We start from the raw sequence: 461,373 nt of genomic DNA, 5'->3' as shown, positions 1-461,373 counted from the left end.
CATTTTCCGTCGCGAGAGTGACAACGTCTTCAGCAACCAGGTCAGGCGCGCGATAGCCGAGGTTTTCCAGGACCTCGTCGAAACTTGCCGCAAACTTGTCGAAGTGGCCCGCCACATAATCTTCGGGCGCTCCTTCCAAGTCGTCTCCGCGTACGGCAGCAAGATGGTACTGCGCCGCCTTGTTGTCCGGGTCGGCTTCCACGATCCGTTCAAGGTGTTTCAATGCGAGATCCTCGCGGCCTTCGGCGGCCAGAATGCGTGCACGCCAGACGGCATGCGGGGATGTCGGACTATCGAATTCAAGCGACTTGTTGAGGGAGTCGGCCGCTTCTTCCTTGTTCCCCAGGAACAGGTTTGCGATGCCGTGTGTGTGCCATGCGTCCGGGTTTTCAGGATCCAGCCGCACAATCTCGGACACGATGGCCAAAAGCCCTTCGTAGTCACCTGTGTTACGCAGCAGGACGTTGATGTTCTTCCAGGCCTCCGGATGCCGGGACTCGTATTCAACGGCTTGCACATAAGCAGCCAGAGCAGCTTTCGGTTCGCCGGTCAGCTTCAGGATGTTGCCCAGATTGTTAAGGGCCGATGTGTTGCGTGCATTGACTTCAAGGGATCTCCGGATCAGTTCTATCGCGCTGTCGGAGTGTCCGGCATCAAAGTGAAGCAGGCCGAGAAAGTGCAACCCGTCCGGATTCTCCGGATTGTCGCCCAGGATTTCGAGATAGATGTCCTGCGCGGTCTCAAGGTCGCCGCTGCGATGCGCGGCAATGGCTTTCTGCAGCCTTTCGTCACTTTGCATGATTCCCCCAATAAAAAAGGGCGGTCGAACCGCCCTTGCTGTCGGAAAGATCCGTAAGGTGAGCTTACAGGACTTTCAGATCTTCAGCTACCATCTGACCGCGGCGCCACTCGAGATCGAAAGCCACGAGCTGGCCTTCCTTCAAGGTGTCGATGCCCGACCGGTGCAGGGCTGAGATGTCGACGAGGATGTCCTCGCCGTCTTCGGGTTGGATCGTACCGACACCGCGGCACTGATCGAACCATCTTACGTTTCCATGTTGCATGGAGCTTGCTTTCCAAAATTTGCATCTAGACATACAAGCGGTGTTGTTATCCCGGCTTTTCGACGTCTTGATGACAGTGTTTCAAAGGTGACTGAAGTACTCCTCAGTTTTCCGTCAAAAATAAATGCTCATCCGCGCAGCTACTCTTTGCTGCCGCAGTCTTGTGCGCAGTTCATTTTATGAAGGGTCTTTCTTTCCCGGCTAAGTGGCACGGGAAAGATCAGTGTTACTTATTATGGTAAGAAATTTGTTAATTTCAAGATGGGGCCAAATGGCCCGGATGTTGGCTGCGGGCAATTCCCCGCCCGCTTGCCGGATCATTCGGTAAACTAGCACGGCAGCAATTCGCCGGCTCACCCGGTTTTGTGGCTCAACGGTCCAGCTGCCCCAGAATGACGTATTTCAGGATCTCGGTGACCTGTTCGGAGGTTTCGGCCACCGCCAGTGCCGCACCGTCGACTTCCTTGAGCGGATGGGTCAGCGACGGGTCGTGAACGACGATCAGCGACTTGCCGAGAGCCGAGGCATACCCGGCGTCGAAGGCAGCGTTCCATTGTTTGTACTTGTCACCGAAGCGCACCACCACGATGTCGGATTTTTCGATCAGGGTGCGGGTGCGTATGGCATTCACCTTGGCGCCCTTGTGATCATACCAGAATTTCTTGTCCTCATCGCCAAGGATGTGGGTGCCGCAATCGTCGCTGGCGCCGTGATCGGTAACCGGTGCCGAAAACTCGACGGGCAGGTTGATCGCCTTGACGCCTTCGATGATCCGCTCGCGCCAGTCCGTGTGAATTTCGCCTGACAGGTAAACGCGCCAATTGCTCATGTTGTCTTTCCCTTGTTTTGCTGCAAGCCGGCCGGCGGCTTTGAACCGAAGCTGGGTCGTTGGCGCTTTGGCGTCAAGTGTCGCCGCAATGCTGTCGAGCCCGTGAGCCTCGTCAGAGATTTGCTATTTCGTATTCAGGTGCCACACGCCGTCCCAGTCCACCGGTGCTCCTTGCGCCGATATCAGTTCGAGCCGGTTCAGGAAAACGGCGGCTATTCCGTCGTGAGGATAGGCCGCAAGTATTTTTTCGAAGCCTGTGCGCGCCTCGGACCAGTTTGCATCGGCAAAGGCTTGAAGCGCGGTCTCGGATGCGCCCTGCAAGTCCCGGAGCGCGTCTGTCATTTCGCTGGTGTGGGCAAGGGGGGCATAGACGCGTGTCGGTTGCGTCTTGCCTTTCACCTGGATCGTGTCGATTGCCCTGAACTCGAGGCCGGACGCACTGTCCCGTGTCCTCTGGCAGACGAGGATCTGCGTTCCGTAAATCTTGTTGGCGGCTTCGAGGCGCGCGCCAAGGTTCACCGTGTCCCCCATGATGGTGTAGTTCTTGGTCTTGGCCGAGCCGATCGAACCGATCACGGCCTCACCGGTCGCGATGCCGATCCGCTGCCGCAGGACGGGAAGGTTTTTCTGCAGGCCGGTCAGTTCCGGCAGCTCCTTCTGAAACTGTTCCATGAGGTGGACATTGGTAAGCGCGCTCTCCACTGCGAGCGCAGCCTGGTTTCCGTCATCGGAGAAGGGCTGTGCCCAGTAGGCCATGATCGCGTCGCCGATATATTTGTCGATGACACCTTCCCGCGCCGTGATTTCCGAAGACATCAGATCGAGATAGCGGTTGAGCAGGCGGACAAGCCCGTTGGGCGTGAACTGCTCGGAGATCGTCGTGAAGTCGGCAAGGTCGGAGAAATAGACGGAGACAACCTTCTTCTGACCTGCCGTTGCATCCGACTGGTCGGCGATCAGGCCGGAGACGACCCTGGGGTCAAGATACTGGCCGAATGTGTCCTTGATCCTCTGGGTATTGCGCAGCCCGTGGACCATCGTGTTGAAGCTTTGCGTCAGGGAACCGATTTCGTCCCTCGAAAGCTGTTTCAGTTCGATCTCGAAATCGCCTTCTTCCACGCGCTTTGCACCGGAGGAAAGGGCGCGCATGGGCCTGAGAATTCCGGAGATCACCAGAGAGGACAGGAGCAGCGCCAGTAGTCCCGCTGTGGCGGTTGCGGCAATACTGGCATAGAGCGCCTGCTGTTCGTGCAGCGCCGCCGTGGCAATCGACTGGTCTGTGAACGCACTGACATGTTCGCGCAGGGAATCCAGTCTTTCGGTAAGCTTTGTTTCTTCGCTTTCCAGCTGTTCTTCAAGGCTTTCCCGCGTTGCGGGCGGCAGATCGGCGGACTTGACGAGATTGAGCGCGTGACTGTGAAAACTGCTGTGCTGGGTCTCGATCGCGATCAGTGTCGGGTAAAGCGCCGCGAGCTCCAGTTTGTCTTCCAGCGACGTCGCCTCGTCCTGCGCATCCCGGACGCGTTTTTCGGCGGACCGGAGCAGCTCTTCCACCTTGTTCGCGCTGGCTTCAAACAGCCCAAGCCCGGTTTCGAGCCTTTGCTCAAGGTGGTTGATACGGGCAACAAGATCCGGGTTCTGCGTGACCGCCGCATCGATCTCCGCGTCGGTCTTTCCGTAGCTGAGCGCTTCCAGCCGGTCGGCGCGCAGCTCCGCTTCCAGCTTTTCCACCCGCTGCAGTTCGAGTTCTTCCTGAAGCGCGATGACTTCAATCTGTGCGACTTCGTGCCGGAGCGGTGAAAACACGCTGGAGATCAGCTGAAGCTCTTTGTTGATCTCGTATATTTTGTAAATCGAATAGGTGGCGGCGGTAGCCATGATCAGGAAAACGATCAGCGATATTCCAAAAATCTTCCATGCTATTCGCATCAGGGGGAACCACCAGGGGGTCTGTGCGCGGGTCTGCGCATCTTAGAGGGTTGTCAGCAGGTCTTTCAAGGCGATCCGGTAGTTTGGATACCGGAAAGTGTACCCCAGTTCTGTCTTGAGCCGTGCGTTTGAAACACGTTTGTTTTCACCGTAAAACGACCTTGCCATGGGCGTCAGATCCGCGGTTTCGAACGGAATTTCCGGCGGCGGTGCCACGCCGAGCAGTTCCGCGGCATAGGTGACGACGTCCTGCGGCGGGGCGGGTTCGTCATCGGTGATGTTGTAGACACGTGTCCCGGGCCTGTTGATTGCGAGTTTCAAGCTACCTGCGATATCGGCCACGTGTATGCGGTTGAACACCTGGCCGGGCTTCACGAGGCGCCGGGCCTTGCCCTTCCTGAAATTCTCGAACGTATTTCTGCCGGGACCGTAGATGCCGGATAGGCGGAAAATCTGGACCGGAATGCCATGTTGTGCCGAAAACTCCAGCCAGGCGTTCTCGGCGGCAACGCGCTGCACCGAGCGTTTGGAAACCGGACGGCAGGGTGTGTCCTCGTCCACCCAGGCACCGTCGTGATTGCCGTAAACGCCCACGGTGGACAGATAACCGAGCCAGCCGGGTTTGCCGGCTGCGATGTCATCGCCGTGCTGACTGAGAACGGGATCTCCCGCCTCGTTCGGCGCTATGGATACCAGAACATGGGTCGCCGTTTTGAGCGCCTCGGCGATGCCCGCACCCTTGTCTTCACCGCTGAAGAGAAAGGGGGCGACGCCCATGTCTTCAAGTGCCTCTGCTTTTTCTTGCGAGCGCGTCGTGCCGCCGATCCACTCAAACCGGTCGCGGCATTCCTCGATGAAAGCCTTGGAAGAAAACCCGACGCCAAAGACGAAGAGACGCATGGTTCAGAGCTCCAGATGTTTGCGGCGGATTTCATAGAGCGCGACGCCGGTCGCAACCGCGAGATTGAGGCTGTCGGCCTGTCCGGCCTGCGGTATCCTGATCAGGGTCGGGCAGGCAGCGGCCATGTCATCTTCCAGCCCCTTCTGCTCATTGCCCATCACGAGGAGCACGGGGTCCGCGTAGTCGGGTGTGCGGTAGTCCACGGAACCCTTCAGGTGCGTTGCCGCAACTGTCCCGGGCCATTTGCCGGCAAGGGACTTGAACTCCTCCTTGCTCATTCTGGCGAGGGGAACATGGAACAGCGAACCCATCGTCGCGCGAACGGTTTCGACCGCAAACGGGTCTGTACAGTCGCCGACCAGCATAACGCCGCTGCCGCCGATGGCATCAACTGTCCGGATGATCGTTCCAAGGTTGCCGGGATCGCGCACCCTGTCGAGCGCAACCCAAAGGATGCTTGCGGATGCGTCGATGTCCTTCGCGGTGAGGATCCTCTGCCCGTAGACACCAACAACCATCTGGGGATTGTCCTTGCGTGTCATGGCGGACATCACCGCCGTCGACACTTCCAGAATGAGCGCTCCACGGGCCTTTGCGGTCGCTGCTGTCTTTTGCGCAACCGGGTTTTCCCTTGCCTCCGGACCGAGTGCGAGATAGCGCACGTCCCAGCCTGCTTCGATCGCATCGGTTGCAAGCTTCAGGCCTTCGGCAACGAACAGCCCTGATTGACTGCGGTGCTTGCGCTGCGCCACCAGCCCCTTGATTTCCTTGACGATCGGATTGGAGTGGCTGGTGATCTGTTTCACCGCGCCCTGACGTTTGTCTCTGCCTGTCTGGGACATGCCCCGCTCCGGCGGCCCGTACATGAGCCGCTTCTTGAAATGATGAACCTTCGCGCTGGATTAGGCGCAAGGCGGGACCTGGTCAAGCCTTGGCATTGGCTGCGGGCGGCAGCAGCCGCTCCGTGGCGATCAGAATGGACTCGTCGATGTCGACCGGAAAGGACGTGACTTCCAGCTTGCCGTCGATCGCCAGAAACGAAAGACCGTGCACCTGTGTCCACAGGGGAAAGGAGGCGCGGGTAACGGTTTCGGTAATGTCCGGTTCGGCCAGGAAGCGCGCAACCTCGCGCAGAAGCACGCCGTAGGAAGCGCGGCCGACCTCCCTCAGTTCCTCGATGCGTCCCGAATGCGAGCGCGTGCTGAACATCAGCCGGAAGGTGTGCGGCTCGCGGATTGCGAAGTCGACATAGGCACGTCCGATGGCCGAAATCGACCGCACCGTGCCTCTTTCGTGTTTTGATGCATTGTCTTCCATCTCGGTGCCGAGCCGTTGAAGACCGTCCTTGGCGACTTCAAGCAACAGGTCCTGCTTGTTTGCGAAATGCCGGTAGGGCGCTGCTGTGCTGACCCCCGCAAGACGGCAGGCATCCGACATGGAAAACCCGTCGGGGCCATGTTCTTCGAGCAGATTTCCGGCTGCTGAAAGAAGCTGTCCGCGCAGGTCGCCGTGGTGATAGGCGCGCTTTTTCTTGATTTTGGTTTCGGCCATTTTCTGCTGCTTTTGAATTTTTTTTCCTCGAATCTCTTGTCGAAGTTAATTCTTCTAACATATGTTAGCAACAATAACATAGTTAGAACCGTTCACATTCAGCAGCAGTGCAGGCCTGGAGCGGATGCCGTCAAACGGAAGACGAGGACACAGCAATGTCGAACGAGAATTCTGTTCCTGATACGGGCAAACCCGGCAATGGATCTCTGAAAAAGCTTGGGCGCAGGCTCGTCAGCCTGACAACATTCTCGATCAATGTCGGGATTGCTGCCGCTGCCGTGATGATCGGCGTGACCACGATCCAGATGCGCGCAGCGGAAAAACCGGCGGTTCAGGCAGCTCCGCTCGTTGAGGTCCGCCCAGTCAAACCCGAGCATCAGGCCGGATACGAGGTGACCCGAAGTTTTGTCGGCCGCCTGGAACCGGCCCGGCGGACCGATCTCGGGTTTGAACTGTCAGGAACGATCCGGACGATCAAGTTCGATGAGGGTGACCTGATCAGCAAAGGCGAGGTGATCGCGGTTCTGGATACGCGCACGCTTGAGGCTGAAAAAAGACGCCAGGCCGCCAATCGCAAGGCTGCGGAAAGCGACAGGGAGCTTGCAGCCCTCACGCTGGAACGCCGCCAGAAACTTCGCGATGGCGGGCATGTCAGCGATCAGATCCTTGACGAGGCCCGCCTTGCCCTGTCCCGGCTCGACGCAACCCTGGACCAGATCGATGCGGCGATCGAGGCCATCGACATCAGTCTCGACAAATCCGTCCTGACGGCTCCTTTCGACGGCTCGGTTGGTGAAAGACTGCTGGACGAGGGTGCGACGGTCGCGCCAGGCGCGCCCGTGCTTCGCCTGCTTGAGGTTGCCATGCCGACCGTTCGTATCGGCCTGGCGCCGGAAGTTGTCGACCGTCTGGACCGGAACGGCACGTTTGAGATCCGCATTTCCGATAGGTTGTTTCAGGCAAGGCTGTCCGGTCTGCGTCCCGATCTTCAGACCAGCACGCGCACGATCGAAACGCTCTTTGAACTCGAGGTTGCGGATGCCGCGCCGCAGTTCGGGCGGCTTGCCGAACTTTCGCTGACCGAGACGATCGCGGCGGACGGCTACTGGGTGCCGACAGCCGCCCTGAAAGAAGGGCCGCGCGGTCTCTGGACGCTGCTGGCCGTGGTCGAAGCCGGATCGGATACGGGAAAGGATGTCTTTGAAATCAGGCGCGAGGCCGTTGAGGTGCTCCACGCCGACGCGACAAGATCCTTCGTGCGCGGCACGATTTCCGGCGACACGAACATTGTCGCCGACGGCGTGCACCGCGTGGTGGTCGGCCAACAGGTCGGCCTGAGCGGCGAGGGGGCGTGAGCATGTATACGACGTTCTTCAGGCAACCGCGTCTTGTTGCCCTCACGATCCTCGTCATAGTTGCGGCCGGGCTTTCGGCGCTGATCGGCATCGGGCGTCAGGAAGACCCGACGATCACCAACCTCTTTGCAACGGTGACCACGGTCTATCCCGGTGCGGATCCGGCAAGGGTCGAAGCACTGGTCACCGAAAAGGTGGAAGAGGAACTGCGCGAGATCGAAGAGATCGACGTGATCGAATCGACGTCTTCCTCTTCGATCTCGATCATTCAGATCGAGCTGCTCGACACCTTGCAGGACGACGTGATCGAACAGGTCTGGTCGGAGATCCGCGACAAGATCGGCGACGCGACCCGCGAGTTTCCGCAAGGCGTTTTCGAACCGGAATTCAGCACTGAAGGTGCCGGGGCATTCGCCTCCATCAGCGCCCTCGTCCCGAAGCATGACAGCGTGTCGGATGCCGTCCTGCTGCGCTATGCCGAAGGCCTTTCCGATGTCTTGCGGAATGTACCTGGAACAAAGTCGGTTGAAATTTTCGGCGAGGCCGAAGAAGAAATTCTGGTCAGGATCGATCCGGCGCTCCTGGCATCGCTGTCGCTGACGGTCGACCAGGTATCGGCCGCAATCAGGGCCGCGGACGCAAAGGTACGCGCGGGCCGCCTGCGTGCGTCAGAGCGCGAGTTCCTCATCGAGGTGGAGGGTGAGATCACCGCGCTCGACAGGATCCGGCAGATCCCCGTTGCAACGAGCCGGACAGGGCTTGTCACCCGCGTCGGCGATGTCGCGGCCGTTGGCAAGGGCAAACGGGAGCCGGTCGAGGAACTTGCCTTTTCGGGCGGAAGGCCGGCAATCCTCGTTTCCGCAAAGATTGCCGACGGGCTTCAGGTCGATGCATGGATGCAACGGGTGCGCGGCAAGATCGCGGAATTCGAAGCCGAGATGCCCTATTCCATCGAACATCAGCTGGTGTTCGACCAGAGTCTTTACACCATTGATCGTCTTTCCAATGTCGGCCTCAACATTGCGATCGGGATGGGTCTTGTCGTCGCGGTTCTGCTCGTGACCATGGGGTTCCGGTCTGCGCTGATCGTTGCAATGGTGCTGCCCGTGGTCACGCTCGCGTCCTTCGCCACCATGAGCATGATCGGCTTGCCGCTTCACCAGATGTCGCTCACGGGCCTGATCGTTGCCCTCGGACTTCTGGTCGATGCCGGGATCGTCATGACCGACGAGATCGGCCAGGCGCTGCAACGCGGACTGAGCCGGCGCGAGGCGGTCGGCAACGCGGTGCGCCGCCTGTTCGCCCCGTTGCTGGCGTCGACCGTCACGACCGCGCTGTCCTTCATGCCGATGGTGCTGCTGCCGGGGCCTGCCGGGGACTTTGTCGGGGCAATCGCAATCGCCGTGATCATCATGCTGCTGTGGTCATTTGTCGTCGCGGTCACACTGACGGCCGCCATTGCCGGCTGGGTGCTGCCCGCGCAGTCAAACAAGGCGCGCCGCGTCAGGTTTTCTCCGGCAAAGCTGCTGTCGGTGCCGTTCCGGTTCTCGCTGAAGATGGCAATGCGCAACCCGGCAAGCTCCGTCGCATTCGCTTTGGTGCTCCCCGTGATCGGTTTCATGAGCATGCCCACGCTGACGGCGCAGTTTTTCCCCGGTGTCGACCGGAACCAGTTTCATGTCGAGGTCGAGCTCGCGGATGGAACGGCGATCTCGCAGACGTCGTCCACGGCGCGGGAAATCGACAGGGTGCTTGCCGGAACCGAAGGCGTCGAGCAGGTCACCTGGGTTGTCGGAAAGAGCGCGCCGGCCTTCTACTACAACATCGTCGGCAACCGGGATCAGGCTCCGGCCTTTGCGCAGGCGCTGGTCACGACAGCGTCCGAGGAGGCGACCACCCGTCTCGTTCCGGCCCTTCAGGCGGAGCTTTCGGCACAGTTCCCGGGCGCACGGATACTGGTGCGCGATCTCGTTCAGGGACCGCCCGTGGATGCTCCCGTCGAATTGCGGCTGGTCGGTCCGTCGCTGGAAGTCCTGCGGGAGCAGGGAGATCTTCTGCGCGGTCTAGCGGCCCGCGTTGAAGAGGTGACCGTCGTCCGTACGACGCTGGGTGGCGGCGCGCCGAAACTCAAACTGTCCGTGGACGAGGACAAGGCGCGCCTGCTGGGTCTTGGCCTCGGAGATGTCGCGCAGCAGCTTGAAGCAACACTGGAAGGGGCAACCGGTGGCAGCCTCATCGAAGGCACGGAAGAGCTGCCGGTTCGCGTGCGCGTTGGTGATGCGAAGAGAGGCGATCTCTCGCGGATCGCCAGCCTGCCGCTCCTGCCCGGCAGCGGGGTTCCAGGGAGTGCCGACTATGAGGGGGTCCCTCTGTCGGCGATTGCCGATTTGCGGGTGGAACCTTCCGAGGGGCAGATCAACCGGCGCAACGGTGAGCGCACAAACACGGTTCAGGCCTTTGTCCAGTATGGTGTCCTCCCGGAAGAAGCTCTCAAAAAACTTCAATCGGAACTGGAACTTGCCGGCTATGCCTTGCCCGATGGCTATCGCATGGAAACGGGTGGAGATTCTGACGCCAGGGATGACACCCTGAAGAACCTGATCGGGTCGCTGGGTCTGATCGTGCCGCTTTCAATCGCTGCGATCGTGCTGACGTTCAATTCGTTCCGTCTTGCAGCCGTGACGCTTGCCGTTGCCGGTCTGTCCGCCGGGCTGAGTATCTTTGCGCTCGCCGTCTTTCAGTATCCGTTCGGGATCAACGCGATCATCGGCGTGATCGGTTCTATTGGCGTTTCGATCAATGCAGCCATCATCATCCTGACGGGCATGCAGCAAAACGAAGACGCGGCAAACGGCGACCAGGCCGCGATGGTCGACGTGGTCATGGGTTCGAGCCGGCATATTGTCTCGACCACGCTGACGACATTCGGAGGCTTTTTGCCGCTGATCCTCGGCGGCGGCGGCTTCTGGCCGCCCTTCGCAATGTCGATCGCGGGCGGGGTTCTTCTGTCGACGGTGATTTCGTTCTACTTCGCCCCGCCCATGTTCGCGATGGTCTATGCCCGCAGGCGAAAATCTGTCGAACAGGTCCAGGCGCATCCTGACCGGGACGCGGAGCGCGCCGAACAGGACGGAACATGGTCGAACGACAACTATCAGTCGGCCATCGCAGCGGAGTGAGGCGCACTTCAGATTCACCGCGCTAGCGGCTGCTCCATCTGGAAAAGAGCGAGGTTGATAGGGCGCGGTCGCCGTTCTCTTCTGCGATCACGAGTTCACCCGATTCCAGAAGCCCGCCCTGGTCGGCAAGTGTTTCGGCCATGAGTTCATGAATGGACAGGAAACTGGAACGGATCGCATAGGCTGTCAGGATCATGAAGAGCGAGTCCCTGGTCAGCAACTGGCGCAGATCCTGAAGCATGCCCGGCAGGCTGGTATAGAGGTCCCAGACCTCGCCCTTGGGGCCGCGCCCGTATTTGGGCGGATCGAGGATGATGCCGTCATAGGTGTTGCCACGGCGCACTTCCCGGGCGACGAACTTCGAGGCGTCCTCGCAGATCCAGCGGATCGGAAGATCTTCAAGGCCCGACAGCGCCTGGTTCTCGCGGGCGTAGCCGATGGCTTTCTTCGACGCATCGACATGGGTTACCTGCGCCCCCTCTGTCGCCGGGAGCAGCGAAGCCAGCCCGGTGTAGCCGAAGAGATTGAGGATCTTGAGCGGTTTGTCCGGGGCGCGGCTGCACGCCTCACGCACCTTGCCGTTGACCCAGTCCCAGTGCGCTGCCTGTTCCGGAAAAACGCCCACGTGCCGGAAGGACATGAACCGGCCGTTGTAGCGGACCGGGCCATAGGACATCGGCCAGGTTTCGGGCACGTTCCCGGAATACTTCCAGCGGCCCGGGCCTTCCTCCTCCGTATCGCCGGAGAAGATCGCGTCCGCACGGTTCCAGACGCTTTCCTTCAGTTTGCGGGTTCCCATGGCCTGTGGTTCGGGCCTGACGATTGTGAAACGTCCATACCGTTCGAGCTTCTCGCCCGCGCCCATGTCGAGCAGGCGATAGTCTTTCCAGCCCTTTGTTTCCAGGATCACCGGCCAGGACTGTTCGGGAGGGGAGCCATAGGGGGCAAAGGCTGAGGCGCCAATCTGCTTCGCCAAGACGGTTTCTCGCTGGATTTCGGGTTTGGTTGCCTCCGCCATAGTCCTCCGGACCGGCGAGGTCAATCACGGAACGGATCGGAAAACGAAAAAGGGCGGAGTGCATGGCACTCCGCCCTGATGCTGGTTGCCCTGGTTGATCAGGCTGCGGCGACTTCCGACAGGAACTGTTCGACTTCCTGTTTCAGCTGATCGGTCTTTTCCGTCAGTTCTCCGGATGCCGACAGAACCATGTCGGCCGAGGAGGACGTCTGGTCGACGGCCTGTGACAACTGGGTCATGGAAGATGACACTGCGCCGGTGCCCTGCGCGGCACGCTGCACGTTCTGCGAAATCTCCGCCGTCGCCGCGCCTTGCTCTTCCACCGCCGACGCGATGGCCGTGGTGTAATTGTTGACCTCGTTCATTGTTTCGGCGATTTCGCCGATGGCAACGACCGATTCCTTCGTGGCGTTCTGGATCTCGCTGATCTGGGAACTGATTTCCTCGGTCGCGCGGGAGGTCTGCGTAGCCAGTTCCTTCACCTCTGAGGCAACAACCGCAAACCCCTTGCCCGCTTCGCCCGCACGGGCCGCTTCGATGGTCGCGTTGAGCGCCAAGAGATTGGTCTGTTCGGCGATCGCCTGGATGAGCGTCACGACTTCACCGATCTTCGTTGCGGCTTCTGCGAGACCTTCGACCTTCTCGTTGGTCTCCCGGGTCCCGGTTGTTGCGCGTCCGACGATTTCGGTGGTCTGTGCAACCTGGCGGGAAATTTCGCCGATGGAGGCAGCGAGTTCTTCCGCGGCACTGGCAACGGTCTGAACATTCGTCGTCGTTTCATTGGAGGACGACTGGGTCTCGTTCGCGTAGCCGGCGCTGTCGCGCGCGATTTCCGTCAGGGCCTGAGCGGTGTTGTCGAGGCCGCCGGCTGTCGAGGCGACGGATCCGAGCGCGTCTTCCGCGGTGGCGCGGAAGCTGTTGATCAGGTCGTCGACCCTTTGCTGACGGGCGTGACGGGCTTCTTCTTCCTGTGCGCTCTGCTCCTGGAGATGCGCGCGTTCGACGGCATTGTCGCGGAATACCTGAACCGTGCGGCTCATATTGCCGATTTCATCGCCGCGCTCGATGCCCGGAATGTCGACTTCGTTATCGCCGTTGGCGAGCCTGTCCATGACATTCGTGATCGTCTGGATTGGCTTGGTGATTGCCATGTTCAGGATGAAGGCAAGACCGACGCCGCCGAGGATCGCGAGCAGGATCGTCATGATGATCTGCAGCTCGGCGGATCCTGCTGCGCTGTTGGCAGCCTGGGACTGTTCGCTGGAAATTGCGGCAATGTCGCCGCTGACCTCACGCGTCAGGCTGTCGAGCTGCTGGCGTTTTGCAAGAAGCTCGGTTTTCGCCGTCAGCATTTCCTTGAAGGACTTGTCGAGCGTTGCGACGGATGTCGCAATCGCCTCGATGGCTTCTGCCGCGGAGGGAAGAACGTTCGCGTATTTGACGAGTTCTTCTTCAAGCGCCACCAGGTTCCCGATCTGGGTCTCCACGGCTGTCTGGTCTTCAACGCCGAAGGAGCCAAACAGATAAAGCAGTTCTGCGCGCGCCGACTCCGATGCCCTGCTCAGCGACTTGGCCTTGTCTGAAATCGAGCGGATCGTCGCAAGGCGCGTGGACGCCGTCAGAGCATCGCTCTTTGCCTGATCAACGACGGGAGCGACCTGGGTCAGAACCTCGTCGGTCTGCGCATCCATTTCCTCGATACCGGTGCCGACCGCAAGCCGGGCCTCGTAGCCTTCCGAGAAACCCAGCTCCCTGTTGAGGTTTTCAACCACGGCCAGAAGGTTCTTGGTCTTGGCGGCAAGTTGCGCCAGCGTCTTGGGCTGCATGCCCTCGATCTGCTTCATCCGGATCTGCTTTGCGGATGCAACCAGTTCGCTCGCGATCTGGATCGCGCTTTGCAGAGCGTCACCCTGCAGGTTGCCGTTTCCTTCCAGATAGAGAAGCTGGATCTTGGTGACACCGTCCTTCAGCTCGAAGATGCCGCGCTGGATGGCAGCAGCATCGTCGAGACGGCTGTCTGCGGAAAACGCCTCGGCACTGACCTGCTTTTCTTCGGTCAGCACAGCATCGTTGATGGTGAAGGCCAGCTGTCCGAGATCCGACGTGCTTTGGCGCAAGGTGGACAGGCGCTCCGCCTGCTGGTTGGTCTGTGCGACCACTTCACCGAACGTCGTCTCGAATTTGGTTACGGCGTCCTGGGCGCCGGCCACCTGGCTGGCTGCATCCGGATTGCCCTTGACCTCGTGCCCCAGCTCCTGAAGGGAAGCGCTGAGCTTTCCGATTTCCTGGTTGACCGCCTCGCTCAACTCCTGTGTCGGAGCGTTGAGATAGTCTTCCCGCTTGATCGAGGTTGCCTGCACCTGGCCGGCGACTTTGGCCGCATGATCTGCAACCACGAAACTCGACGAAAGGTTCTGGACGGCGAAGTAGCCGACTGCGCCGACAACGGCGGTCAGAAGCAAAACGGCGAAGAAGCCGCCCCCGACCTTGAAGCCGAACTTCAGGTCAACCAAAGACTTTACAATCTGTTTCATACGATCCCCGCATGGCTGTATTACAGCATTTCCCTTTAGCGAGTGTCGCGGGAAGCAATGAATTTTGCGTAAATTGGATGCGTATTTCTCTCGTGCGGGTATACACAGTGATTGTAAAAAACACAGATGTAGTTGCTCATACTTTGTTCTGAAATGGAATAAGACCTTTTCGGAGCAAGCTTTATACGTGTTGTCCGCCGTTTATGTGGATCTCGGATCCCGTTACGTAAGAACTTTGCTCGGAACAGAGATAGTAGATCGTGTCCGCAACCTCATCGGGCAGGCCCAGGCGTCTGAGCGGGATGTCCTCGACCAGTTTTTCCGTTCCCGGCGAAAGAATGGACGTGTCGATCTCGCCCGGAGCTATGGCATTGACGCGGATGCCGTGCGGCCCGAAGTCTGCGGCCATCTCGCGGGTCAGCGCGGCAAGGGCTGCCTTGGACGTGGCATAGGCGGTCCCCGCGAAGGGATGCACGTGCATGCCGGCGATCGAGGTCACGTTCACGACCGACCCGCCGGCCGATTTCAGTTCCTCAAACAGGCCGCGCCCAAGCATGATGGGCGCAAAGAAATTGACCTGGAAGACGGTGCGCCATTCATGCATGGCCGTGTTGATCGAGTTCAGCCGTTCTCCCTCAGGCCCCTTCGGACTGATGCCGGCATTGTTGACCAGTGCACTCAGCCGGGAGTCGTTCGCTTCAAGACGCTTGCGGATTTCCTGCACGGCGAAACCGAGGTTTTCGGGATCGGAGAGATCGACCTGAATGTGATCTTCCGGTCCCATGGGCCAGGGGCACTTGTCCGAAAAGGCCTGCCGCGAACAGGTAATGACACGCCAGCCCGCCGCGGAAAACCTTTTGACGGTCGCATGGCCGATGCCGCGGCTTGCGCCCGTCAGAACGAGTGTCGGGCGCGTGTCGGATGTATCCTTGCCGCTCATTTGGGGTTCCCGTCATTTGCTGGATGAGTCAGAAAAAGTTGACTCTTATAGTAGGGTTTCGTTATTGCGCATTAAACCCCAAATGCCAATATGCTCCGGTAAACGGACACTGTGCGAACCCTACTATGATCGTATGCTCCTGTAATGTCCTTTCTGAAAAGCAGCTTCGCGAAGCGGCTGAGGAAATGCGTGCGGACCCGAACGGAAAGGTGCCGACACCTGGAGCAGTCTTCCGGCATCTGGGTTGCCGTCCGCGATGCGGCAGCTGTTTTCCGTCCGTCATTGACATCATTCATCAAAAAGGCTCTGAAGAGGAGCAGCAGTCCGAGGCGCAACCGGCAACGCTGAAACGCGCCGCAAGCCGATAGCAAGGAGAGGGTCTTATGAAGGGTGAAGCACAAGTTATCGAATACCTGAACAAGGCCCTGCGTCACGAACTGACTGCGGTGAACCAGTACTGGGTGCATGCACGCCTTCTGGCCGACTGGGGCTTCGGCAAACTCGCCGACAAGGAACTCGAAGAGGCCGACGAGGAGCGCCAGCACGCGCAGGACCTCATGGACAGGATCATTTTCCTGGAAGGTCTGCCCAACCTGCAGACGCTGGACCCGCTGCGGATCGGGCAGAATGTGAAGGAATGCCTGGAAGGGGATCTGGCAGCTGAATATGTCGCCCGTGCGCTTTACCACGAGGCGCGGGAGATCTGTCGCGATCTTGGCGACTACGTTTCCATGGCGATCTTCGAGAAGCTGCTTGCCGACGAGGAAGGCCACATTGATTTTCTGGAAACCCAGCTCGACCTGATCGAGCGGATTGGCATCGACAATTATTCGCTGCTTCAGTCGAAGTCGGCCGACCAGGCAGAATGACGCGTCAGCGTTGCACCGATACCGGTTTCCCGTGGGCGAAGCCGGCGCAACCGGTTTCCGGGTCCCTGCCGTCGAGATAGTGGATCATGCCGCCGGCTGCCGCGGCGTCTTCCCGATCATGGGTCACCAGCAGCACCGGCAGGTTCTTTTCCCGCGCCAGGCGGAAGACAAGGTCGCGGACATCGGCTCTGCGGGTCTGGTCGAGGCTTGAAAAGGGTTCGTCGAGGAGCAGCGCCTTCGGGTCCGCCAGAAGGGTGCGCATCAGCGCAACGCGGGTCTGTTGTCCGCCCGAAAGCGTCGCCGGATCGCGTCCGGCAAAACCGGCCAGCCCGACATCCTCAAGAGCCTTCTGGGCGGCTTCCTTCCGCTTCGATCGCGTATTGACCGAGGGGGGCAGCGCAAACAGAAGGTTCTGCAGCACGGACATGTGCGGGAACAGCAACGGCGATTGAAACATCAGCCCGATGTGCCGTTCCTGTGCGGGCAGCCCTGTGAGGTCTTCACCGTTCAAAAGGAGTTTGCCTTCCGCCTGAAAGGCCGGTTTCAGAAAACCGGCGATGAAGTCGAGCAGGCTGGATTTCCCGCTGCCGCTTTCGCCCATGATGGTCAGGATTCTTCCGGGACGGATCTGGCAGTCGATGCTGATCAACGGAGCGCCTTCCAGCCGCAGGCAGACCGAGTCCAGAACGAGACCGGATGTATCTTCCTTCGCGTGCATCCGTCGCTACCTTTCCAGCCGCATCGCGGCCCGGTTTCTGAATACCAGAGATGGCACCAGCGCTGCGAGGACAAAAGTCATCAGCGGAATGATCAGCTGCAGAACCGCATAGAGCGCGGCGACCTGCCGATTGCCGCCACTGGCAAGCGCCACGCTTTCCGTCGTTACGGTCACGATGCGTCCCGCGCCGATCATGAGCGTGGGCAGATACTGCCCGACCGACACGGCCGCAGCCACGGCGAATGTCACGAGAACCGGCCTCAGCAGAAGTGGAAGCCGGACCTGCCAGAAAACCCGTGCTCTGGACGCGCCCATCGACGTGGCCACCTTGGCGTAGCGCGGATCGAGCCGGTTCCAGGGATCGCTCAGGGCGAGAAAGGCGTAAGGGAACACAAACACGAGGTGTGCGAGCAGAACTGCTACGAAAGTCCCGCTCAAGCCGCCGACAAGAAACAGCATCTGCAGCCCGAACAGAAAACTGATCTGTGGAAGCAGCAGGGGGAGAAAGATCAGGACGTTGAGTTTTCCCTGGGTTGATACGTTGCGGACGCTGCGGTCATCAAGCAGCCACAGGGTGAGTGCGGTGGCAATGCCTGCGGAAGCAAAAGCAAGGGCAAGCGTTGCAGCCAGCGCCGGTGCGCCCATGCCGAAAGCATCCGCCATGCGCCCAAAGCCCCACTTCTGTGGCGCAATGGCTGGAAACCACCAGGATCTTGCAGCGGTCCAAAGAGCCAGCAGCGCAATGGACAGCATCATGACGGCGACGATCAGGATCATCGGGTAGAGGCCGGCCTGGCGCGCCAGGAAATCCTGCCTGCGGCGGCGGCCGCTGCCATGGCGCGCGCGCTGCCAAATCCCGGCGAGGCGTTCAAGGCCAAGATAGGTCAGCAAGGCGCAGGCACTGACGAAAAGTTGCAGCAAGGCACCTGCGGAAGCCATCAGACGCTTGCTCAGGTCGGGATCGTTCATCCAGGCGACCAGGCGGGGAGCGAGTGGCGCCGGCGTCGTGGGGCCGAGGATCTGTGCCACGTCGACAACCGAGGTCGAATAGGCGATCACCGCCAGCATCGGCAGCCGGATCAGGGGATAGATCTGTGGCAGGACCACCTTGAAGAAAACGCTCATCCGGCCATAGCCGAGACTTGCGCCCGCCTTGTAAAACTCCTTGATGTGCGGCCTGTTGAGGGCTGCGAGCGTCATCAGGAAAAGAAACGGCACTTCCTTTGCCACAAGTCCGAAGGTCATGGCGAGGCCGGCCGGGTCGTTCAGGATCAGAAGGTCCGGCGGACGGGTCCAACCCGTCGCCCAGGGCGAGAACAGGCGCACCAGGAAGCCGGACGGCGCAATCAGGAACGCAAGTCCGATCGCCGCTGCGGCATGGGGAACGGAAAGCAGCGGCGACAGGAAACGCGTCAGACGCTGGAAGGTGCGTGTCTCGGACCAGCCCGCCGTGAAGACGAGCACGATCGCCAGCGACAGGATCGATGCTGCCAACCCGGTGCCGAAACTGAGCAGGACCGACTTCGTCAGACCGGGCATCTCGAACAGGTCGCGCAGCGGATCGAGGGAAAGCGACGTGTAGCCCAGCACCGGCAGGTAGCCGAAGGCAGGCAGAAACGTGCCGGCCAGGCCGGCAAGAACCGGGCCTGCCAGCAGGATCACCACGAGCAGCGTCGGAAAGTCGGGTCTGCGGCCTTGTGCCGGCAATGGCTTATTCGCTGCCCGCGCCGTAGCGCGCGGTCCACGCCTCCTCAAGTGCGGCAACCCAGCTTGGGTGCGGTTCCGGCAACACCGGTCCAAGGTCCTCGGGCGACAAGGTCGCAGGGCCGAGGTCGATGGCATCGAACAGCGCTTTTTCGTTCGCGGGCAGCGCGGCCACATTCAGCACAGTCGGATCGCCCCAGATCTCCGGTTCCTGCTTTCGTGTCTGGGCCATCGGGCTCAACAGGAAATTCGCATAGACCTTTGCACCGGCCTGATTGGAACTGTTGAAGGGAATGGCGACGAAATGCGTGTTGCCGATCGTGCCGCCATCGAAAACGAACGTGCGCACCGTTTCGGGCAGTTCGCCGTTTGCAATCGCGCCTGACGCGTCCCCCGGATTGAAGGAGAAGGCGATGTCGAGTTCACTGTCGGCAAGCAGCTGGCGCATGTCAGCCGCGTTTTTCGGAAAGGCCTTCCCCTGTCGCCACAGATGCGGGTGCAGGTCGTCCAGGAAGGCGAACAGTGGCGCAGCCGTTTCCTCAAAATTGCTTTCGTCCACCGGAGACGACAGAACGGACCTGTCCGCGACCGTGTCGGCCAGCGCCTGTTTCAGGAAGGTCGTTCCGTAGAAATTCGGCGGCTGCGGATAGGAAAACCGTCCCGGATTCCGCTTTGCATACTCCAGGAGCCCGTTGAGATCGGAAGGCGGTGTCTCCAGTCTGGCGCTGTCATACATGAAGACCAGCTTGGCCATGCCCCAGGGACTTTCCTGTCCGTCGGTCGGAACGGTGAAGTCGATGGCAACCGTCGGCTTGTTTTCGACATCGACATATTGCCAGTTGGGCAGGGTTCCCACCCAGCCCGGTGCTGCCAGAAGCCCGTTTTCCTTCATCGACGCAAAATTTTCACCGTTGATCCAGACTAGGTCGACGGCACCGCCGTTCTCCTTGCCGACGGACTTTTCCGCAAGCACCTGCGAGACGACGTTCGCCGTGTCGCTCACCTTCACATGGACCACACGGACACCGTGGTCGCGCTCGACTTCGCGCGCCGCCCATTGAATATACGCGTTGATGCGCGGTTCTCCGCCCCAGGCATGAAAATAGACGGTCTGACCCTTGGCGTCGTCGAGGACAGCTTGCCAGTCCAGGTCCTGGGCTGGTGCCGAAAGGGCGGTCAGAAGGAGTCCGGCAATGCCGGCGGCAGTGGAAAGCAGTCGCTTCATCCAAATCCCCAGTTTGTTTCCTTTTGCTGACAGTTCCCTCGCGCATCCGGCCTGACACGGTCAACACAAGGCTTTGTGAATGAGGCAAGTCAAACCCGCGCTTTCTGGTGCGCTTGGAGGATCGTTCACACGGGCAGTATATGCGTGTCCTTGATTTCTTCCATGACGGCATAGGTATGTGTTTCGCGGACGCCGGGAAGGGCGAGAACCACGTCGGACAGGAACGCCCTGTAGGCTTCCATGTCCCTGACGCGGCTTTTCATGAGGTAATCGAAGCCGCCGGCCACCATGTGACACTCAAGGATGTCCGGGGCGCGTTCAACTGCACGTTTGAACGCGTCGAAGATTTCCGGCGACGTTCTCTCAAGCCGGATCTCGACGAACACCAGAAGGCCGCGCTCGACCTTCCTCGGATCGAGTGTCGCCGAGAATCCTTCTATGTAGCCTTCGCGCACAAGACGCTTCATGCGCTCCGCCGTTGCGGTCGGCGACAGGCTGACCCGCTCGGCGAGGTCCGTGTTGGTAACGCGCCCGTCTTCCTGCAGCACTTTCAGGATTCTCCGGTCAGTCGCATTCAGCATTATGAAATTCTCTAAAATTTTTCAACGGGCGACACAATAAACGGAACTAAGGCTGAAAAACAGTGAAAACATCCGATTAATTTGCATTATTCTAGAGAAATAATCTGATCCCGCTTGATGAGGCGTATTGGGAGGTGCTCATGCCCGCAGCCGCTGCCGCAATGACAACGATGAACGATGCGGACCTGGTGCCGTTCCGCTCTGCCTATGCTCCGGATGAACGCAAAACCGTCGAAGCGCTTCTGAAGGAAGCGGCGGGTGATCCGGTTGTCGAGAAGCTGATCGATCAGCGCGCGCGCGGCTATATCCAGGACATGCGCGCTGTGCAGGTCGGTCTGGGTGGGGTCGAGGACTTCATGCGCGAGTTCGGCCTGACCACCCGCGAAGGCCTTGCCATGATGGTGCTGGCAGAGGCATTGCTGCGCGTTCCAGATGCCGGCACCGCAGACAAACTGATTGAGGACAAGCTTGCCGCTGCCCGGTTCGATGACCCGTCTGGCCACAAGTCCGACACCTGGCTCGTGTCCGCATCATCCTGGGCGCTGGGCGTGACCTCCCGCCTGCTTCATCCGGGCGATACGCCGCAGAGCATCCTCTCCAGCCTCGTCAAGCGGATGGGCATGCCGACCGTGCGTGTCGCAACGCGCAAGGCCATGACCCTGCTGGGGCATCAGTTCGTGCTGGGTGAGACGATCGAAAAAGCGCTGGAGCGTGCAAAGGTCCAGGAAGCCAGGGGCTACCGCTATTCCTACGATATGCTGGGCGAGGGCGCACGCACGGCCAGGGACGCGGAGCGCTACTTCCAGTCCTATGGCAATGCCATTGAGGCCATTGGAAAATCGGCGGGCGACGAGGCGCTGCCGAACAGGCCCGGGATTTCGGTCAAACTGTCCGCACTGCACCCGCGCTATGAAGCCGTCAACGGCGAGCGCGTCCGTGACGAATTGCTGCCGAAACTGCGCGAACTCGTGCAGATGGCGAAAGACAGGAACCTCAATTTCACGGTCGATGCCGAAGAGGCCGACCGGCTGGAGATTTCGCTCGACGTGATCGCGGCTCTGCTCGCCGATCCCGTGACCGAAGGCTGGGACGGCTTTGGCCTTGCGGTGCAGGCGTATCAGAAGCGCGGTGCCGACGTGATCGACTGGCTCGTCGGCGCAGCCCGCAAGAGCGGCCGCAAGCTCATGGTGCGTCTCGTCAAGGGCGCTTACTGGGACACGGAAGTCAAGCGGGCCCAGGAAGAGGGTGTCGACGGCTATCCGGTTTTCACCCGCAAGGCGGCGACCGATCTCTCCTATCTGTGCTGCGCCAAGCGCATGCTTGCAGCAAGGGATGTCCTCTACCCGCAATTTGCCACCCACAATGCCCTGACGGTCGCGCAGATCATCGAGCTTGCCGGAGGTTCGTCCGATGGCTACGAGTTCCAGCGCCTGCACGGAATGGGGGAGAGCCTTTACAAGTCCGTCTGCGAGCGCGACGGCTTTCCAACCCGGATCTACGCCCCTGTCGGCGGATACAAGGACCTTCTGGCCTATCTCGTGCGCCGTCTTCTGGAAAACGGCGCCAATTCGTCCTTCGTGACCATTGTCGGCGATAGCTCCGTTTCCGTTGATGCCATGCTGAAACGCCCGGCAGAAATCCTCGACAACGGCCATCATGCGGTCAATCGCTCGATCCCGCTGCCGGTCGATCTTTATGGCGACAGCCGCCGCAACGCGGAGGGCGTCGAATTCGGCTGTGCCGCCGAACGCAATGCGCTAGTCGGCGGCATGGCCCGGACGCACGCACCGTTCACGGACGCCGGTCCTCTTGGCAAGGGGCTCACCGCAAACGGCGAGGCGCACCCGGTCTTTGCGCCGATGGACGGCACCACAAAAGTTGGGACAGTCCGTTTCGCCGACACGCAGACAGCGCGCAGGGCCATCGACGAAGCACAGAAGGGTTTCGAGGCCTGGTCGCGCAAACCTGTCAATGAACGGGCAGCATGCCTCGAACGCCTCGGTGATCTGCTGGAGGAAAAGCGCGACCGGCTGATGATGATCCTCTCCATGGAAGCGGGAAAATGTCTGCCGGACGGCATTGCCGAAATCCGCGAGGCCGTCGACTTCTGCCGCTACTATGCCAACGAGGCCAGAACGCTGTTCGGCGAGGGCCGGCTGATGCCGGGCCCGACCGGCGAGGAGAACCGTTACCGCTATCGCGGCAGGGGCGTCTTTGTTTGCATATCGCCCTGGAACTTCCCGCTCGCCATTTTCCTCGGACAGATCAGCGCCGCACTTCTCGGCGGCAATGCGGTTGTTGCAAAGCCGGCGGAGCAGACGCCGCTGATTGCCTTTGAGACCGCCAAGCTGATGTACCAGGCCGGGATCCCCGAAGACGCCTTCTTTCTCGTGCCGGGCGAAGGCGATATCGGCGCTGCGCTGACCTCGCATCCGGCCGTCGCCGGTGTTGCCTTCACCGGGTCGACCGAAACCGCCTGGGCGATCAACGGAACGCTCGCGGCCAAACGCGGCCCGATCGTACCTCTGATTGCCGAGACCGGCGGCATCAACGCCATGCTGGTGGATGCAACCGCGCTGCCGGAACAGGTCTGTGACGATGTCATGATGTCCGCGTTCCGCTCCGCCGGTCAGCGCTGCTCGGCGCTTCGCCTGCTCTATGTTCAGGACGACGTCGCCGACACGCTGCTTGCGATGCTCGAGGGCGCGGCGAAGGAACTCAGTCTTGGGGATCCGCGCCAGCCGTCAACGGATATCGGCCCGGTGATTGACGACGAGGCCCGAGACAATATCATGGCGCATATTCACGACATGAGTGATAGCCAGACACTTCGCTTTGCCGGCAAAACACCAGATGGAGATCTTGCCAACGGCTCCTGGGTCGCGCCGCACATCATTGAGCTCGACAAGGCCGAAGCGCTGACCCGGGAGGTCTTCGGTCCGGTTCTGCACGTGGTGCGTTACAAGGCCGGCGACATTGACCGGGTTCTCGACCAGATCGCGTCTACCGGGTACGGGCTCACGCTCGGCGTTCACAGCCGCATTGACGCAACGGTCAAGAAAGTCGTCGACCGGCTCTCCGTCGGCAATGTCTATGTCAACCGCAACACCATCGGCGCTGTCGTTGGCACCCAGCCCTTTGGTGGGTCGGGCCTTTCCGGAACCGGGCCTAAGGCGGGTGGCCCAATCTACCTGACCCGTTTCGCATTGGAGCAGGTGGTTTCCATCAACACCGCCGCCGCCGGCGGCAACGCCAGCCTCGTCGCCGCCTCGGACGATTGAGCGGGCCCGAACGGGTCATATGATCGCTGGGCTTAAAATACCTCGCCCGGCGGGAGAGGTCGGCGCGCATGCGCCGGGTGAGGGGACAAACCACGGCGGGAAAACCAACTTCCGACCCCTCACCCTGACCCTCTCCCGGCGCGAGAGGGGACTTTCGCTTCCACCTCTTCGCAACGGCCCGCCCAATAAAACAACCTCATCCTGAGAAGGACCGTCAGGTCCGTCTCGAAGGATGGGCCACATGGCTCTGAACAAGCCTTGCATCCTTCGAGACAGCGCTCCCGCGCTTCCTCAGGATGAGGCCTTTGCGCCTCGTCTTTCTCCGTCATTGCAGGGCTTGATCCACTGCTGTCCGGTTTAGAAGTTGCGATCGAACTTATGCCGTTGAGAAGCTTCACAATTCCGATCGACACCAAGTCGGGTAACAGACTTGCTTCCCGGATTTGTCGTCCCGGTTTGACGCATGTGCGGCAAGACCGGGATCCAGTACGCCGTGTCGCCGCAGGTTAGATGACGATGGAGAAACAAGAGGGTACTGGTTCCCTGCCTTCCGCTCCGCTTCAGCAGGGATGACAAGTTCATCGACCAGGGATCGCCGCAATAGATCATTGCCGGGTTAAACCGGACAGCAGTGGGCTTGACCCTGCAATCCATGTCGTAAGGGTTCCGCGCGAAATTCCAGCGGGTGTGGAATGAAGCGGCATGAATACCAGGACCGTGCTATCGCATGACCACGATTGCTGTTGGGCTGGCCCATTGCAGCGTCGCGTCTGAATAGCTCAACAGACGGGGAACACAACCACGAGAACTCACTTCCCCCTCGGTTTCGCCCGCCGTGTCGCTTCTGCTTGCATCGGGTCATCCGGCCAGGGGTGTTTCGGATAGCGGCCCTTCATGTCGGCTTTTACATCCGCCCAGGATCCCGCCCAGAAGCCGGGCAGGTCTTTTGTGACCTGGATCGGTCGTTGCGCGGGGGACAGCAGTTCCAGGATCAGCGGCAGTTTCCCGTCACAGACGCTCGGATGCTGCGTGAGGCCAAACAGTTCCTGGACACGGATCGACAGCGTCGGCCCTGCGGCTGCACCATAGTCGATCGGCACCTTGCTGCCGGTGGGGGCCGTGAAGTGGGACGGGGCAAGCGCCTCCAGTCTTGCCGAAGCATCATAGGGCAGAAGGCCGGAAAGCGCGATTCCGAGGACCACGGCATCGACGGCGCCGATCGTGGTCAGCCCGGACAGATAAGGCTTCAGCCAGTCATCAAGGGTTGCCAGAAGATGCTGGTCGCTCAGGTCCGGAAGATCGGCGGCACCGTTGTCACGAACGTAGGCGACCCGCTTGCGCAGGCGAAGCTGATCTTTGCTCCACGGCAGCCGGGCTATGCCACGGCGGCAGATCTCCTTGAGGAGGGCTGTCTCGACGGCGTCCGGCGAAGCGGACTTGATCGCCGCCGTCTGTAGCTCCACCGCCTTGTAGCGTGTCACGCGCCGGGCCTTGAGCGCACCCTCGGGCGTGAGCTGAACATCTTCCTCCTCGACGATGTCCCCGGCAAAAAGGTCCTCGATCTCTTCTTTCGAGATCGGTGCGCAAAGCTGGATACGGCCATTGGCGGCCTTGCCCTGGACGTCCGCGACGACAAGGAACCGTTCCCCGGCAAGGGCGTGTGCCTGCTCCAGCTCTGCCCCGCGTCCGTTGGCAAGCCGGAAGCGGCCGGTCTGCCCGCGGGCCTGCGCGACCCGGTCCGGATAGGCGAGCGCGAGCAGGAGCCCCGCGCTCTCAATGTCGATGTCGGTGCCGCCGCCACCGGCCTGCTTGAGCCACCTTGCCGCCAGGGCCCGGCCATCCTTCGCGCGCTGCCCCTTGTCATGCCGCAAGGAGCGCAGCCGCGCGCGCAGGTCCGGGTCGCGCCCGCCGAGACCGGGTTCGGACAGACACAATGCAATGAGTGCCGCTGTATGTCCGGCTCCCCGGGAAATGCCTTGGATCAGCATGTGTGCCAGGCGCGGATGAAGCGGCAGATTTGAAAGAGCCTTGCCTTCATGCGTCAGGTGACCGGACGCATCAATTGCGTGAAGATCCGACAAGAGGAATTTCGCCTCGTTCCAGGCGGCCGCCGGTGGCGGATCAGCGAAAGACAGGCTGGCCGGGTCGAGGGTTCCCCAGGCCGCGAGATCGAGGACGAGGCCGGTCAGATCGGCTTCCAGGATCTCCGGAGCTTCGGTTGCGGGCAGAGCCATCGTCTGGGCTTTGTCCCAGAGCCGGTAACAGACGCCAGATTCTGTTCTTCCGGCCCGTCCGCGGCGCTGGTCCGCGGACGCGCGCGACACGCGCACGGTTTCAAGACGGGTGAGGCCGGTCTGGGGTTCGTATTTCGGCACGCGGGCAAGACCACTATCGATCACGACGCGGACGCCCTCGATCGTCAGCGATGTCTGGGCGATTGCGCTGGCGAGAACGATCTTCCGTGTCCCGTCTTCCGCAGGCTTTATCGCTGCATCCTGTTCCCTTGCATCGAGACCGCCGTAAAGCGGCGCGACCTTGCAATGTGCGGGGATCTTGCCCGACAGAAGATCCGCGACCCGCCGGATTTCACCCTGTCCGGGGAGAAACACCAGGAGCGACCCTGTTTCCTCATGCAAGGCCTGGTGGATCGCTCGGGCAATCTGCGGTTCGATCCGGGCCTTCGGATCGCGGCCGAGATAGTGCGTTTCGACCGGGAAACTGCGTCCCTTGCTTTCCAGAACCGGGGCGTTGCCGAGCAGATCCGATATGGAGGCGGCATCCAGCGTCGCCGACATGGGCACGAGCCGCAGGTCTTCGCGCAAGGCCGATTGCACGTCAAGCGCCAGCGCCAGCCCGAGATCTCCGTCAAGCGAGCGCTCGTGAAATTCGTCAAACAGGATGGCCGCGATGCCGGTCAGCTCCGGATCGTCGAGGATGAGCCGCGTGAACACGCCTTCGGTGATGACTTCGATGCGGGTTCTGGAACTGACCCTGGTTTCCATGCGGACCCTGTAGCCGACCGTTTCTCCGGGTCTTTCACCAAGCTCGCCCGCCAACCGCCGCGCGGCTGCGCGCGCGGCAAGCCTGCGCGGTTCCAGAACCAGGATCTTGCCGTCGCGCCGCCATGGCGCATCGAGCAGGGCCAGGGGTACGCGCGTTGTCTTGCCCGCACCCGGCTCCGCTACCAGCACCGCGTTTGTATTGTCCTGAAGGATCTGCTGCAGATCCGGCAGCACCGCATCTATCGGAAGTCTGGACGAGAATGTGCGGGACCCGGCCATGGCCTTGTGTCCTAGCCCCGAAGCGACGCGCTGCCGGCTGCTTTCCACTGACGCCCCTGCATGTCGACCGCAAAGGCGTTCGGCTCGCGGGCAAAGGAGGCAAGTCCTTCCAGAGCCGGGTCGGGATGGCGCACGATGAAGGTCGGGATCTTGCCCATCAGCGCTTCATGCGGCGACTTTGCCTCAAACGCGGACCGGAAGCCTCCGTCGGTCAGAAACCGCGATATTCGGGGAGTGATACCACCCGTGAGATAAACACCGCCGCGTGCCAGAACGGTAAGGGCGCAATCGCCTGCAACACGTCCGAGGCTTCGCGCAAAGATGTTGAGCGTCTTGACCGCAACCGGATCGTTGTCTTCCGCCGCCTGTGTGATCGTGGCGGGTGTGTCGAAGGACCTTTCGGCGTTCATCCAGACACCAACTGCCCGGGCAAGACGCGGCAGGCCCGTCCCGCTGAGAAGCTGCTCCGCGCCGATGCGGCCGCCAACACGTTCGATATGGGGCCAGATCTGGACATCTTCTTCACTGACCGGCCCGAGTTCGACATGTCCGCCTTCGCCGGGAACGGGGACCCAGGAGCCTGCAGCGAAAATCATCGCGGCGGCACCGAGCCCGGTTCCGGGTCCGAGCACGAATTTGGCGCTGTTCGCCCGGATGGAGCCGGTCCCCACCTGTTCGATATCCGCGCCGCTATAGCCCGGCAGGGCGAGAGCCTGCGCCTCGAAGTCGTTGAGGACGATAACCTCCTCCAGACCGAGATCGGCAATCATCTTGAGAGGCTCGATTACCCACGCGGCATTGGTCAGAGGGATGACGTCGCCCGTCACCGGACCGGCAACGGCGATTATCGCGGTTTTCGGCTTTTCCTCTGCCTCGGGAAAAACGGCGCTCCGGATCGCGGAGGAAATGTCCGGATGATCGGCTGTCGCGGTCTTGCCGCACATGCGTGTGGGCGTTTCGCTGCTGTCTACAAGCGCAAAACGGGCATTGGTGCCGCCGATATCGGCGACCAGAACGGGATAGGCGAAGGACTTGGAACCTGGCGAGCAATTCATGATTTGGACGTACCGACCTCAGGCGTATCGGATGTTGTCTGAAGCCCCTGCAGGCGTGCCGACCGAAGCAGGATGTCAGCCGTGGATTCGTTGAGGGCCATTGGAATGTCATAAACGAGCGCCAGCCGCATCAGCGCCTTGACATCCACATCATGCGGCATCGGGGAAAGCGGGTCCACGAAGAAGAACAGACCCTGCAGCTTACCCTCGGCGATCATCGCACCCAGTTGCTGATCGCCGCCGAGCGGGCCGCTCTTGAGCCGTTCAAGCGTCAGCTCCGGACAGGCTTCCAGGACGCGGCCGCCGGTTGTACCCGTGCCGACCAGACTGAACGCAGACAGTTTTTCGCGGTGGCGCACGGCGAAATCCACCATTGCATCCTTTTTCGCATCATGCGCAACAAGGGCAAGTGTCGGCGTGGCTGGCATTCGGGATCCTCTTTGCGGCAAGACGGATGGGCGGATTGGTTATTAGCCGCAAAGTCGGCACTACGCAAAGGGTGAAGCGCCGGAAGAAAGCGGAAAGGGTCGATTTCGGTGAAAAAATTCGGACGACAAAAAAAGCCGCGCCCTTTCCGGAGCGCGGCAGTCGATAGGGAGAAGACGTGGCTGACTTAGTCGAAAAGGTTGCACCGGACCGGTTCGCGGCCAGAAACTCTCTGAAAATAGGGATCGGGTTCCTTGAGGTGCAGGCCGGCAATCTCAAGGACAAGCTTCATTCTGATGGCATCCGCGAAGCCTTCCTTCGACCGGACGGGTATGGCAAAGGAGCCCGGTCCGCCGATCACGCAGTCTTCATAGTAGTGATCGAGGTTCAGCATCGCCTGCCAGGAGTTCTTGTTGGTCTTCATCATCAGCGGCAAGCCGTTGATTGTCACGCCCGCGGCGACCATGCGGTCCCGCATTTCGGTGACGGAGCCGCCCTGGTTGTTGGGACCGTCTCCTGAAATGTCGATCACCCTGCGCAGACCCATATACTGGTTGGTCTGGACCAGTTCGACGGACTTTTCCAGCGCCGACACGATGGACGTCCGCTGGACTTGCCTCAAGGGGGCTTCCGCGATCTTGGAGGCGAAGTGTGAGGCTGTGGCCGCGTCCTTGACGACAGTCCAGTCGGCGACGATGAAGTGCTCGTCGACGCCGCCCCATTCCATATAGGTCACGGCGACCCGGCCGATCGGACCGACCTGGATGGCGTCGATGAATTCCCGCGAGGTGAGAGCGGCAACATAGCCGGCTCGCTGGATTTCCTGCTCTTCTGTGTCCATGGATTGTGAGATATCAACCGCGAGTACGAGTTCCACGTCGACCTCGTTGGCCGGATCGTACGAGAGATTTGCGGTCGCAGGCATCGCCGGCCGGAGATCACGGGCTTCGGCGGGTAGGATAAGCAGCATGGCCGCTGCTGGAAGGGACAGCACTTTCGCAACTGTCAGTGCACAGTTTCTTATTATGTCGAGACGCATTGGTTTCTCCTTATTCCGGTCTTGCGACCGTGTTGCCACGTCTCCCCAGTGTTATTTTGTTGTTCTGTTACTCGATTTTACAGTCCTTGTAATTCTTGCTGAGGCGCTTGAAACGCCTTGGGTTAGCATCGGGTTTTACTTAGCAAGCTACGTGCCAAAACTAGCTGAAATCAATTTATCTGGCAAAATCAAATGTGCACGGAGTGCGTATATTCCACAGATAGGAACTTTCTGCCGGATTGCTAGGCAGAATTTGCCGGGTAGCGTCACAATCGCGGCATCAAGCGGCAAAATCTGCCGGGCCGAGATTTTCGGGTTAAGTTGCCTGAATGCCCTGAAATGAAGCAGTTTGCTCAAAATTCGGGAGCTTTTTTGGTTGACGAACGCGTGCGCGCTGGTCATGATCTGAATAAATTCTCACTGAGTGAAGAATTTTTCGGCCTCAAGTCAGATTGTGGGGCCGGGAGACAAGAAACAAGAAAGGCTCGCTGAACGGGCCGGTTTCGTTGGCGGGTTCGGACACTGGTTGATCCGGCCGTGGGAAGGTGTCGACGTATATGCAGGCGCACGAAGACGACTGGACATCATACATGGCCATCCGCGCGGCGTGGCTATCTTTCGTGGGCGGCCGCACCCAGGGTGAAATCGCGTCCCAGCTGGGCGTGTCTCCGGCCAAGGTGCATCGGCTGATCGCCCATGCGCAAAAAGCAGGTTACGTAAAGTTTCAGGTCGACGGCCGGCCGATGGAATGCCTGCAGCTGGAAAAGGAACTCTCGCGCTTTTTCGACCTTACCAACTGCATCATTGCCCCCGATCTCGGCGGTGGCGATGATGAGGGTGTCCTGCGCGCGGTTGCCGTGTCGGCATCACAGTTCCTGACCGGACTTCTGTCCGGCCCGAGCGTCAAACGTCTTGGTGTCGGCATGGGCCGCACGATGAAGGCCTCGGTCGAAGCCCTGCCCAAAACCGCGCGGCAGGACCTGGAAATCATGTCCATTTGCGGCTCACTTACGCGTACGCTGGCCGCAAACCCCTACGACATCGTGCAGAGGATGCAGGAACGCACGGGCGGTATCGGCTATTATCTGCCCGTGCCTTACTTTGCCGAAAGCCCCGACGAGAAGGCCATGTTCCTGACGCAGCGCAGTGTGCAGGATCTGATGTCCCGCGCGCGCCAGAGCGATGCCTTCCTGATCGGCATCGGGTCGGTCGAGAACGAGGGGCACCTGGTTCAGCGCGGCATGATTTCAAAGCAGGAACAGGAACAACTGATGTCTTGCGGCGCCGTCTGTGATTTGATGGGGCGCTTTTTGACGATTGAAGGAAAACTGGCTCCCAATTCCCTCGGCGATTGCGCCGTGGGTCTGCACTTCGATGAAGTGCGCGGGCGCCGCGTGATTGCGCTGGTGGGTGGGCAGAGCAAGGTGGATGCAACCCTTGCCGCACTTCGCACCGGTGTCATTACCGACCTGGTCACGGACGAGACCCTCGCGAGGGCTCTGAGTGCGCGGGTCGGATTGCAACTGGCACAGTCCGCATGATGCGGCTGGGTCACGAGGGGAAACGGGTCTGAAAAGAAAGCAGGCCCCCGCATGTCGGAGGACATAAACGTGAAGAAGCTTCTAACCATCGGCACGGCGCTTGCCGGACTGGCCTTTACCGTCGCGACCGCCGCGGCTGACACCAAGCCGGCCGTGCTCTATGATCTCGGCGGCCGTTTCGACAAGTCGTTCAACGAAGCCGCCTATACCGGTGCTGAGAAATTCAAGCAGGACTACGGCATCGAGTATCGCGATTTCGAAATCCAGAACGACAGCCAGCGCGAGCAGGCTCTGCGCAACTTCGCGAAGCGCGGCATGAACCCGATCGTTGCCATCGGCTTCTCCCAGGCAAACGCCGTTGAGAAGGTCGCAGCGGAATTCCCGGACACGCAATTCGCAATTGTCGACATGGTCGTCGATCTGCCGAACGTGCGCTCCATCCTCTTCAAGGAGCATGAAGGTTCCTACATTGTCGGCCTGCTGGCTGCCATGGCGTCCGAGACCGGCAAGGTCGGTTTTGTTGGCGGTATGGACATTCCGCTCATCAGCAAGTTCGCTTGCGGCTACAAGCAGGGTGTGGCGGCTGCCAACCCGGATGCCGAGGTCTTTGAAAACATGACCGGCACGACCGGCGCGGCCTGGAACGACCCGGTCAAGGGCGGCGAACTGGCCAAGTCGCAGTTCGACCGTGGCGCGGACGTGGTCTACCACGCGGCCGGCGGCACCGGCATCGGTGTTCTTCAGGCCGCAGCCGATGCCGGCAAGCTTGGCATCGGTGTGGACAGCAACCAGAACGGCCTGCATCCGGGCTCCGTTCTGACCTCCATGCTCAAACGCGTCGACATCGCCGTCTACCAGGCGTTTGAAGATGCGGAAAACGACAGCTGGTCCTCAGGCTTCGAAGTCCTCGGCCTCAAGGAAGGCGGTGTTGACTGGGCGCTGGACGACAACAATGCGGAACTCGTCAATGACGAGATGAAAGCGGCTGTCGAAACAGCAAGCCAGCAAATCATCTCCGGCGAAATCGTCGTCCACGATTACATGTCCGACGAATCCTGCCCGAACTGACGGTTCGTTAAGATCAGCCTCCGCGCCATGGGCGCGGAGGCCTCCACCTGATATCGCCTGCCGCCCAAACGTTCTGCCGGGGGATTGGATGATCAGCTTTAAAACTGGACTGTTTACCGCGGCCCTGGCCGCAGCATTCACCGCATCCGCGGCGTTTGCCGATCCCGCGATTGTCTATTCGGTCGGCGGCAAGTTCGACGGCTCCTTCAACGAAAGCGCTTACACGGGGGTCAAGCGGTTTCAGGAGGAAACGGGTGAACCTGTGCGCGAATTTGCCCTGGAGCGCGATGCCCAGAGCCTCCAGGCTCTGCGGAACTTCGCAAGCCGTGACAGCGAACCGGTGGTCGCGATCGGCTTCAATCAGGCCAACGCGCTTGCGCAGGTCGCGCCGGATTTTCCGGAGACCGACTTCGCGATCGTCGACATGGTCGTCGATCAGCCGAACGTGCGCTCTTACGTTTTCAAGGAACAGGAGGGGGCCTATATCGCCGGTCTTCTTGCGGCCATGGCGACAAGGTCCGGAACCGTCGGTTTCGTCGGCGGCATGGACATTCCGATCATCCAGCGTTTCCTGTGCGGCTACAAGCAGGGCGCGCAGGCCGCAAATCCCGAGGTTGAAGTCATCTTCAACATGACCGGCGACACGCCGGCGGCCTTCACCGATCCTGTCCGTGGCGGAGAGCTTGCGATCGGTCAGATCCAGCGCGGCGCAGACGTCATCATTCAGGCAGCCGGCGGAACCGGGCTGGGCGTGCTCCAGGCCGCAGCGGATGCGGATATCCTTGGCATCGGCACGGACAGCAACCAGAACGGCCTGCACCCCGGAAAGGTTCTGACGTCGATCCGCAAGCGCGTCGACAATGCGGTCTTCGACAGTTTCAAGTCCGCGCAGGACGGCTCTTTCAAACCCGGTATCCAGGTTCTCGGTCTGGCTGAGGGTGGCATGGACTGGGTGCTGGATGAAAACAATGCGGATCTCGTCACCGACGACATGAAGGCCGCGGCCGACAAGGCCGTCGCAGACATATCCGCAGGCCGTATCAAGGTGCATGATGTGGTTACCGAAGGTGCGTGTCCGCTCTGATCCGGAGTTGCGCTGCCAAGGGGCAGGAAGACAGGGGGCAGGAAGAATGACAAGAAACAAACGTCGGGCCTGGGGGAAGGCATGAGCGAAACGCCGGCAATCGAACTCAGAAAGATAAACAAGCGCTTTGGCCCGGTTCACGCGAACAAGGATATCGACCTTGTCGTGAAGAAAGGGTCCATTCACGGCATCATCGGGGAAAATGGCGCGGGCAAGTCCACGCTGATGTCCATCCTCTACGGCTTCTACCACGCCGATGACGGCGATATTCTCATCGACGGGAAAAAAGAGACCATCCCCGACTCCAAGGCGGCGATTGCCATGGGGATCGGCATGGTTCACCAGCACTTCATGCTGGTCGACAATTTCTCCGTTCTTGAAAATGTCGTGCTGGGTGCGGAAGACAGCCAACTGCTCGCCGGCGGTCTCTTTCGTGCGCGCTCCGAGTTGAAGCGTCTGGAGGAAGAGTACGAGTTGCGGGTGGACCCGGACACGCTGATCGAAGATCTTCCCGTCGGGCTGCAGCAGCGGGTCGAGATCCTGAAAGCCCTTTACCGCAGCGCAGAGATTCTCATTCTCGACGAACCGACAGGTGTATTGACGCCGGCCGAGGCAGACCACCTTTTCAAGATCCTCGAAGTCTTGAGAAACGAGGGTAAAACGGTTCTCCTGATCACGCACAAGCTCCGCGAAATCATGGCGATCACGGATACGGTTTCTGTCATGCGGCGCGGCGAGATGGTCGCGACCGTGGAAACCAAAGACACGTCCATGGAACAGCTTGCCGAACTGATGGTCGGCCGGTCGGTGCTGCTGCGTGTGGACAAGAAGCCTGCAGAACCGAAAGCGCCGGTGATGGAGGTTTCCAACCTCACCGTGACCGACAGCCGCGGCGTTCAGGTGGTCAAGGACGTGTCGTTTTCGGTCCGGGCGGGCGAGATCGTCGGTATTGCAGGGGTGTCCGGCAATGGTCAGTCCGAGCTTTTGGAAACGCTTTCCGGCATTCGCCGCGCGACCACAGGAACCCTGAAGATCCACGGTGAAACGATCGACCTGAGCACGAGCACGCTTGATGCTGCGGACATGCGCGGGAAGAGCATGGGCCACGTTCCTGAAGACCGGCACCGGATGGGACTGATCAACAGCTTCACCGAATACGAAAACTCCATCCTCGGATATCACCGCGATCCGGCCTATTCCAAAGGCCTCCTGATGGACCTCGCAACCATCAAGAAAAACGCGGTTGCCGAAATCGAGAAATATGACATCCGCCCGCCGAACCCGATGCTCAAGACCGCGAATTTTTCGGGCGGCAACCAGCAGAAGATCGTGCTGGCGCGCGAGATCGAACGTGATCCTGAAGTGCTTCTGGTCGGCCAGCCGACGCGCGGCGTCGATATCGGCGCGATCGAGTTTATCCATCGCAGGCTGGTGGAACTGCGCGATGCCGAAAAGGGCATTCTGCTGGTGTCGGTCGAGCTGGACGAGATCCGGGCGTTGTCCGACCGGGTCCTGGTGATGTTCGACGGCAGGATTGTCGGAGAACGCGGGGCCAACGCGGAAGAAGGCGATCTTGGCCTGCTGATGGCCGGCGTCGATAATTCCCCGTCCGTTCAGGGAGGTATGCAATGACAGCCGGTCAGCTTCCACGCTGGGTCGATCTCGGCCTTATTCCATTCCTCAACCTTGCCGCGGCGTTTCTCGTGTCGGGCCTCGTTGTTGTCCTGATCGGCGAAAACCCGCTCGAAGCGGTCCAGATCCTTGTCTGGGGATCGCTCGGCTACGGTGAAGGCATTGGCTTCACGCTGTTTTACGCGACCAACTTCATCTTCACGGGGCTCGCGGTCGCTGTTGCCTTCCATGCCGGTCTCTTCAACATCGGCGGAGAGGGACAGGCCTATCTCGGTGGTCTTGGTGTCGCATTTGCCTGTCTTGCACTCGACAGCGTTGTGCCCTGGTACGTCACCTTGCCGTTCGCTATCATCGGTTCGGCCCTGACGGGCGCTGCCTGGGCCTTCATTCCGGCCTGGCTGCAGGCAACCCGCGGCAGCCATGTCGTGATCACCACGATCATGTTCAACTTCATCGCATCGTCGCTGATGGTCTATCTGCTCAACGGCATGCTGAAGGAACAGGGCTCGATGCAGCCGGAGACCAGAACCTTCGAAGATGGCGGACGCCTGCCCTTCCTGAACGATATTTTTCCGTCCTTCGGATTTGGCTATGCTCCGGTCAACCTGTCGCTTTTCCTGGCACTGGCCGCGTGCCTTCTCGTCTGGCTCCTGATCTGGCGCACCAAGCTCGGTTTTGAAATCAGGTCCTTCGGTGCCAATGCAACGGCGGCCATCTATGCCGGCATTTCACCCGTCCGCACGATCGTCATCACGATGCTGATCTCCGGCGGCCTTGCCGGCATGATGGCAATCAACGAGATCATGGGGTCGCAGCACCGTCTTCTGATCGACTTCGTAACCGGCTACGGTTTCGTCGGAATTGCCGTCGCCCTGATGGGCCGCGCGCATCCTGTCGGGATCATACTGGCGGCTATTCTTTTCGGAATGCTCTACCAGGGCGGGGCCGAACTCTCCTTCGAAATGCCGAATATCACCCGCGACATGATCATCGTCATTCAGGGCCTCGTGATCCTGTTTGCCGGGGCGCTTGAATACATGTTCCGGCCCGCGATCATCAGACTGTTCACGCCTTCCCAGGCACTCAAGGCCAAGGAGGCGTAGGCATGTTTGAAGATTTCATCCTGATCCTCGATTCGACCGTCCGCCTGTCCACGCCGCTTCTGCTTGCCTGTCTTGCCGGGCTCTATTCCGAACGCTCCGGCGTTGTCGATATCGGTCTGGAAGGAAAGATGCTCGGGGCCGCTTTCGGGGCAGGTGCGGTCGCCTATATCACCGCCAATGCCTGGCTGGGCCTGCTCGCCGGTATCGGCGTTTCCGTGGCCCTCGGACTTCTGCACGGTTTCGCGTCGATCTCCAACCGCGGCAACCAGATCGTATCGGGCGTTGCGATCAACTTTCTCGCCGCCGGTCTGACGGCGTTGCTCGGCCAGACCTGGTTCCGGCAGGGTGGACGGACGCCCGCGCTCCCCGAGGGTGGCCGTTTCACCGATGTGACCTGGCCAATGGCGGAGCAACTGCGCGACGTCCCGGTGATCGGTCCGATCTATGCCGAGCTTCTGTCCGGCCACAATATCCTCGTCTATGCCGCATTCCTCGCGGTACCGCTGACGTGGTGGGTCCTGTTCCGGACGCGTTTCGGCCTGCGCCTGCGCGCGGTTGGCGAGAACCCGGCAGCTGTTGATACCGCCGGTATCTCGGTGACCTGGCTCCGCTATCGCGCCGTGATTGCCTGCGGCATCCTGTGCGGATTTGCCGGGGCCTATCTTTCCATCGCGCAAGGCGCCGGTTTCGGGGTCAACATGACCGCGGGCAAGGGCTTCATCGCGCTGGCGGCCCTGATCTTCGCCAAGTGGCGTCCTGCAAGTGCGATGCTGACATGCCTCCTGTTCGGTTTCCTGGATGCCGTCGCGATCCGGATGCAGGGTCAGGAACTGCCGGGTGTCGGCGAGATCCCGGTCCAGTTCTTCCAGGCCCTGCCCTATATCCTGACGGTTATTCTGCTGGCCGGCTTCATCGGCAAGGCGATCCCGCCGAAGGCGGCTGGTATCCCCTATCTCAAGGAGCGGTCATGAGCGATCTGGACGCGCTTTTCGAGGCTGCGAAGGCAGTTCGCGAAAAGGCTTACGCACCTTATTCGAACTTTCTCGTGGGGGCCGCTTTCAGAACACCTGACGGGACGATCTTCACGGGATGCAATGTCGAGAATGCGTCCTATCCCGTCAGCGTCTGCGCGGAGGGCGGTGCCGTCAGCGCGATGATAGCGGGTGGCTACAGGGAGATCGAGGAGGCGGTTGTCATCGGCGACGCCGCACTTTGTACGCCTTGCGGTGTCTGCCGCCAGCGTTTCGCCGAATTCGGCACGGACAATCTCGTTGTCCATGTCGCTGACCTGAATGGCATCAGACGCAGTTTCACCCTGGAGGAACTGCTGCCTGCCGCGTTTGAACTAGAGCAAAAACAGAAGGACTGACCCACCATGAGTGGTTACGGCCGTGAATGCGCAGACATCGTCCGTGCGGCCCGCAAGGGTTCCTACAAGATTGGCATGATCCTCGGCTCGGGCCTTGGAGCCCTCGCGGAAGAGGTCGAGGATGCGGTGCGGATACCATATGGGCACTTGACGGAGTTCCCGGTGTCCACCGTGACCTCGCATTCCAGCGAGCTTGTCGCCGGAACGCTCGCGGGCGTGCCGGTCGTGATCCTGTCTGGCCGGGCGCATTACTACGAAAGCGGCGATCCGACGGTCATGCGCACACCGGTGGAGACCCTCAAGGAGCTTGGCTGCGACATTTTGCTGGCAACCAATGCCGCGGGCTCGCTGAGAGAAGAGGTCGCGCCCGGTTCGCCCATGCTGATTTCCGACCACATCAACTGGTCCGGCAAGAACCCGCTGATCGGTGAAGAGGACGAGAAGCGGTTTCTTGACCTGAGCGCCGCCTACGACAGGGACCTGCAGGCCGCCATGAAGAAAGTCGCCGCCGAGACCGGCGAGCCGATTGCAGACGGCGTTTACATGTGGTTCTCCGGGCCATCGTTCGAAACACCGGCGGAGATCCGTGCCGCCCGGACGCTGGGCGCTGATGCTGTCGGCATGTCAACGGTACCAGAGGTGATTGTTGCAAGGTTCCTGGGTCTGCGCGTGGTCGCCATGTCGATCATCACCAACTACGGCGCGGGCATGCAGACCCACGAATTGTCCCATGACGAAACCAAGAGTGTCGCACTGACAGGCATGGAACGCATGAAACAGCTGGTGCGCGCATTCGTGAAGGAGGTCGGCTGATGAGCGACAGGATTGAAAACGCCAAGCGGGCCCTGGGTCTGGTCGACCTGACCAACCTGAACGACGATTGCACACCGGAGGACATCTCCAAACTGGCGGAACGCACGGTGACCGATCACGGCTCGGTTGCCGCCGTTTGCGTCTGGCCGCGTTTCGTCGCGCAGGCGGTGAAGGAACTGACCGGGACGGGCGTGAAGGTCGCAACGGTGGTGAACTTTCCGCAGGGCGGCGTGGAAACGGGTGCCGTTGTCAGCGAAACCATCAAGGCCATCGATGACGGTGCCGACGAGATCGATCACGTGATGGCCTACGAGGCCTTTGTTGCGGGCCGGAAGGGGTTCGTCGAAGAGCAGATCATCAGGGTCCGGGAAGCCGTTCCCGAGCCGGCCATCCTGAAGGTCATTCTGGAAACGGGCGAAATCAGGGACCCGCTCCTGATCCACGCGGCATCGAATATTGCCATTGGCGCCGGGGCGGACTTCATCAAGACATCCACGGGCAAGGTCACGGTCAACGCGACACTGGAGGCGGCCGAAGTCATGCTCACCGCGATCGAGGAAGCCCGCCGCGACAATGCGGAACGCGTGATCGGTTTCAAGCCCGCCGGTGGCATCAGGACGAGCGAGGACGCTGAGGCCTATCTCGCGCTTGCCGACCGGATCCTGGGGCACAACTGGGCCTCCGCGTCCACCTTCCGTTTCGGAGCGAGCGGCCTTCTGGACGCCCTGATCGCAACGATCGAAGGCACCGAACCGGCGATCGGCCAGGGCTACTAACGGCACCAAAAAGGATAGAACAACATGTTGCCGCAGGAACTCATTCGCAAGAAACGCGACGGGGGTGCGCTCGACGCGGAGGAAATCGCGTTTTTCGTCAGGGGTCTCGCAGATGGATCGGTGACGGAAGGACAGGTGTCCGCACTCGCCATGGCTGTCTTCTTCAAGGGGCTCAGTATTGATGAGCGCGTCGCGCTCACGCTCGCCATGCGCGACAGCGGCGACGTGATGAACTGGCAGGAGATCGACGCACCGGTCCTGGACAAGCATTCGACCGGTGGTGTCGGCGACAACGTTTCACTGATGCTTGCGCCTGCTCTTGCTGCCTGTGGCGCTGCCGTGCCGATGATTTCGGGACGCGGTCTCGGGCACACCGGCGGAACGCTCGACAAGTTCGACACCATCCCTGGCTACCAGACCCAACCGGACAATCTGATGTTCAAGAAAGTGGTCCGCGATATCGGCTGCGCGGTGATCGGCCAGACGGGCAATCTGGCGCCTGCTGACAAGCGGTTCTATGCCATTCGCGATGTGACGGCGACGGTGGAAAGCATCGATCTGATCACCGCGTCCATCCTGTCCAAGAAACTGGCTGCGGGGCTGCAGGGCCTTGTGCTTGATGTGAAATGGGGAACCGGCGCTTTCATGGCGTCGCTTGACGAGGCGCGTGCGCTTGCCGAGAGCCTTGTTCTCGTTGCCAACGGGGCGGGTCTCAAGACGACCGCGCTGCTGACGGATATGAACGAACCGCTCGCATCGGCAGCAGGCAATGCGGTCGAGATGCAGAATGCCGTCGACTTTCTTAAAGGAACGTCTGTCGACAACCGCCTGTGGGATGTCACGGTTGCCCAGGGCGGCGAATTGTTGGCCACGGGCGGCATCGCCCCGACGGCGGAGGCCGGCGCGGATATGATGCGCGAAGCGTTCGACAGCGGCAAGGCTGCCGAGAAATTCGCGCAGATGGTGCACGCCCTTGGCGGTCCCGTGGACTTCATGGAAAAGAGCGAACTCTATCTCGCAAAAGCGCCGGTCCAGGCACCTGTTTATGGTGATGTTGAAGGAGTTGTCACGGCGGTCGACGCGCGCGCCGTCGGCGTTGCGGTTGTCGCCCTCGGCGGCGGACGCCGTGCCGCCGCTGATGTGATCGATCCGTCCGTCGGCTTGACCGACCTTGCGGGGATCGGAAACACGGTGGATGCGGATGCGCCGTTGGCGATCGTGCACGCGCGAACGGAAGAAGAGGCCGAAGCGGCTGCAATCGAAGTGCGCAACGCCTATTCCGTCGGATCGGCAAGGGACGTTGAAGATCATCCGAGTGTGGTTGATCGGATTGCGCCCTGATCAGCTGCCCGCCGGACTTTTTGCCGGCGACCCCCCGGTTCCGGTGACCGGCAAGAGTTAACTGAGGAGAAACCCATGCCTCGAGCAATCCTGTGTGTGCTGGATAGTTTCGGCATCGGCGGTGCGGCGGATGCTGCGGCGTTCGGTGATGCCGGATCCGACACGCTGGGCCACATTGCCGAATCTTGCGCGCGCGGCGAGGGCGACAGGGAAGGCCTGCGCAGCGGACCCTTGTGCGTGCCGAACATGGACCGCCTGGGCCTTGGGGCCGCCGGACGCCTGTCGACCGGCAAGGACGTGCCGGGCCTTGATTTTGCCGGTGCGCCCGAAGCGCTCTGGGGATTTGCCGCCGAAATTTCGAACGGCAAGGACACGCCGTCCGGTCATTGGGAGATCGCCGGTGTTCCCGTGCGCTTCGACTGGGGGTACTTTCCGGATACCGTGCCGACCTTCCCGCCCGAACTGATCGACCCGATCTGCGAGGCGGCGGAACTCGACGGCGTTTTGGGCAACAAGCACGCCTCCGGGACACAGATCATCGCCGAGCTGGGCGATGAACATGTCAGGACAGGCAAGCCGATCTTCTATACGTCGGCGGATTCGGTCATTCAGATTGCCGCGCATGAGGAGCATTTCGGTCTGGACCGGCTTCTGAAGCTGTGTGAAACGACCCGGGAGTTCGCCGACCCCTACAACATTGGCCGTGTCATTGCGCGTCCTTTCCTGGGCGACAGCGCGCAGACCTACGAACGCACCCCCAACAGGCGCGATTATTCCGTGCTGCCACCCGAACCGACACTGCTCGACCGCCTGACCGAAGCGGGACGCACCGTCATAGGCGTGGGCAAGATCTCCGACATTTTTGCGCATCAGGGTGTCGCGAAAGTGCTGAAAGGGGCCGGCAACGATCAGCTTTTCGACCGGACGCTTGAGGCGATGGAGATGGCGGAAGACGGCGATCTCATTTTCTCCAATTTCATCGATTTCGACTCTCTCTACGGCCATCGCCGGGACGTGCCCGGTTATGCTGCCGCGCTTGAACATTTCGACCGGCGGCTCCCGGAAATGATATCCACGCTGAAAGACGGCGATCTGCTGGTGTTGACCGCCGACCACGGCTGCGATCCGACCTGGGCTGGCACCGATCACACACGGGAACATGTTCCGGTGATCGCAACCGGCCCCGGCGTCATGGGCCGGAGCATTGGCGGCAGAAAGACCTACGCGGATATCGGCGAGAGTATTGCCGATCATCTCGGAATTGCGATAGGTCCTCATGGGTCAAGTTTTCTTTGAGCCTGACAAGGCCATTCCCGATCTTCCGGAGATGAGTGAATCGTGAACGTTCCCAAGGCTGAATTGCATTGTCACATCGAAGGTGCAGCCCCGCCGAGCCTGGTGCGCAGGCTGGCCAGACAGCATGATGTCGACGTGAGCGACGTCATCGATGGCAAGGGAAGGTACATCTGGTCGGACTTCACCAGCTTTCTGAAGGCTTATGACGTCTCCAGTTCCGTATTCAAGACCCCGTCGGACTACGCGCTCCTTGCCGAAACCTATTTTCGCATGCTTGCGGCAGAAGGTGCGATCTATGGCGAAATCACGATCTCGCCGGATCACGCACAGGCTGCCGGGCTGTCCTACAGGTCCTATGTCGAAGGACTTGCGAGCGGGATCGAGAGGGCAAAGACGGAAACCGCGATCGAAGGCCGCATGATCGCGACCGGCGTGCGCCATTTCGGCACGGCCTCGGTGGAACGTGTCGCCAAGGAAGTGATCGCGAACCCCCACCCGCTGGTGACCGGTTTCGGCCTGGCGGGTGATGAACGTTCCGGTCATCCCGCCAATTTTTCCAGGGCATTCCGCATGGCCGCCGAGGCGGGTCTTGGAACAACCGCGCATGCCGGTGAATTCGGCGGACCAGACAGTGTTATCGCGGCGCTCGAGTTTCTGCGGGTCAAGCGCATCGGCCACGGTGTCAGGGCGATCGAGGACAAGGAACTGGTCAGGAGGCTTGCCGACGAGGACGTCGTTCTGGAGGTCTGCCCCGGGTCAAATGTCGCGCTCGACGTCTATTCCCACCTGCGCTTTCATCCGGTCAACATCCTGCGTCGGGAAGGGGTGAAGATTACCCTCAATTCCGATGATCCGCCGTTCTTCGGGACGACGCTCGGCAAGGAATATGCCTCCGTCGCCAAAACCTTCGGCTGGTCGTTCGAGGATCAGATCGCAGTTACGCGGACAGCGATCGACGCGGCCTTTTGCGATGCCGCCACGCGGAACCGGCTGCTGGTGAGACTGGACAGCGCCGCCCGGGATGACGGCGAAAACTGACGGAGGCGAACGGACATGGCGAACGAGAGTTCGGTACTGGCATTATTTGATCCGCGCGAAATTCGCCGCCGCTCGCATGATCTGCTTGACCTGGCCGCTGACGGGAAGCTCAAGCACGTTCAGGTGGATCTGTCACGGCTTGGCGATGCCCTGCTGACGCTGCTCGAAACCACCAAGGCAACCTATCCAGACTTCCACATCCCGCCCTACGGTGTCTGGCGCGATTTTGAAGCCGGCGGCGTTGACCGCTGGGCGGCCCTGGCAGGTGCACGGTCGTTCGAGGGCGCGGAGCATATGCTGACGGCGGCCGCAGACCTGGCGATCCTGGCCGCTTACATGAAAACCATGCATCCGCGCGGATGGTCGTTCGAAGACCCCATGACGGCAACACGCGTGTCCGGCAAACACGCGTCGGCGCTCGCGGCGTTTCACATGTTTGCCGCTGGGTCGTTTTCCAGCGAGATGACGGACCCGTACCGCGTCGATGCGGAAACGCTCATTCGCATGGACAAGGACGAGCTTGCGTCGGGCCTGCAATGGGATTTTCAGGACGACACGGATCTGCTTGAGGCCATGCAGAAACATCTCAAACGCCTGGGCGAGGCGCTGGCATTGCGATCCGATCTCTTTTCGGAAGGGTACTTCACGCGTCCGGGCCTTCTCATGGTTCAGGCCGCGCGGGAGGCGGAGGGTGCCGTCAGTGCGCAAGACCTTTTGGACCGGCTTCTTGAGGCACTGGCACCGGTCTGGCCGGGCGGAGCGGAAAGCGGCGACATCGCACTTGGTGACAGTTTTGCTCACTCGGCACTCGGCGGAGCGGAAAACAGCGCGGTTTATCCCTTCCACATGGCCGCGCAGGAAATGGTCTATTCGCTCATAGAACCCTATGCGTGGGCTGGTCTGGAAGTCGCCGATCTTGAGCTTCTGACTGCCCCGGCGGACGACACGCATGCCGCGCTCTTTGTCCGGTCGGGTGTGTTGACGATCAAGGAGGGGCCGCAAACCCCGACCGAGGAGAGTGTTCGCGACCGGATGGTCGAAATCCGGTGTGCGACCGCAGCGCTGACCGACAGGCTTGCCGATCTCCTGAGAGCGGAGCTTGAGGTGCCGGCAGGACAGCTGCCCCTGACCTGCATTCTGGAGGGCGGAACGAGCCGCGCCGGCGAGCGTATCCTGCAGCAGCCGGACGGCGAATTGGAAAAACTCGGGCGCTTTCTCAATCCCGGCGGTGTCTTCTGGTTGCCGTTCGGGGCGTAGCTTCCGGATACCACTTTCCTGTCGAGCCGGGAGAGTGCGCCCGCTGTTCAAGTCAATACTGAGCCGCGTTTCGCTCGAGACACTCTGTTAAGCCTGGTTGCGGCCGGCCCTGAGCCGCCTGCGCTGCTTTTGTTCTGCTGAAATGGGCTCTCACTACGTTTCCGGTTTCCGGCTGGTACCTTCATTGACCGGCGCTCCATTCGAGTGCCGCGAACTGTGGAGTGCCTTGCGTCACAGGGAAACGGGCCCCTTACCGCACAGATTGTCCTTGGGGACGGCAAATTGTTTGCCGCGCCGAACACCGACGAGGATAATCTCATGCGACCAGCGATTATGGGTTTCGGCAAAGACTGTGCGGTCACGCTGCAAATCGTGGAGCGTCGGCAAAACGTCTTGCGGATCACGGCGGTCCTTTTTCTGCTCTTTTGCCTGGTTTTCGCAACCTTCATGGCCTGGAAAATGATCTTCTACGTTGCATGGCAGTCGGGTGCGGAAATTCGGGAAAACTTTCCGTTGGTCTACGGAACGTCCATGTTCCTCAAGATGGCCGCCAGCCATCCGAAACTGCCGTTTTTTGCACACGGTCTTGCAGGGACGGTCGCCATGGTCTGTGGCGCTGTCCAGTTCCTCTTGATACTGCGCGGAGGCGGATCACGCTGGCACGCAATGCTGGGAAGGCCTTACGCCGTTTCGTCCATTGTCGCATCCGTAACGGCGGTTCCGCTTGCATGGACGCTTCACCATGACATGTTGCTCACCAGCATTTTCTATACGGCCGGCGCTGCCGGCTGGTGTCTGGCAACGGTTATCGCCGTACACGCGATCGTATCAGGTGATCTGGAGAGGCATATTGCCTGGATCATTCGCAGCTATTCCTGTCTCGCGATGGTCGTGACAGCCCGCCTTTTGCTGGCATCCGGTGCGCTTGCCGGATCGGCCGAATGGAGTTTTGAGGCCATAAAGATGCAGTACGCCGTTACGATCGTCGCGACATTTTTCATCAACTGGGGCGTTGGCGAGTGGATCGTAGCCGTGGTGAGGGAACGCAGAACAAAAACGTCCGCGCAAATGGCCGGGTCGCTGCCGCCGGCAACCCGCGCGCGCGATGCGGCACGCACGATCCGGGCAGGAGGCCGATCGCGGCCAACCTATACAGCAGCCGGGCGGACGAGCGTTTTGGGCGTTGGAGGGTAGAGCTTTTTCACAGCTTAAGCGCTGGGTTCCTTTTGCTGCTTTTGGTATTTTCTTTCCCCGTGTTACCAAGGTAAGAACACTCTTACAGGGGTAGCTGTTCGGCCTGCGATCCGATACCTGCCAGGGTCGGCTCCTACTGGCCTTTGCGAGTGGCTGCTCAAAGCAACAACAAAAACCGGAAAGCCATTTGACTTCAATTTCTTGAGTTCACGAATGGCTGAATTGCGTTACGAAAGGTCTGCTCTATGTCCGGAGCCAATGTCATCAGTCATCCGCTGGTTCAGCACAAACTGTCCATCATGCGCAACAAGGGAACGTCGACCCAGGGGTTCCGCCGTCTGCTGCGCGAAATCTCCACACTGCTGTGCTACGAAGTGACCCGCGACTTGCCGCTGGTCCGCCAGACCATCGAAACGCCGCTTGCGGAAATGCAGGCGCCGACTTTGGCCGGCAAGAAGCTCGTCTTCGCTTCTGTCCTGCGTGCAGGCAATGGCTTGCTGGAAGGGATGCTGGAACTGGTGCCTTCCGCGCGCGTCGCGCATATCGGTCTCTATCGGGACCCGGACACGCTGCAGCCGGTCGAATACTATTTCAAGGCACCGGAAGACCTGAACGAGCGTCTGGTGATTGTTGTCGATCCGATGCTGGCGACCGCCAACTCGGCTATCGCCGCGGTTCAGAAGCTCAAGGAACGCGGTGCCAACAACATTCGCTTCCTGTGCCTTCTCGGAGCCCCGGAAGGTGTCGCCAAGTTCAACGAGATGCACCCGGATGTGCCGATCTACACCGCGGCGATCGATGAAAAGCTGAATGAAAAAGGCTATATCGTTCCGGGTCTTGGCGATGCCGGCGACCGGATGTACGGCACCAAGTAATCGGGCGGACCGGTCATGATCACCGTCTTCGGGTCCATCAATCTGGATCTTGTTGTCGCCGTTCCCCATTTGCCCGGGGCCGGACAGACGGTGAGTGGACCGGATCATCAGACTTTTCCGGGAGGCAAGGGCGCGAACCAGGCCCTGGCGGCGTGTCGCGCCGGGGCGCCGGTCCGCATGGTCGGTGCCGTCGGTCAGGATGCCTTCGGTCCGCTGGCTTTGGCCAATATGCGCGCGGCAGGCGTGGATCTCGCGGCAGTGCATGCATTGCCCGGCGCCTCGGGTCTCGCGTTTATCGGGATCGATGCGGACGGCGAAAACCAGATCATTGTCGCCAGCGGCGCAAATGCACGCGTCGATGCGAACTGGCTCGAAGGACACCTTTCCAATGAGGACACGTTGATCTTGCAGGGCGAGGTGCCTTTCAGCCAGACCAAGCGCGCCATTGCGTGCGCGAACCGGGCCGGCGCCGCGGTGTTCTGGAACCCGGCCCCAGTTCCCCGGGACGATTTCCTGCCTGGTCTTGAGGCGGTTGAGACACTGGTCGTCAACGAGGGCGAAGCGGAAGAACTCGCCGCGCGCGCGCACCTCGACGGAGAGCCCGATGCCTTCATCAATCACTTCGCAACCGATACCCGCCGTGTTGTCGTCACGCTGGGTGCAAAAGGTGTAAGAGCCGGTTTCGCCGGGGACAGGTATCAAGTGGCCTCACCGGCGATCAGGGCCGTCGACACGACGGGTGCGGGTGATGCCTTTTGCGGAGCGCTGGCCGCCGCGCTGGACGCGGGAACGCCCTTCGGCCGTGCCTTGAAGGAAGCTGTCGCCGCTGGCGCCCTTGCGTGTACGGCGACAGGGGCGCAATCGAGCGCACCGCGCCGCGAGGACATTCAGCGTCTTGCAGATCAAATCGTCTGAATTGGCTTTACAAGCCGCTAAGGAAACTGTGGTAACCCGGTAATCCGTTGGAACGATCCGGGCTGCCTTATGCTTCGATACCTCATCATTCTGCTGCTGCTTGTCGGCCTTGCACCAGTCGTGCCGAGCCTCGTTGAAGCGCGGTTGGGGGCTTCCGATCGAACAGAGCGCGCCGAACGGGAGCGCGAAATCGAAGAAGACAGCACCGGTCCCAGACGGCACCGGATATCCGTGGACCGCCGGGGGCACTATGTCGCCGACGCCTATCTGAACGGTCGCGGGATCGACATGCTTGTCGATACCGGTGCGACCCTGACCGCCTTGCCTGCTTCTGTCGCCAGCGACATCGGGATATTCCTGTCGGCGTCCGACTACAAGCATCCGATCGGCACGGCGAACGGAACCGTCTACGGCGCAAGGGCCGTGATTGACAAGATCAAGATAGGTGCAATCCGCTTCAGGAATGTTGATGCAATCGTGCTGAAAGACGATAGTCTGGGTACGCCGCTGCTGGGCATGTCCGCACTCGGCCAGTTGAAGCGGTTCGACATCTCAAGTGGTACACTCGTGCTTGTCCAGTAAGTCCGACCGGAAAACCCGCCTGCAGGTCCTGAATATTCCCCTCAAAGCTATGCGAGGAAAAGATGTTTCCCAAGCCGCTCCCGAGCCTGACGCCGAACACGCTTGAGTATGAAAGCCTTCCGATGGTGAAGCCGACGGGCTTTCGCGAGTACGACGCGCGCTGGCTGTTTGAAGAAGAAATCAACCTCATGGGCATGCAGGCCCTCGGCATGGGCATCGGCACGCTCATCCACGAACGGGGCGTGCGCCCGGATATTGTTGTCGGTCACGATTTCCGGGGCTATTCCGCATCGATCAAGATGGCGGTCATCAACGGTCTGCTGGCGGCCGGCGTCAATGTGCATGATATCGGTCTGGCACTGTCGCCGATGGCCTATTTCGGCCAGTTCGCGCTGGATCTGCCTGCGGTCGCCATGATCACCGCTTCCCATAACGACAATGGCTGGACAGGCGTCAAGATGGGCATCGACCGGCCGATGACATTCGGTCCTGAAGAAATGGGACGCCTGAAGGAAATCGTTCTGGAGGCGGCTTTCGACCTGAAGGGGGGCGGCAGCTACCGCTTTGTCGACGGATTTGCCGACACCTATGCCAGGGACCTGACGGACCGGCCGAAACTCAAGCGCCCGATCAAGGTTGTTGCGGCCTGCGGAAATGGTACGGCTGGCGCCTTTGCTCCGAAGATCCTGGAGACGCTCGGCGCGGAGGTGATCCCTCTTGACGCCGAGCTCGACCACACCTTCCCGCGCTACAACCCCAATCCCGAGGACATGCAGATGCTGCATGCCTTGCGCGACAAGGTGCTGGAAGTCGGTGCGGAAGTGGGCCTCGGATTTGATGGCGACGGCGACCGGTGCGGGGTTGTCGACAACGAGGGCGAAGAGATTTTCGCCGACAAGGTGGGTGTCATGCTGGCGCGGGACATCTCTGCTCTTCATCCCGGTTGCCAGTTCGTGGTAGACGTGAAGTCAACAGGTCTCTTCAACACCGATCCCGTCTTGCAGGCGAACGGTGCAAAGACGGATTACTTCAAGACGGGACATTCCTATATCAAGCGCCGCGTCAATGAACTGGACGCGATCGTCGGGTTTGAAAAATCGGGTCACTACTTCTTCAATGCACCGATCGGCCGCGGTTATGACGATGGCCTGGTATCGGCAATTGCGATCCTGGACATGCTCGACAGGAACCCGGGAAAGACCATGGCGGACCTGCGCCGGGATCTTCCCAAGACCTGGGGTTCGCCCACAATGTCGCCGAAATGCGCGGACGAGGTCAAATATGATGTCGTCGACCGCGTCATTTCACGCTTCAAGCAGATGAAGGAAAACGGCGAGACCGTTGCCGGCCGGGCGATCACGGACCTGATCACCGTGAACGGCGTCAGGGTTGTGAGCGATGACGGAACCTGGGGCCTGGTGCGGGCATCTTCCAACAAGCCGGAACTGGTTGTCGTGGTGGAGAGCCCGGTCTCTGAAGAACGCCTTCATGAAATGTTCAAGGCAGTGGACGGCATCCTGCGCGAGAACGATGAGGTCGGTGCATATAACCAGACCATTTAGCACTTGCTTTGTGCGGTGGCGGAGGTCACTTTGCGGCTGCGCAGGCGGGTTTTCCGGGAGAATGCATGATCAGTGAATTCGGCACGTTGCCGGACGGTTCACCCGTTCGGGAAGTCACCTTGAAAAAGGGACAACTCGAGGCCTCCGTCCTGACCTTCGGCGCGATCATCCGCGATTTGAAGGTTGATGGCCAGTCCGTCGTGCTCGGGTTTGAAGATCTTCAAAGCTATCTTGACCACTCGCCCTATTTCGGGGCGATCGCCGGGCGGTGCGCCAATCGGATCGCTGAAGGCAGGATGTCGATTGATGGGGTGGCATATCAGCTTGACCGCAACGACGATGAGCGACATCACCTTCACGGCGGGGCCGGGGGCTTTTCCAATCGAAACTGGCAGCTTGAACAAAGCGACAAGGCAAGCGTGCTCCTGAAGCTGGTTTCCGAAGACGGGGAGATGGGCTATCCCGGGCGTGTTGAAGCCCTGGTACGCTATACGCTGACCGGTGCGGGAGCCTTGCGCGTGAAGATCACGGCAACGACCGACAAGACCACGCCCGTCAACTTGACCCAGCACAGCTATTTCAATCTGGGCGGCGGGCCTGACATTCTGGATCACACGCTCGAAATAGCTGCGGAGAGCTACCTTCCGGCCGACGACACGCTGATCCCCACGGGTGAAATCCGAAGGGTGGAGTGGACCCCTTATGATTTTCGCGATGGCCGCAGGTTGAAACGCAGATCCGGTGAGGACGGTGTTGTTTTCGACAACACTTTCTGCCTCTCCGCAGAGCCGCGGCAAAATGTGGAATTCGCTGCTGCGCTGGAAGATCCGCACGGTGACCGCCGCATGGAAGTGTGGACCACCGAACCGGGTGTGCACCTCTTTGATGCACCGTGGCTCGATATTCCCGTTCCCGGGCTCGGGGGCAAATCCTACGGGCCATATGCCGGACTGTGCCTTGAGACGCAAAGGTGGCCGGACAGCATCAACCGGGAAAACTTTACGCCTGTGCTGCTGCATCCGTCCGAGACATACACACACGTAACGGAATTCCGTTTTTCCTGAGATCGGTTACATTGAAACTGCCTGAGGCAGTGACAGACCGGAACAATGGCAGCAGAAGGGACAGAACATGAAGACGGTTTTTTCTGACCTTCAGCTTGCCCATGCGCCGCGTCAGGAAATTTCCGACGGCGAATTGAAACCCGCGGTCGAGATACCGTCGCGCGCCGAGTTCGTTATCAAGGCCGTGAAAGCGCGCAATCCCGGTGAAATCATCGCACCTGACAGTTTTGCGATGCGTTGTCTCCACCGGGTGCACGCCCCGCACTATGTTTCGTTCCTTGAGAATTTCTGGGGCAAGTGGACGGAGGCGGGACGCACAAAGGAAGCCTTTCCTTTCGTCTGGCCCATTCGAAGCCTGCGCCAGGATGTCGAGATAGACCATATCGACGGACTGCTTGGCCGCTATTCGATGGATGCAGGAACGCCACTGGGCGAGCATACCTTTGCGGCAGCGCGCGCTTCGGCAGATACGGCATTGACTGCGGCGAAGCTTGTTCTTGATGGCGAACCGTCGGCGTTTGCCCTGTGCCGTCCGCCCGGGCACCACGCCGGGTTCGATTTCTTCGGCGGCTACTGTTTTTTCAACAACGCGGCCGTTGCCGCGCAATATCTTCGCGACGGCGGCATGAACCGCATTGCCATCCTGGATGTCGACTACCATCACGGAAACGGCACGCAGGCTCTTTTCTACGATCGTCCCGACGTTTTGTTCCTGTCCATTCACGCGGATCCCAAGGTCGAGTATCCCTATTTTCTCGGGTTCGCCGACGAAACCGGGGAACACGCCGGAACGGGTTTCACCCGAAACTGGCCCCTTCCGCACGGAACGGACTGGGAAAGCTATGTTCCCGCACTGGAAGAGGCCTGCCGGTGGCTTCTGGTCTACAAACCCGACGCCATGATCGTTTCGCTGGGTCTGGATTGTTTCGAGAAGGACCCGATCGCCGGCTTCAGGTTCAAGAGCAACGACTTTTACCTTCTCGGCCAGCGTCTTGCCAAGGTGGGTTTGCCAACGCTGTTCGTCCTGGAAGGCGGTTACGCTGTCGAAGAACTCGGAACGAATTGCGTCAATGTCCTGGAAGGTTTTTCGGGCTGAGCCGGAATTCAGCCCGTGTTGCCGGGCAAGAGCAGGCCATGCCGTTTGAGATCGTCTTCGAGCGCATCAACTGACTGAAAATGGTGCGCTGCCATGCCGACACTGCGGGCCGCGTCAACATTTGCAGCCGAATCGTCGATAAAGAAACAGGCCTCCGGGGCCAGGTCATTGCGTTCAAACAGCACGCGGTAGATCTGCGGATCGGGCTTCAGCAGCCGTTCCTCCGCAGACACGACAATGTCGAGAAAACTCGATTTGAGAAACGGAAATCGCGCCTGGGCTTCCACGAACTTCTCGGACGAGAAATTGGTGACGGCATAAAGCGGCGTGCCGCGCGACTTCAGGTCAAGCAGCAGGCTTTTGACACCGGGAACTTCGCCCGGCACCATCTCGTGCCATCGTTCCGAGTAGGCGGCAATCAGCTCCTGCTTGTCCGGGTACTCGGCTGACAGCGACCGAACAGCATCTTCCCATGTTCGGCCAAGGTCCTGCTGCAGGTTCCACTCGGCGGTACAGACGGTCTCCAGAAACAGCCGTCGTTCGTGCGCGTCCGGGATGAGTTTTTCATAAAGGTGTTCAGGATTCCATTCGATCAGCACATTGCCTATATCGAAGACAACCGTCGTGATAGAATTGTTCATAATTAGATCCAATTTGATGCTGTCTGAGTGTACCAACGTATCGAAAATTTTTCGCAACTTACTCAAAGGTTTATGACAGGACTGTGGCCTTGCTGACCAGGTTTGTGAAAATTGTAGCGGTGATTCTTTGCATGACCGGCTGGACTGTCGCGGCACAGGCAGCGTCCTCCGAGCAGATGCCCGACCGTCTTCGCCTCGGCGTTGTCGTGGCTGCGGACGAGACCGCACGCGAACGTGTGGAACCCTTCCGTCTTGCCATGGAGGATATTGTCGATCTGCCGGTCGACCTGTTTTTGCTGGATACGCTTGGAGACGCGATCGAGAGCTTGGTTGAGGGCAAAATCGACTATGTGCGCCTGTCCCCGTCCGCCTACGCGGCAGCACACAGGATCTGCGGCTGCGTTGAGCCGTTGGTGACCGCCGGTCCTGATGATTTTCCAGCGCGCTTCTATGCGATTCTGGTCAGCAAACGGGGGCCGCAGAACACATCGCTTGAGGATCTCAAGGGCACGCGGCTTGCCGTCGGCAACAAGCATGCCGTGGCTGCGTATCGCGTTCCACTGGCCAATCTGGCCGCCGACGGAGTGAATGCGCGATCCCATTTTCAGACATTGGTTGAGGTCCAGAACCCAGTTGAGGGCCTGAAGGCGATTCTGGACGGGCGCGTTCAGGCGGCGCTCGCGTGGTCGAGCCTGGCAGGCGAAGCCAAAAACGGGTTCACCGCCGGAACTTTGAACGACTATTACGTGTCAGGCGCAAAGGGGTTCAACGATCTTGAGATCGTCTGGCGGTCACCGCCCATCCCTTATTCGGCGCATGCGGTTGCCAAGAGCCTGCCGGACGCGCTCAAACGCCGACTTCGGGCCGGCCTGATGGATCTGCGCCGCGAGGCACCCGGCGCCTATCTCGCCATCGAACCGGATCTGCCCGGTGGCTTCGAGCCGGTCGTGCACGCCGATTACCGGCCCGTATTGAGAACCTACGAAGACGAATTTGCCAAGGTTCTGGCGCGCGACTGAGGGCGCGCCTTTTGCCTTTACATCAGGGCCTCGGTATGCCTGCGGATCATCTCTTCCTCATTTGTCGGGATGACGAGCACCTTGATGCGCGAGCCTTCAGCGCTGATATCGATCTGGTTTTCACTGTTTTTTTCTTCATCGATCGACATTCCGAGCCAGTCCTGATCCATGCAGACGCGTGAGCGGATGTTCGCCGCGTTTTCGCCGATGCCGCCAGTAAAGACGAGCGTATCGAGGCCGCTCAGGACCGCCGCCATCGCGCCGAGTTCCCGCCTGATGCGGAACACGAAATAGTCGATTGCCTCTTTGGCGCGTGGCTCGCTGCTCTGCGAGAGCGTGCGCATATCCTGACTGATGCCGGACAGCCCCTTCAGGCCTGAATTCGTGTAAAGCAGATCCGAAACCTCGTCCGGCGACATTCCCTTGGTCGTCAGGAGATAAAGCACGACGCCCGGATCCAGCTGGCCGCAGCGCGTTCCCATGGGCAGCCCGTCAAGCGCGGTGAAGCCCATGGTGGAGCCGACGCTCTGGCCGTTCCGGATGGCGCACATGGAAGCGCCGTTGCCAAGATGGGCAACAATGACCTTGCCGCGATCAACATCTGTGTCCGATTTGTGCAGGTAGTCGCAGATATATTCGTAGGAGAGCCCGTGGAAACCATAACGCCGCACACCCTCGTCATAGTAGGAACGCGGCAGCGCGAATGTGTCGTTGACAAAAGGATGTTTCCGGTGGAACGCGGTGTCGAAACAGGCCGTCTGAACAGCCTCCGGAAACGCGTCCTGCGCGGCAAGAATGCCGGCGATATTGTGCGGCTGATGCAAGGGAGCCAGAGGCTCAAGCATTTTGAGCTGGTCCAGTATCTGTGCATCGATGCGCACCGGCTTGGTATAGTTCGTCCCCCCGTGAACGACCCTGTGACCGACGGCATCGACGGGGCGGTCATTCATTGCCGCCTCCAGGAGCGGCAGCAGGGCATTGAGCGCGTCGCGATGGCTGCGGCCGGCGTCCGCGCCAAGATCACGGTCGATCGTCAGTGCCGCGACATGTGACTTGAGGCTGAGATGCGGGGAAGCGCCAAGTCCGGATACCTGGCCGGACAGTTCTGTTCGCGTTCCGCAGTAGAGGTTGAACTTGATCGATGATGACCCGGAATTCAGGACGAGAATGACCGGAGCCATGTTCAGTTGGCCTCACGGTCGAGGATTCCGGCAGGGCTGCCGGTCGTCTGCCAGTGCATGTAGAGCATTGCCAGCGCGCAGGATGCCAGACGCGCACGTCCGTCATCGGCGCGGCTGGTCAGCATGACCGGAACCTTGGCGCCGATCACCAATCCGGCAGCTTCCGCATGCGCGATGAATGTCAACTCCTTCGCCAGCATGTTTCCGGCTTCAAGGTTCGGCACGATCAGAACCTCGGCGTGGCCGGCGACGAGCGATGTGATGCCCTTCGTCCTGGCTGCCTGCACATCGATGGCATTGTCCATGGCCAGCGGACCATCCACGATCGCGCCCGTAATCTGGCCCCGCTCGGCCATTTTCGAAAGCACGGCCGCATCCAGGCTGGAAGGGATGGCGGGATTGACCGTCTCAATGGCTGACAAGATACCGACGCGCGGGGTTTCAAGACCGATCGAGAGCGCCGCGTCGATCGCGTTTTGTGTTATGTCCACCTTGGTGTTGAGGTCCGGCGTGATGTTGATTGCGGCGTCGGAGATCAGAACCGGCGTTTTTCGGCCCGGTATGTCCATCGCGAACACGTGGCTGATCCGCCGTTTCGTGCGAAGGCCGCCATCGCGCTTCACGACGTGATGGAGCAGGTGGTCCGTGTGAAGGTGGCCCTTCATCACTGCCTTGACCTTGCCTTCATGCACCAGGGCAACCGCGCGGCCCGCAGCCTCCATTTCGTCTTCGATGTCGATCAGCTCGTAGGCGCTGATGTCCTCGCCAAGTTCCCTGGCCGCGGCTTCGATCCTGTCTTTCGCTCCGATCAGGATCGGGTGGATCAGTCCTTCGCGCGCCGCCATCAACGCTCCGTCGAGCGAATTTGGGTCATCCGGTGCCGCGACGGCGGTCGGCAGAGCCGGAAGTGACTTCGCAAGTTCGATCATTTTGTTGAAGTGCCGATGCCGCTGGACGAGCAGGGCGGGGATATTGCTTGCGTCGAACTCGATCGTTTCGCTCGGAGCCCTGACCTCGGCAACGCCTTCCACCAGCCGGACACCGTCACCGCGGGTGACTGTCAGGTCGAAGACTATTGTCTTGTCCGGATGCTTTTCCTTTGCCGTTACCTTTACGTGCAGTTGATCGCCGACAGCGGCACCTTCCAGGAAGCGGAATGATTGCGACCTGTAAACCGTACCGGGCCCTGGCAGAATGTTGCCGAGAACCGCCGATGCGAGACAGCCGACCCACATTGCAGGTGCCACGGGTTTGTCGACAATCCCGTCCCCGGTCCAGTCGGTGTCAGGCAGGTGGATCGGGTTGTGGTTTCCCGAGGCATGGGCGAACACCAGCAGATCATTGCTGGAGCATTCACGCACGATTTCCGCGGAATCGCCTACATTGATCTGGTCGAAGGTCTTGTTTGTCGGCATCGGTCGTCTCACTCGGGTTCACAAGGAATATTGCAGCGCAACATTCGCCCGCGAGATTAACCGGATTGTGCGACGATACAAACACGCAATAGCGTATTCAGCGGAGAATGTTCAACTCAGCAATTGCTGCAGGTCACCGTTCCGGTGATCCGCGGCGACAGATAATAGGTGTCGCTGAGGTCGAGCGCCGACGGGCTCCAGTTGAAGATTCCAGCGAACAGGCCCGTGAAACTCGGAGTGTATGTCAGGTTCGTCTGACCGACGACGATGGAGGAGTTCGGCACGGCAACGTTGCCCGGAAGCGTGATCGGTGGGGCGGCTCCCGAAGACCAGGGTTCACTGCCGGACGTGTCCCGGCTCCAGTCGACCGTGGCATCGCCATCCTCGTCGAACGTGACGCTGGCAACGATGACCTGAAGATTTTCGGACGGGTAGGGGTCGAGGATCTTCTCGCCAATCACCAGAAGGGAATCGAGATCACCGGTCGAGACGCCCTCTTCCTGGGCGATCAAGTCGGCGATGGAGTTTGCGATACGGCTGACTTTCCGGTCCTGGTTCAGCGCTTCTGCCAATTCGGTCATGCCGATCAGAAGCAGGAACATGAAGGGCAGGATCATGGCGAACTCTACCGCGGAAACGGCGCTTTCGTCCTTGCACAGCCGCTTGGTTGCGCCCGATACCGTGTGCTTCGTGTCAAGGAAGCTCTTTCTGACATCATTCCCAGGGTTCATTGCGGAATACCAAGGTTGAGGTGAGATAACGTTCTGTCCCATTGTCATCCAGCGCAAGATTCAGCGCCGATGTCATCATCGGCCACTTGTAGATCACCTTGACGATGACGATGTTGCCGGCTCCGCCGATATTGTATGCAAGATCGTCGTCATCCTTGAGGTTACCGTCAGCGTCATAAAGACTGTCGGTCGATCCCGCATCGGCGAATGTTCCCACGCTGTCGACTTCAACGACGATCCGGTCGGCGTCGCACATGAATGAAGGCATGAAATCGCAAATCTGCGTCTTGAACTGATCAGCCGAAAGACCGGCGGTCTGTGCCTGGCCGGTTCTGATCAATCGGGCGGCGCTGATGACGGAGTTGTCCACCATGCGGTTCACGAACATCGAAACGCCGACTTCTATGATGCCGAAGACAATGATGAAGAATGGCAGGGCCACCATCGAAAACTCGACAGCGGTCACACCGTCCCGGTCTTTGGCGAAAGACTTGATCTTTCTTTTGCCTGGGAAGCGCGTGTGTTTCAGTCTGCCAATCATCGTTCTCTCACGTTTCTGGGCGGTTACTCGACGCCCGCAGCTTCGGCCGCCAACGAATTCCTGTTGGTGGCCTGTTCAGCAACGTTCTTGAAGTTTTCAAGACCGTCGCCAAGGCGAAGCGTCGGCTCGCAACTCGGGCTGCAGGAAAGCGAACTGCGCATGGATTTGCGATAAACGGCGACCACATCGTCTTCCGCTGCACGCACTGTTATGACTTCGTCGACGATCGGTTTGCTGTCGGCGTCCAGAATGACGAGATTGGTCGTGCCATAGCTTTTGCCGGTAACAACGACCGTGTTGTCGTCAAACAGCGATACGTCCGCAATAAACGGGTTGCCAACGATCACGGCAGACGCGCCATCATCGATCCGGAAGATCTTTGCGCGGTCCACTGTCACCATTACCGGTCCATCCTGAGCCATTGCGGCACTTGCTTGAACTGCCAACACAAGCACGCCAGTCCATCTGATTAGGTTCATAAACATGCTTATGAATACTCCATTCGTGTCGATCCTTACGAGATGATGCCGCAAACGTGGTGAACGATCTGCTAACGCGAAGAAAATTCAAAAAAGACGAAACTATTGTCGGGATGCGTTGCGTGTTCGAATTGTTTTGCGATGATTTTCGAAGCAGTTCTGAAAAAGCGGCAGGGGAATGAAAGACACATGTCATTTATACGATGGGAGGGAAAATATTCGTAGGTGAAATGAAAACAAATACGATGAATGAGTGAATTGAATTCTCGAAAAATATATCAGAAAACGAATAAAATAAAGAAAAGCAAAAATACTTTATAAAATTACTTAAGTAATATTCATAGATTAACTATTTTTTATCTATACCAAATTTTAACTATAGCTAACAATATCACGATTAACGCTGGTTTCTGAGGTTGTTTTAACTGGTTGGAAAGCTCTGAGCCCTAAGGTGAGTTCATGTTCGAACGGACCAAAAAAAGATCCGGCGAACTTGAAGCTGTCAACTCAGTGGTACTTGGAGCAAATACAATGAAATCTCTTATGAAACGTTTCGCAAAAGACGAATCTGGCGCAACTGCAATCGAATACGGCCTGATCGCTGGTCTTCTGTCCATCGTCATCATCGCCGCCGTTGCCCTGGCCGGTACGTCCCTGACCAACGTGTTCAGCAACATCGCTGTACAGCTCGACGATTCCATCAAGTAATCGTCGGAAGACATTGCGTCACCTCGTCAGGTGCGCCGAAACGGAAACGGGCGGTTCAACCGCCCGTTTTTTATTGAGCGGTCCGTGTTTCGTTAACCTGCCACGACTAGGATCGTTCCGCTGAAACAAGAAACGGGTGCTTCATGCTTGAAGCTGCACTTCTGGTCGTTTTTCCGATGCTTGTCGCGTATGGCGGGGCCTCGGACCTGCTGACCATGACCATACGAAACCGGGTTTCGATCCTGCTTATTGCCGGATTCGTCATTGTTTCCCTCGCGACCGGCCTGCCCCTGGCAGCCTGGGGGACCCATGGATTGGGAGCACTTGTTGTTTTTCCGGTGTGTTTCATCTTCTGGACATGCGGCTGGATGGGCGGCGGCGATGCAAAGTTTCTGACCGCCATGGCCTTGTGGATCGGCTTTACGCCGGAACTTGCCGCCTTTGTGGTGCTCGTTTCGCTTTACGGGATGTTTCTCACGCTTGGCCTGCTTTACGTGCGCTCCAGCGTGGTGCTGCCGAACGCGCTTTCACGGCAGGAATGGATCGTTCGGCTCCATGACCGCAAGAGCGGTATACCCTACGGGATCACGATTGCGATCGCAGGCCTTCAGGTCTATCCCGCAACCGCCTGGTTCCAGATGATCGGGTCTGGTCTTTAAATCTCTCAAAACGCACCCGCAAAACCCGGGAAGAGAGTGTCTGTATATATAGGCACGTTTTACGCGCGAATCGGTACATCCGATCGCGGACCCTGTGACCTTTCATGCAATGCTCCGGATTTGAGCTTGAGGCATGTACTATGGATCAGGGTAACTGACGCAACTGTCACAGCGTCGGCTTTCGACTGAAGACCATCAAATCAAAGTTCTCGTGGAAAACTGCGCCAAATAGTAGGTGAGCCGCTCTTCGTATTCGATTTCATGCGTCCAGTTTTTCGCAAATTGAAAGCGATTTAGACGTTTTTTAGTAAAGTTAACGGAAATTAACCAAAAACTTCTACTCCTGATTAACCATGTTTTGACCAATTACCCGTCATCCTGTCCTCACGAAACGCAATTGCGCACAGGATCATTGGGTTTTTGCCATGAAATTCGCTCGAATCTTAGTACTGGTCGTCGCGGTGGTCGCAGGTCTGCTGGCCTTTCGCATGGTCATGTTGTCCGGTGGCGGCGAACCCGCACCACAAATTGTCCAGGCCCCTGTCGAGACAAGCAAGGTCAAGGTTCTGGTAGCGGAAGTTGACATACCGCTGGGCGGGAAACTGACCAGCGAAAACTTCGCATGGGCCGATTGGCCCGAAGAAGCCCTGCCGAGGGGATCTGTCACAAAGAAAACCGACCCGTCCGCAGAGAAGGAGTTTCTGGGCCGCATCGCCAAGGCTCCGATTTTTGCAGGCGAACCGATCCGGCCCGAACGTCTGATCAACACGGACAAGGGTTTCATGTCGGCGATCCTGCCGAAGGGCAAGCGGGCGATCGCGGTCAGCGTTGAAGAGGAAACGACCGCCGGCGGCTTCATTCTTCCCGGCGACAAGGTGGACCTCATCCTGACGCGAAACCTCGATGATGTCGTCTTCAGCGAGACCATTCTGGAAAACAAGCGCGTGCTCGCGATCGACGCAACGACGGCCGGAGAGCAGGACCAGAAGAACCTGTCTCCCAAGAAGACGGCGACCCTGGAGCTTACGCTGGCGGAATCGGAAATTGTTGCGCAGGCGCAGCAGACAGGAACGATCTCCCTCGCGCTGCGCAGCGCACAGGACTCGGCGGATGATGCCGAAGAAGACAAAAGCCGCCGTAACGATGTGAGTTACGTGAAATACGGCATCACCAGCAAGAAGGTCTCAAGATGAAAGCGGATCTGACGAAGACCTCAGTCATGTGGGGCGCGATGAAAAACCAGGTTCTGAGATTTGCGGCAGCGGCCGCGATCGTGGCGGCTTCCCTTTCGGCGGTTGCGCCGGCAGCGCACGCACAGAGCAATTTTCCGAGCCAGGTTCATGTGGCTGCCGGAGAACGCGCAAGCGGGCGGATCCTGAACGTGGGCATTGGCCGTTCGGTTGTTATCAATCTGGCGGAAGACGCGGCGGATGTCCTGATTTCCAATCCCGAAATCGCCGACGCGGTGCTCAGAACGCCCCGGCGCATCTTCGTTCTTGGAAACACGGCCGGGCAGGCCAGGCTGGTCCTGTTCAGCCGGAGCGGCCGCGAGCTTGCAAGTTTTGATATCCGCGTCGAAAGCGACACGTCGGACTTGGCCAGGATCATCCGGAAACTTATTCCGGGCTCGAACATCTCCGCTGAGTCGGTCAACGGCAACGTGATCCTGAGCGGCACGGCGAGAAGCACGCTGGAGGCGCAGCAGGCCGCTGATATCGCAGCGCGTTTTCAGGGCGATGATGACGGCACGGATGTGGTCAATCTGATCGCTGTCGAAGGCAAGGATCAGGTTCATCTCAAAGTGACGGTCGCCGAAGTGGAGCGCTCGATCATCAAGCAGCTTGGCGTCCAGTTCAACGGTAACGTCGGGACCGGGAATTTCACACCGAACTTCAGCAACCAGCCGGGCTTCAACGTCAACCCGTCGATCGTCAACCAGGCGACCGTTGGCTTCAACTTCCTGAGCGGTGCCGCCAACATCAATGCGGAAATCGAGGCTCTACAGCGCGACGGCGTGATCCGGACCCTCGCAGAACCGACGCTGACGGCGATTTCCGGCGAGAACGCAAGTTTCCTGGCAGGTGGTGAGTTCCCGATCCCGATTGCCCAGGAAGACAACACGGTCACTGTCGAATTCAAGAAATTCGGTGTCGGCCTGGACTTTACTCCGGTGGTCCTTTCGGAAGGCCGCATCAGCCTGCGGGTCCTCACTGAGGTGAGCGAGCTCAGCAACGAAGGTGCGGTGAACGCGGGCGGAATTACCATCTCCGCACTCAAGGTCCGGCGCGCCGAATCGACGGTTGAACTGCCGTCCGGCGGGACGCTGGTGATGGCCGGTTTGCTGCAGGAATCCTATCAGCAGTCGATTGAAGGCATTCCCGGGCTGATGCAGATCCCGATCCTGGGTGCGCTCTTCAAAAGCCGCGATTTCCTGCGTGACCAGACGGAACTGACGGTTTTCGTAACGCCTTACGTGGTCCGGCCGATCGCACGCAACAAGGTTGTACGGCCCGACAAGAATTTGCTGCCTCCGTCGGACGCGGAGACCATCTTCTTGAACCGGCTCAACAAAATCTTCAATCCGACGGGTGACGTGGTTCAGAGCGAATACCACGGCCAGGTCGGCTTTATCTACAAGTGAGGACGGACGGATGAAGACGAAAAAGACAGTCCGGTTATCTGCCGCATCCAAATCCTTCCTCCTGTTCGCAGGGTGTCTGGTTTTGGCGGGTTGCCAGAACGGGAAGCAGACCAACGCGGAACTGCTTGCCTCTCACGACTATCGCTACAGACATCCGATCGTCATCACGGAGGAGCCTGAGACGCTGGATCTTCCGATTGGGCAGAACACGCGTAATCTGCACGGCCCGATAGAAAGCACGATCGCGGCATTTGGCGCTGAATCCCGCAGAAAGGGAAATGGGTCTGTTGAAATTCTCGTCCCGTCGGGCGGTGCCAATGAAGCCGCCGTTCACGCGGTGACCGGCGATATCAGGCACGCGCTCCAGCGCGGCGGTGTAAGCAGGTCCCGGATATCGACACGCACCTACGCGGTGCAGGATCCCAAGGCCGAGGCACCGATCCGCTTGTCCTATGCGGCGATGCAGGCAACGGCCGGACCGTGCGGCGCCTGGCCGAAAAACATTGGCGGCGGCATCGGTGAAAACACCGAATACGAAAATTTCGGCTGTGCGACCCAGTCCAACCTCGCGTCGATGGTCGACAATCCTTCGGACCTGCTGACGCCGAGGGCGTCTACGCCGTCTGACCAGGCACGGCGCGCTGTCGTCTTCGAAAACTACCGCGGTGGTTCAGACACGACCGGCACATTCACTCAGGGTGTCGGGGCAGAAGTCTCAGAATAGGTGGAAGAATGAGCACGAACGCAGAACTACAGGACACGCCGGGCTATCTCGATCCTATGTCGGAACCTGCTGAAAACCAGTACGCAGGGACTGAGGAATCGGCGAATATCGGATCTGTACCGCGGATCACCGTACACGGTTTCTGCCTGACCGATGCGACCATGCACACTGCCGAAACGGCAATGGAAGACCGCCGGATGGCGAAGGCGCATCTCAAGCTGGAAATGGGCGGCATTCCCGCTGCAATCGATGTCTTCGCCCAGGCGCCGACGCCCAACCTGATCATCGTGGAAACCAACGGACAGCGCGAAGAGCTGCTGACCAGCCTCGATCAACTGGCCGAGTATTGCGACGCAGGCACAAAGGTGATCGTCGTCGGCAGCATGAACGATGTCATTCTCTACCGCGAGCTGATCGCGCGTGGCGTGAGCGAGTACCTGATCACACCCGTGAATGTCTATCAGCTCATCGGCGCAATTGCCGACCTCTATGCGGATCCCGAATCCGAGCCTTTGGGACGGGCGACCGCATTCTTCGGTATCAAGGGCGGTTGTGGATCCTCAACCATCGCGCATAACTGCGCATGGGCGTTGGGACGCAACTTCCAGAGTGAAGTCGTGGTCACGGATCTCGACCTGCCGTTCGGAACTGCCGGCCTGGACTATAACCAGGACCCGCTGCAGGGAGTGTTTGAGGCGATATCCTCACCTGACAGGCTCGACGAAACCTATCTTGACCGCATCCTTTCCAAGTGCAGCGAGCATCTGAGCTTGCTGGCAGCTCCGGCGACCCTGGAAAGAACGTATGATCACAGCGAAAAATCGTTCGAACTGTTGTTCGAAACGATGCGGGCAAGCGTGCCGAATGTTGTGCTCGACATCCCGCATACCTGGAACGCCTGGGTCAAGAACACGCTTTTGAATGTGGACGAGATTGTTCTGGTGGCCGAACCCGATCTGGCCAACCTGCGCAATGCCAAAAACGCCGTCGACATGTTGAAGCAACTGCGTCCGAACGATCGTCCGCCGCATCTGGTGATGAACAAGGTCAACGTTCCCAAGCGGCCGGAGATCAAGCCGGACGAATTTGCGAGCGCGCTCGGCCTGACGGTTCAGGCGGCCATTCCGTTTGAGCCGCACCTGTTCGGCACAGCGGCGAACAACGGCCAGATGATCAGTGAAATGGACGGCAAGCACGCAGTGGCGCGTCATTTCGACGATCTGGCAAATGCAATTTCGGGAAAGGTTCAGCCGCCAAAGGTAAAGCGGTCTGGCTTGGGTGGCTTGTTTTCTAAATTGAAACGAAAGTCCGGCTAACTGGTTTTTAAGCGGAGCTGAAAGATCGCTATGTTTGGAAGACGCGGCAATTCATCGTCTGGAGCGCAGACAGCACGTCCGGGAGGGGTTCCCGGAGGCGTGCCGGAACCGACTGCGGAAACGCCAACGCCGCCGGCTCCGTCTGTCGAGCCGGAAGCCCAGGCCAAGCCCGCGGAGAGCGAAAAGGCACCCGCGCCCGCAGCGGCTCCTGCGCCGGCACCCGCCCCAGAACCGGAAGCCAAGGCACCCGCGCCTGCTCCAAAGAAGAAGAACAACGAGTATTACGAAACCAAGGCGCAGATCTTCAATGCGCTTGTCGAAGCGATCGACCTGTCGCAGCTTGCGCGCCTTGATGCCGAAGATGCCCGTGATGAGATCCGCGACGTCGTCAACGATATCATCGCCCTGAAGAACGTCATCATGTCCATCGCCGAGCAGGAAGATCTGCTTGAGGACATCTGTAACGATGTTCTGGGGTATGGGCCGCTGGAACCTCTGCTGGCGCGCGACGACATCGCCGACATCATGGTGAATGGCGCACACACGGTCTATATCGAGACCGCGGGCAAGGTCGAGCAGACGGGCGTGAACTTCCGTGACAATGCCCAGCTGATGAATATCTGTCAGCGGATCGTGAGCCAGGTCGGCCGCCGCGTGGACGATGCCAGCCCGATCTGTGACGCGCGTTTGCCCGACGGGTCGCGTGTGAACGTGATCGCACCACCGCTCTCGATTGACGGTCCCGCACTCACCATTCGTAAGTTCAAGAAGGACAAGCTTACCCTCGACCAGCTCACCAAGTTCGGCTCGATAACACCGGAAGGTGCAACGATCCTCCAGATCATCGGCCGCTCAAGGTGTAACGTCCTGATTTCAGGTGGTACAGGTTCAGGTAAGACAACGCTTTTGAACTGTCTCACCGCCTATATCGAAAGCACGGAGCGCATCATCACCTGCGAGGACTCCGCGGAGCTGCAGCTCCAGCAGCCTCACGTCGTGCGCCTCGAAACGCGTCCGCCCAACCTGGAAGGCGAGGGCGAGATCACGATGCGCGATCTTGTAAAGAACTGTTTGCGTATGCGTCCTGAACGCATCATCGTGGGCGAGGTGCGTGGCCCGGAAGCCTTCGATTTGCTTCAGGCCATGAACACGGGTCACGACGGTTCCATGGGAACGCTGCACGCCAACTCACCGCGCGAAGCACTTTCCAGGCTTGAATCCATGATCACCATGGGTGGCTTCTCGCTGCCCTCCAGAACCTTGCGGGAAATGATCGTGTCGTCCATCGATGTCGTTGTCCAGGCGGCGCGCCTGCGCGACGGCTCTCGCCGCATCACCCATGTGACCGAGGTGGTCGGCATGGAAGGCGACATCATCACGACGCAGGATGTCTTCCTCTACGACATTGTCGGTGAAGACCCCAATGGACGCATCATCGGCCGTCACCGCTCCACCGGGATCGGCCGGCCGAAATTCTGGGAACGTGCGCGTTATTTTGGCGAGGAATCGCGTTTGGCGCAGGCACTCGATGCCGCCGAACTGCCTGACTATGTAGCGGAATGAGAAGCGAATGTCCGGATTTGAAGACTTTTTGACCCCGCAGGTAACAGGGATCGCCGTAGCGCTCCTCGTCATGTTTGCCGTTGGTGGTTTGATTTTCAGCCTGTTCGCGCCCTCGCTCTCCGGTACCAAACGCCGCGATCAGCGCATGATGGCGGTGGCGGCGCGCCCGCAATCGGAAAAACAGCGGAGCCAGATCCGGGACAACGACCGGCGCAAGAAGTCGATTCAGGATCAGCTCAAGGACTTCGAGGAACGGCAGCAGGCGAAACATCACAAGCAGCAGAAGGTGTCGCTGAAGGTCAAGATGGAGCAGGCGGGTCTTGCCTGGGAAATGAAGCACTTCGTTATATTCAGTTTTGTCTCCTGCTTCATTTTTCTGCTGGTCGGTTTCGTTGCCACCGGCAATATCTGGATCACCCTTGCGGCGGGTTTCGCAGGTGCTTTCGGCTTTCCGCGCTGGTATGTCGGCAACAAGCGCAAGCGCCGCTTCAATCAGTTCCTGGAAGAATTGCCCAACGGTGTCGACATCATCGTCCGCGGCGTGAAGGCTGGTCTGCCGCTAGCGGATTGTATCAAGGTGGTCGCCCGCGAATCCCGCGAACCGGTGGCAACTGAATTCCGCAAGATCACCGAAACACAGGTCATGGGTCTCTCGCTTGCAGACTCCGTTGCCAAGTTGCCGGAACGCGTGCCTGTTGCGGAGGCGAATTTCTTCGCAATCGTCGTTGCCATTCAGCAAAAGGCCGGTGGTGGTCTGGCCGAAGCGCTCGGCAACCTGTCCAAGGTTCTGCGCGGCCGCAAGTCGCTCAAGGGCAAGATCCAGGCACTGAGTTCGGAAGCCAAGTCCTCGGCCATGATCATTGGCGCGATGCCATTTGGCGTCGGCGGCATCATCTACCTGATTGCACCGGACTACATCAGCCTGCTGTTCACGACAACGGGTGGCAACATCATCATTGGTGGATGTCTCTTCTGGATGTTCATCGGCGTCATGGTCATGCGCCATATGATCAACTTCGACTTTTAAGGGGGCGGCATGGATCTGGAATCAATTGCATCGAGCCAGTTTCTTGCAGGTTTGCTCGCAATGGTCGCGGTCACCGGTACGATCTTTTCGCTCGTTGCCCCCATTCTGTCCCGTGACACGCTGAAAACCCGCATGAAGTCGGTCGCCCTGGAACGCGACAAGCTGCGCGCCAAGGAACGCGCGCGGTTGCAGGCCAACCAGCAACAGGACGCGCGCGCATCCCTTCGCAATCAGCCGAAGGCCCAGATGAAGAGCCTGGTTGACCGGCTCAACCTCAGGGAAATGCTGTCCGATGAAAACACGACCAACAAGCTGAGGATGGCCGGCTATCGCGGCACGGCACCGCTCTACTACTACCTGACCGCGCGTGTTGCCATTCCGGTCGTTCTGCTGGTCATCGCTCTGTTCTATTCGCTGGTGGTGATCCCGGACTGGTTGCCGATGGTGACCAAGGTCTGTCTTTCCATTGCGATTGCCGGCGTCGGCGCGTTCCTGCCGAACCTGTTCCTCAAGAACAAGATCGACAAACGCAAGCTCAACATTCAGCGTGCCTGGCCGGATGCCCTCGATCTCATGCTGATCTGCGTCGAATCGGGCATGTCCATCGAAGGTTCGTTTCAGAAGGTCGCCGAGGAAGTCGGTATCCAGTCGGTCGATCTGGCCGAGGAACTGTCGTTGACCACAGCAGAGCTGTCTTACCTCAGCGAACGCCGCTCGGCTTATGAAAATCTTGCCAAACGGACCGGCGTCGACGGCGTCAAGAACGTGATGATGGCGCTTGTCCAGGCAGAACGCTACGGAACGCCGGTCGGTACCGCCATTCGCACAATGGCTGATGACACACGTGAACAGCGCATGCTGTTTGCTGAACAGAAAGCCGCGTCACTGCCTCCGAAGCTGACCGTTCCGATGATCATTTTCTTCCTGCCGGTCCTGTTCTTCATCATCATGAGCCCGGCGGTCATGCAGGTCATGGACCTCGACGGTTTCTAAGACGAAAAAAGCTGCACGCCCGAGAGCCGAAAAAGCACATCTAAGAACTCCGCCGATCGTGATGACCGGCGGAGTTTTTGCATTTCCAAAAAGGTTTTTTTTACAACAGCGGGTCTTTTGTTCCGGCGAAGTGGCTTGTCATTTCGCCACCGGGTTCCGACAACGGTCGACGGTTCCAACGGCGCGATAGGAGATGGATATGATCGAAGCCCCACCAATCCTGACGATCAAGGCTTCGATGAGGCGGCCGACCGGCCGGCAGATTGCCGCATTTCAGGACATTCCGACAGGAATTGTGGTTGACGCTCTTTATGGGGGAGGCGCCTTGTCGCGCGACATCGCGCCCATCGGTTTTGGCCGCGACCTGAATTGCGTTGCCGCCGGCCCGGCGCTCACCGCCGATTGCGGGGCTGCCGATGTCCTGGCAGCCTTTGCCGCGCTGAAATACATCCGGCCGGGCGATGTCGTGGTGTCGTCCTTTGCGGGACACACCGGGTGTGCCGCAGGCGGAGACGGGCTCACAGGCATGATGCGGAACTGCGGTGCGTCAGGGTTTGTGACCGACGGTCCGATGCGTGATTACGCCGGCATCGTGAAGGTCGGACTGCCGGTCTGGTGCGCCGGACTGACACCGGCGTCGCCGCACATGTCAGGACCCGGTGCTGTCGGCACCCCGATCCAGATCGGCGGGCAGCAAATCGAGACGGGCGACATGATCGTTGCCGACCGGGACGGGGTGGTGGTCGTCCCGTTCGAACGACTGGACGAGGTCATTGCCGGTCTTGAGAAGGTGCGCGCCGCCGAGAAACTGCAGGATGAAAGGGTTGCAGCCGGCCTGCGTTTCCCCGATTGGGTCGGGGAACTGCTGGAAAGCGACCGGGTGTCGATCAGGGACTGAAGGTCACCGGAAAGCGACCGGGTGTCGATCAGGGACTGAAGGTCACCGGAAAGCGGCAACCGGACACGGCCGCCGCTCCGCACGGGTCATTGTCAGCTGCGCTGGCGGCTTTGCATCATCGCCTGCAGATAGGCGACGTTCGCCTTGGCCTGGCGCGGATCAAGTTCCGAAGTCGCAACCTCTACGGCTTCGTCATATTTCCCCTGAACGCCAAGGACCAGTGCCAGGTTCTGACGGACACGGCTGTCCGCACCCGGCAGGCTGGCTGCACGCCTCAAGGTGTATTCGGCATCAGGCAGCTTGTTCGACAACAGATAGGAAAGCCCGAGATTGTTGAGAAGGCTCGGATCGTCCGGTGCGATCTTGAGCGCCTGCTTGTAAAGGCGGCGTGCTTCCTCGTGCTTGCCGATCTGGTCGTAGATCGCAGCTTCGGCCGACATGATCTTCCAGTCCGGCATGTCGGGCCGCTGTGCGCGGCGAAGCACATTGAGGGCTTCCTCGAACCGGCCGTTCATGGCGAGGATCTTGCCATAGGCGGAGGATATCTCGCGGTCCTTCTGATGGGCGATGACGCCGGCTCTCAGGACCGCCAGCGATTGCTCTATCTGGCCATTCTGGCTGAGCGCGTTGGCGTAACCGAGAATCGCGCTCCGGTTGCTGCGGTCCTTATCGTAGGATTTGGCCCATTTGGAGACTTCGGCGCGCGCCAGATTCGACCCCGGGCTGACCGAATGGGTCCCGTTGGCCGGCGAATAGGTGCCGGTGTTGGACTTGTTTGATGCGCATCCGGTCACCAGCGCAAGCGCGGTCAGGGCTACGAACGCGGACACCGCTCTTTTGCGGCGTGAGACGGATCCTGTTCTGGGCGCTTGCATTTTCAACATCCTTGTTGTCCGCAGCTGTGAAGGTCCCTTAGAGAAATAAATAATTAACCCTAATGGATGGTTAAGCACCGTTGCGATTTGCAAGAAAGAACGCCCGATTTGCACCTGTATTGCGTCTTGCGCAAAGGCGGCTTACCTCTGGAGGCAACCTGTCCCATTCACGGAGTTTCAAACGTGCGCGAATCCCTGGTCCGCAAAACCGACTTGCCTGCTGCAACCCCAATCATAGCGGTGACGGAAGAGTCGCTGGAAAGCGTAGTTTCCGGGCTCGGAGACAGTGCGCATCAATGGTGCAGTTTCAACGCATTCACCGGCAAACCGGCAAGCTCTCTGCTGATTCCCGGCGGGAACGGTGAGGCGGCGGCGGTCTTGTTCGGTGTTGAGGCGAGCGGCCTGCCGCAGCCTTTCGCGCTTGGCGCGCTCGTAAAGAGCCTGCCGAAAGGAGACTATGCCCTTGCAGACGGGTTCCCGGACCCGGAGCAGGCAGCGCTCGGATTTGGCCTGTCATCCTACCGTTTCGACCGCTACCTGACACCGCCGGCCAAGGTTTCCAGGCTCGGCGTCGGGGCCGATGTCGATCTGGACCGAATCAGCATCATTCTGGATGGTGTGCAGCTTGCGCGCGATCTGATCAACACGCCTGCGAACGACCTCGGTCCGGAAGAACTTGCCGTTGCCGTCGAAGAGCTTTTCAAGTCGCATGGGGGTTCGGGACGCGTTGTTACCGGTGAGGATCTGCTCACGGAAAACTTCCCGATGGTGCACGCGGTCGGGCGCGCAAGTTCCCGGGCTCCGCGTCTTGCCGATTTCTCCTGGGGCAAGGACACCGATCCCAAGGTAACGCTTGTCGGCAAGGGGGTCATTTTCGATACAGGCGGTTTGAACCTGAAGCCCGGCAATTCCATGTCGCTGATGAAAAAGGACATGGGCGGGGCGGCGAACGTTCTCGGTCTTGCCTCCATGATCATGGCCGCCGGGCTGCCCGTTCGGCTGCGCGTGATTGTGCCCTGCGTTGAAAATGCGGTGGCAGGCAGCGCGTTCCGTCCGGGCGATGTTCTGGAAAGCCGCAAGGGCTTGAGTGTCGAGATCGGCAACACCGACGCGGAAGGCCGGCTCATCCTCGGCGATGCGCTTGCGTTGGCCGACGAGGAAACGCCGGATCTGATGATCGACATGGCCACCCTGACCGGCGCGGCTCGCGTTGCGCTCGGACCGGATCTGCCCCCTTTCTATACACATGATGAGGGCCTTGCCGACGACATAGCGGTTGTCGCCGAGGCCTCGGCAGACCCCCTTTGGCGTCTGCCATTGTGGCAGCCCTACATGAAATATCTCGACAGCAAGGTTGCGGATATAAACCACATCAATACCTCGGGCACCGGCTTCGCCGGATCGATCACGGCTGCGCTGTTCCTGTCCCGCTTTGTCGAGAACACGGAAAGCTGGGTGCACTTCGATATCTACGGCTGGACCCCGGCGGACAAGCCGGGCAAGACCGCGGGCGGCGAAGCGCAGGGGATCAGATGTCTTTTCGACGTCATCTCGGAGCGATATGCCGCCGCACAATAACGGGTCCGAAACGTTTTTGTGTTTCGATAGCCATGGCCAAGGAGTAAAATCGGTTCGGTCATGGTTGTCGACATACGCGCCTCTCAGGCACTGAAATTGTTGCACGAAGTCAACCTGGCGCTGGTGAGGGACAGCGAGCAGGATCTGTCTGCGCGCCAGTTGACGATCCTCCTGACTGTCTATCTCGAGCCGCCACCTCACACGGTTCGCGGCCTCGCTGCCAAATTGAACGTGACCAAGCCGGCGATCACCAGAGCGCTCGATACGCTTGGAGGCCTTCGTCTGTTGTCGCGCAAGCGAGACGAGGCCGACAAGCGCAACGTGATCATCACGCGCACGGTGGAAGGTGCGCTTTACCTCGAACAACTCGGCGATCTCGTGGTAGACAAGGCCAAGGAACTGCCCCGATAGATCTCACTCCGGTCTGGAACCTGATTTGGATATGAAGAACCTTTTCGACCGCCGTTTGCATCCCGTTCGTCTGGATCTGGCCGCATTGGATTACCAGGGCCGGGTCGAAGCCGCACGCTTCGTTGAAGGTGAGGTTCTGCAGGTGACGGCAGACAGCCTTGCAGTCCGGCCGGAACCGCGTCCGGACCGCTCCATCGAAACCGAAGCCCTGTGCGGCGAATGGGTCACCGTATACGAAAAGACCGCCGAAGGCTGGGCGTGGGGGCAGCTCGACACGGATGGATATGTCGGCTGGTTTTCGTCGGACGGGCTGGGCCCGGTCACGGCGGCAACGCATCGCGTGCGCGCCCTGCGAACCTATCGCTATCCCGGTCCCGACCTGAAGTTCCCGCCGATGGGATTCCTGTCGATCGGCTCGAAGGTCACGGTCGCTGGCGAGGCTGAAACCCGCGGTCTGAAATATGCCATCCTGAGCGACGGCTCGGCGGTCGTGGCAAAGCATCTGGTCGGGCTGGACGCGGCCGAGCCCGACTGGGTCGGTGTTGCCGAGGAGATGCGCGGCACCCCTTATCTTTGGGGCGGGCGCACGAGTGTCGGGCTTGACTGTTCCGCGCTGGTCCAGCTGGCGGCGCAAGCCGGGGGCATCGATGTTCCCCGCGACAGCGACATGCAGGAAAACAATGCCGGGCACGAGATCCCGCACGACGACCCATCGGCGTTTCAGCGCGGAGACCTCGTCTTCTGGAAAGGCCATGTGGGGATCGTTACCGGCCCGAACGTGCTGCTGCATGCAAACGGGTTTACGATGACTGTTGACTATGAGCCGCTCGACACTGCGATAGAACGTATCGCCGCGACCGAGTGGGGCGCGATCACCAGGGCACGCCGCCTTCAGAACCCCGCCTAGGCTTTTGGTGCCAGGGACAACTGGGGTTCCGGACTGCTCACCTCTTCTCGGGCTGCCTCCGCTTCGCCGAGTTCCAGATCCTCGATCTTGCGGCTGCGCTTGGTGATCTTGTCGGTTGAAATCAGGATCTGGTCGATGTCCTTGTTGGCCTGTGCAAAGTGGGATTGCAGCTTTCCGACGCGGTCGTTGAGACGTCCGACATCCGTGATCAGATGTCCGACTTCCGCCTGGATAAGATGCGCCTGCTCGCGCATCTTGGCATCCCGCAACACCGACTGGATTACCTGGATCGACAGCATCAGCAGCGACGGTGACACGATCACGACCCTGGCTCGGTGCGCCTTCTGGATCAGGTCTTCAAACCCCTCGTTGAGCTCCGCGAACACGCTTTCGGACGGGACAAACAGGAACGCCGTATCCTGGGTTTCGCCGGGAAGAAGGTATTTCTCGCTGATGTCCTGGATGTGCTTGGCGAAGTCGCGGCGGAACTGGGATTGTGCGTATTTCAGCTGATCTTCCGTTTCTGCATCGCGCAGGAGATTGAAGGCCTCGAGCGGAAACTTGGCATCGATTGCCAGCGACGGTGCCCCGTTGGGCATGTGGATCAGGCAGTCCGGCCGGCTGTTGTTCGAAAGCGTTGCCTGAAAGGAATAGGTGCTCGGGGCCATCTGGTCCTGAATGATCGCTTCCATCCGCCCCTGGCCGAAAGCACCGCGTGTCTGCTTGTTCGACAGGATCGCCTGCAACTGTCCGACCTGTCCGGAAAGATCGGTAATTGTCCGCTGCGCCCTGTCGATCACAGCGAGGCGCTCGTGCAACTGTCTGAGGCCGTCCTGGGTCTTCTTGGTCGTGTCGGACATGGACAGGCCCAGCTTGTGCCCCATGCCGTCGAGGCGTTCGTTGACAGCGCGCATCATGTCCGACTGCCGTGTTCCGAACACTTCCGCCATTGTCTGCATGCGGCCCGTCATCTCGCCCTGCGATTTCAGAAGCTGGGACAAGTGGCTTTCCAGCTCGTGGATACGCTCCGTGGCGGCACTGTCCGCGTCCGCGCGTTCGCGGATCTGGCGCAAGGTTTTCAGAACCAGCCAGACAATCAGCGCCAGCAGGAACAGGCCGCCCGCGATGGCAGCCTCCAGCACCGTCACCGGACGGCCACTCAACTCAAACAAGATCTCGTTCATGAAACAAACATAGAACGATTCGGCCGCAAGGCACATCCGCAACCGGGTACGCGAACGTTGAAAACACGCGTGAAGCCCTTGATTTCCGCGTTGACCGCCGCCGCGCGATTGCCTATGTCAGGCGCATGACAAAACGCCCGATCATTACTATCCCGGACCCGGTCCTGCGCGAGGTCTGTGCACGCGTTGCGACTGTGGACGACGACATCCGCGCGCTCTCCGACGATATGCTGGAGACCATGTACGACGCGCCCGGCATTGGTCTGGCAGCAAGCCAGATCGGCATTCTGAAGCGCATGTTCGTGCTGGATGTCGCCAAGGAAGACGCGCCGAAGGAACCGATGGTGTTCATCAACCCGGAAATCGTCTGGTCGAGCGAAGACATGTCGGTCTATCAGGAAGGTTGCCTGTCGATCCCCGAGTATTTCGAGGATGTCGAACGTCCTGCCGAGGTGACCGTGCAGTTTCTGGACCGCGAGGGTGCGCAGAAGGAAATCAAGGCCGACGGATTGCTGGCAACCTGCATCCAGCACGAGCTTGACCATCTCAACGGGAAATTGTTCATTGACTACCTGTCGAAGCTGAAGCGCGACAGGGTCGTCAAGAAATTCACCAAGCAGGCAAAACTCGCCGGCAAAGTCTGACAGTAGAAAGGGAGCGGACCTATGGATCAGGAGTTGTTCCTGAAAACCTTTGCCGCGCTCTTTGCGATCATGAGTCCGATCGCCAACCTGCCGGTTTTTCTTGCGCTGACCTCCGATCGCGGTCCCGCATTCGAGCGCAAGGTCGCCTTCACGCTGCTGATCAGCCTGTCGGCGGGTGCCCTTGTGATCGGCCTGACGGGCGACATCATCCTAAAGGTGTTCGGCATCAGCCTCGACGCGTTCCGCCTCGCCGGCGGCTTCCTGATCCTCCTGATTGCGCTTGACCTGATCCGCGGCCAGAGCACGCCCGTGCATCACGGGACGGACAAGGAAAAGGAGAACATGAAGGCGCAGGACAATCCGGCGATCTATCCGCTGACGGTGCCCATTCTCCTCGGACCAGGGTCGATCTCGACCATGATCATCTTTCGCGGGCAGGTGCACGATTTCAGCCAGGAAATCGCCTACATCGCTGCCGTGGCCGCATCGATCGCCGTGCTGATCGCAACCTTCTTCTCCGCGCCCTTCCTGCAACGGTTTCTCGGCGAAACCGCAAACAGCGTCATGAGCCGCCTCATGGGAATGATCCTTGCAGCCATCGCCATGGAAATGATGACCGACAGCCTCAAGGCCCTTTGGCCGGGTCTGGCTTAAGCCGCTAGAAATAGCCCGCTCTAGAACTTTATCCTGAGGAAACGTCTCAGCGTTGCTTGAGCGCTGTCTGGAGGCAAGGGAGGCTCGCATCTTGTTTGTTCGTCATCCCCGGCTTGATCGGGGACCCACTCGTTTCCAGAAAGTCTGTTGTTTGATGGAAGGGAGATCCCGTCGGTGTCTGCATCTCATGACACATATTGCGGAAACTTGGATTGGATCCCCGATCAAGTCGGGGATGACCCGTTAGAGAAAGCAGCACCTCCTTCTGAGGAGGACTAAAGGTCTGGTCTCGAAGGATAGGTGGCAAGCTAGGCGCCGCCCCGGTCTTGAACCGGGGCCTGTTCGGGTGGAACACAGGAGGTCCCGGATCAGGTCCGGGACGGCGGTGAAGTCAAAGATCATTGTGAACCAGTATGCAGCGTGGCTGCGCTTGTCCGCAATGATGAAGAGGCTTAGGTGATGGACTCATAAATGAGACTGAAATGGCATGCGAAATGGCGAAATCCCGTCAGGAAGGGTGTGCGGAGCGGGCTTTCTGCCCGGTCGAGCACCCTGACGCCACGGGGTGTAGCCATTTTCATGTCCTTCGGATTTGACCGGCTTGCTCCTCCTCCGCGTTGCGAAAGGCTTGAAAATGCGCCGCATTTCCTGCGCTTTCGCGCCTTGATAAGAAGCAAGCCGTCTCAAACCATTTCGGCCTCATTCATGAGACCATCACCTGGTTCACTCCCTGGATAAGTCCGTGAACCGCCTGTGGCCACCTGCGCACTTGCCCGCAATCGCTTAAGGCGCAATAAGGGGCCAAATCCTGGTATCACCGGTGAAGCTCAAAGGAGCCACATGTCTCTTCGCGTTGTCTTTATGGGCACCCCCGAATTTTCGGTGCCGACCCTTATGGAAATCGTCGGACAGGGTCACGACGTCATTGCCTGCTATTCGCAGCCGCCGCGCCCGGCCGGCAGGGGCATGGATCTGAAAAAGTCACCGGTTCACGAAGCTGCCGAGTCCTTTTCGATTCCGGTCTTTACGCCCAAAAGCCTGAAGGACGCCGAGGAACAGGAGAAGTTTGCCTCGCTTGATGCCGATGTTGCGGTTGTCGTCGCCTATGGTCTTCTATTGCCCAAAGCCGTCCTCGACGCGCCGCAATTCGGCTGCCTCAACCTTCATGCCTCGATGCTCCCCCGCTGGCGCGGCGCTGCTCCCATCAACCGGGCCGTCATGGCGGGCGACACGGAAACCGCCGTTCAGGTCATGCGCATGGAACAAGGCCTCGATACCGGCCCTGTCTGCATGTCTGAAACCGTTGCCATCGGCCCCAACATGACGGCTGGCGAATTGCATGATCAATTGTCCGGTCTTGGCGGTGACCTCATGGTGCGGGCCCTTGCCGCCCTGTCGCGCGGCGGGCTCGGCGAGCAGGCACAGGCTGAAGATGGGGTCAGTTACGCTGCAAAGCTTTCAAAGCAGGAGACAAGGATTGACTGGTCGAGGACGGCCGAAGAGGTGCACAATCACATTCGTGGCCTGTCGCCGTTTCCCGGTGCCTGGTGTGAGATGCCGCTTGGGAGCAAGCCGGAACGGGTGAAAGTTCTCCGAAGTTCGGTTGCCACCGGCGACGGAGCTCCGGGAGCCCTCATCGATATGACAGACGTTCCTGTCATCGCCTGCGGTTCCGGCGCCGTCCGTCTTGAGCAGGTGCAAAGAGCGGGCAAGAAGCCCATGAGCGGGTCCGATTTCTTGCGCGGCGCATCTCTTCGCGAAGGGGCGCGCCTGGACAAGGGTGACAGGAGAGATGAATGAGCGATGACATGATTGCAGGCAATCTCACGGTCCGCGATGTCGGGGCAAGGGACGAAGCCGACGTCCGCAAGCTCGTGGCGGCTGCTTTCCCATCCGACATGGAAGCGCGTCTGGTTGAAAAACTGCGTCACTGCGGAGCGCTTGTGCTGGAACAGGTCGCACTGAACGCGGATGGAAAGATACTCGGCCATATCGCCTATAGCCGTGTCACACCGGCGGCAATCGGTCCGGGGCAGGGGCTCCAGGTTGCCTGTCTTGCACCGGTTTCGGTCTGGCCGGAGGCGCAGCGGCAGGGCGTCGGTACCGCCCTGATCACCGCTTCGCTTAAGAGACTGAACGAGCTTGGGGAAGACCTTGTCCTCGTTCTTGGGCCGCCATCCTACTATCCGCGCTTCGGCTTCGATCCGGTGCTGGCGCGCAAGGTTCAAGGACCTTACGCGGGCGATGCCTTCATGGCGCTCGCATTGACCGAGGCCGGTTCGCGCGATCTGCCGATTGAAGTCGCCTTTGCCACTCCGTTCGAAGAATTTGAATAACAGAGCTTTACTAGGATGCCGCGATACAAGCTTACGGTGGAGTATGACGGCCGCCCATTTTGCGGATGGCAACGGCAGGCCAACGGACCCTCCGTGCAGGCCGTGGTCGAGCGCGCCATCAAGGCGTTCTCGGGCGAAGAGGTCACGATCGGCGGAGCCGGGCGAACGGATACCGGTGTCCATGCCACCGGGCAGGTCTGTCACGCCGACCTGTCGAAATCCTGGCCGGTCAGAACGGTCATGGGAGCGATGAATTTTCATTGCCAGCCGGATCCGGTGGTGATCCTCGATTGTGAGGAAATGCACGAAGGGTTCGACGCCCGCTTCTCCGCTATCCGCCGCTCATACCGGTACCGTATCCACAACCGCGTTCCGCCGCTGACCCATCAACTCGGTCTGGCCTGGCACGTCAAACCGGATCTTGATGCGGATGCGATGAACGCGGCCGCTCAGGAATTCGTCGGCCACCACGATTTCACGACGTTCCGCCATGCACGCTGCCAGGCGAAAAGCCCCGAAAAGACGCTTGAGAATTTCAAGGTCTACCGGGAAGGTGAATTCGTCATCGCCGAGTGCTCATCCCGGTCGTTCCTGCACAACCAGGTCCGGTCCATGGTCGGTTCGCTGAGACTTGTCGGCGAGGGCAAATGGGGTCTGGGGGCGATCACGGAAGCACTTCAGGCCCGCGACCGCAAGGCCTGCGGCCCGGTCGCGCCAGCCGACGGTCTCTATCTCACCCGCGTTGATTACCGCCCGGCCGAAACGGACGTCGAGCTGTTGCGGGAATGGCAGGTGCGAAAGGCCGAAATTGACGCCGCGGTCGAAAAAGGGGAGTAGGTGCGGGACAGCGTGTTGCCGCTTCCCTAACCGAAACCGCCGAAAATATCGCCGAGATGGGTCAGGATATACCCGATGATGATCACGCCCGCGATGATCATCACCGTCCAGACGAACAGCTGAAACCCGATCGCGATGCCGCCGAAGCCGACCGCGGCAATGGCAACGCGCCTGTTCTCCCTGAGGACCAGACTGACGACACCCAGGATCACCGCAAGTCCGGCAAGAACATAGGCGGCTGTGGCCAGCGAGCGGTCGAGGCTCCAGGGCTGAGCCTCGGGCGGCGGCAACTCTTCCCCCTTCAGTTTCTTCAGGGCGGACGAACTTATGTCTGCAGCGATTTCGCCGATCGATTGTCCCACGGTCGGCTGCGGGTCGAGCGGACCTGCGCTGTGCAGGAAAAGCGCCAGAACAAGCGCGATCGCACCCAATGCCATGCCGGTCAATCCCGACCAGGGTGTTCTTGCCTTAACTGTTTCGCTCATTCCCATCCTCGCGCCGGTGATGAACTTGCGTCGCGCGCGCACTCTGCCACGGCGAGGCTAAGGTTGTCTTTACCGAAGCCGCGCCAATTCGCAGATAGCCGCAAACCTTCGTTAAGGTGTCGCGTCTGACGGGCTCTTCTCGGGGATGACGACACATTTCTTGTAAAGATGCCAGGTCGTGTGTCCGAGAACGGGCAGAACCACGATCAGGCCGAGAAATGCAGGCACCATCGAGACAATCAGCAGCGCCGTGACGACGATCGCCCAGCCGATCATCGGGATCGGTGACGTGACCACCGCACGGACGCTGGTGATCATCGCGGTAATGAAATCCCTGTCTTCCTCCAGCAGAAGCGGAAAGGAGACCACCGTCAGGGAGAACAGGATCAGCGACAGGATGGCTCCGACAACATGTCCGACTGCGAGGAACATCAGGCCTTCCGGTGTGGTGATGACCTCCGTCAGGAACTCGTCGAATGTGGCAAAGGACTTGAACCCCAGGAACAGGGCGAGCAGAAGCCTGACCTGGTACATCCACATGATCTGGATGAAGAGCACGACAAAGGCCATCCAGGACAGTTCGCGCCCCTTTTGCGCCCACATCGTGCCAAGGATGGCGGACCAGGAAAGCTCCTCGCCTGAGGAAAGCCGCCTGCTGACTTCGTAGAGACCGACCGCGGCAAACGGACCGATCAGCACGAAACCGGCTGCGGCCGGATAGGACAGGTAGCTCATTTTCAGGGCGGCGGCACTCAGGATCACGAAGAGGCCGCCGACGGCGAAGAGGGCGCCGATCGCGAGACCATAAACCGGTGCTGCACGGAAGTCGGCAAGCCCGCTGGCCAGTGCATCGATGACATCGTTGGCGGTAATCCTGTTGACGAGCGGCATCGGCCGGAGCGTGTCTTTCGCTGCGGTCCGCGATGTCCCGGTTGCCGGTTCGTTGCCCGTTCCGTGCTCACCCGGGGTCGTCGTATTCTCATTCATGTGCCAGCTTCCTCCCAAAAGCCGATTAAAAGAAGCCTGCCCTCCTACAGACGTTCAATTCTAGGCATGGAAGGCGGCATCGCTCAATGAGGAGAAAGGCTTACGTTTCCCGGCTTGTTGAGCAGGCCGGGAAGTTTCACATTTCGATGTATCCGGGCCGGGACCCGAATGGTCGTGACCTGCTGCACGGGGAACCCGGCAAACAGGTCTTTGCAGTCAAGCGGGCGGTTTGCCTGTTTCGGCAGCCGAGGCGGCCGCCGCCGCCGACGCAAGTGCCTCTTTCTGCTTGTCGTCCAGGTTGGTGTTTTCCGGAAGCTGCACCCGGACTTCCTTGCGTGCGAACTGGATGTCGTTTTCTTCAAACGCCCTTTGCACGCGCTTGTAGATTTCCTTCCGCACGCCGAACTGCTTGCCCGGCTTGGTGGTGAACTTTCCGCGCACGACGATGCCGACATCGTCCACGTCGGCGACACCCTGTCCCTTGAAGGGCGCGAGCAGATCGTCCTTGAACTCTTCCATCTCCATGATTTCCTGACCGATCTTCTTGAAGAGCTTTCGCACCTTTTCGACATCGGTATCGAACGGAACGGTGAATTTCAGCTTCATGATCACCCAGTCGCGCGACAGGTTGGTGAGCTTCGGGATCTGGCCATAAGGAACGATGTGAACCGCGCCTTTCGTTCCGCGCAGCTGCAGCGAGCGGATCGAGATCTTTTCGATCGTTCCCTGTGTGCCGCCCGTATCGATGAATTCGCCAAGCCGGAACGCATCGTCCATCAGGAAGAAAACGCCGGAAACGACGTCCTGCACCAGTGTCTGTGCTCCGAAGCCGATGGCAAGGCCGATTACGCCTGCACCGGCCAGCAGCGGTGTGATGTTGATGCCGAGCTGGCTGAGCGCAAGCAGCGCGGTGAGGGTGATGATTGTGATCTGCAGAACCACGCGCATCAGCGGCAGGATCGTTGCAAGGCGAGACTTGCCGGCCCCGCCCATTTCCGCGTCATCGTCCTGGGACTCCGCCGGGGGAGAATCCTTAGCCAGCTGATGGGCGACCCAGAGGTTCGTGATCTCCCACGCAAGGTAGCCGGCTGCCAGGATCAGGAGGAAGATGACGCTGTTGCGGGCAACCGCAGAGCCGTCATCGCCGCCGAGTGCCAGCAGGTTCAGACCGTAGATGCGGCCAACGACCAGGACGAGAAACGCCAGCAGGGCCACGCGCGCAATGCGGACATAGCTGTGCCGTGTCTGCAGGTGGGCGGCTTCGGCAACCGGACCCTCACCCTGCATGGGCGGCACGATATGGGAAACGATGCCGCGCACCATCGTGTCGAGGAATGGCGCGAAAACAACAAGTGCGATCACGGCCAGAGACCGGCCCGCGGTCAGGGCGTCAACGCCCATGCTCGCGGTGAACTGAACCAGCAGCCAGTTGAAGGCAATGAACGCCATGGAGAAATAGGGCCAGAACCGCGCCATGCGCTCCAGGCCCGATGTCGGATCGTCCTCATCTCCCAGGATGATGCTGGTCAGCCCGTGCCGGGCTTTCCAGATCACCGCAATGATCCAGGCATTGACGCCGAAGCCGACGAAAAACCGGAACGTGCCGCCCGCATCCGTACCGGCGCCCTCCATCAGGTTTCGCAGGAAAAAGGCGACGCCGACCACGGCGAAGAGGGTGGTGAAATTGTGATAAAGCGATCTTGCCGTTGGATCGTCGGCGGTGACGAGGCGCAATTCGCTCCGGTTTGGCGCGAGGGCAAAGCGCAAAAGTGCGGCGACGAGCCTCGGCATGAACACGATCCAGAAGACCGCCTGAAGCGCGTAGGACCGCGTCACCGGATCAAAAACCGCGACGCGCGCGACAATGAGCGCAATCACGGCGAAGATGATCAGACCGCCAAGGTCGAGGCCGGCACGCGTCGACACGAGTTTGACGGTTTCAAAGAGGCTTTCCGGCGACTTGTTCTGGATGGTGTCCCGCCGGGTGGCCATCAGGCGGTTGACCAGGAACTCGCCAGCGAAACCCGCTGCGAGAATGAGTGCGATGGCACCGATCAAGATGTGGATCGGGCCCGCGATCGCGCCGGAAAACAGCGCTCCGATGGCGGCAAAGAGACTGGTGAACAGGTCGGGCAGGTTCTGGAAGTGACCGGCCACCATGCCGCCGAAATTGCCCGCCGCCATTTGCAGCTGCGCAACGAACCCGGGGCCTTCGGGAGCCGCGGCCGCTGCTTCGCCCGCTGCGGCGCTTTGCTGCAGCAGGGTCATCAGATCCGTGAGGGCCTCGACCTGCTCGGGGTCGAGGTCCGACACCAGCTTTTGCATGGCTTCAGGCTGAAGCGGTGGCGGCAACTCGGACGATGTGTCCTGTGCCGATCCTGTTGACGGTGCCAAAGCGAAAAAGGAAACGAAGAGTGCTAACGTGCAGGTGAATATGAGTTTTTGTATAGCACCGGTCATGATGGGGCCCCCCGACGGTGTGGTATTGAAGCATCTCAAATAAGACATGCTTGCGGTTCAAAATCCATAAAAATTCCGCGGCGTAAATTCCAGTATGTGGACACTTTGCGCGTCCTTACGGATACCCCTGGCAACTTTTGCGTTGGTCTGAAGGAACGACGGCGCTTGATCCCGGACGCGTATCCGTCTACCTCCGTGTCCGGAACTAATTTACGCGAGCCGGTTTGAATGAACACACCCCCTCAGAGCGCGAATATCGCACCAGGTCCTGTTTGGGCCCTCATGAGTCCTTTCGGCCGCATTGGCAGGGAGCCTTACTGGCTCTGTTTCGCGCTTGTCTGGGTCATCATAGGAATGGCCATCCGCATCTGGTTCTTGTCCATTCCGGGCATTCCCAACCCTGAGGATGTGACGCCAAGCGCCTTCGCCGGTTCAAATCCGCTGTTTCCGCTCTTGTTTTTTGCACTGCAATGGTTCGAACTCGCCATCGTGATCAAGCGGTTCCAGGACATTGGTCAAAGCGGTTTCTGGGCCCTGCTCATCTTCCTGCCGGGGATCAATCTGATTGTCGTGCTGGTGCTCGGGTTCATACCCAGCCAGATGCAGGCGAACAAGAATGGCCCATTGCCAAACAGCTATTGGCGCAAGAGCTGACCTTATCCAATTTCCATCATATTTGTGTCGTGAGATCCTGATTGCCATGCCGTCAAACGTCGTCTCCATCGCCCAGGACCTGATCCGCTGCCCTTCCGTGACGCCAGCGGAGGGGGGGGCTTTGGCCAGGCTTGAAGAACTCCTGGCAGAGGCGGGCTTTTCCGTCTCCAGGGTCGTTTTCACGGACGAGGATACGCCAGACGTTGAAAACCTGTTCGCAACGATCGGATCGGGGCAGCCGCATTTCGTCTTTGCAGGACATACGGATGTTGTGCCGGCAGGCGCCGAGGATGACTGGAGCCACGGACCTTTCAGCGGTGACATTTCCGGCGGTGTCCTGTACGGCCGCGGCGCGGTCGACATGAAAGGAGCCGTAGCCGCCTTTGCCGCCGCCGCCCGCGAGTTCCTCGACGCTTACGGCCCGGATTTCGGTGGTGCGATTTCCTTTCTGATCACGGGCGACGAGGAAGGTCCAGCCGTGAACGGGACGGTCAAGCTGCTTGAGTGGGCCCGGAACCAGGGGCACAGCTTCGATGCCTGCATCGTCGGTGAACCGACCAATCCGGAGGCCCTGGGCGATGCGATCAAGGTTGGCCGCAGAGGCTCGCTTTCCGGCACGATCACTGTCTCCGGCACGCAGGGACACGCTGCCTATCCGCATCTTGCCGACAACCCGATTCCCGGCCTCGTTCGTCTTCTGGCGGCGCTCGATGCCTTGGAACTCGATACGGGCAACGAGCGGTTCCAGCCCTCGAACCTGGAAATCGTGACGGTGGATGTGGGCAATCCGGCTTTCAACGTCATCCCGGCTCATGCTCGGGCCCGGTTCAACATCCGCTACAATGACGAATGGTCGCTCGAGAGCCTCAAGGCGAAAATTCAAGGGATACTTGGGGCTGTCCAGCTTGGTGATCTGAAACTCGACCTGGAGTTCAAGCGCGATGCCAGTGAATCGTTCCTGACGAAGGACGAAGCACTGATTGAAACGCTGGGAACAGCGGTTGAGATGGAAACCGGGCGCAGACCCGAATTGTCGACCGGGGGCGGCACGTCCGACGCACGGTTTATCAAGAATTACTGCCCGGTCGTCGAATTCGGGCTTGTCGGTCAGACGATGCACAAGGTTGATGAATGTGTCAGCGTTGACGATCTTGAGCGCCTGACCGCCATCTACAAACGATTTCTCGTAAGCTATTTTTCAGAGGAACCGGGAGCGTCTCGAACTTGATTAGCATGAACGAAATCCGGGCAGCCCTCGACGGGTCCTGGCTGCTGCTGCGCAACCGGCCCGAAGGACAGGCCTATTTCGACCAGTCGCTTCAGGGATTCTGGCGTTCGTTCCAGGTCATCTTCCTGCTGATCCCGCTCTACCTTCTCAATGGTCTGTTTGAAAGGCAGTTCTTCATCGCGGAAAACATGTACCACCCGGAGGGCTTTCCGGACGGTGCCTACTGGACGGCGCTGTTTTTCGGCCATGGCGTCAACTGGATCGCCATGCCGGTTGTCCTTGCGCTGATTGCCGCGCCCATCGGCATTTCCCAGCGCTATGTGCCGTTCATCGTTGTCCGCAACTGGTCCAGCCTTTTGACGGCTGTTCCCTACATGATCACCTATATCCTGTTTTTGCTCGGCATCATTTCGCCAGGCATCACCATTTTGCTGGCGCTGACCAGTCTGCTCGCGATCCTCTGGTATCATTTCCTGATTGCCCGGATTGTGCTTCAGGCATCGATCAGTCTTGCGATCGGCGTCGTCGTCCTTGAATTTCTTCTGTCACTCGTGATCGAGCAAGTGGTCGGTATCTTGTGGCGGGTATGAAAAACCCCGCCACTTGGGGCGGGGTTCGGTTGCGTCGAAAGGCTGTCGATCAGTCGCGCAGCAGTTCGTTGATGGCCGTTTTCGATCGCGTCTGTTCATCGACCGTTTTCACGATGACGGCGCAATAAAGGTTGGGGGCGGCTTCCCCGTTGCCCATCAGGCTGGACGTTGGCATCGAACCGGCAACGACAACCGAGTAGGGCGGGACTTCGCCGTAACTGATCTCGCCGGTCATGCGGTTCACGATCCTGGTCGACTTGCCGATATAGACACCCATGCCAAGGACGGAGCCTTCGCGCACAATACAGCCTTCGACAACCTCCGAGCGGGCACCGATGAAGCAATTGTCTTCAATGATGACCGGGCCGGCCTGCAGCGGTTCCAGGACGCCGCCGATGCCGACGCCGCCGGACAGGTGAACATTCTTGCCGATCTGCGCACAGGAGCCGACCGTTGCCCAGGTGTCGACCATGGTTCCTTCATCGACATAGGCACCGAGATTGACGAAGGACGGCATCAGGACGACGCCCTTGCCGATGAAGGCCGACCGGCGCACCGTACAGTTCGGCACGGCCCTGAATCCTGCCTGTTCAAACTCAAGTCCGCTCCAGCTGTCGAATTTCGAGGGGACCTTGTCCCACCAGACAGCTTCTCCCGGTCCGCCCTTGATGACTTCCATCGCGTTGAGCCGGAACGACAGCAGCACGGCTTTCTTGGCCCACTGGTTGACACTCCAGTCGCCGTCCTTCTTCTCCGCAACGCGCAGCTGGCCGTGGTCGAGCAGGTTGAGTGTGGTCTCGACGGCATCGCGGATCTCACCTGTTGTGGCGGTATCTATGGAAGCGCGGTCTTCAAATGCCGCGTCGATAATCTGGGACAGGGCGGCAAGGTCGTGAGTCATCTGGCTGAGGTCTCCGGGCATGAATGGTTTCGTGCGCGGACCTAAGCCGCCGGACCAAGCCCTGTCAAGCATTGCCGGGATGGCAAGTGTTCCGGAGGCGACATTGCGCCGCCAGCAGCCGGTTTCCGCTCGGGCGACGCATCCGATACGCGGCCTCATCCTGAGGAGCGCGCTTGCGTGCATCTCGAAGGATCGTCGGCTAACTCAGAGCATGCGGCCCATCCTTCGAAACAGCGCTGCCGCGTTTCCTCGGGATGAAGTCATTGAGTGTAAGTTAGTCATCCCGGCCAAGCGCAGCGCGAGCCGGGATCGGGGGAGGTGCGAGGCCGACTGGTTTTCGGTGTCCCCCCGGCATGTTCTGCCTAATTTGGCTGTTGGCTATATTGAGCAAAAATAACGTGACCCTTGCCGTTTTCGCTAGTTTTCAGGAAAAACGAACGGCGTAAGATGATCTGACATCAACTGAAGCGAGTCGGCTGGCGTGGAACTCTGGATCCCGATCACGATATTTGCTGCATTTTGCCAGAACCTGCGCACGGCAATGCAAAAGCATCTGAAGGGCAGGCTCGGCAACACCGGTGCGACCTTTGTCCGTTTCGGCTACGGTGTTCCCTTTGCGCTGATTTATGCAGCGGTTCTGCATTTCGTGCTCGGCAGCCCGTTGCCCGCGCCGACCATGACACTCGTTGTTGCAGGCGCGCTTGGAGGGCTGGCGCAGATCGTGGCGACCTTCCTGCTGATCTACCTGTTCTCTTTCCGCAATTTCGCGGTCGGGACGGCCTATTCGAAAACCGAGCCGATCCAGGCGGCGCTGTTCGGACTGGTCGTGCTCGGCGAACACGTCACCTGGGTCGCCGCTTTTTGCATCTTGGTCGGCATCGCCGGGGTCATTGTCATTTCGCTTGCGCGCGTGCCGCTCACCGCATCGGCGGTGCGCTCTTCGCTTTTCGGCCGGCCCGCCCTGATCGGGTTTGCATCGGCAGCCTTCTTCGGTGCGTCGGCAGTGGCCTATCGCACCGCGTCCCTGTCGCTGGAGGGAACGACGGTCGCCATGCAGGCGGCGACCGCTCTTGTCTATGCAACCGTGTTCCAGACCCTCGCGATGACGATCTGGATGAGCATTCGCGAACCGGAGGAACTGCGCGCCAGCCTGAAGGCCTGGAGGGCTGCGATCTGGGTGGGCGCGTCGGGCGTTGCAGGGTCCATCGGCTGGTTCACGGCCATGACATTGCAGAATGTCGCCTATGTGCGCGCCTTGGCCCAGATCGAATTGGTGTTCACGTTCCTGGCCTCCTGGCTGGTGTTCAAGGAGGTGATCACGCGGTCGGAAATCGTCGGTTGCCTTTTGATTGTTGCGGCCGTCATCGGCATCATTCTGGCGGCTTGAGGCAACGCAGAGCCGTGCGCAAAGCGACACGGTCGCCTCGGCATTTACTCTCAGGAAACCGTGAGGACGATCTTGCCGATGTGCCCCTTTTTGCCGAAAGCGTCCTGCGCGGCGGTGATCTCGCGTAAGGGGTAGGTTTCGGCAACAAGCGGTTTGATTTCCCTGCGCTCGATCCGGGTGACCAGATTGCCGAAGACCTGCGGTTCCAGAACCGTGCAGCCGAAGAAGCTGAGATCTTTCAGATAAAGCGTGCGCACGTCCAGCTCCACCATGGGTCCTCCGATTGCACCGGAAACCGCATACCGTCCACCCGGTTTCAGGATATCGAGCAGGGAAGGCCACTTTTCGCCGGCCACAAGGTCGATCACGACGTCGACCGAATTCATTCCGAGTTCACCGGCATAATCCGCATCCCTGTCCAGGGTCCGGGCTGCTCCCAGCTCTAGCAGAGCGCCGGACTTCGACGGGCTCGTAACCGCGATGACGGTCGCGCCCCGGGCCTTTGCCAGTTGGATCGCAGCAGATCCGACACCACCTGACGCCCCGGTAACGAAGACCGTGTCCCCAGCCTTGACGCCGGTCCGTTCAAGCATGTTTTCAGCCGTTGAGTAGGAACAGGGAAAGGAGGCCAGCTCGGCGTCGGTCAGATCGCAGCTGATTGCATGGGCATGGCGTGAGGCGACTTTCGTGAACTGGGCAAAGCCACCGTTGCATTCCGACCCGAAATACCAGGGCGAGACGAGGTCTTTGCCGTCCGCTTCCCTGAGGCAGGGTTCGATGATGACCCGCTCACCGATCCGTGCCGGGTCTACGCCTGCGCCGACGGCTGTGATCGTACCGCAGACATCCGCACCCTGGATCAGCGGAAGTTTCAACGCAGTGCCGGCCCAGGACGCGTCTTCGGCGTCATTGTCACCCTTCGAATACCAGCCGATGCGTGTGTTGACGTCCGTGTTGTTGACGCCGGCCGCAAGCACGCGAATGAGAACGTCTCCGGGCCCCGGGCGCGGTATGTCGAGATCCTCACGCCACTGCAACATTTCCGGTCCACCATGACCGGTCAGGACGATGCCGTGCATTTTTTCGGGTACGGACATGGGAATTCTCCGGTAGAATGATTGTTCTACTTGCTCAAGTAGAGGATTTATTCTACCTCGTCAACCATGACCGACACGAAAACCAGAATAGCCGCCGGGCTGGAAAGAGCGTTTGCGGAAAACGGGTTTGCGGAACCGAATATCGACAGTCTGCGCGAGGCGGCGGGGGTCAGTCTGAGAACCCTCTACAAATACGTGCCGTCGCGGGAGGAAATGGTGCTGTGTGCTCTGGAGCATCGTCACCGGCGCTACATGGAGTTCGTGTTTGATCAGGCGGAGGCAGCGGATGAACCGGTGCTGCATTTCCTCTTCGACAAAGTGTCCGGCTGGATGGCGTCGGAAGCGGCGCACGGATGCCTGTTTCACGCCGCTGTCGCCGCCGCGCCGCGGGACGAGCGGCTCCGTGCACTGCTTGCAAGACACAAGAAGGAAGTTGCCCGGGCGGTGGCAGAGCTGTCGGGCCTGCCGGACCGGCAAGGCGAGATCACCCTGATTGTGGAAGGGTTGATGCAGGACTGGCCGCTCCATGGCGACAGGGCGACGGAGAGCGCAAAAAACCTGGGCGACCTTCTGGTCAAGGCGGGCTGAGCAAGACCGGAATCTGTCTTGTATTTTCCTGGTTAGGCCCCTGCAGACCCCTGCAGCCAGTCCCGGAACGCTGCGACCGGTCTGGTGAGCGTCCGGACAGGCGATCTCACGAACCAGTACCCGGTCTCCAGCTCCCGCACTGTCCAGTCCGGTGACACCAGGTGCCCGGCCTCCAGTTCCTGGGAGACGAATCGGCGGTCGATCACGATGACGCCCATGCCGGCAATGGCTGCCTGGATTGCCAGGTCTCGGCTTTGCAGAACCGTGCCGGAGTTGATGTCGTCATGGCTGATACCCGCTGTTTCCAGCCACTCGGTCCAGTCGCTTCGCCGGGCGGAGCTGTGCAGAAGCGGCAGGTTCTTAAGGATTTCTGGATCCGAACTGTCCTTGCCGCTCAGAAGGCCTGGCGCCATTGCGACGGCGAGATGCTCCTTCCACAAGAGATGGCTCTCGACGCTGGGCCAGCTTCCGGTGCCGAGCCGGATCGCGCAGTCGTAGTTTTCTCGATCGAGATCCACCATCCGCGTGGATGTCGACAAGAGCAGCTCGACATCGGGTTGCTCGGCCTGAAATTCCGGCAGGCGCGGTATCAGCCAGCGCGTGGCGAAGGTGGAAACAGTGCTGATCCTGAGTTCCGTTCGCCCGCGCCGCTTGAAACTGTCGACTGCTTCTTCGATCCTGTCGAAGGCGTCGCCAAGGCTCAGCGCGAGCCGCTGCCCCTCATCCGTCAGAGTCAGACCCCGCCCGTCGCGATTGACCAGTGTCGCCCCCAACTCGCTCTCGAGCTTGCGCATGAGGTGCGAGAGAGCCGACGGAGAAACTCCGAGTTTTTCCGCCGCAATGGAGGCGCGGCCATGGCGGGCCAGAAGGGAAAACGCATGAAGGGCTCGGAGCGACGCCATGAACGGACAAGTTCCACCTGATGAGTTTTCCTCAATCTAGAGCAGAATCTCCGGACTTGATAGCGCCGCGTTGATGCAACGCCGGACCGGGCATCAACCAGGGAACCCCGGGACAACATCTCAACGCACACACCTCATCCTGAGGAGGACCGGAAGGTCCGTCTCGAAGGATCGGCGGTATGCGCTGAGTGCGCGGCCCATCCTTCGAGGCGTCGCTGCGCTCCGCACCTCAGGATGAGGTGTTCTTTGAAAAATAGCGTGAAGCTTCAGACTGCACGCTCCCTCATCCTGAGGAGGACCGGAAGGTCCGTCTCGAAGGATCGGCGGTATGCGCTGAGTGCGCGGCCCATCCTTCGAGGCGTCGTTGCACTCCGCACCTCAGGATGAGGTGTTCTTTGAAAAATAGCGTGAAGCTTCAGACTGCACGCTCCCTCATCCTGAGGAGGACCGGAAGGTCCGTCTCGAAGGATCGGCGGTATGCGCTGAGTGCGCGGCCCATCCTTCGAGGCGTCGCTGCGCTCTGCACCTCAGGATGAGGTGGTGTTTTTGAAAATAGTGTGAAGCATCAGATCGCGCACGCACTTCGCGTCTATCGCAAGGCCCCCAGAACGGCTTTCAGAAATCCGGTCAGATCCTCGGTGACGAAATCCACATGTGGGTAAGGATCCCCCTCAAGGTCCCAGCTTTCCTCGAAGACGGACCGCGAACCCGTCGGGATGATCAACGCGGTCCGCATTCCGAGCGTATGAGGAACCTTCAGGTTCTTCGGCAGGTCTTCAAACATTGCGGCCCGGGCTGGCGAAATGCCGGTCAGTCCGATGAATTTGTCATAGGTCTCACGATTCGGCTTGGGCACGAGATCCGCTGACACGATATCGAAAATGTCCTCAAAGTGGTCGGAAATGCCGAGGGCAGCCGCCGTGCGTTCCGCATGCGGTCGGTCGCCATTGGTGAAGATGAATTTCTTGCCCGGAAGCGCTTCGATCGCAGCCGCAAGGTCCGGATTGGGCGCAAGCCCCGAATAGTCGATGTCATGCACGAAGGCGAGATAGTCGTCCGGATCGATGTTCTGCGTTGTCATCAGGCCGCGCAAGGTGGTGCCGTACTCATGGTACAGCGCCTTCTGATGCACCATTGCCTCGGAACGGTTGAGATCCATGATCTTCTGGACGTAGAGCGAGATCTGCTCGTCGATCTGCGAGAACAGGTCCGCTTCATGCGGATAGAGCGTGTTGTCCAGGTCGAACACCCAGGCTTCAACGCCCTTGAACACCCGCAGATCCTGGCGGTGTGCGTGCTGGCCTTCCAGTGGCAGGATGCGTTTTCCGGTCACGGGCGTATCAACGTCCCTGCGCCGCCGTCGGTGAAGAGTTCCAGAAGCACCGCGTGAGGCACCTTTCCGTTCAGGATCACCACGCCTTCGACACCGCGCTCGAGCGCTTCGATGCAGGTCTCTACCTTCGGGATCATACCGCCCGATATCGTCCCGTCGGCCATCAGTGCACGGGCCTTTGAGACGGTCAGCTGCTTGATCAGGTTGCCTTCCTTGTCGAGAACGCCTGGCACATCTGTCAGGAACAGCAGTCTTTTTGCATTTAGGGAGCCGGCAATTGCCCCTGCGGCCGTGTCTGCATTGATATTGTAGGTTTCGCCGTCTTCGCCATGTGCGACCGGCGCGACGACGGGAATGATGGCTTCCTTCAGGACAAGCTTCAGGACCGTCGGGTCGACGCTTGCCGGCTCGCCGACAAAGCCGAGATCGATCACGCTTTCAATGTTGCTGTCCGGATCCACCATGGTGCGCTTGAGCTTGCGCGCAGTGACGAGATTGCCGTCCTTGCCGCACAAACCGACAGCGCGCCCGCCCTCGGCGTTGATCATCTGGACGATCTCCTTGTTGATCGCCCCGGCCAGCACCATTTCCACCACCTCGACGGTGGCCTTGTCGGTGACGCGCAACCCGCCCTTGAACTCGCTCACGATGTTCAGCCGCTGCAGCATCTTTCCGATTTGCGGTCCGCCCCCGTGGACAACGACCGGGTTGACGCCGGACTGGCGCAGCAGCGTGATGTCGCGCGCGAAGGCCTGTCCGAGCTCCGGATCGCCCATGGCGTTGCCGCCATATTTGACGACGACGGTCTTGTCGTCGTAGCGCTGCATGTAGGGCAGGGCATGCGCGATGATATGCGCGCGGCTGGACATGTCGGGATTTGTCATCGAGGCTTTCTATTCAACTGGGCCTAGGTGATGGACCGATAAATGAGGCCGAAATGGTTTGAGGCGGCTTGCTTCTCGTCAAGGCGCGGAAGCGCAGGAAATGGGATTCATTTTCAAGCCTTTCGCAACGTGGAGGAGGAGCAAGCCGGTCAAATCCGAAGGACATGGAAATGGCTTCACCCCGTGGCGTCAGCGTGCTTGACCGGGCAGTAAGCCCGCTCCGCACACCCTTCCTAACGGGATTTCGCCATTTCGCATGCCATTTCAGTCTCATTTATCGGTCCATCACCTAAGGAACACTTTCAGGGGTTTCTGCTATAACCGGTTTGCCAGAGCGGCACAAATCGGGGGTTCAACGCAGATCTCGAACGCTACTGATTGGCCAGAACACAAAGCTCTGCTCGCAGTTCGTCGATCCCCTTGTTCTTTTCCGAAGACGTCGCGACGATCAGCGGATGCGCCGCGACGCGCTTGGCTAGCGCTGCTTCGGTCTCGGAAATGAGACGGGCCAGCTGCGGTGGTTTGATCTTGTCAGATTTCGTGAGCACCACCTGGTAGACAACGGCGGCCCTGTCCAGAAGAGCCATCGTGTCCAGGTCGTTTTTCTTGATCCCGTGCCGGCTGTCGACAAGCAGGATCACCCGGCGCAGGTTCGGCCGGCCGCGCAGATAGGAAAAGACCAGGTTGGTCCAGGCATCGACAAGCTCCTTTGGTGCCTGCGCGTAGCCGTAACCGGGCATGTCCACGATCGTCAGCGGTGTGTCCGGTGCAACGAAGAAATTCAGCATCTGCGTCCGGCCGGGCGTTGACGAGGTTCGGGCGAGGCCCTTGCGCCCCGTCAGCGCGTTGATCAGGCTGGATTTGCCGACATTGGACCGGCCGGCAAAGGCGATTTCCGTGCCCGCCGCGTCCGGAAGGTTGGACATGTCGGTCACGCTGGTGAGAAAGTCCCAGGGGCGGGCAAACATCAGCCGGCCCGCTTCCAGGTCTTCCTGCGAAAAGGTTTGTTCGTCGCTCATGGGCTGCTTTTAGCTTGCCTTTGATGTTCCGTCGAGGCCGGGTTCTGCCTCAAGGGTGGCCTGTTCAAGCCTGTCGATATCCGCACCCCAGATGGCTTTCAGGTTTCGGGAGATCTTTTCGATCGGCCAGTCCCACCACGAAACGCCGAGAAGCCGTTCGATCGTTGTCTCGTCGTATCTGAGGCGCACGACCCGGCCCGGATTGCCGACGACGACGGCATAGGGCGGAACGTCGGTGGCCACAACAGCATGCGCGCCGATGATGGCGCCCGAGCAGATCGTCACCCCGGGCATGACGGTGGAGTTGGTCCCGAACCAGACGTCATTGCCGACGATCGTGTCGCCGCGCAAATGGCCAAAGATCGTCTCGGGATCGAATTTCTCCATCCATTCTTCCGCGAAGATATGGAACGGATAAGTGGAAAATCCGGTCATGGCGTGGTTGGCGCCGTTCATGATGAAGCTGGTTCCGCACGCCAATGCGCAGAATTTCCCGATCCTCAGCCGATCGCCGATATTGTCGAAATGATAGCGCACGTTCCGGTTTTCGAAATCGAGCGCGTTTTCGAAGTCGTGATAGTAGGTGTAGTCGCCCACTTCGATGGTGGGACGGGTGACGACGTTTTTCAGGAAAACGGTGTGGTTTTCGCCGTGGAACGGATGAAGTGTGTCTGGGGACGGGCCGTGCATAGGACCTCCGGTAAGCAAGTGTCAAGGGAAGAGAATGTGCGTATGTGAACGCATTCGACCTGCCGGTCGGCGGCTTCGCCTTGCGGATTAGGTCTTGCTTTATCGGATCATCGGCTTGCAGGCTCCTGCGTGTTTCCAGTCAAATCGAAAGGCCCCGCTGGGGTGCGGGGCCTTGGGTTGTATCAGCTCTTTTCAGCCTTGTCAGCCTCGTCGTCCGAGGCCGGCTTTTTTCGTTTGAACATGGACCCGAGATTGTCCCAGAGTTCGACCTTGGCTCCCTGGCGGCGCATGATCACATATTGCTGCGTGATCGACAGGAAGTTGTTCCATGCCCAGTAGATCACCAATCCGGCCGGGAACGAAGCCAGCATGAAGGTGAAGACCACCGGCATCCAGGTGAAGATCATCTGCTGGGTCGGGTCCGGCGGTGCCGGGTTCATTTTCATCTGGATGAACATCGTGATGCCCATCAGCAGCGGCCAAACGCCGAGCATCAGGAGCTGGGGCGGATCCCACGGAATCAGCCCGAACAGGTTGAACAGCGAAGTCGGGTCCGGTGCGGACAGGTCCTGGATCCAGCCGAAGAATGGCGCATGGCGCATTTCGATGGTGACGAACAGAACCTTGTAAAGTGCAAAGAACACGGGGATCTGGATCAGGATCGGTAGGCAGCCCGCAAGCGGATTGATCTTTTCCTTCTTGTAAAGCTCCATCAGCGCCTGCTGCTGCTTCTGCCGGTCGTCCTTGTAGGTTTCCCGGATTTCGGTCATCTGCGGCTGCACGAGCTTCATCTTGCTCATGGAGACGTAGGACTTGTTTGCCAGCGGGAAGAAGATCAGCTTGATGATCACCGTCACGACGAGGATGGCGACGCCAAAGTTTCCGAGAAGGTGGAAGAAATAGTCGATCGCGAAGAACATCGGCTTGGTCAGGAAGTAGAACCAGCCCCAGTCGATCAGCAATTCGAACCGGTTGATGCCGATGGATTCCTCGTAGGCGTCGATCAGCTTGGTTTCCTTGGCACCGGCAAAAAGATAGGAGCTGGTTTCAGCAGCGCCGCCTGCAGGTACGGCGACACCGTTGCCAAGGTAGTCGGCCTGGAAATTGCCGGTCACGCGGGAAAAGCTGAAGCTTGGCTGGAATTCCTGGCCCGGAACCGGGATGAGCGTTGCAGCCCAGTATTTGTCGGTGATGCCGAGCCAGCCGTTGTCGACCTTGGCGGGCCGGTTCATGCCCTCTTCCTCAAGGTCCGAGTAATCAACCTCAAGCAGGCCTTCTTCGCCGAACACGCCGAGCAGGCCTTCGTGCAGGATCCAGATGCCGGTCGTTTCCGGAATGCCCTGGCGCGCAATCAGGCCGTAGGGGTAAAGCGTGACAGCGTCGGCCGAACTGTTGTCGACGGATTGTGCAACGGTGAACATGTAGTTCTCGTCGACGGAATAGGTGCGCTTGAAAACAAGACCTGCACCATTGTCCCAGCTCAACGTCAGTGGCGTCGACGGTGTCAGGGTACCATTGCCTTCGGCGGTCCAGACAGTGTCGGGTCCGGGCAGAGCTACATTGGTACCGGGATCGGCGACCCAGCCATAGTCGGTGTAGTAGGGTTGGGGGCTGCCCTTGGGTGAGAATAGGGCGATCGTCGGGCTGCTCTTGTCGACGGTCTCGTGGTAGTCCTTCAGACGCAGGTCGTCGAGGCGGGCGCCGGTAAGGTTGATCGAACCTTCAAGGCGCGGCGTGTCGATGACGACGCGATCACTGGCGGCAACCGCCAGCTCCCGGCTTCCGAAGACCGCATTCTGACCCACTGACTGTGCCGGAAGGGCTGCATTTTCGCCCGTCGTCGCCGACGGCTGAGGCGCGTCGGGATTTGCACCTCCGGCAGTGGCGGCCTGGCGCGCGGCGTCTGCCTGCTGCTGCTGCTCGATGGCGGCCTGCTGGCGTTCCAGTTCCGGCGTGGCAACAAAATACTGCCAGGCGAGCAAAACAATCAGGGACAGTACGATTGCCAGAATCGTGTTTCGGTTTTCGGAGATCAACTGGTATTACCCCTGTTTCCTGCGCGGTGTCGGTTGAGACGACCGGTTTCCCCTGCGCGGTTTACCCCGACCGCGCGGTGTCTCCGGATCCAGCACTTGGCTTAGGCCTGACTTAAGGTCTGCAACGAGTTTTTGAAAGGGAAGAGTGAGCGCGGTGTCGCGCGCAACGAGCACAAAATCCGCATTCTGCGGAATGTCGTCGTGGCAAAGCTCGGCAATCGCCGCACGCAGGCGCCTCTTGATGCGGCTGCGCACGACGGAGTTACCGGTTTTCTTGGTAACGGTGTAGCCGACCCGGGATGCCTCGTCCGAGCTGCGCTTCAAACCCTGAACGACAAAAGCGCGCCGACCCAATCGGCCGCCTTTGGCAACCGCGAGGAATTCGGAGCGCTTTTTCAAAGTGTCCATGGCAGCGGTGTGGTGTTGGCAGCAGCCGCCAACCCGGCGCACTGCGCACAGGTTGCCGATCAGGCGCTGAGGCTCTTGCGACCCTTTGCACGCCGGCGTGCGAGCACCTGACGGCCGTTCTTGGTGGCCATACGTGCGCGGAATCCGTGGCGGCGCTTGCGGACAAGACGGCTCGGTTGATACGTACGCTTCATTGTTCTTACCCGCGCGGATCGAGCGCGGCCCTTTTCATTTTAAATTCTTTGGTGGAAGCACTCGAAGCGCTGGAAGAGCGCGGCTCAAAACAGCCTTGGGTCCGAATGCATGTCCCAGTCGTGCGCGCTTATAAGCGCCGCGCAGCTTCAAGTCAACGTTGCGCGCCAAGAATCTCGGGGTGCAAATCCGTTCACGCACAGGTGAACGGCCGACACCATGGCGTCACTTATCGGTGAAGCACGCTTCTTTTTAAGTAGTTTAAGGTACATCTGCCAGAAAGACCAATACGGCGTCATCAAGAATCGCCGCGAACGCACTGCTGATAGGACGTGACATGCTGGGGGATAAGGCAGACCGAATGACCGGGCCGAAAGATACGGAACAGGATATCGAGGAGACGGTGAAACCTTCTGTTTCCGGCAAGTTCAGGAGATGGCTGCCGCTCGTGATTCTGCTGGCTCTGATGACCATTGCGTTTTCCCAGGGCCTCCACAAGCAACTGACCCTGTCCAACCTGATCATGCAGCGCCAGGACCTTATCGGATTTGTCGATCAGAACCTGCTTGCTGCCCTTGCCGTGTTCTGCCTTGCCTACATCGTTTGCGTTGCCCTGTCCTTTCCCGGCGCCTCTCTCCTGACGATTGCCGGCGGATTCCTGTTCGGCTGGATCGCCGGCGGAACCGTGACGGTTGTCGGCGCAACCATCGGCGCCTGCGCTGTATTCCTCGTCGCCCGGTCGTCCTTCGGAGAGGTCCTGACCAAGCGTGCCGGGCCGTTCCTGTCGCGCCTTGCCGAGGGGTTCCGGAACGAAGGCTTCAGTTACCTGCTGTTCCTGCGTCTTACGCCCGTTTTTCCGTTCTGGCTTGTCAACATCGCGCCGGCGATATTCCAGATGCGTCTTCCCACATATGCACTGGCAACCTTCATCGGCATCATCCCGGGCACCTTTGCATTTGCGTTTATCGGCTCCGGCCTGGACAGCGTCATTGAAGCCCAGGAAGCCGCAAACCCGGGCTGTGCGTCGGCCGGCAACTGCGAAATCGAGATTTCCGCTCTGGTCACGCCGCAGCTTTTGGCCGCATTTTTCGCGCTCGGGATTGCAAGCCTCATCCCGGTGGTTCTGAAAAAAATCCGTTCGGCCTGATCGTCACAGGTCCTTACCCGCCCAAGCCTCGTTCACCGCACCCGGAGCCCGCCATGGCAAAATTGCTGACCCCCGACATTTGTGTGATTGGTGCAGGATCGGGCGGCTTGTCGGTTGCCGCCGCCGCTGCCGCGTTCGGCGTGGACGTTGTGCTGATCGAAAAGGGCTTGATGGGCGGCGACTGTCTCAATTATGGCTGCGTTCCCTCCAAGGCGCTGCTTGCCGCCGCGAAGGCCGCTGCCGGCAACAGGAGCCAGGGCCGGTTCGGCATTCATTCGCAAGGCCTCGACATCGATTTTGCCAAGGCAAACGATCATGTGCGCAGCGTGATCGCTGCGATTGAGCCGCATGATTCGCAGGAGCGGTTCGAAGGCCTGGGTGTCACAGTTTTGAGGGATCCGGCCCGCTTCACCGATGCCGAAACAGTCTCGGTTGGCGATGTTGAAATCAAGGCGCGCCGTTTCGTGGTCGCCACTGGGTCGACCGCGCTTGTTCCGCCCATCCCCGGGCTGGATGAGGTGCCCTATCTCATCAATGAAACGCTCTTTGAACTGCGGGAAACGCCGAAACATCTGGCGATCATCGGCGGCGGTCCGATCGGGCTGGAAATGGCGCAGGCACATCGCCGTCTTGGAGCGGAGGTGACTGTCTTCGAGGCGGCAAAGGCACTTGGCAAGGACGATCCGGAACTCGCCGGTCTCGTGATCGAGTCGCTCAGGGACGAAGGTATCGAGATCCTGGAAGGCACGGCGGTCGAACGCGTTGAGCGGGCCGGTGAGGGGGTCAAGGTTGTTGCCAGGAGCGCGGACGGTACATCCGTCGAGACCGAAGCCAGCCATCTGCTTGTCGCTGCCGGACGGGCACCGAATGTCGACAACCTTGGACTGGACGAAGCGGGCATCAATTTCGACCGCAAGGGCATTGAGGTCGATAGCGGTCTGCGCACCACGAACCGCAAGGTTTATGCAATCGGTGATGTCGCCGGCGGATTGCAGTTCACCCATGTCGCCGGTTACCAGGCGGGTCTCGCCATACGCTCTATTCTCTTCCGCATGCCGGTGAAGATGAACAACGCCATCGTGCCGTGGGTGACCTACACATCACCGGAACTCGGGCATATCGGATTGACCGAAGCCGAAGCCCGGCAGGCCTATGGCAAAAAGGTCAGGGTGTTGAGTGCCGACTATGCCGGCAACGACAGGGCTCAGGCGGAAGGTGCGACCAAGGGTCGCCTGAAACTGATCGCCGGGCCGGGCGGGCGTCTGCTCGGGGCAGATATTGTCGGCACGCAGGCCGGTGAGATTCTCAATCTGCTTTCGCTGGCATTGTCCAAAAAGATGAAAATGAAGGATCTTGCCGGTTTCATCGCGCCCTATCCGACGCTTGGAGAATTGGTGCGGCGTGCGGCAATTTCATACTATGCGGACGTGCCAAAGAAAGTTTGGCTGCGCGGCTTGCTTGCGATATTGCGCAAGTTCGGATGAGTTTTATCGGTGTTGTTGGTGGTTTAGGTCATATTTTCATACTATTTGGGTCCATTCTATACGGATGTGACCTGTTGATTTTCGGGACGGAAAGAGATGAAGCATGAGGGCGCGCCGGAAGGCGCAGCGGTCCCTGCAGACGATACGGGAAAGGCTCCCCGGGCGATCGAGCGCCCGGAACGCCCCCGGCTCGGCGGCCTGTCAGGCAAGCTCCTGCTTCTGACAGTCGTTTTCGTGATGCTGTCGGAAGTCTTCATCTATGTTCCCTCGATCGCCAATTACCGCAACACCTGGCTGATGGACCGGCTGACGACGGCAGGCGTCGCCGCCTCCGTTCTGGCGGAAACCAGCACGATTGCACCGCGGCTTCAGGAAGAACTTCTGCAGACGACGGGTGCGGTTGCGATTTCGCTGGACCAGGGAACCCGGCGCAGCCTGATCGCCATGAATGACGTGCCCGGCGAGGTCGACTTCGTGGTCGACATGGCGAATGTCTCGGCACTCTCCTCGATCATCGGCAGTTTCCAGATCCTGACCTATCGCGGCGACGGCGTCATGCGCGTGATCGGCGTCGGCCAGATGGGGCACACGGAACGCGTCGATGTCGTTCTGCCCGTGGCCTTGCTGCAGCAGGACATGCTGGCGTTTTCCGGCCGCATCCTCGCGCTGTCGCTGTTCATTTCCGTCATCACCGCGAGCCTTGTCTATATCACCCTGCGGGCGCTTTTCATCCGCCCGCTGCGCCGGCTGACGCGCTCCATGGAACGCTTCGCGGAGAGCCCGGAGGACACCAGCCGGATCATCACGGTTTCGGGCCGCCAGGACGAACTGGGCGATGCCGAAATCCGGCTTGCCGCGATGGAAGAGGCCCTGTCGCGGGCCCTGCACCAGAAGCAGCGCCTCGCCGATCTCGGCCTGGCGGTTTCAAAGATCAACCACGACCTGCGCAACCTTCTGGCCTCAGCACAACTGTTCCTCGAACGCCTGGAACACGTGCCCGACCCGACCGTCAGCCGGCTGGCGCCGAAGATCCTCGCCACCCTCGACAGGGCGGTCGGCTATACCCAGGCGGTGATGTCCTACGGCAAGGCCCAGGAACGCCCGCCGCAGCGCCGCCTGCTTGCCCTGCAGCGGGTCGGCGACGACGTGGCCGACGTGCTCGGGCTTCAGGATCACGATACGGTCGCTTTCGAGAACAACGTGCCGGAGCACATCGAGATCGACGCCGATCCGGAACAGATCTTCCGCGTTCTGCTCAATCTCGTGCGCAACGCGTTGCAGGCCCTTGAAACGGAGAAGGACGAGACGCTTGTCCGCCGGATCACCATGGAAGCAATGCGCGAAGGCGACTGTGTGCACGTGGTCATTTCCGACACCGGGCCGGGCATCCCGGAGAATACCAGGAAAGCGCTCTTCAAGGCGTTTCACAGCGGTTCCAAGAAGGGCGGTATCGGGCTCGGCCTTGCCATCGTTGCCGAGCTTCTGAAGGCCCATGGCGGCAGCATCGATCTGGACGAGACCAGACCGGGCGCCTGCTTCCGTCTGAAGGTGCCCGACCGCCGGTCGTGAACCGGATGTCACGTGAGGGTGGGGCCTGTGCCTTTATCCAATTGCTTGGCTTTTCTGGCGGTTTTGGAACCGTGTGACAATTCCTTGAAAAAAAGTTCAAAAAGTCCCTTGCATTCCCTCCCGGGGCGCAGTAGGTAAGCGCCCTGTCCGGGGCACACGCGGCCCCGCTGCGCAGGACCGTTATTCGCTTCAACACAGTCCGAATAACCCGGTCCCTGCACCCGAAGCACCGGTAGCTCAGCTGGATAGAGCACCAGACTACGAATCTGGGGGTCGGGGGTTCGAATCCTCCCCGGTGCGCCACTCTTCAAAAATACCACTACGTTGTTCCGCGCACGACCAGCTTGTAGCCGAGGTCGATGACCTTTCGGGCTCTCGCGGCATCCGGGTCGAGCAGGGCTTGGGCTGACGCTGTTCCGATCGCCGTGCCGGGAACCTCGATCGTGGTCAGGTCGAAGCCGGATGGTCTTGCCACGTCGAACCCGCCAAATCCCGAAACCGCAAGCTCTCCGGGGACCTTCAGATTGCGCCGCCTTGCTTCGCAAAGGACACCCACCGCGACCGTGTCACTGACGCACATGACCGCGTCGATATGCGGATTTGCTTTCAGACACTCATCGAAAAATGCGGCCCCCAGTTCGATGCCGGGCGGCACGGCCTGTCCTTGGTCAGTCCAGGTGACCGGCGTCATGCCGGCCGTGTGAAGCGCGGCCTCATATCCTTCGCGCCGGCGGCGCCCGCGTGCATCCAGCAGGCCGCCGCCCCCCAGAAATGCGATGGTCTTGCGGCCGCTGTCGATCAGGTGACGCGCCATGTCATGTCCGGCCTGAAAATTCGAAAAGCCGACGGCGATGTCCAAAGGCGCGGGCGGCAACTGCCAGATCTCGACAACGGGGATGCTCAGGGATTTGAGGAGTTTCGACGTGCCGGCAGAGTGAGATGTGCTTGTCAGAACGATCCCGTCGGGCCGGCGCGCGAGCAGCGCGCGCAGGGCATCTTCCTCCACGTCCGGATCGTAACCCGTGCTGGTCAGAAGCAGTTCATATCCGGCTGCGCGCAGCGTGCCCGACAAGCCGTCCAGCGTTGAGGCGAAAACCGAGTCGCCGATTGTGGATACAATTGCGCCGAAGACACGGCTCCTGCTGGACGACAGGGCGCCGGCGGTGTTGTCGGGAACATAGCCGAGGTCGTCAATCGCCTTTTGAACGCGAAGCCGTTTTGACTCGGAGACTTTCTCAGGTGTCCGCAAGACACGGGAGACCGTGATCGTTCCGACCTTGGCCAGATCGGCGACATCCTTCATGGTGACCCACTTGTCTTTACCCAAGGTGTGGCTCCTTGTTGTTCATTGACGGGGCCAATAGACGATGGTATCGATACCAAATCAAGTATGGTATCGATACCAAAATAAACTTCACTCGGAGAACACCGCGATGCTCACCAAAGACCAGACCGAGTTCTACGTCGAGAACGGCTACCTTCTTGTCGAAGATGCCGTGACGCCGGAACAACTCGGGCGGATGCAGGAGATCACCCATGATTTCATAGAGCGTTCGCGCAACGTGAGCCAAAGCAACGACGTCTATGACCTGGACGAAGGCCATGGTCCCGAAAACCCGAGGCTGACGCGCATCAAGCTGCCGCACAAACAACACCCTTTTTTCTGGGACGTTCTGAAAAACTCCCGGATCACGGAAGTCCTGCGCCAACTGGTCGGGCCGGATGCGGTGCTGCAAACATCGAAGCTCAATGCAAAGGCACCGGGCGGCGGGGCCGCCGTTGAATGGCATCAGGACTGGGCCTTCTACCCCCATACCAATGACGACATGCTGGCCTTCGGCGTCTTTCTGGAAGATGTCACGGAGGAAAATGGCCCGCTTCAGGTTATTCCCGGTTCCCACAAGGGACCGATCTTGAGCCACAACAGCGCTGAGGGCGTTTTTTGCGGGGCTGTGGATCCGGGCGATCCGGATTTCCGGATTGAGAAGGCCGTCAAGATAACCGGCAAGGCGGGAAGCATGTCCATCCACCACGCACGCACCTTGCACGGCTCCGCACCGAACATCTCTGATCGCGCGCGGCTGATGCTTTTTTATGAATGCTGCGCGGCGGACGCATGGCCGCTCATGGGCGGTTCGGCCTACATTCAGCGCCTGTCGCAGCAGCAGCAATGGGACGACCTTCTGGACAGGATGATCATCGGAGATCCCGTGCTGCAACCGCGCATGAAGCAGCTCCCGGTTCGCTTGCCATATCCGCCGGCAGCGGATGTCAGTTCGATCTTCAAGGTCCAGAAATCCGGCGGCGCGAAAAGCGCGTTTGGCTGACAAAAAAGCGACTTGGCGCAGCGGAAAAAGATTGCAGCTGGCCACATCTCTGTCTTGGACGCGAATGGCAAGACCGCTATGAAGGGCTGTTTGCGATCCGCAGGGGTGTCGAGAGCCGTCCATGTCAGAAACGTGCGTCATATTTGATCTGGACGGAACACTCGTCGACAGCGAGATCCTGTGCAATCAGGCTTTCGTCGATCTTCTGCCGGAACTCGGCGAGACGGCGGAGCAACTGGTGCACCGCTATCGCGGCATAAAACTCGACCTCACCCTGGCCGATCTCGAAAAACGGCTGGGCAGGCGGCTGCCTGCAACGTTCGAGACGACCTACCGCGAACGTGTCGCGGAGCTTTTCTCCGAGCGGCTCCAGCCGGTGCCCGGTGCCGCGGCCATGCTAAAGAGCTTGGGCCGTCCAAAATGCATCGCCTCGAGCGGGCCGCCGCAGAAAATCGCCCACTCGTTGAAGGTGAGCGGTCTGGCATCGCATTTTGGACTGAACATCTACAGCTCCTACGTTGTCGGCATCTGGAAACCCGACCCCGGTCTTTTCCTGCATGCTGCGCGCGACATGGGACATGCACCTGAAAACTGCATCGTCGTCGAAGACAGCGATGTCGGCGTTCAGGCTGCGCATGCGGCCGGAATGGCGGTCCTGCGATACGACCCGCATGTCACCGCAATGCCTGACGACAGGGCCACTGTCTTTAGCGACATGTCTCAATTGAAAGAATTGATCGAGAGGCTTGAGGCGGAGCGGGCGGACTAGGGCATCCGGCACATCGCGAAATCAGGGACCAAGGCTCACGAAAAAACCACCTGCATGATCCCTCACACAGGTGGTTGTTCTCAAAGCCTTGAGTTGGCTCAGTTTCAGCCGCGAAGCCTCAGTCCAACTTGCGCAGGCGCTTGACAAGGGACGAGGTGTCCCAGCGGCCGCCGCCCATTTTCTGGACGTCCTTGTAGAACTGGTCGACAAGGGCGGTCACCGGAAGGCTGGCGCCGTTTTCATTGGCGGTGGCGAGGCAGATGCCGAGGTCCTTGCGCATCCAGTCGACGGCGAAACCGTGATCGAAGTGATCGTCGAGCATGGTCTCGTAGCGGTTGACCATCTGCCAGCTGCCGGCGGCGCCGCCACCGATCAGGTCAATGACCGCGCGTCCGTCGAGACCGGCCTTCTCGGCAAAGTGAAGCCCTTCCGACAGTCCCTGGACAAGACCGGCAATGCAGATCTGGTTGACCATCTTGGTCAGCTGCCCGGCGCCGCTTTCCCCGAGTCTGACGCATTTCTTGGCATAGGCGTCGATAAAGGGTTCGGCCGCGTCGTAAGCCGCCTGATCGCCGCCGCACATGACCACCAGCTGGCCGTTTTCAGCGCCGGCCTGTCCGCCTGACACGGGTGCATCGACGAAGGAAATGCCGCCGTCCCGGGCGACGTCATAAAGCTCGCGCGTCACCTTCGCGGACACCGTGGTGTGGTCAACGAAGATCGAGCCGGACGCCATGTCCTTGAACGCGCCGTCGTCGCCAAGACAGATCGAGCGCAGATCGTCATCATTGCCGACACAGGCCATGACGAAGGCAGCACCGGCAGCCGCCTCGCGCGGGGTCGGCGCGAAGGCACCGCCATATTCGGCCGCCCATTTTTCCGCCTTGGCCGTCGTGCGGTTATAGACCGTCACATCGTGACCGGCCTTCTGCAGGTAACCGGCCATCGGGTAGCCCATGACGCCAAGCCCAAGAAATGCAACCTTTGCCATTGAAAGTCCTCTTTTTTCAAACCTGTGTCTCGTGGTGCCCGGCCTTGCAATTGGGTCCCGCCGCCCTTTGCGGGACGCCGTGTGACATTGCGCCTTCGGCAATGCCGGTCTTGTTCAAATTGACTTAAAGGTGTTGGCGCGCCCGTGCAACCGGGGCAACAGCGGACCTGACGCGGATTTTACGCCGGCTTTTCAAATGCCGCGTTCTATCGGCGCCGAAACAGGCGTAGACTGGACACAAGGCTTGTTGACAGATGAACGTTAGGAGAGGCCGGCGGCTTGAGCAGCGAGGGCGAGAAAAGGACAGGCGGGCTGGTGCGGCTGTTGCGGATTTCCGCATTGACGCTGGTGACGCTTCTCGTGGCAGGCCTTGCCGTTGCCTACGCGGTCGCGACCCTGGACCTCTATTCCTCCGTCCGCCAGGAACAGGCCGCACAGGTCCTGACCCGAATATTCAACCGCCCCGTGGAAGTGCGCGGGCCCGTCGTTCTGACCCCTGGCCGGCGTCTTGGCGTGAAAATCGAAGACACCTACATCCAGCGGTCGTCCGGAGCTGCCAGCGGAGAAGGCCGTGTCTTTGACACGGTGGAGTTTGACGCGCCCTACGGTCTGCTGCGCGGCGACGTGTCCGGAATCCGGAATTTCAGCATGAGCGGGGCCGACATCGAATACCGCGCCGACCCGTCCGGCGAGCGCCGGCAGGCCTGGTCGTTCGAACTCTTGTCGATCCTTCTGAACAATCCGGTCTTCGACAATCTCGAACTGACCGATGTCGAGTTTCACTTCATCGACGAAGCGGACGGCTGGAACGAGGTCTTCAGGATCGAATCCTTCAAGCTGGCGACAACCGACACATCGCCGTCGACGGAAGTGAGCATCAAGGCGGCTGTCAACGGCACGCCGTTGAGCGCCTCGGGCGTGGTGCCGTCCTCCGTCTGGGTAAGCGACCATGACGGCCGCGGACCGTTCGATATGACGTTTGCCCTGCCCGGCCTCGAAACCAGTCTGAGCGGGACGGTCGACACCTCCGAGAAGGTCGCAAGCATAGATGGCGACCTCTCCGCGAAGTCGGACTCGGTCACCAAGCTCCTGGCCTCGCTTGGCCTTGAAAGCGCGGTCGAGGGCAAGGCGACGCTGACCTGGCAGTCGAGCGGCCCGGTCGACAGGTTCGACATCGCCGGTCTGAAGTTTGATTTCAACGGCGACGACGGCGATGTCATACATGTTCAGGGAACGGTCTCGGATGTGTTCCAGGGGTCCGTGTTCGATCTCGATTTCACCTCGAAATTTGCACAGCCCGAAGCGGCCTCGAGCTCATCGCTCGCCATTAACCTGAAGGAGGTTTCCGGCCGCGTGAGCGGGCCGATTGAATCGCTCTCGATCGACCGCACGATCGTGACGACGAACGCGGTGTTGCTGGAATTCGACGAGATCGGACCGATTTCGGTCGGGCGCATTGTCAAGGGTGACGGCAACCGGATCGGCCTCAAGGACATCACCATCCTCGACGGTCCGGAAGGTGCGCCGTATCTCGTCATGAAGGGCGACGTGGAAGATATTCTGGCGCTCAAGGGCGTGTCGCTCTCCGGTACGTTCGAGCTTCCCACCGCTGTGCTCATGAACAGGCCTGCCGGCGACGCCCCGGGCCTTGGCACGGTCAAGGGGACTGTTGTTGTCGGGGAAACCTCGGGAGCGCTCGGGCTTGAGGAACTGCGCGGCAAAACGGCAGGCACCGATCTGATGGAGCTGGGTTTTGCGCTTGCAATACCGGAATTCCGGGTGCTTGACGAACTGGAGTTTTCGACCGAACTGACATTGCCGAAGCCGGAGGCAGCGCTCTCCGAACTCGGCATCAGGACCGACAGGAACTTCCCGGAAATCCGCTTTTCCGGCTCCAGCGGGCTTTCGTCTGATGGGGCAAATTTCAAGGGAGATCTTGTTTCCGGCGCAACGCAGGTAAACGCGGATTTACACCTCAACCCGGCGGAAGTTGACGGCAAGTGGATGCTGACCGGTGCGATTTCATCGCAGGAGATGGACTTCACCGATCTTGCCGCGCTGACGGACTTTGCCCAGCTGAGCGTGACCGGCGAGGAAAACGGACCCGACATAGAACTGACGAAGGAATTCGAGGCCGCCCTGAGCGCGAAGGTCGGACTGGACGTGAAAAAGATCGTCTCGGGCAAGAAGCACGCCGGCAACCTGACCGGCACACTGGAGTATGACGCCGATCACCTGAAGCTGGCCGGGCTGAAGCTCGACTATATCGGTGGCACGGTCAGCGGCGACTTCGGTGTCAACCTCGGCAAGGAAAATCATCCCGCCCACGCCCACGGGCGCATGGAGAAATTTCCGCTCAGGAGCCTGATGAACGAAATTGGCTTGACGGCGCCGATATCCAGCACGGTTTATGCGAGTTTTGACGTCACCGGCAACGCCCGGTCCGAAACGGGTTTCCTGAAGACGCTGTCCGGCAACGTGTCGGCATCCCTTTGGGGCGGCACCTTGCCGAACCGCATTCTGGACCTGACCGGGCTGAACGTCTTCACCTGGCTGGTGACCAGCAACAAGGAGCACACCAGCAAGCTTGTCTGCGCAGTGCTGCCGCTGCATTTTAGGAACGGTGTCGCCACATCGAAGCGCATGATCGTTGAAACGGAAAATGTCCAGCTTGTCGGAGCGGGCACCGTGAACCTGAGATCCGGTGCGCTGGATCTATCCTTTGCACCCCGCGCCAAGCGCAAGCAGCTTGTCGAAATCGTCTCGCCGTTCGAAATCCACGGAACGCTCGGCAAGCCTGATGTCACTGTCAGGGATGCCGGTCCGGGCAGGGCCATCGGCGAGGTCGTGTCGCTGCCGCTCAATCTTGTCAGCCACATTTTCAGGGGCTCGGGTCCGATCGACGAAAAGGCACGCCCCTGCACCCTGCCGAAGAATTCCGGTCCGAAATGAGTCGTGCGGCAGCCGGGAGCCGGCTGTTCCGTCAAGCGCAGCTCTCTCTTCTCTGATGCGTTGATCCACCGCCTTCAGGCACGTACCGGGATAAGATCCACGGCGGCCTTGTCAGGATTGACACCCTGACAACCAGCCCGGGATGTGTGACCTTGAATCCAGTTAAAGCATTGAGAACGAAGCGTAACTTTATAACGTTTCAGATTGTGATGCCGCTATGCTGGGGAGTGAATTAATGCGTTTTGAAAGTGTTTTGGCCCTGTCGACCGCACTCCTTGTGAGTGCTTCAACCATAACTTTCGCGCAGAACCCCCGGGCAAACCCGTCGACCGATTTCGCCCTGATCAATGGCCAGATCCATACGATGGATGAAAACAGCACGGTGGCCGAAGCCATTGCGATAGAAGGCGACGAGATCGTCTATGTCGGCGACGCCGCCGGCCTCGGCGATGTCATCGGCCTCGGCACCGAAGTCATCGACTTGGAAGGCAAAATGGTGCTGCCCGGATTTGTCGACGGGCATATTCATGCAGCTGTTGGCGGCCTGATCATGCTTGGTGTCGACCTTCAGACGGACGACAAGGACGAACTTTTCGCGCGCATCCGCGAAGAAGTGGAAAACAAAGATGACGAGGTGATCCTTGGGTACGGCGTCCGCTTCAATCCTTGGACGGACGGCAATCCGACAGCGGCGATGCTGGATGAGATCGAAAGCGAGCGTCCGATCTATTTCTGGGCGATAGACGGCCATGCCGCCTGGGTGAATTCCAAGGCGCTGGAGATGGCCGGCATCGACAAGGACACACCGGACACCGCCCCCGGATTTTCTTTCTTTGAACGTGATGCCGATGGCAATCCGACCGGCTGGATCATCGAGGTTCCGGCACAGCTCCAGGTCCTGTCCGCTCTGATCGACATAACGCCTGAATTCATGGCCGGCGGTGTGCGAGAATGGCTGGACCGGTTTGCAGCTGCCGGGATTACCGCGGTTCATGACCACGGCATTCAGGGCATGAGCCAGGAAGAAGGCTTCCAGATGATGGCTGACTTCGAAGAGGAAGGAGAACTTCCGCTTCGTTTCATCGGCTCCTGGTACTGGAACGACGGCAGCATCGATCCGCTGCCGGGAACGCGTGAGCTGCGCGAGCGTTTCAATTCGGATCTGGTCAGGGCGCGTCACCTGAAAATCAACATGGATGGCGGCGACGACAAGTGGAATGCGCTTTACGTCGACCCTTATACCGACAAGCCGGATATCGTGCCCGAGCCGATCATTCCCTACGATGTCGTACAGGACGCGGTCGTTCGCGCCGACGCTGAGGGGATTGATGTTACGTGTCACTGTTTCGGCGATCTTGCAGTGAGAAAACTGCTGGATGCGGTCGATGAAGCGATCAGGGTCAATCCGCCCCGGGACCGGCGGCACAAGATAACCCACGGAACGCTGATCCATCCGGATGACGCCGCGCGTTTCGGAGACCTCGGCGTGATCTACGATTCTTCGGGTGCCTGGATGAGCCTCGATCCGCTGCTGCAGAGCGTGTCAACCGAGAGGCTTGGCGAAGACCGGGTCCAGGGCATGTTTCCCGTGACAACTGTGCTGGCGGGCGACGGTGTGTTCTCGTTCGGGTCGGACTGGCCTGTATCGGGATACGTTTCGGAGTATCGCCCCTTGGCAGCAATAGAAACCGGGATCACGCGCACGCTCGATGGCCGCAAGGATGTGCCGCCGCTTGGCGGTCCTGACGCGGGAATGTCTCTGGAACAGGCGTTGCGGTCTCACACAATAGATGCCGCCTACGGTATCGGGATCGACGATGAGGTTGGCAGCCTCGAAGTCGGCAAGAAAGCCGATCTGGTCGTGCTCTCGGAAAACCTTTTCGAAATTGACCCGAACGATATCTCTGAAGTGGACGTTCTTTACACCATGATGGGCGGCCGGCTCACCTACGACAGTACGGCTGAATAGGGGAGGCGGGTCATGCGTATTCTGCTCGCCGCTTGCCTGATTTTAACCGGCACTTCAGCCGGTCTGGCCTGCGGCAATCCGCTGCTCTGGGCAATGCTGTTCGCCAAGGTGCCGGAGGCGAAGGTCGTCTATGAAGCCGAACTTGCCGCACGCGCGGACGGGCTGATCACCGCGCGCGTTTACGACGCCCGGCCCGGGGAGGCCTATCACCTCTGGTCAAAAGCCTGGATCATGGATCTGGCAAAAGAAATGCAGCCGACTGTCGAGAACAGATTGGAACCGGGTCAGTCCCTGACCATCCTGCTGGCAGACGAGGTTGCCGCGGTGCGCTTCTCCCGCGAAGCAGGTGTGGAGTTCGTGCCTGCCGCCGGTCTCGGCCGGATCGCGCGCTATGACCTGATCACAAGCACAAATGCGCTGAAAAGCGTCTGGCGGGATGGTCTGAGCTACGAGGAGATGCTCACCTTTGACCTTGCCAGAACGCAGGAAAACAAAAGCGATCAATTTCTGAAGGCCTTCTTCTGACGGTCTCCGATCTTTGCAGGCGGACGCCTTCAAAAAACAACAAGCGTGGGGGGAAACATGCTCAAAGACACGAATATCAGAACCGTGCTGCCACTCCTGGCCGCAACCTGTGCCCTGCTGCTGTCCACGGCAGTATCCGCACAGTATTTCGGCCACGAATACGAGGGCAGGCAGGCACCTATCCGCGAGGGCGAACAACCGGTTGTTCCGCTCGACACCGGGGACCCGACCTATAATGCGTGGCGCACGCCGCTTCCCAGCTACGAAGGCGAGAAAGAGGGGCGCAAACCCGGGCTGGTGGATCCGGCACGGTTCTACGGCCAGGGCTATGCCCAACTGCCGACCTTCCTGCATCAGCCGCTGGCGTTCACGCCCGCGGATCTCGCCGCCGCCGAAGTCGATGTCGCGATCATGGGCGCCTTCACCGACATGGGCAGCGGTGCCCGCGGCGCCTCGCGCGGCCCGAACGCCGTGCGCAATTCATCGATCTACCTCGGCTACGGGGCACGGCAGCCGCATATGCACGTGATGGTCGACCCGCTTCAGGACATGACGGTCGTGGACTACGGCAACGCTCCAAACGACATGATGAGCACGGAGCGCACCATCCACGCGGTGCGGTCCTTCGTGCGCCAGGTTGCGGAAGTTCAGCACGCCGACGGAAGCCGCGTCATCCCCTTCATTATCGGCGGCGATCATTCGCTGATGTATCCCGATGTCGCGGCGCTGACCGATGTCTACGGCAAGGGCAATGTCGGCGTGGTACATTTCGATGCCCATTACGATGCCGGAAAATACGGTTTCGGCCACCTCATCAACCACGGCATGCCCGTCTACCGGCTGATCGAGGAAGGTCTGGTTGACGGGCGGAACTTCATCCAGGTCGCGCTACGCGGTTACTACCCGGACGAAAAAGCCTTCGAGTGGATGCGCGAAAACGGGTTCCGTTATCACACCATGGCCGAGATCGAGCGCCGCGGGTTCGACGCGGTCATGGAAGACGTGATCGCGGAGGCCAATGACGGGCCGGAGTATATTTTCGTCTCCTTCGACATCGACACGCTCGACCCGGCCTTCGTGCCGGGAACAGGGACGCCGGAGCCCGGCGGTCTGATGCCGCGTGAGGTCTTCCCGATCATCCGGCGGCTCTGCGCTGAATCGAACGTGATCGGTTTCGAACTGGTGGAACTCGCACCCCTGATGGACCCGACCTATGTCTCCGCCCTCAATGCCAACCGGGTGGTTCGGGAGTGTCTGACCGGCATTGCCATGCGCAAGCAGGGACTGACAGATCCGCATTACCTGAGCCCGCTCACGGTGACCCATGGCCAGGGCAAGGAGTGACCGGTTTGCCCTCGGCGCTTTGGTGCTGATGGTCCTCTGCCCCGGGTCTGCAGCAGCGGACCCGGTGACGCTGTCCTGGGCGGACTTGCGCGCAAACCGTCCGGCATCCTGCGCCGCGTTTCTCGACAACTACCTGAACCAGCCGAAATGCGCGCAGCAGGCGGGCTCGGCGCGATTGCTGTCGCGCCGCTACGAAGCCTGCGCGCCGGGTACCGAAGGCCTGGACGGTGTCGCGGTGCGGATCGCCGGTTACGCGCACCCGCTTGAATTTGAATTCAGGGATGTGAAGACGTTCCTGCTGATCCCGCCGCTGCGCCAGGATTGCAACCACCCGCCGCCGCCCTTGCCGGACCAGGTGATTGCGGTTGATTTTCCGGACGGGCTGGACGTTTCCGCCGACCCTGTCTGGGTCACCGGTGTGCTGCGGCTTCAGCAAAGCAAGACCCATCTGGCAACGACCGCCTACACACTTCAGGCAATGACCGTCACACCGGCGAACATCCCGGATGTGTCCGGCGGGGACTGATGCCGGCTCCCCGCGTCGCAAGGATACATGAAGGCTCTGAGCGCGTCTCAGTGACCTGATCGTTCCGGAATAGTGTTATCCCGCTTTCAGGCCGCGAACTTCCGAGGCGCGGGCGCCGGGGGTGACACCGAACCAGCGTTTATAGGCACGGATGAAGGCGGGCGAGTCCGAGTAGCCCAGCAGGTAGGCGATCTCGGGCAGGGACAGGTCGCTTTTGTGCAGATACTCCTCGGACAGGTTCCGCCTGACGTCCTCAAGGACTTCCGAAAATGTCGTGCCTTCGTCCGCAAGCCGCCGTGCGAAGGTGCGCTCGGTCATGCCCAGCTTGGCCGACACCGTGCTTGCCGAACTCTGTCCGCGCGGCAAACCGTCGATGATGTGGAACTCGACATTGGAAAGAAAGCTTTTCGGGGTGGAGCGCCGTTCCGCCAGCATCCTGTCGGCAACATTCGACATGAGCGCCTGGAGATCCTTGTCGGAATGCACCAGCGGCGTTGCAAGATCCTCGGCATGAAACACGATCCCGTGCATGTCGCTGCCGAAAAAGATCGGGCAGCCGAAAAAGAGCTTCATTTCCGCGGGCGCCTCGGCGCGCTGATGATGAAAGTGGATTTCGGCAGGCCGGAGTATTCTTCCTGTGCCGAACCGGTAATTGGACAGGATTGCGGCCATGCCCGCTTCATTGGCCTGCCGCTTGAAATAGGAACTCCGGTCGACTTCCTGATAGGAGAGCTTTGCGGTCGTCTCGGTCTTGGCGAGCGAGAGCCGGTAGCTGTCGACGAAGATATTGACGTATTTGACGTGGTTCTGGATCGCCTGCTCCAATGTCGCCGCCGAGATGCCGAGATAGGCGATCACGCCGAACGTGCCGGTGGGCGTTGCCTTGCCGACATCGAAGCCGAACAGGTCGTCATCGAGAAATCTGGCGGCCTGTTCCAGAAAGGCATCGGATTTCTTGAGCGGAACCCGGCGGTCGAAGCCTTCGAGGTCTTCAGGGGTCAGTCCCGCTGCCTCGAGCGCATCCGAAAAATCCTTGCCTCGGCTCGCCATCACCTTCACGGCGGCCCGGATCAATGCAGCATCGACTTCGGCTTCGCTCAAAACGGCCTCCCCCAGGCTATTTGGCACGAAATGACAGCATATTGGCTGGCGCTGACAATCGAAAGCACGATTGTATGCCCAAATAAGAATTGTACAGACGGTACTGATAAAACAAAGAAATTCCGCACGAAAAAAACCGTCGGTAAATTACAAAGTCGTCGCGGAAAGATTGCCTACTCCGGCTATACGGTTGTTCGTCGTGCCTGTTCTGCCCCCCCATCGGCCGCGACGAACGGGCTGTGGTTCCCGACCATGGCTGGCCGTCAGCCACATTGACCGCGCCTCGGCGCGGTCTTTTTGTTTTTGCAGCTTGAAAACACCTCTTCCGCGCCACGTTGCCGGTCACAGGAAAAAGATTCCCGTTGTACTGCGCTCTGGACGGCACTAGCTTGGCGATTGCCGGGACGCAGCACGTGTGGCAGCAGGCCGGTTCATCTTCCACTCAGCCAGTTCACATGAGGCGTTTCATGGCGCAGTTGCCGAATTCTCTCGAAGCCCGCGATATCGCTGTTCAACTTCATTCCTATGCCGATGCCCGCCGCCAGGAAGACACTGGCTCGCTTGTCATCGACAAGGGCGAGGGGATCTATGTGGAAGACATCAACGGCAAGCGCTATATCGAGGGCATGGCAGGCCTCTGGAGCGTCGCCGTCGGCTTCGGTGAAAAGCGCCTGGTGGAGGCCGCGACCCGCCAGATGGAAAAGCTGCCCTATTATCACACCTTCACATACAAGACCCATGGCCCCTCCATCGAGCTTGCCGAAAAGCTGATCGAGATGGCGCCGGTGCCCATGTCCAAGGCCTATTTCACCAATTCCGGTTCGGAAGCCAACGACACAGCGATCAAGCTGATCTGGTACCGGTCCAACGCCCTTGGCCAGCCGGAGCGCAAGAAGATCATCTCGCGCATGCGCGGTTATCATGGCGTGACAGTCGCTTCCGCCAGCCTGACGGGCCTGCCGAACAATCACCGGTCCTTCGACCTGCCGCTGCCGCAGATCCTGCACACGACCAGTCCGCATTACCGCACGATGAAACAGGACGGCGAGAGCGAAGCGGAGTTTGCAAAACGGTGTGCGCAGGATCTTGAAGACCTGATTCTGGCCGAAGGGCCCGAGACCATCGCCGCCTTCTTTGCCGAGCCCGTCATGGGCGCGGGCGGCGTCGTGGTGCCGCCCGAAGGATATTGGGAAGCGGTCCAGCCGATCCTGAAGAAATACGGCATCCTCTTCGTCGCCGACGAGGTGATCTGCGGGTTCGGCCGCACGGGCAATATGTTCGGCACGGAGACCTTCAACCTGCAGCCCGACATGATGACGCTCTCGAAAGCCCTGTCGTCGTCCTACCAGCCGATCTCCGCGCTCCTGATCAACGACACCGTCTACGAGCCGATTGCCGACGAGTCGCACCGGATCGGCGTTCTGGGACATGGCTACACCGGCAGCGGGCATCCGGTTGCCGCCGCCGTTGCCCTGGAGAATCTCAAGATCATCGAGGAGCGCGATCTGGTCGGTCACGTCAAGGAGATCGCACCAACGTTTCAGGCGCGGCTGAAAGGGCTCGCCGACAATCCGCTGGTTGTTGAAACGCGCGGCATCGGTCTGATCGGCGCGGCTGAACTGCATCACCCGGCCCATTCCGACACGCCGGGTTCCCTTGGTGCAGCAAGCAACGCAGTCTTCCACGAAAACGGCCTGATTTCGCGCGCGATGCTGGACGCCATGGCATTTTGCCCGCCGCTGATCATCACCGAACAGCAGGTGCACGAGATGTTCGATATCGCCGAGCAAAGCCTGAAGAAAGTGGCCGATACCTTATGACCGGCTGGTCGATCGTCGGCACCATCAGCGGGACGTCCGCCGATGGCATAGATCTGGCGGAGATCACCACGGATGGCCATACGATTGGCCGCTTTGGCCCGGCTGAGACGACCGGCTACCGGCCGGCAACGCGCGAACGTGTTCTGGCTGCGGCCGGGCGGAAAGGCGCGGGACGCGAAGACTGGCCGCAGATCACGCAGGATGTGACGGCGGATCACGCCGGTGCCATTCGCGCGTTTGTCGATACCAATGCGCTCCAGCCGGACGCGGTCGTGTTTCACGGCCAGACGGTCTGGCATGACCCGAAAGCCGGTGAGACGGTGCAACTCGGTGATCCGCAAGCGTTGGCGGATGATCTTCGCTTGCCGGTGATCGCCGACGTTCGTCTTGCGGACATGGAAGCGGGTGGTGAGGGGGCGCCCCTCGTGCCGGTCTATCACCAGGCACTTGCAAAGACGCTTGTCGGGGTGGACCGGGAACCGCTTTGCTTTCTCAATATCGGCGGGGTTTCCAATCTGACCTTCATCGACGGCGACGGCTTGCTCGCCTTCGATATCGGTCCGGGGAACGCCCTTCTCGACGACTGGGTTCGCCAGCATGACGCAGGTGATTTCGACGCGGGTGGTGTGATCGCCGCGAAGGGCAAGGCGGATGAAGCACGCCTGTCAGACGCCTTGAAACATCCGTTCCTGTCCGAGCCCGGACCAAAGTCGCTGGACCGCTACAGCTTTTCAGGCAACTTCGTCGACGGCATGAGCCTTGAGGACGGCGCGGCGACACTGTTGACCTTCACAGCGGAAGTGATTGCAAAGGCTGAAAGTCTGTTGCCCAGGCCGCCGCGCCTTTGGCTCGTCTGCGGCGGCGGCAGGCTGAACCCGGTCCTGATGCAGGCCCTGCGTAACCGTCTTTCCGGAGATGTTGTCTCGGCCGATGATTTCGGGATCGACGGGGATGCCCTGGAAGCGCAGGCGATGGCATTTCTGGGCGCGCGGCTCAAAGCCGGATTGCCGACGACCTTCCCGGAAACGACGGGAGCTGCCGAGCCGATCACTGGTGGAAAAGTCTATCTTCCAGCTGCCTGACGGTTAGGGCCGGTTGTCCTTTCGGGCCGTCCCCTAGATGCGGAGCCCTATCGCCTGGTTGATGTTTCTGCCCTGGTTCACGGCAAGATAGGTCGGGTAAGGCGCACGCTGGCTGACGTCGATGTCCCGTTTCAGCCATTCGCGATCCTCCAAGAGGCACAATGACTGTGACAGCGCGCGATCGGTGACCGGCCCGAGATCCGACTTGATCGCCGAAAACCGTTTCGGCGTTTCGGTAAGGGCAAGGATCGGGACGGCCCAGCTTCGTTTCAGAACCGAGAACGCGTCGTTGTCCGGCACGCTTTTCAAGATGCGGCTCGCCATGGCCGCGACGACGGCACCTTCCGCCGTCAGGCGGAACTCCGGCCGCAACGGGTGCCCGTGACCCGGGTTCTTCTCGATCATGCCGAGCCGGATCAGATGCTCCAGGCTGTTCGCAAAGGACGTGCGGCTGGCTCCGGTTGCCGCGACCAGCGGCGCCTGGCGTCCGGGAGCCCCGTCATGCAGCAGCGCCAGGATTTTCAGCGACCAGGCCTTGGATGTGAGCTTGACAAGCAGGGTCAATTCCATAAAGTATATTTAATATATTTTTGATACAAAGGAAAGTCACATGTCCGTCGTTTCTCTGGAAAACACAATCACTTTGGCCCTCTCGGTGCGCGACAGGCATGCCAGCGCAAAATGGTATTTGGACAATCTCGGCTTCGAACTTCTGTATCATGCCGATGAAGTCGGCTGGAGCGAACTTCAGACGAAAACGGAAGGGGTGACGCTGGGTCTGGGAGAGCAGGTTGAGCCGGCACCCGGGAACATGGTTCCGGTTTTTGGCATCGCCGATATTTCGACCGCGCGCACCGCCCTGGAAAAGGCAGGCGTGAAATTCGACGGTGACACCGAGACCGTTGAAGGCATGGTCAGCACCGCGACCTTTTATGATCCGGACGGCAATGCGCTCATGCTCGCGCAGGATCTTTCGAAGTAAAGGCCTGAATCGAAATAATTGATCAAAATATACATCGGCTTTTTGTGCTCACTAAATAAAGGTATGTAATATTTGTTTTCATTGATGAATTAATTCGCAAAAAGTATGGGTATTACTGAAATTTAATTAGGAAATACGGAAATCGAAATCAAATAGATCTCCAGGATGTTTCTTTGATCTGAAAAGACAAGGGGGTGTCTGTCCAAAGACTGAAACAGACTGGAGGTTGAACATGTCTTTCACCAAAGTTGTCACCAGTGCCGCGACCGCGATGTGTCTGCTCGCCGGTACGGCCCTTTCCGCAAGCGCGGCGACACTGATGGTCGGCAACAAATATGCCGGAACCGTCAGCTTCATCGACCTGGATACGGGGCGGGAGATGCAACGGCCAATCGCCGGTGGCTCACCTCATGAGCTGGCCGTTTCGCCGGACGGCGACAAGGTCGTTGTCGTCTCCTATCTCGAAGACGGCTACATCGGCCGCGAGCTCAACGTGTTTGACGTCGCAACGGCCGAGCACCTGAAGACAATCGATATTTCGCCCCATATGGCGCCGCACGGCATTGCCTGGTTGGGCGACAGCAACAGCGTGATCGTGACCACCGAGGAAACGCGGGACGTGATCACAGTCGACGTCGCCAAGGGAGAGGTGACGGGACACGTGGAGACGGGACTGATCGGCTCGCATCTTCTGGCCATGTCTCCCGATGATCAAACCGCTTTCGTCACCAGCCGCGGTTCCGACAAGGTCTCGGTGATCGACGTGAAGACGATGGAGACCATAAACACGGTGAAGGCGGACACCGGCCCGGAAGCCGTTGATGTCAGCCCGGACGGAAAAGCGCTCTGGGTCGGCAACAATCAGTCCGAAACCATCATCGTGTTCGACGTCGATACGATGGAGCGCAAGCACGTGGTCGAGACCGGGTTTCTGCCGATCCGCGTCCGTTTTGATCCCGCTGGTGAAACGGTTGCCGTGGCGGATCTGAACGGAGACCGGGTGGTCGTCTATGACCGGTCTTCGCATGAGGTCAAAGCGGAAATCGATCTTGCAACTCACGGTGCGCACGGGCCTGCATCGCTGTTGTTCTCGCCGGACGGCAAGTCGCTGTTCACGGGCGCTCAGGATGGCGCGCGGGTCGCGGAAATCGATACTGCCACGTGGACGGTGTCGCGCGTGTTCGAAACCGACGAGGGTGCGGACGGACTTGCCTTCAGTGATCTGAAAGTCGGTGTCTGACGCTTGATGAAGGAGGTTTGCGAGCCTCCTTCTCTTGCTTAAATCCTGTCTTGCCGCTAACCAGAACGCATGAATGGATCTGAAATCTACAAGCGTCTGATCGGTCTTGTCGAAGACCGGGTTTTAAAGCCGGGCGACCGACTGCGCGAAGCTGATCTCGCTGAAGAGTTTGGCGTTTCCCGAACTCCGATCCGTGAGGGCCTGAAGCGGCTCGAGGCGCAGGGGCTCGCCGTACACGAGCCCAACCGGGGCATGGTCGTGCCGACGCTCGACCACGGGCAGATCAACGAAGTCTATTTCATGCGCGAAGTGCTGGAAGGAACGGCGGCCGGACTTGCCGCCAAGCATGCTTCCGCGCCCGAGGTCGAAATCCTGCAGGATCTCGTCAAGGCCGACAGGCAGCGCATCGCCGACAAGGACAGTCTTGTGCGCTCCAACAGGGATTTTCACCGGCGCCTGTGCCTTGCCTCGCACAACCGATACCTTGTTGACCTGATCGAGCACCTGCGGCTGTCGCTGATCCTGATGGCCGGAACCACACTGGATACGCCCGAGCGCCGGGAAACGGCGGTGGAGGAACATGCTGCCATCGTCGAAGCGATTGCGACGGGTGACAGTGAGGCTGCCGAGGCAGCTGCGCGCCTTCATATCGCACACGCCCACAAGACCCGCCTGCAACAGATTTGAGTACTGTGGGGATCGTGCCGCCAATCCTTGGCCCTCAGGGGGCGACCCAGCTTGCGCCGTTCAGTTCGCCGCTGGCGCCATAGGAAAACCGGGCCCGCAGATTGTTGTTCCGCTCCAGCCGGCACCAGTCCAGTGACAGCGCCTTGAAGGAGAGTACCCCGAACCGATCCCTGCCGGTTTCTTCACGCGCGGACATCGGTGCGTGGGCGGCTGGGTCACCATCTGGCGGAAGTTCGTCTCCGGGAGGACCACCCTGGTAGGTGGCCCTGGTATGCGGCGGCAACCGGCTCCAGACCCGGTCGGCCTCGGGTGAACCTGGAGGCGCCAGATCAATTTCACCGCGCAGACGCAGCTGCAGTTTCAGAACGTCCGAATACCCGAGGATCGTCGTGTTGCCATTGTCCTGCAGCTCCTGCCATTTCGGACTTCGCGTGTCGGTGTGAAACTCCAGAACGCGCGTTGCACTCTTGGCGGAGCGAAGCACGACGGTGCGCGCTTCGGGAAACTGGCACCGGCCAAGAGATGCCAGTGTCAGGTAGCGGAATGGCTGTGCCGGATCGGCAGCGGCGGCGGCAAGCGCGTCCCAGGCCTCGCGGTCGATCGTGATCAGGTCGTGCTGCACGGCGTGTCCTCGCTTGGGTGTCGGTTACGTCCGGAACTCCGGGTAGGTCTTGTCGAGATGTTGTTCCATCGCCTTCAGGCCGTCCCTGAAGACCGCGGCGCGCCCGATCCCGATGCGGAAATGGTCTTGCGGTGTCGTGCCGAGTTCACTGGAATAAATGGACGAGGGCAGAAGCAGGACACCGCTTTCCTCGACCAGCTTTCGCGTGAAGGTCTCGACACCGTCCGGACCGAGATATCTTGGAAAGGCGACGCAGCCACCCATCGGGCGTTGCCACTCGAAGAGATCCGGATAAGCGGCGAAGAGCCGTTCGAGCGCGGCGGCATTTTCCATCATGATCGCGCGGTTGCGCGCGAGGATCTTTTGCCTTGCTTTCAAGGCGATCAGGGCCAGGATTTCCGACGGGCCGGAATTGCAGATCGACAGATAGTGTTTGAACCGTTCTGCTTTTTGCAGAAGATCGCGGTCTTGCGAGGCGATCCAGCCAATGCGTATTCCCGGCAATCCGTAAGCCTTGGACATCACGTTGAGGGAAATGCCGCGCTCGTAGTGATCGGCGATTTGCGGCATCCGCTTGGTTTCGTCCAGTTCGACACCGCGATAGACCTCGTCGCTCAGAATGTAGATACCGTGTGCGCGTGCCAGGCTTACGAGGGCCTCGAGCTCTTCGCGCGGCAGCAGGAAACCGGTCGGGTTGTGCGGAAAATTCAGAGAGATCAGTTTGGTGTTCGGCCTGATGGCGTCCTTAAGACGATCGAGATCGAGGTGCCACCCGCCTTGTGACCCGTTTGAACCCGACGAAGGGGTATAGTCCATCGGCACCCCGGTCACGTCGCAGATGGACAGGGGAATTGTCTCCGAACCCTGGTAGTTGGGCGTCGGCACGATGGCATGGTCATCCCGTGTCAGCAGAACATGCGGAACCGCATACAGACCTTCGCCGGCACCCGCCAGACACAGGATGTTGCTCTCTGAAAGCTTGTCATAGGTGCCCGCGATCTCCTGGCGCAGTGCCGGAGCACCCCAGGTTTCCGTATATCCCAGCCACAGGTTTTCAAAGGCTGACCGGTCTTCATCGGATGCGAGCGCCAGAAGTTCGGACAGCGACATGCTTTCAAGATCTGACGCGGTCATGTGGTGCCGTGCGGTGAATTCCCACCTGGAGAAGAACACCTCCAGTCCGAAGTCGCGCATCGGGCGTGGTGTCGTGGCGGTCACGGTCATGCGGACGCTTCCTTGTTGTCGTGCTTTGCTTCCCGAAGCATGTCGTAAAAGTTTGCCCGCGATACCCCGAGCGCTTTCGCCACGTAGTCGCCGGACCCTCTGGCAGAAAGAACGTCGGCCTGCATGAGCCGCCGCATGATCTCGATGCGGGCAGGCCGGCGCAGCTGGCTGTGCACGATTTTCAGATCCTTGAGGGTATCCTCGATGATCGCATTTGTGAGTTCGCGCCAGTCGTTCTTCACGATGGAAGGCTGGGACTTCTCGTCGAGGCGCGCGATCGTGCTCAACAGCGCGGAGACCGTTTCCAGGTCGCCGGTCTTGAAATTGATGCAAAGCAGTCCGATTGGCTGGCCTTCGGCGTCCCGAAAAACCGCTGAAACGGATTTCAGACGCGTCCCGTCCGGGCTGGATTTCCGATAGGGCCCGATAATCCCGTGTTCGTCCAGTTCAGCCGCGTAGTTTTCTGTTTCCAGAAGGGAGTCGTCACCGGCATCGCGCGCGGAAAATCCGTTTTCGATATGAGCGATCGTATTTGTTGCAAGATCGTGCAGGACGACTTCGACCATCTCCGGCATCAGCAGTGAGATCGCCTTGCAAACGGGTTCGAGCGCCTTGAGGTCCGGGTTTTGTATCATCTGGACTTTATATCCAGAAAAAGACTTTTTGTATAGGTATCGTGCTCTGGCTCACTTTGCGAGGCCCTGGCCGGCACCCATGCAGGCTCAGCCGAGACGTTCGACCGCCATGAGCTTGTCGATTGCAAGGACAAGGTTGGCCAGTGCGGCAATGCCGATCACCGTGAATGTCAGCAGCATGCCCGTTACCCGGAAGGCCATGGGTTCCGGCTCGCTGCTGACGCCGTAGGCATGCACGCTCCGGCCAACGAGCAGGAAGAGACCCAGTCCGTAGAGCAGCCAGTGTGCGCCACCCAGAAGCTCGAGCATGAGAAGAAGCAAGAGCGCGAAGGGTGTATATTCGGCGAAATTGCTGTGAACCCGCATGCGTCTCAGCATGAGGTCGTTGCCCCGGTCGCCGAGGCTGATCCGTTCCGTACGGCGTGCGCCGATCACCCGGATGCTCAGGAAGACGTAAAGCAGAGCCAACAGGCTTGCGACAACGGGGGTGATGACGATGGTCACGATATTCTCCAGCACCCGGCAGCGATTTTGTACTTCAGCACCGGTTTCGGCCGGCAGACTGCAAAAGATACGCTGAGCCGGCAAGACCGGTTCAGCTTGTGTCCTTCGTCAGCTGGTGCCTCAGACGTCTTTGGCCAGAAGCACTACTGCTTTGTGTACTCATCGTGATACTCCGAGATCACCTTGCGCGCAAAGGCACCGATCTTTGCGTATTCGGCCTCGGTCAGGTTGGCGAGGGACACGCGCGCGGAGGCGTCGACCACCTCGAAACCTTTTCCGGGCAGGAGAACGACACTTGTCTCCTCGGCAAGCCGGAACAGGAAGTCGTAACCTTTCTTGTTGGCGACGAACCAGTCCGCAAATGCGTCGCCGTACAGGCGTCCGCTCAAATGCTGCAGATTGATCAGTGTATAGTAGTTGACGTCATTGGGCTCACGGTGGGGTGTCACGCCCATGTTGAGTTCAAGCGTGTTGAACCGTTTCCGGATCAGGCTCTTGGCCGCATCCTTGTAGCGGTCGTCGCGGTCGAGCAGACCGGCAAGGGCGAACAGCATCATCTGGATCTGCTGTGGTGTTGAAGCGCCAGCCGTGTGGTTGAGCGCAACGGCCCGGCTGTCCGCAACCAGCCGGTCGATGAACCGGATGTCACGGGGCGCAGTCGTGAGTGAGGAATAGCGCCGGTCGAGTTCCCTTTTCTTGTCTTCGGAAAGGGCGGCGAGAGCCTCGTCGAAGACATTGTCTTCGTGAAGCGCGATGACGCCGAGCCGCCAGCCCGTCGCGCCGAAATATTTCGAGAAAGAATAGACGCACAAGGTGTTGCGCGGACACTTCGCAAACAGCGAGACGAAATCGTCGGCAAAGGTGCCGTAGACATCGTCCGTCACCACGAAGAGATCGGGCCGTCTCTCGTTGATCACCGCCGCAACTCTGTCGAGGTCGTCGGGAGACAGCTTTACCGACGGCGGGTTGCTTGGATTGACGATGCAGAACACCTTGATATCCGGATCGTCCAGCTTGGCGAGTTCCGCATCGCTGAACTGCCAGTCGGCGCCTTCCTCCATCCGGATGTCGACAATGGGCATGTCGTATTCCGGCAGCGGCGGGATCTCCAGATAGGGAGAGAAGATCGGCGTGCCGAGCGCAACCTTGTCCCCGGGCTTGACCAGCCCGTTGGCCTTGAGTGTCTGGAAAATATAGGTCATGGCCGCCGTGCCGCCCTCCGTCGCGAAAACGGAAAACGGGCCGTGCTGCGGCTCGTTGCCGAACATCTCCTTGGCGAGGTAGGCGCCGACAATCCGTTCCGCATGGGAGAGCATGCGCGGGGGCACAGGGTAGTTGCAGCCGAGAAAACCCTCGACCATTTCATGGAGCAGTTCGTGCCGGTGAATACCGAGCTGATCCTTGGCGTAGGACAGCGCGGCACGCAGAAACGTGGTGCCGTCGCGGTCCTCGTGCCGATGGATGAAATTCTCGAACCGCAGCAACATTCCTTCCTTGTCCGGAAGTCCGCCGAAGCCGCTGTCGAGATAGGAATAGGAGCGCTCGGCTTCCTCAACGGAAAAGTCCCCGAGACGCAGAAAGCCCCTGCGCGGATGAGTCGCGAGAAAATTCGGATTGCCCCGGCCGGCATTCAGCATCATGCGCTGGGCAGCCGAAGAGGCAATCTCGATCAGCTTGTCCTTGAGTTCAAACGGGCTGAGTTCCTGATACTGGGAATAGTCTTGTGCACTCATAGGAATTCTCCCGGGTGTTTACTGGGCCGGATTGGTGGATACGAGGCCGACGATCAGCGGACCCCACAGGGTCAGCAGCACGTTGGCAACGGCATAGGTGACGGTGAATGTAACGACCGGGGTGGCGTTTTGCGCCTTGCCCAGGAGAGCCGCGAAGGCGGGATTGGCGCTGCGCCCCCCGGCAACACAGGCAAGCGCCTCGATCGGGTTCTGGATCCGCAGCACGTAATAGGAGAAGAAGAACCCTATTAACTGCGGGATCAGCGTGACACCGATACCGAACAGGAAGATGCTCATGCCCTGTTCTTGCAGCGTCGTCAGAACCTGGGGACCCGCGCTGATCCCGACAACGCCGACGAAGACGGCGAGACCGAAATCCCTGAGAAAATTCACCGCGCCGGTCGGCAGGGCGGCATAGCGCGGATGCGTGCTCCTGAGCCAGCCGAACAAAAGACCCGACAGCAGGCACCCGCCGCCGCTGCCGACTGAAACCGGCACACCGCCGATCTTGAACTCGATGAGCCCGAGCAACAGACCGAGCGTCATGCCGATGCCGAAGAAGATGAAATCGGTGACCGCAGCAGACGTGATCGGGTAACCGAGGGATTTCTGAACGGTATTGAGGTCCCGCGGGCTGCCGGTCAGCTGCAGTTCATCGCCTTTGTGGATCTCAAGATCCGGCAACAGCGGCAGGTCCCGTCCCATCCGGTTCACCCCGGTGACGAAGACATCACGCAGCGCGTTGGACCGGGTGTGGTCGTGTATGCCCTGCAGCTTGTTGCCCGCAAAATCGGGATTGGTGAGAACGATGTTGCGGTTCTCCAGCACAAGCCTGTAGCCGTCAGGTGCCTGGGTTTCGGTGCCAAAAGCGACTGCCGGATTGTCGAGGGTGGAAACGAGACCGGTTACGGCGATAACGTCGCCTGGTTGGAGAGACCGAGCGTCGTCAAGATGGATTTCCTGACCGGCGCGCAACACGGCTTCGACGGCGGCATTGTCAAAGGATGCATCGAGATCCTGCGCCGATTTGCCGATAAAGGGTGTGTCGCTGCCGAGTTGGTAGAACCGCGTGTCGATACGCCGGGCCGCATTGAACTGGCCCGGCTCCAATTCGGCCGATCCGCCTGACATTTTTTCCGCCAGCTTGAGCGCTTCCTTGCGGATGTCCCAGCGCATGACGGTCGGAAAAAACCAGGTGACCATGATGATCGGCCCGATGGAGCCGAAGATGTAGCAGACCGCATACCCGACCGCGATATTGGTTTCCATGACCTGTTTCAGGTCGGCGGAAACGCTGAGTTTCTGGATGGTTTCGCCGGCTGTTCCAATGATTGCCGACTGGGTCAGTCCACCTGCGGCAAGTCCGGCTGCCGTTCCCCGGTCAAGGCCGAAACTCCATGCAAACACGAGCACCGTGAGAAGCCCGAGGATACACATGACCGCAGCTGAAAGGAGCTGGTTGAGTGACTTCAGGGACAGCGCCCGGAAGAACTGGGGCCCGCCCTGATAGCCGACCGCATAGATGAACAGGGCGAAGAAAATATCCTTGACCGCACTGTCGATCGTGACCCCGACCTGTCCGAGCACGACGCCCATGATCAACGTTCCGGCGATGCCGCCGAGAACGAAATTGCCGATCTTCAGCTTGCCGGCAAAATACCCCAGCGCGACCGCAATGAACAGGAACACTAGCGACGACTGCGCCGCCAGCCATGTCAAGACATCCATCTAAAGCCTCCCTTGATTGGTGCAAAGGAGTAGAACACCAACCCAGGGAGAGACTATTGCCGGTTTCGTCGCTTACAGCAAACTTTTCTTCGAAATTGTCATTTTTGTCAGTACTTTAACATTCGACGATGTTAACGGCGAGGCCACCTTGCGAGGTTTCCTTGTACTGCTCCATCATGTCCATGCCGGTCTGGCGCATGGTTTCGATGCACCCGTCCAGCGGCACGAAATGCGTTCCATCACCACGCAGGGCAAGCGAGGCGGCCGTGACGGCCTTGACCGAACCGAGCGCGTTGCGCTCGATGCACGGAACCTGAACGAGACCACCAATCGGGTCGCACGTCATGCCAAGGTGATGTTCGAGCGCGATCTCGGCAGCGTTTTCGATCTGCTCGTTCGTGCCGCCTAGCGCTGCGCACAGTCCTGCCGCGGCCATCGCCGACGCGGACCCGACTTCCCCCTGGCAGCCGACCTCCGCGCCGGAGATCGATGCGTTCGCCTTGATGATGCCACCGACGGCGGCGGCCGTCAGAAGGAAAATACGCACGCCTGCCTGATCGGCCGTGGGGCAATGGTCGAGGTAATAGCGCGCGACGGCGGGGATAACGCCGGCTGCGCCGTTGGTCGGTGCGGTGACGACACGCCCGCCGGCGGCGTTTTCCTCGTTCACCGCCATCGCATAGACGCCGAGCCAGTCGACCACGCTGTGTTCGAACAACGGGTTGCTGCGGCCTTCGCGAACGAGCTGCTGGTAGATGTCGGCCGCACGCCGTTTCACCTTCAGGCCACCGGGAAGGATACCGGCCTGGGTGATCCCCCGGTTGATGCACGCATCCATTGCCGACCAGAGCCGGTCGATCCCCGCTTCTACGTCCTCGACTTTCGTGTCGGCGCATTCGTTGCGCAGCTTCATCTCCGCAATCGACAGACCCGCTTCCCGGCCCATCTCGAGCATCTGCTTCGCCGTGGCGAAAGGGAACGGGACGGTCGGCGCCGTCAGTTCATTCAGCGGTGCATTCGTCGTGTTGCGGAGTTCCGGTTCGCTGACGACAAAGCCGCCGCCGATCGAATAGTAGACGAAGCTGTCTATCTCGGAACCGGTCTTGTCCAGAAGCCGGAAAGTCAGTCCGTTGGCATGCAGCGGCAGCGGCGGGCCATAGTCGAAGATCACATCCCGCGCGGGATCGAAATCAAGCTCGGGCAGACCTGGAATGCGGAGCTTCCGTGCGCTGTTAAGATCCGCCAGCAACGGCTCGACGCAATCCGGGTCGAGCGTATCCGGACGCTCGCCCAGAAGGCCAAGGCAGATGGCCTTGTCGGTCGCATGCCCTTTGCCCGTGAAGGCAAGCGATCCGTGCAGTGTCACGGTGAGACCGGCTGCCAATGCTTCGGCACCGGCGAGACCGCGTACCCTTTCCAGATAGCGGGCAACGGCCACCATCGGGCCGACTGTGTGAGAACTCGAAGGACCGATACCGATCTTGAAGATGTCGAAGACGCTGATGAACATGGAGCCAAACCGCGTTTCAGAGGTTGCAGGTGTCGATTACTTGAACGCACAAGCTACCAAAACGGCTGGTGGCGTCCGATGCTCATACGGGCAAATCTGTGCTGATTGCGACATCCGGTGCGGCGACCGCAGGTTTCGTGGTTTTGCGCGAACGCTCACGGTGATGTGGTTGTTTGCCGGACCGGGCTTTGATAGCGTGCGGCCTCTTTCTCCATCCTTGTTCCAAAGAGCCGTTGATGACCTCACCGCACCCGCTAGATGAGACCGATCCCTTAGCCAGCAAGAAAAATGCCTTCACGATACCGGAAGGCGTGATCTATCTCGACGGCAACTCGCTCGGTGTGCTGCCGAAACACGTTCCGGACAGAATTGCGGATGTCATCGGAACCGAATGGGGCACGAGCCTGATCCGTGCCTGGAACACACACAGCTGGATCGACCTGCCTCAGCGCACAGGCGACCGGATCGGCCGTCTCATCGGCGCACCATCTGGCACGGTGGTGGCCTGCGACAGCACCTCGGTCAACGTGTTCAAGGTGTTGTCGGCGGCCTTGTCGCTCAATCCGGACCGCAGGATCATTCTTTCCGACAACGGCAATTTCCCGACCGATCTTTATGTGGCTTCCGGGCTGAAGGAACTGCTGGTGCGGGGGCACGAGCTCAAGATCGTCGCACCGGAAGAGGTCGAAGCCTCCCTCGACGATCAGGTGGCGGTCATGATGCTCACTCAGGTCGACTACCGGACGGGCCGTGTGCATGACATGAAGACGTTGACACGCAAAGCGCACGATGCCGGAGCGATTGCGATCTGGGATCTGGCGCATTCGGCCGGTGCGATCGAGGTTGATCTGGCAGGCGCAGATGCCGATTTCGCGATTGGCTGCGGCTACAAGTATCTCAATGGCGGCCCGGGAGCGCCGGCGTTCCTCTATGTCGCGGCAAGGCACCTCGACCAGGTGACATCGCCCCTGACCGGCTGGATGGGGCATGAAGCCCCGTTCGCCTTCGATCTCGATTACAGGCCGGTGTCTGGCATCAATCGTATGACCGTTGGGACGCCGGCGATCCTCGCACTTTCCAGTCTCCATGCGGCGCTGGACGTGTTTGAGGATGTCGACATGGCATCGATCAGGGCAAAGTCGGTTTCGCTCAGCGAGTTGTTCATTTCTGAAGTCGAGGCCAGGTGCCCGCAACTGACATTGGCAAGCCCCCGCAACGCTGACGAGCGCGGCAGCCAGGTGTCCTTCCGCTTCGAGGAAGGCTATGCGGTGATGCAGGCCCTTATCGCGGGCGGTGTCATCGGAGATTTCCGGGCGCCCGATGTGATGCGCTTCGGTTTCACGCCTCTTTACCTGTCACATCAGGATGTTGTCGATGCGGTCGCAGTGCTGGAGGAAATCCTGAACACGGGCAGCTGGGACCGGCCCGAATTCAAGACGCGCGCCAAGGTCACATAGCGGCAAGCCTGTGCTGCGTTTCGAGCATGGACAGGAAACGATCCAGGGGAACCGGCCTGGAATAGAGGTAGCCCTGGTACCGGTCGCAGCCGTTCCTGGACAGCCAGGAACGCTGCTCGATCGTTTCGACACCCTCGGCGACGACATCCGCGCCAAGCGCGGTGGCAAGTGACAGGATGAGCTTGACGATCTCGCCGCCGGCATTGATGTCTTCCATGAACACCCGGTCGATCTTGATGCCGTCGATCGGGTAGTTGTGCAGGTACGCAAGGTTGGAATAGCCGGTGCCGAAATCGTCAATGACGACCTGATAGCCGCACGCCTTGAGCGTTGTCAGTGTTTCGCGCGCGTTGGGGATATCGCCAAGGATCACGGATTCGGTGATTTCGAGGGAAATCCTGTCCGGTGCGCAGCCGGTTTGTTCCGGCAAGGATTTCATGAAACCCAGAAACCCGGTGTCTGACAGCTGCCGCGGGGAGACGTTGAGCGCAAGGGTCAGCGGCACGGCGTAGTCGAGCCCGTCGATATGTGTCTGCAGCTTGGCGACTTCCCGTGCGACCCAGGCACCGATGTCCGAAATCAGACCGGCTTCTTCGGCGATGTGTACAAAGTCGTCAGGTCCGATGAGACCCCGCTCCGGATGCTGCCAGCGAAGCAGCGCTTCACCCGAGACGACCCGGTCCGAGCGTGTGCACGCGATGGGCTGGTAGTGAAGGATGAATTCATCCTCTTTCAGCGCGCGTTCGAGGTCTTTCCTGATCGCCCTGTGCTCGTCGCGCAGCTGGCGCATGTGGGCGTCAAATTGAACGCATTTGTTGCTCGCGCCGGATTTCGCCTGGTAAAGCGCCAGATCCGCGTGCCGCATCAACTCGTCGACGGTGTCGCCATCTTGCGGGAAGCAGGCATAGCCGATGCTGAGGCCGACTTTCCTTTGTTTGCCTTCGATGACCTTTGGTCTGGCAAACGACCGCAAAAGCGCATGTCCGAAACTGCCGGGCTCCTTGCCCTCTTTTCCCTCCAGGGTGCAGATCAGAAATTCGTCGCCGCCATGCCGGGCGATCACGTCCTCTGGCCCGGCAAGGGACTTGAGTTCGTCCGCGACCATCTGCAGGAGCGTGTCACCCGCCGCATGTCCCAGGGAATCGTTGACCAGTTTGAAGTCGTCGAGATCCAGAAGATAGAAGGAAGCGGACTGGTTGTTCCGCTTCGCCGCGTGCAGGATCAGCGTCAGGCGCTCCTGAAGGTAGGTCCGGTTGGAAAGACCCGTCAGCGTGTCGTGGCTTGCAAGATACTGCGCGCGTTCCTTCGTCTCGTGAAGTTCCGTGACATCGGTCTCGCTGACGAGATAAGCGGGTTGTCCGGTGACAGCATCGTGGCATGCGCGCACCGTCAGTTCGTGCCACCGCGGACCCGAACGCGTTTTGACGCGGGCGACGAATTTGTGCGTTCGCTCCCTTTCGACGATTTCGAACAGGTCCTTTGCTTCTTCGGCGTGGACAAACTGGTCCAGGAAGGGCGTCTCCAGCGTGACCGAGGCTGCACGGGATGCCGTGTTCCTGTAAAGAGAAGCGCCTTCCTTTGAGAAAAGCGAAATCATCACGGAGGTATGCAGCAGGGCTTCGGCGCTGCGAAGTGTTTCCGGCTGCTGCTTGTGATGCTCGCGGCCCTCGCACAGGAGCGCCATCCGGCCATCGCGCAGGCGGATACCGCTCATTGCGATCTGAAGCACCTTGGGCTGACCCTTGGGATAGAGTGTCCAGATCTCCGAAAAGCTGACATCGCTTGTGCAGAAGTCCTGCTGGTACTGGCGCAGGCGTTGTTCCACGGCGGGTGACATGTCGGCACCGAGGTCGCGGGATTGCAACTCCTCAAGAGAGATCGCGTCCGTGATCTCGAGGGTCTTGCGATTGGCCCACAGATACCGTTTGTGGTCGAAATCGAAAATCCAGACAGCAGCGTCGAGGCGGTCGTAAAGCTCCAGAAGTATGGACTGATCGACCTTGCCTTCGGCTATGTCGATTGCGGCAGTGTTTTCAACTTCACTCTCATTTACGAACAATTCCGCGCGGTTAGACAGTTTTCCCTCCAACGAACAACCACGACTTCGACCGCATACCGGTTTAGCCTGATGTCACTTAGGTCTTCTTGTTCTTTTGTCCGGCTCACTCACGATTGCCAAAACCTGCATGCAACTTTAGTCGAGAATTTCTGAAGTCGGCTTAAGAATAATGTTTCAAATTGAATTCGTTGAGGAAAAGCTCAGAAGTTATTGTCATATTTACGTAGATTGGCGGTGCTTTCTTCTTTGAGGAGTGCATTTTTTTCTCCGCTACTCGCACATTTAAATTCGCGCATTACGTGAACAAGGGTGATGCTACACGTTATTTTCGGGTTTGTTGACTCCGAATAACTGTGCGCCTTTGAACGAAATCCGAGGAAATTCTGCAAACCCGCGAACTGGACATTCCGCTGGCCCGGGTTTTTTGAAAAATCTTGCCCTTTCTGGCCAAAAACCCGGTGATTACCGGTTGATTGCGCCGCCAATAAAGTTAGAAGGTCTGAACGCTGCGACCGGGCGCCCTGCGCGTGCCATAGAACCAACGCCAAAAGGCGTGGCGCAGCGCAACGAAAAAAGAAAGACCGCTTCAGGGGGGCGGCGAGGAGCTTGAATGCTTGAGCTTGACCAGCTCGTTATGGATTTCAGCGGGTTCAAGGCGGTCAATGGCTGCTCTTTCCGTGTCGAGGAAAACAGCATCACCGGACTGATCGGTCCCAACGGTGCAGGAAAGACGACGCTCTTCAACCTCATAGCCGGAGCCTTGCAGCCGACGAGCGGCAGCATACGGTTCCTTGGCGAAGACGTCACCAACCTTGCGAGCCATCAGCTGTTTCACAAGGGGCTTGTGCGCACATTTCAGATCCCGCATGAGTTTCACAAACTGACTGCGCTTGAAAACCTGATGATGGTGCCGCCGTCCCAGCCCGGCGAGAGCCTGTTCGCGAATTGGCTCGCATGGGGGCGCGTCAAATCCTCGGAACACGACGTCGAACGCAAGGCATATGAAACGCTGGAGTTCCTGGAACTGAGCCATGTCGCCCATGAACGCGCCGGCAACCTGTCGGGCGGCCAGAAGAAGCTTCTCGAGCTGGGCCGCACCATGATGACCGATGCGAAGCTGGTCCTGCTGGACGAACCGGCAGCCGGCGTCAACCGGACGCTGTTGCGCAAGCTGGAAGCCAAGATCGAGATCCTCAACAAGGAACGTGGCTACACATTCATCCTGATCGAACACGACATGGAGATGATCGAGAAGCTTTGCGATCCGGTTGTCTGCATGGCCGAGGGCCGGGTGCTGATCCAGGGTGACTTCCAGACCGTTCGCTCCGATCCGCAGGTTCTGGAAGCGTATCTGGGTGAAACCACGGGAGATGCCGCATGAGCGCGCTTCTGTCGATGGAGCACCTCACCGGTGGCTACGGTGAGGCCGATATCCTGCAGGATGTGTCCATGTCCGTGTTGCAGGACGAGATCGTCGTTATTGTGGGGCCGAACGGCGCGGGCAAGTCAACCGCCATGAAGTCCGTCTTCGGTTTGCTGACCATTCGCGGCGGAAAGATGCTGTTCGACGGTGACGATATCACCGGCTGGGCCCCGAACCGCATCGTCCAGCGCGGGATATGCTACGTGCCGCAGGTGGACAACATCTTCCGGGAAATGTCGATCCAGGAAAACCTGGAAATGGGTGGCTTTCTCAAGACCGGCGATCTCTCGGCGGCCTATGACAGGGTCTACGAGCTGTTCCCGGACCTGAAGGAACGTCGCAAGACGCTTGCCGGAAGTCTCTCCGGAGGACAGCGGCAGATGGTTGCCATGGGCCGCGCCCTGATGCTCGACCCGAAACTGCTGCTGCTGGACGAGCCGACGGCAGGCCTGTCGCCGAAATACATGGAACAGATTTTTCAGATCTGCCGTGACGTGCGCGACACCGGCGTTGCCATCCTTCTTGTCGAGCAGCACGCCAAGCAGGCGCTTGCCTTCGCGGACCGGGGCTATGTTCTGGCTGCCGGCAAGAACCGCCATGAAGGCACGGGTGCGGATCTCCTGGCTGACCGTGAAGTCGCCGAAATGTTTCTGGGTGGGTGATCGGCATGGATCTTTTCGAACTTCTGAATTTCTACATCGTGCCGGGTGTCGTGCTCGGGTCCATCTATGCGCTGGGTGCGGTCGGGATCACCCTGATCTTCGGCATCCTGCGGTATGCCCATCTGGCCCATGGTGATCTGGCGACCCTCGGAGCGTTTCTGGCGCTGGCGGTGGTCACCGGATTTGGCGTCTCGCCCTATGCCGCGCTCCCCGTTGCCATCCTGGGAACAGCTGCTGTTGCGGTCGGGATCGACAAGGTCTTTTACGAACATCTGCGAGAGCGTCCCAAGATCGTGACGGTGATGGCCTCGCTCGGCATCGCTCTGATGATCCGTGCTGTCGTCCAGGTCGTCTGGGGCGTCGACACGCAGACCTACACCCGCGGCATTGTCCGGCCCGAGGACTATTTCGGCATTCGTGTCCGTGACCGGGAGCTTTACACGATCCTGGCAATGGTCGTTCTGGTTGGTGTTCTGCAGCTCTTTCTCACGCGGTCCAAGTGGGGCAAGGCCATGCGCGCCATGTCCGACAACCCGAACCTTGCCTTGCTGTCCGGCATCGACAACAAGAAGGTGGTCATGCTGACCTGGGTGATCGCCGGCGGCCTTTGCGCCGCATCCGGCTTTTTTCTCGGGATCAACACCGAGCTGAAGGCCATGATGGGCTGGCACATGCTGCTGCCCATGTTCGCCGCTGCCATTCTCGGCGGTGTCGGGCGGGTGGAAGGCGCCGTGCTTGGCGGTCTGATCGTCGGCGTCGCCGAGGAGGTCTCGGTGCTGTTCATTCCAAGCGAGTACAAGGCCGCCATGGCCTTTGCGATCTTGCTGTTCATGTTGCTTGTGCGCCCGACAGGGCTGCTCAAGGGCAAAGTGCTTTAAGGGGAGGGAGCAGGATGGAACTTCTGGGTCTCGTCAACTACGCCCTCTTCATGGCGATCTTTATCTGCATTTATGCCCTTCTGGCCCTTGGCCTGAACATCCAGTGGGGGTTTGCAGGTCTGTTCAATGCCGGTATCGCCGGCTTCTTCGCGGTCGGTGCCTATACGTCCGCCATCATATCGACCCCGCCCGCGGACGGCCGTATCGGCGGCTTCGACCTGCACTTTGTCGTCGGATGGATCGCAGCCATGCTGGCGGCTGCGCTAGTCGCCTGGCCGATCGGCAAGATCTGTCTGCGCTTCCGCTCCGATTATCTGGCCATTGCCACTATCGGTATTGCAGAGATCATTCGGCTGGTCATCAAGTCCGAACCGGCCCTGACCAACGGTGCGCGCGGCATTTCCAGCATTCCCCGTCCGGCGGGCGACCTTGCCTACATGGAATCCCAGATCGCCTATCTGGTGATCGTGCTCGCGGTTCTGATCGCGGTCTATTTCCTGGTCGAGCGCCAGTTCAATGCCCCGTGGGGCCGCATGATGCGCGCCATCCGCGACAATGAAGACGCGGCCAAGGCGATGGGCAAGAATGTCGAATTCCGCCGTCTTGAAGCCTTCATCTTCGGGGCTGCGCTGATGGGACTTGGCGGGGCGCTGTTTGCCCATTTCAACCGCTCGATCACACCCGAAGCCATCGATCCGATGGTGGCAACCTTCCTGATCTGGATCATGTTGATCCTGGGCGGATCGGGCAATAATCGCGGCGCCATTCTCGGCGCGGCCGTCGTTTGGATCATTTGGTCCGTTTCAGAGATTGCAACCGACCGACTTCCGACTGAATATGCGGTCCAGGCAAAATACATCCGCTTGTTCCTGATCGGCCTCATGCTGCAGCTCGTGCTGCGCTTCCGGCCGGAAGGCCTGCTTCCCGAGCCATTGAGGGGAGACCAGCGGGTAACGAAATCCGGGACGGACCAGAGTTAGGCCCGTTCCGTGGGTCCTGCCGCTCTGCCTTGAAGGGCGCGGGAGCCGCCAAACTTAAAGACCCGGCAAAGACCGGACTATTGAGGAGGTACTCTTGATGAAAACCAAGTTTCTTGCACTTGCCGCCGGAATGATGGCTGCAACCGCTCTGGCATCCGTGCCCGCACAGGCTGACGTCAAAATCGGTCTGATCGGCGGCGTGTCCGGCCCGATCGCGGCCATGGCGCCGGCCATGATCGACGCGGCCCAGCTTGCCGTTCAGCAGGTGAACGAGCAGGGCGGCATCGGTGACGGCGAAACCCTGGTCGGCGTCGTCGGCGACAGCGCCTGCAACCCGCAAGGCGGCACGGATGCAGCCACCAAGGCCGTCAACATTGAAGGCGTTGTTGGCATCGTTGGCCCGCATTGCTCGGGCGCTGTTCTGGCTGCCGCCGGATCGGTCACGATCCCGGCCGGCATCGCACTGATCACGCCGTCCGGAACCTCGCCGGAAATCTCCGGCCTGGAAGACAAGGGCACCGTGTTCCGCACCGTCCCTTCCGATGACTACCAGGGCCGCGCGCTTGCCCGCACCATGAAAGACATGGGCTACGGCAAGGTTGCGGTTGCCTACCTCAACAATGACTACGGCACTGGCCTCGCCAACGCGTTCAAGGCCGAATATGTCGATGAACTCGGCGGTGACATCACCCAGTTCGCCGCACACGAGGAAGGCAAGGCCTCCTATCGTTCCAACCTGGCGGAACTCGCCAAGGGCGGCGCGGACACGCTCGTGATCTTCGACTATGGCGACGGCACCGGTCTCACCATCCTGCGCCAGGCTCTGGAAAACGGTTTCTTCGACAAGTTCGTCGGCGGTGACGGCATGAAGTCCGACGCCGTGATCAACGAACTGGGCGCGGAAAACCTGTCGACCTTCGTCGCGTCCTCGCCGGTCGGTGAAGCCTCCAAGTCGCTGGACATGTTCAACGAAGCCTTCAAGGGCATCGGCGGCGACCCGGATGCGATCTTCGCCAACACGTCCTATGACGCTGCATTCCTGCTGGCGCTGGCCGTTGAAAAGGCGGGCGGCAAAAAGGAAGACGTAGCGGCAGCCGTCGTTGAAGTTTCCAACGGCGAAGGCGAAGCCATCCTTCCGGGTGAATGGAAGAAGGCCAAGGAACTGATCGCGGCCGGTACCGCCATTGACTACAAGGGCGCAGCCGGTGATCACAACTTCGACGCCAAGGGCGACGTTCCGGGCACCTACGCCCTCTTCGAGGTCGGCTCCAACGGCTTCGAGACCATCACCGAGATGAAGTAAGCTTTTTTTAAAAGAGCTTCGAGGAAGCCGGCGGGTCGAAAGATCCGCCGGTTTTGTTTTGGTGGCGCCGCAACTTCTTTGTCATCCCGGGCAAGCGAAGCGAGACCCGGGACCCACTCGCTTCCAGAGATTAACGAGTTTTCGCAGTTGCTCTTCCTGCGAAGCACTCAGACCCGATTGACAAGTTGATCTGAGAGTAGGCCCCGGATCTGCGCTGGCGCTTGTCCGGGGTGACAATCCTAGTGAGACTGCGGAATCGATTGATTACATAAGTTCCAGCTAGACCAGGGCTCGATAACAGCCCTTACTCACACGATCCAAACCCGCTATAAGCGCGCCCATGCGTGATCTGGATGTTCTTGTGCTCGGCGGCGGTGCCGCCGGATTGATGTGTGGAATTGAGGCCGCCAGGCGCGGGCGCAACGTGTTGGTTGTCGACCATGCCAAACGGCCGGCGGACAAGATCCGGATCTCAGGCGGCGGCCGCTGCAATTTCACCAATCTGCACTGCACGCCTGCAAACTTCCTGTCGCAGAACCCGCGGTTCTGTGTCTCGGCGCTCAAGCGCTACACGCAGCAGGACTTTCTTGCGCTTGTTGAAAAGCACCGCATTTCCTGGCACGAAAAGACGCTCGGCCAGCTCTTCTGCGACAACAGCGCGAAAGACATTATTCGCATGCTTTTGAACGAGCTCGAGGCGGCGGGCGGAGCGCTGCAGCTTGAAACCGGCATCAAGGCGGTCGAGAAGCCGGACGAGTGGTTTTCGGTGGCAACGTCGAAAGGGCCGCTCAAGGCAAGGTCGCTGGTCGTCGCCACGGGTGGGCCGTCGATCCCGAAAATGGGTGCGACCGGCTTCGGCTATGACCTTGCAAGGCAATTCGGGCTGGACGTGGTTCAGCCGCGCGCGGCGCTGGTTCCGCTGACCTTTTCCGATGCCAACAAGGATCTGTGCGCACGGCTGTCCGGCATATCCGTTGATGCGTGCGTGTCCTTTGGCAAAACGGTGTTTCGCGAAGGTCTGCTGTTTACCCACCGCGGCCTGTCTGGGCCCTCGATCCTTCAGATCTCGTCCTACTGGAAGGAAGGCAGCCCGATTTCCGTTGATTTGCTGCCGCAGACCGACGTGTTTGACGTGCTTCGCAGCGCGCGCCGGGACAGTCCGAAACAGGATCTGAGGACGGCACTCACGCAATTGCTGCCCAATCGGCTGGCAGAAGAGCTTGCCGGGACATTTTCGCTCGGCGGCCGTCTGGCCGATCAGTCGGACAAGGTGTTGCGGCGGGCATCGGACCAGCTCAACCGCTGGCAACTGACCCCGGTCGGAACGGAAGGATACCGGACGGCGGAAGTCACGCTCGGCGGCGTGAACACGAAGGAACTGTCATCCAAGACGATGGAAAGCACCAAGGTGCCCGGCCTCTACTTCATCGGCGAGGTGGTGGACGTCACCGGACATCTTGGCGGGTTCAATTTCCAATGGGCCTGGTCCTCTGGTCACGCGGCCGGGCAATTCGTTTGATGAACCGGTAAATCCCGCGCTATCATGCGCTGCAGCATTTTTTGATGACCGTTCCTCATTGCGCTGTATACTCATGCCAAAAAGAGGTTCGGATGAAACGCGTCACCATTCATGATGTGGCTGAGGCAGCGGGGGTCAGCCTGGCAACGGTCGACAGGGTGCTGAACGGTCGCCCGGGTGTGCGCAAGGCGACCATTGAAAAAGTCAGGTCAGCCGCCGACGGCCTGAATTACAAGCCGGATGTCTTTGCCGCCGGTCTTGCAAAGAAACGCGTCTACAGGCTCCATTTCCTTATTCCCGACGGTCCGAATGCCTTCATGGAAGATCTGACGCGTGAAGCCAGGGCGCACGCCGAAACGCTGAGCAGCGACCGCGTCACCGTGCATGTGGAGCCGATCGATGCCTTTGACGGTCACAGGGTTGCGGGCACGCTTGCGATCCTGGACAGGTCTGTCTGTGATGGTGTCGCGGTGGTCGCGCCGGCGTTCCCCGAGGTCAGGGCGGCCATCGACCGGCTTCAGGATCGGGGCGTACCCGTCGTCACCCTGGTTTCCGATCATCCGGTCTCCGCGCGTCAGCACTTTGTCGGCATCGACAATACGGCCGCAGGACGCACGGCGGGCCGCTTGCTCGGACGGTTCCTGCCGGAGAGAAATGCGAAAGTCGCACTAATCGCAGGTTCGCTGGGACTGAGGGATCACGCCGAACGGTTCGCCGGCTGCAGGCAAATTGTCGAAACGGACTTTCCGCATCTTGAGCTTCTGAAGGTTCGCGAAGGGCGCGACGACAACGAAAAAAACGCAGACCTTGTGAAACGCCTGCTCAAGGAACACCCTGATCTTGCGGGGCTATACAATATCGGTGCCGGCAACAGGGGCGTCATCGCGGCGCTTTCGGCAGGAAAACCGCGCAAGGACGTTGTTTTCGTCGGTCATGAACTGACCCCTTACACACGCGACGCCTTGGACGCCGATGTCATGGATGCCGTCATTGCGCAGGATCCGGGCCACGAGATCAGAAGCGCCGTCCGGGTCTTAAAGGCGCTGTGCGACAAGGAGCCTATCATTGAAGGTCAGGAGCGCATCGGTATTGATATTTTTCTGAAGGACAATCTGCCGGGAGTGCTTTGACAAAGAACTTTCTTTTCAAAGTGTCATTTTACACTCAAATTTTCCCATTGACCTTTGAGACATCGCGCCGCATATCTAGAACATGCGACTGACACAACAGACAAACTATGCGGTGCGTGCTCTCATGTACTGCGCCGTGAACCCCGACAAGCCAAGCAAGGTAGCCGATATCGCCGCCAGCTTCGACATGTCGGAAACCCACCTTTTCAAGATCATGAAGGTCCTGGTCGACGCCAAGCTGATCAAGACGATACGTGGCCGCAATGGCGGGGTGATGCTTGGACGGCCGGCGGAGCAGATATCGGTTGGTGAGGTCGTGCGTGCGGCGGAAGAAAGCTTCCTTCTTGCAGAGTGCTTCGATTCCGGCCGCAAGGACTGCCCGCTGATCATGTCCTGTGGCTTCAACGGCCTGTTGCACGAAGCGCTCGAAGCCTTCATGGCGGTCCTCGACACCAAGTCGATTGCGGATCTCTCCGAAGACCGGTTCGGCATGCGCGATCTTTTGAAGATCGATGTGACCGAGACACCGATTGCCGCCAACGCCTGAAGATTGCCTGTCAGTTGTTGAACAAAGCGCCACCATCCGGTCGGCGCTTTTTTTGTTGCTCAGCAGCTTTTTTTGAAGGTCCTGACAAGATCCGTGGCAGGTCGGATGCGCCTTTGAGAAAAGGCCGGGCTGGCTTGCCGCTGAGGGAGAGGAGAGGGCGGTTGGCTGGCCTGGCATTTTTGTCTGAGGTTTCCCGCAGACCCCTGTTTCGCTCAAAACCGGAGGACGCGATTTCCAGTTCCGTATCGATCAGGCATTGCCTTGATAGGAAAAGTTGAGTATGAGTGTCAAGTATAAAGTTGAGTAAGAAACTCACCTTTTAATTGTTCTTAATTGGACGCCGGGATGAGCCTCCTTTCATCCGGCAAAACAGCATAGGCCAGGGACCGATAGTGCCATGACACTCACCGCCAACAGCCAGAAACGACGCCTCTCAATTTCGACTGCGGGCGGCCCAAGGACCGCCTTGGCGGGTAAACCGGTGCGCGAACAGAAATCGGAATTCGATTCGCGTGATCTCTTCAGCGGTTTGAGGCAGATCCAGATCCAGCACAATGAAGAAACCTACCGGCTCTCCATTACAAAACAGGGGAAACTGATCCTCACGAAGTAAGGTCGCATCAAGTACCAATGTCCTGTCCGCTGGCCATTTCCCGCGTGCGCGGTCAGGCAAAAGAAGGGACGATCGTTGAAGCCGACAGGCAGAGAGCGGTTTCCCTGCCCCTTCCCCCAACCCACTTGGGGGAAGGGGACTTAAAAGCCCGTAGTCTGTCCCGGGAAACGTTTTCCGGCGTTGGCAAGCAGGAAATCAGGCAGAATAGATCGCGACAGGTTTGCCGACACCGCGCAGGGCATGCTCGCCCATTTCGTTGAGGCTCGTCTTGAGATCACCGGCGAGCGCGTTGCGCACCGGCTCCGTCAGGAGCAGTTCCCGCCCCAGAGGCTTGCAGAGAGACTCCACGCGGCTGGTTTCGTTGACGGCGCGCCCTATCACCGTGAAATCAAGGCGCTCCTCGCCTCCGACATTGCCAAAGAAGACCTCGCCCCTGTGAAGCCCGATCCCGATTTTCAGAGGATGCCACAGATCGGCTTCAGGCAGGTCATCGGGCGGTGTGTCGTTCAGGGCCTCAATTGCCTCCAGCGCTTTCCGCGCGGCTTTGACGGCAGCGGTGGCCGCCGCACCCTCACCCAGGACTTTCTGATCGAAAACGGCAAGAACGCCATCGCCCATGAATTTCAGAATATCACCGCCTTGGCTCAGCACCGCATCGGAGATCCGGTCGAAATACGCGTTCAGGATGGCCGTTACCTCCGGCCCGCTGAGACGGTCGGCAAGCTGGGTAAAGCCGCGCATGTCGGCCATGAAGACAACCGCTTCGATGGCCTCTCCGTCGCCGCGCCGGATTTCACCGTCAAGCACGCGCCGTCCCGCGATCGGACCGAGATAGGTGTCGGCGACATTGCGCGCGATGCGCTGCACGATGTGACGCTCGACATGAAGCGCCAGCAGGTCGATCAGACGTCGGATTTCTTCCTTGTCCGAGGTTTCAAATCCGCCCGGCCGCGTCGTCCCGAATGTCATCGCGTTGAAGGTCTTGCCTGACGCACTCAGGGGGAGCGCCACGTAAGACGTGAAGCCCTGGTCTGCGAGTTCCTCCATGAGCGGAGAGGACGTCCGGCCGTCTTCGGTCTCAAGGTCGACCCTGATCATCTGGCCTTCCATGATCACCTTGTAGAGCGGATTGCGCGTAAACGCGGCTTCATTGACGGCACCCGCGTCGGCGGCAATTTCGTCGCACAATTCGTCGACGCTGCTCCAGAACCAGGAAAACCCGATCACCCTGGGATGCAGGGTGCCCATGTGAAGGGTGCAGCGATCAATGCCAAGGTCGGCCGCCTTGCAGCGCCACATGAATTCCTCGAACATCAGCATGACGTTGTCGATCCGCGTCGCCTCGTGCAGCAGCCAGTTATGCAGATCCTCGATGGTCTGGTGATCGGGTGCGCAGGCCGCTCCGCGTTCCGACCGGTTGAGAACGTAAACATGCGGTGCGTAGCTGCGTGGTGCGGGATCAAGCACGGTGCGGGTCATACGGTTTCCTGACGAATCTGTGTTGACGTTAATCTGGTTTGCCGCAGAGAAACTTCAATCTGTCACCGTGCCAAACAACAAAAATTCCCCGGGGTGAACCCGGGGAATTTGGCTTTAGATGCAAAGCTCGCTGTCAGAAAGCGGCTTCAACGCCGTCCATTTCGACATAAACGCTCTTCAGCTGGCTGTAATACTCGATCGCCGCGTGCCCGTTCTCCCGCCCGATCCCGGACTTCTTGTAACCGCCAAACGGCATTTCGATCGGGGTGAGGTTGTAGGTGTTGATCCAGCAGGTACCCGCCTGCAGCCTGCCGATTATCCTGTGCGCGCGCTGAATGTCCTTGGTGAAGACCCCTGCCGCCAGACCGAACTCGGTGTCGTTTGCACGGGCGACGACATCGTCTTCGTCATCGAAATCAAGCACACTGAGCACCGGTCCGAAAATCTCTTCCCGGGCAATTGTCATGGTGTCCGTAACATCGGCAAAGACGGTCGGCTGCACGAAGTAACCGTCCGGGAAGCTTGCAACCTCGGCCGCGCCGCCGCCGCAAACGAGACGGGCACCTTCGTCCTGTCCGACCTTCAGGTAGTGCAGCACCTTGTCGAGCTGCGCTTTGGAGACAAGCGGACCGATACTGGTTGTCTCATCCAGCGGGTCGCCGAGCACGGCATTTGCCGTGCGCTCCGCCAGCCGTGCGAGAAAGCGTTCCTTGATCGCGGTGTGGACGAAGACCCGCGTTCCGTTGGAGCAGATCTGTCCGGTGGAATAGAAGTTGGCGTTGATCGCGGCGGAAACCGCGTTTTCGACATCTGCATCGTCAAAGATGATCAGCGGGGACTTACCGCCGAGTTCAAGTGTGGTTTTTTTCAGGTGTTCACCTGCAAGTGCGGCCACCTTGGCACCGGTCGGCACGGAGCCTGTCAGCGAGACCTTCGCGATGTCCGGATGCGCCACCATCTTCGCGCCGACATCGCCGAACCCCTGAATCACGTTGAAGACACCGTCCGGGAGCCCGGCTTCGCTCAGGGCTTCGGCCAGCTTGAGCGCGCTCAGGGGGGTGACCTCGGACGGCTTGAAAATCATGGCGTTGCCGCAGACGAGCGCGGGGGCGGCTTTCCAGCAGGCGATCTGGATCGGGTAGTTCCAGGCACCAATGCCGAAACAGATCCCCAGTGGTTCGCGCTTTGTGTAGGCGAACGAGCCGCCAAGATCGATATGTTCTCCCGTAAGCGTTGCAGCGAGGCCGCCGTAATATTCAAGGCAGTCCGCGCCGGAGGCCGCATCTGCCACAAGCGTTTCCTGCAATGGTTTTCCGGTATCGAGCGTCTCCAGGATGGAGAGCTCGCGGTTTTTCTCCCGCAGGATGTCGGCAGCGCGGCGCAAGACCCGGCCCCGCTCTGCCGGAGGCGTCTCCGCCCAGACCTGCTGGCCTTTTCTGGCGGCTGTGATCGCGGCTTCGATCACAGCATCGTCGGCCGGGGTGATGCGGGCAATTGTCTCGCCGGTCGCGGGATAGACGCTGTCGAAAGGCGTTCCCGACCGGCTTTCCATATAGGACCCGCCGACGAAGTGTGAGGCATTCGGTTGGGCGCGCATTGAAAGGCTCCTGCAAAGGGCTGTGACCGGCGACGCGGTCAGAATTCAGCGTTGACTGTTTTCCCAGTCCGGGTGGATCCAGGGCTGTTGATTGGAAGCCGGAAGCGGGTCCTTGCCGAGTATATGGTCAGAGGCTTTCTCGCCCACCATGATGGACGGCCCGTTCAGGTTTCCGTTTGTGATCAGCGGAAAGATGGAACTGTCGGCAACGCGCAATCCGTCGACGCCAATGACACGGCACTCCGGATCGACAACGGCCAGCGGATCGTCCTTTGCCCCCATCCGGCATGTGCCGCAAGGATGGTAGGCGCTTTCCACATGTTCGCGAATGAAGTCGTTGAGCTGTTCGTCGCTCTGCACTTCGTCGCCCGGCTGGATTTCCTTGCCGCGATAATCTGCGAAGGCGTCCTGGCCGAAAATTTCCCGCGTCAGCCTGATGCAGGTCCGGAAGTCCTCCCAGTCCTCGTCATGCGACATGTAGTTGAACAGGATGGAGGGTTTGGCCTTCGGATCCGATGATGTCAGCGAGACGCGCCCGCGTGACTTCGATCGCATCGGCCCGACATGCGCCTGGAAACCATGGCCTTCCGCAGCTGCCTGTCCGTCATAGCGGACCGCGAAGGGCAGGAAGTGGTACTGTATATCGGGATATTTGACGCCGGCCTTGCTGCGGATGAAGGCGCAGCTCTCGAACTGGTTGGACGCGCCGAGACCGTTCTTGAAGAACAGCCACTGCGCGCCGATCATGGCCTTGGAAAAGAGGTTCCAGTGCTTGTAAAGCGTGATCGGCTGCGAGCAGGCCTGCTGGATATAGAGTTCAAGGTGATCCTGCAGGTTGGCGCCGACGCCGGGCCGGTCGGCCACGACGTCGATGCCGAGTTCAGACAACTGTTCTGCCGGACCGATGCCCGACAGCATCAGGATTTTCGGCGAATTGATCGACGAAGCGGCCAGGATAACCTCGCGCGTCGCCCTGACTTCCCGGATCTCGCCGCCTGTTTCAAACTCGACGCCGACGGCGCGGTTGTTCTCGATCAGGACCTTGCGGACAAGGGCGCCCTTGATGAGATCCAGGTTGCCGCGTTTGAGGGCGGGCTTGAGGTAAGCGTTCGCGGCTGACCAGCGACGGCCGTTGTGGACCGTCATTTCCATGTCGCCGAAGCCTTCCTGTTTTTCGCCGTTGTAGTCCTCGGTGAGTTCATATCCGGCCTGGCGGCCGGCATCGCGGAAAGCATGGAACAAGGGGTTCCACTTGGTTCCGCGCTTGACATGCAGCGGCCCGTCGGTGCCGCGCCATCCGGCCTGTCCTTGCGGGTTCTGTTCCTGGCGCTTGTAATAGGGCAGCACGTGCCGGTAGCCCCAGCCGCTTGCCCCCATTTCTTCCCAGGTGTCGAAGTCCATCGCGTGGCCGCGCACGTAAACCATGCCGTTGATCGAAGACGAGCCGCCGATCACCTTGCCGCGCGGTGTCGCGAGGCGGCGGCCGCCGAGATGCGGCTCCGGCTCGCTCTCATAGCCCCAGTCGTAAATCGGCATGTTCATGGGATAGGAAAGCGCAGCGGGCATCTGGATTAGCGGTCCGATGTCCGTTCCGCCGAATTCGAGTACGAGCACCCGGTTTTTCGGGTCCTCGGAGAGCCGGCTTGCCATCGCGCAGCCTGCGGAACCTGCCCCTACGATGATGAAGTCAAACGTGTCGGTCATTGAGAAGCTCCGGCTCAGTGGTCCTTGCTGCGGCCCGCATGAGCGGCAATCTGGTTTTCAACATAGTCCTCGACCATTGCGATGGCCGCCTGGCGGTCGGTTTGCGCATCGCTCAGGGCCTGGCGGATCCAGACGCCGTCGATCATCGACGCCGTACCTTCTGCGATCCGGCGCGCTTCGTCTCTTGGAAGGAAGAATCGCAGATTGTAAGTCAGGTTGGAGGCGAGCCTCGCGGCATAGATCCGCAGGAGGCGGCTGTTGCTTTCGGTGGTTCTGGATTGAACGTAAAAGGCCAGCCAGGCCGCGATCACCGCCGGCTGAAACTGGTCCACCGCGAAGTTTCCGGCGATAATCGCGGAGATGCGTTCGCGTGGCGTTTCGGCTTTTGCAAGGCTCTCCCGGATGGCGCGCCCGAGCTCGGTCAGCAAGTGCCGCATGGTTGCGGCAAGCAATTGATCTTTCGAGCCGAAATAGTGATGCACGAGACCGCCGGAAACGCCCGCACGCTTGGCGATCTGCGCCATCGTCACGTCGCTGTAACCGCGTTCATGTATCGCGTCCACGGTGGCATCGATGAGGCTCCGCCGCCGCTCTGCTTCCATTCCGACTTTGGGCATCCTGGTCTCCGGACTTTTCCGATTCTTATTTTTAATTGATCAATCAATCAATGAAAACTTGCAAAATGTCGCTTTGGATGCTTGGATTGCTGCGGAACAGGGGTTGGCAGGCGGAGGGGGCACGTTTCACACTGCGCCCTTGAGGTCTGGAGGTCGAGATACGCGCATCAAGCGTGACGTCACTCCCTGCACAAACGATAATTTGCTTTCCAAAGGAGGTATACTCATGAACATTGCAGCGAAACTCGCTGGAGGCCTTGCATTGGCCGTCATGCTGTCCGGCACGGCAATGGCAAGCGAACCGGAAGCCTGCAAGACGGTGCGTTTCTCGGATGTCGGCTGGACGGACATCACGGCAACGACTGCAGCAACATCCGTGGTGCTAGAAGCTCTTGGCTATGAGCCCGAGGTCAAGATCCTTTCAGTTCCGGTGACCTACGCGTCCTTGAAGAACAAGGATATCGATGTCTTCCTCGGCAACTGGATGCCGACCATGGAAGGAGACATCAAGGCCTATCGTGAAGACGGCTCCGTCGAGACGGTCCGTGCGAATCTCGAAGGCGCGAAATACACGCTTGCCGTGCCGAAATACACCTACGACAAGGGCCTCAAGAGCTTTGCGGACATTGCCAAGTTCCGTGACGACCTCGACGGCAAGATCTACGGCATCGAGCCGGGCAATGACGGCAACCGCCTGATCATCGGCATGATCGACCAGAACCTTTTCGATCTGGAAGGCTTCGAAGTTGTTGAATCGTCCGAGCAGGGCATGCTCGCCCAGGTTTCCCGGGCCGGAAAGCGCGACAACGACATCGTCTTCCTCGGCTGGGAACCGCATCCGATGAATGCCAATTTCGAGATGGCCTATCTCGAAGGCGGCGATGACATCTTCGGCCCGAACTTCGGTGGTGCCACGGTCTACACCAATGTGCGCGCCGGTTATGTCAAGGAATGCCCGAATGTCGGCAAGCTTCTGGAAAACCTTGAATTCTCGCTGGCCATGGAAAACGAGATCATGGGCGCGATCCTGAATGACGGCGAAGACCCGAACAAGGCAGCCGCTGCCTGGCTGAAGGTGCATCCGGCCACGTTCGAAAGCTGGCTGGTCGGGGTCAAGACTTTCGACGGCGGTGACAGCTTCGCCGCGGTCAAGGGTGCCCTTGGCGTCGAATAAGACCTGACACAGCGCCGGTGCGGACCTTCCGCCCGGCGCATTTTTTTGAACTGAGACGAACCGGAGCAGCGGCTTGGACTGGCTTACAGAACATAAACTGCCGATTGGAAAATGGGCGAAAGCCTTTTTTGACTGGCTGACCGTGAATGCCGCCTGGATCTTTGACGGCATTTCCATTTTTCTGGAGTCCCTGATCGACGGGATCCTGTGGTTGCTGCAGACCCCGCATCCGCTGATCATCGTTGCCATTGCCGCCGGTATTGGCTTCGCTGTCCACCGTACAATCGCCTTTACCGCCTTTGTTGTTCTGGCGCTGCTCCTGACGATCAACCAGGGGTATTGGGAAGAGACCACCGAAACGCTTGCGCTGGTTCTGGCGGCTGCGGTTGTCTGTATGGTTGCCGGCGTGCCCATCGGCGTTTTGGGCGCGCACAATCCACGCTTCTATGCCGCGATCCGGCCGGTTCTCGACCTGATGCAGACAATTCCCACCTTCGTCTACCTGATCCCGGCGCTGATCCTGTTTGGGCTTGGCATGGTGCCCGGCTTGATTGCCACCGTCATTTTCGCTATTCCCGCCCCGATCCGTCTGACACAGCTCGGCGTTTCCTCCACGCCGAAGGCATTGCTGGAGGCGGGTGAGGCGTTTGGTGCGACGAAATCCCAACTTCTGTGGAAGGTGGAGCTTCCCTATGCGCTGCCTCAGATCATGGCCGGTCTCACCCAGACCATCATGTTGTCGCTTTCCATGGTCGTGATCGCGGCACTGGTTGGCGCGGATGGTCTCGGGGTGCCGACGCTCAGGGCGCTGAACACCGTGAACATAGCCCAGGGCTTCGAGGTCGGCGTCTGCATCGTTCTCATCGCAATCGTGCTCGACAGGTTCTTCAGAAAAGAGGAAGGAGGCAAGCGATGAGTGAGGCAACAACATCCCCGATCGTCTCCTTCCGCGATGTCGATATCGTTTTCGGAGATGCCCCCAAATCGGCCCTGCCGATGATCGACGCCGGCAAGACCCGGCAGGAAATCCAGGCCGAGACAGGCCAGATCCTGGGTGTCGCCGGCGCCAGCCTCGACATTCATGAGGGCGAGGTCCTGGTTCTGATGGGGCTCTCGGGATCCGGCAAGTCGACCTTGCTGCGCGCCGTCAATGGTCTCAATCCGGTGATCCGCGGCGAGGTTCAGGTGCATGACGGCAACGGGTATGTGAACCCGGAAACCTGCTCCGCGAATGATCTGCGCGAATTGCGTCGAAGCCGCATCGCCATGGTTTTCCAGCAATTCGGGCTCCTGCCCTGGCGCACCGTTTCGGAAAATGTCGGCTTCGGCCTCGAGCTCGCGGGCATGACACCCAAGGACCGCGCCTCCAAGGTGGAAGAGCAGTTGAAGCTTGTCGGCCTGTCCGGCTGGGGAGAGAAATACGTTCACGAGTTGTCTGGTGGCATGCAGCAGCGTGTCGGCCTTGCCCGCGCCTTTGCAACGGATGCTCCGATCCTTTTGATGGACGAGCCTTTCTCCGCGCTTGATCCGCTCATTCGCGACAAATTGCAGGATGAGCTTCTGGATCTTCAGAAGGAACTCAACCGCACGATCATTTTCGTCAGCCACGATCTGGACGAGGCGGCCAAGATCGGCTCGCGCATCGCCATCATGGAAGGCGGCCGGATCATCCAGCTCGGAACGCCTCAGGAAATCGTCAAGAACCCGGAAGACGGCTACGTCGCCGATTTCGTCAGCCACATGAACCCGCTCAATGTGCTCAGGGCACGGGACATCATGGTGCCGCCCGGCAGTCTGCCGGGCTCCCTGGCGAGCGGCCTGACCTGCGAGGCGGCAACACCGGTGCGCGAGGTCGCAAGGCTCAAGCGCTCCAGCACCGAGCCCGTCGTCGTTCAGAAAGACGGCGCCATTGTCGGCGTGATTGGTGAAGGCGAACTGCTTGACTGCATGCTGAAGTGAGGCGAGGGCGACAATGCCCTCAATTTTCCGCTGCGCAATGCGTCTGTGTTGTCACATCTGCGCGGTGCAGTCGTTCGTTTGAACGACGACATATGTCGTTGGTTCGTAACCCATCCTTCGAGACGGACCGTTCGGTCCTCCTCGGGATGAGGCTGTTTGAAACATGCTCCGCTGAAACAGCGCTTTAGTGGCACAGTGCTGTCCCGGACGCAGCAACGCGGAGATCCGGGACCCATGAGCCATAGAGTTGATGTTGATCCTCGATAGGCGCGTCGGAATGAGCTCCCCGGTCCCGGCTCGCGCTGCGCTTGGCCGGGATGACGGCGGTAAGGTTTTTAGGGATCACCAAAACCCACGGCCTCATCACGGGGAAGCACCAAGACCTGTCCCAAAGCATCCGGGTACACCCAACTTCATCCTGAGGAGCGCGAAAGCGCGTCTCGAAGGAGGGCCGTCAAAGCCGGAAGCAACGCGGTGGCATTTGCTTTGTTTTGCCGCCGTCATCCCGGACGAACAGCGTGAGATCCGGGACCGGTGAGCCATGGCATTCATTGCTGATCCGAGAGAGACCGGTCCCCGGTCCCGGCGCGTGCTGCGCCTGGCCGGGATGACAAGTGTTCAAGCATCGCCCTATCCGGTCGAAACGGGCCCGAAGGAGGTGCTGAGAAGAAGCAAGGCAAGCAGACAAAGCGCTACAGCCGTAAAGGAACAGAACAAGCCACGGCGTTCGCGGTTCATTTTGGGTGACAGGATAAAGTCATTCATGACTTTATCGGACCTTGCGCTTTCGGTGGAAGCGCCACGATAGTCTTCCGAAAAATGGAATTTGAGGATGAGACTGCCGACAACGCAGAAACCAATCAGGAAACCGGCAACAATGACCATCGCAAGCAGCGCAGCCGCGATCTGAAGTATGAGCGGTGATTGCGGTATCTCCGGCGGCTTCAGGGTCTCCGGTGATTGGCGGTGGAAAAAAATGAAGTCAAACCGACGGCAACCAACGCCTGGAAGAATAGACCGTAAACACAGAAACAAAAACGGGGCCGTGTGGCCCCGTTCTCAGTCTCATATCTCGCCAGGGTTCAGTTGGAACCCCTGAGCCTCAGAGAAGCTCGAGCTGTGCAGCCTGCTTGCCGCGGCCGCGGCGGTCGTCTTCGGCAACGAAGGAGATCTTCGCGCCTTCGACCGGTGCGCCGAGGCCTGCCTGTTCGAATGCCGTCACATGGACGAACACGTCCTTGCCGCCGCTGTCCGGCGTGATGAAACCAAAACCACGGTCGTGGTTGAAAAACTTGATGGTGCCGTTCTCGCGCATGGAGAAACCTTTCCGTTGTTTGTGCGCTTGCGGGAGGACCTGCAGAGCGCGGATATACGAGAAGTCAATAAGAAACGGAAAGCTTGGCTATTCAGAGCAACGCTTCTAGGAGCGCCACCGAAATCAGTCTCACCGGGTTCTTCGTCATGTCCCGTACGGCGCAACGCGCGCCGATGCACGACAATGTAGGTCTGAGCCATGTGCGTGGCAAGTGAAACTAGTGTGAGTTTTCTCCGAACTTCCGCAATCCGCTTGTTCTGTGTTCCGGTCGGGCCCCACAACGCGCGTCCTTTGAAGGATGCGGAGGTTAAATTCACCGAAACTGTCCCATGCGCACCCGGATACAAAAGGAACAGGTGGACCAACTGCGATCCTGGTCAAAGCGCGCGTGCCTGCTGGAGATGTTGGCATCCGGTGCGTGCCGGCGGAACTCGGGTTTTCAGCTCAAAAATCGGAAAAAATGCAAATGTGACACCTTGTGACCCCGGTCACAGAGCGAGTTGAGGGTCGGCGCTATGGTCTTTTCATGAGCTGAGGCAGGGAAACATTCAGGGCCTCGCAACCAAGAAGGGACTTTAGAATGTTTAAGAAAATCGCAACCACCACCACTGCCCTGGCTCTTGTTGCCGGTGTCGTTCTCACTTCTCAGACCACCACGGCTGAAGCCGGCAACGGCTGGCGCGTTGGCGCAGGCATCGCGGGTGGCCTTGCCGCCGGTGCCATCATCGGTTCCGCCCTGGCGCGTCCCCGTTACGTCGCACCGCGTTACGTCGCTCCGCCGCCGGCTTACTACCCGGCTCCGGTCGTCACCTACCGTCCGGCTCCGTGGACCCCGGCCTGGTACAACTACTGCCACGCGAAATATCGTTCGTTCAATCCGAACACCGGCTACTTCCTGGCCTACTCCGGTCAGTACAAGTTCTGCCGCTAAGTATCTGAAGGTTTCGGAGCCGGACCACCGGCTCCAGCCGAACCAAGACAATGCGACTCAGCCGGTTCAGATGCGGCACAAAGTGCCCCCCGGCGTCTCCCTGCAAGGTCTCCTCCCAACCTTGCAGGGAGTTTTTATTTTGCCTGGGCGATACGCTTGGCCGCCCGCATGGTGGTTTCAAGCTGATTCAAAAAGCGGGACCGGTCGGCCTTGGTAAAAGATGGGCCGCCTTCGCGGATCTCGCCCGTTTCCCTGAGATGCGTGTTGAGATCGCGCATGGCAAGGCGCATGCCGATGCCGTCTTCGCGGAACGGTTTTCCGGTCGGACCGATCACAAGAGCCCCCGCCTTGACGCACCGCGCCGCAAGCGGGACGTCCGCCGTCACCACGACATCGCCCTCCTTTGCCCGTTCGGCAATCCAGTTGTCGGCCTCATCCGGTCCCTCCGGGACGACCACCCGCTCGATCAGGTCGCCTTCCGGCAACCGCATCCAGCTGTTCGATACGAATTTGATTTCGACCTTGTGCCGTTCGCCGACCCGAACGGCCTCGTCCTTTACCGGGCAGGCATCCGCGTCCACAAAGAGTGTCGTCATGGTTTTTGGTCCAGGGTTGCCGTCTTCAGATAGGTTTCGATGCCCGCCGCCGCACAATGCGCCGTTGCAAAACAGGCCTGCAGCAGGTAACCGCCGGTCGGTGCTTCCCAATCGAGCATTTCTCCGGCTGCGAACACACCCGGCATTTTCCGGAGCATCAGCGCCTCGTCGATCTCATCGAGCGCAATACCGCCGGCGGACGAAATCGCCCTGTCGATCGGATACGGTGCCGCGCTTGTGAGCGTCACCCGTTTGACGCGGTCAGCAAGGGATGACGGATCGGCCGGCAGGGGACCGTTTTCGTGCAGCAAGGCTATTTCGGAAGGTTTCAGCTTGAGTGTTTTTTTCAGGAAAGTGGACCAGGTCTGTTTTCCGCGGGGACGGGCGAGTTTATCCGCAAGCTGACCGGCTGTCATCGCAGGACGCAGGTCGATTTCGAATTCCGCCGAACCAAGTCGGCTGACCGTATCGCGGATTTCGGCAGAAAGTGCATAGACTGCTCCGCCTTCCAGACCTTTTTCGGAAAGGATTGCCTCGCCCAGAACCCGGTGTTCGGCAAGGGTCAGGCCGATCCGTTTCAGGGGAGAACCGGAAAACCTGTCTTTCAGGAACGGGCTCCAGGCGATCTCGAAGCCGCAATTGGCCGGCTGGAACGAGTTTACCTGAACGCCGTGTTTTTCAAGCAGAGGCACCCAGGCGGCCGTTGAGCCGAGTTTCGGCCAACTGGCGCCGCCCAGGGCAAGCAAGATGGCGCGCGCTGTAATTTCGCTTGTCTCGCCATTTTCAGTTTGGACGATTGCCGTGTTCGCGCCGGCCAGACCGGCGAGAGAAATCCGGCTCTGGAGCGTAACGCCGCGCCCCTCAAGCCGCCGGAGGAGGGCGCGCAGCAAAGGAGAGGCTTTCATCGCGACAGGAAAGACACGGCCGCTTGAACCGACAAAGGTCTCCTGTCCGAGCCCGTGGCACCAGTCGATCAGGGCCTTGGGTGGAAATGCCTCGATCATCGGAGCCAGAAACGGCGCTGCCTCGCGGTAGCGACCAACGAAAGCATCCGGGGCTTCGCTATGCGTGATATTGAGGCCACCGCGCCCGGCCATCAGAAACTTTCTGGCAGGTGAGGGCATCCGGTCGATGATTTGAACCCGCAGCCCTGCTGCCGCCAATTGGTCGGCCGCGAACAGGCCGGCCGGACCGGCGCCGATAACAAGAACATCAAGCATGCGGCCTTATAGGGCGACTTGCGTTCAAAACGCCACACCTGAATGGCTTTGTGAACCGGCCATCGCGCCATGCAAATGCACCCGCGCCGTTTCGGCACGGTGCGGCAAGCTTTTGTTATCCCTCCCGTGAGACGATGAAACAGCCGATAACCGAAGACCGGCCAAAAGAGCCGGACGTTACCGAAAGTGTGTTTCATGGATGAGCCGAACGACTTGATTGTCGTTGCAGATCATGACGAAGCCGTCCGGAGCGGTTTCGAACGCCTTTTCGGCGACCACTACAAGGTGGCCTGCTTTGCCGAATCCGAGGAAGCCCTGCGTTTTCTCAAGCAGAACCCGGCAACTTGCGTGATCTTTTCCTGTTACCACCTGCCGGGTCGGGGCGGGACCGCCTTCCTGCGTGCTTCGGAAATGATCGTTCCGCAGGCGTCCCGCGTCATGCTCACGCGCGAAACGTCTGCCGAGGCCATCAAGAAAGCGCTCAATGAAGCGCGTGCCTTCATCTATCTCGAAAAGCCCTGTCCGCAGGAAGAGCTTGCCAGCGCGCTGGAAACGGCACTCGCACACCACAAGCAGCAGGCCAAGGACAGGCTGCTGCTGGAACGCACGCTTGCCGGATCGGTCAAGCTCTTGATCGATATGCTGGCGCTGTTCCATCCCGAAGCGTTCCGGCGCACCGGCATCGTGCGCAAGCAGGCGCTCAAGATCGCGAACGAGATTGGCATCCGCAAGACCTGGGAGCTGGAAATGGCGGTCATGCTGTCTCCGCTGGGGGAAGCGCTTCTGCCGAAACAGATCCTGGCGCGCTACCGCGCTGCCCGTGGCCTGACCGAGCAGGAACGCGATGTGCTTGACCGGTCGCCTGCCCAGACACGCGATCTCCTGCAGAACATCCCGCACCTGGAAAAGGTGTCCGAATTTCTCTACCTGTCCGCGCGTGGTTTCGACGGCTCCGGTTTTCCCAAGGACGGCCCGACCGGCGAGGACATTCCGATGATCTCGCGCATCCTGAAGCTGCTGACGGACCTGTGGTATGCCAGTCCCGAAGGCGGCCCGGACGCCGCTGCCTTTGAAGCGCTGGCAATCAAGCGGAAGAAATACGACCAGAAGCTACTGGATATCGCCAGAAAAGTGCTCCTGGATGAGGGACTGGAAGAACGCAGCGGGCAGATTTCCGAGTGCAGCATCCATTCGCTCAGGCCCGGTGATATTCTCGTCGATGACGTGCTCACGGAGTCCAGTCACGAACTTGTCCTGTCCCGCGATCACACCCTGACGCCAACCACCATCCGCCGACTGGAACATTTCCACCACACCACCGGCGTGCGCCAGCCGATTCGGGTTGAACGGCATGCGGTGCCGAAGGAGGCGCTGGATGCGACGGGGTAGCGGGCAGGCGCGTAAGGCTGTTTGACTGGGGCGCGTTTGGCTCTCGCGCACAAGACTACTCGCCTTGTTTGCCGAGCAGGTCCGCCTCATAGGCTTTTGCAACGCGCAGGAAGCGCGCGTGGGCGTAGTTCACGGACAGGATGAAGCCCCACCAGCCGTATTTGCGGTATTTTCGCACGAAATACGCCTTGAAGAAGCTGACCGGGAATTCGGTCAGGAGGCGGGACCTCCGCAACGTGCGCCCCCGCGTGCGCATGTCTTCCACCTGCATGCCCGAGTAACGATTGTACTTGCCGACCTGGAAGTCGAGCGAGCGGATCGAGCGATGCGCCATGATCCCGGCAAGATCGTTGATCTCCGCGCCCTCTTCAGGCCGAACCGTGTCGTGTACGGTCGATGCGGAAAAACGCCCTTTCCGGCGATCGTAGAGACGGATCTGATGGTATCCGTAGGCCCAGGGCGCAGGGGCGATTTCGTGGGCATACATGTCGCGGATCATGATGCGCCAGCCGTCCGCGTTGGTGTAGCTGTTATCGGCGAATTTCGATTTTATTTCGTCCGCAAGCTCGGGTGTGACTTCCTCGTCCGCGTCGAGGTTAAGCAGCCAGTCGTTTCGGCATTGCTCTTCGCCGTAGCGTTTCTGCGGGCCGTAGCCCTTCCAGTCATGGTGCACCACGCGTGCACCAAGCCCTTCGGCGACGGCCACCGTGTCATCCGTTGAACCGCTGTCGACGACGATGACCTCGTCCACCCAGCCGATCACGCTCTCGATCGGCCGGCTGATCCGGTCGGCTTCGTTCTTTGAAATGATGAACGCGGACAGGGGCAGGCGGTCGGTCATTCAGGGTCCGGCAAAGTGTCGATAGGGGCCGGAGGGTATCCGGTGCGCCTTTCTTAGCCGCACCGGGACGTGATTTGAAGCGGGGAATTCACGATTTCACCTTGGCGAAACAGGCATCCAGCCCCTGGAGGGAAATCGTGCCGCCGTCGGCGGTTCCGGTGAAACCGGGCGCGCCGAGGTCCTCAAGCGCAAGTCCTTCCAGCGTGATTGTGGCCGGTTCGGCTGAAAGATTGAAGGCGCACAGGATGGTCGCGTCGTCGACACTCCGCGTGAAAACCAGCGTTTCTTCCGGACTTTCGAGAAAGACCATGTCGCCTTTCCTGAGGGGTGTCTTGTCTTGCCGCCAGGCGAAAAAGGCACGGTTCCGGTTCAGGATCGAGCCTTCATCCTTGTCCTGTTCAAAGGCGGCCAGCTGCAGATGTTCGCTGGCAACCGGCAACCAGGGTTCAGCGTCGGAAAAACCGCCATTGGCGTTGTTCTTCACCCAGGGCATCGGTGTGCGGCAGCCGTCGCGGCCCTTGTATTCCGGCCAGAAGCGGATGCCGTAAGGGTCCTGCAGCTTTTCAAACGGCACCTCCACCTGCGGCAGACCGAGTTCCTCGCCCTGATAGAGGCATGGTGTGCCGCGCAGGCTCGCGCAGAGCGCCGCACCCAGCGGTGCGAACTTCGCCGGGTTCTTGCCGGCGCCCCAGCGGCTGGCGACCCGTTGGACATCATGATTGGATAGCGCCCAACTGGCCCAGCCGGAGCCGATCCCGGCATTCATGTCCTCTACGATCCGCCGGATATAGGCCGCCGAGTGCTGCGGCGTCAGCAGATCGAAGCTGTAGGCCATGTGAATGCGCTTGTTCTCTTCCGTATAGGAGGCGGTCAGCTCCACGGCCTGCCCGTCCGCGCCGATCTCGCCGACGGAGGTTGCGCCCGGATACCTGTCGAGCAGGGCCCGGAACCGTTCAAGAAAAACCAGGTTTTCAGGCCGGGTCTTGTCATAGATATGGTTCTGAAACCCGTACGGGTTGGTCGGATCGACGGTGGATGGTGCCTCGTCTGAGCTGAGCGGGGGGTTGTCCCGCAGTTCTGCGTCGTGGAAATAGAAATTGACCGTGTCCAGGCGGAAGCCGTCCACGCCGCGATCGAGCCAGAACCGGGCCACATCCAGAACCGCGTCCTGAACCTCCCTGTTGTGAAAGTTGAGGTCCGGCTGGCTTGTCAGAAAATTGTGCATGTAGAACTGGCAGCGGCGGCTGTCCCATTCCCACGCCGGGCCGCCGAACAGGGAAAGCCAGTTGTTGGGCGGTGTGCCGTCGGGTTTGCCGTCGGCCCAGACATACCAGTCCGCCTTTGGATTGTCCTTGCTTGCCCGGCTTTCCTTGAACCAGGCATGCTGATCGGACGTGTGCGAAATGACAAGGTCGATCATGACCTTCAACCCGCGTTCATGCGCCGCCCGGGTCATGCGGTCGAAGTCGGCAAGCGAGCCGAACATCGGATCGACATCTTCATAATCCGAGACGTCGTAGCCGAAATCGTCCATCGGGGAGGTGAAGAACGGCGACAGCCAGATGGCATCGACCCCGAGCGAGGCGATGTAGTCCAGTCGTTCCGTGATACCGTTGAGATCGCCGATGCCGTCATTGTTGGAATCGTTGAAGGACCGCGGATAGATCTGATAGATCACCGCGCCGCGCCACCAGTCCCGGTCGGCGGTCGTTTCTTCGGGCATGACGGCCTCCTGGCCGGTTTCGGCTTCTTCAAACATTGCCGGTCTCCGTTCCGCGTCTTGCGGGGAAAAATTCAAAGCGCTTTGAATGGCTATATGCCGCGGATCGCAAGGTCAAGTTACAACGCACGAAAAGTCAGGATTCAAGAACAGGAATTCGCTTGCCGAGCGTTATGGAGCAGCCCGGCAAACAAAAATGCCGACCCTGAGATCAGGGCCGGCGAATTGCAGGAAAATTGCCTCAAAAGAAGAACTTGTTTTGAACAGCGCCACTGCTAAGCGCTGAACATGACGTCTAGATGAACAAAATATTAAAATACCGCCGATTTGCCGGGCGGCGGCGGCTCAAGCAACGACGGACGATCACAAAAGATATATATAAATATTTGATTTAAATAATGAAAAATAAAAACAATGACGTTTAGGTCAATTTCTTGTTGCATTCGACGTTTGAAGCTGGGAGTGTCCGCTGCAGCGAAGTTCCCATATGGTAAGGGAAAGACGTGCGCGCCGGAAACAGCTGCGCGGCGTTTTTTTGAACCACTGGATGCATTTGGAGGAAATCACATGACGGCGGCAATGGTTGGCTGGGCGCACATGCCCTTCGGCAAGCACGCGGAAGAAACCGTTGAAAGCATGATCGTCAAGGTGGCCGTCGATGCCATTCACGACGCGGGCATTGGTCCGGAAGATGTCGATGAAATACTGCTTGGCCATTTCAATGCAGGCTTCTCGGCGCAGGACTTTACCGCCTCGCTGGTGCTCCAGGCCGATCCGGCCCTGCGTTTCAAGCCGGCAACGCGCGTTGAAAACGCCTGCGCGACGGGGTCTGCTGCGGTCCATCAGGGTGTGCGCGCGATCGCGTCCGGGGATGCGCGTATCGTCCTTGTTGTCGGCGTTGAGCAGATGACGACGACGCCGGGCCCCGAAATCGGCAAGAACCTCCTGAAAGCCTCCTACCTGAAGGAAGAAGGCGACATACCGGCGGGTTTTGCCGGTGTCTTCGGCAAGATCGCCGATGCCTATTTCCAGAAATTCGGCGACCAATCCGACGCTCTTGCAAAGATCGCCGCAAAGAACCACAAGAACGGCACCGGCAACCCCTATGCCCAGATGCGCAAGGATCTCGGCTTCGAGTTCTGCCGCGCGGAAAGCGAAAAGAACCCGTTTGTGGCCGGTCCGCTGAAGCGGACGGACTGCTCGCTCGTCTCCGACGGCGCTGCGGCACTCGTCCTGACGGATACGGCAACAGCGCTCGGCATGAAAAAGGCGGTGGCGTTCCGCGGCATGGCGCATGTGCAGGACTTTCTGCCCATGTCACGCCGGGACATCCTGAAATTCGAAGGCTGCTCGAAGGCCTGGGGCGAAGCGCTGGGTGATGCCAATCTGGCCCTCGACGATCTGTCCTTTGTCGAGACCCATGACTGTTTCACGATTGCCGAACTTCTGGAATACGAAGCGATGGGCCTGACCTCGGAAGGCGAGGGCGCAAGAGCCATTCTGGAAGGCTGGACCGAGATGGACGGCAAGCTGCCGGTCAACCCGTCCGGCGGTTTGAAATCAAAGGGCCATCCGATTGGCGCAACCGGCGTTTCCATGCATGTCCTGACCGCCATGCAGCTCACCGGCTCGGCCGGCGACATTCAGGTCAGGGACGCGGAAATCGGCGGCATCTTCAACATGGGCGGCGCCGCGGTCGCCAACTTCGTTTCGGTGATGCAGGCCATGCGGTAGTCACTGCCGGATCTGCAGCTTCAAGCCGGCGGTTCCCGCCGGCTTTTTTGTCATTGGACAAGTCCGTCGGGCATGCCACGACCTGAACCACTGCTACGCGGATGCGAAAGTTCATTCAGTATCGTTCAATTGAGGGAACGGCGTCATTCCGTCCGTCGCAAGGCCGGGTTCCGGCCCTCTGTTTCGCCTCAGCCGGAACGAAAAACACCGGGTATGGGATCGCCTCACAAGTATGATCTGCATTGCTGGTTGGAAAGCGTGCCGGAACATGTCAGCGTGGCGGAGATGACCAACCGAAGCACAGACAAAAGCCGCCGCAGACGATGACGGACCAGACGGGCAACAACGAGGCGCGTCCGGCAACCGGTGAAACACACATCAACCGGGACTGGGCCCGGTCCCTCAGCCTGCTTGTGATTTGCGTCGGCATCGTTGCCGCTTCGGTCTACGGCGTGCAGTCAGAACCCAGCAGCTACTATGAGCACCGCTTTCACAGCGGTTTATTCATCATGCTGCCCATCTTTTCGGTTCTTTCCGTTTTTGTTCTCTACAGGTGTTTTGTCCCCTGGGGCGCACCTGTTCGGATAAGTGCGGAAGGGTTTGCCGATCTTCGTGCCGGCAAGGAAGAGGTCCCGTGGAACGAGATCAGCAATGTCGTGCGCAAGGGGGAGTATGTGTCGCTGACCCTGCGCAGGAAATACGCAAGGTCTTACCCGTTTTCCATCACGCAGAAGGCGCTCAAGGCATCGAGAAAGTCGGCCGGGCCGACCCACCTTCTGGTCGCCGCCTGGTGCCTGAAGACCAACACCCATCACCTCCTGGACACGATCGCGGCCTACAGAATCAGGAATTGAACATCCGAGTTGCACCGTTCCGGACAAGATCCGGAACGGCACGGTTTTCAAGCGCTCAACGCTTTTCCTGCGATTGGATCGCAGCCATTGCGCGGCTGAAGCCGGTCAGGGGGATCTCGATCGCCTGCCGCTTGCCGGGCACCGGAGCAAAATCCACCTTGAGCGTCGCGCCGGCTTTCATGGCATCGATCATGCCGGGTGACGCTGGCGCTGAAAGAAAACACCCCTGCGTGTTGCAACTGCCAATCACAAAATCACCCATGGCGCTGCCATCAACCGTCAGCTTGACCTGCCCGGGAATGTGAATTCCGAGCGGCAGCACCATCTGCAGGACCGGGTCCGCCTTGTTTGCCGGGTAGATGATGTCGATCTTGAGGAGCAGCCGGCCGTTTTCCTGGGCCCGGACGCTCTGCGAGGATTCGCAGATCAGGGCATCGGACGTTCTGGACGTTCCAACGCAGCGCGTTTGCCAGAGAACATCCTTGTCTGGCTTTTGTGCCGGATCTTGCGCGGCGGCGGAGTTGGAAAAGCCAAGCAGGCAGAAAAGGAATGCAGCCGGAAGGGATTGCTTCAGGGAAGTCATGGGGCCTTCATTTGTCTGTGCGTCTGGCGCTCAGGCAATCAATTCTGCCGGTGACAGGTCCCCCACGACGAGTCGATGCGTCATGATGCGTCTTCGAGGCAGTTTTTTCAATGGATACCGTAAATTGTAATCCGGCCGGAACCGGAATCGGTCAAACGGCGCGAAGGCAAAAAACTATTCCTCATCCGCGCTGAGCTTTGAAAACAGGTGCCCGGCACATCACAGACAGGCAAATTACATTAGAGCCATCAAACTGGGATTGGAGACCCTGCACGATGGCGAACCGCCGCGGAGATAGAGTGAAGACGCTGAAAGGGCCGGAAGAGCGGCTCGATGTGTTTCCCGCGTTCGTGAAAGTTGCGGACCGGCGCGTACTAGTCGTCGGGCACGGCGGCGAAGCCGCTGCGAAGGTCCGGCTGCTGGGCGAAACCAACGCTCAAATCGTCGTCATTGCTAAAGAGATCGAAGCCGACCTCAGCGAAGCGATCGAACTGTTTCAGGCCGAACATGTCGCGGAAGACTTCCGCCCGGCGCATCTGACGGATGCCGCTCTTGTGTTTTCCGCGCGCGAGGACTGGGACCTCGACAAGGCGGTCGTCGACGCCGCCAGGATCATGGGTGTGCCCGTCAATGCGGTTGACAAACCCGAGTTGTGCGATTTCTACACCGGTGCGCTTGTCAACCGGGCGCCGATTGCCGTTGCCATCACCTCGACCGGCGTCGGCCCGGTCCTGTCCAGGCACATCCGGGCTCGCATCGAGGCAATGCTGCCGCGTGCGACCGGTGAACTGGCGCGGCTTGCGGAAAGCTTCCGCGATGCGGCGACAAAGGTGATCACCGACGGTGCCCTGCGCCGGAATTTCTGGGCTCGCTTCTTCTCAGGTTCCGTCGCGACAAATCTTTATGCAGGTAAGCCGGAGACCGCGCGTGCGGAAGCGCAGCGCCTGCTGAACGGCATGGCGGACGAACCGGGTTTCGTCTGGCTGGTCGGAGCCGGTCCCGGAGCTGAAGATCTCCTGACCCTGCGGGCGCAGCGTCTCCTCCAGGAAGCCGATGTCATTGTCCATGACGCCCTGGTACCGGCAAGCGTTGTCGCAATGGGCCGGCGCGACGCGGAACGTATTTCGGTGGGCAAGCGCAAGGGGGCACATTCCGTCCCGCAGTCCGAGATTTGCGAACTGCTTGTCGAACTGGGCGAAAAGGGTCTGAAAGTTGTGCGCCTCAAGGCTGGGGATCCGATGATCTTCGGCCGGGCCGCAGAGGAAATGGAGGCGCTCCGCGCAGGCGGGATCGGATTTGAGATTGTGCCCGGCGTGACTGCAGCCTTTGCCGCGGCGGCCTCGGCCCAGATCCCTCTGACCTTGCGCGGTGTTGCCTCCAACCTTGTCTTCGCGACCGGGCACAATGCCAAGTCGGAAACCCTGCCGGACTGGGCCGGACTTGCTCTGAAAGGTGCAACGGTTGCCGTTTACATGGGCCGCACCGTCGCCGCTGCCGTTGCCGACAAGATGATCGGTGCGGGGCTGCACCGCGAGACCCCGGTTGCGGTTGTCGAGAATGCCGCGCACGCGGACGAGCGCCTGTTCGCCGGAACCCTGTCGGAACTCGCTGTCCTGTCCAATCGGGCGGAAATCGACGGACCGGTCCTCATAGTCATAGGCGAGGCTGTCGGTCACGCCGCCCTGAACAAGGCTGAACCGCTTGCGCCGCTGGAAGTTGCGCATGCTGCGGTCGCCTGACGAAAGAGAGTAGACGAAATGAAGGTCATAACCGCCAACCGCCTGTTGAATGGCGACGTTGTCTGGCTCGGAGAGAGCGGCAACTGGGTTGAACGTGTCACGCTGGCCCGAACCTTCGAGGGCAAGGACCAAGTTGCCGAAGGGTTGTCGATCGGGCAGCAGGCTGAGAAGAACCAGGAGGTCGTCGGGGTCTATGAAATGGACGTGACGCTGGAAGACGGCGTGCTTGTTCCCGTCCGCCTTCGGGAACGCATCCGTGCCGCCGGACCGACCACACATCCGCAATTTGGCAAGCAGGCCCAGGCGGTTTCCGCCTGATCAGGAAAGCTATCAGGGCAGCGCCGGCAGGAAGATTTCCGGCAGCGCCCGACAGGAGAGATGACCGATGTATCGCTACGACGAATTTGACGCGAGTTTTGTCAATCAGCGCACCGAACAGTTCAAGGACCAGGTGCGCCGCCGTCTGGCAGGTGAGCTGTCCGAGGATGAGTTCAAACCGCTGCGTCTGATGAACGGCCTTTACCTTCAGCTGCATGCCTACATGCTTCGTGTTGCGATACCCTATGGAACGCTGAACGGCCGCCAGATGCGCAAGCTGGCTCATATCGCGCGGACATATGACAAGGGCTATGGCCACTTCACGACGCGGCAAAACATCCAGTTCAACTGGCCAAAGCTTGAAGACACGCCGAAGATCCTGGAAGAGCTTGCCGAAGTCGAAATGCACGCCATCCAGACGTCCGGCAACTGCATCCGCAACGTGACGGCGGACCACTTCGCCGGCGCTGCGGCAGACGAGATCGCCGATCCGCGCCCTTACGCGGAGATCCTGCGGCAGTGGTCGTCTTTGCATCCGGAATTCTCGTTCCTGCCGCGCAAGTTCAAGATCGCGATCACCGGCGCGCCGAACGACCGGGCTGCCGTCCAGGTGCACGACATCGGTCTGCAGCTGGCAAGGAATGATGACGGTGAGATCGGTTTTGTTGTTTATGTCGGTGGTGGCCTCGGCCGCACGCCCATGATCGGCCGCAAGGTGCGTGACTTCCTACCCGAAGAAGACCTCCTGGCATATTCGGAGGCGATCCTGCGCGTCTACAACCGCTATGGCCGGCGCGACAACAAGTACAAGGCACGGATCAAGATCCTGGTGCACGAAACCGGTCTTGAAGAGCTGAAAGCCGATATCGAGGAAGAGTTTGAAAAGATCCGCTTCGGTGTTCTGCGTCTTCCGGACGAGGAAGTGCGCCGCATCGAAACCTACTTTGCACCGCCGCCGCTGGAAGTCGGCCCGGCTGTCTCGGCAGTGGTCGAGGCGCGCCGCGGGAAGGATGCTGCCTTTGCCCAGTTCCTCAAGCACAACCTGAACCCGCACCGGGTGCCGGGCTATACCTCCGTGACGCTTTCGATGAAGCCGATCGGCGGCATTCCGGGCGATGCGTCTGACGCGCAGATGGAGGTGATCGCGGAACTGGCCGAACAGTACGGACATGACGAAATCCGTATCAGCCATGAGCAGAATGTCATTCTGCCGCATGTGAAGCTGGAGGATGTGCCCGCGATCTACGACAGGCTCGCGGCGGCTGAAATCGCGGAAGGCAATGCCGGTCTCATCACCGATATCATCGCATGTCCGGGCATGGACTATTGCGCTCTGGCAACGGCACGGTCCATTCCGGTCGCTCAGCGTATTTCCGAGCGCTTCGGTACGGCAGACCGTCAGGCGGAAATCGGGGAGCTGAAGATCAAGATCTCCGGCTGCATCAACGCCTGCGGCCATCACCATGTCGGCCATATCGGCATTCTCGGCCTGGAAAAGAAGGGCGAGGAATTCTACCAGGTGACCCTCGGCGGTTCGGCCAACGAAAACGCGTCCATCGGTGAAATTGTCGGGCGTGGCTTTTCGTCCGAAGAGGTTGTCGATGCGATCGAGAACCTGGTCGATACCTATCTCGGACTTCGCTCCGGCAAGGACGAAACCTTCCTGGAGGCGTATCGCCGGGTTGGGGAGGTGCCGTTCAAGGAGGCCCTTTATGGCGCTGCATGAGACCTTCTCTCTGGGGGTGGATCCTGAACTGGGATTGCAGGCGGAAGTTGCCGCACTGAACGCCCAGTACGAGGATGCGTCGGCGCAGGAGATCCTGATGGGCGCGATCCGGCACCAGTTTGCCGGGGACATTGCCATGGTCTCCAGCTTTGGGGCCGATTCGGCCGTGCTTCTGCACATGGTCGCGCAGATTGATCCGTCGACGCCGGTGCTCTTTGTCGACACGGTGAAGCTGTTCCCGGCGACGCTTCTCTACCGCGACGACCTGATCGACAAGCTGGGGCTGACCGACGTGCGCACCTTCAAGCCGACGAAGGATGATCTCGCGGACAAGGACCCGGCGGGAATGCTGTGGATGTCGGACACGGATGCCTGCTGTCATATTCGCAAGGTCGTGCCGCTTGAGCGTGCGCTTGGCGGATTTGAAGCCTGGATTTCCGGCCGTAAGCGGCATCAGAGCTCGACCCGGGCAAGTCTTGAAAACTTCGAGATAGACGCCGGCCGGGTGAAGGTGAACCCGCTGGCGGACTGGTCTGCTGCTGAAGTGCTGGACTACGCACGCGCGCACGACTTGCCGCCGCATCCGCTTGTTGCCCAGGGCTACCCCTCGATCGGCTGCCTGCCCTGCACGAGCAAGGTTGCCCCGGGTGAGGACCCGCGTGCAGGCCGCTGGCGCGGACAGGACAAGACCGAATGCGGCATTCACTGGCCGACCCATGGCAAGGAAATTGACGGCAGCGGCATCTGACCGCTGCATTTACTGGAACCGAGGACGCAGAACATGACCACGATTTACAAAGACGGCGAATTCGTCGAAGAGAACTGGACCAGGGTGGATGCCGAGACGGGTGTCTCGGTGGAGGGCGACGCGCTTGTGCCCCAGAGCCTCTTTCTGGAGGCGGCCGAGGACTACCTGGGCCGCAACGCGGAAACCGCTGTTCTCGTTGAAGCCGGTGACGATGTCGAACAGATCGCGCCGTTCCTCGGCCGGCTCGCTTATGTCGCCGTTGATTTCCCGAGCTTCGCAGACGGGCGCGGATTTTCCGCAGCACGTGTCCTGCGCGAGCAGATCGGCTACCAGGGCGACATTCGCGCTGCCGGAAAATACATCCTCGACCAGGTGCCGCTGGCGCGCCGCTGTGGCGTGTCCTCGTTCGAGATTTCCAAACCGGAAGTCTTGAAAGCGCTCAAGGCCGGTGAATGGCCGGAAGTGACCAAGTACCTCCAGCCCGTTGGTACCGTCGAAGAAATTCCGGTCGGCACACGCCCCTGGGCGCGCCGCTCTTTCAGGGACGTTGCCGTCGCGGCGGAGTAGATATCGACTTGGAGCCCGGCGTCCCGGAAACAATGCGTCCCGTTTCCCTCGCCGGTGTTTGAATTGGTGGAAGGCCCGGTTGCAGTATGCTGCAGCCGGGCCTTTCGCGCCTCAGTCCTTGCCGGACTCGTGCCGGATGATCGCACCGACGATATTTGAATAGTCGTCTGTCCAGGGGGCCGTACCGTTTGCGGAAACGGGTTGCCATCTGACGTCATCAAGCAGTGGCCCGAGATCGGCTTCGTCGCGGGCAAAAACCATCACATTCGCCTTGAAGACCTGCTCGGGCCGGTCCGGATTTTGATCGGCCCCGTATGACGCGAAACGTATGGCATATCCGTCGATCTCCGCGATGGCTGCCAGAACGCTGGCCAGTTCGAGATATCTGTTCGAGATATGCATGGCCAGGAGACCGTTTTCGCCGATTTTCGAGAAAAACAGATTGATGGCTTCGCGTGTCATCAGGTGCACGGGAATGGAGTCCGAAGAAAAGGCATCGATCAGAAGATAGTCGAACTTGCGGTCCGGTTCCGCATCCAGCGTGAGCCGGGCATCTCCCAGAACCATCTTCGTGTCCGGACCGCAGTCGGAGATGAAGCGGAAATAGGATGGGTTGGAGGCAACATCTATCACCGACTTGTCGATTTCGTAGACCGTCCAGGTTTCGCCGGCATTGCGGTGGCACAGGAAGCTTCCCGTTCCCAAACCGACGACGCCGATATGTCCGAGCGCCCCGCTTGTGGAGGCTCGCGCCGCATGAAGCGTTGCCGCCATCTCGCCTGTCTCGTGATAGTAGGCGAGGGGTTCGGGCGAACCTTCGCCGTTCTCGGCCTCGAAGGCGCTCATCGCGATGCTGCCGTGAACGGTTGTGCCGTGGACCATCCGGCGATAGGCGCCGTCATCCGTGTCCTTGACCTTCACGACACCGAAGAACGAACGCTCGGTGTGAACGATGCTCGGGTGAAGCTGAAGCAGCAGGACCAGCGGCACGGTCAGAACAAGAAGGATGTGCGCGATTGCCTGCCGTTTGAGTTGGGCAAGTGCGGCGAAAACCACCAGTGTGATGATCAGGACGACGATCACCTCATGCCTTTGGACATCGGGTATCCAACCGCGCGTGAGGCCGATCCAGAAGAGAAAAGTCAACGCGGCGCCAAAGGCAATCGTCTTCGACACGGAGGCGGACGTGGCACCGTTCTTGAGCGGCAGCAGGAACAGCGCCGCCAGCATCAGCATCGGATACTCCGCGACCCAATCGAAGATGTTGGGTGCGATGAGACCTGCGAAGATGCCGCCGAGGACGCCCCCGACCGACATCCACAGATAGAAGGCGGTCAGCTGGCTTGCGTGCGGACGCAACTGGTAGAGGCGCGCATGGCAAAAGAGCACCGCGATGAAGTAGACCACCAGATTGGCGCCGAGACTGAAGGTGAGCGGCAGGATCTTGGGCAGAAAGATCACCGTTGCCGCGAGGATCGCTGCGAACGGCAGGAGGCCGGAGAGGAATTCAACGGAGATGAGCGGTCTGGTTTTGAAAGCGATCACGAAGGTCAGCAGGAACAGCGACAGTGGCACCACCCACATGAAGGGCGCGGAGGCGATGTCGACAGCGATATGCGCGGTAAGTGCAATCGTCAGGGCCGAGGGCACTGCGGCAAGGCCGAGATAGACAAGGATCCGCCTTGCCGGAATGGGTTTTGCGGGGGACGGGCCGTCACTGGCGTTGTTGCCGGATTGGCCGGCCGGCGCGGATTGCGGCCGGCGAAGGACTGCGGCGGCGCAAAGCAGGATCGAAACGATCAGGCCAAGATATCCGGCGGTCCAGAGCAGCGACTGCGTTCCGAGTTTCAGAGCCGGTTCCAGCACGAGAATGTAAAGATAGAGCGACGCGAAACTACCGATATTGCTCGCACCGTAAAGGAAATAGGGATCGGCGGCATGTTTGTGGCCGGTTTGCGTGAACCAGGCCTGCAGCAAAGGTGCATTCGCGGAGACGGCAAAAAACGGCAATCCGACGGAAACGGCGAACAATCCAAGCAGCCAGATCTCCTGATATTCGGCTGGCGGTGTGTCCCACCCGCTTGCGATCCCGAGCGGCAGGAACAGACATGCGGACAACAGGACAAGCGCGTGAACGAGCATCGCATGTTTTGTCTTGAGGTAGCGCGTCAGCAAATGCGCGTAGGTGTATCCCAGAAGCAGAACGCTCTGGAAGAAGACCATGGCGACGGACCAGACACCCGGAGAGCCACCGAGCTTCGGCAAGACCAGTTTGGAGAAGAAAGGCTGGACGGAGAAAAGCAGGAACGCGCTCAGGAACAGGGTGCCTGCAAAGACCTGCAGCACCGGAATGGCAATGCCGAATTGCCCGCCTTCGCCCGCCGGGAGCGAAGTCTGCTGCGACTGTTGCATCGTGTCTTCCCCACAAAGATACTCGGGTAGAGACTACGAAGCTGAAGTTAAGCAAGGCATAAGGGACGTGCTTAAGATTAAGCAAACGCCGGAGCTTTCAGTCACTTCCCCGTGTCTGGAAAGTGGAGTTCAAAGCAGGCGCCTTTCTCGCTCGGAATCAGTGCGATTGATGCACTGTGCGCCTTCAGCAGAGCCTGGATGATCCCGAGGCCCATTCCGGTGCCGCCGCTTGCGCGGCGCGTCGTGAAAAAGAGATCGAATATCTGATCCTGGTTTCCTGCCGAGATGCCGTTTCCGTTGTCGCTGATCAGAAGCTGTTGACCCTTTGCCACCTGCTTCAGCGAAAACACGATCTTGCTTGCGCCGTGCCGGGCGGAGTTGTCGATCATGTTTTCAAGCACAATGCGTGCATTCTCGGCAGACAGCGGCAGGCTGTGATCTCCCTCTGCCACAATTTCAATGTCCTCGAACTTGCCTTGAATGTCCTCCAGAACAGCCGGCAGCTCGCAAGAACCGCCGATTGTCACGCTGTCGGCCCGGGCGAGTTCGCGCAGCCTGTTCAAAAGGCGCGAGGCCCGTTCCGTGTCGTTCAGGATGTTCTTCAAAAACTTTTCCCGCTCGGCGGTGCTCAACTCGGCCCCGCCATCTCTGAGCAGTTCCGCGGCACCCTGTATCGCGGTCAGCGGCGTCTTCAATTCGTGGGTCACGTGGTTGGCGAAGGTGTTGATGTACTCATTCCTGTCAAACAGTTTTCGCGACGTCTCCAGCATGCTGGTCGACAGGGCGTGGATCTCCCGGTTGCCGTGGATGCGCAGCGGTTCCAGGGCGCTGCGGTCTCCACGGCCGATCTTCAGGGAACGGTCCGTGAGCGCCTTGATCGGGCCGGCAATCCCGCGCGCAAATATGAAGCCGACCACGAATGTCGCGCTCAGCACGAATGCGAGAACCAGGGCGACTGTTTCCCATTTGAGAAACATTTCCCTCAGGATGTTGCTTGGTGTGCGCGAGGCATAGACGATGCCTGCAACCCGGTTGTCGATCAGGATCGGCAGGGCGGTAAACACCCGCACGCTGGTGCCGCGGCTGATGGAATAGATCGGCTGTGGGTTCTGGACGACGCGTTCGCGCAGTACGCTGGCGTAGCGTCCGGCCATCGCGTTTTCGACTTCCGCCACATGCGCAAGTGAAAGCCCGGTGTCGTCCCGTCCCGCGATGATGGTCCCGTTCGGATCGAGCACCCTGAAACCGGCGAGCGTCAGCTTCTGTGTGCCTTTCAGCACCGGCTCGATCGCCTTGCCAGCCGCCGCATAGGCCGGATGGATTTCAAGGTTGGATGCGATCGGATCGGGGCGCGAGGGAAGCACCGCATTCCGGTTGAGATCCAGGACGGGCAGCTGCGGCGTCCAGCCTCCCGCTGGCCGGTTTTCATAGCTGCGCACGGAGGAGGACAGCAGCCCTGTGGAATAGGGCGAGGGCGGCCGGGCAACGGGTCCAAGAGGCAGCGTGTCACCACCTTGCTGTGTCAGATATTGTGCGGTGACGGCCGCAATTGCGGCCGACTGCGCGATGAGCTCGCCTTCCGTGGTCTGGATCAACTGGTTTTCATAGACGCGGAAAAACACGATCCCGCCAAGGGGGACGAGCAGCATGATCCCCAGGACCAGCGCGATCACCAGACTGAGGGGTGGTCGCCAACGGTTTCGAAATGAGCTGGAGACTTTCATCCGGCCTCGGGGTCAGCTTGTGTTTTCGCAGGCACCGAGCCGGAAGCCGACACCGTGGACTGTCTCGATGGCATCGCCGCATCCGGCAGACGCAAGCTTGGCCCGGATGTTGCGGATATGGCTGTCGATTGTACGATCTGAAACGTGAATATTGTCCTTGTAGGCCTTCTCCAGAATGCGCTCGCGCGTATAGACGATCTTGGGCCGGTCCATCAGTGCGGACAGGATTTCGAACTCGATGGCCGTCAGACCGATCTCGGCATCCCCGACCCTGACCTGCCGTGCTTCCTTCTCAAGGGCAAGCACACCATGTTGCAGGATCGGGTTTTCGGGAGCTTGCGCGGTCTGCGGCGCGCCGTAGCGTTTCAGGATGACACCGACCCGTGCGATCAGTTCTCGCGGGCTGAAGGGTTTGGTGACGTAGTCATCCGCTCCAAGCTCAAGCCCGATGATCCGGTCGATTTCATCGTCGCGCGCCGACAGAAACAGGATCGGCACCTCAGATCTTTTTCTGATTTCGCGGCATACATCCAGGCCGTCCATCTCCGGCAGACCGATATCGAGAATGATCAGTGCCGGCGAATGAAGTGCGGTCTTGTCGAGCGCCTCCTTGCCGTCGGTCGCGACCTCGTGGCGATAGGAAGCCTTTTGTAGCGCGAAGCAGATCACCTCGCGGATGTTCGGGTCATCGTCAACGACGAGTATGGTTTTTGACTGCAATGGACCGGTCCGGGCTTGAGGGCTTCCGTATTTGGATGCGGGACTTCTGCGTGTGTCACTATCAACGCAGGGTGTTAAGAAACAACCGAGGCCGTTTCATGTTTCCAGCCACCAGCTGTCCCGCCGGAGCGTCCGGGGAAGCGTGGTGTCGGTAGTCCGCTCAGACCGCATCGCCAACCTGTGCGGATTACGGAACGGAATGTGCCTGCCGCGCTTGAACATGGCAGCAATGGTCTTTCGAAAGCGTGCTGCCAGAGCCAGCAGAACAAGCATCAGGCCTGCAATCCCTTCCGGCTCCGGCGCGGAGCTGCCGCTCAGGTTCAACGACGGATACGCCGATTTGGAAACGCCCGAAACCTGAGGCAGCGGTACGCTCTTGTTTTGCGCACTTGCCGGGTCGGCGTTGACCGTTCTTTCCGAGATCGCGACGAAGGATGTGAAGCGGGACTGCAGGGAGTATGTCAGGCCGAGCCTGGTAATCTCCTGTTTGAGACCCTCATCCACGCTCCCGCCGATCGTGTAGGCGCGGTTCTTGTCGAAGATCTGCTCGCGGGCCCAGATCAGCGGCAATGTCTTTTCAGAGCCTGTGGCCGCGGCGTCTCCACCTGCATCAAGATCGACGTCGAGAGGTAAAGACGCCGCACGGCCATTGACGGTACCGTTGACAAAAATCCGATGCTTGCCTCCCCTTCCGTATTTGCCAAGAACGCGCACGGAGCCGCCTTCAAACAGATCCGGGATTTTCGCCGGCGTCTGTTCAGAGACAGCCAGTCCGTTCCAGTCGACGGAGATATCTGTCAGGAGCGGCGTCTTCAGCTGTGAGGCAAAATCCTCGGCTATTTCGCGATAGTTCCCGTTCACAGGAACATAGCGGACGTAGCCTCGGCCCTCCTTGGCCATCGCCTCAAGGAGGAAGCGATTGACCGCGTTTCCGACACCAAAGGAATAGATGCGGGCATTGCCGATGCGGTCGGCGATCGATCTGATGACGTTCCTTTCATCGCCGATATAGCCATCCGTCAGAAAGACGACGATGCGGATCGTGTTGTCAGGCTGCTGCGTGTCGAAGGCCGCGTTCAGGGCATGGTTGAGTTCCGTGCCGCCGCCCGCACTCAGCCCGTTTACGTGACTGATTGCATTCCGCTTGTTCTGCGCGCTCGCCAATTGGGAATTGCCGGCGAAATGGGACGTACTGTTCGAAAAACTGATGATGCGGAAATAGTCGTCCGGCCTGAGGGACTGGAGCGCGGCGGTCATGAATGCCTTGCTTGCCGCCATCGGCTGGTTTCTCATGGAGCCTGACGTGTCGAGGACAAAGACAAGCTCGCGCTGTCCGATCATTGCCTCCGGTGACACTTTCGGAGGTTCGATGAGGAGAGAAAGATAGCCGCCGTGTTCGATGTCGAAGTGCGACATGAGACCGGCGGAAATGTCCTTTTCCGAATTCAACTCGTACCTGAGTACAAAGTCGCGATTGTCGATTTCCCTTCCCGATGTGAACCGGACGGACTTTTGTGCCTGGTCACCGTCTACGGTCAGCGCGTGTGTTGGACTGTCGACATGCGAGATCGGCATGGGTGCCGTCAGTGTGAGGTTGAGAGCGACGCGATCCGGATCGATTGTCTTCGGCGCATCCTGGCCGATCACGGCCGGATAGGCCGGCAGCTTGTCGATGTTCCAGCCGGAGACGGTTTCGGTGGGAACCTGATCGTCGGAGGGAACGGCGTCCGCCGCTTCTTTGCCGTCGTAGCTGGACAGCCTGACCGGATTGTCGAGGCCCTGCCGCTCATATCGCGGCCCGACAACCATCGGGACCACCAGTTCGTAGGTGCCGTCGATCTTTGCGACATTCTGAACGTATTCGAGTGTGATCTTGACCGGACGTCCGGGCATCAGATGTGCGATGTCCTGCGTGAACATGTTCGGCCTGTGCTGGGTCAGGAGCGCAGCTCCTTTGCCCGCCGACTTCGCCTTCTCGAATGCAGCTTCCGCCTCGGCCTTTTCCCGGATTCGGGCAACCAGTGTTTCGCCGTCCATATCGACGCGCATCGCATGGATCGCAGCTTTCTGGTTCATGGGAAACAGATATGTTGCATGAACAGCCCGAGCGCCCGGGTTCAGAAACGTTTGGGTCAGTTCGACATGGGCGATGTCGCCGTCAATCTCGATCCTGTAGTCGGACGTCAGCAGGGGCAGGTGAACCTCCTTGCCATCGACTTGCGCCACGACGGCACCGGACATTTCATCAGGTGTCGGCAGGGTTGCCTGGGCAGGCCAGGCGGCACAGATCACAAGAACTGTCGCGCATCGGGCGGCACATGTGGCTAGAAGAGTCATTGGATCATCCTTCCCGGGTTCTGGTTTGACTGGAAATGGCTGAGGGGAGGTCGAGGGCGGCAATGGCCGCCGCTTCGAAGGCCGTCTGGCGTTTTTCCGGCAAGCTCCATGGGGTAATGCGCTGGACACTCGTCCAACGGGTGCCCGGATTTCTGAGCCAGAGCCAGATTGCCTCCGCGATGTTGTGCGTTGTTTCGCCTCGGCTGGACGTGAATGTCACCGCGACGCGCCACTCTTCGCCGGTCCTGGATCGCGCCCGGTAGAGCGCGGTGGGGACCGGCGCGAACCGTGTTCCGAGAAACTCCACCTCATAGCCGAGGCCGCGCAGGCAATCGTCCGGAGCGTGCAGATGCCGCAAGGGTGAGGTCGTGTGCACCAGCGTCATGGAAAGGGCGCCATACCGGCGTTTTTGCGCATGACCGCCATATTGTTCGAAATAGCTCCGTTCGACCGGCAGCAGGGGTTCGTCGACGCCGTACTCGCCGTCAATCGATAGGGGGAGCGGTTGCGGTTCCGCGGCTGCTGAAACATCCAGCGCCTGTCGTGGCAAGGAGACGATCACGAGTGCCAGGGAGAGGAACACGAGTGAACCCAGATGCCGGACCGGTCTGCTGGGTGACCAGTGCAATCGGCTGATTGGACGACTGGCCCGCACTGCGGGGCCCGGTTTGTAAAACACAAGAACGGGAACCAGTGAAAGCGCGAGGGCAACGTAACCGATGAGATCATGGAGCGGATTTGCCATCACATCGAGGCCGAAGATCTGATCCGGATGAGACAAGCCGACGGCAAGTACGCCGATCCGGATGACGTTCGCCATGACGCTCAGGAAAAGCGTGACAGCAATCCAGCATATGGCGACTGGCAGCTTTGGCCGGTAAAGCGCGTTGAGACCGACGACGAAGGTCAGCGCGAGCATCAGCCCCGATGTGCCTGAACACGGCAGGTCGACCAGAACATCCTGGCCCGAGAGTTCAATCCTGATGCCGGAACAATGAATTTCGGAAAAGAACAGGCCCAGTGCCCTGCAGGTCAGATCGGCGGAAATCTCCTGTAAGGGATAGCCTGCAATCCGCTGGAGGATGCGCTCCACGGGCAGCGTGAACAGGAACAGGACCGACAGCCAGAAGGGAGAGACCGCTCTCCTGCGGCTGCCGGTGCGCAACAACACGGCAAGAGCGTAAACGTCGAGCGCAAGAGCGAACCCGCCGATCACATTGATTGCAAGCACCTGGCTCAGGAAACGGATAAATCCGGAAGCGATCAGAAGGAGGAGCGCCGTTTGCCGGTGCCGGGCATCTCCGCCGGTCGCAGGACTGCTGAGGCTCCATAAGAGGAGCCCCAGCATAAACACGAGGTAGAGAGCTCCCGTCGATGGATAGGACGGATCCAACCAGGTGTTGACCAGCCAGCGAACGGGTTCAACGGCAAGGATCAGGGACGCAAGAACGAAGCTGGCCGCGGTCAGGGGATATGGAGCAAGGCGTGTCATGACGCATGTTGTGCCGCTTCCCCTTGCAACCGGTTTTCAGGCTTTGTGCAGTTTTTGCGTAAAGTGGTCGAACGCGGCAAGGACCGGCAGGCTAGGGTACGGACCCATAAATGAAGTCAATTTGGTTTGGATCGTTTTGACCAACTGCAAGGAGCGAAAGCGCAGGAAATGTGCTTCATTTTCAAGCCTTTCGCGACGCTGCAGATGGCCAAAACGGCCAAATTCGAAGGACGGCAAAATGGCTTCATTTATGGGTCCGTACCCTAGGGCTGCCTCATCGCAGGTGGCCTGCCTGCCAACGCCTTTGCCGGCCCACTAAAGCTAGCCGCTGATGCCCGCAAGCTTGAGCAGCACGAAGCCCGGAAACAGGACGAGCGAGGACAGGGTCAACAGCATGCCGATCGCGCGCCCGATGCCGAAGCCCGTGGTGACAATGGTTGCATAGTGAACGAGACGTCCGAGCAGGAGCGCAGCACCCCCGGACCAGAGCAGCACATGCGGAGCACCGGCCAGTTCTGCGGCTGCCATCGCAAGCAATGCGATTGGAACCGTTTCGGTGAAGTTGCCATGCGCACGCATGCGCTGGAGCAGCACATTGTCTCCGCCATCCATGAACTGGACGTCGGTCTGCAGTCTTCGCAGGCCGACGGCAACCGTCATCGGGATCTGTATCAGGGCGAAGACGGCAACGAAAACAATGGTGACAGGGAGAGCGGAAATGATTTCCATGTTCTGGATCTTTCTGTTCGGGGTGTCGACAGGTCGGGCCGGGAGCATCTGCGACGAGACAGCTCCCGGCGGTTGAAAGACGCTATCGTCCGGCGTCAGCTCTCGGCCGGCGCTTCATAGGTGATGAGCGCGATGACACCGCCGACCGGATCGATCAGCGTTGCCATGCGTCCGACACCGGGAACGGTCATGGGTTCGCCGGCAATGGTTGCGCCCAGTGCCTTGGCCTTTTCAACGCGTGCGTCGACGTCATCGACCGTGACATAGGGCAACCAGCGCGGCGCTTCGGCTGCCATGGGAGGAAATCCGCCGATCTTGTCTTCGCCGTTTGCGATACCGGTGTAGGTCATGCCCGGCATTTCCATGTCTTCCAGACCCCAACCGAGGAGGCTCGTGTAAAACTCTTTTGCTTTTGTGCCGTCGCCGCTGTGAAGTTCCATCCAGCTGAATGCGCCGTGGGTTTGCATTGGATTGCTCATGTCTCTCATCCTCAGGTTCAATGATCTTCCTGGACGACCCAGGTGATCTGAGGACGCCGGAGACGTGTCATATCCGACAGGGGGCAGAAGTTTTTTCAAAAGGAGTTGGCGGAGCGTAGCGGCGTTACGAGGAGATCTCGTTCAGGAGCCAGTCGATCAACGCCGCAGAAGCGTTTTGATTGGCCGGTTTGGCGGAAGGCTGTAGCAACCAGAAACCCAGGTCCCGCTCGGTCTCGTCGTGCCAGACTTCTCGCAAGCGTCCGGTTCTCACGTCGGCACACCCGATCAGCCTGGGCGCGATTGCGACACCCTGACCGTTTGCGGCGGCGTCCAGGGCGAGCGATGTCTGATTGAACTGGAGGATCGGCTGAGGGCAGGGAACGCCATGCTCCGGCAAAAACTGCTCCCAGTATCTGTGTCCGTCCTGGATCAGCGGCAGGCGGATCAAGTCCGTCAGGGCCAGTGGCGCGCCGGGAGTCAGGTCGAGGACCGGGCTGCAATAGGCTGCCAGATCCATTGGTGCCAGGAGTTGAACGGCCAGATCCCGGTCACCTGGCCGTCTCCCCTGCCGGACCGCAATGTCGACATCCTGCGTTTGAAAATCCGTCAGGTGCTCGCTGGCAATGATCCTGACATCGACATCCGGGTTGGTCTCCATGAATTTCGGCAGACGCGGAACCAGCCACTTCGAGGCAAAAGAAGGAGGAAGGCTGATGGAAACCCTGTTAACGACAGGCAGCAGGTTTCTTGTGGCCTCGTTGATGATCGCAAGGCCTTTCGAGGTTTCGGAATGGTAGCGTTTGCCGGCCTCGGTAAAAGCCAGCCCGCGGGCTCTTCTTTCAAACAGAAGGAGACCGAGATCAGCTTCGAGGGCGCGAACAGCCTGAGCCACCGCGCCTTGCGTGAGATTGAGCTCTTCGGCGGCCAGCCGAAAATTCAAATGACGGGCGGCGGCGTCGAACATCCTGATATGTTGAAGTTTTGGCGAACGCATGGAATTCAAGCCAGTAATTTTTCTACAGTCTATCGGCATCGAATATGATTGGTCAAGGCGGCGCGGCGGGCTTAGCTTTCCGCCGAGTTTTGGTGAGTTGAGGAGTCGGTAATGACGGAAACAAAAGTGGCGATTGTGACGGCAGGCGGCAGCGGAATGGGGGCGGACAGCGCGCGCAAGCTGGCACAGGATGGGTTTCAGGTCGCAATTCTCTCGTCGTCTGGCAAGGGTGAGGCGCTTGCCGCCGAATTGGGCGGCATCGGCGTGTCCGGGTCCAATCAGTCCAACGACGATCTGAAACGGCTTGTGGATCTGACGCTGGAGCGATGGGGCAGGGTGGATGTGCTGGTCAACAGCGCAGGCCATGGTCCCAGAGCCCCCGTTCTCGATCTGAGCGATGAGGACTGGCACACGGGGCTGGACGTCTATTTCATGAATGTCGTTCGTCCGACGCGCCTTGTTGCCCCCGTCATGCAGACGCAGAAGACAGGGGCGATCATCAACATTTCCACCTTTGCCGCGTTCGAACCGGACCCGGTTTTCCCGACGTCGGGCGTCTTCCGCGCAGGTCTGGCGGCCTACACAAAGCTGTTTTCCGACAGATATGCCGCAGACAACATTCGCATGAACAACGTCCTGCCGGGCTTCATCGACAGTCTCCCGGAAAAAGAAGAGTTTCGCGCACGTATCCCCATGGGGCGCTACGGCCGGTCCTTTGACGAGATTGCATCGGTTGTCGCGTTTCTCGCATCGGATGGCGCCGGCTACATAACGGGTCAGAACATCCGTGTCGATGGCGGCATAACCCGCTCGGTCTAGGTGATGGACTCATAAATGAGGCCGAAATGGTTTGAGGTGGCTTGCTTCTCATCAAGGCGCGGAAGCGCAGGCAATGTGGTTCATTTTCAAGCCTTTCGCAACGCCGAGGAGGAGCAAGCCGGTCAAATCCGAAGGACATGGAAATGGCTTCACCCCGTGGCGCCAGCGTGCTTGACCGGGCAGGAAGCCCGCTCAGCGCACCCTTCCTAACGTGAATTCGCCATTTCGCATGCCATTTCAGTCTCATTTATGGGTCCATTACCTAGGGCAAGGCCTTTGTTACAGGTCCTGATCCTGGCCGCAATTGAGCTTTGCACCGAGGGTTTCAAGCTTTGAGCGGATATGCTTGCGTTCCACCTCGGTGCCCGCGTGGTCGAGCGCCAGTTCATAAGATTTCAACGCCGCTGAAGTCTGTCCCAGGTCCGACTGGAAGGCGGCTCTGGCGGCGTGGAAGCTTGCATATCGTTCAAGCGGAACCGCGAGCCCGCTCAGAAGGGCAAGTGCCGCTTCCGGACCTTTCAGTCTGGCGATGACGACCGCCCGGTTCAGCGACACGACAGGCGACGGACGGATGATTTCCAGGGCCCGGTAGAGCCGGTCCAGTTCCACCCAGTCGGTCTCCTCGTAGCTGGGCGCGTGCGCATGGGTTGCCGCGATGGCGGCCTCGACCTGCAGGGGGCCGGGCGTTCCCTTGCGCAGAGCCGCCTCGAGCAGAACGGTGCCTTCGGCAATGTTCCTGCGATCCCAGCCGGACCGGTCCTGCTGCTCAAGCGTGATGGCATCACCGTCCACGCAGACGCGAGTCTTGCGGCGCGAATGCTGAAGAAGACACAGGGCCAGAAGACCGCGCAGTTCCGGTTCCTCCGGGAACAGGCGAACAAGCAGGCGCGCCAGCCGGATTGCTTCCTCGCACAGGGTCAGCCGAATGAGCGAAGACCCCTGCGAGGCGGAGTAGCCCTCGTTGAACAGAAGATAGATTGCGTTGGCTACGGTTGAAAACCGCTCGGCGCGTCCTTTTGCATCCGGTTCCTCGTAGCGGAGTTTTGCAGCTTGCAGACGTTTTTTCGCACGTGTGATCCGCTGCTCCATCGTTTTGGGCTGTATGAGAAAAGCCCGCGCGATCTCGTCAACCGACAGTCCGGCAACGATCTTGAGGGCAAGGGCAATCTGCTGGTCCCGCCGCAAAACAGGGTGGCAGCAGGTGAACAGAAGCCGCAGCACGTCGTCCCGGTAGGCGGCGCGATCGAGCTTGACCGTCAATGCCTCTTCCGGGTGCGGTCCCTCATGCAGGGGTTCCAGGTCTTCCGGCGCTGTGAGGGTTTCGTGGCGCTTCTTCCGGAAGGCATCGATCGCGGCATTTCGGCCGGCAATGATCAGCCACGCGGTCGGATCCTTGGGAAGAGCGTCCCGCTGCCACGTTCTGTGTGCCTTGAGCGAGGCTTCCTGAAAGGCGTCTTCTGCAAGGTTGATATCGCCAAACGCCCGGTTCAGGGCGGCCAGCACACGCGGGCGGGCTGCCCTAAGATGCGTCGATAACCAGGCGTTCGGCATTGTTGAAATCGGCACCTTCGAAATATTCGACCGGACGCACCTCAACCCGCCCATATTCAAGAGGCAGCAGCTTCACCGTGTCGATGGCATCCTCGAGCGATGGGCAGTCAATCAGGTAAAACCCCATGAACTGCTCCTTGGTTTCCGCAAACGGGCCGTCGGTGACCAGGTAGTCGCCGCTTTCCTTGTTGACGGTCACGGCGGTTCCGGTCGACATCAGCTTGGTCGCGGCGGCAAAGGACTTGCTTGTCTTGGTGTGCTCGTGAAAGGCGCGGTGGTGGCGCATGATTTCGGCATGCTCCTCCGGTGAAACAGCATCCATGATATCTTCGCTGGCATAAATCAGCACGGAAAACAGCATCGTTTTGGTCTCCGGTTTACAGGATCGATGACCGAGGAACGTCCAGGCTTGAGCATATCCGACACTACAGAATAACAAAATTGTCCGGGAAGAGCTGACGGAGGCCAGGCGAGCCAAACTTAAAAAAAGCAATGTTACTCAATAACATCGCCAAAATTGGCAAGCTTCTCCTGCCACCTTGAATGTGCATTACTTTACGCAGCGTTCGTTGTGGGAGGACTTCAATGCGTACCGTGAGCCTTGCGATTCTGGCCTGTTTTTCCGTGGCATCAATGCCCGTAGCACAGGAATTCGACGTCAACGAGGACCAGCTGCAGGATGTTTACCCTGGCGAAGCCTATTCCCCTTATGCGGGGCGGAATTTTCCGGAGCATCCGCTGTGGGGCGACACCCATCTGCACACCGGCCAGTCCATGGATGCGGGCGGGTTTGGCGCGCGATTAACGCAGGAACAGGCCTGGCGCTTCGCGCGCGGCGAGGAAATCACGGCCTCATCGGGTCAGCCGGTGCGCCTTTACCGTCCGCTGGACTGGCTCGTCATAACGGAACACTCCGACGGAATGGGCCTGATCACCGATATTCTGGATGCGGCGCCCGGGGTAACCAAGTACGAGCAAGGGCGAAAATGGTCGGAAGGCTACCGGGCCGGAGGTCAGGAGGCGGTGGCCGCAACCATCGACCTGATCACGCAATTCAGCCAGGGACAGGTCAATCCGGACCTCTTCGCCCAGTATCAGCCGGGCGCGCGGCGCTTCGCGTCGATCTGGTCGGACAATGTCAGAACCGCCGATGCGTTCAATGAGCCGGGACGCTTCACGGCGCTGATCGGTTTCGAGTGGACCTCGCTCGACAAGGGCAACAACCTGCACCGCAACGTGATTTTCCGGGACGGCTCCGAAAGGGCCGGGCAGGTCGTTCCCTTCACCATGACGCCGCCGTTCGGAAGCCCCGATCCGCTCGATCTCTACGAGTGGATGCAGACCTACGAGGAAAAGACCAACGGTGCGGTGCTTGCGCTGGCACATAACGGCAACCTCTCCAATGGCGTCATGTTCCCGATGGACAAGCAGTTTACGGGCAAGGCCTTGGATCAGAACTACGTCGAGCAACGCGCCAAGTGGGAGCCGCTCTACGAAATCACCCAGATAAAGGGCGATGGTGAGGCCCACCCGTTCCTGTCTCCCAACGACGAGTTCGCGGACTACTACAACTGGGATGCCGGCAATCTGGATCTGACCACTGCCAAGACCAATGACATGCTTGCAGGCGAATACGCGCGCGAAGCGCTCAAGAACGGGTTTCTGCTGGAAGAAAAATTCGGCACAAACCCATATAAATTCGGCTTTTCCGGTGCAACCGACAGTCACACGGGACTGGCGACCTTCGAGGAGGAAAACTTCTTCGGCAAGCACACCGGATACGAACCCTCTGCAGAACGTCTGACACATCCGTTTGTGAAGACAGAAAACGGCGAGCTGTTCGCCTGGCAGATGGTATCTTCCGGTATCACCGGTGTCTGGGCGGAGGAAAACACGCGCGAATCCATTTTCGACGCGATGCAGCGCAAGGAGGTCTATGCAACCACCGGCCCGCGCATCATGGTGCGGCTGTTCGGCGGCTGGGAATTCACCGATCAGGACATGCAGACGCGCAATCCGGCCTTGCTCGGCTACCGCAAGGGCGTGCCGATGGGTGGTGACCTGATGCCGAAACCGGACGCGACCGAGGCACCGTCTTTCATGGTCTACGCGTTGCGGGATGCGGTCGGGGCGAACCTTGACCGTATCCAGATCGTCAAGGGCTGGCTGGACGCTGACGGCAACACCCAGGAGAAGGTCTACGACGTCGCCTGGTCCGATGACCGCCAGCCCGGAGGCGATGGCAAGCTGCCGCCCGTCGGCAATACCGTTGACGTGGCGAGCGCAAGCTGGACCAACACGATCGGAGCATCGGAACTGGCGACCATCTGGACCGACCCGGATTTCGATCCGGCAGAGCGCGCCTTCTATTATGCGCGTGTCCTGGAGATCCCGACACCGCCCTGGTACGTCTACGATGCCTTCCGCTACGGGGTGGACATTCCCGAAGGCGCACCGACGGCGCAGCAGGAACGGGCCTACACCTCACCGATCTGGTTCTCGCCGGACAGCTGATCATGAGGGTCTCCAATCAGGACTGCCTTGAAGCATGTCGTTGCGGCAGGTTGTACCCGGTTTATGATGGAGCCGGCGGGGCAGTCATTGCCTTGCCGTTCCCGGCCACGGACAAAAGGGGCTCCGCATGAAACTCAAAGACACGATTTTCCCGATGATCATGCTGCTTGCGCTATTCGGCATGATCGTGATGGCGTTCAATCTGCCGGTCGGAATGGGGACGAAGCAGCTCGGCGTCCTCGTGTTCGGCGCGATCCTCGTTTTCGGGGTTTTCAATCTGGCGCTGGTGGTTCTGGACAGCGTGAAGAAAAAGGGCCAGTGAGACTGCCTGCCCGGGAAGGTGACCTGCATGCGCGACGCGACCTCGCGACCTAGTCCGCTCAGGCGGCTGCAAAAGTGTTTGCACAGAACCGTTTTGAGCGGCAGCGTGGCGCTCGGGTCAGCTTCCGTCGCGCTCTTCTCCAGCGCCGAGGCCTGCTCCTTTCACAACTACGTGCCAGCCCGGACAGCAGTGGACTGGGTGTTGACCGGACGGGCCGCCGTTCTCGCACGGCCCGACCCTGAAAACGGGTTCTCCTACGCCGTTGCGAAGGTCTTGCGGGGCAACGGGGAGATAGATCCGCCACCATTCCTGATCGACAGCGCCACACGCAGAAAACTCGTTCAAAACCGGAAAGACGCTGTTCTGTTCGGCGTGCGCGAAAACGGATCGTGGATCCGGGTTGCCTACGTGAATGGCGACTACCGGCGGGCGCTCGAGGATGTTGTTGCGAATGCGCCTGAATGGAGCAAGGAAGACTACCATCCGGACCGGTTTGGGCAGTTTGTCAGATATCTCGGACATCCCGACCCCGAGTTGAGCAAGCTGGCATTGCTGGAGATTGATCGCGCGCCCTATGCGCTCCTGAGCCAGCTGAAGACAGACGTTTCGGTGAGCTACCTGACAGAAAGACTTCGCTCCCGCGACGCATACGCCTATCGCCCAATCCTTGCGCTCCTCCTGGGGTTGAACCGGTCTGCAGAAGCGCAAGCCCTGGTCAACAACTACATCGACCGCGCCATGGACTGGGAGTGGGCGGAGCATCTGGGTCCGTTCGCGACGGCGCTGATAGAACAGCAAGGGGAAAACGGGATCGCCAGGCTCGAGGCTTTTCTGAGCGACCCGGGACAGCCGCTGGAAAAACTGGAGTCGATCGTCGAAGCGCTGGCGATACATCATGGTGTCGGTTCTCCTTCCATCCGGGACAAGATTTTCAATGTCCTGACGGCCTTCGCAGGCAATCGGCCAGGCGGATCGGTTCTGATCGCGCGGCAGTTTTCTCAGCGGCAAAACTGGGCGTTCGGTGCCAGCCTTGAGCCGCTGCTTAAGGCTGGCAGCACCCTTAACTCGGGCAACAAGCTGGTTGTGGCGGCCTATGTTGCGCAGTCCCGCGTGAACCACGGGCAAACGGAACCGGCGAAGCCGCCGGGGCAACGAGACAGATCGAAGTATTGAAAGTTCAGCGATGTCCGGTACTCGTCGGTTTTTCAGTCAGCCCCTGCTTCACTTTCTGCTGCTCGGCGCTCTCATCTTCGCCGTTTACGGTCTTGTTGCACCGGGCTCGGAGACCGAGCAAGAACAGTCGGGCGAAGACATCGTCGTGACGCAGCAGCAGCTCGATCGGCTGATCGAGGAATACCGCGCCACATGGCAGCGCGCGCCGGACCCGGACGAGATCGAGGCGCTCATCGACGGTTATGTACGTGAGGAAATTCTCGTTCGCGAAGCGCTGCGACTTGGACTGAACCAGGGAGACACGGTCATCCGCCGCCGCCTTGCCCAGAAGATGGATTTTCTGGCGACATCCGCGGCCCGGTCTCAGCAACCGACGGAACAGGACCTTGCCGCCTTCTACGCGGACAACGAGCCCTATTACCGCCGGCCCGGGCGGATCGCCTTTGAGCAGGTTTTTCTTGGCCCGACCGCTGATGAGGAACTGGTTGAAGAACTCCTGGCGAACCTTCAAAAGGGAGGAAACGCGGAACAGTTGGGCAAACGGACGCTGTTGCCGTTCCGGATGCGCCTGTCTGAAAAAGCGCGGATCGACGCCCTCTTCGGCGAGGGCGCCTTTGAAAAGATCGAAGCGTTGCCGCTAAACGAGTGGCAGGGACCTGTCAAATCCGGATACGGCGCGCATCTGGTTCGCGTGACGGAGTACCAGCCTTCGGAAGTGCTTGGGTTCGAACTTGTCAGGGAAGATGTTGTGACCGACTGGACCCAGAAGAGAGCCCAGGAGATCAGGGCGGACGCGCTTGAAGCCATGCGGCAGCGATACCGCATTGTTCTGCCGGAGGCGACGCAATGATCCGGCAGGTCTGTCTGGCCTTTGTCCTCTTGTGCGCAGCCTTCAGCGGTCACAACGCAGCTCACGGCCATGCCCTCCAGCCCGGTTACGCGTCGCTGGAACAGGTGGGAGAGAACACTTGGCAGGTCTATTGGCGCAAGCCGGATGTCTCCGGACGGCCCATGCCGATTGATCTGTCGCTTCCCGCCGGATGTGCCCCGCAAACCGGGCCTCTGCCGACCGCGCGGGAAGGTGCCTGGGAAGCATCATGGACCGCGGTTTGCAACGGCCTTCTCCCGGGCGGCACCGTATCCATTCCGGGGCTGGAGAAAACCCGGACGGATGTGCTTGTTCGGATTTCGCCCCTGGAAAGCACGACGGTCTCGCTTCGCCTGACCGCCGCCGAGCCAAGCGCGATTGTGCCCCTGAATCCCGGACCGCTGGATGTCTTTACCGCCTATGTCGGCCTCGGCTTCGAACACATTCTTGAGGGATGGGATCATTTGATGTTCGTGTTCGCGCTGCTGGTGCTTATCCGCGACTTCTGGCGGCTGGTGGGCGCGGTGACCGCGTTCACCGTCGCGCACAGCCTCACGCTTGCGGCGGCGACGTTCGGCTGGGTTACATTGCCGCCTGCGCCGGTGGAGGCCGTGATCGCCCTGTCGATCGTCTTCCTGGCAAGCGAAATCGCGCTCAGCGGGGACGGTCGGGTCCGGCTTTCCCAGTCGGCACCCTGGCTGGTGACCTTCGCCTTCGGGCTCCTGCACGGCCTCGGGTTTGCGGGTGCCCTGAAGGAAATCGGATTGCCGCAGTCGGACATTCCGCTTGCGCTACTCGCTTTCAATGTCGGCGTGGAAGCAGGACAGCTCGCCTTTGTTGTCGCAGCACTTGCAGTGCTGGCCGTGGTGTCAAAGCTGCTGACGAAAGCACCCCTGCTCGCCTACCGGCCCGTCAGCCTCTGCATGGCCTACGCGATCGGCAGTCTTTCCAGCTTCTGGCTGATCGAGCGGATCATCTCCTTCGGTACGGCGTGATCCTGCAGCTGCACAGCCGGCTCAGGAGAGCCAGCCATCCTTTTTCAGCGTCTGATACGTATCGTCCAGCGTCTTTTCCGCCGTCTTGACGAGGAAGTCGGCTTCTTCGTGGCTGAGCACCAGCGGCGGCGAGATGATCATGCTGTCCCGGACGGCACGCATGACCATGCCGTTCTGGAACGAGATATCGCGGCAGATCGTGCCGACCGTGCCGACGTCTGGGAACGCTTTTTTCAGATCATCCTTGTTGGGCACGAGTTCCAGCGCCCCCATCAGGCCGGTCATGCGGGCTTCGCCGACAAGCGGGTGATCGCCGAGCGTGCGCCAGCGCTCCTGCAGATAGGGTCCGATATCGGACTTGACCCGGTCCACCAGGCTTTCCCGTTCGATGATCTCCAGATTGGCAAGTGCGGCCGCCGCACAGACGGGATGACCGGAATAGGTGTAGCCGTGATTGAAATCGTCGCCCGCATTCATCAGACCGTCCGCCACGCGGTCGGAAACAAGCACGCCGCCCATCGGCAGGTAACCCGACGTCAGCCCCTTCGCAATGGGCATCAGGTCAGGCTTCATGCCGAAATAGCTGGAGCCGAACCATTCACCGAGACGTCCGAAGCCGCAAATGACTTCGTCGGAGACAAACAGGATCTCGCGCTCGTCAAGGATACGGCGCACTTCCGGCCAGTAGGTCTCTGGCGGAATGATGACCCCGCCCGCACCCTGGATCGGTTCGGCAATGAAGGCGGCGATATTGTCTTCGCCGATTTCGTCGATCGCTTGTTCCAGCTTGCGTGCCGCATGAAGCCCGAATTCCTCCGGGCTCATATCCTGGCCTTCGCCGAACCAGTAGGGCTGGTCGATGTGGTGGACGCCCGCCACCGGCAGATCGCCCTGGGAATGCATGGCCTTCATGCCGCCCAGGCTCGTACCGGCAAGGGTTGATCCGTGATAGCCGTTCCAACGGCCGATGATGACCTTCTTGTCCGGCTTGCCCATCTTGTCCCAGTAGGTGCGAACCATCCGGAAAACCGTATCGTTGGCTTCCGAACCTGATGAACAGTAAAAGACGGTGTTGATGTGATCGGGGGCAAGCTTCGCCAGCTTCTCCGAGAGCGCGATTGCCGGCGGGTGGGTCGTCTTGAAGAAGGTGTTGTAATAGGCAAGCTCGTTCATCTGCCGATAGACGGCGTCGGCGATTTCGGTCCGGCCATGACCGACCTGGACGCACCAGAGGCCCGCCATTCCGTCGAGGATTTTCTTGCCGTCCGAATCCGTGATCCAGACGCCATCGGCCGACGTGACGATGCGGCTTCCCTCGGCATTAAGGGACTTCATGTCCGAAAACGGATGCCAGTGATGGGCGGCATCGATCTCCTGCAGGGCCTTTGTCGGGTAGATGTTGGAATGGGCCGTCATGGCATGAACTCCGGGAAAAGGGGGAACGGATCAGACGTTGAGCAGGAGATATTCCCGCTCCCAGGCACTGATCACGGACATGAAGGTTTCGAATTCTTCGTATTTGATGGCGCGGTAGGTGGCGACGAATTGCTCGCCGAACACCTCGATCATCTCGTCGGAATTTTCGAACTGGGCAACCGCCTCCGGCAAGCCGCGTGGCAGCGACTTGGCAAGCTCGGTGCAGTCGTCGCTGCGGGGCGCATCCGGCTTCAGTTCGTTGACGATGCCGAGATAGCCGCAGGCAAGGCTCGCCGCGATCGAAAGATAGGGATTGGCATCGGACCCCGGAATGCGGTTCTCAAGCCGCCGTGCCTCCGGGCTGGAATAGGGCACACGCAGGCCCACCGTCCTGTTGTCATAGCCCCAGTAGACATTCACCGGCGATGTCGATGTCTTGGAAAAGCGCCGGTACGAGTTCACGAACGGCGCCATGATGCAGGTCACCTTGGGCAGGTAGACCTGATGCCCGGCGATGAAGGAGAGAAATGCCGGCGTTTCTTCACCGTTCTCGCCCGCAAAGATGTTCTGCCCGGTTTCCCGGGCGATGACGGACTGGTGGATATGCATTGCAGAGCCGGGCTGATGCGACATCGGCTTGGACATGAAGGTTGCATACATGTCGTGCCTGAGCGCGGCTTCGCGGATCGTTCGCTTGAACAGGAAGACCTGATCCGCAAGGGCGAGCGGATTGCCGTGGCGCAGGTTGATTTCCATCTGCGCTGCGCCTTCCTCGTGGATGAGGGTATCGATCTCCAGACCCTGTTGTTCGGAGAGGTCGTAAATATCGTCGATGAGTTCGTCGAATTCGTTCAGGGCGGAAATGGAATAGGACTGGCGGCCGACCTCCGGACGGCCCGAGCGGCCTGTCGGCGGTTCGAGCGGGTAGTCCGGATCGGTGTTGGGCCGCACCAGGTAGAATTCGATTTCAGGTGCGATGACCGGTTTCCATCCCTTGTCATCATAGAGTTTCAAAATGCGTTTCAGAACGTTACGGGGGGCGGTCTCGACCGGTGCACCCTGGCGCGTGTAGGCGTCATGGATGAGCTGGGCGGTCGGATCGCTCTCCCACGGCACCGATGTCAGAGTGCTGTAATCCGCCCGGAAATAGAGATCGCCATCGGTCGGATTGTGCTGGAAGCGCTCGTCATCGTCCGGATAGTCGCCGGAGATCGTCTGCGCGAAGATGGAGGCGGGCATTGTCATCACGGGCCCGGAGAAGAATTTCTCCACCGGCATCATCTTGCCACGTGCGACCCCGGCAAGGTCGGGGACGATGCATTCGATGTCCTCGATGTTGCGGGCATGCAGCCACTCGCGCGCGGCATCGCCGTCGGGAACACCGCGCAAGCTGTCGGCTGCGTTGGGACGGGTGCTGGTCGGCGTCTGATCACTCACGGGAGGCTCCGGGGTCTTGTCAAAGTCAGGCAGGTCGGTCTGGGTCGGGTCTTTCGCATCGGCAAAGCGGACGTTGGCTGTGGTCTGAGTCGCACCGCTGCCGCAATTTTGTGATCACAAAATGACACGGTCTGCAGGCCGGATCAACCACCTGGCGTGTTCTTGAGGATTTCCTTGCCGAGAAGCCCCATGCCATCGGTGATGTCACCGGAGATGGCGGCCCGCAGCGCCGGCGCGTCAGTCTGCTCGATCGCGCGAATGGCCTCCTTGTGCTGATCCACGAGATTGACCGTTCCAACGCGCCCGTAGACCGTACGCATGAACGGTGCGAACTGAAGCCAGAGACTGTCGATGAGCGGCAGCAGGACCTGTGAGCCGGACGCTGCATAAATATGGAAGTGGAAGGCGTGGTTGAGCTGCATGTAAGCTTCCGCGTCGCCGCTGACAATGCAGCTGTCAATCTCGTCGTCGATCACGGTCAGTGTCTTGATGTCCTGCCTGGTAAGGCTGCGCAACGCGCGTTCCGCCAGTTCCGGCTCCAGCAAAAGCCTGGCTTTCAGGACTTCGTCAAACCGTTCCGGCGTCATGTCCGGCACCTGGACCCGGCCATTGCTTTTCACTTCCAGTGCGTTTTCGGCAGCAAGCCTTTGAAGCACTTCGCGCACCGGCATCGGGCTGACGCCGAGTTCCGAGGCAAGGCCGCGTATCGTCACGGCCTTTCCTGGAATGAACCGGCCGGTCAGGAGCCCCGAACGGATCGCGGCATCGACCTGTCCACGCGTTGCCCCGCGCGTCGTCGGCGTTGCGGCGCCGTTGCCTGCCGGCCTGTTTGTCCGTTCGGAATTCCGGGCAGCCAACGGGGTCTCCCAACCATTACAAATTCTCAACACATGCGATCTGCCTTGACAGGTCTTTCAGAAAGTGATCACATTTTTTAAAAGGACGCAAACGAAAGCTGAGAGCCGGGCAACAGGGATGTGCCGGGCGGCTTTGCCTGAACGCAGGGGCGATTGGCACTCTAGATGAACGAACTACCCCACCAGATTCTGGAACATCCGGCCGAGCCCGGGTGGAAGGTGGATTTTGACGCCTTTCTGGCCGAACATTCCGATCTCGACACGCTTGAAGTGGTTCTGCCCGACACCAATGGTGTCCTTCGCGGCAAGTGGCTGCCGGGCAAGGCGCTGAAAAAGGTCTTCGAGCAGGGCGTTGCCTTTCCCTATTCCCTCTTCGGCCTCGATGTCTGGGGACGGGAAGTGGAGGCGACCGGTATGCACCTGGAAACGGGCGACAAGGACGGTGTCTGCTGGCCCATTCCCGAGACCCTAAAACTGGTGCCCTGGACGGAGCGCAAGACCGCGCAGGTGCTGTTGTCGATGTATGACAGGGACGGAGAACCGTTTCTGGCGGACCCGCGCCACGTTCTTGAAAACATGGTCGAGCGGTTGAAATCCGAATTCGGGGTGACGGCAACCTGCGCCTTCGAGCTGGAATTCTATCTGTTCGAGGAAAGCGACGGAGACTGGACCGAGCAGCCCAAGCCTCTGTTCTCGACCCATCTCGGTCCGGCGCGCCAGAACATGTATGCGCTGTCCGACCTGGAAGCGCTGCTGCCGGTGGTCGATGATCTGCGCAAGGCCTGCGAAGCGCAGGGCATTCCGGCCGATGCCGCGGTTTCGGAAGCCGCGCCCGGCCAGTTTGAGCTGAACCTGCATCACCGCCGCAACCCGCTATTGGCCGCCGATGACGTCGTGCTGCTCCGCCGGCTCGTCGCCGGCGTTGCCCGCAAGCATGAACTCAAGGCGTCCTTCATGGCCAAGCCCTTCGTCGAATGGCCGGGCAACGGCATGCATGTGCATGTCTCCATGGAAGACGGGAACGGCAATCTGTTCGCGGACCCGGACAAGGGGCCGGAACGGCTCGGCCACGCCATCAACGGCTTGCTGAAGACCATGCCCGAGGCGCTTCTGCTGTTCATATCGACCTTCAACGGCTTCCGCCGGATGCAGCCGGGATCCTATGCACCGGCCTCGATCTGCTGGGGCTATGACAACAGGTCCGTCGCGCTGCGAGTGCCTGCTTCCAGTCCGGAAGCCGCACGGGTGGAACACCGCATCGCCGGTGCGGATGCCAATCCTTATCTCGTGCTCACGGGCATTCTGGCGGGAATGCTGGAAGGCCTGGAGCAGCAAAAGGACCCGCCGGCGCCGGTGACGGGAAATGCCTATGAAAAACGCAAAAAACGCCTGACACCGTGGATGGATGAGGCCATCGACGCCTTCGAGGCTTCGAAACTGATGAAAAGGGCCGTGGGGGCCGAAATGCACAAGGTGCTGACGGAAATCAAACGGGAGGAACTGAACGAATTCGGGCGGGAGATATCCTCGCTTGAACGTCAAACCTATCTTTGATGCAACCTGTGCCCAAAATCGACGCTGGACAAACAACCGGCGCGTCGCCAATGTTCGAACGAGAACAATAAACGAAACGGAAATGTCCGTTTACAATCAGGAACAAGGCCGAAAACGGCCAACGCTGAAACTCTGAAGGGGAGTTCTAAATGACTGTGAAGACTTTGTTGACCGGGGTCGCAGCCCTCAGCCTCTTGAGCGGCATCGCCAACGCCCAGGACCGGACCGTGAATGTCTATAACTGGTCCGATTATATTGATGAATCGATCCTGGAAGACTTTACCAAGGAGACCGGCATCAAGGTCGTCTATGACGTCTTTGACAGCAACGAGGTCCTGGAAACCAAGCTTCTGGCTGGTGGCACCGGCTATGACGTCGTCGTTCCGACCGGCACGTTCCTTTCTCGCCAGATCCAGGCCGGCGCTTTCACGGAACTCGACAAGTCCAAGCTGTCCAACCTGTCGAACATGTGGAAGGACATCGAAGAGCGTGTTGAAAAATACGACCCCGGCAATGCCTATTCCATCAACTACATGTGGGGTACCACAGGTATCGGCTACAATGTCGAAAAGGTGAAGGAAGCCCTCGGCGAAGACGCGCCTGTCGACAGCTGGGACCTTCTGTTCAAGCCGGAGAACATTGAAAAGCTGAAAGAGTGCGGCGTCTTCATGCTGGACGCGCCGACCGAAATGATCCCGGCCGCGCTGAACTATCTCGGTCTCGATCCGGACAGCAAGGACCGCGGCGAGATCGAGCAGGCGGGTGAGCTTCTCAAGTCAATTCGCCCGAGCATCCAGAAGTATCATTCTTCCGAATATATCAACGCCCTTGCCAACGGTGACATCTGCGTTGCTGTCGGCTGGTCCGGTGATGTTCTGCAGGCACGCGACCGCGCAGCGGAAGCCGACAATGGTGTGACCGTGGAATACGTCATTCCGAAGGAAGGCGCACAGATGTGGTTCGACCAGATGGCGATCCCCGCCGATGCGCCGAACATGGAAGAGGCACACGAGTTCCTCAACTACATCATGCGGCCCGACGTCATGGCAAAGGCCTCCAACTACGTCTACTACGCCAACGGCAACGAGGCGTCCAAGGAGCTCCTGAACGAGGACGTGATCGGCGATACGGCGATCTACCCGGACGAGGAAACGGTGAGCAACCTTTACACCACCACCCCTTATCCGCCGAAGGTGCAACGGATCGTGACCCGCACCTGGACATCGGTGAAAAGCGGTCAGTAACGTGACGAATGGAAACCAGGCCCCACCAACCGGGCCTGGTTTTTTGTTTTGTTGACGTCTCTTAGGGGTGAGGGATTGCCGTGGCGAAAAAATCGATGGGACCGGTGCGCAGGGAGTTCAGTCCGTGGGAGAGCCCGGATCATCCGCCCTTCATCGAGTTTCGGAACGTCTCCAAGATGTTCGGTGACTTCACGGCCGTAAACAACCTGTCCCTCAAGATCTACGAAAAGGAATTTTTTGCGCTTCTCGGTGGCTCCGGCTGCGGCAAGACCACGCTTATGCGCATGCTGGCCGGTTTCGAGACACCGACGTCCGGGCAGATCTTTCTGGACGGCCAGGACTTGGCCGGCATTCCGCCCTACCGGCGTCCCTCCAACATGATGTTCCAGTCCTACGCACTGTTTCCGCACATGAATGTGGAGAAGAACATCGCCTTCGGACTGAAGCAGGACAACATGCCGGCACAGGAAATCGAGGCCCGCGTTGCCGAGATGCTGCGCCTGACCAAGCTGGAACAGTTCGCCAAGCGCAAGCCGCATCAGCTCTCAGGCGGCCAGAGGCAGCGCGTCGCACTCGCAAGATCGCTGGCAAAGCGCCCGAAAGTCCTGTTGCTCGATGAGCCCCTCGGCGCGCTCGACAGGAAACTGCGTGAAGAGACCCAGTTCGAGCTGATGGCGCTGCAGGAAGACCTGAAGATGACCTTCCTGATCGTGACGCACGATCAGGAAGAGGCCATGACGGTTGCGGACCGCATCGCGGTCATGGACAAGGGCGAACTGGTCCAGGTCGCAACGCCGGCGGAGATCTACGAAGCGCCGAATTCGAAATATGTCGCGGACTTCATCGGCGATATCAATCTGATCGAGGCCAGGGTCGCGGAAAAGGCCGGGTCGCTCACGAAGCTGGTGTCCGTCGTGGACGGATTTGCCATCGAGTGCGACCAGGAAACGGAGGCCAATGTCGGCGACACGGTCTGGTTTGCGATCCGTCCGGAGAAGGTCCGCATCGCGCATGGAGAAGCGGAACCGGGTGCCGTCAATCGGATTGGCGGCATTGTCTGGGACATTGCCTATCTCGGAGACGTGTCGATCATCCATGCCAAGGTCGGTGAGGATGATCACGATACGATCCGGGCAACCTTCGCGAATATTTCCCGGATGGTGGAGAACCCGATCAATTGGGACGACAAGGTCGTCCTGACCTTCGACCGGGACGCCGGTGTGATCCTGACACGATAGGAGGGCAGAATGGCAGAGAACAACGTCGCTGCTCCGGTCAAACGAAGCCTGGGAGGACGGCTGTTGATCGCCGTTCCTTACTTCTGGCTGTTTCTGTTTTTCCTGGCACCCTTCCTGATCGTTGTGAAGATTTCGCTGTCCCAGACGGCGATCGCGATACCGCCCTACGTGCCGACCTTCGATCTGTCGGAAGGATGGCAGGCCTTTTCGGAGAGCTTTGCCGAGTTTTCGTTTGAGAACTATGTCTGGCTGACCGAGGACGCGCTCTACTGGAAGTCCTATCTCTCGTCGGTCTCCATCGCCGCCGTCTCAACCTTCCTGACGCTTCTGATCGGGTATCCGATCGCATACGGAATGGCGCGCAGTCCCCAGTCCTGGCGGCCGACGCTCCTGATGCTGGTGATCCTGCCTTTCTGGACCAGCTTCCTGATCCGCGTCTACGCCTGGATCGGTATCCTGAAGAACGAAGGCCTGCTGAACCAGTTGCTCCTGTCTCTTGGCCTGATCAGCGAGCCACTGGTGATCCTCAACACCAATGCGGCAGTCTATGTCGGGATCGTCTATTCCTACCTGCCGTTCCTCGTGCTGCCGCTTTATGCGAGCCTGGAAAGGCTCGACGGAACCCTGCTTGAAGCCGCCGAGGATCTTGGCTGCCCGGCCTGGAAAGCCTTCTGGAAAATCACCGTGCCGCTCTCGCTCCCGGGCATCATCGCCGGCTGCTTCCTCGTGTTCATTCCCGCAGTCGGAGAGTTCGTTATTCCGGATCTTCTCGGCGGCTCGAACACGCTCATGATCGGCAAGACGCTCTGGGTCGAATTCTTCAACAACCGGGACTGGCCGGTCTCCTCGGCGGTTGCGGTGATCCTGCTGCTGATCCTCGTCATCCCGATCGTGCTGTTCCAGAACCAGCAACAGAAAATGTCGGAGAAAGACGGATGACGCGCGGTCCGACCTGGTTCAACATCACCTCGCTGGTCGTCGGCTTTTCGTTCCTGTACCTGCCGATCGTTCTCCTGGTGATTTATTCGTTCAACGAGAGCCGGCTGGTCACGGTCTGGGGCGGGTTTTCCACCAAATGGTACGCCTCGCTGCTCCAGAACGATCAGCTGCTCGATGCTGCCTGGGTGACGCTGCGCGTCGCCTTCACATCGGCGACGATCGCGACCGTGCTTGGCACGCTGGCAGCCCTGGTCCTGGTCCGCTCCGGCCGGTTCATCGGACGCTCGCTGTTTTCCGGCATGATCTTCGCGCCGCTTGTCATGCCCGAAGTCATTCTGGGTCTGTCGCTGCTGCTCCTGTTCGTGGCCATGGACACCGCACGTGGTTTCTGGACCGTGATGCTGGCGCACACGACCTTTGCCATGTGCTACGTCGCCGTCGTTGTCCAGTCCCGCCTTGTCGGCTTCGACAAGTCTGTCGAAGAGGCGGCCGAAGATCTCGGATGCCCGCCGGTCAAGACCTTCTTCCTGATCACGCTGCCGATCATCCTGCCGGGCGTTATCGCGGGCTGGATGCTGGCCTTCACACTGTCGCTGGATGATCTGGTGATCGCAAGTTTCACCACCGGACCGGGAGCAACGACGCTGCCGATGAAGATCTATTCCCAGGTGCGTCTCGGGGTTACCCCGGAAATCAATGCCGTCTGCACCATTCTCGTGGGTTTGGTGACCATCGGCGTGATCGCGGCGTCACTGGTCACGAAACGCCAGCAGATCCAGCGTGAACGCGATGAAAGGGCGGCCTTTGGTGCGGATAACTGATGCGGGCGGTCAACCGGCGCGCGGCGGGCGGATCAGGTAAAGCACCAGCCAGACGGGAACCACGATGAAAGCGCCGAGGATCATGTTCGGGACCGCCCAGTCCTTGAACTCGATCATGTAGATCCACAGTTCCAGCGGGCTGAGGCCGACGGAACCCAGAATATCCTCCGCCGAGACATTGACAAAGGACAACCCTGCGCCCACGAGCAGGGAAAACACTGCGATCCTGAAAAGTGTTGACCAGAATGGATACACGGCGCCTGGGGTCTCTCGGTGCTCATTCGATAGCGAAATGGCGAAACGCACCGGTTCACTGCGTCCCGCGTCGGTGCCGTGATTTTTCATCTTAAGACTTTAAAAACCATGAACGCGGCTCAAAACGGTCAAATGGGCTGACCCGTCGCAGCTTCTCCTTGTGCGCTGCAACGCGGTTGAAACGCAGGAGAATGCGATCCGCCGGCATCGTTCTTGTCTGCAGAATGAACCCCGGCAGCTCAGAAAAGAGAAGGAAAAGTGTGCTGTTTGCGCGTGCCTCTCCTTTTTCGCTGCAATGCGGCAAAGATCTCTTGACCGGGAAGTACCGAGCGGCGAATGTGCGCGTCACGCACCATGCGGTCTCAACTGGGAGTGAAACATGAACAAAATATATCCGGACGCAAAGGCCGCCCTGGACGGGCTGACCTTTGACGGCATGACTGTGATGGCCGGCGGATTTGGCCTGTGCGGCATTCCGGAGAACTTGATCATTGCGCTCAGGGAGTCGGGCGCGAAGGACATCACCGCTATTTCCAATAATGCGGGCGTCGATGACTTCGGCCTCGGCCTTCTTCTGCAGACGCGGCAGATCAAGAAGATGGTCTCGTCCTATGTGGGCGAAAACGCGACCTTCGAAAAGCAGTACCTGAACGGCGAACTAGAGCTGGAATTCAACCCGCAGGGCACGCTTGCGGAGAGAATTCGCGCAGGCGGTGCCGGTATTCCGGGTTTCTACACCAAGACCGGTGTCGGCACGCTGATCGCCGAAGGCAAGGAACACAAGGATTTCGATGGCGAAACCTACATCATGGAAACCGGCCTTTTGGCCGACGTGTCGCTGGTGAAGGCCTGGAAGGCCGACAAGGAAGGCAACCTGATCTACCGGAAGACCGCGCGGAACTTCAATCCGATGATGGCGACCGCCGGCAAGGTCTGTGTGGTCGAGGTCGAGGAGATTGTCGAGATCGGTGAACTCGATGCCGACAACATCCACACCGCCGGCATTTTCGTCGACCGCATCATTGTCGGCGATCACGAAAAACGCATTGAAAAGCGCACGACGCGCGCAGCCTGAGGAGGAAACATCATGGCCTGGACTCGTGATGACATGGCAAAGCGCGCTGCGCAGGAACTTGAAGACGGGTTTTACGTGAACCTTGGCATCGGCATTCCGACGCTGGTGTCGAACTACATTCCGGAAGGCGTGCACGTGACGCTCCAGTCGGAAAACGGCATGCTCGGCATGGGCCCGTTCCCGACGGATGACGAAGTCGACGCCGACCTGATCAACGCCGGCAAACAGACGATCACCGAACTGCCGCAGACGAGCTATTTCTCCTCTGCCGACAGTTTCGGCATGATCCGGGGCGGTCACATTGATCTGTCCATTCTGGGCGCCATGGAAGTGGCCGAAACCGGCGATCTCGCCAACTGGATGATCCCGGGCAAGATGGTCAAGGGCATGGGCGGTGCCATGGATCTCGTCGCCGGCGTGAAGCGGGTGGTCGTGATCATGGACCACACATCGAAAGCGGGCGATCCGAAGCTTCTGAAAGAATGCTCGCTTCCGCTGACAGGCGTGAAATGCGTTGATCGCATCATCACCAACTACGGTGTTTTTGATGTCGTCGAAGGTGGCCTGAAGGTTGTCGAACTGGCACCGGAAGTGAGCCTGGACGAGGTCAGGGAAAAGACCCAGGCAACGATCGTCTGACGGCCACCAGACTGGTCCGTTAAATCGCCATTGGAAAAAGACAAAACGCCCTCAACTGAGTTGAGGGCGTTTTTCGTGCTCGTTCTTAAGAATGCTTCGCAGACCGCGCTATTCCGCAGCCTCGCTCTCACGGCGCTCGGCGATCGGGCGGATTGCCGGAAAGTCCGTGTCGGTCAGCGTTTCCTTCGACAGCAGGAGGCCGGCCCCTTCATCAAGTTCCTGCCGGTGTTCATTCAGGAGTTCCTTGGCCCGTGCAAAAGCGGTTTCGACGCGCGCCTTGATCGCCAGGTCGATTTCGCGCTGGGTGTCGGGGGAGACTTCCGCGACATCGCCTGCCGGCTGGCTCAGGAAATTCTGGCGCTGAGTGGCATAGGCGCGATTGCCGAGATTGGTTTCCATGCCGTAGCGCATGACCATGTCCCGGGCGACTTCCGTCACCTTCTGCAGGTCGTCGGAGGCCCCGGTCGAGATCTCGCCAAAGACGATCTCTTCTGCCGCCCGTCCGCCCATGAGGACAGCCATTCTGTTTTCCAGATCCTGCGTCGACAGAAGGAAGCGATCTTCCGTCGGCCGCTGCATCGTATAACCGAGTGCGCCGATGCCGCGCGGGATGATCGAGATCTTGTGGACCGGGTCGCATCCTTCCAGGTTGGCTGCGACAAGCGCATGGCCCATCTCATGGAAAGCAACCGTATTGCGCTCCTTGTCCGATAGAATGCGGCTGCGCTTTTCAAGGCCGGCAACCACACGTTCCACTGCTTCGTTGAAGTCCTGGAGCGTGACCGCGTCGGCCTGCCGGCGTGTTGCCAGAAGCGCCGCCTCGTTGACGAGCGTCGCCAGATCCGCTCCGGAAAACCCGGCCGTGAGCTGGGCAATCTGGTCAAGGTCGGTCGCGGGGTCGAGCTTGATCTTCTTGATGTGAACCTCGAGGATCGCCAGACGCCCCGACTTGTCCGGCCGGTCCACAAGCACCTGCCGGTCGAACCGGCCCGCGCGCAACAGGGCAGGGTCGAGGATCTCCGGTCGGTTGGTTGCCGCCAGCAGGATGATGCCGCTGGACGGATCGAACCCGTCGAGTTCGGTCAGCAACTGGTTGAGCGTCTGTTCCTTTTCGTCATTCGTCCCCATCGGACCGCTTGAGCGCGCGCGGCCGAGCGCGTCCAGTTCATCGATGAAGATGATCGCCGGAGCGGACTTGCGTGCCTGCTCGAAAAGATCGCGGACGCGGGCAGCGCCGACGCCGACGAACATTTCCACGAATTCCGAACCCGATATGGAAAAGAACGGCACCGCAGCTTCGCCGGCGACGGCCCGGGCCAGGAGCGTCTTGCCGGTTCCCGGAGGTCCGACCAGAAGGATGCCTTTAGGCACATGTGCGCCGAGCCGGCCATAGGATTTCGGATCCTTGAGGAAGTCGACGACTTCCTTCAATTCACGCTTGGCTTCATCGACACCGGCGACATTGTCGAAGCGAACATCGACGTCGGTCTCCACATAGACCTTTGCCTTGGACTTGCCGACGGTCATCATGCCGCCGATGCCCTGTTTCTCCGCAATGCGCCGGATGAAGAACATCCAGAGGCCGAAGAAAAGCAGGACCGGCAGCACCCAGGACAGGAGGTCACGGACGAAGGTGCTCTGGACAACACCCGTGAATTTCACGTCGTATTTGGTCAGTTCCTCGGCGAGCGGGATTTCGACACGCGTCGTCACGAAATACTGTTTGCCGTCTTTCAGAGGCTCCTTGAATTTGCCCTCAATGGTGTTTTCGCGGATCGAAATCTCTTCGATCTTCTTGTCTTTCAGGTAGGTCTCGAACTGGCTGTAGGGGATCGCCTCTACGGTCTTGTAGGTCGTCCACCAGCTCTGGAACATGAGTACGAGCATCATGGCGATGAAGGCGTACCAGAGATTGATCTGATGTTTCTTTTCCATTCGAGACCCTGTTCCCAAAAGCATTGCGGCCGATGCCGCCATTGGGACGATTTGGCCTCAACCTGTCAAGGTGCAGAGGAGCACCGGCGTCAGGAGGCGGCTTGTGTCCGCTGCGACATCTTCGTGCGGAACGACGCCGCGCTCGACCGGGCCAGGTAGATTACGGGAATCAGGCCGACCAGGACAATGGCGAGGGATGGCAAGGCGGCTTCCTCGAAGGCCTCGCGCGAGGCCGCCTCGAAAACGGTCGTTGCCAGCGTTTCGAAATTGAACGGGCGCAGCAGGATCGTCGCGGGCAATTCCTTCATGCAATCGACGAAGCTCAACAGTGCCGCCGAAAGCAGGATTGGCTTCAATAGCGGAATATGAACCTGCGTGAGGGTTTGCCCAGTATTGCGCCCGAGGGTCCTCGCCGCCATGTCCAGGTGCGGTGTGATCCGCCCGAAGCCGCTCTCGACCTGTCCGTAGGAAACAGCCAGAAAGCGCACAACGTAGGCGTAGACGAGACCTGTGCCACTGCCGAGCAGGAGCAGACCGGTCTTGATGCCGAAGGTCTCGCGCATCCAGGCGTCCAGTGCGTTGTCGAATGTTGCAAGGGGGATCAGGATGCCGATCGCAAGCACGGTTCCGGGAATGGCGTAGCCGACCGAAGCCAGCCTGACGGCCGCTTTCAGCGGGCCCTTGTTGTTGATCCGCAAGGCATAGGCGAGGGCAACAGAAATGACGACGGTGAGAAACGAGGCGATAGCGGCAAGGCTGAAACTGTTCCAGACCGTTTCCAGGAAACCGGGGGTCAGAAGGGTGTCGAGGCGCCTGCTGGCACGGTCCGCTAGCAGCAGTCCGGGGATGACGAACCCGAAGAGGATCGGGAGAAAGCAGACGAGCAGTACCAGGCCTGCCTTGAAACCTTTCAGGGAAAAGCGTGTCGGCGCCCGCTGCTTTGAACTGCTGCCGGCGTCGAAACGTTGCCTGTTCCGCCCAAGTCGCTCCAGCCAGATCAGCAACAGCACCATCAGGAGCATGGCAAGGGCGAGCTGTGCCGCGCCACTCAGGCTGGACCTGTTCAGCCACACATCATAAACGGAAAAGGTCAGCGTTCTCACGCCGAAAAAGGTGACTGCACCGATGTCGTTGAGGCATTCCATGAGCGCAAGCGACACGCCGATGGCGATTGCCGGACGAGCAAGGGGAAGCGCAATCCTGAAGAAAAGGCCGTAGGGCGACGCCCCGAGCGTTCGCGACACATCCAGCATCGACGCCGACTGGATCAGGAAGCTCGCCCGCGCCGTCAGATAGACGTAAGGGTAGAGCACCGCGCTCATCACGAAGACAGCGCCTCCCAGCGACCTGATTTCCGGGAACCAGTACTCGCGTGAGGTTTTGAACCCGAAAACGGATCGGATCAGGCTCTGGACCGGTCCGGTGTAATCGAGGATCTCGATATAGGCAAAGGCGACGATGTAGGTTGGCACCGCCAGCGGAACCAGAAGCGCCCAATCGAGGATTCTGCGGCCCGGAAACTCGCACATGGTCACGATCCAGGCTGTTCCGACCCCGACGGCTGCGGTAATGACGCCCACGCCGACCATCAGCGACAGCGTTGTTTGAAGCGAACTGGGGAGGACGGTGCGCAGCAACTGGCCCCAAAGATCACCCGTCGGACTGAGCGCGATCCAGACGATGGCGGCAATCGGCAGCAACACAAGACCCGTGATCGCGATCGCAGCGATCTGCCATAAACGGTCGGTCAGGGTAAGCGAAGGAGTGCGCAGCAAGAATAATCTGTTTCTTCGTTGTGGCTCGCGGAAAGCTCTAGCGGGAATTTGCCGGGAATGCAAAAAGCGCCGCAAGTTGCGGCGCTTCTGGCATTATCTTGTCGACGAGGTCAGGAGGCAGGTCCGTTGTCGAAACCGACCTTGTCAACGATCTCGCTTGCGGTCTTGCGGTTCTTGGCGATGTCGGCAAGGGAGAGGTCATCCGGGTTCAGTTCACCCCAGCCCTGGACCCGCTCGGAAACCTCGACGCCGGGCGTAACCGGATATTCGAAGTTGGTTTCTGCATAGATCTTCTGGGCATTGGCGGACGACAGGAACTCGATCAGCTTGACCGCATTGTCCTTGTTCGGCGCATTTTTAGCCAGAACGATACCGGCCAGGTTGACATGCGTTCCGCGCTCGTCGGCGTTCGGAAAGAGAATACGCACGGATTCGGCCCATTCCTTCTGTTCCGGCTCTTTGTCGTTGGTTTCCATCTTACCCATGTAGTAGGTGTTGCCGATGGAAATGTCGCACTCGCCGGCGTAGATCGCCTTCACCTGCGCCCGGTCGTTTCCAGCCGGCTTGCGCGCCAGGTTGTCACGTACGCCTGCAAGCCATTCCTCGGTCTTCTCCGCACCGTGATGGGCAACCATGGAAGCGATCAGGCCGATCGTGTAGACGTGCTGCCCGGAACGGGTGCAGATGCGGCCCTTCCATTTCGGGTCGGCAAGTTCTTCATAGGTGATACTCTCCTGGTCGACCCGGTCCTTGGATGCATAGATGATGCGGGCGCGGTTGGTCAGGCCGATCCAGTGGCCTTCCGGGTCCCGGAACTGTGCGGGGATGTTCTCGTTGACCACACCCGAGTCGACGGGCTGCGTGATGCCGAGCTGCTTGGCGCCGTCCAGGCGTCCGATGTCGACGGTCAAGAGAACGTCGGCGGGAGAGTTGTCGCCCTCGGCCGCGATCCGTTCGCCGAGACCCTTGGACGCAAAGATCACGTTCGGCTTGATACCGGTTTCAGCCGTGAAGGCATCCAGCAGCGGCTGGATCAGAAAAGGCTGACGGTAGGAGTAGATATTGACCTCGTCCGCGGCACTTGCCGGCGCAGCGGCAAAGGTGACGGTGGTCATGGCCAGGACGCCGGTCAGGGCGCGAAGGGTGGAACGCATAGAACTCTCCCAGAGATCCGGTTGGTATGCCGCCCCGGCTGAAGCGCCGTGGCGATTGGCGGGGAATATGTCGCCAGGTCGCAAAGAAGTCAATAAATATAATAAAATCAATATTTTAGAATGATTCAAAACTAACTGGAGTTTTTGTCTCCACTATAACGTTCAAAATGAAAGGGAAAACAGGAGTTTAAGGCTCTACTTTTAATTAGCGGCATCTGCCCGCACATGTGCGCCGGCCTGTTCACGAAAACGTGAACGAAGCGGTTTTTCCGTTCCATCGAAGGGGGACCATGCGGAGAAAACGTTTCCTGCGCCGCAATTTGCACCAGGTGCGCATCAGCTCCGGTCGGTTTTACTCCGACAGGACCCGTTGCGTCGGGAAGATGATCTCCACAAGCGTTCCCTGATCGGGTGTTGAATCGATGTGGAAACTCGCGCGGTTCGCTTCGACCAGTGCCTTGGTCAGCGGCAGTCCGAGACCCGTGCCGCCGCCACGGCTGGACGTGTGCAGCTGCCGGAACGGTTCAAGCGCCGCACCGAGCTGTTTTGCGGTCATGCCGGTCCCCGTATCGCGAACACGCAGGGCAACCTCGCCGTTGCTTTCAAGCGCGGTCGACAGGATCACCTGGCCGCCGGACTTGTTGTACTTGATGCCGTTCGACAAAAGATTCAGCACGATCTGCCGGAGCGACCTCTGGTCGGCAACCACTTCCGGCACGGAGTCCGGAAGACTGGCCCGGATGATGACCCGCTCCCGGTTGGCCTGCGGCTGCATCAGGGCGACACACTCGTTGATCACGTCGTTGGTCGAGACGGCCGTGAACTTCAGATCGAGCTTTCCCGCCTCGATTTTGGAAAGATCCAGAAGGTCGTTGACCAGGCTCATGATATGCGAGCCGGATGTGCGGATATCCTTCAGGTAGTCCTTGTACCTGTCGTTGCCGATCGACCCGAAACGCTCTTCCATCATGACTTCCGAAAAGCCGATGATCGCATTCAGCGGGGTGCGGATCTCGTGGCTGATCTTGGCCAGGAAATCCGATTTCTGGGAACTTGCGTTCTCTGCCTGCCGCTTGGCCTGTGTCAGTTCCTCTTCGGCCGTCTTCCATTGCGTGATGTCGCGCAGGACGGCGCAGTACTTGGGATCGTCGTCGCGGCTGGTAATCCGGCCCATCGTCATGAACAGCGGAATGAGCCCGCCGGCCGGAACCTGACCGAGAACTTCCCGGCCGTCGTTGAGGATGCTGGCAACTCCGTTGCGCGACAGGCCGTCGAGATAGTCCATGGCAGCGCGGTTGCTTTCCGGAGCCAGGTACTGCGTGAACGGAGCGCCGATCATGTCGGCGCGGTTGGCACTGAACAGCGCCTCGGCGGAACCGTTCACCTTCACGATCGTGCCGTGCTGATCGAGCACGAGCACACCGTCCGTGGCGGTTTCCAGGATCGTGTCCATTTCGGCGATCTGGTCTTGCGCATTGTCGAGCTCGGAGCGCACCTCGGCGAAGAAATTGGGCGAGGTCGGCGCCGCGGTCCCCGGTGTCTGTTTTGTCTCCCGCTTGCTGATGGAGATCATCAGGCCACGGGTGCCGTTCCACGGAACGGAATGCATGTGGGCATCCACGGTGAGCACACCGCCATCGGCGAGACGCATCTTCATGGCTTCATCGACTTCGCCGTCAACGCCGACGGCGTCGGCAAACTCGTCGGTATCGTCAATAAAGAGGGCTTCAAGTCCGCCCGCCTCCGATAGCGCCGCGATCGATGTATACCCAAGCATCGAGAGGAGCGCCTTGTTGGCATACAGGACTTCGCGGTCATGAACGATCGCAATTCCGATCGGCAACCGGTCGAGCAGGCTGGGATCGATGGGGCCGGCTTCCGGGACCTCCGGCGGGAGATCGTCAGCTATTTCTTCTTCTTCCGGGTCCGGTGCCTCGAAATCTTCAAGGTCGCCTTCGAGGCGCGCACCAAGCGCTTCCGCGATTTTGCGGAAAGCCTGGCGCTCCGGGCGCGACAGGCCGGACGTGTCGACCGGGACAACGCGTGGCCGCGCAGTTGCGAGGGGAATCACTTCGCCCGTCTTGCGGCCAGGCTCCGCGTCTTCGGGAACTGAGCCTTCTGCTTCAGCAGCGCGTTCTTCATGTTCGAAAGCAGCTGTTTCCTCGAAAAACTCGCGCTCCTCGTCGAGGGCAGGGTCTTCATCGGTTTCCGGGAGCAGATCGGCGCTGGGCTGATCGGTGCCGTCGTCTTCGTCGTCTGTGGGCTTCGACACTGCGTCTTCGACATCATCACCCGTATCCGCGCCCGACGGGATGTCCTGCACGTCGTCCTGATGGGCTGCCGTGATGTCTTTGCTGGATGAAGCAGCGTCATCGTCTTCGAGACCTGCTTCTTCCCGATGATCCATTTCCGGTGCGTCTGCCATCGATGCGGCTTCCGCCTCGCTCGAGGCTTCAGCGCCAGCATCTTCTTCAAACAGGTCCGGCGCTCTTGGCTCCGGCGCCTTGTAGGATTTGGCGAGCGTCTTCACCGCGCTTTCGATCTCCGCCGGTCTCAGTGGCGCCGATCCGGCAATGCCGACCGGTTCCGGGACCTGGGCCTCATCGGCATCAGCGTTGGTATCTGCAACGGACACGTCCTCATCGGGCAGGCTTTCACTGTCAGCCGAAGCCGCAACTTCCGCCGGGCTGTGCCCGGTCTCGGTCTCGGTCTCGTTCTCGTTCTCGAAGACCGCATCCTCTTCGGCCGGTTCACGCTCCGTCTCGCCTGTGTCCGGTACCTCATCCTCTGCCGCAGGGTCGGCAACGCCCCCGGGACCGTCGTCGGTCTCTTCTGTCACCTGGGCCTGATCTGCCATCTCGGTGTCGGAAGGCTCGCTGAGATCTTCGGACGGCACGTCTTCCTCAAGACCGGCATCGAGAGCAGCCGCGGCGCTCTTCAGGTCTTCCGAAAGACTGACGTCTTCTGCGGGGATATCGTCCTGGTCATTGGAAGCGGCGGCGGGAGTCGGCGCCTTCTTGCCCTTGAACCTGGCAAGCGACCCGACAAGCGCCGCGGCGCTTGCACCAAGAAATGTTTTGCCGGAGAGCGAATCCGGTTTTGCGGGCTTCAGGTCTTCCGCGTTTTGTGCCGCTTCTTCCGCATCGGCGGCAATGTCCTCTGAACGTTCTTCCGATGCAGGGTTTGGCAAAGACGCGGCAATATCGGCGGTGTCTGTGCCTGTGTCTGTGTCTGCCGGCTCGCCGGGTTCTTCCGCCTCGACATCGTCCGCTGTGCCCGGGTCTTCCGTGTCGCCGATGTCGTCCGGGCTGGGCGATGCGTCCTCGTTTCTCGCATCTGCGGTTTCGGTGACACCGGGGTCTTCATCCGCAGTTGCATCGTCCACAGCCGCATCGGGCGATGCGACCGGATCTTCCTGGCTGCTGTCTGCCACCGGCTGACCTTCGTGAGCGTCGGCCTCCGCCTCCGCCTCTAGGTTGGTGGCCTCAGCCTCCATGGCGTCGTGCTGATTGTCTTCGAGGTCTTCGTCGGGGCCGACATCTTCTCCGGTCCCGGCCCCGACATGGCTGTCTTCAGCCTCGACGGATTGTTCAGGCGTGTCCGCTTCCGGATCGACATCTTCCTGTGGCGCAGCATCTTCTTCAGGTGCCGTGGTTTCAGGCGCTTGCACGGGCGAGGGGATGAACCCGCTCGGGTCCTGGACGGCATCGGATGTCCGGCAGACACCAAACCCCCGGTAGCCTTCGAATTTCCGGTTACGGTCGAAAGCGGGCAATGCGGCCAGGTCGACGGGAACGCGGAGTGCGGCTCCTGTTACCGGCCATGCAACCGTCTTGCCGCTCCAGGTATCGCGCCTGTCCAGCGCCCTTGAGATGTTGTCGCGCGGATCGAGACCGAACTCGTCGGACACCTCTTCCCACGTGCAGCCGACAATGTCGGTGGCGTCGGGGCCGAGTACTTCAGCAAATTCGTCGGAGAGAAAGGTGAAGCGCTGGTCGACATCCATCTTCCACGCAAACCGGACCGGCCGGCGCCTGGGCTGGAAAACGAACGTGTCCTCGGAACCGTCGCCGGTCTGCTCTGCTTCGGCAGGCGTCGCATCGTCGGCCATCGCGCTTTCCAGCGCGTCGTCGCCATCCGTATCCGGCTGACCTTCGTCCGCCGCATGGAACGTATCTGCTTCTGTTTCGGCAGGTATGTCAGCTTCCGTTTCTTCGGTTGCCTCTGATGCGGCCCCCTCGTGTTCCGCCTCAGCCTCAGCCTCTGCGTCAGTCTCGTCAAGCGTATCTTCGAGATCCGGGTCCTGTTGCTGTTCTTCCTCCGCAGTCGCTTCGTTGCCTTCGGTGACGGGCCGGACTTCCTCCTCACCGAACGGCTCGCCCGCATCGGCACCAGTTGCCGCCTGTGGCATGTTTCCAGCTTCTGCGATGTCAGGCGTTTCTTCGATATGTTGGGACGCATCGTCCATCGGTGCTGCATCCCGATCGGCAGATTCGGTTTCGCCGTCGTCCGCCGGTTCCCCCTGTTCGTCAGCGGCAAATGTGCTGGCGGCTGCGGCGGCAACCGTAAGGGCGGCAACATCTCCCGCCGTAATGCCCTCATCGACGGGAAGCTCGGCGTCGTCTTCAACCGGCTCTTCGTGCGGGTCGTCACTCAGCACATAGATGCGCGGTCCGGCCGGGATCTGGAGCATCCCGCCGTCATGACTTTGGTCGTTCAGTTCAAAATCGCCGATCAGAACCTTCTGGCCCTCGGGAAGAGGGACGGTCTCCGGCGTGCCGTTCAACCCGCCATAGGTCTCTTCTGTTGCGCCGTCTGAAACGAGGAAAACGGTCGCCCCGTTTGAGCGCAAGAGATGGGCAAAGGCGGGGATTGGCTCCTTGGTGAGCGCCAGCCCCTTGTCGCTGCACACGATCAGGGCCGCGGTCTCTCCATTGCCGAGATCGACCCGCTTGCACTGGCAGGTCAGCAGCATGACCCTCAGGCCGCGATAGAACCGGAGCCTGTCGATGCTGAACCGGTCGGTCAGGCCCGATGCGGCGATACGCGCGATATGCGGGCGTGCGGGCGAACGCTCCAGAGCCGTCAGCGCATAAATATCGGCGACGGTCTGCGCGGAGAAAAAGGCGGCACCGGCGGCATTCGACCACAGGATCCTCGCACCATCGGACGACCACAGCCACGCCGCCCGCTTGTCGGCGGCGAGCTGGACCAGATCATTCATGGCACACAGTTCCAGGAACGATTGGGTCTGACTGTCCATGGTGTTGCTCCGATGGTCGGCGATACCGAATTTTGGCGAGGCTATGTCGAATTTGCCTGCGTGATTAAACACTCTGTTAATACAAGCAAAGCTTAGCGTCGTCCACGTAAAGCAAGTTTGCTAAAGGACTTACATGAAGGCGTGGTTAATCTGTCTCCATTTGTTTGCCGGATTGCCATCTGCATGTTACGAATTTTTGGCAAGGATATTACTGAGAAGATGCGGGCCGGCCCGTCCGTCATCCGAGGAGCGCTGACATGAGCACTGACAAGACCGGTTTTGAAGTCCCCGAGCAAATGCGCGAATTCGCGGAAAAAAGCGTCGACCAGGCGCGCAAGGCCTTTGACGATTTCATGGGTGCCACGCACAAGGCTGTCACCAATGTCGAAGACAGTGCCAACGCCGTGCAGGCGAATGCTGCCGACGTCAACAAGAAGGCGCTGACTTACGCGGAAGAGCATGTCAACGCGGCGTTCAAGTTCGCGCAGGAACTGGTCAAGGCCGACAATGTCGAGGACATGATGAAGCTGCAGCAGACCTATCTGCGCGGCCAGATGGAAGCCCTTGGCGAGCAGGCGCGTGAATTTTCCAACTCGGCCACCAAGGCCGTTCAGGATGCAGCGAAGGCCGCCCAGAAGAAATAGGCGCCTGCCCGAGGCCGTGGCTGGTTCAATGAAGGCTCCGCACCGATCCGGATGCGGAGCAGGGTGCCATATGGTTCCGGGAGCACTGGCCGGCGTGAGCGATTTGAGTTCCGGTCGGGAGCTCATTGCCACGATCGCCTCCCAAACATCAGTCGGACCCAACGGAAGTTTTATTGTGCAGTGCAAAAAAATATTGCAATGCAGCAAAAGATGCACTATGTAGGGTCTGCGGATGACGACAGGGTCCGCCGGCGACACGACCCGGTGGATGGAATTTGCACCAGTGATCGCATCCGGACATAAGGAGATGAGATCATGACAGAATCAACGACTGCAAAAGCTGCCCCGAAATCACGCGCTACCAAGGCCAAGGCCGCTCCGGCTGCTGCACCGGCTTTCCCGGACTTCGAAGCTTTTGCGATGCCGAAAATGGAAGTTCCCGCTGCATTCCGCGAAGCCACTGAAAAAGGCATCGAGAGCGCACGCGAAGCATACGCCAAGGTCAAGAACGCTGCTGAAGACGCGACCGACCTGATGGAAGACACGTTCGAAACCTCCCGCCAGGGCGTTGTCGAATTCAACCACAAGGCTGTCGACGCAGCGAAAACCAACGCTGATGCGACCTTCAACTTCATCAAGGACATCATGTCCGTAAAGACCCTTGCTGAAGCCATCGAACTTCAGTCCACTTTCGCACGCCAGCAGTTCGACGCTCTGAGCGCGCAGACCAAGGAAATGCAGGAACTGGCTACCAAGCTCGGCACCGACGTTTCCGCTCCGGTCAAGGAAGCCATGGAAAAATCCTTCAAGGACCTGAAGGTCAACGGATCAGGTTGAGCTGCACTTCAGTTGCGGCAGGGTAATCGGCCCGGGGTTCTGCCCCGGGCTTTTGCTTTTCAACAGCACCGTTTTTTCCGAAAATTCACGCTTGCCTGCAATGGGAAACGGAGTTAGAAGACGCCCTTGCAAATGGCGCCCCGGGCGGGTATCGTCCGCGCCAATTCAAGACCTTTGCAGACGTAGCTCAGTTGGTTAGAGCGTCGGATTGTGGCTCCGAAGGTCGGTGGTTCGAATCCACTCGTCTGTACCATTCCCAAAAATGTCCACCATTGTTAGATGAGATCCTGTGCGTTCGCCGTGCGGGCTGATTTGCCGTGGGCGATCTGCGCCTTCCGTGTCCGCCACGCTTGCTCTCACCCGTTTCGCAGTTGCGCAAGGCAGTCTGTGAAGGCGATCGTTCGGCTCTCTCAGTCCCCGCTGTCACGCCCTCCGGAACGCGCGGAAGAAAATCACGATGCCGAGGATGATGAGGAAGAACCCGGTTGCAAGGATGAAGAGTGGTGCCGCCGGGCCGTAGTCGGCCACGATGAGTTCGAATTTCTCATTGCCCATTTGCATCAGGGCAGAAGCGGCGAAAACGCAGACGATTGAAAGGACGATGTTTGACAGTCTCATGGTCAGCGAACCCGTTTGTGGAGTCATGGGGCGTTCTAGCAGCCAAGCGTTTGTTTCAGCTTAGTGTTCTCGTTAAAATTGCAGATATTGACAGAAGCACCGCCTGTTGCCCTCATGGGTCAAAGAGGGCAGCGTCGTTAAAGGCTGTTCAGCGCAAGGCCCTCGTTGTCGATCGAGGAAAAGCCGAATGACCACCGCACCGACCCTTGCCACCCGCCTGAAACGCCTGCCGGGGCAGTTGCTGCTGGCGCTGATCAACGCGACAGCCCTTCTCGTCATTGTCGCCTGTGTGCTGGTCATCGTCGTGCTCAACCGCGTTGATCAGGCGAGCGAACGGATTTCTGCAACGGTCACGGAAGCCGCGCTCTCAAAGCTGGAGATGACGCCGGCGGCGCTGAAGGAGCGATTGCAATCGGTCGACGGAAAGGTTGCCGCGCTTGTAGACCAGCTGGAAACGGCTGGTTCTCGGGATGACCGCGCCCTGACCCTGCAGGTCGCGGAACTGAACCGGACCCTGAACGACTTGAAGGCCGCGGCGCAGAACCTTGGTTCTGCAGGGCCCGACATAACGGAAGCCGCCTTCAGGCAGGCCGGAGAAACGCTCACCGAAACGATCCTGTCGGTCCGGGGCTGCACCGCGATGCAAACGGATGAAACACCCCGGAACTGACACGGAAAAGGGGCGAAGGCCGGATGCGGTGAGAACGCCCGGTGCCGGTCCAGTACCTATCCCTGGAAAACGTCCGACCATTCGGGATGTTTCTGACGCTGCGCATTCACATAAGGGCACAGGGGCACAATCCTGATCTTTTTTTCTCTCGCATCCGTGACGAGATGTTCCACCAGCGCCTTGCCGACACCCATGCCACGCATGGCATCGGGCACACCCGTGTGGTCCGCAATGATCAGGTGATCGTTGACGATGGAAAAGGTGAGTTCCGCGGGCTCTTCGATGCCGTCGACCAGCGCGACATAGCGCCCCTTGGCACCCTGGCGCTCAAGGGTGATGGATGGAGAAGTCGTTCCGGACATGGCTGCCTCCTGATGCGAGCCCCCGCTCGCATCTGTTACGGATGTCTTCCCCGATGCGGATCAGTTTGAAGCGCACATGGAAGGACGGTTATCCGTGAAATCGAACAGGACGTGTCAGGGAGGAGGAGGACCCCTCCCTGGCACCAGGTGATGGACCCATAAATGAGACAGAAATGGCATGCGAAATGGCGAAATCCCGTTAGGAAGGGTGTGTGGAGCGGGCTTTCTGCCCGGACGAGCACCCTGACGCCACGGGGTGAAGCCATTTTCATGTCCTTCGGATTTGACCGGCTTGCTCCTCCTCCGCGTTGCGAAAGGCTTGAAAATGCGCCACATTTCCTGCGCTTTCGCGCCTTGATTAGAAGCAAGCCGCCTCAAACCATTTCGGCCTCATTCATGAGACCATCACCTAGTCAGCCAGATCGAAAAGCAGAAATTCCGCGTTTTCCTGCGCGGCCAGATTGATCGTGCCGGCATCGAGAAGACCGAGCCCGTCACCGGCGGCAAGCGCCTGGCCGTCGACACTGATCTTGCCCTTGACGATCTGCAGCCAGACCTTTCGACCGGGTTGGACGTCGAAGGCAACGCTTTTGTCCGCGGACAGAAGAGATGCATAGAGATCCACATCCTGATGGATGACCACGGACCCCTCGCGCCCGTCGCGCGATCCGATCAGCCGGAGCGTGTCCTGGCGCTCGCTTTCCGGGAACGCTTTCTGCTCGTAACTTGGCGCGAGACCGTCGGCTTCCGGCACGATCCAGATCTGCAGAAAGTGAACGGGGTCCGCGGCCGAGTGGTTGTATTCGCTGTGGCGCACGCCGGTGCCGGCGCTCATGCGCTGAAGATCGCCCGGACGGATGACCGAGCCGGTCCCGAGCGAATCCTTGTGCTCCAGACCGCCGGAAACGACATAGGAGATGATCTCCATGTTCTGGTGCGGATGGGTCGGAAACCCGCCGGACGGCGCGACCCGGTCCTCGTTGATCACACGCAGGGCTCCGAAGCCGATATGGTTCGGATCGAAATAGGAGCCGAACGAAAAGGTGTGCTTGCTTTTCAGCCAGCCGAAATCGGCATCGCCGCGTGCATCCGAAGGACGTAAGATCTGGTTCATGTGTCAATCCTTTCCCAACTTTGGCACGGCCAAGCCGTGCGCTGTTGGGTCTAAGATTGTTATGAATCACCCATCAGACAATCGCCTGGAAATTTGACGATTAGTCATCGATTTTTGAACAATCGCTACTGAACGGATTTCGGCAGGTCCGCGCGCAGGCGATTGTGTTCCGCGATGGCGCGGGACCGGTCGGTGTCAACGGTAACCGGTTTGCCACCCGGGGAAAATGCAGCCTTGAACGTGAATGCCTCTGCGGTCGGTCCGTCATCGCCGAGAAGTTCCAGGCGCTCCACGGCCTCGTCCCAGTCCGGTTGATGCTCCTTGGGCACCCACCACAGGACATAGGGCGGATAATCGGCGGTATCGCTCTGAAAAAGGTGCCCGAGGCGCATGATGTCGGCATGGGCGCCGCGGTAGACGGCGGCCAGCGCGGATTCCAGGTCCTGCCAGAGCGAAATCGTCGACGGCGCCCATCCGTCGCCATTGTCGGTCCAGTATTTCGGGAAAACCTGTTCGCCCCAGATCTCCGTGCCGGGCTCGTCCTCGTATCCTGCCCGCGCGATGAAGCCGTCTGCGCGCTCCATCGCAGCCCAGATCACCGGTTCGCTGCTGAAGAATTCGTCGTTGACCGGATCGTCCGCGCGCGTCCGGAATTGCGCGAAGGTGTAAAGCGCGAGCCAGTGTTCGAACATGTCCCCTCCCGATCCCTCAGCGTTGCACACTGTCCGCAAACAGGGGGCACATCAAGCGCTTCTTTGCCCTTCGGAACCATTTGTTGCGCGATCCGGCTGGCAAAACCGGTCCCGCTTGCCTTAAAAGCAACGGGTTGCATGCCGGTGATCCGGTTCATCGGCTCTTGAAAGGACGTAAAGTTGGAAGATCTCAGCCTCGTTTCGCTTAGCCTGTTGGCGGTCTCTCTTCTGGCCACCGGTGTGGTGGCGGGCATCATCGCCGGACTGCTCGGCGTCGGCGGCGGCATCGTGATCGTTCCGGTGCTCTACTACATGTTCACCGCGCTGAAGATCGACCCGTCCGTCCTGATGCATGTTGCGGTTGGAACTTCGCTGGCGACAATCCTGGCAACCGGCGCGTCCTCCGCGCGGGCGCATTACAAGCGCGGCAGCGTCGACATGGAGCTTCTCAAGCGCTGGTGGTGGGCAATCGCGCTCGGCGTTCTGGCCGGTGCCACGCTTGCCGGCAATATCTCAGGCGGAGCCCTGACCCTGGTCTTCGGCATTGTCGCCCTTGCCGTTTCGGCGAACATGATCTTTCGAAAAGAAGGATCGCATCTTGCAGAAAAGCTGCCCGGATCGCCGTTCCGCGAGGTTCTCGGTTTCCTGATCGGCGGCATCTCGGTGATGATGGGCATCGGCGGCGGAACACTCGGCGTGCCGACGCTCACGCTGTTCAACTATCCGATCCGCAAGGCCGTCGGCACCGCGGCTGCAATCGGTCTGATCATCGCCGTTCCCGGAACCCTGCTGTCGATCTATTTCGGTTTCGATCTCGACGGCAGGCCGCCCTTGTCCCTCGGTTACGTCAACCTGATCGGCTTCCTTTTGATCATACCGGCCTCGACCCTGACGGCCCCGCTCGGTGCGCGGATCGCCCACGCGATCGATCCGTCGAAGCTGAAACTCGTTTTTGCGCTGTTCCTCGGCTTCACCGGACTGCGCATGATCTACGACGTTTTTTTCTGAAACCCTCTAGAGCGTAGCGGAACTGACCCGTTATCCCGCTGCGCTCTGCGCCTTGAAGAACCAGGCCGCTTTCGTCTAGTGAGTGCGTATCAGTCCAAAGAGATCTGGCCCTGGCAGAAACGTCCGTGATACTTGGATCAAAAGCTTTCATTGGTTCAAAATCGAAATTGCCGCGATAGTGCTCTGCCTCATTTGGGCTTGTTCCAAACGCGTCTTGGTCGGAAATGCTTGAAAAAAATGTCACCCTCAGCCTGAAGGGCTGCGTTCGGGGCGCTCTCATGTGTGTGCCGGTCTTCCCCGGCATCATCGTGTTTGGGGCCGTCTTCGGCACCGTCGCGGCGCAAAAGGGTCTGACCTTTCTTGAAACGATATTGATGAATTCGCTTGTCTATGCAGGGGCAAGCCAGTTCGTCGCCATGGAGATTTTCACCGAACCGCTGGATCACGGCACCCTGATTGCCATGATCGGGGTCACGGCTGCGGTGAACATGCGCATGCTTCTGATCGGGGCAAGTCTCCGGCCATGGCTCGGGCAACTGCCCGGCCATCAGACCTATCCGGCCCTGTTTTTCCTGACCGATCTCAACTGGCTGCTTACGCTGGCGCAATATGACAAGGGGGAGCGGGACTGGGGCATTTATCTCGGCAGCGGGCTGACCGTCTGGGCGGTGTGGTCCTTGTCTGTGATCCCGGGATATTTCGCCGGCAGCCTCATTTCCGATCCGAAAACCTTTGGACTGGACCTGGTTCTGCCCGCCTTTTTTGCAGCCCTGCTCGTGCCCCTGTGGAAGGGCAAACGGCAAACATACAGCTGGGCGATCGCCGGCGGGGTCGCGTGGGTGACCTGGGCGCTTTTCGGCGGCTACTGGGGCATCTTTACGGGTGCCTTCGCAGGTGCAATCGCGGGGGCTTATCTCGATGACTGAGGGCGCCTTTACCGCCGACACCATGGTGCTGTTCGCCATTCTCGGAATGGCGGCGGTCACCTATGCGCTTCGCGCTGGCGGCTATTGGGTGATGGGGCGCGTCAACGTCACGCCCAGGATACGGCGCGGGCTGGAAGCGCTGCCCGGCGCAATCATCGTGTCGACGATCCTGCCGATCATTTTGCAGGGCGGCCTTGTCGTGGGGCTGTGCATCATCGTTGCGGTCGCTGCCCAGCTCAGGATGAAGAAGGAATACATCGCCGTCTTCTGTGCCGCTGCCGCAGCCGCTGCGCTGCGCGCCGGCGGAATCTGATCGCGGTGGTGCTAGTCGCTGAAACAATGAGGCGAATTTCAATTTCACCGCATTAGGGAAGCTCCTCGCGCGCAAATTCGGCGGTCTGTTCAGGACTTTGGGACGCGTCGATTTTCACCCAGGTCATATCGCCGATGTCGTAACCCAGTTGCGTATCGACCACGGCGGTGGTCGCGTCGGATGCATCGCCGGAGCGATGGGAAACGCGGTCCTTCAGCGTGTCGCCAGGTGCGGTCAGCCAAAGTCCGGTGAAGCCCGCCTCCACGCTGCCTGCAATCTTCCGGATCTTGTCGCGCTCGTTTTCCGATGCGAAGACTGCATCGAAGATCGCGGAATGTCCCGCTGCAAGAACGGTCTGGATGGCGTGGTCGATTTCAGCGTAGACGCGGTTTGACGCTTCCTTCGTATAGGCGTCTTTGGGCGCTGGCTCGTGCTCGGGTATGTTGAGCAACCGCTTGCGCATGACATCCGTCCTGAGAACGCGTGCGCCAGGCGCGCGTCCGATGTCGGGCGCCAGTTCGTAGGCAAGGGTCGTCTTGCCGGTTCCAGACAACCCGCCGATGGCAACGAGGTCCGGGCGGGATGGCTCCAGAAACGACTGGGCGAAACCGAAATAGGTCCGGGCGAGGCTTTTTTGCGTGTCGCGCTGTGCGGGATCGCTCTGGGCCAGGGCGGCGCTCGCCGCAATTTTCGAGCGGATCGCAGCCCGCATCATCAGGTAGAACGGCAGTGCGGCAAGGCCTTCGGCATGCGTGTCAAGCCGGCTCAGGTCCAGGTAGCGGTTGAAGACGCGGTTCGCCGATCTGGATTGTCCGCGCTCCCATAGATCCATGAGCAGGAAGGCAAGATCATAAAGAACATCGCCTGTTGCGATCGCGTCTGAAAACTCGACCGCATCAAAGAGAACCGGTTCGTTGTCGATCAGGACGATATTGCGCAAATGCGCATCGCCGTGGCAACGGCGCACGAGGCCCATCTCTCCGCGCTTCTCGATGAGTTCTCGAAGCGAATCGAGCACGTGTCTGGACCGTTCGGTGAGGTGGCGCACCTCTTCAATGGGAAAAAGATCGGGATGCTCGTGAAAGGCGGCATCGTTCTGTTCGACATAGCTTGTCAGTTCGTCAAAAAAAACCAACCCCGATCGCTCGGACGCAGCTTCGTGCGCCGCGACCATCATCCTTGCAAGCTGGTCGGAAAGCGCATCGGAAAACCGCGCCTTGCCGGCAAGAATGTCCAGTTCACCCTGGCGCTTGAAGCGGTTCATCACGACAACCCACTCCAGCGTTTCACCGGTACCGTCAAGCGCAAGGCGTCCGTCCGCTGCGCGCGTGACGGGAACGGCTTCCCGGTAAATCCGGGGCGCGTTCGGCTTGTTGAAGGTGATTTCCGCCTTGCAGGCCTCTTCGCGCAACGCCAGCGTCGAGTAGTCGAGGAACGGATACCTGACCGCGCGTTTGATCTTGTAGGCCATGTCGCCGATCAGAAAGATCACGTTGGCATGGGTGTCTATCCGTTCGAAGCCCGGGGTGTTCGGGGCGTCCGATGCCATGCCCTCGAAGAAATGAAACACACTGTTTTGCGATTGATCCATGGTCGGTCCTGTCACGAGGCTTGGCGACTTTGCCCCAAGCAATGCTCTGGCGGTTTGATTCTTCTCAATGTGCACAAAGGGGAATTGGCAAGAATGGGCCCGAAGTTCTTTACAGGAGGAATCGATGACTGACTATCCGGCGCTGAAAAAGATCAGGCTGAATCTGGCAAGAACCCGCGACTTTCCTCAAGGGTCCGCAAGGCACGGATACGAGTTTACGGCACCGCTTGACGAAACGGGTCACATCGATGCGGCGCTTTGGAAAAAGGAGCGCGATCACTGCCGCGTGCGCCGCTTCTGGGGTGCCGAGGAAGAGGAGATCGGACATCTGATCCATCGCCCCGGCGGGTCCTGGGCATTCCACTACGACATTGACGGTGACGACGACGACGAAGCCGGCTACCGCTTCGGCGCACATGCCTTCAACCCCGGCGAATATGTCTCCATCAAGGACGAGGACGGCGACATGCACACCTTCCAGGTCGTCACGGTTTTGCCAGTCTGATAGCCGAGCGACCGACGGCCATTCCTTCCGTCCGGCCGTCTCTCCCTCCGTGCGTCATTGCAGGGCTTGACCCTGCAATCCATGCCGATCGATCTCCACTCGGGAAACCTGTCGAGCGGCAGCGTCACGGCATGGATGCCATGGTCGAGCCATGGCATGACCAACGATGTGTGGTTTGTCTGAGGACCTCTCCCACTGTGGGTCATTGCAGGGCCTGACCCTGCAATCCATGCCGATCGATCTCCACGCGGGAGGCCTGTTGAGCGGCAGCGTCACGGCATGTCGACGGGGGGAGGTCGGACCCCGTCCGTCACACGCTCTCCACCGGCAATTTCGTGTCATATTTTGTCCAGCGGCCTCCTTTCAATCCGTTTTGGAATGACCCTATTTCAAATAAATCTGATTTTAGGCTCTGACAGCATTCTCTTTCTTACGCTATAGAATGAACGTCTGAACCTAAGAGCATCAGGATGGGTGACATGGACCGGAAGACCGGCGGAGAATTGTTGGTTGGCGCGCTGGAGCGGCACGGGGCCGAACGGGTGTTTTGTGTACCGGGCGAAAGCTACCTGGCTGTCCTCGACGCGCTCTATGACGCTTCCATTCCGGTGACCGTCTGCCGCCAGGAAGGCGGTGCCGCGATGATGGCGGATGCCTACGGAAAACTGACCGGCAAACCCGGCATCTGCATGGTCACCCGCGGCCCGGGCGCAACCAACGCGTCGGCAGGCGTTCACATCGCCGCGCAGGACTCCACCCCGATGATCCTGTTTATCGGCCAGATCGAGCGCGGCATGCGCGAGCGCGAGGCGTTTCAGGAAATCGACTACCGTCAGATGTTTGGTGGCATCGCCAAATGGGTTGCTGAAATAGACCAGGCCGACAGGGTGCCGGAAATGCTGTCGCGCGCGTTTCATGTCGCGACATCCGGCCGGCCCGGACCCGTTGTGCTCGCGCTTCCCGAAGACATGCTTGTCGAGACGGCAACGGTTGCACAGCCCCCGGCCTGGGAACAGGTGGAGACCTATCCGGGACTGACGCAGATGGCCGATCTGCAAAAGCGGCTCTGGGCAGCGGAACGGCCGATTGCCATTCTGGGCGGCAGCCGTTGGTCGGAAGGTGCTGTTGAGGCCTTCACACGATTGTCGGAAAGGTTCGACCTGCCGGTGGCCTGCTCCTTCAGACGCCAGATGCTGTTCGATAACCTGCATCCGAACTACGCCGGCGATGTCGGCATCGGCATCAATCCGAAGCTGCTCGCCAGGATCAAGGCCTCCGATCTGGTCTTGCTGGTGGGAGGGCGGCTTTCCGAAATGCCCAGCCAGTCCTACAGCCTTATGGAGATTCCGTCCCCGGACCAGACCCTTGTGCATGTGCACCCCGACCCGGAGGAACTGGGTCGCGTTTACCGTGCCGATCTCTCCATCAATGCCAGCCCGACCGCTTTCTGCAAGGCTGCCGAAGGTTTGCAGCCGCCGAACGAGATCCGTTGGGCAGGTGCGGCAGAGAACGCGCACCAGGACTACCTGGACTGGTCCGGCGCGCGGCCCGAGATCCCCGGAAGGTTGCAGATGTCGGGCGTAATGGACTGGCTGGAGAAAAACCTGCCCGAAGATGCCATCTGCACCAATGGGGCCGGAAACTACGCGACCTGGCTGCATCGCTTCCACCGGTTCCGCCGCTACGGAACACAGGCAGCGCCGACATCGGGCTCCATGGGCTATGGATTGCCGGCGGCGGTCGCGGCCAAATTGATGTTTCCGCAAAATGAAGTCGTGTGTTTTGCCGGCGACGGTTGCCTGCAGATGACGATGCAGGAATTCGGTACCGCCTGCCAGGACGGGGCCAACATCATCGTGCTGGCCATAGACAATGGCATGTACGGCACGATCCGCATGCACCAGGAAAAGACCTATCCCGGACGCCCGTCCGCTACGCGTCTTGTCAATCCGGACTTTGCCGCCTTGGCTGAGAGCTACGGCGCGTTCGGCGCGCGCGTGGAAACGACGGCAGAGTTCGGTCCGGCCTTCGCTGCCGCAAGGGCATCGGGCAAACCTGCAATCCTGCATCTGATGCTCGATCCCGAGGCGATCACGCCGGCAGCGACGCTGAGCCAGTTGCGACGTGCGGCCGAGGCAGATCGCTGACGGAACTTGCAGTCATATTTCAGCCGCTTCCTCTTCCGGAGCGTCGGTTTTGAGCTTGCTTTCATCGATGCTGATCGCGACGACAAGACCGACAATCGCAACGGCAAGGCCAAACCAGAAGGCTGCGTGAAGGCCCGTGGCGAAAGACTCGCGGACGGCATTCGTGACCGCTTCGGCCTCGTTGCCTGAAAAACGCCCCGTGATCGCCTTGACGGCCGGGTCTTCCAGTGTTCCGGCAGCCAGAACGCGCAGGTCTCCGGCGGGCAGGCTGACACTGGCGGCTGACGTCACCGCTTCGACCTTCCGGATCGCCGCGATGAACATCATCGCCGTTGCACAGGCAATGCCGATCGCGCCGAGCCCCAGATGAAACATGAACGAGAGGCCGCCCGCGAGCCCCGCGCCCTTGGCACCGACGGCGTTGACGGCCGCCGTGCCTGCCGGTCCGAACACAAGCCCGCCGCCGAGCCCGACGACAAGCATTGCCGGAATGAGCGCCGCATAGCCCCAGGAGGTTTGCAGGAACAGCATCAGGACGCAGCCGAGAATGAGACAGAAATTGCCCGCCGCCATCAGTTTTCGAGGTCCGATGGCGTTGTAGTAGTTGCCGACCAGAAGGTTCATCGTCGCCAGAACGACAGCGAGAGGCAACATGCCCATCGAACTCCAGAAGATCGACCAGCCGAGCACCTTCTGCATGTATTGGGGCAGGTAAAGCAGGCAGAGGAACAGGACGACAGCCGGAAGGCCGTTGAGCGCGAGCGTTCGCACGAATTGATGGTTGCGCATCATCGACAGCGGGATCATGGGGTCCTTGACGCGCTGTTCGACAAAGGGGAAGGCGATGAAAAAGACGATGGAACCGCCCAGAAGCAGCAGGGTGGGAACCGACAGCCAGCCATTGTCGGCCCCGGTGTCCAGGGCAAAAAGCAGACAGAAGACCGCAACCGCAAGCACGGCCATCCCGGTCACATCGACGGCTTCGTTGGTCGCGTGATCCTTTTCGCGGTCGATGAAACGGAAGATCAGGCCGGCGGCGATCACCGCGAAGATGGCATTGAAGACGAAGAAGCCGCGCCAGTCTCCGAGGGCGGAGAGTGTTCCGGCAATGAAGGGTGCGAGCACGTTTCCCGCTGCGACCGTCCCCATCAGGATGCCCATGGCCTTGCCGCGTTCGTCTTCCTCGACCGAGGTGGCCGCGAGCGCCAGGATACACGGCCAGATGAGCGCCGAGCCGACCCCTTGGGCGGCCCGGGCAAAGATCAGCGTGTTGACATCCGGCGCAAGAACGCAGCCGAGCGAAGCGAGAAAGAAGATGCCGAGGCCGATGAGCACATAGCGCCGGTGACCGAGCAGGTCTCCAAGCCGTCCGCCCGCAACAAGACCCATGGAGAGCGTGAGCGCGTAGGCATTCAGAACCCATTGCGTGGTCGTGATGTCGACCGAATATTCCTGTTCGATCGGGGTTACCAGCAGCATGGCTCCGGTAAAGTCCGTCCCGATCATGAAGGAGGGTATCGAAACCGCTCCCAGGATCCGCTTTGCCTTGCTGTCCATATTCGGTCCCCTCCGGCAGCTCCGTGCAGCTTCACAGTAAGCCGAAATCGGATCGGAAATCGAGAGACAGTTCTCAGACGTCGGCCGGCAGGTCGCCGACAGTCAGTGTCACCAGGGCAATGCCCGGGTCGTCGGGCGAAGTTCCGACCGTAAACCCGAGCGCCTGACACATGGAGATCATCGAGGTGTTTTCCTTCAGGACTTCGCCTTTGATGGTCTGGATCCCGTCCACTTTGGCGTACCCGATGATGAGTTTCATGAGCGCCCAGCCGAGGCCGGCGCCCTTGAGGTCGGAGCGCACCATGACGGCATATTCGCCGGTCTGGTGATCGGGGTCCGCGTGAAGGCGAACGACGCCGAGCAGATCTCCGCTGTCCGGGTCGATGGCGGTAAACGCAATCGCGCGCGCATAGTCAAGCTGGGTAAGCCGTGACAGGAACCGGTGACTGAAATCCCTGACGGGCGCAAAGAAACGCAGCCGCAGGTCTTCCGGTGTGATCGCCTCGAAGAACGTCCTGAACAGGTCCTCGTCTTCGGGCCGGACCGGCCTGACGAAAACCTTGCGATTGTGTTTGAGCGTGAGCGTCTGTTCCCACTCCTGGGGATAGGGGGCAATGGCAAGCCTCGAGGCACCGGTTCGTCCCGGACGCTTTTCCGGGTGACAAAGCGTCATGCGTGCATCCAGGCCGATCAGCCCGGACGGCAGCGAAACAATCGGGTTGATATCGAGCTCCTGAATCTCGGGAATGTCTATGGTGATTTGCGACAGTTTGACCAGGGCCTGTGCCAGCGCATCCTTGTCGAGGGCAGGCCGCGAAGGGCCGCCGGAGAGGAGTGTTGAAATCCGGGTCCGGTCGATTTGCGCTTCCGCCAGTTTCAGATCGAGCGGCGGCAGCTCCAGCGCGATGTCCCGGCTTTCCTCGATGGATGTCCCGCCATGGCCGAACACGAGCACAGGACCGAATTCCCGCGTTTCGGCAAGCCCGAGATAGAGTTCCATCCCGTGCCGGTCTTCAAGCATCGGCTGAACGGAGATGCCCGCGACCGCTGCGCCCGGATAGTCTCGTTTGGTGTTTTCGATCAGCTCCTGCGCAGCGGCACGCACCGCTTCAGGATGGTCCAGGCCGAGCCGGACACCGTCGATCCGCGACTTGAAGGGCAGATCCGGGGAGACGAGCTTTGCCACGCAATGCCGGAAGGTCTCGAAAAATCCTGCCGACAGCTCCGCCGCCTGGTCGGCCGTCACGGCCATCCGGGTTTCCATAATCGGCAGTTGATAGGCCTTCAAGACTTCACAGACGTCCTCCGGATCAAGCCAGCTCCTGTGTTGGGCAAGGGCTGTTTCAACGATGGCCCGTGCGCGCGCCACATCCGGCGAAAAGCTTGTCGGCAGGCTCGGCGGAACGGCCATCAGGAAGGCGCGCGCCTGTGCATCATGCGCCAGGTGCATGAGGCTCCGTGCCGCTTCGGCCGGGCTGGCATAATTGGGTATCTTGGCCGCCGTCAGTTCCGCCCGGATGGTGCCGTCGCTTCCGATCAGGGCGGCGACAAGCGCCTTTTTCCTGCCTGTCCGCTTTCTGTCGGCTGCAGAGGCGTCGATCACCGCCCTGGCAATAGACTTCAGCGGTGTGAATGCACCGGCCGCCTGAAGAACGACCGCGCCGTCGACGGACGGATCTTTCAGGACTGTCGTTATGGCCGATGAGATCTGGTCCGGCGTGGCGCTTTCGCTCAGGATCACCGACCCGGCTGCAGCCCTTGTGTCGTTTTCGGTAGCGGTACGGCTCACCGGTTCGAGCTGTTTTCTGGTTTCTTCGCCGAGTTTGGCAAACTGCGCGCCAAGATCCTGCAACCGGTCGACGGCAAGACTGGCAAGGCTGCGGCCGTTTGAGATCACGGCGATCTCGTCGCATCTTTGGACGCGTATATGCGACAGCGTTTCAAGCGCCTCAAACATCTCGTCAAGATCGAACACGCGCAGGAGACCGGTGCGGCGGAACACGGTTTCATAGACGAGATCGGTGGTGGCCAGCCGTCCGGCATGGGTGCGGCCCGATCCCCCGGTATCCAGGCTCTTGCCCGACCGGATAACGATTACCGGTTTGCTGCGCGCAGCTGCCCGGGCTGCGGAGATGAACTTCTGCGGAAAAGCAATCCCTTCCAGATGCAGGACAATGGAGCGTGTACGGTAGTCCTGCGCGAAATAGTCGATCAGATCGCCTAGATCGACATCGATGCGCGCGCCAAGTGAGACCACGGACGAAAACCCGGTATTGTGGGTCTTTGCCCAGGAAAGCGTCGCATTCAGCACGGCGCTGGACCTGGAAAAGAACGCGATATCGCCGCGCGACGGTGTTTCCGCGCTGAGCAGCGCATTGAGACCGGACGAGGGAACGGCGATGCCGAGCGTTCCCGGTCCGATCAGGCGCAGATTGAACTTGCGTGCGGCTTCCCGGCACGCCTGCATGAGGTCTTCCGGCCAGGTTTCGTAACCGGGTGAGGGGATCAGAATGGCGCGCGTTCCGCCTGATCCGAGCTTTTCAATCGTCTTTGGAAGCGCCTCCGCGCGGCCGAGATAAATGGCCAGATCCGGCAATTGCGGCAGATCGTCCAGCGACGTGCATCTGGGGCCGGCGAGTGGAACATCCGCCTCTATTCCGACTAGGGAAACGGCGTGACCAGGTTCGAAGGATTGCAGGCATTCCAGAAGTCTGTCCGTAACCGGGCCGGCGTGCCTGCTGGGGCCGAGAACGGCAATGGATGTCGGCGAGAAGAAACCTTCTAGATTGCGAATGGTCACGGGAAAAAGGCCTTTTCACAGATCAACAGAATCGCAATCGCAGCCTAGGTGATGGCTAGCCGAGTTTTAAGACAAAATAGTGTCCCGCGGACCGATTTGCAGCCGATCCGCGGGACCATGTCTAAACAGGATAGATCAGTGTGCCATGAACACGGGTACGGTCATCGCTTCCAGGATTTCACGCGTCGCACCGCCGAACAGGAATTCGCGCATGCGGCTGTGACCGTAGCCCCCCATGACAACCAGATCGTGGCCGTTGTCTGACACCTGGTTGAGCACCGCGTCGGCGACACCCGTTTGTGGATTGGTGACCACCTCGACCGTAACGTTCATGTTGTGGCGCGCCAGATAGTTGGCAACGTCCGCGCCGGGCTGGCCCTGATCCGGTCGCGCCCGCTTTTCGATCACCAGGATGGTGATGTTGTCGGCCTTTTCCAGAACGGGAAGCGCCGAGTGAATGGCCCGTGTGGCAGTCGAACTGCCATCCCAGCCGACCAGCACATTCTTGGGCTGGAAGGCGCTGCTGCCGATATAGGGAACCAGCAGGACAGGCACACCGCTTTCGAACAGGACCGTTTCGATGAGTAGCTCCCGCATCGGCTCGGGCCGGTCCGGATTGGTTTGCCCGATCACGACCAGATCGGTCGGTCTGCAATGGACAAGCACGTTTTCCAGCGGGCCGCCGGTCAGGATTTCCGCTATGCGGCTCTCATTGTTGACGGCGGCGAGGCGCGCAAGTTCGTCGAACTCTTTCTTGGCTTCATTCGCCGCCGCGATCGCCTGCTCATGGGCCGCCTGCATGTAGTCGACCGGCATCGGGGCTGCCGCGAAAGCCGGCACGACAGGCTCGAACGCGAGGGCGAGCCCGGTCACGTGCGCATCATGCGTCCGGCCGAATTCCAATGCGTATTTCGATGCAGGCTGATCCCCTGCAAGGTCGAGAATGGTGAGTATGTCTTTGATGGGCATTTTTCCCTCCTTCGGCCGCTCGTTCAGCGCGAGGACACTGATCGAAAACTATTGCACCCACTTGAACCGCGTCCTTGACGCGTATCAATCTTTTTCTTTCACAAAGAAGGGCGATGTACGATCGCTGGCAAGAAACCGAAAAATACGCGATAACGTGACAATGACGAAACGCTGGCTCCTTCTGGCATTGCCGCCACTTGTGTTTCTGGCTGCAGCCTTTGTGCTGGTCCAGCTCTTCATGGATCTGGACGAGGATGGTGTCGACCGCAAGGCCGCCGAACGGCTGACTCTGTATCGCCAGACGATTCTCGGCGAATATCAGAAGTACCGCTATCTGCCCTACATGATCGCACGCGATCCGCGCGCGACCTCCGCGCTGGCAACCGGCAGCCCGGACGAGACGGCGAACCGGTTTCTGCAGGAAATGGCCGACAATTCCGGGGCTGACCTTCTTTACGTGATGAACCGGGACGGAACGACCCTGGCCGCGAGCAACTGGCGCGACGAGCTTTCGCTTGTCGGTCGCAACTATGCCTTCCGTCCCTATTTCAAGTCTGCGATCGAGGGAGAGGAGGGCCAGTTCTTCGCAATCGGGGCGACCCTTGGAGAACCCGGTCTGTTCCTGTCGCGACCGACACCGGTGTCCGGAACGCCGACGGGAGTTGCCGTCGTCAAGGTCGACATGCGACCGCTCGAGGCGGCCTGGGCCGAAGGTGGCGAGACGGTTTTCGCTTCCGATGAAAACGGTGTGATTTTCCTCTCCAGCCGCGCGGAGTGGCGCTACCGAACGCTTGCCGAACTGCCGTCGGAGGTCCGGGAGACGATTGACACGACCCGTCAGTACGCCACGCAGGAGCTGGACCCCGTCAGTGACCAGCCGGTCAGCAGGAGTAAGCTCTTGACCATCGACGGCAATGTGTTCCGGCACAACGCTGCGGATGTCGGGCTGCTCGGATGGACGCTTCATTTTCTGGTTCCGTTGGAAGAGACCCGCAAGAGCGTCCTGCCGATATGGACTGTCGCGATCGCTCTGTGTCTGGTTTACGCGATTATCCTGCTGGTCCTGCGCGGCAGGCGGCTGCGCAAGACATCCGTCCAGTTGAGACAGGAATCCGCGGACCTGAAGGAACTGAATTCACGCCTCGTCGGCGAGATACAGGAGCGCCGGCGCGTCGAGCGTGAGCTTCTGGAGGCACAGCGCGGGCTCGCCCGGTCCAACCGTCTTGCGGCGGTCGGGGAAATGTCGGCGGCGGTCGTTCACGAGCTGAGTCAGCCGCTTGCAGCGCTCAGGATGTTCGTTGCAGGCACGCGCAAGTTTCTGGACAAGGGCGACACCACGACCGCCGTTGAAAATCTCGAAGAAATTGATTCCATTCAGCTTCGCATGGCCAGCCTGACCCAGGAGCTGAAGCGGTTCGCGCGCCCGGGTGAAAGCCGCATCGAGAAGATCGATCTCAGGGAAAGCGTCAAGGCCGCGGAGAAGATCACCCGTCCACGTTTTGAGGAGACCGGGGTCGTCCTGAGACTGGATCTGCCCGGGACGGATCTCGATGTGGAAACCGCGCCGCTCAGGGTCGAACAGATCCTGGTCAACCTGTTGCGCAACGGTGCCGATGCGGCGGCGGGCGAGGACGATGGCTTTGTGCGGCTGGAAGCCTCACTTGCCGGCAACGAGATCGTCCTGAGGATATCCGACAACGGCCCGGGCATTCCCGACGATCTCATGGAACGGATTTTCGATCCGTTTTTCTCCACCAAGACCAGTTCCGGCGGCATGGGGTTGGGGCTTGCGATTTCCATGCGCCTTGCCGATGACCTTGGCGGCAGCTTGTCCGTCAGCGCGAATGCGCCTAAGGGAGCTGTGTTCGAGCTGAAACTGCCCGCCGTGGACAGTGACACGCTTCGGACGGATCTGTCACTTGACCTGGAAAACGAAGCCGCAGAATGACGGGACAGCCGGATAACCGCAAGGTTCTCATCGTTGACGACGATCCCTCCATGAGGGCCGCACTCAGGCAATGGATCCGCCTTGCCGGATTCGCCACGGTGGAAGTCGCAACGGCCGACGATGCCATGTCCAGGCTCGCCCCGGATTTTGACGGCTGCGTTGTCTCCGATGTCAAGCTGGAAGGAGAGGACGGACTGTCCCTCTTGCGGCGGATCGGTGAGCTTGACGGCGATCTGCCGGTTGTGCTCATCACCGGTCACGGCGATGTGCCGATGGCCGTTGAGGCGATGCGGGCCGGAGCCTACGACTTCATCGAAAAGCCCTTCGACCCGGATCACATCGCCGAGGTCGTGCGCCGCGCCGCGGACAAGCGGGCGCTTGTCATCGAAAACCGGGCGCTCAGGAAACAGCTTTCCGACGGGGCGGGTCTTGAAAGCCGCCTCATTGGAAACAGCCCGGCAATGCACACACTGCGCCAGCAGATCCTGCATTTCGCCAAGACCGACGCCGCTGTCCTGGTCACCGGTGAAACGGGAACCGGCAAGGAAGTGATCGCCCAGGCGCTCCACGATTTCAGCAATCGCAAGGATGGACCGTTTGTCGCGATCAACGCGGCGGCTTTACCGGAAGCCATGGTTGAGGCAGAACTCTTCGGACATGAAGCCGGGGCCTTCACAGGTGCCGACCGTCAGCATATCGGCCGCATTGAAACAGCACACAAGGGCGTTCTGTTTCTGGATGAAATCGTATCGATGCCGCTCGCGCTGCAGCCCAAGTTGCTGCGTGTGCTTCAGGAGCGCAAGGTTGACAGGATCGGCGGTGCCAGAGCTGTCGAGGTTGATATTCGTCTTGTCAGTGCCTCGAACCTCGATCCGCGCGAGGCTGTGAGCACTGGCCGGTTGCGCGAAGATCTGCTGTTCCGTCTGAATGCCATCGAACTCCACGTGCCGCCATTGCGCGAGCGGGGACGCGACTGCCTGCTTCTGTTCGATACGTTCGTGAACCGGCTGGCCGCCCAGTACGGGCTGAACACACCGGACATCTCCGCGCGTGACGAAGCTTTTCTGCAGACGTACCCCTGGCCTGGCAATGTCCGCGAACTGCGCAATGCGGCCGAGCGTTTTGTCCTGAATGCGGGTGTCAGCCCGCAGCCGCTGGAAATTCTGGTCACAGGCCAGAAGGGGCTTGCCGCGCCGAAAGGGGCGGATGGTCTCAAGGCTCTTGTGGACGACTATGAGCGCAGTCTGATCGAAAGCGCGCTCCGTCGGCACAAGGGACGCGTTGCGGATGTCCTTAGGGAACTAAACCTCCCTCGACGGACACTCAACGAGAAAATGGCCCGTCATGGCTTGTCGCGGGATCAGTCCGGCGCAGCCGATTTTCCGGAGAGCTGAGCGAAAACTTGCCGACGAAGCGTGGCGATCGGCAAGATTTTGCCGATATTTCGCCGGACGGCCATGAGCGCTGTTGGAAAAAGCCGCGCAATTCTCCCAATTTGCTTATTTGCGCGTGACTGGCACGGAGCATGCTTTAAGCTGATCGACTTGGAACCGGTCCGCGCGTCGAAATGCCCGCGGGTTGAGCGTCCAAGGATAATGAGCACAATCTCTGGGAGGATTTCATGCTCTTCTCTTTGAAGTCCGCAACCGCAGTTTCCGCGGTCGCGCTTACAGCTATTTTCGCCACTGAAACATTCGCCGCCGACGTGACCTGGAACGTGTCACTCTGGGGCAAACGCCGCGCCTTTACGGAACACGTCGAAAAACTTGCTCAAGAGGTTGCAGCCAAAACGGACGGCAAGTTCGAAATCAAGCTGCACTACGGCGGCGCGCTGTCCAAGTCGCGCGAGAACCTTGACGGGATCTCCTTCGGTGCTTTTGAAATGGCACAGTTCTGCGCGTCCTATCACGCCGACAAGAACCCGACCTTGACGGTGCTGGAACTGCCGTTCCTGGGCGTCAACGATCTGGAAACAGAGGTCAAGGTCTCCAAGGCGCTTTACGACCATCCGGCCGTTCAGGCCGATCTCGGCCGCTGGAACGCAAAACTGCTGATGCCGTCGCCGATGCCGCAGTACAATTTCGCCGGCAAGGGCGATGTGCCTGCGTCTGTCGCCGACTTTGACGGCATGCGTGTGCGCGCGCTCGGCGGGCTCGGCAAGCTGATGGAAGCTGCCGGTGCCGTGCCGACATCGGTTACCGCTTCGGAAACGTACCAGGCGATCGATTCCGGCACGGTTCAGGCCGCCGGCTTTGCACCGCATGCGCATCTGTCTTTCAAGGTGGTCGAGGTCGCGGACTGGTGGACCAAGAACCTGAACCCCGGCACCGTTCATTGCCCGGTCGTCGTCAACGTGGAGGCCTATGAGGCTCTGCCGGACGACTTCAAGGCGGCACTCGATGCGTCCGTGGATCCGGCTCTCGATCATTACCTGGCGACTTACGCCAAGGTTTACGACAAATGGTGGCCGGAGCTGAAAGAACGCGGCATCGTTGAAGTGGAATTCAGCGACGACGAACTGAGCGCCTTTGCCGCCAAGGCAGGCCCGATCCACGACGCATGGATCGAAGAGCAGACGGCTGCCGGCCTTCCGGCGCAGGAACTGCTCGACATGGTCAAGAAAACCATCGCCGAATAAACCGGCAGACCTGGTTTGAGCCAATTTCTCCCCGGCGTCTTCAACACGCCGGGGAGCCTTGCCCGGGGCTTTTAACTCATGATGACAATTGATCCTGCGGGACGTTCCGGTGAGGAGCGACCGACGACTTACATCCGCTTCAGCGGGCTGCTTGCCCATGTGGAGAACGGGTTCAACCTGATCGCCGCGTTCTCGATCATTGCGCTGATCTTTCTTGCCGTGGCGCAGGTTTTTGGACGTCTCTTGTTCAATGCGCCGATACCCGGCTTCATCGACATAACAGAACAGGCAATGGCGATTTTCGCGTTCGCCGGTGTTGCCTACTGTCAACGCGTCGGTGGTCATATCCGGATGGAGATCTTGCTCGGTCAACTGCGCGGGCGCGCGCTTTACATCTGCGAAATGATCGGCGTTATCCTGATTGCATTCACCGTCGCTCTGCTGATCTGGGGGGCCTGGTACCACTTCGACAGGTCGTGGAACATCGGCGACAGCACCATGGACATCCGCCTTCCGACCTGGCCGTCGAAACTGGTTGTCCCGGTCGCGCTCAGTGTTCTGCTCATGAGGCTGCTCCTGCAGATCTATGGATATGCGCGTCTTGTTGCCGATCCCTCGCGGGAGCCCATTGCGGTTCCGGTCATCGAGAAGGTGGAGGAAGTCGCCCAGCATGAAATCGAAGAAGCCTTCGGTGAGGAAACCCCCGAGGAGGGCTCCAAATGACCCCGTTTGAAGTTGGCCTCCTCATGACGGGCGTCTTGCTGGTCATGGTCATTTTCGGCGTTCGCGTCGCCTTTGCCGCCGCCTTTACCGGCCTTGTCGGCCTGATCATTCACTTCTCCATGAAAATGGGGTTCGAACGCGGCTTCTTCGTTGCGCTCAAGATGGCGGGAACGATCCCCCACTCCAAGTCCGTCACCTATGCGCTGTCCGTTCTGCCGACCTTCATCCTGATCGGCTTCCTCGCGTTTTACGCAGGTTTCACCAAGCAGCTCTTTGAAGCGGCCAAGCGGTGGCTCGGTTGGCTGCCGGGCGGCATGGCGGTCGGAACGGTGTTTTCAACGGCGGGCTTTGCCGCGGTGTCCGGCGCATCCGTTGCAACTGCTGCCGTCTTCGCACGCGTCGCCATTCCCGAAATGCTCGCCGCCGGATACTCCAAGCGCCTGTCGGCGGCGGTCGTCGCCGCGGGTGGAACGCTTGCCTCGCTGATCCCGCCTTCGGCCATTCTCGTGATCTACGCGATCCTGGTCGAACAATCGGTCGGCAAGCTGCTGATTGCCGGTTTCCTGCCCGGCGTCTTCTCCGCCCTGATCTATGTCGCGATCATCGTTGCGGTCTCCGCATGGAGGGGAGATGCGCCCGCAGTCAAGGGCTTCACCTGGGCCGAACGGCTCGAAAGCGTTCCCGGAACGCTGCCGATCATTGCCGTGATCGCGATTATCTTCTGTTCGTTCTTCTTCGGACTGGCAACACCGACGGAAGCCGGATCGCTGGGCGCGTTCGTGGTTCTCGTCGTTGCCTTTGCCAAGGGCATGAAGGCAAAGCAGCTGGGACAGGCACTCCACGAGACCGCGAAACTCACCGTGATGATCTTCACGCTTATCTGGGGCGTGCTCGTCTATGTGCGGTTCCTGGGTTTCGCGGGCCTTCCCGATGCCTTCCGGGACTTTATCGTCGGCCTGGAATATTCGCCCTGGATCGTCATGATCTGCATTCTGCTCGCCTATGCCGTCCTCGGCATGTTCATGGATGCGATCGGCATGCTGATCCTGACGCTTCCGGTTGTTTATCCAGCGGTGATCGCGCTCAATGGCGGCGAAGGCGTCTCGGCGGCGGACAGCGCGTTCGGCATGTCGGGAGAGGCGTGTGCGATCTGGTTCGGGATCCTGGTGGTAAAGATGGCGGAGCTCTGTCTGATCACGCCGCCCATAGGACTGAACTGTTTCGTGGTGTCCGGTGTGCGGCCTGATATCCCCGTTCAGGAAGTCTTCCGCGGCTGCATCCCGTTCTTTGTTGCCGACGTGCTGACCATCGCCGGTCTTCTGGCGTTCCCGTCGATCATCACGATCCTGCCATCGCTGATGGGATGATCCCGGAGACGAGGCCTTTAGGCATTCGAAAGGCGTCTTTGCGCAAATGAAAACCGCCGCCGGAGGTGTCGCTCCGGCGGCGGTTTTCGTTAAGCGGAATTCCGCGCAGGGTCAGTCGAAGATCTGAGCCTTGCTTTGAGCAGTGTCAAACCTGTTCGGACCCGGCGTGCCGGGAAAGAACCCGTTCACGATGAAGATGTAGAGGCCGTAGAAGCCGCCGATGATCGGAACGAACATGATGAGCAGGTAGAGGGCCGACGAATCCCGGTCATGGCATCGCCGGGCTTCCAGCGACCAGTGGCACAATGCCAAAACCAGAAACAGGAAGGTCAGGAAGCCGCCCTGGACGGTGCCGAACGCATATTTGACAAGAACAATATTCGCCTGCTCTTCCGACAGACCCTCCACTTGGGGTCCGACGGCGAAGACAAACGCGACGATCACCGCAATAAACATGAAAAAGCGGATGAAACCGATGGTCCAGTATTCCATCCGGCCGATACGCCCCTTGAAGCTGAACAGGATGGAAAGGAAGCCGCCGAGTGCCCTGCCGACAGAAAACCCGTCGTCGTCCCCGTCATAGACCCCGCCGCCACCACCACCGGCATAAGCGGGCATCGCTGCCGATGCGTAACCGGTTTGCCGGTCACCGAACTGCGGAACGGATTGATTGACTCCGCGTTTTCCAAATTGTTTGCGCTGCATTTGACTGCCCCGTACAAAAGCCTATGGCAAGATTGCGGATAACATACCCGGGACAACTTAAGATAGCGGTAAGGGAATTGGTTAAACGAACACTAAGTCAATAGGAAGAAAGTATCGAATTCGATTTTATCTTTCTTAATTTTGCACGATTTCTTGTTTGATATCAGGGTTTTCAGAAAAGATCGCCCTGGTCTTGCGGTTTAATCTTTGCAGGAGTGGATTTATTGGTCTTCGCCTTGGTTTTTCGGGGCGCTGCTTTTGCGCCTTCACCTTCTGCGATGACAGCAAGGTTTCCGTCGGCAAGCTCAATGGCAAGCAATGCACCCGGTGAGACAGAAGCCGCAGACCGGACCGGCTGCCCGGTCTCGTCGCGCACGACAGCGTAACCCCGTGCGAGAACATCTTTGTACGATAACGATTTGAGCAGTTTCTGGAGCCCGTCGAGCTTCGATTTCTCCTGGGTGACGCGCGCAAGATAGGCGCGGTCGAGCCTTTCCGAAAGGCCGGCCATGCGTTCCTTGCCCAGGGTCGTCTGCTGTGAAAGCCGGGCGGGCGTCAGGCGCGCGGCCTGGGCCTCGAAGGACTGTCTCTTCTGGGAAACGGCCACCGAGAGCGCACGCTGCTGCCGGCCGCTGGCCTGTTCAAGGTCCTGCCGGGCCTTGGTGCTGAGCCGGGTCAATAGCAGCGGCGACAAACGGCTTGCAAGGCCTTGGAAGCCGGACCGGTGATTCCGTGTGCTGACAATGAGCGCGCGTTCCAGACCGTTGGCCAGGGAATCGAATTTCTGCCGCGGAAGTGCGAGCAGATCCTGCGGTGCCGGCAAGGCCGCGCTTGCAGCCCTCAATTCCGTCCGCCTACCTGTCACGAAACGGACAAGCCCGGAATTGAGACGCCTTGACCGGTCGTCCACCATGGCCATCAGCTCGGCCTTGACCGGGACCGCGATTTCGGCCGCTCCCGTCGGCGTCGGCGCACGCACATCGGCGGCCAGATCGATCAGCGTCCAGTCGGTTTCGTGGCCAACGGCGGAAATCAGCGGGATTGCACTGTCTGCAGCCGCCCTGACAACGGCTTCCTCGTTGAAGCCCCAAAGATCCTCGATGCTGCCGCCTCCGCGCGCGACGATCGCAACGTCGGGGCGGGGAATGGGACCGCCGTCTTCAAGCGCGTTGAAACCGCGAATGCCGTTGGCGACTTCCGCGCCGGACGTTTCCCCCTGAACCCGCACCGGCCAGACGAGCACATGCAGCGGAAACCGGTCCGATATCCGGTGCAGGATGTCCCGTATGACAGCGCCGGTCGGCGACGTGACGACACCGATCACGCGTGGCATCGGCGGCAACAGCTGCTTGCGTTCCTCTGCGAACAGGCCCTCTGCCGCAAGTTTCTTCTTCCGCTCTTCCAGAAGAGCCATCAGGGCACCGGCGCCCGCAGGCTCGAGCGCGTCGATGACCATCTGGTATTTCGACTGGCCAGGGAAGGTGGTGATCTTTCCGGTGGCGATCACCTCAAGACCCTGTTCGGGCTGGATCTTCAATTTCGAGGCAACGCCGCGCCAGATGACCCCGGAAAGCACGGCCCGGTCGTCCTTCAGGTCCAGGTAGATGTGTCCGGAGCCAGGTCTTGAGATCCGTCCGAGTTCACCGCGCACGCGCACATAGCCGAACGTGTCTTCCATCGTTCGCTTGATCGAAAACGAGATTTCGGAAACGGAAAACTCGGCAACGTTGGACGGGGTTTCGCTCACGCGGGTGATTCCTTTGTTTCAGTCTGAAAGTGGCTGCTCGCGCGTTGCCGGTCAAGCTGCGCGCACCCCGACGGGCGATGCATCTGGGGATGGTGCAATACGGATGCAGTGCAGAGCGGTCCGTTCATTCGAAATGTGTGCAGTTCGATCCGGGCCTGATCTTCCGCCTTGAAACATTCACATTCGAGGGCCTACTAAAAACGATGGGAAAATACGAATACAAGATGCAACGGCTTTTCTTGCGGCATGTCCTAGCTGAAGGAGCCCGGATCGAAGCGGACCGGGGTCAGGCGAACTACCTGCTCAATGTGTTGCGGATGAAGGATGGCGACTACATCCTCGTCTTCAACGGCAACCACGGGGAGTGGCTTGCGAAGATCTCGAGCAGCGGCCGCCGCGAGTGTGCGTTTCAGGTCATGGAGCGCACGCGCGAGCAGACAGCACACAATGACCTGATCTACCTCTTTGCCCCGCTCAAGCATGCGCGGCTGGACTACATGGTTCAGAAGGCGGTCGAGATGGGTGTCGGCAGCCTTCAGCCGGTCATGACGCAGCACACGCAGTCGAGCCGCATCAACCTGGAGCGCATGGAAGCCAATGTCATCGAAGCCGCCGAGCAGTGCGGCGTTCTTTCAATCCCTGAAGTTGTCGGTCCCCAGACACTGAAAGAGGTGCTGGCCGAGTGGCCGCACATGCATCCGGACCGGCGTCTTCTGTTCTGCGACGAGGCGGAAGGCAGCCACAATCCCCTGTTGACGCTGGCGCAGATGAAAGAAGCGGGACCGCAGCCGCTTGCTGTTATAGTGGGGCCCGAAGGGGGGTTCTCCGAAGACGAGCGGGCGCAGCTCAGGGCCCTCGACTTCGTGACCGCAATCCCGCTCGGTCCGCGTATCCTGCGGGCGGATACGGCAGCCGTGGCCGCCCTGACGATCATTCAGGCGACGGTGGGTGACTGGAGATAAAAAATGGGGGCGGAGATCCGCCCGCCGGAAAAAAGAGCTGAAAACGGCGCTGGCGGGCTGACGGAACATCCGGGTGGGAACATTGCAGGGACGGCGGAGCCATCCGGGGCGGTAAGACCGTTTCGCCTTCCGGTCGGCATCGCCCTCGGCCTCGTCTTCTCCATCTCTCTTGTGGTCCTGTGCGGGACCATCATCGCCTTTCTGGCATCCTCCGACCGCAGCATTGCCATACGCCTGCTGAACGAACAGGGACGCGCCGTGCTCAAGGGGCACGAGGAAGTCCTGCACAATTTCTTCAGCCGGCAGGAACACCTGTTCCAGTCGATTGCAAGCCATGCCGCGCAATCGGGCACTGCGATGACATCGTCTGACCTGGAACCCTATCTGGAACTTCTGCCCGAAGGCGTGAAGCTTGATCTTGGGCGCGCGGTGCTGGATCAGGCCCCGACCGATCAACTGCCGGAGCCAAGCTGGTCGGAATTCAAGTATCGGCAAGGTTTTTCGACGGCTGTCAGGGAACTGGAGATAGACCTTGGCAACGGTCAGATCCTGCTCGGGTATTTCCCGCAAACAGTGTTTGCCCGCCTTGCGCGCGACATGTCCTGGGATGACCGGCAGCGGAACTTTCTCCTGGCCGGTCCGGACAAGGCAATTGCCGTGGACGGTGTGCCGGAAGAGCGCTTCGCAGCAACGCCCGCCGCCGTGCTTCCCGATCTGACGAGCCTGAGCGGAACACCGCTTCACCTGCTCTGGCAGGACCAGCCGGGCAGTCGTACCCTCGGAGAAGGTATCAAGGGCAGATTGTTTCCCGCCGACCAGGGCATGTATACCGCGATCTATAGCGAGGTGACGAGCGGCCCGGCAAGCGGATGGATTGTCGGTACGCTTTATCGCGCCAGTGAATTCGGCGCGGTTCTCGATCAGAGCTGGCTCGTGCTCTATGTCGCTCTCGGTGCGCTGATTGTCGGCGCGATCCTGTCCTTCCTTGTCGGGCGCATGCTCGGGCGCCCTCTCACGCGCCTGGCCGCAGCGGCTGCCGAGCTTCGCCAGCTCAACTTCGACCAGGCACAACGCCTGCCGCGCTCCCGCCTTGCTGAACTTGACGACGTCAACCAGGCCTTCAACGGATCCATCGGCGCGCTCAACGCGTTTGCGAAATATGTGCCCCGGCAGCTTGTGTCGCGTCTGATCGAGGAAGGCATGACCAGCTTGCGCAACGTCGAGCTGCGCGAGATGACCATCGTCTTCGCTGATCTTGCCGGCTTCACCGGGAAGGCATCCCATCTCACGCCCGAAGAAACAGCCACTTACCTGAACACCTATTTCGAGACGGTATCCCGCGCGATTTCAGAGAGCGATGGCACCATCGACAAGTTTCTCGGCGACGGCGTCATGGCGTTCTGGGGCGCGCCCTCCGACCAGCCGGATCATGCCGCCATGGCCATTCGCGCGGTTGAAGTCCTGGCCGCGCGGATCAACGCGGGTGATGGTGCCGACATGCAGGTCAGAATTGGCGTTCACACCGGCAAGGTGGTCGTCGGGGATATCGGGACCACGGCCCGCATGAACTACACGGTCATCGGAGATGCGGTCAACGTCGCCGCGCGGTTGCAGGAACACGGCAAGGAGGTTGATCCGCATGCCCGCGTGATTGCCCTGGCGAGCGGCGAGACGGTCTCGCAGATACCCGAAGGCTACGGCGGTGTGAGCCTTGGAAAGGTCAAGTTGCGCGGCCGGGACGAACCGCTGACCGTGTTCAGAATCGCGTGATGGCACCGGGAACGGGTTTCATTGCTTGCATTCTGCCTGCAAGCCTCCTAAATCACCCAAGCTCGAGGCCGTTTAGCGAAAAACGCGCCGGATCAATGCGGTATTCAGGTCGCCTTCGAAATCTTCCCGGAAAACCGCACAGACATTTAGGACGGTCTCATGGCCCGCGATACGGTCGATACCACGCCGATTGAAACTGTTGCTGATCTGGCAGCAACGCTCGCGGCGGGATGTAAGCCGGAAGCCAGCTTCCGAATTGGCACCGAGCACGAAAAATTCGGGTTCTGCCTGAAGCAGCTTTCACCCATTCCCTACGAGGGAGCAAATGGGGTCGAGGCGGTTCTGGAAGGCATGGAGCAGTTGCTCGGATGGGAACGCATCGAGGATGCGGGCAAGATCATCGGTCTGGCAGACAACGAGGGCGGAGGCGCGATCTCCATAGAACCGGGTGGTCAGTTCGAGCTGTCCGGTGCGCCTCTTGAGAACCTTCACCAGACCTGCCGCGAGGCCAACCAGCATCTTGCCCATGTCCGGCAGATCGCGGAGCCCATGGGGGTTGGGTTTCTCGGCATTGGCATGACGCCGACCTGGACACGTGAAGACGTGCCGCGCATGCCGAAGTCGCGCTACGACATCATGACCAATTACATGCCGAAGGTGGGTTCGCTCGGCCTCGACATGATGTACCGGACCTCCACCATCCAGGTGAATCTCGATTTCTCGTCCGAAGCCGACATGGTGCGCAAGATGCGCATTGGCCTCGCCTTGCAACCGATCGCAACAGCGATGTTTGCCAATTCCCCGTTCACGGATGGCAGGCCGAATGGCTTCAAGTCCTTCCGCGCACAGATCTGGACCGACACCGACCGGGACCGGACCGGCGACATGCCTTTTGCGTTTGAAGACGGGTTCGGTTTCGAGCGCTACGTTGAATGGGCACTCGATATTCCGATGTATTTCGTCAAGCGCGGCACGACCTACTACGACGTCACCGACACGACCTTCCGCCAGTTCATGAACGGTGCTCTTCAGGGACGTGTTCCGGATGCGACGCCGAGCCTCGGCGACTGGAACAACCATCTGTCGACGCTGTTCCCGGATGTCCGGCTGAAGAAGTATATTGAAATGCGCGGTGCGGATGGCGGTCCCTGGCGCCGGATCTGTGCGCTTCCGGCGCTCTGGGTCGGACTGCTCTATGACGATGGTGTGCTTGATCAGGCCTGGGAACTGGTCCGCGACTGGACGCAGGAAGAACGTGCCGCCTTGCGCGCCGGTGTGCCGAAGACGGCGCTTCAGACACCGTTCCGCAATGGAACGGTCCTCGATGTTGCCAAGGACGTTCTGGCGCTGTCGCAGGAAGGACTGAAGCGGCGCAACCGCCTGAGCGACGGCGATCTCGACGAGCGGGTCCACCTGGCCCCGCTGGAAGAAGGGCTCGCTGCGGGCATGTGCCCCGCCGACATCCTGTTGCAGCGCTATGAGGGCTCCTGGAACGGCGACATCACCCAGGTCTTCCGCGAATACGCCTATTGAGCGGACGACACCGGCGGTTTGAACCTGTTCGTTCAAAGACCCCGCGAAAGCATCAATTGACCTGACGCTCCCGAAAGGCCACTCTTCAACCGGACGGCCATAAATCTCAAGGCCTTGTCCGGATCCGAGGGGAGCAATGCCATGATTGGCAGCGATATGGGGATGCCTCCATTTGACGTCTTTTCCTTGTCAGAGGATGTCAGGGAGCGTTTCGGCTGGTCGAATGACGATCTGAGCAGGGTGATGGAGCAACTCTTGCCGGCTGCTCTGAACGGCTTCCGGTATTTCGGCAGCAACGTGCCCGGGTTCGCCGAGTTTCCCGGCGTGCCCACGTCATTTGGAACCGGCGATGAGTCGCCTTTTTCCAGTTTCCTGCAAAATGCGTCCGGAACAGCGCTCACCCCGTTTTTCGGTCCGGAGGCCGTCCAGAACGCCCTTGCCGCGCAGATTTCGGGCCTGACCGGTCTTCAAAGCGATGCGATCCAGGAGATGATGCCGGTTGCCGCCACACTGGCGATGGGGCAGGTCGCACGCCCGTTCCTGCAAGGGGAGGCGAGGAATCTGCTGGACGCCTATCTGCGCGGATTTGCACGCGGACGCCCGAAACCCCAGCCGACGCCGGTTGACTACATGCAGGGCTATGCCGATGCGATGACCGCTTTTTGGGGATCTTTCCTGCAGCCTGCGAGCGTTGTCAGTGAACCGTCCGGACCTGTCGAGGAAGCGGAGCCGGAAGACAATTGGCCCGAGGAAGAAGATGCGGCTGAAGATCAGGCGTCGGAATTCGACGAAATGGTTTCGAGCTGGATGGCTGCCGGGCGCGATTTCCAGTCGAACCAGTTCAGGGCCTTTGATACTTTCTTTGAGAAGGCCGCACGCGACCTCGACGAGGACAAATAAAAAAAGACCCGCCGGGGGGCGGGTCAGTTTTCGTCAGCAAGGCTTGCCGACAGGGGCTGCAAATCCGGGGACGCAGAAAGAACTCAGGCGGCGATCTGTCCTGATTTTCCCTTGTGTCCGTCGATCACGATCAGGGGCTGTTTCTCCAGAACGCCATTGGCTGCGCTGAGATTGAAAGCGCCGCCGAATGTCGTTGTCGTGCTCAAAACAGATGTCGGGTCTCGATAGAACGGTTGGGCCAACGCGCGTCGAACGTCGCTCCGCGTCAGGCCAATGTCCTTGAGTTGTTCGTCGGACCAATGTGTGAGTTCGGTCACATGGCGCCGGTTGTTAAACACACGCCATGCACGGGCAGCCATCTGCCCGAGAAGAGCGACGAAGGGGATGCTTGCGAAATGCGTCATGGCAAAAGTCTCCTGTGAGCGGCCGACGGAAGTGTCGGCAGCTTGTTCCGCGCCAGTTGTGGCGATCCTTGTTTGAGGAACATGCTCAAGATGCCTATTCCGCAAACATAAATCCAACGAATGTTTGTGATGGGATAGATCAGAAAGTGTGATGTGACCAATTTGCGCAGGAGTTTGGCCGTGTTGTGGGGCCTGGGAGAATAATCATTTCACCTTCGAATGGGTCTCATGCTAGACATGACGATCTCTTATCATTGGGGCGCACATGCTCGATCTTGATCAGCTGAGAACATTCGTTGCGATTGCGGAAAGCGGCAGCTTCACCAGAGCTGCGGAAAACGTGCACAAAACCCAGTCTGCGGTCTCGATGCAGATGCGGCGGCTGGAGGAACGGATCGGCAAGCCCCTGTTCGTCAGAGTGGGGCGGCAGTCCCGGCTGACGGAGCATGGAGAGCGCCTCTTGCACTATGCGCGGCGACTGGTTCAGCTGAATGACGAAACGCTGGCAGCGTTTGATGACACCGAGCTTGCGGGTCTGGTGCGCCTTGGCACGCCAGACGACTATGCAGACCGTTTTCTGCCTGAAATTCTGGCACGTTTTTCACGCTCCAATCCCAAGGCGGAAGTCAGCGTTGTCTGTGCGCCGACACCCAATCTGGCCGACATGATCGCCGAGGGAGAACTGGATGTGGCGATCATCACCCATGTCCAGAAGAAGGGACGCAAGCACGTCGATCTCGTCCGGCGTGAACCGCTCCTCTGGGTCGCTTCCGCGCGTCACGCGATTGAAAACGAATCGCCGCTGCCGCTTGCACTCGGCCGAGCGACATGCGACTGGCGAAAAGCCGCGATCAACGCGCTTGGCGACCAGATGCGGGAACATCGCCTTTTGTATTCGAGCTGGAACTCGACGGCGGTCGGCGCTGCCGTGCTTGCGGGGCTCGCCATTTCGGTGTTGCCGGAAAGTGCTTTGCGTTCCGGAATGCGCGTGCTGACGGAAGCCGATGGATTTCCGAAACTGCCGGACTGCGAAATCGGCATCATGCGGTCATGGCACAACAGCTCGCGTGTGACCGACGCCCTTGTAGAGCATATTGTTTCTTCGCTCGACAATCTCTCGGTGCCCCAGGCGGCCGAATAGTAAGCGTTTTAAAAAAATTAATTAATTCAGCGGCTTGAGGTATATTTACCTATTCGGAAAGCTTGAAATTTCGTTTGTAATGTAAGAAACTTTGATGTATCTTCCCCAAATCAATTCGAATCTCAAATCATCCGCTTGATATGTGGTTGAACCGCGGAGTATTCCGATGAATCACGCGTTGGACATTGATCAGCTCCGCACGTTTTTAGCGATTGCCGAGCTTGGCAGCTTCACCAAGGCAGGCGAAGCGGTGCACAAGACCCAATCCGCCGTGTCGATGCAGATGAGACGGCTGGAAGAGCGTGTCGGGCAAGCGATATTCATCAAGGATGGTCGTCAGTCGCGTCTGACGGAAGACGGCCAGAGACTGGTTGAATTCGCACGCCGCATGATTCTCCTGAATGACGAGACCCTGTCCGCGTTCAATGGCCAGAAGGAAGTGGGCCATGTGAAGCTTGGCGTGCCGGATGACTATGCGGACCGCCTCCTGCCCCAGGTGCTGGCGGCGTTCAACCGGCTGAACCCGTCCATCGAGGTGCAGGTCGAGTGCTCCGGCAGCAGCAAACTGACAGAGGCGATCCGTGAAGGCACGCTGGACGTCGCGATTACCACGTCGAGCGATACCATGGATCTCAGGGGGGAGATCATTCGCCGGGAACCGCTTTACTGGGTAACCTCCACGCAGCACTGCGCGCACACGCAGGACATTATCCGGCTTGCGCTCGGGCCTGCCTCCTGCGGCTGGCGGCGCATGTCGATGGATGCACTGGACCGGGCAGGCAGGCGCTATCGCGTTTCCTATACCAGTTCGAGCGCGGCCGCGCTCGTCGGGGCCGTTCAGGCCGGGCTGGCCGTGACGGTCTTCCCGGAAAGCGCGATCCGCGACGGCATGCGTATCCTGGATGAGCGGGACGGCTTCCCCACGCTTCCGTCCTGCGACATAGCGCTGTTGCGTTCAGACGCAGCGCGCGAAGCGATGCATGACACGCTCTGCAATCACCTGATCGCTGCAATCGGAAATGTCGGCACATCCACCGGCCAGCTCGCCGCAGAATAAAGGGCTTAGCGCGCTCTCAGCATCATGATGTTGCCACCGAGGACACAGACAAGTCCGAACGCAGCAATGGGCGTCCACTGATAGCCTTCAAAGATCGTCGAAAGCGTGAGCGCGACAACGGGAAACATCACCGTTGCATAACCGGCGCGCGCCGAACCGATCCGGCCGAGCAGCGTCAGGTAGGACGCAAACGCGATCACGGACGCGACGATCGCAAGGTAAACCAACCCGCCGAAATAGGAATACGACCACTCAACCGCAAAGCTTTGTCCGCGCAGAGCCGAGAACACGCCGAGCAGGACAGCGCCGTAAACCATTCCCCAGGCAGCGGCAGGAACAACCCCGATGCCGCGTTGCTGGGTGTCCGCGGACAACATGTTGCCGAAGCAAAAGGACAGGGTTCCGGCGATGCACATGCCCAGCCCGACCGCGGCGTGCGTGTTGAATTCGGCGCCGGCAAACTTCGGCAGAAACATGAGTGCAATTCCCGCAAATCCCAGGATGCCGGCCCCGAGAGCAAGCAGGTTGGGGCGTTGACCGAACAGCAGCAGACCCAGAAACAGGTTGAATATCGATGCCGTGGAGAAGATCACCGCGAGCAAACCGGACGGGATCTGCATGGCGCCGTAATAGAACAGCGTGAAGTTCGTCGAGAACAGAAGAGCGCCGAGACCGGCAAACCGGATGTGCTCGCGAATGCCGAACGAAAGCGCATGGCCGCGGAATTTCGCCCACGCCATCATCAGTGCGGCAGCAAGGACGAAGCGCCAGAATACAGACACTTCGGGAGCGACGGTTGCGACCTGGCTTTTCATGGCAATCCAGCTGACACCCCACGCAACCACGGTGACCGCGTAAAGGCCATAGTCGGTGGCGGTAAAGCCGCTGGAATCGCGGCGGAGCGCTGGGGAGGCGATACTCATGAAAACACCATGTCGTGAAAATTCGTAGGCGGAATCTGGCGTTGTACGCAGGCCAGCGCAAATGATTGTTTTTGATGTTTTCATCACGGGCTCAGATGATTACCGTCTCGGTGAATGGATCCAGGATGCCCGAAACGGAGCTGTTTTCGTAAAAATGCCGCTGCTCGTGATTGAAAACTACCCGAAGGCCGACCTTGCGGCGTTCGGCAGGAAAGCCGACGCCATGGGCGTCTCCTGTCATATCGTCAGGGCCTATGCGGGCGAGGCTGTGCCGGACAGTGTTGAGGACTACAGCGGGCTGGTCGTTCTCGGCGGCGGGCAAAATGCTCTGGCAGACGCGGACTATCCGTTTTTGCCGGACGTTTGCGAGCTGATCCTGCGGTTTCACGATGCGGATCGTCCGGTACTTGGCATCTGTCTCGGTTGCCAGCTGATTGCCCGTGCGTTTGGCGGCGTCAACATTCTCGCGCGGCCGATCGAATTTGGCTGGCACCGGGTAACGCCCACCTCAGCGGGAAGAACCGATCCCGTGCTCAAGATGCTGGGTGAGGGTGGCCCGCTTTTTCACTGGCACACCGACACCGTGTCGCTGCCTGAGGGCGCTGTCCATCTTGCATACAGCAAGATGACCCCCATCCAGGCATTCCGGATGGGGCGCGCCACTTATGCAATCCAGTTTCACTTCGAGGCTGCGCTTGAGGATGTTACCGGCTGGTCGCATCACCTTGCACACGAGATCCTGCCCCACACGCCCGACTGGCCCGAGCGCATGGGAGAGGAGGCGAGACTGAACGCGGGCGAGGCTGACAGGATCGGTGCGGCGCTCACCGAGGCCTGGCTGGGGCTCCTTTAAGCGCGCAGGCTAAAGAACCAGATTGTGCCTGCCGACCTTTGCGATGTCGGTTTCGCCGCAAAGACCCATTGTCACGTCGAGTTCCTTGTGGATCATCTCCAGAACCTTGGTGACGCCGGGTTTACCCATTGCTCCGAGACCGTAGATGAAGGCGCGGCCGATATAGGTGCCGTGCGCACCCATCGCGACTGCCCGGAAAACGTCCTGTCCCGAACGTATGCCGCCGTCGAACTGGACTTCGATCTTGTCGCCGACCGCATCGACGATATCGCCGAGCACATCGTAGGAGGCAAGCGCGCCATCAAGCTGGCGGCCGCCATGGTTGGACACGACGATCGCGTCGGCACCGATTTCAGCTGCAGTCCTGGCATCCTCCACATCATTGATGCCTTTCAGGATCAGTTTGCGGTCCCAGTGTTTCTTGACCCACTCCACGGAGGACCAGTCGAGGGTCGGATCGAACTGGCTTGCGGTCCATTCCGCAAGGGAGGACATGTCGTCGACGCCGGAGACATGGCCGGTGATGTTGCCGAACTCGCGCCGCTTCGTCTGAAGCATGTTCAGGCACCAGCGCGGCTTGAAGGCCAGGTCGAGAAGGACATGTGGTTTAGGTTTCGGCGGGGTGCTCAGGCCGTTCTTGATATCCTGGTGGCGCTGACCGAGAACCTGAAGGTCAAGCGTGAGAACGAGAGCGGAGCAGTCGGCATCCTTGGCGCGCTGCATCAGGCTCTCCGAAAATCCCCTGTCGCGCATGACATAAAGCTGGAACCAGAACGGGTTTTTCGTGTGTTCGGCCACATCCTCGATCGAGCACACGCTCATCGTCGAGAGCGTGAACGGAACGCCGAACTCTTCGGCTGCCTGGGCGGCCAGGATCTCGCCATCGGCATGCTGCATCCCGGTCAGACCGACGGGTGCAAGCGCGACCGGCATGGCGACATCCTGCCCGGTCATGGTGCTCTTGACCGACCTGTTGTCGATGTTGCGTGCAACGCGCTGGCGCAGTTTCTGGCGCTGCAGCGCGGCCTCGTTCGCATGGTAGGTGCTTTGTGTCCAGGAGCCGGTGTCCGCGTAGTCGTAGAACATCTTCGGGACGCGGCGTTTCGCCAGAGCCTGCATATCGGCCACGTCGGTTACGATTGTCATGGTTCATCCTCCCGGATTTTCAGGATCTTGCAGATGTCTTGATGGGTTTGACGCGCCGCAGTTCAGCCAGCCGTTCCCGCTGATCGAGTTGCTCGGCTTCACTGAGCATGCCGCGCACATAGTCGATATGCTCTTCCGAGGCGCGGCGTGCACCGGCCGGATCCGCCTCGCAAATGGCGCTGGCGATCGCGCTGTGCTGCTGCAGCAATTCGCTGCGCGCCGTCGGATGATGATAGAGCCGCCCGCGATTGTAGAAGACGCCGTTTTCAAGAAGCCGGTAACACGAGCGGAGCGTATGCAGCATGACGACATTGTGGGCAGCTTCACCGACCGCGTGATGCAGATCGACATCAAGCAGCGCTTCTTCGGTTACGTCTTCCGCCTCGTGCGCGCTGTGCATCTGCCGAACGATGCCCTCAAGACGCTCGATATCGGAAGGGGCGGCGCGCATCGCCGCCTGGGCGGCGGCCTGGCCCTCAATGCCTCTGCGAAATTCGAAATAGTCATTGATCGCAGATGGATGCCGCGCGATCAGCTCAATAATGGCTTCGGAGAATATCGGCCCGATGAGATCGCAGACGAATGTTCCACCGCCGCGGCGCGCCTCGATCAGGCTGCGGTCTTCGAGGGTCTTCAGCGCATCCCGCAACACGGGCCGCGACACCTTCATCTGCTCGGCAAGGTCCCGTTCTGAAGGCAGCCGGTCGCCCGAACGCAGCACACCTTTCAGGATCAGGTTTTCAATCTGTTCAACTGCGGCATCGGCCGTCTTCTGGTGATCGACAGGCTGAAACATGTTCTCAGGTCCCCGGAGTTTCGGCGCACCATAGGCATTGTTTCGCAATTGGTCAATTTTTTTATCCAATCGTGCTCAAGCATGGCCCTGAGTGACGCGACTACCCTAGGTGATGTACTCATAAATGAGGCGGAAATGGTTTGAGGCAGCTTGCTTCTCGTCAAGGAGCGGAAGCGCAGGAAATGTGCTTCATTTTCAAGCCTTTCGCGACGCCGAGGAGGAGCAGGCCGGGCAAATCCGAAGGACATGGAAATGGCTTCACCCCGTGTCGTCAGCGTGCTTGACCGGGCAGTAAGCCCGCTCCGCACACCCTTCCTAACGGGATTTCGCCATTTCGCATGCCATTTCAGTCTCATTTACGAGTCCATCACCTAGCCTGTGACAATATTAGACCTTGGTATGAGGCGGCCTGTGTGAGCAAATTGGGGAAGTTCTTCATCGGGGCAGGGGCGTAAATCTTGGGACAAGGGTCAGAAAACGGGTCGGCACTACCGGCCTTTCGCACATCGCCGATGCGCGAACGGGTGCTGGGTGAGGTTCATGCGCGCCCTTTCCGTCCGCTTTTCGGTCCGCGGACCATTCTGCACTACGCGTTTCTTGCCAATGCGGAAGAAGCGGTTGCGGATCAGGCTTGGCTGTCGGAGTTTTGTGTTTCAAGGGGGGCGCCGGGTCCGGCTCCCGGAACCAGACACCACACCCTGTCCTTTGGCGGTGGCACTCTGAGCTGGGAGCAGCACGCCGAATTCATCACCTATACCTGGGACGGGGCGGCACGATCGGACCGCATTTTTGGCGATTTGCCAGCAGCCCATCCCTTTGGAGCAGCATTTCGTGCACCGGGCGATCTTCTGGTTGCCGTCCGGCTCGAACTGCGTGACCCGGCGGAGGAAAGCGACTGGCGGGGCCATTTCGACGAAAGCAGTCTGACGGTGTCGACCCTGGAAGACGATGCGGCGCTTGCTGCGACGGATTTCCGGCAGGACGGCGACGGACTGACCCGGATACTGGTGTTCAACCGGTCGCTGAGCGGTGTGCAGGCCGGTGCCGTGGTGCAGCGGCTTCTGGAAATCGAAACCTACCGGACCCTGGCAATGCTTGGCCTCTTCGAAGCTGGCGGTCTGCAACCGGAAATCAGACGTGCGGAGATCGAGCTTGCTGCCCTGACCGGGCAGATGAAGGACGCCGCAGCGCTCGGAGCCAACCAGGAGCTTCTGGACAAACTGACTGCCCTGGCCGCGGGGCTGGAGGCAGGTGCGACGGCAAGCACGTTCCGTTTCGGTGCAAGCCGCGCCTACGACCAGATCGTCAAGGCTCGCTTTGCAACCTTGCGCGAAGGCGCGGCGCCCGGGGAACTCTCCATGGCCTCGTTCCTGTCCAGGCGTCTCGCCCCGGCCATGCGCACCTGCCAGGCGATCGAGGACAGGCAGGCAATGCTCTCAAGAAAACTGGCCAGGGCGACAACGCTGTTGCGCACGCGGGTTGACGTCGAGCTCGAGCGCCAGAACCGAAGCCTCTTGCAGTCGATGAACCGCAGGGCCCGCCTGCAACTGAGGCTGCAGCAGACTGTCGAGGGCCTGTCGGTGGCGGCCGTCAGTTACTACGTTGTCGGCCTGATCGCTTATCTTGCCAAAGCCGCGAAGGATGCGGGGCTCCCGGTTCCAAGCGCGAACATCACGACGGGCCTGGCGGTCCCGCTGGTCGTCCTGCTGATCTGGTGGCTGGTTCGCCGCATCCGCAAGCACCACGGCGAGCACTGAACACTTGACCTGCAAAAAACGAAAGGCTGGGAAAACCCAGCCTTTGATTTGGTCCGCTGCGGCGTGGTGGCCGCTATTCGGTCGTGCCGTCTTCCTTGTACTGCGCAAGATACGCAATCACGTTGGCGCGGTCTTCTTCCTTGCGCAGTCCGGCAAAGGCCATCTTTCCTTTTGGAACAAGGTCCCGCGGCTTGGTCAGGTAAACGGCGAGGGTTTCCTCGTCCCAGACCTTGCCGTCACCGATCTCGATGAGGGCTTTTGAATACTTGAACCCTTCGATACGGCCCCACGGCGCGTCAACCACGCCGTTAAGCTGCGGCCCTACCTTGTTCTTGGCATTTTCACCAACCGCATGGCAGGCGGCGCATTTCTTGAAGACTTTCTCACCCTTGACAGGGTCACCCTCGGCACTTGCCTGAGCGGTAAGGGCCAGAAGCGCGGTTCCGGCGATCATCAACAGACGATGCATACATCTCTCCCTCAATTTGCGTGCACGAGCACCCGCACACACAACAGGATGGAACTGGAATGTGCAAGTGACGCACGGTCGCATCCGGGGTGATACTAATACCTATTCAGTCAGGGCTGGCCTCAAAACCGAGTGATCAGCTGGCCTTGGCATTGCTCGGCAGGCGGAGCCAGTCATCAAGGCCAGCGTCCCAGTAGGGGGACGAGCCGTAGAGCTTTGCCAGGAAGTCGATGAACACCCTGACCTTGGCCGGAAGGAACTGCCGGCTCGGGTACACGGCATAAAGACCGACATCTTTCGACGCCCGGTATTGCGGCAGCAGGATCTTCAGTTTGCCTTCGCGCAGCTCCGGACCGATGTCCCAGGTCGAGCGGAGGGCGATGCCGACACCCTCGAGCAGGCACTCCCGGACAACCTCATTCGAGTTGGTCTTGAGCGGTGCTTGCGTCCGCACGGTCTCAATTCCCTGTGGCCCCGCGAGCCTCCACGGGTCCTGGTTCGTCGCAGCGAGGGTCACATGGTTGCTTGCCAGGTCTTCAACGCTTTGCGGTGTGCCGTGTTTTTCGAGGTAAGCCGGGCTTGCGCACAAGATGCGATGCACCGGGGCAAGACGGCGGGCAACCAGGCTGGAGTCCGACAGTTCGGCGATCCGGACCGCCAGGTCGTAGCCGTCACCGACGATATCCACGAAATCGTCGGACAGGTCGAGATTGACCGCAAGATCGGTGTTTTCGGACAGGAAGCGGCCCAGGTGGGGAGCGATGTGCAGGCGTCCGAACGAGGTCGGGACGGCAACCCGCAGGTTTCCGCGCGCTTTCGCCGACCCGCGTGACACGAAGGATTCGGCTTCTTCCACGGATGCGAGGATCGCAACAACGCGTTCATAGAAACCCTGACCGGCTTCGGTCATCGCAATCTGGCGTGTTGTTCGTTGAAGCAGGCGCGTCCCCAGCTTTTCTTCAAGCCGTCGGATCCGTTTTGAAACCACGGCCGGTGACAGGCTCATCTCGCGCCCGGCCGCCGACATGCTGCCCGAGCTGACCACGCGTGCGAAGATTTCCATGTCCGTAAGATTGCTCATTTTCAATCTCTCAGAAAGACAATTATGGTTCTGCGAACACTTCCCAAAGTGACCAGATCTGTCACATTCTGGGAAAGCGATTGAACTACCAGCTTGTGTTACGCCAGCGCGAGCCAGATGGATCAATTAAAAAACTGGAGGGAGACAACCGTGACCGCGATCGCGATGCCTGCACCGGACGATGCCGTTCTTGCACGCCGGCAAGACATACTGAAGGCTCTTCAGGCGATCGTGCCGGGAGAAGGTGTAATCCACGAGGAACGCGAAATGCGCGCCTACGAGACCGACGCCCTGACCGCGTATCGGCAGCTGCCGCTGATCGTCGTGTTGCCGGAAACGGTCGAGCAGGTCTCGAAGGTTTTGAAATACTGCCACGACAATGACGTCAAAGTCGTGCCCCGGGGCGCCGGGACATCCCTGTCCGGCGGCGCGCTGCCGCTGGCCGACGGCGTCCTGTTGTCGATGATGAAGTTCAACAGGGTGCTTGATATCGATTTCGACAATCGGGCGGTGGTCGTGCAGCCGGGGGTCACCAATCTCGGGATCACACGTGCGGTCGAACACGAAGGCTTCTATTATGCGCCTGATCCGTCCTCTCAGATCGCCTGTTCCATCGGCGGCAACATTGCGGAAAACTCCGGCGGCGTGCACTGCCTTAAATACGGCCTGACGACGAACAACGTGCTCGGGCTGGAAATGGTCCTGATCAACGGCGAGGTGATCAGGCTCGGTGGCAAACACCTTGACAGCGAAGGCTACGACCTTCTGGCACTGATGACCGGTTCGGAAGGATTGCTTGGCGTCGTGACGGAAGTGACCGTGCGCATCCTGCAGAAACCCGAGACGGCGCGGGCGCTGCTGATCGGGTTTCCGACGAGTGAAGACGGCGGGCGCTGCGTGGCCGACATCATTGCAGCTGGAATCATTCCCGGCGGCATGGAAATGATGGACAAACCCGCAATTCACGCGGCCGAGGATTTTGTCAATGCCGGTTACCCGCGTGATGTGGAGGCGCTTCTGATCGTCGAGCTTGATGGTCCGGAGGATGAAGTCAATTTCCTGATCGGACGCGTTGAGGAAATCGCGAAGTCAAACCAGGCAAGCCACGTGCGCATTTCGGAGAGCGAAGAAGAGCGCATGACGTTCTGGGCCGGCCGCAAGGCCGCCTTTCCCGCCGTCGGGCGGATCTCGCCGGACTATCTGTGCATGGACGGCACCATTCCGCGCCGGGAACTGCCGAAGGTCCTGGCACGGATGCGCGAATTGTCGGAAAAGCACGGGCTCGGTGTCGCCAACGTCTTTCACGCGGGAGACGGCAATCTCCATCCACTCATTCTCTATGACGCAAACAAGCCTGGCGAACTGGATGCGGCGGAGGAATTCGGCGCCGACATCCTGCGCCTGTGCGTGGAGGTCGGCGGTGTCCTGACCGGTGAGCACGGTGTCGGGATCGAGAAGCGCGACCTGATGACCGACATGTTCTCGGACGCGGACCTGAAGCAGCAGCAGCGCGTCAAATGCGCTTTCGATGAAAAGCACCTGCTCAACCCGGGCAAGGTTTTTCCCGTCCTGCACCGCTGTGCTGAACTGGGCAAGATGCATGTCCACAAGGGCCAGTTGCCATTCCCCGACATTCCCCGGTTTTGAGGATCACGACAGATGGATGCGACATTGAAACCGCGGACAACGCAGGAGATCGAGGACGCGGTCAAATGGGCGGCGGCGGAAGAGCAGCCGCTCGAGATCATGGGGCAGGGTTCAAAACGCGGACTGGGCCGGCCGGTTCAGGCCGCACACGTTCTCGACCTGTCCGGTGTAGCCGGCATCGAGAGTTACGAACCGGCGGAGCTGGTGCTTACCGTGAAGGCCGGGACTCCGATCTCGGATGTCGAAAAACTCGTCGATGAAAACGCCCAGGAACTTTCCTTCGAGCCCATGGACTACGGCCCCCTGCAGGGTCTCGACCCGGGCAAGGGAACCGTCGGAGGGGTTCTGGCTGCCAATCTTTCGGGGCCGCGTCGCATCAAGGCCGGTGCGGCACGGGACCATGTTCTCGGCATGGAAGCTGTTTCCGGGCGCGGCGAAATCTTCAATTCTGGCGGCAAGGTCGTCAAGAACGTGACGGGATACGATCTGCCGCGGGCCCTGTGCGGTTCCTTCGGCACCCTGGCGGTTGCCTCGACGGTGACGCTGAAGGTCAATCCGAAGCCGGAAACGTCCGCTTCGTTCGTCCTGTCGGGTCTTGGAGACGAAAGCGCCGTTCAGGTCCTGTGCAAGGCGATGGGATCGTCGGCGGAAGTCTCCGGCGCTGCGCATCTCCCGGCCGGGGTCGGCGCGGAAAAGAGCCGTACGATCCTCCGGCTGGAAGGATTCGAGACGTCGGTCGACTACCGGTTCAAGGGGCTTGAACAACTGCTGCGTTCATTCGGGTCGCCGGAGCGGCTCGCGGAACCGGACTCCCGGACGCTCTGGCGGACGATCAGGGATGTCGAGCCGTTTGCCGGTTCGAATGCGCCCGTCTGGCGTATCTCGGTTGCACCGACAATGGGCCCGAAACTGGTGGAACTGCTGCGCGGCAAGCTTGATATCCAGGCCTTTTACGACTGGAGCGGCGGTCTCGTCTGGGTCACGGTTCTGGACGGCCTCGTGCACGAAACCGAGATTCGCGGGGCAGTGCAGGAGATTGGCGGTGGCCATGCGACCCTGGTCCGCGCGGTTCCGTCCGTCCGCTCCAACATGGACGTCTTTCAGCCGCAGCCGGGACCGCTTGCATCGCTTTCTGCGCGCCTGAAGGCGCAGTTCGATCCGAGCGGCATCCTCAATCCGGGACGCATGGCGGCTGGTGTCTGAGGGCGCCGTGGTCGCCTCGCACGCGCCGGCACCTGACCAGCCGCATCGCGGGGGCAGGCGCTTTTCACCAAGAATGTTGCATTTCCAGGGTCTTCGCCTAGGGTGAGACCCCTGACGCTTTCCTTGCGGCAGCTGCGCAGGAATGAAGACTGTATTGATGCAATTTTTTGAGCGGAGTTGGGGGATATGAACGACCAAAGTGATGTTGCCGGCTACATGGAGCCGGGCGGTAAGAATGCCACGCTGATCTACATTCTTTATCTCGTGAGCATCATCGTCGGGATCACGTCGATCGTTGGCGTGATCCTTGCGTACCTGAACAAGGGCAAGGCAGCCGAGTGGGTCGATACCCATTACACTTATCAGATCAGGACATTCTGGATCGGGTTTCTGTTCAGCATAATCGGTGTCGTCCTGATGTTCGTGTTCATTGGTATCTTCGTGCTCCTGGCAACACTGGTCTGGGCGATCATACGCTGCATCAAGGGCCTTCAGCTGGCGGGCCGCGGGGAGCCGATCCCGAACCCCCAGACCTGGATGTTCTGAGCGGCGGCAGCGCATTGCAAAACCACTCATCTGCGTGACATGTCCTGCGCGCCACCGCAGGATATGAGCGGACCATGCGTGGGACAGAATGTCCCTTTTGGCAAAACCCTTATGCCGCAAACGTATCTTGTGCCCCCCTGGGCCAGCCCTTACCATCGCGCGATCTGTGGCAAGGGAGAGGGCGCGCAGCGCAATGCAAACGAATTTCACCGCTGAACAACTGAAAGACAGTCATGTCGCGGAGTCGGAGAAAATTCTGCGCAAATGCGTTCATTGCGGATTTTGCACGGCCACTTGTCCGACCTTCACGCTGCTCGGCGACGAACTCGACAGTCCGCGTGGCCGGATTTACCTGATCAAGGATATGCTTGAGAATGATCGTCCGGCGGATGACAAGATCGTCAAGCACATCGATCGGTGCCTGTCCTGCCTGGCCTGCATGACGACATGTCCTTCCGGGGTGCACTACATGCACCTGGTCGACCATGCGCGTGCGCATATCGAAAAGACCTACAAGAGACCTCTGCCGGACCGGCTGATGCGCGGCATCCTTTCCTTTGTCCTGCCATATCCGAAGCGTTTCAGGTTCGCACTGATCGGTGCCTTCTTCGGCCGGCCGTTTGCCGGGATCCTGAAGTCGATGGGCGGGACGCTTGCAAGAATGGGCGCCATGCTGGAACTGGCACCGGCTGCTGCTCCCGTTCGCGGCGAACTGGAGGGACCGGGCGTTTTCGAACCCGAGACACCTTCCAAAAAAGGCCGCGTTGCCCTTTTGAGCGGCTGCGCCCAGCCAGTGCTCAATCCGGCCATCAATGACGCGACGATCCGGCTGCTGCGGCGGGCAGGTTATGAAATCGTGCTGCCAAGGGGCGAGGTTTGCTGCGGGGCGCTCGTCCATCACATGGGCAAGGAAGACACCGCGCTGGAAAACGCCAGGCGGAATGTGGATGTCTGGATCAATGAGGCAGAAAACGGCGGGCTTGATGCGGTACTGATCACCGCTTCCGGCTGCGGCACCACGATCAAGGATTATGGCTACATGCTGCGCGAGGATCCGGCCTACGCCGAAAAGGCGGCGAAGGTATCCGCGCTTGCAAAGGACATAACCGAGTTTCTGACGGACATCGATCTGGGAACGCCTGCTCTCAAGCCCGGCCTGACTGTGGCCTATCACTCGGCCTGTTCGATGCAGCATGGCCAGAAGATCACGCGGCAGCCGAAAGATCTCCTGAAGGCCGCCGGGTTCGAGGTGAAGGACGTTCCGGAAGGCCACCTGTGCTGCGGATCGGCGGGGACCTACAACATCATGCAGCCCGAAATCGCGCGAAAACTCCGCGACCGGAAAGTGGCCAATATCGAGAAAACGGCACCCGACCTGATCGCGACGGGGAACATCGGCTGCATGACCCAGATCGGTCTGGGAACCGAGATCCCGATCCTTCACACCGCGGAACTTCTCGACTGGGTCTATGGCGGCAAGCAGCCGGAAGTCCTCGCGTCGCGTCAGCCGGAAGCGGCGGAATAGCTTTCTGTCCGGCAGGGAGCGGCAAGTGTCAGCTTTCGCGCGTTCCCAGCTGCACCGGCGTCTTGTCCGGTTCTCTGTCCTGTGCTTGCCCTGACAGCCGAAGTGTCCGTTCCAGAAGCTGCTCGTAGATCGGGCTGCCGCCCAGATGATGCGCGGTCAGCGATGCCGTCGTGCATGTGACCAGGACGGGCATGATGAGGGCATAGGCGCCCGTCAGTTCCATGACCAGAACGACACCGACGAGGGGAGCGCGCACGGACGCGGCGAAAAAGCCGCCCATTGCCGCAACCGCGCAGGCTGAGCGGAAATCATCTTCGATCGGCAGCATTTCGACCGAAAGGACACCGAAGGCAAGACCGGCACAGGTTGCGATGGAAAGCATCGGTGCAAAAATACCGCCCGGCACACCGGATGCGTAGGAAAACAGAACGCCGCCGAATCTCAGAAAGGTAAGCAGGAGCAGGGTGAGCACACCGTAGTGGCTGGAAATGAGGTCGTGAACCAGGTCTTCCCCGCCACCGGTCGCATCCGGAAAGGCGTTCAGCAGAATGCCGGTGACGGCACCGATCGCCAGCGCAGGCACCCAGCGGAGTGGTTTCGGGATCTTCAGGAAAAGATCCATCACCGTGATCAGCGCCCAGTTGAAGAAGACGCCGAGGGCACCTAGAAAAATGCCCAGGATCGCCAGAAGAACATAGCTCCAGACGGGAAGGTAATTGACGTCAACGACGAGCAGAGGACCGGTCTGGGTCAACTGCTCGGTGACCGCTGCGCTCAGGATCGATGCGATGATGACGGCCATGTAGGTCCGGTAGCCGAACGGGAACTGGCGGCGGGTTTCCTCGACGATGAACAAAATGGCCGCGAGCGGCGCGTTGAATGCAGCTGCCAGTCCTGCAGCAGCCCCCGCGGCGAGCAAACCCTTGTGATCGGCAGAAGACATGTTGTGAGAACGCGAAAGAGCTTCCGCGGTCATCGCGCCCATGTGGATGGTCGGTCCTTCCCGCCCAAGGACGAGCCCGGACCCCAGCGCCAGCAACCCTCCGAAAAACTTGGCAATGAGCACCTGCGGCCAGTGCACGGGCCGCTTGTCTTCCATTGCGCCTTCGATTTCCTGGATCCCGCTGCCCGCCGCTTCCGGCGCCACCCGCTGAACCAGCAGAAAGGCAGCGGTCACGCAGGACGCGGACAGAACGATGGAAACGGCATAGGGAAGGACGCCGCCGCCGAGCGAACTTCTCAAGGCTCCGTATTGTGCAAACAGGAATTCCAGACCCGCGTGAAAGCCGGTCGCAAGCCCGCCGACAAGAAGGCCGACCAGTGCGGCCTTGAGGAAATAGGCCGTATCTGAACTTGCGGAGAAGATGCCGGAGCGCCGGGTCATACCCTTTGGTCCTGAAAAATCGGAGCGGGGATTCGCTCGGTCACACAGTTAAACTGCAAAGAAACAGACATTTCTGCAAGGAGGGCTTCTGCCCGGAAGCAAAACGCACGGACAAGCCGTGCGCTTTCAGTTCTGATTTGGGTCAGTGACCTAGAGAACGTAGACCCTGGTGCCGACACCGACACGCTCGTAAAGGTCCATCACGTCTTCGTTGCGCATGCGGATGCAACCGGACGAAACTGCGTGGCCGATGGTCCATGGCTGGTTGGAGCCGTGGATACGGTAGAGGGTCGATCCGAGATAAAGCGCGCGTGCGCCAAGCGGATTTTCCGGTCCGCCGGCCATGAACTTGGGCAGCTCCGGACGGCGCTTGCGCATTGCGGCGGGCGGACGCCAGTCCGGCCATTCTGCCTTGCGGGTGATGCGGTGCGATCCGGCCCACTCGAAGCCCGGCTTTCCGACGCCCACTCCGTAACGGCGTGCGGTTCCGTCCGACTGGACGAGATAGAGAAAGCGGGCATTGGTGTCGATCACGATGGTGCCCGGCTTGTGCTTGCCGTTGTAGTCGACGATCGTCGGCAGGAACTGGGGCGCGATCTGGCGGGTCTGCCGTTTCGGCTGTTGACGGGCCGGTTCCATGCGGCGGGACCACCAGTTGGCGCGGCGCACCTGGGGCTGCTGGACCTGCCGGCGCTGGGCAGGGGCCGCACGGCGGACAGCACCCGGCTGCAACTGCATCATCCATGGCTCGGTGAGATTGGGGCTGAGAACCAGCGGCGGAGGGGCAACCTGTCCGGCAGATGCCGGGCCTGAGAAAAACGCGGAGCCGGCAAGGACGGCTCCGGCAAGTATGAACACGTTCCAGGAACGTTTTTTCTGAAAGAACATGGCGGCACTCTTTACTCAACTACACCCACGTCCACCGGCAATTTGAACGGACCGGTTAACGAACTGGCAAGGATGATACGGATGCAAGTTCTTTCAAAAGTGAATCCCGAAGTGAGAAATTCGGTAAATGTTTCTTATGGTTATTCAAGTCTTGCGAAACAGGATTAACGAGATCTTGGCGTCTCGCCGGCTCGTGCCGGAATGCGCGGGAGGCTTACTGATTTCGTTGCCGTTTTCGCAGATCGTTGGTTAACGCACGCGCCGGCGCGCATCGCGAGCAACCAGCGGCAAGATCGGCTTGGTTTGTTTCATGGACATGCCGGGCCGGATCCGGGGGTCGTACAGCATGTTCAAGATGATCTGGTCGAAGATCGTAAACCGGCTGTGACGCGACGCATCGTTAAAGACGGAATGTGTCAGGTCGCGGTTGTCGTTCATCGGGCCGAGACCCTGCAGGATTTCTTCCACGAGGCACCGGTTGAACAGAAATTCGCCCTCATCGGACACGATCACCGCAGCAGATCTCTTGATCCCGTTGCGCCCGGAAACGACACGAACCAGGCACCGTCCCGGCACCTTGGCCCGGTTGTTCTTGTAGATATCGCGCTGAACGACGGGCACATACTGGGCGCGGTCGACCACGAAGACTTCAAAATTCGCGGCGGCCGGATCGTTGGTGATGCGGGTTTTCAGGCCACCGATGCGGCGATCGATCTCGCGCACGAAGCGGTGAACCACGCGCGTGCGGTCGCGGCGGGAGAGATTGTGAACGTAGAATGTGACCGGCTGCGTGAATTTCTTCACCAGGTAGGGCCGCCAGCTCCAGCTGCGGTACTCCAGGCCGAAGACGGTTTTCTCAAACCCCTTCAGAATTTCCTCGGTCGAAAATGAATCATTTGCGGCACGAACCGGTCCGGCGGCGACGAGCGCGGGAATGAGCAGACTCAGCAACAAAGCGGGCAGGTTTCGTAAACGCATACTCTTCATATATTTCAGAACGCCTTTCACAGCCACACAACTTCGCCGCTTTCACGGCATTCGTGATCGATCCGCATCAGATCACGCCCTCCGGCTTCAAGTCTTCGCAGAAAAAGATAACCAAACCGTTTGGGAATAAAACATGAGACGGAGAACTAAATCCGCCGCGACCTTTGTAATTTTCAGCAGGTACGGCAAAAACATTTCCTTAAACTTCCCCTGCTATCAATCGCCTAACGGGTACTTAAATGCGCCAGTGGGGCAAGGGACGGGAGTTGGCATGGCCGCGGTGAAGAGATCCTTTCGGGCGGAAAGCTTGATACGTATGAATTCCGGGGTCGACAATGATCCCGTCTTCGCCGAAGAACGTCGGCACCAGGAAGTCCTGGCGGAGATCAGCAGTCTCAGATCACTGATCAAAAAAGGTGGCACTCCGCAGGAAGGCGCGCTCAGCCCGGAAGAGATGAGCGAAAAGTTCATGTCCGAGTTCCGCAAGGAGCTGTCGGAGGCCGCAAAGCTCAAGGTCGAGCTGGATGCCATTTACGAGGCGATCGCTCAGACCAAAAAGGAAATCGCGACCCTGCATCACACGACCGGTTCCAAGGGCGAGGAAATGACCCGCGTGACCAACGAACTGGACGCGGTTGTCGACGGGACGGAAGGTGCGACCGAAACGATCCTTGCAGCGGCCGAATTCATCGACGAGACCGCAAACACGCTGTCCGCGCGGGTCGGACGGGAAGATTCGGAACTGGCGAACGATATTCAGGACAAGGTTGTTCAGATCTTCGAGGCCTGTAACTTCCAGGATCTGACCGGTCAGCGCATCACCAAGGTCGTTGGGACATTGCGTTTCGTCGAAGACCGGATCATGCAGATGATGGACATCTGGGGCGGCATCGAGACCTTCAAGGATATCTCTGTCGAAGAGCGCGAGATCAAGGAAGGCGACGCAGCTCTCCTCAATGGTCCGGCGCTTGAAAGCGACACGGATGTTGCCACCCAGGACGATATCGACGCGCTGTTCGCGTGATCCTGGAAAACAGGTTGATCGAGAGCCCGGCCCGCGCCGGGCTTATTTCTTGTCCGGCGTGACTTGAATGTTCCGCGATGGATCGCTAGGTAAAGAACAAACAGTGAATATTGGGTGGGGCATGAGCGAGCAGACCATTGGCAAAGGCACAAAACCCGAGCGCGATCCGGTGACGGGACTCATCAAGGGTGAGGACGGCAAGGACCGCTGCTGGTGGCATGGCGGTCTGGACGACTATCTCCGCTACCACGACACCGAATGGGGCTGGCCGGTCGATGACGACCGCCGTCTGTTTGAAAAGATCTGTCTTGAGGGCTTCCAGTCCGGGCTGTCCTGGCTGACCATTTTGAGAAAACGCGACGGGTTCCGGGCCGCCTTCGCCAATTTCGAGTTTGACAGGGTCGCGGCCTTCACCGAAGACGATGTCGAACGCTGCCTGGCAGACGCGGGCATCGTGCGCCACCGCAAGAAAATCGAATCGACCATCAACAATGCCAACCGGGCGCTGGAACTGCGCAAGGAATTCGGATCGCTCGCCGCATTCTTCTGGTCATTCGAGCCGAAGCCCGAAAACCGGCCGCCGAAAATCGACTTCGAGACTGCAAAAACGCTCGGCAAGACAGCGGAAAGCACCGCCCTGTCCAAGGAGCTGAAAAAACGCGGCTGGAGTTTTGTCGGTCCGACAACCGTTTACGCTTTCATGCAGTCGATGGGCATGGTCAACGACCACCTCGAAGGGTGCTGCTGCCGCGAGCCGGTCGAAGACGCCAGAAATGCCTTTGTCCGGCCTGTGCCCAGATAGGCGGCCGGTCGCAAAACACTCGTAAGTCCGAAGTACCGGTCCGAAGCGGGGCCGCATGCGGCTTGACCGCACGGGATCTTTGGCGCACGGATGGAACCGAACATCCCCGGCCTTTCCATCCGGCGACCGCGCTCCAGTAGACCTGCCTTGGAGGCTCCTTGACCACGACTATTGCAACGGACCGGAAGGCGAACCTCGCGGGCAGCCTCTGGATGATCCTGTCGATGGGCGCGTTCGCCATCGAGGACGTCTTCGTCAAGGCGGCGGCGAGCGCGCTTCCGATCGGCCAGATCCTGTTTCTCTTCGGCGTCGGTGGAATGATCGTCTTTGCCGCGGTGGCGCTTTGGAACAGGCAGCCCCTGTTTGTCCCCGATGTCGTCTCCCGCCCGATGCTTGTCAGGGCCGGGTTCGAGATCACCGGGCGACTGTTCTACGTGCTTGCCGTTGCGTTGATCCCTTTGTCTGCCGCGACCGTCATTCTCCAGGCAACACCGCTGGTCGTCGTTGCAGGAGCCGTTCTGGTCTTCAGGGAAAAGGTCGGCTGGCGCCGCTGGCTGGCAATCCTGATCGGACTTGCCGGTGTGGTCGTCATCGTTCAACCCGGAACGGAGGGCTTTTCGCCTTTGTCGCTGCTGGCAGTCATTGGAATGATCGGTTTTGCCGGACGTGATCTTGCCAGCCGGATCGCACCGGCGACGATCGGAACCGTTCTGCTTGGCTTTTACGGTTTCCTGTCCGTCGTGGTTGCGGGCGTCATCTATACGCTGGTGCAGGGTGAAGCCTTTGTTGTCCCGGGGCCATGGCTGTCCGCGCTCCTTCTCGGAGCCGTCTTCGCCGGTGTTGCGGCCTATGCCTTCCTGATGAAGGCGATGCGGACGGGCGAAGTTTCCGCCGTCACCCCCTTCAGGTATTCGCGCCTTTTGTTCGGGATTGCTCTGGGGGTCTTCGTGTTCGGCGAACAGCTCAGTTTCGAGATGCTCGTGGGGTCCGGGCTGATCGTCGTCTCGGGCCTGTTCATCCTGTGGCGCAGCCAGCGGCGGCACACGTGAGGGCCGACCTTTTTGCGGGTTCTACCTATTGCTCAAAAAGCGTGAAAACCTTCACGGCAGTGCGTTGCCTGGTTCGTTTCAGGAAATGGCAACGGGGTCTCAGAACAGCCCCTTGTCCACATGCGGATCCAGCTTTCCGTCCTGACCGGCGCGGATCTGTCCGCCGGCTTCAACCTCGACATAGACGCCCATGTCCATATGCCCGAGTTCCTTGCGCAGCAGGTAGGGCACCTTAAGATCCCTTTCCGCCGTCACCGGGTTCACCTCCGTTGCAGCACAGCGTCTGGTGCGCGACAGGATGCGCAGCCGCACATCACCGAACTTCAGAACCTGGCCGACTGCGTCGAGTTCGGAAAAGGGTGGCAAACCGTCAATCTCGATATTGGCCCGGAAGCGGCCCGGGTGAACCTCGGTTCCCAGCCGGTCGCCCAGAGCCTTGACCGACGCAAGGTTGAGAACCGAAATCGCGTTCATCATCTGGGGGGAGACAACCGAGACATCGGTGAAACGGTGCGGTGCCGAAGATACGAAGACGGGCGGTTCGGGGTCGCCCAGCTTCAAGACCTCGTGCAGGAAGCGGGCTGCTTCGCTGCGACCATCCGCAACGGACATGTCGAATGTATGCGCTTTTCCATTCACATCGATTTCGAGCGTCTGACCGACCGGGCTGAAGCGCGTTTTCAGGCCTGCGAGGGCGGCTTCCTTGACCAGGACGACAAACCGTTCCTTGGGCAACGGTTCGGGATTTTTCGGATCGAAGCCGGAATCGTACCGCGCGAAACCGTAAAGACGGTCCCCCGGAATGCCTTCGCCTTTTGAGAGCGTCACCGCGCCGAGCAGCTCGGCGCTCATGCCCTTGACCGGAAAACGGTTCAAACGGGATATCGTTACGGGAATCTCGGTCATGGGCTGTCTCTGTTTTGTCGGCAAAAACGGGAGCGGGGCCGGGGGCTCGCTGTCGGCTGGTGATGAAACACCGGATGCGCCTTGCGATCAATCGGTGGCCTGCTTCCTAGGCAGTTTGTCCCACGGCGAATCGGCAGTGTTCCAGCCCTGCAGATCGCTCACGATCATCCAACGAGGTCCCAGAGGTCGTCGCCGCAGGCATCTGTCGCCCAGGCCGCCTGCTTCAGGGCCTGCAATTCATCCGACAAGCGTCTGATCTCCTTGTCCCGCGCCTCAAGCATCTTCTCCAGCAGCCTGATCCGGTCCGTCAGCGACGCGGCATCTGCGTGTGTCACCTGTGTGCCGGATCCATTCATCGAAACTCACCCGGTCGGTCCGAACGTCTCGAAGTGAATATGGTCCGCTGGTACCCCGGCAGCTTCGAGACCGTTTTGAATATCCGACAGGAAGGCTGCCGGGCCGCAAAGCATGTACCTTGCGTCCGGGCCGGCACCCAGCGCGAGCAACCTGTCTGCGGTCACGCGTCCCTTTCCGTCATAGTCCTTGCCGGGCAGGTCGGTATCGTCCGGCTGGCTGTAATAGACTTTCTTCCGCAAGTGGTCATTGGTCGCGACCAGCCGTTCGACCTCCTCGCGCAGGGCATGATCGCGGCCGTTACGGGTGCCGTGCACGTACCAGACCGGGCGGTTTCGTTGCTGTGCGCTTGCATGCAGCATCGACAGCATCGGTGTCAGTCCGACACCCGCACTGACCAGCACCAGAGGGCAGTCATTGCAGGGGATGACGAAATCGCCTGACGGCTGGCGCGCCGCGATCAGGCCGCCGGCATGGAGGTGCTCATGCAGGAAGCGCGACACCAGACCCTTGTCTTCGCGTTTGATGCTCAGCCGGTAGCGCGTCCTGTCGGCAGGAGACCCCGACAGTGAGTAGCTGCGCTTGGAAGGGTCGGGCTGCCCGGGTATCCGGATCTCGACCGGAAGATGCTGTCCGGCAGCGAACGGCTCAAGCGGGCGACCGTCGGCGGATTCCAGGTAAAACGACGTAATGGCCGGCGTCTCTTCGACGCGCTCCGTCAGCCGCAAGGGCCGTGCCAGGTGATCCTGTTTCGTCCAGCGGAGCCCGACCGCGCCCGGACGGTCAAGCACGGCATCGATCCTCACGTCGATGTAGCGCCAGGCATTCTGGTCCTCTGCGCCCTTCGGATCCCAGTCAATCGCGGCACACCCGGTGAGGTGCAGCAGGCCGCCTGTTTCGAAGTCCACGAACAGAAGGCCGACCCGGGGGTTCGACAGAATATTGCCGATCGTGTTGAAAAAGTTGTTGCCCGCGTAGTCGGGTATCCTGAGATGCGTGCCATCGACCACCTGCACAAAACCCGGTGCGCCGCCACGATGGGAGGCATCGAAGCCATTCGACGCGGCACCGTCTTCACCCCGATGGCCCGATCCTATGAACAGCGTGTCGGCAGACGAGATCCTCGCGATTTGATCCTCGCTGAGGGACTGGCTGCGGACGGCCTCGACGGCTCCTGTTCCCGGAACCCGCTTCCATGCCCGTTCGTGGATATATTGCGGGCAGTTGCCGAAGGTCTGGCGAATATCGATGGTGTAACCGTCCGCGCCCGAACTTACCCGCCCGCAGAAGCGGTTGCGGCGGCGCGTGGCTAGTTCGATCCCCAGTACGCCGATATCGGTTCCTTGCCTGAACGCGCCGGCCAGCGGATCACTTGCCTCCAGTTCGGTGGCCAGCGTGATCCGGCGCGGATCGGGGGACTTCGCGAACCCTTCCGGGCCGTCGACGATGGTGATCCAGGTTTGGTCGTCGCCATCACCGCCGGCAACAACCAGAAAAGGCTGAGATGTGTGGAACAGGCGATGCTGCTCGGGCAGGTAATCGCGGATGAAGCCGCCTGCCCATTTTGCGACGTCGCCAACGCCGGCGCGTGCCTGGGCTTCCAGTTCTCCGGAGTGAAACGGGTTGTTCGCCAGCGACGTCAACATCTTGCTGTTCCTTGTCAAATAAGAGAGGCGGCGCCGGTCAGGATGCCCGGCCCGGCGCGCCATGTCGGTTCCTATGCGAGTTCCGGTATCGGCGACGTGGCCATTCCCACGAAGCCGGTCTGGTTCTCGACCCGCTCAAGCCAGGCACGGATGTTCGGATAAGGCGCCAGATCGACGCCGCCTTCCGGTGCATGTGCGATGTAGCTGTAGCCCGCGACATCGGCGACGGTGATGTTGCCGGTTGCAAGCCAGGCGCGATCCGTCAGATGCGCATCCATGATCTTGAAGAGGTCATGTGCTTTTTTCACCGCCGCCTGATGATCGAGCGGCACGTTGAAGACCTTCACCAGGCGTGCCGCGCAGGGGCCGGCATAGATATTGTCGGCGGCAACCGTCAGCCAGCGCTGCACTTCGGCTGCTTCCTTCGGGTCGTCAGGCAGCCAGTCCGAGCCCTTGGCATAGGTCTGCACGAGGTAGATGAGAATGGCGTTGCTGTCGGCAAGCGTGTAGCCGCCATCGTCAATAGCGGGCACCAGGCCGAAGGGGCTGATCTTCAGATAGTCGGGTGCCTTGTGTGCGCCGTTGGCCATGTCGAGATCGATCGCCTCGTAGGCAAGGCCCAGGAGGGAAAGCATCAGTTCAACGCGGTGGCAATGGCCGGACTTGGCATTTCTGTAAAGCTTGATTGGTGTGGTCATGGAATCGTCTTTCCTTGCTGGATTGGAGGGATCAGAAACCGAAATCGCTCAGGCCCGGGTGATCGTCGGGACGCCGGCCGAGCGGCCAGCGGAATTTCCGTTCGTCTTCCCGGATCGGTTTCTCGTTGATGCTGGCGTGGCGGTGGGCCATGAAGCCGTTCTCGTCGAACTCCCAGTTCTCGTTGCCATAGGCACGGAACCAGTTGCCGCTGTCGTCGTGATACTCGTAGGCGTAGCGCACGGCGATGCGGTTGCCGTTGAAGGCCCACAGTTCCTTGATCAGCCGGTAATCGAGTTCCTTGTCCCATTTGCGGGTCAGGAAGTCTTCGATCTCCTGCCGGCCCACGGGAAACTCCGCTCGGTTGCGCCATTTGCTGTCCGGCGTATAGGCCAGTGCCACCTTGGCCGGATTGCGGGAATTCCAGCCGTCTTCTGCAAGCCGGACCTTCTGGCGCGCGGTTTCTTCCGTAAAAGGCGGCAAGGGGTGACGGGGTGCTTCATGTGTCATGTGGTCGTCCAGGTTGGATTGGGCCGAAACCCGGTGCCATGTGATGGAGACACAAGTAGCGCTCTTGCATTCGCGAAAGAATAATGGAAAATTGAAAGTGATTATTTCAAATTCTGAAATTAACGGGAGGCCACCCTGGACAGACTGCAATCGCTCGAAGTGTTTGTGGCCGTTGCCGAAGCGGAGAGTTTCGCGGCAGGTGCCCGGCAAATGAACATAAGTGCTCCCTCGGCGACACGCGCGGTCAATGAACTGGAGGAACGTCTCGGCGCGCGCCTGTTCACGCGGACAACCCGGGTGGTGCGGCTCACGGATGTCGGACGGACCTACCTTGAAGAGGTGCGCGGTATTCTGGCGGATCTGAGTTCGGCGAACGAGGCCGTGTCGGGTGCGGTCGGACGGCCAAAGGGGTACCTGCGGGTTACGTCACCGGTCGAATTCGGGCGCATCTATGTGGCACCGATCGTCGCGGAGTATCTCGACCGGTTCCCGGGTGTCTCTGCGAGCATGCTGATGGTCGACCGGATCGTGAACCTGGCCGAGGAAGGTCTGGATGTCGGCGTGCGCATCGGTCCGCTTTCCGCATCGGGTCTGATGGCAGTCAAGGTCGGCAGCGTGCGCCGTGTGGTTTGCGGATCGCCCGACTATTTCAAGGAGCACGGTGTGCCGCAATCACCGGAAGACGTGACAGGTCACAAGATCGTCGCCGCCGCAACGGTGACGCCGAGCAATGAATGGCGTTTCGGAAAAGCGCAGGATCGGGTCGTCAAGGTTTATCCGAGACTGTCGGTGACCAGTGTCGCGACCGCGACGTCCCTGGCGCGCGCCGGGTGGGGACTGACCCGCGCCCTGTCATACCAGGTCGGGCCGGACCTGCAGTCCGGTACATTGCAGGCGGTGCTTGAGGATTTTGAGCCCGAACCCCTGCCGGTTCATCTTGTGCACTACGAGGGGCGGCGCGTTTCTGTGAAGGTGCGTAGCTTTCTGGATCTGGCGCGCGACCGGCTCAGGCAGTCGACAGTGCTGAACTGAACACAGCCGGGTGGCCCCGCGTCAGGCCATGTTTCAGTCTTCACCAGCGACCTTTTGCCTGAGTGGCGCGAATAGTGGATTTTCCCTTGAGAAAACATAGTCCAGCGTTTCGACCGTGACCGTTTCCGCACCTTCCTCGATCAGAAGCTTGGCGCAGTCGGCAACTGCATCTGCGGGGCAGAGCACATTGACCCGGTTGAGATTGTCGCTTTCCGAAAAGCGCTGGATCGCACCGACCTTGCTGACCGAACGCAATGCCTGGGTCCGGTCATCGACAACCGCCTTGACCAGTTTGACATTGCGGGCTGCTTCCTCCGCCGCCACCCGGTCAAGAATGGCCCGCGCGCCATCGAGCGCGGTTGCCGACCAGTCAGCGTTGAGCGATGCCACGAGATTGGCCTGGCTTTTCAGCATCACGCCATCGGTCAGGATCTTGAGATTGTTGGCGTGAAGCGTCGATCCCGTTGTCGTGATATCGACGATGAGCTCGGCGGCACCGGCAGCAGGTGCCCCTTCCGTTGCCCCGGCGCTTTCAACGATCCGGTAGTCGGCGATCCCGTGGCCAGCGAAAAAGCTCCGCGTGAGATTGACGTATTTGGTGGCGACACGCAGACGGCGGCCGTGGCGGCCGCGGAAATCGGAGGCGACATCGCCGAGATCGGACATTGTTTCCACGTCGATCCAGGCTTTCGGAACGGCGACAACGACATCTGCCGGGCCGAAGCCAAGCGGGGTGACCACATGAACCGTTCCGGCCGGGTCCGCGATGTTTTCCTCAACCAGATCGAGACCTGTAACGCCGAAATGTACCGAACCGTCGGCAAGTTCCCGTGCAATTTCCGAGGCGGACAGGAAGGCGATTTCGACGCTTGGCAATCCCCTGATCGCACCGCGATAGTTCCGGGCACCACCTGGCTGGAGAACCTGCAATCCGGCCCGACCGAAGAACGCGTGCGTGTTTTCCTGGAGGCGGCCCTTGGACGGTATGGCGATGATCAGCTTGCTCATGAGACAGTCCCGATATTGGCCGCGATGCGGTCGAGCCACATGGAAAACCCTGTTCCCGGCACATTCGCACCGGCACCCAGAAGCGTGAGCAACCTGTCATACCGCCCACCGCCGACGAGCGGCCCCGCTGTCTCTCCGGCAGCAGAATGAATCTCGAAGACGAAGCCCGAGTAATAGTCGAGACGGCGGCCGAACTCTGCCGCGAACGACAGGGTCGCAGGCGCGATCCCCTTGGCATCCAGCGCGGCAAGACGTTGCTCGAAAGCTGTGATCGGGGCGGCAAGATCGAGGCCGTGAGTGGAACTGAAGGTGCGCAGGCAGGCAACAGAGTTGGCTCCGTCCGCTTTCAGGGCCAGATAGGCGCGAAGCGATGCCGCCGCCTTCTCGTGGCCTTTGCCGGCACTTGTCAGCGCCGCCTGTTCAAGGAACCGGTCGGCAATTTCGCTCGGTGTCCGTCCGCCGACGGCCGAAATCCCGGCGATCGAGAGAAGGTCCTCGACGACTGCATGGGCCGCTTCCGGGTCGGCGCCTTCGAGCGCGGAAAGGAAACCGAGCCGGACGGCGCGGCTGTCGTCGTCAGCGCTGTTGGCCCCGGCCATACGGTCGATGGCTGCCATCAGCTTGTCGGTTTCTCCGAAGAGATCGCGCAGACGCCGCTGCCAGACGCTCGGCAGGCCGAGTTCGGTCAAAACGGCCGCGAACAGTGTTTCATCTCCGATGCGGATGTTTGCCTGTTCGACGCCGAACGTTTCCAGTGCGCGCACGGAAAGCGCAAGGAGATCCGCGTCCGCTTCCGCAATATCTGTACGTCCCAGGCTTTCCGCACCCAGCTGCGGAATCTCGCCGAGACCGTCCGGGCGCTGGCGGAACACCGGCCCGTTGTAGCAATAGGCGGCCGGGAGACTTGATCCGCCGGAAGAGACATGATGACGGCACACGGGAATGGTGAAATCCGGGCGCAGGCAGAGATCGGTGCCGTCGCTGCCGTGGGTCAGGTAAAGACGCCGCCGGATATCTTCGCCCGTCAGGTCGAGAAAGACATCTGCGGGCTGGAGGATCGGCGGGCTGACGAATGCATGTCCCGCGTCCCTGAAAAGCTCCAGAACCGCTTCAATCCTGCTCGGGTCCAGCCCGGGTATCTGAGCCGCCGTCATGTTTCAGCCCTCGCTTTGACGCCTGCGGTCGTCGGCCTGACCGTCCAGAATGTCGCGCACGGTCTCAATAAGATCCGCTTCCCTGATCGTGATCTGGGCCGGACGGCTTTCGCGCCAGGTGATGTTGTCGGTGATCTCTTCGGAAAGCCGCTTGCCCTCGATCAGGTCCTTGACCTGCAGTTCACCGGTTTCGCGCTCGTCCGATCCCTGAATGATCGCGACCGGGCAGTTGCGCCGGTCGGCATATTTCAGCTGGTTGCCGAATTTCTTCCAATTGCCCTGGTACATTTCCGCTCGGATACCGGCGCTGCGCAAGTCCTGAACCATTTTCTGGTAGCGCCCGAGCGCGTCGACATCTCCGTCCATCACCGTGACCAGCACAGGCGCAACAACGTCGGATGAACCGAGTTTGCCGAGGTTCTTCAGGGCGGTCATCAGGCGCGAGACACCGATCGAGAAACCCGTCGCAGGAACATCGCGTCCGGTGAAACGCTTGACCAGACCGTCATAGCGCCCGCCGCCACCGACAGAACCAAACTGGACGACGTCGCCCTTTTCGTTGGTGACGTCGAACAGCAGTTCGGCCTCGTAGACAGGCCCGGTGTAATATTCGAGGCCGCGCACGACGGACGGATCGATCTTGATCCGATCGTCACCATAGCCGCAGGCCTTGAACATCCCGGCCATCGTGTTCAGTTCCGCTATGCCCTCGTTTTCCAGGGATCCGGTGCCGGCAACAAAGTCGGCGATCGTGTCGATGGCGGAGGCTTCCAGACCCGCGCCCTTCGTGAAGTCGCCGCTGTCATCCTTGCGGCCCTCGCCGAGCAGGAGACGGACACCTTCAATGCCGAACTTGTCGAGCTTGTCGATCGCGCGCAGGACGGTGAGGCGGCGTTCGTCATTTTCCTCGCCGCCCAGACCGATGCTTTCCAGCACGCCGTCGAGAACCTTCCGGTTGTTGACCCGGATGACGTATTGGCCACGCGGAATGCCGAGGGCTTCCATCGTGTCGGCCATCATCATGCACATTTCCGCATCCGCCTGGACGCCCGGAGCACCAACGGTATCGGCATCGAACTGCATGAACTGGCGGAACCGGCCCGGACCGGGTTTTTCGTTCCGGAACACCCAGCCGGCGCGATAGGTGCGGTAGGGAAGCTGGATTTCGTTGATGTTTTCCGAGACATGGCGGGCAAGCGGCGCGGTCAGATCGTAGCGCAGGCTCATCCATTGCTCGTCATCGTCCTGCACCGAGAACACCCCGGCATTCGGCCGGTCGGTATCCGGCAGGAATTTGCCGAGACAGTCAGTATATTCGAAGGCAGGTGTTTCGACGGGGTCGAAGCCGTATTGCTCGTAGACCGCGCGGATTTTGCCGATCATTTCATCCGTTGCCCGGATGTCGTCGGCAGAGCGGTCGACAAAGCCCCGCGGCAGGCGGGCCTTCAGTTTGTTCGGTTTTTTGGCCATGAAGTCGTCAGATCCCGGCGAGTTCCCGGCCGGCACCAGACGCAAGAGCGGATGCCAGCCTCATATAAGTTGCGGTTGTCCTAGACGAAACGGCAGGTGAGGGCAAGGCGGAGCACACATGCGGCCGGACGCAGCGATGCCGATCGGCGGATCAGGACCTTCGAAGTTTCCTGTCAGCCATCTTTGCATCACACTTGCCCGTCAAAAGGCGGTCGAACGTGCCGGGCGTCCTCAAACAGGTGCGGAAAGTCGGGACGTTACCGGGATGCGTCATCTCTTTGCTTGTATTTAACGCTTGCCGGGCTATGGTCCGCGCAAATTCGGAAATAGGCGATGCCCTCACGGTTCCCAAGGTGAAGCCTGATCGGGCAACAAGGTTGAAACATGGACAGCGCAGCCAGTATTGCACACGGCACGGATGAAGCGGGTTGGGACGAAGCCCGGCAGGCTTCGGCTGCGCGGGTTGCCGAGCTGAGCGTTGTTCTGCCCAGCTTCAATGAAGCCGAGAACATTCCGCCGCTCATAGAGCTGCTCGACAAGGCCCTTGCCGGAATTGCCTGGGAGGCGATTGTCGTTGACGACAATTCGCCCGATGGAACCACGGAAGTCGCGCGGTCGCTGGCAGCTGCCGACCCCCGGGTCAGGGTCATCCGGCGCATCGGCCGCAGGGGGCTATCCGGTGCCTGCATCGAAGGTATCCTATCATCTTCCGCGCCTTTCGTCGCCGTCATGGACGCCGATCTGCAACATGATGAAACCCTGTTGCCCAAGATGCTCGAAGCCATCAAGTCTGACGGGACAGATCTCGTCGTGGCGAGCCGGAAGGTCGAGGGTGGAACGGTCGGCGAGGGGCTTTCCAAAATTCGCGCATGGGGCTCGAACATCGCCAACGGCCTGGCGCAGAAACTCCTGAATGTCACCTTGAGCGATCCCATGAGCGGCTTTTTCATGGTGCGCCGGGAGAAGGCGGAGGCCCTGGCGCCGCGCCTGTCGCCGCAAGGCTTCAAGATCCTGCTCGATCTGGTCTCCAGCGCCAACGGGTCGCTGAAAATCAAAGAACTCCCGTTCACGTTCCGCGAACGCCAGCACGGCGAAAGCAAGCTCGACACGCTTGTGACGCTGGACTATTTCGGCCTCCTGCTGGCCAAGTATTTCGGCGATATCGTGTCGGTACGCTTCCTGATGTTCGGACTTGTCGGCGCCAGCGGGCTGTTCGTTCACCTGGTCGCCTTGCGGTTCTTCCTGCTGGGCGGGATGGAGTTCAATCTTGCACAGACCGCCGCGTCTTTCGTTGCCATGACGTCCAACTTCTTCCTGAACAATCAGCTGACCTACCGGGACCGGCGCTTGCGTGGTTTCCGCGCGCTGATCGGTCTTGTGACGTTCTACGCGGTCTGTTCCGTCGGCGTGCTGGCGAATGTCGGCGTCGCGAACCTGATCTATGCGGACCCGGCCTATTGGTGGGTCGCCGGAACGGCCGGTGCGGTCATGGGAGCGGTTTGGAACTACGCCGCCAGCTCGGCACTCACCTGGCGTCGTTCCTGAGAAGCAGGCTCAAACCGTCGTGTCAAAGACTTCAGATCTGCCGTTCTGGCTTCGGCCACCCGGGCTTGTCGTTGTTGTCGGTCTTCTGACCGCGCTGAAGCTCTTCGCGGCGGCCAATGCCTATATTGTCGAGGATGAAGCCTATTACCGGATCTGGGGTCTCTATCCGGCCCTGAGCTACTACGATCACCCGCCGATGATCGGTTGGTGGATTACGCTGGGTCAGGCCGTCTTCGGCGATACTGTTTTCGGTTTGCGCGCACTTGTTGTCTTTTCCGGTGTGATCGGCTCCCTTGCGCTCTGGCGCACCGCAACGATCCTTTTCGATGCGCGGACCGCCGGTTGGGCCGTTCTGTTTCTCAATACCAGCCTGATGATCGGGATCGGCGGAATACTGGCGACACCGGATGCACCGTCCGTTGTCTTCTGGGGACTGACCTTCTGGGCCCTGGCCGAATTGACCGTATCGAAGAACCCGAACTGGTGGCTCGTGGTCGGTCTGATGGCCGGTCTTGGCCTTCTCTCCAAATACTCGCTGCTGTTTCTTGGTGCGGGGATCTTGCTCTGGCTTGTGTGGGTTCCGGACGCCCGGCGCTGGTGGATGACCTGGCAGCTCTGGGCAGGTGGCGCGCTGGCGCTCCTGTGTTTCTCGCCGGTGCTTTACTGGAACCACTTGCATGAATGGGTGAGCTTCTACAAACAGTTCGGCCGCGCCGGCAGCAGTGGCTTCACGGCAAAATACATCTTCGAGTTTCTGGGTGCTTTTGTCGGCCTGTTGAACCCTCTGATCGCGCTTCTGGCCGCCGGCGGCGCAGTAATCCTCTACAAGGCTTTCCGGGCGCGGGACGGCGCGGCATCCCTGGTTTTGCTGACCACGCTGCCGTTCCTGGCATACCTTTGCTATCACGCGCTTCACTCGCGCGTTCAGGCCAACTGGCCGGCCCCGCTCTTTCCCGCATTCGCCATCATGGCAGCGGTCTTCGTCGTTTCGCTGAAGGGTCAAAAGGAAATCTGGCGCAAGGTGGCGGTTGCGGGCGTTGCCGTCGGTGTGCTGGTCGCCGTTGTGGTCCAGTTCCATGCGGTCTATCCGGTCACGGGGCAGCTTGCCCGCAAGGACCCGACCTTCCAGCTGCGCGGCTGGCAGGAGATCGGCGATGCGTTAGCGGAACTCGCCGACAGGGAACAGGCCGCCTTCCTGCTGACCAGCAGCTACGGGCTCAACGGACAGGCCGATTATCTGATGAAGGACCGGTTGCCTGTCTTCCAGACAACGGAACGGATCCGCTACATCATGATGCCGGCCACGGATGAAACGCTGTTTCGGAAACCAGGCCTCTACATCACCGAAAAACGCCGCAACAAGGCAGGGGATCTTGAACGCGCCTTCGACACGGTCGAGGAGCTTGCCGTCCTTGAACGCAAGGTCAAAGGCGTTCCACTGGAAAAGCTTGTTGTCTACAGGGTCGAAGGACTGAAAGGCCCGGTCTTCGAGCCTCTTTCGGTCCAGTGATCGGAAGAAATCGGGCCTTTCAGCCGGTGTTGAGGCTTGCATTGCCTGCACGAATGCCGCAGGGAAAGAGACAGAACTCCGATTCACCTGCCTGTCTGACTAGATGAAGCGAATTACACTCGGTGCACTGGATTATGGTCTCGCTTTCGGCGTTGATCGCGCGTTGCGCGATCTTGCCGAAAACGGGCGGTTGAGCGCGCTCGGCGCTCTGGTTGCCACCGAACTCTGGCCACGGGAATTCCGGCCGCTTCAGGAAATCGCCGAAAAAGTCGGGCAGCAGACGCTGTTCGGGATCACGCTTGCCTTCAGTGGCGACCGGGTGATCCCGGTCAGTTCGCGCATGCAGGAGATCTACGGCGGGCGGATGTTCACACGCGAAAAGTTGAACAGGCGCGCGTTCTTCCGGCTTCTGCCGGACGAACTCCTGATGGATGAAGCGGTCGCCCAACTGGCGCGCTATAGCGTGCTGATGCAAAGACCGCCCGATTTCGTGGCTGTGCGCGAAGGTCTTCTGACGCGGACATCCCTTGCACGGATCGTCTTCAAAGCCGTGGAACGAGCCGATTTCGAAAAGCCGCCACTGGTCATTTCGCCCCTGCAGCCGGGCCTGAAAACACTGCGCCTGGCGCGGCTGGCCAAGACTTACGGGCTGCAGGTCCTGCCCAGTTCCGAACCGCTTCCACCGACCGCCGATTCTGAAGAACTACAGCAACTTCTGCTCAATCATTTCGATGGCATGAGCGACCGGAGTTTCGTCGCTTCCATTCCCGGTAAGTCGGACGACCGGTTGATGCGCGAGGAACCAAGGAAAAAAATTGCGGTGCGTGAATGTCAGTACGACGTCCTGAAGAGCGATCGTTTTTTTCAGACCCTCGATCGCAAGAACATCTTTCTGCGCTGAGAAACGCCTGACTTCCTGCGGTTTTTTAACCGTTTGAACGAAAAAACGGCTCTGCGGGGAACAGAGCCGTTTTTCGTGGAGGTCAGGAAGGGGGGAGGGGCGACCCCTCTTCCATGACTCTGATATAGGTATTTTTTTCTTGAACGCACGTGATGGAAATCACAGGATTGCGCGTGGCCTTAAAATTTTTGTGTCGTGAAGATCCTTGGCAGGGGGCAGGTGTGGCAGAAATAAAAGACTTTTTGAAGAACAGCTTCTCCCTGGAAGGGCTGGAGCCGGAACTTGCCGTCGGGCTGTCCCGTCTCGCCAGGCCGATGAAACTGGCAGCCGGCACGATTCTTTTCGAAAACGGAGACCCCGGAAATGGATGCTACGCCGTTCTGGAAGGGTCTTTGAAAGTGTCGCTCCTGTCCGTGGAAGGCGATGAGCAGCTACTGGCGGTTCTGGGGCCGGGCGATCTTGTCGGCGAACTGGCACTTCTCGACGGCCGTCCGCGGTCCGCAACCGTCAGCGCCCTCAAGGAAGCGAACCTGGCCTTTATCGACAAGGCGGCCTTCCAGCGCTTTTCCGACGAACACCCTGCCGTTTACCGGCATATGCTGTCGATCGTCGGCAAGCGCCTGCGCCATGCCAATGACGTTCTCGCAGCGAGATCCTTCCTGCCGCTGCCCGGCAGGGTTGCTCAGACCCTTCTGCAGCTGTCTGAAACCTTTGGCAAGAAGCTGGACGACGGGCGGACGCTCATTCACTACAAGCTCAGCCAGGCGGACATTGCCAACATGGCCGGTGCGGCGCGCGAAAATGTCAGCCGCGTGCTCAATGACTGGAAGCGCTCCGGGACGATCAGCCGGATCTCAGGCTACTATTGCCTGGAAGACATGGACTTCCTGGAACAGGCCTCGACGCTGTAACGGCGCGAAGCACGGCACGGCCGCTGATCGCCTCGCAGGATCCTTTTCCGGTTAAGCCGGACGGCATTGGAACTTACTCGGGTGGAGCCACCTGCTGTGTTCCTGCCAGTATCGTTCCAAGTGTCTGCGTGTTGAGGCTGTCGAGAAAGGCTTCGGCCGCGTTTGCCATGGCACCTTTCAAGGCGCAGCGCGGCAGGAACGCGCACACGGCGGGCTCGGGCTTGAGGCAGGCAACCACGCCCAGGTCCGGCTCGATCAGCCTGACCACATCCCCGAGACGTATGTTCTCCGGCGATCGGCCAAGGCGGATACCGCCGCCGCGCCCGCGGGTGGTTTCCAGGTAGCCGGCCCGCGCGAGCTGGGCGACGATTTTCATGACATGCGACTTGGCCAGGCCGAGCTTCGTGCTCAGGCCGTCGACGGTCTGCGGGCTGTCCGTCTGGCCGGTGGCCATTAGTATTCTCAAGGCAAAATCGCTGGCCTGACTGAGGCGCATGGCTGGGTCCCATAAAACATTCATCTGAGATGTTGATTTTAGAGTCCGTTTGTGTCATTTAAAAGATGCATTTAAAATGAATGTTATGGAGAGTGTGATGGACGCGCAGAGGTCCCATGCCGAAAAATACAGGTTGAAGCTGCGCCTGGACGCCAGAACAGGTGATCGTCTTCGTCGTTACGAAGCTGTTGACGACGAAGCCATCCAGGTGATGGTGCACACGTTTTACGGCTGTATTCGCGAACACCCGCGCCTCGGTCTCATCTTCAATGCGCGGCTTGACGGCAAGTGGGAAGAACATCTGCCGAAAATGGAAGCCTTTTGGCAATCCGTTCTCCTGAAGAACGGGGCGTACAAGGGCAAACCCGTCCCGGCGCATCTGAAGCTCAAGGAAGTTGTCAGTTCCGACTATGGCGAATGGCTGTCCGTTTTCCGCCCGGTCGTACGCGAACTGTTCGTGCCTGAACTGGCCGATGAAATCATAGCGGTTGCGGAGCGGATCGCGCAAAGTCTCTGGCTTGCCACGTTTGGCCATGCCGGGTCCTCTCCGCCGCCGGAACTCACCTCGCAACAATCGGATTGGAGTGGATCATGCTGGTAGCGATCGTTCTTGTGGCCGAAGTTCTCGTGGTCGCCTGGTTTGCAATTTTCTCGCTCATGCTTTTGTCCATGTACCTCGATTCACGGCAAATGCCGGTTCCGAAACTCGATGTTGCCGGGCGCACTCTTATCGGCAGCGCCAAACTCGCCTTTGTCACCGGCATCATCGCGCTCGGCGCATTGACCGTTTTGGAAATACCGGTCTTCGGCTAGTTACCTGAATCCGAAATTCACCGCACCGGAAGGAAAACAGAATGACCTGGACCAAACTGATGCCGCGTGGTCTGCCGATCCTGCTGATCTGGGTCGCGGCCCCGCTTCCCCTGTGGATCATGGCAATCCTGATGCTTGTGATCTGACAGGACCCCCTTGTGATCTGACCTGCTGCCGTTAGTCTTTTGCCCACATTGAACGGAGGGGCGCGGCGTGAGCGACGAAAACGAAAAACCGAGCGGTGAGCTGACGCTGCGAACCATGGCCATGCCGGCAGACACCAATGCGGCCGGAGACATTTTCGGCGGCTGGGTCCTGTCGCAAATGGACCTTGCAGGCGGAATTGCCGCCGGTCAGCGCGCGTCGGCCCGGGTGGTCACCATCGCCGTCGACGGCATGAAATTCATCAGACCGGTCCATGTCGGAGATGTCCTGTGCGTCTATACGGACATCGTGCGTGTCGGTAACACCTCGATGGAGATCAAGCTTGAAGCCTGGGCCCTGCGCCACCGCTTCGGTGTCCGCGAGAAAGTGACCGAAGCTCAGTTCACCTTCGTCTGTGTGGACGATGACGGGCGCCCGGTACCGGTGCCGAAGCAGGACGCCGACTGAGCTTCACCGCTGACGGTTCAGGATATCGGCAAAAAGATCCTCGTCGACCGCGCAGGTGCATCCGTTCGCCCATAGTCTGAGCAGGTCTTTCAGACGCTGTACGCGCTGTTCCTGTGACAGCGGCGCCTTGTGCCGCGGCAACCCGCCCAGGACACGCAGGCTCCTGATACGCATCATCACGCAGTTCTCGGCTGCCTGTTGCCACACAGCCAGGTCGGCGTGCGACGAATGCGCCGCCTGATGGTCTTCAATGAGAACTGCCGCGCGTCCCGCGATAGGCTCCTGGTACAAAAAATCCTCCATCGGTTTCCCGAGGAGGACTGGCGCATGAAATCAAACCGCTTCGTTGCCGAATGGCCTCTTTGAGGTTCCAGACGACCGCATCCCTGTTGCGGAAACCACCTTGCCCGGTCTGGCAGGTTGGCGAGGGCGCCAGCCCTTCTCTTGATGATGGCGCGGTTATGACATGAGACAGGAGCCTTGGCAAGCGGCGCAGGAAAAGTTGATGCCCGCGTCAGGACTGGACCCGGTCATAGTCGATCCGGCCATCCACCAGATGCACCCGGCGTTGCATGCGCCCGGCGAGATCCATGTCGTGGGTAACGGCAACCACGGTCGTCTTCTGCGTTTCCACGATCGCCTGCAGGCTCTCGAAGACCTGTTCGGTCGCAGCGGAATCGAGACTGCCGGTCGGTTCGTCCGCCAGGATAAGGTCGGGGGAGTTTGCGAGTGCGCGCGCGACGGCCACCCGCTGCCGCTGACCGCCCGAAAGCTGCGCCGGCCGTCGATGAAGGAAGTCTTCCAGGCCAAGGTCCACAAGCAGGCCGGTCGCGTGCTCAAGCTGGGCGTGAGCGGAAAGTCTGCCGAGTTTCTGCATGGGGATCATGATGTTTTCAAGCGCCGTGAATTCCGGCAGAAGAAAGTGGAACTGAAACACGAAACCGATTTTCGCAAGGCGCATCGACGCCATCTCGGCCGAGGAAAGGTCCGCCGTGCCGCAGCCTTCGATCAGGACTTCGCCGGATGTCGGCCTGTCGAGCAGGCCAAGCAGGTAGAGCAGTGACGACTTCCCGGATCCCGAAGGTCCGGTGATGGCGACGAACTCGGACGTCCCGACGCTGAAATCGACATCCTGAACCAGCGTGACCGGAACCACGGCCGGCAGGATGCGCGTGAGTTTGCGCGTCTGGAGGAGGGGGCTCGTATCGGTCCCGGTTTGTGGTTGGGCCGCGATCATGTCGCCCCCCGGATGATGTCCACCGGGTTCAGTTTCGCAGCCTTTCTGGCCGGTATGAGCCCGGCGATGCCGGACGAGAACAGCGCGAGAAGACAAGCCAGGACATAGTGCACGTAGGAAAAATGGATCGGCAGCCGTGTCATCTCAATGTCGGTCGTAACCTCGAACTTGACCGTGGCGAGATAACTTGAAAGCCCGAACCCGAGCCCGCATCCGGCAATCGCTCCGAGAACACCGATCACCAGTCCTTCAAGAACGAAGATCTGCTGGATATCGGTTTCGGGAAAGCCGAGCGATTTCAGGATTGCTATGTCCCGGGCTTTTTCATGCACGATCGTGGACACGATATTGAAGATACCGAAACCTGCGACCACGAGGATTGCGCCGACGACCGTGTACATGATCGCGTTGCGTACAACGAAGGCTTCCATGAGGCCTTCGTTGGCTTCTTCCCATGAGACCGCCTTGTAACCCAGCTGACGCTCGGCGCGCGCGGCGATCCTGGTCGCGTCGTTGATATCGGCAAGTCTCACCGAAATGCTGTTGATGATGTCCGGTTTCTCGAGAAGTATCTGAACCGCCTTGAGTGGCGCATAGGCCAGCCCCTCGTCGCTGGTCGTGATGCCCGTGTGGAACAGGCCGACGATCTTGAAGCGTTTCGCGATCCCGTTCGCCGAGGTCAGCGTGACGGTATCGCCGAGCTCCGCGCCAAGACGTTCGGCGGCCTTTCGGCCGATCACCAGGCCATTTGCAGTCGCATCGAGCGCTTCGAAACTGCCGGCGCGCATGTCTTCCCTGATCTTGGAAACCTTCAGTTCGCGCCCGGGGACGACACCAACCAGCGTCATGCCGATATCCTGTCCGCTGTAGCGCAGCACGGACTGTCCGCTCAAACGTTGGGCGAAGTCTCCGTCGATCCATTCGCGCAGCGATGCAATTGCCTCGGTCGGATTGCGGATCCCGCGCAAATCCTCCAGGGGCCGGAGCCCGTGAAAGGCCACTGCGTCATAGAGTGCGGTTGCAGGTTGCTCCGCCGGATTGCGTTTTTCGTCGAGAATCTCGACATGCGGAATGGCCTCGATCAGGGTCGTCATGAAGTCTCGCTGTGACCCCTCCATGAGACTGGCCATGGCGACCGAAAAGCCGACGCCGAGCGCAACGCCCAGGGTGGAAACGATGGTCTGCCGCAGGCGGTTGCGCACGTGCGTTGAAGCGATCCTGAGAAGCAGCACTACATGGCTCCTGCGTCGACCGGACTGACCTTTTCACCCTGGGAGAGATCCTCCCGGAACGGGAAAACGACCCGGTCTTGTTCGTCGACACCGTCCAGCACCTCGACTGTTCGTGTCCCGCGAATACCCATTCTGACGTCCACCGCCGAGATCCTATCTCCCTCTGCAAGGATCTGAAGTGTGGTGCCGTCAAAGGCCGCAAGCGGAACCAGCAGTGCGTCATCCTTTTCCGTGGTCACGATATTGATTTCCGTGGTCATCCCGATCCGCAACGGCGTGTCGCGGGGAAGTTCGAGATAGACACGGTAATTCTTGAGAACGGGATCGCCTTTCGGGGTGATGCTTGCGACGGTTGCCGTGAGCATCTCGTTCGGAAACGCATCGGATCGAATGAGCGCCTTGTGGCCCTTGCGGACTTTCGGAATGTCCTCTTCGTTCACTTCCGCAACCAGCTGCAACGGCAGCGGCTGGCCGATCCAGAAAAGAATTTCGCCGGGCTCCGCAACCTCGCCGACGGACCCGTCCTGACGGAGCACGACGCCATCCATCGGAGCGGTGATCAGGTAATCCCGGAGCCGTTCCTTCTGCGCCGCGATCATGGCGTTGATGCGGATCACTTCGTTCTGAGCCTTGTCGTAAACCTGCTGGCTGACGACGCGCCGGTCCAGCAGTTGCAGCGCGCGCTCGCGGTCAGATTGCGCCAGCTCACGGCGTGCTTCCAGTTCCGCGAGCGTCGCCCGCGCATCGCCGCTGTCCAGCTCGGCAAGCTGGTCGCCCTGGAGAACCTTTGAGCCTTCGCAGCCGCAGAGCGAAATGATCCGTTCGCGAATGATGCTCGTGACCTTGGCCCACCGGACCGGTTCCACAACCGCGGTCGCGTAAACCACCTCCGCCGCGCTGCCCCGGTGCGGACGGACAACGTCGACCTCTGGCGGGCGGCTGAACCACCAATAGGCAGCCGCGACCCCGGCAACGAACAGAAAGAGCAGACTTGATAGGCGAATTGAACGCATGAGGCATCCGTGTGTGTTTTCACGACATCAGTCGTCCCTGTCCGAAACACGATCCGGCAATTGCTGCCAAAGGTGACGTGTTTCAAGGGCATCACACTAGAGGTGGCAGTCTTTGCGTCCATGTCATGGATCAATTCCGGCCGACTTCTACCCGGTTTGCCCGAAAGCGTGGCTTGAAGGGTGATCCTGGGAATAGATTTGTCATTCCGGACAAGTGCAGCGTCAGCTGCGCGCCGATCCGGAAACCAGATGTATTTCGCGCCGAAGGCGCGGCTGTTCATCGATTCATTGGGATTCGAGTTCGCTTCGCTCACGCAGATTTCTGGATTCCGGATCAGCGTTCAGCATCGCCTCACTTGTCTGGAATGACGGTGAGGAGACGCTACACCCTCCGTTGTCGCCCAGTGCAAACAGAGTAAGGTCCAGGCCGGACAGCTGTGGATCTCGCCTGGCAAAGACGGTCTCATCGGGCTCATTCTTGCGGCGGGACCAATCGTCTGCACATGAGTTGATGACAAATCCGGTACGCGATTCTGTGTTCAGATTTTGCATCGGACGAAATTGTTCCGCTTGCCCAACGACATCACGTCAACTGAACGTCCTGGCCGGCATACAGGAACAGTGCCATCAGGTGGGGTCTTTGTTGGAGTTGGTATAAGCTGCGCAGGGGTTCGCCTCAATAATGCGGCGGCTTCTCGACATGGTGCGCGGGGAGCACCTGCTCTGCCAGCTCCTCGACCTGGTCGGTCATCTTGTCCAAAAGGCGTGTCAGACGATCGATCTGTTTTCCCTGTTCCACGACAACGTTGTTGAGATCCTCGATCGTGCGGCCGGCATGCGCCAGGTCGATCTCGAGTTGCTCGATCCGTGCTTCGTGGTCCTCGGACATGGAAGATCTCCCCATCTGCTGTCGGGAGCCGGTGATACAGGTCGAATTCGTTTCCGGAAACAAATTTATTCATCGCAACATGCCGATGGGTTTAATCGTGCCTCGCGAGTGCTATATGAGCAGAGGGACCCCGCCTGACTGCCGGGGCACAACGAAAGAGATCTTCATGACCGCCTTGTCCGATTTCCCGATCACCGAAAAATGGCCCGCCAGGCACCCGGAACGGCTGCAGCTCTATTCGCTGCCGACCCCGAACGGGATCAAGGTTTCGGCCATGCTCGAAGAAACCGGTGTGCCCTATGAGCCGCACAAGGTCGACTTCGGCACCAACGATCAGCTTACGCCGGAATTCCTGTCGCTCAATCCCAACAACAAGATCCCGGCAATCATCGATCCGGACGGTCCCGGCGGCAAGCCGCTCGCGCTTTGGGAGTCCGGCGCGATCCTGATTTACCTCGCCGAAAAGACCGGGAAACTGATCCCGTCCGATCCGGGTGAAAAATACGAGGCCATCCAGTGGGTGATGTGGCAGATGGGTGGTTTCGGTCCGATGACCGGCCAGCTCGGGTTCTTTCACAAGTTCGCGGGCCGCGAATATGAAGACCGCCGCCCGTTCGAGAGATATCGCGACGAGGTCAAGCGCCTGCTGAACGTGCTCGACCGGCAGCTTGAAGGCCGCGACTTCATCATGGGCGATCAGTTCACCATCGCCGATATCACGTCCTGGCCCTGGGCGCGCAATATCAATGGATTTTATGAGGCGGCGGACGTTGTCGGCTACCACGACTTCAAGAACGTTGTCCGGTGGGTCGACACCTGCATGGCGCGCCCGGCGAGCCAGAAGGCGATCAACATTCCGGCCCGGGATTAGTTTCGGTACATGGCAAGGTCTCTCCGTTTTAACGGGGAGACCGGCAATCGCTCTCAACCGAAACAGTCGTGTGACCAAACCTGCCGCGTCTCGACGGTTTTTTCTTCGCCAGGAGGCGGAGTTCGTTCAACCTGGAAAAACAGGACGAAGTTGGAAAGCGCGGTCTTGCTGGGCGCGTCATCCTGCCAGCTGCGGCAAAGAAAACGGCCGTAGTTCAGCGCGAGCACCTGCGGTTCGTCCTCATAGGACTGGTCCTCGAGGTTAGACAGAAACTTGCGCCATCGATAGTTCGCATAGGTTTTCGAGACAACTGTTGGTTTCTCGAAATCGGCAAGGCCTGTCTTGCCGTTGTAAACATCCACCATCGTTCCGTCGGCAAGCTCGCCTTCGACAACCGGCCAGGGGCTCGTCATCTCGGGATAGGGCGCGAACATCGTCCAGTTCTGGTAAAGCCCGAGTGCCTGGCGCACGCCGATGAACTGCGCGGGCAAGGTGGTTCCGCTTGCCGGGAGTGTCGATACGTTCTGGACGGTGACGAACACGAAGGCGGCGGCTGCGAGCCCCTGCGTGACACTACCGAAACGCGGTCGCCGCTCGCGCCAAGGCAGCAAGAGTGACGTCACGCGTGAGAACAAGGACCGGTTGCGCCCGACCCAGTCATAAAACCGGTCGCCGGGATTGCGGAAGAAGGAAAGCCCCAGAAGCTTCCCGAGTGGCCAGAAGACCGGCGAGATTGCGATTAGCCTGCCCAACGCTTGGAACTTGAAAAAGCGATCGTCTCCAACGGTCAGGACCCATGAGTTGCGCGCTTCGAGTTCGGCCCCGATCTCCGCGTCGTCCTGCGCGGGCCGGACGGGTGTCGCCGGGAGGTACAGAAACACCTTCAGGATCTGGCAGGTCTTTTCGCAAAAATCGCAGCCGCGATCGAACCACATGACGACGGGCCGCTCCGTGCGGGCAGGCAGAAGGCGCGCGAGCCTGTCCCACATCCAGCCCGGCATGAAGGTCAGATTCATGATGATCGAGATGAACGGGAAGAAGCCGATTTCGAGGAAGAGCGCGAACCCCAGATGCATGGTGATGAAGGCCAGCATCAGGAGCGTGCGGAATGTCCGGTGAAACAGGGGCGAGAATATCAAGATCGGGCCGACCAGTTCCAGAACGTAGACGTAGAATGTCAGTCCCGTCAGGAGACCCTCAAACTGCCGGAACCAGAGCGCAAACGGAGTGACAAGGTAGTCGAGTTGGAGCGCGTAATAGACCGCTGAGCCGTCATGCGTCCAGATGGGGTGTGTCTTCAAAAGCGCGCTGAAGAAATACATCGACATGCCCTGCAGCAGCAGGACTGCCGTTGCGACGGTGCAGTAGGTATGGTTGGGCTCATAGGGTCTGCGTACCAGGGCGGCATCAATCGAATAGCGCGCCCCAAGGGGCAGAAACATGGCCCAGAACAGGAGTATCAGCGCCAGATTGTCCTCACCGGACAGAATAAAGGTGTTCCTGTTTTGCAGCGACAACAGCAGCGCCCACGACAACACGGTCATCAACCGGGTGCGCCAGCCCACCATGAGTGCAAGAGCGACAAGTCCGGCCGCGAGGAACAGCATAGCCTGGAACCAGGCTGATCCGTTGCCCAGATGAAACGACCATGTGGTGGCGTAAAGATATTCGATCTGCACATTTCGCGGCATCACACCGGCATCGGTGTAGTGGGCGACGAGGTCGCGTGCACGCATGGAAAGGTCGACCAGGATCCACAGGCTCAAAAGGACGCGGAACAGCGCCAGCGTGCGCAGATCTATCCCGAAAATCGTTCTGATAGATGCCAGTCTAATCGCCAAGAGACACACCGCTTCTGGGCAGGTTTGAACATGCCAGGGTCTTGATCCGCCGCAAAAAATACCGAAGTTTCGTAAAAATTTGGATTAAGAGTTTTGCGTGAAGCGACGGCGTACTTGCACAGAAGCACGCTAAAGCAGCACAAATGAATTGGACCAGAACGCGCGGTGGCTTTGCCAGGTTGGTCCCGGTTGCAATTATTGCGGTGATCTTTGCCACCACTGCCGTCCCCGGGAACAGCGGCACAGGTCCATATTAAGGCTTCGAGAGGCGAATGGCTTGAAGCCGTAGACACGGGCGTTCTTGCCACGGCCGTCAGCATGGTGGTCTTTCATCTCGGAGGCGTACGTTTCGACTGGGCATGAAGGACGATCCACGGCGTCTTTTAGATCAACGGAAGAAGCGCCTTGAATGCGGGCTCATTGAGAAGGTCGGCAGCTTCGTTGCGCGTCACCCAGCGCCGGTTCCGGTGATTTTCCTCCCACGCGTCTTCCGGCAGAATTCGGCTGACTTCCATGGCATAGACGGCAACGTTACAGGGCGCGCCCCACTTCTCGTAGGTGAAAGATCCAAGTGGTGTGTCGCCGGTTGAGCCTTCCACGCCAGCCTCTTCCCGGGCTTCGATCATCGCCGATCTTGCCGGGCTGAGACCGGGTTCCACGATCCCTTTTGGCACGACCCAGTGGCGCCCGCTGCTGGACCCCACGATCAGGATTTCAGGGCCTGCCTCTGTTCTGCGAAACGGAATGATCGCCGATTGCGTGTAGTAGTAGGCCGGTCTTGCTCGCCGCCCGGGTCCGTCCGGGGACGGGTACGGAAACAGGTCCGGCAGATCCCGCGGGTCCACGCGTTCGCGCAGAAGCGCGCCGCCGTCCCGATCCTCCACCATCAAAAGCATGCCGGAACGGGTTTCAATCTCAAGCGCCAGACTGGTTGCCAAGGCCTTGATACGGTTCGGGGCAGCGACGAGGAGCACCCTGTCTTTATCCGAAAACGAGGGCAGGCGCCCGTCGGACAGGTCTTTCGGCGCTTCTATTCCACGCGCCGTCCAGCCGGCCGCCTTCAGTGCCTTTTCCGCTGTGACCCGCGCGCGGGTTGTCGGTTCGCTCAGAACAGCATCCGGACGCAGGCCTTTCTGTCCGAGCCAGCAGCCGATTTTCTGTGCCTGCCGTTTGCCTTTTGTGCGCAGGGGGCAAGCGGTCTCTGCCCCGGTCCATGTCTTGTCGCGCGCACCGGCACAAAGCAGCAATATTTGCATGCGCGCCTCCTCAAGCGGCCTTTCGTTCCGGGCAACGGCGGTCATGCATGGATGTTACCGGGCCACCTGAGCCGTGTCATGACCGCCGAAATCAGCAGTGCTCAAAAAAAATTTGGCAAATGTCCATCGGGCGTCCCTCCGTTCGTCATGTCAATGAAGGCAATGTCGCCTTTGACACTTGGACAGGAGATGGAAATGACGATCTGGACGATACTTGCAGGAGGTGTTGGTGTGATTGCGTTGCTCGGCGCCGGGACACTGTTGCTGCCCAGGAATGTACATGTGGAGCGCCATGCCAGGATTGCCGCATCACCGGAAACCATTCTGGAACTCGCTGCCTCGAACCTGGGATTTCAAAAGTTCAACCCCTATCTGACCTCCGATCCGGAGTTGAAAATCAAACCATTCGGACCGGACACGGGCGTCGGGTCCGGATTCCATTTCGATGGCAAGGAAGGCAAGGGTACGCAGACTGTCGCGGTGGTGACGGAAACCAGCGTGCGCTACGACATCGACCTCGGAGCGATGGGCAAACCGGTACAGGAAATCTCGGCTGAAAGCCTGCCCGGCGGTGCCCAGGTCACCTGGACCATGGACATGGATCTCGGGTTCAATCCGATAGCCCGTGTGTTCGGGCTCTTCCTCGACGGTATGGTGGGCAAGACCTTTGAACAGGGCCTTGACAACCTGGCGTCTGCTACCTGATCAGATTGAGACAAAGAGGATTTTGAAAATGCGTTACACATTCCTGCTTTACACCGACCCTGCCGATCTTGCCGGCATGACACCTGAGGACTGGGCCGCCGAGAAGGAAGTCTACGGCGCCTATATCGGAGCGCTGCAGAAGGCGGGTGTCTTCGTGGATACGGACTGGCTGCAGCCGGTTGAGACGGCGACAACACTCTCGCTCAAGGGCGGCAGCCGTCAAGTTCAGGATGGACCGTTTGCCGATACGAAGGAAACGCTCGGCGGATTTTTCATCATCGATGTCCCGGATCTGGACGCGGCCTTGGCCTGGGCTGAAAAATGCCCTGCGGCCAAGACCGGAAAGGTCGAGATCAGGGCATCGGCAATGGGCTCGGTGTGACAGATCCCGCTCGCGCAGCCGAACTGGCTGCGCGGGACAGCTATGGGCGTCTGCTGGCGCTCCTGTCCGCGCGAACCCATGACATCGCACTGGCTGAAGATGCCCTGGCCGACGCCTTTGCCAAGGCTCTGGACCATTGGCCCCTGCGCGGCATACCCGGCAATCCGGACGCATGGCTGCTCACCACCGCCCGTAACAGGCTGACCGACTGGCAGCGGAAACAGCTGCGCTTTCCGGGCGAAAGCGAGATACCAGACATGGCGGAAGATGATAGCGCCAATGATGCGCTGCCTGATCAGCGGCTGTCGCTGCTGCTGGTATGTGCTCACCCGGCCATCGCGTCGGATCTGCATGTTCCGCTGATGCTTCAGACTGTCCTCGGCATCGATGCCCGCACAATAGCACGGCTTTTCCTGATCTCGCCGGCCGCACTTGCCAAACGCCTTGTGCGCGCCAAGGCGAAAATCAGGGATGCGGGCATTCCGTTTGAAATCCCGGAAGGGACAGCTCTGACAGAGCGCAGCGCTTCGCTGTTGGAAGCCCTTTATGCTCTTCACGCCCATGACTGGCTGGACCCGGTGGACAACCTGGGCGAGGAGGCGCTCTACCTCGCCGATCTCTCGAGCCGGCTGATGACAGAAAACCCGGAGGCCCTCGGTCTGGCTGCCTTGATCGCCTTCAGTCACGCAAGGGCCGGGGCGCGGACAATCGGCGGCACGCTCGTTCCGACCGGGGAACAGGACGTCTCGCTTTGGCGCGACGATCTCATCGCCTACGGCAAACGGCAGCTGACCCGGGCCTACGGCAAATCGGCGGTTGGCAGGTTCCAGATCGAAGCGGCCATTGAATCCATACATGTCGCGCGCAAGGAGACCGGTCAGACCGACTGGCAGGCCCTGAACAAGCTCTATTTTGCGCTTCAGCAGCTGGCACCGTCCGCCGGCGGGCTGGTTGCCCAGGCCGTCGTCACCGGCAGATTGCATGGACCGGCGGCGGGATTGGGGGCGCTTGATATCGCCGAGGCGCAGACCGGAACCGGGTTTCAACCGCTTTGGGCAGCACGGGCGGACCTCAATGCTGGGCTGGGCAATCGCGAGACAGCGTCCCGCTGTTATGAAAAGGCAATGTCCCTTGCGACTGATCTGCCGACGATCAATCTCCTGCGCGCCCGGTTGGCTGAACTGCAATAGGGTCGGTGCGCCTCACTCAACGTTTGGATTGGACCAGTTATTCGGCTTGAACGGTGTCTCAAGTGCGCGTTCCACCAAATGCAAATGATCCTGCCCGTAAAAAGGGTCGCCGTCGACGATATAGGTTGGTGATCCGAACAGCGCCTTCGAGACGGCCCATGTCGTGTTCGCCTGAAGCTTGTCCTGGACTTCCCGCGAGGCCGCCCTTTCCAGATGGGTCTCTGGGTCGAGCCCCAGTTCCTGCGCTATGGTTTTCAGCGCTGTCTCGTCCGACAGGTCGACGTCTTCGCGCCAGTGCGCCTCCATCAGCCGGTGCGCCATCCTGTCGGTTTGGAGTCCTGTTTCGCCCAGGGCAATGATCATGCCCGATGCAACGCTGTAGTCGGCATCATGCTGGCTTGGCCGGTGATTGATGATTGGAACGGAGCGGTATTCCGCCCACCGCTCGATCTCGCGGCCGAAGAAATAGTCGACATGCTCCTGTGTACGTTTGCGGAAGGCAGGACTGCGCTGAGCCTCGACCACTGGCGACAAGAGGACAGGTTTGTGGACCAGAACAGCATCGTGATCCCGGCAGATACGCTGGATTTCGGCGGAGCCGAGATAGGCGAATGCGGAATGAGCGGAATAAACATATTCGATGACGGACATGACGCGCTTTCTCGATCTGCTTTGAAAAGGTCTGTGCGGGAGCGTTTTGTTTGAAAGTGTGTGTCAGCGTTCGGCGCGCGCCAGCGCGAGTCCGACGCCTGCGCCGATGAAGAGCGCACCGGTCAGCCTGTGGCGGAGGCGCCCGAGTTGCAGCACCAGGGGCCGCGAGATGTTCGCCGCCGCCACCCACAGAAGATCGCCGAAAAAGACGATGGTCAAATAAACGGAGGCGGCGGCTGTCAGGTGCGCTGCAGTCGGAACTTCTCCGGTGAACTGGGGCAGGAAGGCCGCGATGAACACCAGCGTCTTCGGATTGGCAATCGCAAGGAACAGTCCCTGAAAGAACAATCCGGTCAGGGTGCCGCCTGTCGCCTGCACCTGTCCCGCATCATCCATTCCCTGGCGCCAGGCGCGGATACCGAGGTAGATCAGGTAGACGACGCCTGCCCATTTCAGCCAGACGAGTGTGCTGGCTGCAAATTGCAGCAGGGCGGAATAGCCGAGCACGACGATCACCAGTTGAACGCCCACGCCTATCGTGGTGCCGACAACGGTCGCACAGCCGTAACGCGGGCCGTGTGCCAGCGTGTTCGCGATAAAAAGCGCCACATTGGGGCCTGGTATCATGACGAGCACTGCCGTCGCGGATGCCAGTAGAAGAAGGGAAGCAGGATCCATGACACTGTTCTAACAGAACGTGTACTGTGCGCAATGAAGGACCGGCTGGATCTGAGCAGCCTGCAGGTTCAGGAATGGATCCAGCACCGTGTCTGGCGTGTCATGCGGATGTGCGCACGCGTTCCTCAAACGGGTTGTCCACTCGGGGCCAATAGGCGTCCTGCCTTTTGGTCAGCGGAAGGTTTCTGAATTCAGGGGAGGTTCCCCCGGCTGTTGCCATCTGGATGATCCGCGACGCGATTTTTTCGAAGGGCGCGTAGAAATGAAACAGCGATTTGACCACGACGATCGACTTGTCCGCCAAATCGATACCGAGCTGTTCGAACGCTTCCGGGTGATACACCTGCGTTCTGAGATTGTTGATCAGGATGTCGACCTCATCGCCGGTACGCAGCCAGACCACGGTTCCGAGCGGTTCGAGCCCGAGGCCCAGATGCTGGCCGAGATCGCTTTGAATGTTCATGACCTGACCGCTGAGGTCGATCGGCTGACCTGAATCCGTGCCTGTCTTGCCGCCCAGTCTTAGCTTGATGGAAGCGCCGATCCCGGCGTCCCGGCAAATCCGGACGGCAACCGGGTCCCAGTAAATTCCGCTTGCAACATTTGAAAGGTTCCTCTTCATCAGGGCGTGCAGCACAAAGGTTGAATCCCCGGGGGCACCACCGCCCGAATTGTCTCCCATATCGGCGAGAACAACCGGTCCGCTCGTTGCAGCCGCTGCTTCGCACAAGGCGTCCTCGAGCGCTGAAAACGTGCTCGTGACCTCATACCGCAAATCGAAAAAAGTCCGGCCGAGTGTCTCTGCCGTTTTCTGTGCGAGCAGGGGGTTGTTGTCAGCAACAACCAGCGTCCTCGTGCCGACGTCTTCGACATCGGCCCAGGGGAACCCGTGCGCGAGGGAGACGGAAAGAATGCCGGCCCGGTTCTCCAGATCGCGCATGTGCTGTACGAAGTCACGCATCTTGCCGGTCTTTGTCAGATAAAGATTGATCATCCGGCAATCGAACGCACGCATCACGGGCCGGATGTCTCCGGACCGGGTCCGCCGCGCCAGTTCGAAGAGTTCTTCGGCACGTGCAGACGCGTCGTCATGCGGATATTCCTTGAAACAGACGATCAGGTCACAGTTTGCCAGCATCCGTTCCGTCAGGTGGCAATGCTGGTCCAGCGCGGTGCCGATGACCGCATCGGGGCAGATCGAGCGGACACGTTCCAGAATGTCACCTTCGCAATCGTCGCAACCCTCTGCCACCATGGCGCCATGCAACTGCAGCAGAACAACGTCGATATCGCCCGCCTTGCGCAAGTCCGCTAGGATTTCGTCGCGTAAACTCCGATAGCAGTCGGATGTTGTCGGTCCGGCGGGTTCGGCGATCGCCGCGAGACTTTCCACCACCTCCCAGCCGAATTGCTCTGCCCGGGCGCGCCAGACATGCAGGGCCTCCGTCATCAGGTTCGGCGGTTCCTGCGTCGCCGTGCCGTGCCGCAGATAATATTCCTTGAAACCGGACAATCCTGTTGGCATCGGCGAAAAGGTATTCGTCTCGGTCGACAGGGTGGCCATGAAGAGTTTCATCGTTGCAGGACCTTGGTTTGTGTGTCCGTCCTTGGCACCGGCTCAGGAGCTTTCAACCGCGCCGGCCTGACCGGACCGGTGCGGTTCATCTCACCACTTAGCCTTCTTTCCACCAGCGCTGCATGAAGCTGCTGCCATCGAGATCGAGGTTTGATCCCATGACATCCGGTGTGCCGACCGACGGCCGTGTCGCAAAGACGTAAGAAGCAAACATCGGAATGGCGACTCCGCCCTGATTGGAAACAATATCCTGCATTTCCCAATACATGTCGCGGCGTTTTTCCGTATCGAGTGTTGCCCGCGCCTCGGTCAGAAGCGCATCGAACTTCTCGTGTGACCAGAGCGACTCGTTCCAGGAGACGCCGGACTTGAAAGCCAGAGAAAACATCAGGTCCTCCACCGGCCGGCCGGCCCAGTAGCTCGCGCACCACGGCTTCTTGAGCCAGACATCCGACCAGTACCCGTCATTGGGTTCCCTCACGACCTTCACGTTGATACCGCAATTCGCAGCCGAATTCTGGATCAGCAGCGCGGCGTCGATGGCCCCGGGGAAGGCGGCGTCCGAGGCCGACAGCTCTACATCGAGACTGCTCAGACCCGCCTGCTTCAGGAAGTACTTTGCCTTGTCAGGATCAAGGGATTTCTGTTCCAGCTCGGAATTGAAGTATTTCTGACCCGATCCGATGGGATGATCGTTGCCGACCGAGCCGTATCCGAAGAGGATTTTTTCAAGAAGTTCCTCGCGGTCGATGCCCCATTTGATCGCCTGGCGAACGTTGTTGTCGTCAAACGGAGCCCTGTTGGTCAGCATCGGGAAGCTGTAATGCTGTGTCCCTGCGACCGAGTGCACATTGAGATTGGGATTTCCGGCAAGACGTCCTGCCGTTTTGACATCGATCTTGTCGGCGACGTCGACATCGCCGGTGAGCGCTGCCGTCATGCGCGCGTTCGTGTCGAGAAGCACCAGCAGACGCCATTCATCGACATGCCCGGCCGCATCGGTCCAGTGGTTGGCGTGTCTGGAGAGCTGCGCCGCGACACCGGGGTCGAATTCGTCGAGCCGGTACGCGCCGCTGCCGATACCGGACTGCCAGTCCATCTTGCCGTCCACCGCCGGCATGATCGCGATATGATAATCGCTGAGGGCTGCCGGGAAGTCGGCGTTGCCGGCCTCGAGTTCGAACACGACAACGTCACTGCCATCGACCCGGATGTTCTTGACGCCGGCCATCAGCGGCGCGGCGGCCGACGTTGTCTTTTCACCGCGGTGGTGGTTGATCGACGCGACCACGTCTCCCGGTGTCACGGTTTTGCCGTTGTGGAATTCCGCGCCGTTGCGCAGTTTGAACCGCCAGACCGAGGCGTCGCCCGAAACCTCCCAGCCCTCCGCCAGCGATGGCTGAACCTCATTGTTGGGGTCGATCTCCGTCAGGTAGCCGTTCATGGCAATTCCAAGCGGAATGAGAAAACCTGCCGCGAGCAGGCCCGGATCAAGCGTGTCGCTCGTGGCACCGTGCCCGAGACCCGCCGTCAAAGAGCCGCCTTTCTTCGGTGTCGCTGCTTCGACCCGGTCCGCCCAGGCGCTTGCCGCAGCCACGGTCAGGCCGGTCGCAAGAACGCCCCGCATGAATTGACGCCGATCGATGCTGCGCGACATCAGGCGATGCTCCATGGTGCGCAGAAAGTCCTGCTTGTTCATCGTCATCCTCCAACTGGTGAGCCGTTCTGAATTGGCTCGACAATCGGTTTGGTGCTCGGTGGACGCAATTTCGCACTTTTATGCAAGTATGAGCTACTTTAAGCTCTTAAGGGATGCCGATACACCGGAGCGGACGATCGCGATGACCGATGATTTCAGGGAAAACCTACGCTTTCTATGCGCGGAAAAGGCCTCCACAGCACAGGTGTGCCGCGACATCGGCATCAACCAGCAGCAATTCAGCAAATACCTGTCCGGCCGTTCCAGACCATCGGCCAACAACCTGCGCCGGATGGCGCGGTATTTCGGGCTCGAAGACAGGGAACTGCTAGGAAGTCACACGCAACTTCTGTCGTCCTATCGGGCAAGAACGGCCACGCTTCGGGAACGCCGCCAGGACCCGCTCGCGACTGTTTTCCCGGGAGATCTTGCCCGCCTGCGGCCTTTTCTGGGGGCCTACCAGGTCTATTTTCAGGCCCCGGTCGATCCGACCGGCTATGTCGTGAATTGCGTTTTCCTCGATGAGCGCAACGGTGTCGTCTACAGCCGCCTGATCGAAGCGCTTGCCGACCCGGCGCTGAAACGCCGACGCTGGACGAGATGCGACGGCAAGGTCTCCTACCAGAACGGCAGGCTGTTTGTCGTCGACAGTGAGCGGAAAAACGAAAACGCGCTCAGCATGCACATCCTGACGCCGCCTCCAAGGCAGAAACGGCAGTATCTTTTCGGCTCCATGTGCTTTCTGGCATCAATGCCGAGGCGCATGCCATATGCGTCGAAAGTGGTCTGGCGCAAATTCGAGACCTACAGGCCGGTCAGGGACCTGTTCAAGAGCTGTGGCATCTACAGCGCCGAGAGCCTTCGGCTCGATCCTGTTGTTCGCAAGTACCTCTCCGGCCAGATGGGTGAGGAGACAGGCCTCCTGTAACGCGAACGAAGCGTTTGTTAAGGCCGCCCGTGCGCGTTATGCAAAAAGGGCGGCCCGAGGACCGCCCTTTTCATAAAGCTTCTGAGCTGAGGCTTCTTAGAAGCCCATGCCGCTCCCCCGTGCCGCAAAGCGGCACAATCAGAAAAAGGTGGGCGGCGCGTCACGCAAAAAGGGCGGCCCGAGGACCGCCCTTTCCGCTAAGCTTCTGAGCTGGGACTTCTTAGAAGCCCATGCCGCCCATTCCGCCCATGTCGCCACCCGGCATTGCCGGTGCTGCGTCTTTCTTCGGCAGCTCTGCAACCATGGCTTCGGTGGTGATCAGCAGGCCGGCAACGGAAGCTGCGTCCTGCAGAGCCGTGCGGACAACCTTGGTCGGGTCGATGATGCCGGCTTCGATCATGTTGACGAACTCTTCGGTCTGCGCGTTGAAACCGAAGCTGTCGCTGTCGTTTTCCTGGATCTTGCCGACCACGATGGAGCCTTCGACACCAGCGTTTTCAGCGATCTGACGGATCGGAGCTTCCAGGGCACGCAGAACGATCTTGATGCCGGCTTCGATGTCGGCATTGTCGGAAGACAGTGCGGCGACGGCCTTCTTCGCACGAAGCAGGGCAGCGCCGCCGCCTGGTACGATGCCTTCTTCGACAGCGGCACGCGTTGCGTTCAGAGCATCGTCGACGCGGTCTTTCTTTTCCTTCACTTCGATTTCGGTCGCACCGCCAACGCGGATCACGGCAACGCCGCCTGCGAGCTTGGCAAGACGCTCCTGGAGCTTCTCACGGTCGTAATCGGAAGTGGTTTCTTCGATCTGCGCCTTGATCTGACCGACGCGGCCGTCGATGTCTTCCTTGGAACCGGCACCGTCAACGATGGTGGTGGTTTCCTTGGTGATCGCAACTTTCTCGGCGGTGCCGAGCATGTCGAGAGACACGTTTTCCAGCTTGATGCCGAGATCTTCGGAGATCACGGTGCCACCGGTCAGGATCGCGATGTCTTCGAGCATGGCCTTGCGGCGGTCGCCGAAGCCCGGTGCCTTGACAGCTGCGATTTTCAGGCCGCCGCGCAGCTTGTTGACAACGAGGGTTGCCAGCGCTTCGCCTTCAACATCTTCAGCGATGATCAGCAGCGGACGGGAAGACTGAACGACAGCTTCCAGGATCGGCAGCATGGCCTGCAGGTTGGAGAGCTTCTTCTCATGCAGCAGGATGAAAGGCTTCTCAAGGTCAGCCAGCATCTTGTCGGCATTGGTGACGAAGTAAGGAGACAGGTAGCCACGGTCGAACTGCATGCCTTCAACGACTTCGAGTTCGGTTTCCAGGGACTTGGCTTCCTCGACGGTGATGACGCCTTCGTTGCCGACTTTCTGCATGGCTTCAGAAATGTCCTGGCCGACCTGAACGTCGCCGTTTGCGGAGATCGTGCCGACCTGGGCAACTTCTTCAGACGTCGTGATGGTCTTGGAAGCGGCTTCCAGAGCCTTGACGGCTTCGGCAGCAGCAAGGTCGACGCCGCGCTTCAGGTCCATCGGGTTCATGCCGGCAGCAACGGACTTGGCACCTTCCTTGACGATGGACTGGGCCAGAACGGTTGCCGTGGTCGTGCCGTCACCAGCGATGTCGTTGGTTTTGGAAGCGACTTCACGCACCATCTGTGCGCCCATGTTTTCGAACTTGTCTTCCAGCTCGATTTCTTTCGCGACGGAAACACCATCCTTGGTGATGCGCGGTGCGCCGAAGGCCTTGTCGAGAACGACGTTACGGCCTTTCGGGCCGAGGGTTACCTTGACGGCATTTGCGAGTGTGTCGACACCACGGAGCATGCGCTCACGTGCGTCGGAGGAGAATTTTACTTCTTTAGCAGACATAGAGTCGTCTCACCTAAATTGGGAAGTTGAAGAGATCAGGAGCGGTTCGCTGTCGGATTAAGCGATCACGCCCATGATGTCGGATTCCTTCATGATCAGGAGGTCTTCACCATCGATCTTGACTTCGGTGCCGGACCACTTGCCGAACAGGACGCGGTCGCCTGCCTTGACATCGAGCGCAACGATCTCGCCGTTGTCTTTGCGGGCGCCGGTGCCGACGGAGATGATCTCGCCTTCCTGCGGCTTCTCTTTAGCGGTATCCGGAATGATGATGCCGCCGGCTGTCTTCTCTTCAGAGTCGACGCGGCGAACTACGACACGGTCGTGCAGTGGACGAAATGCCATAAGACTGTTTCCTCTCATGAGCGCGCCCCACGCAATTGGCAGCGCGCGAGACATGATTATTGGGTTGACGTAAGCAGGAAATCTTTGCCCCTGCCGCTCGCTAGCACTCCCTCAAGGCGAGTGCTAACAGCGCCTTGGATTTATGCAGCGGCGCTCGTTTTGTCAATGCTTTGTGACGATAATTTAATCCGAAGATCGGGCCGGTTTGCCTGTCACGGCAACCACGCGCCGCCAAGGTATCTGCAAGAGCAGGATCCGGTTGCCGGCAGCAGGTCGGGCATGGCTATGCCCTAATTGGGTTCGGCGATCGTAAATGGCAAGGTGAAACCGGCTTCTTTTCCGTCGGCCTGATCCTTGAAACGTGTTTCAAGCTGATATGCGCCGGCAGGCAGTCCGCTGAACTGGAATGAAAGCGCTGCCGCGAGTTCGCGCTGCTTTGACCGTCCCTGGCCCGAAAACTCCGCGAAATTCTCCTGTTCCGCCAGCACCTGTCCGGACGCGTTCAGGAGCCGGTAGCTTGCTGTCAGGTCAAAGGCAAAAACGCCGTTTGTCTCGGTAAAGGCGTAACCCACGGGCTCCGCGTAGATCGACAGCACCTCGTCGCCCTGAAATTCCGTTCCGCTGCGCGGCGTGTACTGGCCGTAGGCAGTTCCGCCGTCTTGCGTGAAGGTTGCGATCACAAAAGCAAGCCCGTTCGCCTTCCAGGCGGCATCGTAGCCATCCTTTGCAGCTGTGAAATCCGCGGCCGGGCCGGAAACCTTTGGGGTCTGCGCAAATGCGGAACATGTCCCGGCAATAACACCCGCCGCCATCAGGAGAGCAGAGAAGGCATTTCGGATTTTTTGATTGTTGCGCAACATGTTCACTTTCCGGAACGCCTTTAGTCTTGTCGATTCTTGGCGATTTTTTGCCGATATAGACTGACTTAAGGCGTTAGACAAGAAAATGTGCGCGATGCGGCAAACAATAGCCGGTTAAATGCTGCGCGCCGTCCAGGATTGACGTTTGCGGTAGATTGTCGACGGGCTGATTTCCAGCGCCGCGGCCGCCATGGCGATGTTTCCGTCAAAGGCATCGAGAGCGTCTTCGATGATCTTCCGTTCCTGGGCCCACAAGGGTTCGATCGCACCGAACGGCCGGCTTGGCGCGCTGACACGCGACCGTTCCCTGGAAAGGTCGATAACGGCATTCGGACGGCCGCTCTGATCGCGGATGATCATGGGCAGCATGTCGAAAGTCACCGCTGCACCTTCGTTCATGACGACGATCTGCCGGACGGTGTTTTCCAGCTGCCGCACGTTGCCCGGCCAGGAGTAGGACAGGATCCGCGCCTCGGCATCCGCATCAAAGCCTTTGAAACTCCTGCGTTCTTCAGCGGAGTACCGCGTCAGGAAGGCTTCTGCGAGGGGCAGGATGTCATCCCTGCGTTCCCTGAGCGGCGGCAAGTGAACCGGAAGAACGTGAAGCCTGTAATAAAGGTCTTCCCGGAAACGCCCGGCCGTGATTTCCGCCACCGGGTTTCTGTTGGTGGCGCAAATGATGCGGGCATCGACCTGGCGGGATTGGGTATCGCCCAATCGCTGGAACGTACCGGTTTGCAGGAACCTCAGCAGCTTGCTTTGCAGCATCAGGTCCATTTCACCGATTTCATCGAGAAACAGCGTTCCGCCGTCGGCCTGTTCCGCTGCACCGGCCCGGTTCTCCGTGGCACCGGTGAAAGCCCCGCGCATGTAGCCGAAGATTTCGCTTTCGATCAGGTCGCGCGGGATCGCCGCGCAATTCAGCGCGACAAAGCGGTTGGGATTGCGCTCCGACAGGTCATGAATGGCATTTGCGCACAATTCCTTCCCCGTTCCGGACTCTCCGGTGATGAAGACAGGCGCCTGGGAGGGGGCCATGCGGGCGATCTGCTCGTGCACTTCGCGCATCTGGACCGAAACGCCGATCAGCCTGCCCGGTCCGGGCGTCTGCGCGGTTGAAGATGGTGTCAGCGGTCTGGAAGGTGACGGGTCAGGTGCCCGGGTGATTTCAATGGGTGCGCTCGCTTCCACGGATACCGCATCGGGCACCGGTTTGCGCTGCTTCAGCTGAAATGCGATTTTTGTTGCCAGCGCGTCCAGCGAAAACGGCTTGGTCAGAAAATCATGTGCTCCTGAGCGCATTGCGCTGACCGCACGTGATACGGACCCCTTGGCCGAGACGGCCATGATGACGGCTTTCGGGCATCTGACAGCATAAGCCTCCAGCGCTTCGTCGCCGCCGATCGTTTCAAGGTCGATAATCAGAATGTCCGTTGATTTGTCTGCAAGGTCCTGCAGGCAGGAAGCAGAGTCCGTGTACAGGATCGGATCAGCGCATGAAGTGAACAGTTTTGCACAAACAGCAGAGGTGCGCGCGGCTTCTGAAGCCGATGCATCGAGTACACGTACAATCACAGGCAATGCATTGCCCTCTTTACTCCCCATCGCTGGGCAACTCCCATCACTAGATCTGGGTCAGACGGACATCGAAAGAATCGTCATCCTGATAATTCTCAGAACAGGGTAAACAAAGCGTTGTCAGATGACGCAATTTGCAGTTTTTGCTGAGTTATCTCGGAAAGATTACAATGTGCGGAGCTGCGAAACGGTATTAGAGAGACCCGGCCAGAAAGCCGGCGAGAAAACAAGCCAGCGCCAGCGCAATGGCAAATGCCGGCGAAATGCGCTTTTGAAACAATGGCTGCGTCGTCCTTCCGTTCAGGGGTTGGACGACCTTGTATGTGTGTAACGGTGAAGGCTCTGCGTCGCTGCTTTGCGGACCGGACAAGAGCCCGCCGGAAGCTTCCGGAGTTGCAGTGGGTCCGGAAGTTCCGGTCTCTCCGGTACTTTCTCGCAAAGCGGGAGCGGACACCTCATCCATGACGCGGCCAGGCGCAGGGCCGGTGTGTTCCGCAACAGGGCGCGGATCGAACTCAGGGGCGTAGCTTCCCTTGGGGATGACGATGCGGATTTGTTCGCGGGCCCCGCTTCCCGAATAGTACTTCGCAAGCCTGCGACGGAGCCGTGCGGCTTCGACGCGCACGATCGGGTCGGTAACGGGATTGAAGTCCTCGGGCCGCCCGAGCGCTTCGACCGCAATCGTGTAGCCCTTTATCTTTTCCTGCTTTTTCTCCAGGGCGGCGCACACGACAAAATCGAGAAACGACCTGAGTTGTGGTGCGGAACGAAATTCGGGACTTTCAAGTGCATTGACCAGCGCGGCTTTCACCTGTTCTGCCGAACAGGACGGGTCTTCGTTTGCTCTGGTTGAAGGTGCCCTATTGGTGCCCGGGTTACCGGATCCGTCCTCGGATCTTGAGAGGGAACCGCCGTCAGTCTGGTCGTCTCGACCACGTTGGTCTTCGCGGTGATGTCCCGTGTGGGCGGCGGCGTGCATTCCAGTCCCCTATGGTAACCGGTCCAAAAGCACCACGACTAATTGCCCTTACGTAATCTTAACCAACTTGGAGGTGATTGCAAATCCTTAAATCCTCCATGGCGTCACCCGTCCCGAACACCATAAAGGGCGCAGAAACCTTGTCTGTATTCCTTGCAAAACGGAAAAACAGCGCCTTTGGTTGTGCTTAGTCGGGGACAAGTCTAGCATTTGGCTTCGCAAACGCGCTTGCGGATTCGGCGTGTGTCAGTTCTTAAGGCATGATTAACCGGTAATTTTGATTCGGGTCGGAACGCGCTAGACACCATGGGCCGTACGGGGACCATCTTTGTAGCAATATGCATGGCAATTATCGCGCTGTCCTCCGCGACGGTGCTGATATTCCAGTTCGGGCGGCCGTTCGGCGAAGCGGTGTCCCTGTCGCTGGCCATGATGTGCACGATGATACTGATCCACCTTCTGATCAGCCGGGCCCGTGATCGTGGGGCCGTGAGCGAAGCGGTTGACCGCCTCGAGGACCGGATGGCGGATCTGGACGAGGATGTCGGCAACCTGGAAGGCCGTTTGACGGGCATGGAACACACCATGCCGCGACGGACACGCGCCGAGATGGATCCGCTCTTCGCGGAAGTGGAAGTGCTGGGTACTCTGGTGAAACAGATGGCCGAAGCAATGTCGGACCTTGAGACCAGGGTGGAAGACCAGCAGGCGCTGCCGCCGCCGCCACCTCCGCTGCCGCACTATCCGCAAGCCCAGCCGGACATGCATGGGCGCGCATTCGTGCCGCCTCCCGCCGTTGCTGCCCCGCCGGTACCGCCGCCTGCCGCCGCGCCGCAAGCCCGGACCGACGCGAACATGCAACATGCCGGACAACATCCGGCAATCGGGCAGGGGCCTGAAGTCGGCGCAGAACCTCCCCACTGGCATCAGGGTCACGCGCAACCCCGTGAAAGCGCAGGACGCGCGGACATGGACGCCTGGGACCGTAAATACGGGGTTGCTCCAGTCGCAGCACCCGCACCTGCGGCCGTTCCTTTCGAACAGGGGCCGGAGACCGGTCAGACACAGGCTCCGGACGACGACTTCCCGTTCGGCGACCCGGCCCCGGCCGTGCCTGAGGGGCCAAAACCGAATTTGGCCATGCGGGAAATGATCACTTCCGCTCTCAACGCCAATCGGGTTGAGCTGTTCCTGCAGCCGATCGTGACCCTGCCCCAGAGGCAGGTGAAGTACTATGAAGCCTTCACGCGGTTGCGCGATGCCGAAGGCAACGCTGTCGAGGCAAGCGTGTTTCTGCCCGAGGCCGTTCTGAGCGGACTGATAGCGCGCATCGACAATCTGCTCCTGTTCAGGTCGCTGCAGGTGATCAAGCGTCTGACTTCGCGGAACCGGAATGCGATCCTGTTCTGCAACATCTCAACCGCATCGCTTGTCGACGAGGCCTTTTTCCCGAGCTTCCTGGAATTCGTACAAACCAACCGGGCCTACGCCGATGTGCTGGTGTTCGAGTTTTCGCAGGCGGATGTTGCGGTGATGGGTGGCTTGGAACTTGAGAGTCTGAACGCGCTTTACGAGGCGGGGTTCCGTTTCTCGATCGATCGCATCAGCGATATGAAGATGGATTTCAACTCGCTCGCAGGGCGTGGCTTCAAGTATGCCAAACTGCATGGAGACTATCTGATCGGGCGGCGCGAGGCCAACCATGGCCACATTCACCCCTCGGATTTCGGCGATCTGCTTCAGCGCTATGGCATGGAACTGATCACCGACCATGTGGAGACGGAGTCCCAGGTCCTGGAACTGCTCGATTACGATGTGAAGTTTGCGCAGGGCAATCTGTTCTCCCCGCCGCGCCCGGTCAGGGCTGAAGTCCTGCAAGGGGCATCGGCACCAGGGCCGATAAGGACGGCAGCCGGGTAGAACCGGCAAACCGTCACGATCGCTTTTCCCAGTCGCGTCAGCTTTCTTTCGTTCCGACGGTTACGATTGTCGGTTCCTGCTCGGCAAGGAGACGCTTGGCGACGCGCTGCACGTCTTCAAGGGTAATCGCTTCGATCTCGCTGTTGCGGCGGTCGAAATAGTCGATCCCGAGGTCCGCGTTCTGCAGGGCCACGAGCTGGCGTGCGATCTTGCCGGACGTGTCGAAACGGAGGGCGTAGGAGCCTGTGATGAAACGTTTGGCTGCATCAAGCTCTTCTTCCGTCGGACCGCTCGTTGCCATGCGCTGAAGCTGTTCAAGCATCACATCTACTGTTTCGTCCGCGCGGTCCGACTTGGTGGCCGCGGACCCGATCAGCAGCCCCGTGTGCCGGTAGGGCGACAGGGATGTGCTCGCGCCGTAGGAGAGGCCGCGTTTTTCCCGGACTTCCTGATACATCCACGACGTGAACGTACCACCACCGAGGATGTGGTTCATCACATAGGCGGCCTGATAGTCAGGGTCGTCTCGCTTCAGGCCAGGCAGCGCCAGCAGGATGGTTGTCTGCGGAACTTCGAACTCCCGGTGAAGGTTCGAGCCGGTCTGAGGCATGAGTTCGGCCACATCCACCAGTTCAGACTGCTCCGGAAGAGATGCAAAGACCGTATCGAGCATTTGCGCGAGGCTTTCAGCGTCAATGGCACCGACGACACCGATCTTAAGATCGCGCCGTGACAGGATCTTGGCGTGCTGCGCGCGCAGGTCGTCCGGCTGAAGCGCTCCCATCGTGTCAACGGTTCCGAGCGTCGGGCGGGCATATGGGTGATCGCTGAACATGAAATCGGCAAGCTGCCGGCCTGCAATCGCACTCGGGCTGCTTTCATTGCGCTTGATCTGCGTCGTCAACTGTATCTTCATGCGCTCGACCGGGCTCTCGTCGAAACGCGGTGCGTTGACGGCAAGAGACAGAAGCTCGGTTGCTTCCGGCAGCGTCGGCCTCAATGTACGCAGACTGCCGTAGAACCGGTCCCGTCCGGTGCTGAAGCTGATACTCACCGCGAGTTCTTCCATCTTGCCCTGGAATTCCTCCGACGTTAGGTCGCCGGCGCCTTCGTCCAGCGTCGCGGCGAGCAGGCGGGTGAGGCCTTCCTTGCCGCTGGGATCCTGCGTCGATCCGCCATCGAAGGAGAAGTTCATGGCTATGATCGGAACGGTGTGATCCTCAACCAGCCAGGCTTCGATGCCTTGCGGGCTGACAACCTTTTCAACCTCGACTGCGTGGGCAAGGCGGGTGAGTGCCAGCAACGTTATGAACGTTGTGGCAGTGAGCAACGCGGTCGCTCGAAGAAGTCTGTTTTGCATCATCTATCAGGACTTGTCGTTGATATTGGTTGCACTTGTCAGGGCCGCTTCGGGCTCGGTCTGATTTTCAAATCTGAGTTCACCGTAAACAGGTGTTCCGGTGAGATATTCACGGGCCGCGTCCAGCACGTCCTGCGCTGTGATCGAGCCGATCTGGGCGGGCCAGTCCTGCACGTCGGCTATTGTCTGGCCGGTCGTCAACGCGCTGCCGAACAGGCGCGCAAGGCCGGACTGGCTGTCCTGCGCATAAATCGCGCTTGCGATCATGCTGTTTTTCGCGCGTGCGACCTCGTCTTCGGTGACACCTTCGTCCAGCAGCTTTTTGACCTCGACGGCTATCAGGCTCTCCATTTCCTCAAGCGTATGGCCCGGACGCGGCGCTGCGTAGATGCCGAAACGTCCGTCGTCCAGCGCGCGGCTCTGGTAGTAGGCACCTGCGCCGGTGGCAACTTCCTGATCGAGCACCAGCGACTTGTGCAGACGGCTGGAGGGGCCTTCACCCAGAATGTAGGACAGGATATCGAGCGCCTCGGGGGTCTTGCCTTCACCGGTGGTCTGGCTCGGAACAACCCATGTCTGCGAGATGGATTCCTGGCGAACCCTCGGGTCGGAAACGGCAACGCGGCGCTCGCCCGCCAGCGGCGGTTCAGCCGGTCTGATGCGATCGCCCGGTTCTGCGCGCCGTGGAACCTTGCCATAGGTGTCTTCGGCAAGTTTGCGCACTGTTTCAACGTCAATGTCGCCGGCAATCACCAGGACCGCATTGTTGGGTGTGTAGAAGCGATTGTAGAAATCGATCGCTGCATCCTTGTTCAGCGCTTCGATTTCGCTTTGCCATCCGATGACCGGGGACCCGTAGGGATGGTTGACGAAAGTGATTGCGCTCATCGCCTCGCGCAGTCTTGAACCCGGTTCGCTGTCGACGCGGCTGCGCCGCTCCTCAAGAACGACGTCGCGTTCCGGAGCGACGACCTCGTCGGTCAGGACAAGGTTTTCCATCCGGTCCGCTTCCATCTTCATCATCAGCGGCAGATGTTCTTTTGCAACTTTCTGGAAGTAGGCCGTGTAATCCAGGCTGGTGAACGCGTTTTCCTGACCACCGCGCTCGGCGATCATTTTCGAAAACGCGCCGCTAGGATGCGCCTTCGTTCCCTTGAACATGAGGTGTTCAAGAAAGTGTGCGACACCGGACTGGCCCTCCGGCTCGTCCGCGGACCCGACCTTGTACCAGATCATGTGCGTCGCAACCGGAGCCCGGCGATCGGGAATGACCACCACTTCCAGCCCGTTTTCGAGTGTGAAGCTTTCCAGGTTCGGCGCAATGACAATGTCGCTGGAAAACAGCGGTTCGGCTTTGGCCGCGTCCGCCGGGATCATGGCAGTGGTGCCGAGCAGCAAGGCGGGCAGTAGAAACAAGCGGGCCGACTTTTTGAGCCGGTGTGAAATCGTTGGGTGAAGCTTCATCTGCAATGGGTTCACGTGCAACTCCCGTTCTGGCCTGAAACAAAAAACCTCCGGACTGACCCTTCCATATAGGAAAGCCGGTCCGAAGGTCCCATTAAAAATTTGTTATCCGCAGTATACCGGGGTTGGCTCAGTTACAATATTGTGACTGTCCATCAAGACAACGCGGGTCGATCGGCGTGCTTGAGTAAGGGTCGTAATTTGTCGGCTTGCCCTTGTTTTCCTTTCGCACGATGTCCGGCATAGGTGCATCCGGAGAGGGTGTGCTGTAGGACGTCGGCGGTTCGGTCAGGTAGCGGCGGGTTGCAACGCCGTTGTTTTCCAGGCCGGCCTGCTGCCCCTTGAGCTGCTGATATTTTTCCCACTCTGCGCGTTGCTGGTCGCGCGTCAGAAGTTCGCCTTCGGCGATGTCGTTCTGACGGCGTTCCTCGTCCAGGTCACGGGTGGCCTGACCGGTTACGCCGGTGATTTTGAAGCCACGCATCTGTTCTGGTGTCAGCGGTTCTTTGTTGACACCGCCGGATCCGGCGTAGAGGTCTTTAAGCTCTTGGAACTGCGTGTTTTCTTCCTGCTTGGGCCAATTGGCCGAGTCGGTTCCCGCAACCTCGGTTTCCGGCTCGGGCAGCGCGCCGGGTTCGGCAGGCATGGCGAGCGGCGCACGCGGTTTGTAGTCGATCGGCTTTTCGTTCGGATCAACCGCACCCAGACCGGTCATGAAAGAGTTCACAAGCGCCACATCGGGAGCCTGGGACGTACCGTCGGCGGCCTGGCATGCGGCCAGTCCCGTCAACAGGACGGCGATGGCACCGTTTTTGATCCAGCTAGCTTTCGTCCGCACCACAGCAGACTCCCCGATTACCTGTGTTAAGCGTTGGGAACATGGCCCCAACGTCGACCTGAACAGCCTTAAACATTCATTTTGCGGCTGAATTAGGACCATTCCTGAAACTGTCATACAGGAGACCGGCGACACCTGCAACGATCCACACATCGGCGAGGTTGAACACGTACCAGGAGAAACTGCCGATGTGAAAATGAACGAAATCGACCACGGCGCCATAGATGATTCGGTCGATTCCGTTTCCGATCGCACCGCCGATGACCAGCGCAAGTGCGAAGGCGACGAGTTTCGACTGGCATCGCGCGGACCAGATCCACATACCAATCGTGATCGCGACGGTCAGGCCGGCAAGGACCCACTGCCCGGCAGCGCTGTCCTGCTGAAACAGACCGTAGGAGACCCCTCGGTTCCAGACCAGCACGAACTCCAGAAAGGGCAGGACCTGAACCGGCCCGTTGACGCCCAGCCCGTATCCGAAAAGCAGCCAGAGCTTGCTCGCCTGGTCCGCGACAAGACCCGCAAGGGCGACCACGAGCACGAGCGAGCTGAAACGGCCCCAGACAAGGGGCCGCTTGGTTTTCGCCGGATCAGGTTGCTGAAATTCGGTCATCCGCTTTCCGTATCTGCGCGATCAGGCAGGGGCGTGGGCCGCATCCCACTCCCGAAGGGCGGCTGCGTCGCGCAGCGTGACATCGGGATAGTCCGGATCGGTGCCGACTTCCGGCAGGATCTTCCAGGATCTCGCACATTTCTGACCTTCCGCCAGCGCCGGCACCACGGCAACACCGCTGGTGTCGTCGAGCGCGAAGGCGCCCGCAGGAGCTGGCTCTGATGAAAGCGTCAGCTGGCTGGTAATGGCGATATCGGCCATGTTCTGACCGTCAAGCGCGGCCATCAGATCCGGGTCGGTCACGTGAACGACCGGATGGGCTTCCAGCGACGACCCGATCCGCTTTTCCCGGCGTTCGATTTCAAGTGCACCGGTGATCACGCGGCGGACGGTCCGGATCTTTGCCCACTTGGCGGCAAGCGCGTCGTCCTTCCAGTTCTCCGGGACAGCCGGAAACTGCTCAAGGTGCACCGAGGTGCCTTCGCCGCAGCGTGTGACCCAGGTCTCGTCCATGGTGAAGGGCAGCATCGGTGCCATCCAGGTCACCAGGCAGTTGAACAGCTTGTCGATGACATAAAGCGACGCCTTGCGCCGGTTCGACGAAGCCGCGTCGCAGTAAAGCGTGTCCTTGCGGATATCGAAATAGAAGGCGGAGAGTTCGACCGTCATGAACGTGAACAGCTGATGAGTGACTTTCTTGTAGTCGAATTCCCAGTAGGCTTCGCGCACCAACTGATCCAGCTCGGTCAGACGGTGCAGCATCAGCCGCTCAAGTTCCGGCATATCGGCAAGGGCAACGTCCTCGCCGGTGGCATGGGCAAGAGATCCGAGCATCCAGCGCAGCGTATTACGCAGCTTCCGGTAGCTGTCGACATTGGTCTTGATGATTTCCTGACCAAGCCGCTGGTCTTCCCAATAGTCTGTCGAGGCCACCCACAGGCGCAGGATATCAGCGCCATATTGCTTGATGACGTCCTGAGGGAACACCTGGTTGTTGAGCGACTTGGACATCTTGCGGCCGTCCTCGGCCATCGTGAAGCCATGCGTCAGGACGGCGTCATAAGGAGCGGTGCCGCGCGTGCCGCAGCTTTCCAGGAGTGAGGAATGGAACCAGCCGCGATGCTGGTCCGACCCTTCCAGGTAAAGCACGTAATCGTTGCCGCCATCCTTCCGGCGAACCGGTCTGAGATCGTCGCGCTGCTCCAGAACGAACGCGTGGGTGGACCCTGAATCGAACCAGACATCGAGAATATCGGTGACCATGTCCCACTCGTCGGCGGTATAGTCGTTGCCCAGGAACCTTTCCTTGGCGCCGTCCGCGTACCATGCATCCGCACCCTCTTCGCAGAAGGCGTCGAAAATCCGCGTGTTGACCGTTTCATCCTTCAGGATCTCGGCCGTGTCCTTATGGATAAAGACAGTGATGGGCACGCCCCAGGCACGCTGGCGCGAAAGCACCCAGTCCGGCCGGTTTTCGATCATCGAGCGCAGACGGTTCTGGCCGCTGCCCGGCACGAAGCGGGTTTCGTCGATCGCATTGAGAGCGCGGCTGCGCAGCGTGTCGCCTTCGCCTGACAGTGTCTTGTCCATATAGACGAACCACTGCGGGGTATTGCGGAAGATCACCGGTTTCTTGGAACGCCAGGAATGCGGATAGGAGTGTGTCAGCCGGCCGAGACCGATGAGGTTGCCGCTCTCCTTCAGCTTCTCGATGACCGCCCTGTTCGCCTTGCCCTTTTCCCCCTTGTGGGTGATGACTTCGAAGCCTTCGAAACCGGGCGCATCCTTGGTGTAGAAACCGTCATCGGCGACCGTGAACGGAATGGCCGTGTTGATCCCGCGCGCGTCCAGGTCGGCGCGCTTTTCCATCCAGATCTCAAAGTCGTCCGAGCCATGGCCGGGTGCCGTGTGCACGAAACCCGTGCCGGCATCGTCTGTCACGTGATCACCATCGAGCACGGGGACGTCGAAGTCGTAACCGCCAAGGTCCAGTTCGGCGAGCGGATGGGCACAGGTGATCGCCGCCAGCTCTTCCGGCGAAACCGCGCGCACCCGCTCGAAAGCCTCGATGCGCGCGTTCTTGAAGACATCTGCCGCAAGGGCATCGGCAAGAACGAGAAGGTCGCCTTTCTGGACCCAGTTGTCGTCCGGCAGACCGTCCTGAGTTACCTCGTAGAGGCTGTAGGCAATGCGGGAGGAATAGCAGATCGCCCGGTTGCCCGGGATGGTCCAGGGCGTGGTTGTCCAGATGACAAGCGAGGCGTCGAGCAACTGGTTCACCGCAGCTTCGTCGCTGCCACCGGCTGTCACGACCGGGAACTTCACCCAGATCATGTCGGACTTGTAGTCCTGATACTCGATCTCCGCCTCAGCAAGGGCGGTTTTTTCGACGACGGACCACATGACGGGCTTCGAACCGCGGTAGAGCTGTCCCGACATGGCGAATTTCATGAGTTCCTGCGCGATGGTCGCCTCGCTGTCGAAGCGCATCGTCAGGTAGGGGTTGTCCCAGTCGCCCTCGATCCCGAGACGCTTGAATTCCTTGCGCTGGACATCGATCCAGTGCTCGGCGAACTCCCGGCATTCCTTGCGGAACTCGTTGATCGGAACCTCGTCCTTGTTCTTGCCCTTGGCGCGGTACTGTTCCTCGATCTTCCACTCGATCGGCAGGCCGTGGCAGTCCCAGCCCGGAACGTAGTTGCTCTCGTAGCCCATCATCTGCATGGATCGGGTCACGATGTCCTTGAGGGTCTTGTTCAGCGCGTGGCCGATGTGAATGTTGCCGTTGGCATAGGGAGGCCCGTCATGAAGCACGAACTTGTTGCGATCCTTGCCTTGTTCGCGCAGCTGTCGGTAGACGTCGAGCTTTTCCCAGCGGGCGAGGATCTCAGGCTCCTTTTTCGGCAGCCCGGCGCGCATGGGAAAGTCGGTTTGCGGCAGGTTCAGCGTTTCTGAATAGTCGCGTTTATCTGTTTCGGTCATCGTCAATTCGATCCGGTCGTTCGGGCACTGTGCCCGTCATTTTTTCAAGAGAGTGCGCACCTGTCGTCAGGCGGCAAGAACACGAGGGTCCCGGTCCCTGGCGCCGCGTCATCCGCGTCAGCCGAAGGCCGGGCAAGTAATTCGCGCAATCGCGATCATCCGTATGCCGGTGAATATGAAGTCCTTGTCGTGCATGGCATGGGACATAGCAGCACTTGCTGGCCGAATAAAGAGGCGACCCCGCATTTACCGGCACCGGGAAACCGAATTGCAGGCTTTCTTTAACGGCTAACCGCTAAACAAGAGAGCAATGACGCAAGAGGAAGGCATGGCCGCGTATTTCTCACAGGCACACTGGGCGACACGGGATCGTCTGATTCCGGCCGGGTTCATGGCTTTCGCGGCCTATCTTGGCGTGTTGACCTACTTCTTCTCACCGTCCGGACCGGCGATTGTCGACGGTGCCGTTCCGATCAGCGACTTCCTGTGCTTCTGGCTGGCGGGCGGCGAGGTGATGCACGGCAGACCCAGCGTCGTTTATGACAATTCCGCGTTTCTGGCCCTGCAAACGCCCTATCTGGAACCGGGTGCGTTCTATCCGTTCTTCTACCCGCCCACGTTTCTGCTTCTGATTGCACCTCTCGGGATGATGGCCGCGATCCCGGCCTATGCCGTTTCCCAGGCCGTCAGTCTGGCACTCGCGGGCGCTGCCTGCGCACGCATCCTGCGCAGCTGGACCGGTTTCCTTCTGATCGCGGCCATGCCCGCAACGTTCAATGCAATGTTCCACGGTCAGAATGCGCTTCTGTGCGCGGCTCTTTTGGGCGGTGGGCTGGCCGCGCTTTCAGAGCGCCGCCAGGTCCTTGCAGGCATTTTGATCGGGCTTTTGACCATAAAGCCCCAAATGGGTGTCCTGCTGCCGTTTGCCTTTCTAGCCGCCGGCTATCATCGCGCGTTCGTCTCCGCCGCTGTTACGGCAGTTTCCTTCGCCGCGCTCAGCTGGCTCGTTCTCGGCAACGACACCTGGCAGGCTTTCTTCGAACAGGCTGTTTTCACCGGTCAGGCGACCGACCAGGGAATGGCCGGCTTTTTCAAGATGGCATCGGTTTATGCCTCCGCCCGCATGCTGGGTCTGACGGCTTCGCTTGCGTATCTGGTCCAGGCCCTGGCGGCCCTGGCTGCGGTGCTGCTGGTCTGGAAAGTGTGGCGCTCTGCGGCCGAATTCGGCATCAAGGCGGCGGTGCTTGTTTCTGCCGGCTTCTTCGCAACGCCCTATGTCCTTCCCTACGACCTGGCGGCCATGGCCATCGCGATCGCGTTTCTGATGCAGGCAACGCGCGGCAAACAGGCTTTTCCCTACATGTGGACGCTCGTTGCAGCCGCGGTTCTGCTCTCCGCATCAAGCAGATATCTCGGCGCCATGACCGGCGTGCCGCTCGGCCTACTGGCCCCGGCGCTGCTGCTCTTCGTTTCGGTACGCCTCCACAATATGTCGCAACCGCGTGAAGTCGAGGCCCTGGCATGACGGCGCAGAGTTTCCGGACAATATTCTGGCACAAGGGCATCCGTGACGGAGCCTGGCTGACCTGGGACAGGATCGGTTTTGCCTGCCTGTGCTCGGGCATAGGCCTCAGCCTCGGTCTCATCTGGCTGCTTCTGGTCCCCAATTCCTTCGGTGCCCCCAGCGGAACGGTCCTCATGGACTACCTGAGTTTCTGGCTGGCCGGGCGGCAAGCGCTCGCCGGGGCGCCGGAACTCGTCTACATACCGGCAGACTTTTCAGCGCTGCAAAAGGAGCTCTCTGGCTCCGACACGGTGTTCGGTTTCTTCTACCCGCCGACATTCCAGATGTTGCTCAGCTCGTTTGCGATGCTGCCCTACAAGGCCGCCTTCGCGGTCTTCATTCTGTCCACGACCGCGCTCCTGTGCGTCTCGTGCCGGTTGATCACCGGCAAATGGCTGCTGGCTGCCTGCCTGATCATCGTGCCGGCCTGCGCCAACAACGCGTTTCATGGACAGAACGCAGCCCTGACGGCGGCGCTTTACGGGTTCTTCCTCGTCGGAGTTGAGCGGCAGCGCATGATCCTGGCCGGCATCGCACTCGGTATCCTCACCATCAAGCCGCAGCTCGGCATCCTCGCCCCGGTCGCACTTGTTGCAAGTCTGAACTGGCGCACCTTCCTCAGCGCCTCGGTGACCACCCTGACCCTGGCCGCAGCGAGCGTGCTGTTCCTGGGTGTTGGCGTCTGGCAGGTTTTCTGGCAGCAGGCACCCGTTGCATCCGCCATGATGGAACTGGGTGGTGTTGAATGGGGCAAGATGATCTCGGTCTACAGCAGCCTTCGGCAGTTGGGGATCGGACATGAAATCGCCATGGGGCTGCAGGCCGCTGTCGGTCTTGGTGTTCTTGCGTGTGTCTGGAAAGTGTGGCGCCGGACGGAAGACATGGCGGTCAGGTCGGCCGTCCTGATCGGCGGTACGCTTCTGGTAACGCCGTTTGCCCTGTCCTATGACCTGACACTGTTGATCGTCCCTTGTGCCTTCGTGATCCGGGACGGACTCAGAAACGGATTTTTCCCGTTCGAAAAGATCCTGCTGGCCTTCGTCATCAGCCTGTCTGCGTCAACGCCCGCCTTCGCCATCTTCCTTGGGGTTCCCATGGCTCCGCTCCTGCCGCTTGCAATGCTCTGGCTCGGGTTACGGCGCATGCACCTGTCCGCGGACGGCCGCGAGCAAACGGGTGAGCCGGGTCATATGTCCGGGACCGCCTCTGCCTGAGCTTCGTTTTTCCGAATTCTCTCACGGTGTGCGATGTAGAGACCGCTGCCGATAATGAGTGCGATGCCGACCCAGGTCGGTCCGTCGGGGAAATCGGAAAAGACAACATAGCCGAACAGGGTCGCGCTGACGATCTCCACATATTGCAGCGGTGCGAGCAGACTGGCGCTGCCGCGCTGAAACGCCGCGACGACCAGTCCGTGTGCGGCGAAGGAAATCAGACCGATAAGCGCAAGCAATGCCGTCTGGCCCGGTGTCGGCAGCACGAATTCGTATCCCTCGATCTGGACGTAGGAGCCGATGAGCAGGGCGCTGCCGAGGAGGAGGGCGCCGGAAAGGCCGGCTCCGAACTGGATCGTGAGAAGGTCGTCCTCGACCGGATAGAGCTTGTTGATCAGAAGATAGAACGCGAAGACCAGCGCCGTGAAGGCCGGCAGCAGGCTGACAAGGCCGATTTCCGCCAGGTTCGGGCGCAGGATGATCATGGCTCCGAGCAATCCCACGAGGATTGCGCCGATCCTGCGGAGGCCGACCTTCTCCTTCAGGATGAGCGCTGCGAGCACGGTCAGGATCATCGGTTCGATGAAAAAGATCGAAATCGCCGTGGCGACCGACATGTATTTCACGGCGGTGAAAAAGCTCAAGGACGCGACCGCAAGCAGGATGCCGCGCACGAAATTGATCACGGGCTGCCGCGCCCTGAGACGGGTGATCCGGCCTGCGGCAGCGGCAATGACCAGACAGATGAGGAACTGAAAGAAAAACCGCCCGAAAGTCACTTCCAGGGCAGGCAGCCAGGCCGACAGGTATTTCGCCGCGATGTCCATGACCGGCGCGATCAGCATCGCGATCGTCATCAGCAGCATGGCGAGCATCGGGCTGTGCGGCACTTGCGCCCGCGTTGAAGCTGCCGTCACGCGTGAAGGTCCAGAAGTTTCAGGTCGATATCCGAGAGCGGCCTGATCGAGGCGAGGGCAGCTTTCGCTTCCTCGCTGTCCCTGTTCATCTGTGCGACCAGAGCCTCCGCCGTGTCGAACTTTTCCTCGCCGCGCAAATGGGACACCAGATGTACCCGGAGTGATTGACCGTAAAGATCTCCGGAAAAGTCGAACAGGAACACTTCGAAGACGACGGCGCCGTTGTCGAAGGTGGGTCTGCGTCCGTAGCTTGCAACACCGTCGTACCAGCCCTCCGGCGTCTTCACCTTGACCGCATAAATGCCCTCAAGCAGGGGGCAATCGGTGTTCATGTGCAGGTTCGCCGTCGGATAACCGAGGTCCCGCCCGCGCTTGTTGCCATGTTCAACCGTCGCCTCGAAAAACCACCTGTACCCAAGCAGAGCGTTGGCCTGCGCGATGTCGCCCGCCGCCAGGCAATCGCGAATGCGCGTGGAAGAGATGACTTCCGTGCCCTCATCTTCCTCTCGCTGAACGATGGTCACCCCAAATCCGTGCTCGGCTCCGGCAGTGCGCAGATAGTCCGGCGTTCCCTGCCTGGCCTTGCCGAAATGAAAGTCGTATCCGGTCACGGCGTGCGAGATCCCGAGCGTGTCGATCAGGATGTCCTGAACGAAAGCGCTTGCCTCGACGCCGGCGAATGCCTTGTTGAACGGCAGAATCAACGCACCGTCCAGTCCGCACACTTTCAGCATATTGAGCTTCTGCGGCGCGGGCGTCAGCCTGAAGACGGGTTTGGACGGATTGAACACGGTCCGCGGGTGCGGTTCGAAACTCATTGCGAACACCGGGTGATGCATGCCGCGGCCGAGCCCGAGCGCGGCGTCGAGAACGGCCCTGTGTCCCCGGTGCAATCCGTCGAAATTGCCGATAGCCACGACGCCGCCCTTCAACTCATCGGGAAACGCATCCAGGCTTTCGGCGACCAGGAAATCGGCGGATGGGGACGGGTTCATGCAGCAAACCTTCGCGCAGAGTGTCGGCCGGAACGGCTTCTTTGGAAACGGCAATCAGGGCAAGCACTGGGACCGGCACCGCTTTGCGGCGCCGGCGAGGAAACTGCCGCGTGTGCGCGAAAACGTCAAGGTGGGGTGAACCGCACCCGCACTTAAAACGGTCATGAACTCAGGACCGGGCCCTGTCTTCGTCGCGGCCTGGAACCTTCACAAGAGCTTCGCCTTCCAGAACGACGGTGTCATCCACGCTGCAGATGCACGAGAGTCGGGCACGGTTGCCCCTTTCCATCAGTTCTTCAACTGTCACCGTCACCTTGACGTCGTCGCCGATCTTCACGGGTGCCTTGAAGTTGAGCGTCTGGGACAGATAGATCGCTCCGGGCCCCGGGAGCCGGGTTCCCAGAACGGCTGAAATCAGACTTGCCGTATAAAGGCCATGCGCGATTCGGGTCTTGAAGGGTGTGCGCGCCGCGAAGTGTTCCGACAGGTGAATCGGGTTGCGGTCACCGGAGACTTCGGCAAAACCGACAACGTCGGAGGAACTGACATGTTTGACAAGTTCTTCTTGCATGCCCGTTTCCAGGTCTTCGAAGTAGAGTGTTCGCAGTTCCAACATCGTGATTTCCGCCCGGTTTGATCTTCCTAACCCTGGCCGTGGACGCTAGGGGGGACAAGGTTTTCTGGCAATTATGCTTTCGGCGAAGAAAAAAGCTTGCGTTATTAACGGTCTTTTCAGGTGAGGCGGGTAAAGTCCGTTGAGTGTGGGGAGGTGAGGACACAAATGTGTGTCGCTCTCCTTCGGAGTCAAATCGCGTATCCACCGGCCCACGGCCAGGGGCCGCGCTTATTGACAGTATGGAGTAGACAATGGCCCTTGATCTTCAGATGCCGGTCCTCGTGGTCGATGACTACAAGACGATGATTCGCATCATTCGGAACTTGCTGAAACAGCTTGGTTTCGAAGACATCGACGATGCCGCGGACGGCACCGAAGCCTTGGAAAAAATGAAGCAGCGCCGCTATGGTCTGGTCATTTCCGATTGGAACATGGAGCCGATGACCGGCTACGAGCTGCTCAAGCAGGTTCGTTCCGACTCCGGTCTCAGCAAAACCCCGTTCATCATGGTGACGGCGGAATCCAAGACTGAAAACGTCATTGCCGCCAAAAAGGCCGGCGTGAACAACTATATCGTGAAGCCGTTCAACGCACAGACGCTGAAAGGCAAGATCGAGGCAGTCTTCTCCGAGTAACGTCTCTTGCGCCTGGCGGGACCGACGTAGGGGGCCCCGCCGGTGCAGGCTGGACGACCGGGTTGTCAAGTCCCAATGCGGGCGATCAGCAACACAAGAACCGGTGAGTTACGAAAAGCGCGTCAGCCCTTCAAGCTGGGACGCGTTCGGGGGGGCTTTCGCATGGGGAGGCTATCCTAATGGCCAATATGAAGCAGGAAAATGTCGCACGCGTCATCGATTTCCTGGAACAGAACAAAGAACGCGACGGCGAAGTTTCGCTGACTGATGTCATGCATCTCGCCGAAGTCATGTCCGGCTCAATGCACGATTTCCTGTCCACTGTGCAGCCGACGGTAACCGATGAGCTGAGAGCCATCGGCAAGGAAATCGCCCGTATGAAGTCGGAAATTTCGCAGCTCCGCGCAAATGACATGACCGGCAACAAGATACCGGATGCCGGCCGTGAGCTTGACGCGATCGTCGAGGCGACGGAAGACGCCACCAACACGATCATGGAAGCTGCCGAAGAAATCATGGGTGCCGACACGAGCGATCCGGAAGCCTACCAGGAACTGGTCAGCAACAAGATGATCGGCATCTTCGAGGCCTGCACGTTCCAGGACATCACCGGTCAGCGCATTTCGAAAGTCGTGACCACGCTGAATTACATCGACGAGCGTGTATCGTCCTTCATCGAACATCTGCGTATTCCCGGCGACCTGGATGCGGAAGTCGAGGAAACGGACGAAGAACGCCGCAAGCGCGAGCTGATCCTCCACGGACCTCAGCACGACGGCGAGGGCGTTTCGCAGGACGACATCGATTCGATGCTGATGGATGCCCAGGCGGATATCGACAAACTGTTCGACTGACCGCGTTCTGCCACCACGTTTTCAGAAGGTCGCCATCGGCGGCCTTTTTTGTTTTTACCACCAAAGCCGCGGCAGCGCCGCCCGCGCCCGCAAACCTTCCTCGATCAGGCGTTTGCGGATCAGGTGTTCTTCCGGCGCTTCGCTCGGTCCGAAGTCGGACGCATGAATACCCGCCGTGATGAACAGGACGTCAATGTCCTGGGAAACGGCCCCGCGGATGTCGGTGGGCAGACCGTCGCCGATGGCAAGAACGTCTTCCTTGGCGATCGCCTCGCCCGACAGATCTTCCAGCCGCTTCAGTGCCGCGTGGTAGATCGGAGCATGCGGCTTGCCCAGGATCGCCACTTCGCCGCCGAGATCCTCGTAAAGACGCGCAAGAGCACCGGCGCACCAGACCAGCTTGTCGCCGCGTTCGACAACGATGTCGGGATTGGCGCAAATCATCAGGAGGCCCCGGTCCGCGAGTTTCTGCAGCCGGTCCCGGTAGTCGTCGGGCGTCTCGGTTTCATCGTCGACAAGCCCGGTGCAGCTGATCGCCTCCGCCTCGTCGTCGTTCGTTGTGAAGGTGGCCTCAAGGTTCCAGTAAAGCGGCTGGTCGCGGTTGGGGCCCAGATGAAGCAGCGTCTTTTTGCCCTGTGCTTCCAGGATTGCTCGCGTCACGTCTCCCGAAGTGATGATGTCGTCATAGGCGCTGGCAGGAACACCGAGCTTTTCAAGCATCTCGGCGACCTGCTTGGCCGGGCGAGGGGCGTTGGTGATAAGAACCACCTTGCCACCGGCATCCCGGTAGGATGTCAGCGCCTTGTGCGCGTCTTCGAATGCGGCAACCCCGTTGTGCAGCACCCCCCACACATCGCACAGGATCCCCTTGTAGAGCGGGGCGACGGCGCGCAGCCCGTCAATCAGAAGCGGTGCAGAAACGGTCATGTGGTTTCACTCGTGCTGGATTAGATCTGGTAAACTCGGGAAAGAATCGGGACAAACCCGGCGCGGACCATATAGGAACGGGACGCGGTGCGAAACCGAGTAAAGGGAGTTTCATGCAGGTCAGGCAACTTGGCGAACGGGTGATCAACCAGATTGCCGCCGGTGAGGTCATCGAACGGCCGGCCAGCGTGATCAAGGAGCTGGTCGAGAATGCCGTGGACGCCGGCTCAACGCAGATCGAGATTGTCACCGCTGCAGGCGGCAAGACGCTCATGCGCGTTGCCGATGACGGTGCGGGCATGCGCGCCTCGGATCTGACCCTGGCGATCCGCCGCCATTGCACGTCCAAGATCTCGGATGACGATCTTTTCGATATCCGCACCCTCGGGTTTCGCGGCGAAGCGCTGCCGTCCATCGGTTCCGTCGCGCGCCTGGCGATCCAGACGCGCCACCAGGAAGAGGAACATGCCTGGGCGATTGCCGTGGAAGGCGGCAGGGAAACGCCGATTGCGCCTGCTGCCCGCGCGAAAGGAACCCAGGTTGAAGTTCGCGACCTTTTTTTTGCGACACCGGCCAGGCTGAAATTCCTGAAGTCCGACAGGGCAGAGGCCGCGGCCATTACCGAGATCGTCAAGCGCATAGCCCTTGCTTATCCTGAGATCGGGTTTTCCCTGTCCGGAGCCGACCGTCAGCCGCAGAAATGGCCGGCCGCCCGGGGCAGCGAGCCGCAGCTTGCCCGGATCGCGCAGATCCTGGGGCAGGATTTCGTCGACAACGCGATGGAAATAGATGCGGAACGCGAAGGCGTCCGTCTCACCGGGTTTGCCGGCCTGCCGACCCACCATCGCGGCAACGCGCAGCACCAGTTTTTTTTCGTGAACGGGCGTCCGGTGAAGGACAAGCTCCTGCTGTCCGGGCTGAGGGGCGCCTATGCCGACGTGCTGGCAAGGGACCGGCATCCCGTCGTTGTGCTGTTTATCGATCTCGACCCCGCCCAGGTGGATGTGAACGTGCATCCGGCAAAGGCCGATGTGCGTTTCCGCGACGGACAGCTTGTGCGCGGATTGCTGGTCGGCGCCATCAGGCATGCGCTGGTGCAGGCAGGTCACAGGTCTTCCACCGGCAATGCCACAGTCGCACTTGATGCGCTGCGTGCTGGCGCGGGTGGCTACAGCGCTCCGTCAAACGGCGGGGTTTCCACGTCCGTTTCTCACGCTCCCGGTACCGCTGGAGGTCGTGGGGCTGACTATGCACGGGCGGATACCGCGCGCTGGGATACGGGCGCGTTTCGCCCCCTGGGAGATGCGGGCGTTGCGATGCCCGGGTTTGCGGACGCCGCCCCGGCAGAATACGGCAGTCAGACCGGGCTTGCCGACATCGCCGTGCCGTCCGCCGACGCACGAGCCGGCGAGACCCCGGCAGAAACGGAAACAACCCGGCTGCCGCTCGGTGCCGCGCGTGCGCAGGTTCACGAGACCTACATCATTTCACAGACGGCGGACGGCGTTGTCATCGTCGATCAGCACGCCGCCCACGAACGGCTCGTCTACGAACGGTTGAAGGAGGCGCTTGCCAAAAAGGATGTCGCCCGACAGATCCTTCTGATCCCGGAGATTGTCGAACTGACCGAGGAAGACGCCCTGCGCCTGAACGACAGGGCGTCGGATCTTGCGGAGGTGGGGCTGGTACTGGAAGCCTTCGGGCCGGGCGCTGTCGCCGTGCGGGAAACGCCTGCGATCCTCGGTGACATGGATATCCAGGGCATGGTCCGCAATCTAGCCGACGAACTCGCCGAATGGGATACCGCGGACGGTTTGAGGGAAAAGCTCGACCATGTTGCGGCAACGATGGCCTGTCACGGTTCGGTCCGGGCGGGCCGGCGCATGCGGCCGCAGGAAATGGATGCCCTCTTGCGCGACATGGAGGCAACGCCCAAATCAGGCCAGTGCAATCACGGCAGACCGACCTGGGTCGAACTGAAACTGTCGGACATTGAGCGGCTCTTCGGGCGCAAGTGATCCGGCAAATCTGATCGGTGCTCTTCTGTCATGCGTAACAATCATCAAATGCAGCAAGGAGCATGACGATGGCCGAGGCCGAAACCGGCATCACCGGCAAACTGGAGACAAAGCCCGCAAGCGGTTGGACGAGGGTTTGGCGCGGTCTGACCAAGTTTGTGATCGCCGCCGCCATCGCCTATTCCATGGCGGCTGGCTACATGTATCTGAACCAACGCAGTTTCGTCTTCGTTCCAAGCGGTGATCTCGTCGCGCCCGAAGACAAGGGTTTGCAAAACGTTTCGGTTGAAACCGTTGAAATGGCGGACGGGACAACGACAACCGTGTGGACAGCGGCACCGGCGGAAGACGGCCTGCCGACGGTAATCTATTTCCATGGCAATTCGAGCAACCTGTCGGGACGCTGGCAACGCTTCAAGATGATCCTGGACAGCGGCTATGGCCTCTATGCGCCGACTTATCGCGGCTATGCAGGCAGTGAAGGCAGCCCGTCGGAGACAGCCATCATCTCAGATGCACTGGAACACTTTGACCGTGCAGCGGCTGCAGGAACGCCGATCATCGTTCACGGAGAGAGCCTTGGAACAGGTGTTGCGACCGCGGTCGCCGCCGAGCGGCCCGATGCCGGTCTTCTGGTCCTGGAGGCGCCGTATACGGCCTTGGTCGACATGGCATTCGAGAGCTATCCGTGGCTGCCGGTCGGGCTCCTGATGAAGGATCCGATGAAGACGCGTGAACGGATCGGCAAGGTCGAGACACCGGTACTGATCATTCACGGGACAGAGGACTCCATCATCCCGGTCGCGCACGGCGAGCGGCTGTTCGAATATGCGTCCGACCCCAGGGAACTCCTGATCGTGGAGGGCGCAGGCCATGGCGATTTGTGGAAGCGGGGGCTCTGGGACACGGTCCGGGAAAAGTGGAACGGCAAGCAGCCCTGACAAAACTCCGGGCCGTTGACCCGGAGTTTTTCACTTGATCCGCGTGCGGATCAGAACGAGCGCTGCATCCGGAAAGCTCCGAAAATCTGCTGCGTGTCCTCAAGCCCGGACGCGGCATCGAAATCCAGATCGCGATACTGGATTTCCGGCCCCATGATGAATCCGGGCACCGGTTCCCACACGAGGTTGCTGGTGACACTCCATTGCGTGAAGTCGTAGGCGCTGGTCGCCGCGTCGACGTTGTGATAGCCGCCCTCGACATTGAGTTCGATCGTGTTGGTGAGATCGAGGCTGACACCGCCAAAGACGTTCCAGGTCCGCGTTGTTTCGGTGCTGTTGCCGTCCCAAACGGCATCGGTGATCAGGTCGTTCCAGCCGGTGGATCCGTAGGCACTGGCCCCGTCCGTATAGACGCCCTGCAAGGCAATGCTGCCGCCCTGTGCAAGTCCGCCGAAGTTGATCTCGACCCCGGCGCCGACCGCAAAGCCGAGTTCGTCTTCCGAGCGTCCGGTTTGCCCGTTGAACGCTGCATTCGGATAGACCTGATGCAAGGCGCCCATGACCTGGGCTTCACCCCAGCCCTGGCTGATGCCGAGCACGCCGATCAGATCGGGCATCCGGGTGCCGCCGTAGCCGAGCGTGCTGCCATTCAGCCCGATACTCGCCTGACGATCGGAACGGTCTTCAACCGCAACGGTGGCGTTGAAGCCGTTGCCGAATGCATATGTGTAGGCGATCTGGTTGAGAGATTGATCCGAATAGCTTTCGATCTGGGCATTGTAGGCATAGCCCGTGAAGAAATCGAAATTCGAATTCGTCAGACCGGCCGTGAAACCGCCCCACTGAATATAGGCGTTGTCGATCGAAAATCCTGCCCGGTCATTGGTCTGCTGCATGTAAAGTTCGATGAATCCGCGCAGCGTGCCGAAGCTGGTCTCCGTTCGCGCATCCAGATAAAGATAGCCGCGAGAGCGCCATTGATATCCGTCGCTGTCCCGTTCACCCCAGGCATTTTCCGCCTCGCCGAAGTTCCGGACCCGGAATTCCGTGCGCAGGCGACCGCGAACCCTCAGGCACGTATCGGTCCCCGGAATATAATAGAATCTGGAACCGTAGGCATCGCAGATGCGGACATAGTCGACGGGTTCCGGTGCGACAGGAAGATCGGCAGCGATTGCAGGCACGGATGCACCGGCGAATCCCGCGAGCATTCCAAGGGCGATTAAACGGGCCATTGCACTCTCCGGGTGGCAAGCAGTGAGATCGCAACTATGATCGATCCATGTGACGGTATGCCAACGGAAAGTCGATCCTGAACGCCGGCCGGTTACGTTCACCAGACCATTGTTGCTATTGCGCAACGCAAATGGACCCTTACCGTTTGGAAGCAAAGAAGGTTTTAAGTATTTTTGCCGAGGCCGTCTCGCTTATGCCGGCATAGATTTCCGGTTGGTGATGGCAGGTCGGCTGGGAAAAGAATCGCGCGCCGTGTTCAACAGCACCGCCCTTTTCGTCTCCTGCTCCGTAGTAAAGCCGCCTGATGCGCGCAAATGAAATTGCGCCGGCGCACATCGAACACGGTTCGAGCGTCACATAGAGATCGCAACCGGGAAGCCGTTGCGTTTCCAGAAGCGCACAAGCCTGCCTGATGACAAGGATCTCAGCGTGTGCGGTCGGATCGTTGAGTTCCAGCGTTCTGTTGCCGTCCCGGGCCAGAATCTTCTCGTCCTTCACGAGAACCGCACCGACGGGCACTTCACCCCGTGCGGCGGCAGCTTCCGCCTCCTCCAGCGCGATACTCATGAAGGACCTTCTGCCGCCGCCCATGCTCATTGCCCTTGTTGGGGCGAACCGGCCCCTCCTGAAAACATGCCTGTTTCGCATGTGCCATGCGCCAGGAAAAGGGCTAGGTTGCGAAAATAGGGACCGACAGGTGATTTTAGAAACGGTCAAGCTCTGCTATGAGGCGCCCATGACAACACGAAAACCGACCCAAGGACGCTCGCAGCCGGCAAAAGGCCCCGGGCGCCGGAACGCAGCGCCTGACAAAAAGCGCGCAAAATCTCCGAAACCCAAGAGGGCCGCGGACGCGCCCGCAACACCTGCCTACGCTGCCGACGCGGAGCGCGGAGACCGGATTGCCAAGGTGATGGCCCGCGCCGGGTTGTGTTCCCGGCGGGAGGCGGAAAAATGGATTGAAGCAGGACGCGTTCAGCTGAACGGGACTGTTTTGGAAACGCCCGCCGTGACCGTTTCGGGAAATGACAAGGTGCTGGTGGACGGCGAACCTCTGCCCATGCGCGAACGAACCCGTCTTTGGCTCTATCACAAGCCAAAGGGCCTGGTGACGACCAACAAGGACCCAGAGGGACGTCCCACGGTGTTCGACCGGTTGCCCAAGGATTTGCCGCGCGTGCTCACGGTTGGCCGGCTGGACATCAACACGGAAGGCCTGTTGCTGCTGACCAACGATGGCGGTCTCGCGCGGGTTCTTGAACTGCCGTCGACCGGATGGCTGCGGCGGTATCGCGTGCGCGCCTTCGGCAAGGTCACGCAAACCGATCTGGATGCCCTGAATGACGGCATTGCCATCGACGGCGTTCTTTACGGAGCAATCGAGGCGACGCTCGACAAGGAGCAGGGGGGCAACATCTGGCTGACCGTTGGCTTGCGCGAAGGCAAGAACCGCGAAGTCAAAAGGGTGCTCGAGCATCTTGGCCTTGCCGTCAATCGCCTCATCCGCCTGTCCTACGGGCCATTTCAGCTGATGGACCTCGCAGACGGTGATGTCCGGGAAATTCGCGGACGGATCCTACGCGATCAGCTTGGCGAAACGCTGGCGAACGAGGCAGGTGCGGATTTCGATGCTCCCATCTTTCACCAGCCGAAACAGGAGGACGCCGCAAAGTCCTCCGGAAAATCGCGCGGTGCCGGAGGCCGGCCTCAGGGCAAGCCCGGCGGCGGGCGTGCACAGGGTCAGGGCAAGTGGCTCACGGCACGCGAAGGCAAGTCGGAAACCGACAAGCGCAAGGGGGCAAGGTCTTCGGAGAGACCATCGGATCCAGGTCAGAAACGGCCGAAGCGGGGTAACGCGGGTCCGCGCCAGGAAAAGGTGTCGCCGCGGTCACGCTTTCGCATGACATCCGAGCCACGGCAACGCAAGGAATTCACCGAGGAACGGTCCGCGCCCCAACGCCGCATCTGGAGCGAAGACGGCCTTGTGGAAGACAAGCAGCAGCAAAAGAGATCGGAAAAACCCGCGCGCGACCGTGGTGGACCGACGCGGGGTGACGACAAGCCCAGGGGAGGCCGGCGCTCGTGAGAATTGTTGCCGGCCGGTTCAAGGGCAAGACGCTCGCGTCGCCCAGGTCGCACGGGACCAGACCGACCAGTGACCGGCTCAGGGAGACGATTTTCAATATCCTCGCGCACGGGACCGGCTTTGACATCGAAGACGCCCGGGTTCTGGATCTGTTTGCCGGAACCGGTGCCCTTGGGTTTGAAGCGATCAGCCGCGGCGCGCGCCACTGCACATTTATCGAAGAAGGTGCCGAGGCGCGCGGTGTCATTCGTACGAACATGGAAAACCTGGGCCTGAACGGCGCTGCCAAGATTTTCCGCCGCGATGCGACCCGTCTTGGTGCCGCTGGAACCATCGACCCCTTCAACCTGGTCTTTGCCGACCCGCCCTACGGCAAGGGTCTGGGAGAAAAGGCGCTGGCGTCAGCGGCAAACGGAGGCTGGCTGTCGCCGGGTGCTCTTTGTGTTGTCGAGGAAAGTGCCGGCGCGATACCTGAATTTCCTTCGGATTTTTCGGAAGTTGACCGGCGTCAGGCGGGAGACAGCCAGGTCATCTTCCTGAAGTATCTGGATGGCTGAGGACCGGTAATATGCTCAGGCGCCACCGGGCATCATGATGTAAACGGTGGTGCTGGCCGGCAGCGACCCCTTGCTTATCACAAGATCGGGTGCTTCGGCCTCCACGATCCGGTAGCCGGCTTCTGCCGCCCGGCTCTTGAAGGCCGGCAGGGCACCTGCGAAATGAAAATGCATCGGGATGATCATGGCCGGGCCGATCCCTTTCAGGACATCCATCAGGCTGTCGATGCGCAGCGTCGAGGAATTGTCGATCGCGGCAAAGACGACGTCGATCTGACCCAGCCGCAGGTAATCCTCTTTTGTCAGCCTGTGATGCAGATGGCCGAGATGTGCGATGCACAGATCGGCAATCTCGAAAATGAAGATCGAGTTGCCCAGGCGCCGCGTCTCGCGGTCCCAGCTGCGGATGTTCGTCTGAATGTTCCTGATCCGCACATCCCCGACCGTGAGGTCATGGTCCATGGGGCCACCTTCCGGGTTCCATCCATAAAGCAGATGTTCGATCTCCGGGTCCGGCGAGAGAGAATAGTGGGTGGAATGCGCGCCGTTCATCGTGGCGACCGTCGGCGGAAGGAACGGGCGGTAGATGTCGTTATAGTCGGTGGCAATGCGAATACTGCCCGGCGTTTCCAGCTCGAAGGTGGAGTGACCGATGTAACGGATCTGCACTTCGCCGGCACTCAGGGCGGCTTTCCAGACCCGCGCTTCACCGTCTCCGGGGGTCAGGTAAGGGGCATTGGCCACCAGTTGGCAAATCGCCATGGCGGGCGAAGCGACTGCGGCGAACACAAGCCCCAGCACAATCGCAACAGCGCGGGACGCACCGCGAACCCTGCCAGGCATTTCCATTGAAGTATCGATGCCGGTGTTCATTTGCTCGTCCCTGTTTCCAGCCACGCTGACTAAAAGACTAGCGGTCGGTTTGGCGGAGGCAAGCACGAAAATTGGTCACGCATGCGCACCTTTGGCGTCATTGGCGATTTTTGGGCAAGGCCGGACAAAGAAAAAGGCAACCGGCCAGCGCGTTGAAATTCGCGGAGGCGGTTGCCGCAGGTGGGGGCGGGAGGGAGGAAGAACCAGCCCCGAATGAACTCTCACACCACGTGAAGACTGACCGGTGCTTTTCCACCGCGTTGACGAATCTCCGTTTCAGCTTCACCCTTCATGTTCGCCTGCGCCTGCAGATGGATGAGTTCACCGGCATGTCCGGCCTCCATCATCAGCGATGAACGGCTGCAAAGCGCTGCCAGCGACAGCCCGAGCCTGCGCAGATGCGAACGTCTGTAACAATAAACCGCGAGGGCCGCCCTTTGCCTTTCGGGAAGCTCGCCCCCGACATCCTGGACGATTGTCAGCGTCGCCTCGAGCAGATGTTTCAGCAAATCCTCGGGAACTGGACAATTCTCCAGATCCGCAGACCCCGATTTGTGCATTGTCTTACCTCTGGTTTTTAAGAATAATATGCCCCAGCGGCGTTAAAAAAAAATTAATTTCCGACTTTTTTACAAGAAAGTCAGGACGGGTGGTGAAATTTACTTAGGGGTTTTCAAGTAACCATCATAGGTTGTTTTGTCAGTGCTGACAGTTGTTCTCTTGTTGATGCTCTCAGCGCTTCCGCTCTTTCAAGAATTTGCTCCGCTTTCAAGAAATCAAGGACACGAACCGTGTCGTGGGGCGGGCGCACCAGGATATCCGGCTGTTCCAGCTTGAGTTTTTTGGCCGTGATCGTCTGCATAAGGATCTGCGACGACCCGAACAGAGCATCCAGCATATTGATGTCCGATCCGTCGGATCGCGGCACCGGCGCGCCGACGACATCCACCGCGACGACGATATCGCAATCGGAGCGCATGCCTTCAAACGGAAGCGGATTGACGACACCGCCGTCGATCAGGAACCGGCCTCCCTGCTTCTGGGGCCGGAAAATGGCGGGTATCGCGATCGAAGCCGCGATCGCGGGCAGAAGAGGACCCTCCTCAAAATCATATTCTTCACAACCGAAAAAGTCCGCTGCGAGCACACGAAGCGGAATTTGCAGATCCTCGAAGTTCTTTGGCAGATGCTCGGCAATGAAAACGTCGAGCACACGTTCCGGATCAAGTTGCACCGGACGGGCCCGGAACATGTCGGCAACTCGCTTCGGTCTCAATTTCCAGACCTTGGAGAGAACGTTGTTGCGGTCGGCGAAGAGTTCGAGAACGATGCGCCGGATATCCTCTCCGCTCTGACCGCTGGCATAGGCGGCTCCGAGAATTGCGCCGATCGAAGTTCCCGCAATACGCGCGGGTTTCAGTCCGAGATCGTCAAACGCTTCGAGAACCGGAATATGCGCCAGACCGCGTGCACCGCCGCCTCCCAGGGCAAGCCCGATACGTGGAGGTGTCGAGGAGGTCGCCAAATGTGCGGTCATCTCGTCCGCTTCCCTTTCATCAATTGTCTGGACTGACATGGGGGTGCCGCCGCCGTTTTCCAAGGCATCCGGTTTCGATGCCCCGACGGGCGGGCAAGTCTCGCAAGGCTTTGGTGGAGTGTGGTGTCAGATGACGAAGTAAAGATCGTCGGATGCTTCGGCCATCCATTCCGTCATCTGATCAAGCGGCATCGGCTCGGCGATCAGATAGCCCTGAATGGAGAAGTCGCCCATCATGCGCAGACGGTGGTACTGCGCCTCGGTCTCGACACCTTCACAGACGACGGCGACATTCAGTGATCTCGCCAGGTGGACCAACTGGTTGACCACCGCTTCCTTTCGCGGATCGTCGATCATCTGGTTGGTGAAGGAACGATCGATCTTCAGTCCGTTGATCGGCAGATCCGCGACATGTGTCAGCGATGCATAACCCGTTCCGAAATCATCGAGTTCAATATGCACGCCAAGCTCGAAAAGCTCCCGCAGGGCCGCCAGGTGACCGGACCGGTTGTCGTTCAGGAACACCGATTCCAGGACTTCGGCGGTAATCCGCTCCGCACCGATCTCGTATTTGGCCATCGCGGCCTTGAAATGCTCCACCAGCAGGCCGGAGGCGAGATGAGAGGGGGACACGTTCACGGAGATACGGCCGAAGTCGAGCCCGCTGACCAGCCAGTGTTTGGCCGCGGCAAACGCCTTGTCGATGATGATCTCTCCGAGAATCGGTGCAAGGCTGGTTTTCTCGACAACGGGCAAAAACTCGGCAGGTGAAAGGACGCCGCGCTCAGGGTGATCCCAGCGGATCAGGGCCTCGATGCCGGTGACATTCTGCGAGCGCAGATTGACCTGCGGCTGAAAGACCATGAAGAACTGGTTTTCCTTGACCGCATTCTGCAGTTCGCGCTCAATCCTGGCCTCGGTTTCACTTTCCGTCTTCATGCTGGACTTGAAGAACGTGAACCGGTCCTTGCCGCTTTCCTTCGACTGGTAGAGCGCCAGGTCGGCGTTGAACAGAAGATCCTCGAAGGACGAGCCGTCTTCCGGGCAGAGCGCTATACCCATGCTGACCGTCGGCCAGAACCGGTTGCCGTTGAATTCCATCGGCAGGCGCATGAGCCGGCGGGCGCGCTCGAACAGTTCGTTCGGATCCGAACCGGGATTCTCCGCAATGATGACAAACTCGTCGCCACCCCAGCGATACGGTGTGCCGAGACCGCGTGACACTTCGCGCAGCCTGCGCCCCGTTTCCTCCAGGCAGTAATCTCCCGCAAGATGGCCAAGCGTATCGTTCACGCGCTTGAAATTGTCCATGTCGACGTGAACCAGGAACGCCGGCTTGTCCACCCGTTCGAACCGCAGTTTCGCGTCGCGCTGGCAGCCAGCCCTGTTGGACAGTTTCGTCAGCGGATCGAAATAGGCCAGCCGCTCGGCACGCACCCTTGCTTCACGCGTCTCGGTCTCCCGCATGACCCTTTCCGTCACATCGTTCGCGATAATGACAAACAGGTCTTCGTCCGTGTCTTTCAGCAGCTGTATGCGCAATTCGACCGGATATTCGGTCCCGTCCTTGCGCCGGTGGACGGTTTCTGCGGCGATGCCCTCCAGATCTCCGGTCAGAAGCGGCCGGAACTGGTGTCTGATGGCATCTTCGTTGTAGATCGAATTGACATCCCAAAGATGCATGGATTGCAGGTTTTCCAGCCCGAGGCCGAGATTGTTCAGCGCGCACCGGTTGGCATGTTTGAACCTGAACGTAGCCGCGTCCAGAATGAAGATCTCGTTGAGAGACGACTCCAGAATGTTGGCAAGCAGAAGGTTCTGACGCTCCGCTTCGCTGCGCTCGGTGATGTCGTGAACCGTGCCGACAACCTTCGCGCCCTTACCGTCCGGTCCCGGCTCCACATAGCCGCGGATGTGAAGGGCGCGGGGTTTGCCGGTTTCCGGGATCAGCGAGTGTTCAAAATCGAATTCGCCGCAGGTCTCGACCGCGTTTTGAACCATGAGCTGCGCGGCCCGGCGTTCATGTTCGGGAATTTGCGCGTAGACCTTCTCAATGATCTGGTCTGACGGCAGGCTTCCGGCGATATGCATGATGCGGAAGTATTCTTCCGTGGCGCTGACCTCGTTTGTCGCTAGATCGCGTTCCCAGCTGCCGACAGTGGCAATGCGCTGGGCTTCCAGAAGTTTTGAGGCATTGCTCTCAAGCTGGGCGGTATAGTCGCGAACCTCCGCCTCCAACCGGTGCCGCGTGACCTGTACGGACGATTGCAGGCCTGACAGCAGCCGTTGCATCACCGCCCAGGTGATCAGCGACAATCCGACGCCGATCAGTATCGAAACAAGAGTTCCTTTGAAAAATGCCCAGATGTTCTGGGTGACATCGTTGATGACAAGGAGCGTAAACTCCTGATCGCCCCGGGAAATGGCAATCGGAAGGTCGCGCACCATGTAAACCCGACCGTTTTGATAAGACAGCGGCTGAATGCCGGCGCCACGGCCGGCCAGAGACAAGACATCCAGATTGAAGCCGTCCGGCGCGAAGCTTCCAAGGACCCTGTGGGTCGTCCGGCCGGTGCCATTTGCGGTGCGTACCCGTTGCAGGCTGGTTTTCACGATCTGGGCATCGACGGCCGCGCTTGCAAGCGCCAGCGAGCGCTCGATGTCGGTTGTCAGTTTGAGGTAGCCAAGCAACTCCCCGCCGGAGAGCCACGGACGCAAGACGCTGACGACCAGACGCCTGTCCGGTCCCAACTCGATTCCGTCATGCTGCCCCGCGGCGATTTCGCCCGGGTCGATGGCACGACCCTCCGCTGGTTTGAGAACAAGCGGTGCCGCCTCAGCCGGATAGACCGATGTCATGTCTGGGTTGAAGATTGAAAGCCCGACGATGTCGCGGCGGCTGGACTTCGACGCGAACAGCGCAGCTGCAACGCGCCTCACCTTGCGCTCATCCTGCGCGCGAATGGCATCTTGAAGGTCGGTGCCATTGTCGAGAACTCTGAAAACATCCGCAAGTGTATCGGCGCCCAGCTTTTTCTGTTGCATCACCAGCCGTTCAGCGGTGGAGAGGATCGCCTCCTGCGGTTCGCGCAGGTTCCGGAATTCGGACGAAATGTTCTGGGCAACGAGAATGCAGACGATCAACCCGAGGAAGGACAGGAAAACCATCCTGATCGGCTTTTCGAAATTCAGATCGTCTTTCGGGGAAAGGCGCGCAACAATGCGGTCAAGCAAGGTGTTCGGTTGGGGCCGGCGAGAAGTGCTGTCCCGCAGGTTCTTGTATTCTTTCGACTTCTGTCTGCCCAGACCCAGCACAAATACCCCCGGCAGCCGCAGCTGCGAACACACTGGCGAGGCCGTCAGCAAGGTGTGTTTGGATGTCCTTCATGGCACTCACTGCAAACCTTCGTCGCCGTAAGTTTTAATATGACAGATTAGTTAAATTGTCTTGAATGGAATTCTTAAATACAATTAAGAAGTTCGATGATTTTCTTGGTAAATTCAACTTTTAAAAGAGTTTTTCAAGTTAAGAACTTCTGGTGGTTCGGTAATTCGACTGATGTTTATTCGACACGTTCCCATCAGCTGCCGAAATAATTCACCAGGGCATCCGAGGTCTCGTCGGGAGCTTCCTCAGGCAGAAAGTGGCCACCTGGAAGGGACACTCCCTGAGCCCGCGGGCTCCACCGGCGCCAGACCGCCAGTGGATCGTCGACACTCGACGCGATGCCCTTGCTGCCCCACAGCACCAGCACATCGGCCGAAATCGTGTTGCCTGCGTCTCTGTCGGCCTTGTCGTGTTCATAGTCGATCGTTGCCCCGGCGCGATAATCCTCGCAGCTTGCGGAAATGCGATCGGGCCGGCAGAACCAGTCTCTCGTATGTTCGAGGGCACCTTCCGAGAAGCAGTCCAGCGTTTTCGCCGCCGTCCAGCTGGCAAGCGTGTGCTCCAGAAAGCGTATGGGAGCGGCCGCAATCATCTTTTCAGGAAACGGAAACGGCTGGGCGAGATACATCCAGTGATAGATCTTGAGGCCGAAATTTCGATCCATCAGGTCCCAGTAGTCCGATGTCGGCAGGATATCGAGCACGGCCAGTTTGGTCACCGAACCTGGAAAATCGAGCGCAAGCCTGTAGCCGACCCTTGCGCCCCGGTCATGCCCAGCCAGAAAGTACGACCGATAGCCCAGGACGCGCATCATCTCGTTGAACGCCTCTGCCCAGGTCCGCTTTGAATACGTTCCGTGACCGGTTGCCCTCGGCGGGATCGAAGACTGTCCGTAACCGGGCAGATCCGGCATGATCAGCGTGAAACGCGCGGCAAGCTCCGGGGCAATCTTATGCCAGATCACGTGGGACTGAGGGTAACCGTGGAGCAGCAGAAGCGGTGGACCCGAACCACCAATCCGGCAGAAAAATTCCATGTCTTTCGCATGGACGACCTTGGTTTCGAAGTTCGGAAAAAGATCCGGCAGTTCCGTGGTCAAATTCAAATCCCCGATGCTGAAACAATGACAGTTTGGCAGCCGCGCGCAGGCGCTGCAATGTCCCTGTCACCACTGTGTCCGGCCCTTGAGCACACGGAGGCCGGGCCGGAATGCGTCAGGCCTGCTCCTTTGCCTCACGCGCAATTGCGCGCCATCCGATATCGCTTCTGCAATATCCGTCCGGCCAGTCAATGTTCCCGATCGCATCGTAGGCCTGTGCCTTGGCGTCCGCGACCGAGTTTCCGAGCGCCGTCACGTTCAGGACCCGGCCGCCGTTGGCGAGCAGCGATCCATTGTCGCGTTTCGTTCCGGCGTGAAACACCTGCAGGCTGTCCGATCCCATTTGCTCCAGCCCGCGTATTTCCGTGCCTTTCTTGTAGGCCGCAGGATAACCGTTTGCCGCCATGACAACGCACAGCGCTGCGTCGTCGTGCCACTCGGCGCGCGCGCTGGCAAGACGTCCTTCAACGCTGTCCAGAAGGAGGTCCAGAAGGTCGCTCTTAAGGCGCATGACCAGTACCTGGCATTCCGGGTCACCGAAACGCGTGTTGTATTCAATCAGCTTGGGACCGTCGCCGGTGATCATGAGGCCGGCATAAAGCACGCCCTTGAAAGGGGTGCCACGCGCGGCAAGGGTTCCGATCGTTGGTGTGACGATTTCCGCCATCACCCGGTCGACAAGGTCCTGCGTCATGACCGGAGCCGGCGAATAGGCACCCATTCCGCCCGTGTTGGGGCCTTGGTCACCGTCAAGGGCGCGCTTGTGGTCCTGTGCGGTCGCGAGCGGCAGTGCGTTCACCCCGTCGGAAAGGACGAAAAAGCTGGCTTCCTCGCCCTCGAGAAATTCCTCGATGACAACTTCCGCACCCGCGTCACCGAAAGACCCGTCGAAACAGGCTTTTACGGCGTCTTCAGCCTCGGCCGGTGTCATGGCGACGACAACGCCCTTACCGGCCGCGAGACCGTCTGCCTTTACGACAATCGGTGCGCCTTTCTCCCGAAGGTAGGCGAGTGCGTCTTCCCGGTTGGTGAAGCGGCCATAGGCGGCGGTGGGAATGGACGCCTCGTCGCAAACCCCCTTGGTGAATGCCTTTGATCCTTCCAGTTGCGCGGCGGCCTTCGTCGGGCCGAAGGACTTGATACCTGCAGCTTCGAGATCGTCGACGAGACCGGCCACAAGAGGAGCTTCGGGACCGATCACGACAAGGTCGACCGCATGCGATTTGCAGAAGTCAACGACAGCCTTGTGATCCGTGACGTCGAGTTGCACGATGTCTGCCAGATCGGCAATCCCGGCATTGCCGGGAGCGGCGAAGAGCTTTGTCAGTTTCGGGGATTTGGCAAGCGCCCATGCCAAGGAATGTTCGCGGCCGCCGGAGCCGATAAGCAGGAGTTTCATGTCAAGCGGATCTCTTCAAACGGACCAACGGGCCGACCGGTTTGATCTGAGTCGACCCTCTGAAGTCGCGGTCTATCACGGAGCATCGGCTGCCGCAAACTCGTCGGGACGCAGGCGAGCACCCGCGTCGTTGAACAGGCTGTGACCATTTGCGAGATGTAATCCGGTGTGAAATTCGGTAGAAGATCCGAATTCGAAAAGGGCAGACCATGTTTTTCTCCACCAGAGACACCGGGCCGGTTGCGGATGCGGTCAAGCAGCACTGGGTCGACACGAAACTGCCGGCCGGAATGCGTCCTTACGCCCGGCTCGCCAGATGGGAACGCCCGATCGGCTGGTGGCTGCTGCTATGGCCGTGCTGGTGGTCGGCGGCGCTTGCCGCTGTTGCGGCGGGAAATGCCATTCCGAATGTCTGGCACCTTGTGCTCTTTTTCGTCGGCGCGGTTGCCATGCGCGGTGCCGGCTGCACCTACAACGACATTGTAGACGTCGATATCGATGCCAAGGTGGAGCGGACACGTTCGCGCCCGATCCCAGCCGGGCAGGTCACCAAGACACAGGCCAGGATTTTCCTGATCGCGCAGGCCCTGCTGGGTTTCCTCGTTCTGATTCAGTTCAACATGTTCTCGATCGCGCTCGGGATAGCTTCGCTCGTACCGGTCGCCATCTACCCGTTCATGAAGCGCGTCACCGATTGGCCGCAGCTTTTTCTGGGGTTTGCGTTTTCGTGGGGGGCACTGATGGGCTGGGCCGCTGAATTCGGATCGCTCGCCCTGACCCCGCTCCTGCTCTATTTCGGCGGTATCTGCTGGACGATCGGCTATGACACGATCTATGCGCATCAGGACAAGGAAGACGATGCGCTGGTAGGGGTGCGGTCCACCGCACGGCTGTTCGGATCGCACACGAAGCCCGCACTCATCGTTCTCTATGCGCTTGCAACGGTGCTATTCGGTCTTGCGGCAGCCTTTGCGGATGCGGGCCCGGCTGCGTTCGCCGGTATCCTGGCTGGCGCGATCCACCTGATGTGGCAGGTGATCGTTCTCAATATTGACGACGGCGACCAGTGCCTGAAGCTGTTTCGCTCCAACAGCACCTACGGGTGGATTGTTTTTGCCGGGTTTGTTGCCGACGCGCTGATCGGCTCGGCGCTTTAGGACGCCAACCGGAAAGGCGGACCGGTACTGTGATCAGCTGCGGGCGATGATTTCGCGTTCATGCGCGAAATTGGCGCTAGCGCCGTCTTTTCTGCCTGTCGACCGTTTGTTGAGGAAACGCGGGCGGCGTCCGGTCAGCAGGCGCAGCTTGCGGCGCGGCGCAGGCTGGTCCGATGACGTTGCGCTGTAGGCATCGATCGGTTTGACGTCACCACCAAGATCGCAGACCAGCATGGGCAGCTTCAGGGTGTGCGCCCAGCGGCTCCACAGGATCGCAAGTTCGTCGGAATGCTCTGTTTCCGCAAGCGTGATCGACAACGCGCTGTCGGGGTGCTTGAGGATCAGGGCCGTGACGATGCTGTCGGCCGTTTGGCCGGGAACGATACGCACCATGACGCCGTCGAAGCCACTGACCGGCACGACCACGTTGACGGGCACGCCGGCAACGCGCCGCTTGTAAACGACCCGCGTCTGATCAAGAAGAATGTCGGCAGGAAGAGAGGGCGTTCCGGGGCGGGATTCGAGTCTTTGCGAGAATTGGACCGGTAGGCAACCGGGGTGCAGTTGTGTTTCTGCATCATTCCCGGTTGCCGCCGGCACCTGTTGTTCTGTTTGACGTCTCAAATGACTCTCCGTCGGACCTTTTGGTCTCTTGATGCGGTGAAAGCTATCTGAGAAAAGTCGTGAACCACTTAAGAGATAGAGTTAAAAAACTGTGATTTCAAAGAGGGTTACCGGAATGTAAGCGGGTCGGAAACGATCTGTTCATGCCTGTGACCGAATTGGGTCGAAGCCGAATTTCCAAAGGCGGTTCAATGCGCTGTCAACGCCCCTATGTATTGCAGTGTCCTCAAATTGTTGCGGAGCCACGGCGCTGGGCGTAAACAACAGCCGAAGCGTTGCGTCCGCAACAGTCACATCAAGGCGGAATGAATGTCGGAAATGATTGATCAGAGCGAATTGCAGTCGCGTGCCGTGCGTCTCGTCGAAGCGGCCCGGAAAGCCGGTGCGGATTCCTGCGATGCCGTTGCCGTGACGGGCGTCTCCCTTTCAGTTGATGTCCGCGAAGGCAAGGTTGAAGAGACCGAGCGCGCCGAGGGCGATGACGTCACCTTGCGCGTCTTTGTCGGCAGGAAGACCGCAGCCGTCTCCGCCAATCAGCTGGATGATCCCGCTACGCTGGCCGAACGTGCCGTTGCCATGGCGCGGGTCGCACCGGAAGATCCATATGCGGGCCTCGCCGAGGAGGCCCTGCTTGTCAGAAAGATGCCGGAACTGGAGCTTCTTGACAGCAAGGAGATGACCGCGGACGCGCTTACCGAGATCGCGCTTGAAGCCGAAGCCGCGGGACTGGCGGTGCCAGGTGTCAGCAAATCCGGCGGGGCAGGCGCTTCCTGGCGCCTTGCCGGCGTCGTGCTGGCGACAAGCCACGGTTTCCAGGGTGCCTACATGACTTCGCGCTATGGCATGTCGATGACGGCGGTGTCGGGCGAAGGGACCGGAATGGAACGCGACTACGACTTCGACAGCCGGACCTATTTCGAGGACCTCGACAGGCCTGCGGACATTGGGCGAAGGGCCGGAGAGCGGGCGGTCCGCCGTCTGAATCCGCAAAAACTCTCCACGCGGACAACCAACGTGATTTATGAATCCCGTGCCGCGCGCAGCATCCTTGGCCACCTGACCGGTGCCATCAACGGTGCCTCGATCGCGCGCAAGACCAGCTTCCTGAAGGATCGCATGGGCGAAGCGGTCTTTGCGCCGGGCATTCAGGTGGTGGACGATCCGTTCAAGCGGCGCGGTGCCGCAACACGCCCGTTCGATGGAGAGGGAACGGCCGCCTCCGTGCTCAACATGATCGAAGATGGCGTCCTGCAGCACTGGTTTCTTGACGGCGCATCGGCGCGTGAGCTTGGACTGTCTCCCAATGGCCGGGCCCACCGGGGCGGCAGCGGCACGTCGCCGGGCGCTACCAACGTGACCCTGATGCCCGGTGAGAAGTCGCTGGAAGACCTGATGTCAGAGGCCGGAAGCGGTCTTCTGGTCTCCGATCTTATCGGCCACGGTGTCAACGGCGTCACCGGCGACTATTCGCGTGGGGCAGCGGGTTTCTGGTTCGAAAACGGTGAAATCGTTGAACCTGTCAGTGAAATCACGATTGCGGGCAATCTCAATGACATGTTCAAGCGGCTTGTACCCGGCAGCGATCTCGACAATCGCTACTCCGCGGCAACCCCGTCCGTGATGATCGAAGGAATGGCGCTTGCCGGAAGCTGAACTCGATAACCGCGAGCGCGCACCGGCATCCGACCTCGATCTGTTGGAAGCCGCTGCGCGGCAGGGCGGAGAACTGGCGCTCAGTTACTTCGGCCAGGGTCTGGAAACCTGGTTCAAGGGGAACAAGTCTCCCGTTTCCGAAGCGGACATAGCCGTTGACAGGTTTCTTGCCGACCGCCTTTTGTCGGCGCGGCCGGGCTACGGGTGGCTGTCCGAGGAAACCGCCGACGACCGGGCAAGACTGAACTGCCGTCGTGTTTTCATCGTTGACCCGATTGACGGGACACGGGCTTTTCTGTCCGGCGGCGACGAATGGACGATTTCGGTTGCGGTCGTTGAAGACGGGCGTCCGGTTGCCGGGGCCGTTTTCTGTCCCATCCGGGAGGAGATGTTCACGGCGTGCGCCGGGGGTGGTGCGTTTCGCAACGGTCAGCCGATCTCGGTTTCCAACCGGCTTGAGGTTCCCGGAGCGACATTGACCGGCCCTCATTCCATTGTGTCGAACACGGATGTGCTGGCAGCCGGATTTCAGAAAACGGAAATCCTCCGCTCGCTTGCCTATCGTCTTGTGGTGGTTGCGGATGGGCGCATCGACGTCGGCACGGCACGTGGCGGCCCGAGCGACTGGGACCTGGCAGCCGCCGATCTCGTGGTTCAGGAAGCCGGCGGCGCGCTGACGGACGTGGACGGCAGGGTTTTGACCTACAATCGTGCACGGACGGGCCACCCGGCATTGATCGCGGCATCGAGCGGGCTTATAGGACCTGTGCGCGCAGTGCTTGGAGACATTCTCCGCTAGGGGGCTGCTGCTTCACGAATTGAACGAGGATGCTCATGAGCGAGACCGACACCCCGAAACAGCTTCTGCACCTGGTCTTCGGGGGGGAACTGGAATCCCCTGAAGGGCTGACTTTCCGGGATCTGGACGAGCTGGACATCGTGGGCATCTACCCGAATTATGCGGAAGCCTACAAGGCCTGGAAAGCCAAGGCGCAGGCAACGGTCGACAATGCTCACATGCGGTATTTCATCGTGCATATGCACCGTCTCCTTGATCCGGACACGACGGCATAGCAACGAACTCATCAGGCGATAACAGAATGATCAAACGCCTTGGCCGCCATCCCTGGGTACTGGCTACCGTCGGCTCGCTAATGGCCGCTTGGCTGAAACTGGTCTATCACACCAACCGGTTCGTGATAGAACCTGAAGGTGTGCACGATGAAACCGAGAAACAGCTCCCGGTGATCGTTGCAATGTGGCACGGACAACATTTCATGGTGCCTTTCGCAAAGCCGCAGCACTGGCCCGCAAAAGTCATGATCTCCCGGTCGGCGGACGGGGAAGTGAACGCGATTGCCGCGAGCAAGCTCGGCCTGGGACTGATCAGGGCGTCCGGCGGGCGCAACGCGCGCCAGATCAAGAAACGCGGTGGCATGCGGGGGTTCATCGAGGCCGTCAGATCGTTGAGGGACGGTTTCAGCATCGCCATGACAGCCGACGTCCCCAAGGGGCCGTCGCGCAAGGCCGGTGAAGGCATTGTGCAACTTGCCAAGCATTCAGGGCGCCCCATCCTGCCGGTTGCCGTTGCGACGAGCCGGAGCATCGAGCTCGACACCTGGGACAAGGCCAGCATAAATCTGCCCTTCGGCCGCGGCAGCATTGCCGTTGGTGAATTGATCTGGGTACCCGCGGAAACGGAAGAAGACGCGCTTGAGGGCTATCGCCTAGATGTTGAAAACGGCCTGAACGCAGCCACAAGGCGTGCCTATGAACTGGTCGGTAGGTCGGATGGCTGAAAAACGCCCACTTCTGCTCAGTCTTTACCGGGCCGCTGCTCAAGGCGTTTCACCACTGTTTCATGTGCTGTTTGCACTCCGAAGCCGCTCCTCCAAGGAAATCCCCGCCCGAAAAGCTGAGCGTTTCGGAACAAGCGGGCGTTCGCGTCCAGGGGGAACTTTGATATGGATGCATGCCGCCAGCGTCGGCGAAACCATGTCGATCCTTCCGCTGATAGAAGTCCTGACAGGGGAAGGGCACAACGTCCTTCTGACGACCGTGACCGTAACCGCGTCGGAACTCGCTGACAAACGCCTGCCCGATGGGGCCTTTCACCAGTTCGTGCCCTATGACGCTCCAGAACCGTTCAGAACGTTTCTCGATCACTGGTCACCGGACCTGGCGATGGTGGTTGAATCGGAAATATGGCCCTGCCTTTTCGATGAAATGAAAAGCCGCGAGATACCATTCGTGCTCCTGAACGGCAGGCTTTCCGACGGCTCCCGGCGGAACTGGTCCCGCATTCCGGAGACGTCGCGCTATATTTTCGGCTGCCTTGACGCTGTTTTCGCGCAAAGCAGGGCGGATGCGGACCGGTTCCTGTCCATGGGATGCAAAAACGTCGAAGTCCCCGGCAACCTGAAGTTTGATGCCCCGGAACCCGTGCTTGATGAGACGGCGCTGTCCGTGCTGAAGTCCCAGATCGGAGACCGCGCAATATGGCTGGCGGCGCTCACGCACCCGGGCGAAGATGAGATCGTGTTTGAGGCCCATGACCGGCTCCGCCAGGAGTATCCTGACCTGCTGCTTGTCCTTGTTCCAAGGCACCCGGCGAGAGCCCCGGAGATAGCCCAGGCGGCCGGTGAGCGCGGCCTGAACCTCGCCGCGCGCAGTTCTGCCGACCCCGTGGACCCCGGGACCGACGTCTTCCTCGGCGATACGTTGGGCGAAATGGGGCTGTTTTACCGGCTTGCGCCGGTTACGTTTCTGGGCGGATCCTTTGTTGACGTTGGTGGCCACAATCCGGTTGAAGCCGCCTTGGCCGGGTCTGCGCTGATCACCGGGCCGAAGGTTGCCAACGCGCGTGGGGTCTACAAGGATTTCTGGAACAGGGGAGCGGCGATCCGCGTCGGCGATCCGGCAGATCTTGCCGCTGAGGTCGGAGCGCTTCTTAAAGATGCGGCCAGGGTCCGCGCGCAAACTGAAACGGCCCGGTCGCTCGTCGAGGAGGGACGCGGTGCCCTGGCCAAAACCCAGGCGCTGCTGAAAGACGTTTTGAGCAGAACAGGCAACGGACAGCGTGCGGAACCGGAAGATGAAAAGAGCACCTGACTTCTGGTGGCAACGGACCTTGCCGCCGCCCGCGTATCTTCTGAAGCCCGCCGCCTGGCTCTATGGCCGTCTGACGGGGCGCAGAATGCACCGGAAGCCGAAGGCGAGAAGCCGTCTGCCGGTAATATGCGTCGGCAACTTTGTTGTCGGCGGTACCGGCAAGACACCGTTTGCGATCGAACTGGCGCGCGTTTTGCGGGCCGACGGCCTTACCCCCGGTTTTCTTCTGAGAGGTTATGGCGGCCGTACCAGGGGCCCGCTTCTTGTCGACCCGCAAACACATGATGCGGAAGAAGTCGGCGATGAAGCGCTGCTTCTGGCGGCGCATGCGCCGACGGTCATTTCCTCAGACAGGCCGGCAGGTGCCCGCCTTTGCGAGGAACAGCCGATAGACATCCTCATCATGGATGACGGCTTTCAGAACCCGTCCCTGGCGAAGGACCTGAATCTGGTTCTGGTCGACTGCAGCACCGGTTTTGGCAACGGCTTGTGCCTGCCTGCCGGTCCCTTGCGCGCTCCGCCTCAGGTACAGATCGTGAAGGCCGATTGCCTCGTGCTGATTGGCGAGGGCGATGAGGCCGGTGAGGCCGTCCACCTTGCGGGACGAAAAGGCCTGCCGATCCTGCATGCGCATGTTCAGCCGCAGCCGAACGAAGCGCTTCTCGGCCAGCCCCTGTTCGCCTTTGCCGGCATCGGACGCCCGCAGAAGTTTTTCAGGTCACTGAAGGAAATGGGCTGCACGGTTCGGGAAACCCGGGCATTCGCCGATCATCACCTCTACACGGACGCAGATGCGCGTGCGTTGTTGACGGAGGCGGAGGATCAGGGCATGCAACTGGTCACAACGCGCAAGGACGCAATGCGTTTTGTTTCCAGGGACACGGAAATGTTTCGATGGCTGGCCGCAAAGACACAGGTGCTGGACGTGGCGATGAAAATCGATGACCCGGATCGCTTGGTCGCACTTGTCCGGGAAAAACTCCGTGCAAGATCCTTTGACGGATAGTCGAAAAGGCTAAGGTACGGACTCATAAATGAAGTCAATTTGGTTTGGATCGTTTTGACCAACTGCAAGGAGCGAAAGCGCAGGAAATGTACTTCATTTTCAAGCCTTTCGCGACGCAGCAGATGGCCAAAACGGCCAAATCCGAAGGACGGCAAAATGGCTTCACCTCGCAGCGTCACCGTGCTTGACCGGGCATAACGCCCGCTCTGCGCACGCTTCCTCGCGAGATTTTGCCATTTCTGCCGCCAAATCGGCGTCATTTATGGGTCCGTACCCTAGCGGTTTTCCAGGTAGCGTTTCATCGACGCCTTCGCGTCAACGTAGGCCTCCTGATGCTCGACCGACCAGTATTTGAGCTCATCCAGCGGAATGGCCGCGCCGGTGACCGCGCAACGCACGAAAGTTCCCGGCGTCTCCACCTGATAGTCTCCATCCAGATATCGGACGCGGGCTTCACTCGGAATGCGTGGGTTTTCGTATCGGTTCATGGTCGGCGATAATTTGTCTGGTTGCGTTTCCATTCGTCTTTTACGGCAGTTCGAGGCTTTGCGGCAAGCCATCGCCGGAATAAACGAACCGGAATCTTTTCAGGAGTGACCGGAAAAAGATCTAGAAAGCCGGTGTGGACCGGCGGTCCCGGCCAATGAGATACCGGCAGCGCGACATCACGACCGCCCGGTCCGGCAATCCCTGCTTGACGCGGAACATTTCGGCATCCCGGTCCTTGCGGCAGGTCTCGATGCTCGTCCAGCGTTTGGTTTTCACGGACATGTCCTGGCAGATCAGAAGATCCGGCTGACAGGCAACCAGATGCATGGCGACAAGTATGGCGTTCATTTTGCGGCTTTCCGCTCGACCGGCGCGGGGCCGCTTTGAGAACCGAAGCTGCCGCGTATGACGTTGTCCGTGTGCTGATTTCTCCTGGCAGGCGGTCCGGCAACAGACCCGCTTTTCGACAGTGCTTCCAGAAGCGCCGGGTGAAGCCCGTCACCGCGTTGCGCGGCCAGATCGTGAAACGCATTTATCGAACGTCCGGCTGGTGTCATGAAGAATTTGGACATGAGCAATCCTTGCTCCGCACGCCTCGGCTGCGGATTTCAGTTGGATTTCAGTGGATTGGCTGGGTCACTTGGCGCGCTTGGCTGCGTCGCGGCCTGAGCGGCAACGGTTTAAAGCGGAGTATTACACTCAGGTTAAATTCTGCTCAAGCGGATTTTCCAGCTTTTCATGTGAAAAACGGTCGCATAGCCCCTATGTTCTGATGAAACAGGAAAACGGTCTGCCGTCCGGCGCGGACCGGCCCGGCGGAATGCGGGCAGAAACAGGATACGTAGATGACCCTTTCAACAACCGATCTCATCGAAACGTCAGGCCTTGGTCTGGACGCCGCCAAAAAAATCACTCAGGAGGCGCTGTCCGGAGCGGACGACGGGGAACTGTTTGTTGAATACCGCCAAACCGAAGGGCTGGTTTTCGACAATGGCCGGCTGAAAGGCGCAAATTACGATACCGCGCAAGGCTTTGGCCTGAGGGCCGTGGCCGGCGAAGCGGCCGGTTATGCACATGCGGGTGACATTTCCGAAGCGGCCCTGAAGCGCGCTGCCGATGCGGTGAGCGCCGTCAAGAAAGGGTATTCCGGCAGCTATGCGGCAGCACCGGCGCGAACAAACCAGTCGCTCTACACCGATGCCAACCCGCTTGGCGGCCCGGATTTTGAGGAAAAGGTCAAGCTCCTGCAGGAGATCGACGCCTATGCAAGAGCAAAAGATCCGCGCGTCCGCCAGGTGACCGCCTCGCTTGCCGGGTCCTGGCAGGTGGTGGAGATCCTGCGCGCCGACGGACACCTCGTTCGCGATGTGCGCCCGATGGTGCGATTGTCCATTTCCGTGGTTGCCGGAAACGACGAGCGTCAGGAAAGCGGCATGTTCGGCTGCGGTGGCCGCGAGGGCTTCGAGCGCTTCATCACGGCTGAAAACTGGCAGGGCGGTGTCGACGAGGCACTGCGCCAAGCGCTCGTAAACCTCGAAGCCGTTCCGGCGCCTGCCGGTTCCTTTGATGTCGTGCTTGGCCCGGGATGGCCCGGAATTCTGCTGCACGAAGCCGTCGGCCATGGCCTGGAGGGCGACTTCAACCGCAAGAAAACCTCGGCTTTTGCCGGGCTCATGGGAGAGCGCGTCGCGTCTCCCGGGGTCACGATCGTGGACGATGGAACCATCCCCGACCGGCGAGGCTCGCTGAGCGTGGATGACGAGGGCACGCCTGCAAGTCGGACTGTCCTGATCGAGGACGGCATCCTCACCGGTTACATGCAGGACCGCCAGAACGCGCGCCTGATGGGCATGGAACCGACGGGCAACGGTCGCCGTCAGTCCTTTGCCCACATCCCGATGCCGCGCATGACCAACACTGTGATGATGTCCGGCGACAAGGATCCGGAAGAAATTCTCCAGTCGGTCAAGGACGGCATCTACGCTGTCTCGTTCGGCGGCGGCCAGGTCGACATCACCTCCGGCAAGTTCGTGTTTTCCTGCACCGAGGCCTACCGTGTTGAAAACGGCAAGGTCGGCGCTCCGGTCAAGGGAGCGATGTTGATCGGCAATGGTCCCGATGCACTGACCCGGGTCGCCATGATCGGCAACGACATGAAACTCGATCCCGGCATGGGAACCTGCGGCAAGCAGGGGCAGGGCGTGCCGGTCGGTGTCGGTCAGCCCTCCATGCGCATCAATGAAATGACGATCGGCGGGACTGCGGTCTGACCGGAGTTCTGGATCGAAAATGCCACAGATCAGGTTCGTCATCTTTGATATGGACGAGGTGCTCTATGACTATGATCACCAGTTGCGCCTCGCCCTTCTTGAGAAGCTGACCGGCCGCCCCGCTGCTGAAATCGACGCCGCGGTCTGGGGCGGAGCGCATGAGGGCCGGGCAGAGGCCGGTTCGCCGGCAACGCCGGAAGCCTATCTCGCCCAATATGCACGGCTGCTCGGCTATCCCATTGATTTCGCCACCTGGGCGGATATCCGGCGGCAGATGATGCGTCCAAGACCGGATGTTCTCGATCTGGTGCGTGGTCTTGGAAAGAGAACCGACCTTGCGCTCCTGACCAACAACGGCATGCTGCTCAAGTCGGCCTTGCCGATCTGCGCGCCGGAGGTTGTTGAGATTTTTGGCGACAAAGCGCATGTTTCCGCCGAGTTCGGGGCCAGGAAACCCGACCCGCTTGTTTTCCGGCGGATCTGTTCAAGATACGGATACTCAACGGCTGAAAGTGCCTTTGTCGATGACCGCGAAGACAATGTTGCAGGGGCCGAGCAGGCAGGCTTGACGGGTCATGTCTTCACCTCCCGTGACAGTCTGGTCAGCTTTCTGGACGGGCACAAACTGATCTGAAACCGCGCAAATTGCTGCACCGGCACTCCCGCGTCGTGAAAGCCGCGGACGGCGGGCTTTCATCGCAACAACGCGGAACCGGCCGATTGCCTGCAAAATCAGCACAACCAGGCCGATAACTTTAATATTTGTCAAAGCTGATTGCTCTATCTTAGCTAAAATCTAATCAAATCCTGATTTGATCGACGGGGAACAAGGGGTCTACGCCGGGGCGATGTAAGGAGTAGGGATGGCAACAGAGGGCGCACCTCCGTTTTTTGCTGAAGCGATCGTGTTTCTGGCAGCCACCTGCGCCGCCGTGCCGATTGCCAAACGGCTCGGCCTTGGCTCTGTCGTCGGCTACCTGGCTGCCGGTGCGGCGATCGGTCCCCACGGCCTGCAACTACTCGGCTCGGGCGAGGATGTCCTTCATGTCGCCGAGCTGGGCGTTGTGCTGCTCCTGTTCGTGATCGGTCTGGAACTCGATCCCCGAAAGCTCTGGCGCATGAAGCGGGACATTTTCGGACTGGGAACCGCACAGGTGGTCCTGACCGGGGCATGCCTGTTCGCGGTCGCCAGACTGGTCGGGATGCCGTTCTCAACCGCCTTTGTCGCCGGGTTCGGCCTTGCCTTGTCGTCAACCGCCTTTGCCCTTCAGATCCTTCAGGAACGCGGACAATTGTCGTCGCCCTACGGCCAGCGTGCCTTCGGTATCCTGCTGCTACAGGACATCGCCATCGTGCCGCTTCTGGCGATGGTCGCGATCCTGGCACCGGGCGAAGGCCCGTCCACGGCCACGGAGATCGTGACGGAAGTTCTGATCGTTCTGGGAGCCGTCGCCGCGGTGATCCTGACCGGCCGCTATCTCATATCCCCGATTTTTCTGTTTCTGGCCGCCAGCCGGGCGCGGGAGGTCATGCTTACGGCAGCCCTGCTGGTGGCGCTTGGCAGCGCCGGGATCATGCATTCGGTGGGGCTGTCGATGGCGCTGGGTGCCTTTCTGGCGGGTGTGCTGCTGGCGGAATCAAGCTTCAGACACACGCTCGAAGCGGATATCGAACCGTTCCGTTCGCTCCTGATGGGCCTGTTTTTTGTTGCTGTCGGCATGTCGCTCGACTTTTCGCTCGTGATCGGGAACTGGCTCATCGTCGCGGCCGGTGTTGCGGTGGTCATGGGGCTCAAGGGCCTGTTTCTCTGGGGCCTGTCCAGAGGCACGGGGTCATCGAATTCGGACGCAATGCGCATCGCCGTGACGCTGCCGCAGGGTGGTGAGTTCGCATTCGTGCTGTTCACGGCGGCCGTCAGCAACAGTCTGCTGAACTATCAGACCGCCAACCTTCTGAACGCCATTGTCATCCTGACGATGCTGCTGACGCCGCTCGCCTGCCTGGCGCTTGATCGCCTTGCAGCACGGGCCAAGGCGCGGGGCGTCGAAAACCCGTCCATCGAAACCTTTGAAGAGGCGGCTCCGACTGTTCTCGTGATCGGTTTCGGCCGGTTCGGAATGGTTGTCGCGCAGATCCTGACCTCCGAGGGTCTGGAAATCACCGCCATCGACAATCGGCCCGACCGTATCGATTACGCGCGCAAGCAGGGCTACAAGGTCTATTACGGCGACGCGACGCGCGCAGACGTGCTTGCCGCTGCCGGCGCGGGAAAGGCGGCCCTTGTCGCCATGTGCATCGAAAACGACAAGATCATGGCCAGGGCCATCGACGAGATCCGCGACGGCTTCCCCGACGCCCTGATCTTCTGCCGCGCCACCGACCGGGCGCATGTTCTGGATCTCACAAGGCGGGGTGTCGACTATCAGATCCGAGAGACATTCGAATCAAGCGTTGTCTTCGGACGCGCGGCGCTTGAAGCGCTCGGTACACCGCTCGACCGGATCGATCAGATCGAGGAGGATGTGCGCGCCAGGGATCAGGAACGCCTTGCGGTGCAGATGCAGGAGGGGATGTTCGCCGGTGCGGACCGGCTTCACAAGGTGACCCCGCGAAGACGCGCCGGCGACAAGCACGACGCGCCTGCGGAGCAGAACGAAACCGCCTGACACGCGGCGTCAATGCCCGCTCACAGCCGAAGGCCTCAAGGCAGGGTGTCGAAACCGTCTGAAAATCCGTTGAGCGATATCGGTATGCCGATGCCTTCTTCAGGCGTCTGGAAGATGATGAAAGTCGCTTGCGCTCCGGCCTTGAGCTTCGTCAGCAACTCGTCTTCCAGTATGACTTCGGCAATGCAGCCGTTCGGCAGGCAGCGCACAAACCCGGCGCGCCCGATATCCGCGTTGTCGACCCGCAGCCCGAGGCCGGATGGCAGCAACACGCCGAGAGGGGCCAGAACGCGGAGGATCCTCGCCTGTTTGTCGGCGGTTTTCAGAACGATGACCGAAAGTCCGACATTCTCGCGGTCCGAAGCCGTCACGTTCTGAATGAGTGCACATTGCTCGCTGGAGGCTCCAGGAGGCGTGTCGCACCGCATCTGCCAGTCACCGTGCGAGGAACGAACCTCTCCCTGGGCATTTGCGGTCGCGGTTCCCTGAACCAGGCCGCCGAAAACGAGGGCCACAACGAGACCAAACGCTGAAAAACGCTTGCCGGTATTCCGGTCGCGGCGCGGGAGCGAGGGCGGCTTTGTGTGTGTCGACAAGAAATCCTCCGGTCAATCTTTGTCAGATTCCGCTGCGGCACACTGACAAATTTCAGGATGCCGGGCGAATCATGTTTGGGCCCGGCCAGACATTGCCGCATGATGGCGCGCGATTCCAGTCTCACGCGGGCAGGGCAGGCGTTTACCGGCAATTTTTGTCAAAAATCAGCGTGTCCTTGATATGTCTCAAGACGATGGTGCGGCCACGCGGGTGTGAAAAGTGGGAAATTCCGTTGCAGCGTGGCGTTTCTTGTGTTTTTTGTGCGGCACGAGGGTGTTGCTTGTGTGATGCGGCAGATCGCCGCTCTGGCAAACAGTAACCATCGCCCTTGATAGGTGTTTATGGTTATAGTTCCGGCGTTCGGGTGACGTGGTTCCATGAAGGGGTCAGGCAGATTCAGGCTTGCGAAGTTGCGCCAAGCCCTTTACTGCCCGACCGGATTGGACCAAAACGCGGGTTCGGAATGTATGCATGCGCCGCAAAGCTGCGGCTGAGGGAAGGGAGCGCGGACGTGAAGTCGATCTTCAAGCGTCTCATGACAATGGCCGGTATGGCGGCGACATTTGCAGGGGTGTCCACTGCGGCCCTGGCAGCAGAATCCGGAATGAGCAACTGGCAGCTGGGTTTCCAGGAGTCGGTTTCCGGAGTGATGGACGACATCACCTGGTTCAACACCTTCACGCTCGTGATCATTACGGTGATCACGCTTTTCGTGCTGGCCCTGCTGGTGATCTGTATCGTGAAATACAGCGCCAAGGCCAATCCGGTGCCGTCGCGCACGTCGCACAACACCATGATCGAGGTGGCCTGGACCGTGATCCCGATCCTGATCCTGGTGGTGATTGCGATCCCGTCTTTCCGGCTGCTCTACAAGCAGCTTGATATTCCCGAGTACGAAATGACCGTCAAGGCGATCGGTTACAAGTGGTACTGGGGCTACGAATACACCGACGAAGGCATGGGCGACCTCTACTTCGACAGTTACATGATCGGCAATCCGACCGACGCGGAACAGACACTGAAGGACCGGGAAGCTGTCGCTGCCGAGCGCGGCGTCACCCTCGCCGAAGTGCCGCGCCTTCTTGCTGCCGACACTGAAATGGTCGTTCCGGTCGATACGACGGTCCGCGTTCAGGTGACGGCGGAAGATGTTATCCACGGCTTCGCGATGCCCTCCATGGGCCTCAAGATCGATGCGATCCCGGGGCGTTTGAACGAAACCTGGTTCCGTGCCCGCACCGAGGGCGTCTACTACGGCCAGTGTTCCGAACTCTGCGGCGTCAACCACGCGTTCATGCCCATCGTGATCAGGGTTGTTTCCAAGGAGCAGTATCAGGCATGGGCCGCCGCTGCGCAGGACGACCTCGAAGCGGCCAACAAGCAGCTGATGGCATCCATCAACGAAGAAAAGAAGCTTGCTGAAGGCAAGCGTGACGACATCTCCGTCGCCGCGAATTGACGCGGCGGTCATCGGTTGACCGGCGAAGCGCGATAAGACGCAGCCTCGCCAAGAGAATTTAAAGAGGGAGCCCCAAATGGCTGCGAGCGAAGCACATGCGGCACACGACCATCCCTATGGATGGCGCCGGTGGGTCTATTCGACCAACCACAAAGACATCGGTCTGATGTATCTCATGTTCGCGATCTTTGCCGGGATCGTGGGTGGCGCACTCAGCGTCGGCATGCGGATGGAACTGCAGGATCCGGGGATGCAGATCTTCGGCAGCCCGCACATGTTCAACGTGTTCACGACCGCCCACGGCCTGATCATGATCTTCTTCATGGTCATGCCGGCCATGATCGGCGGCTATGCCAACTACTTTGTTCCGATCATGATCGGTGCGCCTGACATGGCGTTCCCGCGCATGAACAACATTTCGTTCTGGCTTCTGCCGCCGGCGTTCCTCCTGCTCCTGCTGTCTCTCTTCGTTGAGGGCCCGAGCAACATGAACGGTGTCGGTGGCGGCTGGACGATCTATCCGCCGCTGTCGACCTCCGGTCAGCCGGGACCGGCCATGGATCTCGCGATCCTGTCGCTCCACATTGCCGGTGCCTCGTCAATTCTGGGCGCGATCAACTTCATCACGACCATCTTCAACATGCGCGCGCCGGGCATGACCCTGCACAAGATGCCGCTGTTTGCCTGGTCGGTGCTGATCACCGCGTTCCTGCTGCTGCTGTCGCTGCCGGTTCTGGCCGGTGCGATCACGATGCTTCTGACGGACCGCAACTTCGGCACGACGTTCTTCGACCCGGCCGGTGGCGGTGACCCGATCCTGTTCCAGCACCTGTTCTGGTTCTTCGGACATCCGGAAGTGTACATCCTCATCCTCCCGGGTTTCGGCATTGTCAGCCACATCATCTCGACCTTCTCGCGCAAGCCGATCTTCGGCTACCTGGGAATGGCCTATGCCATGGTTGCCATCGGTGTTGTCGGCTTCATCGTGTGGGCGCACCACATGTACACGGTCGGCATGTCCTCCGAGACCCAGGCCTACTTCGTCGCCGCCACCATGGTGATCGCCGTCCCGACAGGGGTGAAGATTTTCTCCTGGATCGCGACGATGTGGGGTGGTTCGATCGAATTCAAGACACCCATGGTCTGGGCGATCGGGTTCATTTTCCTCTTCACCGTCGGTGGCGTCACCGGGGTGCAACTGGCCAATGCCGGTCTCGACCGCGCGTTCCACGACACATATTACGTGGTTGCACACTTCCACTACGTGCTGTCGCTTGGCGCCGTGTTCGCGATCTTCGCTGCCTGGTATTACTGGTTCCCGAAAATGTTCGGCTACATGTACAACGAGGCGATCGGCAAGGCACACTTCTGGATCACCTTCATCGGCGTGAACCTGGTGTTCTTCCCGCAGCACTTCCTGGGCCTGAACGGCATGCCGCGCCGCTATGCCGACTATCCTGATGCGCTGGCCGGCTGGAACTTCGTATCGTCCATCGGATCTTACATTTCCGCATTCGCGGTTCTGGTCTTCCTGTATGGCATCTACGAAGCATTCGCCAAGAAGCGGGCCGTAGGCAACAATCCGTGGGGCGAAGGTGCAACGACCCTGGAGTGGACGTTGTCTTCTCCGCCGCCGCACCACCAGTTCGAAACGCTGCCGCGGATCAAGTAACGGCGTCCGGAGCGTTTGCTCCGGATCGGAAATCGGCACCGCGCTGGCAGTCAGCGCGGTGCTCCTTTGAAAGACTGTCAGGACGGAACGTCCGCACCGCCGGAGCACTCGGCGGCACCGGTAAGAAATGTGAAGGGCTTGCGCATGTCGCTCGTTGAGCGCCACGATACAATGGGTCAGGACACCACCGCCTGGGATGGCGGCATGGGATCCGTGGGTGACTACGTCGCGCTTCTGAAGCCGCGCGTCATGTCGCTGGTGATCTTCACGGCGTTTGTCGGCCTGATGCTCGCGCCGGGGTCCGTTCACCCGATCCTGGGCGCTGTTGCGATCCTGTGCATTGCCATCGGCGCCGGCGCGTCCGGTGCTCTGAACATGTGGTACGACGCCGATATCGACCAAATCATGTCGCGGACGCAGAAGCGACCGATACCTGCCGGCAAGATCTCCCGCGAGGAGGCGTTTGCGTTCGGCATGACATTGTCGATCGGCTCCGTTGTCACGCTCGGGCTGCTGGTCAACTGGTTTGCCGGAGCGTTCCTCGCCTTTACCATTTTCTTCTATGTCGTCGTCTACACGATGTGGCTGAAGCGCTCGACGCCACAGAACATTGTCATCGGCGGCGCTGCGGGGGCATTCCCTCCGATGATCGGATGGGCGTCCGTAACCGGCAGCGTCAGCCTCGAAAGCTTCGTTCTTTTCCTGATCATCTTCATGTGGACGCCGCCGCATTTCTGGGCCCTGGCGCTGTTCAAGAGCGGCGACTACCGGTCGGCAGGGGTGCCGATGCTTCCGGTCGTGGCGGGCGAAACCAACACACGGCATCAGATCCTCATCTATTCCGTGCTTTTGGCACCGATCGGTGTTGCTCCCTACCTGCTTGGCTATGCCAGCCCGGTATACGGTGTCGCGTCCGCGCTGCTCGGCGCGGTGTTTGTAGCGCTCGCAGCCGATGTCTGGCGCAAGCGGGACGGTGACATCGCGCGGCAGGCCTGTGTGCGCCTGTTCAAATTCTCCATCTTCTACCTCTTCATGCTGTTCGCCCTGTTGCTGGGCGAGAGCCTGGTTGCGGGGGTCTAGGATGATGGCGCAGGACGATCAGGGGATCCGGCTGACGGAAGAACAGCAGAAAAAGCGCAGGTCGCGCTCGATTGCGATCGCGTTGGCGCTTCTGGCGCTCGTGGTTTTGTTTTACGTGGTCACCATCGTGAAGTTGGGACCAAGTGTCATGGACAGGGCTCTTTAGGGAACAGCGCGTGAGCAACGATCAGGACAGAAACGAAGGAATGGCTAGAAGCAACCGCAAGGTGGCATATGCCTGTGCGGGCATGTTCGGCCTGATGATCGGAGCTTCCTACGCGGCAGTGCCGCTTTACGATCTTTTCTGCCGGGTGACCGGATTCGGTGGAACGCCGCAGATCGCCGAGAGCGAAAGCGACATGGTGATCGACCGCGCCATCACGGTACGTTTTGACGGCAACGTCAACCAGCTGCCCTGGAAATTCAAACCCGAGCAGCGTTCCGTTACCCTGAAAATGGGCGAGAGTGCGCAGCTTGCCTATGTGGCTACCAATGTTGGCGACAAGACCACGGTCGGCACCTCGACCTTCAATGTCTGGCCGCCGGCTGCCGGTGCCTATTTCAACAAGCTGGACTGTTTCTGCTTTACGGAACAACCGCTGGAAGTCGGCGAAACCGTCGAGATGCCTGTTGTGTTCTTTGTCGATCCGGAGATGGACAAGGATCCAGAATTGAAGCACGTGAAGGAAATCACTTTGTCCTACACGTTCTTCCCGGTAGAAGAACCGGAACAACCTGTTGCAGCGCGGGTCGAAGCACCCGGTGCTGAAACGAAATTGTGAGATTTGCGCAAGGCGCGCATGAAATGACTGTCTTTGGGGAGCTTGCCGATGGCTGAGGCACATACCAAGAACCACGATTACCACCTGGTGGAGCCGAGCCCTTGGCCGTTCATCGGGTCGGTCGGTGCGTTCATCATGGCGATCGGTGCAATCGCCTGGATGAAAGCGGCTGGAGGCAACGACTTCACGCTGTTCGGCATGAACCTTGCCGGAACCAGCTGGATGCTCTTCGCGGTGGGCCTGCTGGTGGTCCTCTACGTCATGTATGGCTGGTGGAGCGATACCATCAAGGAATCGCAGGAAGGTCATCATACACGCGTGGTGTCGTTGCACCTGCGTTACGGCATGCTGCTGTTCATCGCCTCCGAAGTGATGTTCTTCGTCGCATGGTTCTGGGCCTATTTCGATGCGGCGCTCTTCGCCGGCGAGGCAATCCAGTTCAGCCGCGTTGAGGCAACTGGCGGCCACTGGCCGCCGGACGGAATCCTGACATTCGATCCCTGGCATCTGCCGCTCCTGAACACGCTGATCCTGCTGTGCTCAGGCACCACGGTGACCTGGGCGCACCATGCGCTTCTCCATAATGACCGCGAAGGCCTGAAATGGGGATTGGTTCTGACCGTTCTGCTCGGTGTCCTGTTCACGATCGTTCAGGCATACGAGTACGGCCATGCCGCCTTTACATTCGATGGCAACATCTACGGCGCAACCTTCTACATGGCGACCGGCTTCCACGGCTTCCACGTGATCGTGGGAACAATCTTCCTGCTGGTGTGTCTGCTGCGGGCGCTGGCCGGCCAGTTCACGGTCGAGAAGCATTTCGGCTTCGAGGCTGCCGCCTGGTACTGGCACTTCGTCGACGTGGTCTGGCTGTTCCTGTTCGTCGCCATCTACATCTGGGGCGCTGGAACACCTGCACCGCACTAGGCCGGTAAACCTAAACCTGCTGAATTGGAAACGCCCGGACTGCGCACAGCCCGGGCGTTTTGCTTCAGGAGCCGAAAGAGGGATCATGGAAGACAAAGCTCACTTTCCGTCCGTGAACCCGGTTTCGGCAGGGCTGTCCGGAAAATGCCCGCGCTGCGGACAGGGCAGGCTGTTCGACGGTTTTCTGAGCGTCAAACAATCCTGCGCCGCCTGCGGATTGGACTATTCATTCGCGGATAGCGGTGACGGTCCGGCTGTTTTTGTGATCATGCTTGTCGGCTTCGTGATCGTGGGTCTGGTGCTTTTTGTCGAACTTTCGTTTCAACCGCCCATCTGGCTTCATTTGCTTTTGTGGCTGCCGCTTACGGTCATCCTCGCCGCATCCGTGTTGCGTCCCTTGAAGGGGCTGATGATTGCGCTGCAGTTCCGGCACGAGGCCAAAGAAGGCAGGTTGGACACAAACGGCGAAGACTGATTATGCGGCGACCCTTGAACATAGAGAAACGGCCTGCCCATGGGTGGATTTAAGAAACTCCTGATACCTGCACTCGCAGCAGCCGTCGGCCTCGCGATTCTCTTGAACCTCGGGTTCTGGCAGCTCAACCGCCTGGAATGGAAAAACGGCCTGATCGCACAGGTCGAGGAAGGTATCGGGAAAGCACCGTTGCCCGCTCCCGGGCCTGCAACCTGGCAAGCGTTGGATGAGCGCGACGACTATCTGCATGTCGTTCTGGAAGGCGCGTTCCTGGAGGGCAACACTTTTTATTACACGGCGCTGTCCGATCCGGCTGGCCCGCTCGGTGGCCCGGGCCTGATGGTGTATGCGCCTTTCAGGACCACGGACGGCTGGACGGTCCTCGTCAATCGCGGATTTCTGCCGCAGGAGCTTGACGGCGAGCCCAGGCAAAAGGCGCTCGGCGCACCTTCGGGCCGGGTTCAGGTCTCGGGACTGTTGCGGCTCAGTGAAAAACCGAACTGGACAACACCCGAGCCCAATGCGACCGACAGATTATGGTTTGCACGCGATACCGGCGCCATGGGGGACGTTCTGGGCCTGGACCCTGGCAGTCTCGCCCCGTACAGCGTCGATCTGGATGCAGCTGCAACACCGGCGGCCGGGGTGCCGCAGGCAGGCGAAACCCTGGTCCGCTTCAAGAATGATCATCTTGGATACGCGCTGACCTGGTTTGGGCTCGCGGCGACACTCGTGGGCGTGTTTCTTGCCTACGCGGCCAGTGTTCTCTGGCCGCGCAAGCAGAGTTCCGGCGCTTAGCCGAGCGCTTCGAGAATGGCGGCTGCGCCGGTTTTCGTGGCTTCACCGGGTGCGTCTTCAACAGCCAGGAATGTAACCTCGCCGTCCTTTGCGATCAGGGCGAACCGCTGGGAACGAAGGTGGCCGAAAATCGGCGCCGGTCCGAGACCGAGCCCGATCGCTTCGACAAACTCCGCGCCCGTATCGGCCAGGAAGGTGATCTTTCCACCCGTGTTGGACGCCTTTTCCCAGGCGTCCATGACGAAGACGTCGTTGACGGACAGGACGGCGATCGCGTCGACACCCTTGTTCTTCAGGGTTTCCGCATGTTCGACGAAGCCGGGGAGGTGGTTCATGTGACACGTCGGAGTGAATGCCCCGGGCACTCCGAACAGGACGAGTGTCTTGCCGCCCGACAGGTCGGCAACTGACATCTCGCCGGGCCCGTCGCTGCCCATGATCTTGAATGTGGCGTCCGGTAGACGATCCCCAACCTTGATTGTCATCTCGATTATCCCTTTGCTGGATGGCTGAACGAAGAAATCGTTGTCGCAGACATAGGGCGTCCGCCGTCAAACGTCGAGGGAAGACTTGCTCATGAGGTTTGAAATGGGCGCCGTCCGGGTGTTTATTTGAGCCACTCGGGCATGATGCGTTCCAACTTCTCGATGCCCGACCCGTCCGCTGTCAGCACGAGCCGAAGCTGTTCGTCCTCGGAGGTTGTCGTCAACCCCTTTGTCGAAAGACGCCACAGCGCGATCCCGTCAGCATGCGACACAAGTTTCGGAAGTCCGATGTAGGAGCCCTCCGGGCCGGCCGCGAACAGGTCAATGTCCCGACCGTCGGCGGCCTGCGCCTCGATCATGATGTAGTCGGCCCCGTCGAAGGACACGGACCTGAATTCAAGGCCATCCGCTGGCCCGGAACCGGGCACCGCCGCAAGATCGCGCTGAACGAGTTTGCCGGAAAGCTTGTCGTTTTGCTCACCGGGACGAAAGTCGAGCGACAGGGAGGCTTCGCCGGGAACGCATATATCCTTGCAGATGCCGAAAAAGACCTCGATTTCCAGGCGCGCCGGGTCCGCCGCGCTGACGGGCGTTATCAGGAAAGGCAGAACGATGCCGTCGTGATAGACGATGGATTCCGAAAACCCGTCATTGTAGCGCTCCGGGACCGGATAAAGAATGTCGAGGTCCGCAACATTTTGGGAACTGGTGACGCTGATCTGGGGTGGGATTCCGGCTTCACCGGCGTACCGCCAGTAGGTGTGCCAGCCCGGTTCCATCAGGAATTCAAGACCTGCCCGGTAGTGTCCGTCCTGCAGGGGGCCTTCGGAGATCAGCCGGACGGCCCCGCCATGCACCTCGACCCAGTCCGTCATGGCGGCGCGGGCGGTGGCGAGGGTGCACAGGAATGCAGCGAGAAATGTCAGGACGATCTTTGTCATGCCGTCAGTGCTACACCAGATTGGCAAATGCGTCATCGGCCGGCCGGGGTACGGACGGTCATAAACGCGTGACGGCCGCGTTACGCCGAAGTGAAAATCAGGACGTATCATAGGTAGAAACAGTCATTAACAAAGCCATCCAAAGACGCTATGCTTCACTCTTGTCGGCGAAAGTCACAGAGTGTGTCGAGGTGTGGATGACCGGAGCAGAAGAAACGGACTCTCTTGAAGGACAGTTTCTGATTGCAATGCCGAGCATGGCAGACAGCCGGTTCGAACATTCGGTGATTTACCTTTGCTCGCACTCGGACCAGGGTGCAATGGGCCTTGTTGTCAATCAGATCGCACGGCACCTTTCGCTTGAGGAACTCCTCATTCAGCTTGATATCCTCAATGACGAAAGTGCCATTCGCCTGCCGGACAGTGTCCGGGACATGAATGTGCACAAGGGCGGCCCTGTCGAGGTGGAACGCGGGTTTGTCCTGCACAGCGATGATTTCATGCTCAATCAGTCAACGCTGACCATCGACAACGGGATATGCCTGACGGCGACGCTGGAGATCCTGCGGGCACTCGCCCAGGGGGACGGACCGGAACAGGCCATCCTGGCGCTTGGCTATGCCGGCTGGGCTCCGGGCCAGCTTGAGAACGAAATTCAGGCGAATGGCTGGCTCACCGCACCTGCCGATCCCGAGATCCTGTTCGACACGGATTTCGACGCCAAGTGGCATCGGGCACTCGGGTCGATGGGGATCGATCCGGCCATGCTCTACACCGACGCCGGGCACGCCTGATCCGGATGCCGGTCGCAGACCTCCGATACTGTCCGCAGACGGTCATTGAATTCGCCAAAACCGACTTGCACTTGAATGTTATGGCGCGTAAGTCGCTTGAGTGGCATGTTTATCGGCGAGTGCCGGGTTGGGCATGTGGTGTGGGTCGGGCGGCCGGGGGCAGCGCGCACGGCTTGCTGGACACGCGAAAGAGGGAAATGGCAGGGTGAAATACAGCAGTACGCGCGGTGAAGCGCCGGTCTTGGAATTTTCCGATGTCCTGCTGCAGGGGCTTGCCCGTGACGGGGGGCTCTATCTTCCCGAGACCTGGCCGCAGTTTGATGCCGCCACCATTGCTTCGTTTGCAGGCAAACCCTATAGCGACGTCGCGTTGCAGATCGTTCAGCCGTTTGTCGGCGATGCGATCCCCCGGGACGATCTGAAGAAAATGATCGACGAGGCTTATGCCGGGTTCAGGCACCCTGCGGTGACGCCTCTCGTCCAGACAGCTCCGAACACCTTCATTCTCGAGCTCTTTCACGGGCCGACGCTGGCCTTCAAGGACGTGGCGATGCAGCTCCTTGGCCGCATGATGGACTATGTGCTTGCGCAAAAGGGACTGCGCGCAACCATTGTCGGCGCGACGTCTGGAGACACGGGCGGCGCGGCGATCGAGGCATTTCGGGGACGCGACCGGACGGACATCTTCATCCTGTTTCCCGATGGCCGCGTTTCCAATGTTCAGCGCCGTCAGATGACGACCCCTTCGGAGCAAAATGTGCACGCGCTTGCGCTCACCGGCAACTTCGACGATTGCCAGGCGATCGTGAAGGGTATGTTCAACCACTTCTCGTTCCGGGACCGGGTCGCGCTTTCGGGCGTGAACTCGATCAACTGGGCTCGGATCCTGGCACAGATCGTCTACTATTTCGTGGCAGGCGCAGCCCTCGGAGCGCCGTCGCGCAAAGTGTCTTTCACGGTGCCGACAGGCAATTTCGGCGATATTTTCGCGGGCTACGCGGCCATGAAAATGGGCCTGCCGGTGGAAAAGCTGATCGTCGCCACCAACATGAACGATATTCTGGCGCGCACGCTTGAGAGCGGCCGCTATGAAAAACGCGGCGTCACCCCGACAATCTCGCCGTCGATGGATATCCAGGTCTCGTCCAATTTCGAACGCCTTCTGGCCGAGGTCAGCGGCCGCGACGGCGTGTCGGTTCGCCGGATGATGAACCAGCTGTCCCAGTCGGGCAGCTTTGCAATCGAGGACGAACCGCTCTCAAGGATCCGGGCGCATTTCGGGGCCGGGCGCAGCAGCGAGACACAAACATCTGAAACGATAGCAGAGGTCTGGAAAGAGGCCGGATATCTGCTCGACCCGCATACCGCGATCGGCGTTCACGTGGCGAAAGATCACGACGACGGTTCGGTGCCGATGGTGGTTCTTGGAACCGCGCATCCGGCAAAGTTTCCGGATGCGGTTGAAAAAGCCTCGGGTAATCGTCCAGAATTGCCCGATGACCTGAAGAACATGATGACTGCGGAGGAGCGCCAGCAGGTATTGGCGGCAGAACAGGACGTGGTGGAGCGATACATCGAAAATCACGCCAGGGCCGTCACCACCACGGTGTAGGTATATGAAAGTACAAACAACGGTCCTGGACAACGGGATGACGGTCGTGACCGACCAGATGCCGTATCTGAAGACGGCGGCTCTCGGGGTGTGGGTGCGGACCGGGTCGCGTGCCGAAACGGTGCAGCAGAACGGCATCACCCACTTGCTCGAACACATGGCGTTCAAGGGCACCAACACCAGAACCGCGCGCAGCATCGCGGAGGAGATCGAGGCGGTCGGCGGCGAACTGAATGCGTCGACGAGCATAGAACACACCAATTACTATGCGCGTATCCTCTCAGAAGACACGCCCCTGGCGGTCGACATCCTGTCGGACATTTTGCAGAACTCGACCTTTGATGCCCAGGAACTGGCGCGCGAACAGCATGTCATTCTCCAGGAAATCGGCGCGGCCAACGATTCACCGGAAGACCAGGCTTTCGATCTGTTTCAGGGAACCGCGTGGCCGGACCAGGCAATCGGGCGTCCCATTCTGGGGACACCGGAAACAGTACAGGGGTTCAACAGGGACGCCCTCAATGCGTATCTCGCGGATCGTTACCGGGCGCCAGACATGGTCCTGGCCGCTGCAGGTGCCGTTGACCATGATGAACTTGTCGCCATGGCGCGCGAGAAATTCAGCGGTTTCGACGGCAGGGCCGCGGCGGATGATACGACCGCACAATATCAAGGCGGCGAAACCCTGCGCAGCAAGGACCTGATGGAAGCCCAGGTGCTGATCGGTTTTGAAGGTCTGCCCTACAAGTCCGACGATTATTACACCATTCAGATCCTTGCATCCGTCCTGGGAGGCGGGATGTCGTCACGGCTGTTCCAGGAAATTCGGGAAAAGCACGGGCTGTGTTATGCGATCTATAGCTTTCACTGGGCCTTTTCCGACACCGGTTTGTTCGGCTTGCATGCCGCGACCAGCCATGACGATCTCGCCGCACTCATGCCGATGATTGCCGACGAACTGGTTTCGGCGTCACAGACGATCACAGACGAGGAAGTCGCCAGGTCACGAGCGCAGATACGGGCGGGACTGATGATGGCCCTTGAGAGCCCCGCGGCACGGGCGGGGCAGATCGCGCGGCAAATCCTGGTGCACGGACGTGTACTTGGTCCGGACGAAATTTCGAGTAAGATCGAGGCTGTCACTGCGGAGGATATGCGCCGGGTGGCGCATGAGACCTTTGTCGGCACGGCGCCAACGCTGACTGCGATCGGCCCTGTGGACGGCATCATGACGGTCGATGACCTGACGGGAAGACTGGAGCAGGGGCCGGTATTGCGGGCCGCCTCCTTGTAGACACGGAGTTTTGTGCATGGCGTTGCTACGGCCGGGATCTGCACCTGACGCCGAGCTGCTTATTGAAGCGGGGGGCTATTTCATGCGCCCGCCGCTGATGTGCGACTTCAAGGCCTGGGCGGAACTGCGCGAGGACAGCCGTGCATTCCTGAAGCCGTGGGAACCGCTCTGGCCGTCGGACGATCTGACGAAATCCGGTTTCCGGCGGCGTCTGCGGCGCTATTCGAAAGACCGCAAGGAAGGCCGCAGCCTGACCTTCCTGCTTTTCCGCTCCAGAACGCAGGACATTCTCGGCGGACTGACGCTGAGCAACATCCGGCGCGGTGTCAGCCAGTCGGCGACGCTAGGCTACTGGATGGGGGAACGTCACGCCGGCAAGGGGCACATGTCCGCGGCCGTCGCCATGATTTTGCCGTTTTGCTTCAACGTCCTGAACCTTCATCGCATCGAGGCGGCCTGCATACCGGTCAACACACCGTCCATACGTCTGCTCGAGAATGCCGGGTTTCGCCGGGAAGGATATGCGCGCAACTACCTGTTAATTAACGGAACTTGGCAGGATCATCTGCTTTTTGCATGTCTTGCGGAGGACCACGCAGCGTTTTCAGGGAAAATCACGCCCAGTGTAGAGGGTATGCTGAAAGAATTCTTGTGACATGAGCCACAACCCGGTAGTTCTTCGCTCCATGTCGATTTTTTCAGCCGATCAGATCCTTAATTTGATCAGACGTACGTTTTTTGTCTTTTGCACTGTTGTTGCGGCGCTTGCAGGTGCGCCCGCGAGTGCTCTCGAACCGATCCCCGTTCCGATCGACGTCGAGGCGCTGGACGTCACGGATTCGATCGAGATGCACCGGGATGCCGGAACACGCCTCCAGGTGTCGACCGCGCCGGGTGCCGACGGGATCGTGCGCCGGATCGAAGTGCCCTCGCGTGACGGAAGCAACACCAACTGGGCCGTCTTCGCACTCGCCAATACCAGCGATGAACAGATCGACCGGCTGATTGTTGTGCCGAATTACAAGCTGGACGGATCGGATCTGTTCTGGCCGGATCTGGGATCGTCCCGCATCACCGCAATCACGCCGAGCCAGGGCATTGCGCCGGTGCGGCTCAAGAGCCTTGAAGCGGACGTCTTCCTGGTGACGCTGGATCCCGGGTCGATCGTCACCTTCGTGGCGGAGCTGACGACGCCGAACCTGCCCGAGGTCCGGATCTGGGAACCGGACGTCTACAAGGAAACGATCAACGCCTACACGCTGTATCGCGGGATTATTCTCGGCATTTCCGGCCTGCTGGCGCTGTTCCTGACGATCCTGTTCGTGGTCAAGGGCACGGTGATGTTTCCGGCCACGGCCGCCCTTGCCTGGTCCGTTCTGGCCTATCTGTGCATCGACTTCGGCTTCTGGGGGCTTGTCTTCAATCTCGACGGCGGCAGCAGCCAGCTGGCGCGCGCCTGCGCCGAGGTCATGCTAGCGGCCAGTTTGCTGATCTTTCTCTACGCCTACCTCAATCTCAATCGCTGGAACATCCACTATTCCCATCTGGCGCTGACAACGCTGATCCTGATCCTCGGGCTGCTCGGCGTTGCGGTCTGGGATCCGTCGATCGCGGCCGGCATCGCGCGGCTTTCACTTGCCGTCATCGGCGCGCTTGGGTTCCTAACGATCGCGGTCCTGGCGTTCCAGCATTATGACCGCGCGATCCTCCTGATCCCGACATGGTGCCTGCTGATCGCCTGGCTCATCGGATCCGCGATGACCGTGACCGGCTACCTTTCCAACGACATTGTTCAGCCGGCGCTCGGTGGCGGCCTCGTGCTGATCGTTCTCCTGATCGGCTTCACTGTGATGCAGCACGCCTTCGCAGGCGGCGCCATTGCGCAGGGACTCATCTCCGATGTCGAACGCAAGGCGCTCGCCCTGACCGGTGCAGGCGACATCATCTGGGACTGGGACATTGACCGCGACAGGATCTACACCGGCAATGAGGTGGAAGAACTCCTCAACCTGAAACGGGGGGCTCTGGAAGGTCCGGCAAGAGACTGGCTGGAAGTCCTGCATCCGCAGGACCGCGACCGGTTCCGCGCGACCCTCGATGCGGTCATCGACCAGCGCCGCGGCAAGGTCATGCAAACGTTCCGCCTGAGATCCGAAGACGGCCATTTTCGCTGGTTCCGCCTGCGTGCACGGCCGATCATCGGCGCGGATGGCGAAGTCATAAGGTGTGTCGGTACGTTGCTGGATGTGACCGAGGAACGCACGGCCGAGGAACGCCTGCTGCACGACGCGGTGCATGACAATCTGACGGGCCTGCCCAACCGCGAGCTGTTCGTCGACCGGCTGCGCACGAGCGTCGTTCGCTCGAAGGCGGAGGAAACATCGAAGCCGACGCTTCTGGTCCTCAATCTGGACCGCTTCAAGCAGGTGAACGACAGCATCGGCCTGTCGGCCGGCGACAGTATATTGCTGACCGTGGCACGCCGGCTCGGACGCCTCATCGGCCAGCAGGACACGCTCGGACGCCTGTCCGGCGATCAATACGGGCTGGTGCTGCTCTCAGAGCAGGAGCCGGACAGGATCGTCGCCCTTGCCGACGCGCTGCGAAAGGTGGTGCGTGCGCCGATTACCTTCGGTGACCGCGAAATCTTCCTGACCTGCTCGGTCGGTATAGCCTTTTTCGAAGGCGGCAAGCAGGCCGTCGAAGACATGCTGACCAACGCCGAGATCGCGCTTAACCATGCCAAGCGGCTTGGGGGGGACCGGCAGGAAGTGTTCCGCCCGATCCTGCGGCCGCTCGACAAGAACATCGTCGATCTTGAGGCGGATCTGCGCGATGCCATCAAGAAAGAGACCCTCGGTGTCTTTTTCCAGCCCATCGTTCGCCTGGAGGACCAGTCGATCGCGGGATATGAGGTGCTCGCACGCTGGACCCATCCCAAGCGCGGCAAGATCGCACCGTCCGAATTCATTCCGATCGCCGAACAGTCCGGGCTGATCAACGAACTGGGAATGTATGTTCTCGACAAGGGAGCGCAGCAGCTTGCGTTCTGGCAGCGGGAATACCCGATGCAACGGCCGCTCTTCGTGTCCGTCAACCTGTCATCGAGGCAGCTCCTGAAGCAGGACCTGATCAACGACGTGAAGGCCGTCCTGTCCAGAACTTCGCTAGAGCCGGGAACCTTGAAGCTGGAATTGACGGAGTCTCTCGTCATGTCCAACCCCGAATATTCGGCAAAGGTTCTTGAACGGCTTCGCGGCCTGGGCGCAGGCCTGTCGCTCGACGACTTCGGCACCGGCCACTCGTCGCTGTCCTACCTGCAGCGTTTCCCGTTCGACACGATCAAGATCGACCAGTCCTTCGTGAAGCCGAACAATTCGTCCGCACGGTCGGTTCTCCTGGGTACGATCGTCGCCATGGGACACGATCTGGGCATGTCGGTGGTTGCGGAAGGGGCGGAGAGCGAAGGCGATGCGCTCGAGCTCTACCAGCTCGGCTGTGAATATGCCCAGGGCTTCTTCTTCGGGGAAGCGATGTCCGCGTCCGAGGCCACCAAAATGCTTCGAAAGATGCCGGCGGAAGCTGAAAGCGCATAAAAAACGCGCCGGCAAAGAGGTTTTCAGGGAACCAGAACGGGAACTGTTTTGTCGGTTTTCCGGATATCGACAGGCGTTGCGCCGAACGGGTCGCCGTCGACCTGGGCTGCGACGGGTCTTGTGGCGGTGATTCTTGCGGTCGAGAACGGGCGCACAGCCGCACCTTTGGCCTTGTGAATCCGGCCCGTCATCAATGCAATCCCATATTGCAGGGATGACCAGGGGTCGTCCCTTTCAAGCACGAGCATGTGCAGGCCCGGGTCCGTTGCGCCGCCCGGACAGATGACAAAAGGGCCGCCGTAGTGACGCGCATTGCTGGCAACCGCAAACTTTCCTGACAGCGTTTCCCCATCAAGCAGAATGTTCAGCTTCGTTGCCTTGCGTTTGAATGCGATCTTGAGCGCCGTGATCACATAGGCCAGCTTGCCCAGTTTTCTTTTGAGAGCCAGCGGCACCGCATGAACAACCTCCGCGTCGAAACCGCTGGAGGCCATGAGAACGAACGGCCTGCCATTGGCAAGACCGAAATGCAGCGGCTTTGTTTTCTGCTTGTGGATCATCTCGGCGATTGCGCGCGGATTTCGCGGCAGGCCGAGTTCCAGGGCAAGAACATTGGCGGTTCCGAACGGGATCACGGCAAGTTGCGGCGGCCTGGGGTGATGCTGCAGACCTGCAAGTGCCTCATTGATCGACCCGTCGCCGCCTGCAATGACAAGTGTGCGGACGTTGAAGTCGGGATCGGCACATGTCTCGCCGATCTCCCCCGCGTGTTTCGTAAGCCTGATGACAGTCCGGAAGCCCAGATCTTCGAGACGGTTACGCACACTGTCGAGGAAGTCCGCCTTGTAACCGCCGGACGTCGGATTCGCCATGATGAGCACGGAACCGGGCATGTCCGGTACCGACGGACGCTTTGAAACCGGGGCGGACCACCAGAATACTCTCACGCGATGTCCTTTTCCGTTCGAAACGGGAAATCAGCCGCCGTTCTTATACGGGGCCATGCCGCCGCGCGCCAGTTCATCCGCGCGCTCGTTGTCAGGATGGCCGGCATGCCCCTTGACCCAGTGCCAGGTCACGTCGTGGCGCTGTTGCGCCTCGTCAAGGGCTTGCCACAGATCTGCGTTCTTCACCGGCTTGTTGTTGCTGGTACGCCAGTTCTTGCGTTTCCAGCCCGCCAGCCATTCACGGATACCGCTGCGCACGTAAGTGCTGTCCGTGTAGAGGTCGATGGCACAGGGTCGCTTGAGGGCGTTGAGGGCTTCAATGGCGGCCGTCAGTTCCATGCGGTTGTTGGTGGTCTCCGGTTCCCCGCCCTTCAGCTCTTTCTCGTGTTCGCCGAAGCGCAGCAGCACGCCCCATCCGCCGGGTCCCGGATTGCCCGAGCACGCGCCGTCCGTAAAAATCGTCACGCGGTTCTGAGCCGTCATCGTTCCAGCCCGTAAGCCTGCGTGCCTTCGATCGTCTGGTGAAATCGAAGTTTCTTGAGGTATTCCAGCGGATCCTTTGGCGTGACGAGTGCGCCTTCCGGCACACTCAGCCAGTCGAACAGCCGCGTGAGCAGGAACCGGAGGGCGGCCCCCCGGCACAGCGTCGGCAGGGACGTGTATTCATCAGCCTCGAGCGGCCGCACGCTCGTATAGCCCTTCAGGAGGGCTCTGGCCTTGGTCACGTTGAACGACAGGTCCTTTTCAAAGCACCAGGCGTTCAGGCAGATCGCGATGTCATAGGCAAGCGCGTCATTGCAGGCAAAGTAGAAATCGATCAATCCGGACAATTCGTCGCCGAGGAAGAACACGTTGTCCGGAAAGAGATCGGCATGAATGACGCCATTCGGCAGGTTGTCCGGCCAGGCCTTTTCCAGATGGTCCAGTTCGCTTGCGATTTCAGCCCCGAGCCCTGGAAGAACGTCGTCGCTCCGGTCGCTGCACTGGTCAAACAGCGGCCGCCAGCCGTCGACGTTGAGCGCATTGGTTCGAAAACCCTCATAATCCCGTCCGTCCAGATGCAACTCGGCCATGGCCTTGCCGAGCTCGGCGCAGTGTTCGACCCGCGGTCGCTTGACCCACATCCCTTCCAGAAAGGTGACAAGAGCGGCAGGACGGCCGGCCAGTTCACCGAGCAGAATTCCGTCTTTCGAGGGCACCGGTGTCGGGCATGACAGGCCTTTGCCGGCGAGATGCTGCAGCAGGTTCAGGAAAAACGGCAGGTCATCCGGGTTCACCCTCTTTTCATAGAGCGTGAGGATGTATGACGCCTTGTCGGTGTGAACCAGGAAATTGCTGTTTTCCACGCCTTCGGCAATGCCCTTGAAGGAGAGCAGGCGTCCAACATCGTAGGAGCCGATGAAAGCCTGCAGCTCTTCATCGGTCACTTCGGTATATACGGCCATCTTGTTACCCGGTCGCTGCGCGGGCAGGCGAGACCACGTCTCTGAGTTCCCGTGGCAGATTGAAGGAAATGGTTTCTTCGGCTGTTCGCACGGTCTCGACGGTTACACTGAAACGTTGTGCAAACGCGTCGATGATCTCCTCGACCAGGGTTTCCGGCGCTGATGCGCCGGCAGTCAGCCCAAGGGAACCAATGTTGTCAAAGTCGGGCCAGTTGATGTCGCTTGCCCGTTGTATCAGAACGGAAACCCGGCAGCCGGCTCTCTCGGCGACCTCCCGAAGCCGCTGTGAATTCGACGAATTCGGCGCACCGACAACAACCATCGCATCCACGCTCGGCGCGACATGCTTCACGGCTTCCTGCCGGTTCGTGGTCGCGTAGCAGATGTCTTCCTTGTGAGGGGCAACGATCTCGGGAAAGCGTTCCTTCAGGACCGCGACAATTCCAGCCGTGTCGTCAACCGAAAGGGTGGTTTGCGTGATATAGGCGAGGTTCTTGTCGGATTTCGGCTCGAACCGGCGCGCGTCTTCTTCGGTTTCGATGAGCGCCACCGTGCCCTCGGGTAACTGACCCATTGTGCCGATTACCTCCGGATGACCGGCATGCCCGATCAAGAGAACCTCACGGTTGCGGCGATCGTGGATCTGCGCTTCCTTGTGAACCTTGGAGACGAGCGGGCAGGTCGCGTCCAGGAAGAACATGTTGCGTGCCTGTGCGTCCTGCGGAACGGACTTGGGCACACCGTGCGCCGAAAAAATCACCGGCCTGTCGATGTCACCGGCGGGAATCTCGTCAAGCTCTTCGACAAACACCGCGCCTTTCGCCTTCAAACCGTCGACAACGAATTTGTTGTGCACGATTTCGTGACGCACGTAGACCGGATTGCCGTATTTTTCGAGCGCCAGTTCAACGATCTGGATTGCCCGATCAACGCCTGCGCAAAACCCGCGTGGTGCACAAAGACGGATGGAAAGCGGTGGTTTGTTCTGCTCGGGGATGCTCATATTGCCCTTTCAGCAAATCCTCATAGGCGCAATAAGGGGTTCAAGCCGTTTCCTGTCAAGTCGGGTGTGCGGAACTGCGCACTAATTCAGCCACATTGTGCTGCTTGAAGCTTTCCTGTGAAGTGATCTCGCCAAGGATCGGTCTTCCTGCTATGACACTCCGCCATGTTGCTGTTCGATCTAATGGAAAAATGATGATCTCTGCGTTTCAGGCTCTTGCGAATGTGAAACTGAAGACCTGTCTGTCGGCCGGTATCTGTGCGGCGGTGCTCGCCGGGTGCGGCGGCGGTGCCGACAGTGTCGCGGGCAAGATCATCAGCGGAGGCCAGGAACCGATTGAGGTCTCACCTGCAACGTTCGCTCCTCCGGTTCCGTGTCCGCCGATGGAGCTTAAATCGAACACGTTCCTGATCCGGAACTATGTACGCGGGAAACAGGACGAATCGGAAGGGCTGCTCTACCAGGCAACTGTTGAGGACTGGGCGAACAGCTGTACGCAGGAAGCCGATGGCGGACGGCGCATGAAGGTGGGTTTGTCAGGCGATGTGACGCCCGGACCGGCCTGGAAGGGGGGCGAGGTGAAGTTGCCTCTCCGGGTTGCCGTCGTTCCCGGCGGATCGGGTGCCGAACCCCTCAGCTCCGAGGTTCTGACCGTTCCGGTCACGCTCAACGAAGGGGCTCCGGCGGAAAAGTGGACGTTGATTGAAGACAAGTTCACGATACCGCAGGGCGCGAGCGTCAAGGTCGTGTTCGGCTTTGACGAGGGACGCCGCCGCTAAGCCGGCAGCGCCTGCATCCCGGACTTCTTTGTCTTCGCAGGTTTCTTGCAGTTTCTCCCGTATTGACAAGGGCATGTTGCCCTCTCACAATCCGTTTCCACTCAGGGTCGTGCCCTGGTGGGCGTGTTTTTGCGCGCTAGTCCCATGCGGGAGAAATCGGGCTGACACGCCCGGTGCCGAAGGAGCAACCGCCCCGGAAACTCTCAGGCAAAAGGACCGCAGGGGAAAAAACGCTCTGGAAAGCAGTGCTCCGCCAAGCCTTTGGTGGAGTGCTCACCGACGGAGTAGCTGCCGGATGCCGTGTTCGCGTCCTGCGGGAAATCTCTCAGGTTCTCAGACAGAGGGGGTGCTGGCTGGCGGGGAAGGCGAATCCCTGGTGGATGGCTGCGCTCTGAACACGGGGACCTGGATGACCGGCAACGCTGACGTGCCTTTCTTGACGCCGTCGAGAACTCATATAGTGCGCTTCGAAACACCGGCACACCGTTCACCGGTCTTCTTCGCACGAACCGGATCCGCTGCGCCCCTGTCGGCTTCCCTTGCTTCTTCCCGGATAAACGCTGACTTAGGATGACGACATGACGACCTATTACTCAAAAGATCACGAATGGATTTCTGTCGAGGCAGGTGTGGCAACCGTCGGCATCACGGCTTACGCGCAAGAGCAACTTGGCGATGTGGTTTACGTCGAACTCCCTGAAGTCGGCGCCGAGATGGCACAGGGCGACGAGGCCGGGGTTGTTGAATCGGTCAAGGCCGCGAGCGAAGTCTACGCGCCGATCGATGGCGAGGTTTTCGAGATCAACGAGGCTCTTGCCGAGGAACCTGGAAAAGTGAACGAGGACCCGGAGGGCTCTGCCTGGTTCCTGAAGATGAAGGTCGGCGACGAAAGTCAACTTTCCGAACTGCTCGACGCTGCGGCCTACAAGGCATTTCTGGAGACTTTGTGAACCATGGCGGGGCATTTCTACAAGGCATTGGTTGAGTGGGCCTGCGACGGTGATTATGCGGCAAACGCATATTCGCGCGGTCATATCTGGCGGTTTGACGGGGGGCTTGAAGTTCCCGCCAGCGCTTCGCCGACCGTCGTTCCACTGCCGCATTCGGTGGAAGCAGCCGTCGATCCGGAAGAGGCGTTCGTGGCGGCAATCTCGTCCTGCCACATGCTCTGGTTTCTCGATCTCGCAAGGCGCGCGAATTTCAATGTCGCCAGCTACAGCGACCACGCGGAAGGTGAAATGAGCCGTGTCGCCCGAGGCAAGATGGCAATATCCAAAGTCGTGCTGCGTCCAGAGATAACGCTGATCGGCACCGAGAAGCCGGATCAGGAATGGCTGACGGCGATCCATGAAAAAGCGCATGACGTCTGCTTCATCGCCAACTCGGTCAAGTGCGAGATCGCGGTTGAACCGGAACCGGTCAAGCTGGTTGCCCCCTGATGCGGTTGTGATGCGCTAGTCACCTGAATCTGAAGTTCGACTCATTTTGCAGCGGGCTTCGAACGAACTTCAAATTCACCGCACTAGCCTTTTGTGCCCTGACAGTCGCCCCGGCCACGTGCCGGGGTTTTTCATTCCGGGACGTCCTGCGCTTTTCAGGAAGAGGTCAGCAAATCGAAATCAAATATTGACAATAAAATTGTCAATATGGCAATAAAATTGTCAAAGAGGCTTGAAATGAACAAACCCGTTGAACTCTATGAAATCATCCGCTTGATCCGGCCGGTTCATCGCCGTCTTGCCAGGGCCGTGGAAGCCAAGCTGAACGGCACCGGCGTCACGGTCGGCATGCGGGCGGTGATGGAGGTTCTCAGCGAAACCGGACCTCTTTCCGTTCCCGACACCGCACGAACGCTGTTTCTCGCCCGTCAGCAGATTCAGCTTTTGATGAACGCGTTGGAGGAAGGAGAGTTCGTCGAGCGTCGGCCGAATCCGGCGCACAAACGCTCGCCTCTCTTCAGTTTGAGCGAACGTGGCCGGACAATGTTTGCCGAGATCCGGGCTTCGGAGAATAACGAGATGGAGATGATCTGCCGGCAGTTCACCGAGCAGGATCTCCGTTCGTCTCAACAGGTGCTCTGCGCCATGCTCGATCATTTTGCGGATTATGAGGACGATCCCGATCGTCCGAGACCTTTCTGACAACGGCACATCAGGAGTGAAACGATGGTTGGACTATGGAGCGTGATCGGACTGTTTGCCGTCGTTCTGGCAGGTCTGGTTCTTTACACGTTCAAAATCATGCGCAAGATCGGCACGCCGACGAAAGGGGACAGGATCGATCCGGGCAAGCGCCCGAACGCGGCCCTCGTGGTGATTGATGTGCAGGAGGATTTCACGCGCAGCACCGGCGCCAACGCATTTGAACCCGGCTACAGGGATGCCGCCATCGCGGAGATCAATCGGTCTGTTGCAGCAGCCCGTGTTGCCGATATGCACGTGGCATTCGTAAAGCATGTGTTCCGGGACAAGCTGGCGATCCTGATCATGAAACTGGTCGCAAAAGGGGCGGGAACGCCGGGCCGGAAGGGGTTGCGCATTGATCCGGCCCTCGAAACGGCGGAAGCGCCGATTTTCGAAAAGTCGATCGGGGACACGTTCTCCAGCGCGGCATTCGAGGCGTGGCTTGCCGCGCACAGCGTGGGAAGGCTGACGCTGGTCGGACTGGATTCCTGCCACTGTGTTCAGTTGACGGCGAAAGGCGCGCTTGCACGCGGCTACCAGGTCGAGATCAGGGAGCCGGGGACCCTGACGGCAACCCCAAAGAAATGGGGGCCGCTGAAACAGGAACTCAGTGATGCCGGCGCAGTGTTCTGCTGAGGACTGTGAAAGCCGGCAATATGTGAGCCCTGACCCTAGGCGACGGACTGGACATGTGGCACGGTTACCTTACGACACGTCGTTGGACACATTTGTCGGGGGAACCATGTTTCGACCGTTTGTTTTGGCAATAACCGCATTTTCCGTTTTTTCTTCAGTTTCTCAGGCCGCCGACAGGGTTGCCATCGTTTTTGACGGCTCCGGCTCCATGTGGGGGCAGATCGAGGGCCGGACCAAGATCGAAATAGCACGCGATGCAATGTCCGGGGTTCTCGGAAACCTGCCGGGCGATCTGGAACTCGGACTGTTTGCCTATGGCCACCGGGAAAAAGGCAAGTGTTCCGATATCGAACTTGTCGTGCCGCCGGGCCCGGGAACCGCTGCTGCCATCAAGGCGGCAACAGACGCCATCACACCCAAAGGGAAGACACCTCTCTCGGCGGCTGTCCGCCAGGCCGCCGAAACGCTCCGCTTCACCGAGGACAAGGCAACCGTCGTGCTGGTGACCGACGGGATTGAAACCTGCAACGCCGATCCCTGCGCGCTCGGCAACGAACTTGCCAGACTGGGCGTGAACTTCACCGCCCACGTCATCGGTTTCGGACTGAGCGAAGAGGAAGGCCGCCAGGTTGCCTGCCTCGCTGAAAACACCGGAGGTCTCTATATTCAGGCCGGCAGCACCGAGGAACTGTCCGACGCGCTGACGGCGACCGTCGAAACGGCACCCGTAAAGGAAGCGGCTGCCGTTCCGGCGCAATTGCCAGAGGCCTCGCTTGAAGCGCCGGACCGCGCGGAAATCGGCTCCAGGATCGATGTCACCTGGCAGGGGCCGGGCGGACGCTACGACCAGGTGGAATTTTTTGACCCCGGTGCGCGCGGGGGCGAGGGCAAGCGCCTGCGCTCCAAGTCGGTCGTCAATGGCGACTTTGACAACAACCGGGTGTCCATGACGGTGGTAACCGAACCCGGCGCCTATGAACTTCGCTACTGGGATGGTTCCGGACGGCAGGTTCTGGCAACGCGCATGATCGAGGTGACCCCGGCGGAGGTGGCTCTGTTTGCGCCCGACGAGATCGCCATGGCCCGTCCCGTAACCGTTGAATGGATCGGTCCGGGCGGGCGCTACGATGCGGTCGAACTTTATGACGTCAGTGCGCGCGGGGGCGAAGGCAAGGTTCTGCACAACAAGCGGCTTCGCAACGATGATTTCGACAACAACAAGGTGACCATGCCGACACCGGCAAAACCGGGCACCTATGAGCTTCGCTATTACGCGGGAGAGGACAAGGCGGTGCTTGCCACACGTCCGCTGCAGATTATCGAGGCGGTGGTCACGCTCGAAACGGAAGAAGCGGCAGAAGCCGGCAGTCCGATCGTCGTCGACTGGGTCGGCCCCGGCGCCCGCTACGACAGCGTCAAGCTGGTCGATCCCGCAAGCGGTAAGAAACTGCACGAAAAACGCCTGAGGAATGATGATTTCGAAAACCAGAGGGTTACCTTGCCCGGCCCGGTAAAGCCGGGTCCCTATGAACTCCAGTACTACAACGGAGACAACAAGGCGGTTCTGGCATCGTTTCCGATCGAGGTGACCGCGACCGTTGTCGAGCTTGCAGCGCCGGACGAGATCGGCCAGGGCCGGCATCTGACGGTGACCTGGACCGGCCCCGGCGCGCGCTATGACAGCGTGCAATTCTTCGATCCAAGAGCAAGAGCGGGCGATGGCCGTGTTGTGCATCAAAAGCGTCTGCGCAACGACGATTTCGACAACAGCAAGGTCACCCTGCCGAGTGCCGCCAAACCGGGCAACTACGAACTGCGCTATTTCAACGGCGACAACAAGACCGTCCTGCTGACCCGTCCGATCACGGTCGTTCCGCTTGAACTGTCGATAGACGGACCGGACAGCGTCGAGACGGAAACGAAGTTTTCGGTTTCCTGGAAGGGCCCGGGTGCGCGCTACGATTCGGTGCAGATCTGGGACCCGGCGGGGCGCAGCGGCAATGGCCGCGCCGTATTCGAAAGACGCGTCTGGTCAGGAGACATTGACGCGCAGACTGTCAGTCTGACGGCACCTGAAAAAGCGGGCAGCTACGAACTGCGTTACTTCAACGGAGACAACAAGGCCGTTCTTTTCACCCGTCCACTCTCGGTGCAGTGACTTGCACCGGTTTGGATTGTCCGACCGGCGGTTCAGGTCCAGTCGTCTATCTGTCATGTTTTTAACTGGTTGAAAAAAATGATATCTCACTTGCAATTGGGCAGGCGGCAACCCTGCGAAATGACCTTCCGGCTGATGCGCAAGCCAAGGCCTGACGCTGGCCCCTCCAGCGAATTCCAGCTGGATGTCCGGCAGGGCCTGCCACCTGAATGGTTTCTGTTTCAGGACATTTCCCGTGGTGACTGGCTGAGCCACGAGAATTACGGTCCGGTGTCGGAGCTCTGGCTGAACCGCCATGACGGTTTTCGGAACATGGGCAATATCCTGATCAACCAGCTGAAGCAGTATCGGGAAAACCAGCTACCCGCGGAGCGTTTCTCGAACATGCTGGCACCTCAGCTTCAGCGCTTTCTGTCGGAACTGCACACCCACAACATGGTGGAAGACCAGCAGTACTTTCCCGCTTTGCTGAAGCTTGAGCCGGATCTCCTTCCGGGCCTTGAGCTTCTGGAAGCCGATCATGCGCAGTTGCACCAGCGGATGGAAGCGGTCGTTCTGAACGCCACTCAGCTGTTCACTGCAGTCCGTGACAAGGATCTCGACGCAATACGCGGTGCAACCGATGCTTACGAGCGGGCAAGCGTGGCGATGCTGATGGGGCTCAAACGTCATCTGACGGACGAGGAAGACCTGATCATGCCGGTTCTACTGGGTCGCGGTGAGGCGGACGTGGACCTGTCTTGAAAAAATGCAACACATCGTGGGCCATGAACACGACCGGCAACTAGCGTCTTGACTCTGCACGCAACGTGTCGCATCTAGACTGTCATGACCAAGATGACCGCGACCTTCGTGTATTTTTATTACGTCACCGACATACAGGCGGCTGCGTAGGATCTTGCTCATTTCTTAGAAACCTAAAAAAGCCGCCGCGTCAGGCGGCTTTTTGGTTTCAAGGGCTCCTGGCGGGGAAACCAGGAAGCCCAAAATGACCAAGCACATGATTGAAGCCGGAAAACCGGCGACAAAGCTCAAATCGGAAGCACTCGCCGTGCTTCTGGAACGCGGTCTCGTGCACCAGTGCACGGACGTTGAAGCGCTCGACAAGAGGCTTTCCGAAGGACCGGTCACGGCCTATGCCGGCTTCGATGCCACCGCCGCCAGTCTTCATGTCGGCCACCTCATGCCGCTGATGACCATGCGCTGGCTGCAGAAACTCGGGCATCGCCCGATCGTCGTTCTCGGCGGCGGCACAAGTCAGATCGGCGACCCGAGCTTTCGCAATGATGCCAGGCCCCTCCTTGAGGAGCGCCAGATCTCGGCGAACATCGCCACCATCCGGCGGTCGGTCGAGCGGCTGGTCGACATGGACGGTCCGGATGGTGCCCTGTTGGTCGACAACGCGGAGTGGCTCAACGAGTTCCGCTTCCTGGAATTTCTCCGCGACTATGGATCCCAGTTCACCGTCAACCGCATGATGACCTTCGACAGCGTCAGGTCGCGCCTGGACGCACAGATGCCGCTGACGGTTCTGGAATTCTGCTACATGATGCTTCAGGCCGTTGATTTTCTGGAGCTGGCCAAACGTCACGACTGTGTCCTGCAGGTCGGTGGCTCTGACCAGTGGGGCAATATCGTCAACGGTGTTGAACTCGGCCGGCGCGATGGCCGCAAGCTGCATGGTCTGACGGTGCCGCTGCTGACAACCGCGAGCGGTGCCAAGATGGGCAAGACCGCCGCGGGCGCCGTCTGGCTGCATCCCGAACATCTGTCACCCTTCGGCTTCTGGCAGTTCTGGCGCAACACGGCAGACGCCGATGTCGGCAAATGCCTGCGCCTGTTCACGGAATTGCCGATCAGCGAAGTGGAAAGGCTCTCGGCCCTTGAGGGTGCGGAGCTGAACGAGGCCAAGAAAATCCTGGCGACCCAGGTCACGACCATTGTCCACGGACCCGAGGAAGCCCGCGCGGCCCTGCAGCAGGGAGACGCCCTGTTTGCCGGCGAAGGCGAAATACTGGAGCCCACGCACATGCTGCCGCTCGGGCGACTTGCCGACGGGCTTGGTCTTCTGGAACTCGTGGTTGCCATCGGCTTTGCTGCATCGAACGGCGAGGCCCGGCGTCTGGTGGAAGGCGGCGGCGTCCGCCTCAACAGCCGGATCGTCGACGATCCGAAACGGCGCATCGGAACCGGCGACCTGAAGGCCAATGACAGGCTGGCCCTTTCGGTCGGCAAACGCCGCAGGGCTCTGGTCGGCTTCGCGTGAATTGAAGGCGTTGTGTAGCGCCGAAAATCTACGGCATGGATTGCCGGATCAGGTCCGGCAATGACGGGTGAATGGAAACTGGTCAGCGCACAAACCCGGTCGTCACAAGATCCTCCTCATCCTGAGGAGGACCGGAGGTCCGTCTCGAAGGATGGCGGCAAATTCAGCGGGTGCGGCCCATCCTTCGAGACAGCGCTGTTGAGTTTGTCTGGTTGCGGAGGAAACGGAATTCCTTCCAGCGCCAAGCCGGGATACAGGATCGTTTCCCGGTTTGCCGTTTAAGCGGCAAGACCGGGACCCAGTATCCCACAAGGCCTGAGTTTGAAAGAAGAAGGAGAAACAGGTGGTTACTGCGTTCCGGCCTTCCGCTTCGCTTCAGCCGGAATGACAACTGCTTTGACGGGTGAATGGAAACTGGTCAGCGCACAAACCCGGTCGCCACAAGATCCTCCTCATCCTGAGGAGGACCGGAGGTCCGTCTCGAAGGATGGCGGCAAATTCAGCGGGTGCGGCCCATCCTTCGAGACAGCGCTGGCGCGCTTCCTCAGGATGAGGTTCACATTCTTTGTCTGTCATTCCGGACAAGAGAGCGAAGCCGGCCGCGCCTCCGGCACGTGCACAAGCCTGGATTCCGGCTCGGTGCAAAGCTTTGGCTGCGCTTGTCCGGAATGACGCGCGGGGGGAGCGGTTAAACCTTCAGGTCATGCCATGGCGTGACCATGGCATCCATGCCGTTGCATCTCAAATTTCGCAGGATGAGGTTGCCCATCGTTGATCTGCTTTGAGTGAGCCAATGCGGTTAGGCCAATTCGGGATCAGACACCAATTCGCAAGGCTCGATTGTGCCCTCATAACCGAATACCTTGCCGACAAGCGGAAAGCTGACTTCAACCGACAGGCGGTAGCGGTCGTCTTCAACGCGTTCCCGGCCTGTTGCCCTTGGTGCAAGTGCTTTTGGGATCTTCACGGGCCCAAGAAAAACATGTTCCGGTGTAAGGTCGATGCCGCTGGTACTCGCGGTGACACGCATCTTGAAGAGGAAAGGGCCAAGCCGTTCCAGCATGCAGGGAAACGCTTCGTCTTTGCCTGCAATCATGTCGGTCATGAACGGCTGACCATCAAAGCGGCGTATCCAGCGTTCACCGCCGTCGATGTCCGCGAATGATGTTTCAAGGCGCGCATGGTTCTGCGCTTGCGGAAGGGAGGCGAGACGACAGATCAGTCGGGCGGCAGCTGACGCCCCCCACCAGACATTCGCCGTTCCGGCGGCGCGTCTGGCGAAGGTGTGCATTTCGCGGATTCGGGCAGGAACCTGCTTGAAGCTCTCACCCAGTATTGTCTGATAAAGGATGCGCGGCATTGAAAGGCAGACGACGGTTTGAGACCTTGATTGAAAGCGCACATTGAGCATTCATGCAAAGAATGTGCAACCTTTGATTGGCGCAATGGTTCACAAATTCCTGCCGAATGAGCGGCGAAAGCCGGGCAGAACCCCGGCTTTCGATGGCCAGTTGCTAGCGGCCGCTCAACGAGGCTTTCGACCGGAATTCCTCCACCGGCACACCGCCGATCCCCCAGTTTTCCATCTCGACCTCGTCGACCACCACGAATGTGGTTGCTGGATTTTTACCCAGAACATCGACAAGCAGATCGGTCGCTCCCCTGATGAGCCGGGATTTCTGTTCCGGTGTCACCCCCTCGCGGGTCACTTGAATGTTGACGTAAGGCATGTTCAGACACCTTTCTCTTTTGCAGGGGTCATCTGGAAAACCTTGGCCATGATCCGCCAGCGTCCTTCCTCGCGGACAAAGGTCAGAAAGTCGACATAATCGTTTCCTGACAATGTGCAGCGAAGGCGGGCGAAGGCGGTGTTGTCGCCGGCAAGCTGGATCTCATCGACGATGTCGTTGCGGGTTTCGCCGCGGGAGGCCGGTGACACGCGGGCGGCGACCACGGGAACGTATTCTTCCATCGTCCGGTGGAGGAGGGGTGTTTCGTCCGCCGTCGCATAGACCGCCTTTGGATGAAACACCTTCTGCAACAGACCGGTGTCGCAGTGATATAGCGCGTCGAAATAGTCATTGATGACGGTGTTGAGATCTGCAATCGCGGTACTCATGCGGCCAGTCCTTCTTCTGCGAGGGTTCTGCGGGTTGCCGGACGTGCGCCGATCCGCGCGACGTAAGCCTTGGTGAGGGGCCAGCTTTCCAGAGAAACGCCGATGAAGTTCGTCCAGTTCAGGATGACGAACGCATAGGCGTCAACGACGGAAAACGCGGTGCCGAGCAGAAAAGGTCTGTCGCCGTCTAGCAGCTTCTCGAACTGACCGAGTTTCGTATCGAGCTTCGTCCGGTTGGCCGCCTGTTCGCTTTCGGAGAAGGTCTTGCCGGAGAAGTAGGGGCTGAAGGCCTTGTGCAGTTCGGACGACAGAAAGCTCAGGAGTTCCAGCTGCCGGTAGCGTTGCAGAGGCTGGTTGTCGTTGCCTGCGGCAAGTCCGGGAAACTGCTCGCCCAGCCAGTGCAGGATCGCAACGTTTTCCGTCAGGATCGCACCGTCTTCCAGTTTCAGTGCCGGGACGTAACCGCGCGGGTTGGTGTCCAGGAAAGACGCTCCGGTTTCGGTTGTCCCCTTGTCCGTGTCGACTTTCTCCAGCTGATAGGCAACGCCTGCCTCGTTCAGGAGAATATGGGCCGCCATGGAACAGGCGCCGGGCTTGTAGAACAGTTTCATTGTTTCGCTCCAATTCGCGTTTCGATGCCCGGAAGGTGTTTGTTTAGGTCACTCTTGACAAGTAGGTTTCTAATGGTAACTATGATTTTCAAGTTACCCTGGAGAAACCTGATTTCGGCGGAGTTACAGGCAGAATGAGCCTCAAGATGCGCAAGAACCGGAGCCCGAAACCGCCGGAACCGTGCCTTCTCACCGAGTGCATGCAGGTGATCGCCGGGGCGTGGGCGCCCAATGTCATCTGGAGCCTGAGGGCTGGCCCGCGCCGGTTCAACGAACTCAAGACCGACATCCCTCCGGTCTCGTCCAAGGTCCTGTCGGCTCGTTTGTCGGAACTCGAAGAGCGCGGCGTGCTTGTGCGCCATGTGCGTCCGACATCGCCACCGTCTGTCGAATACGAACTGACGGCACTGGGCGAGGAACTGATCCCGGCTCTCGAAGCGATTGTCGAGGTCGGCCACAAGCTGAAACAGCTTCGCGGGTATGAACCGGCGTCGGAAGCTGCGGAATGACCGGCAAGACAATGGCGAAAGTGACCTGATGGACCAGAAAACCTTCGTCCTGGTGCACGGTGTCTGGCATGGCGGCTGGTGCTGGTCGCGGGTCGCCGACATTTTGCGCACACGCGGTCACCGGGTCACCGCGCCGACCCAGACCGGCCTTGGCGAGCGCTCCCATCTGCTGTCGCCCGAGATTACCATTCAGACCTTTGTTGAGGACATCGTTCGCCACCTTGAGTTCAACGATCTTCAGAACGTCAACCTGGTCGGCCACAGTTTCGGCGGCATCCCGATCACCGGAGCGGCCGATCTCGTACCCGGGCGCATTGCAAGGCTGATCTATCTCGATGCGATCATGCTGGACACGGGCGAAACCTGGATGAGCCTTTTGCCCGACGACATGGCGCAGGACCGGACGCGGTTGGCGCAGGAAACAAGCGGCGGGCTTTCACTGCCGCCGGCACCGGCGGAAAGCTTCGGCGTGGCGCGGCCTGAGGACATCGCCTTCGTCCAGCCGCGCCTGACACCGCATCCCTTCCGCACGTTCACGACAGCGCTCGATCTGAAGAACCCGGTCGGAAACGGCCTGCCTGCGAGCTACATCAGCTGCACCGACCCGCCCTACAGGCCGGCGATTGTCGCCCTGGACCGGGCGCGCAGGCTCGGTTGGCCCGTTGAGGAGATCGCGAGCGGGCACGATGCGATGGTGACGGAACCGCTCGCGCTGGCTGATTTACTGGAACGGCTGGGCTAGCGGACAGGCCGGTCGCGGCGGTGCGACCGGAAAAAAGAAAACCCGCCTCGGGTGAGGAGGCGGGGAGAAGTGGGTTCACGGGGATCGCGAAAACGCTTCTGTTTGTCAGCCTGCTTATCCCTGCAGGCGGGATCTGATTTCCTTGCGCAGTTCGTCGATGGGTGACTTCGTGCCGCCGTCTCTGGTGTGCCAGAACGTCCAGCCGTTGCAGGCTTCCTGACCCTGGACCAGCGCTCCGACCTTGTGGATCGACCCGGTATGATCACCGGACTTGAGCGAGCCGTCGGCGCGCACGATGGCAATGTGCTTGCCCTTGGAGCAGGTCAGTTCCGCCCCTGGGGAAAGCAGTCCGTTTTCCAGGAGCGTGCCGAAGGGAATGCGTTTCTGGGCGCGCTTGCCCTGCTGCATTTCAAGCGCTTCGCCGTCGCTGGTATCGATGGAGGCGATCCTTGCGGTCGCAGCATCGATATAGTCCTGCTCGCGTTCCACACCGACGAAGTTGCGGCCCAGTTTCTTGGCCACCGCTCCGGTCGTTCCCGTACCGAAGAACGGGTCCATCACGACATCGCCCGGTTTGGACGAAGCGGTGAGCACGCGGTAGAGCAGCGCTTCCGGCTTCTGGGTCGGATGTACTTTCTGGCCGTTTCCGTCCTTCAGCCGTTCCGAGCCGGTGCAAAGGGGCAGATGCCAGTCGGAGCGCATCTGGAGATCGTCGTTGAACGTCTTCAGGGCATCATAGTTGAAAGTCGGCTTGGCATCTTTCGACTTCACCGCCCAGATCATGGTCTCGTGGGCGTTGGTGAACCGCTTGCCGCGGAAGTTCGGCATCGGGTTCGATTTCAGCCAGACGATGTCGTTCATGATCCAGAAGCCGAGATCCTGAAGGATCGCGCCGACGCGGAAGATGTTGTGATAGGAGCCGATCACATAGAGCGAACCATCCGGCTTCATCACCCGGCGCGTGGCCAGAAGCCAGGCCCTGGTGAAGGCGTCATAGGCTTCGAAGCTCTCGAACTGGTCCCAGTGATCGTCGCAGGCGTCGACCTTGGACTGGTCCGGCCTGTGAAGGTCCCCGCCCAGCTGAAGATTGTAGGGGGGATCCGCGAACACCAGGTCCACGGAACGGGACGGCAGTTTCTCAAGGGCGGACACGCAGTCGCCCTTCAGGATCGTGTTCATCCAGGAAGCGGAAGCTTCCGTGTTTTCAGTCGGATGGGGTGCCGCGATGGACACCCCGGTACTCAGTACACTCATTGCGACGCAATACCTCACGCAATTTCGAGTGTCATGGTTACCGGTTTTGGTAAATCAGCGGTTAAGTCAAAAAAAGAAAAATTACCTTTGAATCAAGGCTTTGTTTACAATCGTAAAAGTTAAATGAGAGGTTAATGGGCTGTTCCGACCGAAAACGCCAGAATTCTGCTGATTTCGTTCAAACTGCGACCACTGGTTGTCTTCCAATCGTTAAAGGCCGCCTGCGCGGCTGATAGATTTTTTTTCGACATGCGGTCGTTATCAATGACATTTTCGCGGATGAGGGCGTTAACCACGTCTCCGGTGAGAATGAAACTCTCCTTTCCCATGAAACGCAGCGCGAGTTGACCCGTTGTTCCGCCCAGGCGGCTGCCGCGCTTTTTCATGAGATCCATCAGACCGATCTGGTCGCTCACCGGATAGCTTGCAAAAAACGCGGCTGCGCTGCCATGTTCGGTGGCAAGGTCCCTGAGAAATACTGCGTTGTCCTGCACGGCCTTGATCTTGGCGCCATTGCGTACAATTCGCGTGTCCTTCAGGAGTGCTTCAAAGGCTTCGTCCGGCAGAAAGGCGAGACGGGCGACATCGAAACCTTCGAAGGCTTCCTCGAAACCCGGCCATTTCTGGTCGATCACCTTCCAGCTGAACCCTGCCTGGAACACGCACCTGGTGAACATGGAGAGCCAGCGGTCGTCGCCGGTCTTTTTCAGATCGGCCTCGGACTTGGGCAGGTTGTGCTCCGCCAGCAGTGCCTTGAGCTTCTTGGCTCCGCCCTTCTTCTCTGCCGCCAGAGCCTCGATCTCTTCGAAGGAACGCATCCGCCTGATCTCCTTTTCCTGTCTCCGCAGGGGAGACAAGAGAAAACGAAGACGGCCGCCGGTGCAACCTCTGTTTCACGACTGTCCGCCAACCTCTTTCGAACGCTCGAAGCGGCGCAGGGCGAGGGAGAGCGTTATGGTCATCATAAGGTAGATAAGCGCAACAACGTTATAGGTCTCGAAATAGCGGAAAGACCCGGCGGCATAGACCTTGCCGAGCTGGGTGATGTCCGCAACCCCGAGAACCGAGACGAGCGAGCTGTCCTTGATCATGGCCACGAAGTCGTTTCCAAGCGGCGGCAGGATGGTCTTGAGCGCCTGGGGAAAGATGATCAGTCGGAACCGCAGCCAGCGGTTCATGCCAAGCGCCTCGGCCGCCTCGATCTGGCCCTTGTCGACCGCCTGGATGCCGGCTCGGAAAACCTCGGCGATGAACGCGGAATAGCCGATCATCAGGGCGACGATCGCCCGCCAGAGCAGCGGAAAGTCGCGTGTGCGCATGGGGTCCGCACCAAGTGGTTCCAGAACGGCGTTGATCGCCGCGACAATCAGCGGCGTTCCGACAAAGGCGATATAGAGCAGAAGGACGATGATCGGCAGGCCGCGCACGACCTCGATGTAGAACCTTGCCGACTGCCGCAACACGATCGATCCGGACAGCGATGCCAGCGCCAGCAGAAGCCCGATCACGGAGGCCAGGAAGAACGCCACGAGCGTGACGAAGATCGTCAGGCCGATACCGCGCGAGACCGTTGCCATCACCTGCGTGTAAATTTCGTCGGTACCGATCCGGAACAGGAGAAAGGCGGCGATCACGCAAGCGGCGGCCAGCCAATAGGGAAAATCCTGTTTGGGGGAAGCGGATGCGATCTTTTTTCGGAACATGGCGTTTTCTTGCGGTTGGGGCGGGCAGAGTGTTGTTTGCGGTTTTTGCGGCCGGATGCAAAAGAAAGTGGCCGGCCCCGGGCATTCTCCCGATACCGGCCACACGAGCGTCTGTCTGCCTCGAAACGGCAGACTTTGTGGCTGTTACTGACCCGCCTTGTAGTCGAAGAACCATTTCTTGTTGAGCGCATCCAGCGTCCCATCGGCGCGCATACTGGCAATCGCGGCGTTGAACGGTTCGATCAGGTCGGTGTTCTTCGGAAAGATGAAGCCGAAATCTTCCGTCCCCATCGGATCGCCGATCAGTTTGAACGTGTCCGGGTTGGCATTGACATACCCTTGCCCGCCGGTGCTGTCGGTCAGAACAAGGTCGACATCCCCGACCTTGAGCGCCTGAACGGCCGCGCCGAAGGTTTCAAAAAGCTTGATACGCTGGTTGTTCTCGTCGCCGTCGAGAACTTCATAGACGGTCACGTAGAACGGTGTCGTGCCCGGCTGTGCGCCTGCGAGGAAGTCGTCATTGCCGGCGAAACCTGCAGGGTCCGTGAACCGGTCTTCGTCGGCACGCACCAGCATGTACATTTCCGAGCGCATGTAGGGATCGGAGAAGGCGACTTTCTCGGCACGGTCCTCGCGTATCGTGATGCCGTTCATCGCGACATCATATTCGCCGGCCGAGATCGCGGGGATCATGGCGTCCCAGCTTACGTTCTCATAGGTGACCGTCATGTTGAGCCGCTTGGCGATTTCGGCAACCGCCTCGTATTCCCAACCCGCCGGCTGGCTGGTCTTCGGATCGATGAACTGAAGCGGGGGATAGGTGTTTTCCGACGCAATCACGACTTCCCGTCCTCCAAGATCGGGCAGATCGGCCGCCTGCGCGGCGAACCCGGCTCCGAGCATAGGCAAGACAGCAACCGCAAGGCTCAATAGGGTACGTTTCATGGGGAAGCTCCTGATGAGAATTCATACCGATAGTACCGGGATTGCGAACCGGCGGAAAGTCCGTTTCACAGCTCCACACGGGAACGACCTGCCGCAACTCCCTTTGATGACACGGCATCAAAATCCCCTGGAGCACTTGCGGGCAATGATGGCAGGGGTCAGGCGTTCAAATTGGGCTTCGGTTTGACTGAAGAATTTTTCTCATTGCGAAAAAAAATTCAAAAACACCTGATACGTGTATTGACGCAGGGGACATCTGGCGGGAGTGTGTTCGCCATAACAACAATAAGGAGACTTTCATGTCCAATCTGATCAACGGCGATTACCCGCTGGGCAAGAGGCGTATGCGCAAGGCGCCTTCGCATCCGCTTGAGGTGTTTACAAATGCGAAACACGCGGTCGACCGCCTGATAGACATCTTCGAGGCGAACACGGCTTTTTTGCGTTCGCATTTCAACGATCTTCTGGAAGGAGAAAACATCCAGGAGCACGTCAGGGCCTATTATCCCCAGGTCCGGGTTGTCACCGACAGCCACGTGCGTCTGGACAGCCGCCTGTCCTACGGCTTCGTTTCAGGACCGGGAACGCATGCGGCAACGATCACGCGCCCGGATCTGTTTCGGCATTATCTGGAGGCGCAGCTTAAACTGCTGATGAAGAACCACGATGTGCCGATCCTTGTGGGTGACAGTGAAACACCGATACCGCTTCATTTTGCCTTTTACGACGGCACGCATGTCGAGGGCGGCGCTGCGGCGGCGAATCTGGAAAGACCGCTCGCCGATATCTTTGACCTGCCGGACCTGACGGTCATGGATGATTCCATTGCCAATGGAACCTACGAACCGGCCGACGGTGTCATGCCGCTGGCACCCTTCACAGCACCCAGGATCGATTATTCGCTGCACCGCTTGCAGCACTATACGGCAACGGCAGCGGAGCACTTTCAGAACTACGTGCTTTTCACGAACTACCAGTTCTATATCGACGAATTCTGCCGCATGTCGAAGGAACTCCTGCACACCCCGGGCAGTGGATACGAGGCCTTTGTCGCGCCGGGCAACTTGACGACCGAAGCCGGTGAGAGCGAGCCCTCCTGCGGCACGGAGCCTGCGAAGCTGCCGCAGATGCCGGCCTACCACCTGAAACGGGCCGACGGCAGCGGCATCACCATGGTGAATATTGGAGTCGGCCCGTCGAACGCCAAGACGATTACCGACCATATCGCCGTTCTGCGACCGCATGTCTGGCTGATGCTGGGCCATTGTGCCGGTCTCAGAAACAGCCAGACGCTCGGGGACTATGTGCTGGCGCACGGCTATGTCCGCGACGACAACGTTCTCAATCAGGATCTACCGACCTGGGTTCCGATCCCGCCGCTGGCGGAAGTGCAGGTGGCACTGGAGGACGCGGTTGCCGAAATCACCGGTCTTGACGGCTATGAACTCAAACGCCTCATGCGGACGGGAACCGTGGTTTCGCTCGACAACAGGAACTGGGAATTGTGGGATCAGCCGGAACTGGTCAAACGCTTCTCGCAATCCAGGGCAATCGCGCTCGACATGGAGTCGGCGACGATTGCCGCCAACGGCTTCCGCTTCCGTGTTCCATACGGCACGCTGCTGTGCATCTCCGACAAGCCGCTCCATGGAGAACTGAAACTGCCCGGCATGGCGACGGACTTCTACAAGCGGCAGGTCGCGCAGCATCTTCAGATCGGGATCAGCGCGCTGGAGAAAATGCGCAACATGACCGCCGAACGCCTGCATTCGCGAAAACTCAGAAGCTTCGCCGAAACGGCGTTTCAGTGAGCAGGGCCTCAGTCTGTTACGCCAGCCAGCAGCCTCAGAGAGACAACTTCCTGCCTCGCGACATCGGCTTCCTCGGAGTAGCCGGTGTCTGCGAGGATCCGGATCTGAGCCTCCAGCATATCCGCCAGTTGTATCAATAATTCTTTCCGCATGCCTGCCTCCTCAAGTCATATTAACTCTACGTTAATGAGGGACCGGCGGATTAAAAAAACGCGCGCCCTTTCAGGCGCGCGCGGACGTGTTGTCGAGGGGCTGGCCTTTATTCGGCTTCGTCTGCAGGTGCGGCGTTCAAAAGGCCGTAGCGCTCTTCGCCGATCTTTTCCAGCAGCTCGAGCTGGGTCTCCAGGAAGTCGATATGGCCTTCCTCGTCTGCAAGCAATTCCTCGAACAGGGCCATGGAAACGTAGTCGCCTTCGTCGCGGCAAATGTCGCGCGATGTCTTGTAGGACGTCCGCGCCTCATACTCGCCGGCAAGATCACTTTCCAGAACTTCCTTGATGTTCTGGCCGATGCGCAGGGGCGCGACTTTCTGCATGTTCGGATGACCTTCCAGGAAGATGATCCGATCCGTGAGTTTGTCGGCGTGTTGCATTTCCTCGATGGATTCTTCGCGCTCCTTCTTGGCGAGGCGCGCAAATCCCCAGTCGCTCAGAAGGCGGTAGTGCAGCCAATACTGATTGATCGCACCCAGCTCGAGAAACAGCGCTTCGTTCAGGCGCTCGATGACCTTCTCACTTCCCTTCATGGAAACCTCTCCTTATGAGCATGTGAACTTCGTAGTTTAGAATTATTCTAGAAAACTGTTCTGGACTATTTTACGGAGCCTGTCCAGCCTAGGTTGGTCGCAAGACGCATTATTTTTTTAACAGGACTGCAATGCCGCCTCGGTCTGCTCACATATCGCAGCAGCCGATTCATGACAGGTGAATGTGCCGAACCAAACGAAAAGGCGCGGCCTCGTGCGAGACCGCGCCTTCAGAGGGTACATGATGGGGCTAAGGATGTACCCGTCTGAGCCTTAGGACTTCGGCAGGATCACGGCATCGATGACGTGAATGACACCGTTGGAGGTTTCGATGTCGGCGCTCACAACTTTCGCGCCATCAACCTTCACGCCGTCCGTTGCATCGACGGAGATTTCACCGCCCTGAACGGACGCGACTTCGGCTTTTTTACCGGCGATGTCAGAGGACATCACTTTGCCCGGCACGACGTGGTACGTCAGGATGGCAACCAGCTGGTCCTTGTTTTCCGGCTTCAGCAGATTTTCAACCGTACCGGCCGGCAGGGCTGCAAACGCTTCGTCGGTCGGAGCAAAGACAGTGAAGGGGCCTTCGCCCTTGAGTGTTTCAACGAGACCCGCGGCCTGAACGGCGGCAACGAGAGTGTTGAAGGAACCCGCACCAACGGCGGTGTCGACGATGTCCTTTTCGCCCGCTTTGGCAGCGGAAAGCGGAAGAACGAGGAGAAGGGCAAAGACGAATTTCTGGATCAGTTTCATGACTCACTCCCGAGCTAGACACAGGCATGGATGAAGCGTTCCGGGAAACGGTTTTTTCCCGAACGGATACAAGGGGTTGCTGTAACCTGTGTTGCGGTGGAGTACGGCTGCCGGACAAAATTGGATGAGGAAAAAGTGAACGCGGATTTACACGCTCGAAGTGATGATCCAATTGGGTGATTGATACGTCACGCGCGCGCTCCTGATTGTCCGTCCGTCAGGAGGAGGCGCCACCTCATCGAAACCGGGGACCATGGCTCCAGCATGTCAGGGACGTTCGCGTTCCCTTCGTCACCGGAACAACCCTGTGGAGCATGAAGCTCGCGAAGACGACGGCACTGCCCTGATCCCGCGGCGCGGACATGATCCGGTTCCCGAGATTGATTTCAAGCCCGCCGCCCTCGTAGGCGTCGGTCGGCGACAGTTGCGTCACGATCGTCGCCTTCCTGAACTGGGCAATCCGGCCTTCGCCGATGTCCGAGTGCCAGTCGTAGTGACCCGCTTCGCTGTCGTCGTAGCGGGCAACCTGCAGCCGTTCGCGGAACTCGGTGATATCGAAGTCGAATACTTCCCGGTTCGCCTGCGCGACAGCCTCCATGATGCGCCTCATCACCCAGCTCGCCGGGCCCTCATCGTCGAGCCAGCTGATCCTGGCGCGGCGAATGTTGCCTTGCTGGACGCCGCCGACAAGGCCACCGCTGTCCTGTGTCTCGCCTTCGCTCAAGGCTATGATTTCACCGCATTCCGATGGTGTGAACAGACAGGGCAGGGCGTAGGTGAACATGGGACCGATCCAGAAGTTGATCCTGCCTTTCAAGCGTTTTGTGCGCTGGACCGCAATCCCTTTGTCACTTTGAATGGAAATTCCGTGCGGGTTGCTGCTCCCGCTTCAGGGACTGCCTTGCAGGATCACCTCCCGGGAGATTTCAGCGACCGCACGAAATGACGCCGTGAGGCTCCGGCTCATTCGCCGAACTCGTCTATGATCCGGTCGATCTCTTTGCGTGCGGCAAGCGCAATTTTCTTCTGTGCGGCTTTGGCGGCTGTATCCGTCTCGCTCACTTCGCCAATGACGATGATGTTTTCATCATTCGATTTGTTGGCGGGCTTCGTGTAGTTGAAGCTGCCGAAAATCGACACTTTGTTGTCGATCGTCATCAGCTTGTGGTGCACCTTGCCAAGCTGGCCGCGCCCGCCTGCGACGGCGACATGGATACCGGCGGCATGAAGCGAGTGCTTGGCCGCCCATTTCTGGTTGGCCTGGCGGCGATCCAGCACGCCGTTGATCTTGATGCCGTTCTTGTGCGCGGCGATCAGGGCATCGTCGATACCGGAGGACTGCGCGAAGGTGAAGGCCGCGAAATCCACCCGCTCTTTGGCCTTCAGGATCTGTTTCATGATCTCCATTTCCGGCGCGTGATCGGGAGCGAACAGCGGTTTCACGCGAATGCCGGACACCTTTGCCTCTTTTGGCGCGGGTCCATGTGCTATGGAGAACTTGCCGAAACGGCCTTCCCTGATCTCCTTGAATTCCTTCTTGTAGGCGTTGGCGACCTCTGCGTCGTTGACGACGACCACATGGTTCAGGTTCTTGGTGACGCCGGTCGTGGTGAAATTCGTTGAACCGGTCAGAACCCTGTTGCCGAGCACCATGAATTTCTGGTGGAAGATGTTCGGGTTGAAGTCGACCTTCACGTCGGCGGTTGACCGCAGGATGGCATTGAAGAGTTCGCGGTTGATTTCGTGTTTGCCGCCCGGCGCGTGTGCGCCTGCAAGGTCTTTCGGTTTCTTTGCCGCCAGCAGGTAGCTCTGCTCGACAACCAGATCGATGACCGCGCCCCGCAGCCGTGCCTGGATGATGGCATTTGCGATTGCCGGATTGTCGATTTCCTGCACGGCAATCATCAGGTTCTGCCTGTTGCCCGCGCGGCCGATGAATTCGAGGATCGGGTCCAGAAGGGAATCGGGGCCGCCCTGTTCCTGGGGGCCAAGATGGATTTCAATATCACCAACTATTAAGGGCATAACGAAATTCCTTCGCACTATAGATGTAAATTCATACCATCTTTGCGGAGTGGCGACCACGCTTGATGCAGACCTTCGCGCGTCCCGTTCCCGTGTTCGGATCTGACTTTGGAAAAGCTGCCCCGCTTTGCTATCCTCGCGTCAGGCACCGCCCTGAACTGCGTTGACCGGCCCTGGAATTCGGCACCGCCCGGGTTCTTTGAGCCGCACGCAACTGAACAAGAGGAAGCCCATGTCCTCCGAAACAACGAATAGCGTGAAGCTCGGCCGGATCGCTCCGATGCTGCCCGTCAGCGATATTGATGAGTCCTACCGGATCTACCGGGAGGTATTCGGCTTCAGGAAGGTGTTTGAAAACGGGGATCCGGTCGGGTTCATGATCCTGACGAAGGATGATGCCGAATTGCATCTCACCCTGCAGAAATCGCACAAGGCGGCGACGTTCAACGTGGCCCACATGCTGGTCTCCGATGCGGCGCAAACCTACGGCAAGTGTCAGCAGCACGGACTGCGCATCATCAAGCGCCTGCAGGACAAGGATTACGGTCTGCGCGCCTTTGTTTTCGCAGATCCCGACGGCAACCGGATCGATGTCGGCGAAATCATCTGACCATCCTGCCGGCCATGAGGTGTCAGCCGAGTGCCAGCGCCAGGACTTTTCGCATGACCGTGGGCAAGGCTTCGTCCTGCAGACGGTTCCTGGGTGACCACCAGGCACCGTCAAGGCTCTTGGCGGCATCCCTCGACGTATCGGCGCGCAACACCTGCAGCCGCAGATGAAAGTGCGTGAACGTGTGTTTCACCTCGCCAGTGCAGATCTGCCAGTCATCCAGGAAGGGGGCGGCTCCAATGGCTTTGGAGACATCGAAGGTCTCCGACCAGTCCGTGCCGGGGACCTCGGTCATGCCGCCGAGCAACCCCTTTGGCGCACGGCGCCGGAGCAGAACCGATCCGCTTGAACCGTCGACGGCGACGAAGGCGGCACCGAAACGGGTCGGCTTTTCCTTTTTGGGCGCCTTGCGTGGCAGCGTTTCGGCGAGGCCGGAATTCTGAACGCGGCAGTCCGTCATCCAGGGGCACAGGCCGCAGGCCGGGCGTTTCGGGGTACAGATCGTTGCACCGAGATCCATGACCGCCTGCGCGAAATCGCCGGGTCGCTCCTGCGGTGTGAGCTGCGCCATTTCCCGCTTGATATCCGCTTTCGCGGCAGGCAGGGGCGTTTCGATCTGCCTCAACCGGGACAGCACACGCTCGACATTGCCGTCGACAACGGCGGCATGCCGGTCGAAGGCAATCGTCGCAATGGCCGCTGCCGTGTAGGGTCCGACACCTGGCAGGGTGAGCAGGGTGTCTTCATCTTCGGGGAACCGGCCCGCGTGCTCACGCGCGATCGTTTCTGCGCATTTTTTCAGGTTGCGGGCACGTGAATAATAGCCGAGACCGGCCCAGGCCTTCATGACGTCTTCTTCGTTGGCAGCGGCCAGATCCTCGACGCGCGGCCAAGTCCTCGTGAATTTCTCGAAGTATTCCTTCACCGCCGCAACGGTGGTTTGTTGCAGCATCACTTCTGACAGCCATATCCTGTAGGGGTCTGGAACTTCACCGAGCTTTCTGTTGCCCGGAGGCACGCGCCACGGCAGACGCCGCGCATGCCGGTCGTACCAGTTGAGCAATGATTGACTGAGCGAAGCATTTGTCATGAGGTTGGTGCCGTACTCGTCAGTGAAATCCCCGAAAGCCCTCTGGAAAGCCTGGGGACAACTTGGGAAGATTTGATGGATGTCAGGATGACCATTAAGTATTCGTCGTCTTTTTGTCGTATTGTATTGAGACACAACACCTCAATCTGCGATCCGCGGCAAGATGGGTCCGGCCGGGTTGCCGGTTGAGGAAGTAGGTCAACACCGTGACGAAGGCAAATGCACATCGCAAGCCTCCCGAGGCAAAGCTGCTTGCTGATCTTGTCGGCAAGGCGATGACGCCTGCGTGCCGCAAGCGCGGCTTTGCTTCCGTCGACATCGTCGCAGCCTGGGCAGACATCGTCGGAGAACGCTATGGTGCCCGCGTTCAGCCGGACAAGCTGGTCTGGCCGCGTCAGCCGGAACTGACCGATCCCGAGACACCGCCGCAGCCGGCGACACTTGTGGTTCACACGGACGGGGCGACGGCGCTGCTCTTGTCCCACGAGAGCGCCCAGGTCATCGAGCGCATCAACACCTTCTACGGCTGGGCGGCCATTGGCCGTATCAAGATCCTGCAAAAGCCCGTTAAGATGAAAACGGCGACTGAGCGAAAGCAGTTGCGGTCGCTGACCGACAAGGAAGAAAAGAAGCTCGATCGGCAGCTGGAAGGTGTTCACAACGCACGCCTGCGCGAGGCCTTGAAAAAGCTCGGGGCTCAGGTGATCGCCAAACATGATGACGAGGCGGCTTGAGGTCTGTGCCTGCAAGGGCGCCAGGGGCCGATAACAAGACAATAACATCATCGTGAAACGCCGCTTTGTGCTGTCCTCTCTCCTGCCACATTTGATAAGCCTTGTTGACGACGGCTGCCTCAAGGGGCAAATGAAGCGACAGAACCGGCACCATGAGGTGCTGCGCGTTTAACAAGTGACAGGACGACCTCGTGACCCAGACCCGCAGACAGTTTCTCAAGACCACGGCCTTGGCGAGCGCAGCACTCGGTGTTGCAGCAAGTTTCCCGGCTTTCGCTCAATCCGTCGACATGGACGATCTGCTTGTACCCGGCCCGCTCGGAGACAAGATCCTGGGTGAGGAGAATGCGCCGGTCACTGTGGTGGAATATGCCTCGATGACCTGCAGTCACTGTGCAAACTTCCACAAGAACACCTGGAAGCCGCTGAAGGAGCAATATGTCGACACCGGCAAGGTGCGCTTCATTTTCCGCGAATTCCCGCTGGATCCGGTCTCCGCGGCCGCATTCATGCTGGCCCGCTGCGCGCCTGCGGAGAAGTATTTTGAAATTGTGGATACCATGTTCGAAAACCAGCGCGCATGGGCATTTACGGACAATCCGTACAATTCGCTCCTCGACTTTTCCAAACAGATCGGATTTACACAGGAGTCCTTCGAGGAATGCTTGACAAACCAGGGTCTTCTTGACGCAGTTAATGCAGTGAGAGACCGTGCGGCGAATGAATTCGGGGTGAGTTCAACGCCGACATTCTTCATCAACGGTGCGCGGCACCCGGGAGCAATGTCGATTGACCAGATGGGAGCACTCATCGACGCAGAGCTCTGAACCGGCGGGTTCTTCGCCGGGCACCGGTACCTGTGCCGAAAAGCCTGTCCTTCCGGCGGCGCTCGCTTCATTCCGGGGTGAGCGCTCATGAGGTTCTCCAAACTCCGCGTGGTGGGCTTCAAGTCCTTCGTTGAGCCGATGGAATTCATCATCGGCGATGGCCTGACCGGCGTCGTTGGGCCGAATGGTTGCGGCAAGTCCAATCTCGTTGAAGCCCTGCGCTGGGTCATGGGCGAAAACTCCTACAAGAACATGCGCGCGTCCGGCATGGACGACGTCATCTTTTCCGGCAGCCTCAATCGCCCGGCGCGCAACACCGCCGAAGTCGCGCTTTTCCTTGAAAACACGGACCGGACAGCCCCTGCCGCATTCAACGATGCCGACCAGCTTGAAGTCAGCAGGCGCATCGAGCGGGAGCAGGGGTCCAACTACAAGATCAACGCCAAGGACGTGCGCGCCCGCGATGTGCAGCTCCTGTTTGCCGATGCCTCGACCGGTGCGCGTTCGCCGGCGATGGTGCGCCAGGGCCAGATCGGGGAACTGATCGCCGCCAAACCGACGGCACGGCGTCAGATCCTGGAAGAAGCGGCTGGCATCTCCGGTCTTCATTCACGCCGCCACGAGGCGGAAATCCGCCTCAGGGCCGCCGAACAGAACCTTGAGCGCCTTGAAGATGTCCTGGTCCAGATCGATGGCCAGCTGGACAGTCTGAAGCGCCAGTCGCGCCAGGCAAGCAGATACCGGAACCTGTCTTCTGAAATCCGCGCCGCGGAAGCGTCCATTCTCTATATCCGCTGGATCGAATCGCGCGATGCGCTGACCTCGGCGGAAGTCCAGTTTTCCGAGGCGCAGAAGCAGGTCAACGAGGCAACCGCGCTGCAGGCCGAAAGCGCACGCGTACAGGCGATTGCGGCCCATAAACTTCCCGAGCTTCGAGACGAGTCCGCCAAGTCCGCCGCGGCGCTGCAACGGCTTGTCATCGCGCGCAACGAACTGGATGCCGAAGAGCGCCGCGTGAAGGAACGGCTTCAGGATCTGGAGCGGCGTCTTGTGCAACTGGCTGACGACATTCGCCGCGAACAGTCGATGGTCTCCGAAAACGACGAGGTGCTGGAGCGTCTGTCCGAAGAACGTGCAGAGCTTCTTGAAGAAAACGAACTCGTGCAGGAGCGCACGGAGGCCGCCGGCGAGAAGGTTTCAGAAGCAGGCGAGATCGTCCGCGATCTGGAAACACGGCTTTCCGACCTGACCGCGGCCGAGGCCCGGGCGAGCGCAGAGCGGCGCCAGCTGGAACGCGCGGTTGCCGAAAGCCGCCAGCGCGCAGACCGCCTCCTGGCACAGGTGCAGGATGCGCGAACCGCGCTGGAAGTAATTGATCTCGAGATGGCTGGCCATGACCGGATCTCTGAAAGCCGGGAAGAGTTGGAGCTGGCCGAAGAAGCGCTGATGGAGGCGGAAGCGACCGTCGAGACCGCGGAGACCGCGACCCGCGAAGCGCGGGAAAGGGAACAAGCCGCGAGAGCTCCTCTGAGCGAGGCGCAGCGGCTGCTGCAGGGACTTGAAACAGAGGCCCGGACGCTGGACCAGGTGCTGAATGCGCACACCGACCAGGACTTCACACCTGTCGTTGAGAAAATTCAGGTGGAACAGGGGTTCGAGACCGCGCTCGGTGCTGCCCTCGGCGAAGACCTCGATGCCTCCTTGAGCGGCAGCGCGCCGGTGAAATGGGGGTCGGCGCTTGGGCACGATCTGGATGCGGATCTGCCGGAAGGCGTGCGCGCATTGGCCGAGGTGGTGATCGCACCGGAAGAACTGACCCGCCGACTGCGCCAGACCGGCATCGTCGCGCAGGGCGACGGACCGGCGCTCCGCGAACAATTGAAACCGGGGCAAAGACTGGTGTCCGTGGAAGGCGATCTCTGGCGCTGGGACGGGTTCGTTGTTGCCGCGAATGCACCGACTCCCGCCGCGCAGCGGCTTTCGCAGAAAAATCGTCTTGTGGAGCTGGCCGACGAAATCGAGACAGCGCGCCGATCGCTTGAGGACCGGCAACAGGAACTGGAACAGGCGGCTGGCGATGTTCGCGTGCGTGCCGAAACCGAACAGGCGGCCCGCGGCAAGGTCAGGGATGCGCAGCGCAAGACGGCATCGGTCCGCGAAGTGCTGGTGCTTGCCGAACGCTCTGCCGCGCAGCTGACCGCGAAACGGGCAGCGGCACAGGAGCGTTCGGAGCGGTTGGGCGAGGAGGCGGAACTTGCGCGTGAAGAGGCGGCGGAGGCGGAAGAGCAACTCGCCGGAACGCCTCAAAGCACCGACTTTCAGGACCGGATCTCCGAGTTGCAGGCGGACGTCGCGTCCGCGCGCGGTGCACATGCCGAAGCGCGTGCGGTGTCTGAGGGGCTTGCCCGCGAGCAGCAGATGCGTGACCGGCGGCTTGAAGCCATCAAACGCGAATATGACGGCTGGAAGACGCGCGCTCAGAACGCTGCCCGGCAGGTTACGGTCCTGACAGAACGCCGCGAGGAGGCCGAGGAAGAACGCGCTGAACTCGTCGAGGCACCCGAAGACATTGAAATCAAGCGCCGGGATCTCTTTTCGGCAATTGCGAAGGCCGAAGACGAAAAGAGGGCCAGGGACGACCAACTGCAGCAGGCGGAACTCGACCTGGCCGACGTCGACCGCGCGGCAAAGGCCGCGATGGAGGCGATGGCGGGCGCGCGTGAGCAGAAGATTCGCGCCGAGGAACGCTTTGAGGCGGCCAGGGACCGCAAGGCCGTGCTGGAGCGCCGGATCGATGAGGATCTTGAGGTCGCCGTTGCCGCACTTCCCGAGATTGCCGGCTTGAAGGACAATGCGCCACTGCCCGATCCGGCAGGCGTGGAGCGCAAGCTGGAGCGGCTCAAGGCGGAACGCGAACGCCTGGGCGGCGTGAACCTTCGGGCGGAAGAAGAGCTCAAGGAAGTCGACGAACAGAAAACCACCCTGACGTCCGAGCGGGACGATCTGATCGAGGCGATCCGGCGTTTGCGCACGGGTATTTCAAACCTTAACCGCGAAGCGCGCGAGCGCCTGTTGGCATCCTTCGAGGTGGTCAACGGACACTTCCAGCGCCTGTTCACCCACCTGTTCGGTGGCGGAACGGCGGAACTGCAGCTTGTCGATTCCGATGATCCGCTGGACGCGGGGCTGGAAATCATCGCAAGACCGCCCGGCAAGAAGCCCCAGACAATGACGCTGTTGTCGGGCGGCGAACAGGCGCTGACCGCCATGTCCCTGATCTTCGCCGTCTTCCTGACCAACCCGGCCCCGATCTGCGTTCTGGACGAGGTCGACGCCCCCTTGGATGACGCGAATGTCGAGCGCTATTGCGACTTGCTGGACGAGATGTCCGCCAGCACGGAAACCCGCTTCGTCGTGATCACGCACAATCCGATCACGATGGCGCGGATGAACCGTCTGTTCGGCGTGACCATGGCCGAACGGGGCGTTTCGCAACTCGTCTCCGTCGACCTTGAGACCGCTGAACGATTCCGCGAAACGGGCTGACCTTGGCCTCCAGACCTGCGTCACTTGGGAGCAGGCGTACAACTTAGGTCTTGTAAAATTCCTTCAAGGCGAAAAAGACTATATTTTTCAATAAGATAAATATTAATCAAGTCTCCTTGACACGGCATGAGGTGCCGACTATGGTGCGCGCGGCTTACGGGGCACTCCTGTTGTTTGATCTGACATGTCGGGGCACTGGGGACAAAGGAACATGTCTTCGGAAAACGACCAAAATAAAGATCGGAACGGCGATGTTTCGCAAGCGGGTCTGTCGGAACGGCGGGCCCAGCTGAACCGGAAGCTTGAGGACCAGCGCGCTGTCGAGGAAAAGGCGGCGAAAAAGTCTGAAAGCAATTCCGCCGGATATGCCCAGGCGATGAAACTGTCTTCGGAATTCATCGCGGGTGTGCTGGTCGGGGCGGGCATCGGTTGGGTTGCCGATCAGTGGCTGGGAACGGCGCCCTTTGGGCTCATCATTTTCCTGCTGCTGGGATTTGCGGCGGGGGTTCTGAACGTGTTGCGGTCGGCCGGTGTGGTCGAGCAGCCGCAGGTCGGAATTCGCCGCGACAAAGACGGATCTCAATAGAATTTGTCGCGCCTGAGGGCGCAGTGATTGTGAACGAGCGAAGAAGGCTGGCCGGTGGCGAACGATCCGATCTCACAGTTCCAGATCCAGAAGATTTTTCCGATTGAAGTCGGAGGCATGGATTTTTCATTTACCAACTCTTCCCTGTTCATGGTGCTGACCGTGGCGGCGACCTCTGCATTTCTGCTTTTCTCGACCAGCGGCCGGGGCCTTGTGCCGAGCCGTGTGCAGTCGGTGTCGGAAATGATGTACGAGTTCATAGCCGGGACGTTGCGAGATGCGACGGGGACGGACGGGATGCGGTTTTTCCCGCTTGTTTTCTCCCTGTTCATGTTCGTTCTGGTTGCCAACCTCTTCGGGATGTTCCCGTATTTCTTCACCGTAACCAGCCACATCATCGTCACGTTTGCCCTGGCGATGCTGGTGATCCTCACGGTCATCATCTACGGCTTCATGCGCAACGGCATGAGTTTCCTCAAACTGTTCGTCCCGAGCGGCGTGCCGGGTGCACTGATCCCGCTGGTGACGATGATCGAGGTGATCTCGTTCCTGTCGCGCCCGATCAGTCTTTCGGTTCGTCTGTTCGCGAACATGCTTGCCGGTCACATCACCTTGAAGGTGTTTTCCGGCTTCGTCGTCAGCCTCGGTGCCATGGGCGCCGTCGGCATTGCCGGCGCGGTTCTGCCCCTTGCAATGACGGTCGCCCTCACGGCGCTTGAATTCCTGGTGGCATTCCTGCAGGCCTACGTCTTCGCCGTTCTGACCTGCATGTATCTGAACGACGCACTTCATCCTTCACACTAAGGGTTATCCAAATCACACGGCCTCAGCGCCGAAAGTGAGAAATCTGCAAACACATCTAGGAGCACGTGTCATGGAAGCAGAAGCAGCAAAATACATCGGTGCAGGTATCGCATGTCTCGGCATGGGCGGTGCGGGCATCGGCCTCGGCACCATCTTCGGTAACTACCTCGCCGGCGCTCTGCGCAACCCGTCCGCAGCTGACGGCCAGTTCGGCCGCCTGATCTTCGGCTTCGCCGTGACGGAAGCTCTGGGCATCTTCTCCCTTCTGATCGCCTTCCTCATCCTGTTCGCTTAATCGCTCGATAGCAGCGACAAGAGATGCGACTCCGGTGGCGGCGCTATGACAGCGTCGCCAAGCCGGATTTAGGAGACAGGAAATGGCAGGCGATACGACCACTGAAAGCCAGACAGCGATCGTCGACACGGCCGCCGAACACGGTGTGGGTTTCCCGCCGTTCGACGCGACCACGTTTGCGTCCCAGCTGCTTTGGCTCGCCATCACCTTCGGCATCTTCTACTGGATCATGAAAAACGTGGCGATGCCGCGGATTGCAGGGATCCTGGAAGATCGGAAGGACCGGATTGCCGGTGATCTTTCAGAGGCAAACCGCCTGAAAGACGAAACCGATGCGGCGATCGCAGCTTACGAGCAGGCTCTTGCTGAAGCCCGGAACAAGGCACACAGCATCGCCCATGACACGCGTGCCAAGCTGAAGGCGGAACAGGAAGCTCGCCGCGAAAAAGCGGAAACAGAGCTGAACGAAAAGCTGCAGGCTGCCGAAGCACAGATCGCAGGCATCAAGACCGACGCCTTGTCCCAGATCGGAGACATTGCCGGAGAAACCACGTCAGCGCTCGTCGAGCAGCTGATTGGCAAGGCTCCGACAAAGACCGACCTGACAAAGGCGCTGAAGTCGGCGATGGACTGAGGAGACCATTATGGATGCAACATTTTGGGCCCTCGTCGGTCTCATCCTCTTCTTCGCCCTGATCATCTATCTCAAGGTGCCGGGCAAGATCGGCGGATCTCTCGACAACCGTGCTGACGGCATCCGCAAGGAACTGGAAGAAGCGCGCAAGATGCGCGAAGAAGCCCAGGCCCTGCTGTCGGAATACCAGCGCAAGCGTCATGAAGCGGAAGGCGAAGCAGAAGCGATCATCGCGGAAGCCAACGCCGAAGCCGAGAGGCTGACGGTCGAGACCAACCAGGCTCTTGAAGAAATGATCTCCAGGCGCACCAAGGCCGCCGAGGTCAAGATTGCCCAGGCGGAAACGCAGGCGATTGCCGAAGTCCGCGCAAAGGCAGCTGACATCGCAGTTGCAGCGGCCGAGGAGATCCTGACGTCCAAGGTCAAGGACAAGGTTGCCGACGATATTCTGTCAAAGAGTATCGACCAGGTGAAAGAGCGTCTGAACTGACTTAGTTCAGCTTCGACAGAAAACTCAGGAGCGGCCCCAGGGCCGCTCTTTGTTTTTGCGTGGGCAGTCCCGGTGCTGTTCTACCAACGCAGACCGTCCCATGCCCGTTTCCCATCCTGCAAGATGGCTGCTGGCAGTCCCCAACATCAGGGCCTTGCGTCCACCTCTCGTTCGTCATCATGGCCAAGCGAAGCGCGAGCCGGGACCGGGGAGGCACATGCGGGTTTTCCTTTGCTGTTGCCCCGTCGGCGGTTCCGGGCTCCCCGATCCCGGATCTCCGCTGCGCTGCGTCCGGGATGAAGACGGAGAGGCGGCGCACGCCGGACAATGCTCCACCCATAGACCGCCTGAAGCCAACAGGTTCCGAATATACGGCCTCATCCTGAGGAAGCGCGGGAGCGCTGTCTCGAAGGATCGGCAGCAAAGTCGGTGCTGAGTGGCGATCCTGCAAGATGGCTACTGGCACTCCTCCTTGAGATGAGTTGGCTATCACGAAACAGATTGCAAATGGGCCGTGTGCGTCAGTCGTCATTGCCAGACCTGATCTGGCAATCCATGCCATTGCGTTTCGGCAATGAACGGTCGTGCAATCGGAAGCGCAGCGGAATGGATGCCATGGTCAAGCCATGGCATGACCCGAAGATGGCTGCTGGTGCTCCTCAGGATGAGGGGCTGGGAGCATGACAGTTTGTCATCCCGAAGTCAGTGCGGCTGTTTGTGAGTACTTTCGGACTTGCCATCACGATCCGGCAAAATGCACCGGCTTGAAACTCATCCGGTGATGGTCGCACGGACCGAGCTCTGCCAGGGCTGCCTGATGCTGCGGGACACCATATCCCTTGTGCTGGGCGAACCCGTATCCGGGCACATGCGCCTCAAGGCGGACCATCATCCGGTCGCGTGTCACCTTGGCGACGATGGAGGCGGCCGCGACGCACAGGCACCGGCCGTCGCCCTTCACGAGTGCCTGCCCGGGCTGTTTCAGTCCGCGCGGCACATCACGCCCGTCCACCAGAACATATTCGGGGACCAGGGCGAGGCCATTGACGGCCCTGACCATCGCGGCAAGGGTCGCGGTTCGTATATTCAGCCTGTCAATCGTCTGCGGTGATGCGCTTGCCGTGCACACGAACGCACTGGTGACGATCTGCTCGAACAACGCTTCGCGTCTTGCCTCGGTGAGCTTTTTGGAATCGTCGAGCCCGTCCGGCAGATTGTCATAGTCCAGGACAACTGCGGCTGTGACGACCGGTCCCGCCCAGGGGCCGCGTCCTGCCTCGTCTACGCCGCACAAAGCGCCGCCGAACGCGTCCGCGTGCCGCCGTTCGAGTTTCAGGTCAGGGCTGTCCGGAAAGGGCAGGTCAAAGAGAGACGGGCCAGGGGTCATCCTCTGACGCTGCCGTCATGGGCGCCGACACGCAAGCGCGATTGTCAGAAGAGGTCGAGTTGCACACCGCCTTTTTGAGGTGGCACGAAGTCTTCCGCATTCAGCTTCTTCCGGCGAAGGTTGAGACCGAGCCGCTTGGCCGCGAGCGAGAACCTCTTCGCGATCTGCTCGGCATAGGGCCCGCGCCCGCGCATGCGCTCGCCCCACCTGGCATCGTAGTCCTTGCCGCCGCGCATGGAGCGGATCAGGCTCATGACATGCCGATAGCGGTCCGGACGCTCACGCAGCAGCCAGTCCCGAAACAGCTCGGACACCTCAAGCGGCAGACGCAACAAGATGAAGCTTGCTTCTTGCGCGCCGTGGTCTGCTGCTGTGCCGAGCAGGCTTTCGATTTCGCTGTCGGTGAGTGCCGGAATGATCGGAGACATCATGACGGAGGTCGGGATTCCGGCGTCGGAGAGCGCTCTGATTGCCTTGAGGCGCTTGTGCGGTGCCGACGCGCGCGGTTCCATGGCCCGGCAAAGCTTCTTGTCGAGCGTGGTGACGGACAGGGCCACCTTGATGAGGTTGCGCTCCGCCATTTGCGACAGGATATCGATGTCGCGTATGACGAGCGCCGACTTCGTGACGATGGCCACCGGATGCGAGCATTTGTTGAGAACATCCAGAATCTCGCGCATCAATCCATAGCCTCGTTCCAAGGGCTGATAGGGATCCGTGTTGGTGCCGATGGCGATTACGCGCGGTATGTATCCCGGCTTTGAGAGTTCCCGCTCCAGAAGTGCGGCGGCATTGGGCTTGGCGAACAGCCTGGTCTCGAAATCGAGACCCGGCGACAGGCCCATATAGGCGTGGGTCGGGCGCGCGAAGCAGTAGATGCAACCGTGCTCACAACCTCGGTAGGGATTTATTGAACGGTCGAACGAAAGATCGGGGGATTCGTTACGGGTAATGATGGTGCGCGCACGCTCTTCCTGGACCTCCGTTTTGAATGGAGGCAGGTCGTCCTGGCTGGCCCAGCCATCATCGAAACTCTCGCGCGACAAAGCTTCATAGCGGCCGCTTTTATTCAGGCCCGCCGCCCTGCCGCGTCGGCGGTCTTCTGCCGGGCGTGCGCTGTCTGCGCGAGCGAAGTCATCGGGATCGATGGTGTGTGCGGGGCGAAAGACGGTGTTCATTCTTACGATACATGAGGCAATGAGAACATAAAGGGAACATTAGCGAAAAAACAGACGGACACAACCCGCATATTTCGCACTTGCGAATTTTTGATGTAAAAGACGGCCTCATGATAAGTGTCATTGTACCGACAAAGAACTCAGAGACCGAACTGGTGCATTCGCTTTCGTCTCTTGTGACGGCTGCAGCTGAAGGCATCATCCGGGAGGTCATTATTGTGGATGGCGGCTCAGGCGATGCCACCGAGCGCGTCGCGGACGCCGCCGGTTGCCACTGGGTGAGCCGTGCGGACATGTCCCGCAGTGAGCGCCTCACCTACGGGGCGGGTCTTGCCAGGCGCGGCGACTGGCTTTTGTTCCTCCGTCCGGAAACCCTGCTTGAAAGCGGCTGGCACCATGAGGCACAGGCGTTCATCGAGCGCGCCGGACGTGCGCCCAACGGTATCAGGACGGCGGCAAGCTTCCGGCTGAGACATGAGGCGTTCGGCATGAGCGCCCGCATCAGCGAGTCAATCGCGGCGCTGCGCTCCCAGCTTCTCGGCATGCCATACGGAAACCAGGGACTGCTGATTTCACGCCAGTTCTACCAGACTCTCGGCGGCCACAGGCCATTGCCGGAGCTGGAGGACCTCGACATCGCCAAGCGGATCGGGCGCAGCCGCATCGTGTTCCTGCGCGCGGCCGCTGTCACGTCGGGCGCATCGGAGAATGAAAGCGCCGTCGCCCGCTTCCGGCAGTCACTGGCGCGCTTTTGTGTCGGCACCCTGCGCATCCCGGCAAGCGTTGCGGTCAAGCTGCACGGTTAGATCGCATCTGAAAAGTCGACAAGCGGCCCGAGCGGAACGATCCCATGCGGGTTGCGCACCTCGCTTTGCGAGTGATAGCCGCGCCGGTAGATATCCAGTTTGACCGTATCGGCAACACCCGGAAGGGCAAAGAAGCGCCGGGCATAGGCCCACAGGTTCGGATAGTCGATCAGACGCCGGAGATTGCACTTGAAGGCGCTCCAATAGGCAACATCGAAGCGTGCGAGTGTCGGGAACAGCCTGATGTCGGCTTCGGTCAGCTGATCACCCAGAAGCCATGTCCTTGTCGCAAGCGTCTTTTCGATCCTGTCCAGCGCTTCGAAGACATCTTTCACACCTTCATCATAGGCGTTCTGGGATCGTGCAAATCCGGTCCGGTAAACGCCGTTGTTCAGTTTCGGATAGATGTAGGCGTTCCAGTCGTCGATCTCGCACAGGAGATGCGCGGGGCTGTAGTCGGATTTGTTCCCGGCGAAGTTCTGAAAGGCGTCGTTGAACATCCGGATGATTTCGGCGGACTCGTTGCTGACCAGCTTGCCGGTCTTTGTGTCGAAGAGGACCGGCACAGTGACGCGGCCCGTGTAGCTCTGCGTTCCGGCCGAGTAGATTTCATGAAGAGCCGCTGCGCCCGTCAGAGTATCGACATATCCGTTGTCAGGATCGAAGACCCAGCCCGCATCCGTCCGCCGGGGAGCAAGAACGGAAATTGGGATATGGGGCTGAAGTCCCTTGAGCGCCCGCATCAAAAGCGTGCGGTGTGCCCATGGGCAGTTCCAGGCGACAAAAAGATGATACCGCCCGCTCTCCGCCTGAAAGCCGCCGGTCCCGCTCGGGCCGGGCGAACCGTCTTTCGTCACCCAGTTCCGGATCTGCGCCTTGGAGCGTTCAAAGCGGTCGGACGCGACGCTGTCTCCCGTCGCGTCCTTGTCCCAGATCCCGTCAACAAGCAGTCCCATGGTTTTCTCCGGCCTGATCGATTGGCTTCAAAGTGATCGGCTCATGCGCACTGAGGGGAACACCACCCCGCCCGGCAGGGTGATCGGAAAAGGCTCGACGGATCGAAATCCGCAAGCCCGGTAAAACGCTTCGCCGTTCAGCGTCGAATAGCAGTTGAATTCGGCAATACCCGCGTCAAGAGCGTCGGACACGCAGCGCGTCATCAGCGATCGGCCGATGCCTTTTCCCGTGTGTTCCGGGTCGGTTCCGAAGTGACGGATGTTCCCGTTGTCCGGCGTCTCGTCCTCGCCGGTCGGCGAGTGTTTCGTCCACCCGCCTGCGCCGATGATCCGGCCTGCATCGTCTTCTGCCACATAATAGCTGCCGGAGACGAGCAGTTCCGGCCGCGCCTTGGTGATGAGCGGCAGCGCCTTGTCCAGTATCTCTGCCGCGTAGGCATCCCGCAGCAGGACCGCGTAGCTCTTTTGCAGAAGAGCCGTCACCGCCTCGCTGTCTGCTTGCGTCGATGTGCGGACCTGGAATGACAAGTTTCAGGCTTCCTGGAGTTTGCCGCGTTTCAGGTGTTCGTCTAGCCGCGGCATGATCTCGACGAAATTGCAGGGCATGTGCCGGTAGTCGAGCTGAAATTTCAGGATGCCGTCCCAGGCGTCCTTGCAGGCGCCGGGCGAGCCGGGCAGCGCAAAGATGTAGGTGGCACCGGCGACGCCGCCGGTCGCACGGGACTGGATCGTCGATGTGCCGATCTTGTCATAGGAAATCCGGTGAAACACTTCCGAAAAACCGTCCATGCGCTTTTCGAAAAGCGGTTCCACGGCTTCAGGCGTGACGTCCCGCCCTGTAAAACCGGTGCCGCCTGTCGAAATGACGACGTCGATACCGGCATCGCTGATCCAGTCACCAACGACTGCGCGGATCGCGTCGACGTCGTCCGTAACGATCTTCCGGTCGGCGAGCAGGTGCCCGGCTTTGGTCACGCGCTCCGACAGGGTGTTCCCGGAACGATCGTCTTCCAGCTTCCTGGTGTCTGAAACCGTCAGAACGGCAATATTGAGCGGTATGAACGGACGGCTTTCATCGATGCGGGACATGGACAACTCCTTTGTCCTCAAGAGATAGGGGAAGATGTCGAGGTCTGCCAGTGGCTGAGGACAAAGGACGATCTGATTTGATGATGCGCAATAAAATTACAAAAAATAGCAAGATTGCGACACTTGCAAAACATATAGGTCAGTATTATTGACTTAAATATTCAATACAGATCACATGTGAGCCGATCATGACAACCTGGGACAGTCTTTATGCAAGGCGCGCAACGCGCATGCGTGCCTCCGAGATTCGCGAACTTCTGAAACTCCTCGACCGTCCGGATGTGATTTCCTTTGCGGGCGGCATTCCCGACCCGGCCCTGTTTCCGGCGGAAGCCTTCAAGAATGCCTATGGCGAAATCCTGGGTGGACCGGAGGCCGAACGGGCGCTTCAGTACGGAGTAAGCGAAGGCAGTCTCAGGCTGCGTGAGTGGATCGTGGAACATATGCGCGGCCTGGGCGTTGCGTGCACGCCCGACAACATTCTCATTACCTCGGGCTCGCAGCAGGGCCTGGACTACATCGGCAAACTGTTTCTGTCGGAAGGCGACACGGCGCTGGTGCAGTGGCCGACCTATCTTGGTGCGGTGCAGGCTTTCAATGCCTATGAGCTGAATTTCGACCGCCTCGATCCGCGCACGAACCGCTCGGCGGAAGACTGTAAGGCGCAGGCAGAAGAAAAGGGGCGCGCGGTCAAGTTCGCGTATCTCTCGCCGGACTTCGCCAACCCGACGGGCCTGTCGCTCGATCTGGAGGAACGCAAGCGTATCCTGACGTTGTCAAGGGCACTGTCCTGCGCGGTCATCGAAGACGCGCCATATGAGAGCCTGCGATACGACGGAGAGCGGGTTCCGGCGATGCTCGCGCTCGATTGCCTCGACAATGGCGGGATCGAGAACAGCCGGACGCTTTATTGCGGCAGCTTTTCCAAATCGCTCTCACCGGGTCTGCGGCTTGGCTGGATCTGCGCGGCGAGCGAGGTGATCTCAAGGCTGGTCCTGATCAAGCAGGCCAGCGACCTGAATACGCCGGTTCTGAACCAGGAGGCCATGGCGCGCGTTGCCGAGCGGGAGTTTGAGAACCATACGGCAAAAACGAATGCGATCTACAAAACGCGCCGCGATGCCATGCTGTCGGCACTTGAGCGGCACATGCCGGACGGCATCCGATGGACACGGCCGGAAGGCGGCATGTTCATCTGGGTCGAGCTGCCGTCCGGTGCGAACGCATCGCAGCTTCTTGAGCGATCTCTCGAAACGGCCAAGGTGGCTTTCGTTCCCGGCGGCGCATTTCACCCGGACGGCAGCGGCATGAATACGCTGCGGCTGAGCTTTTCCTGCGCCGGTGAGGAGAAAATTGAAGCCGGAATCTCGAGGCTCGGCCGCCTGATTGCCGAAACTGTCACATCGGTCCATTAATGGAAGGGGCAGCGTAAACGGCAGAAGCGGTTGCGATGGATCTCTGGGAACAGGTTGACAATTATTGCGAGCGGGTCGGACCGGAATTCTGGTCCGAGCCGCTCAATGCGGTGACGAATGCCGCCTTCCTCATTGCAGCATTCCTTGTCTTTGTAATCTGGCGCCGGAAAACGCCTGATGACCGGGCCGGCCTCGTCCTGATCGTCGTCCTGTTTGCAATCGGCGTCGGGTCGTTTCTGTTCCACACCTTCGCAACACGCTGGGCCGGTCTCGCCGACGTCATACCCATCGTTATCTTCATTCACGTCTATCTCTACGTCGCGCTCAACCGCTATCTGGACCTGCGCTGGTGGCTGGCTCTCGGGATTGTCATCGCCTTTCTCGTCGCAACGGTTCTGTTCGCGGATACGCTCTTTTCGCCGCTCGTCGGTTCCTCTGCCGGGTACGTCCCGGCGCTCCTGGCGATCTTCGTGGTTGGCGCGCTGTTCGCCCGAAAGGACGGAAAGCTCGGTGCCGAGGTCCTGCTGGCCGGCCTCGTGTTTCTGCTGTCTTTGACCGTGCGGACGCTTGACGAACCCTTTTGCGAACAGGTGACGTTCGGAATTCACTTCATGTGGCATATCCTGAACAGTGTTGTGCTGTTTTTGCTGATACGGGTTCTCATTTTGCAGCGGGCCGGGTAAACCACAGAGACACTTTGGAAATTTTCGCTCCATGACGCGACACATGGGGCCTGCCGTCTTGCGGCGGAGAAAAATGAAAGCGCGGAACAGGTCAGGGAGACAGAATACGTCATGAGCGATACCAACAAGACCGAACACGATCTGTCGGAAGCTGCGCTTTTTTATCACGAAAATCCGAAACCCGGTAAGCTTGAGATCCAGCCCACCAAACCGCTCGGCAACCAGCGCGACCTGGCTCTCGCCTATTCGCCCGGCGTTGCTGCGCCTTGCCTGGCGATTGCCGATGACCCGTCCAAGGCGGCCCACTACACCTCGCGCGGAAATCTTGTCGCAGTGATCTCCAACGGGACGGCGGTTCTGGGGCTTGGCAATATCGGCCCGCTGGCCTCCAAGCCGGTCATGGAAGGCAAGGCGGTCCTGTTCAAGAAGTTTGCCGGAATAGACGTGTTCGACATCGAGGTCGACGAAACCAATGTCGACAAGTTCGTCGACGCGGTTTCGGTGCTGGAGCCGACCTTCGGCGGGATCAACCTGGAAGACATCAAGGCGCCCGAATGCTTCATGGTCGAAGCGAAACTCCGCGAGAAGATGAACATTCCGGTGTTTCACGATGACCAGCACGGCACCGCGATCATCGTGGGCGCTGCCGTGCGCAACGGACTGCATCTTGCCGGCAAGAAGATCGAAGACGCGAAGATCGTCGCCTCGGGTGCCGGCGCCGCCGCACTTGCCTGCCTGAACATGCTGGTGTCCCTCGGCGCAAAGCGGGAGAACATCTGGATCACGGATATCGAGGGCGTCGTCTACGAGGGACGCGAAAATCTGATGGACGAGTGGAAGTCCGTTTTCGCCCAGAAGACCGACAAGCGCACGCTCGACGAGATCATCGAAGGATCGGATGTCTTCCTCGGCCTGTCGGTCGGCGGTGTGCTCAAACCGCAGATGGTGGAAAAGATGGGCAAGGGCCCGCTGATCCTTGCGCTGGCCAATCCAAACCCGGAAATCATGCCGGAAGACGCGCTTGCAGTGCGCAATGACGTGGTCATGTGCACGGGCCGCTCCGACTATCCCAACCAGGTCAACAACGTCCTGTGTTTTCCGTTCATCTTCCGCGGCGCGCTCGATGTCGGGGCAACGACCATCAACGAGGAGATGAAACGCGCTGCCGTTGAGGCCATCGCCGGACTGGCCCAGGAAGAACCCTCCGATGTGGTCGCGCGTGCCTATGGCGGCAAGACCGAAACCTTCGGTCCGAACTACCTGATCCCGTCACCCTTCGATCAGCGGCTTATTCTGCGGATCGCACCGGCTGTGGCAAAGGCCGCGATGGATTCGGGTGTTGCGACACGTCCGATCACCGACTTTGATGCGTATCTGGACCGTCTGAACCGCTTCGTGTTCCGCTCCGGCCTGATCATGAAGCCGATCATCCAGAACGCGTCCAAGGAACCGCAAAGGATCATCTACGCGGAAGGCGAGGACGAGCGCGTCCTGCGGGCGGCACAGGTTCTGATCGAGGACCACATAGCCAAGCCGATCCTGGTTGGCCGGCCTGACGTTCTGCAGCAACGCTGCGAGCGCTTCGGCCTGAAGATCCGTCCCGATGTCGACTTTGAATACGTGAACCCGCAGGAAGATCCGCGCTACCGCGATTATGTGGACGAGTATTTCGAATGCGTTGGCCGCAAGGGCCTGCCGCCCAACGCCGCCCGGACGGTCGTGCGCACCAACGCGACCGTCATATCCGCGCTCGCAGTGCGGCGCGGAGACGCCGATGCGGTGATCTGCGGGCTGGAAGGACGTTTCATCCGGCATCTGCGCGACATCAAGCAGGTGATCGGTGTCTGCGAAACCGCCCGCGATCTCTCCGCCATGTCGCTCCTGATCAACAGCCAGGGCGCGCTGTTCATGTCGGACACATTCGTGACTGAGGATCCGACCGCAGAGGAAATTTCCGAGATGGCCGTTCTGGCGGCGCAGGAAATCAGACGCTTCGGCATCGAGCCGAAGATCGCCCTTTTGTCCATGTCGAATTTCGGCTCCAGGGACACGCCGTCATCGCGCAAGATGCGCGAGGCGCTCGAATTGATCTGGGACCGTCATCCCGAGCTGGAAGTCGATGGCGAAATGCATGGCGATTCCGCCTTGAGCGAAGCCTTGCGCGAGCGCGTCATGCCCGGCAGCAAGCTGAAAGGCGAAGCCAACCTTCTGCTCTTTCCCAATCTTGACTCAGCCAATATCGCCCACAACCTCTTGAAAGTCGCGACCCAGGCGCTTCATGTCGGCCCGATCCTGCTAGGAGCGGCCAGGACCGCGCATATTCTCACCCCGTCCGTGACCTCGCGCGGCGTGGTGAACATGTCGGCACTTGCCAGTGTCGAGGCACAGACTCGCGAGGTTGACTGATCCGAACCCCGGCGGTCACCTTGTTTTTCCAACCGGGCATGGGGCGCGCCTCTGCTCGCCGACTGGTCTGTTAAACCGGAAGACAAAATTGAAAACGCCTGACGAGTGTCTGACAAAGCAGGACATACGCATTGAAATCGATCGGCTTGACGGCGAGCTTGTGCGGTTGTTTGCCGAGCGGCAGACCTATGTGCGCCGCATGGCCGACCTCAAACAGCATCCGGACGAAGCATTTGACGGGACGCGGATCGAGAGCATGATTTCCGCGATCAGGGACCGGGCCGGAGATCTCGCGCTGGATCCGGAGCAGGCGGAACTGGTCTGGCGCACGCTGATCGACTGGAACATCGCATTCGAGAAAAAGGTGATTTCGGAACGGCTTCGCGGGGACGTGGTCGGATCCGACACAACGCCGGATTGACGATTTTTAATTGACGCATGACTGTTCAGCGGCGCGGGAGTTCCTAGGTATTGGGGAGGTTGACAGGATCACTTTCTCGGTACGGAGCCCGAACAATGACGCGGAACAGTCTTCTCACCTCTGCAGCAGCGCTTTTCCTGGCCCTCAGTCCTTTGGGCGTGTTGCCGGCTGCGGCACAGTCTTCGGTTAATCTGGAAACCGTAACCGGCGGGTTGTCCTATCCCTGGAGCGTCGTCTTTCTGCCGGGCGGTGGCTTTCTCGTGACCGAACGGGACGGCCTCTTGAAATTCGTCTCCGCAGACGGCGATCAGAGCGTCGTGCCAGGCACTCCGGAAGTCTTCGCACAAGGGCAGGGTGGACTGCTCGACGTGGTTCTCAGTCCCGATTTCGAAACGGACCGGACCATCTACCTGTCGTTCTCGCAAGGTTCACCGGAGGGAGCCGGAACGTCGCTCTACCGCGCAACGCTGGCCGAAGACGGAAACGGATACCGGCTGCAGGATGGCGAGACAATCTTCCGGGCGAACAACCGCGCCTATGGTGGACGGCATTTCGGTTCCCGGCTTGCCTTTGCGCAGGACGGCGCTCTGTTCATGACGCTTGGAGACCGGGGTGACGGCCCACGGTCTCAGGATGCATCGGACCATACCGGATCGGTTCTGCGGCTGACGCCGGACGGTCAACCGGCAGCGGGAAATCCGTTCCAGGAAGAAGCCGGTCACAAGCCGGAAATCTGGTCGATCGGACACCGGAACCCGCAGAGCGCTGCGATCAACCCGGCAACGGGCGTGCTTTGGACGGTGGAGCACGGTGCCCGCGGTGGAGATGAGATCAACATTCCCGAAGCCGGCAAGAACTATGGCTGGCCTGTCATTTCCTATGGGCGCTACTATTCCGGCGGCAAGATCGGCGAAGGAACGGAAAAGGCGGGCATGGAACAACCGATCCACTACTGGGACCCGTCCATCGCACCTTCCGGTATGGCCTTCGTGACCAGTGAGCTCTATCCCGACTGGCAGGGCGATCTGCTTGTCGGAGCCCTGCGTGGCCGTCACTTGTCAAAGCTCGACCTGGACGGTGATGAAATCGTGTCCGAAGTACAGTTGCTGAGCGATCTGGGGGAGCGGATCAGAGACGTCCGCCAGGCGCCTGACGGTTACCTTTACGTCCTCACCGACAGTGACGACGGACAGCTGATCCGCCTGGTTCCCTGACAGGTTTCGGGTTCTGGGGAGCGTGCGCGGTTACCGGGCATCGCTTGACATTTCGGCTTATCGAGCAGATATACCGCACTGCGATTGCTGCCGCGTGAGCAGACAGGACGTCCGCGTACCAGTGACAACACCGTCCCTGGACCCGAATCCCGCCAGTTGCAAAGATTTGAAGCCTGATGAGAGGCTCACCAGTTCCCATGTCACGCGAGGGTCTGGCGGCAAAGGGCCGGTTCTGAGAGACCCGGCTGCCGCGCACCGATACCATGCTGCAGGCAGACGCCTTGCGGCACCAAGAGCATTTTGATGCTCGCAACAAGGAAATGATATTGACCGATTTTCAGAACCTGGGGCTTTCCGGCGGTTTGTTGAAGGCCGTTGCGGAAAACGGCTACGCATCGCCAACGCCGATCCAGGAAAAAGCGATTCCGCTGATTTTAAAGGGCCATGACCTGCTTGGTCTCGCACAGACCGGCACCGGCAAGACCGCGGCATTTGGCCTGCCGCTCATTGACCGTCTGCTTGCCGATGGAAAGGTTGCGCCGAAAGGCGGCACCCGTGCTCTCATTCTGGCGCCGACCCGTGAACTCGTGAACCAGATCGCGAAGAACCTGATCTCCTACCTAAAGTCGACACAGCTCAGGGTGACCTCCGTTGTCGGCGGCGTCTCGATCAATGCGCAGATCAAGCGCTTGTCCAGGGGGACCGATATTCTCGTCGCAACTCCGGGGCGCTTGCTCGACCTGGTCGACCGCAAGGCGGTTGATCTCGGCACGGCATCCTATCTCGTGCTCGACGAAGCCGACCAGATGCTTGACCTCGGCTTCATTCATGCCCTGCGCCGGATCAGCGGACTGGTGCGGGACGAGCGTCAGACGCTGCTCTTTTCCGCAACCATGCCGAAGCAGATCGAAGATCTCGCAAAATCCTATTTGCGCAATCCCGAACGCGTTGAAGTGGCACCGACAGGACGCACGGCAGACAAGGTCACGCAATCGGTCCATTTCATGGATCAGAAGGCCAAGAGCGACTTCCTGCTCCAACAATTGAAAGCCAACCCGGACGGCATGTCGCTTGTGTTCTGCCGGACGAAGCACGGGGCCGAACGCCTGATGCGCAGGCTTTCGCAGAAAGGCCTTGCGGCGGGTTCCATTCATGGAAACAAGAGCCAGAACCAGCGCGACCGCGCAATCCGCGATCTGCGCGAAGGCAAGATCAATGTGCTCGTTGCCACCGATGTCGCCGCGCGCGGGATCGACATTCCGGGCGTGAGCCACGTTTACAATTTCGAACTTCCGGAAGTGGCGGAAGCCTATGTTCACCGGATCGGGCGAACGGCACGCGCCGGTGCCGACGGCGATGCCGTTGCGCTGTGTGCGCCGGAGGAAATCGGGCTGTTCCGCCAGATCGAGAAACTGATCGGCGTCGACATTCCGGTTGCAGGTGGGGAGGTTCCGCCTCTGTCGGCCGCAGCAGGCCGTTCCAAGCGGGGCGGCCAGAACCGGGGCGGGCAGAACCGGGGCAACAAGCCGGCTGCGAAGAAACCGCCGCGCAAGCGGTCGACAAAGAACCACAACGACAACACCCCGGGCGCGCGGCCGCAAAAGCAGCGCAGGTCGGGCAACCGCAAAAGCGCTGCCTGAGAAACTGCTGCTCGGATGGTCGAAAAAATGCACCGGGAAGTGGCCTTCCCGGTGCCAGACCTTGTGGTCGATGGGGGCCGGAACAAAACGTGCTGTCCCGACTGTTCTTTAGAAAGACACCTGACCCGATCCGTCGCCGCCGCAATCCGGAGGTAAGCTGCTACTTCCTGCCCACAAGGTACCCGATTGCGCTGCTGAGCAACCGAATCTTCAATTTTACCGGGGAGTGCAGTCATCCTGCACATGGCACGACCAAATTCCCAAAACATGCTGGAAATCAATCATCTATGCCCCCGTCAAAAGTAAAACTAGATTAACGAAACCAATACTGCAATCACTACTCGCTGCGGGGGCGGCGGCATGTGGATATCGAAAAAAGCATTAAAATACATTGTGTTAGGGAAAAATTGTTCCTGTTGGTTAAATTTTCGGGATAACTCCTGATTGAACCGGTGCAAGCTCAAAGCCAAGAAGTTCTTTAGTTTCAAAGAATTGTAAAAAACATACTCTTAATCTATTGTTGTATAGAAAATTTTTATGACGCCTTTTTGCCGGGATTAAATTCGTAAGCAGCTGAAAATAATGAGAAAAAGCGGCATCAATTTCCCATGTGATTGTTGCCGGGTCTTGTGAGCAGGTACCGTGTACATGATCACAGTGCTTTGTCTGCAGGCCTGATTCAGATTGAAAATTGACCATTTGGTATAAATTTTGATGCTGACACTATAATAAGTTCTTATTTGTTGAAATTCACGGTTGACGTTTCCGTAAGGTGAAGATATGTCGGCGCTCGCTGAGGCAATCGTTAACCAAGATTAACAAAGCCGAAGCCAATAACCGGGCAAAGACCTGGAACGGTGCACGTTGGCTCCATCTGGACCTTCGACCCCCAAAAAATCACCGCCTGCAAGGGCGGTTCAGGCCTTGTGGCGCGGGCGATCGCGCAACAACAGGACGTCTGGAACGTCCGGCCTTCCAGTTTTGCGCGGTTGACAACCGCAACAGGCCGGTACCCCCACTTTAACCGGCCTGATACAACCCATCGTCCACAAGACGACAACGCCGGGAAGTTTTGCTTCCCGGCGTTGTTTGTTTCCGAAACCGGTTTTGCGATTTCTTGTCCCTCGGACGTCTCTGCGCCCTTTGCGCGCTACGAAAGACATGCAACGGCCGAAGCCGTTGCAATCCTGTGCCGTGATCGGCGTATTCGTATCAAGGTTTACATGTTCGGATAGTTCGGTCCGCCAGCCCCTTCCGGAACCGTCCAGGTGATATTGCGGTTCGGATCCTTGATGTCGCAGGTCTTGCAGTGCACGCAGTTCTGCGAATTGATCTGGAACCGGGGCGCGTCCTCACCTTCCTCGACCCACTCGTAAACGCCGGCCGGGCAGTACCGGTTCGACGGACCGGCGAACACATCGTGTTCGGAGGATTTCTGAACGGCCAGGTCGCTGACTTTCAGATGGATCGGCTGGTCTTCCTCGTGGTTCGTGTTGGACAGGAACACGGAGGAAAGCTTGTCGAAGGAAACAACGCCATCCGGTTTCGGATAGTCGATCTTCTTGCAGTCCTTGGCCGGTTTCAGCGTCTCTGAATCGCGCTTGCCATGCTTCATCGTGCCAAAGAAGGAGAAGCCGAACAATTCATTCGTCCACATGTCGAGACCGCCAAGACCGATGCCCAGCCAGGTGCCGAATTTCGACCAGAGCGGTTTCGCGTTGCGCACCTTCTTGAGGTCCTCACCGATCGGACTGTTGCGCCAGGCCGTGTCGTAATTGGTGAGTTCGGTATGCGCTTCGCCGCGTCCAATGGCCGCCATGACCTCTTCTGCGGCCAGCATGCCGGAGAGCATTGCGTTGTGCGAACCCTTGATGCGCGGAACGTTTACAAACCCCGCCGAGCATCCCATCAGCAGACCGCCGGGGAAAGACAGTTTCGGCACGGACTGGTACCCGCCTTCGGTGATGGCACGTGCACCATAGGAGATCCGTTTTCCGCCCTCGAACGTGTCGCGGATCGCCGGGTGGGTCTTGAAGCGCTGGAATTCGTCAAAGGGAGAAAGCCAGGGGTTCTCGTAGTTCAAATGAACCACGAACCCGACGGCGACCTGGTTGTCTTCCAGGTGATACAGGAATGATCCGCCGCCGGTTTTCCCGTCAAGCGGCCAGCCGAAGGAGTGCTGCACAAGGCCGAGCTTGTGCTTTTCGGGGGCCACCTGCCACAGTTCCTTGATACCGATCCCGAATTTCGGAACGTCACTGTCCTTGTCGAGGTCGAACTTCTCGATGAGCTGCTTTGCCAGGGATCCGCGGGCACCTTCGCCGATGAGCGTGTATTTGCCGCGCAGTTCCATACCGCGGGTGAACATTGCATTCGGCTTGCCGTCGCGGCCGATACCCATGTCGCCGGTCGCAACACCAACGACCCTGCCGTCTCCGTCGTAAAGCAGTTCGGCGGCGGCAAAGCCCGGGTAGATCTCGACGCCGAGCGCTTCGGCCTTCTCGGCAAGCCAGCGGCAGACGTTCCCGAGAGATACAATGTAGTTGCCGTGATTGTTCATCAGTTTCGGCATGAACATGTTCGGAAGACGTGCGGATCCGGCCGGTCCGAGCACCAGGAAATGGTCGTCTGTCACGGCCGTCTTGATCGGGCTGTCCTCTTCGCGCCAGTCGGGCAGCAACTGGTCCAGCGCGATCGGATCGATCACAGCGCCGGACAGGATATGTGCACCGACTTCGGACCCTTTTTCCAGTACGACGATGCTGAGCTCCTCGCCCTTGTCGTTGGCGATCTGCTTGAGCCGTATCGCGGCAGCAAGACCGGCCGGTCCCGCGCCGATGATCACGACGTCGACGTCCATGCTCTCGCGTTCACCAAGCTCGTCTTGTTCGCTCATTTTTTTCTCCCTCAAGCCGGCAAGGCCTCATCCCGAGTGCCCTGTTTGCAGCATTTTGCAGCGCAATACACGACATTTTTCAATTCTGTTAGCGAATTCCGGCCCTAAATTTGTCGAATTTCGCCCAGATAGACCAAAGGCGCGCATGGGCGTCAAGAAAAAGATTTACGTTTACGTAAGAGTAAAGTGAGTTTCATTCCTTCGATGAAGCGCATGAAGTACAGGAAGCCTGGGGGTTCTGCCACCCTGCGCCACCTCAGTGCTTGTAAGCGGCGGCCAGCTGACTAGAATTCGGCTCTGGAGGCCGTTACTTGCAAAATTCCCAAGACCATCTGAAAGAGATCGAAAGCCTGCTGGAATTCTACCGCAGCGCGGGCGTCGACTGTTTTCTGGGCGACGAACCTGTCGATTGGGCGGCGGCGAGCGTGCGCCAGGCGGCGCACCGTCATCAGGCGGTTTCGCACGCACGGCCATCTCACAAAGCAGGAGGTTCGGCGCAGTCGCAGGCGTCTGAAGACGTCGCGGCCGCGAGTACGCCGCGGCAACAGCCCGCTGCGCCGTCGCAGCAGCCCGCACAGTCGCATCAGCCTGCTTCGGCACAGGCAGCGGTCGTGCCGGACCGGGAAATGATCGCTTCGGCGCGGGATCTTGCCGCATCTGCTGCATCGCTGGCTGATCTGAAAGCCTGCCTGGAGACGTTTGAAGGCTGCAATCTCAAGCTGACCGCCAAGACGCTGGTGTTCGGCGACGGCAATCCGGAAGCCCGGCTGATGCTTGTCGGTGAAGCGCCAGGGCGGGAGGAAGACCTTCAGGGAAAACCATTTGTAGGCCGCTCCGGACAATTGCTCGACCGCATGCTGACGGCGATCGGACTGGACCGGGAAGCAGCCTACATTGCCAACGTCGTTCCCTGGCGCCCGCCGGGAAACCGAACGCCGACGCCTCAGGAAACCGAGATCTGCAAACCTTTCATCAAACGGCAGATCGAACTGGTCAACCCGGATGTGCTGGTGTTCCTCGGGGCGGCTTCCGCAAAGAACCTGCTTGGCGTGCAGGACGGTATTCGCAAGATGCGCGGCCGATGGATGAATTACACGCTTGCGGACCGGGAGATCGCGGCGGTCGCCACCTACCATCCGGCATACCTGCTGCGCAGCCCGCTCGAGAAACGCCTGTCCTGGCGTGACTTCCTCAGTATCCGGTCTCGCCTGGCCGGCCAGTAGCACATCGACTTCCGTTGCGTTAATACAGCTTTTAGGCTTGCGGTTGTAGGTTGGGGTGCAACCGAACCGGAGGACGATTTGAGCAACACCAGCGCGGTCAGAATTGCCGAGAACAGCGTAACGGCGCTCGTCGTTGATCTGGCCGACATGTCGTGCTTCGAAGCATCGGCGATCGACGTGAACGACGCCGGGTGCTGGATCGTTTCCGACAAGGTGGACCTGCTTCAAAAAGACGTCGGACTGCGCCTTGCAGGCTTTGACAAGCTCGTGCGTGGCACTGTGATTGCCTATGGCGACAACGAGGCCAGGGTCAGCTTTCTGAAAGATGATCAGGCGACCGCGGAAAAGCGGCGCGAGGTCAGACGGTCGGTCTGGATCAGCACGGTGGTGAGCGGCAAGACCAGCCCGTTCATCATCAAGTGCCGCATCGTCGACGCAAGCAGATCCGGCTGCCGGCTTGAAGCCGACAATCTTGATCGTCTGCCGCAGGATATCGAAATTTCCATTCCGGGTCTCGATATGCCCATTGCAGCGAAAATCATCTGGCGCAAGAACGGGCAGGCGGGCGTCCGCCTCAACTGGCCGTTCGACCCGACGCCGGTTCTGACACCCGAAGCGGTTACGGCCATGCTGGACCGGGAACAGGAAAAGCTGGCAGCTGAAAAAGAGGCGAAGAAGTCCAAGAAACGTGTCAGTGCATTCGGATCGTGAGCCTCCTGGAGGCCGAGCCTCAAGGCGGAGTGTGATTTAGCGCGCACTTGGTCTTTGCAAGTTCCCGATCGATACATATATCGAGAGGAATACCGAACTCTCGCAGGGCCTTTCAGCGTGCTTTCCAAAATCCGCAGCATTCTTCCAAGACGTTTCCGCAATGACAAACCGATCATTCCTGTCGTCCGCCTGCAGGGCGCGATCGGCATGCAGAGCCCGATGCGATCGGGGCTGTCTCTTGCGTCGGCTGCCCTGCCGCTTGAGAAGGCCTTTTCCATCAAGAAAGCGCCTGCGGTTGCCCTGATCATCAACTCGCCCGGCGGGTCGCCGGTGCAATCGCGCCTCATCTTCAAGCGCATCCGCGACCTTGCGAAGGAAAACGAAAAGGAAGTTCTGGTTTTCGTGGAGGATGTCGCGGCCAGCGGTGGCTACATGATCGCCGTCGCAGGTGACGAGATTTTTGTCGATCCTTCGTCCATTGTCGGGTCGATAGGTGTGGTCGCTGCGGGCTTTGGCTTTACGGAGCTGATCAAGAAGATCGGCGTCGACCGGCGCGTCTACACCGCCGGGGAAAAGAAAGTCACGCTCGATCCTTTCCAGCCCGAGGTGCCCGACGATATTGCCTATCTCAAGAGCTTGCAGCTCGAATTGCATGAGACCTTTATCGATCTTGTAAAATCCCGTCGCGGAGATGTTCTGGGCGAAGACCCGGATCTGTTTACGGGCAAGTTCTGGACGGGACGTACCGCCGTGGAGCTCGGGCTTGTCGACTCGATCGGCGATTTGCGCGGTGTTCTGAAGGACAGGTTTGGCGACAAGGTCGAACCCAAGCTGATTTCAGCGCCGCGCGGCCTGTTTGGCAGGCGTGCTGCCGTCGGCATCGGTCTGAAGGGCCAGCGTTTGACCGAAGGGCTTGGAGAAGATCTGATTTCTGCCGTTGAGGAACGGGCGTTGTGGATGCGCTACGGCCTTTAAAAAGGCGCATTGGGCATGTGATCTCGGGGCAAAGCAAGGGGAACGATATGACTGAACTGATTGGCGTGGCGGCTCTCGCAGTTGGCGGTTACTGGATTGTTCAACGGGTCAAACGCAAGATGGCCGATGTCGAGAACCAGATCTCGAGAGCGGCTGCCAAGGCAGACCCGAACGGCAAGGGCGCGAAGCTGGTCCTTGACCCCGAAACGGGAAAATATCGCCCCGTCAACTGAAGCGAACCGGCGGCGCGTGCGCCCCGCCGGCAATCATCATTTCGCATCATCAGCAAGAAAGAGGCCCCAGCGTGCGTCGGTAGTTCTTGCAGCCGAGATGAGAATGACCGCGACCAGCAATAGCAGGAGCCCCTCCGCCACGGGCCCCGCGACCCAGATGCCGACCTCACCGAAATAGTACGGCAGCACCACAAGCAGCGGCAAAAAGAAGAAATACGGCTTGATCAGGCTGACCAGGGCAGCCTTTTTTGCATCGCCGAGCGCCTGGAAATATCCTCCGATCACGAACAGCGGCCCTGCGGCGAACATCAGCGCGATGTTGATCGGCAGGATCCTGCCGAGCTCCGCGACGATTGCGGGATCGTCGACAAACAGGAAACCGATCGGCCGGGCAAACAGGCTCAGGAGAAGCTGGACCGCGAGACTGTAGAAAAATGCCGTCAGCAAACCGAGCCGAAGTGTCGCGTTCGTGCGTTCGAATGCACCGGCCCCGTAATTGTTGCCGATCATTGCCTGCAGGGCGTGGATCAGTCCGAGCAACGGCAGAAACACGAAAGTCATGATGCGTGTCAGGAGCCCGAACGCAGCCACGGTCGATTCATATCCGCTCGACCCGACCAGCTGCAACGCTGCAAATGTCGCTGCAGACCCGAGAGCAATGCCGGCGAAATTGAGACTTTGCGGAGCGCCAAGCGCAAAAATCGGCCGCCAGCATGATGTCCAGGAAGTTCTGAGGAGAATTCCGGGCTTCAGGTGGCTGTCTGCGCGCAGCCGGAACCCGATGATGACAAGCAGCGACAACAGCTGCGCAAGCGCGGTTCCGGCAGCGGTTCCGGCAACACCAAGATGCAAAATGACCACGAACACGAAATTGAGCGCGATATTGACCAGCGACACGAACAGGCTGACACCGGCCATTTGCATGACATAGCCTTCGCTGCGCAGCGAATCCGACTGGACCGAAAGCACGAACAGAAGCGGCGATGTCCACACGGTAATCGCCATGTAGGTGAAAGCCATGCCCGCAATTGCTTCGGAGCCTTCTGCGGCGATGACGATGAGCGGATATCCGGCGAGCGAAAACGCGGCAACAGTCAGGAGACCGATCCCGAGCGAGAGACCGTGCGCGCCGGTGAACACGCGCTGTGCGTCGCTATATCGTTCACCACCGAGGTCGCGCGCCAGAATGCTGGACATGCCGCTTGAGATCAGTGTCGCGGTCGCCACAAGTATCATGTAGGCGGGAAACATGAGCGTGACGGCGCTGAGGGCGTCCGGTCCGACGAAGCGGCCGAGAAACAATGCGTCGGCAACGGTCAGAAGACCGTTCATGCTCATCACCAGGATGATTGGCAGAGCCGTCTTCAAGAGTGTGGGGACCAGCGGGCCCTGCGTATAGAAATTCGTCCGGGACGTGTCGGTCGACATTCCGTTCTCCAGGTGCAGGCATTTCGCGGGAAGGGAAGTGCTCGCATTGCCACCTGGGCGAAACGCTTTCGTGGAACGAAACTGTCGAAACCAGAACTTCACCAGGACCATTGGTCTGCGAGCGGCCGGCGTCTGGAGCCGCGTTGTTGGTAATGGAGGGCATGGGCACCGTCAAGCCTTTCGTTCGCAGGCGCGGAAGCAGGTCCTGTTTGCCATTCGGGCGACAACACATTCATGCCTGTCTTGACCTTGCCTCTTCGTCGTGGCACCTCTCGCCTCGCGCGGCGGAATGGCCTGCCGTGAAAAGCCACCTGCGGAAAAAAGTCATGTCGACGGACACATTGCCGGCACATATGCGCCCGGAAAACTCGTTTCAGGGTCTGATCCTGACGCTTCAACGCTTTTGGGCGGACCAGGGCTGCGTCGTGCTGCAGCCGTATGACATGGAAGTCGGCGCCGGGACGTTTCACCCGGCAACCACGCTGCGCTCGCTCGGTCCGCGTCCCTGGCGCGCTGCCTATGTCCAGCCGTCGCGCCGGCCGACAGATGGCCGCTACGGTGAAAATCCGAACAGGCTGCAGCATTACTACCAGTTTCAGGTGATCCTCAAACCGTCACCGGCGGACTTGCAGGACCTTTATCTGAAGTCGCTCTACGCCATCGGTCTCGATCCGAAACTGCATGACATCCGCTTCGTTGAGGACGACTGGGAAAGCCCGACGCTGGGGGCCTGGGGTCTGGGCTGGGAATGCTGGTGCGACGGCATGGAAGTGTCGCAATTCACCTACTTTCAGCAGGTGGCCGGTTTCGAATGTTCTCCGGTCTCCGGTGAACTCACCTATGGGCTTGAGCGCCTCGCCATGTATATCCAGGGCGTCGATAACGTTTATGAGCTGAATTACAACGGCATGGAGGGCGACGCCAGGGTGACCTACGGCGATGTCTTTCTGCAGGCCGAGCAGGAATATTCCCGGCACAATTTCGAGCATGCCGACACGGAGATGCTGTTCCGCCACTTCAAGGACGCGGAAAACGAATGCAGGGCCCTGCTCGATGCCGGTGCCAAGGCAAGGGAAGAGGCCGGTGCGACGGTTCACCAGGTGGTGCTCCCTGCCTATGACCAGTGCATCAAGGCCAGCCATGCCTTCAATCTGCTTGACGCGCGTGGTGTGATCTCCGTGACAGAGCGCCAGAGTTACATCCTGCGCGTACGTGAACTTGCCAAGGCCTGCGGCACGGCGTTCCTGGAAACGGAAGCAGGCGGCGTCGGCTATCACAATCAGGCAGCCGAATAGACAGGCACCTCTCGCAGTCTGTGATCGATCGCGCATTGACGGGATAACCGCGCCAAAGCGCCCGGTTTTTGACCCTCATATGTGGGTGACGCGGGTTTATGACGCCCGGCAGGATGACAGGCCTGCCGGCAGGCGCTAGCCTCCGGATCGTTCTTGAAGGAGGATCCGCACGTTGTCCTGGATAATTCTTGCGCTTTTGATCGCGCTCTCCGTTTATGCAATTTTTCTCTACAACACGCTCGTCAAGAAACGCCAGATGGTCGAGGAAGGCTGGAGTGGTATCGACGTGCAACTCAAGCGCCGTGCCAATCTCATTCCCAATCTGGTGGAAACCGTAAAGGGGTATGCCGGGCACGAGCAGGAAACGCTCGACGCGGTGACCAAACTGCGGGCATCGGTCGGGTCCGTGCCGAGCGGTGACGTGGCCGGGCGTGCCAAGGCCGAAGGTGCGCTTGGCCAGGCGCTCGGGCGGCTGTTCGCCGTCGCCGAAGCCTATCCCGATCTCAAGGCCAGCGAGAACTTCTCCGATCTTCACAATTCGCTGGATGAAATCGAGAACGCGATCCAGATGGCGCGCCGCTATTACAACGGCGCAGTGCGCGGTCTGAACGTCGCCGTGGAGAGTTTCCCCTCGAACCTCATCGCGAACCAGTTCAAGTTCGACAAGGCCGAATATTTCGAAATCGAGGACGAGGCTGATCGGGCCGTGCCCAAGGTCGAATTTTAAGGGGCATGTCCATGTGGATTAGATCTGTTGCCGCCGGGGCCGTGCTGGCGGTCCTGATTTTCAGTGGAGCCGGAACCGCCTCGGCGGAGGAACGCATCCACCGCTTCGTCTCCAATGTCGAGGTCGCCGAGAGCGGCCTGCTCACGGTGACCGAGACAATCAGCGTGCGCGCGGAAGGAAACCAGATCAAGCGCGGTATCTTCCGCGACTTTCCGCTTCGGGCCGAAGGTCCGGACGGGCGCACCTACCGGGTCGGGTTCAAGGTACTGTCGGTGCTTCAGGACGGGCGCGAAGCCAGCTATTTTGAAAGAGCGAGCGGCGACGGTGTGCGGATCTATATCGGCGACGAGAACGTCTTTCTGGAGCCGGGCAATTACACTTACACGATCGAATACGAAACCGACCGCCAGATCCGGTTCTTCGATGACCACGATGAAGTCTACTGGAATGCGACCGGCAACGAATGGATCTTTCCGATTGACGAGGTTGTCGCGCGGGTCATCCTGCCGCCGGGCACACGGGCTCAGGACTGGACCGCCTATACCGGAAGCTTCGGTGAAAGGGGCAGGGACTTTGAGGCACGCGTTGCCGAGGACGGTCGCGAGGTCATCTTTACCAACACCCGGGCCTTGAGGGCCTACGAGGGGCTCACCGTGGTTGTCGCAATGCCTAAGGGCGCCGTTGCCGCACCCACGGAAGCGGAACAGCTCGGGTATTTCCTGGACGACTACCGGCCTGAAATTATTGGCGGGGCAGGCGTGCTGCTTGTGCTCTTCTACTACCTGATGGCCTGGCTGTTTGTCGGGCGCGATCCTGCCAGCGGCGTTGTTTTTCCGCGTTTCAAGGCGCCGCCCGATGTTTCCCCGGCGCTTGCCAGATACGTATCGACACGCGGTTTCAGCGATGGCGGATGGGTCGCGCTCGCCGCGGCGAGCCTCAACCTTGCCGTCAAGCACCGCCTGCGTTTCGAGGAAAAGGACGGCGACATGGTGCTTGAGCTCGATGAGGCGCTGGGCACCGGCACGAGCGATCTGCCGAAGGGAGAGGCAGCTCTCGTCACCTATTTGAACGGGCGCGGCTCGCCGCTTCCAATCGACAAGGACAACGGCGGTGCGATCAAGGCTCTGGGCAGCAAGTTCAGGAGCGCGATCGAGAAGGAAAGCCGGAATGTGTTCTTCAAGAACAACCGGTCGTTTCTTCTCCCCGGTGCGCTTCTCAGCATCGCGGTGATCATCGGGCTGTTTGCCTTCGGACAAATGCCGCCGGACCAGATGGAATTCGCCTTCCTTTTCATGGTCTTGTCGATCTTCGCGGCCGCCTTTTCGGTGAATATCGGCAAGGCCGTGTTCCGCATTCCCAACATGCAGCTCAGAATGGGGCTGATCTTCGTCCTGTTCATTGCTGCCATGATCGGCACGGGCCTGCTGGCGAACAACATTTCCGGCGGTGTTTCAACACTGCCGATCCTGCCTGTCGTGGCAGCCGCCCTCATTGCGCTGAATGTGCTGTTCTTTTTCCTGCTCAGCGCACCGACCGCGCTGGGCCGGCAGGTGCTGGATCAGATCGAGGGCCTGAAGCTCTATCTCTCCGTCGCCGAGCAGGAACGGCTCAACATGGGTGAAGCGCCGGACATGAGCACCGTGCATTTCGAGGAATTGCTTCCCTATGCGGTTGCGCTCGGCGTCGAAAAGCCGTGGTCCAATGCGTTCGAGGGCTGGCTTGCAACTGCGGCCGGTGCTGCGGCGGCGGCCAGCTATCATCCGAACTGGTATAGCGGGCGGACCTTCGACGCGCATCATGTCTCCGATTCGCTTTCCAGCACCACCAGCGCCATGGCCCAGTCGTTCAGGTCGTCTCTTCCTGTCCCGAAGTCCTCGAGTTCCGGCTTTTCCGGCGGTTCGTCGGGTGGTTCGTCAGGCGGCGGCGGAGGCGGTGGCGGCGGCGGCGGCTGGTAGAGTTCGCGCGGCAGGCTGCGGCAGGCTGTGGAGGCGGTCAGGCCACGTTGGAGTTTTCAGCGAACGGAAGACGACCGCCATCCTGTGCCGCCAGGAGCTCATCCGCATCCTCGGCAGAGACTGCCTTGGCATAGAGAAAGCCCTGGCCGTAATGACATCCGTTTGAACTCAGCGCGGAATGCACGGCGTCGTTTTCGACGCCTTCGGCCACGGCGTCGATCTCCAGTCCCTTCGACAGGACGAGAACCGCTTCCACGATCGCAGCGCACTGCTTGTCGGTCAGCATGCGCTCGGTGAACGACTTGTCGATCTTGACCTTCTTGATCGGGAAGTCCCGGAGATAGCTCAGGGAGGAATGACCCGCGCCAAAATCGTCCAGGGCAATCGTGATGCCCGTTGCGGTCAGCTCATCAAGAATGCGTCTTGCCGCTTCCGGGTTCTTGACCAGCGACGTCTCGGTGATCTCCAGAACGAGCCGGTCGGACGGATAGCCATAGGCTCCGAGGATCGTTTTGATCTGGTCCGGCAGGGCAGGGTCCTGCAATTGGACAGGCGACAGGTTGAATGAGAGATAGAGGTCTTCCGGCCATTTTGCCGCCGTCTCGCAGGCCTTTGCAAGCAGATGCCGCGTCAGTTCGGAAATGATGCCGCAGTCTTCAGCGATCGGAATGAACTGCATCGGCGGCACGTTGCCGAAGTCGCTGTCGGTCCAGCGTGCGAGCGCTTCAAATCCCGCGATACGTCCCGTGTCCATGTCCAGGATCGGCTGGTAGTGGACCTTGACGTCCTCGACCTCAATGGCACGCCTGAGCCTTTGTTCCAGAAGCGTTCTGTGCAGGATCGAGGCATCCATGTCGACTTCAAAGAAGCGATAGGTTGAGCGTCCCGAGGATTTGGCCCTGTAAAGGGCAATGTCGGCACGTCTCAAAAGCTCGGTGACGGCATGGCCGTCATGCGGATAAAGAGAGATACCGATACCGGAGCCTATGGAAATCTGGCGCTCTCCGATTTCGAAGCGTTCGCTGATGCGCGTCAACAGGCGGCGTGCAAAACCCGAGGCTTCGCTCTTGTCGGAAAAAACGGGCGACACGATCGCGAATTCGTCTCCGCCGAGGCGGGCAACAATGCCGTCATTCCCGACCGTTTCGGCAAGCCGTTCGGCGAAACTACGCAAGAGGTTGTCTCCGAACGCATGGCCGTAGACGTCGTTGATCGGTTTGAAGCCGTCCAGGTCCAGCATCATGATTGCGCGGAAGCTGCCGTCTTTCACGTTCCGGCTGAGATCGGAAAAGGCTTCGAGCAGGCGTCGGCGGTTCGGAAGGCCCGTCAGTGCGTCATGCTGCGCCAGGGCCAGGGCCTTGGAATGTTCTGACGAGCGGGCACTCAGTTCGCTGCGCAGTTTGCGCGTGACCCAGAGGCCGTAAACGAGACCGATCAGGGCAAAGAACAGGAACACGCCTGCGGCAGCATCGTACATCAGGTGACTTGCGCCTGAATGATTGTCTTCCAGAAGATGAGGAATAAAACCGAAGACCGCAAAACTGAAGATTGCCGCTGCGAAAATCGCGGCAATTGAACGTGCCAAGAGTCGGACGCCTGTGGCTTCCTGATTGATCACTATCTCTTCCTGATACTTCGTACTGCCTTACCAGTTGATGATCATCGCAGGTATTTCTTGAAGAAGCGTGAAGCAAAACTATGATTTGCTACTGCTATTTTTGTCGATGCCCGGCGACGCCCGGAAATCTGGAAAAGGGGTGACAAGCGCACGTTGAGTTGCTAACGGACGCACAGCTGTTTCCGGAAGTCTCCTTCCAAACCCGAAGGCGTAAAACTCCATGCCCGATCTTCTGCTTGAACTCTTCAGCGAAGAAATTCCGGCCCGCATGCAACGCAAGGCGGCCGAAGACCTGAAAACGCTGGTCACCAATGCTCTGGTGGATGCAGGCTTGCCCTATGAAGGTGCCAAGGCATTCGCAACCCCGCGCCGTCTGGCGTTGCATGTTGCTGGTGTCCCGGCCGGGTCGGCGGCAACACGCGAGGAAAGAAAAGGGCCTCGTGTCGGTGCGCCGGACAAGGCGGTCGAAGGTTTCCTGCGTGGCGCCGGTCTCGCGTCGGTCGAAGAAGCAAGCATTCAGAACGATCCGAAAAAGGGCGATTTCTACGTTGCCGTCATCGAAAAGCCGGGCCGGACCGCGATTGATATCATCGCGGACTTCATGCCCGGCATCCTGCGCGGGTTTCCGTGGCCGAAATCCATGCGTTGGGGGACGACGGCAACGCGCTGGGTGCGTCCGCTGCACTCGATCGTGGCAACCTTCGGACCGGAGACCGAGGAGCCGGAAGTCATTCCGTTCGAATTCGACGGCATCAAGTCCGGAAAATCGACACGCGGACACAGGTTCCTCGCAGACGAGGCTTTTGACGTCCGGCGCTTCGACGATTATGCGACCGGCCTTGAGAAGCACAAGGTTGTCCTGGATGCGGACCGGCGCAAGGACATGATCCTGAACGACGCCAAGGATCGTGCGCTGGCGCTCGGCCTTGAGCTTGTCGAGGACCCGGGCCTGCTTGAGGAAGTGGCCGGACTTGTCGAATGGCCCGTGGTGCTCACGGGCAGCTTCGACAAGGATTTCCTTGAAATACCGGACGAGTGCATCCAGCTGACGATCCGCGTCAATCAGAAGTGCTTCGTTCTGAAGGATCCGAAAACAGGGCGGCTTGCCAACAAGTTCGTTCTGGTCTCCAACATCGTTGCCGGGGACGGCGGCAAGCTGATCGTGGCCGGAAACGAGAAGGTTATCCGTGCGCGTCTTGCAGATGCCCGGTTCTTCTGGGAAACGGACCTGAAGACGCGGCTTTCTGACAATCTGCCAAGACTGGACGAGGTCAAGTTTCATGAAAAGCTTGGCAGTGTCGGTTCCCGGATCAAACGCCTGATCGCGCTCTCGGCCGATCTGGCCGTGATCATTGGTGCTGACAAGGCCAAGGCGGAACGGGCCGCCGAGCTGGCCAAGGCCGACCTTGTGTCCAACATGGTGTTCGAATTTCCCGAGTTGCAGGGCCTCATGGGACGGTACTACGCGTCTGCTCAGGGAGAGGACGCCTCTGTCGCACTGGCGATCGAAGAGCATTACAAGCCGCAGGGACCGAGCGACAGCGTGCCTTCGGACCCGGTCGCCGTCAGCGTTGCCCTTGCCGAGAAGCTGGACCTTCTCGCCGGGTTCTGGGCAATCGACGAGAAGCCGACAGGGTCGAAAGACCCGTACGCGCTCAGACGGGCGGCGCTGGGCGTGATCCGGATCGTTCTGGAAAACGAACTTCGGATCCGGCTGGGCGATCCGATCCGCGCCGCGCTCGGCCCTATCGATGTGCCGGTCGGGGATGCCGGCGCGCTCGTCGACAGTCTGCTCTCCTTCTTTGGCGATCGCCTGAAAGTGCACCTGAAGGACGAGGGCGCACGCCACGACCTGATCGACGCGGTATTCGCGTTGGAGGGCCAGGACGACCTTCTGATGGTGGTCAAACGCGTCGAGGCGCTCGGAAACTTCGTGTCTTCGGATGACGGTGCCAATCTGCTCGCCGGTTACAAGCGCGCTGTCAACATTCTGAAGGCGGAAGAAAAGAAGGACGGCGTTCCGGTTTCGGGCCGCCCGCATGCCGATCATCTTCGCGAACAGGCGGAAATCGATCTTGCGGCGGCCATCGATACGGCGCGTGCCGAAGCAGCGAGTGCGGTCTCGGAAGAGAATTTCGAAGGTGCCATGGAAGCGCTGTCGAAGTTGCGGGCGCCGGTGGACCGCTTCTTTGAGGATATCCTCGTCAACGCAGAGGAACCGGCGCTGCGCACCAATCGCCTGCAGTTGCTGGCGGAGATCCGCGATGCGACACATGTCGTGGCGGACTTCTCCAAGGTGGCCGGGTGATCGGCGCTTTCGAGGCGTCTGAGCCCGGCGGACCGTAAACCGGAAGGAAACCGCATTGACCGTTGATGTGCGCGCCGCGCTGCCATCGCACGCCGACCAGATGGCGGAACTGATCAATCGCATCATCACGATTGGCGGTACGACAGCCTATCGCGCGCCCTTTGACCGCGAAAAGATTGTCAGCGAATTCATCGCTCCCGAGCTTGCGATCTGCTGTCATGTCGCGATCGAGAGTGGCAAGGTCTGCGGTTTTCAGGCGCTCCTTTGGGCCGATCCGACCTGGCCCGGCGAACACAGACTGCCGGCTGATTGGGCCTTGATTGCGACCTATGTCGATCCGGAGGCCCATGGCAAGGGGATCGGGCGCGCGCTCTTCGCCCGCACCGCTGCGGCGGCGCGAGATGCCGGCGCAAGTACTATCGATGCCACCATCCGCAAGGAGAACACCGGCGGGCTGTCCTATTATGCGCGTATGGGGTTCGTGGACTACCGGTCGGACGACGAAACGGTCTCCAAACGCTACAAGCCGGTTTGAGCCTTGCGCAGGTCCGCGTCGGGTGGGCAAAAGACTGCCCGTCAGGCGGGTCTTCAGCACGCAGCGCGCGTGCACTTTCGCGTGATGAGACCAGCAAATAGTCCTCTGCGCCGTCACAAGACCATTGCATGCTTTGCGCAACAGTCTATGTAGGGAGGCGCAAAAACAAGAAGCAGGTATATGTGCGAATTAGATGATGTCCCTGGCGCGAAGCCGGAAATCCGTGCGCCGCGTGACTGGGTGGCCATACTCGCGCAATACCGGGAACCGAGCACGTTGCGCAGTTCTTTCGAGCTTGGCGTTACAGCCGGTCTGTTCTTGATCTTGTGGATTTTGGCATGGGCGGCGCTGGATATCAGTTACTGGCTCACTGCGGCCATCTCCCTTGTCAACGCGGCTTTTCTTGTTCGGCTGTTCGCTATCCAGCACGATTGCGGGCATGGGTCGTTTCTCAAGAACCGCACCGTGAGCGACTGGCTGGGCAGGGCGATCGGCGTTCTCACACTGACGCCCTATGACGTCTGGCGGCGGACACACGCAACGCATCACAGTACTTCGGGAAATCTGGAGAAACGTGGATTTGGCGACATTCACACGTTGACGGTCGCTGAATACAAGGCGATGACGCGACGCAGCAGGCTGTGGTACCGGGTCTACCGGTCTCCTCTCGTGCTGTTTGGCCTCGGGCCATTCTACACGTTCTTCCTCGAGAACCGTTTGCCGATCGGGTACATGGCCCACGCAAGATACTGGGTCTACGCGATGGCCACCAATCTCGCGATCTTCGGTGCGCTGGCGCTCATACTGGTCTTCGGCGGCTGGATGCCGATCTTGCTGATCTTTTTGCCGACAACGCTTCTCGCGGCAACGCTGGGGGTCTGGTTGTTCTATGTGCAACATCAGTTCGAGAGAACGCACTGGGACACGGAAGAAGACTGGCAACTTCATGATGCCGCGCTGCACGGCAGCTCTCACTACGTGTTGCCGCCGGTTTTGCAATGGTCGAGCGCCAATATCGGCATTCATCACGTGCATCATCTGAACAGCCGGATACCGTTTTACCGGCTTCCGGAGGTGCTTCGCGACCACAAGGAATTGGCGGATAGCAACCGCATGACGATCAGGCAGAGCCTTGCCAGCATCCGACTGCATCTGTGGGATGAAAACTCCAGGCGGCTACTGTCGTTTTCCGAAGCAAGACCCTTGCTTGGCTAGGCTGTTGCAGCCGAGATTCCAAGCCGCGTTTTCGTGACATTCCGCACGCGACAGTGGTCTTCGTCACTCCGCAGGCTGCTGGGCAAGCCTCGGGACAGGTCTTTCCTGTATTGGCCAATGGATGATCGCCGCCAGGACACCGAGCACGATACCGCACCACCAGATCGCGTCATAGGATCCCGTGTCGTCATAAAGCTTTCCGCCAAGCCAGACACCCAGAAACGCGCCGATCTGGTGCGACAGGAAAACGAAGCCGAAAAGCGTCGCCATGTAGCGCGGACCGAACATGACCGCGACCAGTCCCGAGGTCAGCGGAATGGTGGAAAGCCAGAGCAATCCCATGACGGCGGAAAAAATCAGCACTGTCGCCGGCGTTATCGGAAACATGATGAAGGCCAGAATGGCGATTGATCGTCCCAGATAGATCAGCGACAGCAGGATCGGCTTCGAGTACCGGCCGCCGCCATATCCGGACGCAAGCGACCCGACGATATTGAACAGTCCGATGAGCGCGATTGCCCAGGCTCCCCAGCTAAGATCCAGTCCGGAATCCACGATGAAAGGAGGCAGGTGAACCGTGATGAAGGCGACGTGAAAGCCGCAGACGAAGAAGCCGATTGTCAGAAGGATGAAGCCCCGTGTGCCGAAGGCCTCGGCAATTGCATCGGTCAGCTTCTGGTCACCCGATTGCGCCGATTCGCTCGTCTGGTCCGGTTTGCCGCGCAGCGCCACAGCCAGGAGCGGAACGACCGCGACAATGCCGGCGAAGATGATAAGCGTCTGCTGCCAGCCGACATTGGCGAGAAGCGCGCCGCCCAGTGGGGCGAAGAGAAACTGGCCGAGCGAACCCGACGCCGTCCCGATGCCGAATGCGAGCGAGCGTTGCTGCGCAGAGACGGTCCGCCCGAAGGCCGCAAGTACCAGCGAAAACGACGAGAACGCAATCCCGAGCCCGATAAGAACACCGGCTGAGACATGCAGGGCAACGGCACTTTGTGCATCGACCATGAGCAGGAGACCTGCAACGTAGAGCGCTGAGCCGAGTGTCATCGTCTTCCAGGTGCCGTAACGGTCCGCCATCATGCCCGCGAACGGCTGCCCGATCCCCCAGACAAGGTTCTGTATGGCGATCGCGAGCGCAAAGATTTCCCGGCTCCAGTCCCGGGCTTCCGTCATGGGTTGAAAGAACAGCCCCATGGCCGCGCGCGGGCCGAAGGAAATGAGCGCAATCAGGCACCCGCAGACAATGATGAGCGGGACATTCGGGCCTTGTCTGACGTGCGCGGATGGGGCGTTCATCGGAAACCTCATGTTGGAGTTGCCGCTAAGATAACTGGATATGGGGGATCGTAAAACGTGTATTTTTGATCAATGGATCAAATTACGGAATGAATTTGCAACAAACAGAAATCAACAGCGGGCCGGCTCGAAATTCGGTTAGCTGGCTACCAAAGCGGCGGAGAATTGGCGCTCAAGGCATTGAAATCAAATCAGGAACGTGAAAAAGGCAGAAAAGTTGGCTGAAAGTGATGGATTTTTGGTCACGATGGGATTATATAAACTCTGAACGAGCAAAAGGGTCAGGGCCGCAGCGCCCGTTTTCTTTTGCGATATATATGCTCAAACTGAGTATAATAATCCGAGAGCTGAAAGTCCCAGTTCAGCCTGCTTACAGGAGGGGCGCCATGTCTGTTGCCCAAAAAGCCTTTACGGTTTCCGAACCGATTGCAAACGGTCTGACCGCGCTTGAGCGCTTCGGACGCGTGGATCGGCCGGACCTGAGCTATACGCCTGAAATCGCGGAAGCGACTGCGCCGATCTATGAAAAGGTCAAACACATCATTCCGGCCATCGAGTGGGCGGCGCTTGCTCCGACGGTTCATGCCATCAACAAGCTGAAAAAAGAGCGCAACGCTGTGATCCTGGCGCATAATTACATGACGCCGGACATCTTCCACGGTGTCGCCGATATCGTCGGTGACAGCCTGCAGCTTGCGATCGAGGCGACGCGTACCGATGCCGAGGTCATCGTTCAGTGCGGCGTGCACTTCATGGCTGAAACATCCAAGATCCTGAGCCCGGAAAAGACCGTGCTGATCCCGGATATGCGCGCAGGATGTTCACTGGCCGAATCCATCACCGGCGCCGATGTCCGCGCCCTGCGCGAACGCAATCCCGGCATTCCGATCATCACCTATGTGAACACCTCTGCGGATGTGAAGGCGGAGTGCGACATCTGCTGCACATCGTCCAACGCGCTTCAGGTGGTCGAAAGCTTCGGTGTCGACAGGGTCTTTCTGATCCCGGACAAGTATCTTGCGGCCAATGTCGGCAACAAGACGGATGTCGAAGTCCTGGTCTGGGACGGTGCCTGCGAGGTGCATGAGCGCTTTACGGCTGAGGAACTGCGCGACTATCGCAAGATCGAACCGGAAGTGAAGATCATCGCACATCCCGAATGCCCGCCGGACGTGGTCGCGGAGGCCGACTTTGCCGGGTCGACCGCGCACATGATCAACTGGGTCAAGACCAAGCGTCCGGAAAAGGTTATGATGGTGACCGAGTGTTCCATGGCCGACAACGTTGCCAGCGAGACGCCGGGCGTGGACTATATCCGCCCTTGCAACCTGTGCCCGCACATGAAGCGGATCACGCTTGGCAAAATCCTCGACAGCCTTGTCGACATGAAGGAAGAGGTCATTGTCGATCCTGTTGTGGCGGAGCGCGCCCGTACGGCCGTTGAGCGGATGATCAACTTGAAAATCTGACCGGCTTTGGTCTAAACCGCACTAGGTGATGGACCCATAAATGAGACTGAAATGGCATGCGAAATGGCAAAATCCCGTCAGGAAGGGTGTGCGGAGCGGGCTTCTGGCCCGGTCAAGCACGCTGACGCCACGGGGTGAAGCCATTTCCATGTCCTTCGGATTTGACCGGCTTGCGCCTCCTCCGCGTTGCGAAAGGCTTGAAAATGAAGCACATTTCCTGCGCTTCCGCTCCTTGACGAGACGCAAGCCGCCTCAAGCCATTTCGGCCTCATTTATGAGTCCATCACCTAAGCACATTTTTTGGGCCGCCAAATGTGTTTCGGCCCGAAAACCCTCTGGGGCAATGCCCCGTCTGTTCCGGGAAGAAACCAATGGCCGTGTCCGTTGAGGATTTCGCACCTGCCTATATCGGCGAGGATGTGGACGATGTCGTCATTCTGGGAGGCGGGCTTGCCGGGCTGTTCTGCGCGCTCAAACTGAGCCCGAGACCCGTCACGGTGATCACGAATGCGCCGATCGGCCAGGGGGCGTCTTCCGCCTGGGCCCAGGGCGGCATTGCGGCCGCGATTTCCGAACAGGATTCGGTGGAGCGGCACCGGGACGATACGCTGGCGGCCGGCTGCGGTATCTGCGAGCCCAAGATTGTCGACCAGATGACGCGGGAGGGCACGGACCGGGTCCACGATCTGTTGTCCTACGGCGTGCCGTTCGATCAGGATCTCGAAGGCCGCCTGCAGCTGTCGCGGGAAGCGGCGCATTCCGAAAGCCGTGTTGTACGCGTCCGCGGCGACATGGCGGGCCGCGCGATTATGGACGCGCTGATTTCGGAAGTCCGCAAAACGCCGTCCATTCGCGTTTTGGAAGGGTATCTCGGCGAGAGCCTGCTGGGCGAGGGGCGTTATGTCACCGGTGTTCTTGTGCGCAAGCGCGGCGGTATCACACGCCTTGCGTTTCCGGCAAAAGCGGTTGTTCTGGCGTCCGGCGGTGTGGGGCATCTCTACGGTCTGACCACCAACCCGCCGGAGGCGAACGGTCACGGGCTGGCGATGGCCGCCCGGGCCGGTGCTGTCATCGCGGATGCCGAATTCGTTCAGTTTCACCCGACCGCACTTGATGTCGGCAAAGACCCGACGCCGCTGGCGACAGAAGCGCTTCGCGGCGAGGGGGCTCTGCTCGTCAACGGGGCGGGCGAACGCTTCATGGAAGGCGTTCATCCTGACATGGAACTGGCGCCGCGTGACATTGTCGCCCGTGCGATCTACCGGGAAATCCAGGCCGGCCGCGGCGCGTTTCTCGATTGCCGCGAAACGATAGGCTCCAGGTTCAAGGAAGAGTTTCCGACCGTATACCGGGCCGCGATGGAGGCAGGTATCGATCCCGAGAAGGATCTGGTGCCGGTCGCGCCCTCGGAGCACTACCATATGGGCGGCGTTCTGACCGACGCGAACGGGCGGACTTCCCTTGATGGTCTGTGGGCAGCCGGCGAAGTCGCGTCGACCGGTGCGCATGGTGCCAACAGGCTTGCCTCCAACTCCCTGCTGGAAGCAGTGGTCTTTGCCGCACGCATTGCCGAGGACATCCAGGGCCTCATGCCGACACCGCGCAGCGCCTTCTGGAACACGATGGACGATGAGCCCGGGCTGCCGAGCCAGCGCAATGTCGAGGAACGCGATGCAATCAGCACGCTCCGCAACACGCTTGCCAGGAATGTCGGCGTCTTGCGCGATGCTGCCGGACTGAAGGCAGCGCTGGCCGACATTGCAGCTGCAGAAAGCATTTGTGTGCGCCAGTCGATCAAGAACATGATGATCACCGGCAAGATCATCGCCGCATCCGCCCTGAAACGGCAGGAGAGCAGGGGCGGCCATTTCCGCAACGACTTTCCCGAGACCGACCCGGCCATGGCCAAAAGGTCCTACACCACATTGAAAGACGTCGACGCGATCGCTTCCGACGCGTTGGAAACAGCGTGAGAGAGCGCATTGCCATGACCGGACTTCGCCTTCCCGAACTGCCCCGATTGATGATCGACGACGCCGTGAAATCCGCCTTGCTGGAAGACTGGGGACGAGCCGGCGATATCACAAGCCAGGCAACGCTGCCTGCAGACGCGTGCGCTGTCGCGCAGATCGTCTCACGGAAAAGCGGCGTGCTGGCAGGGCTCCGGTTTGCGGAAAGCGCCTTTCGCGAGACGGACACAGCTCTGTCCTTCGACGCCTTGAAACAGGATGGGGAGACGCTTGCGCCAGGGGATACGGTTGCGCGCATCGAAGGGCCGGCACGTGCGCTTTTGAGCGCAGAGCGCGTTGCGCTCAATTTCCTCGGGCACCTGTCGGGAATAGCCACGGCGACCTCCCGTTTCGCCTCGCAGATCTCTCACACGAAAGCCGAGATCGTCTGCACCCGCAAGACGACGCCGGGCCTGCGTGCCTTCGAAAAATATGCCGTCAAATGCGGCGGTGGCGCCAACCACAGGTTCGGGCTCGACGATGCCATCCTGATCAAGGACAATCACATCGCAGTTGCCGGTGGTGTCACCAGGGCCATCGAAGCGGCCAAGGCCTTCGCGGGCCATCTCGTGAAAATCGAAGTCGAAGTCGATACGCTTGACCAGCTGAAAGAAGCGCTCACCGCAGGCCCTGATGTTGTCATGCTCGACAACATGGGCCCCGAAACCCTGCGCGAGGCAGTGGACATCACTGGCGGGCGCGCGCTTCTGGAAGCATCGGGCGGCATCGAACTCGATACGGTCAGGGCGGTCGCCGAATCGGGCGTCGATCTGATCTCATCCGGATGGATCACGCACTCGGCTCCGGTTCTCGACCTCGGGCTCGATATCGAGATTGCCTGACCTTCAAAAGACGGTCCTTCGTCTCGACTTGTCCCCTCGAATGCGCCAGTCTGTGCGAAACGAGCAAACTCGCCCTCGCTTACTTGAAAGGTGCAGGAGGAAAGGCTTTCGGTGACGACAACAAGGCAGCGGGGCACGATTTCGCAAGATCGGCCGACTGACACCGGTCCCGCGAAACGCGGTGTCGATGGTGGCCAGGGATCGTCTGACGCGGAGACGACAGACGTCTGCTTCCTGCTGTTGAAAAACTTCTCCCTGTTGTCCTTCGCCTCCGCCATCGAGCCGCTGCGAATTGCCAACAAGGTGCTCAAGCGAAAATCATTTACCTACCGGTGCTGCACCCTTGACGGACGCGACGCGATTGCGAGCAATGGCAGCTGTGTACGGGCAGACTGTGCGCTTGAGGACATTACGCGGGTTGATCTCGTTGCCGTCTGCAGCAGTGACGACGTGGAACGCCTTGAGCTGACGTCCGGGCAAAAGGCAAAAATTCAGCGGCTTGCGCACAAGGGCGACCGTGTCGCCGGCATCTGCACTGGCGCTTACGTGTTGGCGGATCTTGGTTTGCTAGAGGACCGGGCCTGCACAATTCACTGGGAATATGCCGATCTTTTCAAGGAAATGTTTCCCGGAACCGAACTTGTCGATTCCCTGATTCAGGCGGATGGCCGCATTCTGACCTGTGCCGGAGGCACGGCGGCAATTGATCTCATGATCGGTTTCATTGCCGAGGTTCACGGAAGCGCGGTGGCACGCGATGTTGCAGAAATAGCGCTGCATCACGACAGGCGTTCAGGTGAGGAGAGGCAGCACACGCTTTTGCGCGCGGATCTTGAGGTGGTTCCGAAGAAATTGCGCGCTTGCATCGAGATGATGACCGAACACGTGAGCGATCCGCTGTCGCTGCAGGAAATTGCAAACCGGCTTGGTGTCAGTCCGCGCCAGTTGCAGCGCGATTTCCACAAGTACCTGGACTCCGCTCCGCTCGACTACTACAGCAAGATCCGTCTCGACATCGCGCGTCAGATGGTGCGGCGCACGTCGATGCGCATTATCGATATAGGCATTGCCTGCGGTTTCCCCAGCGGGTCACATTTTTCAAAACGCTATCGCGCGACGCACGGCATGAGCCCACAACAGGACAGGGAGCGTGGTGACCCAATCCGGAATCGGTGACACAAGACATTTTTTGCCCTAGCGTCTGGTCGTGGAAGCGGAATATTGAGCACTAGGTGATGGACCCGTAAATGAGACTGAAATGGCATGCGAAATGGCGAAAGCCCGTCAGGAAGGGTTTGCGGAGCGGGCTTCCTGCCCGGTCAAGCACGCTGACGCCACGGGGTGAAGCCATTTCCATGTCCTTCGGATTTGCCCGGCTTGCGCCTCCTCCGCGTTGCGAAAGGTTTGAAAATGAAGCACATTTCCTGCGCTTCCGCTCCTTGACGAGAAGCAAGCCACCTCAAACCACTTCGGCCTCATTTATGAGTCCGTCACCTAGGGCGGCGCGATGAGCGAGCAGAAACCGGCGAACGAGAGCACAAACGAGTTTGATCTTGCACACCGGCTGACGCGTCTGGCACAGATCCCGATGCTGATCGGCCTGTCTGTCGGCATGGTCTTGTTTCTGATCACGTTCTTCGTCGATATCTATGATGCGGTCGCAACCTACGAGTTCCTGGACCGCAAGAAGACGATCTTGCTGATCCTGAACCTGCTCGACATGGTCTTCATCGCCAACCTCGTCGTCATGGTCGCGAACAACACCTACAACACATTCCGGCTGAAATCTTCCGCCTATGGCGAGGGCTTCATCAAGGAGAGTGAGCGTGCCTATCGCCGCATGAAGCACCGGATCGTGTCGACGATCGTCATCATCGCCTCGATCCACGTCTTGAGTGAATTGCTCGAGTTCTCCCACGTCGACCCGCTGCAGGTCGCAGCCCTCCTGGGTTTCCACGTGGTGTTACTGGCCACCTATGTGGTGACCAATGTCTTCAGGACGAATGACTGAGGAAACGCGCGGGGTGCTAGTTCCAGCCGCCTGCATAGGTCTTGTAGAAGATGTGCAGGCCGACCTGTCCACGTTTCGCCATCGATCTTGCCCAGCGCGGACTGACGTAGGTCGCATGGTAGTGTGTGGAGGCGTCGACCATTTTCAGATACTGCTTGCCGTCGGAAACCTCTCGTGCAAGCCGCTGGGCGGTCTTCCAGGCACCCTTGCTTGAGATCCGGTCCTTGATGCCATCGCAGGCGAACGAGAACTGGCAGCGGTTGCGCTTGTGCTTGTTCTGGTAGACGACGCCGCAGATCGAATTCGGATAGGACGGGTTTTTCACCCGGTTCAGAACAACCTGGGCAACGGCCACCTGGCCCTCTTCCGTTTCGCCGCGCGCCTCGAAATAGATGGCTTCGGCGAGGCAGCGCTGCTCCTTCTTGGATCCGACGGCAAGGGGCAGCGGTTTCTGCGCCCACCAGTGCGGGTTGTTGGGATCTTCCGGTGGCGGCAGTTCCTGCTCGTACTTGGCCGCACCGAAAAGCGCGTCGAAGGGTTCCTTGGTTTCTTTCACGCTGTCCGGTGCATAGGCGGAAACGAGGGAAAAGCTGGCCGCTGCCGCATTCCTGGCCATCATTACCTTCTGCAGGTCCAGCGGTCCGTCCTCAAGAAGGCCGTCTTTTCCGGCCTCGGCAAGGCGGCTGCTTTCCTTTGAATCCAGCGGCTGAGGCTTGACGAAGGCGACCCGTGGCAGGTCCTCGTGCTTCTTTTCGTTGGAGATCAGGCTGGACATTGCATAAACATTGCCGGCCGCCCGGTCGACGAGGTGCCGGTCAGGCGCAACAGTGATCTTCCTGTTGCCTTTCGCGGATTTGTTCGTTGCGATTTCGTCCGGGATTTCAACCGGCCGCGCACTCGCGACAACGTCGCCCATGCCATAAAGCGGGCGCGCCTCGGTTCCCTTTTCAGCCGATGTCAGCGTGAGCACCGGTGCGCTGGTATAGTCCGGCACCGCTGGTGTCCCGAGCGCCAGTTTCGGAGTGATCCGGGTGGTGAAGTTCGCCGGCTCAAGCGCCATCATCCAGCGGGGGGACTGGTCATGCCTGGCATTGATGAGGGCAAAAATATCCTGATCGCCGATCGAGCCACCGATCCCGAAAAACAGGAGCGGACTTGCGGCGAGCGCGTATTTCAGGCGGCGCAGGCGCACACGCGCCGGCGTCTTGCTCTGTGTCACTTTCAGAAAAAGTTGCATTCCTACGCGGGATCCAGGGCCAAACATACGCAGCCAACTCCAACTCGTTTCACACCGTCCCGATGCGCCGGGCGATAAGCACTAACGCTCTGTAAACAGTGGCGCTGGAAATGAGGATGCAGGCTTAACCTTGAAAGAGCGTTAATAAGCGTAAAATCGCCCGGTATTCGCGAAATTTTTTCTGCACTGCGCGAAATTATGGTTAATGGCGCAAGGTGTTAGGTTGCGATCACGAACGGTTTACTACCTGAATTGCTTAAGAAGGTCTTAACGGCTGCCCAGCCTCAAGCCCGGTGCGGGGCGTTCGCTCATGAGCTGGTGCCGGAAGCGGAAAAGCGCGGCCGGCCGTCCGCCGGTCGTGGTTGACGTTGCCCCGGTCGGTTCGACGAGATCCGCGTTTTCAACCAGCCGCCTGAAATTCTGCTTGTGCAGGTGCCGTCCGGAGATCGCTTCCACGGACGTTTGCAACTCTGTCAGCGTGAAGACTTCCGGCATCAATTCGAAAATGACAGGCCGGTACTTCAGCTTGCCGCGCAGGCGCGTGATGGCAGTTGCAAGGACCCGCCGGTGATCGAACCGCATGGAAACGCCGAGATAGGGCAGGTCCTTGCGCTCAAGCGCGGCCGGCCGGCCGTCCCGTTTTGCTTCCGGCACGAGACCGGCTTCATAAAGCAGCTCATACCGTTCCAGGGCCCTTTCCTCGTCCCAGTGCGAAGCGCCCAGGCCGAAAGCGAGATGCACCCGCTCCTGGCGGTCCAGCGGTTTGGGCGGTTCGCCTTCAGGCGGCGGTTCCTGCGCCCATGCCTCCAGTGCCGGCAGTATGTCGGCGTCGAGCAGGGAGGGCCTGCCGGCGCGCCAGTCTTCCCAGGGAAAATAGTCGTACCAGGACCGCCACGCGGAGTTGTGTTTGGCCAGCGTGTTTTCCGAATCTGCGGTCTGGCGTGTCAGGGCGAGATATCCGACCGACACGACGTGTGGCCCCTCGTCGCCCGAGACCCGGTGCCGCCCCCGGTCACCGAACGTATAAAGCTGTTCCACGTAGCCGAGGCGCAGGGCGGTCTGGCTTTCCACCCAGGATCTGAGGCCGATCTCGATGGTCCTGTGATGGATCGGGTCGAACGGGCCGTAGGGCAGGCTGTCGAGTTCGGCATTGTTCTCGTCATTGACGTGAACGATTTGCGGCAGCCCGTCCGAAACGGACACGACGACCGCGTTCAACCCGATCTCGATACTGGCGTGCCTGTTCGGCATGAAGGCTCCCTCAATTGGTCCTTTAATCGAGTGGCATGATGAACGGGCTGCCCTCGAAAGCGTTTGCTCCGCGCCCTATGCCGCGTATGGCGTCGATCATGCGGCCCTCCCGGCCGAGCAGCTTGTCTGCCATGGCGACGAGCCGCGCGTTGGGAGTGGCTGAGGCAGAATTCTCACGCAGCAATGCGGCAAGGCGGTATTCGTCCGCCTCGGGATTGAGCGCGCAGGCCGCGACATAAGCCCCTGCCGTCGACCGGCTGATACCGGCCCAGCAATGGATGACCAGCGGAGCGCTTTTGTCCCAGCTGGCGACAAACGCAAGAAGATCCTCGATATGCTTCTCGTTGGGTGGTGTCAGGCCCGCGATCTGTTCGACTATGTCGTTGAAGGCAAGAAACAGATGCCTGTCGGGCGAGACCCCTTCGGGCGTCGGGACATCCATCTCGGCATTGATCAGCGTGACAACGGACTTCGCGCCGGTCGAAGCGACGGTATCGTTCAGTTTCGAAAGGGAACACACGTGCAGCATGACGGAACCACAATTATCGTTTCATGTTGTAAATTAGGGTCATTCGCAGGGAAGGTCACGCCTTTGCGTGTCCGCTTTTTCTGTTGTTCCCAGCTTCGCGCAACTTTTCGATCTCATCGAAGCGCTTGAGGAACATTTCCTGGGCCACGGCAACGGGCATGGGTGCTAAACCGTAACGCTGGGCGCCTCTGCCGGCCGTTGCAAGACCGGTCGGTCTGCCGAAAATTCGCGCTGCTTCCTCTTCGTCGAAACCTGCAAGTTCCACGGCCTCGAAATAGGCACAGATGATGTCGGCCCGCTTTGCCAGTTTCTTGATCGCCTGGGGCAGTTCGGCAGGCAATCCGAAGCGAAGGTGGATTGCCGCCTGGAGGCGCGCCTCCACGCCCTTGTAGGCTTCGCCGATCACCGCCTTGAACGGGGAAATCATGTCGCCGATGACATATTCGGGAGCATCGTGCAGCAGCACCGCCTGACGCCAGTCCGGCGAAAGGTCGGGTTTCAGTTTCAACGCGATTTCCTCGACAACCAGGCAATGTTCCGCGACCGAAAAGGCGTGATCGCCATGCGTCTGACCGTTCCAGCGCGCAACGCGGGCCAATCCATGCGCGATATCGGAAATTTCGACATCAAGCGGCGAGGGGTCCAGCAGGTTGAGGCGGCGGCCGGACAGCATCCGCTGCCAGGCGCGGGGCGGTTGATCGGGGCGGGCGATTGCTTCTGATCCTTGTTGAACTCAGGCGGTCTTCAGTTCTGGGTTTGCGGTTCGGTCAGGGAGAAATTGGCCCATTCGGGTATTCGGACCTCAATCTCGACATCGCCGCAGGTCAAGGGGCTGCCGTTGTCCTCGGCCTGTGTAACCTTGTCAAGGCGCAGCAGCGCCAGTCCGACACCTTCACCACTCTCCAGCGCCATCGACGAGCCGATTTCGCCGACGTTTTTTCCACCAGCCGTTACCTGTGTTCCCATTTCAGGCAGCGCGGCACTGCCTTTGACGAGCACGAATCGTTTGCGCGCCGTGCCGCGGTGGTGCACACGCGACACGACCTCCTGACCGACGTAGCAGCCCTTTGTGAACGAAACCCCGCCCAGCTGATCGAGATCGGCATCGTGCGGGAAGATGTCCGAATAGGAATAGTCCTTGAGGCCCTCCGGGACACCCGTTGCAATACGGTGGCGTTCATACGCTTCCAGATCCGCCTCGATTGCTCCCGCAGGAAAGTTGGTCTTCGAAACGGGCGCGACGATGCGTTGGCCGAGGGCGGATGTTCGCGGATCGGTCACCGCAATATGGGCTTCGTTGAACTCCACCGGACCGTTCCAGACGGCAAAGACACCCGTGTCCGCATCCAGCACGTCAAGCTCGACCTTCGCCCTGAGCCTGTAGAACGTCAGGCGTTTGAGGAGATCCGGGGCGACGGACGCGGGAACATCCGCAAGATAGCCGTCATCTGTCTTGTAGATTAGGAAGTCGAACAGGATCTTTCCCTGTGGTGTCAGCAATGCCGATGAGGACGCACCGTTTGCATCCGTGTCCTCCATATCGGCGGTCACGAGGTTCTGCAGGAAGGTATGCGCGTCTTCCCCGGCAATCCGGATCAGGGCGCGGTCGGTGAGATGGGCAATCTTGGCAGACGGCACGAGGAACTCCTGCAGTTTTGATGGGTCCAAACCTTAACCGCGAAATAGTCCTTTTGACCGCGCACGACAAGGTTGGGATTTCGTCTCTCACATCTGGTTCTTTTTTTGCCGCCCGCGTATAAGCCCGATAGCAGCACGTGCCAGAGCCCGAGACATCCGGAGGAATTTCCATGAGCGAGACCTATGACCTGATCCTGAAGGGTGGAACCGTTGTCAATCAGGACGGGGAAGGTGTCCGCGATGTCGCCATCCGGGACGGTCGGATCGCCGGGATCGGGTCATTCGACACAGCCCAGGCAGGCGAACAGGTCGATTGCACGGGCCTGCACGTTCTGCCCGGCGTGATGGACACACAGGTGCACTTTCGCGAGCCGGGCCTCGACCACAAGGAAGATCTGGAAACAGGCTCCCGCGCCGCGGTCATGGGCGGTGTCACGACGGTCTTCGAGATGCCGAACACGAACCCGCTGACGACCGATGAGGCCGCCCTTGCGGACAAGGTCAGGCGCGGGCATCACCGCATGCATTGCGACTTTGCCTTCTGGGTCGGCGGCACGCGGGAAAACGTGAAGGACATTCCCGAGCTAGAGCGTCTCCCGGCAGCGGCCGGCATCAAGGTCTTCATGGGCTCGTCGACCGGCAACCTGCTTGTTGAAGACGATGACGGGGTGCGGGACATCCTCTCCGTGACCCGCCGCCGCGCCGCGTTCCATTCGGAGGACGAGTTCCGGTTGAGGGACCGCCAGTCAGAGCGCATCGAGGGCGATCCGCGCTCCCACCCGGTCTGGCGGGACGTGACCACTGCCCTGCAATGCACGCAGCGCCTTGTCGGGATCGCGCGGGAAACCGGTGCGAAGATCCACATTCTGCATCTGTCGACCGCAGAAGAGGTCGACTACCTGATCGATCACAAGGATGTCGCCTCGATCGAAGTCACCCCGCATCACCTGACCCTTACGGACGAGGCCTATGAGCGCCTTGGAACCCTGGTGCAGATGAACCCGCCGGTACGAGAACCGCGCCATTCGCAGCGGCTTTGGTGGGGACTGGAACAGGGGATCCTCGATATCTTCGGCTCCGACCACGCGCCGCATCTTCTGGAAGAAAAGCAGAAGACCTATCCCGCATCGCCCTCCGGCATGACAGGGGTGCAGACACTGGTACCGATCATGCTGGACCACGTCAGCAAGGGGCGCCTGAGCCTTGCAAGGTTCGTCGACATGACCAGTGCCGGACCGGCGCGCCTGTTCCAGACCGCGCGCAAGGGACGCATCGCGGTCGGCTACGATGCCGATTTCACCGTCGTCGATCTCAAGCGAAGTGAAACCATCCGCAACGACTGGATCGCCTCCAAATGCGGCTGGACACCTTATGACGGCAAACAAGTCACCGGATGGCCTGTGGGAACGATGGTTCGCGGACAAAGGGTCATGTGGGAAGGCGAACTCAGCACGCCCTCGAAAGGCGAAGCGGTCCTCTTTCAGGACGGGCTCAAAAGATAACTCAAATCAGTCCGGCCAGGCTTTGGCAGCGCGACGCGGTGCGAAGCGAACGTATTCGCACGTCCGGTCGGCCACTTTTGCGTGTTTGATACCGATCCGAACAATTTGTGATGTGAATAACAGTCCCAACCTGCCTAAAGTGACAAGGTGGTATTGCAAACGGGGGAAGGAAACCAACGGGTAACTGTGTTTCCTAACCCGATCTAAAAGGGTTTTGAGTAGAGTTTTCAGCGAGCTTCAGGGTTCAGCGTTAGAGAGCTCAGGGATGTCGTCAAAATGTTTCAGTTTATGCGTAAGGGCAGACTTGGCGTTTTTGTCACTGCCGCGATCTTTTCAGCCAGCGCCGTTTCCACGGCGGCTGCCCGTGACACCGCCGCCGATACCGCCAAGGAAGCGGTCGACGAGACACCGATCCACATGCTCGTGTCGATCGACAACCAGCAGATCAAGGTTTATCGCGGCCTCGATCTGATCGAGCAATCGCCGATCTCATCCGGAAAGCGCGGTCACAGCACGCCGACAGGCGTGTTTTCGATCCTCGAAAAGCGGCGCAAGCACTTCTCGAACCTTTATGACAACGCGCCGATGCCGTTCATGCAGCGCCTGACATGGTCGGGTATTGCGCTTCATGTCGGCAAGTTGCCCGGCTATCCGGCATCGCATGGCTGCATTCGTCTGCCACGCCCCTTTGCCAAGTCGCTCTACAAGATGACCAACCGCGGCATGCATGTAGTCGTCACACGTGGTTCTGCCGAGCCGCAGGCCGTTCGCCATCCGGTTCTGCCGCAGCCTTTCGTGCCGGCGACGGAGGTGGCCAGTCTCTCCGGTTCGACGATCGATGCCGATCCTGCGCTGCGCGGTGCGATCAGCCCTGCGACACTTCAGGCGGCACTTGAAATCGCACAGCCGGAGAATCCGTACTTTGACCGTCCGCTGCGCATGATCATTACGCCGCGCAAACAGCCGAACAAGATCAAGGTTCTGCAGCGGCTCCTGAACGAAATGGGCTACAAGGCCGGTCCTGTCGACGGTGTCGTCGGCCGCAAGACCCGTGCCGCAATCGGCCTTTACCAGGAAATCACCGATCAGCCGGTGACGGAAAAGGTGACCGATAGCCTGATTGCACGCGTTCATCTGGATGCAGGCTACGAAAAGAGCCACAACGCAACCCTGCGCGTGCGCCGCAAGTTCCGGGATATCTATTCCGCACCGGTTTCCATCAAGCATCTGGAACAGGCAATCGGCACGCATGTCTACACCGCGCTTGACTTCGAGCAGGGCGAGGGCAGCGTTGAATGGATTGCCGTTTCCGCAGAAGGTGACCGGGGTGGCCCCTCGGATGACCTCCTGAACCGCATCGACATGCCGGAAAAGGTTGCCCGCGATCTCTCCAAAATGCTGACGCCGGGAACCTCGCTGACGATCACCGACCGGAGCTTCAAGCGTAACACCGGCCTTGGTACCGACTTCGTCGTGATCACCCGCTGACCGTATCGAGGCACCTGCGAGCCGAAATGAAAGCCCCCGCCTATCGCGGGGGTTTTTTATTATCCGGATAACCTCGGTTTTTGGGTTCAGCGTCACCAAACTGTCGTCTCTCTCACGTATCGGAAAGCCGATTACTGGCGCGGCGATCCGGGAGAAAATCATGGCGCAGAGCACGCTCACAGCATCCAAGAAACGGCTCAGCAATGCGGTTCACCGCTCGGATGCCACATCGCGCGAAGGCATTTTGGAGCGTCTCTTCACATTCGCGTTCAAGGGTCTGGTTTATCCGCAGATCTGGGAAGATCCGGACGTGGACATGAAGGCGCTGCGCCTGACGCCAAGCTCCCGCATGATCGCGATTGCGTCCGGTGGCTGTAATGTCATGTCCTATCTCACCGCCAATCCGGCGGAAATCACCGCCGTCGATCTCAACCGTGCCCATGTTGCGCTGGGAAGGCTGAAACTCGCCGCTGCCCGGCACCTGCCCAATTACGAGACCTTCTACCGGTTTTTTGGCGAAGCGGATGAAAAGGCAAACGTCGCGGCCTACAACCGTTTCCTCCGGGAAAATCTCGACGCTGAAACCATCGCTTACTGGGAAGGCCGCGACGTCGCCAACTGGGGACGCAAGCGCATTACGCTGTTTTCGCGCGACCTCTACCATCACGGATTGCTTGGCTATTGCATCGGGGCCGGCCATCTCGTTGCAAAGCTCTACGGCATTGACCCGAAGCACATGGTCAAGGCGCGGTCGCTGGAAGAGCAGCGCACGTTCTTCGATACCGCCCTGGCGCCCCTGTTCGACAAGCGGCTGGTCCGCTGGGCGACCTCGAAGAAGATGTCGCTTTACGGCCTCGGCATACCGCCCGCGCAATACGATGCGCTTGTCTCGGCAAGTGCCGAGGGTGACATGTCCGCTGTCCTCAAGGACCGCCTTGAAAAGCTCGCCTGCGATTTTTCCATGAAGGACAATTACTTCGCCTGGCAGGCGTTCGGGCGCGGATATGCCCCCAAGGCGAAGGAAACATCCGGAGAGTCCGGTCCGCTGCCACCCTATTTGAAACGTGCGCATTTTGAAGAGATCCGGAGCCGTGCCGGCCGTGTCCGGGTTCTGAATCGCAATTTTACCGAACACCTCCAGACAGTGGAGAATGACAGCCTCGATGCCTATGTCCTGCTCGACGCGCAGGACTGGATGACGGATGCGCAATTGAATGCGCTCTGGTCGGAAATCACGCGGACAGCCAGGCAGGGTGCCAGGGTCGTGTTCCGAACGGCCGCCGCTCCGACCCTGCTTCCCGGGCGTGTCGCCGACGACACGCTTGACCGCTGGACCTACGAAGACGAAGAAAGCCTGGAACTGGGCAAGCAGGATCGCTCGTCCATTTATGGCGGCTTCCATCTCTATGTTTTCAACGGCTGAGCAGCGGAGCGGTACCTGACATGAGCGGCGCGGTCGAAACGGCAAGACTGATGGACGCCGTCTATCGGCGTCAGCGGCACATTTACGATGTCACGCGCAAATACTATCTGCTGGGGCGCGATCACCTGATCAGGGAGCTGAAACCACCGCGCGGCGGCGCTGTGCTGGAATTGGGCTGCGGTACGGGCCGCAACCTGATCGCAGCGGCAAGGCTTTATCCGGATGCCCGTTTCTACGGATTGGATATCTCCCGGCATATGCTGGAGACGGCCGCCAGGAACATTGAGAATGCGGGATTGAGTGACCGGATCACCCTGATCGAGGGGGACGCTGCAAATCCGTCCGCGACCGAAGGCCTGGGTGTCTCCGGTTACGACCGGGTGTTCTACTCCTATACCCTCTCGATGATCCCGATCTGGCGGGAAGCGCTGCAGGCCGGGTCAGCCCGTCTGAAAGAAGGCGGACGCATCCATGTCGTCGACTTCGGTCAGCAGAAAGGATTGCCGCGCTGGTTTGCGAGGCTGCTGTTTGCCTGGCTGAAGTCATTTCACGTCTCGCCGCGCGCCGAACTGGAAGACGAACTCCGTTCTCTGGCCTTGCAGTCCGGAAGCCGACTCCGGTTCTGCCACCTTCATCGGGGCTATGCCGACTACGCCGAGTTGACCAGAACCTGACCCTCCCGAATTGCCAAACAGAGTTCGTGCCGGTGCGGGTGTGACAAGGCGGACCGTCAGTGCCTCCTGCCGGCTGCCCGTACCGCATTAGTCCCTAAATTTACGAGGTTTTTTTGCGTTCTTAGTCATGTTACGAAGAGTAACTTAAATAAAAAGATAGCGTTTTTTTGGTCTGAATTAGGGTGTTGGGGGGAGCGATATGTCAGAAACTTATTATCTCATGGGAATGATCATGGATTTTCATTCCTCGAGCAAGGAAGACGGATATTTTCTTTGTAGTGCGATTCTATCAAGTGGTGCCGGTGCACCGCCCAATCGCCATATGAACGATCAGGAATCCTTCTTTGTCCAAAAGGGGCAGATCGAATTCACGGTAGGAAACGAGACCATTCTTGCAGAGAGAGGCCAGTTTGTGAAAGTACCCCGCGGTGAAGTTCATTCGTTTCGCAACACGAGCGGTGAGGATGCCGAAATGCTGATCCTCAACGTTCCAGGTTCCATCCACGAAAGTGTCTTCCGGACTTGCGGAACAAAGCTGGCGCCTGGGTCGCGCGATTGGCCGAAACCCGAACCCGAACTCGACATGGCGTGGGTTGCCAGGGTATGTGCCGACGAAGGTCTGGAGATTGTCGGATAATGCGTCCGGACTGACCCTTTGTCGCGTTTCTTAATGCGGCAACTTCGACCGTATACGACTTTCGCTCAGTCACCGGCAACGAAATAGTGAAGCGTACCGTCCGGGCCGATGCCGACGCGGTAGAATGTCCACGCCCCGAATTGCTCCATCTCCGCAAAGTCGCCCGCGGTGATGATGCGGTACATCTCGACTTTCTGGTCGGGCGCGAGATCCTGCAACGGGTATCGGGCAAAGTAGGGCCAGATATACATTTCCTGCGGCGTGCCGACATCGACATGGACAAAGCCGCTGTCCAGCGTGTCGGCAAGGATCGCGAGAATTTCAAACCCCTCGCCATCACCCGAGCTTTCCTTCAGAAAATCAATCGGATCGCCAATTTCCGTGAACGAGAGCGTCGGCGGCAGTTCGTTGCTTTCCAGGATCATCCGGATGCGCTGCAGGTCCCCGTATTCCGCGGCTTCCTTCAGCTGTGCATGCATCCGCGCGACGGGCTTCGGCAGGACGGCGGTGTTGTAAAGAACTTGCGGTGGCGCCAGATCGGCCGGTGCATCAGAGTTTTGCGAAGAAGGCGTTGTCGCCGTCTGCGGGATCTGCAGTTGATCGTCCGGTATGGGCGCAGCCTCCGACCCGCCGTCCGTTTCGAGTTGAATGGTTTCGGTGGTCACGTTTTTCGCCATGCCCGGTGCCGGTAACAGGCAAAGGGCCAGGCCTGCGATCCAAGTAACCCGCTTCATGGCAATCTCCCACGTTCAGATGCGATGCCGTTTGCCCACCAGAGACATTCCTTAAACAATTCATGCAAGACTGCAAACCGGACACACCGGAATAATTTCCGTTCTTGTCAGGAAGCGGGCAGGTCGCTATCGAGAGGCCCAGTGCTTCCTGCCAAAGAGTCCATCACCTGGAAAAGAGGACCGGCCGTGACTGTTCTGGAATACGTGCTGATCGGCTTCTTCATTGGCATCCTCACCACGGCACCGGTCGGACCCGTCAATGTCATGGCAATCCAGCACGCCGTTCGCAGCGGTTTCAGCCACGGTGTCTTCGTCGGCCTCGGAGCCGTTGTTGCGGACACGATTTTCGCCGCGGCGGCCATTTTCGGTGTTTCGGCCGTCACCAATTTCATCGATGGCCAATTCCGGCTGATCGAGTTGGTCGGCGGCGCGCTGCTGATCATTTTCGGGCTCAAGATATGGAAGACGCACCCGCATCTGAAACAGGATGGCGCTGACGCGGAATACAGCTATCTCGGCGATTCAACGGCTGCCTTTTTCATTGCCATAACCAACCCGGGAACGATTCTCGTTTTTGCGTTTATCTTCGGCGCGCTTGGAAACTACCGCCCGGAACACGGCGATCATTTTGGCGCGTTGATGATGGTCGCGGGCGTCTCGGCCGGCGCAACAACCTGGTGGATTTTTGTCTCTGCGCTCGTGTCGCATTTCAAGGCCAGGATCGACGACCGCTGGCTTGATCGGGTCAACCACATCGCCGGTGTCGCACTGATGCTCTTTGGCGGATTGATCTACCTTAATCTGGCGATCAACGGTATCAGCCACGCTGCCGGTCTCTGGGCGCGCTGAGGCAACGGCGGACACAAAAAAGGCCGGCAGTGCCGGCCTTTGATCTTCTGAGACGCCAAATCTATTGCAGCACCCGGTTCACTGTGTAGTCGCCCTGAAGGATGCGGTCCGGCAGTCCTTCGGCAAGCTTTGCGACGGCGTCCTCGCCATAAGCAGCCACGAGATCGGCAAGTGCGGTGAACATGGCCGCATGCGCGACCGCATCCGCATCGACGCCGTTTGCAATGGCTTCCGCCCAGGCATCTGAGATAAAACCGAGCGCTGCGCGCCGGATATCTTCGTCTTCGGCAAACTCGGCATCCATGGCCGCTTCAGCATAATCGTCGTTTATCATTCGTTCCCTTACCGGTCTGTCCCGAACCCGTGGAGACAACTCCCGCGTGTCCCTCTCCCGAATCTCATTACCTGATCCTAGCACGGTGATCTGTGCTGATAAGCAACCGTGAACGCAAACTTAACGCCCACCCACAAATTTGATTCAAAAGGTTAACCAACTCGTAACGTTTGGGGGATTTCGACAGGATTATCGCCCGTAACGGCTGGTCACATCGCTTATAATGGTCTCTCCTTCACGCAAATACTGTACCATTGCGATACGTGCAGCGTCAGTACACTCCCTGTAAGCAACTGAGAATCCACGATAACCTTGATTAAACCGTTCGATGAACCTTCGCCGTCGATTTTCGTTAACCGTTTCTGCATCTAAAAAGTCTTCCATCTGGTCGCGCCAGCTTGGCGTGTCGTTTTCGTTGCAGAGCGGCCGCAGAAAGTGAAGCGCGCCAAAGATCTCCGACAGGCGCATGAGCTGCTGTTCATAGGGGGGAGCGTCGATGCCCGGCTGCTGTGCGAGCACAACCTGAACCGGCATTGCGAGCACGATGACAGAGGCGAAAACCGACCGCCGTATGAAATCAGAAATCTGACCGTTTCTCATGCGCGGATCATGCGCGCCGCCGGTGGCCACTTCAAGCGCTACGGTGAAGTGATCCCAAGAATTGCCACATCCGGATGGAAGGCGTGTGCAACAAAGGCAAACGTGACGTCGTGCACCAGGGCTGTTCGCGTGCCTGCCTCCGTCTTGACGGCTTCGACGGATCCGATCGCGCGCCCGCGCGCCGTTTCGCGCTGATCGAGGACGGATGCCTGTTGTCCCGTCCAGCTGAGCTCTATGTCACCGGAAAGGCCGACCGGACTGTTTGTGCGCACATGTTCGAGGGCAACCGCGAACACCTCGTCACCATCGCGCACCACGACCACGCGCGCCATCGGATTGATATCGTCGGGAAGGTCCCCCTGAAAAAAGGGATAGGGTGCCGAACGGCTGTCATAACCGGCATAGGGATTGGTGCCATAACTGCGCGGTGAGAACGTGGGACGTGCAAGCACGGCGCCCTCCGGATGCGCCTTGCGGAAGTCCTCAAACGCGGTCACCCGCGACGGGATCATCTTGAGGTCGCGGCCCGTATGCGTGCCGACAATCCCTTCACCGGTGAACTGCTGCCACCAGGTTTCGGTCTGCCGGTCATACATGACCAGGTCGGAGTTTCTCAACAACCCCGTGGTTCCGAAGTCGAGAAGCATTCCGTCGATGCGGCGGTCGAACACGACAGATGAATTGCAGAGCGGACAATAGGTAACCGACACCGGGGTGTCGCCGATCCGGTCGTTGACGATCTCGTGCCAGATCAGGATCTGAAGCGGATAGGCTTTGGCGGTCCCGTCCATCTCCAGCAAGATCACCGGCTCATTGTCTTCAAGCCAATCGATGTCGTTCGCGGCTTGAAAGCTCGGTTCGTCTATCGACGGAATGCCGTCCTTGGGCGGGCCACCAGAGAAGATGGTTCCCAGATCGACCGAATGGAGTGCAAAATCAGTGGTGAAGCCCGCTTGCCGCCAATGGTCCGGGTTCGCTTGCGCCGGTGAAAGAAGCGTAAGAAGCGAAAACACCAGGAAGCCGCTTATGGCCAGAAGTAACATCCATATGTGCTGGATCTGCATGCATGCCTCCATTTGCCGAGCACACGGATATCTTCGCCCGGCGCACCCGAAATCGGGAAATCACGGTTCCGCAAACCTCTGTGAGCGTTACGCGATTGGGCTCAGAGCGGGAGGTGCCGGCGAATGCGGTCAGCCGTGCCGGGCGTTGTTGGCCGGTCGTCGAGTTCCTCCGGACGGACCCAGGCAAGGGCACGCGCGTCATCGCCTGCAACGGCTTTGCCGGACCGGAGTGCGCCGCAAAAGACGGTCAGGATGAAATGGGTCAGCACCTTGCCGTTGTCGTCGAACTGAATGGAATCGAACGTCTCGACCGGTTCGGACAGATCCGCCTCGACACCCGTTTCTTCCCAAAGCTCTCGTTTGGCGGCCGCGAGGAGAGGTTCTCCGAGTTCGACAAGTCCGCCAGGGAGGCTCCAAAATCCCTTGAAAGGGTCTTTTCCGCGCTGGATCAGCAGCACACGGCCATCGTCGTGACACAGGACGCTGACACCCACACGCGGTGCATCTGGATAGAACCGGGACATGGATGAACTGGCTTTCGGATCGGGTTCGACAGGGGATCAGGCGAAGAGAGCGTCGATTTCAGCCTGTGCCGCGTCCCCTTCGTGCTGAGTTGCTTCCGGTTCAACATGACCGTGAATGACGGCCCCGGCAAGCGCAATCAGCGGCTTGATCTCGTGTGTCGCCTTGTAGGCAATGTCGCCGGCAACGGAGGCCGCATTGTCGGTCTGACGCAACTGCTCCTGAATTTCGCCGACGAGGTCGTTGATGCCGGAGACATGACATTCCAGGTGCTCCCGCAGATAGGCAGGGGCTGCGTAATAGGCCTGAATCGCGAGCTGCTTGTCCTTGAATGTGGAATTCTCGAAATGGCCCTCATAGTCCAATGGGCCCCAGTCCAGAACATCGTCCGAACAGTCCGGCATGTCGGGGAGCATTTCGAGAAGCATCATCACTTCGTTGAAGTGATTGAGGTAATCGGTGGCAAGTCCGGTCTGCGGATTTATGTTCGCCTGCTCCAGCCGTTCGGCGGCCAGATCTCCGGCGCCCAAAACTGGATCCAAACATTCCATACCGGCCCCCTGGTCATTGACTTCAGAAACAGGCTACTTCTTTTTTGTTTCCAATTGCCTAACTTTGGATCAGTGAGTGGTGTCCAGGCAAAGAATTTCGCGCTGCACCAACTGAGACGGACGGGAGAAACGCTATGTGCGGACGCCTTGCCCTAACGACACCACCGGATGCTGTCCGGGACTTTTTCAGCTACAGGGATCAGCCGAACTTTCCGCCGCGCTACAACATCGCGCCAACCCAGCCCATCGCGACCGTGCGCTATGAACATGGCGCCCGCCGCTTCCATCTCGTTCGCTGGGGGCTTATTCCGTCCTGGGTCAAGGACCCCGCCAGTTTCACGCTTCTGATCAATGCCAGGTCGGAGACGGCAGCCGAGAAACCTTCGTTCCGCAACGCCATGCGCCATGGACGTTGCCTCATTCCGGCATCCGGTTTTTACGAATGGCGCCGCACCGGCGACAGCAAGCAGCCCTTCTGGATCAAGCCTGCCGATGGCGACATCATGGCGTTTGCCGGTCTTTGGGAAACCTGGTCCGATCCCGACGGCGGCGACATGGATACCGGGGCCATTCTGACGATCGGATCGAACCGGATGATGTCGGGCATCCACCATCGCATGCCCGTCATCCTGAAGCCGGAGCAATTCGACACCTGGCTCGACACGGCGAATGTCGACAAGAAGGAAGCGGGCACGCTGTTCAAGCCGGTCGAAGACGATTTTCTGGTGGCGACGCCGGTGTCCAACCGGGTGAACAAGGTGGTGAACGACGATCCGGATATCCAGGTTCCGGTGGTGCCGGATGACGCCGGTGAGAATTCGCACGAGGCCGAAACCCGCAAGCCAAAGCCGGACACCAGCCAGCTCGATCTGTTCTGAGCCGGGCGGCCTTATTTTCCGTGCAATGGCGATGGCACCGGTGTAGGTGATGGCCCCATAAATGAGGCAGGGCGAATTTCGATCGACAGGCAGCTGACAAAGATGACCAAGGACGATGACCAAGTGACCGGCGACGTCGACGATGCGGATGATGACGCACTGGCCGAGGCGTATAATCGGGGTCTGGAGCTTCAGAAATCCGGTGATTTCAAGGGGGCTGCGCAGGCCTTCCGGCAGGCTCTGGCCCTCGACCCGGAAGATACCGGCGGTGTGAGTATCCGGCTTGCCGCCATGGGCGCGGCGAACTCTCCCGCCAAGATGCCGGACGCCTATGTTGCAACGCTGTTCGATCAGCATGCCGATGTCTTTGACGAGATCCTTGTCGATGAACTCGGCTACTGTGTCCCCTTGCTGCTGCGTGATCTTCTTGACCGTCTCAACCTGCCATCATTTGACCGGCTGCTTGATCTCGGCTGTGGAACCGGATTGACGGGGATGTCGCTTTTCGATTGCACAGCGCATCGAACCGGCGTCGATCTGTCCGAGAAGATTGTGGAGTTGGCCTTCGACCGGGGCGTCTATGACGACCTTTACGTTGGCGAGGCGGTCGATTTTCTGAAGGATTTCGAGGAAGAAGACGGTCAAAGACCGGTCTGGGATCTGATCACGGCAACCGATGTGTTTCCCTATCTGGGGGCGGTCGAACCCTTTTTGGCCGGTGCGGTGACACGGCTCTCGCCCGGTGGTTATCTGGCCTTTTCAACGGAGACGCTTCCCGACCCGGTCATGGGCGGCCAGCCCTACATGGTCGGACCGAAAAACCGGTTCGCGCAGGGCGAAGGGTATGTTCGAACGGCATTGGCATCTTCCGGTTTCGATATTCTTGCAATGGAACCGATCACCGTGCGGCTCGAGGAGGGCGACCCGGTTCCGGGGCACCTTGTTGTTGCCCGGCTCGACGAAGCTATTTCCTGAAATAGAATTCGCGGCGCAGGGCGGAGTTGTGCCAGGGAGACTGCGTCCCCCGCGTGGAATCGTAGACGTCCGCCTTGACCCGCTTCATCATGATCTCGATCTCCAGACCCGGGGTTTCGATATGCGACAGCAGCGCCGTCGTGAACGGACTGTTGTCCTCGTCTCCGTCCAGCGCAACTTCGCCTGGTGCCGTCGCGAACCCGATGAGAATGTTGCCGCCGCCTGCCTGCGGCGCGGCAAGCCCCCGTTCCACCTGCGAACTTCTGCTGACACCGAGACTGCGCGAAAACCGGCGCGACAGGGGATTGTCCCGGCAGGCATCCAGCAACGCGATCGAAAGACGCCCTGGCGCATTCATGTAGTCCAGAAGCGTCCCGAGTTCGATGGTCTCGAAATCGACTGCCGTCTGGTCTTCAAGTTTCGCATCGATCGGAATGAGATAGTTGCGCCCGCTGAGCTGCATGGCATGGCCGGCGTAGAAGAACAGGGCAACGTCGGCATCCTGTATGGCCCGGACATAATCTCTCACGGTTCCTTCCATCGCGACCTTGCTCTGGTCAAGACCGAGGATGACGGTGAAACCGAGCCGTTTGAGCGACTCCATCAAATCCGTTGCATCGTTCTTGGGATTGGGAAGCACGGGCGCGTGTTCATAGGCGGAATTGCCGATTACGAGCGCAACGCGTTTTCCTTCCGGCAGTGCTCCCAGGTCGGGAAGGTTCGGGTTTGATTGGGTCAACTCGCTGGATGAAGCTGGCGGCGGGGGGGCATCCTGAGGCTTGTCCGGACCAATCGTCGGAACGTTTGTGGAGGCGCTCTGTTGCGGCCGGGCCGCGTCGAGATAGCGGCCATAGGCCCATCCGCGCATGCCATTGGAGAGTTCCACTTCAAACCAGGCGCCCTGTTGCGCCAGCATTGTCACATCGGTCCCCTGAAGCAGCCTGGCGATTTCGGCAAACCGGGTCCCCGCACCCGCGCGCAACGACAGGAAGCTGTCACCGCTCGCGCTCAGGTCGCCGACGATACCGCGTCTGGGCGGGGTGATCGATCTTTTTGCAACTGTGGCAGGCGCGGCAGGTGCCGGCGCCACGGTCGGAGGTGCCGGACTGGCCGTGTATCCCGGAACGGTCGAGACGTATTTCCCGTATGCCCAGCCTGTTCGTCCGTCCGAAAGAGCCACATTGAGCCATGATCCGCTTCTTCCGAGGATGGTCAGCGACGTGTTCATCCCCATTCGGACGATCTCGCGGTAGCGCGTGCCCGGCCCGGTGCGCAGGGACAGGAAATTATCGCCTGTCGGGTCGAGGCCGGTTACGTACGCGTGCTGCGCCGAGGGTGCCGGTCCAGGGGTACCGGACGGCGGCGCGGCGATACGGGTCGAGGCAAACAGGGATTGGGACGCACCGCCGGTCACGCCGGTCGCCGACCAGATTGCAAACTGGAACCGTTGGCCGTTGTGGAAGTAGCTGTCGCCGGGGATGGCACCCGATGCGATCAGACTTGCCCTGTAGCGATTGCCGCCGGGTTGCGTCATCCAGCCGAGTGAAATGGCGAACCAGCCGTTGTTCGACTGAAAGACGGTTGTTTGCGGAAACCGGCCGGCAAATCCCCTTGCCGTGCTGATCGCCTCCGGTGCACTCGGACGGCTTGCGACGACAAGCCAGCCGCCATTGCCGCCCGGCATCACAGCCGCCCGCGCTTCCTGCAGCGAAATCACAAGCAGACAGAGTGCTGAAACCAGGAAAAATCCGAACGTCGTCAGGTGTCTTGCGGCGCGTGATCCGTGGCGATGCATATCATGTCCCCCTTGGGAAAAGATATTGCAACGTCGTCTTTTTGAATGCCAGCGCTATCGGGGCTGATCGGGAGGCGATGGTTGCTGCCAGCCCACGGTTTCGCCGGTCTGCACCTGGCTCGCAAGACTGATTTTCCGGGTGGACGTTTGTCGCATCCACCCGGCATGTTTCGATCAGTCTCCAACCGTCAGGCGCATGTAGGGTTCGCCGTTCGAGGTCTTCTTGACCGCGACGCCATCGGATTGCACAAGACAGGTCACCCGGCTTCGGAAAGCGGAAAAACTGTCGAACGTGACAACATCGACCGGTTCATCGAACTGGACCGTCACGCGGTACTGATCCTTGGGACCGGTTTTCGAAAGTGCCTTGATTTCACCCTTGAAGGGCTGCTGCATGTATGTGCCGCTCACCCTGGATCCAACCAGGAACTGGAAGTCATTGGGCCGGGACGCGGTCGCGCAGGCCGTGTTCCAGTCCCGGAAACCGTGTTGCGCCGAAACAAGTTCGAGCGCCTGGCTGTGGGAGAGCGATTGGCCGTTTTCATTGAGAGCCCTGCGCAGACGTTTCGCCTGCGCCTTCAGCTCCGATACACTTGGAAGCGTCATGGTCATACCTTTTCAAGAAAGGCAGGGTCAAAAGGCGAAGGCCTTCCGTTGGGGCCCGCATTGCCAAGTCCTGCACTGTCTTGTGAAGGTCGACAAGTCAACGATCGGTTCGCTGAAAGGAATTCACCACGGCATATGCCTGCGGGCGGCCGGCTCCTTCAAACCGGTCGTGTAGGTAGGTCGCCGTATGCCGTCTGTCAACCGGCAAAAAACAAGCCGCTTTCGCGGCTTGAGGGGTGGGAGGTATTTATCGCAACCGGTTTCAGCAATCCCGGCTGCCTTTGCGGCGACTTTCAGGCGCCGCCGCTTGCCGACAGGGCAGGGGTGGCCCTGTCGCTGGTCAGGTGTTGAGCAACCGTTTGAGCAGCTCGACTTCCTGCGCCAGCGTATCGTCCCTGGTGATCATGTCTTCGATCTTGCGAACCGCGTGCAGAACGGTTGTATGATCGCGGTTCCCGAAGCGCCTGCCGATTTCGGGCAGGGACCGGCCCGTGACAACCTTTGCGATGTACATCGCGATCTGTCTCGGCCGCACCAGGGTGCGGGCCCGGCATGATGACAGCAGGTCCGCCTTGGTGACACTGAAATGCTTGCACACCACCTGCTGGATTTCCTCGACCTTGATTGCACGGGGCTCGCCGATGCGGACGAGGTCGTGAAGGGTCTTTTCCGCAAGGTCCATCGTGACGGGCTGTTTGGTCAGCTGATTGTGTGCGAACAACCGGTTCAGCGCACCTTCCAGATCGCGGGCCGATGAAATCACGTATCGGGCAATGTAGTCGGCAACGGCATCGGGAACCGAAAACGACGGATGCGTGCGGCGGGCCGCGGCAACGCGTTTTCTGAGGATCTCGTGGCGCAGGGCGTAGTCTGTCGCCTGAATGCCGATGACTTCCCCGGTCTCGATCCGCTGCATGACCCTCGCGCTCAGGGTCCCGAGCGCCTCAGGTGCCCTGTCTGCTGCCATGATGACCTGGCGCGGGGCTTCCATCAGGATCTCCAGTGTCCTGCTGAACTCGTCATGCCCCTGTTTCCCGTGCAGGAACTGAAGATCGTCCACGAGCAGAAGGTCAATGGATTTCATGGCCTGGCGCAGAACCGGAAAAGCCGGTGTGCGCAGGGCAGGCACAAGGTGATACATGAAGAATTCGGCGGACAGATAGGCAACGCTTCGGCCAGAGCGTCTGGCCTCGGTGGCGGCTGCCTGAAGCAGATGCGTCTTTCCGATGCCGGTGTCCGAATGCATGTAGAGCATGGTGAGGGCACCATCATGATCCGCTGCGATCTGCCGGATTGCTGCGCAGGCGAGGCTGTTGGATGCCCCTTCGGCGAAAGCTTCGAATGTGAGTTTGGGATTAAGCGCTGCCCCGCTCAAGAATTCCGCAGCCGCTTCTTCTCCCGTATCCGCCAGGCAGGGGATGTCCGCGATGTTTGCTGATGAGCCGATCTGAGGCACGCTTTCGAAAGGGCCCGGACGCCCGCTGATCCTGCGCGCCGCAATCGCTTTTGGCTGCTGGCTGACGTTGATCTGGCGCGGCCTGAGAGCTCCTCGTACGGTCAGTTCAACGCGGTTGATATCGTCGATCTCGCGCTTCCACAGACCGACCAGTTTCTTTTCGTAATGGTTCTTGATCCAGTTTTTCAGAAAGCGTGTTGGAACGGAAAGTCGGACTGAATCGCCAATGGTTTCTTCGTGTTTTACCCTCCCGAACCAGTTTGAAAAGACGTCCTCTCCGAGTTCATTTTTTAGTTCTTTTTTCACACGATCCCAGTGATCCGAACTAGCTAAGTTCTGAACCTGCATTAAGGCCTCCATGTGAGAGAGCGATGGGGTCTATCTCTCTCGTGCACTGTCTAAGAGCTGCGAATTCCGCCTTCGCTGCTCTTTTTTGCTTTCGTTAGGTCTTTCGACCGGTTGGCTTATTGGCGCCGATGACACTTCATTAACCTTTTACTTACCACGTTTACAAATAGCTTATTCTTATGAGGTCATAGACGGCTCGTATCTTTCTTCCATAAGATGTAGGTGTGGTTGTATGTAAGATTTACATGAAAAACCTGCCCCTGCATCGTCTCCAGGATCTTGTGCAAGTCCTGTTCGAGACTTCCTCCTCTGTCTGTTTCTGCTCTGCCTTCTGGCATGCAAGCATTTTTAAGAAAAATTTAATTTTTGAGGGTTTTTTCTGGGAGTTTTCAAAAGGTGAGTATGAAATTCGTCAGTTTCATCGATACAAAATTTGTTTCCTGATTGAAAAATAAGTCATTTTTAACAAGTATCAGACTTCCGAATCTGGACGTAACTATGCTGCGATCGCACGTTTTTGCGCGTCAAACGTTCAAACGCGGAAAGTTCTCCGGACAATCTGGGGACAAATCCGGCTCCGGAATCAACGTTGTCGTGCATGTCGATATCAGATGCCGGCGATCAGTCGTGATCATAATTGCCTTCCAAATCAGGATCCTGCCGGGCGTTTTGCAATCACTTGTTTCACGAACAGGGCGGTCGGGAGAGAGCCGGTTGCTACCTGAGCGGGTGGCGGTCTCTTTGACGGCAGCAGGTTCCGGTATAGCAAGAACACGAGGGCCGTCGTCACAGAAAAACGGAGTACAACTCGCTCACTCTCAAGAATTGTATCAGTAGTTCTTTATAGGACGCGACCCGGATTCAGCAGGCTCTTCGGATCGAACTCCCGTTTGATCCGGCGCATCAGGTCCAGTTCAATGTCGGATTTGACAGACTTGAGAAGATCCCGCTTAAGGCGGCCTATGCCATGCTCGGCGGAGATGCTGCCCCCGAAGTCACCGACAATGCCGTGAACGATCTCGTTCATGGCATCCCATTTTGACAGGTAGTCGTCCTTGTCGGCACCGACGGGCTGGCTGACATTGAAATGAATGTTGCCGTCGCCGATATGGCCGAACGGCACGGGTCTGCACCCGGGGACGAAGGCCTCGACGGCCGCCATGGCCTTGTCGAGAAAGTCCGGTACCGAGGCGACGGGCACGGATATGTCGTGCTTGATCGAGCCGCCTTCCGCCTTTTGCACCTCCGACATGCCATGGCGGATGTGCCAGAAGTCCTGGACCTGCGCGAGACTTTCGGCAAAGGCTGCGTCTTCAACCAGACCGTCTTCGAAGGCTTCGCCGAGAATACCTTCAAGAAGATCCCGCACCGGAAATGCCTCCGAGCCGCTGGACAGCTCCATGAGCACGTACCAGGGATGTGCTTGTGTCAGCGGATCGCGCGCACCGCTCAGGTGCGCCAGGCAAAATTCGAGCCCGACCCTCGGCATGATTTCAAAGCCGGTCAGAACAGGTCCGGCCTGGGCCTTTGCCGTGGTGAACAGGCGGAGCGCCGCCTGCGGCGTTGCCAGTCCGACAAAGGCCGCTTCGAGTTTCTTCGGTCTTGGATAAAGCTTGAGCGACGCGGCTGTAATTATCCCCAGGGTGCCTTCTGCGCCGATAAATAATTGTTTCAAATCATAACCGGTATTGTCCTTTCTGAGGGTCCTCAGGCCATTCCAGATCTCTCCGGTCGGGAGCACGACTTCGAGCCCCAGAACAAGGTCGCGTGTGTTGCCATAGGACAGCACCGCGGTTCCACCTGCGTTGGTGGAGATGTTGCCGCCGATCTGGCAGGACCCCTGTGCGCCGAGGGACAGGGGAAACAGCCGGTCGACCTTTTCCGCCTCGTTCTGAAGCGTTTCCAGCACCACGCCGGCCTCGACCGTGATGGTAAATCCGGCGGCGTCGACCTCCCTGACCTTTGTCAGCCTGGCAAGCGACAGGACGAATTCATCCCCGGTTTCCTGCGGAATCTGGCCGCCAACGAGACCTGTGTTGCCTCCCTGCGGCACGATCCTGAGATCGTGCTCATACGCATATTTCATGACCGCGCTCACCTCTTCGGTGTTCCCCGGACGCAGCACGATCGGGGTCACGCCACGATAAAGATCCCGCCACTCGGTCAGGTAGGGCTCCTGGTCCGCGGGCGTTGTCAGGACGTTCGCAGCGCCGATCAATTCAGCGAAACGGTCGGCATGTGCAATCTGCACCATGGGTGGGATCCTCGTTAAGGTAAGCCGGAAATGAGCGCGCTAACATAATGACACTTGTCACCGCCGTCGACGGTGTATTCGGTCGCTGCGAGCCTTGAAGGAACAAACCCCTTGTGCCATAGGAGGCCAGCCCGTTCGGGCGGTAGGGAATCCTGTTCGGAGATGAAGATGGCGGAAGCAGCGCGCGGACTGATGAATGGCAAACGCGGCCTGATCATGGGCGTGGCAAACAACAAGTCGATTGCCTGGGGAATTGCCAAAGCACTTGCCGACGCGGGCGCTGAACTCGCATTGACCTATCAGGGCGATGCATTGAAGAAACGGGTCGAACCGCTTGCGGACCAGTTGGGCGCGATCGTTGCCGGACACTGCGATGTGACGGAAGGCGAGACAATCGATGCCGTGTTCAAGCTGCTTGAGGAAAAGTGGGGCAAGATCGACTTCGTGGTCCACGCCGTCGCGTTTTCCGACAAGGCGGAACTGACCGGCCGGTTCGTCGATACGTCCTCCGACAACTTCGCCCGCACGATGGACATTTCCTGCTACTCGCTGACAGCCGTGACCCAGCGCGCCGAAAAACTGATGCCGGAAGGCGGATCGGTGCTGACTTTGACCTATTACGGCGCTGAGAAGGTCATGCCGCATTACAATGTCATGGGGGTTGCAAAGGCGGCTCTGGAAACGAGCGTGAAGTACCTTGCCATGGATCTTGGACCGCAGAACATCCGGGTCAACGCGATCTCGGCAGGTCCGATCAAGACCCTTGCGGCATCCGGTATCGGCGATTTCCGCTATATCCTGAAGTGGAACGAATACAATTCTCCGCTCAGGCGCACGGTCACGATCGAGGAAGTCGGTGACAGCGCCCTGTTCCTGTTGTCCGATCTCGGACGCGGCGTCACGGGTGAGATCCAGCATGTTGACTGCGGCTACAATATCGTCGGCATGAAGGCGGTCGACGCCCCTGACATCTCCGTCGTCAAGGACTGACCAAATCAATGGCCGGGTGACCGGCCATTTTCTTTTCCGAGGCGATCGCCTCGCAACCTGTCTGGCGAAACGGCATGACGAAAGTGTTCTCCCCCGGTCCGAACATAAGGTTGCCCCGGATCCATGACCCGGCATTGCTCGTGTTCGTGCGCCACGGACAGACAGACTGGAACCGGGAAGGCCGCATGCAGGGCCACCGCGACATTCCTCTGAATGACACCGGGCGGGAGCAGGCGGCCGGGAACGGCGAACGCCTGCGCGCCTTCCTGGATGAGGAGGGTCTTGATCCGGCGGGCTTCGATTTCGTGTCCTCGCCGCTTGGACGCACACGGTCGACAATGGAGCTGCTACGCTCCGGTCTGGGTTTGCCGGCGGGCGACTATCGTCTCGAACAGCGCGTTGCAGAGCTGACATTCGGAGAATGGGAAGGCTTTACCTTCGAGGACCTTGCCGATGACGAGCAGGAGCGGCTCCTGCATCGGCGTGCGGACAAGTGGCGCTTCACGCCGCCGCGCGGCGAAAGCTACGAGATGCTCGCCGAGCGGGTCGGTGCATGGCTCAAGACCGTTTCGAAACCCACGGTCGTGGTGTCGCACGGTGGCGTGTTTCGGGTCGTGCGGGGTCTTCTTGAGGGTCTCGAAAGCGTTCATGTGCCCAAACTGGACGCACCGCAGGACAAGGTATTCGTCTGGAGAGACAGCCGATTTGCCGGCATTTGACTTGCCGCTACACAAATAAGTTACACTGAGGTCATCGCTTCTTGTGATCGGCCTCACGACGTGCGGCGTACGCTCAGCAACTTGAGGGGGTAAAGCCGTGTCCGCAGACGAATTCTATCGTGAACTGCCCAGCTTCTCCGATTTCAGCAATGTGGCGGATCTGCAGGACTACCGGGCTGTGCCGGACGATTGGTATGTCCTGACCGCGGACATTGTCAGCTCCGGAAAGGCCGTTTCAGAGGGCCGCTACAAGGACGTCAACATGGTTGGCGCCGCAGTGATTGCAGCGGTTCTGAACAGCGTCGGACGGGACCGCGTGCCATTTGTTTTCGGCGGCGACGGAGCCACCCTGCTGGTGCCGCAGAAGGATCTGGAGAAGGGCACGGATGCGCTGGCCGGCGTGGTTGGTCTTGCCAGGCAGGTGATGGAACTGGAACTGCGCGCCGCTGCGATACCCGTTGCCGACATCCGCGCCGCGGGGGGCGACATCAGGGTGCGAAAGTATCTTCTGAGCCCGGGCAATCATCTGGCCATGATCGTTGGCGACGGTCTGGGCATTTCCGATACCATCCTGAAGAACCCAGACTCGGTAAAGCCTTATGCGATACGATCGGAAGACACCGATCTGCCGCCGTTGGAAGGATTGTCTTGCCGCTGGGAACCGCTGCCGGCACTCAACGGGCACATCGTCTCGCTGATCATGAAGCCGGCCGGGCGCAAGTCGCTCACCGAACTGATGGACAGGATCGCCGGCGAACTTGGCTTCAATCCGCTGTTGGACGACACGCGAACCCGGATGGCCGACAAGTCGCACCTGAAGTTCCGGTTTCCGCCCCGGGGTCTGAGCCTCGAAGTCAGCCTGACATCCGCCCGCAATCTTGCGAAAGGCTGGGTGAAAACCTCCGTCGAATGCTTCTTTTTTGTCTGGAGCTATATGACCGGTTTCAGGGTCGGCCCGTTCGATCCGAAAAAGTACTTCAAGGAACTCAGTCTCAACACGGATCACCGCAAGGTCGGCGACAGCCTGCAGCTTGTTCTTGATCTGTCGTCGGCACAGCTGGACGCACTGCAGTCCTGTCTTGCCACGGCATATGAGGAGGGCGACGCCATTTTCGGATTGCACGTCTCCAGCGAGGCCTTGATGACCTGTTTTGTGCAGGATATCGGCAACAGCCAGCACATCCACTTCGTCGACGGCTCGAATGGAGGTTTGTCACTGGCCGCGGCCGAGTTCAAGGAAAGACAGGCGGAGCTGGGTAGCGAACGGCTTCACGCACCCTGATCGGGAGCCTGTCGTGCGGTCTCAGCCGGTCGCGGTGCTTCTGTCGTCGATTGCGGTCAGGTGGGAACCGAAATTGTTTTTCAGGATCATGGCGCCGAGCTGCTTCTCCGGGACCGCCTTTGAAATGAGGAAACCCTGGATCACGTCACAGCCGTGGTCCTTGAGCCAGGTGCGCTCGCCTTCGGTTTCCACGCCCTCGGCCAGGACACTGATATCGAGGCTTTTGGCAAGATTGATCAGGGCGCTGGTGAATTTCTGGAGATCGCTCTTGGAATCCACGCCGGAGACGAAGCTGCGGTCGATCTTGACGCGGTTGATGCTGAGGTCCCTCAGGCTGGATATGCTGGAATGGCCCGTCCCGAAATCATCGAGTTCGATAAAGTACCCGAGATCCGACAGGTGCGCGATGTTCGACTTGATCGGCGCCGCCTTGTCTTCGTCGATCATGACCGCTTCGAGAATTTCAAGGCTGACAAGGCTGGGATCGAGACCGATATCAACGACCTGCTGGTGAAGACTGTCGACAGCCTTTGTATTGCTGAGGATGTCCGCTGAAATATTCAGCCCGAAATGCATGTTGCGGCGGGATGACCCGGCGATAGACGCGGCAAGCTCGAGCGTCTTGCAGCGGACAATGTCTTCAATGCGCTCCATGTAGCCGGCTTCCAGTGCCGCCGGCAGGAAGTAACCCGGATAGTGCACCTTGTCGTTGTCCAGCCAGCGCACGAGGGCTTCGGCTCCGACCACTTCGCCGGTCCTGAGATCAATCTGTGGCTGGAACCAGGGCACGACATCGCCCGCCTCCAGCGCTTTCAGGAGCTGTTTGGCGATTTCGCCGTTCTCCTCGAATGCAATCCGCATCTCGGAGGTGAAACGGGCGAATTTGCGTGGCGCTTTCTGCTTGGCGGAACGCAGGGCCAGTTCAGCATCCACCAGCAACTGGTCGGAAACAGGATCGCCGGGTCGGTTGATGACCAGTCCTGCATTCGATTCAAGAACCATTTTCTGGCCATTGACCGGGCGCTCGGCACCCAGGTCGCGAATGATTCTCGCCGGGAGCGCCTCAAAGTCCGACACGCCGGAAAGACGTGGACGGAGCAGCATGAACTCCGTGCCGCCGGTTCTGCACAGAAAGTCTTCCGGTTCCGCGTATTGCACGAGCTGTTCGGCAACATCCCGCAATATGGTGTCACCGGACTGATCACCGTAAAGGTCGTTGATTTTCTTGAAATGCCTGAGATCGAGGATCACGAGTCCAAGCTGGTCTTCGGTTTCCCGGTCAGCCAGGGAACGCAGCTTCTTCAGGAGTGCGCGCCGGTTCGGCAAACCTGTGAGCGGATCGTGGAACCCGAGATTTTCGAACTCCTGCTGCGTACGATCGGCGAGCGCCCGGCTGAGCGCAACCGCGATAGCGAACGCCGCGATGATGACGAGGCCACCGACCAGACCGGCCAGGGCGACCGCAAAGAGTGTCTCGGCACGCGTGTGCTGCAGGTCTGCGTGGAGGTAGTCGACCGTTTCCTGCCACAGGGCAAAGATCGTGCGGACAAAATCCGGCTGCACAGAATTCAGCTGCTGCGTCTGGATGTCGGCGCCGGTCACTCCCTTGATTGTCGATGACAGCAGCTTTGCGGCGGCTGATTGATAGACAAGGTTCGCCGACCGGTACGCGGCTGCCTTGTCCTGCAGCGCTTCGGCGGTCGGTCCGGCAAGCCTGCCGAAATGCCGCTTCGTGGCGCGCGATGCGTGGTCCGCGGCCACCTTGAAACTTCCGCCCTGAACGGGAATGAGCATCTTGTCCCAGGTGTTGATGGCATCCTTGGCAGAGAGCATCCTGCCGTTCTCCACCATCACCGATGTCTCGATCACCACTGTCAGAAGCGTATGGCTGATCAGGTGCGGCAGTTCAGCGGTTTCGTACGTCGACGCAGAGCTCAGGTTTGACTGGTGCGCAATCAGCGCAGCCACCGATCTGGCCTTGCGCAATGCTTCGGGAACACCGGGTTCATGCAGGAAGGCAGCGAATTCGGACACGAGGCTCGCCTCGTTCGGAGCCGTGTCGAACGACGCAAGCTGCCTCATGAGCACCTCTGTCGGCTGACTGACCTTGCCGGTCAGCGCCTTTTCCTCCATGAGCGGTCCGAGAGCCTGGATGAGGTTCAACCCATCCAGACTGCGATCAATCGAACCGACGTCTTCGAATTTGCTGCTAAACCACAGCGAAGCAAACAGCAGGCAAGGTGCCAGCAGGAAGACGATAAGACCTGTAAGCCAACCACGAATATGCACTTTTGTGCCCCGAAAACATATTCCTCGCGTAAAGTGATAGGGCTTGAGCCTTAAGGATTGGCAAAAATTTATAGACTAAATGTTGTTTATCGCAGTAATCACGCGAATAAAATTACGCATTCGGTTGCCCTCTTCCGGGGTAATATCTAAGATTTACTTAATAAAAAAACCGAGAAAGCTTCACAATTGGTTGATCTTAGGCCTCTCATGCAATTAATCCGCCAAGCGGCAAATGAGCCCCGGGGCTTGAGCTTCCAGCCACTTTGGCTTATCGCTCGCGCCTGATGTTTTTTCGCTGCAGATCTGGAAGTTTTCATGTCGCACAACAGTTTTGGTCACTTGTTTCGCGTCACGACCTGGGGAGAAAGCCATGGTCCGGCAATAGGGTGCGTCATTGACGGATGCCCGCCGCTGATCCCGCTGAACGAAGCCGATATCCAGGGCTACATGGAAAAACGCAAGCCCGGGCAGTCCCGCTTCACCACCCAGCGGCGCGAGGCGGACGAAGTGAAGATCCTGTCTGGTGTCATGGTCGACGAGGACGGTGTTCAGAAAACCACCGGAACGCCGATTTCGCTGCTGGTCGAAAACACCGATCAGCGCTCGAAGGATTATTCCGAGATCAAGGACCGGTTCAGGCCCGGCCACGCCGACTTCACTTACGATGCAAAATACGGAATTCGGGACTATCGCGGCGGCGGTCGTTCGTCCGCACGCGAAACTGCCATGCGGGTTGCCGCGGGTGCCGTTGCCCGCAAGGTTCTTCAGGGTGTCACGGTCCGCGCGGCGCTGGTGCAGGTCGGTGAGCGGAAGATCGACCGTGGCAACTGGAACTGGGCTGAAGTCGACAACAATCCGTTCTTTTCACCCGACTCGGAGGCCGCCGCGAACTGGGCGGACTATCTGGATGGTGTGCGCAAGGCCGGATCGTCGGTCGGAGCCGTCATCGAGGTGGTTGCCGAAGGGGTGCCCGCCGGCTGGGGCGCGCCGATCTATGGCAAGCTGGATACCGACCTTGCGGCTGCCATGATGTCGATCAACGCCGTGAAAGGTGTCGAGATTGGCAACGGGTTCGAAGCCGCCAGTCTGACAGGCGAGGAAAACGCCGACGAGATCCGCATCGACGATGTCGGCAGACCTGTCTTTCTGACAAACAATTCCGGCGGTGTGCTGGGGGGTATCTCGAACGGGGACCCGCTGGTTGTTCGCTTCGCCGTCAAGCCGACTTCGTCCATTTTGACGGAGCGCAAGTCGATCACACGGCAGGGCGAGGAAGTCGATGTCATGACCAAGGGGCGTCACGACCCTTGCGTCGGGATCCGCGCGGTCCCCGTCGGCGAAGCCATGATGGCCTGCGTGCTTGCAGACCACTTCCTGCGTCACAGGGGCCAGGTCGGTTAACCGGAATTCGCTGATTGCCAGGGCAATCGGGCCGGATCGCTAAAACGCGACCAGCCTGACCAGTCCTGCGCTGGCGAACACAACGAGAAGGTAGAGGCAGACGCGACGGTAGGTCTGGTCGAGACTGCGGCTGAACAATTTGCTTCCGGCAAAAACGCCAGCCAGTACGAGGGGCGAGAGAATTGCCCCGCGAACGAGTGCCTCTCCCTGCAGGACACCGTACAGGTACAGCGTCACTGACGACGTCAGCATTCCGAAAAACAGGTAAAGCACCAGGGAGCCGCGCATTTCCCGCGCCTTCTTTGGTGATGCCAGAACATAAAGGGCAATCACCATCCCGCCGACGGCGGCCAGTCCGCTGACGATGCCCGCGGCGAAACCCGTGACCGGTAGCGCGACCTTCTGCGAGGCCGGGAGGAGATTGATCTTCATGAGTTGAAGAACCGTCAGCGACAATACGATGAGAAGCGCGATCAGCTTTGAAAGGTCCACGTCAATGCTGGTGGTCAGGGCCAGGCCGAGCGGAACGCCGACGGCGCTGCAGATCGCAAGGGTCACCGCGGTACCGACATCGGCGTCCCTGAGGCCGCCGCGGAACATCGCCAGGCTGGCGGCAGCTTCCAGGAGAAAGCACACCGGGATCAGTTCGATCGGCGGAATGAAAACCACGATACTCGCCATCAGGACGGCCGACAGGCCGAAGCCCGCAAAGCCGCGCACCAGCCCGGCGATGAAGACCATCACGGCGCAAATAATGAGTTGCGTCGGCGGCAGTCCGGCCCAGACGCTTAGATCCTGTAGCATGAACACTCTTCCGGTGGGTCGGGAGACGTTTTAGCAGGCTGCAGAAACGCAAGTAAATAATCGAATTTGCAGAGTGGAGCTGCAATAATGCAGTCATGAATTGGGAAAATCTGAAATACCTCCTCGCATTCTACCGCGCCGGGTCCCTGTCTGCGGCGGCTGTCCGGCTGGGCGTCGATGCAACGACGGTATCCCGGCGTCTGGCGGTGTTGCAAAAGGAAATCGGGACGCAGTTGCTTGAAAGGTCCGCCAGCGGATCTCTTGAGCTGACCTCCGCAGGCCACAGGGCGATCACCTATGGTGAAACGCTGGAGACATCCCTTAACGCACTGAGTTCGGAACTGTCCGGGGCGGAATTGGCGGAAGAGGGTATGGTCCGGATCTCTTCGGTGCCTGTGGTCAACTCCAGGATCCTGATGCCTCGGGTGCGCCGCTTTTTCCGGCAGCACCCTGGAATCGAACTGCACCTGGCCTCCGAGATCCGGAACGTCAGCCTGACACGACGGGAAACCGACATGGCAATCCGCCTGGGCCGCCCGCGCGACGGCGGTCACAACGTGACGGCGAAACGGATTGCGGTCCTTGAGCATTCTGCCTACGGACCGGCAGGTGTTGATGCCGGCGATCTGCCATGGATCACCTATCATGAGAACATGAGCTTCCTGCCGCAGGCGCGCTGGATGTCGGAGCACCTGAAAATGTCGGAGAGCGGTATTGCCGGTATCCGGCCAAGCGATCTTGAGGGGGTTATAGAAGCGGTTGCTGCGGGCATTGGCCGATCGATCATTCCGAATATGATTGCCGAAACGGATCAACGCCTGCAGGTCTTGAGCGAACCGAAGCCGGACCTGCAGCGGGAAGTCTGGTTGCTTCAGCATGCCGATCAGGCCGGTCTTGCCCGAATGTTGGCGGTCAGCCGCTGGGTCGGGGAGGTGTTTTCCTGATCCTTGCCCGAGCAGTCTGTGCAAGGCTGACGAGCAGTCCGCTCTGATACAAACCGTTACAACAATTCCCGTTGAGCCCGGTGGAACTCGATTAAGATACGCCTAGGTGTGGGACAGTTTGCACTTTCGTACAATTCAGGGAGCGACGTGATGAACGACATGACCCCGGTTCGCCGCATGACGGCGAAGGACTTTCCTCAGGAACTGCTGGATCTTTATGATTATTACGCCCACGGCAAGATCACGAAACGGGAATTCTTGAATGGCGCGGCGAAGTTCGCCGTTGCAGGCGTCACTGCAGCCATGCTTCTGGATCAGTTGTCGCCCGATTATGCACTCGCCCAGCAGGTCGACCCGGATGATGCCGCCATCGAGACGCAAAGGATCACCTACCCATCGCCCAACGGCCATGGCGAGGTGAACGCCTATCTGGTGAAACCGGCAGGCGCGACCGGCAAACTTCCGGCCGTGCTGGTCATTCACGAGAACCGGGGCCTGAACCCCTATATCGAAGACGTGGCCCGCCGCCTTGGCAAGGCCGGGTTCATGGCCATGGCTCCAGATGGTCTGACGTCGGTCGGAGGATATCCGGGTACGGATGACAAGGGACGCGAACTGCAGCGCACGGTCGACAGGGAAAAGCTCCTGAACGACTTCTTTGCCGGCTTCGAGTACCTTCTCAACAGCGACGACAGTACCGGCAAGGTCGGTGCCGTCGGCTTCTGCTACGGCGGCGGCGTCGTCAATGCGATCGCGGTCGCCTATCCGGAACTGGCAGCCGGTGTGCCGTTCTATGGACGCCAGGCGGATGCCGCCGATGTTCCCAAGATCCAGGCACCACTGATGCTTCAGTTCGCGGAACTGGATGAGCGCATCAACGCCGGCTGGCCTGCTTATGAAGAGGCCCTGAAGGCGAACGGCAAGGATTACGTTGCGCACATGTATCCCGGCGTCAATCACGGGTTCCACAACGACACGACGCCCCGCTTCGATCAGGAAGCCGCCAAGCTCGCGGAAGAGCGCACCGTCGCGTTCTTCAAGGAACACCTGATGTAGACCGGAAAACGGGCGCGGGATTTCAGATCCCGCACCCGCCGTCTTTTGGTTGAACCGACCCCGTGATCAGGTGTCGAGAATTTCCGTTTCATCGATCTTGATGTCGAAGCCCTCCAGGCCGACATAGTGCCGCTCGCGCGAGGCAAGCAGGCGGATGGAACTGACGCCGAGGTCCTTCAGGATCTGCGCGCCGAGCCCGACTTCCCGCCATTGTTCCTGCCGCGCCTGCGCGGAGCCGTGTTCTTCCGTATCGGCGGCTTCGAAATCCGACCGCGCACGCCGTGACTGGCGCGCAACCCCGACTGATCCCTCTCTCAGGAAAACGATGACGCCACGCCCGCGATCGGCAAAATGCTTCATGATCTGGTCAAGGGGACGGGCCTCGCCGAAGACATCGTCCAGAACCGATTCAAGCTGCAAACGCACCGGGACGCTGCGGCCGTCGAGAATGTCGCCGTAGACGATGGCAAGGTGATGCATTTGATCGTAAGGCGTTGAATAGGTCATCGCGTAGGCCGGGCCGGCAATCGTATCGACCGGCTGCTCATTCACCCGCTCGACCATGCGTTCGGTGCGCTGGCGCCATGCGATCAGGTCGGAGACGGATACCATCTTGAGATCGTGTTCGGACGCGAATTCGGCGACCTGTGCACCGCGCTTGACGGTGCCGTCGTCATTGACGAGTTCGCTGATCACGCCGACCTCTTCAAGGCCCGAAAGACGGCACAGGTCCACGGCGGCTTCCGTGTGCCCGGATCGCATCATGACGCCGCCTTCCTTGGCAACCAGCGGGAAGATATGGCCGGGGCGGACGAAATCGTCGGCGGCGACATTCGGGTTTGCGAGCGCATGGACGGTCGCGCACCGCTCTTCTGCGGAAATGCCTGTTGTCAGCCCCTGACGGTAGTCGACGGAAATCGTGAAAGCGGTCGCAAGCGGTGCGTCGTTTTCCGCCACCATCGGGTCGAGGCGCAGCCGGCGCGCATTGGCAACCGTCATCGGCGCGCAGATGATCCCGGACGTGTGCCGGACCATGAAGGCCATCTGTTCGGAGGTGATCTTGGACGCCGCGACAATCAGGTCGCCTTCGTTCTCGCGGTCGTCATCATCGGTCACGACCACCATTTCTCCACGTTCGAACGCGCGGATTGCTTCTGCGACACGGGCCTGGGACACGGGATGCTCCTTGGTTGTGGACAGTCCGAGAAAATCGTTGGGCGTGACGGCGCCATCGGTCGCGATGGCGATCTTGCGGGCCATGTCCCGCGACACCCAGACGTTCGGATCGTTGCAAAGGGCTGATACGGACGCAGGCGACAAATCGGCCCGGCGCGCAAATGCGCTCCGTCCCTCACCAGTCTGCAAAAGCCATTGATCGAGTCTCATGATCACGCATATACGCGCGATCGAATTCAGTCTCAAGAGAGACTTCGAAGAAATTTCAGTGACACTGAAAAGAGTGACTCAGTCTGTTTTCACGAATTCGGCCGCACGCGACACGAAGGCCGGCACCATCCAGCGCTCTTCCAGACCCTGTTCGGCGCAAAGGCCGGTCAGGTCTTCCTGCAGGTAGGATGTATAATACGGCTCGTGGAAAAGCTGCGGGAACACCGACAGAAGACCGTCATAATCCGGCACATCGCCGGTCTGAAGGCTGTCGACGAACAGGAAAGATCCGCCCGGCTTCAGAACCCGGGAGATCTCGGCAATCACCTGACGACGGATCTTGGGCGGGAGTTCATGGAACAAAAACACGCAGGAAACAGCATCGACCGTGGCATCGGCGAAGGGCAGTTGCTCCGCCATGGCGGTCACGTGGCTTGCTCGAGGCGTTTTCAATCGCTTCCGTGCCACGTTCAGATAAGGCTCCGAAAGGTCGAGCCCGATGCCGCGCAGTCTCGGAAAGGCCTTCAGCGCAGGGCGAAGCAGGCCACCGGTTCCGCAGGCTACGTCGACATAGACGACCTTGCGCTGGTCTTTCTGTTTCAGGATATTCGCGAAAGGAACGAGCGCCTTGCGGCGCATGGCAGCGGTTGCGCCTGAAAACAGGACGTCGACCTGAAAATCGTAGAGCTTGGCGCTGTCTTCGCTCAGCCAGCCATCCGTCTGGAAATGAAAGTTCTGCCGGTAATAGCGCGGCAGCGCCTCGGCGAACCCCGTCACCTCCTCATTGACTTCCTGGTGCGCACCCGTTGCCCGCCGGCGTGCCACTTCAGGCACATCCTTGAAGAATGCCCGGCTGGTGTCGAGCAGCTCGCGCGGTGACAGGGTCCCGTCCGACGGCATC

426 protein-coding genes, 2 tRNA genes and 2 riboswitches (2 of these 430 cut by a window edge) are annotated in these 461,373 nt (G+C 59.8%); of the genes, 232 read left to right on the top strand and 196 right to left on the bottom strand.

Annotated elements, in window-relative coordinates; genetic code table 11:
- The 7 genes from RBB49_RS03630 to RBB49_RS03600 form a co-directional block, all read right to left on the bottom strand.
- Positions 1–799: the 5' portion of a tetratricopeptide repeat protein gene (locus tag RBB49_RS03630; RefSeq protein ID WP_306141294.1), read on the bottom strand. The gene continues 509 nt to the left of window position 1, outside the view; 799 of the gene's 1,308 nt are visible here — the first part of the coding sequence; it begins with the start codon at positions 797–799; its stop codon lies beyond the left edge, outside the window.
- 64 nt (positions 800–863) lie between these two features.
- Positions 864–1,064, bottom strand: a complete 201-nt coding sequence (locus tag RBB49_RS03625) for a cold-shock protein (RefSeq protein WP_306141293.1) — start codon at positions 1,062–1,064, stop codon at positions 864–866.
- 370 nt (positions 1,065–1,434) lie between these two features.
- On the bottom strand, positions 1,435–1,893 hold the full coding sequence (locus RBB49_RS03620) for a YtoQ family protein (protein WP_306141292.1): 459 nt from the start codon (positions 1,891–1,893) through the stop codon (positions 1,435–1,437).
- 123 nt (positions 1,894–2,016) lie between these two features.
- The gene (locus tag RBB49_RS03615) at positions 2,017–3,822 is read right to left on the bottom strand and encodes an adenylate/guanylate cyclase domain-containing protein (protein WP_306141291.1); all 1,806 of its coding nucleotides are present in this window, start codon (positions 3,820–3,822) and stop codon (positions 2,017–2,019) included.
- A 42-nt stretch (positions 3,823–3,864) separates the two neighbouring features.
- The gene (locus tag RBB49_RS03610) at positions 3,865–4,722 is read right to left on the bottom strand and encodes an SDR family oxidoreductase (protein WP_306141290.1); all 858 of its coding nucleotides are present in this window, start codon (positions 4,720–4,722) and stop codon (positions 3,865–3,867) included.
- A 3-nt stretch (positions 4,723–4,725) separates the two neighbouring features.
- Positions 4,726–5,565, bottom strand: coding sequence for an RNA methyltransferase (locus tag RBB49_RS03605; protein ID WP_306141289.1), 840 nt, complete (start codon positions 5,563–5,565; stop codon positions 4,726–4,728).
- A gap of 82 nt (positions 5,566–5,647) precedes the next feature.
- Positions 5,648–6,274, bottom strand: coding sequence for a TetR/AcrR family transcriptional regulator (locus RBB49_RS03600; RefSeq protein ID WP_306141288.1), 627 nt, complete (start codon positions 6,272–6,274; stop codon positions 5,648–5,650).
- A gap of 155 nt (positions 6,275–6,429) precedes the next feature.
- On the opposite strand from RBB49_RS03600, the gene RBB49_RS03595 reads away from it, so the two are divergent.
- Entirely contained in the window at positions 6,430–7,629 is a 1,200-nt protein-coding gene (locus tag RBB49_RS03595; protein WP_306141287.1) for an efflux RND transporter periplasmic adaptor subunit, read from the top strand.
- A 2-nt stretch (positions 7,630–7,631) separates the two neighbouring features.
- Entirely contained in the window at positions 7,632–10,808 is a 3,177-nt protein-coding gene (locus RBB49_RS03590; RefSeq protein ID WP_306141286.1) for an efflux RND transporter permease subunit, read from the top strand.
- Between the two features lie 22 nt (positions 10,809–10,830).
- Here RBB49_RS03590 and RBB49_RS03585 read toward each other — a convergent pair whose 3' ends face one another.
- From RBB49_RS03585 to RBB49_RS03575, 3 genes are all read right to left on the bottom strand, one after another.
- On the bottom strand, positions 10,831–11,784 hold the full coding sequence (locus tag RBB49_RS03585) for a class I SAM-dependent methyltransferase (RefSeq protein WP_306141285.1): 954 nt from the start codon (positions 11,782–11,784) through the stop codon (positions 10,831–10,833).
- A 140-nt stretch (positions 11,785–11,924) separates the two neighbouring features.
- On the bottom strand, positions 11,925–14,360 hold the full coding sequence (locus RBB49_RS03580) for a methyl-accepting chemotaxis protein (protein WP_306141284.1): 2,436 nt from the start codon (positions 14,358–14,360) through the stop codon (positions 11,925–11,927).
- A gap of 181 nt (positions 14,361–14,541) precedes the next feature.
- Positions 14,542–15,300 (bottom strand): SDR family NAD(P)-dependent oxidoreductase, encoded by a 759-nt coding sequence (locus tag RBB49_RS03575; protein ID WP_306141283.1) that lies wholly within the window; start codon positions 15,298–15,300, stop codon positions 14,542–14,544.
- Between RBB49_RS03575 and RBB49_RS28355 the strand changes: the two genes are divergently transcribed.
- Both RBB49_RS28355 and bfr (RBB49_RS03565) read left to right on the top strand, forming a co-directional pair.
- Positions 15,282–15,668 carry a (2Fe-2S)-binding protein gene (locus RBB49_RS28355; RefSeq protein ID WP_336623384.1) on the top strand — a complete coding sequence of 129 codons (387 nt, stop codon included), beginning with the start codon at positions 15,282–15,284 and terminating at the stop codon, positions 15,666–15,668. The genes RBB49_RS03575 and RBB49_RS28355 overlap by 19 nt on opposite strands.
- A 15-nt stretch (positions 15,669–15,683) precedes the next feature.
- Complete coding sequence (gene bfr, locus RBB49_RS03565) at positions 15,684–16,169, top strand: bacterioferritin (RefSeq protein WP_306141281.1); 486 nt, start codon at positions 15,684–15,686, stop codon at positions 16,167–16,169.
- Between the two features lie 4 nt (positions 16,170–16,173).
- Here the strand turns inward: bfr (RBB49_RS03565) and RBB49_RS03560 are convergent, their stop codons facing one another.
- The 4 genes from RBB49_RS03560 to RBB49_RS03545 all read right to left on the bottom strand — a co-directional run bounded on the left by RBB49_RS03560 (position 16,174) and on the right by RBB49_RS03545 (position 20,397).
- Positions 16,174–16,887 (bottom strand): ATP-binding cassette domain-containing protein, encoded by a 714-nt coding sequence (locus tag RBB49_RS03560; protein ID WP_306141280.1) that lies wholly within the window; start codon positions 16,885–16,887, stop codon positions 16,174–16,176.
- Positions 16,888–16,893: 6 nt separating this feature from the next.
- A complete protein-coding gene (locus RBB49_RS03555; protein ID WP_306141279.1) occupies positions 16,894–18,594 on the bottom strand; it encodes an ABC transporter permease in 1,701 nt (566 codons plus the stop codon).
- Between the two features lie 4 nt (positions 18,595–18,598).
- Positions 18,599–19,816, bottom strand: a complete 1,218-nt coding sequence (locus tag RBB49_RS03550) for an ABC transporter substrate-binding protein (protein WP_306141278.1) — start codon at positions 19,814–19,816, stop codon at positions 18,599–18,601.
- Positions 19,817–19,941: 125 nt separating this feature from the next.
- Positions 19,942–20,397, bottom strand: coding sequence for an Lrp/AsnC ligand binding domain-containing protein (locus RBB49_RS03545; RefSeq protein WP_306141277.1), 456 nt, complete (start codon positions 20,395–20,397; stop codon positions 19,942–19,944).
- A 140-nt stretch (positions 20,398–20,537) separates the two neighbouring features.
- Between RBB49_RS03545 and putA the strand changes: the two genes are divergently transcribed.
- The gene (gene putA, locus RBB49_RS03540) at positions 20,538–23,678 is read left to right on the top strand and encodes a bifunctional proline dehydrogenase/L-glutamate gamma-semialdehyde dehydrogenase PutA (RefSeq protein WP_306141276.1); all 3,141 of its coding nucleotides are present in this window, start codon (positions 20,538–20,540) and stop codon (positions 23,676–23,678) included.
- A gap of 809 nt (positions 23,679–24,487) precedes the next feature.
- Here putA and hrpB read toward each other — a convergent pair.
- The 4 genes from hrpB to RBB49_RS03520 form a co-directional block, all read right to left on the bottom strand.
- Positions 24,488–26,959, bottom strand: a complete 2,472-nt coding sequence (gene hrpB / locus RBB49_RS03535) for an ATP-dependent helicase HrpB (protein WP_306141275.1) — start codon at positions 26,957–26,959, stop codon at positions 24,488–24,490.
- Positions 26,960–26,970: 11 nt separating this feature from the next.
- The gene (gene glk, locus RBB49_RS03530) at positions 26,971–28,014 is read right to left on the bottom strand and encodes a glucokinase (protein ID WP_306141274.1); all 1,044 of its coding nucleotides are present in this window, start codon (positions 28,012–28,014) and stop codon (positions 26,971–26,973) included.
- A complete protein-coding gene (locus tag RBB49_RS03525; RefSeq protein WP_306141273.1) occupies positions 28,011–28,442 on the bottom strand; it encodes a methylglyoxal synthase in 432 nt (143 codons plus the stop codon). Before RBB49_RS03525 ends, glk begins: the two co-directional genes overlap by 4 nt.
- 185 nt (positions 28,443–28,627) lie before the next feature.
- A complete protein-coding gene (locus tag RBB49_RS03520) occupies positions 28,628–29,479 on the bottom strand; it encodes a DUF1194 domain-containing protein (protein ID WP_306141272.1) in 852 nt (283 codons plus the stop codon).
- A 557-nt stretch (positions 29,480–30,036) separates the two neighbouring features.
- On the opposite strand from RBB49_RS03520, the gene RBB49_RS03515 reads away from it, so the two are divergent.
- The 20 genes from RBB49_RS03515 (at position 30,037) to RBB49_RS03420 (ending at position 51,085) form a co-directional block, all read left to right on the top strand.
- The gene (locus RBB49_RS03515; RefSeq protein ID WP_306141271.1) at positions 30,037–31,020 is read left to right on the top strand and encodes a sugar-binding transcriptional regulator; all 984 of its coding nucleotides are present in this window, start codon (positions 30,037–30,039) and stop codon (positions 31,018–31,020) included.
- A 69-nt stretch (positions 31,021–31,089) separates the two neighbouring features.
- Complete coding sequence (locus tag RBB49_RS03510; protein WP_306141270.1) at positions 31,090–32,088, top strand: BMP family protein; 999 nt, start codon at positions 31,090–31,092, stop codon at positions 32,086–32,088.
- A gap of 88 nt (positions 32,089–32,176) precedes the next feature.
- Positions 32,177–33,172 (top strand): BMP family protein, encoded by a 996-nt coding sequence (locus tag RBB49_RS03505; RefSeq protein WP_306141269.1) that lies wholly within the window; start codon positions 32,177–32,179, stop codon positions 33,170–33,172.
- Positions 33,173–33,253: 81 nt separating this feature from the next.
- Positions 33,254–34,804, top strand: coding sequence for an ABC transporter ATP-binding protein (locus RBB49_RS03500; protein WP_306141268.1), 1,551 nt, complete (start codon positions 33,254–33,256; stop codon positions 34,802–34,804).
- Positions 34,801–35,907 carry an ABC transporter permease gene (locus tag RBB49_RS03495; RefSeq protein ID WP_306141267.1) on the top strand — a complete coding sequence of 369 codons (1,107 nt, stop codon included), beginning with the start codon at positions 34,801–34,803 and terminating at the stop codon, positions 35,905–35,907. Before RBB49_RS03500 ends, RBB49_RS03495 begins: the two co-directional genes overlap by 4 nt.
- Before the next feature lie 2 nt (positions 35,908–35,909).
- Complete coding sequence (locus RBB49_RS03490) at positions 35,910–36,878, top strand: ABC transporter permease (protein WP_306141266.1); 969 nt, start codon at positions 35,910–35,912, stop codon at positions 36,876–36,878.
- Positions 36,875–37,276, top strand: coding sequence for a cytidine deaminase (locus tag RBB49_RS03485; RefSeq protein ID WP_306141265.1), 402 nt, complete (start codon positions 36,875–36,877; stop codon positions 37,274–37,276). Before RBB49_RS03490 ends, RBB49_RS03485 begins: the two co-directional genes overlap by 4 nt.
- Before the next feature lie 6 nt (positions 37,277–37,282).
- The gene (locus tag RBB49_RS03480) at positions 37,283–38,089 is read left to right on the top strand and encodes a purine-nucleoside phosphorylase (RefSeq protein WP_306141264.1); all 807 of its coding nucleotides are present in this window, start codon (positions 37,283–37,285) and stop codon (positions 38,087–38,089) included.
- A complete protein-coding gene (gene deoC / locus RBB49_RS03475; RefSeq protein ID WP_306141263.1) occupies positions 38,089–38,865 on the top strand; it encodes a deoxyribose-phosphate aldolase in 777 nt (258 codons plus the stop codon). Before RBB49_RS03480 ends, deoC begins: the two co-directional genes overlap by 1 nt.
- Before the next feature lie 24 nt (positions 38,866–38,889).
- Positions 38,890–40,206: a thymidine phosphorylase gene (deoA, locus tag RBB49_RS03470; RefSeq protein ID WP_306141262.1), complete on the top strand. Its 1,317-nt coding sequence runs from the start codon at positions 38,890–38,892 to the stop codon at positions 40,204–40,206.
- Between the two features lie 75 nt (positions 40,207–40,281).
- Positions 40,282–41,502 carry a phosphopentomutase gene (locus RBB49_RS03465; protein WP_306141261.1) on the top strand — a complete coding sequence of 407 codons (1,221 nt, stop codon included), beginning with the start codon at positions 40,282–40,284 and terminating at the stop codon, positions 41,500–41,502.
- Between the two features lie 42 nt (positions 41,503–41,544).
- On the top strand, positions 41,545–42,540 hold the full coding sequence (locus RBB49_RS03460) for an adenosine deaminase (protein ID WP_306141260.1): 996 nt from the start codon (positions 41,545–41,547) through the stop codon (positions 42,538–42,540).
- Positions 42,541–42,555: 15 nt separating this feature from the next.
- A complete protein-coding gene (locus RBB49_RS03455; RefSeq protein ID WP_306141259.1) occupies positions 42,556–43,797 on the top strand; it encodes a DUF1688 family protein in 1,242 nt (413 codons plus the stop codon).
- Between the two features lie 318 nt (positions 43,798–44,115).
- Positions 44,116–44,991, top strand: coding sequence for a DUF2306 domain-containing protein (locus RBB49_RS03450; protein WP_306141258.1), 876 nt, complete (start codon positions 44,116–44,118; stop codon positions 44,989–44,991).
- Positions 44,992–45,236: 245 nt separating this feature from the next.
- Positions 45,237–45,866: a uracil phosphoribosyltransferase gene (gene upp, locus RBB49_RS03445; protein WP_306141257.1), complete on the top strand. Its 630-nt coding sequence runs from the start codon at positions 45,237–45,239 to the stop codon at positions 45,864–45,866.
- Between the two features lie 15 nt (positions 45,867–45,881).
- Positions 45,882–46,781, top strand: coding sequence for a ribokinase (locus RBB49_RS03440; RefSeq protein WP_306141256.1), 900 nt, complete (start codon positions 45,882–45,884; stop codon positions 46,779–46,781).
- A gap of 69 nt (positions 46,782–46,850) precedes the next feature.
- Positions 46,851–47,363, top strand: a complete 513-nt coding sequence (locus tag RBB49_RS03435; protein WP_306141255.1) for a TIGR02281 family clan AA aspartic protease — start codon at positions 46,851–46,853, stop codon at positions 47,361–47,363.
- 62 nt (positions 47,364–47,425) lie between these two features.
- The gene (locus RBB49_RS03430; protein ID WP_306141254.1) at positions 47,426–48,925 is read left to right on the top strand and encodes a phosphomannomutase/phosphoglucomutase; all 1,500 of its coding nucleotides are present in this window, start codon (positions 47,426–47,428) and stop codon (positions 48,923–48,925) included.
- A gap of 65 nt (positions 48,926–48,990) precedes the next feature.
- Positions 48,991–49,989, top strand: a complete 999-nt coding sequence (locus RBB49_RS03425; RefSeq protein ID WP_306141253.1) for an aldose epimerase family protein — start codon at positions 48,991–48,993, stop codon at positions 49,987–49,989.
- Between the two features lie 67 nt (positions 49,990–50,056).
- Complete coding sequence (locus tag RBB49_RS03420; RefSeq protein WP_306141252.1) at positions 50,057–51,085, top strand: histone deacetylase family protein; 1,029 nt, start codon at positions 50,057–50,059, stop codon at positions 51,083–51,085.
- An 8-nt stretch (positions 51,086–51,093) separates the two neighbouring features.
- Here the strand turns inward: RBB49_RS03420 and RBB49_RS03415 are convergent, their stop codons facing one another.
- A complete protein-coding gene (locus RBB49_RS03415) occupies positions 51,094–51,726 on the bottom strand; it encodes an HAD family phosphatase (RefSeq protein ID WP_306141251.1) in 633 nt (210 codons plus the stop codon).
- Between the two features lie 131 nt (positions 51,727–51,857).
- On the opposite strand from RBB49_RS03415, the gene RBB49_RS03410 reads away from it, so the two are divergent.
- Positions 51,858–52,745 (top strand): phosphate/phosphite/phosphonate ABC transporter substrate-binding protein, encoded by an 888-nt coding sequence (locus RBB49_RS03410; RefSeq protein ID WP_306141250.1) that lies wholly within the window; start codon positions 51,858–51,860, stop codon positions 52,743–52,745.
- A gap of 17 nt (positions 52,746–52,762) precedes the next feature.
- Here RBB49_RS03410 and RBB49_RS03405 read toward each other — a convergent pair whose 3' ends face one another.
- The 5 genes from RBB49_RS03405 to RBB49_RS03385 form a co-directional block, all read right to left on the bottom strand.
- Complete coding sequence (locus tag RBB49_RS03405; protein ID WP_306141249.1) at positions 52,763–53,926, bottom strand: acetate/propionate family kinase; 1,164 nt, start codon at positions 53,924–53,926, stop codon at positions 52,763–52,765.
- A gap of 2 nt (positions 53,927–53,928) precedes the next feature.
- Positions 53,929–55,341, bottom strand: coding sequence for a bifunctional enoyl-CoA hydratase/phosphate acetyltransferase (locus RBB49_RS03400; RefSeq protein ID WP_306141248.1), 1,413 nt, complete (start codon positions 55,339–55,341; stop codon positions 53,929–53,931).
- Between the two features lie 116 nt (positions 55,342–55,457).
- On the bottom strand, positions 55,458–56,072 hold the full coding sequence (locus RBB49_RS03395) for a TadE/TadG family type IV pilus assembly protein (RefSeq protein WP_306141247.1): 615 nt from the start codon (positions 56,070–56,072) through the stop codon (positions 55,458–55,460).
- Complete coding sequence (locus RBB49_RS03390) at positions 56,056–56,613, bottom strand: TadE/TadG family type IV pilus assembly protein (RefSeq protein ID WP_306141246.1); 558 nt, start codon at positions 56,611–56,613, stop codon at positions 56,056–56,058. Before RBB49_RS03390 ends, RBB49_RS03395 begins: the two co-directional genes overlap by 17 nt.
- A 23-nt stretch (positions 56,614–56,636) precedes the next feature.
- Positions 56,637–57,014: a pilus assembly protein N-terminal domain-containing protein gene (locus tag RBB49_RS03385; RefSeq protein ID WP_306141245.1), complete on the bottom strand. Its 378-nt coding sequence runs from the start codon at positions 57,012–57,014 to the stop codon at positions 56,637–56,639.
- 609 nt (positions 57,015–57,623) lie between these two features.
- Between RBB49_RS03385 and RBB49_RS03380 the strand changes: the two genes are divergently transcribed.
- From RBB49_RS03380 to RBB49_RS03335, 10 genes are all read left to right on the top strand, one after another.
- Positions 57,624–57,800 (top strand): Flp family type IVb pilin, encoded by a 177-nt coding sequence (locus tag RBB49_RS03380; protein WP_306141244.1) that lies wholly within the window; start codon positions 57,624–57,626, stop codon positions 57,798–57,800.
- A gap of 143 nt (positions 57,801–57,943) precedes the next feature.
- Complete coding sequence (locus tag RBB49_RS03375) at positions 57,944–58,459, top strand: prepilin peptidase (protein ID WP_306141243.1); 516 nt, start codon at positions 57,944–57,946, stop codon at positions 58,457–58,459.
- 425 nt (positions 58,460–58,884) lie between these two features.
- The gene (gene cpaB / locus RBB49_RS03370) at positions 58,885–59,652 is read left to right on the top strand and encodes a Flp pilus assembly protein CpaB (protein ID WP_306141242.1); all 768 of its coding nucleotides are present in this window, start codon (positions 58,885–58,887) and stop codon (positions 59,650–59,652) included.
- Complete coding sequence (locus RBB49_RS03365) at positions 59,649–61,100, top strand: type II and III secretion system protein family protein (protein WP_306141241.1); 1,452 nt, start codon at positions 59,649–59,651, stop codon at positions 61,098–61,100. The genes cpaB and RBB49_RS03365 overlap by 4 nt, the downstream gene beginning before the upstream one ends.
- Before the next feature lie 10 nt (positions 61,101–61,110).
- Positions 61,111–61,824 carry a CpaD family pilus assembly protein gene (locus tag RBB49_RS03360; protein WP_306141240.1) on the top strand — a complete coding sequence of 238 codons (714 nt, stop codon included), beginning with the start codon at positions 61,111–61,113 and terminating at the stop codon, positions 61,822–61,824.
- An 8-nt stretch (positions 61,825–61,832) separates the two neighbouring features.
- Positions 61,833–63,140: a CpaE family protein gene (locus RBB49_RS03355; protein ID WP_306141239.1), complete on the top strand. Its 1,308-nt coding sequence runs from the start codon at positions 61,833–61,835 to the stop codon at positions 63,138–63,140.
- Positions 63,141–63,170: 30 nt separating this feature from the next.
- Positions 63,171–64,703 carry a CpaF family protein gene (locus RBB49_RS03350; RefSeq protein ID WP_306141238.1) on the top strand — a complete coding sequence of 511 codons (1,533 nt, stop codon included), beginning with the start codon at positions 63,171–63,173 and terminating at the stop codon, positions 64,701–64,703.
- A 7-nt stretch (positions 64,704–64,710) separates the two neighbouring features.
- The gene (locus RBB49_RS03345; protein WP_306141237.1) at positions 64,711–65,730 is read left to right on the top strand and encodes a type II secretion system F family protein; all 1,020 of its coding nucleotides are present in this window, start codon (positions 64,711–64,713) and stop codon (positions 65,728–65,730) included.
- Positions 65,731–65,739: 9 nt separating this feature from the next.
- Positions 65,740–66,723 (top strand): type II secretion system F family protein, encoded by a 984-nt coding sequence (locus tag RBB49_RS03340; protein WP_306141236.1) that lies wholly within the window; start codon positions 65,740–65,742, stop codon positions 66,721–66,723.
- A gap of 199 nt (positions 66,724–66,922) precedes the next feature.
- Complete coding sequence (locus RBB49_RS03335) at positions 66,923–67,621, top strand: RraA family protein (RefSeq protein WP_306141235.1); 699 nt, start codon at positions 66,923–66,925, stop codon at positions 67,619–67,621.
- Positions 67,622–67,713: 92 nt separating this feature from the next.
- On the opposite strand, the gene RBB49_RS03330 is transcribed toward RBB49_RS03335, so the two are convergent.
- Positions 67,714–68,451, bottom strand: a complete 738-nt coding sequence (locus RBB49_RS03330; RefSeq protein ID WP_306141234.1) for a tetratricopeptide repeat protein — start codon at positions 68,449–68,451, stop codon at positions 67,714–67,716.
- Between the two features lie 228 nt (positions 68,452–68,679).
- Here RBB49_RS03330 and RBB49_RS03325 point away from each other — a divergent pair, with 228 nt between their 5' ends.
- The 3 genes from RBB49_RS03325 to RBB49_RS03315 are packed head-to-tail and all read left to right on the top strand — an operon-like array spanning position 68,680 to position 71,392.
- Positions 68,680–70,074 carry a M17 family metallopeptidase gene (locus RBB49_RS03325; protein ID WP_306141233.1) on the top strand — a complete coding sequence of 465 codons (1,395 nt, stop codon included), beginning with the start codon at positions 68,680–68,682 and terminating at the stop codon, positions 70,072–70,074.
- Between the two features lie 60 nt (positions 70,075–70,134).
- Positions 70,135–70,485 (top strand): MarR family transcriptional regulator, encoded by a 351-nt coding sequence (locus tag RBB49_RS03320; RefSeq protein WP_306141232.1) that lies wholly within the window; start codon positions 70,135–70,137, stop codon positions 70,483–70,485.
- 31 nt (positions 70,486–70,516) lie between these two features.
- Positions 70,517–71,392: a C40 family peptidase gene (locus tag RBB49_RS03315; RefSeq protein ID WP_306141362.1), complete on the top strand. Its 876-nt coding sequence runs from the start codon at positions 70,517–70,519 to the stop codon at positions 71,390–71,392.
- On the opposite strand, the gene RBB49_RS03310 is transcribed toward RBB49_RS03315, so the two are convergent.
- A complete protein-coding gene (locus RBB49_RS03310) occupies positions 71,389–72,576 on the bottom strand; it encodes a DNA recombination protein RmuC (RefSeq protein ID WP_306141231.1) in 1,188 nt (395 codons plus the stop codon). The genes RBB49_RS03315 and RBB49_RS03310 overlap by 4 nt on opposite strands.
- Positions 72,577–72,701: 125 nt before the next feature.
- On the opposite strand from RBB49_RS03310, the gene def reads away from it, so the two are divergent.
- Entirely contained in the window at positions 72,702–73,220 is a 519-nt protein-coding gene (gene def, locus RBB49_RS03305; protein WP_306141230.1) for a peptide deformylase, read from the top strand.
- 21 nt (positions 73,221–73,241) lie between these two features.
- Complete coding sequence (locus tag RBB49_RS03300; protein ID WP_306141229.1) at positions 73,242–73,874, top strand: MarC family protein; 633 nt, start codon at positions 73,242–73,244, stop codon at positions 73,872–73,874.
- Between the two features lie 452 nt (positions 73,875–74,326).
- Here the strand turns inward: RBB49_RS03300 and RBB49_RS03295 are convergent, their stop codons facing one another.
- On the bottom strand, positions 74,327–74,449 hold the full coding sequence (locus RBB49_RS03295; RefSeq protein WP_306141228.1) for a hypothetical protein: 123 nt from the start codon (positions 74,447–74,449) through the stop codon (positions 74,327–74,329).
- 265 nt (positions 74,450–74,714) lie between these two features.
- Here RBB49_RS03295 and fmt point away from each other — a divergent pair, with 265 nt between their 5' ends.
- The 3 genes from fmt to truA are packed head-to-tail and all read left to right on the top strand — an operon-like array spanning position 74,715 to position 77,047.
- Positions 74,715–75,674, top strand: a complete 960-nt coding sequence (gene fmt, locus RBB49_RS03290; protein ID WP_306141227.1) for a methionyl-tRNA formyltransferase — start codon at positions 74,715–74,717, stop codon at positions 75,672–75,674.
- On the top strand, positions 75,671–76,210 hold the full coding sequence (locus RBB49_RS03285; protein WP_306141226.1) for a GNAT family N-acetyltransferase: 540 nt from the start codon (positions 75,671–75,673) through the stop codon (positions 76,208–76,210). The genes fmt and RBB49_RS03285 overlap by 4 nt, the downstream gene beginning before the upstream one ends.
- 15 nt (positions 76,211–76,225) lie before the next feature.
- Positions 76,226–77,047: a tRNA pseudouridine(38-40) synthase TruA gene (gene truA, locus RBB49_RS03280; RefSeq protein ID WP_306141225.1), complete on the top strand. Its 822-nt coding sequence runs from the start codon at positions 76,226–76,228 to the stop codon at positions 77,045–77,047.
- A gap of 26 nt (positions 77,048–77,073) precedes the next feature.
- On the opposite strand, the gene RBB49_RS03275 is transcribed toward truA, so the two are convergent.
- The 3 genes from RBB49_RS03275 to RBB49_RS03265 form a co-directional block, all read right to left on the bottom strand.
- The gene (locus tag RBB49_RS03275) at positions 77,074–77,532 is read right to left on the bottom strand and encodes a hypothetical protein (RefSeq protein ID WP_306141224.1); all 459 of its coding nucleotides are present in this window, start codon (positions 77,530–77,532) and stop codon (positions 77,074–77,076) included.
- 111 nt (positions 77,533–77,643) lie between these two features.
- Entirely contained in the window at positions 77,644–78,423 is a 780-nt protein-coding gene (locus RBB49_RS03270) for a DUF2189 domain-containing protein (RefSeq protein ID WP_306141361.1), read from the bottom strand.
- 312 nt (positions 78,424–78,735) lie between these two features.
- Complete coding sequence (locus RBB49_RS03265; protein WP_306141223.1) at positions 78,736–80,979, bottom strand: mechanosensitive ion channel family protein; 2,244 nt, start codon at positions 80,977–80,979, stop codon at positions 78,736–78,738.
- A gap of 282 nt (positions 80,980–81,261) precedes the next feature.
- Between RBB49_RS03265 and RBB49_RS03260 the strand changes: the two genes are divergently transcribed.
- The 3 genes from RBB49_RS03260 to RBB49_RS03250 are packed head-to-tail and all read left to right on the top strand — an operon-like array spanning position 81,262 to position 83,451.
- Positions 81,262–81,633, top strand: coding sequence for a DUF805 domain-containing protein (locus RBB49_RS03260; protein ID WP_306141222.1), 372 nt, complete (start codon positions 81,262–81,264; stop codon positions 81,631–81,633).
- Between the two features lie 46 nt (positions 81,634–81,679).
- Positions 81,680–82,861 (top strand): succinyl-diaminopimelate desuccinylase, encoded by a 1,182-nt coding sequence (gene dapE, locus RBB49_RS03255; protein WP_306141221.1) that lies wholly within the window; start codon positions 81,680–81,682, stop codon positions 82,859–82,861.
- Between the two features lie 5 nt (positions 82,862–82,866).
- Complete coding sequence (locus RBB49_RS03250; protein WP_306141360.1) at positions 82,867–83,451, top strand: hypothetical protein; 585 nt, start codon at positions 82,867–82,869, stop codon at positions 83,449–83,451.
- Between the two features lie 49 nt (positions 83,452–83,500).
- On the opposite strand, the gene dapD is transcribed toward RBB49_RS03250, so the two are convergent.
- Positions 83,501–84,352 (bottom strand): 2,3,4,5-tetrahydropyridine-2,6-dicarboxylate N-succinyltransferase, encoded by an 852-nt coding sequence (gene dapD, locus RBB49_RS03245; RefSeq protein ID WP_306141359.1) that lies wholly within the window; start codon positions 84,350–84,352, stop codon positions 83,501–83,503.
- 481 nt (positions 84,353–84,833) lie between these two features.
- Here dapD and RBB49_RS03240 point away from each other — a divergent pair, with 481 nt between their 5' ends.
- Complete coding sequence (locus RBB49_RS03240; RefSeq protein ID WP_306141220.1) at positions 84,834–85,739, top strand: DMT family transporter; 906 nt, start codon at positions 84,834–84,836, stop codon at positions 85,737–85,739.
- Between the two features lie 50 nt (positions 85,740–85,789).
- On the opposite strand, the gene RBB49_RS03235 is transcribed toward RBB49_RS03240, so the two are convergent.
- Entirely contained in the window at positions 85,790–86,836 is a 1,047-nt protein-coding gene (locus tag RBB49_RS03235; protein WP_306141219.1) for an alcohol dehydrogenase family protein, read from the bottom strand.
- A 66-nt stretch (positions 86,837–86,902) separates the two neighbouring features.
- Between RBB49_RS03235 and RBB49_RS03230 the strand changes: the two genes are divergently transcribed.
- Positions 86,903–87,424, top strand: coding sequence for a TetR/AcrR family transcriptional regulator (locus tag RBB49_RS03230; RefSeq protein WP_306141218.1), 522 nt, complete (start codon positions 86,903–86,905; stop codon positions 87,422–87,424).
- Between the two features lie 32 nt (positions 87,425–87,456).
- Here the strand turns inward: RBB49_RS03230 and RBB49_RS03225 are convergent, their stop codons facing one another.
- The 8 genes from RBB49_RS03225 to rpmH form a co-directional block, all read right to left on the bottom strand.
- Positions 87,457–88,326, bottom strand: a complete 870-nt coding sequence (locus RBB49_RS03225) for a LysR substrate-binding domain-containing protein (RefSeq protein WP_306141217.1) — start codon at positions 88,324–88,326, stop codon at positions 87,457–87,459.
- 589 nt (positions 88,327–88,915) lie between these two features.
- Entirely contained in the window at positions 88,916–89,659 is a 744-nt protein-coding gene (locus RBB49_RS03220; protein WP_306141216.1) for a pyrimidine 5'-nucleotidase, read from the bottom strand.
- On the bottom strand, positions 89,656–90,543 hold the full coding sequence (gene argB, locus RBB49_RS03215; RefSeq protein ID WP_306141215.1) for an acetylglutamate kinase: 888 nt from the start codon (positions 90,541–90,543) through the stop codon (positions 89,656–89,658). Before argB ends, RBB49_RS03220 begins: the two co-directional genes overlap by 4 nt.
- Before the next feature lie 371 nt (positions 90,544–90,914).
- Positions 90,915–91,562, bottom strand: a complete 648-nt coding sequence (gene yihA / locus RBB49_RS03210) for a ribosome biogenesis GTP-binding protein YihA/YsxC (protein ID WP_306141214.1) — start codon at positions 91,560–91,562, stop codon at positions 90,915–90,917.
- Between the two features lie 9 nt (positions 91,563–91,571).
- A complete protein-coding gene (locus tag RBB49_RS03205) occupies positions 91,572–92,252 on the bottom strand; it encodes a CatB-related O-acetyltransferase (RefSeq protein WP_306141213.1) in 681 nt (226 codons plus the stop codon).
- Between the two features lie 182 nt (positions 92,253–92,434).
- The gene (yidC, locus tag RBB49_RS03200; RefSeq protein ID WP_306141358.1) at positions 92,435–94,285 is read right to left on the bottom strand and encodes a membrane protein insertase YidC; all 1,851 of its coding nucleotides are present in this window, start codon (positions 94,283–94,285) and stop codon (positions 92,435–92,437) included.
- A gap of 9 nt (positions 94,286–94,294) precedes the next feature.
- The gene (gene rnpA / locus RBB49_RS03195; protein ID WP_306141212.1) at positions 94,295–94,696 is read right to left on the bottom strand and encodes a ribonuclease P protein component; all 402 of its coding nucleotides are present in this window, start codon (positions 94,694–94,696) and stop codon (positions 94,295–94,297) included.
- A gap of 59 nt (positions 94,697–94,755) precedes the next feature.
- Entirely contained in the window at positions 94,756–94,890 is a 135-nt protein-coding gene (gene rpmH, locus RBB49_RS03190) for a 50S ribosomal protein L34 (RefSeq protein WP_006934271.1), read from the bottom strand.
- Positions 94,891–95,249: 359 nt separating this feature from the next.
- On the opposite strand from rpmH, the gene RBB49_RS03185 reads away from it, so the two are divergent.
- The 4 genes from RBB49_RS03185 (at position 95,250) to RBB49_RS03170 (ending at position 99,391) form a co-directional block, all read left to right on the top strand.
- Positions 95,250–96,035, top strand: a complete 786-nt coding sequence (locus RBB49_RS03185; protein WP_306141211.1) for a TVP38/TMEM64 family protein — start codon at positions 95,250–95,252, stop codon at positions 96,033–96,035.
- Positions 96,036–96,088: 53 nt separating this feature from the next.
- Positions 96,089–97,519, top strand: a complete 1,431-nt coding sequence (locus RBB49_RS03180; RefSeq protein WP_306141210.1) for an NAD(P)/FAD-dependent oxidoreductase — start codon at positions 96,089–96,091, stop codon at positions 97,517–97,519.
- A gap of 96 nt (positions 97,520–97,615) precedes the next feature.
- A complete protein-coding gene (locus RBB49_RS03175) occupies positions 97,616–99,088 on the top strand; it encodes a HAMP domain-containing sensor histidine kinase (protein ID WP_306141209.1) in 1,473 nt (490 codons plus the stop codon).
- 226 nt (positions 99,089–99,314) lie between these two features.
- Positions 99,315–99,391: transfer RNA gene (locus RBB49_RS03170), tRNA-Arg, on the top strand.
- Between the two features lie 16 nt (positions 99,392–99,407).
- Here the strand turns inward: RBB49_RS03170 and RBB49_RS03165 are convergent.
- On the bottom strand, positions 99,408–100,415 hold the full coding sequence (locus tag RBB49_RS03165; RefSeq protein ID WP_306141208.1) for a LacI family DNA-binding transcriptional regulator: 1,008 nt from the start codon (positions 100,413–100,415) through the stop codon (positions 99,408–99,410).
- A gap of 106 nt (positions 100,416–100,521) precedes the next feature.
- Between RBB49_RS03165 and RBB49_RS03160 the strand changes: the two genes are divergently transcribed.
- Together RBB49_RS03160 and RBB49_RS03155 are read left to right on the top strand one after the other, a co-directional pair.
- On the top strand, positions 100,522–101,415 hold the full coding sequence (locus RBB49_RS03160) for a phytanoyl-CoA dioxygenase family protein (protein ID WP_306141207.1): 894 nt from the start codon (positions 100,522–100,524) through the stop codon (positions 101,413–101,415).
- A 121-nt stretch (positions 101,416–101,536) separates the two neighbouring features.
- Complete coding sequence (locus RBB49_RS03155) at positions 101,537–102,184, top strand: HAD-IA family hydrolase (RefSeq protein WP_306141206.1); 648 nt, start codon at positions 101,537–101,539, stop codon at positions 102,182–102,184.
- A gap of 118 nt (positions 102,185–102,302) precedes the next feature.
- On the opposite strand, the gene RBB49_RS03150 is transcribed toward RBB49_RS03155, so the two are convergent.
- Complete coding sequence (locus RBB49_RS03150) at positions 102,303–103,226, bottom strand: NAD(P)-dependent oxidoreductase (protein WP_306141357.1); 924 nt, start codon at positions 103,224–103,226, stop codon at positions 102,303–102,305.
- A 228-nt stretch (positions 103,227–103,454) separates the two neighbouring features.
- Between RBB49_RS03150 and RBB49_RS03145 the strand changes: the two genes are divergently transcribed.
- The 5 genes from RBB49_RS03145 to RBB49_RS03125 all read left to right on the top strand — a co-directional run bounded on the left by RBB49_RS03145 (position 103,455) and on the right by RBB49_RS03125 (position 110,491).
- Complete coding sequence (locus tag RBB49_RS03145) at positions 103,455–106,127, top strand: AsmA-like C-terminal region-containing protein (protein WP_306141205.1); 2,673 nt, start codon at positions 103,455–103,457, stop codon at positions 106,125–106,127.
- A gap of 235 nt (positions 106,128–106,362) precedes the next feature.
- Positions 106,363–108,096, top strand: coding sequence for an amidohydrolase (locus RBB49_RS03140; protein ID WP_306141204.1), 1,734 nt, complete (start codon positions 106,363–106,365; stop codon positions 108,094–108,096).
- Between the two features lie 12 nt (positions 108,097–108,108).
- The gene (locus RBB49_RS03135; RefSeq protein ID WP_306141203.1) at positions 108,109–108,621 is read left to right on the top strand and encodes a hypothetical protein; all 513 of its coding nucleotides are present in this window, start codon (positions 108,109–108,111) and stop codon (positions 108,619–108,621) included.
- 57 nt (positions 108,622–108,678) lie between these two features.
- Entirely contained in the window at positions 108,679–109,965 is a 1,287-nt protein-coding gene (locus RBB49_RS03130; protein WP_306141202.1) for an agmatinase family protein, read from the top strand.
- A complete protein-coding gene (locus tag RBB49_RS03125) occupies positions 109,946–110,491 on the top strand; it encodes a DUF3299 domain-containing protein (RefSeq protein ID WP_306141201.1) in 546 nt (181 codons plus the stop codon). Before RBB49_RS03130 ends, RBB49_RS03125 begins: the two co-directional genes overlap by 20 nt.
- Before the next feature lie 75 nt (positions 110,492–110,566).
- On the opposite strand, the gene RBB49_RS03120 is transcribed toward RBB49_RS03125, so the two are convergent.
- Entirely contained in the window at positions 110,567–111,592 is a 1,026-nt protein-coding gene (locus RBB49_RS03120) for an AraC family transcriptional regulator (RefSeq protein WP_306141200.1), read from the bottom strand.
- A gap of 467 nt (positions 111,593–112,059) precedes the next feature.
- On the opposite strand from RBB49_RS03120, the gene RBB49_RS03115 reads away from it, so the two are divergent.
- Positions 112,060–113,412, top strand: a complete 1,353-nt coding sequence (locus RBB49_RS03115) for an aspartate aminotransferase family protein (RefSeq protein WP_306141199.1) — start codon at positions 112,060–112,062, stop codon at positions 113,410–113,412.
- Complete coding sequence (locus tag RBB49_RS03110) at positions 113,409–114,494, top strand: anhydro-N-acetylmuramic acid kinase (protein ID WP_306141198.1); 1,086 nt, start codon at positions 113,409–113,411, stop codon at positions 114,492–114,494. The genes RBB49_RS03115 and RBB49_RS03110 overlap by 4 nt, the downstream gene beginning before the upstream one ends.
- 33 nt (positions 114,495–114,527) lie before the next feature.
- On the opposite strand, the gene RBB49_RS03105 is transcribed toward RBB49_RS03110, so the two are convergent.
- Positions 114,528–115,064 (bottom strand): winged helix-turn-helix transcriptional regulator, encoded by a 537-nt coding sequence (locus RBB49_RS03105; protein ID WP_306141197.1) that lies wholly within the window; start codon positions 115,062–115,064, stop codon positions 114,528–114,530.
- 40 nt (positions 115,065–115,104) lie between these two features.
- Between RBB49_RS03105 and RBB49_RS03100 the strand changes: the two genes are divergently transcribed.
- The 3 genes from RBB49_RS03100 to RBB49_RS03090 all read left to right on the top strand — a co-directional run bounded on the left by RBB49_RS03100 (position 115,105) and on the right by RBB49_RS03090 (position 117,403).
- Entirely contained in the window at positions 115,105–115,476 is a 372-nt protein-coding gene (locus RBB49_RS03100) for a VOC family protein (protein WP_306141196.1), read from the top strand.
- 232 nt (positions 115,477–115,708) lie between these two features.
- The gene (locus RBB49_RS03095; protein WP_306141195.1) at positions 115,709–116,716 is read left to right on the top strand and encodes a beta-propeller fold lactonase family protein; all 1,008 of its coding nucleotides are present in this window, start codon (positions 115,709–115,711) and stop codon (positions 116,714–116,716) included.
- A 69-nt stretch (positions 116,717–116,785) separates the two neighbouring features.
- Positions 116,786–117,403, top strand: a complete 618-nt coding sequence (locus tag RBB49_RS03090) for a GntR family transcriptional regulator (protein ID WP_306141194.1) — start codon at positions 116,786–116,788, stop codon at positions 117,401–117,403.
- 34 nt (positions 117,404–117,437) lie between these two features.
- Here the strand turns inward: RBB49_RS03090 and RBB49_RS03085 are convergent, their stop codons facing one another.
- The 7 genes from RBB49_RS03085 to RBB49_RS03055 all read right to left on the bottom strand — a co-directional run bounded on the left by RBB49_RS03085 (position 117,438) and on the right by RBB49_RS03055 (position 125,359).
- A complete protein-coding gene (locus RBB49_RS03085) occupies positions 117,438–118,025 on the bottom strand; it encodes a pyridoxamine 5'-phosphate oxidase family protein (RefSeq protein WP_306141193.1) in 588 nt (195 codons plus the stop codon).
- A gap of 24 nt (positions 118,026–118,049) precedes the next feature.
- A complete protein-coding gene (locus RBB49_RS03080; RefSeq protein ID WP_306141192.1) occupies positions 118,050–119,249 on the bottom strand; it encodes an aminotransferase class I/II-fold pyridoxal phosphate-dependent enzyme in 1,200 nt (399 codons plus the stop codon).
- Positions 119,246–119,884: a transcriptional regulator gene (locus tag RBB49_RS03075; protein WP_306141191.1), complete on the bottom strand. Its 639-nt coding sequence runs from the start codon at positions 119,882–119,884 to the stop codon at positions 119,246–119,248. The genes RBB49_RS03080 and RBB49_RS03075 overlap by 4 nt, the downstream gene beginning before the upstream one ends.
- Before the next feature lie 87 nt (positions 119,885–119,971).
- Positions 119,972–120,388, bottom strand: a complete 417-nt coding sequence (locus tag RBB49_RS03070; RefSeq protein ID WP_306141190.1) for an MAPEG family protein — start codon at positions 120,386–120,388, stop codon at positions 119,972–119,974.
- Positions 120,389–120,531: 143 nt separating this feature from the next.
- The gene (locus RBB49_RS03065) at positions 120,532–122,121 is read right to left on the bottom strand and encodes a bifunctional aspartate transaminase/aspartate 4-decarboxylase (RefSeq protein ID WP_306141189.1); all 1,590 of its coding nucleotides are present in this window, start codon (positions 122,119–122,121) and stop codon (positions 120,532–120,534) included.
- 18 nt (positions 122,122–122,139) lie between these two features.
- On the bottom strand, positions 122,140–123,849 hold the full coding sequence (gene aspT / locus RBB49_RS03060) for an aspartate-alanine antiporter (protein WP_306141188.1): 1,710 nt from the start codon (positions 123,847–123,849) through the stop codon (positions 122,140–122,142).
- Positions 123,850–123,964: 115 nt separating this feature from the next.
- Complete coding sequence (locus RBB49_RS03055; protein WP_306141187.1) at positions 123,965–125,359, bottom strand: L-serine ammonia-lyase; 1,395 nt, start codon at positions 125,357–125,359, stop codon at positions 123,965–123,967.
- 236 nt (positions 125,360–125,595) lie between these two features.
- Here RBB49_RS03055 and kynU point away from each other — a divergent pair, with 236 nt between their 5' ends.
- On the top strand, positions 125,596–126,816 hold the full coding sequence (gene kynU, locus RBB49_RS03050) for a kynureninase (RefSeq protein ID WP_306141186.1): 1,221 nt from the start codon (positions 125,596–125,598) through the stop codon (positions 126,814–126,816).
- Here kynU and RBB49_RS03045 read toward each other — a convergent pair.
- Entirely contained in the window at positions 126,809–128,875 is a 2,067-nt protein-coding gene (locus RBB49_RS03045) for a bifunctional diguanylate cyclase/phosphodiesterase (RefSeq protein ID WP_306141185.1), read from the bottom strand. The genes kynU and RBB49_RS03045 overlap by 8 nt on opposite strands.
- 610 nt (positions 128,876–129,485) lie before the next feature.
- Here RBB49_RS03045 and RBB49_RS03040 point away from each other — a divergent pair.
- The 9 genes from RBB49_RS03040 to hemP all read left to right on the top strand — a co-directional run bounded on the left by RBB49_RS03040 (position 129,486) and on the right by hemP (position 137,930).
- Positions 129,486–130,256, top strand: a complete 771-nt coding sequence (locus RBB49_RS03040) for an ABC transporter ATP-binding protein (protein ID WP_306141184.1) — start codon at positions 129,486–129,488, stop codon at positions 130,254–130,256.
- Positions 130,253–130,960 (top strand): ABC transporter ATP-binding protein, encoded by a 708-nt coding sequence (locus RBB49_RS03035; RefSeq protein WP_306141183.1) that lies wholly within the window; start codon positions 130,253–130,255, stop codon positions 130,958–130,960. The genes RBB49_RS03040 and RBB49_RS03035 overlap by 4 nt, the downstream gene beginning before the upstream one ends.
- Positions 130,961–130,965: 5 nt before the next feature.
- Positions 130,966–131,838, top strand: a complete 873-nt coding sequence (locus RBB49_RS03030; protein WP_306141182.1) for a branched-chain amino acid ABC transporter permease — start codon at positions 130,966–130,968, stop codon at positions 131,836–131,838.
- 14 nt (positions 131,839–131,852) lie between these two features.
- Positions 131,853–132,818: a branched-chain amino acid ABC transporter permease gene (locus RBB49_RS03025; RefSeq protein WP_306141181.1), complete on the top strand. Its 966-nt coding sequence runs from the start codon at positions 131,853–131,855 to the stop codon at positions 132,816–132,818.
- A gap of 97 nt (positions 132,819–132,915) precedes the next feature.
- Positions 132,916–134,121, top strand: coding sequence for an ABC transporter substrate-binding protein (locus tag RBB49_RS03020; RefSeq protein WP_306141180.1), 1,206 nt, complete (start codon positions 132,916–132,918; stop codon positions 134,119–134,121).
- Between the two features lie 340 nt (positions 134,122–134,461).
- Complete coding sequence (locus RBB49_RS03015; RefSeq protein WP_306141179.1) at positions 134,462–135,640, top strand: NAD(P)/FAD-dependent oxidoreductase; 1,179 nt, start codon at positions 134,462–134,464, stop codon at positions 135,638–135,640.
- A gap of 92 nt (positions 135,641–135,732) precedes the next feature.
- The gene (locus RBB49_RS03010; protein ID WP_306141178.1) at positions 135,733–136,770 is read left to right on the top strand and encodes a LacI family DNA-binding transcriptional regulator; all 1,038 of its coding nucleotides are present in this window, start codon (positions 135,733–135,735) and stop codon (positions 136,768–136,770) included.
- Positions 136,771–136,852: 82 nt separating this feature from the next.
- Complete coding sequence (gene rirA / locus RBB49_RS03005; RefSeq protein WP_306141177.1) at positions 136,853–137,317, top strand: iron-responsive transcriptional regulator RirA; 465 nt, start codon at positions 136,853–136,855, stop codon at positions 137,315–137,317.
- 397 nt (positions 137,318–137,714) lie between these two features.
- Complete coding sequence (gene hemP / locus RBB49_RS03000) at positions 137,715–137,930, top strand: hemin uptake protein HemP (RefSeq protein ID WP_306141176.1); 216 nt, start codon at positions 137,715–137,717, stop codon at positions 137,928–137,930.
- A gap of 195 nt (positions 137,931–138,125) precedes the next feature.
- On the opposite strand, the gene RBB49_RS02995 is transcribed toward hemP, so the two are convergent.
- The 4 genes from RBB49_RS02995 to betI all read right to left on the bottom strand — a co-directional run bounded on the left by RBB49_RS02995 (position 138,126) and on the right by betI (position 143,327).
- Positions 138,126–139,409, bottom strand: coding sequence for an adenylate/guanylate cyclase domain-containing protein (locus RBB49_RS02995; protein ID WP_306141175.1), 1,284 nt, complete (start codon positions 139,407–139,409; stop codon positions 138,126–138,128).
- Positions 139,410–139,542: 133 nt separating this feature from the next.
- On the bottom strand, positions 139,543–141,006 hold the full coding sequence (gene betB, locus RBB49_RS02990; protein ID WP_306141174.1) for a betaine-aldehyde dehydrogenase: 1,464 nt from the start codon (positions 141,004–141,006) through the stop codon (positions 139,543–139,545).
- A 45-nt stretch (positions 141,007–141,051) separates the two neighbouring features.
- A complete protein-coding gene (betA, locus tag RBB49_RS02985; RefSeq protein WP_306141173.1) occupies positions 141,052–142,710 on the bottom strand; it encodes a choline dehydrogenase in 1,659 nt (552 codons plus the stop codon).
- A 14-nt stretch (positions 142,711–142,724) separates the two neighbouring features.
- Entirely contained in the window at positions 142,725–143,327 is a 603-nt protein-coding gene (betI, locus tag RBB49_RS02980) for a transcriptional regulator BetI (RefSeq protein ID WP_306141172.1), read from the bottom strand.
- Between the two features lie 220 nt (positions 143,328–143,547).
- Here betI and RBB49_RS02975 point away from each other — a divergent pair, with 220 nt between their 5' ends.
- The 3 genes from RBB49_RS02975 (at position 143,548) to choV (ending at position 146,460) form a co-directional block, all read left to right on the top strand.
- Positions 143,548–144,501: a choline ABC transporter substrate-binding protein gene (locus RBB49_RS02975; RefSeq protein ID WP_306141356.1), complete on the top strand. Its 954-nt coding sequence runs from the start codon at positions 143,548–143,550 to the stop codon at positions 144,499–144,501.
- Positions 144,502–144,574: 73 nt separating this feature from the next.
- Positions 144,575–145,417 carry a choline ABC transporter permease subunit gene (gene choW, locus RBB49_RS02970; RefSeq protein WP_306141171.1) on the top strand — a complete coding sequence of 281 codons (843 nt, stop codon included), beginning with the start codon at positions 144,575–144,577 and terminating at the stop codon, positions 145,415–145,417.
- Positions 145,414–146,460: a choline ABC transporter ATP-binding protein gene (gene choV, locus RBB49_RS02965; protein ID WP_306141170.1), complete on the top strand. Its 1,047-nt coding sequence runs from the start codon at positions 145,414–145,416 to the stop codon at positions 146,458–146,460. Before choW ends, choV begins: the two co-directional genes overlap by 4 nt.
- Before the next feature lie 1,102 nt (positions 146,461–147,562).
- Here the strand turns inward: choV and RBB49_RS02960 are convergent.
- On the bottom strand, positions 147,563–147,775 hold the full coding sequence (locus tag RBB49_RS02960) for a cold-shock protein (protein WP_306141169.1): 213 nt from the start codon (positions 147,773–147,775) through the stop codon (positions 147,563–147,565).
- A 580-nt stretch (positions 147,776–148,355) separates the two neighbouring features.
- On the opposite strand from RBB49_RS02960, the gene RBB49_RS02955 reads away from it, so the two are divergent.
- Positions 148,356–148,706: a BA14K family protein gene (locus RBB49_RS02955; RefSeq protein ID WP_306141168.1), complete on the top strand. Its 351-nt coding sequence runs from the start codon at positions 148,356–148,358 to the stop codon at positions 148,704–148,706.
- Positions 148,707–148,840: 134 nt separating this feature from the next.
- On the opposite strand, the gene RBB49_RS02950 is transcribed toward RBB49_RS02955, so the two are convergent.
- Both RBB49_RS02950 and RBB49_RS02945 read right to left on the bottom strand, forming a co-directional pair.
- The gene (locus RBB49_RS02950) at positions 148,841–149,302 is read right to left on the bottom strand and encodes a YaiI/YqxD family protein (protein WP_306141167.1); all 462 of its coding nucleotides are present in this window, start codon (positions 149,300–149,302) and stop codon (positions 148,841–148,843) included.
- Positions 149,299–150,522, bottom strand: a complete 1,224-nt coding sequence (locus RBB49_RS02945) for a TIGR03862 family flavoprotein (RefSeq protein ID WP_306141166.1) — start codon at positions 150,520–150,522, stop codon at positions 149,299–149,301. Before RBB49_RS02945 ends, RBB49_RS02950 begins: the two co-directional genes overlap by 4 nt.
- A 195-nt stretch (positions 150,523–150,717) precedes the next feature.
- Between RBB49_RS02945 and RBB49_RS02940 the strand changes: the two genes are divergently transcribed.
- Positions 150,718–151,911, top strand: a complete 1,194-nt coding sequence (locus tag RBB49_RS02940) for an HD domain-containing phosphohydrolase (protein WP_306141165.1) — start codon at positions 150,718–150,720, stop codon at positions 151,909–151,911.
- 55 nt (positions 151,912–151,966) lie between these two features.
- Here RBB49_RS02940 and RBB49_RS02935 read toward each other — a convergent pair whose 3' ends face one another.
- Entirely contained in the window at positions 151,967–152,752 is a 786-nt protein-coding gene (locus tag RBB49_RS02935; protein WP_306141164.1) for a glycosyltransferase family 2 protein, read from the bottom strand.
- 88 nt (positions 152,753–152,840) lie between these two features.
- On the bottom strand, positions 152,841–154,511 hold the full coding sequence (locus RBB49_RS02930) for an alpha-glucosidase family protein (protein WP_306141163.1): 1,671 nt from the start codon (positions 154,509–154,511) through the stop codon (positions 152,841–152,843).
- A gap of 528 nt (positions 154,512–155,039) precedes the next feature.
- On the opposite strand from RBB49_RS02930, the gene RBB49_RS02925 reads away from it, so the two are divergent.
- Positions 155,040–156,206, top strand: coding sequence for an acetyl-CoA acetyltransferase (locus RBB49_RS02925; protein ID WP_306141162.1), 1,167 nt, complete (start codon positions 155,040–155,042; stop codon positions 156,204–156,206).
- Between the two features lie 323 nt (positions 156,207–156,529).
- Positions 156,530–157,060 carry a hypothetical protein gene (locus RBB49_RS02920; RefSeq protein WP_306141161.1) on the top strand — a complete coding sequence of 177 codons (531 nt, stop codon included), beginning with the start codon at positions 156,530–156,532 and terminating at the stop codon, positions 157,058–157,060.
- Positions 157,061–157,115: 55 nt separating this feature from the next.
- On the opposite strand, the gene RBB49_RS02915 is transcribed toward RBB49_RS02920, so the two are convergent.
- Positions 157,116–157,643, bottom strand: coding sequence for an invasion associated locus B family protein (locus RBB49_RS02915; protein ID WP_306141160.1), 528 nt, complete (start codon positions 157,641–157,643; stop codon positions 157,116–157,118).
- 275 nt (positions 157,644–157,918) lie between these two features.
- Between RBB49_RS02915 and cysG the strand changes: the two genes are divergently transcribed.
- The 5 genes from cysG (at position 157,919) to RBB49_RS02890 (ending at position 162,741) form a co-directional block, all read left to right on the top strand.
- Positions 157,919–159,382 carry a siroheme synthase CysG gene (gene cysG / locus RBB49_RS02910; RefSeq protein WP_306141159.1) on the top strand — a complete coding sequence of 488 codons (1,464 nt, stop codon included), beginning with the start codon at positions 157,919–157,921 and terminating at the stop codon, positions 159,380–159,382.
- Positions 159,383–159,400: 18 nt separating this feature from the next.
- Entirely contained in the window at positions 159,401–159,700 is a 300-nt protein-coding gene (locus tag RBB49_RS02905; RefSeq protein ID WP_306141158.1) for a DUF2849 domain-containing protein, read from the top strand.
- A 67-nt stretch (positions 159,701–159,767) separates the two neighbouring features.
- Entirely contained in the window at positions 159,768–161,426 is a 1,659-nt protein-coding gene (locus RBB49_RS02900) for a nitrite/sulfite reductase (protein WP_306141157.1), read from the top strand.
- A complete protein-coding gene (locus RBB49_RS02895; RefSeq protein WP_306141156.1) occupies positions 161,413–162,174 on the top strand; it encodes a phosphoadenylyl-sulfate reductase in 762 nt (253 codons plus the stop codon). Before RBB49_RS02900 ends, RBB49_RS02895 begins: the two co-directional genes overlap by 14 nt.
- A 33-nt stretch (positions 162,175–162,207) precedes the next feature.
- Positions 162,208–162,741, top strand: a complete 534-nt coding sequence (locus RBB49_RS02890; RefSeq protein ID WP_306141155.1) for a DUF934 domain-containing protein — start codon at positions 162,208–162,210, stop codon at positions 162,739–162,741.
- A gap of 111 nt (positions 162,742–162,852) precedes the next feature.
- On the opposite strand, the gene RBB49_RS02885 is transcribed toward RBB49_RS02890, so the two are convergent.
- The 8 genes from RBB49_RS02885 to RBB49_RS02850 all read right to left on the bottom strand — a co-directional run bounded on the left by RBB49_RS02885 (position 162,853) and on the right by RBB49_RS02850 (position 173,628).
- Positions 162,853–165,153 (bottom strand): spermidine synthase, encoded by a 2,301-nt coding sequence (locus RBB49_RS02885; RefSeq protein ID WP_306141154.1) that lies wholly within the window; start codon positions 165,151–165,153, stop codon positions 162,853–162,855.
- A gap of 101 nt (positions 165,154–165,254) precedes the next feature.
- A complete protein-coding gene (locus tag RBB49_RS02880) occupies positions 165,255–166,877 on the bottom strand; it encodes a cell wall metabolism sensor histidine kinase WalK (protein WP_306141153.1) in 1,623 nt (540 codons plus the stop codon).
- Between the two features lie 12 nt (positions 166,878–166,889).
- Positions 166,890–167,597 carry a response regulator transcription factor gene (locus RBB49_RS02875; protein ID WP_306141152.1) on the bottom strand — a complete coding sequence of 236 codons (708 nt, stop codon included), beginning with the start codon at positions 167,595–167,597 and terminating at the stop codon, positions 166,890–166,892.
- Positions 167,598–167,693: 96 nt separating this feature from the next.
- Positions 167,694–169,934 carry a VIT and VWA domain-containing protein gene (locus RBB49_RS02870; protein ID WP_306141151.1) on the bottom strand — a complete coding sequence of 747 codons (2,241 nt, stop codon included), beginning with the start codon at positions 169,932–169,934 and terminating at the stop codon, positions 167,694–167,696.
- A 4-nt stretch (positions 169,935–169,938) separates the two neighbouring features.
- Entirely contained in the window at positions 169,939–171,426 is a 1,488-nt protein-coding gene (gene xrtT, locus RBB49_RS02865) for an exosortase T (RefSeq protein ID WP_306141150.1), read from the bottom strand.
- 321 nt (positions 171,427–171,747) lie between these two features.
- Positions 171,748–172,203, bottom strand: coding sequence for an MAPEG family protein (locus tag RBB49_RS02860; protein ID WP_306141149.1), 456 nt, complete (start codon positions 172,201–172,203; stop codon positions 171,748–171,750).
- A gap of 47 nt (positions 172,204–172,250) precedes the next feature.
- Positions 172,251–172,634, bottom strand: coding sequence for a VOC family protein (locus RBB49_RS02855; protein ID WP_306141148.1), 384 nt, complete (start codon positions 172,632–172,634; stop codon positions 172,251–172,253).
- 124 nt (positions 172,635–172,758) lie between these two features.
- Positions 172,759–173,628 carry a LysR substrate-binding domain-containing protein gene (locus tag RBB49_RS02850; RefSeq protein WP_306141147.1) on the bottom strand — a complete coding sequence of 290 codons (870 nt, stop codon included), beginning with the start codon at positions 173,626–173,628 and terminating at the stop codon, positions 172,759–172,761.
- 111 nt (positions 173,629–173,739) lie between these two features.
- Here RBB49_RS02850 and RBB49_RS02845 point away from each other — a divergent pair, with 111 nt between their 5' ends.
- Entirely contained in the window at positions 173,740–174,447 is a 708-nt protein-coding gene (locus tag RBB49_RS02845; protein ID WP_306141146.1) for an SDR family oxidoreductase, read from the top strand.
- A gap of 279 nt (positions 174,448–174,726) precedes the next feature.
- Here the strand turns inward: RBB49_RS02845 and RBB49_RS02840 are convergent, their stop codons facing one another.
- Positions 174,727–175,998 carry an RNA polymerase sigma factor gene (locus RBB49_RS02840; RefSeq protein ID WP_306141145.1) on the bottom strand — a complete coding sequence of 424 codons (1,272 nt, stop codon included), beginning with the start codon at positions 175,996–175,998 and terminating at the stop codon, positions 174,727–174,729.
- Entirely contained in the window at positions 175,967–176,359 is a 393-nt protein-coding gene (locus RBB49_RS02835; protein WP_306141144.1) for a YciI family protein, read from the bottom strand. Before RBB49_RS02835 ends, RBB49_RS02840 begins: the two co-directional genes overlap by 32 nt.
- A gap of 224 nt (positions 176,360–176,583) precedes the next feature.
- On the opposite strand from RBB49_RS02835, the gene RBB49_RS02830 reads away from it, so the two are divergent.
- From RBB49_RS02830 to RBB49_RS02810, 5 genes are all read left to right on the top strand, one after another.
- A complete protein-coding gene (locus RBB49_RS02830; RefSeq protein ID WP_306141143.1) occupies positions 176,584–178,512 on the top strand; it encodes a DUF3604 domain-containing protein in 1,929 nt (642 codons plus the stop codon).
- Between the two features lie 127 nt (positions 178,513–178,639).
- Entirely contained in the window at positions 178,640–178,834 is a 195-nt protein-coding gene (locus RBB49_RS02825; protein ID WP_306141142.1) for a hypothetical protein, read from the top strand.
- A gap of 105 nt (positions 178,835–178,939) precedes the next feature.
- Entirely contained in the window at positions 178,940–180,007 is a 1,068-nt protein-coding gene (locus RBB49_RS02820) for a hypothetical protein (RefSeq protein WP_306141141.1), read from the top strand.
- Positions 180,008–180,017: 10 nt separating this feature from the next.
- Positions 180,018–180,857, top strand: coding sequence for a peptidylprolyl isomerase (locus tag RBB49_RS02815; RefSeq protein ID WP_306141140.1), 840 nt, complete (start codon positions 180,018–180,020; stop codon positions 180,855–180,857).
- Complete coding sequence (locus RBB49_RS02810) at positions 180,854–181,870, top strand: HupE/UreJ family protein (protein WP_306141139.1); 1,017 nt, start codon at positions 180,854–180,856, stop codon at positions 181,868–181,870. The genes RBB49_RS02815 and RBB49_RS02810 overlap by 4 nt, the downstream gene beginning before the upstream one ends.
- A 21-nt stretch (positions 181,871–181,891) precedes the next feature.
- Here the strand turns inward: RBB49_RS02810 and RBB49_RS02805 are convergent, their stop codons facing one another.
- The 3 genes from RBB49_RS02805 to RBB49_RS02795 form a co-directional block, all read right to left on the bottom strand.
- Entirely contained in the window at positions 181,892–183,286 is a 1,395-nt protein-coding gene (locus RBB49_RS02805; RefSeq protein WP_306141138.1) for an aspartate aminotransferase family protein, read from the bottom strand.
- Between the two features lie 30 nt (positions 183,287–183,316).
- A complete protein-coding gene (locus RBB49_RS02800) occupies positions 183,317–184,723 on the bottom strand; it encodes a glutamine synthetase family protein (RefSeq protein ID WP_306141137.1) in 1,407 nt (468 codons plus the stop codon).
- Positions 184,724–184,866: 143 nt separating this feature from the next.
- On the bottom strand, positions 184,867–185,580 hold the full coding sequence (locus RBB49_RS02795; RefSeq protein ID WP_306141136.1) for a GntR family transcriptional regulator: 714 nt from the start codon (positions 185,578–185,580) through the stop codon (positions 184,867–184,869).
- Positions 185,581–185,745: 165 nt separating this feature from the next.
- Here RBB49_RS02795 and RBB49_RS02790 point away from each other — a divergent pair, with 165 nt between their 5' ends.
- The 5 genes from RBB49_RS02790 (at position 185,746) to RBB49_RS02770 (ending at position 191,376) form a co-directional block, all read left to right on the top strand.
- Complete coding sequence (locus RBB49_RS02790; RefSeq protein ID WP_306141135.1) at positions 185,746–187,134, top strand: glutamine synthetase family protein; 1,389 nt, start codon at positions 185,746–185,748, stop codon at positions 187,132–187,134.
- A gap of 149 nt (positions 187,135–187,283) precedes the next feature.
- Entirely contained in the window at positions 187,284–188,378 is a 1,095-nt protein-coding gene (locus RBB49_RS02785) for a polyamine ABC transporter substrate-binding protein (RefSeq protein WP_306141134.1), read from the top strand.
- Between the two features lie 95 nt (positions 188,379–188,473).
- Positions 188,474–189,616, top strand: a complete 1,143-nt coding sequence (locus RBB49_RS02780) for an ABC transporter ATP-binding protein (protein ID WP_306141355.1) — start codon at positions 188,474–188,476, stop codon at positions 189,614–189,616.
- Positions 189,617–189,625: 9 nt separating this feature from the next.
- Positions 189,626–190,555, top strand: a complete 930-nt coding sequence (locus RBB49_RS02775) for an ABC transporter permease subunit (RefSeq protein ID WP_306141133.1) — start codon at positions 189,626–189,628, stop codon at positions 190,553–190,555.
- Complete coding sequence (locus RBB49_RS02770; RefSeq protein ID WP_306141132.1) at positions 190,552–191,376, top strand: ABC transporter permease; 825 nt, start codon at positions 190,552–190,554, stop codon at positions 191,374–191,376. Before RBB49_RS02775 ends, RBB49_RS02770 begins: the two co-directional genes overlap by 4 nt.
- A gap of 9 nt (positions 191,377–191,385) precedes the next feature.
- Here RBB49_RS02770 and RBB49_RS02765 read toward each other — a convergent pair whose 3' ends face one another.
- Complete coding sequence (locus tag RBB49_RS02765; protein WP_306141131.1) at positions 191,386–191,631, bottom strand: DUF6460 domain-containing protein; 246 nt, start codon at positions 191,629–191,631, stop codon at positions 191,386–191,388.
- 379 nt (positions 191,632–192,010) lie between these two features.
- Between RBB49_RS02765 and RBB49_RS02760 the strand changes: the two genes are divergently transcribed.
- Together RBB49_RS02760 and RBB49_RS02755 are read left to right on the top strand one after the other, a co-directional pair.
- On the top strand, positions 192,011–192,706 hold the full coding sequence (locus tag RBB49_RS02760; RefSeq protein ID WP_306141130.1) for a CoA transferase subunit A: 696 nt from the start codon (positions 192,011–192,013) through the stop codon (positions 192,704–192,706).
- A 12-nt stretch (positions 192,707–192,718) separates the two neighbouring features.
- Positions 192,719–193,345 carry a CoA transferase subunit B gene (locus RBB49_RS02755; RefSeq protein WP_306141129.1) on the top strand — a complete coding sequence of 209 codons (627 nt, stop codon included), beginning with the start codon at positions 192,719–192,721 and terminating at the stop codon, positions 193,343–193,345.
- A 108-nt stretch (positions 193,346–193,453) separates the two neighbouring features.
- On the opposite strand, the gene ftsH is transcribed toward RBB49_RS02755, so the two are convergent.
- From ftsH to RBB49_RS02735, 4 genes are all read right to left on the bottom strand, one after another.
- Complete coding sequence (ftsH, locus tag RBB49_RS02750; protein ID WP_306141127.1) at positions 193,454–195,280, bottom strand: ATP-dependent zinc metalloprotease FtsH; 1,827 nt, start codon at positions 195,278–195,280, stop codon at positions 193,454–193,456.
- Between the two features lie 89 nt (positions 195,281–195,369).
- Entirely contained in the window at positions 195,370–197,055 is a 1,686-nt protein-coding gene (locus tag RBB49_RS02745) for an iron ABC transporter permease (protein WP_306141126.1), read from the bottom strand.
- A 110-nt stretch (positions 197,056–197,165) separates the two neighbouring features.
- On the bottom strand, positions 197,166–198,209 hold the full coding sequence (locus RBB49_RS02740) for a Fe(3+) ABC transporter substrate-binding protein (protein WP_306141125.1): 1,044 nt from the start codon (positions 198,207–198,209) through the stop codon (positions 197,166–197,168).
- A 352-nt stretch (positions 198,210–198,561) separates the two neighbouring features.
- Entirely contained in the window at positions 198,562–203,472 is a 4,911-nt protein-coding gene (locus RBB49_RS02735) for an ATP-binding protein (protein ID WP_306141124.1), read from the bottom strand.
- 257 nt (positions 203,473–203,729) lie between these two features.
- Here RBB49_RS02735 and RBB49_RS02730 point away from each other — a divergent pair, with 257 nt between their 5' ends.
- The 3 genes from RBB49_RS02730 to RBB49_RS02720 all read left to right on the top strand — a co-directional run bounded on the left by RBB49_RS02730 (position 203,730) and on the right by RBB49_RS02720 (position 205,206).
- The gene (locus tag RBB49_RS02730) at positions 203,730–204,116 is read left to right on the top strand and encodes a phasin (RefSeq protein ID WP_306141123.1); all 387 of its coding nucleotides are present in this window, start codon (positions 203,730–203,732) and stop codon (positions 204,114–204,116) included.
- 315 nt (positions 204,117–204,431) lie between these two features.
- Complete coding sequence (locus RBB49_RS02725; RefSeq protein WP_306141122.1) at positions 204,432–204,953, top strand: phasin; 522 nt, start codon at positions 204,432–204,434, stop codon at positions 204,951–204,953.
- Between the two features lie 176 nt (positions 204,954–205,129).
- A tRNA-His gene (locus tag RBB49_RS02720) sits at positions 205,130–205,206 on the top strand.
- A 170-nt stretch (positions 205,207–205,376) separates the two neighbouring features.
- Here the strand turns inward: RBB49_RS02720 and RBB49_RS02715 are convergent.
- Positions 205,377–205,598 (bottom strand): hypothetical protein, encoded by a 222-nt coding sequence (locus tag RBB49_RS02715; protein ID WP_306141121.1) that lies wholly within the window; start codon positions 205,596–205,598, stop codon positions 205,377–205,379.
- Between the two features lie 160 nt (positions 205,599–205,758).
- On the opposite strand from RBB49_RS02715, the gene RBB49_RS02710 reads away from it, so the two are divergent.
- Entirely contained in the window at positions 205,759–206,241 is a 483-nt protein-coding gene (locus tag RBB49_RS02710) for a hypothetical protein (RefSeq protein ID WP_306141120.1), read from the top strand.
- A 56-nt stretch (positions 206,242–206,297) separates the two neighbouring features.
- Here RBB49_RS02710 and RBB49_RS02705 read toward each other — a convergent pair whose 3' ends face one another.
- The 3 genes from RBB49_RS02705 to RBB49_RS02695 all read right to left on the bottom strand — a co-directional run bounded on the left by RBB49_RS02705 (position 206,298) and on the right by RBB49_RS02695 (position 208,409).
- Positions 206,298–206,603: a GNAT family N-acetyltransferase gene (locus RBB49_RS02705; protein ID WP_306141119.1), complete on the bottom strand. Its 306-nt coding sequence runs from the start codon at positions 206,601–206,603 to the stop codon at positions 206,298–206,300.
- 409 nt (positions 206,604–207,012) lie between these two features.
- Positions 207,013–207,717: a pirin family protein gene (locus RBB49_RS02700; RefSeq protein WP_306141118.1), complete on the bottom strand. Its 705-nt coding sequence runs from the start codon at positions 207,715–207,717 to the stop codon at positions 207,013–207,015.
- 125 nt (positions 207,718–207,842) lie between these two features.
- A complete protein-coding gene (locus RBB49_RS02695; RefSeq protein WP_306141116.1) occupies positions 207,843–208,409 on the bottom strand; it encodes a DUF3291 domain-containing protein in 567 nt (188 codons plus the stop codon).
- Between the two features lie 180 nt (positions 208,410–208,589).
- Between RBB49_RS02695 and RBB49_RS02690 the strand changes: the two genes are divergently transcribed.
- The 3 genes from RBB49_RS02690 to RBB49_RS02680 all read left to right on the top strand — a co-directional run bounded on the left by RBB49_RS02690 (position 208,590) and on the right by RBB49_RS02680 (position 210,656).
- Positions 208,590–209,417 carry a sulfite exporter TauE/SafE family protein gene (locus RBB49_RS02690; RefSeq protein ID WP_306141115.1) on the top strand — a complete coding sequence of 276 codons (828 nt, stop codon included), beginning with the start codon at positions 208,590–208,592 and terminating at the stop codon, positions 209,415–209,417.
- Positions 209,418–209,641: 224 nt separating this feature from the next.
- On the top strand, positions 209,642–210,343 hold the full coding sequence (locus tag RBB49_RS02685; protein WP_306141114.1) for an AzlC family ABC transporter permease: 702 nt from the start codon (positions 209,642–209,644) through the stop codon (positions 210,341–210,343).
- Positions 210,336–210,656 (top strand): AzlD family protein, encoded by a 321-nt coding sequence (locus tag RBB49_RS02680; protein ID WP_306141113.1) that lies wholly within the window; start codon positions 210,336–210,338, stop codon positions 210,654–210,656. Before RBB49_RS02685 ends, RBB49_RS02680 begins: the two co-directional genes overlap by 8 nt.
- Before the next feature lie 52 nt (positions 210,657–210,708).
- On the opposite strand, the gene RBB49_RS02675 is transcribed toward RBB49_RS02680, so the two are convergent.
- Positions 210,709–212,247: a bifunctional aminoglycoside phosphotransferase/ATP-binding protein gene (locus RBB49_RS02675; protein WP_306141112.1), complete on the bottom strand. Its 1,539-nt coding sequence runs from the start codon at positions 212,245–212,247 to the stop codon at positions 210,709–210,711.
- Positions 212,248–212,371: 124 nt separating this feature from the next.
- Between RBB49_RS02675 and RBB49_RS02670 the strand changes: the two genes are divergently transcribed.
- Both RBB49_RS02670 and RBB49_RS02665 read left to right on the top strand, forming a co-directional pair.
- Positions 212,372–212,752 (top strand): hypothetical protein, encoded by a 381-nt coding sequence (locus tag RBB49_RS02670; RefSeq protein WP_306141111.1) that lies wholly within the window; start codon positions 212,372–212,374, stop codon positions 212,750–212,752.
- A 479-nt stretch (positions 212,753–213,231) separates the two neighbouring features.
- A complete protein-coding gene (locus RBB49_RS02665) occupies positions 213,232–214,899 on the top strand; it encodes a thiamine pyrophosphate-binding protein (RefSeq protein ID WP_306141110.1) in 1,668 nt (555 codons plus the stop codon).
- A gap of 12 nt (positions 214,900–214,911) precedes the next feature.
- Here the strand turns inward: RBB49_RS02665 and RBB49_RS02660 are convergent, their stop codons facing one another.
- The 3 genes from RBB49_RS02660 to RBB49_RS02650 form a co-directional block, all read right to left on the bottom strand.
- Positions 214,912–216,456, bottom strand: a complete 1,545-nt coding sequence (locus tag RBB49_RS02660) for an MFS transporter (protein WP_306141109.1) — start codon at positions 216,454–216,456, stop codon at positions 214,912–214,914.
- A gap of 73 nt (positions 216,457–216,529) precedes the next feature.
- Positions 216,530–219,256, bottom strand: coding sequence for a bifunctional acetate--CoA ligase family protein/GNAT family N-acetyltransferase (locus tag RBB49_RS02655; RefSeq protein WP_306141108.1), 2,727 nt, complete (start codon positions 219,254–219,256; stop codon positions 216,530–216,532).
- 135 nt (positions 219,257–219,391) lie between these two features.
- Positions 219,392–220,225 (bottom strand): universal stress protein, encoded by an 834-nt coding sequence (locus RBB49_RS02650; RefSeq protein WP_306141107.1) that lies wholly within the window; start codon positions 220,223–220,225, stop codon positions 219,392–219,394.
- Between the two features lie 160 nt (positions 220,226–220,385).
- Between RBB49_RS02650 and RBB49_RS02645 the strand changes: the two genes are divergently transcribed.
- From RBB49_RS02645 to RBB49_RS02625, 5 genes are all read left to right on the top strand, one after another.
- On the top strand, positions 220,386–222,173 hold the full coding sequence (locus RBB49_RS02645; RefSeq protein ID WP_306141106.1) for an ATP-binding protein: 1,788 nt from the start codon (positions 220,386–220,388) through the stop codon (positions 222,171–222,173).
- A complete protein-coding gene (locus RBB49_RS02640) occupies positions 222,170–223,567 on the top strand; it encodes a sigma-54 dependent transcriptional regulator (protein ID WP_306141105.1) in 1,398 nt (465 codons plus the stop codon). The genes RBB49_RS02645 and RBB49_RS02640 overlap by 4 nt, the downstream gene beginning before the upstream one ends.
- Positions 223,568–223,794: 227 nt before the next feature.
- The gene (locus RBB49_RS02635; RefSeq protein ID WP_306141104.1) at positions 223,795–224,811 is read left to right on the top strand and encodes a C4-dicarboxylate TRAP transporter substrate-binding protein; all 1,017 of its coding nucleotides are present in this window, start codon (positions 223,795–223,797) and stop codon (positions 224,809–224,811) included.
- Positions 224,812–224,889: 78 nt separating this feature from the next.
- Positions 224,890–225,534, top strand: a complete 645-nt coding sequence (locus tag RBB49_RS02630; protein WP_306141103.1) for a TRAP transporter small permease subunit — start codon at positions 224,890–224,892, stop codon at positions 225,532–225,534.
- Positions 225,531–226,901 carry a TRAP transporter large permease gene (locus RBB49_RS02625; RefSeq protein ID WP_306141102.1) on the top strand — a complete coding sequence of 457 codons (1,371 nt, stop codon included), beginning with the start codon at positions 225,531–225,533 and terminating at the stop codon, positions 226,899–226,901. The genes RBB49_RS02630 and RBB49_RS02625 overlap by 4 nt, the downstream gene beginning before the upstream one ends.
- 111 nt (positions 226,902–227,012) lie before the next feature.
- On the opposite strand, the gene RBB49_RS02620 is transcribed toward RBB49_RS02625, so the two are convergent.
- The gene (locus RBB49_RS02620) at positions 227,013–227,606 is read right to left on the bottom strand and encodes a DUF805 domain-containing protein (RefSeq protein ID WP_306141101.1); all 594 of its coding nucleotides are present in this window, start codon (positions 227,604–227,606) and stop codon (positions 227,013–227,015) included.
- A gap of 172 nt (positions 227,607–227,778) precedes the next feature.
- A complete protein-coding gene (gene xseA / locus RBB49_RS02615) occupies positions 227,779–229,353 on the bottom strand; it encodes an exodeoxyribonuclease VII large subunit (RefSeq protein ID WP_306141100.1) in 1,575 nt (524 codons plus the stop codon).
- Positions 229,354–229,556: 203 nt separating this feature from the next.
- Between xseA and RBB49_RS02610 the strand changes: the two genes are divergently transcribed.
- The 4 genes from RBB49_RS02610 (at position 229,557) to RBB49_RS02595 (ending at position 234,518) form a co-directional block, all read left to right on the top strand.
- Positions 229,557–230,315 carry a 16S rRNA (uracil(1498)-N(3))-methyltransferase gene (locus RBB49_RS02610; RefSeq protein WP_306141354.1) on the top strand — a complete coding sequence of 253 codons (759 nt, stop codon included), beginning with the start codon at positions 229,557–229,559 and terminating at the stop codon, positions 230,313–230,315.
- 3 nt (positions 230,316–230,318) lie between these two features.
- Complete coding sequence (locus RBB49_RS02605) at positions 230,319–232,085, top strand: adenylate/guanylate cyclase domain-containing protein (protein WP_306141099.1); 1,767 nt, start codon at positions 230,319–230,321, stop codon at positions 232,083–232,085.
- Positions 232,086–232,244: 159 nt separating this feature from the next.
- Positions 232,245–233,618, top strand: a complete 1,374-nt coding sequence (locus tag RBB49_RS02600; protein ID WP_306141098.1) for a glutamate--cysteine ligase — start codon at positions 232,245–232,247, stop codon at positions 233,616–233,618.
- A gap of 141 nt (positions 233,619–233,759) precedes the next feature.
- A complete protein-coding gene (locus RBB49_RS02595) occupies positions 233,760–234,518 on the top strand; it encodes a hypothetical protein (protein WP_306141097.1) in 759 nt (252 codons plus the stop codon).
- An 83-nt stretch (positions 234,519–234,601) separates the two neighbouring features.
- On the opposite strand, the gene RBB49_RS02590 is transcribed toward RBB49_RS02595, so the two are convergent.
- Positions 234,602–234,922 carry a DUF1127 domain-containing protein gene (locus tag RBB49_RS02590; RefSeq protein ID WP_306141096.1) on the bottom strand — a complete coding sequence of 107 codons (321 nt, stop codon included), beginning with the start codon at positions 234,920–234,922 and terminating at the stop codon, positions 234,602–234,604.
- A gap of 265 nt (positions 234,923–235,187) precedes the next feature.
- On the opposite strand from RBB49_RS02590, the gene RBB49_RS02585 reads away from it, so the two are divergent.
- Positions 235,188–236,063, top strand: coding sequence for a LysR substrate-binding domain-containing protein (locus RBB49_RS02585; RefSeq protein ID WP_306141095.1), 876 nt, complete (start codon positions 235,188–235,190; stop codon positions 236,061–236,063).
- Between the two features lie 166 nt (positions 236,064–236,229).
- The gene (locus RBB49_RS02580; RefSeq protein ID WP_306141094.1) at positions 236,230–237,120 is read left to right on the top strand and encodes a LysR substrate-binding domain-containing protein; all 891 of its coding nucleotides are present in this window, start codon (positions 236,230–236,232) and stop codon (positions 237,118–237,120) included.
- A 5-nt stretch (positions 237,121–237,125) separates the two neighbouring features.
- Here the strand turns inward: RBB49_RS02580 and RBB49_RS02575 are convergent, their stop codons facing one another.
- Positions 237,126–238,043 (bottom strand): DMT family transporter, encoded by a 918-nt coding sequence (locus tag RBB49_RS02575; RefSeq protein WP_306141093.1) that lies wholly within the window; start codon positions 238,041–238,043, stop codon positions 237,126–237,128.
- Between the two features lie 61 nt (positions 238,044–238,104).
- Here RBB49_RS02575 and RBB49_RS02570 point away from each other — a divergent pair, with 61 nt between their 5' ends.
- Complete coding sequence (locus RBB49_RS02570; RefSeq protein WP_306141092.1) at positions 238,105–238,896, top strand: type 1 glutamine amidotransferase; 792 nt, start codon at positions 238,105–238,107, stop codon at positions 238,894–238,896.
- Between the two features lie 9 nt (positions 238,897–238,905).
- Here RBB49_RS02570 and RBB49_RS02565 read toward each other — a convergent pair whose 3' ends face one another.
- Positions 238,906–240,042: an alpha-hydroxy acid oxidase gene (locus RBB49_RS02565; protein WP_306141091.1), complete on the bottom strand. Its 1,137-nt coding sequence runs from the start codon at positions 240,040–240,042 to the stop codon at positions 238,906–238,908.
- 19 nt (positions 240,043–240,061) lie between these two features.
- Positions 240,062–240,838, bottom strand: coding sequence for a FadR/GntR family transcriptional regulator (locus RBB49_RS02560; RefSeq protein WP_306141090.1), 777 nt, complete (start codon positions 240,836–240,838; stop codon positions 240,062–240,064).
- A 512-nt stretch (positions 240,839–241,350) separates the two neighbouring features.
- Here RBB49_RS02560 and RBB49_RS02555 point away from each other — a divergent pair.
- A complete protein-coding gene (locus tag RBB49_RS02555) occupies positions 241,351–242,595 on the top strand; it encodes a DUF3422 family protein (RefSeq protein WP_306141089.1) in 1,245 nt (414 codons plus the stop codon).
- A gap of 73 nt (positions 242,596–242,668) precedes the next feature.
- Here the strand turns inward: RBB49_RS02555 and RBB49_RS02550 are convergent, their stop codons facing one another.
- Together RBB49_RS02550 and RBB49_RS02545 are read right to left on the bottom strand one after the other, a co-directional pair.
- Positions 242,669–243,064: a cytochrome c family protein gene (locus tag RBB49_RS02550; RefSeq protein ID WP_306141088.1), complete on the bottom strand. Its 396-nt coding sequence runs from the start codon at positions 243,062–243,064 to the stop codon at positions 242,669–242,671.
- A gap of 136 nt (positions 243,065–243,200) precedes the next feature.
- The gene (locus tag RBB49_RS02545) at positions 243,201–244,145 is read right to left on the bottom strand and encodes a LysR family transcriptional regulator (protein ID WP_306141087.1); all 945 of its coding nucleotides are present in this window, start codon (positions 244,143–244,145) and stop codon (positions 243,201–243,203) included.
- Positions 244,146–244,295: 150 nt separating this feature from the next.
- Here RBB49_RS02545 and RBB49_RS02540 point away from each other — a divergent pair, with 150 nt between their 5' ends.
- The 4 genes from RBB49_RS02540 to glcF all read left to right on the top strand — a co-directional run bounded on the left by RBB49_RS02540 (position 244,296) and on the right by glcF (position 249,066).
- Positions 244,296–245,792, top strand: coding sequence for an FAD-linked oxidase C-terminal domain-containing protein (locus tag RBB49_RS02540; protein WP_306141086.1), 1,497 nt, complete (start codon positions 244,296–244,298; stop codon positions 245,790–245,792).
- Positions 245,793–245,804: 12 nt separating this feature from the next.
- Positions 245,805–246,995 (top strand): glycolate oxidase subunit GlcE, encoded by a 1,191-nt coding sequence (glcE, locus tag RBB49_RS02535; RefSeq protein WP_306141085.1) that lies wholly within the window; start codon positions 245,805–245,807, stop codon positions 246,993–246,995.
- A gap of 186 nt (positions 246,996–247,181) precedes the next feature.
- Complete coding sequence (locus RBB49_RS02530; RefSeq protein WP_306141084.1) at positions 247,182–247,541, top strand: DUF4870 domain-containing protein; 360 nt, start codon at positions 247,182–247,184, stop codon at positions 247,539–247,541.
- 193 nt (positions 247,542–247,734) lie between these two features.
- A complete protein-coding gene (gene glcF, locus RBB49_RS02525; protein WP_306141083.1) occupies positions 247,735–249,066 on the top strand; it encodes a glycolate oxidase subunit GlcF in 1,332 nt (443 codons plus the stop codon).
- A 28-nt stretch (positions 249,067–249,094) separates the two neighbouring features.
- On the opposite strand, the gene clcA is transcribed toward glcF, so the two are convergent.
- The 3 genes from clcA to RBB49_RS02510 form a co-directional block, all read right to left on the bottom strand.
- Positions 249,095–250,450: a H(+)/Cl(-) exchange transporter ClcA gene (gene clcA, locus RBB49_RS02520; protein ID WP_306141082.1), complete on the bottom strand. Its 1,356-nt coding sequence runs from the start codon at positions 250,448–250,450 to the stop codon at positions 249,095–249,097.
- 150 nt (positions 250,451–250,600) lie between these two features.
- Positions 250,601–251,338: a L,D-transpeptidase gene (locus RBB49_RS02515; protein WP_306141081.1), complete on the bottom strand. Its 738-nt coding sequence runs from the start codon at positions 251,336–251,338 to the stop codon at positions 250,601–250,603.
- A gap of 249 nt (positions 251,339–251,587) precedes the next feature.
- Positions 251,588–252,316, bottom strand: coding sequence for a DUF2927 domain-containing protein (locus RBB49_RS02510; protein ID WP_306141080.1), 729 nt, complete (start codon positions 252,314–252,316; stop codon positions 251,588–251,590).
- A 325-nt stretch (positions 252,317–252,641) separates the two neighbouring features.
- Between RBB49_RS02510 and RBB49_RS02505 the strand changes: the two genes are divergently transcribed.
- The 3 genes from RBB49_RS02505 to RBB49_RS02495 all read left to right on the top strand — a co-directional run bounded on the left by RBB49_RS02505 (position 252,642) and on the right by RBB49_RS02495 (position 255,200).
- Positions 252,642–253,349 carry a protein phosphatase CheZ gene (locus tag RBB49_RS02505; RefSeq protein ID WP_306141353.1) on the top strand — a complete coding sequence of 236 codons (708 nt, stop codon included), beginning with the start codon at positions 252,642–252,644 and terminating at the stop codon, positions 253,347–253,349.
- A gap of 121 nt (positions 253,350–253,470) precedes the next feature.
- On the top strand, positions 253,471–254,151 hold the full coding sequence (locus RBB49_RS02500) for a DNA-3-methyladenine glycosylase I (RefSeq protein WP_306141079.1): 681 nt from the start codon (positions 253,471–253,473) through the stop codon (positions 254,149–254,151).
- 158 nt (positions 254,152–254,309) lie between these two features.
- The gene (locus RBB49_RS02495) at positions 254,310–255,200 is read left to right on the top strand and encodes a DMT family transporter (RefSeq protein WP_306141078.1); all 891 of its coding nucleotides are present in this window, start codon (positions 254,310–254,312) and stop codon (positions 255,198–255,200) included.
- A gap of 99 nt (positions 255,201–255,299) precedes the next feature.
- Here the strand turns inward: RBB49_RS02495 and RBB49_RS02490 are convergent, their stop codons facing one another.
- From RBB49_RS02490 to RBB49_RS02470, 5 genes are all read right to left on the bottom strand, one after another.
- The gene (locus RBB49_RS02490; protein WP_306141077.1) at positions 255,300–256,106 is read right to left on the bottom strand and encodes an MOSC domain-containing protein; all 807 of its coding nucleotides are present in this window, start codon (positions 256,104–256,106) and stop codon (positions 255,300–255,302) included.
- Positions 256,107–256,270: 164 nt separating this feature from the next.
- The gene (locus RBB49_RS02485) at positions 256,271–256,462 is read right to left on the bottom strand and encodes a hypothetical protein (RefSeq protein WP_306141076.1); all 192 of its coding nucleotides are present in this window, start codon (positions 256,460–256,462) and stop codon (positions 256,271–256,273) included.
- A 6-nt stretch (positions 256,463–256,468) separates the two neighbouring features.
- Positions 256,469–258,106 (bottom strand): pyridoxamine 5'-phosphate oxidase family protein, encoded by a 1,638-nt coding sequence (locus RBB49_RS02480; protein WP_306141075.1) that lies wholly within the window; start codon positions 258,104–258,106, stop codon positions 256,469–256,471.
- 71 nt (positions 258,107–258,177) lie between these two features.
- On the bottom strand, positions 258,178–258,804 hold the full coding sequence (locus RBB49_RS02475; RefSeq protein ID WP_306141074.1) for a glutathione S-transferase family protein: 627 nt from the start codon (positions 258,802–258,804) through the stop codon (positions 258,178–258,180).
- 31 nt (positions 258,805–258,835) lie between these two features.
- The gene (locus tag RBB49_RS02470) at positions 258,836–259,312 is read right to left on the bottom strand and encodes a nuclear transport factor 2 family protein (protein WP_306141073.1); all 477 of its coding nucleotides are present in this window, start codon (positions 259,310–259,312) and stop codon (positions 258,836–258,838) included.
- A 135-nt stretch (positions 259,313–259,447) separates the two neighbouring features.
- Here RBB49_RS02470 and RBB49_RS02465 point away from each other — a divergent pair, with 135 nt between their 5' ends.
- Complete coding sequence (locus tag RBB49_RS02465; protein ID WP_306141352.1) at positions 259,448–260,344, top strand: LysR family transcriptional regulator; 897 nt, start codon at positions 259,448–259,450, stop codon at positions 260,342–260,344.
- 33 nt (positions 260,345–260,377) lie between these two features.
- Here the strand turns inward: RBB49_RS02465 and hisG are convergent, their stop codons facing one another.
- The 3 genes from hisG to hisS are packed head-to-tail and all read right to left on the bottom strand — an operon-like array spanning position 260,378 to position 263,976.
- On the bottom strand, positions 260,378–261,352 hold the full coding sequence (gene hisG / locus RBB49_RS02460) for an ATP phosphoribosyltransferase (protein WP_306141072.1): 975 nt from the start codon (positions 261,350–261,352) through the stop codon (positions 260,378–260,380).
- Complete coding sequence (locus RBB49_RS02455; protein ID WP_306141071.1) at positions 261,349–262,506, bottom strand: ATP phosphoribosyltransferase regulatory subunit; 1,158 nt, start codon at positions 262,504–262,506, stop codon at positions 261,349–261,351. Before RBB49_RS02455 ends, hisG begins: the two co-directional genes overlap by 4 nt.
- Before the next feature lie 3 nt (positions 262,507–262,509).
- Positions 262,510–263,976 (bottom strand): histidine--tRNA ligase, encoded by a 1,467-nt coding sequence (gene hisS / locus RBB49_RS02450; protein WP_306141070.1) that lies wholly within the window; start codon positions 263,974–263,976, stop codon positions 262,510–262,512.
- 384 nt (positions 263,977–264,360) lie between these two features.
- Here hisS and RBB49_RS02445 point away from each other — a divergent pair, with 384 nt between their 5' ends.
- The 4 genes from RBB49_RS02445 (at position 264,361) to RBB49_RS02430 (ending at position 268,843) form a co-directional block, all read left to right on the top strand.
- Entirely contained in the window at positions 264,361–265,521 is a 1,161-nt protein-coding gene (locus RBB49_RS02445; protein ID WP_306141069.1) for a glycosyltransferase family 2 protein, read from the top strand.
- 19 nt (positions 265,522–265,540) lie between these two features.
- Entirely contained in the window at positions 265,541–267,031 is a 1,491-nt protein-coding gene (locus RBB49_RS02440) for a glycosyltransferase family 39 protein (protein WP_306141068.1), read from the top strand.
- 103 nt (positions 267,032–267,134) lie between these two features.
- Positions 267,135–267,932: a ChbG/HpnK family deacetylase gene (locus RBB49_RS02435; protein ID WP_306141067.1), complete on the top strand. Its 798-nt coding sequence runs from the start codon at positions 267,135–267,137 to the stop codon at positions 267,930–267,932.
- Positions 267,933–268,153: 221 nt separating this feature from the next.
- Positions 268,154–268,843: a Crp/Fnr family transcriptional regulator gene (locus tag RBB49_RS02430; RefSeq protein ID WP_306141066.1), complete on the top strand. Its 690-nt coding sequence runs from the start codon at positions 268,154–268,156 to the stop codon at positions 268,841–268,843.
- A gap of 73 nt (positions 268,844–268,916) precedes the next feature.
- On the opposite strand, the gene RBB49_RS02425 is transcribed toward RBB49_RS02430, so the two are convergent.
- Entirely contained in the window at positions 268,917–269,339 is a 423-nt protein-coding gene (locus RBB49_RS02425; RefSeq protein WP_306141065.1) for an Rrf2 family transcriptional regulator, read from the bottom strand.
- Positions 269,340–269,436: 97 nt separating this feature from the next.
- Here RBB49_RS02425 and RBB49_RS02420 point away from each other — a divergent pair, with 97 nt between their 5' ends.
- The 3 genes from RBB49_RS02420 to RBB49_RS02410 all read left to right on the top strand — a co-directional run bounded on the left by RBB49_RS02420 (position 269,437) and on the right by RBB49_RS02410 (position 270,764).
- Complete coding sequence (locus RBB49_RS02420; RefSeq protein ID WP_306141064.1) at positions 269,437–269,940, top strand: group III truncated hemoglobin; 504 nt, start codon at positions 269,437–269,439, stop codon at positions 269,938–269,940.
- Positions 269,931–270,152 carry a hypothetical protein gene (locus RBB49_RS02415; protein ID WP_306141063.1) on the top strand — a complete coding sequence of 74 codons (222 nt, stop codon included), beginning with the start codon at positions 269,931–269,933 and terminating at the stop codon, positions 270,150–270,152. Before RBB49_RS02420 ends, RBB49_RS02415 begins: the two co-directional genes overlap by 10 nt.
- A 261-nt stretch (positions 270,153–270,413) precedes the next feature.
- Complete coding sequence (locus RBB49_RS02410) at positions 270,414–270,764, top strand: acyl-CoA thioesterase (RefSeq protein ID WP_306141351.1); 351 nt, start codon at positions 270,414–270,416, stop codon at positions 270,762–270,764.
- Between the two features lie 3 nt (positions 270,765–270,767).
- Here the strand turns inward: RBB49_RS02410 and RBB49_RS02405 are convergent, their stop codons facing one another.
- From RBB49_RS02405 to RBB49_RS02385, 5 genes are all read right to left on the bottom strand, one after another.
- Positions 270,768–271,067 carry a hypothetical protein gene (locus RBB49_RS02405; protein WP_306141062.1) on the bottom strand — a complete coding sequence of 100 codons (300 nt, stop codon included), beginning with the start codon at positions 271,065–271,067 and terminating at the stop codon, positions 270,768–270,770.
- 29 nt (positions 271,068–271,096) lie between these two features.
- A riboswitch (SAM-I-IV-variant riboswitch) is annotated at positions 271,097–271,220 on the bottom strand.
- Between the two features lie 58 nt (positions 271,221–271,278).
- Entirely contained in the window at positions 271,279–272,001 is a 723-nt protein-coding gene (locus RBB49_RS02400) for an ABC transporter ATP-binding protein (protein WP_306141061.1), read from the bottom strand.
- Positions 271,998–273,233 carry an ABC transporter permease gene (locus RBB49_RS02395; RefSeq protein ID WP_306141060.1) on the bottom strand — a complete coding sequence of 412 codons (1,236 nt, stop codon included), beginning with the start codon at positions 273,231–273,233 and terminating at the stop codon, positions 271,998–272,000. The genes RBB49_RS02400 and RBB49_RS02395 overlap by 4 nt, the downstream gene beginning before the upstream one ends.
- Positions 273,233–274,246: an efflux RND transporter periplasmic adaptor subunit gene (locus RBB49_RS02390; RefSeq protein WP_306141059.1), complete on the bottom strand. Its 1,014-nt coding sequence runs from the start codon at positions 274,244–274,246 to the stop codon at positions 273,233–273,235. The genes RBB49_RS02395 and RBB49_RS02390 overlap by 1 nt, the downstream gene beginning before the upstream one ends.
- A gap of 676 nt (positions 274,247–274,922) precedes the next feature.
- The gene (locus tag RBB49_RS02385; RefSeq protein ID WP_306141058.1) at positions 274,923–275,135 is read right to left on the bottom strand and encodes a SlyX family protein; all 213 of its coding nucleotides are present in this window, start codon (positions 275,133–275,135) and stop codon (positions 274,923–274,925) included.
- A gap of 166 nt (positions 275,136–275,301) precedes the next feature.
- Here RBB49_RS02385 and RBB49_RS02380 point away from each other — a divergent pair, with 166 nt between their 5' ends.
- Positions 275,302–276,006, top strand: coding sequence for a glutathione binding-like protein (locus tag RBB49_RS02380; protein ID WP_306141057.1), 705 nt, complete (start codon positions 275,302–275,304; stop codon positions 276,004–276,006).
- Positions 276,007–276,059: 53 nt separating this feature from the next.
- Here the strand turns inward: RBB49_RS02380 and RBB49_RS02375 are convergent, their stop codons facing one another.
- Both RBB49_RS02375 and RBB49_RS02370 read right to left on the bottom strand, forming a co-directional pair.
- Positions 276,060–277,847: an HTTM domain-containing protein gene (locus RBB49_RS02375; protein ID WP_306141056.1), complete on the bottom strand. Its 1,788-nt coding sequence runs from the start codon at positions 277,845–277,847 to the stop codon at positions 276,060–276,062.
- Positions 277,848–278,230: 383 nt separating this feature from the next.
- Positions 278,231–279,103, bottom strand: a complete 873-nt coding sequence (locus RBB49_RS02370; RefSeq protein WP_306141055.1) for an NUDIX domain-containing protein — start codon at positions 279,101–279,103, stop codon at positions 278,231–278,233.
- Between the two features lie 195 nt (positions 279,104–279,298).
- Between RBB49_RS02370 and RBB49_RS02365 the strand changes: the two genes are divergently transcribed.
- Genes RBB49_RS02365 through RBB49_RS02355 form a run of 3 tightly spaced genes read left to right on the top strand, consistent with a single transcriptional unit; the run spans position 279,299 to position 281,380 of the window.
- Positions 279,299–279,808, top strand: a complete 510-nt coding sequence (locus RBB49_RS02365) for an SRPBCC family protein (RefSeq protein ID WP_306141054.1) — start codon at positions 279,299–279,301, stop codon at positions 279,806–279,808.
- 28 nt (positions 279,809–279,836) lie between these two features.
- Entirely contained in the window at positions 279,837–280,190 is a 354-nt protein-coding gene (locus tag RBB49_RS02360; protein ID WP_306141053.1) for a YciI family protein, read from the top strand.
- On the top strand, positions 280,187–281,380 hold the full coding sequence (locus tag RBB49_RS02355; protein WP_306141052.1) for an RNA polymerase sigma factor: 1,194 nt from the start codon (positions 280,187–280,189) through the stop codon (positions 281,378–281,380). Before RBB49_RS02360 ends, RBB49_RS02355 begins: the two co-directional genes overlap by 4 nt.
- Before the next feature lie 12 nt (positions 281,381–281,392).
- On the opposite strand, the gene RBB49_RS02350 is transcribed toward RBB49_RS02355, so the two are convergent.
- The 4 genes from RBB49_RS02350 to RBB49_RS02335 all read right to left on the bottom strand — a co-directional run bounded on the left by RBB49_RS02350 (position 281,393) and on the right by RBB49_RS02335 (position 285,984).
- Positions 281,393–282,031 (bottom strand): 2-hydroxychromene-2-carboxylate isomerase, encoded by a 639-nt coding sequence (locus tag RBB49_RS02350; protein WP_306141051.1) that lies wholly within the window; start codon positions 282,029–282,031, stop codon positions 281,393–281,395.
- A gap of 63 nt (positions 282,032–282,094) precedes the next feature.
- Entirely contained in the window at positions 282,095–282,709 is a 615-nt protein-coding gene (locus RBB49_RS02345; RefSeq protein ID WP_306141050.1) for a LysE family translocator, read from the bottom strand.
- Positions 282,710–282,809: 100 nt separating this feature from the next.
- Positions 282,810–284,285, bottom strand: coding sequence for a M81 family metallopeptidase (locus tag RBB49_RS02340; RefSeq protein WP_306141049.1), 1,476 nt, complete (start codon positions 284,283–284,285; stop codon positions 282,810–282,812).
- 97 nt (positions 284,286–284,382) lie between these two features.
- Complete coding sequence (locus RBB49_RS02335) at positions 284,383–285,984, bottom strand: ABC transporter substrate-binding protein (RefSeq protein WP_306141048.1); 1,602 nt, start codon at positions 285,982–285,984, stop codon at positions 284,383–284,385.
- A 142-nt stretch (positions 285,985–286,126) separates the two neighbouring features.
- On the opposite strand from RBB49_RS02335, the gene RBB49_RS02330 reads away from it, so the two are divergent.
- Positions 286,127–286,912 carry a helix-turn-helix transcriptional regulator gene (locus tag RBB49_RS02330; RefSeq protein ID WP_306141047.1) on the top strand — a complete coding sequence of 262 codons (786 nt, stop codon included), beginning with the start codon at positions 286,127–286,129 and terminating at the stop codon, positions 286,910–286,912.
- A gap of 220 nt (positions 286,913–287,132) precedes the next feature.
- Here RBB49_RS02330 and groL read toward each other — a convergent pair whose 3' ends face one another.
- From groL to RBB49_RS02305, 5 genes are all read right to left on the bottom strand, one after another.
- The gene (gene groL, locus RBB49_RS02325; RefSeq protein WP_306141046.1) at positions 287,133–288,776 is read right to left on the bottom strand and encodes a chaperonin GroEL; all 1,644 of its coding nucleotides are present in this window, start codon (positions 288,774–288,776) and stop codon (positions 287,133–287,135) included.
- 57 nt (positions 288,777–288,833) lie between these two features.
- The gene (groES, locus tag RBB49_RS02320; RefSeq protein ID WP_306141045.1) at positions 288,834–289,121 is read right to left on the bottom strand and encodes a co-chaperone GroES; all 288 of its coding nucleotides are present in this window, start codon (positions 289,119–289,121) and stop codon (positions 288,834–288,836) included.
- Positions 289,122–289,411: 290 nt separating this feature from the next.
- Positions 289,412–289,981 (bottom strand): hypothetical protein, encoded by a 570-nt coding sequence (locus tag RBB49_RS02315; protein WP_306141044.1) that lies wholly within the window; start codon positions 289,979–289,981, stop codon positions 289,412–289,414.
- A 114-nt stretch (positions 289,982–290,095) separates the two neighbouring features.
- The gene (locus tag RBB49_RS02310; RefSeq protein ID WP_336623386.1) at positions 290,096–291,556 is read right to left on the bottom strand and encodes a sigma-54 dependent transcriptional regulator; all 1,461 of its coding nucleotides are present in this window, start codon (positions 291,554–291,556) and stop codon (positions 290,096–290,098) included.
- A gap of 196 nt (positions 291,557–291,752) precedes the next feature.
- Positions 291,753–292,538 (bottom strand): hypothetical protein, encoded by a 786-nt coding sequence (locus tag RBB49_RS02305; protein WP_306141042.1) that lies wholly within the window; start codon positions 292,536–292,538, stop codon positions 291,753–291,755.
- A 342-nt stretch (positions 292,539–292,880) separates the two neighbouring features.
- On the opposite strand from RBB49_RS02305, the gene RBB49_RS02300 reads away from it, so the two are divergent.
- Positions 292,881–294,458: an EAL domain-containing protein gene (locus RBB49_RS02300; RefSeq protein WP_306141041.1), complete on the top strand. Its 1,578-nt coding sequence runs from the start codon at positions 292,881–292,883 to the stop codon at positions 294,456–294,458.
- Positions 294,459–294,495: 37 nt separating this feature from the next.
- On the opposite strand, the gene RBB49_RS02295 is transcribed toward RBB49_RS02300, so the two are convergent.
- From RBB49_RS02295 to ileS, 5 genes are all read right to left on the bottom strand, one after another.
- Positions 294,496–295,788 carry a pitrilysin family protein gene (locus RBB49_RS02295; RefSeq protein WP_306141040.1) on the bottom strand — a complete coding sequence of 431 codons (1,293 nt, stop codon included), beginning with the start codon at positions 295,786–295,788 and terminating at the stop codon, positions 294,496–294,498.
- Positions 295,789–295,824: 36 nt separating this feature from the next.
- A complete protein-coding gene (locus RBB49_RS02290) occupies positions 295,825–297,297 on the bottom strand; it encodes a pitrilysin family protein (protein ID WP_336623383.1) in 1,473 nt (490 codons plus the stop codon).
- A gap of 115 nt (positions 297,298–297,412) precedes the next feature.
- Positions 297,413–298,120 carry a hypothetical protein gene (locus RBB49_RS02285; RefSeq protein WP_306141039.1) on the bottom strand — a complete coding sequence of 236 codons (708 nt, stop codon included), beginning with the start codon at positions 298,118–298,120 and terminating at the stop codon, positions 297,413–297,415.
- 76 nt (positions 298,121–298,196) lie between these two features.
- Complete coding sequence (gene lspA, locus RBB49_RS02280; protein ID WP_306141038.1) at positions 298,197–298,733, bottom strand: signal peptidase II; 537 nt, start codon at positions 298,731–298,733, stop codon at positions 298,197–298,199.
- Between the two features lie 21 nt (positions 298,734–298,754).
- Entirely contained in the window at positions 298,755–301,715 is a 2,961-nt protein-coding gene (ileS, locus tag RBB49_RS02275) for an isoleucine--tRNA ligase (RefSeq protein ID WP_306141037.1), read from the bottom strand.
- A 310-nt stretch (positions 301,716–302,025) separates the two neighbouring features.
- On the opposite strand from ileS, the gene RBB49_RS02270 reads away from it, so the two are divergent.
- Both RBB49_RS02270 and RBB49_RS02265 read left to right on the top strand, forming a co-directional pair.
- A complete protein-coding gene (locus RBB49_RS02270; RefSeq protein ID WP_306141036.1) occupies positions 302,026–303,240 on the top strand; it encodes a glycosyltransferase family 87 protein in 1,215 nt (404 codons plus the stop codon).
- Complete coding sequence (locus RBB49_RS02265) at positions 303,237–304,493, top strand: glycosyltransferase family 87 protein (RefSeq protein WP_306141034.1); 1,257 nt, start codon at positions 303,237–303,239, stop codon at positions 304,491–304,493. The genes RBB49_RS02270 and RBB49_RS02265 overlap by 4 nt, the downstream gene beginning before the upstream one ends.
- On the opposite strand, the gene RBB49_RS02260 is transcribed toward RBB49_RS02265, so the two are convergent.
- Together RBB49_RS02260 and RBB49_RS02255 are read right to left on the bottom strand one after the other, a co-directional pair.
- Positions 304,466–305,410: a DMT family transporter gene (locus RBB49_RS02260; RefSeq protein WP_306141033.1), complete on the bottom strand. Its 945-nt coding sequence runs from the start codon at positions 305,408–305,410 to the stop codon at positions 304,466–304,468. The two genes, RBB49_RS02265 and RBB49_RS02260, sit on opposite strands and share 28 nt — an antisense overlap.
- Positions 305,407–306,405: a bifunctional riboflavin kinase/FAD synthetase gene (locus tag RBB49_RS02255; protein ID WP_306141032.1), complete on the bottom strand. Its 999-nt coding sequence runs from the start codon at positions 306,403–306,405 to the stop codon at positions 305,407–305,409. The genes RBB49_RS02260 and RBB49_RS02255 overlap by 4 nt, the downstream gene beginning before the upstream one ends.
- Here RBB49_RS02255 and RBB49_RS02250 point away from each other — a divergent pair.
- Complete coding sequence (locus RBB49_RS02250) at positions 306,404–306,544, top strand: hypothetical protein (protein WP_306141031.1); 141 nt, start codon at positions 306,404–306,406, stop codon at positions 306,542–306,544. The two genes, RBB49_RS02255 and RBB49_RS02250, sit on opposite strands and share 2 nt — an antisense overlap.
- Positions 306,545–306,574: 30 nt before the next feature.
- Here RBB49_RS02250 and RBB49_RS02245 read toward each other — a convergent pair whose 3' ends face one another.
- The gene (locus RBB49_RS02245) at positions 306,575–307,021 is read right to left on the bottom strand and encodes a MaoC family dehydratase (RefSeq protein ID WP_306141030.1); all 447 of its coding nucleotides are present in this window, start codon (positions 307,019–307,021) and stop codon (positions 306,575–306,577) included.
- Between the two features lie 251 nt (positions 307,022–307,272).
- Here RBB49_RS02245 and RBB49_RS02240 point away from each other — a divergent pair, with 251 nt between their 5' ends.
- Together RBB49_RS02240 and RBB49_RS02235 are read left to right on the top strand one after the other, a co-directional pair.
- Positions 307,273–307,656 carry a response regulator gene (locus RBB49_RS02240; RefSeq protein ID WP_029063701.1) on the top strand — a complete coding sequence of 128 codons (384 nt, stop codon included), beginning with the start codon at positions 307,273–307,275 and terminating at the stop codon, positions 307,654–307,656.
- A gap of 179 nt (positions 307,657–307,835) precedes the next feature.
- Entirely contained in the window at positions 307,836–308,510 is a 675-nt protein-coding gene (locus tag RBB49_RS02235; RefSeq protein ID WP_306141028.1) for a chemotaxis protein, read from the top strand.
- A 54-nt stretch (positions 308,511–308,564) separates the two neighbouring features.
- Here RBB49_RS02235 and RBB49_RS02230 read toward each other — a convergent pair whose 3' ends face one another.
- Positions 308,565–309,437, bottom strand: coding sequence for a TIGR01459 family HAD-type hydrolase (locus RBB49_RS02230; protein WP_306141026.1), 873 nt, complete (start codon positions 309,435–309,437; stop codon positions 308,565–308,567).
- A 113-nt stretch (positions 309,438–309,550) separates the two neighbouring features.
- Here RBB49_RS02230 and mutL point away from each other — a divergent pair, with 113 nt between their 5' ends.
- On the top strand, positions 309,551–311,455 hold the full coding sequence (gene mutL / locus RBB49_RS02225; protein ID WP_306141025.1) for a DNA mismatch repair endonuclease MutL: 1,905 nt from the start codon (positions 309,551–309,553) through the stop codon (positions 311,453–311,455).
- Between the two features lie 68 nt (positions 311,456–311,523).
- The gene (locus RBB49_RS02220; RefSeq protein WP_306141024.1) at positions 311,524–312,396 is read left to right on the top strand and encodes an alpha/beta hydrolase; all 873 of its coding nucleotides are present in this window, start codon (positions 311,524–311,526) and stop codon (positions 312,394–312,396) included.
- 50 nt (positions 312,397–312,446) lie between these two features.
- On the opposite strand, the gene RBB49_RS02215 is transcribed toward RBB49_RS02220, so the two are convergent.
- Together RBB49_RS02215 and RBB49_RS02210 are read right to left on the bottom strand one after the other, a co-directional pair.
- Positions 312,447–313,631 (bottom strand): porin, encoded by a 1,185-nt coding sequence (locus RBB49_RS02215; protein WP_306141023.1) that lies wholly within the window; start codon positions 313,629–313,631, stop codon positions 312,447–312,449.
- A 139-nt stretch (positions 313,632–313,770) separates the two neighbouring features.
- Positions 313,771–314,199 (bottom strand): nucleoside deaminase, encoded by a 429-nt coding sequence (locus RBB49_RS02210; RefSeq protein ID WP_306141021.1) that lies wholly within the window; start codon positions 314,197–314,199, stop codon positions 313,771–313,773.
- 169 nt (positions 314,200–314,368) lie between these two features.
- Between RBB49_RS02210 and RBB49_RS02205 the strand changes: the two genes are divergently transcribed.
- Together RBB49_RS02205 and rsmD are read left to right on the top strand one after the other, a co-directional pair.
- Complete coding sequence (locus RBB49_RS02205) at positions 314,369–315,718, top strand: pseudouridine synthase (protein ID WP_306141020.1); 1,350 nt, start codon at positions 314,369–314,371, stop codon at positions 315,716–315,718.
- Positions 315,715–316,275 (top strand): 16S rRNA (guanine(966)-N(2))-methyltransferase RsmD, encoded by a 561-nt coding sequence (gene rsmD, locus RBB49_RS02200; RefSeq protein ID WP_306141019.1) that lies wholly within the window; start codon positions 315,715–315,717, stop codon positions 316,273–316,275. Before RBB49_RS02205 ends, rsmD begins: the two co-directional genes overlap by 4 nt.
- A 15-nt stretch (positions 316,276–316,290) precedes the next feature.
- Here rsmD and RBB49_RS02195 read toward each other — a convergent pair whose 3' ends face one another.
- The 6 genes from RBB49_RS02195 to purD form a co-directional block, all read right to left on the bottom strand.
- Complete coding sequence (locus RBB49_RS02195; RefSeq protein WP_336623382.1) at positions 316,291–317,148, bottom strand: MBL fold metallo-hydrolase; 858 nt, start codon at positions 317,146–317,148, stop codon at positions 316,291–316,293.
- Positions 317,149–317,369: 221 nt separating this feature from the next.
- Complete coding sequence (locus RBB49_RS02190; protein ID WP_306141018.1) at positions 317,370–317,708, bottom strand: hypothetical protein; 339 nt, start codon at positions 317,706–317,708, stop codon at positions 317,370–317,372.
- A 113-nt stretch (positions 317,709–317,821) separates the two neighbouring features.
- Positions 317,822–318,685 (bottom strand): patatin-like phospholipase family protein, encoded by an 864-nt coding sequence (locus tag RBB49_RS02185; protein ID WP_306141017.1) that lies wholly within the window; start codon positions 318,683–318,685, stop codon positions 317,822–317,824.
- A 126-nt stretch (positions 318,686–318,811) separates the two neighbouring features.
- A complete protein-coding gene (locus RBB49_RS02180) occupies positions 318,812–322,000 on the bottom strand; it encodes a bifunctional diguanylate cyclase/phosphodiesterase (protein WP_306141016.1) in 3,189 nt (1,062 codons plus the stop codon).
- A gap of 266 nt (positions 322,001–322,266) precedes the next feature.
- The gene (locus tag RBB49_RS02175) at positions 322,267–323,172 is read right to left on the bottom strand and encodes an alpha/beta fold hydrolase (RefSeq protein ID WP_306141015.1); all 906 of its coding nucleotides are present in this window, start codon (positions 323,170–323,172) and stop codon (positions 322,267–322,269) included.
- Between the two features lie 115 nt (positions 323,173–323,287).
- Positions 323,288–324,571, bottom strand: coding sequence for a phosphoribosylamine--glycine ligase (gene purD / locus RBB49_RS02170; protein WP_306141014.1), 1,284 nt, complete (start codon positions 324,569–324,571; stop codon positions 323,288–323,290).
- Between the two features lie 209 nt (positions 324,572–324,780).
- Here purD and ubiA point away from each other — a divergent pair, with 209 nt between their 5' ends.
- The gene (gene ubiA / locus RBB49_RS02165; RefSeq protein WP_306141013.1) at positions 324,781–325,728 is read left to right on the top strand and encodes a 4-hydroxybenzoate octaprenyltransferase; all 948 of its coding nucleotides are present in this window, start codon (positions 324,781–324,783) and stop codon (positions 325,726–325,728) included.
- Between the two features lie 33 nt (positions 325,729–325,761).
- Here the strand turns inward: ubiA and RBB49_RS02160 are convergent, their stop codons facing one another.
- On the bottom strand, positions 325,762–326,352 hold the full coding sequence (locus tag RBB49_RS02160) for a DUF6101 family protein (protein WP_306141012.1): 591 nt from the start codon (positions 326,350–326,352) through the stop codon (positions 325,762–325,764).
- A 309-nt stretch (positions 326,353–326,661) separates the two neighbouring features.
- On the opposite strand from RBB49_RS02160, the gene RBB49_RS02155 reads away from it, so the two are divergent.
- Genes RBB49_RS02155 through RBB49_RS02125 form a run of 7 tightly spaced genes read left to right on the top strand, consistent with a single transcriptional unit; the run spans position 326,662 to position 332,310 of the window.
- Entirely contained in the window at positions 326,662–328,005 is a 1,344-nt protein-coding gene (locus tag RBB49_RS02155) for a TldD/PmbA family protein (RefSeq protein ID WP_306141011.1), read from the top strand.
- Positions 327,992–328,804 (top strand): 3'(2'),5'-bisphosphate nucleotidase CysQ, encoded by an 813-nt coding sequence (locus RBB49_RS02150; protein ID WP_306141010.1) that lies wholly within the window; start codon positions 327,992–327,994, stop codon positions 328,802–328,804. The genes RBB49_RS02155 and RBB49_RS02150 overlap by 14 nt, the downstream gene beginning before the upstream one ends.
- A 35-nt stretch (positions 328,805–328,839) precedes the next feature.
- Positions 328,840–329,079, top strand: coding sequence for a DUF4170 domain-containing protein (locus RBB49_RS02145; protein ID WP_306141009.1), 240 nt, complete (start codon positions 328,840–328,842; stop codon positions 329,077–329,079).
- A gap of 26 nt (positions 329,080–329,105) precedes the next feature.
- Positions 329,106–329,804, top strand: coding sequence for a lysophospholipid acyltransferase family protein (locus RBB49_RS02140; protein ID WP_306141008.1), 699 nt, complete (start codon positions 329,106–329,108; stop codon positions 329,802–329,804).
- Positions 329,776–331,116 (top strand): 3-deoxy-D-manno-octulosonic acid transferase, encoded by a 1,341-nt coding sequence (locus RBB49_RS02135; RefSeq protein WP_336623381.1) that lies wholly within the window; start codon positions 329,776–329,778, stop codon positions 331,114–331,116. Before RBB49_RS02140 ends, RBB49_RS02135 begins: the two co-directional genes overlap by 29 nt.
- The gene (lpxK, locus tag RBB49_RS02130) at positions 331,100–332,122 is read left to right on the top strand and encodes a tetraacyldisaccharide 4'-kinase (protein WP_306141006.1); all 1,023 of its coding nucleotides are present in this window, start codon (positions 331,100–331,102) and stop codon (positions 332,120–332,122) included. Before RBB49_RS02135 ends, lpxK begins: the two co-directional genes overlap by 17 nt.
- Positions 332,123–332,166: 44 nt before the next feature.
- Positions 332,167–332,310 (top strand): hypothetical protein, encoded by a 144-nt coding sequence (locus RBB49_RS02125; protein WP_306141005.1) that lies wholly within the window; start codon positions 332,167–332,169, stop codon positions 332,308–332,310.
- A gap of 87 nt (positions 332,311–332,397) precedes the next feature.
- Here the strand turns inward: RBB49_RS02125 and RBB49_RS02120 are convergent, their stop codons facing one another.
- From RBB49_RS02120 to RBB49_RS02110, 3 genes are all read right to left on the bottom strand, one after another.
- A complete protein-coding gene (locus RBB49_RS02120; protein WP_306141004.1) occupies positions 332,398–332,610 on the bottom strand; it encodes a DUF2093 domain-containing protein in 213 nt (70 codons plus the stop codon).
- Between the two features lie 121 nt (positions 332,611–332,731).
- The gene (locus RBB49_RS02115; protein ID WP_306141003.1) at positions 332,732–332,959 is read right to left on the bottom strand and encodes a hypothetical protein; all 228 of its coding nucleotides are present in this window, start codon (positions 332,957–332,959) and stop codon (positions 332,732–332,734) included.
- Positions 332,956–333,183 (bottom strand): hypothetical protein, encoded by a 228-nt coding sequence (locus RBB49_RS02110; RefSeq protein WP_306141002.1) that lies wholly within the window; start codon positions 333,181–333,183, stop codon positions 332,956–332,958. The genes RBB49_RS02115 and RBB49_RS02110 overlap by 4 nt, the downstream gene beginning before the upstream one ends.
- 273 nt (positions 333,184–333,456) lie before the next feature.
- On the opposite strand from RBB49_RS02110, the gene tldD reads away from it, so the two are divergent.
- The 3 genes from tldD (at position 333,457) to RBB49_RS02095 (ending at position 337,547) form a co-directional block, all read left to right on the top strand.
- A complete protein-coding gene (tldD, locus tag RBB49_RS02105) occupies positions 333,457–334,881 on the top strand; it encodes a metalloprotease TldD (protein WP_306141001.1) in 1,425 nt (474 codons plus the stop codon).
- A 19-nt stretch (positions 334,882–334,900) separates the two neighbouring features.
- A complete protein-coding gene (locus RBB49_RS02100) occupies positions 334,901–335,515 on the top strand; it encodes an HAD family phosphatase (RefSeq protein ID WP_306141000.1) in 615 nt (204 codons plus the stop codon).
- A gap of 229 nt (positions 335,516–335,744) precedes the next feature.
- Entirely contained in the window at positions 335,745–337,547 is a 1,803-nt protein-coding gene (locus tag RBB49_RS02095; RefSeq protein WP_306140999.1) for a monovalent cation:proton antiporter-2 (CPA2) family protein, read from the top strand.
- A 35-nt stretch (positions 337,548–337,582) separates the two neighbouring features.
- Here the strand turns inward: RBB49_RS02095 and RBB49_RS02090 are convergent, their stop codons facing one another.
- Complete coding sequence (locus RBB49_RS02090) at positions 337,583–338,062, bottom strand: invasion associated locus B family protein (RefSeq protein ID WP_306141348.1); 480 nt, start codon at positions 338,060–338,062, stop codon at positions 337,583–337,585.
- Between the two features lie 617 nt (positions 338,063–338,679).
- Between RBB49_RS02090 and coxB the strand changes: the two genes are divergently transcribed.
- The 8 genes from coxB (at position 338,680) to RBB49_RS02050 (ending at position 345,337) form a co-directional block, all read left to right on the top strand.
- On the top strand, positions 338,680–339,603 hold the full coding sequence (coxB, locus tag RBB49_RS02085) for a cytochrome c oxidase subunit II (protein ID WP_306141347.1): 924 nt from the start codon (positions 338,680–338,682) through the stop codon (positions 339,601–339,603).
- A gap of 76 nt (positions 339,604–339,679) precedes the next feature.
- Positions 339,680–341,275 carry a cytochrome c oxidase subunit I gene (ctaD, locus tag RBB49_RS02080; RefSeq protein WP_306140998.1) on the top strand — a complete coding sequence of 532 codons (1,596 nt, stop codon included), beginning with the start codon at positions 339,680–339,682 and terminating at the stop codon, positions 341,273–341,275.
- A gap of 144 nt (positions 341,276–341,419) precedes the next feature.
- Positions 341,420–342,355 carry a heme o synthase gene (locus tag RBB49_RS02075; protein ID WP_306140997.1) on the top strand — a complete coding sequence of 312 codons (936 nt, stop codon included), beginning with the start codon at positions 341,420–341,422 and terminating at the stop codon, positions 342,353–342,355.
- A gap of 1 nt (position 342,356) precedes the next feature.
- A complete protein-coding gene (locus tag RBB49_RS02070; protein WP_306141364.1) occupies positions 342,357–342,521 on the top strand; it encodes a hypothetical protein in 165 nt (54 codons plus the stop codon).
- Positions 342,522–342,561: 40 nt separating this feature from the next.
- Complete coding sequence (locus RBB49_RS02065) at positions 342,562–343,137, top strand: cytochrome c oxidase assembly protein (RefSeq protein ID WP_306140996.1); 576 nt, start codon at positions 342,562–342,564, stop codon at positions 343,135–343,137.
- A 48-nt stretch (positions 343,138–343,185) separates the two neighbouring features.
- Positions 343,186–344,064, top strand: coding sequence for a cytochrome c oxidase subunit 3 (locus RBB49_RS02060; RefSeq protein WP_306140995.1), 879 nt, complete (start codon positions 343,186–343,188; stop codon positions 344,062–344,064).
- 82 nt (positions 344,065–344,146) lie between these two features.
- Positions 344,147–344,539, top strand: a complete 393-nt coding sequence (locus RBB49_RS02055; protein ID WP_306141346.1) for a DUF983 domain-containing protein — start codon at positions 344,147–344,149, stop codon at positions 344,537–344,539.
- A 39-nt stretch (positions 344,540–344,578) separates the two neighbouring features.
- A complete protein-coding gene (locus tag RBB49_RS02050; RefSeq protein WP_306140994.1) occupies positions 344,579–345,337 on the top strand; it encodes an SURF1 family protein in 759 nt (252 codons plus the stop codon).
- On the opposite strand, the gene RBB49_RS02045 is transcribed toward RBB49_RS02050, so the two are convergent.
- The gene (locus RBB49_RS02045; RefSeq protein WP_306140993.1) at positions 345,334–345,822 is read right to left on the bottom strand and encodes a peroxiredoxin; all 489 of its coding nucleotides are present in this window, start codon (positions 345,820–345,822) and stop codon (positions 345,334–345,336) included. The two genes, RBB49_RS02050 and RBB49_RS02045, sit on opposite strands and share 4 nt — an antisense overlap.
- 122 nt (positions 345,823–345,944) lie before the next feature.
- Positions 345,945–346,763, bottom strand: a complete 819-nt coding sequence (locus RBB49_RS02040) for a protein-disulfide reductase DsbD domain-containing protein (RefSeq protein ID WP_306140992.1) — start codon at positions 346,761–346,763, stop codon at positions 345,945–345,947.
- A 197-nt stretch (positions 346,764–346,960) separates the two neighbouring features.
- Between RBB49_RS02040 and RBB49_RS02035 the strand changes: the two genes are divergently transcribed.
- The 5 genes from RBB49_RS02035 (at position 346,961) to RBB49_RS02015 (ending at position 354,059) form a co-directional block, all read left to right on the top strand.
- Positions 346,961–347,557, top strand: a complete 597-nt coding sequence (locus RBB49_RS02035) for a YqgE/AlgH family protein (RefSeq protein WP_306140991.1) — start codon at positions 346,961–346,963, stop codon at positions 347,555–347,557.
- 205 nt (positions 347,558–347,762) lie between these two features.
- Entirely contained in the window at positions 347,763–349,169 is a 1,407-nt protein-coding gene (gene thrC / locus RBB49_RS02030; protein ID WP_306140990.1) for a threonine synthase, read from the top strand.
- A gap of 4 nt (positions 349,170–349,173) precedes the next feature.
- Positions 349,174–350,463, top strand: a complete 1,290-nt coding sequence (locus RBB49_RS02025; protein ID WP_306140989.1) for a pitrilysin family protein — start codon at positions 349,174–349,176, stop codon at positions 350,461–350,463.
- A 16-nt stretch (positions 350,464–350,479) separates the two neighbouring features.
- A complete protein-coding gene (locus RBB49_RS02020; RefSeq protein ID WP_306140988.1) occupies positions 350,480–351,118 on the top strand; it encodes a GNAT family N-acetyltransferase in 639 nt (212 codons plus the stop codon).
- A gap of 31 nt (positions 351,119–351,149) precedes the next feature.
- Positions 351,150–354,059 carry an EAL domain-containing protein gene (locus tag RBB49_RS02015; RefSeq protein ID WP_306140987.1) on the top strand — a complete coding sequence of 970 codons (2,910 nt, stop codon included), beginning with the start codon at positions 351,150–351,152 and terminating at the stop codon, positions 354,057–354,059.
- A gap of 23 nt (positions 354,060–354,082) precedes the next feature.
- Here the strand turns inward: RBB49_RS02015 and RBB49_RS02010 are convergent, their stop codons facing one another.
- Genes RBB49_RS02010 through ispH form a run of 4 tightly spaced genes read right to left on the bottom strand, consistent with a single transcriptional unit; the run spans position 354,083 to position 357,454 of the window.
- Entirely contained in the window at positions 354,083–355,006 is a 924-nt protein-coding gene (locus RBB49_RS02010) for a diacylglycerol kinase family protein (protein WP_306140986.1), read from the bottom strand.
- A gap of 30 nt (positions 355,007–355,036) precedes the next feature.
- Complete coding sequence (gene rnhA / locus RBB49_RS02005) at positions 355,037–355,489, bottom strand: ribonuclease HI (protein WP_306140984.1); 453 nt, start codon at positions 355,487–355,489, stop codon at positions 355,037–355,039.
- Positions 355,486–356,451, bottom strand: coding sequence for a homoserine kinase (locus RBB49_RS02000; protein WP_306140983.1), 966 nt, complete (start codon positions 356,449–356,451; stop codon positions 355,486–355,488). The genes rnhA and RBB49_RS02000 overlap by 4 nt, the downstream gene beginning before the upstream one ends.
- A 4-nt stretch (positions 356,452–356,455) precedes the next feature.
- Entirely contained in the window at positions 356,456–357,454 is a 999-nt protein-coding gene (ispH, locus tag RBB49_RS01995; protein ID WP_306140982.1) for a 4-hydroxy-3-methylbut-2-enyl diphosphate reductase, read from the bottom strand.
- 194 nt (positions 357,455–357,648) lie between these two features.
- Between ispH and RBB49_RS01990 the strand changes: the two genes are divergently transcribed.
- From RBB49_RS01990 to tyrS, 8 genes are all read left to right on the top strand, one after another.
- Positions 357,649–358,233 (top strand): hypothetical protein, encoded by a 585-nt coding sequence (locus tag RBB49_RS01990; protein ID WP_306140981.1) that lies wholly within the window; start codon positions 357,649–357,651, stop codon positions 358,231–358,233.
- Between the two features lie 137 nt (positions 358,234–358,370).
- Positions 358,371–358,462: riboswitch (glycine riboswitch) on the top strand.
- A 349-nt stretch (positions 358,463–358,811) separates the two neighbouring features.
- Positions 358,812–359,183, top strand: coding sequence for a glycine cleavage system protein GcvH (gene gcvH, locus RBB49_RS01985; RefSeq protein ID WP_306140979.1), 372 nt, complete (start codon positions 358,812–358,814; stop codon positions 359,181–359,183).
- 3 nt (positions 359,184–359,186) lie between these two features.
- Positions 359,187–359,672: an OsmC family protein gene (locus RBB49_RS01980; RefSeq protein WP_306140978.1), complete on the top strand. Its 486-nt coding sequence runs from the start codon at positions 359,187–359,189 to the stop codon at positions 359,670–359,672.
- Positions 359,673–359,909: 237 nt separating this feature from the next.
- Entirely contained in the window at positions 359,910–360,374 is a 465-nt protein-coding gene (locus RBB49_RS01975; RefSeq protein WP_306140977.1) for a MarR family winged helix-turn-helix transcriptional regulator, read from the top strand.
- A 24-nt stretch (positions 360,375–360,398) separates the two neighbouring features.
- Positions 360,399–361,052 (top strand): cysteine hydrolase family protein, encoded by a 654-nt coding sequence (locus RBB49_RS01970; protein ID WP_306140976.1) that lies wholly within the window; start codon positions 360,399–360,401, stop codon positions 361,050–361,052.
- A gap of 106 nt (positions 361,053–361,158) precedes the next feature.
- Positions 361,159–363,210 (top strand): VWA domain-containing protein, encoded by a 2,052-nt coding sequence (locus RBB49_RS01965; protein WP_306140975.1) that lies wholly within the window; start codon positions 361,159–361,161, stop codon positions 363,208–363,210.
- 120 nt (positions 363,211–363,330) lie between these two features.
- Positions 363,331–363,954 (top strand): hemerythrin domain-containing protein, encoded by a 624-nt coding sequence (locus tag RBB49_RS01960; protein WP_306140974.1) that lies wholly within the window; start codon positions 363,331–363,333, stop codon positions 363,952–363,954.
- A gap of 244 nt (positions 363,955–364,198) precedes the next feature.
- The gene (gene tyrS, locus RBB49_RS01955) at positions 364,199–365,476 is read left to right on the top strand and encodes a tyrosine--tRNA ligase (protein WP_306140973.1); all 1,278 of its coding nucleotides are present in this window, start codon (positions 364,199–364,201) and stop codon (positions 365,474–365,476) included.
- Positions 365,477–366,275: 799 nt separating this feature from the next.
- Here the strand turns inward: tyrS and RBB49_RS01950 are convergent.
- From RBB49_RS01950 to RBB49_RS01935, 4 genes are all read right to left on the bottom strand, one after another.
- On the bottom strand, positions 366,276–366,836 hold the full coding sequence (locus tag RBB49_RS01950; protein ID WP_306140971.1) for a DUF4166 domain-containing protein: 561 nt from the start codon (positions 366,834–366,836) through the stop codon (positions 366,276–366,278).
- Positions 366,837–366,990: 154 nt separating this feature from the next.
- Entirely contained in the window at positions 366,991–367,206 is a 216-nt protein-coding gene (locus RBB49_RS01945; RefSeq protein ID WP_306140970.1) for a 4-oxalocrotonate tautomerase family protein, read from the bottom strand.
- A 2-nt stretch (positions 367,207–367,208) separates the two neighbouring features.
- A complete protein-coding gene (locus RBB49_RS01940; RefSeq protein ID WP_306140969.1) occupies positions 367,209–367,595 on the bottom strand; it encodes a nuclear transport factor 2 family protein in 387 nt (128 codons plus the stop codon).
- Complete coding sequence (locus RBB49_RS01935; RefSeq protein ID WP_306140968.1) at positions 367,592–368,206, bottom strand: glutathione binding-like protein; 615 nt, start codon at positions 368,204–368,206, stop codon at positions 367,592–367,594. The genes RBB49_RS01940 and RBB49_RS01935 overlap by 4 nt, the downstream gene beginning before the upstream one ends.
- Positions 368,207–368,340: 134 nt before the next feature.
- On the opposite strand from RBB49_RS01935, the gene RBB49_RS01930 reads away from it, so the two are divergent.
- Positions 368,341–368,715, top strand: a complete 375-nt coding sequence (locus RBB49_RS01930; protein ID WP_306140967.1) for a helix-turn-helix domain-containing protein — start codon at positions 368,341–368,343, stop codon at positions 368,713–368,715.
- A 28-nt stretch (positions 368,716–368,743) separates the two neighbouring features.
- Positions 368,744–369,457: an alpha/beta fold hydrolase gene (locus RBB49_RS01925; RefSeq protein ID WP_306140966.1), complete on the top strand. Its 714-nt coding sequence runs from the start codon at positions 368,744–368,746 to the stop codon at positions 369,455–369,457.
- A gap of 114 nt (positions 369,458–369,571) precedes the next feature.
- On the opposite strand, the gene RBB49_RS01920 is transcribed toward RBB49_RS01925, so the two are convergent.
- The 4 genes from RBB49_RS01920 to RBB49_RS01905 form a co-directional block, all read right to left on the bottom strand.
- Positions 369,572–370,711, bottom strand: a complete 1,140-nt coding sequence (locus tag RBB49_RS01920; protein ID WP_369293620.1) for a site-specific DNA-methyltransferase — start codon at positions 370,709–370,711, stop codon at positions 369,572–369,574.
- A gap of 131 nt (positions 370,712–370,842) precedes the next feature.
- Positions 370,843–371,529, bottom strand: a complete 687-nt coding sequence (locus tag RBB49_RS01915) for a DNA-3-methyladenine glycosylase I (protein WP_306140965.1) — start codon at positions 371,527–371,529, stop codon at positions 370,843–370,845.
- 75 nt (positions 371,530–371,604) lie between these two features.
- Positions 371,605–372,414, bottom strand: coding sequence for an amino acid ABC transporter permease (locus tag RBB49_RS01910; RefSeq protein ID WP_306140964.1), 810 nt, complete (start codon positions 372,412–372,414; stop codon positions 371,605–371,607).
- 144 nt (positions 372,415–372,558) lie between these two features.
- Positions 372,559–373,359: a transporter substrate-binding domain-containing protein gene (locus tag RBB49_RS01905; RefSeq protein WP_306140963.1), complete on the bottom strand. Its 801-nt coding sequence runs from the start codon at positions 373,357–373,359 to the stop codon at positions 372,559–372,561.
- 344 nt (positions 373,360–373,703) lie between these two features.
- Here RBB49_RS01905 and RBB49_RS01900 point away from each other — a divergent pair, with 344 nt between their 5' ends.
- Positions 373,704–375,170 carry an AMP nucleosidase gene (locus RBB49_RS01900; protein ID WP_306141344.1) on the top strand — a complete coding sequence of 489 codons (1,467 nt, stop codon included), beginning with the start codon at positions 373,704–373,706 and terminating at the stop codon, positions 375,168–375,170.
- Positions 375,171–375,178: 8 nt separating this feature from the next.
- On the opposite strand, the gene RBB49_RS01895 is transcribed toward RBB49_RS01900, so the two are convergent.
- From RBB49_RS01895 to RBB49_RS01875, 5 genes are all read right to left on the bottom strand, one after another.
- Entirely contained in the window at positions 375,179–375,322 is a 144-nt protein-coding gene (locus RBB49_RS01895) for a hypothetical protein (protein ID WP_306140962.1), read from the bottom strand.
- Positions 375,323–375,429: 107 nt separating this feature from the next.
- Positions 375,430–375,915, bottom strand: a complete 486-nt coding sequence (bfr, locus tag RBB49_RS01890; protein ID WP_306140961.1) for a bacterioferritin — start codon at positions 375,913–375,915, stop codon at positions 375,430–375,432.
- 273 nt (positions 375,916–376,188) lie between these two features.
- Positions 376,189–376,671, bottom strand: a complete 483-nt coding sequence (locus RBB49_RS01885; RefSeq protein WP_306140960.1) for a fasciclin domain-containing protein — start codon at positions 376,669–376,671, stop codon at positions 376,189–376,191.
- A 235-nt stretch (positions 376,672–376,906) separates the two neighbouring features.
- Entirely contained in the window at positions 376,907–377,455 is a 549-nt protein-coding gene (locus RBB49_RS01880; RefSeq protein WP_306140959.1) for a 2OG-Fe(II) oxygenase, read from the bottom strand.
- A gap of 179 nt (positions 377,456–377,634) precedes the next feature.
- Complete coding sequence (locus tag RBB49_RS01875; RefSeq protein WP_306140958.1) at positions 377,635–378,696, bottom strand: phospholipase D-like domain-containing protein; 1,062 nt, start codon at positions 378,694–378,696, stop codon at positions 377,635–377,637.
- A gap of 232 nt (positions 378,697–378,928) precedes the next feature.
- Here RBB49_RS01875 and RBB49_RS01870 point away from each other — a divergent pair, with 232 nt between their 5' ends.
- Positions 378,929–379,306: a VOC family protein gene (locus RBB49_RS01870; protein ID WP_306140957.1), complete on the top strand. Its 378-nt coding sequence runs from the start codon at positions 378,929–378,931 to the stop codon at positions 379,304–379,306.
- Between the two features lie 22 nt (positions 379,307–379,328).
- On the opposite strand, the gene mutY is transcribed toward RBB49_RS01870, so the two are convergent.
- Positions 379,329–380,396, bottom strand: coding sequence for an A/G-specific adenine glycosylase (gene mutY / locus RBB49_RS01865; RefSeq protein ID WP_306140956.1), 1,068 nt, complete (start codon positions 380,394–380,396; stop codon positions 379,329–379,331).
- 206 nt (positions 380,397–380,602) lie between these two features.
- On the opposite strand from mutY, the gene RBB49_RS01860 reads away from it, so the two are divergent.
- From RBB49_RS01860 to RBB49_RS01825, 8 genes are all read left to right on the top strand, one after another.
- Positions 380,603–381,130 (top strand): DUF721 domain-containing protein, encoded by a 528-nt coding sequence (locus tag RBB49_RS01860; protein WP_306140954.1) that lies wholly within the window; start codon positions 380,603–380,605, stop codon positions 381,128–381,130.
- Positions 381,131–381,321: 191 nt separating this feature from the next.
- Positions 381,322–381,957 (top strand): DsbA family protein, encoded by a 636-nt coding sequence (locus tag RBB49_RS01855; protein ID WP_306140953.1) that lies wholly within the window; start codon positions 381,322–381,324, stop codon positions 381,955–381,957.
- An 87-nt stretch (positions 381,958–382,044) separates the two neighbouring features.
- Positions 382,045–385,503, top strand: coding sequence for a chromosome segregation protein SMC (gene smc, locus RBB49_RS01850; protein ID WP_306140952.1), 3,459 nt, complete (start codon positions 382,045–382,047; stop codon positions 385,501–385,503).
- Positions 385,504–385,714: 211 nt separating this feature from the next.
- Positions 385,715–386,089 (top strand): AtpZ/AtpI family protein, encoded by a 375-nt coding sequence (locus RBB49_RS01845; RefSeq protein ID WP_306140951.1) that lies wholly within the window; start codon positions 385,715–385,717, stop codon positions 386,087–386,089.
- A 54-nt stretch (positions 386,090–386,143) separates the two neighbouring features.
- On the top strand, positions 386,144–386,893 hold the full coding sequence (locus tag RBB49_RS01840; RefSeq protein ID WP_306140950.1) for a F0F1 ATP synthase subunit A: 750 nt from the start codon (positions 386,144–386,146) through the stop codon (positions 386,891–386,893).
- Positions 386,894–386,963: 70 nt separating this feature from the next.
- Positions 386,964–387,188, top strand: coding sequence for a F0F1 ATP synthase subunit C (locus tag RBB49_RS01835; RefSeq protein WP_055111220.1), 225 nt, complete (start codon positions 386,964–386,966; stop codon positions 387,186–387,188).
- An 82-nt stretch (positions 387,189–387,270) separates the two neighbouring features.
- Positions 387,271–387,822 (top strand): F0F1 ATP synthase subunit B, encoded by a 552-nt coding sequence (locus RBB49_RS01830; RefSeq protein ID WP_306140949.1) that lies wholly within the window; start codon positions 387,271–387,273, stop codon positions 387,820–387,822.
- Between the two features lie 10 nt (positions 387,823–387,832).
- Positions 387,833–388,312: a F0F1 ATP synthase subunit B gene (locus tag RBB49_RS01825; protein WP_306140948.1), complete on the top strand. Its 480-nt coding sequence runs from the start codon at positions 387,833–387,835 to the stop codon at positions 388,310–388,312.
- A gap of 739 nt (positions 388,313–389,051) precedes the next feature.
- Here RBB49_RS01825 and RBB49_RS01820 read toward each other — a convergent pair.
- On the bottom strand, positions 389,052–389,699 hold the full coding sequence (locus RBB49_RS01820) for a ribonuclease HII (protein ID WP_306140947.1): 648 nt from the start codon (positions 389,697–389,699) through the stop codon (positions 389,052–389,054).
- Between the two features lie 44 nt (positions 389,700–389,743).
- Positions 389,744–390,877 carry a PA0069 family radical SAM protein gene (locus RBB49_RS01815; protein WP_306140946.1) on the bottom strand — a complete coding sequence of 378 codons (1,134 nt, stop codon included), beginning with the start codon at positions 390,875–390,877 and terminating at the stop codon, positions 389,744–389,746.
- Between the two features lie 110 nt (positions 390,878–390,987).
- Between RBB49_RS01815 and RBB49_RS01810 the strand changes: the two genes are divergently transcribed.
- Positions 390,988–391,683 (top strand): glycosyltransferase, encoded by a 696-nt coding sequence (locus tag RBB49_RS01810; RefSeq protein WP_306140945.1) that lies wholly within the window; start codon positions 390,988–390,990, stop codon positions 391,681–391,683.
- Here RBB49_RS01810 and RBB49_RS01805 read toward each other — a convergent pair.
- From RBB49_RS01805 to moaB, 3 genes are read right to left on the bottom strand one after another with little or no spacing between them, the layout of a single operon-like run.
- On the bottom strand, positions 391,680–392,639 hold the full coding sequence (locus tag RBB49_RS01805) for a glutathione S-transferase family protein (protein WP_306140944.1): 960 nt from the start codon (positions 392,637–392,639) through the stop codon (positions 391,680–391,682). The two genes, RBB49_RS01810 and RBB49_RS01805, sit on opposite strands and share 4 nt — an antisense overlap.
- A 27-nt stretch (positions 392,640–392,666) precedes the next feature.
- Positions 392,667–393,167, bottom strand: coding sequence for a GNAT family N-acetyltransferase (locus RBB49_RS01800; RefSeq protein ID WP_306140943.1), 501 nt, complete (start codon positions 393,165–393,167; stop codon positions 392,667–392,669).
- 3 nt (positions 393,168–393,170) lie between these two features.
- Positions 393,171–393,728, bottom strand: a complete 558-nt coding sequence (gene moaB / locus RBB49_RS01795) for a molybdenum cofactor biosynthesis protein B (RefSeq protein ID WP_306140942.1) — start codon at positions 393,726–393,728, stop codon at positions 393,171–393,173.
- A gap of 188 nt (positions 393,729–393,916) precedes the next feature.
- Between moaB and RBB49_RS01790 the strand changes: the two genes are divergently transcribed.
- The 6 genes from RBB49_RS01790 (at position 393,917) to RBB49_RS01765 (ending at position 401,507) form a co-directional block, all read left to right on the top strand.
- Positions 393,917–395,143 carry a PLP-dependent aminotransferase family protein gene (locus RBB49_RS01790; protein ID WP_306140941.1) on the top strand — a complete coding sequence of 409 codons (1,227 nt, stop codon included), beginning with the start codon at positions 393,917–393,919 and terminating at the stop codon, positions 395,141–395,143.
- A 35-nt stretch (positions 395,144–395,178) separates the two neighbouring features.
- Complete coding sequence (locus RBB49_RS01785; RefSeq protein ID WP_306140940.1) at positions 395,179–395,826, top strand: ceramidase domain-containing protein; 648 nt, start codon at positions 395,179–395,181, stop codon at positions 395,824–395,826.
- Positions 395,827–395,937: 111 nt separating this feature from the next.
- A complete protein-coding gene (locus tag RBB49_RS01780; RefSeq protein WP_306140939.1) occupies positions 395,938–398,232 on the top strand; it encodes an NADP-dependent malic enzyme in 2,295 nt (764 codons plus the stop codon).
- Positions 398,233–398,320: 88 nt separating this feature from the next.
- A complete protein-coding gene (locus tag RBB49_RS01775; RefSeq protein WP_306140938.1) occupies positions 398,321–398,653 on the top strand; it encodes a chorismate mutase in 333 nt (110 codons plus the stop codon).
- Positions 398,654–398,748: 95 nt separating this feature from the next.
- Entirely contained in the window at positions 398,749–399,867 is a 1,119-nt protein-coding gene (locus RBB49_RS01770) for a PQQ-dependent sugar dehydrogenase (RefSeq protein WP_306140937.1), read from the top strand.
- 326 nt (positions 399,868–400,193) lie between these two features.
- The gene (locus tag RBB49_RS01765) at positions 400,194–401,507 is read left to right on the top strand and encodes a DEAD/DEAH box helicase (protein WP_306140936.1); all 1,314 of its coding nucleotides are present in this window, start codon (positions 400,194–400,196) and stop codon (positions 401,505–401,507) included.
- 1,219 nt (positions 401,508–402,726) lie between these two features.
- Here the strand turns inward: RBB49_RS01765 and RBB49_RS01760 are convergent.
- Entirely contained in the window at positions 402,727–404,403 is a 1,677-nt protein-coding gene (locus RBB49_RS01760) for an electron transfer flavoprotein-ubiquinone oxidoreductase (RefSeq protein ID WP_306140935.1), read from the bottom strand.
- 311 nt (positions 404,404–404,714) lie between these two features.
- Here RBB49_RS01760 and RBB49_RS01755 point away from each other — a divergent pair, with 311 nt between their 5' ends.
- The 4 genes from RBB49_RS01755 to RBB49_RS01740 all read left to right on the top strand — a co-directional run bounded on the left by RBB49_RS01755 (position 404,715) and on the right by RBB49_RS01740 (position 407,545).
- Positions 404,715–405,626 carry a uracil-DNA glycosylase gene (locus tag RBB49_RS01755; RefSeq protein WP_306140934.1) on the top strand — a complete coding sequence of 304 codons (912 nt, stop codon included), beginning with the start codon at positions 404,715–404,717 and terminating at the stop codon, positions 405,624–405,626.
- Positions 405,627–405,704: 78 nt separating this feature from the next.
- Positions 405,705–406,337 carry a PilZ domain-containing protein gene (locus RBB49_RS01750; protein ID WP_306140933.1) on the top strand — a complete coding sequence of 211 codons (633 nt, stop codon included), beginning with the start codon at positions 405,705–405,707 and terminating at the stop codon, positions 406,335–406,337.
- A gap of 117 nt (positions 406,338–406,454) precedes the next feature.
- On the top strand, positions 406,455–407,312 hold the full coding sequence (locus tag RBB49_RS01745) for a S49 family peptidase (protein ID WP_306140932.1): 858 nt from the start codon (positions 406,455–406,457) through the stop codon (positions 407,310–407,312).
- A 47-nt stretch (positions 407,313–407,359) separates the two neighbouring features.
- Positions 407,360–407,545, top strand: a complete 186-nt coding sequence (locus RBB49_RS01740; RefSeq protein WP_306140931.1) for a hypothetical protein — start codon at positions 407,360–407,362, stop codon at positions 407,543–407,545.
- A gap of 36 nt (positions 407,546–407,581) precedes the next feature.
- On the opposite strand, the gene RBB49_RS01735 is transcribed toward RBB49_RS01740, so the two are convergent.
- A complete protein-coding gene (locus RBB49_RS01735; RefSeq protein WP_306140930.1) occupies positions 407,582–408,973 on the bottom strand; it encodes an MATE family efflux transporter in 1,392 nt (463 codons plus the stop codon).
- A gap of 326 nt (positions 408,974–409,299) precedes the next feature.
- Between RBB49_RS01735 and RBB49_RS01730 the strand changes: the two genes are divergently transcribed.
- The 3 genes from RBB49_RS01730 (at position 409,300) to RBB49_RS01720 (ending at position 412,950) form a co-directional block, all read left to right on the top strand.
- A complete protein-coding gene (locus RBB49_RS01730; protein WP_306140929.1) occupies positions 409,300–410,268 on the top strand; it encodes a glycine--tRNA ligase subunit alpha in 969 nt (322 codons plus the stop codon).
- 172 nt (positions 410,269–410,440) lie between these two features.
- Positions 410,441–410,995 (top strand): LemA family protein, encoded by a 555-nt coding sequence (locus tag RBB49_RS01725; RefSeq protein WP_306140928.1) that lies wholly within the window; start codon positions 410,441–410,443, stop codon positions 410,993–410,995.
- An 11-nt stretch (positions 410,996–411,006) separates the two neighbouring features.
- On the top strand, positions 411,007–412,950 hold the full coding sequence (locus RBB49_RS01720) for a DUF2207 domain-containing protein (protein ID WP_306140927.1): 1,944 nt from the start codon (positions 411,007–411,009) through the stop codon (positions 412,948–412,950).
- 37 nt (positions 412,951–412,987) lie between these two features.
- Here the strand turns inward: RBB49_RS01720 and RBB49_RS01715 are convergent, their stop codons facing one another.
- Positions 412,988–414,535, bottom strand: coding sequence for a bifunctional diguanylate cyclase/phosphodiesterase (locus RBB49_RS01715; RefSeq protein ID WP_306140926.1), 1,548 nt, complete (start codon positions 414,533–414,535; stop codon positions 412,988–412,990).
- 253 nt (positions 414,536–414,788) lie between these two features.
- On the opposite strand from RBB49_RS01715, the gene glyS reads away from it, so the two are divergent.
- From glyS to RBB49_RS01700, 3 genes are all read left to right on the top strand, one after another.
- On the top strand, positions 414,789–416,876 hold the full coding sequence (gene glyS, locus RBB49_RS01710) for a glycine--tRNA ligase subunit beta (RefSeq protein WP_306140925.1): 2,088 nt from the start codon (positions 414,789–414,791) through the stop codon (positions 416,874–416,876).
- 55 nt (positions 416,877–416,931) lie between these two features.
- Positions 416,932–417,411, top strand: coding sequence for a GNAT family N-acetyltransferase (locus RBB49_RS01705; protein ID WP_306140924.1), 480 nt, complete (start codon positions 416,932–416,934; stop codon positions 417,409–417,411).
- Positions 417,412–417,591: 180 nt separating this feature from the next.
- Complete coding sequence (locus RBB49_RS01700) at positions 417,592–418,626, top strand: fatty acid desaturase (RefSeq protein WP_306140923.1); 1,035 nt, start codon at positions 417,592–417,594, stop codon at positions 418,624–418,626.
- A 63-nt stretch (positions 418,627–418,689) separates the two neighbouring features.
- On the opposite strand, the gene RBB49_RS01695 is transcribed toward RBB49_RS01700, so the two are convergent.
- Positions 418,690–419,925: an MFS transporter gene (locus RBB49_RS01695; protein WP_306140922.1), complete on the bottom strand. Its 1,236-nt coding sequence runs from the start codon at positions 419,923–419,925 to the stop codon at positions 418,690–418,692.
- A 386-nt stretch (positions 419,926–420,311) separates the two neighbouring features.
- On the opposite strand from RBB49_RS01695, the gene nadA reads away from it, so the two are divergent.
- A complete protein-coding gene (gene nadA, locus RBB49_RS01690) occupies positions 420,312–421,394 on the top strand; it encodes a quinolinate synthase NadA (protein ID WP_306140921.1) in 1,083 nt (360 codons plus the stop codon).
- A gap of 21 nt (positions 421,395–421,415) precedes the next feature.
- Here nadA and RBB49_RS01685 read toward each other — a convergent pair whose 3' ends face one another.
- The gene (locus tag RBB49_RS01685; protein WP_306140920.1) at positions 421,416–421,538 is read right to left on the bottom strand and encodes a hypothetical protein; all 123 of its coding nucleotides are present in this window, start codon (positions 421,536–421,538) and stop codon (positions 421,416–421,418) included.
- 227 nt (positions 421,539–421,765) lie between these two features.
- Here RBB49_RS01685 and RBB49_RS01680 point away from each other — a divergent pair, with 227 nt between their 5' ends.
- The 3 genes from RBB49_RS01680 (at position 421,766) to RBB49_RS01670 (ending at position 425,421) form a co-directional block, all read left to right on the top strand.
- The gene (locus RBB49_RS01680; protein ID WP_306140919.1) at positions 421,766–423,367 is read left to right on the top strand and encodes an L-aspartate oxidase; all 1,602 of its coding nucleotides are present in this window, start codon (positions 421,766–421,768) and stop codon (positions 423,365–423,367) included.
- 14 nt (positions 423,368–423,381) lie between these two features.
- Positions 423,382–424,245: a carboxylating nicotinate-nucleotide diphosphorylase gene (gene nadC / locus RBB49_RS01675; RefSeq protein WP_306140918.1), complete on the top strand. Its 864-nt coding sequence runs from the start codon at positions 423,382–423,384 to the stop codon at positions 424,243–424,245.
- A gap of 111 nt (positions 424,246–424,356) precedes the next feature.
- The gene (locus RBB49_RS01670; protein ID WP_306140917.1) at positions 424,357–425,421 is read left to right on the top strand and encodes a GlxA family transcriptional regulator; all 1,065 of its coding nucleotides are present in this window, start codon (positions 424,357–424,359) and stop codon (positions 425,419–425,421) included.
- A gap of 52 nt (positions 425,422–425,473) precedes the next feature.
- Here the strand turns inward: RBB49_RS01670 and RBB49_RS01665 are convergent, their stop codons facing one another.
- The gene (locus tag RBB49_RS01665; RefSeq protein ID WP_306140916.1) at positions 425,474–425,596 is read right to left on the bottom strand and encodes a hypothetical protein; all 123 of its coding nucleotides are present in this window, start codon (positions 425,594–425,596) and stop codon (positions 425,474–425,476) included.
- 156 nt (positions 425,597–425,752) lie between these two features.
- Here RBB49_RS01665 and RBB49_RS01660 point away from each other — a divergent pair, with 156 nt between their 5' ends.
- Positions 425,753–426,256, top strand: coding sequence for a YqhA family protein (locus RBB49_RS01660; protein WP_306140915.1), 504 nt, complete (start codon positions 425,753–425,755; stop codon positions 426,254–426,256).
- A 16-nt stretch (positions 426,257–426,272) separates the two neighbouring features.
- Here the strand turns inward: RBB49_RS01660 and RBB49_RS01655 are convergent, their stop codons facing one another.
- The 5 genes from RBB49_RS01655 to RBB49_RS01635 all read right to left on the bottom strand — a co-directional run bounded on the left by RBB49_RS01655 (position 426,273) and on the right by RBB49_RS01635 (position 430,911).
- Positions 426,273–427,493, bottom strand: a complete 1,221-nt coding sequence (locus tag RBB49_RS01655) for a cell wall hydrolase (RefSeq protein WP_306140914.1) — start codon at positions 427,491–427,493, stop codon at positions 426,273–426,275.
- Between the two features lie 267 nt (positions 427,494–427,760).
- Positions 427,761–428,744 carry an NAD regulator gene (locus RBB49_RS01650; RefSeq protein WP_306140913.1) on the bottom strand — a complete coding sequence of 328 codons (984 nt, stop codon included), beginning with the start codon at positions 428,742–428,744 and terminating at the stop codon, positions 427,761–427,763.
- 22 nt (positions 428,745–428,766) lie between these two features.
- A complete protein-coding gene (locus RBB49_RS01645; RefSeq protein WP_306140911.1) occupies positions 428,767–429,273 on the bottom strand; it encodes a tyrosine phosphatase family protein in 507 nt (168 codons plus the stop codon).
- Between the two features lie 55 nt (positions 429,274–429,328).
- Positions 429,329–429,946, bottom strand: coding sequence for an HD family hydrolase (locus tag RBB49_RS01640; RefSeq protein ID WP_306140910.1), 618 nt, complete (start codon positions 429,944–429,946; stop codon positions 429,329–429,331).
- 71 nt (positions 429,947–430,017) lie between these two features.
- Entirely contained in the window at positions 430,018–430,911 is an 894-nt protein-coding gene (locus RBB49_RS01635; protein WP_306140909.1) for a folate-binding protein YgfZ, read from the bottom strand.
- A 170-nt stretch (positions 430,912–431,081) separates the two neighbouring features.
- Between RBB49_RS01635 and RBB49_RS01630 the strand changes: the two genes are divergently transcribed.
- From RBB49_RS01630 to RBB49_RS01610, 5 genes are all read left to right on the top strand, one after another.
- Positions 431,082–432,413, top strand: coding sequence for a dihydroorotase (locus RBB49_RS01630; RefSeq protein WP_306140908.1), 1,332 nt, complete (start codon positions 431,082–431,084; stop codon positions 432,411–432,413).
- 276 nt (positions 432,414–432,689) lie between these two features.
- Positions 432,690–433,901, top strand: coding sequence for a L,D-transpeptidase (locus RBB49_RS01625; RefSeq protein WP_306140907.1), 1,212 nt, complete (start codon positions 432,690–432,692; stop codon positions 433,899–433,901).
- A gap of 160 nt (positions 433,902–434,061) precedes the next feature.
- The gene (locus RBB49_RS01620; protein ID WP_306140906.1) at positions 434,062–435,324 is read left to right on the top strand and encodes a DUF3419 family protein; all 1,263 of its coding nucleotides are present in this window, start codon (positions 434,062–434,064) and stop codon (positions 435,322–435,324) included.
- Between the two features lie 20 nt (positions 435,325–435,344).
- Positions 435,345–435,998 (top strand): class I SAM-dependent methyltransferase, encoded by a 654-nt coding sequence (locus RBB49_RS01615; protein WP_306140905.1) that lies wholly within the window; start codon positions 435,345–435,347, stop codon positions 435,996–435,998.
- 199 nt (positions 435,999–436,197) lie between these two features.
- Complete coding sequence (locus RBB49_RS01610) at positions 436,198–436,635, top strand: cupin domain-containing protein (RefSeq protein WP_306140904.1); 438 nt, start codon at positions 436,198–436,200, stop codon at positions 436,633–436,635.
- Positions 436,636–436,700: 65 nt separating this feature from the next.
- Here the strand turns inward: RBB49_RS01610 and RBB49_RS01605 are convergent, their stop codons facing one another.
- Positions 436,701–437,369 carry a hypothetical protein gene (locus RBB49_RS01605; RefSeq protein WP_306140903.1) on the bottom strand — a complete coding sequence of 223 codons (669 nt, stop codon included), beginning with the start codon at positions 437,367–437,369 and terminating at the stop codon, positions 436,701–436,703.
- Between the two features lie 186 nt (positions 437,370–437,555).
- Here RBB49_RS01605 and RBB49_RS01600 point away from each other — a divergent pair, with 186 nt between their 5' ends.
- Positions 437,556–438,218 (top strand): LysE family translocator, encoded by a 663-nt coding sequence (locus RBB49_RS01600; RefSeq protein ID WP_306140902.1) that lies wholly within the window; start codon positions 437,556–437,558, stop codon positions 438,216–438,218.
- Between the two features lie 61 nt (positions 438,219–438,279).
- On the opposite strand, the gene RBB49_RS01595 is transcribed toward RBB49_RS01600, so the two are convergent.
- The 5 genes from RBB49_RS01595 to RBB49_RS01575 all read right to left on the bottom strand — a co-directional run bounded on the left by RBB49_RS01595 (position 438,280) and on the right by RBB49_RS01575 (position 441,289).
- Complete coding sequence (locus RBB49_RS01595; RefSeq protein ID WP_029063820.1) at positions 438,280–438,552, bottom strand: hypothetical protein; 273 nt, start codon at positions 438,550–438,552, stop codon at positions 438,280–438,282.
- A 189-nt stretch (positions 438,553–438,741) separates the two neighbouring features.
- Entirely contained in the window at positions 438,742–439,182 is a 441-nt protein-coding gene (locus RBB49_RS01590; protein WP_306140901.1) for a TIGR02301 family protein, read from the bottom strand.
- Positions 439,183–439,190: 8 nt separating this feature from the next.
- Positions 439,191–440,216 carry a DUF3179 domain-containing protein gene (locus RBB49_RS01585; protein ID WP_306140900.1) on the bottom strand — a complete coding sequence of 342 codons (1,026 nt, stop codon included), beginning with the start codon at positions 440,214–440,216 and terminating at the stop codon, positions 439,191–439,193.
- 101 nt (positions 440,217–440,317) lie between these two features.
- Positions 440,318–440,740, bottom strand: a complete 423-nt coding sequence (locus RBB49_RS01580; RefSeq protein WP_306140899.1) for an NUDIX hydrolase — start codon at positions 440,738–440,740, stop codon at positions 440,318–440,320.
- 36 nt (positions 440,741–440,776) lie between these two features.
- On the bottom strand, positions 440,777–441,289 hold the full coding sequence (locus RBB49_RS01575) for a hypothetical protein (protein WP_306140898.1): 513 nt from the start codon (positions 441,287–441,289) through the stop codon (positions 440,777–440,779).
- A gap of 134 nt (positions 441,290–441,423) precedes the next feature.
- On the opposite strand from RBB49_RS01575, the gene RBB49_RS01570 reads away from it, so the two are divergent.
- Positions 441,424–442,167: an SOS response-associated peptidase gene (locus RBB49_RS01570; protein ID WP_306140897.1), complete on the top strand. Its 744-nt coding sequence runs from the start codon at positions 441,424–441,426 to the stop codon at positions 442,165–442,167.
- Positions 442,168–442,269: 102 nt separating this feature from the next.
- Positions 442,270–443,142, top strand: coding sequence for a methyltransferase (locus tag RBB49_RS01565; RefSeq protein WP_306140896.1), 873 nt, complete (start codon positions 442,270–442,272; stop codon positions 443,140–443,142).
- Here RBB49_RS01565 and RBB49_RS01560 read toward each other — a convergent pair.
- From RBB49_RS01560 to RBB49_RS01545, 4 genes are all read right to left on the bottom strand, one after another.
- A complete protein-coding gene (locus RBB49_RS01560; RefSeq protein WP_306140895.1) occupies positions 443,132–444,937 on the bottom strand; it encodes a caspase family protein in 1,806 nt (601 codons plus the stop codon). The genes RBB49_RS01565 and RBB49_RS01560 overlap by 11 nt on opposite strands.
- A gap of 174 nt (positions 444,938–445,111) precedes the next feature.
- Positions 445,112–445,549 carry a glyoxalase superfamily protein gene (locus tag RBB49_RS01555; RefSeq protein ID WP_306140894.1) on the bottom strand — a complete coding sequence of 146 codons (438 nt, stop codon included), beginning with the start codon at positions 445,547–445,549 and terminating at the stop codon, positions 445,112–445,114.
- 334 nt (positions 445,550–445,883) lie between these two features.
- Positions 445,884–447,359 (bottom strand): chromosomal replication initiator protein DnaA, encoded by a 1,476-nt coding sequence (gene dnaA, locus RBB49_RS01550; protein ID WP_306140893.1) that lies wholly within the window; start codon positions 447,357–447,359, stop codon positions 445,884–445,886.
- An 829-nt stretch (positions 447,360–448,188) separates the two neighbouring features.
- Positions 448,189–449,601, bottom strand: a complete 1,413-nt coding sequence (locus RBB49_RS01545; RefSeq protein ID WP_306140892.1) for an FAD-binding oxidoreductase — start codon at positions 449,599–449,601, stop codon at positions 448,189–448,191.
- A gap of 168 nt (positions 449,602–449,769) precedes the next feature.
- Here RBB49_RS01545 and fabI point away from each other — a divergent pair, with 168 nt between their 5' ends.
- The 3 genes from fabI (at position 449,770) to RBB49_RS01530 (ending at position 452,592) form a co-directional block, all read left to right on the top strand.
- Positions 449,770–450,591: an enoyl-ACP reductase FabI gene (gene fabI, locus RBB49_RS01540; protein WP_306140891.1), complete on the top strand. Its 822-nt coding sequence runs from the start codon at positions 449,770–449,772 to the stop codon at positions 450,589–450,591.
- 74 nt (positions 450,592–450,665) lie between these two features.
- Positions 450,666–451,310 (top strand): histidine phosphatase family protein, encoded by a 645-nt coding sequence (locus RBB49_RS01535; protein ID WP_306140890.1) that lies wholly within the window; start codon positions 450,666–450,668, stop codon positions 451,308–451,310.
- Positions 451,311–451,407: 97 nt separating this feature from the next.
- Positions 451,408–452,592 (top strand): DUF3095 family protein, encoded by a 1,185-nt coding sequence (locus RBB49_RS01530; protein ID WP_306140889.1) that lies wholly within the window; start codon positions 451,408–451,410, stop codon positions 452,590–452,592.
- 21 nt (positions 452,593–452,613) lie between these two features.
- Here RBB49_RS01530 and RBB49_RS01525 read toward each other — a convergent pair whose 3' ends face one another.
- The gene (locus tag RBB49_RS01525; protein WP_306140888.1) at positions 452,614–454,881 is read right to left on the bottom strand and encodes a bifunctional diguanylate cyclase/phosphodiesterase; all 2,268 of its coding nucleotides are present in this window, start codon (positions 454,879–454,881) and stop codon (positions 452,614–452,616) included.
- A gap of 315 nt (positions 454,882–455,196) precedes the next feature.
- On the opposite strand from RBB49_RS01525, the gene aroC reads away from it, so the two are divergent.
- Positions 455,197–456,282 (top strand): chorismate synthase, encoded by a 1,086-nt coding sequence (gene aroC, locus RBB49_RS01520; RefSeq protein WP_306140887.1) that lies wholly within the window; start codon positions 455,197–455,199, stop codon positions 456,280–456,282.
- 39 nt (positions 456,283–456,321) lie between these two features.
- Here aroC and RBB49_RS01515 read toward each other — a convergent pair whose 3' ends face one another.
- The gene (locus tag RBB49_RS01515; protein WP_306140886.1) at positions 456,322–457,086 is read right to left on the bottom strand and encodes a sulfite exporter TauE/SafE family protein; all 765 of its coding nucleotides are present in this window, start codon (positions 457,084–457,086) and stop codon (positions 456,322–456,324) included.
- A gap of 95 nt (positions 457,087–457,181) precedes the next feature.
- On the opposite strand from RBB49_RS01515, the gene RBB49_RS01510 reads away from it, so the two are divergent.
- Together RBB49_RS01510 and yghX are read left to right on the top strand one after the other, a co-directional pair.
- Positions 457,182–458,030, top strand: a complete 849-nt coding sequence (locus RBB49_RS01510) for a LysR family transcriptional regulator (protein ID WP_306140885.1) — start codon at positions 457,182–457,184, stop codon at positions 458,028–458,030.
- A 150-nt stretch (positions 458,031–458,180) separates the two neighbouring features.
- Positions 458,181–459,086 (top strand): YghX family hydrolase, encoded by a 906-nt coding sequence (gene yghX / locus RBB49_RS01505; RefSeq protein WP_306140884.1) that lies wholly within the window; start codon positions 458,181–458,183, stop codon positions 459,084–459,086.
- Positions 459,087–459,152: 66 nt separating this feature from the next.
- On the opposite strand, the gene ribB is transcribed toward yghX, so the two are convergent.
- On the bottom strand, positions 459,153–460,472 hold the full coding sequence (gene ribB / locus RBB49_RS01500; protein ID WP_306140883.1) for a 3,4-dihydroxy-2-butanone-4-phosphate synthase: 1,320 nt from the start codon (positions 460,470–460,472) through the stop codon (positions 459,153–459,155).
- Positions 460,473–460,550: 78 nt separating this feature from the next.
- Positions 460,551–461,373, bottom strand: the 3' portion of a protein-coding gene (locus RBB49_RS01495) for a class I SAM-dependent methyltransferase (protein WP_306140882.1). 290 nt of this gene lie beyond the right edge of the window; only the last 823 of its 1,113 coding nucleotides appear in the window; the start codon falls outside the window, past its right edge — the gene reads right to left on this strand; its stop codon occupies positions 460,551–460,553.

This window comes from Roseibium sp. MMSF_3412, from assembly GCF_030733265.1.
In the GTDB taxonomy this organism is placed as follows: Bacteria; Pseudomonadota; Alphaproteobacteria; order Rhizobiales; family Stappiaceae; genus Roseibium.
This window is presented reverse-complemented; position numbering and strand designations above follow the sequence as displayed.

Coding starts and splice junctions, on each gene's coding strand:
- RBB49_RS02205 (WP_306141020.1), top strand. CDS start 314,369: ATGACAACACGAAAACCGACCCAAGGACGCTCGCAGCCGGCAAAAGGC.
- RBB49_RS03320 (WP_306141232.1), top strand. CDS start 70,135: ATGGTTGTCGACATACGCGCCTCTCAGGCACTGAAATTGTTGCACGAA.
- RBB49_RS03450 (WP_306141258.1), top strand. CDS start 44,116: ATGCGACCAGCGATTATGGGTTTCGGCAAAGACTGTGCGGTCACGCTG.
- RBB49_RS02065 (WP_306140996.1), top strand. CDS start 342,562: ATGGCTAGAAGCAACCGCAAGGTGGCATATGCCTGTGCGGGCATGTTC.
- lpxK (WP_306141006.1), top strand. CDS start 331,100: ATGAAAAGAGCACCTGACTTCTGGTGGCAACGGACCTTGCCGCCGCCC.
- fmt (WP_306141227.1), top strand. CDS start 74,715: ATGTCTCTTCGCGTTGTCTTTATGGGCACCCCCGAATTTTCGGTGCCG.
- RBB49_RS01515 (WP_306140886.1), bottom strand. CDS start 457,086: ATGCTACAGGATCTAAGCGTCTGGGCCGGACTGCCGCCGACGCAACTC.
- RBB49_RS01830 (WP_306140949.1), top strand. CDS start 387,271: ATGGCAGGCGATACGACCACTGAAAGCCAGACAGCGATCGTCGACACG.
- nadA (WP_306140921.1), top strand. CDS start 420,312: ATGTCTGTTGCCCAAAAAGCCTTTACGGTTTCCGAACCGATTGCAAAC.
- RBB49_RS28355 (WP_336623384.1), top strand. CDS start 15,282: ATGTATCCTTGCCGCTCATTTGGGGTTCCCGTCATTTGCTGGATGAGT.
- RBB49_RS03025 (WP_306141181.1), top strand. CDS start 131,853: ATGGAACTTCTGGGTCTCGTCAACTACGCCCTCTTCATGGCGATCTTT.
- RBB49_RS02730 (WP_306141123.1), top strand. CDS start 203,730: ATGAGCACTGACAAGACCGGTTTTGAAGTCCCCGAGCAAATGCGCGAA.
- RBB49_RS01620 (WP_306140906.1), top strand. CDS start 434,062: ATGGCGCAGAGCACGCTCACAGCATCCAAGAAACGGCTCAGCAATGCG.
- RBB49_RS02770 (WP_306141132.1), top strand. CDS start 190,552: ATGACGCGCGGTCCGACCTGGTTCAACATCACCTCGCTGGTCGTCGGC.
- RBB49_RS03155 (WP_306141206.1), top strand. CDS start 101,537: ATGTCAGAAACGTGCGTCATATTTGATCTGGACGGAACACTCGTCGAC.
- yghX (WP_306140884.1), top strand. CDS start 458,181: ATGAACGACATGACCCCGGTTCGCCGCATGACGGCGAAGGACTTTCCT.
- RBB49_RS02660 (WP_306141109.1), bottom strand. CDS start 216,456: ATGGACAGCAAGGCAAAGCGGATCCTGGGAGCGGTTTCGATACCCTCC.
- RBB49_RS03405 (WP_306141249.1), bottom strand. CDS start 53,926: ATGGCTCCGGTCATTCTCGTCCTGAATTCCGGGTCATCATCGATCAAG.
- RBB49_RS01880 (WP_306140959.1), bottom strand. CDS start 377,455: ATGTTCACCTACGCCCTGCCCTGTCTGTTCACACCATCGGAATGCGGT.
- RBB49_RS02505 (WP_306141353.1), top strand. CDS start 252,642: ATGAATTCCGGGGTCGACAATGATCCCGTCTTCGCCGAAGAACGTCGG.
- RBB49_RS03520 (WP_306141272.1), bottom strand. CDS start 29,479: ATGCGTCTCGACATAATAAGAAACTGTGCACTGACAGTTGCGAAAGTG.
- RBB49_RS01660 (WP_306140915.1), top strand. CDS start 425,753: ATGAGCGAGCAGAAACCGGCGAACGAGAGCACAAACGAGTTTGATCTT.
- putA (WP_306141276.1), top strand. CDS start 20,538: ATGCCCGCAGCCGCTGCCGCAATGACAACGATGAACGATGCGGACCTG.
- RBB49_RS02705 (WP_306141119.1), bottom strand. CDS start 206,603: ATGTCCGGAACGACTTCTCCATCCATCACCCTTGAGCGCCAGGGTGCC.
- hisG (WP_306141072.1), bottom strand. CDS start 261,352: ATGAGCAAGCTGATCATCGCCATACCGTCCAAGGGCCGCCTCCAGGAA.
- RBB49_RS03580 (WP_306141284.1), bottom strand. CDS start 14,360: ATGAAACAGATTGTAAAGTCTTTGGTTGACCTGAAGTTCGGCTTCAAG.
- RBB49_RS03490 (WP_306141266.1), top strand. CDS start 35,910: ATGTTTGAAGATTTCATCCTGATCCTCGATTCGACCGTCCGCCTGTCC.
- RBB49_RS02825 (WP_306141142.1), top strand. CDS start 178,640: ATGAAACTCAAAGACACGATTTTCCCGATGATCATGCTGCTTGCGCTA.
- RBB49_RS02935 (WP_306141164.1), bottom strand. CDS start 152,752: ATGACCGACCGCCTGCCCCTGTCCGCGTTCATCATTTCAAAGAACGAA.
- RBB49_RS01580 (WP_306140899.1), bottom strand. CDS start 440,740: ATGTCCCGGTTCTATCCAGATGCACCGCGTGTGGGTGTCAGCGTCCTG.
- RBB49_RS03485 (WP_306141265.1), top strand. CDS start 36,875: ATGAGCGATCTGGACGCGCTTTTCGAGGCTGCGAAGGCAGTTCGCGAA.
- RBB49_RS03375 (WP_306141243.1), top strand. CDS start 57,944: ATGCTTGAAGCTGCACTTCTGGTCGTTTTTCCGATGCTTGTCGCGTAT.
- ubiA (WP_306141013.1), top strand. CDS start 324,781: ATGTTTTTCTCCACCAGAGACACCGGGCCGGTTGCGGATGCGGTCAAG.
- RBB49_RS03410 (WP_306141250.1), top strand. CDS start 51,858: ATGACCGGCTGGACTGTCGCGGCACAGGCAGCGTCCTCCGAGCAGATG.
- RBB49_RS01980 (WP_306140978.1), top strand. CDS start 359,187: ATGGCGGGGCATTTCTACAAGGCATTGGTTGAGTGGGCCTGCGACGGT.
- glk (WP_306141274.1), bottom strand. CDS start 28,014: ATGAATTGCTCGCCAGGTTCCAAGTCCTTCGCCTATCCCGTTCTGGTC.
- RBB49_RS03455 (WP_306141259.1), top strand. CDS start 42,556: ATGGCGAACGAGAGTTCGGTACTGGCATTATTTGATCCGCGCGAAATT.
- RBB49_RS03115 (WP_306141199.1), top strand. CDS start 112,060: ATGGCGCAGTTGCCGAATTCTCTCGAAGCCCGCGATATCGCTGTTCAA.
- RBB49_RS01900 (WP_306141344.1), top strand. CDS start 373,704: ATGCGCAAGGCGCCTTCGCATCCGCTTGAGGTGTTTACAAATGCGAAA.
- RBB49_RS02560 (WP_306141090.1), bottom strand. CDS start 240,838: ATGTTTCAGCCTGTCGATCACCAGAAGACGGCCGATGCCGCAGTTGAA.
- RBB49_RS02405 (WP_306141062.1), bottom strand. CDS start 271,067: ATGGAGGATTTTTTGTACCAGGAGCCTATCGCGGGACGCGCGGCAGTT.
- rnhA (WP_306140984.1), bottom strand. CDS start 355,489: ATGACGGCTCAGAACCGCGTGACGATTTTTACGGACGGCGCGTGCTCG.
- RBB49_RS02435 (WP_306141067.1), top strand. CDS start 267,135: ATGAAGCGAATTACACTCGGTGCACTGGATTATGGTCTCGCTTTCGGC.
- RBB49_RS02780 (WP_306141355.1), top strand. CDS start 188,474: ATGGGACCGGTGCGCAGGGAGTTCAGTCCGTGGGAGAGCCCGGATCAT.
- RBB49_RS02725 (WP_306141122.1), top strand. CDS start 204,432: ATGACAGAATCAACGACTGCAAAAGCTGCCCCGAAATCACGCGCTACC.
- RBB49_RS01815 (WP_306140946.1), bottom strand. CDS start 390,877: ATGAACACCGTCTTTCGCCCCGCACACACCATCGATCCCGATGACTTC.
- RBB49_RS02305 (WP_306141042.1), bottom strand. CDS start 292,538: ATGCACGCCGCCGCCCACACGGGACATCACCGCGAAGACCAACGTGGT.
- rirA (WP_306141177.1), top strand. CDS start 136,853: ATGCGACTGACACAACAGACAAACTATGCGGTGCGTGCTCTCATGTAC.
- RBB49_RS03250 (WP_306141360.1), top strand. CDS start 82,867: ATGAACGAAATCCGGGCAGCCCTCGACGGGTCCTGGCTGCTGCTGCGC.
- RBB49_RS02625 (WP_306141102.1), top strand. CDS start 225,531: ATGACCCCGTTTGAAGTTGGCCTCCTCATGACGGGCGTCTTGCTGGTC.
- gcvH (WP_306140979.1), top strand. CDS start 358,812: ATGACGACCTATTACTCAAAAGATCACGAATGGATTTCTGTCGAGGCA.
- RBB49_RS03360 (WP_306141240.1), top strand. CDS start 61,111: ATGAAGACGAAAAAGACAGTCCGGTTATCTGCCGCATCCAAATCCTTC.
- RBB49_RS03515 (WP_306141271.1), top strand. CDS start 30,037: ATGCAGGCGCACGAAGACGACTGGACATCATACATGGCCATCCGCGCG.
- dapD (WP_306141359.1), bottom strand. CDS start 84,352: ATGACTCACGACCTTGCCGCCCTGTCCCAGATTATCGACGCGGCATTT.
- RBB49_RS02155 (WP_306141011.1), top strand. CDS start 326,662: ATGTCGGAAATGATTGATCAGAGCGAATTGCAGTCGCGTGCCGTGCGT.
- RBB49_RS02710 (WP_306141120.1), top strand. CDS start 205,759: ATGACCACCGCACCGACCCTTGCCACCCGCCTGAAACGCCTGCCGGGG.
- RBB49_RS02400 (WP_306141061.1), bottom strand. CDS start 272,001: ATGATCGCGGCCCAACCACAAACCGGGACCGATACGAGCCCCCTCCTC.
- ftsH (WP_306141127.1), bottom strand. CDS start 195,280: ATGGAAAAGAAACATCAGATCAATCTCTGGTACGCCTTCATCGCCATG.
- RBB49_RS02270 (WP_306141036.1), top strand. CDS start 302,026: ATGACGCAAGAGGAAGGCATGGCCGCGTATTTCTCACAGGCACACTGG.
- RBB49_RS02345 (WP_306141050.1), bottom strand. CDS start 282,709: ATGGATCCTGCTTCCCTTCTTCTACTGGCATCCGCGACGGCAGTGCTC.
- RBB49_RS02830 (WP_306141143.1), top strand. CDS start 176,584: ATGCGTACCGTGAGCCTTGCGATTCTGGCCTGTTTTTCCGTGGCATCA.
- RBB49_RS02335 (WP_306141048.1), bottom strand. CDS start 285,984: ATGAACAAGCAGGACTTTCTGCGCACCATGGAGCATCGCCTGATGTCG.
- RBB49_RS02515 (WP_306141081.1), bottom strand. CDS start 251,338: ATGTTCTTTCAGAAAAAACGTTCCTGGAACGTGTTCATACTTGCCGGA.
- RBB49_RS03015 (WP_306141179.1), top strand. CDS start 134,462: ATGCGTGATCTGGATGTTCTTGTGCTCGGCGGCGGTGCCGCCGGATTG.
- RBB49_RS03385 (WP_306141245.1), bottom strand. CDS start 57,014: ATGGTGACAGTGGACCGCGCAAAGATCTTCCGGATCGATGATGGCGCG.
- RBB49_RS02650 (WP_306141107.1), bottom strand. CDS start 220,225: ATGCCCATCAAAGACATACTCACCATTCTCGACCTTGCAGGGGATCAG.
- yihA (WP_306141214.1), bottom strand. CDS start 91,562: ATGAGCGACGAACAAACCTTTTCGCAGGAAGACCTGGAAGCGGGCCGG.
- RBB49_RS02210 (WP_306141021.1), bottom strand. CDS start 314,199: ATGAGTATCGCGCTGGAGGAGGCGGAAGCTGCCGCCGCACGGGGTGAA.
- RBB49_RS02070 (WP_306141364.1), top strand. CDS start 342,357: ATGATGGCGCAGGACGATCAGGGGATCCGGCTGACGGAAGAACAGCAG.
- RBB49_RS02915 (WP_306141160.1), bottom strand. CDS start 157,643: ATGACTTCCCTGAAGCAATCCCTTCCGGCTGCATTCCTTTTCTGCCTG.
- RBB49_RS03020 (WP_306141180.1), top strand. CDS start 132,916: ATGAAAACCAAGTTTCTTGCACTTGCCGCCGGAATGATGGCTGCAACC.
- RBB49_RS02855 (WP_306141148.1), bottom strand. CDS start 172,634: ATGAGCAATCCAATGCAAACCCACGGCGCATTCAGCTGGATGGAACTT.
- RBB49_RS02040 (WP_306140992.1), bottom strand. CDS start 346,763: ATGACAAAGATCGTCCTGACATTTCTCGCTGCATTCCTGTGCACCCTC.
- RBB49_RS01975 (WP_306140977.1), top strand. CDS start 359,910: ATGAACAAACCCGTTGAACTCTATGAAATCATCCGCTTGATCCGGCCG.
- RBB49_RS02590 (WP_306141096.1), bottom strand. CDS start 234,922: ATGACGCATTTCGCAAGCATCCCCTTCGTCGCTCTTCTCGGGCAGATG.
- RBB49_RS02510 (WP_306141080.1), bottom strand. CDS start 252,316: ATGCGTTTACGAAACCTGCCCGCTTTGTTGCTGAGTCTGCTCATTCCC.
- dapE (WP_306141221.1), top strand. CDS start 81,680: ATGCCGTCAAACGTCGTCTCCATCGCCCAGGACCTGATCCGCTGCCCT.
- upp (WP_306141257.1), top strand. CDS start 45,237: ATGTCCGGAGCCAATGTCATCAGTCATCCGCTGGTTCAGCACAAACTG.
- RBB49_RS03560 (WP_306141280.1), bottom strand. CDS start 16,887: ATGCACGCGAAGGAAGATACATCCGGTCTCGTTCTGGACTCGGTCTGC.
- RBB49_RS01655 (WP_306140914.1), bottom strand. CDS start 427,493: ATGCAACTTTTTCTGAAAGTGACACAGAGCAAGACGCCGGCGCGTGTG.
- RBB49_RS02385 (WP_306141058.1), bottom strand. CDS start 275,135: ATGTCCGAGGACCACGAAGCACGGATCGAGCAACTCGAGATCGACCTG.
- RBB49_RS02480 (WP_306141075.1), bottom strand. CDS start 258,106: ATGTTGACGTCGCTGGCGAACAACCCGTTTCACTCCGGAGAACTGGAA.
- RBB49_RS03420 (WP_306141252.1), top strand. CDS start 50,057: ATGAAGACGGTTTTTTCTGACCTTCAGCTTGCCCATGCGCCGCGTCAG.
- RBB49_RS01960 (WP_306140974.1), top strand. CDS start 363,331: ATGACCTTCCGGCTGATGCGCAAGCCAAGGCCTGACGCTGGCCCCTCC.
- RBB49_RS03480 (WP_306141264.1), top strand. CDS start 37,283: ATGAGTGGTTACGGCCGTGAATGCGCAGACATCGTCCGTGCGGCCCGC.
- RBB49_RS02455 (WP_306141071.1), bottom strand. CDS start 262,506: ATGACGGCGGCTCAGATACCCGGGCTGGACCCGAGCAGGATTGAAGCG.
- RBB49_RS02015 (WP_306140987.1), top strand. CDS start 351,150: ATGTCGATTTTTTCAGCCGATCAGATCCTTAATTTGATCAGACGTACG.
- RBB49_RS03350 (WP_306141238.1), top strand. CDS start 63,171: ATGTTTGGAAGACGCGGCAATTCATCGTCTGGAGCGCAGACAGCACGT.
- mutL (WP_306141025.1), top strand. CDS start 309,551: ATGCAGGTCAGGCAACTTGGCGAACGGGTGATCAACCAGATTGCCGCC.
- RBB49_RS01950 (WP_306140971.1), bottom strand. CDS start 366,836: ATGCCGCGCATCCTTTATCAGACAATACTGGGTGAGAGCTTCAAGCAG.
- kynU (WP_306141186.1), top strand. CDS start 125,596: ATGACCTCACCGCACCCGCTAGATGAGACCGATCCCTTAGCCAGCAAG.
- RBB49_RS02350 (WP_306141051.1), bottom strand. CDS start 282,031: ATGTCCGTCATCGAATATGTTTATTCCGCTCATTCCGCATTCGCCTAT.
- RBB49_RS02640 (WP_306141105.1), top strand. CDS start 222,170: ATGACGGGACAGCCGGATAACCGCAAGGTTCTCATCGTTGACGACGAT.
- RBB49_RS02120 (WP_306141004.1), bottom strand. CDS start 332,610: ATGAACCGATACGAAAACCCACGCATTCCGAGTGAAGCCCGCGTCCGA.
- betI (WP_306141172.1), bottom strand. CDS start 143,327: ATGCCCAAAGTCGGAATGGAAGCAGAGCGGCGGCGGAGCCTCATCGAT.
- RBB49_RS02340 (WP_306141049.1), bottom strand. CDS start 284,285: ATGAAACTCTTCATGGCCACCCTGTCGACCGAGACGAATACCTTTTCG.
- RBB49_RS02635 (WP_306141104.1), top strand. CDS start 223,795: ATGCTCTTCTCTTTGAAGTCCGCAACCGCAGTTTCCGCGGTCGCGCTT.
- RBB49_RS02530 (WP_306141084.1), top strand. CDS start 247,182: ATGAACGACCAAAGTGATGTTGCCGGCTACATGGAGCCGGGCGGTAAG.
- RBB49_RS03035 (WP_306141183.1), top strand. CDS start 130,253: ATGAGCGCGCTTCTGTCGATGGAGCACCTCACCGGTGGCTACGGTGAG.
- RBB49_RS02925 (WP_306141162.1), top strand. CDS start 155,040: ATGACGGCGGCAATGGTTGGCTGGGCGCACATGCCCTTCGGCAAGCAC.
- RBB49_RS01630 (WP_306140908.1), top strand. CDS start 431,082: ATGAGCGAGACCTATGACCTGATCCTGAAGGGTGGAACCGTTGTCAAT.
- RBB49_RS02100 (WP_306141000.1), top strand. CDS start 334,901: ATGCCACAGATCAGGTTCGTCATCTTTGATATGGACGAGGTGCTCTAT.
- RBB49_RS01790 (WP_306140941.1), top strand. CDS start 393,917: ATGACAACCTGGGACAGTCTTTATGCAAGGCGCGCAACGCGCATGCGT.
- RBB49_RS02020 (WP_306140988.1), top strand. CDS start 350,480: ATGGCGTTGCTACGGCCGGGATCTGCACCTGACGCCGAGCTGCTTATT.
- RBB49_RS01585 (WP_306140900.1), bottom strand. CDS start 440,216: ATGCAGATCCAGCACATATGGATGTTACTTCTGGCCATAAGCGGCTTC.
- RBB49_RS01920 (WP_369293620.1), bottom strand. CDS start 370,711: ATGAGTGTACTGAGTACCGGGGTGTCCATCGCGGCACCCCATCCGACT.
- RBB49_RS03135 (WP_306141203.1), top strand. CDS start 108,109: ATGCGTATTCTGCTCGCCGCTTGCCTGATTTTAACCGGCACTTCAGCC.
- RBB49_RS02185 (WP_306141017.1), bottom strand. CDS start 318,685: ATGACCGCACATTTGGCGACCTCCTCGACACCTCCACGTATCGGGCTT.
- RBB49_RS02890 (WP_306141155.1), top strand. CDS start 162,208: ATGACCACGATTTACAAAGACGGCGAATTCGTCGAAGAGAACTGGACC.
- RBB49_RS03595 (WP_306141287.1), top strand. CDS start 6,430: ATGTCGAACGAGAATTCTGTTCCTGATACGGGCAAACCCGGCAATGGA.
- RBB49_RS03030 (WP_306141182.1), top strand. CDS start 130,966: ATGGATCTTTTCGAACTTCTGAATTTCTACATCGTGCCGGGTGTCGTG.
- RBB49_RS02330 (WP_306141047.1), top strand. CDS start 286,127: ATGACCGATGATTTCAGGGAAAACCTACGCTTTCTATGCGCGGAAAAG.
- RBB49_RS02645 (WP_306141106.1), top strand. CDS start 220,386: ATGACGAAACGCTGGCTCCTTCTGGCATTGCCGCCACTTGTGTTTCTG.
- RBB49_RS02315 (WP_306141044.1), bottom strand. CDS start 289,981: ATGTTGCGCAACAATCAAAAAATCCGAAATGCCTTCTCTGCTCTCCTG.
- RBB49_RS03365 (WP_306141241.1), top strand. CDS start 59,649: ATGAAAGCGGATCTGACGAAGACCTCAGTCATGTGGGGCGCGATGAAA.
- RBB49_RS02365 (WP_306141054.1), top strand. CDS start 279,299: ATGACGATCTGGACGATACTTGCAGGAGGTGTTGGTGTGATTGCGTTG.
- RBB49_RS01885 (WP_306140960.1), bottom strand. CDS start 376,671: ATGAAACTGATCCAGAAATTCGTCTTTGCCCTTCTCCTCGTTCTTCCG.
- RBB49_RS02425 (WP_306141065.1), bottom strand. CDS start 269,339: ATGCGCCTCAGTCAGGCCAGCGATTTTGCCTTGAGAATACTAATGGCC.
- RBB49_RS03295 (WP_306141228.1), bottom strand. CDS start 74,449: ATGGCTACACCCCGTGGCGTCAGGGTGCTCGACCGGGCAGAAAGCCCG.
- deoC (WP_306141263.1), top strand. CDS start 38,089: ATGAGCGACAGGATTGAAAACGCCAAGCGGGCCCTGGGTCTGGTCGAC.
- betB (WP_306141174.1), bottom strand. CDS start 141,006: ATGCGCGCCCAACCGAATGCCTCACACTTCGTCGGCGGGTCCTATATG.
- groL (WP_306141046.1), bottom strand. CDS start 288,776: ATGTCTGCTAAAGAAGTAAAATTCTCCTCCGACGCACGTGAGCGCATG.
- aroC (WP_306140887.1), top strand. CDS start 455,197: ATGTCGCACAACAGTTTTGGTCACTTGTTTCGCGTCACGACCTGGGGA.
- RBB49_RS02370 (WP_306141055.1), bottom strand. CDS start 279,103: ATGCAAATATTGCTGCTTTGTGCCGGTGCGCGCGACAAGACATGGACC.
- RBB49_RS01565 (WP_306140896.1), top strand. CDS start 442,270: ATGACCAAGGACGATGACCAAGTGACCGGCGACGTCGACGATGCGGAT.
- rpmH (WP_006934271.1), bottom strand. CDS start 94,890: ATGAAGCGTACGTATCAACCGAGCCGTCTTGTCCGCAAGCGCCGCCAC.
- RBB49_RS02075 (WP_306140997.1), top strand. CDS start 341,420: ATGTCGCTCGTTGAGCGCCACGATACAATGGGTCAGGACACCACCGCC.
- RBB49_RS02140 (WP_306141008.1), top strand. CDS start 329,106: ATGATCAAACGCCTTGGCCGCCATCCCTGGGTACTGGCTACCGTCGGC.
- RBB49_RS02835 (WP_306141144.1), bottom strand. CDS start 176,359: ATGCTGTTTTCCGTGCTGATTTATGCCAGCGAAGATATCATGGATGCT.
- RBB49_RS01625 (WP_306140907.1), top strand. CDS start 432,690: ATGTTTCAGTTTATGCGTAAGGGCAGACTTGGCGTTTTTGTCACTGCC.
- RBB49_RS02950 (WP_306141167.1), bottom strand. CDS start 149,302: ATGACGACACTCTTTGTGGACGCGGATGCCTGCCCGGTAAAGGACGAG.
- RBB49_RS02240 (WP_029063701.1), top strand. CDS start 307,273: ATGGCCCTTGATCTTCAGATGCCGGTCCTCGTGGTCGATGACTACAAG.
- RBB49_RS01825 (WP_306140948.1), top strand. CDS start 387,833: ATGGATGCAACATTTTGGGCCCTCGTCGGTCTCATCCTCTTCTTCGCC.
- RBB49_RS03500 (WP_306141268.1), top strand. CDS start 33,254: ATGAGCGAAACGCCGGCAATCGAACTCAGAAAGATAAACAAGCGCTTT.
- RBB49_RS02300 (WP_306141041.1), top strand. CDS start 292,881: ATGGCAATTATCGCGCTGTCCTCCGCGACGGTGCTGATATTCCAGTTC.
- aspT (WP_306141188.1), bottom strand. CDS start 123,849: ATGGATGTCTTGACATGGCTGGCGGCGCAGTCGTCGCTAGTGTTCCTG.
- RBB49_RS02755 (WP_306141129.1), top strand. CDS start 192,719: ATGGCCTGGACTCGTGATGACATGGCAAAGCGCGCTGCGCAGGAACTT.
- mutY (WP_306140956.1), bottom strand. CDS start 380,396: ATGACAAATGCTTCGCTCAGTCAATCATTGCTCAACTGGTACGACCGG.
- RBB49_RS01545 (WP_306140892.1), bottom strand. CDS start 449,601: ATGGTGCAGATTGCACATGCCGACCGTTTCGCTGAATTGATCGGCGCT.
- RBB49_RS02740 (WP_306141125.1), bottom strand. CDS start 198,209: ATGCGTTCCACCCTTCGCGCCCTGACCGGCGTCCTGGCCATGACCACC.
- RBB49_RS03415 (WP_306141251.1), bottom strand. CDS start 51,726: ATGAACAATTCTATCACGACGGTTGTCTTCGATATAGGCAATGTGCTG.
- RBB49_RS03525 (WP_306141273.1), bottom strand. CDS start 28,442: ATGCCAGCCACGCCGACACTTGCCCTTGTTGCGCATGATGCGAAAAAG.
- RBB49_RS02145 (WP_306141009.1), top strand. CDS start 328,840: ATGAGCGAGACCGACACCCCGAAACAGCTTCTGCACCTGGTCTTCGGG.
- RBB49_RS03275 (WP_306141224.1), bottom strand. CDS start 77,532: ATGAGCGAAACAGTTAAGGCAAGAACACCCTGGTCGGGATTGACCGGC.
- coxB (WP_306141347.1), top strand. CDS start 338,680: ATGACAATGGCCGGTATGGCGGCGACATTTGCAGGGGTGTCCACTGCG.
- RBB49_RS02670 (WP_306141111.1), top strand. CDS start 212,372: ATGACTGACTATCCGGCGCTGAAAAAGATCAGGCTGAATCTGGCAAGA.
- RBB49_RS03130 (WP_306141202.1), top strand. CDS start 108,679: ATGCTCAAAGACACGAATATCAGAACCGTGCTGCCACTCCTGGCCGCA.
- RBB49_RS01770 (WP_306140937.1), top strand. CDS start 398,749: ATGACGCGGAACAGTCTTCTCACCTCTGCAGCAGCGCTTTTCCTGGCC.
- RBB49_RS03110 (WP_306141198.1), top strand. CDS start 113,409: ATGACCGGCTGGTCGATCGTCGGCACCATCAGCGGGACGTCCGCCGAT.
- RBB49_RS01645 (WP_306140911.1), bottom strand. CDS start 429,273: ATGCTGCACGTGTGTTCCCTTTCGAAACTGAACGATACCGTCGCTTCG.
- RBB49_RS01575 (WP_306140898.1), bottom strand. CDS start 441,289: ATGGAATGTTTGGATCCAGTTTTGGGCGCCGGAGATCTGGCCGCCGAA.
- RBB49_RS01570 (WP_306140897.1), top strand. CDS start 441,424: ATGTGCGGACGCCTTGCCCTAACGACACCACCGGATGCTGTCCGGGAC.
- RBB49_RS01735 (WP_306140930.1), bottom strand. CDS start 408,973: ATGTCGACCGACACGTCCCGGACGAATTTCTATACGCAGGGCCCGCTG.
- RBB49_RS02390 (WP_306141059.1), bottom strand. CDS start 274,246: ATGCGTTCAATTCGCCTATCAAGTCTGCTCTTTCTGTTCGTTGCCGGG.
- RBB49_RS03065 (WP_306141189.1), bottom strand. CDS start 122,121: ATGAGTGCACAAGACTATTCCCAGTATCAGGAACTCAGCCCGTTTGAA.
- RBB49_RS02870 (WP_306141151.1), bottom strand. CDS start 169,934: ATGACTCTTCTAGCCACATGTGCCGCCCGATGCGCGACAGTTCTTGTG.
- RBB49_RS01720 (WP_306140927.1), top strand. CDS start 411,007: ATGTGGATTAGATCTGTTGCCGCCGGGGCCGTGCTGGCGGTCCTGATT.
- RBB49_RS03270 (WP_306141361.1), bottom strand. CDS start 78,423: ATGCCGCTCGTCAACAGGATTACCGCCAACGATGTCATCGATGCACTG.
- RBB49_RS01595 (WP_029063820.1), bottom strand. CDS start 438,552: ATGATAAACGACGATTATGCTGAAGCGGCCATGGATGCCGAGTTTGCC.
- RBB49_RS02255 (WP_306141032.1), bottom strand. CDS start 306,405: ATGAACCCGTCCCCATCCGCCGATTTCCTGGTCGCCGAAAGCCTGGAT.
- RBB49_RS02380 (WP_306141057.1), top strand. CDS start 275,302: ATGACCGCCTTGTCCGATTTCCCGATCACCGAAAAATGGCCCGCCAGG.
- RBB49_RS02420 (WP_306141064.1), top strand. CDS start 269,437: ATGGACGCGCAGAGGTCCCATGCCGAAAAATACAGGTTGAAGCTGCGC.
- RBB49_RS02195 (WP_336623382.1), bottom strand. CDS start 317,148: ATGAACACCGGCATCGATACTTCAATGGAAATGCCTGGCAGGGTTCGC.
- RBB49_RS02900 (WP_306141157.1), top strand. CDS start 159,768: ATGTATCGCTACGACGAATTTGACGCGAGTTTTGTCAATCAGCGCACC.
- RBB49_RS02610 (WP_306141354.1), top strand. CDS start 229,557: ATGGGAAAATACGAATACAAGATGCAACGGCTTTTCTTGCGGCATGTC.
- RBB49_RS02470 (WP_306141073.1), bottom strand. CDS start 259,312: ATGACACATGAAGCACCCCGTCACCCCTTGCCGCCTTTTACGGAAGAA.
- RBB49_RS02945 (WP_306141166.1), bottom strand. CDS start 150,522: ATGCTTGATGTTCTTGTTATCGGCGCCGGTCCGGCCGGCCTGTTCGCG.
- RBB49_RS01915 (WP_306140965.1), bottom strand. CDS start 371,529: ATGCGTTCCTTCGAAGAGATCGAGGCTCTGGCGGCAGAGAAGAAGGGC.
- RBB49_RS02760 (WP_306141130.1), top strand. CDS start 192,011: ATGAACAAAATATATCCGGACGCAAAGGCCGCCCTGGACGGGCTGACC.
- RBB49_RS03625 (WP_306141293.1), bottom strand. CDS start 1,064: ATGCAACATGGAAACGTAAGATGGTTCGATCAGTGCCGCGGTGTCGGT.
- RBB49_RS01965 (WP_306140975.1), top strand. CDS start 361,159: ATGTTTCGACCGTTTGTTTTGGCAATAACCGCATTTTCCGTTTTTTCT.
- glyS (WP_306140925.1), top strand. CDS start 414,789: ATGCCCGATCTTCTGCTTGAACTCTTCAGCGAAGAAATTCCGGCCCGC.
- RBB49_RS02555 (WP_306141089.1), top strand. CDS start 241,351: ATGCGCGAACGGGTGCTGGGTGAGGTTCATGCGCGCCCTTTCCGTCCG.
- purD (WP_306141014.1), bottom strand. CDS start 324,571: ATGAAACTCCTGCTTATCGGCTCCGGCGGCCGCGAACATTCCTTGGCA.
- RBB49_RS02250 (WP_306141031.1), top strand. CDS start 306,404: ATGCAGCAAACCTTCGCGCAGAGTGTCGGCCGGAACGGCTTCTTTGGA.
- RBB49_RS03140 (WP_306141204.1), top strand. CDS start 106,363: ATGCGTTTTGAAAGTGTTTTGGCCCTGTCGACCGCACTCCTTGTGAGT.
- RBB49_RS02485 (WP_306141076.1), bottom strand. CDS start 256,462: ATGAATGGATCCGGCACACAGGTGACACACGCAGATGCCGCGTCGCTG.
- RBB49_RS02360 (WP_306141053.1), top strand. CDS start 279,837: ATGCGTTACACATTCCTGCTTTACACCGACCCTGCCGATCTTGCCGGC.
- RBB49_RS02840 (WP_306141145.1), bottom strand. CDS start 175,998: ATGCCGAACGCCTGGTTATCGACGCATCTTAGGGCAGCCCGCCCGCGT.
- dnaA (WP_306140893.1), bottom strand. CDS start 447,359: ATGGAGGCCTTAATGCAGGTTCAGAACTTAGCTAGTTCGGATCACTGG.
- RBB49_RS02680 (WP_306141113.1), top strand. CDS start 210,336: ATGACTGAGGGCGCCTTTACCGCCGACACCATGGTGCTGTTCGCCATT.
- RBB49_RS01785 (WP_306140940.1), top strand. CDS start 395,179: ATGGATCTCTGGGAACAGGTTGACAATTATTGCGAGCGGGTCGGACCG.
- RBB49_RS02500 (WP_306141079.1), top strand. CDS start 253,471: ATGAGCGAGCAGACCATTGGCAAAGGCACAAAACCCGAGCGCGATCCG.
- RBB49_RS02490 (WP_306141077.1), bottom strand. CDS start 256,106: ATGACCGAGATTCCCGTAACGATATCCCGTTTGAACCGTTTTCCGGTC.
- RBB49_RS01640 (WP_306140910.1), bottom strand. CDS start 429,946: ATGCTGTCCGGCCGCCGCCTCAACCTGCTGGACCCCTCGCCGCTTGAT.
- RBB49_RS03160 (WP_306141207.1), top strand. CDS start 100,522: ATGCTCACCAAAGACCAGACCGAGTTCTACGTCGAGAACGGCTACCTT.
- RBB49_RS03205 (WP_306141213.1), bottom strand. CDS start 92,252: ATGCACGGCCCGTCCCCAGACACACTTCATCCGTTCCACGGCGAAAAC.
- RBB49_RS03400 (WP_306141248.1), bottom strand. CDS start 55,341: ATGCCGACAAACAAGACCTTCGACCAGATCAATGTAGGCGATTCCGCG.
- RBB49_RS03575 (WP_306141283.1), bottom strand. CDS start 15,300: ATGAGCGGCAAGGATACATCCGACACGCGCCCGACACTCGTTCTGACG.
- RBB49_RS02035 (WP_306140991.1), top strand. CDS start 346,961: ATGACCGGAGCAGAAGAAACGGACTCTCTTGAAGGACAGTTTCTGATT.
- RBB49_RS03055 (WP_306141187.1), bottom strand. CDS start 125,359: ATGTTCATCAGCGTCTTCGACATCTTCAAGATCGGTATCGGTCCTTCG.
- clcA (WP_306141082.1), bottom strand. CDS start 250,450: ATGACCCGGCGCTCCGGCATCTTCTCCGCAAGTTCAGATACGGCCTAT.
- RBB49_RS03095 (WP_306141195.1), top strand. CDS start 115,709: ATGTCTTTCACCAAAGTTGTCACCAGTGCCGCGACCGCGATGTGTCTG.
- RBB49_RS02050 (WP_306140994.1), top strand. CDS start 344,579: ATGGGTGGATTTAAGAAACTCCTGATACCTGCACTCGCAGCAGCCGTC.
- RBB49_RS01610 (WP_306140904.1), top strand. CDS start 436,198: ATGTCAGAAACTTATTATCTCATGGGAATGATCATGGATTTTCATTCC.
- RBB49_RS03430 (WP_306141254.1), top strand. CDS start 47,426: ATGTTTCCCAAGCCGCTCCCGAGCCTGACGCCGAACACGCTTGAGTAT.
- ctaD (WP_306140998.1), top strand. CDS start 339,680: ATGGCTGCGAGCGAAGCACATGCGGCACACGACCATCCCTATGGATGG.
- RBB49_RS03620 (WP_306141292.1), bottom strand. CDS start 1,893: ATGAGCAATTGGCGCGTTTACCTGTCAGGCGAAATTCACACGGACTGG.
- RBB49_RS02245 (WP_306141030.1), bottom strand. CDS start 307,021: ATGTTGGAACTGCGAACACTCTACTTCGAAGACCTGGAAACGGGCATG.
- RBB49_RS01835 (WP_055111220.1), top strand. CDS start 386,964: ATGGAAGCAGAAGCAGCAAAATACATCGGTGCAGGTATCGCATGTCTC.
- RBB49_RS01940 (WP_306140969.1), bottom strand. CDS start 367,595: ATGAGTACCGCGATTGCAGATCTCAACACCGTCATCAATGACTATTTC.
- RBB49_RS02025 (WP_306140989.1), top strand. CDS start 349,174: ATGAAAGTACAAACAACGGTCCTGGACAACGGGATGACGGTCGTGACC.
- RBB49_RS01535 (WP_306140890.1), top strand. CDS start 450,666: ATGACGAAAGTGTTCTCCCCCGGTCCGAACATAAGGTTGCCCCGGATC.
- RBB49_RS02060 (WP_306140995.1), top strand. CDS start 343,186: ATGGCTGAGGCACATACCAAGAACCACGATTACCACCTGGTGGAGCCG.
- RBB49_RS02115 (WP_306141003.1), bottom strand. CDS start 332,959: ATGAACGCCATACTTGTCGCCATGCATCTGGTTGCCTGTCAGCCGGAT.
- RBB49_RS03495 (WP_306141267.1), top strand. CDS start 34,801: ATGACAGCCGGTCAGCTTCCACGCTGGGTCGATCTCGGCCTTATTCCA.
- RBB49_RS03610 (WP_306141290.1), bottom strand. CDS start 4,722: ATGCGTCTCTTCGTCTTTGGCGTCGGGTTTTCTTCCAAGGCTTTCATC.
- RBB49_RS02845 (WP_306141146.1), top strand. CDS start 173,740: ATGACGGAAACAAAAGTGGCGATTGTGACGGCAGGCGGCAGCGGAATG.
- fabI (WP_306140891.1), top strand. CDS start 449,770: ATGGCGGAAGCAGCGCGCGGACTGATGAATGGCAAACGCGGCCTGATC.
- RBB49_RS03010 (WP_306141178.1), top strand. CDS start 135,733: ATGAAACGCGTCACCATTCATGATGTGGCTGAGGCAGCGGGGGTCAGC.
- RBB49_RS02605 (WP_306141099.1), top strand. CDS start 230,319: ATGGGGGCGGAGATCCGCCCGCCGGAAAAAAGAGCTGAAAACGGCGCT.
- RBB49_RS02580 (WP_306141094.1), top strand. CDS start 236,230: ATGAATCACGCGTTGGACATTGATCAGCTCCGCACGTTTTTAGCGATT.
- RBB49_RS03315 (WP_306141362.1), top strand. CDS start 70,517: ATGAAGAACCTTTTCGACCGCCGTTTGCATCCCGTTCGTCTGGATCTG.
- RBB49_RS03615 (WP_306141291.1), bottom strand. CDS start 3,822: ATGCGAATAGCATGGAAGATTTTTGGAATATCGCTGATCGTTTTCCTG.
- RBB49_RS03335 (WP_306141235.1), top strand. CDS start 66,923: ATGATCGAAGCCCCACCAATCCTGACGATCAAGGCTTCGATGAGGCGG.
- hemP (WP_306141176.1), top strand. CDS start 137,715: ATGACACTCACCGCCAACAGCCAGAAACGACGCCTCTCAATTTCGACT.
- bfr (WP_306141281.1), top strand. CDS start 15,684: ATGAAGGGTGAAGCACAAGTTATCGAATACCTGAACAAGGCCCTGCGT.
- cysG (WP_306141159.1), top strand. CDS start 157,919: ATGGCGAACCGCCGCGGAGATAGAGTGAAGACGCTGAAAGGGCCGGAA.
- RBB49_RS02235 (WP_306141028.1), top strand. CDS start 307,836: ATGGCCAATATGAAGCAGGAAAATGTCGCACGCGTCATCGATTTCCTG.
- RBB49_RS03285 (WP_306141226.1), top strand. CDS start 75,671: ATGAGCGATGACATGATTGCAGGCAATCTCACGGTCCGCGATGTCGGG.
- RBB49_RS03545 (WP_306141277.1), bottom strand. CDS start 20,397: ATGCTGAATGCGACTGACCGGAGAATCCTGAAAGTGCTGCAGGAAGAC.
- ribB (WP_306140883.1), bottom strand. CDS start 460,472: ATGAGACTCGATCAATGGCTTTTGCAGACTGGTGAGGGACGGAGCGCA.
- ileS (WP_306141037.1), bottom strand. CDS start 301,715: ATGACCGAAACAGATAAACGCGACTATTCAGAAACGCTGAACCTGCCG.
- RBB49_RS02815 (WP_306141140.1), top strand. CDS start 180,018: ATGTCCGGTACTCGTCGGTTTTTCAGTCAGCCCCTGCTTCACTTTCTG.
- RBB49_RS03310 (WP_306141231.1), bottom strand. CDS start 72,576: ATGAACGAGATCTTGTTTGAGTTGAGTGGCCGTCCGGTGACGGTGCTG.
- RBB49_RS01990 (WP_306140981.1), top strand. CDS start 357,649: ATGATCTCTGCGTTTCAGGCTCTTGCGAATGTGAAACTGAAGACCTGT.
- RBB49_RS02575 (WP_306141093.1), bottom strand. CDS start 238,043: ATGAGTATCGCCTCCCCAGCGCTCCGCCGCGATTCCAGCGGCTTTACC.
- truA (WP_306141225.1), top strand. CDS start 76,226: ATGCCGCGATACAAGCTTACGGTGGAGTATGACGGCCGCCCATTTTGC.
- RBB49_RS03390 (WP_306141246.1), bottom strand. CDS start 56,613: ATGATTGGCAGACTGAAACACACGCGCTTCCCAGGCAAAAGAAAGATC.
- RBB49_RS02215 (WP_306141023.1), bottom strand. CDS start 313,631: ATGGCCCGTTTAATCGCCCTTGGAATGCTCGCGGGATTCGCCGGTGCA.
- lspA (WP_306141038.1), bottom strand. CDS start 298,733: ATGACCGAATTTCAGCAACCTGATCCGGCGAAAACCAAGCGGCCCCTT.
- smc (WP_306140952.1), top strand. CDS start 382,045: ATGAGGTTCTCCAAACTCCGCGTGGTGGGCTTCAAGTCCTTCGTTGAG.
- RBB49_RS02000 (WP_306140983.1), bottom strand. CDS start 356,451: ATGGCCGTATATACCGAAGTGACCGATGAAGAGCTGCAGGCTTTCATC.
- RBB49_RS02545 (WP_306141087.1), bottom strand. CDS start 244,145: ATGAGCAATCTTACGGACATGGAAATCTTCGCACGCGTGGTCAGCTCG.
- RBB49_RS03105 (WP_306141197.1), bottom strand. CDS start 115,064: ATGGAATTGACCCTGCTTGTCAAGCTCACATCCAAGGCCTGGTCGCTG.
- RBB49_RS02700 (WP_306141118.1), bottom strand. CDS start 207,717: ATGAACCAGATCTTACGTCCTTCGGATGCACGCGGCGATGCCGATTTC.
- RBB49_RS01945 (WP_306140970.1), bottom strand. CDS start 367,206: ATGCCTTACGTCAACATTCAAGTGACCCGCGAGGGGGTGACACCGGAA.
- RBB49_RS02565 (WP_306141091.1), bottom strand. CDS start 240,042: ATGACAATCGTAACCGACGTGGCCGATATGCAGGCTCTGGCGAAACGC.
- RBB49_RS02595 (WP_306141097.1), top strand. CDS start 233,760: ATGATTGGCAGCGATATGGGGATGCCTCCATTTGACGTCTTTTCCTTG.
- RBB49_RS02860 (WP_306141149.1), bottom strand. CDS start 172,203: ATGCTCCCGGCCCGACCTGTCGACACCCCGAACAGAAAGATCCAGAAC.
- bfr (WP_306140961.1), bottom strand. CDS start 375,915: ATGAAGGGAAGTGAGAAGGTCATCGAGCGCCTGAACGAAGCGCTGTTT.
- RBB49_RS01780 (WP_306140939.1), top strand. CDS start 395,938: ATGAGCGATACCAACAAGACCGAACACGATCTGTCGGAAGCTGCGCTT.
- RBB49_RS02995 (WP_306141175.1), bottom strand. CDS start 139,409: ATGACCCGCACCGTGCTTGATCCCGCACCACGCAGCTACGCACCGCAT.
- RBB49_RS02790 (WP_306141135.1), top strand. CDS start 185,746: ATGAACGAACTACCCCACCAGATTCTGGAACATCCGGCCGAGCCCGGG.
- RBB49_RS03505 (WP_306141269.1), top strand. CDS start 32,177: ATGATCAGCTTTAAAACTGGACTGTTTACCGCGGCCCTGGCCGCAGCA.
- RBB49_RS02570 (WP_306141092.1), top strand. CDS start 238,105: ATGATTGTTTTTGATGTTTTCATCACGGGCTCAGATGATTACCGTCTC.
- RBB49_RS02695 (WP_306141116.1), bottom strand. CDS start 208,409: ATGTTCGAACACTGGCTCGCGCTTTACACCTTCGCGCAATTCCGGACG.
- ispH (WP_306140982.1), bottom strand. CDS start 357,454: ATGAGCATCCCCGAGCAGAACAAACCACCGCTTTCCATCCGTCTTTGT.
- RBB49_RS01810 (WP_306140945.1), top strand. CDS start 390,988: ATGATAAGTGTCATTGTACCGACAAAGAACTCAGAGACCGAACTGGTG.
- RBB49_RS02810 (WP_306141139.1), top strand. CDS start 180,854: ATGATCCGGCAGGTCTGTCTGGCCTTTGTCCTCTTGTGCGCAGCCTTC.
- groES (WP_306141045.1), bottom strand. CDS start 289,121: ATGGCATTTCGTCCACTGCACGACCGTGTCGTAGTTCGCCGCGTCGAC.
- RBB49_RS01805 (WP_306140944.1), bottom strand. CDS start 392,639: ATGGGACTGCTTGTTGACGGGATCTGGGACAAGGACGCGACGGGAGAC.
- RBB49_RS01935 (WP_306140968.1), bottom strand. CDS start 368,206: ATGAAACTGTTCTACAAGCCCGGCGCCTGTTCCATGGCGGCCCATATT.
- RBB49_RS01650 (WP_306140913.1), bottom strand. CDS start 428,744: ATGCCGAACAGGCACGCCAGTATCGAGATCGGGTTGAACGCGGTCGTC.
- RBB49_RS03435 (WP_306141255.1), top strand. CDS start 46,851: ATGCTTCGATACCTCATCATTCTGCTGCTGCTTGTCGGCCTTGCACCA.
- hrpB (WP_306141275.1), bottom strand. CDS start 26,959: ATGGCCGGGTCCCGCACATTCTCGTCCAGACTTCCGATAGATGCGGTG.
- RBB49_RS01930 (WP_306140967.1), top strand. CDS start 368,341: ATGAGCCTCAAGATGCGCAAGAACCGGAGCCCGAAACCGCCGGAACCG.
- RBB49_RS01700 (WP_306140923.1), top strand. CDS start 417,592: ATGTGCGAATTAGATGATGTCCCTGGCGCGAAGCCGGAAATCCGTGCG.
- RBB49_RS03355 (WP_306141239.1), top strand. CDS start 61,833: ATGAGCACGAACGCAGAACTACAGGACACGCCGGGCTATCTCGATCCT.
- RBB49_RS02135 (WP_336623381.1), top strand. CDS start 329,776: ATGAACTGGTCGGTAGGTCGGATGGCTGAAAAACGCCCACTTCTGCTC.
- xrtT (WP_306141150.1), bottom strand. CDS start 171,426: ATGACACGCCTTGCTCCATATCCCCTGACCGCGGCCAGCTTCGTTCTT.
- RBB49_RS01895 (WP_306140962.1), bottom strand. CDS start 375,322: ATGCGGAAAGAATTATTGATACAACTGGCGGATATGCTGGAGGCTCAG.
- hisS (WP_306141070.1), bottom strand. CDS start 263,976: ATGGCCAAAAAACCGAACAAACTGAAGGCCCGCCTGCCGCGGGGCTTT.
- RBB49_RS03125 (WP_306141201.1), top strand. CDS start 109,946: ATGGCCAGGGCAAGGAGTGACCGGTTTGCCCTCGGCGCTTTGGTGCTG.
- tyrS (WP_306140973.1), top strand. CDS start 364,199: ATGACCAAGCACATGATTGAAGCCGGAAAACCGGCGACAAAGCTCAAA.
- RBB49_RS03395 (WP_306141247.1), bottom strand. CDS start 56,072: ATGAACCCTGGGAATGATGTCAGAAAGAGCTTCCTTGACACGAAGCAC.
- RBB49_RS03225 (WP_306141217.1), bottom strand. CDS start 88,326: ATGGCGTCGCTCCGAGCCCTTCATGCGTTTTCCCTTCTGGCCCGCCAT.
- RBB49_RS03235 (WP_306141219.1), bottom strand. CDS start 86,836: ATGTCCGTACCCGAAAAAATGCACGGCATCGTCCTGACCGGTCATGGT.
- RBB49_RS01555 (WP_306140894.1), bottom strand. CDS start 445,549: ATGACCATGACGCTTCCAAGTGTATCGGAGCTGAAGGCGCAGGCGAAA.
- RBB49_RS02940 (WP_306141165.1), top strand. CDS start 150,718: ATGGATGAGCCGAACGACTTGATTGTCGTTGCAGATCATGACGAAGCC.
- RBB49_RS02895 (WP_306141156.1), top strand. CDS start 161,413: ATGGCGCTGCATGAGACCTTCTCTCTGGGGGTGGATCCTGAACTGGGA.
- RBB49_RS03465 (WP_306141261.1), top strand. CDS start 40,282: ATGCCTCGAGCAATCCTGTGTGTGCTGGATAGTTTCGGCATCGGCGGT.
- RBB49_RS03345 (WP_306141237.1), top strand. CDS start 64,711: ATGTCCGGATTTGAAGACTTTTTGACCCCGCAGGTAACAGGGATCGCC.
- RBB49_RS02220 (WP_306141024.1), top strand. CDS start 311,524: ATGGCCGAGGCCGAAACCGGCATCACCGGCAAACTGGAGACAAAGCCC.
- RBB49_RS02410 (WP_306141351.1), top strand. CDS start 270,414: ATGGCCATGCCGGCAGACACCAATGCGGCCGGAGACATTTTCGGCGGC.
- RBB49_RS01510 (WP_306140885.1), top strand. CDS start 457,182: ATGAATTGGGAAAATCTGAAATACCTCCTCGCATTCTACCGCGCCGGG.
- RBB49_RS03550 (WP_306141278.1), bottom strand. CDS start 19,816: ATGAAGCGACTGCTTTCCACTGCCGCCGGCATTGCCGGACTCCTTCTG.
- RBB49_RS02805 (WP_306141138.1), bottom strand. CDS start 183,286: ATGACGGCCCATTCCAACATCTACCCGACAAAGGCCCTGCAGGAGATC.
- RBB49_RS01665 (WP_306140916.1), bottom strand. CDS start 425,596: ATGGCTTCACCCCGTGGCGTCAGCGTGCTTGACCGGGCAGGAAGCCCG.
- RBB49_RS03090 (WP_306141194.1), top strand. CDS start 116,786: ATGAATGGATCTGAAATCTACAAGCGTCTGATCGGTCTTGTCGAAGAC.
- RBB49_RS02850 (WP_306141147.1), bottom strand. CDS start 173,628: ATGCGTTCGCCAAAACTTCAACATATCAGGATGTTCGACGCCGCCGCC.
- cpaB (WP_306141242.1), top strand. CDS start 58,885: ATGAAATTCGCTCGAATCTTAGTACTGGTCGTCGCGGTGGTCGCAGGT.
- RBB49_RS02110 (WP_306141002.1), bottom strand. CDS start 333,183: ATGTCCAAATTCTTCATGACACCAGCCGGACGTTCGATAAATGCGTTT.
- RBB49_RS03265 (WP_306141223.1), bottom strand. CDS start 80,979: ATGACCGGTGCTATACAAAAACTCATATTCACCTGCACGTTAGCACTC.
- RBB49_RS01740 (WP_306140931.1), top strand. CDS start 407,360: ATGACTGAACTGATTGGCGTGGCGGCTCTCGCAGTTGGCGGTTACTGG.
- RBB49_RS01910 (WP_306140964.1), bottom strand. CDS start 372,414: ATGTTCCGAAAAAAGATCGCATCCGCTTCCCCCAAACAGGATTTTCCC.
- RBB49_RS03340 (WP_306141236.1), top strand. CDS start 65,740: ATGGATCTGGAATCAATTGCATCGAGCCAGTTTCTTGCAGGTTTGCTC.
- RBB49_RS02445 (WP_306141069.1), top strand. CDS start 264,361: ATGGACAGCGCAGCCAGTATTGCACACGGCACGGATGAAGCGGGTTGG.
- betA (WP_306141173.1), bottom strand. CDS start 142,710: ATGACCGACACGTTTGACTTCATCATCGTAGGGGCAGGTTCCGCAGGC.
- RBB49_RS02885 (WP_306141154.1), bottom strand. CDS start 165,153: ATGCAACAGTCGCAGCAGACTTCGCTCCCGGCGGGCGAAGGCGGGCAA.
- RBB49_RS02095 (WP_306140999.1), top strand. CDS start 335,745: ATGGCAACAGAGGGCGCACCTCCGTTTTTTGCTGAAGCGATCGTGTTT.
- deoA (WP_306141262.1), top strand. CDS start 38,890: ATGTTGCCGCAGGAACTCATTCGCAAGAAACGCGACGGGGGTGCGCTC.
- RBB49_RS02930 (WP_306141163.1), bottom strand. CDS start 154,511: ATGTTTGAAGAAGCCGAAACCGGCCAGGAGGCCGTCATGCCCGAAGAA.
- RBB49_RS02630 (WP_306141103.1), top strand. CDS start 224,890: ATGATGACAATTGATCCTGCGGGACGTTCCGGTGAGGAGCGACCGACG.
- def (WP_306141230.1), top strand. CDS start 72,702: ATGACAAAACGCCCGATCATTACTATCCCGGACCCGGTCCTGCGCGAG.
- RBB49_RS03600 (WP_306141288.1), bottom strand. CDS start 6,274: ATGGCCGAAACCAAAATCAAGAAAAAGCGCGCCTATCACCACGGCGAC.
- RBB49_RS02785 (WP_306141134.1), top strand. CDS start 187,284: ATGACTGTGAAGACTTTGTTGACCGGGGTCGCAGCCCTCAGCCTCTTG.
- RBB49_RS02190 (WP_306141018.1), bottom strand. CDS start 317,708: ATGCACAAATCGGGGTCTGCGGATCTGGAGAATTGTCCAGTTCCCGAG.
- RBB49_RS02475 (WP_306141074.1), bottom strand. CDS start 258,804: ATGACCACACCAATCAAGCTTTACAGAAATGCCAAGTCCGGCCATTGC.
- RBB49_RS01905 (WP_306140963.1), bottom strand. CDS start 373,359: ATGAAACGTACCCTATTGAGCCTTGCGGTTGCTGTCTTGCCTATGCTC.
- RBB49_RS01875 (WP_306140958.1), bottom strand. CDS start 378,696: ATGCCCTTAATAGTTGGTGATATTGAAATCCATCTTGGCCCCCAGGAA.
- RBB49_RS02880 (WP_306141153.1), bottom strand. CDS start 166,877: ATGAAAGTCTCCAGCTCATTTCGAAACCGTTGGCGACCACCCCTCAGT.
- RBB49_RS01615 (WP_306140905.1), top strand. CDS start 435,345: ATGAGCGGCGCGGTCGAAACGGCAAGACTGATGGACGCCGTCTATCGG.
- RBB49_RS02735 (WP_306141124.1), bottom strand. CDS start 203,472: ATGGACAGTCAGACCCAATCGTTCCTGGAACTGTGTGCCATGAATGAT.
- RBB49_RS01970 (WP_306140976.1), top strand. CDS start 360,399: ATGGTTGGACTATGGAGCGTGATCGGACTGTTTGCCGTCGTTCTGGCA.
- RBB49_RS03605 (WP_306141289.1), bottom strand. CDS start 5,565: ATGTCCCAGACAGGCAGAGACAAACGTCAGGGCGCGGTGAAACAGATC.
- tldD (WP_306141001.1), top strand. CDS start 333,457: ATGACCCTTTCAACAACCGATCTCATCGAAACGTCAGGCCTTGGTCTG.
- RBB49_RS02715 (WP_306141121.1), bottom strand. CDS start 205,598: ATGACTCCACAAACGGGTTCGCTGACCATGAGACTGTCAAACATCGTC.
- RBB49_RS02775 (WP_306141133.1), top strand. CDS start 189,626: ATGGCAGAGAACAACGTCGCTGCTCCGGTCAAACGAAGCCTGGGAGGA.
- RBB49_RS02960 (WP_306141169.1), bottom strand. CDS start 147,775: ATGCGCGAGAACGGCACCATCAAGTTTTTCAACCACGACCGTGGTTTT.
- RBB49_RS03185 (WP_306141211.1), top strand. CDS start 95,250: ATGACCGGGCCGAAAGATACGGAACAGGATATCGAGGAGACGGTGAAA.
- RBB49_RS01560 (WP_306140895.1), bottom strand. CDS start 444,937: ATGCATCGCCACGGATCACGCGCCGCAAGACACCTGACGACGTTCGGA.
- glcF (WP_306141083.1), top strand. CDS start 247,735: ATGCAAACGAATTTCACCGCTGAACAACTGAAAGACAGTCATGTCGCG.
- RBB49_RS02905 (WP_306141158.1), top strand. CDS start 159,401: ATGAAGGTCATAACCGCCAACCGCCTGTTGAATGGCGACGTTGTCTGG.
- nadC (WP_306140918.1), top strand. CDS start 423,382: ATGACCGGACTTCGCCTTCCCGAACTGCCCCGATTGATGATCGACGAC.
- RBB49_RS02600 (WP_306141098.1), top strand. CDS start 232,245: ATGGCCCGCGATACGGTCGATACCACGCCGATTGAAACTGTTGCTGAT.
- RBB49_RS02665 (WP_306141110.1), top strand. CDS start 213,232: ATGGACCGGAAGACCGGCGGAGAATTGTTGGTTGGCGCGCTGGAGCGG.
- RBB49_RS02955 (WP_306141168.1), top strand. CDS start 148,356: ATGTTTAAGAAAATCGCAACCACCACCACTGCCCTGGCTCTTGTTGCC.
- RBB49_RS02685 (WP_306141114.1), top strand. CDS start 209,642: ATGCTTGAAAAAAATGTCACCCTCAGCCTGAAGGGCTGCGTTCGGGGC.
- RBB49_RS02045 (WP_306140993.1), bottom strand. CDS start 345,822: ATGACAATCAAGGTTGGGGATCGTCTACCGGACGCCACATTCAAGATC.
- RBB49_RS01845 (WP_306140951.1), top strand. CDS start 385,715: ATGTCTTCGGAAAACGACCAAAATAAAGATCGGAACGGCGATGTTTCG.
- RBB49_RS03380 (WP_306141244.1), top strand. CDS start 57,624: ATGAAATCTCTTATGAAACGTTTCGCAAAAGACGAATCTGGCGCAACT.
- RBB49_RS02550 (WP_306141088.1), bottom strand. CDS start 243,064: ATGCATCGTCTGTTGATGATCGCCGGAACCGCGCTTCTGGCCCTTACC.
- choV (WP_306141170.1), top strand. CDS start 145,414: ATGAGTGAGGCAACAACATCCCCGATCGTCTCCTTCCGCGATGTCGAT.
- RBB49_RS01730 (WP_306140929.1), top strand. CDS start 409,300: ATGTCGACGGACACATTGCCGGCACATATGCGCCCGGAAAACTCGTTT.
- RBB49_RS03180 (WP_306141210.1), top strand. CDS start 96,089: ATGGCAAAATTGCTGACCCCCGACATTTGTGTGATTGGTGCAGGATCG.
- RBB49_RS02920 (WP_306141161.1), top strand. CDS start 156,530: ATGACGGACCAGACGGGCAACAACGAGGCGCGTCCGGCAACCGGTGAA.
- RBB49_RS03230 (WP_306141218.1), top strand. CDS start 86,903: ATGACCGACACGAAAACCAGAATAGCCGCCGGGCTGGAAAGAGCGTTT.
- RBB49_RS03175 (WP_306141209.1), top strand. CDS start 97,616: ATGAAGCATGAGGGCGCGCCGGAAGGCGCAGCGGTCCCTGCAGACGAT.
- RBB49_RS02230 (WP_306141026.1), bottom strand. CDS start 309,437: ATGACCGTTTCTGCACCGCTTCTGATTGACGGGCTGCGCGCCGTCGCC.
- RBB49_RS03100 (WP_306141196.1), top strand. CDS start 115,105: ATGTCCGTCGTTTCTCTGGAAAACACAATCACTTTGGCCCTCTCGGTG.
- RBB49_RS03590 (WP_306141286.1), top strand. CDS start 7,632: ATGTATACGACGTTCTTCAGGCAACCGCGTCTTGTTGCCCTCACGATC.
- argB (WP_306141215.1), bottom strand. CDS start 90,543: ATGACAAATCCCGACATGTCCAGCCGCGCGCATATCATCGCGCATGCC.
- RBB49_RS01820 (WP_306140947.1), bottom strand. CDS start 389,699: ATGACCCCTGGCCCGTCTCTCTTTGACCTGCCCTTTCCGGACAGCCCT.
- RBB49_RS01685 (WP_306140920.1), bottom strand. CDS start 421,538: ATGGCTTCACCCCGTGGCGTCAGCGTGCTTGACCGGGCCAGAAGCCCG.
- RBB49_RS03260 (WP_306141222.1), top strand. CDS start 81,262: ATGAGTCCTTTCGGCCGCATTGGCAGGGAGCCTTACTGGCTCTGTTTC.
- RBB49_RS02675 (WP_306141112.1), bottom strand. CDS start 212,247: ATGGATCAATCGCAAAACAGTGTGTTTCATTTCTTCGAGGGCATGGCA.
- RBB49_RS01760 (WP_306140935.1), bottom strand. CDS start 404,403: ATGAGCGAACAAGACGAGCTTGGTGAACGCGAGAGCATGGACGTCGAC.
- RBB49_RS03080 (WP_306141192.1), bottom strand. CDS start 119,249: ATGACCGTGACCGCCACGACACCACGCCCGATGCGCGACTTCGGACTG.
- RBB49_RS02265 (WP_306141034.1), top strand. CDS start 303,237: ATGACGGCGCAGAGTTTCCGGACAATATTCTGGCACAAGGGCATCCGT.
- RBB49_RS01680 (WP_306140919.1), top strand. CDS start 421,766: ATGGCCGTGTCCGTTGAGGATTTCGCACCTGCCTATATCGGCGAGGAT.
- RBB49_RS03440 (WP_306141256.1), top strand. CDS start 45,882: ATGATCACCGTCTTCGGGTCCATCAATCTGGATCTTGTTGTCGCCGTT.
- RBB49_RS02415 (WP_306141063.1), top strand. CDS start 269,931: ATGCTGGTAGCGATCGTTCTTGTGGCCGAAGTTCTCGTGGTCGCCTGG.
- RBB49_RS01605 (WP_306140903.1), bottom strand. CDS start 437,369: ATGAAGCGGGTTACTTGGATCGCAGGCCTGGCCCTTTGCCTGTTACCG.
- RBB49_RS01925 (WP_306140966.1), top strand. CDS start 368,744: ATGGACCAGAAAACCTTCGTCCTGGTGCACGGTGTCTGGCATGGCGGC.
- RBB49_RS03075 (WP_306141191.1), bottom strand. CDS start 119,884: ATGATACAAAACCCGGACCTCAAGGCGCTCGAACCCGTTTGCAAGGCG.
- RBB49_RS03425 (WP_306141253.1), top strand. CDS start 48,991: ATGATCAGTGAATTCGGCACGTTGCCGGACGGTTCACCCGTTCGGGAA.
- moaB (WP_306140942.1), bottom strand. CDS start 393,728: ATGTCCCGCATCGATGAAAGCCGTCCGTTCATACCGCTCAATATTGCC.
- glcE (WP_306141085.1), top strand. CDS start 245,805: ATGGATGCGACATTGAAACCGCGGACAACGCAGGAGATCGAGGACGCG.
- RBB49_RS03040 (WP_306141184.1), top strand. CDS start 129,486: ATGCTTGAGCTTGACCAGCTCGTTATGGATTTCAGCGGGTTCAAGGCG.
- RBB49_RS01870 (WP_306140957.1), top strand. CDS start 378,929: ATGTCCTCCGAAACAACGAATAGCGTGAAGCTCGGCCGGATCGCTCCG.
- RBB49_RS01695 (WP_306140922.1), bottom strand. CDS start 419,925: ATGAACGCCCCATCCGCGCACGTCAGACAAGGCCCGAATGTCCCGCTC.
- RBB49_RS02620 (WP_306141101.1), bottom strand. CDS start 227,606: ATGCAGCGCAAACAATTTGGAAAACGCGGAGTCAATCAATCCGTTCCG.
- RBB49_RS02585 (WP_306141095.1), top strand. CDS start 235,188: ATGCTCGATCTTGATCAGCTGAGAACATTCGTTGCGATTGCGGAAAGC.
- rnpA (WP_306141212.1), bottom strand. CDS start 94,696: ATGGACACTTTGAAAAAGCGCTCCGAATTCCTCGCGGTTGCCAAAGGC.
- RBB49_RS03300 (WP_306141229.1), top strand. CDS start 73,242: ATGGATCAGGAGTTGTTCCTGAAAACCTTTGCCGCGCTCTTTGCGATC.